The organism is Bowmanella denitrificans (assembly GCF_039522935.1).
Classification (GTDB): Bacteria; Pseudomonadota; Gammaproteobacteria; order Enterobacterales; family Alteromonadaceae; genus Bowmanella; species Bowmanella denitrificans.
Map to the genome: position 1 here is coordinate 57,672 of NZ_BAAAEI010000023.1, position 409,202 is coordinate 466,873.

Below are 409,202 nucleotides of genomic sequence, written 5' to 3' on the forward strand. Positions count from 1 at the left end.
GGAACCCGGCCTTAGTGAGTTTTATCGCGGAGCACCGGATAGAATACGCCAGGTACTGACCAATCTGGTTGGCAATGCGATTAAGTTCACCGAACAGGGGATTGTCAGGGTGGAAGTGCGTCAGACGCAAGAAGACCTAATCCAATTCTGCATCGAAGATACCGGCATGGGCATAGATGCAGAGCGCCTGGAGCGTATTTTTGACCCCTTTACTCAGGCTGATGCGTCAATGAGCCGCCGATTTGGTGGCACGGGACTGGGCACGACTATCAGCAAACAACTGGTGGAGTTGATGGGCGGACGTATCTGGGCCAGCAGTGAACCAGGCCGTGGCAGCGAATTTTGCTTTCATTTGCCGCTAATGCCTGGTCAGCCAGTACTCAGCACTGACAAAAACAGCTACCTGCAGTTACCAAAGTTAAGGATATTGGTGGCCGATGATATTCAGCAGAACCAGGATCTGCTGGCGCTGTTATTGGGCAATGCAGGCCATCAGGTTGACTTGGCTGGCAACGGATTAGAGGCCGTTGATAGGGTTAAGCAGCAAGCTTTCGATCTGGTATTGATGGATATTCAAATGCCCGAGCTTGATGGCCTGGCCGCGACAAAGGCGATTCGGGAATGGGAGCGTTTGCAGGGCAGGGACAAGTTACCTGTTATTGCCCTGACGGCCAGCGTGCTGGAAGAAGACAAGCTGGCAGCCAGGGAAGCAGGCATGCAGGGATTTGCCAGTAAACCTGTAGATATGCCGGTGTTGATACAGGAAATTGCCAGGGTGCTGGAACTGGATGTTGCGTTGCCGCAAACCGAAGTTTTAGCCCAGGTTTTACCAACACAAGGGGTAAATCTGGATAAGGCGCTGCAACTGTGGGGCACCGAACCCGTTTACTGTAAAGAGCTGCAACGGTTCCTTGAACGTTATGAGCAAGTACCCGAATTAATGCAGCAACTTGTGCAAAAAGGCGATTACACCGCGCTGGCGGAGCGAGCTCATGCGCTTAAAGGCCTGTGTGGCAACCTCGCCTTGATACAACTGGCAGACCTGTTCAGTCAGGTGGAACGAGGTGCCCGACAGACACAGGATCTGCAGTGGCAGCCTTTGTATACTGACCTTCGTGACGGTATTGCCGGTGTGGCATCCTGGCTGGGGGAACGGCAATCCAACCCAGAGGATCAGTCAGCGCCTGTTGCCAGAGCGGATAGCCATGCCTGTATGGCACTGTTAGTGCGCCTGCAAACAGCTGCCCAAGCCAATGAGCTGGATGATGAGGCGCTGGAGCTGTTATCCGGGTATTGTGCCAATATGGCGGATCAGGATCTTGATGCCATTGTTGATGCCTTCAATGATTTTGATTTTGCTGTCGCCAACAACTTGCTGGAGCAGCTAATGGCAACCTTAAGCAAGGAGTCCAAATGAATGCGACAGATAAAGCCAGTGTTTTGCTGGTGGATGATGAACCAGCCAACCTCAAAGTGCTTAAGTTGGTATTGCAGGAACAATATCGGTTGATTTTTGCCAAATCCGGTGAAGAAGCCCTGACCATCGCCAGGCGAGAGTTTCCGGACCTTATTTTACTGGATGTGATGATGCCAGGTATGACCGGCTTTGAGGTATGCCAGCAGCTTAAATCTGACCACAGCCTGAAACGCATTCCGGTGATTTTTGTCACCGCTCTGAAAGAGGAAGTGGATGAAACCAGAGGGTTTGAACTGGGCGCGGTGGATTACATTACCAAACCTGTGACCCCCGCGGTGGTCAGGGCCAGGGTCAAAACCCATTTATCTTTGGTACAAGCTGATGAAGTAAAGCGAAGTCGTTTGCAGGTGATTCAGCGCTTGGGGCGTGCCGCTGAATATAAAGACAATGAAACAGGTACCCATGTATTGCGCATGAGTCACTATGCTAAAACCATTGCCTTGGCGTACGGCTTTAGCCAACCTCATGCTGACGAGCTGTTACATGCGGCGCCGATGCATGATATTGGCAAAATTGGCATTCCCGACAGAATCCTGCTTAAACCGGGCAAGCTGACCAAAGAAGAATACGCAGAGATGCAGAACCATCCGCAAATCGGTGCGGAAATCCTTGGTGATTGTGATTCAAGCCTGTTAAAGCTGGCACGTATTGTCGCGCTGTACCATCATGAAAAGTGGGATGGTAGTGGTTACCCTCACGGATTACAAGGTGATGCTATTCCCATTGAAGCCAGAATTGTGGCACTGGCTGATGTGTTTGACGCACTGACCAGCAAAAGGCCCTATAAGGAAGCCTGGCCGGTTGAAGAGGCGCTTGAGTATATTCGTGAGCAGCAAGGCAAGCATTTCGATCCCGCGCTGGTGCCCTTGCTTGAGCAGGAACTGGACGAAATCCTGCAGATCAAGTCCCGTTGGGTTGATAACTAACGCGTAAAGCAGCGCACCCTTGTCACCTGTCTGCACCCCTTCGCTATACCATCAGCTACCGTCAGCTATTGGCTGATGGTAGTTAATCTATTCTCTTGCTTGTTACGCTTGTCCACTTGCCCATCACATTAAGCTAAGACCGGGTCATTCAATTAAATAGAATGATTTTGCCAAAAAAATCCCATTTTCATCTCTTCCATAGACAGTTATCCTCACTTGCATCACCAATTGTGATGATAAAAATATTTATTCATTTAATTGTTGAATATTTAAAGGTCGTCACCATTATCCAGTAAACATTCATTTTGGTGATGCTATTTGCTATGAAGTATTTGGTATTTTTATTTTTTTGCTTGATGTTAACCTTGTCATCCGCCACTCAGGCAAAGCAAGGCGCAGCACTGGACCTGCTTTTGGGAGAGGGCGATTTAACTGGCCTGCGCTTGGCATATCGGCCCTACCAGGGGCACTTAAGCAAAGTGCAGTGGTTAGGTGATGTGGAAGTGTATTTCGAATTGAGCCTGAACTTTTGGGAATACGGTGCGCAAAACCGTCATGAGACTAATTTGGCGCTGGCTTTGTCGCCCGTTATCAGCCAGCAGTTTGCGACCCTTTATGGTTATCCGCTGAAGTGGGAATTTGGTATTGGTGTATCCCTTGTGGATGACACTCGTTTTGCCGGCAAAGATATCGGCTCCCATTATCAGTTTGAGGACAGATTGGGGCTGGTACTGCAAACCGACTCTCAACAATCTGTTGCGTTGCGCTATATGCACTACTCCAATGGTGGGTTGAACGACCATAATCCCGGCATGGACTTTCTTAACCTGTCCTATGCACGCTGGTTCTGAGTCTGCTCTGCTGGCGCAAACTGCCAGTCGACTAGAGTGTCAGCCTGCAGCGGACGGGCAAAATAATAGCCCTGAAACCGGCGACAACCCATTTCTTTGAGCGTGTTAACCTGCCATTTGTGCTCGACACCTTCACAAACTACGTCCAGATTAAGGTTGTGACTGATGTCAACTATGGCATGCACCAGCTTCAGTGTGCTGGGTGTTTGTAAGTCATCGACGAAGGATTTGTCTATCTTGAGAATATCCAGCGGCAGATCCTTCAAATAAGACAAGGACGAATAACCGGTACCAAAGTCATCCAAAGCCAATTTAAAGCCCATTGCCCGCAGTTTATGTAGCTTGTCCAATGTCTCATGTTTGTTATCCAGTAACCCTGTCTCAACCAGTTCCAATACGATCTCCGAGGGTTCTATATCGTAATACAGCACCTGTTTTTGCAGGTTCTCCACAAAGGAAGGATCAACAAACTGCAAAGGGGAAACGTTGATGGCTAAGTGATGGGGATAATTTACCTTCTGTCGCCGCCAAATCTGAATTTGCCTGAATACCGCTTCAAACAACCACTGACCTAGTTGACGAATTAAGCCGGTCTCCTCTGCTACGCTGATAAACAGGTCAGGTCGGATCATGCCTTTGACTGGATGAGCCCAGCGGATCAGCGTTTCTGCACCAAGCAGTTGACCATCAGCACTGGTCTGTGGCTGAAAGAGCAGAAAGAACTGGCCTTCTTTTATGGAGTCAGCCAATTCCTTTTCTAACGACTGACGGCTATCCAGCAATGTCTGCAGAGCCGGATCAAAACGCCGTATGCTGCCAGGCCCCTGTTGCTTGGCCTGCTGTTTGGCCGATTCTGCATAACGCAGCAGCTCTTCAATATTTCTGGCCTGGCATGCCAGCACAGAGCCGATACTGGCACTCAGTTTAAGTTGCCGGTTGGCCAGACGTATGGGCGTGCGGACCAGACTGGCAAGCATTTCACCATGCAACTTCAGCATTGGATCATCGGGGCTTTCGATACCCCCTTTAATCACCACAAAGCTGTTGCTGGTATAACGGGCAAGCAAATCCCCTTGTTTCACGTAGGTCTTAAGCTGTTTGCTGATAGCTTGTAGCACTTTGTCACCAACGGCCTGGCCATGTAGTTTGTTGATCTCTCGAAAACCGTCAATATCGACAATCAATACTTGTAAGGTTGGGTAACCTCGCCAGACTTCCTTTGGCTGGCAGGATAACCACTCCCACAGCGTTTTGCGATTGGCCAGCCCGGTCAAACTATCGGTAAAGGCCGCTTGTTTCAGGCTCAGTTCTGCTCGTTCGCGGCGTAACTCTGCCGCCGTACGCTGGGCAAAAATCATCAGGGTTTGTTCATATTCCGGGATTGCTTCCAGCTCTCGTCTGAACAGTAAAGCGATTAAACCTAAAGGCTGGCCATCTGTATCCAATATTGGCGCGCCGATATAGGATTGGAAATTTTGCTCTACTAACATGGCGTCATGGGGAAACTGTTTTTGTACATCCCGGTAGTGCGCGCAAATACGTTTGTCCTTAATGGATTGGCAGGGGGTGTTTTTAAGCGGGTAAATATACCCTTCCAATTTTTCCCCGTCTTTGTACATTGACAACGCCTGTACTACCCCATCATCGGTACTGTCGGTTTTATACAGACCGACAAAGCATAAATCAGCCTGGTAGAGCTTTTGCAATTGCATGACCTGGCTGTCATAGAAGCTGCAGCCTTGTTGTGCTTCCATGCTCTTTACCAAACCACGCAAGGCGCCGGCGACACGTTTGCTGGTTGTCAGCGCTTGTTGTAGTTGATTGCGTTGTCGGTGCAGCTGTGATGCCACATTGATGCACACCAGCAACATAAAATAATTAAAGGTAAAACCAACCAATTGTACTGAGTTGATGCGCCCGGTCTGAATGGCCGCTGCCACCATCCATGTGGCAAACAGCAGAAGCACAAATATCAGAATAGACACAGCCATTACGCTCTTGCCCTGCTTCTTTAACTCCCAGCAGCGCCATAGTAACCAGATAATCATCACCAGACCCGTCAGGTGTAAGAGGATCCCGGACCAGTGCAAGGGGCCGACAAAGTTTTGCAACGGCTGCCCTGCTGCACTTTGCCAGGTGATTACTGCGTTAATCTGACTGAATTTGAGTCCATATGGCTGCATAAAGTTAAGTATGGCCAAGATCAGTGACCAGATAAGCAGCAGTTTGAGCCAAACATTAATACCATGTTGTTTTGTCCAGACCGCAAAACAATAGAATGCGGTGGGCATTACCGCTATATAACAGGCGGTTTGCAGTTTTAACCAATAGACTGCGGATTCAACAGGTTGTGCCTCGTGGTAATGAATGGTTGACCATTGATAGAGAGAGACAACCAGACACAGAAAGAAGAAAGACAGATAAGCCTGGTTTTGTCTTTGATACAGGCCGGATGCCAGCACCATAATAGCAACCATCAGATTCATGGCGATAGATGCAGTAAAAAAGGCAGGGGCTGACAACAGGTTTAAATGCATATTCATTTCTCTTTAGCTTTTTCCCTTGCAATACATCAATGTGTCAGCCTTGAGTATCAACCATATTGCATATCTATCAAGCTTGCCTTGGATAGTGAATTGAATTGCCGCCTTGGTATAGAATAGTCCTTTGCTTTGCGGCCCAAAGAGTTCGCACTTTGGCGCTTGTAGTTGGATGGATGTTGCCATCCCCGAATAAGGAACCTTATGCCTGGACTAGTTCGCCTGATTCTGATTGATACCCACCTGCCAGGGGTGGTGGAACTTAAACTCGACGGCCACACCAATATTTGTGGCACCAATGCATCGGGAAAAACCACCCTGCAGCGCCTTATCCCGGTTTTTTACGGCGAATATCCCAGCCGCGTGGTCCCTGCCACCCGTGACAGTTTCGAGCGTTGGTATCTGCCCCGTGAATCCAGTTTTATTATCTATGAGTATCGCAACGGTGAAGAAGAGCTTTGCCAATTGGTATTGACCTCCACCGGCAACGGTGTGAACTACCGCTTTATCGCCAAAGGCTTTGATCTGGACGACTACCTGTACCAGAACAAAAACGGCAAACACACCAGTCTGCCGGCGGTAGAGCAGGCCAGAACCCTGGCCCGCAATGGCTATACCGTCAGTAAGCAGCTCAACACTAAGGATTTTCGCGCTGTTCTGCAAAATGACCGGGGAGTGATGAACGCCTCCAGTAATGGTAGGGAACTGTTGGGCTATGCACGCATTTTTGCCCTGTGTGAAACTCAGCATAGCCTGCGTCATATAGAGAAACTGGCCAAGGCTGTGCATTCCCGTGAAGGCAAGATGGAGACCATCAAGGCCATGATTGCCGCGATTCTGGAAGAAGACGGGGTGCAACCACCCAGTTCGGGGTTGAGTCGCAATAAGGTAGAAGACTGGATCCGTGAATGTCATCTGATCAAAGAATTTGATGCCATCCGTCCTCAGTTCAGCCGCCTGGAGCAGGCTAACCACGAGTTGAGCCAGAGCGAAATTCGCCTGGCACAACTGCGTCAGCAATTTTCCATTGATTTAAGCCAACTGGCCGCCAGCTTAGTGCAGCATGAAGGTAAGCTGGAAGAGACGGTGCTGAGCTTGCGTAAACAGGAAAGCGACTGGGCCATTCAGCGTGACCACCTTAACCAGCAACTGTCTGAGGCTAAAGCTGAAGTACGCACGTATGAAAGTGATCTGGAGCGGGTCGAGAAGGAATACCAGGACTGGCAGGACAAAGACATTGAGACCCTGCAGAAAAACCTGAATCAGTTGGGTCAGTGGCAAAGTCAACTGGATGGTGCGCAAAATCGTTACAGCCTGCTGACCGATCAACACCAGGATGTTGAGTCCAGTTACAACAAGCAACTGGCTGCCATCAGCGAGATACTCAGCCAGGAGCAGGAACTGTACGGCGAGAAGCAGCAGGAGCTAAAGGAAAAACTGGCCGACGCCCGCACCGATGAGCAGCGCAAACTGGCCGAATTGCGCCAGGATTATCAACAACAATTAAGCGAAGCTCAGCAAGACTACCAGCAGCGTTTGCAGGAACTAAAGGTTCAGCATGCTGAGCTGTCAGCCGCCTTGCGCAATGCAGGCTTCAATGAGTTTGAGCAAAGTCAGGTTGCGCTGCTGGAAGAAAGTATTCAGGAGGCAGCCGATCTGGAAGATGCCGGGCGCGACAAGCAGCGCCGCTTGGCTCAGGAACTCAGTAACAGTCAGAAGTCCCGTCACCAGGCAAGCGTCGAGCTGGAGCAGGCCCGTAAGCAGTTTGCCAAAGCCCAGCAGCAGGTGGATAAAATCGAAGCGCTGCTGTACCCCGGCCAGGGCAGCTTGCTGGAGTTTGTGCGCCGTGAAATGCCGGACTGGCCCAAATCCTTAGGTAAAGTGATTAATGCTGAACTGCTGACCCGTAAGGACCTGAAGCCCGAGCTGGGTGAAGTGCATGACAGCCTGTTTGGTCTGAAACTGGATGTTTCACTGCTGGATACGCCTGATTATGCTCACAGTGAACAGCAGTTACAGTCACAGCTGGACAGTGCACAGCGTCTGCTGGCCGAAGCTGTGGAACAACAGAATCTGGCGGAGCAGAAACTGGCACAAGCCTCAGAGGCCGTGCGTAACCAGGAACTGAAGCAGGCTCAGGCCGACAGTGAACAGCGCACCCTGGAAGCGAACCGCAAGCGTCTGCAACAAGATAAAGACCAGTTGTTGCAGGAATATCGCGCGGCCCTGGCCGAACGCAAACAACAGAATAAAGACCGACTGAAGGACAATGAAAAGCGTCAGCAGCAGGTGCAAGGCCAGCAGCAGCAAGCGCTGGACGAAATCCGCGACCAACTGCGTGATGCAGAGACCGAACTGCAATTCCATTGGCAGCAGGTAACCGACGACTTGCGCAGCCAGATTGCGCAGGTGGAACAGCATATCCAGCATAGCCGCCAGCAGGCCACTAACGACAAGAAACAAGCGCAGTTATGGCTGCAAAACGAGTTAGCCAAACGTGGTGTCGATGTCGACGAAATTGCCGAGCTGCGCAAGCAAATCGAGACATTAAAAACAGATATTCTTAAAACAGAAAAGAGCCGCGGGCTGGTTAAAGATTACGAGCACTGGCACGCCACGGTGTATTTGCAACACAAGGTCACCTGGCAGCAGGGCCTGGCCCGTGCCCGCAAGGTGCAGGCCGAATCGGAAAGGGAGCTTGCCAAGCAGGAAGGGGCCTATAAAGAACAGCGCAGCCAACTGAAGGAACTGCAAACCCAGGTCGAACAATTGCTGAAAACCGCCAGGGAACAGGAACTTGACGTAAAGAATATTTATTCCCAGCTGAATAAGCTGAGCTTACCTAAAGCTGAGTCGGCGGTGGATAAAGGCAGTATTGTGCAGCGCTTGGGGGAAGGTCAGCAGTTACTGCAAAGTCGCGACAAACTGCTTAGCGATATTAAAGCCTATGTTGAGCACTTTGATTCTCTAATTGCCAGCCAGGCAGGTACCGGATTGGCGGAAACCTGGGAGCGCTCCAGGGAAGAATGTGCGGTAATCAATGTCCAGGGGGTACGCACAGTGGATCACCGCCGCCTGGTCAGCCATTTGGATCAGTTACTCAATGTTTTGATTCCGCAGAAATTACAGGGGCTTCGCGACCTGGGGCGTACCTTTGGTGCAGACCTTAGCCAATACTACAAAGTCCTGGAAGATATTGATAAACGCATTGTCACGCAAAGTCGACGGATTAGTCAGGAGGTTGAAGAAGAGTTATTCCTGGATGGCGTATCTGACTCTGCCGTGCGTATTCGTTCACGTATCAGTGAACTGGAATTCTGGCCAGAGCTCACTCAGTTTAATCGCTTATATCAGGAATGGTTGGAAGACGGTGCGGCCGATTTGCCACCCGATGACTATGCCATGAGCATGCGTAGGGTAATGGATATTCTTGGTCGCGCGGCCTTATCTGGCGGCATTGGAAAGTTACTGGATATTGAATTGCAGTTACGTGAAGGTAAGAGCGATCTGGTGATCCGCACTGACCGGCAATTAAATGAATCCTCCAGCCACGGTATGGCCTACCTGATTTTGTGTAAGTTCCTGCTGGCCTTTACCCGTTTGTTACGCGGTAAAGCCAATGCCGTTATTCACTGGCCTATTGATGAGCTCGGTACCTTGCACCAAAGCAATGTGAAAAAAATCTTTGATGCCTGTCAGAACAATAATATTTCCGTGGTGGGTGCCTTCCCCAACCCTGAGTCAGAGGTATTGACGCTGTTTGACAATCGCTACCTTATTGATAAAGCCAGCCGCAAACTGCAAGTGGTGCAGCCCAAAGTCAGTGCGATTAGTGAGCGTTTACGTCAACGTGCCCAGCAACAGGAGAAAAGCGCATGATCAGTGAACAAGGTCGTATTCTTGAGCGTCTGCTGTCTGGCGATTTTATTTGTGAAATCAGTGACGAAGACGGCTGGCGCTATTTAAAACAAAGTGCCAACTTTGAGGCGGTGGACCAATACCTGGCCACCCTAAACCGCAGTTTGTCGAGCGCAGCCGACGGTCAGGTATTTTTTGCCGCCTATCGCACCCTGGGAGACAGTGAGCGTAAGGTATTGTCATCGCAGTTTCAGGAAATTGCTGCGGGCTTGTTGCCCCTGGTGGAATGGTTACTGCTGGTGCAACAAAGCAGTGGCTCGGATGTGCCGGTAACCCAGGGCAGCACCATTCGTTCAAATGAATTGCAAAGCACCATCGAGGACACCCCGGCTTATAAAGAGCAGTTAGCCAAGATTGCCCGTTATCGTTTGTTTAACTCCAACAGTGTTGAGGTGGTCGGGCAGTTAAATCTGGTATTTAAACGCTTAACCGAGCTGGGCTACCTGATGAAACCCAACCCGGATAAACTGATTTATATTGCCACCGGCAAAATAGATTACCTGTATGAAGTGCTGCGCTTTATTGATGAGACCGAAGCGCTGTCGCTGGCGGAGCAGGCCGAGTCTGCCATTCAGCAAGGGAGCCTGCTGTGAATCAGAATTTGCATCAGGCCGGGGTTAAACTGCTTAATGCCCTGTCGCGCAATGCCGATTTGATTATGCAGGTGTACTTAAGCGGTACCCTGCATGAAAGTGAGGCAAGCCCCGGTGTTATCGATAACCTTAAGAAACTCGGTGTGTTATGGCGGCCTGAACCAGGTGCGCCGCTGCGTCTGAAAAAGGCTATCCGTAATTTACTGGAAGGCAGTTTACATGATGAGCGCAACCGGCAGATCGACACCAATATCGGCTCGGCACTGGCCAGCCTCAAAACCCTGGCCCAGCATTATAAAGAAGCGCTACACAATCATCGTTATGCCGAAGCCCAGGCGCATTTGAATGATCTGGCTGAACATGTTTATGCCCTGACTGAGTCATTGGCAAACAGCGTGCGTACTTTGTTTAGCCGTATTAATAATGAATTCGGTTATGTGGCCTCTATTGATGCCAAAATTCGTGAAAACGAGCTGGCGCAAAGTCAGGTTTCAGAGCTGCTTAGCCAACTGGAAATGTTCCGCTTTGATGAGCTGTCCGAAGTGGCTGGCGGCCTGCGTGAGCTTCGCCATCTGCTGGTGGTCGCCCTGCAGCAAAGCTTCTCGCGTTGCACTCAGGAACTGAGTATGGCGCAGTCGCGTCTGTTGGAACTGCTTGGGCGCTTCCGCGAGTTTCGCGGCCGCACCCGCCTGCTTAAGGGCTTTTTGCTACATATGGAGCAGCAGCCTGACTTTGTACCGGCTAATTATGCCAATCACAGCCAGGTACCGGCGCTGTTTAATCTGGCCAAGCCATTACTGCAACCTGCGGCGGTGGATGTAAACCGGGTTGACCATGAGCAGGATCTGCTGCTGCTGGTCGGGCGCATTAAGGCCCTGCATCGCACCGAAAAACCCCATGATGAGGAGCGTAGTGCTCAGGCTATAGATGTGGAAAGTCAGGGCCAGGTGGAGCTGGACGATAAGGCCATTCATCAGGCGGTGGAAGCCTATTTCTGCGAAGTGATAGATACGGGCAAGCGTTTAACAGCCTTACAATATCTGACCAGCCAGGCACTGGAATTTGATCCAGAAGTATGGATTTATCAGGTAATTGGCGGCTACCAGGGGCTGGCCGAAGAAGATCGCCAATATTTCGCCCTGGAACCGGAAATCGAGGACCATCCAATATTTACCGGCAATAAAATTGTGCGTGATGTGGAACTGGGGCTGCGCTAGCTTAAGTTGGCATAGTTATGGAACTTAATCGCCGCGACATTAATACCCTCAGCCGTTTTTTGCAGGATCAGGAATGCCTGCAAAAACGCTTTGGCTCAGCGCTGACACAATGGCTGGTGGACAATTACGGCGATCTGTTCAGACAGCAAGGCCAGATATGCAGCTTCAGCTCTGAGCAAAAACGCCGACTACGGGAGGAGCTGCAAAAGGATTACCCGCGTTTTGACTGGTTGCAGGGACTGGAAACAGGTCTTGAACGGCTGGCCGTCACCGCCAGGCTGAACCAGGAAAAACTGGCCGATATTCGTCCCGATGATGATTTTGTGCTGGTTCGTCAGCGTGATGGTCTTATGCATACCTGCGGCCTCAATCTTCAGCTTCCCCCCCAATGTTCGCTGCGTCTACCTGTTGAGCTGCTATTGCAAACTCCACCCAAGCAGATACTGGTGGTGGAAAATCTGGATGTATTTGATCACTGTCAGCAGGCTTGCGTAGCGGACGATATTGCCGGGTCTTTGTTGGTTTACCGTGGCCATAACCGTCTGAACAGCGGCTTGAAGAAGTTGCTAACCCACTTACCACCACACACGCAGGTGATTATGTTTAGTGACCTTGATCCCAAGGGGCTGGAAATTGCCATCAGCCTGCCTATGGTGACGCATATGTTGTTGCCTGCCAATCGCTGTGAACAACTGATCATGCGCAGCAGCCCAGGGGTTTTTAAAAAGCAGGCTAAGGCTTGTGCCTTTTTACGCAGACAGTTAACCAACGGCTGGCAGCCCTGGACCGACTGGGTGCTGAGCGGGCGCCTGGCGATAATGCAGCAGCATTTTCTGCAGATGGGCACCGAGCTTATCAGCGTCCCCCGTTAGGGTAGTTACTTATTCACCGCCGAGCCGCAGAGGACGCCGAGTTTTCCAGAATATGCATCAAAAATATTTTGTCTTTCTCCGTGCCCTCTGTGTCTCTGTGTTGAAATTTGTTTGACTGAATATTGATAACCACAGAGGCACAGAGAACACAGAGTTGTTAAAGGGATGGTGACTCTGCGTGTTCTTCTCAGCGCACTCCGCGCCTCAGCGAGAGGTTGTTATTATTAGCTGAAGGCAGTTGGTGTCCTTTCGTGTGGTTCGTGGTCATTCTGAATTTGCAACCACGAAAGTCACGAAACTGCTTCTCGCCGAGACGCTGAGTTCGCAAAGAGAAGGTGACCAATAAACTTTGTGCTATCTCTACACGTTCTTTTCCGCGTCTCTGCGGTGAATGTATTTTCGTGGTGTTCAGGCGTCACTAGGTTGAAATGTACCAGCGTCATGTTTTGCAATACCATGTTCCAGTAAAGAAGGATTTCGCACCATAAGGTTGTTTGATATCAATAAGCCGTCAGGATGATGTTGTTATCCTGGGCTTTATCGGGTGAACCAGAAAAATCAAGGAGTGAATGAAATGGCAACGAAAGCGCGTATATTTGGGCTGATGGCGGTAGTCGCCGCGGTAGCAGGCGGGATATGGTGGTGGAGTCAGCCGCAGTTGCCACAGGGTATTATCTCGACCAATGGCAGGTTGGAAGCCACGCAAATTGAGGTGGCCACCAAAGTGGCGGGCCGGGTGGAAGAAGTGCTGGTGCAGGAAGGCCAGATGGTGCATCGCGGTGACGTGCTGGCCCGCCTGGACAACCAGCAGCTATTGGCCAAACAGGCGGAATTACAATCCAAGGTCGAGCAGGCAATGCTGGCGGTAGAGGAAGCCAAAGCCGGGGCCGAACAACGCCAAAGTCAACTGACCCTGGCGCAATCAGAGCTCAAACGCATTCAGGCGTTGGTAGCTAAAAAACTGCTGTCGCAGGATAAGCTTGATCAAGCCAAAGCCCAGTTTGATTCTGCCTCTGCTGCATTGAAACTGGCCAATGCCAGTACTGAACGTCTGCTGGCCAGTGTCAATGAAGCCAAAGCCGCGCAGCAGGAATTGCAAAGCCTGCTGGATGACACACAAATCCGTGCGCCGGGCAATGGTCGGGTGCAATACAAACTGGCGCAGGCCGGTGAAGTGCTGGCGGCTGGTGGCAGGGTGGTGACCCTGCTGGATTTATCCGATGTGTATATGACGGTGTTTTTGCCAGCCGATGTGGTAGGTAAGCTGGGGATGAACGAAGAGGCGCGTCTGATTTTGGATCCTATTCCTAACTACGTGGTGCCGGCCAAAGTCAGCTTTATTGCCGCCGATGCACAATTCACCCCCAAATCAGTCGAGACCCGGGATGCCCGTGACAGCCTGATGTTCCGGGTTAAGCTGGCCATTGATCCAGCCCTGCTGGACAAATATCAGGAAAAAGTGAAGACCGGGGTAAGGGGCATGGCTTATGTGCGTGACAGCGCAGATACGCCGTGGCCGGCCAGCCTGACCATCAGCTTGCCATGAATGCACTGCAACAGTTGACCGACGTAGTACGCCTGCACAACGTCGGCCACCTCTATGGTGAGCTAACTGCGCTGGCACCTGTCAGTTTGTCGATTCCGGCCGGCTGTATGGTGGGCATAATCGGCCCGGATGGGGTGGGTAAATCCACCTTGCTGGCGCTGATTTGCGGTGTTAAGCGCTTGCAGCAGGGAAAGTTGCTGGTACTGGGCGAAAATATGGCCGATGCGCGGGCCCGCAGGCAGTTATTACCCCGAATTGCCTATATGCCGCAGGGACTGGGCAAAAATCTCTACCCGACCTTAAGCGTTGCGGAAAACCTGGCTTTTTTTGCCCAACTATTTGGCTTAAGTCGCCCCGCCTGTCAGCAACGTATCGCCCGCCTGACGCAAGCGACAGGCCTGGCGCCCTTTTTAGACCGCCCTGCCGGTAAATTGTCCGGTGGCATGAAACAGAAGCTGGGTTTGTGCTGTGCCCTTATTCATGACCCGGATTTGTTGGTACTGGATGAACCTACCACGGGGGTTGACCCGCTTTCACGTCGTCAGTTCTGGCAACTGATCGATGAAATCCGCGCTAGCCGACCTGCAATGAGTGTGCTGGTGGCCACCGCTTATATGGAAGAAGCACAGGGTTTTGACTGGCTGATGGCCATGGATGACGGCAAGGTGATTGCCACCGGTAGCCCGGCAAGCTTGCTGGAGCAAACCCATAGTCAGGAGTTGGAGCAGGCTTTTATCGCTCTGTTGCCGGACAGTAAGCGGCTCAATCACCAGGCGGTTCAGGTTACACCGCCTGGCCAGTATGAAGGGCCACCTGCGATAGAAGCTAAGGATCTGACTCGGCGCTTTGGTGATTTTGTGGCGGTGGATAAAGTGTCGTTTCGTATCGAGCGGGGCGAGATATTTGGTTTTCTCGGCTCCAATGGTTGCGGTAAGACCACGACCATGAAAATGTTGACCGGCCTGTTACCATTCTCAAGTGGCGAAGCGAGACTGTTTGGCCGCCTGCCAGATGCCGCAGATATGCAAACCCGCAAACAGGTCGGCTATATGTCGCAAAGTTTTTCGCTGTATGCCGAGCTATCGGTGTTGCATAACCTGGAATTACATGCCCGCTTATACGGCCTGAAGGACCACTTCGCCAGGCAACGTATTGAACAATTGCTGGTGGATTTTGAGCTGTTGCAGGTAAAACACAGCTTACCACAAAGCTTGCCGCTGGGGATGCGTCAGCGACTGCAACTGGCGGTTGCCGTATTACACGAGCCGCAGGTCTTGATCCTGGATGAACCCACATCCGGGGTAGATCCCATTGCCCGTGATCAGTTCTGGCGCCAACTGCTGAGGTTGTCCCGAGAGCAGGGCGTTACCATCTTTGTTTCCACCCACTTTATGAATGAAGCATTGCGCTGCGATCGTATTTCCCTGATGCATGCAGGCAAGGTGCTGGCGGTGGGCAGTCCGGCTGAACTCACGGCAAACCGGCGGGCAAACAACCTGGAGCAGGCCTTTATTGCCTACCTGCAGGACGCGGCCAATACGCAAGCAAAACACAGCTTGCATGAAACAAGCCCAGACAACGTGGTGGTGGAGCCTGAACGGCCATCGCCACGATATCGTGCGTTGCAACGCTGGTGGGCATATGCCTGGCGTGAGAGCCTGGAAATCCGTCGCGACCCGATTCGCCTGTTGTTTGCTCTACTGGGCCCGTTATTGCTGATGCTGACATTCGGTTACGGCATTTCTTTTGATGTGGATAACTTACGTTTCGCGGTAGTGGATTATGATCAGTCCAGGGAGAGCCGGGTGATGCTGGAAGGGCTGGACGGTTCCAGCTACTTTGCCCGCCAGCCAGCACCAAAAGATAACGAGGATGGCTTAAATAAACTGCGGACCGGTGAGCTGAGTTTATTACTGGAGATCCCGCCTGCGTTTGGACGGCAGTTAATGCAAGGCCAGCGGCCCCAAATTGCTGCCCTGGTTGACGGTGCTATGCCGTTTAAAGCCGAAACCAGTACAGGTTATCTTAACGCGGTGCTGCTTGGTGAGTTGCAACGTTTGCAGGCCGGGCAGCCGCAACCGGGCGGACTGAGTATGCCGGTGCAAGTACAAAGCCGGTTTCATTTCAATCAGGCTTTTGAAAGCCGCTTTGCTATTGTGCCTGGCGTGGTGATGCTGATGCTGGCGCTAATTCCTGCCATGATGACGGCGCTGGGCATTGTCAGAGAGAAAGAAACCGGCTCCATTGCTAATTTTCAGTCCACCCCCACCCGGCGTCTGGAGTTTTTACTGGGTAAACAGGCACCCTATGTGCTGATTGCCTTTGTCAGTTATATATTGCTGATGTTGATGGCGCTGCTGGTTTTCCAGGTGCCGGTGAAAGGCTCATTATGGGTATTAAGTTTAGGCGCACTGTTGTATGTGGCTGCTACCACGGGGTTTGGGTTGGTGGTGTCATCTTTTACCCGCACTCAGGTGGCTGCACTGTTTGCGGCGGCGGTACTAAGCATCTTACCGGCCGTCAATTTTTCCGGCCTGCTGACCCCGGTATCTTCGTTGCAGGGGGCCGGTCGCTATCTGGGGCTGGCGTTTCCTTCTGCCTGGTTTCAGCAAATCAGCATTGGCAGCTTTACCAAGGCCCTGTCATTTATGCAACTGTGGCCCAATCTGTTAGCGCTGATTGGGTTTATCGGACTGTTTACCTGGCTGGCCTGGCTGGGTTTGCACAAGCAGGAGCGCTGAAGATGCAGTGGCGTCATGTTTGGCAATTAGGGGTAAAGGAGCTGTTCAGTCTGAAGGCCGATCCGGTGCTTCTGGGTCTGATCTTTTATATTTTCTCAATCGCGGTGTACACCGTTGCCACCGGCGTGAACTTTGAAGTTCGCAACGCCGCAGTGGCGGTGGTGGACGAAGATGACTCAGCACTTTCCCGGCAAATTGCCGCAGCCCTGCTGGCCCCGCAGTTCCAAGCGGCGGTGAAGATCTCCGCCCGGCAACTGGATATGGTGCTGGAGCAAGGCGAGTTTGTGTTTGTATTGGTATTCCCGCCTGACTTTGAACGGGATGTGCTTGAAGGTAAGCAGCCTCAGGTGCAACTGAATGTGGACGCATCGGCGATGACTCAGGCCGGTAATGGGGCTACCTATATTCAGCAGATTGTTCAGGCTGAAAGCCTGGCATATCTGGCCCCCGGTGTGAATTATACCGACAGCCTGCCGGTGCGTTTGGAAGTGCGCAAGTTGTTTAATCCTAATGCTGATTCGGCCTGGTTTAACTCGGTTATGCAGGTGATCAACAGCGTCACTATGCTGGGGATTATCCTCACCGGCGCGGCGCTGATCCGCGAACGGGAACATGGCACTATTGAACATCTGCTGGTGATGCCGGTCACCCCGGCCGAGATTATGCTGGCTAAAGTCTGGGCTAACGGCCTGGTGATCCTGGTGGCGACATTGTTATCCCTGGCGTTGGTGGTGCATCAGCTTTTGGCCGTGCCCATCCAGGGCTCGGTATTGTTGTTTAGTCTGGCGACGGCTTTGTATCTGTTTTCCGTCACCTCGCTGGGAATTATGCTCGGTACCCTGACCCGCACCATGGCGCAGTTTGGTTTACTGGTGATCCCGGTGGTGGTGGTGATGTATCTGCTTTCAGGGGGCACTACGCCACAGGAAAGCATGCCCGACTGGCTGCGCTGGATTATGCAGGTATCGCCATCCACTCACTTTGTGTCGCTGGCACAGGATATATTGTACCGGGGGGCGGGCTGGCCGCTGGCCTGGCCACTGTTGATGGTGTTGCTGGCGATTGGCCTTGTGTTTTTTGTTATAGCCCTGGCGCGTTTTCGTAAAGCCATTGTCAGTATGGGCTAGTGCCTGAAAAGGCGCCGCACCGCGGCGCTACCAGAGTTATTTTTTGACAAACTTGAGGGTCATACGGTCACTTTCCCCAATAGCCTGATATTTGGCTTTGTCTTCGTCACCTAAACGCAGACTGGGGGGTAAGGTCCATACGCCTTTGGGGTGGTCGGCGGTGTCTTTGGGGTTGGCATTCACATCTGACTCAGCGGCCAGGGTAAAGCCCGCTTGCTCGGCAATACGTACCACCAGAGCCTGATGCATATAGCCGCTGCGCTGCTGATCTGATTCCGGACGGTCGGCCGGTAAGCGATGTTCAACCACGCCTAACACGCCACCGGGTTTCAGGGCTTTGGCAAATGCCTTAAAGCTGGCCAGCAGGTTTTCCTCGCCACCGTTCATATACCAGTTATGTACGTTGCGAAAGGTCAGCACCATATCGGCGCTGCCGGCCGGGGCTATATCCAGCTTATGTGGGGGCTGGAAAATGCTGACTTTGACATTGCCATACATCTCGGGATTGGCCGCCAGCTTTTCGCTGAAACGCTTGTGGGCATTTTGGTAGTACTTTACCTCGGACTCGGGGTCAAAACCGGCTGCATAGTAAGTACCGCTGTCTTTAAGATAAGGGGCCAGAATCTCTGTATACCAGCCACCGCCTGGGGACACTTCCACCACGGTCATATCCGGCTTAATTCCGAAGAATTCCAGGGTTTGTTTGGGATGACGGTACTGGTCTCGGGCCTGATAATCTGCCGTACGCTGAGCATTGTTGATGGCATTATCCAGGCTGTCGGCTATAGCGAAACCACTGACACCCAGGGCCAGGCTCACCGCGCATAAAAGCTTTTTCATTGTCACTTTCCTTTGTTGCTGTTGTTGATTTTACTACGGCTTAAAAAAACCTGTTCAGCTTACAGAGCTATGCAGGCTTTGAAAACTTTCATCAATACGCATTTGAGTTGTAACAGGATATTTAGCAAATAGAACTCGGGGTTGTTGTAAGGGGAATCCGCACCAAGTCTTAATGTTTTCACCGCACCCTCTGTGATGACGGTATTCTGCTAAAAAGCATAAAAACCACAGAGGCACAGAGAACAAAGAGTTGTCTAAGGGGATGATTACCCTTGGCGTATTTCTCTGTTCACTCTGCGTCTTTGTGAGAGGTTATTCGTGAGAAGGCTTTTGATGCACCGCCGAGGTGCAGAGAACGCTGAGTTTTCAACAGCATACATTGAAAAATCTCCTGTATTTCTCAGTGCCCTCTGTGCCTCTGTGGTGAAATTGATCTGAACAAAGTCATAAAAACCACAGAGGCGCAGAGAACACAAAGTGGTTGCAGGTGTTGTCATTTTACAAGCTCTTTTCGGCGTCTGTGCGGCAAAAGGATTCTGTCCGTGGTTATTTCTATTCCTTAGTCCAGATGCGGGTATTCAGATCCAGGTCTTCCACTATGCCGGTAATAAATTCCAGATCCTGATAGATCTCTTCGATAACGTCCATATTGACCGAAGGTTTGAACAACTTAGGTTCAAAATAGGCCTTGCGGGTAGGAATCGCGATATATAACTGACCGCCGACGAAAGACAGTGCCACCCTGGCATCGGCTTCATACCTGAAAGCCAGAAGCCGTCGCATCAAGGCCGGGGAAATTAAGTAGCGGGCTTCTACCTGGTCGTTACTGTAAACCTCAAAATAACGCTCAAACTCGGGATCTTCCAAAGCGACCCTGTCGTCGCGGGTGCCGAACAGATTACCTAAAGATTTGCCCAGGGCAGAAAACAAGCCGGTGCTGTCGGGCAGAATATAGGTTTTACCCTTAAAGTGTTTATTGGCGTCGGCGACAAAAAACAGGCCCTTAAAAATAGTGTGCCAGGTGGTTCGGGTACGACCTTTGGAATCCGTTGTGGTGGTTTTGTACTGAGTATGCAGCTCTGAAAATTCAAGCTGTGTTTTGCCCAGCTTACCTGTGACATGGTCTTCACCCTGGTATCTGTCATAGGCGCGTCGGTACAGGCCGCTTTCCTTGTACTTAACCGATGAGATCTCGCCGCTGGGGGAGTACTTAAAGCTGCGATTAAAGGTACTGAGTAACTTGCCCACGACCTGCGTTTTATAGCCTTGTCGGTAGGCTGACCACTTACTGGCTACAAGCCAGTACATCAACATCGCACTGATGCCGACAACCCAGAAGATAAGCTCAGGGCCCATATAATTCACCTGAGCATAGGCAAAGCTCAGCAAACCGAGCAGGGGCACAACAATACAGCCGATAAACAGGCGCTTGACCGCCTGTTGTCTGACGGAATCCAGCGCCTGTAACTGGCTTTTAAGCTGGCCTGAAAACAGGGTGTTTAGTTCTGCCTGCCTGGCAGAGTGGCTTGGGGTGACATCCATGTTGTTCACTTATCTGCCGAATAGCTGACCGACATTGACGTTTTCCCTTTGCGTTGCAGGGATTTCAAACAGAGCGCGCTGCTTCAGATTCATCCGGCTGGCAAACAGATTGGATGGAAACATTTCTATAGCGTTGTTCAGGTCGGTAACCGCAGCATTAAAGGCGCGGCGGGCCGCAGAGATTTGTTCTTCTACTTCATTGATGGTGCGTTGCAACATCACGAAGTTGTCGCTGGCTTTTAAGTCCGGGTAGTTTTCCACCGCAATATTAAAACGGGACATGGCGGCATTCATTTGTTTATCCAGTGCCACTTTCTGTTCACCCTGCAGGCCACCGGACTGCGCCTGGGCTCGCAGAGCGGTTAGTTCATTCAGCAGTGACGCTTCATGTTGCATATAAGCTTTCACGCTTTCCACCATATTGGGGATCAGGTCAAAGCGTTTCTTTAGCATCACATCAATGGACGCTTCTGCATTTTCCACCTGATTCTTCTTGCCAATCAGGCCGTTATAAACAGAGATTGCTGCAATCACAACAACCGCAAGAATGACCCAAATAAGCCAGTTTTCCATTTGCTATACCTCTGGTAGGGATAAAAAAAAGACAACCACCAAAGTACTTTGGTTGCCTGTGCTGCTGATTCTAAGCCTTTATCCTTAGCTTTTCAGCGACTATAGGTTTGGCCTTTGAGTGCAGGCTTGCGCTGTTTGTAACATCAGCCCCTTCAGGTCAGCTCACCCAGACCTGACTTTATAGCGCTTTTTGTATTCACCGGGCGTCATACCTGTGGATTGATTAAAGGCCTTATAGAAGGATGAGCGGGCGTTAAAGCCAACCGCCAGGGCAATATCCAGCACGCTCTTGTTGCTGTCAATGAGTTGCGGTTTCGCGTCTTCAATACGGGCCTGATTGATAAAATCAAAAAAACTGATATTCAGATGCTGGTTCAGAGTCTGGGATATATATTGCGAAGGCACAGCGATGTGTTTGGCCAGCTTAAGCAGATTCAGGTCGGCATCCAGATGCACAGCATCCTGGCAAATGGCCTGTGTCAGTTTAGCTGCAATGCGTTCGAAATCATCAGCATTGAGCGCAGAGCGCTGGTACTTGGCCTTACTTTCTTCTGTGCTGGCCTTTGCGGCATTGTCCGACTCAATTTGAAAAACCTCGGCAAAGCCGGGTTTCTGACGAAGCCCGTTGGTTGCAAGCAGCCAGACTAAAATAAGGAGCAGCAGGAAGACCCCGGTATCGGAAACACCATATTGTTGGTAACGATTCTCTAAGGCCAGCACGGCTAACGCATATACCCAGGTAAAAACCAACAGCAAAGATATTCCTTTTACCCAGCGTAAGGTCTTGCCTTGTTCATTTGAATACATTTGCTTAATACGGGAATGATAATCCAGTGTTCTTTTAAATATACCGATGACATAAATCGGGCTAAGCACGCACCATACAAGCAGCAAAGAAAAAAAACTCAGTGCGGAAAACGTTGCCATTGAGGTATTAACCGGAATATCCGAAAAGAACATATTGTTAAAGTCCTGCTCGGGTAACAAAAAAATAACCAGCGAGATGATGATTACCTGAGGCAGGGTTAGAAAATGTTTATTGGCTTTGCTGGTCCATTGCCAGGGCGCCTGTGCTATTAACGCTTCGTGGTATAACCATAAACTGGGTAATAAGGCGTAGAAGGCTATGGGTAACACCGCAATATAAAGTTGTCTAAGCTCAGCAAGTGCAGAGAAAACCACAGGGCCGCTGGCCAGAAAAATCAAACACAAAAGGATCAATGACAATGGCCGGCTTGCGTGATTTTTATGCTGTGGCAACAATAAACAGAGGCAAAATGCGGCAATCGCTAAAGCCATAGAAGATAAAAATAAATCGAGCATAAAATTACTTCTGCACAAAGCCTGAGGCTACCTTAACATATTCAACTGCACCAATAGATGCAATCGGCCGGACATTAACATGACAGTCCACCTTGATATGTCCATACCACTTGTCCAGGACAGCAATAAGAGGCCGTTCCCGCATCTGCCCTTCAATACTGCGCCTGGCCTCTCTGTGCGCATACCGCAGCAATAGGCCTGACCTTTATCTGCATAAGCCCGTGCGCAAATATATGCACTTTATGGTATTGGGCAATTAAGGGTGACAGGCCCTTTTATGTCCTCGCCACGTTGCGCAGACGAACTCTGCTGCCATGCCCGGTACTCTGTGTCGAAATAAACCGTTATTAAATCCACCTGGAGAACATGTTTTATGACTATCAACACAGAAAATTCTGTTAACCGCGCGCTACAGTGCACAGGAGCCGTTGCGTCCATGGGGATGGCGCTGTGTTATATTTTTATGTTTATTGTGTTTGGGGCGCTGCTGTCTTTTCCTGCATCGGATAGCATAGCGGATAAAATTCAGTATATTGCAGAGCAACAATTACTAATAAGTCTTGCCTACTTGGTAGGGTATCTGGTTTTTGGAGGGCTATTACTTATCTCTGTGCAGGCATTGCATAATAAAATGCAATTAGCTAATTCGGGCTTGTTAAATACTGCCAGCTTATTCGGTATTGTCTGGGTCGTGTTAATGATGGCATCCGGGATGATTGCGCTGGTGGCAATGAATACCATGGTCAGCCTGTTCAAAAAATCCCCACTTCAGGCTGAGACCCTTTTTTATACCTATAACACTATTGTAAATGGCCTGGGTGGCGGCATTGAACTCGTTGGAGGGTTATGGGTTTTGCTGGCCAGCATTTGCGGATTAGTGCATAAGATAATGTCAAAAGGTTTGCATATGCTGGGAGTGGTGGTGGGTACCTTTGGCGTTCTGACATTAATTCCAAGTATTCCAGAAACAAAAGAACTATTCGGGTTAAGCCAAATTGTCTGGTTTATCTGGTTAGCTTTGGCATTGCGTCCTGGTCGATAAGGTCTACCCAGAGGGCTGAAATATATGACCGAACTCCATCCTATATTCTTTATGGGTAATAACCATGTATTGCCGGATATTTTACGCAATGCCTATATGCTGATAACGCCTGTGGTGACCGTCATTGTTGTAACCCTGGTGTATTCGTTAGGCTTTAAGCGATTTTTTAAAAGGCCTGCCGCCCTGAGAAAACCGGGTTAACCGTTTGCTCGAGGCTGCTCAGCGAGAGGGTTTCTTCCTCACTCCAGTTTAAGCACTAAGGGCCAGTAGCTCCCGGTATTCATCCAGGGCGTACTGGTCGGTCATACCGCTGACCATATCCTGGATCAGGCGGCAACGATAATAACCTTCCCATATGGTTAAATCGGCATTGTCTGGCAGGTCTTTGAGCGCCAGTTGGTAGGCGCTGATATGCTTATTGGCCAAACGTTTGGCCAGACGGGATTCAATCAGCAGGTCACGGTGACCGCCGCTAATCACCTGCTGGAAGTCTTCGCTGCACAAGGCCAGTAAGGGGCGATACTGATTAAGTAATTCGCTGATAATGCGATAGCCCTGCAGTTCCAGGGTTTCCACCTCAGGGACGCTGAAGATATGCTTAATAGCGACTTTCTTAAAGGTTTCGATCAAGCGATGATTCAGTGAATCATCTTCCAGCAAGGCGCGGTTAAAATCACCGGCATAAATAGACTCGATATTGTCTAAAAAGGCATCGGCACCGTGCTGCACCAGCGGGTGAATCAAACTGACCCGCAGCCACATAAAATACTGATGGGCTTTGTTCAGGGGCTCATCATCGGCGCGTTTCAGCACATAGTTCATAACCTGGCGAAAACTTCTGGGTTCACGGCCGGGTAGAAAGGCCACGTCGGCCAGACCATGATCGCCATTAAATTCGTCGATCAGTAGCTCGGTCAGACGGGAATAGCTAAGCAGACCTTTTTCCACTCCGTCTTCGATATCTGCCAGGCAATAAGAAATATCATCGGCCGCTTCCATCAAATAGGCCAGCGGGTAGCGGCAATAGGGTGCCAATGCCAACTGGTTTTGCAGCGCCTGCACAAAACCTTGCTCCGACAGGTAGTAGCCCGGCTTTTTACGCAGATAGCTCATGGCTTGGTCTTTACCCGGTTTCGCTTCAAAGGCCGGGCGGGTATATTTCAATACACAGGCGGCCTGCATATAGGTCAGGTTCAGGCCCAGTAATGAGTGAATCAAACGAATGGCCTGGGCATTGCCTTCAAAGCTGGACAGATCGGCCAGGATGCGTTGCTTTAGTTCTGAATCCGGCTCGTTTTTGAACAGTGGCAGGTTGTCCAGGTGATCGCGAAACCATTTGGTAATGGCCGCTTCGCCAAAATGACCAAAGGGTGGATTGCCAATATCGTGCATCAGGCAGGCCATTTCTACCAGGGATTCCAGTGCCCGCTCTAAACCATCCAGGCCATAATGGGTTGCCCTGTCGCCTAGCTTATCGTACAAGGTTCGCACTAAAAAACGGCCGGTTTGCTGCACTTCCAGGCTATGGGTCAGACGTGAGCGTACTGCGGCGTTACGTTCCAGTGGAAATACCTGGGTTTTTTGCTGCAAACGGCGAATAGCGGCGGACTGTATAATACGCCCGCGATCACTTTCCAGCGCCCGTTCCAGTTTCCTGATATCCCATTGGCTGCTATCGCCGTTTTTATTATAAGGGCGGGCGGTGCTGAGTTTTTGGCGAAAGTCTATGGGCATGGGCACGAGTAAGATTCAGGACTTATGCTAATGCTACCTGTTTTACACCAGCGATGGCTAACTTATTCATGTCAGCCATCGCCAGGCATGATTATCCGTTATAGATAGGTGCTAAGGAAGGTTTCCAATTCTCGTAAGGTAGTGAGTCGATTCGCTTCAATTTCAAGGTAGTGGTTACCTTTAGGGAGTTCTACATAGCGAACATTTTTGTCCAGATCCTGCAGCTCTTCCGCCATCTCCCTGCTGTGTTTCACTGGCACAACCCTGTCCTCCTCACCGTGGATCAGTAATACCGGGGCGGAAATTTTATCTGCCAGATGAAGAGGAGACACTTCTTTTAACTGGCTTCTGTCATCACCAAACTGCTTTTTGACCACTTCTCGATTCGTATACCGTCGTGAATCACTGAGGATCATGGTTAAATCTGTAACCCCATTAATACTTGCCGCGCACTTAAAAGTATCTCCTTGCGTTGCCAGTCCCATCAGGGCGGCATAACCACCATAGCTGGCACCAACCAGACAAACTCTTTCCGGGGCGGCGAGTTTTTCGCTTATCAGCCAGGCAGCAGCATCTTGCAGGTCATGCTGCATTTCTTTTCCCCAACCTTTTACCGAGGCCTGCTCAAAGTCAAAACCATAGCCTGAGGAACCTCGGAAGTTGGGTTGTAATACCAGGTAACCGCGATTCACGAGGAATTCAGTGAGCCAGTCAAAACCACCATAATCTCTGGCCATAGGTCCACCATGAGGCAGGATAACGGCGGGTATTAACTGGTCTGGTGCTCGATAGTGTGGCTCGGTCAAATAAGCTTCAATTTTTAGCCCATCCCTGGCAATGTATTGTACTTTTCGCTTTCCTGCTAAATTATCTGCTTTAAGTAAAGGGTATTGTGACGACAAGACATCAAGACTACCTTGATCTCGATCGCCAAGATAAAAGATGCCAGGTTTATTGTCTTGGAAACTAAGCAGCACATACTTGCGCTCATCTTCGCTCATGCTGATTATAATATTGGCTGCATTAGGTAAGACTTTGTCCAGAGCGCGCTGAAAATTCTTATAACTTTGATCCCAATAAACCCGCCCATTGTCGGCCTCGCCGTGAGTTACGCCCACAACTTCGCCGCTTTTGCGTGAGTATATAAGGCGCCCTTCGATGTCGTAGCGGTGGTCTGCATAAACCAGTTCCTTCTCTAACGATTCACTTCGCAAATTCACTTTAAATATGGCGTATCTGTCTTGGTGAATGGCTCGGATGTAGAGTATGTCTGGATTCTTATCAAAGCCTAAAATATCTATGTCTGGCGCGTCGAATAGCTGATATTCCCACAAAGTTTGCCAGTCACCTGTTTGAAGATTTCTGTGAATGTAAAAGACCCTGGCTTCATCCAAACCTAAGCCAATTCTTACTCTGCCTTGCCTGTCAGCATACCAACCGCGAATGTTTTCACGGGCGTGTTGCAGCTTTTCCCGCTTGTTGTTGTTAAGACTCAGTTTGTAAACGTTGGGTTGATTGGGTAGGTCCGCATCTACAGCGAGTAAGAAGTGCTCATTATCTTGTGGTAACAAACTAATGACGTTATCTTGAAATTGGCTTTGATGATCATCCGACGCATATGCCCCTCGGGTTTTAAACGCTGGCTCGAGACTGCTTCCTTGCTTGATGTTAACTTTCAGAAGTCGAGTTTCGGTAGTGCTTACACCATGTCGCTTGGCTGGAAATCTGGCTCCAATTAATAAAACATCGTTGTTTGCCCATTCGTACCAGCTAATTTTGAACTTCTGGTTATCTGTGGTAGCTAGTACATTTGAATCCATCGTTTTTACATTCAAACTGAGTAGCACGGTATTTCCCTGCATATTTCTTAGCATGGTTACGTGCTTCCCATCAGGGGCTAGTTTTACATTGCTAATCACTGGCAGACTGCCAAAAGCTTCCAGAGGTAGTTTACCCGGGGCAGTCGTTTCTGAACTGAAGGTTGGGATGGCAAAACACAAAAGGTATAACGCGGAGACAACAATGCGCATAGATAGCATGTTCCTTTGCAAAATATTACTCTTAACTCGTTTAATCTGCGATTTTAAACCCATTTGTTTTTTGGTCTAGCGTTTTAACGAGTCCTGTCCAGATGGCTCGCTCGTTGAGTCGTTTGCGCAGACGGGTTCAATGAGGTACTTAATGTCTGGACTTGGCGTTGGATTGATCTTCCTGATTGCGGCAGTGATTGCCGTACCTTTATTTAAGCGACTGAAGCTGGGTGCCATTCTTGGTTATCTGGTGGCTGGCGTGGTAATTGGGCCCTCGGTGCTGGGGCTTATTCACGACCCGGATCATGTGCTGCATGTAGCCGAACTGGGAGTGATTCTGCTGTTGTTTGTGATTGGCCTGGAACTGGAGCCGAAAAAGCTTTGGTCTATGCGCAAGGCCGTTGTGCTGACTGGCGGTGGTCAGTTGCTGTTAACCGCCGCCATTCTGGTCGGGGCCCTGATACTGCTGGCACAGCAGCAGTGGCAACCCTCGTTGGTCATTGGCCTGGCATTGGCCTTGTCGTCTACCGCATTTGCCATTCAATTAATGGCCGAGCAAGGCATTCTGAAAACGCCGCCGGGTCAGCAGGGGTTCGCCATTTTGCTGATGCAGGATCTGGCCGTGATCCCCATCTTGTTGTTGGTGGAAGGACTGGCCGGTAACGGTGAGGGCGCGGCGCCGCCCTGGTGGCTGAGCTTGTCGGCAATTGTTGCTGTGTTGCTGGTGGGCCGCTATCTGCTCAACCCGTTTTTACGCCTGTTGTCGCGCTATGGCAGCGAAGAGGTGATGACGGCCGCGGCGCTGCTGATTGTGATTGCCACGGCGCTGGTGATGGAGCAGGCCGGGTTATCCATGGGCATGGGGGCCTTCCTGGCCGGTATGTTGCTGGCCAATTCCAGCTTTCGTCATCAGCTTGAAACCGAGATTGAGCCCTTTAAAGGCTTGCTGCTCGGGCTGTTTTTTATCGCCATTGGCATGAACCTGGATTTGCAACTGTTGCTGGACAATCCCGGCTTTATCCTGGCTGCCAGTCTGGGGCTGGTGGCGGTGAAAACCCTGATTATCGGCCTGCTGCTGATGCTGGCCGGACAGAAAAAAGGCGATGCCGTGCGGGTGGCATTAATGCTGTCCCAGGGCGGTGAGTTTGCCTTTGTGGTTATGACCAGTGCGGCGGGAAATGGTTTGCTGGCGCCGGCGCTGGCCAGTCAGGTCAGCCTGATTGTTGGCATTTCTATGGCGCTCACCTCGCCAGTAGTGATTCTGTACAGCCGCTGGGTAAACAGCCGCCAATGTCCGCCGGTGTATGACAGCGCAACCAGCGTGGAAGAGCCGCAGGTGGTGATTGCCGGTTTTGGCCGCTTCGGACAAATGAGCGCCAGGATCCTGACCGCTAATCAGATTGCCTTTACTGCGCTGGACAAAGACGCCGAACATATCGCCTTTGTGCAGCGCTTTGGCAACAAAGTGTTTTATGGGGATGCCACCCGTCTGGATTTACTTAAGGCGGCGGGCATTGAGCAGGCCAAGGTGCTGTTGATTGCAGTAAACCGCGAAACAGAGGTAGTTAAAATTGCCGAGCTGGCCCGCGAGCATTTCCCTCACCTGCATATTATCGCCCGTGCCCATAACCGCATGACGGTGCGTAATCTGCACCGGTTGGGGGTGACTGAGGTGGTACGTGAGGTGTATTCAGGCAGCCTGGAAGCGGCCAATATGCTGCTCAAAGCCTATGGTATGTCCAGTGCCCGTGCTGATTATCTGGTGCAGGTGTTTCGCAAGCACGACGAAACCTTGCTGGCCGGTACCCTGGAAGAGCTGGATGACATGGACGCCCTGATTGAACGCAGCAAGCAGGGCAGGGCACAACTGGAATCGCTGTTCAGGCAGGACAGTGAGGATATTGGCCGCTAAATCAACCGGCGCGGAAATGTGCGTTTCAGCGCAGAAAACGCACCAGAGCCTGACCAGCTTCGCTGATATGCTCGCTTAGCAGTTGACTGGCCAGGGCTGCATCGCCTTTGCGCAAGGCGTTTAGCAGTGCATGGTGCTCGGCCTGACTGCGGGATTGATAGTTGAGGCTAAGAGACTGGTAGCCGATATAGCGCTGACACTGGCGATGCAGATGCTCAACCATACTGAACAAGGTGGGGCGGGCTGCTGCGCGAAAAATGCAGGCATGAAATTGCCAGTTCAACTCACCGATGTCCGCCGCTGTCAGCCCGTCGGACGCCATTTTTATCAGTATATCCTCGGCCCGGCCGAGTATTTCGGCATTCAGGTTGGCCATGGCCAACTCCTGTAACAAGGGCTCCAGGCGCATTCTCATCAGGTAGATATCCTCTACCTCGTTGGCGTCAAACTCCGGTACCGCCACCCCGCATTTACCATGGTCGGCCAGCCAGCCTTCATTCTTGAGGCGTAAAATGGCATCGCGCACCGGGATACGGCTGACCTGATACTGCTCGGCCAGGGCTTTTTGCTTGAGCACCGTGCCGGGGGCAAAACGTCCGGCCTGCAAATCTGCTTTAAGTTTGTGATACATACTCAAAAGGTCAACGCGCTCTTGTTAGTAGCAGGGTCAGCATGCCGCCAACCAGCCCCCAGAATGCCGCGCCAATACCAAAGAAACTAACGCCCGATGCGGTTAGCAAAAAGCAAATCAGGGCGGCGTCACGTTCCTGCACCTCGGCCACCGCAGCCGATAAACTGGCACCAATAGTGCCAACAAGTGCTAAACCGGCCAGACTGGCGACCAGCGCTGTCGGCAGGGCGGTAAAAAGTGCCACCACTGAAGCGCCGCCAAGACCGGCCAGAACGTAAAAGAAGCCAGCCGACAGCCCGGCAATATAGCGTTTTTTGCTATCCGGATGCGATTCAGGACCGGTACAAATGGCTGCGGTAATGGCCGCCAGATTAAAGGCGAAGCCGCCAAAAGGTGCCAGCAGCAAGGCTGTGATCCCGGTCCCCGTCAGTACCGGTGATACCGGGACCTGCTCGTAGCCACTGGCCCGTAGCGTTGCCACGCCAGGGATATTTTGCGATGTCATGGTGACAATAAACAGCGGCAGTCCAACTCCCAGTAATACGCCAAAATCAAATTCCGGCCATACCAGCACCGGCTGGCTAAGACTCAGGTTGAGCGCGTTCAGATCCATTTTATTCAGTACCAGACTGGCCGTCAGGCCCACGGCCAATACCAGTATAATGGTATAACGGGGCAACCAGCGTTTACCCAGCAGGTAGGTGGCCAGCATTAAACCCACTAACCAGGGCTCACTCTGCAAGGACAAAAATACTGACAGACCGAATTGCAGCAGAATACCGGCCAGCATCGCACTGGCAATACTGGTGGGAATACGTCGCATCAACCGGTCAAAGCCGCCAGATAGTCCAAGTAGTAAGGTTAACAGGGCACTAAACAGAAAGGCGCCAATGGCCTGGGTAATAGGTACGCCAAGCAGACTGGTAGCCAACAGGGCGGCGCCGGGGGTGGACCAGGCGGTAATCACCGGGGCTTTGTAATACCAGGAAAAGCCAATACAGGTCAGCCCCATGCCCAACCCCAGGGCAAAAATCCAGGATACCATCATGGCCTGATCGGCCCCGGCCGCTTGCGCAGCCTGAAAGACAATGGCAACAGAACTGGCGAACCCTACTAATACTGCCACCAGTCCGGCGCTGACCGCCGACAAGCTTAGATCCTGACGCCAGGAGCTCATAATGTATACCTTATAAAAAATGTATACATTTTATTTTGGCGTAAACTATCACTAATGCAAGCGCTGTTTATGCTGTGATCAAGTCCAACAACCCTGGCAGCAGGGATGCGACTAACAACAGTGCCATACTGATATTAAATATGCGTAGATTGCCCGGCGTATTAATAAAGCGTTTTAAACTGGTGCCAAACAGCAGCCAGGCGATTGTGCAAGGCGTGCCGAGCAGTAAAAAGCTCAGGGCAATAAACATCACCTGCCAGGTGTAGTCGTTGCCTGCTGAGGTATAAGTGGCAACCGCCCCCACAATCATGATCCAGGCCTTAGGGTTAACCCACTGAAATAGCGCCGCCTGCATAAAACTAAAGGGTTTGCGCTCTTTAAGCTTTATACCGCCGACCGGTGCCGAAGCAATTTTCCAGGCCAGCCATAACAGATACAGGGTGCCGATAACTTTCAGCACATCATGCAGACGCGGAAAGGCGCTGAAAATGCCTGCCATACCCAGGCCAACCGCCACTACCATCAGGGTAAAGCCAAGATCTATGCCCAGCAGATGCGGAATACTGCGTTTGATACCATGATTCAGGCCCGATGCCATTATCATCAGATTATTGGGGCCGGGGGTGACGGACGCTGACACCACAAACAGCAATAACGCGGCGTATTCCATCTGTTACTCCCATACCAACTGTTTAAAGTGCAAGCGGCACATGGAAACATATTTGTCATTGCCGCCTACATCCACCTGTGCCCCTTGTTTGACTGCCTGACCCTGCTCATCCATACGTACCACAAAGTTGGCCTTGCGACCACAGTGACAAACGGTTTTCAGTTCTACCAGTTTGTCGGCCCAGGCCAGCAGGTAATGGCTGCCTTCGAAGGTTTCACCGGCAAAGTCGGTGCGCAAGCCATAAGCCAGCACCGGAATGTTGAGCTCGTCCACCACAAAGGTCAGCTGTTTAACCTGCTCTTTGGTTAAAAACTGGGCTTCGTCTATAAACACGCAGTCAATGCGCTGTTGGCGGTTGAGCTTATTGATTTGTTCAAGCAGATGGCTGTCCTGGCCGAACAATTGCGCTTCGGCCTGCAAACCAATTCGCGAGGCCACCACGCCTGTGCCAAAACGGTCGTCCAGTGCGGCGGTAAACAACACCACATGCATGCCCCGCTCTTTGTAGTTGTAGGCGGACTGCAACAGAGAGGTGGATTTACCGGCATTCATTGCCGAATAGTAAAAATACAGTTGCGCCATAACTCTCAGTACACCGGGCAGATAAAGGACCGCTATTGTGCCGTCAGTTGCCCTGAAAGTCACTTTGGCATGGTGCTTACTATGGGGGATAGGTTAATAGAAGACTGGCGAATTGCTGTTGGATTTGGCCAGTCAGTTGCCGCTGCGTACAAAACGGCGGCTATCAGCGCTGACTGGCCTGGCCGTGTCTTTGCTATTGCCGGAATACAACAGGCCCAATTGCTTCAGAACAATACTATATGCACTGGGGGCTTTTTCTGCAGTCTTTTGTGGTTTTTCGTTATTGGCACCAGATTTCATGGCAAGCTCACGTCTAATGGTCATCTCAGGGAAGTAAATACTAACCCAAATAGGTATATAGCAGAGTATGCAATTTATACTAAGGGTATGCGTTATGGGTATGGTAATACTTTGCCGTTGTGGTGAGCTCGACAGTGGACAAAACATTCCCTTAGAATGCAAACTCTACACTGAGCTCCCTTCCTTAGGGGATTGATAGTTTGGAAAAGCTATTTAGCATTGCTAATGATGCGTGCTATCGGTTGCCAATCTCCAATAATAAGACCTTGCCATGCATCTTAAGAATCTGTTTATCGCCATTTTTGCCCAGACATTACTTGCTTCAACCTCTTGTGCTGCTGACCGTGCTACACCCATTGATATCAATGGAACCTGGCAGACGTCGGGGTATGGTTATGTATTTGATGTGGACTTTCCCAATGTCGCCATTTATGAACTGACAGCTGTCAGTTGTGTCGAAAGTGGCCTGCAGGCCAGTGCCATTAAACTGGATTCATCGCTTTCACAGCGTGCCAGCTTTGCGGTGAAAATTGACGGTTTTATTAATGCCGAGATGGAAATCGCTCACACTGACAGTCCTGATGAGGTTGTATTTCACCGCACTGATACCGCCGCCACTATGCGGGCTCAGCGTCTTAAAACGTTGCCCGCACTGTGCAACCACCCCAAGGACAACTCCGCTGATTTTAGCTTGAAGGTCTTTCTGCAGACCTTTAAAGAACATTACCCTTTCTTTGTTGAAAAGGACACAGATTGGGCGACGTTTAGTCAGGTGGCGTTACCCCAAGGGAATACAACTGATACAGAGTTATTCGGGCAGTTGGTTTCCCTGGTAGAACCGCTTTACGATTCGCATGTGGCAATCGTGGCGGCCAATCTGGAACAGTACTTCTTTGGCGAAGGCCGTCTGTCAGATGAAAGTGCTTATGATCACATTGATAAAGCTTTTGCCAATGTCGAAGCCAATTACCTGATGCAGCCACTTGTGTCATTTTGCCAGGACCGGCTGGGATTCGCCTTGTTGCCGGGTAATGTTGGCTATTTAAGAGTGAAGGCATTTTCAGGGTGCAGTGAAACGGGCCAATTTGCGGACGATGAGTCCGGCTTTGGTCAGGCACTTGATACTATCTTCACTGACATCAAATTTAGCGCGCTGGTGATTGATCTTCGCGATAACAGCGGCGGTTCCGGTCGCCTGGCGATTCAACTAGCACAGCGCTTCGCCCAGCACACCTATATTGCCTACAGAAAACAGGCAGCGGTAGATTTTGCTGCTAGTAACGCCTGGACTGAACCGGAAGCCATTTTGGTGGCGACAAATGGTCTGCCTGGTTTTAATGGCAATATTGCCTTGTTAACCAGTTACCAGAGTATCAGTTCTGCCGAAGCATTCGCCATGGCGCTGATGCAACGAAGTCCCAAGGTGGTGCGTATCGGTCAGCGAACCCGCGGCGTGTTTTCAGATATTTTGCCGCGCACATTGCCTAACGGCTGGTTGTTCGGCCTGCCAAATGAAAGGTATCTGGATGCCAAGGGGAACAGTTATGACGAGCAGGGTATTCAACCGGATATGGAAATCAGCAATAGCAAAGGCGATCTTGAAAATGGTCAGGATAAAGTATTGGAGGCAGCGCTGAGGCATCTGCAAAACACACAATAGTCCCCTGAGCTATTCAGTGGCCTGGTGAGGCAGTTCGTGTAAAGACTTTGGTTGCTTATGCCAATGTATACAGCATGTTGTAAACCGTTTATCGCCAAGCTCTAATGGCTTGCCACACGCCACACGCCACACGCCACACGCCACACGCCACACGCCACACGCCACACGCCACACGTTCAGCAAAAAATCCCTCTTGCATTGCACGCAAAACGATCTATTATGACGATTCGTCAAGTTGACGATTCGTCAAAAAAATGAATTTCAGATTAAGTTGCAATAAAGACAACGAGCGTTGTCTGTTTAAAAAATTCAAAAACAAACGCCAGCAGGCCATTGCAGAGCGTGAGCAGGAACTGTTGTGCCTGGCGGAAAAACTGATGGAGGAGCACGGCTTCAGCGGTCTGACCATGGATAAGCTGGTGGCAGCCTGTGATTATTCCAAAGGCACGGTATACAACCATTTCTCCAGTAAAGAGGATCTGATTTGCGCATTGTGCAGCAAATGTATGACCCTTGAACTGGAACTGTTTGCCCGTGCCATTACCTTTGACGGCAACGGCAGGGAACGGGTATTGGCGGTCTGTTTTGCCTACTGGTTGCATGCAGTGTTAAACCCCACGCTGTTTTATTGTGTGCTGATAGCCAAAACCCCGGCGGTGGCAGAGCGGGCATCCCCTGCGCGGCTGGAAGGCCAACTGGCGCTGGAAATGCAGCTGTCAGACACCTGCAACAGCCTGTTTGCTGCTGCAGTTGACAGTGGTGATCTACCCAAGCCAACCAGCCTGCCTTTTGAAGCCTTTAGTTTTGCTGCCTGGGCCACGGCTTTTGGCACCAATGCCTTGTTGCAGGCTGCCAGTACCTCACAATTGATTAAGGGGCTGGATGCACAGCAGGCGTTGTTGTTTAACACCAACCTGCTGCTGGACGGTATGCAATGGACACCGCTTAGCAGCCAATGGAATTACCAGGGAAGCTGGCAACGGATTGGCAAGGAGTTGTTTGCCGATGAGCTCAGAACCCTGCAGCTAAATAAGCCTGAACAGGCATAGTGAGGATAAGCAAATGAGAACAATCTGGTTGAGTACCATATTGCTGCGGCCCTGGCTGACTCTGTTAGTGGGGATGTTGTTAATACTGGCGGCGGGTTTTGGTGCCAAGGATTTGTATTTTCGCGGCGACTACAAGGTGTTTTTTGCTCCGGAAAATCCACAGATGCTGGACTATGAGGAGTTGCAACGCATCTTCACTAAGAGTGACAGTGCCAGTATTGTTGTCGCCCCCGACAGTGACGATGTGTTCCAACCTGATACCTTATTGCTGGTTCGGGAACTGACCGATGCGGCCTGGCAAATCCCTTATTCGACCCGGGTTGACTCCATTGCCAATTTTCAGCACACCTCGGCCGAAGAAGACGAGTTGCTGGTCGAGGATTTGTTTCTGGATCCCGCCTCTATGAGCCCAGCGCAGATCCGCGCGGCCAAAGCCGTAGCCTTATCTGAACCGAATTTGCTGGACAAAGCCATTTCCCCAAAAGGCCATGTGACCATGCTGAACATTACTGTGCAATTGCCTGATGCCGACCAAACTCAGGCTGTACAGGAAATTAGCCAGCAAGTTTTGGCACTGACCGAGCGCATGGGGCAAAAATATCCTGGGCATAGTTTCTATCACACTGGCGTGGTGTTTATGAACAATGCCTTTGCGTCAGAAGCGCAACATGATGCCGAGACCCTGGTGCCTATGATGTTTGTGGTTATTGTGCTGGTGCTATGGTTATTACTGCGCTCTTTCACCGGAACCTTGTCCACTGTTGTTGTGATTATTACCGCCATTGTCGCCACTATGGGCATGGCTGGCTGGATGGGCATGTTTTTAAGCACGGCCACAGTGAATGTGCCGACGTTAGTGATGACACTGGCGGTGGCAGATTGCGTGCATGTTATTTCTTCCATGCTGTATGCTCTGCGTCAGGGTAAGGACAAGGCTGACGCCATCCGCTACGCCATGGAACTGAACCTGATGCCTATTTTTATCACCAGCGTGACTACATCCATTGGCTTCTTAACCATGAATTTTTCAGATGTGCCGATTCTGGCAGATCTGGGAAATCTGACAGCCATTGGCGTGATGCTGGCATTTCTGTTTTCTGTCACCTTGCTGCCCGCCCTGTTGTTGTTATTGCCTATGCGGGTAAGCAACAAGCAAAAAGGCAAGGACGGTGCTATGGAGGCATTTGGTGAATGGGTAATCAATCATTATAAAAGTTTGTTGCCGCTGTCGGTATTGCTGACCCTGGGCGCCGTGGCGGCCACCCTGAATAACAACATTAACGATGAAGCCACAAAGTATTTTGACAGATCGACGGCCTTTCGTCAGTCCACCGATTTTCAGCAGGATAATATCAGTGGCATGTCGACCATGGATTTTGGCCTGTTTTTTTCCGAGCCTTCGGCCCTGAACAAACCTGACAATCTGCAATTGGTCGAGGATTTTACCCGTTGGCTAAGGGCCCAGCCGGAAGTTGATCATGTCAGCAGCATCAGTGACACCTTTAAGCGCTTAAATAAAAATATGCATGGGGATGACGACAGCTATTACCAATTACCGGCCGAGAGAGAGTTGGCCGCCCAATACCTGTTGCTATATGAAATGTCGCTGCCCTTTGGTTTGGACCTGAATAATCAGGTCAATTTGGATAAGTCGGCCACTCGTGTGATGACGACACTGAAAAATCTCGGCAGTAAAGAATTTACCGAGTTTGAACGCCACGCCAGGGACTGGATGGCAGAACATGCGCCGCAGGTCACTGTCACTGCTGGTAGTCCGTCACTGATGTTTGCTCATATTGGCGAGCGCAATATGGCCAGTATGATTGAAGGCACGGTGTTGGCGCTGATTCTGATCTCAGGTCTACTGGTGTTTGCCCTGCGCTCCTGGCGTATGGGCGCCATCAGCTTGTTACCCAACCTGTTACCTGCAGGAATTGGTTTTGGTATTTGGGGATTATATTCCGGGCAAATCAACATGGGTTTGTCGGTAGTCATGAGTATGGCACTGGGCATTATCGTTGATGATACTGTGCACTTCCTGAGTAAATATCGACATGCCCGCGGAGAAGGGGCCAATGCCGAGCAGGCCGTGCGCTATGCTTTTACCAGTGTGGGTCGGGCATTGTGGATCACCACCCTGGTACTGGTGATGGGTTTTTCAGTGTTGGCGATGTCCAGCTTTGCCTTAAACGCCGATATGGGTATGCTCACCGGCATTATTATTCTGGTGGCGCTGGCGGTGGATTTCCTGTTTCTGCCAGCCTTCCTGATGGTTTTCGATAAGCAAAAAACAAACACAGAGGATAACGCGGATGATACGGACAAAAAGCTGCAAACTGCTCATTAGTGCACTACTCAGCCTGTTGGTGGTGGCTCAGGTACAGGCTCAAAGCGCCGAAGAAAAAGGCCTGGCCATTGCCAAAGAGCGAAAAAGCCGGGATTTGGGCTGGCAGAACAGTCAGGCTGAGGCCAGTATGATCCTGCGTACCGCCAACCGGCAGGAAATCGAAAGGCGCATGCGTTTACTGACGCTGGAAATGCAGGACGACGGTGACAAGGGCCTGACTATTTTTGATCAGCCAGCGGATGTGAAAGGCACGGCCTTTTTAAATTACTCCCATGCGGTGGAGCCTGACGAGCAATGGATGTACCTGCCTGCGTTGAAACGGGTAAAGCGTATTGCTTCGAAGAATAAGTCAGGACCTTTTATGGGCAGTGAATTTGCCTTTGAAGATCTGAGTTCTTTTGAGGTGGAGAAGTTCAGCTACAAATACCTGCGTGATGAAAAGTGTCATGATCAGGATTGTTTTGTGGTGGAGCAGATTCCGGCCTATGAACATTCAGGTTATACCCGACTGGTTACCTGGTTAGACAAAGAGCACTACAGAGCTCACAAGGTGGAATTTTATGACCGTAAGAACAGCCTGTTGAAAACCCTGACCATGCATGACTTTAAGTTGTATCTGGATAAGTACTGGCGGCCCATGAAGCTGTCCATGCAGAATCATCAAACCAGAAAAAGCACCGACCTGGTGACCCATGAACTGAATTTTCGCACCGGTCTGACAGAAGATGATTTCAGCCAGGCGGCGCTGAAGCGCGCCAGATAGGAGGAAGGGTGAAAAAATCGCTAACGGCTGTGGCGCTGCTGATGGCCTGCGGGGCATCGGCAGACACCCAGACATATGTAAAAGCGGCCCTGGAGCAACGCTTTTATTTTCAGGACGGGTTGTACGAGCAACAACATGACAGTGATATCTCGGTATTTGTTGAGCCGGAGTTTTATCATAGCTGGAATGACGGTAGCGACAGCCTGAATGTTAAACCCTTTTTTCGTTACGACAGCCGCGACAGTGAACGCACCCATATGGATATTCGCGAACTGATTTGGCTGCACGTGGGCGATGAATGGGAAATGCGCGCCGGTATTGGCAAAGTGTTCTGGGGGCAGACTGAATCCCAGCATCTGGTGGATGTGATCAATCAGACCGATTTTATTGAAGCCATTGATGCTGAAGAGAAGCTGGGACAGCCCATGGTACAGTTTTCGCTGGTCAAGGACTGGGGAAATCTGAGCCTGTTTGCCTTGCCTTATTTTCGTGAGCGCACCTTCAGCGGTGTGGAAGGGCGTTTTCGGTTGCCACTGCGGGTGGATACCGACAATCCCCTGTTTGAATCTGCAGACGAGGAAAAGCATCTGGATTGGGCCGTTCGTTATATGGGCTATCTAGGTGACCTGGAGTTGGGTTTGTCCTGGTTTGATGGCACCAATCGCGAGCCGCTATTGAAGCCCGCCATGAACGGACAGGAAGCCGTGTTAAGACCCTATTATGGGCAAATGCAACAGGCCGGGCTGGATATGTTGATGGTCTCCGGTGCGACCTTGTACAAGCTGGAAGCTATTCATCGCAAAACCGAACTGGACAGCTACTACGCGCTGACGGCCGGATTTGAGTACACCTCGGTGGGGGTGCTGAACTCGGTATACGATATCGGCTGGTTGATGGAATACCAATACGACGAACGGGATGAACAGGCTACCAGTCTGGGCCAGAACGATCTGATGCTGGGGACCAGGCTGATTTTCAACGATATCAATGGTACCGAACTGCTTATTGCCTTTATTCAGGATCTTGATGAAAGCGGCAGTCGCAGTGGCTATATTGAAGCGTCCAGTCGCATTAACGACCATTGGAAATGGCGTATCGACGGTTGGTTTTTCAGCTCAGATACCGAGGAGGATCGGGCATATATGCTGCGCCGCGATGATTATCTGCAATTCAGCCTGGAGTATTATTTTTAGCACTGCACAGGGCCATTGGCCGATAAATTGTCATGCAATTGTGGCACAATGGCGCTTTTATCGAGCGTAGGGCCTGATGCAAACACTGACTATTCTGGTTGGCTCCACCAATCCCGTCAAAATTAATGCGGTTGAAGGGGCGTTTTCTGCCCTTTTCCCCCAGACCCTGATTCAGTGCCAGGGGCTGTCGGTGCCATCCGGCGTCCCCGACCAGCCAATGAATGAGGCCGATACCCGCCAGGGCGCGGTAAACCGGGTTATTGCCTGTCAGCGTCAGGCTGAGGCGGATTACTATGTGGCCGCTGAAGGTGGTGTGGATGAGTTTATTGATGGTCCTGCCACCTTTGCCTATGTGGTGATCGCCGATAAGCATAAACAATCGGTTGGTCGCAGCGCCAATCTGCCGTTGCCACCGGTTGTCTGGCGGGCCTTGCAGGCCGGTGAAGAGCTTGGCCCGGTGATGGACCGGCAATTCCAACAAACCAATATCAAGCACAAAGGTGGCGCTATTGGGCTGCTGACCAATGGCCGTGAAACCCGTCAAAGTGCTTATCATCAGGCGCTGGTACTTGCCATGGCGCCGTTTTTACACCCGCAACTCTATTAAGGAGACCTGATGCAGTACCCCTGGATCCTGTTTGATGCTGACGACACCTTGTTTGATTTCGACGCCTTTGCTGGGCTGAAACTGGCTTTTTCACGTTTTGAACAGCAGTTTGACGATACAGATTATCGAGATTTTCTGCATATCAGTATGCCGCTGTGGCGCCAGTACCAGGACGGAGAAATTACTTCAACAGAGTTGCAGCATCGTCGTTTTGCCCCCTGGGCGCAGAAACACGGCATACAGGCCGGGCAGATCAATGAGTTTTTTGTGGATGCCATGGGCCAGACCAGCAAGTTATTGCCGGGCGCTCGCGAACTGCTGGAAGCCATTAGCGGTAAAGCCACGTTGGGGATTATTACTAATGGTTTCACCCGTATGCAGCAAATTCGTCTGGATAACAACGGCGTCAGTGAGCATTTTCAGCATCTGGTGATTTCCGAACAAGTGGGGGTGGCGAAACCTCATAAAGGGATCTTTGAACACACTATGGCACTGCTGGGTAATCCGCCCAAAGAGCAGGTGCTGATGGTCGGCGATAATCCCCATGCCGATGTGTTGGGTGGCCTGAATGCCGGTATTCATACCTGCTGGTTGAATATGCAAGGGCAGGTGCGACCCCAGGGCATTGACCCGCACTATGAGATCACTGATCTGTTCCAGTTGCGGGATTTGTTGGTCAACGCAGCTTAACTAAGGCTGGCGGGAATGCTGATTTCGAGTGCGCCAGCACAAAGATCGGTCAACTGGCGCAAGCATTGTTCTTTCTGCTCATTGGCCACGGCGAAATGCATCTCCACCTGCTGGTGGTAATGGATCTGCGGTTCGCTGATATCAAACTGCCCCAGGCAATGGCGAACATTGGCTTCCAGCGCATAATCAATGCGTATATGCACCTCGGTGCGTGGCACCTGCAATCTGGTGGGAAGTTCGTTCAGGGCACCGGTCACTGCATCGGAATAGGCCCGTTGTAAGCCGCCGGTGCCCAGCTTAATTCCACCATAGTAGCGCACCACCGCCACCACAATTTCTCCCAGGCCGGAATGCTGCAACACCTTGAGCATGGGGCGGCCTGCGGTGCCGGACGGTTCACCGTCATCACTCATGGACATCAGGGTAGTGTTGGGCGGACCGGCGATATAGGCCCAGCATACATGGGCTGCTTGCGGGTGTAATTGGCGTTGCAGGCGAATAAAGTCTTCCGCCGACTGCCGGTTATCGGCATGTTGCACCAGACACAAAAAACGGCTGCGCTTGATGTCAAATTCGTATTGATGGGCGGCGGCGGGGACTGAATACACGGAGAGCATGGCCGGTTCCTGGCTGCGAAAGGCCGCTATTGTGCCACAAAACCGCTCGCTATGCAGGATATGCGTTTGCTCGTTCAGCCGGACATGGCGGCCAACCCTGCCTGAAGCCGGGTACTATCCAGGCTGGTTTTAAGCCAATCCAGCGCAGTCTGGCGGTCAAAAAAATTACGCATTAGCAGCTTCTGTTTGTCGGCGTATTCCTGAATAAGCTGCTGGCGGGTATCCAGATCTTCCACCACCCGGGCGATTTGCAGATTACATAACAAGGGTTCAAGGCGATCCAGGGTATACAGGACGCTGGCGCTGTCATAGCTGAGGCTGACTTTTCGCAAGTCTACCAGCGCCTTACGGCAATGGTAACGGCCAGACAGACAATGCAGTTTATTGTACAAAGCCAGAATGTCACCGGGTTCAGCCAGTCCGCTGGCTTCAGTGACAATCACCCCTAGCGACTCATCATAGCAGTGCGTTGCAATAAATCTCACGCGTTACTCACAGACATCCAGCCTATTCAAATATTTAGCACATAACGGCAAAGAGGCAAGGTTTACCCCTTGTGCAGGTCTGGCCGATAGTTAGTGCGGCTATTTTGTTGTTAGTAGTTATGTCGGCATCTGTTTTGTAAATAGGATGTTTGTTATGTTGCCAAGTCGAACACACCTGCACGGAAGAACAAAATGCTGAAAATAACAAATATATGCAAAACCTATCAGAACGGCGTCAAGGCCCTGGACAATGTCAGTCTGAATATCGACAAGGGCATGTTTGGTCTGCTTGGTCCTAATGGCGCGGGTAAATCATCACTGATGCGTACCATCGCCACCTTACAGCAACCAGACAGCGGCAATATTCAGTTCGATACGCTGGACGTGTTGCGTCAGCCCAATGCCTTGCGCCAGCGACTGGGCTATTTGCCACAGGACTTTGGGGTTTATCCGCGTATCAGCGCCTATGACCTGCTCGATCATCTGGCGGTACTAAAGGGCCTGACCAACAAAGCCCAGCGCAAGGAAACGGTGGATGGGCTACTGGCGCATACCAATTTATTTCAGCATCGTCATAAGGCGGTCAGTGGTTATTCCGGCGGAATGCGTCAGCGATTTGGTATCGCCCAGGCCTTGTTGGGCGACCCGGATCTACTGATTGTCGATGAGCCTACTGCCGGGCTGGATCCGGAAGAGCGTAACCGTTTTCATAATCTGCTGGTCAGTCTGGGTGAGCAAAAGGTGATTATTCTGTCCACTCACATTGTCGATGATGTGTCGGAGCTTTGCGCCAATATGGCGGTGCTCGGTGGTGGCCAGATTTTACTGCAAGGTAACCCCATTCTGGTCACGCAGGAGCTGGAGGGACGCATCTGGCGTAAGTCGGTGTCATTACAGGAAGCGGCGGAGCTGGAAAAATCGCTGCAGGTGATTTCCAAGCGCTTATTAGCGGGGCAGACCATTATTCATGTGTTGGCCGATCAGGCCCCGCAAGGCTTTGAATCTGCACCAGCCAATCTGGAAGATGTGTATTTCAGCACCCTGGATGCAGCCAGAAAGGCTGAGCGTCAGGCGCAGGCAGCCTGAGGAGAATAAGGATGTTTTTACATAATCTGGGTTTTGAATGGCGGTACTTTACCCGTCAGCCGTCTTTTATTGTCACTTGTCTGGTGTTTTTCCTGTTGCCGTTTCTGGCTATGACTATCGACAATGTGCAAATTGGTGGTAGCGCCAATACCAACTTTAACAGCCCGCAAACCATCGCGGTGATGACCCTGATCCTCGGGGTGTTCGCCATGTTTCTGGTGGTAAATTTTATCGCTAATACCGCTTTGCGTAATGAGCAGAGCCAGATGCTGGAAATTGTCAGCAGTAAGCCGCTCAAATTGCTCGGCTACCAGAGTGGGCGCTTCCTTGGCAGCTACCTGGTCTGTGTTACGGTATTTGCCATGGTACCGCTGGGCATTTTTATCGGCAGTCTGATGCCCTGGCTGGACAGCGAACGTATCGGTGCTAACCAGGTGAGTTACTACCTGACGCCGTTTCTGACCTTTTCCCTGACCAGTTTGCTGATGATGGCGGCTCTGTTTTATGCGGCGGCGTTAAGGTTCCGCTCTGTGGTGGCGGTTTACCTTACAGCAGTGGCGCTGTTTATTCTGTATATTATCTCCGGACGCTTACTGGATGAGCCTGAATACCGCGTGCTGGCGGCGTTGTCTGATCCTTACGGGCTGCGTGCTTTTAGTGACGTCAGTCGTTACTGGACTCCTTTTGAACGTAATACCCAGGTGGTGGGACTGGAAGGCGTGGTACTGCAAAACCGCTTGATCTGGCTGACAGTGGCTCTGCTGATATTGGGCTTGTTTGGCGGATTGCACAAACCATTGAGCCTGCCATCGCGTGGTGGCAAAAAAGCCACTAAGGCGGATAAATTTACGCCACCGCTAGCCAATCGCATTGATTACAAACCCTCGTCCAGCGTTGGGTTGGCACATTTTAGCGCCCGCACTGGCTTTGAAATTCGCCAGGTGCTGAAAAGCCCGGCCTTCTTCGTGTTACTGGCCTTTTCTTCCTTTAGTCTGATCAGCGATTTCTTTGACCCGGCAGCCTTATACGATGCGCCTAACTGGCCCCTGACCCAGGATATGCTCAATCTGATCCAGGACAGTTTCTCATTGCTGCTGGTGATTGTGGTGACCTGGTACAGTGCCGAAGCCGTGTGGCGCGAGCGCAGTGTTGGTATGGGGGATATTGTCGATGCCATGCCGGTATTTAATCTGCATTTCTGGTTGTCGAAGCTGTTGGCCGTGTGTCTGGTGATTTTACTGCTGTTATTTGGTGGGGCGTTGGTGACCATGGCCTATCAATTGATAAAGGGGATGGACGACCTGGAGCTGGGGCAATATCTGGTCACCATTTTGGGCTTCCAGGCCCCGACCTGGCTGTTGCTTACCGCTCTGGCGTTCTTTCTGCAGGCCATCAGCCCGAACAAATATGTGGGGATGTTGCTGTTTGTGGCTTATTTCTTTATCTCTCTTGGCCTGGGGGAGATTGGACTGGAGCATAGCCTGTTTAATTATGCCGCCGCACCGTCCCTGCAATACTCTGATATGAACGGTTATGGCTGGTTTGTCACCAGTCAGCTTTGGTTTATGGGCTATTGGTTGAGTCTGGCGGTGATCCTCGGGGTGGTCAGTTACGGTTTATGGCAGCGTGGTCCGCAGATGGGGCTGAAGTTCAAGTTGCAGGCGTTGCCGCTGGTGTTGGGGAAAACCGCCCGTGCTGTGCTGGCCGCGGCACTATTGGTGTTTGTCGGACTGGGCAGCGGCATTTACTACAACACTGTGGTGTTGAATACCTATCTGACCAGCGAGCAGGGCGAAGATCTGCAGGAGCGCTATGAGCGCGACTTCGGCCACCTGGAAGATGCGGATATTCCTGCCGTGACCGCGGTGGAAGCCAAGGTGGATATCTTCGCAAACCAGCGTCGCATTGAGGCTAGCGCTGAATTGGTGCTGACCAATAAAACCGATCAGGTGATAGACGCCATGCTGGTGAACTTGCCCCAATACAGCCCCAGCTATCGTCTGCAGATTGAAGGGGGAGAACTGGGAGAGGTAGATAAAGCCCTGAACCTGGCCAGCTTTACCTTCACCAAACCGATGCAGCCAGGCGAGCAGCGTACAGGTAAGGTTGAGGTGGTACGCCAGATAGTGGGGTTTGAAGACGGCAGTGGCGACCCTACGTTGGTGAAAAACGGTACCTTTATCAACAATTATGAGCTGTTTGGCCAGTTTGGCTTTGCACCCGAGCGTAAGTTAAGTGACAAGCATGAGCGCCGTAAACGCGATTTACCTGAGTTGCAGCGCGCTTATCCACTGGAAGACAGCCGTCATTATGCTGACAGTTTCTTTGGTAAAGGCGTGGGACTGATTGACTTTGCCGTCACTCTGTCCACCGACGCAGAGCAAACCGCCATTGCCCCGGGCTATCTGACCCGCCAGTGGCAGGATAATGGCCGACAGTATTTTCGCTACGAAATGGACAGTCCGATGGTCAATTTCTATAGCCTGATGTCGGCACGGCTGGCGGTAAAAAAACAGCAGTACAAGGGTATTGATATCGAGGTTTACTATCATCCGGCCCACCACTGGAACGTGGACAGGATGATGGAATCGGTACGCGATTCACTGGACTATTTCACTGAGGCTTTTGGCCCATACCAGCACCGGCAGATGCGTATTATTGAGTTTCCTGGTTATCGTTCTTTTGCCCAGAGTTTTGCCAATACCGTGCCTTACTCGGAGCGAATCGGGTTTATCAGTGATCTGCGCGATCCGGAGCATATTGACCCTGTGTACTATGTGACGGCCCACGAAGTAGCGCACCAGTGGTGGGGACATCAGGTGGGGGCGGCGAATGTGCAGGGCAGTGCCATTATTTCCGAAACCTTGTCACAGTACAGTGCGCTGATGGTGATGCAGCACAAATACGGCGAGGCTAAAACCCGTACTTTCCTGACCTATGAGCTGGATCGGTATCTGCGCGGCCGCACCCAGGAACTGATTGAGGAAATGCCGCTGGCCCGCGCCGAAGGCCAGAATTATATACATTATCGCAAGGGCTCGGTGGTGATGATGGCGCTTAAGCAAGCCATGGGCGAAGCGCAACTTAACGCTGCACTTAAGCAGATGGTGCAGAAGTGGGGCGGCCGGGACGATCGATATCCTACCACCCTGGATCTGATGGCGGAGTTAAAGGCCAAGGCCGATGAGCCCACTCAACAGTTGATTGATACCCTGTTTAAGCAAATCAGCTTGTATGAATTACAGGCCACCGACGCCAAGCTCAGCGAGGCTGAACAGGGCTTTAGCGTGACGCTGAATGTCAAAGCCGCCCACTATGTGGCTGACGGTCAGGGCGAAGAGCAAGAACAGCCTATGCAACAGTTGGTGGACATTATGCTGTTTAAAGGCGATCCGGATGATTTTGGTCAGCAAAGTCAGATAGTCTACCGTGGCAAGCATTTGCTCAAGTCTGGTGAAAACCAGGTGGTGCTGCAGGTGGATACTGAGCCTGACTATGCCGGGGTAGACCCGCTGGTCACCCTGATTGACAGAGATACCGACAACAATATTATTCGCATCAGCCGTTAAGCCTATGCAGGCCGCGCGCTGTGTGCGGCCTGTCTTTATTCGTTACTTTCAGACTGAAAAAACGCAACCCTTCTGCCTACTTTCATAATATCTATGGCATTGATTGAGAACGTCTTTTTCCGTTTTAATCTGGCACTGTACTTTCAAAGGGGCAGCGCCGCACGCAGTTGGTAGCAGTTGCCCCATCAGCTGCGGAAAAAACCATGACAAAGATGAATGCCTTGTGTCGCTGGCTTTGTTGCATAGCTTTGGTATCACCACAAGCCATGGCGCAGGCCCCGTCTGTAGGGCTGCACACCCTGGCGGACTTTCCTGTTGGGGTGGCGGTGCCGATTGACCCCTGGCCAAACAGTGTACTGCAAAGCCCGCAGCGCCAAGCATTGGTAGAGCAGCACTTTTCCAGCCTGACTGCTGAAAACGGCATGAAAATGGCTTACCTGCAACCCGAGCCTGGTCAGTTTGAGTTTGGCGCCGCCGATGCCCTGTTGGCGTATGCCAAAGCGCATGGATTGATACTGCATGGCCATGCTCTGGTATGGCATACCCAGGCTGCGCCCTGGATGGATGCCCATCAGGGGCCGGCCGGCAGTTTTACCGAGATACTGGATGCGCATATTCAGACAGTGGCTGAACATTTTGCCGGGCAGGTACACAGTTGGGATGTAGTCAACGAAGCCTTTACCGATGACAGCCCCAGTGCATATCGCTCCACCATCTGGTTGGACAATATAGGCCCCGGCTACATTGAACGGGCATTTCGTCTGGCCCGGGCCGCCGATCCCAGTGCCGAGCTTTATTACAATGATTACAACATCAGCGGTGCGCTGCCCGCCAAACTGGAGCGGGTGCTGGCGATGCTGGACGACTTTCTGGCCCGTGGTGTGCCGATTGATGGTCTGGGCTTTCAGGTACATATCGACACCGACTCTCCGTCACTTTCCGCCATGTATGATGCCTTTGCCAGTGCGGCAAAACGGGGTGTTAAAGTGCGTATTTCCGAGCTGGATATTGCTGTTAATCAATCAGAGCAATATCGCGCCTTAACCCCCGAACTGGCGCGCCTCCAGGCCGAGCGTTATCGACAGGTGGTGCAGGTTTATCTGCAGGCCGTGCCGCCGGCGCAACGCGGTGGTATCACCTTGTGGGGGCTGACCGATGGCGACAGTTGGATCCCCGGTTTTAAGCAGCGCCCGGACTGGCCGCTTTTGTTTGACGATAGCTTTGCTGCCAAGCCTGCTTTGGCGGGGATGGCCAACGGACTGAGGGGACAGCCATGAGATGCCGTATAACACTTGCCAGTTTGATGTTGACGCTGGGATTGCTGGGGTGCTCTGAACCGCCCGCCTTGTCGGCACCATCACCGGAGCCGCAAGCCAGTTTCCTGTGGTTTGAATACCAGGGCATGGACGAGGTGTTTGACGCTCCGCTGGCCCTAGATCGTTATCAAAACCCGGTGGCGGCTGGCTTCTTCCCCGACCCCAGTATTACCCGCAAAGGGCAGGACTACTATATGGCAGTATCTTCGTTTGCCTATACGCCTGGGGTTCCGATTCTGCATAGCCGTGACCTGGTGAACTGGCAATTGCTTGGCCATGCCCTGACCCGACCATCGCAACTGGACGTGGCGGGAGCCAGGGTATCCAGGGGGATTTTTGCGCCAACCCTGAGATACCACGACGGTCTGTTTTATATGATTACCACCCTGGTAGATAAGGGCGGTAATTTCTTTGTTACCGCCAGCGATCCTGCTGGCCCCTGGTCAGATCCGGTTTGGCTGCCGGAACTGGATGGTATTGACCCCGATATCTTTTTTGACGATGACGGCCGGGTGTTTATTGCCCACAATGGCCCGCCGCCGGGCGAACCTTTATATGAGGGGCACCGGGCCATCTGGTTGTGGGAGTTTGACCCCAAGTCGCAAAAGATTAAGGCCGATAGCGGCAGAATCATTGTCAACGGCGGCGTGGATCTGAGCAAACAACCTATCTGGATAGAGGCACCGCACCTGTACAAAATCAATGGTTGGTACTACTTGCTGTGTGCCGAAGGCGGCACCGCCGATGAGCATTCCGAGGTGGTATTTCGCAGCCACAGCCTGGACCTGCCTTTTAGGCCCTACAAAGGTAATCCCATACTGACCCAGCGCGATCTGGATCCGGCCAGACCTGCCCCTATCACCACTGCCGGGCATGCGGACATAGTACAAACGCCCCAGGGGCAGTGGTGGGCGGTGTTCCTGGCCACCCGCGCCTATGCACAGCGTTTCTACAACAGTGGTCGTGAAACCTTTTTGCTACCGGTGAGCTGGCAGGATGACTGGCCACATATTTTACCCGCTGGGCAAGCTATTGATTATCGGCCACAAAAACCGGATGGATTGGCAAACAGCCCGGTGGATGAAGCGCTGACCGGCAACTTCACCTGGCGGGATGAGTTTGACCAGCCCTCGCTTAGTCTGCACTGGAGCCAGCTACGCGATTTTAGTAGCCATTGGTGGCATATCCATAAGGGCAAGTTGTTGGTGAAGCCACAGACTGGCAGGCTAAATAGTGCTGAATCACTTAGCTTTATCGGCCGTCGGCAGCAGCATATGCATTACCGGGTCAGCACGGCACTAAACTTGTCCTCGACAGGCTTCTCGGCCGGACTGACGGCTTTTCAGAACGAACAATACCACTACTATCTTGGCGCTCGTCGTGTCGCACAAGGCATGCAGGTGTTTTTAGAGCAAGCTGCAGGGGATGACGGACAAGTGATAGTAACAACGCTGCTGGAAGTGCCCGCAAACGGCGACATTAACCTGGCCATTGAGGGCGATAAAGACAGCATCCGCTTTTCTTACCAACTGGGCGAACAGGCCTGGCAACCACTGGGCGGTACATTTGATGGCAAACTGCTGAGCACCCAGGTAGCAGGGGGCTTTGTTGGCACCATGCTGGGGGTGCATAGCCGTCTTGAACCTGTGGAGCCAGGGGTATGAAATTTCTGTCTGTCATGCTGGCGCTGACCGGGCTGTTGACTGCGCCACTTAGCGCGGCTGACTGGCTAACTGAACAACCTGATGCAAGCGCATTTACCCTGGTAGGGGCCAACAGCCAGGCGCGTCTGTATATCGATAAGGAAGCCTTGCCGGGCGTGCAACGGGCTGCCCACAATCTGGTCAGTGATATTGCCAAGGTCACAGGTAAAACACTGCTATTGGGGCAGCAAACTCAAAGTGAACAGCTAGTGATTATTGGCAGCCTTGGGCACAGCGCAGTGCTGGATCGTCTGATCGCCGAGGGCAAGCTGGATGTCAGTGCTATCGAAGGGCGCTGGGAAGCCTATCAGATTAAAACCCTGCAGCAGCCGTTGCCTGGGGTGAAACAGGCTTTGGTGATTGCCGGCAGCGACAAGCGCGGTGCTATTTATGGGGTGTATAGCCTGTCTGAAGCCATTGGCGTTTCGCCCTGGTATTGGTGGGCCGATGTGCCGGTGAAACGCAAGTCCAGTCTCTATGTTCAGGCCTCTGCGGCGATGGTGGATGCGCCGAAGGTGAAATACCGCGGTATTTTTCTTAACGATGAAGCGCCCGCCTTAACTAACTGGGTGAAAGAAAAATTTGGCGACTACAACGCCCAGTTTTATGTACATGTGTTTGAACTGCTGCTGCGCTTGAAAGCCAATTATATGTGGCCGGCTATGTGGAATAACGCCTTTGCCGATGATGACCCCAGCAACGCGCTGCTGGCGGATGAAATGGGTATCGTAATGGGCACCTCTCATCATGAGCCCATGATGCGCGCGGACAAGGAATGGAACCGCTATGGCGAAGGGCCCTGGGAGTATTCCACCAATCGTGACAATATCTATCGCTTCTGGCAACAGGGAGCGCAGCGGCATAAGCAATTGGAAAGTCTGTTTACCCTGGGCATGCGCGGCCAGGAAGACGAACCCATGAGCGAAGGCGAAAATATCGGCCTGCTGGAACAGATTGTGGCGGATCAGCGTCAGATCCTGTCTGACACCTTCACTGATGATATTCGTCAGGTGCCGCAGGTATGGGCTTTGTATAAAGAGGTGCAGGGCTTTTATGAACGAGGTATGCGGGTGCCCGATGATGTGACCCTGCTGTGGGCCGACGATAATTTTGGCAATATCCGCCGCCTGCCAACCGCAGAAGAGCGCAAGCGCAGCGGTGGGGCCGGGGTGTATTATCATTTCGATTATGTTGGCGGGCCGCGCTCTTACCGCTGGATTAACACCGTTCCTATTGCCAAAATCTGGGAGCAGATGCATCTGGCCTGGCAATATCAGGCGGATCGCATCTGGATAGTCAATGTCGGCGATCTCAAGCCCATGGAGTTGCCCACCGACTTCTTTCTGCGTATGGCCTGGAACCCCACTGCTTTTAGCGCCGCCACTCAGGCCGCTTTCAGCAAGCAGTGGGCCAGCCAGCAATTTGGCCCTGAATACGCAGCGGATATTGCCCGCATCCTCGATGGCTATATCCGCCACAATGGCAGGCGTAAACCCGAGGCGGTTGAGGCTGATACCTACAGTATTTTGCATTACAACGAAGCCGGGCGGGTGTCGACTGAGCTTAAGGCCTTAGCAGAGTTAAACCAGCAGGTGGAAAAGGCACTGCCGCCAGTTTACCAGGACAGCTATTTTCAACTGGTGGCCTATCCGCTGTTGGCCACTCAGGCGGTGTTTGAACTTAACCATAACCTGGCCCTTAACCGCCTGCACGGCAAGCAGGGGCGTGTGACCACCAATGACTATGCCAACCAGGTACGTTATTGGTTTAACCGCGATCAGCAACTGTCCGGGCAATATCACCAACTGGCTGATGGGCGCTGGAAGCATATGATGTCGCAGCCGCATATCGGTTATACCTACTGGCGTAATCCACCGGCTAACCTGATGCCGGTGGTGTCCACTTATGCACCGGCCGCAGAGCCGGTGGCCGATATGGGCGTGGCGGTGCAGGGCAGTGAATTGTCCTGGCCACTCAATGAACCCTTGGGGCAGGATTTGGCATTGCCGGATTTCACCCTGTACGGTCAGCAGCAGCGCTATATTGAGATATTCAATAAACAACTTAAACCTTTTACCTTTAACGCGGCGACGTCAGCGCCCTGGATAAGATTAAGTCAGACAACGGGCGATGTTAATCAACAGCAGCGCATTTGGGTCAGTATTGACTGGCAAGGTTTGAGCGAGGGAACGCATCAGGGCTGGGTGCACGTGCAAGGAACAGGGTGGGGGGGCGCACGTATTCTGGTAAAGGCCAGCAAAACCCCGCAGGCAGTAAAAGGTAACTTTGTGGAGGCCGATGGCTATATTTCCTTACAAGCATCCGATGCCACAATTTACGGCAATCATGCTCGCGCCTGGTGGGCACCCATCCCTGGTCATGGTTATGCAGGGCAGTCGGTGTCTGCATCTGCTCACGCCGATTATGTCTGGCAGAAGGACGAACCTGCCCCCTACCTGGAATTTCCCTTGTACTTATTCAGTCAGGGACAGTTTGATTTGCATCTGTGGCTGGCACCCAGCCTGGGGTTTGTGCCTGGCCGCGGCCTGCGGCTGGCGGTGGGGCTGGACGACCAGGTGCCGCAAACCCTGGATATCCTGTCTGATAGCAGTCAGCAAGCCTGGCAGCAATCTGTGCTGGACGGGCTGCGCAAAGTCACCACCCGTATCCATATGACCCAAGCGGGTCAGCACAAACTGCGTCTATATCTGCGCGATCCAGGGGTGGTATTGCAAAAGCTGATAGTGGATACCGGTGGTCTGCAACCCAGCTATTTGGGGCCACCTGCCAGTCTTTACATCAGGTAGTGTGGTGCTACCTGAAAGTGCTTGAAAACGTTTGCATATTTTTCTTTCTGTTCAATATCTGTTATTCGTGCTACACGGCTTATTTTCATTTTAGTAACAAACTGCTGGTGGGCAGTTTTCTGGTGAAATAACGGCATAACCTATTGAAAAATATTTGCTAAATGCTGTTGTTCTTTCAGCTTTGTCGCAAGCTCATTGTGTTTTTTAACATCCTGGTTTTTAAAATCTTGTAACTGAAAACGTTTTCATCTAAGGTTTGTGTTGCTGAATTGTTAAAAAAAGATAGCGAGTAACGTTTTTTTGCAAAATCAAAACACCCGGCTCGCCACTACAATCGCAGACAGAAATAACAATTCGGCCGGGTACTAGCTGGTGCTCCGGCCAGCGGGAACAGACCGACGCATACACAAGCTGAAGGGGTGTGGCAGGTATTAACCTGTGCGCATAGAAGGCGTTGGTTCACTCAATAAAGGCAAAGTGGGAACAACAACATGAACAAAGTAACAGTGTTTAACCGAACCACCCTGGCCAGCAGTATTTCGTTACTGCTGGGCACATCCCTGTCCATGCCGTTACTGGCGCAGGAGACGGCGGCGCAGGATGATGGCTCTGTGGAAGTTATTCAGGTCAGTGGTATGCGCTCCAGTCTGCAGCAAGCAACCAGCATTAAACGCCATTCCATGGGAGTGGTGGATGCCATTTCGGCCGAAGATATCGGCAAATTCCCAGATACCAATCTGGCAGAGTCCCTGCAGCGTATCAGTGGCGTATCGATTAGCCGTACTAATGGCGAAGGGTCTGAAGTCACTGTGCGGGGTTTTGGTGGTGACAATAACATGGTGACGCTTAACGGCCGTACCATGCCTGCTGCCACCACCTATGGGGCAGGCTCCGGTGCCGATGGCACCACCCGTGGGGGCAGTACCCGCGCCTTCGATTTTGCTAATCTGGCCTCTGAGTCGATTAAATCAGTAGAAGTGTTTAAGACCAGTAAGGCCGATATCACCACTGGTGGTCTGGGTGCGACCTTGAATATCATCACCGCCAAACCATTGGACAGTGAGGGCTTTGTGGCCAGTGCCGGTGTTAAAGCTGTACATGACACCACCAACCGCACCGGGGATGATTTGACCCCGGAACTGTCCGGTATTATGAGCTATGCCAATGACGAATCCACTTTTGGGGTGGGCTTGTCTTTCAGCCATCAAGAGCGAGATTCTGGCTATACCGGCGCGACGGTCAATGCCTGGAATATCGGCTACTGGGATGACAGTAATCCAGGTGGTGATTTGTATGGCAACCCTGGCGTGGACTACCGTAATGCGCCGCAGGATGGCCAATTATTTGCCCGCCCAAATGATATTCGTTATGCCTTCTCCAATACCCAACGGGTGCGGGATAACGCGCAACTTACCTTACAGTTTCGTCCCAATGATGCCCTGACCGCAGCAGTGGACTATACCTTTGCCGAAAATGAACTCAAAGAGCAGCGCGGTGAGATCACCAACTGGGTGCAGGGCGGTGGAAATACCCGTATTGTGGAATTTGACGACAGCGCCGTGAAAACTCCTGTGTATATTATGCAAGAGTATGATGGTGGGGTGGACGAAGGTTATGAACAGCAGTGGCGCGAACAGACCAATACGCTTAAATCACTGGGTCTCAACCTGCAATACAATGTGAGTGACTATTTCTCGCTAACTCTGGATGCGCACGACTCTGAAATGTACAGCCGTGGCACCGGCCCTCGCAATACGGGGGAGCTGGCCGTGGGCCTGGGCGCGCCCACCGTGGTATCCCGCGAATGGTTCTGGGGTATGGATCTGCCAACCTATAAGAACGTTTATGACGACAGTATTCGCGGCGCCAATAACAATGGGCAGGTGGATGCCGGTGATGTGGGCTCGTCTGTGGCGCGTTTACGTAACGCCAGCCAGAAGACCGAAATTTCACAGGTGAAACTGGATGGTCAATATGTGCTGGAAGACGGGCGCTTTGATTTTGGTGTGGAGCTGCGCACTATGGAATCCCGCTCCATGCAAACTGCTGGCCGCAATATAGATAACTTGGGCGGATGGGGTATTGCCTTCCCCGGTGAATTCGATGCTTATGGCCTGATCCAGCCTTTTGACCTGCCCGGAGAGTTTGACGATTACGATACTATGCCGGGAGGCTACGGTTTTATTGCCGATGCCAGAGCATTGTATGATGCGGCGCTGGAGCTATACCCTAATGCCAATCCTGCTCTGCCCACCGCCTCAGAGACGGCCTTATCCTTTGACAATACGGTGAAAGAAGAAACCCAGGCGGTGTATTTCCAGGTAGCATTAGGCGGCGAGCTGGGCGGTATGCCATTTGACGTACTCACTGGCTTGCGCTACGAAAAAACCGATGTAACGTCCACCTCGTTAGTAAACCCGGTGTATTTCTCCTGGGACAGTAATGATGATGTGAACCCGCATCCAGGCACAGGCGCGGAGCCTACCTCACTGGACAGTGACTACGATTACCTGCTCCCCAGCCTGGATTTCAGCCTGGATATTACTGAGGATCTTAAAGGCCGGTTCTCTTTCGGCAAAACCATTGGCCGGGCGGGCTTGGGTGACCTGGGCGTGTCGTACGGTAATTTTGGCGGCGGGGGCGGTTCCACCTTGCTTGGCGCGCAACCTACGGCCGATGGTTCCAACCCTGGTCTGCTACCACTGGAGTCGTCCAACTATGATCTGTCGCTTGAGTGGTACTACAGCCCGGACAGTTATGCCTCTATTGGTCTATTTCAGAAAAACGTCATCAACTTTATCGGTCGTCGGCAAGTAGATCAGAAGATTTTAGGGATTCGTGATGTGACCGGGGGGCCAAGAGCCCAGGCGGCCATGGATGCACTCAATGATCTGGGGGTACTGGTCGACAACACCTCGCTGTTTACCATGATGGTCATTCTGAATAATCCAACAGACTTCCCTGGTGGTGCAGGTGATTACAATAATCTGTCGCCACAGGACATCATAGATATTGAACGTGACTATGATCTGCTGGCCAACGAGTCGGATCCTGAAACGACCTTCCGTACCAGTATCCCGGATAACAGCCGCGAAGCCAAACTGTATGGTGCCGAGCTGGCGATTCAGCATTTCTTCGGGGATAGCGGTTTTGGTGTGCAAGCCAACTACACCATAGTACGCGGTGATGTAGGGTTTGACAGTGAAGCCGATCCGGATCAGGACCAGTTTGCACTGCTGGGCCTAAGTGACACGGCCAACCTGATTGCCATGTATGAGAAAGAGGGCTGGCAGGCCAGGGTTGCCTGGAACTGGCGGGATAAATACCTGGCTGAGGTGAATAAGGGCGCGGATCGCAACCCAAGATTCGTCGAAGCTTATTGGCAGATAGATGTGAATGTCAGTTATGACATCAGTGAGGACCTGACCGTGTTTGTGGAAGGCTTGAATATCACTGGTGAGAATGACCGGCAGCACGCCCGTAATGAAGCGCAGCTTTGGTATCTGACCGATTTAGGAGCGCGCTATCAGATTGGTGCCCGTTACGCATTCTAAAAGCAGGTGTCCTGTTATGACCTGAAATGTAAGAGCCGCTGGTAACAGCGGCTCTTGTCTGTTTGCGGTGCTGTACATTTGTTCGCCAGTACAGGCATAGTGGGGATACACAGGTTAAGTTGTTCAGGGGATAGTATTATTTATGCCGCAACATGTTTTGCTTAACAATATCAGTCATCAACAGACCCGGGTGTTGCACCGGTTTGCCGCGGAGTATGGTGACAATCTGGCCAGTGTGCCGGTGATGCCCAATGAATTTACCGAACTGCAAAAGGAATATCCGCTGCTGTTTCGTCGCCAGCAACCCAATGGTCCTTATCAGGCTCTGGCATTGTTAGGATTTGAAGCCGGCGAGAACCTGTTTCTGGAGCCGCAGTTGCCTTCAGGCTGGGCGGCCAGACAGATACCGGCGATGTTAGAGCGGGGACCATTTTTGATTGGTATGCAGCATCGCCAGGAAGACGGCCAGCATCAGGAGGTGGCGGTTATCCATATCGATATGGACCACCCTAAGGTTAACCAGCCGCAAGGCAGGGCGCTGTTTCTGGAATACGGTGGCAACAGCCCTTATCTGGAGTTTGTGTCAGCATGTTTAACCCAGCTCCATCAGGGCATGGCCATAGCGCCGCGACTTTATGCCTTAATCGAGGAACTGGATTTATTTGAGTCCATCAATATTGATATTGAACTGCACAGCGGCGAAAAACTGCGCCTGACCGGCTATGCCACCATCAGCGAACAGCGCCTGGCACAGTTGGATGCGCAAAAGTTACATGGCTTACACCAGGCTGGCGCTTTGCCACTCTGCTATGCGGCCATGGCTTCTCTTAGTAATATTCGGCAATTGATAGACAAGAAAAATCAGCGCCTGGGCCAGGCCGGCAAGGGGGCCTGATGCACGTCGACTATGCGCCTGTGCCCGTTATTAACAACCTGCCTCCTGGTCAGTTACCTGCAGATTTAAGTGGCTTTAGCCAGCCCGTGGTGTTTAAGGGATTAGTCAGTCACTGGAAATTGGTAGTGCTAGGCAGGCAGTCCAGCGAAGAAGCCGTGGCTTATCTTAAATCGTTTTATAACGGTAATCCGGCCTTTGTTTATCAGGGCGAGCCGGGGCTTGACGGTCGTTACGGCTATAACGACGATTTTACCCGGCTTAATTATGAAACCAGCCGCTTGGCGCTGGATGAGGTGCTGGACAGGCTGCTGGCCTGTCGGCAAACCGCCAACCCACCAAGTTACTATATTGCTTCCAATGTTATTGATTACAACTTCCCGGGCCTGAGCGCCGATAACCATTTAGACATACCCGTCAGGCCATCGCCGCAAGCCTGTGAACCGCCGGTGCCCAGTCTCTGGATAGGCAATCGCTCTGTGGCCCGCTGTCACTATGATGCCTCAGACAATATTGCCTGTGTGGTGTTGGGGCGGCGGCGTTTTACCTTGTTTCCGCCGGATCAGATCGCCAACCTCTACCCGGGGCCGCTCACGCCAACTCCCGGTGGGCAGGCCATCACCTCGGTGGATATTCATCAGCCGGACCTTGGCCGCTTTCCACGCTTTGCCGAAGCCATCAAAGTCGGACTCAGTGTCGAGCTGGAGCCGGGGGATGCTATCTATATTCCCAGTATGTGGTGGCATCAGGTGGAAGGGCTGGACAGTGTCAACATTCTGATCAACTACTGGTGGAGCGATGCGGCAAAATTTATGGGCTCGGCCATGAATGTGCTGCAGCATGCCATGCTGAGTCTGCGTGATAAACCAGCCCATGAAAAAGCAGCCTGGAAGCAGGTATTTGACTATTACGTGTTTGGCGATAGTCAGTTGCCACGAGCCCATCTGCCGGAGCAAGCCTGGGGGGACTTAGGGCCCATGACGGAGCTAAGCTCCAGGCAATTGCGCGCCAGGCTTATTAATAAACTCAACAGATAGGAACAGCCGTGCAGCAGGTTAAAAAAGTGGTAATTGCAGGAGGAGGAACAGCCGGATGGGTGACGGCCGCTGCCTTGTCCAAACAGTTGGCCAATCTGGTAGACGTGACGCTAGTGGAGTCGGAAGAGATCGGCACCGTGGGGGTAGGGGAAGCAACCATTCCGCCCATGCTGGTGTTTCATAAATTGCTGGGTATTGATGAACAGGCTTTTATGCGTGCAACCCACGCCACCTTCAAGTTAGGCATCAGTTTTGAAGGTTGGGGAGATATTGGGGAACGTTATATTCATCCCTTTGGCACGACTGGCAAGGGCAGCTTTCTGGCTGATTTTCAACATTACTGGCTGCATGGAAAGACGCTCGGAATCGATTACGCTATTGATGACTATTGCTATGAATTGCAGGCCGCCGAGGCTGGGCGTTTTGCCCGCTCCGACAGTTCCAGCATCAGTTATGCTTATCATCTTGATGCTGGTCGCTACGCCAAATTTTTACGTGAATTCAGTGAGCAGCATGGGGCCAGGCGAATCGAAGGACGCATCGCCAGGGTAGAGCAGGATCCCGACAGCCAACATATCCGTGCCTTGGTGCTGGCCAGCGGCCAGCGGGTGGAAGGGGATCTGTTTATCGATTGTAGCGGTTTTCGAGGCTTGTTGATTGAACAGACCCTGCAAACCGGTTATGAAAACTGGCAGCATTGGCTGCCTTGCGACAGTGCGGTGGTAGTGCAGACTGAATCCGCCGACACGCTGCCACCCTATACGCGTGCCATGGCCCATGACAGTGGCTGGCAGTGGCGCATTCCCTTGCAGCACAGGGTGGGTAATGGTCTGGTCTATAGCAGCGCTCACCTGGATGACGATAGTGCCCGTGAACGGCTGATGACCAATCTGGAGACCGCGCCACTCACCGAGCCACGCTTGATTCGTTATCAAACCGGTCGGCGTAAGCAGTTCTGGAATAAAAACTGTATTGCCATGGGCTTATCCAGTGGTTTTGTGGAACCCCTTGAATCCACCAGTATCTATCTGTTTATGAATGCGGTGGTGCGGCTGCTGAAACTGTTTCCCTTTAATGGCATGCAGAGCGCACAGGTGGATGAGTACAACAGGCAGTCCATTGTTGAACTGGAAAAAATCCGCGACTTTATTATTTTGCATTACCATCTGACCCGCCGTGATGACAGTGCGTTCTGGCGTTACTGCCGGACCATGGCCATTCCCGATAGTCTGGCACAGCGCATGGCGCTGTTCCATGAATGTGGCCAATGTTTTCAAAGCAGTGATGAATTGTTCAGGTTGGAGTCCTGGGTACATGTGATGCTGGGCCAGGGGCTGATGCCGCAGGGCTATAATCAACTGGTGGCGGCCGTGCCGGAAGCGCAGCTACGTCAGCATCTGCAGGGCATTCGTCAGACCATTGGGCAAGTGGTGGGTAAACTGCCCCCACATCAGGAATTTATCCGCCGTTACTGCCAGGCTGAAAAAAACTAGCTTATTGGCTCAGGCAGAGAGATTGGCAGGCGATTGGTGATAGTTTTGGGTTTGGCAAGACTGCGCTACTATTGTGGAATAAGGGAAAATATAGAGGGAACTTATATGCATCTGGTGCTGGCAATTCTTGGCGTAGTCGTCACTATATTAGTCTTGCTTAATCGCCTGCAACAAGGTGGCATTGACCTTGGTTGGTTGAATCCTTTCAGTTGGCATAGGCGCAGAAAATTCCGGCAGGAATATACGTTGTCCGCAGCCTATACCCTGGACAACCCGATGGATGTTGCGGCTTTGTTTATCGTTGGTGTGGCCAAACTAAATGGGGATATGAGTAAGGAGCAGAAGCAACGGATTCTGTCGTTGTTTCAGTCAGAGTTCCATCTTAGTGAGCAAGCCTCAGTGGAATTGTTAAGTGCCTCTGTGCATTTGTACGGCAGGGGGGATGAGGTACTGAACTATCCAGACAAAGTGCTGCACCGCAGTAAAAGTGCGTTTTCAACTGAACAGATTCAATCCGTGGTGTTTATGATGAATGAAGTGGCGAAGGTGGAAGGTCAGCCAAATGAGGCACAGCATAAGCTTATTGAAGGATTCGAACAATGTTTTCCCAAACTGGTAAAAGCCAGTTGGTAATGTCTGTTGGTTTGACGAGAAGATGGAGTGGTTTGCGATTGATTTAGGGGATGCCATGCTGGCACAAGGCCGGCTGACTGAGCTGGAACGCCAACTCGGCCTGGCCTGGCTTGGGGCCGGTCAGCCGGATACTATGCTGGCTGGCGTGGTAAGCCGCTCGCAGGGATTGCATTGTCTGACCACGCTGTTTTTAAGTGGCCCGCTGCAGCGCTTAGTGGCACTGCCTGATGCTGTACCTTGCCAGCATTTACCCGCCGATGTTCAGCCGCTAATCGGCAATTGGCCCAATATGGCCTGCTAGCCACTACCAGAGCCTACCCCGAATCACTGGAAAAACACCAGATACACTCTCGCAAAGCCGCTGAGAGCGCTAAGGTCAGAAGCATTTTAATCCAAAACTTTGCGTGTTCTCTGTGCCTTTGTGGTGAAAATTGATCTGCGCAAAGCATAAGAAAACCACAGAGGCACAGAGATCACAGAGTGGTTTAAGGTATTGTCACTGCGCGCCTGTCTTTGCGCCTTAGCGTCACTGCGAGAAGTATTTCATTCTCAGCCAAAGGCCTTTCTGACAGAGCCGCTGAGTTTGCCAGCAGAAGATCCAGAAATCTCGGTGGAATCTCCGTGCTCTTCGTGTCTCTGTGGTGACAATTATCTGCGCAAAGCATAAGAAAACCGCAGAGACACAGAGATCACAGAGTGGTTTAAGATATCGTTGCTGCAGAGCTATTCTTTGTGCCTTAGCGTCACTGTGAGAGGCATCAAGTAACAGCCGATATTTTCCAGTGAATCACAGTAACTCAGCGTGGGGTTTAAAGTTCAGGCCGCAGCGGCGGATAAAATCACCGAGGGTGGCCATTTCCTGCTGATAGGCCCTCAGGTCTGCAGGCTGCTGTAAAGGCCGGTTGGGGAAGATACCGTAACCGGCCAGCATACAAGCCCAGGACTTAGGCTGATAACTGCCGATTAAATTATGCTTGAGCATATCGCCAGCAAAATCCGGGCTATGATGCCAAAGGGTCAGGATCTGCTTTAAGTTGTCGGAGATCTGTTGATTGGCGGCATTGTCCCGCCAGTAGTCAGTGTCGGCGCGGCGGTTCATCTTGTAGTGACAGACAATATAATCACGAATACCGTCAAAGCGGCCGTTAATATTTTGGTTAAAAGCCTGCTGATATTGGTGGCTAAACTGACTTTGTTCAAAACACTGAATAAACTGCGCGATAGTATTAAATGACAAGGCAATGGCCGTGGCTTCAAGGGGTTCGATAAAGCCCTGGGATAAGCCAACCGCCAGACAGTTTTTATGCCAGTGCTTATCAACCCGGCCAACCCGCATGGCTAAATGCCTGGCCTCTACATCGGCGTCCAGCAAGCCTAAGTGCTGCCTTAACTCCGTCTCGGCCTGGTCGGCATTGATATAGCCGGTGCTGTATACATAGCCGTTGCCGAAGCGGTTTGTCAGTGGAATTTTCCAGGCCCAGCCGTTGGACAGGGCAATGGAGCGGGTTTCTACCGGCAATACCTGGGGGGCGGCGCTTGGCATCACTACTGCGGCGTCATTAAATAAACTGTCTTTATAACTGCGAAAACCGACGTTCAGGGATTTTTGCAGCAGTAGCGCCTGAAATCCCGAGCAATCAATAAAAAAGTCAGCGGCTAACTGCCGGCCATCGTTAAGCTGCACATAACTGAGGTTGCCAACCTGATCCAGGGTAGCCTCAGCAACATGACCAATCAGCCGGGTCACCCCTTTGGCCTGTGCCTGTTCGGCCAAAAACTGGCCGAGCCGGGCCGAATCAAAATGGTAACCGTAGGCCATGCCAAACGGAAAAGACTCGGCGGGCAAAGGGCCCAAATGCTGCCGGGTCAGATAGGTTTCGAGAAAATACCGATCCGGGTGCGCATCTACGTTCAGGCCCTGCATTCTGGCGCGGATATGTTTAAAGAACAAAGGCAGGGTGAAGACATCGTCTGTTTGTGCGGCAAAGGGATGAAAGTAAGATTCAAAGCCGGCAAGGCTCGACCAGTTGTCAAAGCTGATGCCATTTTTATAGGTGGCATTGCAGCGCGGCATCCATTGCTCGTCGCTGACGCCAATAGTATCAAAGAACAGTTTTAAGTGCGGGGTGCTGCCTTCGCCCACGCCTATAATGCCGATGTCCTCGGACTCTACCAGGGTGATTTCAACATCCTGCCATTTGCTGACCAGCAGATTGGCCGCCATCCAGCCAGCGGTGCCCCCGCCGACAATCAGGATTTTATTGGGTTTGCTGTTTGTCATCCTGGCGCTGCGCCCCTTTATTTTTGTAGTTTTCGGATAAAGTAATCTTTGATGGCCCGAATATAGTCGGGCGACAATTTACCCAGTATATGTTGCTGCTGCGCTGGAATGTAGGCGCAAGGATCGACCCCCTGTTTAAATAAGTAGTGGTCAAACATACAGCGCCAGGCATTGCGCTGTTTGGGGGTGAGATCGCGCATGGCCAGTAAAGCCAGGTTTAAACTGTCGATAGCACTGGGGGACACCGCATCCGGTGCTGATGAACCGTTCCACCAGTAATTCATCAGGGCATTGACCTTGTCCAGTGATTCCACATGGTGCCACCACAGCATAGGTATAAAGATGGCATCGCCCGGCCCAAGCTCGGCACTGTAGGCTGCGTCACGGGCATGTTGAAACAATGGATAACGCCCGAGGTCGGGATTGTCCACATCCACCAGACTGGTGGGGGCGCCAGCCGGGGTAAAGTTAAGGGGACCAGGATATAAATGACAGGTCTGCTCGGGGGGAAACAGGATAAAGCGCCGCCGACCGGTAACCACGCAGGCCAGATTGTCTGAGCCATCGTAATGGGTGCTGACAATACCTTGATTACCTACCCATAGCCGGGGTTCGAGATCAGGAAAATAATCGCTGCGGTTTTCCTCGGCCAGCCCCGGCAGGATCTCGCTGAGCCTGGCATTTTGCATGGAGATGGCCGGATACACTGATCTGTCCATCAGCTCTAGTAGTCGGCCTAAAAACAGATCAACGCGCTCTTCACCACTTAAGTAATTAACGTCGGTCATCTGCGCATTGTAATAAAAACGCTTATTGGCCGATGGCGGCGCTACCACCATTCTGGCCTTGTTGCCCTGATAAAATTTAAGTAAGTGATTAACAAAGCTTTGCGGTCCTTGTTGTGCTGAGATTACCAGCGGCCATTTTTGGGCAAAGCCGCGGATAATCAGCGGCTGTTGTTCAGGGGCAAGCTGATTAAAAAATTGCTCTGCGCTTAACGAAGAATATTCCGCAATGGCTTTGTACTTATGCATATCTCTACTTCTTGCCTGATTCATCCTTTGCCTGAAGTTTGTCTGCGAGCCGGACAATGGGTCTGAAGGTAGTCATGGTGGCTTGGCATTTTTTGCACCTCTGCGCGGATCTGCTGCCGGTTTTCATCAAGTAATCTGACCAGATCCTGACGGTTAAAGGCATCCAGCAAGGGGTGGTATTTGTTGGGGCGAATCTTCACGCCTTCTAAAATGGCGTACCAACTGTCGCAGCTAAAGAACTGGCCGCTGCTATGCGGTATTTGCCCGCGCTGCTTAAACAGGGCTATCTTGCTGGCCAGGGTCTCTGGCACCGGCATATCCTGGCACCAGCGCCACAAGGTACTGTCCTGTCGTTTGGAGGTGCAGTAATGCAGAATGATAAAATCGCGGATTTCCTGATAATCCTGATCAATTTTCAGATTGAAACCGTCTTGCACATCCTGGTCGAAATCCCTATCGGGAAAGTGCTGAATAAAGTGCACCAGGGTTTTATACACCAGGTGAATAGCCGTGGACTCCAGCGGCTCCAGGAATCCCCCAGCCAGCCCCAGGGCCAAACAGTTGCGCTGCCAGATCTTGTTGCGTTTACCCGTTACAAAGGGAATCACGCTGGGCTGATTAAGGACTTTTCCGGTTACCGTGCTTAGCAAGGTATCTATGGCTTCCTCGTCGCTGCAGAATTGGCTGGCATATACATAGCCGTTGCCGGTTCTGTGCTGCAGGGGAATGGCCCAGCTCCAGCCAGCCTGACGGGCCGTTGCCACAGTATAAGGTACCGGTGGCGCCTGATTTTCCGTTTGTATGGTCACGGCGCGATTGCAAGGCAGGTAGTGGGACCAGTCCTGATAGCCCACCTGCAGGGCCTGCTCGATAAGCAGTCCCTTAAACCCCGTGCAGTCGATAAAAAAATCGCTGCTAAGATTGCTGCCGTCATCCAGGGTCAGGCTTTGAATAAAGGACCTTTGGTCAACTATCACCTCTTTGACGGTGGCTTCGATTCGATTAACGCCGCGTGTCAGGCAAAGCTGGCGCAAAAAACGGGCAAGCTGAATGGCATCCAGATGCAGGGCGTGAGCATAGCTGGCTTGTACCCAGTTATTGGGATGCTGGGGACGCAGCATAAAACGCTGCTGCTCGGCCATAGTGGCTGCCGGGGAATAATCCAGCCAGTTTGAATCCTGGCCATCTGCTAATGATTTCAACCAGGCCTGATAAAAATCAAAGCCATTAATATCTTTACCGGTGCGACCAAATGGGTGGAAAAATTCCTCGCCAGGAACGGACCAGTCTGCAAAGCGAATACCCAGTTTAAAACTGGCGGATGTGGCCTGAATCAGGTCCTTCAGATTAATCTGACTGGCTTGGATAAAATCCATGATGGACGGCACGGTGGACTCGCCCACCCCGATACTGGCGATATCGGCGGACTCCACCAAGGTTAATTTTATGCCGCTGCCCCGTAACACAGTACAAAGCAAGGTCGCAGCCATCCAGCCAGCGGTGCCGCCACCGACAATACAGATGGATCTTAAGGCGTTTTGCATAATTCAACCATAGTGATACTCGCCTTTGCAATTACAGGCCTTAGAATGAAACAAACTGCGCAGTATTGCTACTGCGCAGTTTATATGGGCCAGGACCTGTTATCAGAAGGTGGCGCGCACAGTCAATGCATAGCGGCGGTCTGTGGTAAAGGTGAAGGCATCGGTTAGCTTACCGGCCTGATTCTGCTGGTACTGTGTTTCCGTATCGGTACCCAGCACATTACTGACCTGCAAACCCACTTTGACGTTTTCATTAATGGTATAGAACAGGCTCGCATCCATCATACCTTGTGCCTTGGAGTAAGCCGGTACAAACTCTTCAGACTCGCGCAAGGTCAGCAAGTATTCAGAACGCCATGTGTAGGCAAGACGGAAGGCAATATCGTCCTTCTCGTACATACCGACAATATTCAGGTTCTGGTCCGAATACCCCTGCAACGGCAAGCCGGTGAACTGCCTGAAGGTATTGCGATTGTCACTGATGGGCACACCTGCACCATTGAATTGAATGGCTTGAGTCGGGTTGGTGTTGGGGTCTTCCAGGCCGTCCTGATCAATATAGGTGTAGTTAAATTGCAGGCCTAAACCACTCCAGATCCCCGGCAACATGTCGTAAAACTGCGAGTAGGAAAGCTCTGCACCGCGGATTGTACCCGAGCCTGTGTTATCCGGGCCGTAAGCCGATACAGGATAGCTGGTACCGTCTACATCAATCTCCGTGGAAAATTGTCTGTTGCGGATAATGTTGGACAGTTTTTTGTGGAACAGTCCGAAGGTCAATGAACCCGCCGGGGCAAAATACCATTCAGCGGTTAAATCCAGATTGACCGACTCTTCCGGTTCAAGGAAGGCGTTGCGGGCATTGGCACTGATTTCGATATTGGTCAGATCAACCGTAGGGTTGGTTGTTTCGTCCTTGGCTTCGTTGGGGTTCTGATACACCTCTTCGTAGTCCAGGCTGACCACCATTTTATTGGCCGCGTCCACCAGACTTGGGTAATACAAGCCCTTGGATGCACCGAAACGCAACACCACATCATCAGACAGACCAAAACTTAAGTTCAGGCTGGGCAGCACGGTGGTGTAATCGGTGCCCTTAATGGTACTGGCAAAAGACTCACCCGATGCCAGCGCGAAGATGCTGGGATACTGGTTCAGCATCACCTGATAAAGGGAGCCTGTTTCATCGGTACCACGTCTGGAGGTGGCTGGTAAGTTGATGCCACCAGTGGATTCCAACTGGTAATTGACATAGCGCAGGCCGATGTTCCCTTTAACCGGAATATCAGACACTTCAATGTCAAAATTGGCGCGAGCATAAACTTCTGTGCGATCGGTCTTACTTGAACTGATATGACGGGGAGCAAAATGGCTGTGTACACGGTCGGCTAAGTCTTCATAGGGCAGGGCGCAACCACCGCTGCCGTCCATTGCGTTGCCTTGTGCACTCCAGGTGCCGCAACCGTCTCGCAGGGTTTGCTCATAATTCTGCGCCAAATCCATACGTGGGAACAGGAAGCTGTTGTTTGCGCCAATCAGCGTATTGCCGTTGTAGTGATCGGCAAAGCTGATACGGTCATACAGTTCGGGTACCACCTGGGGTGACGCGTTATAAGAAGCCTGCGCATTCCAGGGTGTACCCAATGCCTGCCAGCCTTCATAATCGGTATTGCGGACCGTCAGCTCTTTCTCTGAATAGTAAACACCGCCCATCACTGAGGTGAACGCGCCGTCCAATTCGTATTTGAAATCCAGTTGATAGGTATCAGCATTTGCTTCGTTATGCTCTTCCTGTTGCATACCACTGGCAATACGCAAGATTGGGTTGGTATCCGCTTCAACATCGGGTGGCGTTGATGTATTGGGGTTCAAAAATTCGATGGTGGGGCTGGAACCGCGCAAATCCAGGAAGAACGGAGCATGCTCCTGAGTCTGGTTACCATTAATCCGCGAGGTTACCGAGTTGTTGTGAACAATCTGCTCGGAGTCCACATGTTGATAATCTGCTGTGACAGTCAAGCGGTCCGTGGCTTTAAACTTTATATTGAATGAGGTGTCTTTGACCGTGCTTTCATTAAAGTTATAGCGGGAGCGGAACTGCAGCGGCAGCTCAGGTTCATTGGAACGGCCAACACCTGAGGTCAGATAACCGTTTTCATCCACTGTTAATGGATGGCCTTCGTCACTGCCATCAAACCATTGAATGGCATTGGGCGCATAAGGCAGGAAGCCACGGTCGCCAGATGCGATTACATACTCACGCCATTCCAACGAGGCTTTGGAATTGATGTGCTCTAAAGTGGCGGTAATTCTTTCGTCGGTACTTTGCCATTGCAACGAGGCGGTAAAGCCCTGACGCTTACGATCGTTTTCGGCGGACGCCATAGTGTAACTGGCCGGTGCATACCAGGTCACGCCATCGGGTTGGCCTTCCAGAGCCTGTCCCTCAAATTCGGGAACATATTCAGCCTGGTCTGCGTCGGTGTATAGTACCGTATCTTCAAACCCGTCACCGCAGGCGCGCCAGTCGGACGCACCGGGAATACAAGGGTTGGAATACATACCTGCTACCACGCCAGGGCTGGGCGTGCCCCATTCGTCATAGGAGAAGGTGTCAACCGGGCCCCGGCTATGATAGTTGCCAAGGCCAAAACCGTCGCCGCGGGTTCTGTATTCTGAATCTGACGCCGCTACCAACAAGCCGAACTTGCCTGAATCGGTGTCCCAGTTATCCGAGAACAGCGCGCTAAATGATGGGGTGGTTTCTTCGCGATAGTCACCGTAATTGGCCTGGGCACTGATTGCCAGCAGGCGATTGTCAGAATCAAAGGGTTTGCGGGTAACCAGGTTAACAGTACCCGATATGCCACCAGAAATAAGATCAGCTGTTTGGTTTTTTACCACTTCGACAGCGCCTAACAGTTCCGCTGGAAAATCCTCATAACTGAGTCCACCGTAAGGGTTGGCACTGAAGCTGTCACGGCCATTGATTTCACTGCGCACCCGGTCCAGGCCGCGCACCAGTACGCTGGTACCTTCATCGGCATAATGCTTAGGATCATCAGATGCGGCGAAGCGCTCAATGGTCACACCTGGGACGCGTTGCAGCGCTTCTGTGACTGAGCGGTCCGGTAGGGCGCCGATATCTGTGGCGGTAATCGCATCTTTAACGGTATCGGCATACCGTTTAAGGCTTTGTGCCGTTTCAATGCTCTGGCGAATGCCTCGAACTTCAATCACTTCCGTAGACTCATTAGCGCTCTGATCTTCCGTGACCGGCTCCTGTGCCACCACTGGTGTAGTGAGTGCACAAGACATGGCAATAACCAGATACTTCTTCTTAAATCTACTAGACATGTTCAACCCTCGGTATTTTTACGTAAACCAAGCTACCTGGCGATAGCTTCGGTTTGGTTTTCTATTTGTACATAGCGACAAATAACTTTTAATTATTGGTAAAAATCAACATGCACAGAGCATCAAAACATCAGAACCTTTTGGCAAAACTGCCGATTCTATTTTCCGCAACAGCACCACTTGCTCAACAACAACGCCACGTTGAGCTGTGCGGCAATCGCACCTGTTGAAGCCACATTAAGAAATGTGAATTAATGGTAAAAAATAACAAATAAATATTAACTTTACTGGTTATATATCACATTGACAGCGTTGTCAATTTCGCCTGGACGATATAAAAAAGCATGAACCCAAGCTTGGTCCTATGCAGTGTAAGATGGCCTTATTGAGCGGGATGAGTATGAAATGCCAAGTATTTTTCACATTTCAGAGCAGGGCATCACTTAACCAATCGGGGGATTGGCTTGTCTGTTTCGCGTTTCATTAACAAAAAGGTCAGATACATCTTGGTTGGCAGAGATAACGCCATGCCAATCGCTACCAGCGTGGCACTGACAATAATGCCAGCAATCCCAAGGTTGGCCATGGTCTCGCTAAAGTGCAGCACTGTACCCAGCGCTATCATGGTCAGCCCAGTGAGCATCAGCAGCCTGAGTAACTTGATCAAATTTTGGTCTGACATATTTAGCTTCGACAGATTTTGCCTTTATCGATAGTTTATGCCGATGCTTTTGCGACCCTTTGATCCAGGTCAGAAAATACCCTACCCGCAAATAGGTTTGGATGAATTTAACTTCTATGCTAGGCTGGCGGCCGTCTTGGGGGAGTAGCCCGCCTGCCAGCTATGGCAGGTAAGTTTGTCAACATAGTCAGGCAGCAGCCTGTGGCAAATTTGTATCCGTGCATGGTGCGGATATCGGCGAGACCTGAGGCAAATGGCCATCCCATTGGCGGGAGATGGTTGTTTGCCTTTGGTTTCGAATCCCGCCTGAGACCAGTTCAATGGATGCATTCCTTACTTCTACTGCCGTGGTGGCTATCGCAGAAATGGGCGATAAGACCCAGCTACTGTCCCTGCTGCTGGCAGCCAAGTTTCGCAACAAATCAGCAATTGTCCTCGGTATTCTTGTTGCCACTTTACTTAATCATGCCGCATCAGCCTGGCTTGGTGCCTGGTTGGTAGGCTTTGTCAGTTCATCGGTTGGCCACTGGTTGTTGGCTGGCAGTTTTATTCTGGTAGGGCTTTGGCTGCTGGTACCAGACAAAGAAGAAGCCATTGGCAGCCGCTTTGATCAGTATGGCGCTTTTGTTGTTTCATTGGTGCTGTTTTTCCTGGCGGAAATCGGCGATAAAACTCAGGTGGCCACGGTCTTGCTGGCCGCGGAATTTCAATCCGTCGTTTGGGTCACTGCTGGTACCACCTTGGGGATGCTGGCTGCCAATGTGCCTGTAGTTTATCTGGGGGCCAGGCTGATGGAGAAAATCCCTTTTCAACTCACTCGCTGGCTGGCCGCCGCTTTGTTTATCCTGATGGGAGTGCTGGCCCTGCTATAAGAGCTTTTACAGGGCGCTTAGCGCTGTTTAAAAGAGTTAGTAGCTTACCTCTGCCCGGCTCAGGTAGGCCTTATTGGCACTGACGTCGGTGGTGTCGCCCTGGATACGAAATAAATCCTGCAGTCGAATATCCGCCGACGAGCTGCCAATCATCAGTCTGATGTCGCCTGGCTCTACCACCCAGCGCATGTGGTTATCAAAAAATGCCAGCAGATTCACCGGTAGCTCAAAACTGACTTTGGCTTGCTGACCAGGTTGCAGGGCAACCCGCTGAAAGCCCTTCAATTCCTTTACCGGCCGGGTGGCGCTGGCTACCGGGTCCTGGATATATAGCTGCACCACCTCGGTTGCCGCATATTGACCGCTGTTTTTCAGGGTAAAACGGACCTTGATGTGGCCATTCGCTTTGGCATCGCTGGCGTCAAGTTGCAGATCTGTATACTCAAACCGGCTGTAACTAAGACCATGACCGAAAGGATAGAGAGGGGTGATGTCGTCAAATAAATAACCGCGTTTAGCTGAGGCTTTATGGTTGTAATAGCTGGGGATATGGCCAGCGCTACGCGGGAAAGTCAGCGGTAATTTACCACTGGGGCTGACATTCCCCATCAGCACGTTGGCGATGGCAGAACCGGTTTCCTGGCCCAGATACCAGGCTTCAATTATCGCTGGCATGTCCTCAGCCAGTGCGCCTAAGGCCAGCGGTCTGCCATTGGTCAGTACCAGTACCACAGGTTTGCCGGTGGCCAATATCGCCCTGGCTAATGCCATCTGATTACCCACCAGTTGCAGACTGGTGCGATCGCCCAGATGTCCGTCTGCCCAGGCTTCTCTGGACAGCGCTTCGTTTTCACCCAGCACCAGCACCACTGCATCAGCACGCTTTGCCAGTGCCACTGCTTCGGCCAGTAAGCGTTGATTGTGCTGCGGCTCACCTAACACCACGTTATCCTCATTCCAGCGCTGCATCGAAAAGCTGTTGGCCTGCTGACTGCGCTGGTCAGGGCTGAACTGGTCCTGGGTTAATTTGGTACCCGGGGCATAGTCAACCCGTACCTGGCCTTTGAGTTTGTCGCGCAGACCCGCCACGATACTCACCGTTTGTTTAGGAATACTGCTGTAACCGCCAAGCAGGGTTTCGTTTGCATGCGGACCTATCACTGCCAGGGACCTGAGCTTGCCAGCGTCCAGCGGCAGCAAACCGTCGTTTTTCAGTAAAACCATAGACTTTTCCGCCACCTGGCGGGCAAATTCACGCTGGGCAGGGGCGCCGACTAAGGCATCGGCCTGACTGGCATCCACAAAGGGCTGCTCAAACAACCCCAATCTGAATTTCATCGCCAGTACCCGGCGTACGGCTCTGTCTATCAGTGCTTCCTGCAACTGGCCGCTTTGTACCAGCTTGACTAAGTGCACGAAGGTTTGACGATCCGGAGTTTCCATATCCACACCGGCGCTCAGGGCGGCGATGGCGGCCTGAGCGTCATCCTGATACAGGCTGTGGCGACTGACCAGTTCGGCAATGGCGTAGTAGTCGCTGACCACCACGCCATCAAAACCCCATTCGTCTCGCACTATGTCCTGCAGTAGTGGCTGGTTGACGTGGGAGGGGATACCGTCGATTTCATTATAGGACGCCATGATGCTGCCAGCTCTGGCCAATTTGACCGCAGCTTCAAAAGGCGGCAGGAAGATTTCATGTAGCTCCCGTTTGCCGATATGTGCCGGGGCAATATTCACGCCAGCCTGAGGCTGACCATGACCGGTCAGATGTTTCAAGGTGGCAACCACCTTATCAGCGGCAAACAGCGTGCTGTTGGGCTCGCCCTGAAAACCTTTAACCCCCGCAACCCCCATGGCGGTCATCAGGTAAGGATCTTCGCCCATGGTTTCTTCAATGCGGCCCCAGCGTGGATCACGGGCAATATCTAATATCGGTGTCAGCGCCCAGTGTCCGCCGGTCGCACGCATTTCGCTGGCGGCCAGGGCATAGATATCGTGCATATCCTGTGGCGACCAACTGCTGGCCAGGGCAATTGCCTGGGGAAAACTGGTGGCATTAAAGGCCACATAGCCATGCAGGGCCTCTTCATGCATCAGGGCGGGGATGGCTAATCTGGTGTTTTCCTTCAGCCAGCGCTGGGCGGCGTTATTAAATTCGGCCGTCTGACGCGGGGTTTTAAACTCACTGGGGCGGCCGATATGACCGATGCCCAGGGGCATAATGTCGGCGGCTCTGTCTGGCAAAAAACGTTGCTCTGTATCTTCCATGTCGCGGCGCTGATGCCAGATGGTTTGCAGTTGCGCGGCTTTTTCTTCCAGCGTCATACGGCCCAGCAAGTCTTCTACGCGCTCTTCTATCGCAAGGTCGGGATTCTGATAGGGCCAGGGTTGCGCCCAGGATGACAAGGCAAACAGTGAAAGCCCAACTCCAGTAATCATTTTACATGCTCGCATTGTCACTCCTTATAAGGTTGCAGAGTCTGGATTCGGCCCTGTTCGTCGTAAGTTAATTCGGCCATTTTTACCGTGCGCAAGTGGGTGATGCCTTCGGATAAACTGGAATCGTGGTAAAACAAATACCACTTGCCGTCTATTTCGCAGATGGAATGATGCGTGGTCCACCCCACTACCGGCTCCAGTATCCTGCCCTGATAGACAAATGGGCCGTATGGGCTGTCGCCGGTGGCGTAGCAGATAAAATGGCTGTCGCCGGTGGAGTAAGAAAAATAGTACTTGCCCTGGTATTTATGCAGCCAGGACGCTTCAAAAAAACGCCGCTGGTTGTCTGCGGCCAGCAGCAACTGCCCCTGCTCGTCAAGTAACAGGATCTGCTGTGGTGTTTCTGCAAACTCCAGCATGTTTTCACTTAGGCGCGCCACCATCGGCCCCAATGCCGGCTCATGCGCCAAAGGTTCAGCAAAGGCAGGATCGTACTGACAATCGCGGTAATGTTGCAGTTGCCCACCCCAGATGCCGCCGAAATACAGGTAGTATTGCCCGTCGTCATCGGCGAAAACGGCCGGATCAATGGAGAAACTTCCGGCTATAGGTTGTGGCTGCGCCGTAAAGGGCCCGGCAGGGGAATCCCCCGTTGCTACGCCAATCTGAAAGCGCCCCTGTGCATTACGGGCCGGAAAGTAGAAGTAATAGGTGCCGTTCTTATACGCCGCATCAGGTGCCCACATTTGCCGCTCAGCCCAGGGCACGTCCTTTATATGCAGGGCCACACCGTGATCTGTGACCTGGCCGCCCGGTTTGTCTAGAGACAATACATGGTAATCCTGCATGGCAAAGTGGTCGCCGTTGTCGTTAAACGCGATACCGGCATCAATGTCATGGGACGGGTAGATATAGATGCGGCCATTAAACACATGGGCAGACGGATCTGCGGTATAAATATGTTCTACCAGTGGCTGGGACAACGCTTTGGCGCGCAGTTGTTTATAGTCGATGGATTGTTCTGACATACCTGTTCCTGTCTTATTACTGGCTTTGCAATGCCTGGCGACGCTGGCTAAGTTCCAGCTCTATCTGGTGTTCACGTCGCTTGTTAATTTCATAGCGGCTGACAATAACCACACCGACTAAAAAGGGCATAGCGGCAAACAGGCTGACCGACAATTTGATCCCTTCAATGGTCTCAGGAGCCTGTATGGCCAGGGCAGCACTGTAGTCATAATGGGCTAAAATGGCCGCCACCAGTGCGCCGCCAATGCTCAGACCCAGCTTCAGTCCAAAGATCATGGCGGAAAAGATAATCGCGGTGGCACGGCGGTGATTCTTCCATTCTGAATAGTCGGCCACATCGGCAATCATGGCCCAAAGCAGGGGAATAGTGATGCCGTAGAAAAAGCCGTGCAGAATCTGAGCGAGAAACACCAGGCCTATGGCGTCGGCTGGCAGCAGATAAAACACCAGAATAAACAGCGTGGAGATAAACAGTGCTACGGCAAAGACATCCCGTTTGCCGAAGCGATCTGCCAAGGGTTTGGAAAAGCCAATACCCACAATCATCAGCAGAATGCCACCGGCATTAAACAAACTGAAGCCAGAAGTGGCGGCATCCTCAGGCCAGTGAAACGCGTTCAGCCCGATACTGGTCAACAGACTATTCAGGCCAGCAATAAACTGATTAAAGCCGATATCCTGCAGAAACGCGGCTATCTGCGCTGCATGCAGATAATTCTCGAAGTAATAAACGTACATGCCGCCTTTCAGGGACAAGGTGACAAACACCAGAATAGTCAGAATCAGCATGATGGCCCAGGGACGATTATGCAACAGGTCGCGCAGGTCCTGCGCGATGCTGGAATGGCGAGTGACCGCCGTTACCACCCGCTCCTTTGTGGTGATAAAGGTGATCAGAAAAAATACTATGCCCACCACAGAAAATATCGTCATGGTGTTTTTAAAGCCCAGGGCTTTATCACCATCACCCAAAATCAATACCAACGGCAGCAGCAGCGCCTGAATAATAAATTGTGCCACCATCACCGCCACAAAACGGTAGGCGGATAAACTGTTACGCTCAGCCATGCTGCCGGTAAGCACACCACTTAGGGCAGAGTAGGGCAGATTGTTGGCCGAATAGATAATCACCAACAGTACATAAGTGACAAAGGCGTAGACAAGCTTGCCGTCAGGGCCGAAATCCGGGGTCGAAAATGCCGCCAGGGCAATTAGACCAAAAGGCACTGATGTCCAGAGTATCCACGGACGAAACTTGCCATAGCGTGTTTGGGTGCGGTCAGCAATCAGGCCCATCAATGGATTAAAAAACGCACCGATCAGGCCGCCGATAAAAATAATACTGGCAGCCTGGGCGGGTGGAATTTGATACACGTCGGTGTAAAAAAACGCCAGAAAGGTCATCAGAGTCTGGAATATCAGGTTGGCAGCTAAATCTCCCAGGCTGTATCCCACCTTCTCGGTAACGGTCAAAGTTTGCGACATGTTGTTCCTGCTTTTGTGTTTTTTCGCTATCTGGTCACCACTTAGGGGGACGCTGTAGCCCCACCATACCAGCGAATGTTTGGCTGAGGGTTAACGGAATGTGAGTGGCGCTTTATTATTTTTAACAAACCGGGTGCGTCAACCTTGTAAGGACCGTATGCTGGGCAAAAACCTCAGCAAACCGCCTATTTAAGAGGAAACAACGTTGGACCAAGTGATGGACAAAGCCCTGAGCCCGGCTCAGGAAGAAAACCGCTTCTTTATTGCCTTTATCAGTATTGTTGCCACTATTGGTGGCTTTCTGTTTGGCTTTGACAGCGGTGTAATTAACGGCACCGTTGATGGCCTGCAACTGGCCTTTAATTCCGAAAGCATTGGCACCGGCTTTAATGTGTCCAGTATGTTGCTGGGGTGTGCGGTGGGAGCTTTTTTTGCGGGCAGATTGGCGGACCATTATGGACGCCGCGCGTTGCTGCTGGTGTCTGCGGCGCTGTTTATTATCAGTGCCTGGGGTTCAGGTATTGCTGCAACCTCGGCGGAGTTTGTGGTTTACCGGGTGCTGGGGGGACTGGCTGTGGGGGCGGCGTCGGTAATGGCGCCAGCCTATATTTCTGAAGTGGCACCGGCCCGCTACCGGGGCATGCTGACCACAGTCCAGCAGATTGCCATAATCAGTGGTTTGTTTGCGGCTTTTTTAAGTAACTATATTCTGGCCGCCAGTGCCGGCGCTTCCACCAGTGAATTGTGGATGGATTATGCGGCCTGGCGCTGGATGTTCTGGATTGAACTGTTTCCAGCACTGTTATTTTTGCTGATGTTGTTGTTTATTCCTGAGAGCCCGCGCTTTTTGGTGGTTAAGGGGCGTCGTGAGCAGGCTCTGGCGGTGCTTGCACGCCTATACGGCGACACCGTAGCGCGTCGCAAGGTAGAGGAAATCGACCAGTCTCTGGCCAGGGATCACCACAGACCCCGTTTGCGTGACCTTATCGACAAGCACAGTGGTAAGGTGCGCCATATTGTTTGGGTCGGCATAGGCCTTGCGACTTTTCAGCAACTGGTGGGTATTAACGTGGTGTTCTACTACGGTGCAGTGCTGTGGCAGGCGGTGGGGTTTTCTGAGTCCGACGCTCTGCTGATCAATGTGATAAGTGGAGCTTTGTCCATTGGTGCCTGCGTGATTACCTTGCTGGTGATTGACAAAATTGGCCGTAAGCCACTGCTTAAATGGGGCTCGGTGGGGATGGCTGTAACGCTGGCGCTGATGGTGCTGGCCTTTGCCAATGCTGGTCAGGATCAGTCCGGCCGCTTGATTATGGGGAGTTGGGGGCCGCTGGCGTTATTTGCCGCCAACGCCTATGTGTTCTTTTTTAATATGTCCTGGGGGCCGGTGATGTGGGTAATGTTGGGGGAAATGTTCCCAAACCAGATCCGTGGTTCGGGTCTGGCCGTCAGTGGCCTTGCCCAGTGGGGCAGCAATTTCCTGATTACTATGACCTTCCCCATGTTACTGGCCGGCATCGGCCTGGCTGGAGCCTATGGTTTGTATGCGCTGTGTGCTGCCTTATCGGTGTGGTTTGTGATGAAGATGGTGCATGAAACCAAGGGCACTGAATTGGAGGATATGCAGGGCTGAGCTTCGCTGCTGGTTTGACACAGTGTTGCCAGCCTGAACTGAGATTCCTAATATAGCCAGGTATGTATCACCAATAGGCAACAATGAATAAATTAGGTATCAGCTTGCTGGCCTGCCTTTGGCTGGCACTTCAGTCTGGGGCGGCGGTAGCGGATTCATCCGCCACCGGGCCACATATCCGCGTGCAACTGCTGAGTGAACAAAGCGGCCTGCAAGCTGGCCGGGAAAACTGGCTGGGGGTATTGTTCAGCCCAGACCCGCACTGGCATACCTATTGGCAAAACCCTGGCGATTCCGGGGAGCCCCCCAGCTTGCAATGGACCTTACCAGATGGCGTCAGCGCGGGGCATATTCAGTGGCCTTTGCCGGGCAAAATACCGGTGGCGCATCTGGTCAATTATGGCTACGAAGGGGCAAATCTGTTGATGGTGCCCATCTCTGTGGCTGAAGACCTGGTTGGGCTGCAGCTTGATCTGCAGGTTTCCGTATCCTGGCTGGTTTGCCGGGAAGATTGTATCCCCGGTTGGGCGGATTTAAGTCTGAGTCTGCCGGTAACTGATCATCCCGAACCTGGACCTCAGGCCGAACTGTTTCAACAGACCCGCGCCCGCTTGCCCGTAGAGCTGCAGCTCAGTGGGTTACACGAAGTGACAGAACAGCATATCAGTCTGGCGTTTACGCCGCCTGTCAGCGGCAACTGGCAGGTACTGCCACTGCAGGCCGGTGTGATCCAGCATAATCAGCCGCAGCAGAGGGTTGAAACCGCTACAGGCTTGACCCTGCTGCTGGCCAAATCCGACTATTTCGAGACGCATGCAGAGACCGCGCTGGACTTTCTTGTTACCAACGGTGAACAGGGCTGGTATTTGCGCAGTGAGCTGAATAGCGGCCTCAATGCAGCACAAACTCCGCTATGGTTGTACGGTCTGATGGCCCTGCTGGGCGGAATTATTCTCAATGTTATGCCTTGTGTGCTGCCGGTTTTATCATTAAAAGCCATGTCTTTACGTACCCAGGGAACGACAGGAGCGGCCAAATGGGCTTACCCCCTTGGCGTGATACTGAGTTTTCTGGCCTTTGCCCTGCTGATTGAAATACTCAAGCAGTCTGGTCAGATGGTGGGATGGGGTTTTCATATGCAGGAACCGGTGGTTATCGCTTTTCTGGCCTACCTGTTTGTGTTTATTGCCCTGATGCTGATGGATGTTGCGCCCAGTGGTGCCAGACTGGCCGGTATGGGGCAGTCGTTAACGCAAGGGCATAGCTTTGTCAGTCAGTTTTTTACGGGAGTGCTGGCCGTACTGGTCGCCTCGCCTTGCACCGCCCCTTTTATGGCGGCAGCCTTGGGTGTAGCGCTGGTGAGTGGTTTATCGGCCAGTTTGTGGATCTTCTTTTGTCTGGGAGTGGGATTTGCCCTGCCACTAACGCTGCTGTTTATATTTCCGACCCTGACGAGGGTGTTGCCAACACCTGGGGCATGGATGCAGACATTCCGGCAGTTTTTGGTATTCCCTATGCTGGCAACGGTGGTCTGGTTGGTCTGGGTGTTTGCCGGCCTAAGCGGTAACGCTGCGCAGGCTATGCTGCTGGCCGGATTACTGCTGTTTGCCCTGTTTATCTGGCTGGGGCGCAGCCAATCTACACTGCTGAGTACAGGCGCGTTGGTTATGGCCTTGGTGCTGATGGTTTGGCAGCTTTGGCTGGTGGCCGTAAGTGATACCGCAAGTGCTGATGTAAGGTCGGCTTTTAGCCGCCAGACTCTGGATCAGCTTCGCAGTGAAAACAAGGTCGTGCTGGTGAATATGACGGCGGACTGGTGTATTACCTGCAAGGTTAACGAACAGGTGGCCCTGACTGATGAGGCGCTGCTGACGCTGTTTGAACAGCCGAATGTGCATTATCTGGTCGGTGACTGGACCAATAAAAACGCTGAAATACTGACATTTTTGCAGCAATATCAACGCTCGGGTGTACCCTTATATGTGGTGTATGCCGGACAACGCAGTGAGCAGGTGTTACCGCAGATTCTGACCACTCAACTGGTGATCGACGCGATACAAAATGCACGGGAGGAACTACAGCCATGAAACAGCTAAAAGCCTGGTTAGCAGCACTGGTATTGTTTGCTTTGCCGCATAGCACCCTGGCGGCGGTAAAAGCCGACAGCCAGGCGCCTGATTTTACCTTGAAGAATATTCAGGGTGAGGCGGTAAGATTGAGCAATTACCAGGGCAAATATGTGATTCTGGAATGGACTAATCACCTGTGCCCTTATGTACAGAAACATTATGATTCCGGCAATATGCAGGCGCTGCAGCAAAAATATACCGCTGAGGATGTGGTGTGGTTATCGATTATTTCTTCCGCGCCGGGAAAACAGGGACATGTCAGCAGTGAACAGGCGCAGTCGCTGAGTGAAGAACGAAAGGCCAGTCCCAGCCAGGTGTTATTCGATGAAAATGGTGCGGTGGGTAAGTTGTATGGGGCAAAAACCACTCCGCACATGTATGTGATAGATCCCCAAGGGATACTGCGTTATGCCGGTGCCATTGACAGTATAAAGTCGGCAAACCCGGCCGATATTACCAGGGCAACCAACTACGTGGATGCGGCCATGTCGGCCTTAAAAAGCGGCCAAGAGGTTACTGAAAAAATGACAGTTCCTTACGGCTGTTCGGTAAAATACGCGTCATAGCTGGAGTTGTCTCCAGCGATTTAAGCGACGACCACGAACCTCACGAAAAACCATCCCTTCTCGCTAAGACGCTGGGCGTAAAGAAAACCTGCAGTGACACCACTCTGAATTCTTTGGCTTTTTCTTATTTTGTTCAGATCATTTTCACCATAGAGCCGCAGAGGTCCCGGAGAAGAGCAGGGGAATTTTCACTCCATGCCTTTGAAATCTCAGCACTCTCTGCGCCTCTGCGGTGAATATCTGTATTTCGTGGTCGAGTACTGAATGTTTGTGGCGAAATTCCATAACGGCCAAGTCAACAATCGCACTTTAAAACCAGGTGTCTGGCTTTTAGGCTGATATTTATTTGCCGGACTTTCTATGTCAGTTAAGGTTTTCCGCCTGACCAACCGGGTCGGCGACGCGGTTGCGATTTTGGATTGGGGCGCACGTTTACATAGCTGGTCAACCCGACTTGGCAGCGGCAGACGTGGCATCGTATTGGGGTACACTGATGTTCAGCATTATCAAAACGACCCTTATCATTTAGGTGCGCTGGTGGGGCCCTATGCCAACCGTATTGGCGGCGGCCGCCTTAAGATTGCGTCACAGACTTACCTGCTACAGCAGAACGAAGGAGCGAATCACCTGCATGGCGGGGCTAAAGGGCTGCATCATGTGCAATGGCAGTGTCTTGACGTGAGTGACACTCATGTTGTACTGCAATATCAACAACAGGACGGGGAAGGCGGCTATCCTGGTCCGGTTACCTATCAACTGGAGTTTGAACTGGACAATCACAGCCGACTTTGGCTGAGCATCCAGGCAGAAGTCGCGCAAATCAGCCTGATTGGCCCGACCTTGCACCCTTATTTTAATTTGTCCGCTGATTTGGGCAGGGTGGACGGCCATCATCTGCAAATCCATGCAGAGCATTTTGCGGTGGTTGATGCACAGGGCATTCCCACGGGTGAACTGCGCAGTGTTAAAGGCAGCAACTTCGACTTTCGATATCCCAGGCAGATTGCTGGCACCGTGGTGGATCACAACTTTGTGGTCGGCGGCAGCCTTAAGCAACCGGCAGCCAGCTTAACCAGCCCGGATCAGCGACTGCAACTGTCGGTAAGTGCGGATTATCCGGGGCTGCAGTTTTATACCGGCGAGCATCTTGGCACCCCCTTTATACCCCGCCAGGGGCTATGCCTGGAGCCGCAATTTTTTCCTGACTCGCCCAATCAGATAGGCTTTCCATTTCACTTCAGTCAGCCGCACAAGCCATTTGCCGCGACGTTGTGCTACCAGTTAGATAAATAGCGGCAGTGGGTTTATGCCTTTGCCAGATGCATGGAAGCGTTATTGCTGATGCCTGCCACAAACCTGCAAGTCCGGTGCGTATTGATTGCGTACTATCCAGCTGATGGGAGTTCGAAGGTAAAGCCCTTTTGATTCAGCCAGCTAACGGCCTTGTCAATACTGGGGGTGTAAAGCTGTGATGCCTGATTATAGCTGGAGACGTCGGCTACCAGGCGGCGCTGCATTTCCAGTTTGCAGACCGTGGCTTCATGGGTTTGATTATGGGCCAGACACCATTGGTAGATTTGGTCAAAGCCGCTGAGTGCTTCCATGGTTGGCATAATCCAGTCACGCATATCCACCAATGCGGCCCAGGGTTGATGCTCTATGGGGGAGATTAATTCAGGTAGCTGCTGCATCACCTTGCTCACCACGGCACTGGACCAAACGCCAAATAGCCGCACATACAGAACTTGATTGATCACCTGCATTTGATAAGGAAGAGGATGCTGCATACCATGATTTATTTGTGTTTTTCTACACTATAACTGCAGGTTGAATGAATCCCAAGTATCGATTGTTTCGATATATTAAGCAGGCTTGTATTGCAGATAAACTGCCAGGAAGTTGCTTATAGTCTTTACCGTTCATCCTGAACATCGCCGTTCCTGTTCATCCATGAACCCACGGCATACCGTTCATCCTGAACATACCAGTGCCCGGTTGAGACCGGGCATATAAAAAAGCCGACAATACGCGTTACCTTAGCGGAACAGCACCAGATTAATCTGATTCTCCAGCCATTCCTGGCGTCCGCTAACGGGTTGCGGGTTAAACTCCTGGCCCAACGCCAAGGATGCCAGGGATTCAAGACTATGCTCACCGCTTTGTATGGCTTTGCCCAAAGCGCTGTTCCAGCCACTGTAGCGGTTGGCTACAGCGTCGGCAAGAAAGTCTTTCTCCAGTAATAACGCCGCCTTTTTCAGGGCGATGGCCAGGTGATCCATACCGCCGATATGGCCATGAAATAGGTCGTATCTGTCCAGACTCTGGCGGCGTAGTTTGGCGTCAAAGTTAAAGCCACCTGTGGTGAATCCGCCGGATTTGAGGATTTCGTACATCACCAGGGTCAGCTCTTCCACACTGTTGGGAAACTGGTCAGTATCCCAGCCATTTTGTGCATCACCGCGGTTGGCATCAATACTGCCGAAAATACCCAGGGATATGGCCGTGGCCACTTCATGGTGGAACGAATGGCCGGCCAGGGTGGCATGATTGGCTTCGATATTGACACGAAATTCGTTTTCAATGCCATATTGCTTTAAAAAGCCATACACAGTGGCACTGTCATAGTCATACTGATGTTTGGTGGGCTCTTGCGGTTTGGGTTCAATCAGCAAGGTACCTTTAAAGCCTATTTTATGTTTGTGCTCCACCACCATTTGCATAAAGCGGCCGAGCTGTTCACGCTCCTGGCGTAAATCGGTATTCAGTAAGGTTTCGTAGCCTTCGCGGCCTCCCCACAACACGTAGTTTTCACCGCCCAGGCGATGAGTGGCGTTCATGGCATGGAATACCTGTGTGGCACCATAGCTGAACACCTCAGGATTGGGATTTGACGCACCGCCTGCTGCATAGCGCGGGTTACTGAACAGGTTGGCTGTGCCCCACAGCAGTTTTGTGCCGGTCTCAGCCTGTTTTTGTTCCAGTACATCGACCATTTGCGCGAAGTTATTCACATACTCTTTGATGTTGCTGCCTTCCGGCGCGACATCGACATCATGAAAGCAGTAGTAGGGAATAGTCAGCTTGCTAAAAAATTCGAAAGCGATATCGGCCTTTTGTTTTGCTCTGGCCATAGCATCGCCTGCTTCCAGCCAGGGACGGTTGAAAGTACCGGCGCCGAACACATCCTGTCCATTCCAGCAGAAGTTATGCCAGTAGCAGGCCGCCAGGCGCAGGTGCTGGGCCATGCTTTTACCCAGCACCATTTGATTGGCGTTGTAGTGTTTAAACGCCAGCGGATTAGTACTGTCTGGCCCTTCGTAGGCGATCTGTTTAATTTGCTCGAAATATTGAGCCATGCTGCTCTCCCGTCAATTTTGATATGGGCATAGTGGCCAATCAGCCGCTATCCAACAATTATGTTTTTTCAGAGTTTTCTTGTGCTTTTGCGCATTGCTCAGAAATGTTTGTCCAGAGCCTGATATAAGGCTTTGAACCTGGTTAAACGCTTAGCCAGCCTGCTGTGTGCAGTTGGGTTGGGTTGATGCACGGTGACGACTGGCGGTGGTGGACAGAGGTCTGTGACAGCCTGCTCTGGATGCATGGCCAGTTGGGCCAGTCTGGCTGCGCCCAGTGCCGGTCCGACATCACCTCCTTGGCGAAAAGTCAGTGGCCGGTTTAAAGTGTCCGCCAGTAATTGCCGCCAATAGGGGCTGCGCGCACCACCGCCAATCAAACTGATCTCGTCCGGTAGCAAACCTGTGGCATGTAACACCTCTGCCCCTTCGGCCAGGGCAAAGGCCACACCTTCAAGCACGGCATAGGTCAGATCCACCCGTTCGGTTTGGTGGGTCAGACCGAAAAATACCCCCTGAGCCTGAGGTTGGTTGTGCGGAGTGCGCTCACCGCTGAGATAGGGTAAAAACAGCGGCGCCTTTTCATCGGCCTGATAATCATGCAGTTCGTCCAGCAGCGTTTGCACTGCAGTTTTGGCAATATTGTCGGCGTACCAGCTCAGGCAACTGGCCGCACTTAGAATCACCGACATCAGATGCCAGGTGCCGGGCAGGGCGTGGCAGAAGCTGTGTACAGCCGATTGCGGGTTTTGCAAGAAGCCATCGCTGACAGCAAAATATACGCCTGAGGTGCCCAGTGACAGCATGGCCTGACCGGGGCGTACCAGTCCGACCCCAATCGCACCTGCGGCATTGTCGCCGGCTCCGGCCACCACTGGCACGGCAGGCATATGCCAGCGTGTGGCCAGCGACTGATGCAGATAACCAGCAATCTGGTTACCTTCCAGCAACCTGGGCATTTGCGCTGGTTGCAAACCACAGGCAGCCAGCATTTTTTCACTCCAGCAGCGCTTGGCGACATCCAGCCACAGTGTGCCTGCCGCATCTGACATGTCTGACACAAACTGACCGGTCAGGCGGAATTGCAAATAGTCTTTAGGTAACAATACCTTGGCGATTCTACTGAATTGCTGTGGCTCATGCTGGTGCAGCCAGAGTAGCTTAGGTGCGGTAAATCCGGGCATGGCCAGGTTACCGGTGATCTGCCTTGAGTCGGGTACCTCGGCTTCAAGTTGTTGGCATTGGACATGGGCGCGGCCATCATTCCATAAAATAGCCGGGCGGATAACCTGATGGTCTGCGTCCAGCAGGGTGGCCCCGTGCATTTGCCCCGACAGGCCGATGGCCTTGACCCCGGATAAAGCCTGACGGGCTGCCAGTTGTGTCATGCAATGGTCCAGCGCCTGCCACCAGTGTTCGGGATCCTGTTCTGACCACAGTGCCCTGGGTCTTGTTACCGACAGGGGATGGCTCTCGCTGTCGGCGATATGGCCGTCTTCGGCCAGCACTATTACCTTGATACCCGAAGTGCCAAGGTCGATGCCTAGGTACATGTACACGTCCAATAACGATGAAAGTGCTTAGATCCTTGGTCAGTCAGGTCGCTACAGCAATTACGAAATTTCGTAAACGGATGGTTAATTATGCTTTGCGTCTTTGAAAAATCGCTCTAAAGTCTATGATTCTACAGGGTTGTTAATGTATGGTTAAAAAATAAAAAAGGTAATTGGGTGGAATATGTTCAAAGCCAGACACAGTATTACCCTGCTGTTTAATGCCAACAAAGTCTACGATCGTCAGGTGATCGAAGGCATTGGCCATTACCTGCAATCGTCCAAAGCCGACTGGGATGTCTACCTTGAAGAAGACTTTTTGTGTCGCCTGGAACATATTCATGAGTGGAGTGGCGATGGCATTATTGCCGACTTTGATGATATGAACATTCAGCTTGCCCTGAAAGGCAGCGACAAACCTGTGGTCGGCGTTGGCGGCTCTTACAGCAACCCCAACCACTATCCTGCGGTGCCTTATGTGGCGACCGACAACTATGCGTTGGTAAAACTGGCGTATGAACACCTGAAGCAAAAGGGCCTGGAGCGTTTCGCTTTTTACAGTGTGCCCATTGATGAGAATCACCGCTGGGCCAGAGAGCGGGAAGCGGCCATCAGTGAATTAACTGCCAAAGACGGCTACGAATGCCAGATCTATCAGGGCCATTGTACCCGCCCCGAAACCTGGCAATATGCCATGAACCGTTTGACCGACTGGATCCAGAGCCTGCCCAAACCCATAGGTATTCTGGCCGTCACCGACTCCAGGGCCAGGCACTTGTTGCAGGCCTGTGACCATATAGGTCTTATCGTACCGGATAATGTTGCCATAATTGGTATAGACGATGATGATATTGCCCGTTTTCTCAGTCGTATCAGCTTAAGCTCCGTGACCCAGGGCTGCTTTGAAATGGGCTATCAGGCGGCCAAGTTGCTGCATAAGCAGCTCAGCAATATTCAGGTTGGCCGTAAACAGATTCTGGTGCCTCCGGCCGGCGTTGCGTCCAGACAGTCAACCGACTTTAAAGCCCTGAAAGATCCCTATGTGATTCAGGCCATGCATTACATTCGTCAGCATGCTACCCGTGGCATCAAAGTTGAGCAGGTCACCGACTTTGTGGGTATTTCCCGTTCCAATCTGGAACAACGTTTTCGCAGCGAGCGGGGGCATTCTATTCATACCGAGTTACATAACCAGAAACTGGGGCGGGCATGCAAGATGTTGAGTGATACGCAGGTGAGCCCAACCGAAATCGCCAATATTTGTGGCTACCCTTCACTGCAATACATGTATGCGGTATTTAAACGCCACTTCGACCAGACTCCCACAGAATATCGCAGCAGCCATAGCGAAGGTATAAAACCCAGCGCACAGGTGGTGAACTTCTGAGGTGATGGCAAGCCGGAGCAGCGAAAAGTTTTCGATTATTTTGCTGCCTTAAGTTTTCGTTAAGCTTGACGGCATAACTTCCTATCAGAAGTCGGTGATAGGAGTTGTCCATGTACCAGCAAGTTTTACAATATTGTGGCGATATAGCACGTCATGCCAGTGTGAACCCCGGCCAGGGATTGAGCCTGAGTTGTGCCCGTCCATCCAGCCCATCCCGCGGTCAGCTGGAAGCTTTTATTCATCAGGGGTTTGCTAAAGCCTATGGTGCAGATATTCATCACTTTATGCCGATGTTGCTGGCGATTAAAGGGCAGCAATACCAGGCGGCGCTTGGTCTGAGAAGTGGCCGCAGCCCATTGTTTATTCAACAGTACTTATCTTCGGATTTGCTCGACTGCCTGGCCCAAAAAGGTATTTACACCCAACCAGAGCGGGTCGCTGAGGTGGGCAACCTGTATGGCCTGTCGCGTCGTTATACGCTGCCGCTATTTATGGCCATGGCGGTGGGGTTATATCTGAATCACTATACCCATTTGCTGTTTTGTGGCACTCATCACCTGATTGCTTTACTGGCCAAAGAAGGCGTTAAGCTCACTTATCTGACCGACGCCTATTCCGCCCGCCTGGCCCCGTCCAATGACGATTGGGGCAGCTACTATCAAACGCAGCCACAGGTCATGGCGCTGGATTTAAATGATGCCATGTTACCCATGCTGGAACGTGATCTGTTGCCGGGGTTGTTTGCCTCTTTTTGCGCGGACATTCAACTTCTGAGTAACGAGCTGAGGGCGCTGTGATGTGGTTTTTCACAGACAACACCAGACTTGAAGCTCAGGCATTGTGTGACGGCATCACCAGCCTGACCTATGGCCAGCTTGCCGAGCAGGTGGCTCTTCGCAGCGCCTGGCTAAAGGCGCAGGAAGCGCGTCATGTTGCGTTGGCGCTGGACAATGGCATTGAGTGGGTGCTAATGGACCTGGCTTGTCAGCAAGCCGGTATTTGCTGCGTACCGGTACCGGTGTTTTTCAGTCAATCGCAACTCTCGCATTTACTTAACAGTGCTGCCATTGATCTGCTTATCACGCCGGCCCAGCCACAAAGTGAGAATCTTCCCTTTGGTACTTTCTGTTGGCAGCGTCTGATGCCGGAGCTGGTGGCAAACATGCCAAAGGAGACCGGCAAGATTACTTTTACCTCTGGCTCAACCGGCACGCCTAAAGGCGTGTGTCTGAGCCATGCAGCATTGCAAAAGACAGCTCAATCGATAGTAGGCAGCCTGGCCATGCAGAATGTTGTGCACTTATGTTTACTGCCACTGGCGACCTTGCTGGAAAACATCGCCGGTGTTTATGCGCCGTTACTGGCAGGTGGCAAGGTGATTGTGCCAAACGATGCGCAAAGGGGGGGCTCTGGCAGTCAACTGCAGAACATTCAGACCATGCTGGCGCTAATCAGCCAGTGGCAACCGACCAGTGTCATTCTGGTCCCTGAATTACTGAATGTGTTGGTACAAGCCTGTGCTCAGGGCTGGCAGCCACCGTCGTCATTACAGTTTATTGCGGTCGGCGGCGCCAAAGTCGCCCCGGCGCTGCTGGCGCAGGCCAGTGCTTTAGGATTGCCGGTCTATCAGGGCTACGGGTTGAGTGAATGTGTGTCGGTGGTAGCGCTGAATACCCCTGACTGCCATCGCATAGACAGCGTTGGCAAGCCTTTAGCACATAATCGCCTGAGCATTGAGAATGACGAAATCGTGGTACGGGGTAACTTGTTTCTTGGCTATCTGAATGAACCAGACAGTTGGTACCCCACCCAGGTCCATACCGGCGACAAAGGCAAGATTGAAGATGGCTTTGTCTGTATTGACGGGCGCATGAAGAATCTGCTGATTAACTCTTTTGGTCGAAATATCTCGCCCGAATGGGTGGAAGCCGAATTGCTGGCCAGCGGTTTATTCCGACACGTGATGTTGTTTGGTGACAATCAACCCTTTTGTGCAGCGTTGCTGATCCCGGTTCGTCAGGATCTGCCTGACACCCTTGTCAGTAGCGCGATTGAACAAGTGAACGCACGTTTACCTGACTATGCCAAGGTACGTACCTGGCAACGACTTAACGCTTCAGATGTCGCTGGAAAGGGCGTCTTCACTGCCAACGGTAAGCTGAAGCGCAGTGCTATATGCACACATTTTCAGGCGCACATCGATGCCCTTTTTAAGATGGAAACCTCAACAGGAGCTTGCCATGAAGCTGTATGAAAGATTGCAAACTGAAACCCGGGCAGAACGTGAATATCTGCTTTCTGCTCCGATTATCCAACGCTGTTTCCGCGCTGAGTTTGACCTGAACGACTATGTGGCGTTCCTGCAACAGGCTTATCACCATGTAAAACACACCGTGCCGTTGCTGATGGCAGTGGGCAGCCGCTTGCCTGAAACGAAGGAGTGGCTGCGTGAGGCCATCGGCGAATATATCGAAGAGGAAATGGGCCATCAGGAATGGATCCTCAACGATATCGCTGCCTGTGGATTTGATAAGCAGCAGGCCAGACAGAGCAAGCCATCGGCTGCCACTGAGTTAATGGTGGCCTATGCCTATGATTCGGTGCAGCGGGTTAATCCTCTGGCATTCTTTGGCATGGTGTTTGTGCTGGAGGGGACCAGCATCGCGCTGGCAGATAATGCCGCCAGTCAGATTCAGGGCAAGTTGGACTTACCAGCAAAGGCTTTTAGCTATTTACGCTCCCATGGTGCATTGGACCAGGAACACATTGTGTTGTTTGAAAATCTGATGAACCAAATCGACGATGCAGCTGAGCAAGAGGTGATATTGCATGCGGCCCGTATGTTCTTCCGCCTGTACGGCAATATCTTCCATGAATTGGATGCTTGTCACGGTTTGGCGGCCGCGGCTTAGGAGGGGTTATGAACTGGTCTAATCAACTTTGTCTGCTCACGGGCGCCAGCGGCGGTATTGGGCAGGCTATTGCCAGGGTATTGGCGGAATCTGGGGTGCGAATGATCCTGCAAGGGCGTGACGAGCAGAGTTTACAGCGCCTGGCCGACAGCTTGCCCGGTATACATCATGTGCTGGTAGGCGATATCGGCAGATCGGCGGGGCGTGCAGCGCTAATTGGCGAACTGAAACGCTTTCCTGCCATCAGTATGCTGATCAACAACGCGGGTATCTCACCTTTTGGTGAGTTGCAACATGTTTCTGCGGAGGAACTGGAACAAACAATTCAAACCAACCTGCTGGCTCCCATGCTGCTAACCCGAGCATTACTGCCACAGCTGCAAAAGCGTAGCGAAGCTTATATTGTCAACGTCGGTTCGGCCTTTGGCAGTATTGGTTTTGCCTGTCAGAGTGCTTATTGTGCCAGCAAGTTTGGTCTGCGTGGCTTTAGTGAAGCACTGTATCGCGAACTGGCCGGCAGTGCCGTGAAGGTGTTTTATCTGGCGCCGCGGGCAACACAGACCGCTATCAACAGCGATGAGGTGGTGGCCATGAATCAGGCTCTTGGTAATCAGGTGGACAGCCCACAAAAGGTTGCCCAGGCGCTGAAGGCTCAGTTACTTGCCTCGCAACCCCGGGTCTTTATTGGTTTTCCGGAAAAGCTCTTTGTTCGTCTGAACGGCGCATTTCCCTCTTTGGTGGACAATGCCCTGATCAAGAAACTACCCATTATCAAAAAATTTGCTGCACAGCATGCTAAGGAGATCCTGGTATGAAAATGTTGAAAAGAACGGTTGCCATGTTTTTGGCTGGTGTCTCACTGTCGCTGAGCCTATATGCACAAGCAGACGAATGGCCGGAGTTGCTTGGTGTTCAGCAGCAATGGGCGGTGGTGAACTACAGTTTACAGGATGAAGAAAAGCTTAAAGGCTTCGACGCACTGATTGCCCAAGCGCAGGGTCTGACGCAAACCTGGCCAGACCGCGCTGAGGCCTGGATATGGTTGGGCATCAGTCAATCCAGTGCAGCAGGTGCGCAAGGTGGATTGGATGCCCTGGGGTTGGCTAAACAGGCCCGGGAGTCTTTTGAAAAAGCCATGAGTCTGGATGAAACGGCGTTAAGTGGCTCAGCAATGACCAGCCTCGGTGTGCTTTACCACAAATTACCTGGTTGGCCCATCAGTTTTGGCAGTGATAAAAAGGCGGAAAAGCTGCTGAAACAGGCCTTGACGCTTAATCCTGAAGGCATTGATCCAAACTATTTTTATGCAGAATTTTTATTTGATGATGGCAAATACGCCAAGGCCAGGGAATATCTGCTGCTGGCTAAACAAGCGCAGCCGCGCCCGAACCGCGAGTTTGCCGACAGCTCCAGGCAGAAGGAAATTGATCTGCTTCTGGCCAAGGTTGAAAAGAAACTGACCCGTTAAGGTTATCCTGGCAAATGGCTAACAAAGGCCGGTGTACAGACACCGGCTTTTTTCATTCTGTCAGACTCAGATGCTGTGCATGAAAACGCAGGTGGTCGTCAATCAGGCTGGCAATAAAGTAGTAGCTGTGATCATAGCCCTGATGGTAACGGAATTGCGCCTCGATTCCCTGTTGCTGACAAACCAGCTGTAAGGGGCGGCTGAGTTTTTGCGTATCGAGAAAGTTATCGGCCAGGCCCTGATCCACTAACATGGGTAATGAAAAGTGGCTTTGGCTGGCCAGCAAATGACAGGCATCGTATTGCTGCCATTGGTTGCGATCCTCTCCCAGATAGGCGCTCAGGGCTTTTTGCCCCCAGGGGCAATCCATCGGATTCACAATCGGGGCAAAGGCCGACACCGAGGTGTAGCGCTGTGGATGGCGTAGCGCCAGGATCAGCGCACCGTGCCCGCCCATGGAGTGCCCGGCAATAGCCGCCTTGCCCAGCTTAAAGTTGGCATTCAGCAATGCCGGCAGCTCAGTGCTGACATAGTCGTACATCTGGTAGTGGCGCTGCCAGGGCGCTTGGGTGGCATTCACATAAAAACCTGCACCCAGACCCAGATCATAAGCGCCGTCGGGCGCGTCCGCCACGCCTTCGCCGCGAGGACTGGTGTCTGGCATCACCAACATGATGCCAAGCTCGGCAGCCAGGCGCTGCGCACCGGCCTTAGTGGAAAAGTTTTCATCTGTGCAGGTCAGACCCGATAGCCAGTAAAGCACCGGCAGGGGATGTCCCTGCTCGGCTTGTGGCGGTACAAAGACCGAAAACTGCATATCACAATCAAGCACTGCAGATGGGTGGCTGAAACGCTTCTGCCAGCCGCCAAATGTCTTTACACTGCTTAATTCCTTTAAATTATCCATATATCACCCTCATTACTTTAACCACAGAGGCACAGAGCGCACAGAGTTGTTTAAGGGAATAACCTTTCTGCGAGTATCTCTTCGCGCAGTCTGCGTTCTAGCGAGATACATTCCATATCAGCCGAAGGCTTCAAACATAAAAATACATCTCACAGAGCTGCTGAGGTCGCTCAGAGCCCCCGAAACTCTGTGTAATCTCTGTGCTCTTCGTGCCTTTGTGGTGACATTAGTTCTGCTCAAAAGTATTAAAAAACGCAGAGTAAATTTAGTAGTGGATAACACTACGAATGGACTTACCCTCGTGCATTAATTCAAAGGCTTTATTAATGTCTTCCAGGCCCATGGTGTGAGTGATAAAGGTATCCAGCTCAAATTCGCCATTCATATAGCGCTGTACATACTCGGGCAACTGACTGCGGCCTTTGACGCCACCAAAGGCAGTGCCACGCCATACCCGGCCGGTAACCAGTTGGAAGGGACGGGTCGAGATTTCCTGGCCGGCCCCGGCCACACCGATAATCACCGACTCCCCCCAGCCTTTATGGCAGCATTCCAGGGCTGAACGCATTACATGGACATTGCCGATACATTCAAAGGAGTAATCCACGCCGCCGTCGGTCATTTCCACTATCACTTCCTGAATCGGCTTGTCATAGTGTTTTGGATTGACCGTGTCGGTAGCGCCAAGTTGTCTGGCAATGTCAAATTTGTCTTCGTTGATATCGATGGCAATGATACGCCCGGCTCCAGCCATGCGGGCACCAATCAGCACCGATAAGCCGATGCCACCCAGGCCAAATACCGCAACGGTATCGCCTTTTTGTACTTTAGCGGCATTGGTTACCGCACCCATACCGGTTGTCACGCCGCAGCCCAGCAGGCAGACTTTTTCCAGCGGTGCATCTTTGGGGATTTTGGCCAGGGCGATTTCCGGTACCACGGTATGCTCGGCAAAGGTTGAGGTGCCCATATAATGGTAGATAGGCTGGCCATTCTTACTGAATCTGGTGGTTCCATCGGGCATCAGCCCTTTACCCTGAGTAGCGCGGATGGCCTGACAGAGGTTGGTTTTACCTGACTTGCAGAATTTACACTCGCCACATTCCGGGGTGTATAAGGGAATAACGTGGTCACCTACCGCCAGCGTGGTGACACCTTCGCCCACGGCTTCCACAATACCGGCTCCTTCATGACCCAAAATAGCCGGGAAAATACCTTCAGGATCTTCACCTGACAGGGTAAAGGCATCGGTGTGGCAAACACCAGTGGCCACTACACGTACCAGTACTTCGCCTTTTTGTGGCGGCATTAAATCCACTTCTTCAATGGATAAGGGCTTGCCTGCTTCCCAGGCGACAGCGGCTCGGGTTTTGATAGTTTGCATAACTGGGTTCCCTATAGGTTGTTGGCCAGATTCAAAAGCTTAAGTCTAACAAGCATTTGCCAGGATATAACCTCAGTTGTCGCAGTTTTTACGCTGTTCAATGACATTCGGCGGGCAGTTGCGGTAAAAGCGGTCAATCCGTATGATCGCGCCCTTCGACCGACGCCGCTTTAACCTGACAAGGTGAATTGGCTGACAAGTTGTACCTTTGGCCTATGCTTGGGGACAGACCCTTAGGCCGACATTAAACTCCGCAGGAATATTATGCTTTTACACTCAACCCGACAGGATTGGCTTGGTAATGTGCGCGCCGATCTGCTTGCAGGTCTGGTGGTGGCGCTGGCCTTAATCCCTGAAGCCATTGCTTTTTCCATTATTGCAGGTGTTGACCCCAAAGTGGGGTTGTACGCATCTTTTTGTATCGCCACCATTATTGCTTTTATTGGCGGCCGACCTGGCATGATTTCCGCTGCAACCGGGGCGATGGCATTGGTCATGGTGACACTGGTAAAAGAGCATGGTTTGCAGTATTTGCTGGCCGCGACGTTGCTGACCGGGGTATTGCAGATTCTGGCCGGCTATCTGAAGCTGGGCAGCCTGATGTCTTTTGTGTCCCGCTCTGTGGTCACTGGCTTTGTCAATGCACTGGCTATCCTGATTTTCATGGCGCAGCTACCCGAACTGACCAATGTCACTTGGCATGTGTACGCCATGACGGCGGCCGGGCTGGGGATTATCTACCTGTTTCCCCATGTGCCGAGAATTGGCAAAGTTATCCCGTCACCCTTAGTGTGTATTTTGTCCATGACGGCGGTATATCTGCTGCTGGGGCTGGATATTCGCACCGTCGGGGATATGGGCGAGCTGCCGGATACCCTGCCGGTTTTTCTGTGGCCAGAGGTGCCGCTGAATTTTGATACCCTGGCAATTATCTTTCCTTATTCTGCCGCACTGGCCGTGGTGGGACTGCTGGAATCCCTGATGACGGCAACCATAGTGGATGACTTGACCGATACGCAGAGCGACAAAAATCGTGAATGTAAAGGCCAGGGCTTTGCCAATATTGGTGCCGGCTTGCTGGGCGGAATGGCCGGTTGCGCGATGATTGGTCAGTCGGTTATCAATGTCAAATCCGGTGGACGTGGACGTCTGTCTACACTGGTGGCCGGGGTGTTTCTGCTGATTATGGTGGTGTTCCTGAGTGACTGGATCCGACAGATCCCAATGGCGGCATTGGTCGCGGTGATGATTATGGTGTCTATTGGTACTTTTAGCTGGGACTCTGTGGTTAAACTGAAAACCTATCCTCTGTCGTACAACATTGTGATGCTGGCTACCGTATTGGTTACGGTGTTCACCCATAACCTGGCCTATGGTGTGTTTGTTGGGGTGTTGCTGGCGTCCTTGTTTTTTGCCAACAAGGTCAGTCACATTCTGTATCTGGATGCCAGTCTGGACAGCAATAACAGCACTCGCACCTATAAAGTGGTGGGGCAGGTATTTTTTAACTCCGCAGACAAATTCGCTGCCGGTTTTGACTTCAAGGAAGTCATTGATAAAGTAGTGATAGACTTAAGCCGTGCCCATTTCTGGGACATTTCTGCGGTGGACGCCCTAGATAAAGTCGTGCTCAAGTTTCGCCGTGAAGGGGCCGAAGTGGAGCTGATTGGTCTGAATAAGGCCAGTGAAACTATCGTGGATCGTTTTGGTAAGCATGATAAGCCAGAAGATATTGAAAAGGTTTTACATTAATGGCAAATGACAACAGGAAAGTGCTGGCGGGGATTGACGGCTCTGCTATCAGCGCCGCGGTGACCGATTATGCGGCCTGGATGGCTGGGCGGGTAGGCGCACCGCTAAAGTTGCTGCACAATCTGGAGCACCGTGAGCCGGTCATGGTGTCGGATTTATCCGGCAATATCGGGCTGGGCAGTCGTGAGCACTTGTTGGTGGAATTGTCAGAAATGGAAGCCAAGCGCAGTAAGATTTTGCTCGAACAGGGTAAACTGCTGTTGGACAATGCCAGGAGCAGGGCCCAATCCATGGGGATCGAAGAGCCGCTTTTGTGCCAGCGCCATGGCAGCCTGACCGAGACCCTGGTCGAGCTGGAAGATGAGATCCGCGTATTGGCGCTGGGCATTCGTGGCGAGGATCATGCCAATCAGCCCGGACGCTTAGGCAATCAACTGGAAACGGTATTGCGCTCACTGCATCGCCCTATTCTGGTGGTAAACCGCGATTTTGAGCAGCCACAACGTATTATGCTCGCTTATGACGGCAGCAAAGCGGCCTGCCGCGCATTGGAGCTATTAACCAGCAGTCCTTTGTTTAAGGGCATGACTTGCCATCTGGTGTATGTGGGGGATGACGCGGATAAAAGCAAAGAGATACTTCAGCGCGGGGCGCAAAGTCTGGAAGTATCAGAATTGCAGGTTATCCAGGCTAATCTGCATGGTATTCCTGACCAGGAACTGCTGGCCTACCAGCAGCAACACGGCATTCAGCTGCAGGTGATGGGGTCGTTTGGGCATAGCCGTTTACGGGAAATGTTACTGGGCAGCTTTACCCTGAAAATGCTGGGGCAAGCCAGGGTCCCACTGTTACTGTTAAGATAATTTCCAAAAATATCAGCGGTTTGTCATTTAGATGTCACGCCGCTGTCATCTTGCCGTTATAGTCTTATGCGCTTTTAATCCTGCACTGGCCCGTTGCATAAACGAGGCTGTGCAGCATGGACAAGTAGCAGAGACATCAATGTCGCAAAAGCCCCTAACTTCCCCCGATTTTCAATCTATCCTTGCCGTACGTTTGTCACGCCGAAGCACCCTTAAAGGCTTAGGCTTGAGTGGCGCGGCTGCCGTGCTGTCAGGTTGTGCAGGCACTATGGCGGCAAGTGGCAGAGGCCAAGGCATGAGTGCCAGCAGCACACTAACGTTTAAAGAGCTGCCCCATGCCCTGGATGCCCACTTTACCGTCGCACAAGGTTACAATGCCCAGGTGCTGGTGAGTTGGGGTGACCCGCTTTTTGCTGATGCGCCGCGTTTTGATCCGGCCAATCAGACTGAACAGCATCAGCTCAGGCAATTTGGCTACAACAACGATTTTATCGGCTTTGTCCCTTTGCCCATGGGGTCAGACAGCTCTGAACATGGGCTGCTGGTGGTGAATCACGAATACTGCCGCTCGGGCATGATGTTCCCTGGTTCACCAGATGAGTTGCAGCTCAGCGAAGAGCAAATTAAGGTGAATATTGCCGCCCATGGTCTGAGCGTGGTGGAGATTAAAAAGCACAGCAGCGGCCAATGGCAGTTGGTACTGGATTCTGCCTATAACCGGCGTATTACCCCCAATACACCGATGCAAATGACCGGCCCAGCGGCAGGCAGTCAGCGACTTCACAGTCAATATAGTACCGATGGCGTTAAAACCCGCGGCACCTATGGCAATTGCGCTGGCGGCGTCACCCCCTGGGGCACCATACTCACCGGTGAAGAGAATGTGGACAACTTCTTTGGCGGTGACTTCAGCCAAAGCGGCGAAGTGGAAAACTACCAGCGCTTTGGTATGCAGGAAGTGTTTCACACTAGCTGGGGGTTACTGGACAAACGCTGGGATATGCGTGAAAACCCCAGCGAACCTCTACATGTAGGCTGGGTGGTGGAGATTGACCCTTATGATCCCCATTCTGTGCCGAAAAAGCGCACCACCCTGGGCCGATATAAGCACGAAGGCGCAAATGTATTTATTAATCGCGACGGCCGGGTGGTGGCTTACAGCGGCGATGATCAGCAATTTGAATATCTGTACCGTTTTATTAGTAAAGAGCGTTACCAGCCTGATAACCGCAAAGCCAATCTAAGCCTGCTGGATGAAGGTACGCTTTATTGTGCCCGCTTTGCAGACAATGGCAGCATGCAGTGGTTGCCACTGGTATTTGGTCAGGGACCGTTGACTACAGAAAACGGTTTCCAAAGCCAGGCCGATGTCCTGCTGGATTGCCGCAAGGCCGCCGACCTGCTGGGTGCGACGCCAATGGACAGGCCCGAGGACGTGGAAGTGAATCCGGTGACCGGTCAGGTGTATGTGATGCTGACCAACAATAGCAGACGTACCGAAGCGCAAACCGATGGGCCCAATCCCAGAGCCAAAAATCTGGCCGGGCAGGTGCTGGAACTGACTCCGCCACAGGGCGATCACAGTGCCGATAGTTTTAGTTGGGATCTGCTTCTGGTTGCGGGTCGCAAGGGTGACGCCGGGACTCATTACCATGCCAATATCAGTGATAATGGGTGGCTGGCCTGCCCGGATAACTGTGCCTTTGATAACCTGGGTAATTTATGGATTGCCACCGACGGTGCGGAAGCTTTTGGGGTGGCTGATGGCGTTTGGGCAACCGAAGTCACGGGTGAAAACCGCGCCCTGACCAAACGCTTTTTACGTACGCCAATGGGGGCAGAATTGTGCGGTCCGTTTTTTACCCCGGATGCGCAGAATTTTTTCTGTTCGGTACAGCACCCGGGCGACGGCAGCAGCTATGATAATCCCAAAACCCGTTGGCCGGATTTCAGGGACGATATGCCACCACGACCTTCTGTGATGGTGATTACCAAACAAGGTGGTGGACGAATCGGCAGTTGAGGGCTGACATCGCCGACGATTGCTCCCTGCCACATCAGAATACGACCACCATGGACGGCGGAAGTGCAGAAAACGCAGGAGCGGTTATTCTGCCCGTCCATCCCTGGACATCGCCGCTCTTTGACATCCATGTCACCGCGGCATACCGTCCATCCCTGGACATCGCCGATGAGTGTTCCCTGCAACATCGTCATACCGTCCATCCCTGGACATCGCCGATGAGTGTTCCCTGCAACATCGTCATACCGTCCATCCCTGGACATCGCCGCTCTTTGACATCCATGTCACCGCGGCATACCGTCCATCCTTGGACATAAAAAAGCGGAGCTGTTGCTCCGCTTGTTAACCCTCAGACTACTGACTTATCAGAACTGACCGATCAGGCTGATGCTGTAAAAATCTGCATCATGGTCTTTAGTGATATCGGTGTTTTTGTATTCTGCAGATACTGCCCAATTGTTGGTGAAGTAATGCTTGGCATTGATACCCCAGACATTATTGTCATTCAGGTCATCATAGCTCAGGCCTACAGATGTCATCGTAGTGAAGTAGTAATCACCACTGATACCCCAGTCAGTATCTTCATCGTTGTCTGTTACTGACAGTTCGGCTGCAATAAAGCGGTCCTGGCCCAGCCCAGCGAAGTATTTGGTCGAAGCTTCCCAAACATCGAATTCATCATCGGTGCTCACGCTAAAACCAACATAGTCAACACCACCCAGTTGATGGGTGTACTGTGCGCCAAATGTGGCATAACCGCCGTGCTCCTGGTCAGTGTAGTCGGCTTTAATCAGGAAATTGGGGTTGATCAGGTAACCCAACGTCACAGTGGAGCTGTCATAATCTTCACTGCCTACTTCGGAACGAGTGTACTCGGCACCAATCAGGAAATTATTGTAAAACAGTTCGCCGCCTACATTCAGCGCGTTTACATCGCCTTCGGCGTCAAGGTAAGCACCATAAACGTTGCTTTTATCGTTGATGTAGGACAGTTCAGCCAATGGGCCCAATACCGCACGCTTATCGAAGTAGTAAGTGGCGCCGATACCCAGGATATCGTTATCCAGCTTACCCACTTCGGTACGGTTATAGTTCAGTTCGCTGAACAGTTGATATTCTTGTGCCGTTACTGTGGAAGAAGCAAGTAGAAGAGAAGTAAGCACTACATTAATTTTTTTCATGATGTTCCTTAGTCATTTTTTATTGCAAACAAGTTTGCGGGGCGCATCCTACCCAGCCATGTTTGAGATTTAAAGTAATAAATGGCGTGACCTGAGGGGGAATTGTATCAACTGATTTCTTTTTCATCTTGACTGTAATAATTTTGTCATATTTGTATATTGCTTGTGTTTTTTCATTACTTTTTCTTAATTCAATCTGGGCCCTGAATACCTTTGATGGGGTCCGCCACTACGCCTGCTGTTTATATGATTGATGAAATCCGGGATTCGATTGGAGAACTATCAGACTGTGGCATACACTGAACTAGTCCCAAGTGCTAAAGGACTGATCTCGGACAAAAAATCATTTGCCGGGAGGACATAAGCTAAGGATGTAGTTTGCCCCTGTGACAAGAGAACACATCATGCTCAATCAACTTTCGGTTAAAGTGCGGTTAGTCATACTGGTCGCACTGCCGCTGTTTTTCTTCGCCTTATCCGCCGTTAATTCCTTACAGGATCTCAGGCAGCTGAATCATCAAATTGACAGTTTGTACAATGACAGAGTAGTGCCACTGCAACAGATTAAAGTGGTGTCAGACAATTATGCGGTAGAGATCGTTGATATCCTGCACAAATACCGGGCAGGGGTGATTAGTCAGGATGAATTGCGCCGGCGTTTGCAGGCGGCACAAGATCTGGCGGATAAAGAGTGGCAGGCATACAAATCCACTCAGCTGACGCAGCGCGAAGCTGATCTTGTGCGTCAGGTTGAAGCCAGTTTAACCGGTGTGTTGAGCAAGATTGGCGATTACAGGCGTATGCTGGAGCAAGGCGCCCTGGCCGGTGTGGAGCCTAATCAGTTTGTCAGGGAACTGTATCAGGCTTTCGACCCGCTAAGTGCTGGTTATGCAGAGCTTATTCAGTTGCAATTGGATGAAGCCAATGCGTTTCGTCAACAGGTTGCCCGCGACTATGAAAGCACTGTCACCATGTTTATCATCAAAATTGCGGTGCTTTTCATCCTGATGCTGGTTGTGGCCTGGGTCATTTACCGTTCTGTTAATAACCCGCTTGTTGGTTTGAAAAACACCATTACTGATATTGCCCAGTCAGCTAACCTGTCCCTGCGGGCTAAGGTGATAGGTAAAGATGAAATTGCCCAAACAGCCGAAGGCTTTAACCAAATGTTGGAGCGTCTGCATAGCTTAGTAAAAGAAGTAATTCAGGCTTCCAGCACCTTAGCAGCATCCGCTGAAGAAATGCATGCCATCAGTACCCAGGTGGCCAGTACTGCCACCGAGCAGGAGCATCAAAGTACCCAGATTGCCACGGCTGTGACAGAAATGACCGCGGCGATCCAGGAAGTGGCGCAAAATGCCCTGCTGACATCACAAAAAGCCAATGACGCCGATGAACAGGCGCAGCTCGGGCAGGGCAAAGTACAGCAGAATATCCAGTCGATTAATCAACTGTCTGCGGTGGTGAACCGCAGTACCGAAGTGATTCAGCAGTTGCATAGTCAGGCCAATGACATCAATCAGGTCGTGCAATTGATTCAGAATGTGGCTGAACAGACTAATTTGTTGGCGTTAAATGCCGCCATTGAAGCGGCTAGAGCCGGGGATTCCGGGCGAGGATTTGCCGTCGTGGCCGACGAAGTTCGGCAGTTGGCGCATAATACCCAAAAGGCCACCGAGTCCATCAGTGAAATGATTGGCAAACTGCAGGTGGCAGCCGGGGAGGCCGTAGACAGTATGAGCCAGGCTCAGCAAATGGCATCAGACAGTGTCAGCCATGCAGAAGAGTCCTCACTGGTGTTAAAAGAAATTATTACTTCGCTAACCACTATTGCGGATATGAATATACAAGTCTCCACCGCCACGGAAGAGCAAACTACCGTGGCGAATGAAATTAGTGCCAATGTCAATGAATTCAGCTCCAGTATTGCCTTGGTCACCGATAGCTCCAACCAGAATGCCCAGGCCAGTGACGATCTGTCTCGGCTGGCCGTGACGTTGCAGGGCCAGGTATCTGTGTTTCGAATATAGTTGCGGGCGGCATTGACCGCCCTCAACCTTCCAGAACGCCACAATGACAGGCCTGAATGCCTTGTGTTTCGGATAGATGACAGGCTATCTTTTTGATTTAAAAGGTAAAAATAAAATCCTGGTAATTGATGTTGTAATCAGGCGACAGATATCATCGGTCTGGTAGTAGATGGAATGCCTATCCGCATGATTTTTAAAGAAAAATAAAAGTTGGCATCGAAGTTGTAATGTCCTTTGCAAGCGGTAACAAAACAAACCGTTATCGTGAACCAGGCAATATTGCCTGCCCGGCTGACCCTCAACCAATCTGCTGGCCGGGACTACAAAGTCAAAGGAGAAAGTTATGAAAAAGTTCGCATTTATTTTGTTCTTCCTGCCTGCCATGGGCGCATTTGCCACTAGCGACCTTTTTGCTGCCCTGGACAAGGACGGTAACGGTGCAATTAGTAAGGCAGAGGCAGCGGCTGAAAGTCGTCTGGCTGCAGCATTTGACGAGTACGACACAGACGGTGACGGCCAGATCTCACGCGCTGAGTTTGACAAATATCAAAGCAACTAAGTTGTACCCTTCCCAACCAGCGTGCGCCTGAGGACGGGCGCACGTTCATTTCTCCAAGGATTCAGAAAAATACAATATCGGAGACCGTCGTATGTCCCCTCTCCACATGCAAAGACGAGCCCTGAAAGAGCTTCTGGTCAGTTTCCCCAGTGGCGGCGCAAGAATAGCCACCACAGAGGTAGGCAAGCTATTCCAGCAAGCGGATCTGATTAAGCAGAATCCACAGTCTCTGGCCCTTATCTATGGTTATTGTGATGATGGTACCGGAAAATGTTTACCTGCCAGTCTGGCCTTAGCCAGAGCCGAAGCGGTAAAAAGGGAGCTGATTGCTCTGGGGATTCGGCCTGGATTGCTGCATATAGTCGAGGAGCCTCATGTCTCGGCACCACACCCATCACTCTGTGGATCTGCCATGACGGTATTGATCAAATCAATGCCATAAGAGTTTGTTTGAGACAGAAGACGCCAGCATGACGCCCTGTTGTTCGTTTGACAGCTCTGGATTACGCAGCAGCTTGGTCAGCGTGGCAGCACATGGAGAATCCATCAGCAGTCCTACCCAGGCATTTCTGCTGCTGTGTTTGGCACTATATAAACACCGGTCTGCCAGCTCGATGGCCTGACTCCAGAGTTGTACATTCTGTGTTAGCAAATTGGTAAAGCCAATGGAACATGTGACCTTTAGTGGTTCAGCCTGACCAATATTGAAATTGAAGCTTGCCACCAAATTGCGCAGACGCTGGGCATAGTCTGCTGCACTGCTAAGTGACTGACTCTGCACCATGATAAGAAATTCTTCGCCACCCCAGCGAATCAGGTAGTCCGTTTTCCTGAACACCGTGCCCAGAAGTTCCGCCATTTGCACTAAAACTAAATCACCTGCTGCATGGCCGAATGTGTCATTAATTTGTTTAAAATGATCAATGTCCATCAGGAAGAACAGCCAATGGCCTGAAGGGGCCGAACTATTTTGCGGCAAATGTTTGAGCAGATAACGCCGGTTACGCAGGCCGGTTAACTCATCGGTCAGGCTTCTCTGCTCAACAATCTCATAGGCACTTTTCAATTCCAGGTTTTTACGTTTTAAATCCTCTGTACGCTTTGCCACTTCAGCTACCAGATGACGGGTCAGGCGCGTTTGGTTCCAACGTCGGTAAAGCATAAAGAACAACAAAAATGCAGCCAGCATAGCAAGCATCATGACATTGCGCTGAGCCTGGCGACTTTGTAATTCAAGCTTGGCTTTTTCCAGTTCAACGGCTTGCAGCTTTTGCTGCTGGGTAAGCTTAGTAATTTCAAGGTCCTTTTGTGTGGCTTCAAAGCGACTGCGCATCGCGGCTAATTGCCGATTGTTCTGCTGCTCTGACAACCTTTGTTGTATGCTCATTTGTTCCTGTAGCGCAGTCAGGGCCAATTGAGGTTGCTGCATCGCAGTATAAGCCTGGGTGCGCATGGCCAGCGCATCGGCCTGATTTTCTTCATCGCTGTGTTGTATGGCCAGATGGTAGAGGCGATCTGCCATGGCCAGTGCTGCCTGATATGAGCGGGTCTGCATATGTACCCAAAACAGCTGATTTAACGGACCCGCTAAAGCACTGGTATCACCGGTTTGTTCGGCGATTTCCAACGCCTCTTCGGCAAGTGCAGAAACTTGTCTGGGCTGGTTTTGTTGCCTGGCCACCTGCGCCAGATTATTGAGTGCCCTGGCAATAGTCACCCGGGCATTTAATTCTCTGGCCAATCTCAATCCTTGTGTTGAGTAGTCCTGGGCGATTTGCCATTGTTCGAGGCTCAGATGGCTGCTGCCAAGGTTGACCAGAGCCAGGGCTTCGCTTTGTTTGTCACCCATTTTTTGGGCTAGTGCCAGTGCCTGCTGATAGGTACGGATAGCACCCTGGCTGTCATCAAGCTTTTGCAAAGTGACTGCGATATTGTTCAGCAATGCCGTTTGCGTATTGCCGTCGCTGAGCTTCTCTGCAATGTCCAGTGCGCTAAGCATTGCCTGCAGCGATTCTTCATAGCGCCCCTGGGTGCCCAAAAGAATGCCGATAATGTTTTCGGCTTTACCCTGCATTCGTAAGTTTTCGGACTGCATAAATGACCGCTTAGCTAGTTGGACAGAGTTCAGAGCTTGTTCTATTTGTCCCTGAAAGAAATCCAGAATGGCATTCTCATATAAGAGTTCTGCTTGCAGGCCAGTGTCAGGTTGCGCAGCTAACAGCTGTTTGGCTTCCAGCAAATATTGGCGTGCGCTTACATATTCTGCCCGGCTTCGGGCTAACATAGATTTTAATTTCAGGGCGCTTGCCTGATAAGTAATCGAATGCGCACGCTGGGCCATCTCCCACAGATGCTGAACCATAACATTGGCCTGGTCCAGGTTGTCCAGCAGGTAGTGAATTTCAGCCAACTGGAGGGTCAGGGGCAATTGCAGCGGGTCATCATTGGTGAGTTGTTCAAGCCATTGTTGTGTTTGCAACAGAGCCTCAGATGGTTGGGAATGTTTGATGCGTTGCAAAGACGCCAAATCACGCACCATAGAGTCGTCATTGCTGTTGCTGTTGCTGGCTGCTGGATGTTCGGACAATGCCATGACCTGGCATGCTAGTGTTATATAACATACCAAAATGAACGGCTTTAAAACCCGGGGGAAGTTAATTTGCTGGGACAACGGCGTAACATCCAAAACCATGAGCCAAGATCTGAGCATAAGTATATCAGTAAAGCCCCCCGCTATATCTGTTAAGCCGTCAGTGCCCGCCATTTTGGTTCTACCTTCAACAGTACAATTTCCAACACTTGGCTACACAACCTGACAGTTTTACTACGGATCTATATCGGTCCCGCCTCTATCATGCCACTAGTTTCAATTCAGGAATCAGACAATGGAAGTTCAACAAAGGTTGGCAGAGATACTAGGTGAAATATTGGCCAGGCCCGCACAAGATTTTCAGGCCGACACCCTGTTGCTGGGGGCTATAGCAGAATTTGATTCGATGGCCTTGATGATGCTTATCACTGAGTTAGAGCTGCGATTTGATGTGGATTTGCAAGATGCAGATTTTGATGCTGAGACCTTCAGTGACATGGCAAATCTGAGCGAATTCATCCAAAAGAGTATCGAGTATGCCTAGGCCGAAACATAAGCTTCGACATCGCCTGGCGCTTTGCTTGATGAAGTATCTGGCGCGTATTCCGGCTGCGCGCCGGCCTTTGCTGGCTGGCATGCTGGCCAGAATCATTCTGCGGCTGTCCAGCCGCACGCGCAAACGCGCGATAAACAATCTCGCTCTGGCTTTACCTTCGTTGTCTGATCAGCAGCGGCGGACTATGGTCCGGCAATCTTACACTGGCATTATTCAGGGCTTGCTGGATTGTTTAAACCTGGCAGAACTGGAGATGGATATACATTGTGACGAGCAGGCTGCCCAGTATCTCGCTTCAGGCAAGGGGCTTTGCGTAGTAACGCTGCATACCTGCTGTTACGAGTTGGTTCCGCTGGCATTGCAGCGACTCACTGGTCGTTCAACCACATTGTCGCATCTGCCCAATTTTATCGACCCAAAGCACAATCCCTATCAAAAAGCCGGGATTGGCTATGTGGAAAAAAAGCAGCCCGGGGCTTTTGTTAAGCTGTTAAATCAGGTTAAACAAGGCGCGGTCGTGACCTTACATGCCGACCTGTATGCGGAAGATATCAATGTACATTTTTTTGGCCGGGAAACCAGAGCGCCGGCTGGTGCGGCCATGCTAAGCGCTTTTGCTGGCACGCCATTACTGCTGGCCTGGGGAGTGAAAACACAAGAGGGCCGCTATCAGGTGTTTATTGAACCTTTTATGCATCAGCCCGTTGAGCGTAATAAAACGGCTTTTGAGTTGGTCACCCGTAAACTGTATGAACGCTTTGAACAAATTATTCTCAGCTACCCTGAACAGTGGTACTGGTCGTTTAATCGCTGGCGCACCTAGTCCAGCTCTGCAGGTCACCACTGCAACTGCTGGCGGCGACGAAACAAACCACCTGTGGGGCCATCATCCGGTAACTGAGCCAGCCATACCGGCGTGTCTGCACCCTGCTGGGCAGACAGCGGGGCATGTTGGCCCCCCATATCGGTGCGTACCCAGCCCGGACAAGCGGCATTGACTTTAACTTTGTCGCCCAACGTTCTGGCCATGCACACTGTCATGGCATTCAGGGCGGCTTTACTGATAGCGTATGCCGCAGGCCCATTTAAACCCTCATAGAAGGTGCCCCAGCCTGAGGTCAGATTAACGATCCGCCCCCAGCCTCTTTGCTGCATACTCTTACCCAGTATCCGGGCTAGCAGGAAGGGCCCAATAGTGTTTACCTGCAGTGACATTTCCAATTCGTGCCGCTCGGTATTCAAGGCATCCTGATTAAATAAAATGCCAGCGTTATTAACCAATATATCTATGGGGCCTAATACCTGGGAAATGGCCTGGACACGCTGCTCCGGTTTGTTCAGCAGGTCCAGCTCTACGCCAACAGTCCCCTGACCAATGGTGCGCGCGGCTTTTTCTGCCGAGTCTTCTGTTCTTGCAGCAATCAAGACTTTGATATTGCCGGCATTTGCTAATGCTTTAGCTATTTCAAAACCTATGCCCCGATTGGCACCGGTCACAAGTGCGGTTCTGGTTGGCTGAGTCATAATTTGCAGAGATAGTGCGGTCTAGATCAGTTCGTTCTAGTTTAGCTGCTAGAAGGCAGTGAGGCTCAGTAATATAAAAGGCCCATCCGGACGAATGGGCCTTTAAGCGTGGTGATGTTAAGATTTTTCAACCACTTCCAGTTTATCCACTACCTTCTTCACATCACTAGTGTTTTTGGCAATAGTGATCGCCAGATCGCGTTCGGCATCGCTGGCCACTGTGCCTTCTAGCGTCACTACGCCTTGCTTGGCATCCACATTAATATCTGTACCTGTTACCTCGGATTCAATCAGTAGCCTGGTCTTCACCACTGCTACTACTTTGGAATCCGTCAGGGTTTGCGCCATTTCGCTGGGCTTGTCTTTGGACATCACTTCCAGTCTGTTATCGACTTTGTTCACGCCGTCCAGACTTTCAATCAGCTCACTGGCCAGGGATTTATCGACCTCGCTGTCCACTTTACCTGTCAGCACAACCACACCATCTTTCACATCCGTATTGATGTCGAAGGAATTCAGGTTGGTGTTGAGCAGTAAAGTGGTTTCAGCCTTACCGTCAATCCAGGCATCCTTGGCACCTTTTTCCCAGTTATTTTCGCCCGCTATGGCTACAGGGGCTGCAAGCATTGTCAGGGTCATCAGGGTTGTTGTGAGTTTCATCATCGTCTCCTTTGACTTGGTCATTGAACTCATGATGACTGTAGCGAGAATGATGCCACTTTTTAAGATGTTGATATTTAAGGGATATTTGTTTTCCCCCGATATGAGATGTTGCCATAAGGTGACAGTTTTTATTGCAATCTGAGATTTAGCAGTGGGACAGCCACCGGCTTTACACGGCATAAAGTCATCCTTTCGGATACCTTACATGCGGGGCTGTTGGCTTGTAACTCAGTGTATTAGTTGAGGGGTATGCAGGGACGTTTGTTCTGTCCCCATAACCCGACAGTTCTTGTTCTGTGTCAGTTTAGCGGGGCTAACACCCGCAGCGAGCCAGGTTGAATGCGAATATCCAGCGGTAGATCGTCAAACACTTCACCATCTATGACGTAGCTGTCTAACTGCGGCGAGTTGATGCGAACTCTTGTGGCCTGCTGGTGGCGGATGTTCTCACTTGGCGGCGCTAATCCGGCCACGGCCAGTTCAGTCAGACTTAATAAATGGCGCGACGAGGTATCACTCGGTGTTAGCCAGGTAACATCCAAGATGCCATCAGCCAAATCCGGCTCACCATTACCTAGTGCCAATAGGGTTGTCAAAGGTGCCGCGTTAGCCACTACCATGCTGTGGGTGTGGATAATACAAGGGGGGTCTTCGTCGAATTGCACCTCTAATTCCAGTTGTTGGTTATTCTCTATGGCACGCCACAAGCCAAGCAGGTAGGCCATTTGTCCAAGCTGGTTTTTTTCTTCACGACTGGCCGCTTCAATCATTTGTTGCTCAAAACCTACCGCGCTGAGTAGCAGCATCAACTTGTTATTACACCAGGCCGTGTCAATTTGCCTGCTTTCCCCGGCTAATATCACCTCACAGGCTGTGTCGATGGGAAGCAACTTACTGCGTATACCGCATAAGGCTTGTGCCAGCGCATTGGCGGTACCAAGGGGAATAATGCCCAACTGCACAGGTTTATTGAGCAAGGCTGAGGCCACTTCGGTGATGGTGCCATCGCCGCCGCAGGCAATAATGATGTCAGCGCCTTGCTCAATGGCCTGTTCTGCCAGTTGTTGTCCATCTTCATCCAAACTGGTAAGGGCAATTTTTATGTCCAGTCGCTGGCCCAAAATGTGTTTTATTTGTTCCTGGCACTCCTGCCATTTTCCCCCTCCTGCTACCGGGTTGGCGATAATCCAGGTTTGCATGTTGAGTCTCAGCTTGCCTTCACGATGCAGGAACTCAAGCTGTTTAAACTGCCATCGGTTTAAACGGGCGGTCTGGCGTATGGCGCGAATATTTTCAAGCACGTCTTGTGCACTGCTGTCAGGTTGTTGGGCTAGCAAATAAGCTGCTACAACCAGCACCGACCGGCCCCGGCCCAGGGCACAATGCACTAATACTTTACGGCCTTGTTTATGCTGATGTTGCAGCCAGTGTAATGCGTGATTTAACTGCGCCACATTAGGTGAACTGTGATCCAGCACCGGAATATTCAGATAGGCGATATTCTCTCCTTGCAGCGACCAATCAAGCGCATCGAACTCCGCCGTCACGTCCAGCACTGCAGCAATGTTTTCGTTCTTAATGGTTTCTACATCCGCAGTAAATAAGCGACAGCCCAGATAAAGATTGTCTGTAATTTTTTGAATGGCCGGGACTTTGTCGTGCTTTCTCGCCCAACTGTTATACAGGGTGACGCCTACCAGAAAGGGAATAAACAGCCAACGGATCACGAGGGGGATGCGGCCATCTTCGCGTTTTCGGAACAGCTCGGCGAAATTAAATAAGTAGGCCAGACTGACTGCCAGCAGAGACAGGCACAGCCATGCAAGCAGCAAGGTAACTACGAGATGCGGGCTAAACAGCAGGGCAATAAAACTGGCTAAACCACCAGCCAGATAATAAAAGGCAACAGGCATAGGTTCTCCCTGAACGTTCACCAATGGTTTTTGCTAGGCCAGTTTATCACTTAAAAGAATAGATTCTATGCCGATCCAGTTTCTGCTACGCAAGGATTGCCCAGCACAAAAAAAGGGGGCATTAGGCCCCCCACCGGATAGGAATTAGCAGTCCTTGTCTTTAAACTCTGCTTTTTCCTTGGCTTTTTCACAGAGCTCTTTCATTTTATCGCTGGCGGTATCCGCCGCATCTTCAAGCTTATCGCCGGTTTTTTCGGCGGCATCCTCCAGTTTGTCGCCTGCGTCACGCATGGCACCCTTGGTTTTGTCCATGGCATCTTCTAACTTGTCGCCAGCTTGCTCCATGGTTTCGTCCACTTTTTCACCAGCTTGTTCTGCTTTGCCACCGTTGTCGCAGGCGGTCAGACCCAAGGTCGCCACGAATAAAGCAATGGTCAGGGTTTTGTTGTTTGTCATAATCTACTCCTTTTGTGAAACCGAAATTAAAGTTTAGGGCGTTTGCCTCTTAGTGCACCTGCCACCAGGGAAATCAGCAGCAGCACCACAAAGATAAAAAAGATAACCTTCGCTACCCCGGCGGCTGCGCCGGCTATACCACCGAAGCCAAGTAATGCAGCAACAATGGCGATAATAAAAAAAGTCAGTGCCCAGCCTAACATTGGTCCTCCTGTTGTGACGGCTGGCGTTGCTTTGTGTATACCAGCCAATGAATCGCAAATTCAACTAAGCCAAAAGCATGCCAAGCTGTTTTATTTCGTCCATTCAGCCTGACTCAACAGCCAGGAAATATAGCAATGAAGTGGCGCAGACCTTGGCTGGCAAAACCCGGTCTGGGACTCAGTCAGGATCGATCAACCTTGCCCCGGAGCCTTGTTCTGACAGGCTGTCACCGGGATTTCTGAGGCGACAGTTCTGCAGCGATAAACAACCGCAACCAATGCAACTACTGAGGTTGTCGCGTAACTTGGTCAGTGTCTCAATTCGGTGATTCAGATCCTGTAGCCAGGCCTGAGACATTCTGGCCCAGTCCCCTGAATTGGGTGCTCGATTGTCGGGTAAAGACGACAGTGCGTTAGCTATCTCAGCCAGTGGCACTCCGACTTGTTGGGCAGACTTGATCACTGCGATACGGCGTAGCACATCCCTGTGGTATCGGCGCTGATTACCCTGGTTGCGCCAGCTTTTAATCAACCCTTTTTGTTCGTAAAAGTGCAGCGCCGACACTGCCACACCACTGCGTTTGGCCACCTGGCCGACCGTCAGAGGCTGCGTCACATCCTTACAGGCTTTACCCCCTTGCCGATTTTTTTTCATCTTAGCTATTGACCTTAACTTTACTTGAGGTTTTAGCCTATGCCACAAGCACTGATAAGTAAACAACCCACTTCTGACTAATGGAGAGCACCATGCCGGATAAACTGAATATTGCTGTGATTATGGGTAGTACCCGTGAAGGACGCCTATGTGAAGTGGTTACCAATTGGGTGACCACTGAACTGGCCAAGCTGGATGAGTTGAATCTGACTGTAATCGACCCGTTGGACCTAACTAGCACCGCACCTCTGGATAATCTGGTGCTGGATGGCATTCGCGCTGAGCTGGGCGCGGCGGATGCCTTTATTGTTGTGACGCCGGAGTATAATCATAGTTTTCCAGCCCCCTTAAAGGCGTTAATCGATGCGGTAAATAATGAATGGCACACCAAACCGGTGGGCTTTGTCAGTTATGGCGGGGTCTCGGGAGGACTGCGGGCAGTAGAGCAATTACGTCAGGTATTTGTTGAGCTGCAAAGCGCCAGCGTGCGTGAATCGGTGAGCTTTATAAATGCCTGGGAGCAGTTTGATGACAACGGCAGCTTAAAAGAGCAGGACAGACCCAGACGCACCTTAATGCGTATGCTGGAACAACTTAATTGGTGGGGCAGGGCGCTAAAGCAGGCCAGGCTGGAAGATGTGCGGAAGCGCCAGTTATCGCATAAAGGGGCAGCGCTGCGGCTGGCTTGTCAGGTAGGCTGAGCAGCGGATAGTTATTGTTCAAAAAAACGTCACCAGTATGACTTATTGTTACTGCAATATTGGGAGCGCGCTACAAGATTGGCGCGAACTCAACATTAAACAGTATCAAGGAGATTATATGAAGACGTTGATTGCGGGTGTCATGATGACCGGGATGATTGCTTCAGGTGCATTTGCTGCAGAGCAGGTGACATACAAATACCCTACCAAAGCTGCCTCAGGTAGTAGTTATGCTAAGTATATCTTTGTGTCCGCCACCAATGGCACACAGTTTTGCAAGGAAATGCGTGGCAATAGCAATGACCGCATCGTGGCTGGAGAGATGCTGTGTGGTGAAGATGAATCTTCTTATGCAGAGTTCGATCCTGTCAGCCAAACCTGGCAGGTAAAGTCCACCGGCAGTAAAAACCAATGTTATCCGGTTTTTAAAGAGATCACCTGTAGTCACAGATAGGCCAGGTAGCAAGGAAATTATTTGTAATCAGCAGCCGACTTGTGTCGGCTGTATTTTGAAAAACATGTATTTAATTGAAAAATAAAGATTAAATTGAATTTTTATACCAAGAAAAAGTTCCATGAAACTTTTGTTACAGCGCAGCTTTGTAACAAAAGTGTCACTCTCCTTCGTTAACCTTGCCTGCGATTTGTTAACCCACAATTCCAAATTTTCGGAGAGCTCAATGGAACTCAAAAGCATGTTCAAGGTATCTGCTGTAGCCGTGGCCCTGGTACTGGCCGGCTGTGGTGGTGATATCAACGTTACCCCCACTGTTAACGATAACAGCACAGTAAATAACCCGCCTCCAACTGATGGCGGTGATAACGGCGGTGACAACGGTGATGAGAATCCTTGTGCTTCTTATGGCTCCGGCAGCGATGCGGTACAAGGTTCGTACGACAGCAGCAATAAAATCTGTACTTACAGCACCAATTTCGTTAGTGCGGCCAAACCGCTGACCACTGATGTGACGTTGGATGCCGATCTGGTGCATTACTTTAAAAGTACACTGATGGTGGGGCAGGATTGCAACACCACCCAGGGTTGTAGTGTGGAAGTAGATGGTCCGACACTAACTGTCGAGGCGGGCGCCACTGTGGTATTTGACAACGCCGCATCCCGTGTGCAGATCAACCGTGGTGCTAATATTGAAGCGGTTGGTACATTAGATAAGCCGATTACCTTTACTTCTGCTAATGCCATTGCGGCACTTGACTCAGTCGGCGCTGGCCCTTCTCCACAGGATTGGGGCGGTGTGATCATCAATGGTTTTGGTATTACTGACCAATGTTCAGATGCTGAACGCACTGCAGGCAGCTGTAACGCTGAAAGTGAAGGCGCAGTGTCCTACTATGGTGGTAACAATAACCAGGATGACAGCGGCACCCTGAAATTTGCCAAAATCCACTATGCAGGTGGTCTGCCAGCTGGTGCTGAAGTGGGTAACGACCTGAACTCACTGTTCCTGAATTCAGTAGGTTCTGGTACCGAAATCGACTATATCGATATTTATGCCGGCTACGATGATGGTATTGAACTCTTTGGCGGTGCGGTCAACCTGAAGCACATTGTCATCACTGATACGCAGGATGACAGTCTGGATATCGATGCTGGCTGGCAGGGTAAGGTGCAATTCCTGTTGGTTAAGCATGGTTCGGTAAAAAATGCCGCCGGTGAAACTCTGAATATGGGTAACGGTGGTTTTGAAGCGGATGGTCGTAAAGGTTCTTCTACTGCGCAGGCGCCTGCCTCTGCCCCCCATATTGCCAACGTGACAGTGATTACTACAGATGAAATGTCCGCACGTGATGACGACCCATCCATTGCCATGAAATTGGATGACTTTATCAACGCAACCTTCTACAACATGGTATTGAAGAAAGAAGCTGCTACACAAACTTGGTGTATTAATTATTCTGGTGATGCTGACGATGAAATTGTCAGTGGTCGTACCTCTATAAAGTCCTCTATTGCCGCCTGTGCCAAGCTGGCAGACGATGGTAAAGAGACAGTAACGGCAGAAAGTGGCACTACTACTGTTACCGAGTGGTTTACCAAAGACGGTGTCAGCCAGGTTGTTAACGGTTCTGATACCGTGCTGGCTAACAATGGTTTCTCAACTTCTTCCGAAGTGACGGTCACTCCAACAGATATGACCACTGTAGACAGCTTCTTTGAAGCCACTGATTTTATCGGTGCGGTCTCTGCCGCCGACACTTCCTCAGATTGGTATAAGTGGGCGAAAGCCGCGTTTGATAACGCAAACGACGAATAACCAATTTGACTAAAGACAAATAGGCGCCCTGGTTGCGCCTATTTTTCCATTAAAGTGTGGGAAATAATGATGATGACTCGATTCAGAGTAAATAAAATTTCAATGGTGGTGGGAGCTTGCCTGCTGACCGGGCCGGTTCTGGCCCAGTCACAGGAAGACAATACCATTGAAGAAGTTGTTGCCACTGGTACGCGTTTGCAGGGTACTGCTACGGCAGTCATCGAAGAACGTAAAAACCAGGCCTTCGTTGCAGATATTTTAGGCGCTGAGCAAATCTCCCGTACCGGGGATTCAGATGCGGCTGCGGCATTGCGTCGGGTAACTGGTCTGACTTTGGTTGACGGTAAGTTTATCTATGTTCGTGGACTGGGTGAGCGTTATTCCAGCGCCAGACTTAACGGTGCCAGCATTCCCAGCCCGGACCTTAGCCGTAACGTTATTCCACTGGATATTTTCCCCTCCAACGTGATTGAAAGCCTGTCAGTGCAAAAGGCTTATTCACCTAATATGCCGGCGGCTTTTGGCGGCGGAAACGTAGACATTCGTACCAAGTCACTGCCCAGCGAATTTATTGCCGGTATCCAGGTAGGGGTGGAAGCCGACTCTAATAATTCCGATGGTTTTACTTATAACGGTAATCATAGTGGCACGCCTTCGGCACTGCGAGACGCCATAGTGCATTACCGCGGTGACTTCTCATTACGTAATATTATTGAGCGTGATGGTTTGTTTACCAATGACTCAGGTACTGTTGCACAACAAGCCATCGCCATAAACGATGGTTTGCTGAAATCACTACCGCGCAATATGTCCATCAAGGACGAGTCGCTGGATCCGAACTATTCTGCGCAAGCTTATATTGGTAACAGCTTTGATGAAGAATGGCTGGGCGGTACAGTAGGCTTTCTGGCGTCAGTGGCCTACGACAATAAATGGAATTATACGGACCGCCGTAATGCCGTTGTCAGTGCCAGCTTGCCAGAGAACTGTGCTCAAAATATGGATACCGCAGAAAATGTCGGTAATACCTGCTTTGATAGCATGGTAGATTCAAAGGTAACCACCGAAAATGAACGTCTGAATGGTTTGTTTACTTTGGGTTATCGCTGGAACAGCCATAGTCTGAGTTATACCAAGATTTATATCGAAGATAATGAGGATGAGTCTGAGATTGCTGTCTCGCAAAACCCCTCGCAAAATATCACTATTACAGATGATGGCATTGCTGACTACTCGCAGAGTTTCACTTATGAGGAGCGTCAGTTAGATGTTGACCAGTTTCGTGGTCAGCATACCTTCCTTGACTACTGGGGATTAGGTATCGACTGGCATTACACCCAGTCTGAAGCAACCACAGATATACCGTTGCAGAGCACCTTTAACTTCAGTAACAGATATGACGACAATGGCGGCTATCTGAGCACAGGTGTGAACGGCGGCAACGGTCAGGTTGAAAATGATTATGTTGATATGGACGATCATATGAAGAACTGGGGAGGGAATGTAACCCTGCCTATTTCAACTGGTCGTTTTGAGATTGAACTGAAAGGTGGCTGGGACTTTATCGACAGGGCCCGTTACTACACTACTTCAAGCTTTTTTATTAACAATGGTGGCGGCTCCATCAATGTAACGACTAACGAAGCGGATTTGCTGAATCTGCCGTCATATCTGACAGACGCATTTATCGGCGAGCAGAACCTGCTGGTCGTGTTTAACGAACCCGACGCGCCTGAAGCCGATGATTATCTGGCCGCCCAGAAAACCGATGCGGCTTACGGTGCATTTGACGTTATTTATGATAATACCTGGCGAATCAGTGGCGGATTGCGTTACGAGGAGTTCAAACAGGTCGCACTGGAGACTTCCAGTCTGATATTTACCGCTGAAGATCAGAATATTTACTACAACCCTGACAACATTAAAGCCAGAAGCATAGATACGGATGACTTCTTCCCGGCGCTGAGCCTGACTTATATAGGCGGTGATGACTATCAGGTACGCCTAGGTTATGGTGAAACAGTAGTCAGACCTGACCTGCGGGAAGTTGTACCTGTCGGTTATTTTGATCCACTTACAGACATCCGCACTACGGGTAATACGCAGTTAGTGTCCAGCACGCTTAAGAACTACGATATTCGCTATGAATTATATGGCGAAATGGGCAACAACCTTGCCTTGTCATTGTTCTACAAAGACATCGTCAATCCCATTGAAACCGTACTACGTGTTGGCGACTCCACCTACACTGCTGGTTTTACCAACGGTACACAGGCGGAATTGTATGGAGTTGAAGCCGAGTGGCTGTACGACCTTAGCTGGGCGATGGATGGCTTCTTTACCTCAGGAAATATCACCTTAAGTGATTCTGAGGTGGATATTGAAGCGTCCAGCGCGGGTAGCTTGACCAATACCACCAAGCGTATGAATGGTCATTCCAAGTATGTCGCCAACTTCCAGTTAGGCTATGACTCGGCAAATGGCGAGCACAGTGCGTCTTTGGTATACAACGTCTTCGGTGAACGCATTCTTGCTTCGGGCATCGATGGGCGTCAGGACGCCTATGAGCAGCCATTCCATTCGTTGGACATGGTGTACTCCTACTATATGGACTTTAACAGCACGATCAAACTGCGGGTTCGTAACCTGCTAGGCGAAGATCAGGAAGTCACCCAGGATGGTGTTACTGTGCGAAGTCGTACTGTGGGCACTAGCTTACAACTCAGTTATAAATACGATTTTTAGTATATCTAGTGGGCCGCGTTGCGGCCCTATTTCATTTCAGGGTAGGTGTTTTGTTGCAAGTCAGGGCTCATGCTTGTGAATCACAACTTAGTCTTCAATTTGTAATAAAACTGTCACGCTCAACCCCTATCCTGTGCGCGAATTCCAAAGATCAGTATCCCGCTGGTCTTTTTTAATTAGGGTTTGACAGTATGAGGCTTTTGAAACTACTTCCGCTGGCCGTGCTTGCCACCTCCCTGGCAGTCACCGCCCCGTCAATGGCACAAGAAGACAAGTATCTTGAACCTGTGGTGAAAGAGGCTGGCAAGATCAATACATCTGCAGCCGGTTCGCAGGAAAAAATCAACAAGATGACGGACCAGATTGACAATAAACTGCAGCAGTTTAAAACCATTAATAAAGAAATTGACGGTTTGCTGGTATACAACGCGCAACTGCGTAAGCAAATCGATAATCAGCTTAAAGAAGTAGACGACCTGAACAAAGCCATCGATGAAGTCAGTGTCATCGAACGTCAGATCACCCCTTTGATGTTGCGCATGATTGAAGGCCTGAAACAGTTTGTTGAGCTGGATGTGCCTTTCCTGCCTGAAGAGCGCAGCAAGCGTCTGGCCGACCTGGCTGGTTTGATGGAGCGTGCCGATGTGGCACCGTCCGAGAAATTCCGCCGCGTGATGGAAGCCTATCAGATTGAGATGGATTACGGCCGCACCCTGGAAGCCTACAGTGGCTTGCATACTGTCGGTGGCCAGGAACGTGATGTGGACTTCCTGCGCGTTGGACGTACCGCGCTGATTTATCAGACCCGCGATGCCAGCCAGCAAGGCATCTGGAACAAGCAAACCCGTCAATGGGAAGAATTGCCTTCCAGCTATCGCACTCAGGTGACCAAAGGTCTGCGTATGGCCAAGAAGCAACTTGCCCCTGATTTGCTGTCCCTGCCAGTAGCCCTGACCGACTAAGAGAGTAGAAATCATGAAATCCATAGTGAAAGTTCTGACCACTGGCCTGTTTGCCTCCTTAGTCGCCACTGGCGCCATGGCACAGAGCGCGAATGATAAAGCCCTGGATCTGGACCAATTGCTGAAGCAATTGGAGCAAGGCCAGATTGCCCAAAATAAAGACAACCAGCGCCGCGAGCAAGAATTCGCCGCCAAGGTCGCCGAGCAGGATCAAATGCTTAAACAGGCCACCAATAAGCGTAACGCTGAGTTGAATACCAGTGAAAGCCTGGAGCGTCAGTTCCAGGAAAACGAATTTAAGCTGGCTGACCTGAATGATGCTCTGACCAACCGTCTGGGCTCTCTTAAAGAGCTGTTTGGTGTGTTACAGCAAGTCTCTGGTGATACCAAAGGTAAATTCCAGAACTCGGTTATTTCCGCACAGATTCCTGGCCGTGCTGAGTTTCTAGATGGTTTGGCACAGTCCATGGGTTCTAGCTCCAAACTGGCCTCCATTGATGAAATCGAGCGCGTATGGTTTGAAATTCAACGTGAAATGACTGAATCCGGCAAGGTAACCAAGTTCACTACTGATGTGGTGGAAGCCGGTGGTAACAAAGTCAGCAAAGAAGTGGTACGTGTTGGTGCCTTTGCTCTGGTGTCTGATGGTAAATATCTGGATATGAACCCATCCACCGGCACTGTTGCTGAACTGACCCGTCAACCTGCTGGTCGTTATGGCGAGAGCGCCGCTAATCTGCAAGCCTCTAATGGTGAGCTGGTAGAATTCGGTCTGGATCCTACCGGTGGTTCAATTCTGGGGCTGCTGGTGCAAGCACCTAACTTCCAGGAGCGTATTGAACAAGGTGGTTTGGTTGGCTACATCATTCTGGCCGTGGGTGCGGTGGGTTTGTTACTGGCCCTGGAGCGCCTGATCAGCCTGACTCTGATTAAAGCCAAGGTCGACCGCCAGTTGAAGAATCAACAGCCAAGCAAAGATAACCCGCTGGGCCGTATTCTGCATGTTCGTGAGGAATTCCCCAACGTTGATACCGAGACCCTTGAGCTGAAACTGACGGAAGCCATTCTGGGTGAAGTACCTAAGCTGGGCCGCAACCTGACCATGATTAAGATTATCTCCGTGGTCGCACCGCTGATGGGGCTGCTGGGTACCGTAACCGGTATGATCAACACCTTCCAGGCCATTACCCTGTTTGGTACTGGTGACCCGAAACTGATGGCCGGTGGTATTTCTACGGCGTTGATGACAACAGTGCTGGGTCTGGTCGTGGCGATTCCGATGACACTGCTGTACGCCATGTTGAATACGCGCAGCAAGAACATCGTGTTCATCCTTCAGGAACAAGCCTCAGGTGTGATTGCAGAACGCGCTGAACGGAGCTAATCGCCATGTTCGAGATATTCGAGGCAATACGTGATTTTACCGAGACAGGGGGCCAGGTTCTGTTGGTCATCGGTCTGCTGATATTCATCATGTGGTTGCTGATTCTGGAACGTGCCCTGTATGTGTTTATCTGGCACAAACAGTTTAAGGGCCAGACCATTGCGGCCTGGGAAGCCAGAAGCGACCGTTCATCCTGGTATGCAGAGCAGATTCGCCAGGCCATGATTTCCAGGGTTAGCCTGAAACTGAAAGGCTCAATCCCGGTAATCCAGGCCCTGGTGGCGCTGTGTCCGCTGTTGGGCTTGATGGGCACAGTGACCGGCATGATTGAGGTATTTGATGTGATGGCCATTTCCGGCTCGGGTAACGCCCGTTCCATGGCTTCCGGGGTGTCTAAGGCGACTATCCCGACCATGGCCGGTATGGTTGGCGCACTGTCCGGGGTATTTGCCTCCACCTGGCTGATGCGCATCACCAAAACCGAAAAAATGCATATTGAAGATGCCATGAACCTGGATCACTAGTTTGTAGATGGTCGGTTGCAAGTCGGACTTCAGTCCGACAGCTAACCGACCTTCAGTCGGGATAAAGCCCGACCCCAGGGGTTAACTATTAGTCGGGATATATCCCGACCTACTATAAGAGAATTTTATGAAACAGCATTTTCAGAATCTGGTAGACGAAGAAGAAGCCACCATCGACCTAACCCCGATGCTGGACGTGGTGTTTATCATGCTGATCTTCTTCATCGTAACGGCTTCCTTTGTGAAGGAAGCGGGCATCGATGTCAACCGTCCTGAAGCTGCCACTGCAGTGAAGAAAGACCGAGCCAATATCCTGATTGCAATCAGTGATAAGAATGAGATCTGGATCAACAAGCGTCGCATCGACGAGCGTGCGGTTCAGGCCAACATTGAACGTCTGTATGCCGAAAACCCACAGGGTAGTGTGGTTATCCAGGCGGATAAGAAGGCCACCACTGAAACCTTGATTAAGGTAATGGATGCCTCCAGGGCCGCCGGCGTATTCGATGTATCCATTGCGGCCCAGGAGTAAGTGGGCGTGCAATTTTTCAGGCGAGCCGTTATCTCTCAGTCAGGAGTGAAGCATGGCTAATGCAACAGTTACAGCGCCGGGCAGCAGTTCTATGTTCGGCAGAATGATGATTGCCCTGGTCCTCTCGGCAGTTGTCACCCTGGGTTTGTTTTTCCTGATGCAGTCACTGATTAAAAGCGGTGGCAGTGCATTGACCGATCCTCCAGTCGGCTCGGTACTCGACTTTGTGCGGGTGAAACAGGAAGAGCAGGTAGAGAAAAAAGATCGTAAGCCCAAAAAGCCACCTAAGCCGGAAGAGCCGCCACCACAGATGCAACAACCGCAGATGGACTCACCCACGCCAAATGCTGAAGGTGGGGCAGGCATGGACTTCTCGGCCGATATTGGTGGTGATATGGCCCTGGCGGGTGGACTGGCGTTGGAAGGCGGAGACGGAGAGTATCTGCCCATCGTTAAGGTGTCACCTGTATATCCAAGACGTGCATTGCAACGGGGCATTGAAGGCTACGTGATAGTGGAATTCACAGTGACCAAAGCCGGTACGGTGCGAGACCCTATCGTGGTGGAAGCCAATCCTGAAGGCATATTTGAGCAGGCTGCCATGGACGCTGCCATGAAGTTTAAATACAAGCCCAGAGTTGTTAACGGTGAAGCTGCTGAAGTGGCGGGCGTACAAAACCGTATAACCTTCCAGATTGATGGTTAAGGTGGAACCGATGTTTGCGAAAAAAACAATCAGTAAACTGGTCGCCCTGGCGCTGCTGACGACGACCGGCTATGTGCTGCCAACTGTCACTCCCGTGGGGATGGCAAAGGCTCAGGAGCAGCAGGAAGAGCGCCAAACCCGTCGTACACCGGCCCTGCGTGCCAAAGTTTATGAGCAGTTGGCCCGTGCTCAGGCGCTGGCTGATGAAGATAAAATCGGCGAGGCGCTGGAAGCACTGGATAATGTCAAAGATAAGTCCAGTTCCATGAACAGCTATGAGCTGGCCATGTTGTATAACTTTTATGGCTTTATTCACTACAATGCCGAGCAGTACGACAAGGCTATCGCCGCTTTTGAGCAAGTGGTGGAACAACAGCCTATTCCTGAGTCCTTTGAGCTGACCACGCTGTTCAGTCTGGCCCAGTTGCATATGATGCAAGGCAACTACGACAAAACCCTGGTCTTTCTTGAACGCTGGGAAGCCTTGAATGTGGGGGAGATTCCGGCGAAGAACTATCTGATCAAGGCTCAGGCCATGTACCAGATGAAGGACTACGAGCGCGCCTCCCGTTTTATCAATCAGGCGGTAGCCATGGTTGAAAAGGAAGGTAAGGTTCCTGAGGAAAACTGGTTTGTATTGCAGCGCGCTATCTTTTATGAGCTGAAGCAACCTGAGAAGGTCAGGGATGTGCTGGTGAAGATGGTCAGGCACTACAACGACGGTAAGTATTGGGTACAACTGGGTGGGATGTACGGTGAGTTGGGTGAAGAGAAGAAGCAGCTTGCTGTGCTGGAAGCGGCATATCAGCAAGGCTATATCACCACAGGTTCAGATGTATTCAACCTGGCTCAACTGTATTACTACCATCAGGTACCGGTTAAAGGTGCGCGTTTGATGGAACAGGCCATGCACGAAGGGGTACTGGAACGCAACCTGCGCAACCTCAAATTTACCGCTAATTGCTGGGCACTGGCGAAGAATGACGATAAGGCCATTCCGGTGCTGACCGCTGCGGCGAATTTGTCGGAAGATGGTGAACTGGATGCGCAACTTGGCCAGATGTACCTGAACATGGAAGCCTACGATAAAGCCATTGAAGCGACACTGGCAGCCTTGCAAAAAGGCGGCTTGCGCAACCAGGGCATGGCTCATCTGGTCCTGGGCATGGCGTATTTCAACAAACAGCGCTTTAACGATGCGCTAAATGAATTGGCCAAGGCAGAGAAGTTTGACAGTGCCAAACGTATGGCCCAGCAATGGGGTAAATACGTGGAAGCCGAGAAGGTTAGCTACGAAAGACTCAAAGCTGAGCTTTCTTCCTGATCCACAGCCGATAAACTATCTTCTAAAGCCGCCAGCAATGGCGGCTTTTTCTTTTTGACTTGCGCTACGGGCATGCCCGGCCTTATTGAACTAGAATAACGGTAAGCGAAATTAACCCATCGCCACGGAACTGGATGCAGGCTAGATCAAACTAAGGTAGCTTGCATGAGGCTGTTTTTGTTGCTGTTTTCACTGCTTTTTTGCTCTTATCCATTAGCTTCTGACGGCACAGTGGTTAAAGTCTCGCTGGCTGATGTGGATTATGCCCCGTATTATTTCTACCAGGATGGACAGCTACATGGCGTATCGGTGGATGTTCTTCATCGGGTTCTGAGCGATATTGGCATGAGTCCTGAGTTTGTGCGCAGACCCTGGACAAGGCTGCTGAGCGAAACGTCGCTTGGCAGACAGGACTTGATTATGGTGTTGTATAAAACTTCGGAACGCTTACAACAGTTTGACTATGTGATGCCTGCCTACCTGTCGGACAAAATTGCCCTGCTATGCTTCAAGCCTTGTACTTCTGCTTTTGATGGCAGCCTGGACAGCCTGTCTGGCATGTATATTGGCACAATACGCAATAACTCCTACGGTGAGGTGTTTGATAGTCAGCCGGGCATCGCCAGGCAGGAAGTGGAAAATGAGGAGCTGTTGTTTAAACTGCTGGGGCTGGGCAAATTGCGTTATGCCATTGCATCAGAAATACGTTTTGACTGGTCAGTAAAGGCTGGCAATGAAGCGCGTATTATGGTGTTAACCCCGGCCATTGACCGAGCTGGGATTTACTTTGCTTTTGGCAGGCAAAGCCATGTAGACAAAGACACCCGGCAGCAGTTTAGTCTGAGCTTACGGCAACTTCTGCACAGCCCGGACTACCTGGCAATACTGGATAAATACAATATGCAGGAGTACAGGGTTCAACCTGATTAGCTATTGCTGCTTTAGTAGTTTTATGGCCAGTTTAACGAAGTCAGACGAGGTGAGAATACCTTGCAACTGCCCTTCTGCCGTCACAACAGGCAGGCAGCCATGCTTGTAATTAACAAAGTATTCAGCTATTTCAAGCAAAGACTGATCCGCTGTGGCACTGTCCCCATCCTTGATTGCCACATCCATAATGGGTACCAATTTCTCCTGCTCGCTGAGATTGTCCTGGCCATAAAGATTGGCCAGCTTCATCACCCTGGCGACCAATGCTTTTTGCGTCACAATGGCCATATATTTGCCAGTTAGCATATCGACAATTGGAATATGCCGGATACCGTATTCGCGGCTCATATTATGTGCATCGTGCAGGGTCGCCGACTGAGTCAGGGTATGCAGATTGCTGGTCATAATATCTTTTACTTGCATTGGACGTCCTCATTAATGGCTCTGTTGCAGAGAATAAAGTTAAGCATGGACTACCGTTATGATACATATCAAGTTTTTACGTTAGCCCAAAATCTATACTTGAAAGATAAACAGCCCATAAGTATATCTAACAACAAGTAACATAAGGTTAATGGTTGTTTTGTTTTAATTTTTAATACCTTTCCTGCGCTATCCAACACTCAGCTATGTGCTTTCTTGACAAGTCGCGATCCCTATACCAGTATCAATTCAAGGAGTTGGAAAACATCCATCAGGGAAGAGATAGTGTATGGATATTAATACATGTTCAGTACTGGTTGTTCATATTGGTGAGGCTGCTCACCAAAGTCAGGACGCTGATATTTTTCTGCGTTTATTGAAAACCCGTCCGGCACGTATTCAGGAAGTGGATTGTCCATCCAAAATTCATAACCCCTGCCAGTTCGATTTATTGTTTTTTAATATTCAGGGCGCTTATTGGGGCGAAATGCTACCGGGTTACTTGCTTGATCTGGCTGTCGAACATCGCATTGCGCTGTTTAACGCCAGCCAGGATAGTATTTGCGAAACATTAGTATTACTGGCTGGTATCGATGGGGTTTTTTATCAGCAGGATCCCCCTGATTTGATTCTCAAAGGCATTGGCCATTTGCTGGATAAGCAGCGCTGGTTCAGACGTGACGCCATGGACAGAGCATTGCAGACTTTGCTTAAGTGTGCACCAGTGGCTGGCCAGAACCGGCAAAAGCAAGATGAAGAATTCGACGCACTCACCAAGCGCGAAATGACGATCGTCCGATTGCTGTCCAGTGGTGCGCAAAACAAAGAGATTGCCAATCAATTGCATATCAGTACTAATACAGTTAAAACGCACCTGTACAGCGTGTTCAGAAAAACCCACTGTCGTAACCGGCTGGAATTATTAAGTTGGGTGCAACAACATCTGCCTATGCAAATGGTGATGTAAATTGTTTTGCCAGTCTTGAGTCGAACGCCATTTAATCTAGACAACCCTCTGATTTATAAGTAACTTATCCAGATAGATGTTGCTGTGGCGGCTAGTCCGCGGTTTGAAGGATAAGATATGAAAGGATGTCTGCTGGTCTTGTTGACCTTAACTATGGTTGGTTGTGCCAAAACACAAGTGCATCTGTATGGGCGTTATCTGCAACCCGAGCAAATTCAACAGGTGACCCAGGCCCTGGAAACTGAAGGCTATCAGGTGCAGGTCAATCGTCTGGCCTTTCCAGCTGATATTCATCAGTCCTCCCTGGTCTATTCGTTAATGCTCAAAGATGTCAGCAAGCTGGACAGCGTTATGGCTGCTTCGGCAAGTCAGGGCTGGTATGTGCACAATGTTACCGCCATGGTCAAAGGCAATCACTGGTATACCAAAGACAGTATGGGGTTGTTTTTGTTGCCTGAAGGGGTAGACCCATCTGATCCAAACGCCGCAGAGAACATGAGTTTTAACTATCAAAGCAGTGGCTGTGAACAATCTCCCGGATTGCAATTGTCTGACGATCATACTTTTCGTATTCAGCCGGTAGCGGAAGTGCCCTTTGACGCCGACTGGCATCAGGGCACCTGGAAGCTAAAGGAATCAGTCTATCTGGAGCTGACGCCTAAAGCCGATCCCACCTGGTCTTACTATCTTGAACTGCAGCGCAGTACCGAAACCGATCAACTGGGCCAGGCCGAGGTGATCCGCTTAACACCAATGCGCACCTATTTGATGTTTGGTAAATGCAGCTTTGAATATGGTGTGCGTAGTTAAGTGCTGCAATCTCTGTGGTTTCATTCTATCCGCGAAAAAGCGTTAATAACCACGGAGGCACAGAGCACACGGAGGGGGGAAGGAATTGTCACTGAGAGCTTTTCTTTGCGCACTCAGCGGCTTTGCGAGAGGTCTTCAATACCAGCTAAAGGCCAACAAATACTCAATACGTTCTCGCAGAGGCGCAAAGCGGACCAAGATCTTAACCAGGTTCACACGTCTCTGTGCTCTTCGTGCCTCAGTGGTGACATTCTATCCGCGAAAAAGCGTTAATAACCACGGAGGCACAGAGAACACGGAGGGGGTGAAGGTATTGTCACTGCGAGCTTTTCTTTGCGCACTCAGCGGCTTTGCGAGAAGCCGATATTATTCACCGTCTAGGTGAAAAAGTGATTATTTTTCAATGGTATGTATAAAGGCTCTTCTGTTTTTCTCCGTGCCCTCTGTGCCTCTGTGCCTCTGTGCCTCTGTGGTGAAACTTATTCAACCAAAATATTGATAGCCACAGAGACACAGAGAACATGGAGTTTTCAGGAGTAAAATGTGGGTGCTCCTGTCTTTCTCCTTGATCTCGGCGGCTCTGCGCTGAGATGCTGTGCTGACAAAAGTTAGTGGCTAACTCTGGGCGGCCCACACACGTTTTTCAATGCCTTTGTGCACCAAATCAGTCAGGGCCTTTTCAATAGCCTGCTTTACGCAGATATGCATAGGCTCATTAGTCGTGAAACCGCCTTCGGCTTCGGCCAGGCGTTTAAAACTTACATAGCGGAAGAAGCCGCCGCGCATTTCCTGACTCAGTACAGTTTTGCTGGTAGATACCGACAGCAATACCTGACCGGTACGTACATCTATGGCGCGCAGGTAAACGGATATTTGATCCTCCCGGTACAGCTCAGAGGCGCCGATACCAAAATACTCAGCGCCAAAACCACCGGTACGAATATTGGAGTCGTAGCTGATGATGCCGCCTTCCAACAGCAGCTTGGCAGTGGTGAGCGGCGGTAACTCATCTTTTTCTTCTTTGCCGTCGGCCTGCAGGCCGGCGCGGATGATTTTGCGTTCGGTCAGAATGTTCTGCAAGCCCTCACGTTCCACCGGTAGAAACCAATTAGAATCTGCCAGGGCCTGCATCAGAATTGAGGTGGCACCCTGAGTGACTGCAGTGGAAAAGGAACTGACATTGGCCTGTGGCTTATACTGCCCGGTCTGATCGCGAAAGGCGTATACCGACACCGGAATCATGCCTTTGGGCGGGGGTAGCGCCAGTAGATCCTGATAGTTATCGGTGGGGCTTAAGGTCACGGCGGGCTGCTGCCCTGGGGGGAAGAGAGGCCCCATGCTGCTACAACCGCTCAGTAACAGAAACAGCAATAAACTAACTGAACGCAACATGGGCTTATCCAAACTTAGGTACCTCAATCACAGTGACTTCGCCGTTGAGCAAGTGGGTGATCTGAACTGTGATGCTGTCAGTGTTACTGGTCAGGATCTGAATTTCATAATCGCCGCTGACAAACACCGAATCCTGATTAAATACGCTGTCATCCACATCCTCACCAAAGGCCAGGTCGGTAATCTCGCGTACCATTTTGTTGATATAGGCACGCTCAAGGGATTCCTGGAACTTTTCTGCATAGGTGCGTTCTTCTAGATGTTCCTTGTGTTTGTTTTGTGCCTGGGCTTTGCCCATCAGCAGGCTACCGTTAAGTGGGTTGCCGCCAAAACTGGGGTTGATTGGGGTATAAACCAGCTCAGTTGCTACGGCCTTGCCGATTATCAGGGTGAGTGCAACCAGCGTTAATTTAATCTTGTTCATTTTCTACCATCCGTTTTCGGCCATATCTGCGCTGCTGCTGTCAAACCTGGCATTCGCCATGGCTTGCAATAAAGCCAGCATCGCTTCTTCCACTTTGTCTTCCATGGGCGACTGTCGCCTTCCCATATAAGTCATGTAGATAACCTGATTATTCAGTTGTATGGTCAATTTGGTGCCAGCCCTGGGGACCACTTGTTCCTTAATTACCACATTGAAACTCTGGGTTTGCGGTACGTCTTGCCATAGTCGGCTAAGGCGTTGATAAAACTCCCGTCCGAAGCGGCTGAAAGTGTTGTCCAGCAGCAAGCCTCCTAGCTCCACTTCAGCCACACTGGGCGTTGCCAGACTAAGCAGTAGGGCGTATAGCAGGTTTCTGGTAACAGACATAAAATGGCGGACCGCAGATAAAACTTTGGTCCGCCCCTCCACGCGCTATTGTTGAACTATGGTGGCAGTGTTCCAGTCGCCCACCTGAGCGATGCTGATACTGCCGCCGTTACTGATAACAGCACCTTCCACGATGTTACCGTTACCCACCTGGCTAATAGACAGTTGCACGGAATCGCCGCCAATCAACATGGCTGCACCCCCTTCACCCACAACCATGTTTTCATTGCCTTCTTGCAGGATGTCAATGAGATGGTTGCTGCCTTCAATGAGCAGGTCCAGGGCGTTAAGATCACCATTTTGGGCGATATCCACCTGATTGCTGTTACTGTCCAGCAGGGTGCTGATATTCACCACGGCGTCATTCATGTTGCCGTCCTGCATCAGGCTGATGTCATTGTCATCTGTAGTCAGACTGAAATCAGGGTAGGAGGCTTGAACCACCGCGACGTTCTCATCGCCACTTTGATTGATAGTGACGTTATTGTCGGTACCGTTGAAGTTGACCAAATGGCTTTGGTTCAGGTTGCCATTTTGCATGGTAGTAAAGTCGTTACCTGAACCAATGGCACCCATATAGGCATCGTTGCCGTCGCCCATCTGCATCAGATTAAAGTCATTGTCTTCACCAACAAGCTCGAAACTGGCAATGTTGTCGTTACCCGTCTGGCTGACCATCACATCATTGTTGTCGCCGGTGAACAGCGCCGAGGCTGCACTGTTGTAATCGCCATTTTGATCGATGCTGATGTCGTTGCCACTGCCGAGAATTTCATCCAGATTGGCGGCGTTATACTCGCCATCCTGATCAATCTCGATATTGTTGTCTTCGCCCTGAAGCAGGCTCAGTGTGAACTGGTTGCGCCGTCCGTCCTGCATGGTTTCCAGGTCGTTGCCATCGCCTTGCAGGTCGCGTACGCGGCTAACGTTCCAATAGCCATCCTGCTCTATATCAAAGCTATTGCTGTTGCCTGAAACGACATCCAGATGGGTTTCGTTCCATTCGCCACTTTGCAAGATTCCAATGTCATTACCGGAACCTTGCAGATTTTTCACATAGCCCCATTGGCCGCCTTCGCTTTGGTCAATGCTGATATGGTTGTCATCTCCCACCACAATGGCTTGGGCTTCATTGGTCAGACCCAGATAGCCAATATCTTCAGTTTGGGTGATATTCAGCTCGTTGCCATTTCCTGTAACCGACACTTCGGCCTGACTGTCATTACCCTGCTGATTCAGATTGAGGTCGTTGGCTTCACCTGTCAGGGTACTGACGCTGATGTTACCTGTGCCTGACTGTGTGACTGAGGCATCGTTGGCATCGCCTTCCACGGTCAGGCTGATACCGTTGGTGTCCCCTTCCTGAAATAGACTGACGTTATTGCCTTGAGTGGCACCGCCGGTTGAAATTTGCGTAAGCTGAATCACATTACCGACGGCATCCGCCATAATGTCGGTTTTCAGCACCACATCGGTACTCTTGGTTTCATCGGCCATCACTGCCTGACTGGCCCCCAGGGCACAGAGGATGGCGCAAGTTAGTAGGGATTTTTGGATTTTCACCTTGTTCTCCAAATTGTTTTTGATGGGATCAACGTTGATACACATTGACCACCATGTTGCTTCCTATCTGGTGAACCCTGAACTGCTGGTCACCGCTTTGCCAGATATTCGCCGTGTTGGCGTCGCCCTGTTGAATGACATCCACCAGGTTGTCCTGCCCCCATTGCTGCACATTGGCAGTATTCCCTATGCCTTGCTGCAAGATATTGGCGACATTACCGTCACCCTGTTGCAACAGGGCAATATGATTACCGTTGCTTGTGCTCTGGCTGATTGTTGCTTTGTTGAAAATTCCATATTGGCCAATGACCAGCGTATTTGTCTGGTTTTGAACCGATGCCGATAGGCTGATTGACAGAGGAGAGTCCTGCAAATCTGTACCAGAGAGTAGGTCTTGTGCCTGCACAGATGTGCCGAAAGCCAGCAATAATGCCCCGAAGGTCAGGCCTGTTTGCCTGCTTAATTCCCTGAATGCATTGTTGTTTTTATTGGTTTTCATATTTTGGCGCTACTGACTAGATACGTTCGCCATTTCACTCTAGGGGGTTTGCGCTGGGATGAATATCGCCAAAAACGCTTAACTTGCGCTGGCCGCCAATTGACGTCGTTTGTCTGCCATTGCCTGGACTTTTTTATCGGTTTAAACCGGGCGCCTCATACAAAAGTACCAGATGTTTGCTCATGCAAAAGTCGCAGGAAGGTTGGCTTGTGGGGATAAAACTCATGCTAAGGGCGTATTTTCATGGATTAAACTGGCGCCTGCTGATGGACTCTGCTAATTCTGGTTGCGTTGCGAAAATTCCCGATAGTGACATGGAGAATCCTTCAGGCGCCGGTGCAAGCCGGTTTTAAGGAACAGCTAAGATGGATTCCAACCATGAAATATAAACTTTCTGCTTTAACTGTGGCCATGCTGCCAATGTTGGCTAGCGCCTCAGTAGAGATTCAACAGGTATCCGGTTTTGTACCGGACTCTTTGATTGTGGTTTACAAAGAACAAGCCAGCCTGGCAGACCGCCGGGCGGTGAGAGGGCTGGTTACTGCCACCATCAGTGATAGTAACCTGGATGAAGTGGACGACAGATTTAAACACTTGCTGGCTGGCCGTATGGCTAAGTATGAGCTTAAAGGTCTGTCGGTAAAAACGGCACTGGAAAAATTACAGAAACACCCTGCTGTCAGTTATGCCCAGCCCAATTACAAAGTCAGGGCGCTTGGTGTACCCGATGATGCGCGTTTTGATGACTTGTGGGGAATGCATAACAGTGGTCAAACCGGTGGTACGCCTGATGCCGATATTGATGCAGTAGAGGCCTGGGATATTTCCACTGGTAGTCGCGATGTGATTGTCGGGGTCATCGACACCGGCGTCGACTATACCCACCCTGATCTGGTCGCCAATATGTGGAGTAATCCAGGTGAAATTGCCGGTGATGGTATAGATAACGATGGCAATGGCTACATTGACGATATGCATGGTATCAACAGTATTGTGGACAGTGGTGATCCGATGGATGATCACGGCCATGGTACGCATGTGTCTGGTAGTATTGGCGCCGAAGGTAACAATAGTATCGGAGTGGTGGGAGTAAACCATCAGGTTTCGCTGGTGGGTTGTAAGTTTCTGGCCGCAGATGGATTTGGCAGTACGGCCGATGCCATTCAGTGCATTGACTACTTTGTGGCCCTGAAGAATGCCGGGCACAATGTCAGGGTGCTGAACAACAGTTGGGGCGGCGGGCCGGAAGAACAGGCGCTACGTGATGCGATTACGGCATCCGAACAGGCCGATATTCTGTTTGTCGCGGCGGCAGGTAATGACACGGCCGACAACGATGTCAGTCCGCACTATCCCTCCAACTACGAGCATGACTCCATTCTGTCCATTGCCAGTACCGATCATAATGACGAAATTTCCTGGTTCTCCAACTGGGGACTAACCAGTGTGGATATGGCAGCTCCAGGGTCAGACATACTGTCTACCATTCCAGGTGGAGGCTATGGCAACAGCTCCGGTACGTCTATGGCATCCCCCCATGCTGCTGGTGCAGCAGCCTTAGTGATGGCCGTAAATCCAGGTCTCAGTGCATTGGAAGTCAAGCAACTGCTGATGGATAGTGGCGATGACAATGCTGATATGCAAGGTAAAACGGTGTCCGGCAAGCGCCTGAACCTACTGGGTGCGCTGGAAGGGGCGGACCCTGCCCCCAGCTTCCGTTTCAGCGTGTCGCCGCTGCGCACGACGATTGAGGCCGGTGAGTCAGCCAGCTACGAGTTTGCCGTCAGTTCTGTCGCCGACTGGGATGGCAGCGTCGCACTGACACTGGACGCGCCATTACCTGGTGCCAGCTTATCTGCCAGTAGCGTTTCGCCCGGTGAAACCTTTACTCTGACTGTGCCAACTACGGAAGACACTCAGTGGGGGGAATACGAGTTCACCGTAACCGGCACCAGCGCTGAGCTGGTTAAGACCCAAAGTGTGGGTTTGACGGTGAATCCTCAAGGACTGACCGACTTTACATACAGTAATGAGGATAGTCAGCCAATTCCTGATAATAATGCCGGAGGCATTACCTCTGTTATCACGATTCCTGATGATATTACCGTGTTTGGCACCGATGCCTATGTGAATATCACCCACACCTGGTCTGGTGATTTACTGGTGAAATTAACCTCACCTGCTGGCACAGAAGCGGTGTTGCATAACCTGACTGGTGGCAGTGAGGATAATATTGACCGCAGCTTCCTGGTCGATGCCTTCAACGGTGAAGTGGCCACAGGGGACTGGACCTTAAGTGTGTCTGACAATGCCGCTCAGGATACCGGTACGCTGAATCGCTGGTCACTGACTATCACTGGCATTGGCGAAGTTCTGCCAGCTCCGCCTGATGCAGCCTTTAATGTGGACAGCGAAGGTCTGCAGGCCAGTTTCACGGATGCCAGTACTGATGTGAATGGTGATATTGTTTCCTGGAGTTGGGACTTCGGAGATGGCAACACCAGCACTGAGCAAAACCCTGTGCATATGTACGGTGTCTCAGGCACTTATGCCGTTACGCTGATGGTTACCGACAGTGAGGGCAATACCGACAGCCACACTATGGATGTGACGGTATCTGATACGCAGATCAGCCTGGAAGTGGAGCGTGCTTATCTGACCGGATTAGGTTACCTGCGAGTGGATCTGGCCTATGGCGGTTCCCCAGCTGCACAAGTGGATATCTACCGAAACGGTGAAAAGATCGCAACGGTGGATAACACCGGCGTGTATCGGGATCGCGAACGCCGCGCCCAGGGCAATGTGTTCGTGTATAAAGTCTGTGATGCCAGTACGGCATGTTCGGACGAAGTGACGGTCAGTTTTTAAACTGACGAACTGACACCAGGCCGCCATAGGGCGGCCTTTTTTATGTCCAAGGATGGGCGGTATGCCGTGGTCGCATGGATGTGAAGGAACGGCGATGTCCAAGGATGGACGGGACGAAAGCCTGCTCCTGCGTTTTCGTCACTTCCACCATCCTTGGTGGTCGTATGCTGTGGTCGCATGGATGCGAAGGAGCGGCGATGTTTTGTTGGGCTTAAAGCCCAACCCACAGTGGGTCGGACTTCAGTCCGACGATATTTGAATGACAAACAACCCCTGGTATTAAGGCTTAGCAAGGCCACCATAAACAGCAATACCGCGAAAAAGCCGGTGCTTTTCTTGCCTGACAGTTGGTATAACTGTGTATCTCTCACGCACCCGGGATCTAAAAATGCAATTAAGTAAAGCGACGCCTGACTGTCTGGCTGAAATAAGCCAGTGGTTCGACAGTGAAGACAGTCTGAAAATCTGGGGAGGACCTGCCATGCAGTATCCTTTCGACCTGCAGAGCCTGCGCCGCGATACCCGTATTGATGAGTTACCGAGTTGGCTGCTGATGGAAAACAATCAGTTGCTGGGTTTTGGCCAGTACTATCTGCGCGAAGGGCGTTGCCATTTGGGGCGTCTGGTGATTGCCCCAGAGCAGCGGGGCAGGGGACTGGCGAAAGTGCTGATACAACAGCTAAGCCGTCTGGGCAGTCAGGAACTTCAAACCTGCGAAGTATCGTTATTTGTGCTGGCCCATAACCAGGTAGCACATCGCTGTTATTTGGCGATGGGATTTGTCGAAATTCAGTATCCAGGACCATCCATGGGTATTGATAACTGCCTTTACATGGTCGCAGCAGCAGACCATATTTCAGACACCATCTCCCAGCCGAGTAAAGGGAATGAAACATCTGGATTTCTGGTTTGAATTTGCCAGCACCTACAGCTACCCAGCTGCTATGCGCATTGAAAAATTGGCAGCCGAACGTGGCGTAAAAGTGCGCTGGCATGCCTTCCTGCTGGGGCCAATTTTTAAGGCGCAAGGGTGGCGTGATTCACCGTTTAATTTGTTTCCGGCCAAGGGCAACTATATGTGGCACGATATGCAACGGGTTTGCCAACGCTATAATCTGCCTTTTGTGAAACCCTCGCGTTTTCCTCTCAATGGGCTACAAGCCGCCCGCATTGCCTGCTGGTATCAGGATGCAAAATGGTTAAGTGCTTTTGTTAAGGCGGTTTTTCAGGCAAATTTTGTTAAAGACTTAAATATTGCCGATCCCGCGGTGTTGGAACAAATATTAAATGACCTGCAATTAGACGCCGAGGCGATTTTAACCCAGGCCCAGAGCGTAGAATCTAAAGCCAGATTGCAGGCGGCGAACCAGCAGGCGGTGCGCCTGGGCATTTTTGGTGCGCCATTTTTTATCGCCGGGCAAGAGCCCTTCTGGGGCCAGGACCAGTTGGAACTGGCGCTGGATTGGTGCCTGCACAGTGAAGCCAACCTCAGCTCGTTTGGTTAACAGTATGGCGACCGTGAGGTTATTTTTCAGGAACTAACTGTCGGCAAAGCATGAGCCTGGGGGGTAAGCATTAGGTAGATTAATGCCGTTGCATTTTAACGGAGAGTCTATAATGCCGATGTTACGCGTTAATCGCGCCCGCCAAACCGGGCTACTTGCAGGTCTGTTGTTGCTGGTGGCGCAATCCACCTGGGCGCTAAGCCACGAACTATCGTCACCTGACGGCAGAGTGAAACTGCAAATCAATCAACAACAAGATCTGACCTATCAATTGACGGTGGACAATCAGTTGGTGGTAAAGCCTTCTGCTATTGCCATGGCATTCACCGATGGCGTACGTTTTGACGGTCGGGCGATGCTGGTGGACAGCCGCAGGACCAGTTACAAAGCTGTTGTTACACCGGAGGTAGCAGTACGCAGCAGCAAGATCCCTGAGCAGTACAATCAACTGACACTAAGTTTTAAACCTGGCTTCAGCCTGACCTTCCGGGCGTACAACCAAGGTATAGCCTACCGCTTTGAAGGACATCTGAGTGACAATGCCACTTTGCTTAATGAGGACAGCAATTTTAACTTTGCCGCAGGCACCTTTGCCTTTTTTCCGTTTGAGAAAAATTTCCGCACCGCCACTCAGCCCACCTTCACGCCCTTGCCAAGTAAGAGCATTGATGGTGATGAATTGGGGAGCTTGCCGGCATTATTTGTGGCGCAGGGGATCAACCTGCTAATCACTGAGTCGGATCTTCAGGATTATCCTGGTATGTGGTTAAAAGGCCGTGGTGATGGAAGCCTTTATGGTGTGCATCCCAGGAATCTCAATGAGGCAGGCCAATTGACTGAGGAAATTGCCACAATAACGCGTAAAAGAAGCTATCCCTGGCGTATTATCGGCGTTGCCCGCAACGATGCTGAACTGTTGGATATCCAATTGCCTTATCTACTGGCTGAACCCTCCAGGCTCAAAGACAGCAGTTGGATTAAGCCAGGTAAGATTGCCTGGGATTGGTACAACGAAAACAACCTCAAAGGCGTGGATTTTCGCGCTGGTATCAATACGGCAACCTATAAATACTATGCCGACTTTGCCGCGCAGTTTGGTATCGAGAGCATATTGATCGACGATGGATGGTCTACGCATGAAGACGTAATGACCTTGCTGCCGGGTATTGATGTGCCAGACATTGTGGATTATGCCAAAAGCAAAGGGGTGAGTGTGCAGTTATGGGTGCCCTGGTCAGGATTGGATAAGCAGATGGATCAGGCTATGGCCTTGTATAAACGTTGGGGGATCACCGGACTTAAGGTGGACTTTATGAACAGCGACAGCCAAAGCATGGTGAACTTTTACTGGCGTACCGCCGAAATGGCTGCAAAGCACGAGCTGATGATCAATTTCCATGGTTCCTACAAACCGGCCGGCTTGCACCGGACCTATCCCAATGTATTGACCCGCGAGGGCGTCAAAGGTTTGGAAAACCATAAATGGTCAGATGCTATTACGCCTACTCATAATCTGCATTTACCCTTTATCCGTATGATTGCCGGTCCTATGGACTACACGCCCGGTGCGATGGCCAATGCCCATCGTAAGAACTTTAATGCAGTGTTTTCCCGTCCTATGAGCCTGGGGACCCGTGCCCATCAGGTGGCCATGTTCGTGTTGTATGAAAGCCCGCTGCAGATGCTGGCCGATACGCCCAGCAGCTATCAGGCTGAACCTGCTATTCCGGAATTTATCGCCGCCATTCCAACGGTATGGGATGACTACCGGGTGTTACATGCCAGCATCGGTGAATATTTGGTAATGGCCAGACGCAAGGGCGATAAATGGTATATCGGTGCCATGACCAATGAACAACCCAGAAGCTTTATCTTGGAATTAGATTTCGTGGATAGCGGGCGGTATCAAATGAATAGCCTGGCAGACGGTATAAATGCCGATAAACATGCAGAAGACTTTCGTCTGGATAGTCAGTTAGTAGAGAAAGGTCAGAGGATCAAGATTGAACTGGCTGGAGGTGGTGGCTGGACAGGGATATTAACCCCGGATTGAGCCGTTATTGCTTTGGTCATTTTAACATCCGGCGATCTTTTCGTCGGATTTTTTATATTCAAAGCTCTGCCAGGGAAATGAACAGACACCAGCCGGGCATGCCCGGCTGTATTGTCGTGTCGCTATAGGGTAATTTCCAGTGGTACTTGTCCAAGCCATGCGTAGTCATGACTTTGGCCGTTATACCTTAGCTGCACACGCGTCTGCTCTCCGTCCCGGTGTGCGCACAGGTCAAACTGGCGATTGAAAGCCTGGATGTTATTCAGACACATGTTGTCCCAACCGCTGGGCAAATGGGGAGCAAGGGTAAAACGATCAAAACCTGTGGGCTCGATGCCGAACAAGCCTTCGGTAATCACTCTGGCATACAGACCACTTTCAGCTGACAGATGTCGTTGTCCACCCTCTGGCCAGGCTTCGACCGCATAGGGCACATGATCATTCAACAGACGTTTGCGGCTGTAGTATTTAAAATAGCTCATCGCGATGTCTGTCTCGCCAGCTGCGAAGATACCGCGAAAGGCGTATAAGGTGGCGCGATCCCAAAAGGTAGTGTCGCCAGATTCGGTGTAGATACCATTTTCACTCCACAGCAATGGTGAGAGCAAGGCATCCAAGGTGCCTTGCTTGCGCTCGGTCATTCCCATGGTCAGCGGCAGGGCGATCCAGGCGCGCAGCTTGGTATTGCCGTCATAGTATCGGTAGGTGTCAAAACCTTCTACCTGGGCGGAAAAGTAACGGTTTATAGCTTGCCGAAGCTGCTGTGCGGCTTGAGTGTACTCTGAGGACTTATGCTGATTTCCCAGTGCTCTGTGCATATGGCTGGCGGATATCAGAGCGCCATACGCCAGAGTGTTAGTGCTGAGATTGACCTCGCCGGCTTCAAATCGGCCTTCTAGTTCGTCACTGTCAGAAGCTATAACACCATCGGCAGTTTTCTTTGTGTTGTTGTAGTCAATGCACCAATCTATCAATGGACTGAGTTGTCTGGCGGTTTCTGTTGAACCCAGAGCCAGGGCATACCGCGCTGCTCCGTAGGCAATCATGGCGCAGTCGCCACGGTCCCCTGCGCCGTTCCAGATATCCTTGCCTTCGGCAATAATGGAAGAGGGGATAGGATGATAGGCATCATTCATATATCGAGCAAAATGACGAAAGCTGTTGAGTGCAGATTCATTGCCGTTTCTATCACCAAGGAATGGAAAAAACGGGTTGACGTACTCAGCCTGGTCATTTGCCCAGATAGCGGCATAGTAACGACCTCCGCCGGGGCCATGCATCAAGCCGCCAGCCGTGCGGAAAATACTTTCCGCCGCGCGCAATTTGGCAAATTCGAACATTTGGTTAATAACCGGATCCGGGGTTACCAATTGCAGTTTGTTAGCCAGTGAAGCGATATAGGCCTGGCGTGCAGCCAGGGTCTTTTCAGGCTGCAGTTGCGGGCTTTCATCCGCTTGGCTGGCGCTGAATGTCAGGATGTTGCTCAGTGACTCACCTGGTTGCAACCAATGGCTACCGCTTAAACTGCTGGATGCCAGGATTTTGTAGCTGCCACTTGCCCCTTGTTCGGTCGGGGTCAGTACCTGATAGTTCAGCGGTGTTATATCTACCTGTATGGCTAGCTGGCTATTGTTGGTCAGGGTTTGTTGTTCTACTAACATTGGTTCGGTAGGGCTGGGAGACAAGGTACGAACAAGTGACAAGTCCGGTGTCAGTTGACTGCGAATTGTCAGGATGCCGTCAAAGCGAATCTGTTGCGGCTGCTCCGTGGTTAATGGTTCGCCCCCAACCTTGATTTGAGGTGACAAGCTCAGTGGAAAGTCGTGTATCAGACTGGCGTGGGTGTCATTGGGAAGCGTTCTTAACATAGGCCAGACCAGCCTTCGGTTCAGGCTAAGTTTCCCTTGCTCGTCGCTGCCATAATGAATAATGGCTGACATCTGCTCACCGCTGAATTCGATATGATCCTGATGGGAGTCAGTGACTTGCCACTGAATGGCACCAGGTAACAATTGCCAGCGGTTATGCAGAGTATCGGCCAGGTGATTTAAATCAACCTGCGCAGGGACACCGGCACAGGATGACAGTGCGACAGACAGTGAAAGTGCGAGGATAGTTTTACGCATAATAATGTTGCTACTCCTTGGGTAAATGCGTTGCTAGTGATGATATGAATCGGTGCGTATCTTCAGGGTCTTGTTACGAAACTCTTGTGGCGTCATATTCAGCTCACGCTGAAAGATGTCGTAAAAACGGCTGATGGAGCCAAATCCGGCCTCAATGGCGATATTCAGCACCCCCTGTTCGGTATCCACCAACAGGGCCTGGGCATGTTGCAGCCTGAGCTGATTGATATATTGCTTGATGGAGACCTTCATCACCCGCTGGAACAACTTCATGGCGTAGTTGGGATGCAGCCCCGTGGCCGCAGCCACCTTGGCAATGGTAATTTTCTGATCATAGTGCTGGGCAATGTAGCGCAGCATGGTTTCGATGTGTGACAACCCGGACACCGGACTTTTTTGCACCACATGCAGGTCCAGATTAAACAGACCAAAATGATGATAGCCTTCCACCGACATGCGCCTGACCCGGCTACGGATTTCGCTGACCACCTGCGCGGTCAGGGCATCCTGTTTTTTTTGCAGATCGTGCTGCCATTGCTGGGTCAAGGCCAGATCGGCCTTATTTGGATGGCTGGCCACCAATACTTCACCTTGTAACAACAGGCTGCTGAAATCGCTGGGTAGCTTCCAGGTTTGAAATGATTGCAATGGAATATAAATGTTGACCATATGACCATCCCCCTGGGAGGCCGTCATCTGATGAGGAATGGATGCCCAAAACAGGATCATCTTGCCCTCCGGTACCCGGATTTTTCTGCCGTTAATCAAATACTCGGCACTGCAATCAAACAGGAAGTTAATCTCAATATGGCCATGCCAATGACTATGCGGCATGACTTCTGGCGGATGCACATGAAACCCGAATTTACATTCGTTGCCCTGCGCGGTGAGCGGGCTGGTATGGTCAAACACGATTTTTTCGATCCAATCTTGCATGGCTTGTTAGGTTTTTGTGTATTTTGTTAATTAAGCATATATATCATACAAAATGTGGCAAGGTTTTGTGGCAATCTGAGAGTAACTGGTTAGTTTTCAGGAATACGGCGCCCTTTTGGGCGCCGGGCTTTATCAGAAGGTGGCGCGCACGCCGAGTGAATAACGCCGTCCGTAAGTAGCGGCGTATTGGATATGCGCAGGATCGCCCACATAGCGACTGTCGACCTTGTCCTGAACATTGCTGACACTGGCCTGCAAGCTTATATGTTGGCTTATTTCATAGCTGGTACTGATATCCATCCAACTGGTGCTGGCGGCCATCACCGGCTCAACCACATAGCCATCCGGCGTCCAGGAAGATTGATCCCAAGCCTGATATTTGGAGCGGGCGTTATAGGCAATCCGGGCCTGGAACTTATCCTGTTCATAAAACAACACCAGGTTATATTGATGCTTGGACAAGCCCAAAAACGGCTTATCTTTTCCTTGTTCGTCTTTTTCGCCCGACAAACTGTTGTTGTAGGTGTAGTTGGCCTGGACCCCGAAACCGGCCAGATAGTCTGGCAGCAGCCCATCAAAGGTTTGCAGCCAGGCCAGCTCATAGCCGCGGATTCTGGCCTTCACATCGTCGTTATTGTAAGGCTTGTTCACTTCAAAGGGCTGACCGTCAATCTCTTCGGTGGTTTTGTCCCATTTGATAAAGCTGGCCACTTCTTTGTAAAAGCTGGCGAGGGTCAGGGTGCCGTCCTTGGAATAATACCACTCCAATGCGCTATCTAACTGGTCAGCACTATATGGTTTCAGGCCGGGCACCGACATGGAATAACTGCGAACCCCCTGATCATTGGGCTGTATATTAATGGAGGTATAAGGTGACAACTCCCACAATGACGGCCGCGAAATCGACTGCGACAGGGCCGTACGGAACACCAGTTCATCATTGATGCTTAGCTTGAAGTTCAAGCTGGGCAAGAGGTTATGGTAGCTTGACTGCTCGGCAACCGGTTGTACCTCTTGCCAGCTGTCATCTACTGGCTGCCCTTGTGCATCAAATCTCAGCTTGTGGATGTTCTGAGTATGGCCGGATGAGGTGACCTCAGTGCGGCTGTAACGCAAGCCGATATTCAGCAGGTAGGGCATGTCGAACAAGCGGTTTTCGATATTGGCCTGTACATAGGCACTGAGAATTTGCTCCTTGATACTGAAGGACTCGGCCAGATAGATGTCGGTGTTTAACAGATCGGCAGAGCTTGGATCCAACTGCTGCAAAAAGGCATACAAACCTTGCATGTCAATAGCGGCCCAGTTCGCCGGGATATTGGCGCTGCTATCGCCCATAAAATTATTCACGTCACCCGCAATCAGCACCGAGCTCGGCAACTGCCACCATTGGTGGCCATAAAAATCCACCAATGCCGAATCCGGGGCATTGACCTTGTCGAGATTTTCGCCGGCAAAGATTGAGGGATTGCGCGAACGGTGGGTGGTACGCTGCTTTTCCTGGCTGTCGTAGCCCGCTCCAAATTGCACCGATGTCAGCCAATCATGGCCACCTTGCCAGGTGCCGTCCAATGCCAGGCGGGAGGTTTGATCTTCAACACCGGTGCCGTCGGTATTGGTGTACCAGGCACCAAAGGTACTTTGTGGTGTTACTTCTTCAGACAGAATAATGTCTGGTACCGAACTGCCGTTGGCCCAGTTGATGCCGGCCGATTCTACTCCGGAGCGGGCAACCACGTACTTGTTATCGCCGTTATTGGCGTTTTTGGCCTCGGAGTGGGCAGCATCCAGTGACAGATCCCAGGCATCCGAGAACCAATGCAGATTCAGTCCTAATTGATAAGTGGTGTTACGCCTGGGGTTCAGGGTATCCACAATATCCATCAGCGCCGGTCCCTGCCAGGCAAGCTGTTTGGCCCAGCCCTGTTCATCAGCTTCGGCACTGGTATAGACACCATTTAAGGCTGGCAACCAGCTCTCGGAATAGGTCACCACAGATAACTGTCGACCATGGGAGTCGATATCATACTGGCTGTACAGGGCATCCACATTGACATCCCAGTTGTCGGCAGGCCGCCATTGCAACGCCACCGTGCCGCCGGTGCGAACCCGCTCGTCCTCATAAGTGGTCAACTGTGCGTAGCCTGGGAATCTTAGCGCCGGATATTCCACCTCACCGTCGCGGCTAACATCAACCTCTCTGGCATGGAAGGACCAGGCTTGGTAACTATCGTGACGGTTGGTGTAGTTGGAATGGCTGATGGACGCCAGCATGCCCCATTTACCCTCGTCGAACTGCTTACTGACAATAAAGGACGCCCGAGGGTCGAAGCTTTCGGCGCGTTCGTTATAGGCGCTGTTTACTGAGCCGGCCAGTACAAACTCATCCAGGTCCAGCGGACGGGCGGTTTTGACATCAATCACTGCGCCGATGCCGCCTTCTGGCAACTGAGCCTGAGGGGTTTTATGCACCTCGATACCGCTGATCAGCTCTGAGGCAATGACATCATAATTGAAATCGCGGCTGGCGTTATCTGAGGCCAGTTTGCGCCCGTTTAAGGTGGTGATGTTGTAATTGCCGGTCAGTCCGCGCACGGTTACGGTTTGCCCTTCACCATTTACCCGGGTGACGCTGACACCGGGAATACGTTGCAGCGATTCTGCAACGTTCTCATCAGGAAATTTGCCAATATCCTCGGCAACGATGGCCTCAATCAGGTTGTTGGCCTGTTTTTTTAATTGCTGGGCTTCTTTGAGACTGCTGCGAAACCCTCGGACCTGGATCACTTCGGTATCCTGATCATCTGCCACTTGTGTGGTGCTATTTTGCTCGCTTGAGATCTCCGAGGTGGCCTTCACCGTTTGTGCCCAACTGTTGCTGCCCAGAAGTGCGCCGATTAACAGGGCCAGAGAGGTTTTTTTCATTATGTTCTGCCTTATCAGTAAGTGTCTGGCCTGTCTTCCCTGCGCGGCCGTGAATGTCCGGTCAGCACCTGTTGTGAGCTGCTGAACCGGCGGGTATCACTCTATTGATCGCCAGGTGACAATATTTCTCTTCCTTTAAGGCAAGGGCTGATTCTCGAAAACTAACAATGCACCCAGGCTGTGTTGTTGGCTAATTACATTTGGCGTTAGCACCGGGGCGTGTTGTTAGTCTGTTGAGCGCATTGGCATTGATAAATGGGCATTTGCTGCGTTGTCGACACCAGAGATGTCGCGTTTTTTCAGGGATTATTCCCGGTTTGTGTGCTTTGGTGGCTGCAGCATTGACCCACCCGGGGGCCATCGCTAAGTTAATGCCATCTCACAGACAGGTGTCGGCGTCGGTCATGTCGACAAGCTTTGGCGCAGGATGTAACAGCTCAATGACAACTTTCAATATGGCGGAACATGCTCATCGCCGCCTCAATCCCTTAACCGGCGACTGGGTATTGGTATCGCCGCATCGCAACCGTCGTCCCTGGCAAGGCCAGACCGAAGCGCTGGTTGAGGACAATACTGCCAGCTATGACGCCGGATGCTATCTATGTCCCGGTAATGCCAGAGCCACGGGGCTGCGCAATCCAACCTACACCGAGCCATTTGTATTCACCAACGATTTTGCCGCCATGACCGCCGATACCCCATTGTTTCAAGGCGGGCAGGATGAATTATTTGTAGTGCAATCTCAGCGCGGCACCTGTCGGGTAATTTGCTACTCCCCCGATCACAGCCGCACCCTGGCACAACTTGAGGTCAGCCAGATCCGGGCGATCATCAACACCTGGATTTTGCAGTATCAGCAACTGTCCGCAACCCACCAGTGGGTACAGGTATTTGAAAACAAAGGCAGTATTAATGGTTGCTCGAATCCGCATCCGCATGGACAGATATGGGCCAGCAGCGCTGTGCCCAGCTTACCGGCCAGAGTTGACGCGGCGCAGCGTCGCTATCATCAACAACATGGCCGCAATCTGCTGCTGCACTATTGTGACAGTGAACGGCAGCGCCAAGAGCGTGTGGTGATAGAAAATGCAGACTGGCTGGTGGTGGTTCCTTACTGGGCCGCGTGGCCATTTGAAACGCTGGTTTTGCCTAAATGCCATGTCGCGCGAATGGAAAGCCTGAATGATCGGCAGCAGCAGCACCTGGCCGAGGTATTAAAACGGCTTACTACCTGCTATGACAACCTGTTCCAGTGTGACTTTCCCTATTCCATGGGCTGGCACGGGGCTCCTTATTTGGAAGGCACGACCCGCTACTGGCAATTGCATGGTCACTTTTATCCACCACTTCTGCGTTCGGCACAGGTGCGTAAGCATATGGTTGGTTATGAACTGCTGGCCGAAATTCAACGGGATATGACGCCGGAACTGGCGGCAGAACAATTACGTCGCCATCTCGGGCGACATCACAAGCAAGCCAAATTGGATGTGCAATATGCGTGAGATGCAACCCTTGCTTGATGCCTTTCGTCAGCATTTTTCTAACCCAGCAGCAATGCTGTTTCGCGCCCCCGGTCGGGTTAATCTGATGGGTGAGCATACCGACTACAACCAGGGATTTGTATTGCCCTGCGCGCTGAATTTATACACTTATGTGATCTGTCGTCCCCGACCTGGACCGATAATTACCTGCCGGGCCTTGGTCATGCCGACACAGCCGGATGAATTTAATCTGGACCAGCCAATTCTGCCACGCGAGCAAGGCCATTGGGGCAACTATGTGCGTGGGGTGGCAGCAGTAATGCGTCAGCGCGGCGTTGTGTTGGCAGGCTGTGAACTGTTAATTGCAGGTACGCTGCCCCAGGGTGTTGGGCTGAGTTCATCGGCTTCACTGGAAGTGGCGTTGGCCATGGCATTTGCTGCCATGGCCGGACAAGCCCTGACACCTCAAGACAATGCGGGTATTGGTCAGCAGGCCGAAAATCAGTTTGCCGGGTGCCAATGTGGCATCATGGACCAACTGATTTGCGCCGCAGGGGTCGCTGAGCATGCGCTGTTGTTGGATTGCCGCGACCTGGCTTATCAGCCGGTGCCGATCCCTGACGGGCTGGCGCTGATGATCATTGAATCCGGCGTCAAGCGTAAACTGACCGGCAGCGAGTATAATCTGCGACGCCGTCAATGTGAGGCGGCTGCCGCACATTTGGGCAAGGCCTGGTTGCGTGATGTCGATGCCGTGCAACTTGTCGAGCATAGGCACAGATTACCTGCGCTGCTGGCTAAGCGAGCCGCCCATGTTGTCAGTGAAAATGACCGGACTCTGTCAGCGGCAAAGGCGCTGGCCGAACAGGATATATCCGCTCTAAGCCAGTTAATGGCTGCATCACATCGCTCCATGGCCGAGGATTTTGAGATTAGCGTGCCACCCATAGATTTTCTGGTGGCTTTGCTACAGGAGATAATTGGTGAGCATGGCGGGGCCAGAATGACCGGCGGCGGTTTCGGCGGTTCGGTGGTAGCCCTGATGCCCCAGGCCCTGCTTGCTGACGCAGAGGCCCGGGTGATGGGTCACTACGCGCAGCAAACTGGACTGCATCCCAGGGTTTTACTTTGTACCGCCGCGCAAGGGGCACAGCGGCTTATCTAATCAGTTTGGATTTAGCTGGCGATACATCAGGTACAGGTGGGCGGCGCTCCAACTGAAGTTGGTTGCGCCTTGTACAGCGCCGTTCAAGGGGTGGTAGTTTTCCCTGATGGCACCGTCTTGCAACAAGCCCTGTGAATTATTCAGTAAGCGCAGTGCCAGCTCAGCGGCCTGCTGGTGATAGCCGTATTTATCCAGTGCCATTACACCGAAGTACCATTGATCCAGCCATACCCGGCCGCGCCAATAAATGTCCGGATGATAAGCCGGGTTGCTTTGCGCTGCGGTACCCAGCGGAACATAGGTGTTAAATTCGTCACTGGACAGCATCACACTGGCCACGGCATCTGCCTCCTTTTGCCCTGCAATGCCTGCCCATAAAGGCGCCCAACCCTCTGGACCACGGCCTCTGGCGGTAAGCAGCTTGCCACTACAACCAGATGTGTCGGCTTTTTCGCGGCCAATCTGGCGGTCGTAATAGAAGCCACTGTCCTGGTCAAAAAAGCATTGGTTGACCCGTGCAGCCAATGTTTCACTTTGGCTCTGCCAGCGCCGGGATTGTTCCGCTAACCCCAAAACCTTAGCCATTTCAGCCAGCAGGTGTTTTTCCATCGCCAGGTAGGCATTTAGCTCTACCGACTCCTGATCGATAGAGAAACCTAATAATGTGCCGTCCTTGCTGTGATTTTCAAAGAAGCGCACCTGCCAGTCCAATCTGGCCTGCTGCAGATTACCGGCGTAGTGCTGCTCTGCATAAGTCTGTAACTGTTCGGTATTGATAAAGCCAAAACGCGCAGCGTTATCCATACCCGACTCCCATCCGGCACCATGCTGCGCACCAATATCCAGTTCATGGTACTGGCCTGAGCTAAGCACCTGTTCATAGAGTGTTGCACCTGCACACTGGTACCAGTCCTGTGACTTGTGCTGGCAGTGGGTTTTAACCTGCTGGCTGATGTCACCTTGCTCCAGGGGTTTGATATCAAACAGAATATGGCCTTGTTGATCATTGTGCAGCGGATGGGCGGTGGCACCGTATTCGGCCAGGCCGTTCTGGTTGTGATCGCGATTTTTGTACCACCACTGGTGATAGGCCACCAGTTTAGGGTAGAGCTGTTCAAGCAAGGCTTTATCCTGACTGGCCTGATACAGCTCCCATACTGCCCAACTGGCCAGTGGCGGTTTGGTGTTGCGCTCATTCCAGTTGCCGCCATCTCCGCCACGCTGGGCATCCTTATTATAGAAAATTGCATCGATCACCATGCCGGCATCCTGCGGACGCAGCGGGTCATCAGCTTGAATCTGATAATCAAACATGGCCAGAATATTGTCTTTGGCCACGTCGGGGGCAAAATGCGCCATGGCAGCGGCATGTTTCCAGCTATCCCAGGCCCAGGCGCCATTAAACCAGCGCGCGGTGACCGACGGGGTGACGACATCATGTTTAAGTGCACCGGCGCTGCCCCGCCAATTGCCCAGCAGCGTTTGCATGGCTTTTTCTGCCAGCGCATCAGGCAGCAGGGCTTGTTGCATCAGGCCTTTTTCCCGGTATTGCTGCCAGCGCTGCTGGCTTGCTTCAATGGCTTTAGCCGGGCTGTTGAACACCTCATCAAGTCGGCGGCTTTCCTGTTGCCATTCCTGCTGACTATGCACATAACTATGGCTGGTATAGATGACCTGGCGCTGTTTGCCGTCCAGATTCAACTGATGGCTGGCCTGATAGGCCAATGTTCCGGCCTGTTCATCTTGGCTTGGGACGGAGCGGCGAATCTGATAGCGACTGTCGCCGGAAAGCAGCATATTCCAGGTGCTGCGCACATTACCAAGCTGGATCTCAACGCTCTGCGGTTGGGTTTTGATGCTGCGCTGCCAATCGGGGTATTGCTTTGTCAGGGGCAGTTCATCCTGCCAATCTTGCAGCAACTGGCCTTGCCAACGCAGCGTCAGGGGCAGCGGTTTGTCGGTTTTATTTATCAAACTGGTGCTAACAATTGCACTGCGCGGCGTGACAAAGTGCAGACTCAGTTGTAGCTCCAATTGTGGCCAGTGGTAACGCTGTTGCAACTGACCGGCCTGGTTTTCAAAACTGACCTGTGCTTCTGCATAATCAAGATCTTTGTCGTTGACACTGATGTTTAGTTTTTCCAACTGATTGGCCAGATACAGGCCATATTCTTCGGCAACAATCATTGGGCCGTTGAAGGCACCGTATTCTTCGACCCGGTCAGGTTGTAAAAAGCCATGCCAGGCGCCAAGGTCAAACAGCGGGTTAAATGCCTGGTTACCAAATTTGTCGAGCATGCGCATGGCGGTGGGGCTGCCCTGTCTGTCCAATGTGGGAGTCTGGTCCATCTTTGTTTGCTGCGATGCGCAGGCAGACAACCAAAGTGCGCTGCACAGCAAACCAAGCCGACCAACTGTAGATAACCGCAACATCAACTTACCTCTTTTGCTTTGGGCACGGCACATTTTCGCACAACTTAGCCTGTTTATGCCGTTAACCATATGTAAAACTCTGATTAAAAGTATTTATACTATAAATATTGCAACTGTAAAAAGCCAGTAGTAGTATCCATCACAAGATTGCTGCTAAAGGCAATCAATCAAAACGATAAAACATATTTGAAACAACAAGTTGGAACGCTCAAGGGAGTCGTCGCATGACAGGTAAACAGAGCAAATTGGGCTACCTGCCCATGATGGTAATGATTAACATGGGCGTGATAACGTCTATGACAGCTCAGGCGCAGAACAGTGTGCAGGTGGCTGAAGACGAGCCTGTTGAGGTGATTAGCGTAAGAGGGATTAAAGGCAGTTTGATCCGCTCTATGGATATCAAGCGCGAAAGTGGCAATGTGGTGGACGCCATTACCGCTGAGGATATCGGCAAATTCCCCGACCAGAACGTCGCCGAGTCACTGCAACGCATTACCGGTGTGGCCATTGATCGCGAAGGCGGTGAAGGGCAGTTGGTTAGTGTTCGCGGTCTGGGGCCGGAGTTTAACTCTGTATTGGTTAACGGTCGCACTATGGCGTCTATCAGTGGTGGCCGTGCTTTTAGTTTCGATACCCTGGCCTCGGAGCTTATCAGTGGTGCCGAAGTGCATAAAACCTCTTACGCATCCCATCAGGAAGGCTCCATTGGCGCATTAGTCAATGTGACCACCTTGCGCCCCTTTGATATTGACGGCTTTAAAGCCAGCGGCAGTATCAAAGGGGTATACGATGATATGACCGGCAGCACTAAGCCTCAGTTGTCCGGCCTAATCAGTAATACCTTTGCCGATGATACCCTGGGTGTGCTGCTGTCGTTTTCCCATAATGAGCGTAAAAGTCGTTATGATTCAGCACAAACCTTTGGTTATCTGACCCGGGATATCACGCTGGATGATGGCAGTGCCGAAGCCGGGGTGCTGATGCCACGTAACTACGATCAGATTTCCCAGACCGAGACCCGTGACCGCACCGGCGGTACCTTGGTACTGCAGTATCGCGCCAGCGACAACCTGGTACTGACCGCCGATGCCCTATATTCCAAGTATGATGTGGATTATCGCCAGGACATTCTGGCCCACTGGTTTGATAACAGTCAGATCACCGATGCAGAGCTGGACAGTAACCGCACCTTGGTCAAATTATCTATGGGCCGTGGCAGTAATACCGATTATCTGAACCGTCTTTCCCAGCGTCCGACTGAAACCAAAGCCTTTGGCTTTAATGCCAAATGGCAGGTGAACGACAGTTTGGAGTTGACTGGCGATATCTTCAGATCTGAAGCCGAGTCTAATGGCGGTGGCCGCACCACGGACACAGTGGCGTCTTATCAGAATAATTATACCTTTGATAACAGTGCCGGGGCTGAGCTGCCAAGCATTCAGTTTGATAAGAACCTGTCCACAGATGGCGTAAAAGCTGGCTGGGGAAGCCGCTTTGGTTCAGATATCGCTGATGAAATCACTGAAGCTAAATTGCAGGGCGAATGGGCTGCGGACATGGGCGTGCTGGCGAAGGTGAAATTTGGTACCACCTATTATGACCGCACATTAAGTTCGCGCTATGCCGAATCGGCCTGGCAAGTGTCTGTATTATATGGTGATAACCCGACGCCGGTTTTGCTGCCGTCCAGTATGTTCAGCAAGTTTGATGGGGGCTTTTTAAGTGGTGCCACCGGTAATCCGCCGCAGGAATGGCTAACCTTCAATTCTGAAGATTTCTTTAACTACCTGTTGTCTGATGCCGCGATTGCGCAGTTGGATGATCCGGCGGCCGGACGCCAATTAATTGAAGAATTTGGCGGTTATACCGCGCACCCTTCTAACTCTGCCTATGAAATCAATGAAAGCGGCCTGTCTTTCTATACCGATTTCTTCTTTGAAGGCGAGTTGGGGGAGATGTTCTGGTCACTGAATGCCGGTCTGCGCTATGTGCAAACCGACAATGCCAGCCGTGGTCAGCAGCTTTTCCTGCTGGACCTGTTGCCGCTGAATAACGGCCAGAATGAAGTGCAGCCCAAGCGTTCGGAAGATTATCTGCCCATAGAGGTGGAGCATGAATATAACAATCTGCTGCCCAGCCTGAACGCCAGCCTGGAAATTCGTGATGATCTGATTGCGCGCTTCTCTTATTCACAGAGCATCACCCGTCCGGAACTGGGAGAGATGTCGCCGGTTACCAACTACAGCGGCGGTAAAGTAGATGCGCTGAATGCCAGTGGCGGTAACCCTAAACTGAAGCCTTTTGAGTCCGATAATCTGGATTTGACCTTGGAGTGGTACTACAGCGAAGGAAGTTACGCTGCTGTGGCGATGTTCCGCAAGGACATCGACAATTATGTGGACTGGGGCATAACCGACGAAACGGTCACAGTGCCAAGTGGCACCTATCAGTATAAGGTTGGTCGACCGGTAAACCTTAACAGCGCAAGGATTGACGGTTACGAGCTGGCGGTACAACACTTATTCAGCAATCTGCCTGCGCCTTTCGATGGCCTGGGGGTGATTGCCAATATGACCTTCGTTGACAGTGAATCCAGCTCGGATGATCCGGCCAATCCTTTGCCCTTAGTGGGGCTGGGGGATTCACAAAACCTGATCCTGTTCTACGAGCAAGGTCCGTTCCAGTTCCGTGTGGCTTATAACAACCGTAACGAGTTTATGCAGTCCAAGGAAAATGGTTACGGCGGCGCGCCGATTTATGTGGATGATTATGCCCAGGTGGATATCAGCGGCAGTTATGATATTAACGATGATCTGACGGTATTTTTTGAAGGCATCAATATCACTAATGAGCTGACCCGCAAGCGCGGCCTGTATGAAAATCACATCCTTAATGTGATTGAAACCGGCCCCCGTTATGCGCTGGGTGTTAGAGCCACATTTTAATCTCCCATGTGATGGGGACAGCTCCATCTTTTTCCCTGTGTTGGGCGCATCAGCGCCCTTTTTTTCAGACCAATGCAATCTGACTGTGCAGCACGGTAAACACCGCCAGTCCATCGGCATTATTCACGGCTTCCTCTCGAGTCAGGCCTGGCTGCCGAAACTTTCCTAGATAATCTTTTTTAGTGCCTCAACGCTGCGCTGGTAGGCTGCTTCAGCCATCTTCTCCTTGTTTTCAATCTTACCTACATATGACGTGACGGTCTTTATCGGCATGTTTGTCTCCTTGTTATGACATCCATCTTGGGGGTGCTGCGACAGCTCAGTGTAGTTGACACATTTAGAACAATAAAAAAACACTGTTAAATGTTTGTAAAATAAAATTGAGGTATTTATACTATAAATAGTTTTAATGTGATGGTTGTGTTAATGCCGATGCATTGTTGTCCTGCATCCATATGAAACTGAACCACAACACTTGAGCACTCAAACCAAAGCAAGAGGTATAACCATGCAAGCTGGAACACCTAAACTCGCGTACCTGTCACTCTTGGTGGCCTGTAACTTGGGCCTGGCCATGCCGGTCGCGGGGCAGGAGCAATCCGCTGGACAGGATGTGGAAGTCATCAGCGTTAAAGGCATTAAAAGCAGCCTGATCCGCGCAATGGATATCAAGCGTGAAAGCACCAATGTGGTAGACGCCATCTCGGCCGAAGATATTGGTAAATTCCCCGACCAGAACGTCGCAGAATCCTTACAGCGTATTACCGGCGTATCTATCGACCGCGAGGGGGGGGAAGGCCAACTGGTCACCGTACGGGGCATGGGGCCAGAGTTTAACTCGGTGTTGCTGAATGGGCGTATGCTGGCCACTGTGGGTGATCCGTCTTCCATGAACTGGGATGGCACACCGGGCGGACGTGCCTTTAGCTTTGATATTTTGCCGACAGAGCTGATTAATGGTGCTGAAGTGCACAAGACGCAATCAGCCGCAGTGCAGGAAGGCGCCATTGGTGCCACCATTAATATCACCACTATGCGTCCTTTTGATAACAAAGGCTTTCAGGCCGTGGCCAGTGTGAAGGCCATGTATGACGATATGACAGGTAAAACCAAACCGCAGTTGTCTGGGGTGGTGAGCAACACCTTTAATGATGACAAGTTGGGTGTGTTGTTGTCCTTTGCCAGTTATCAGCGTGAAAGCCGTTATGAAGAAGCCAATACAGCTTACTACTTTAAGATTACCGATCCGCTGGATGGTCAGGATTATGGCCAGGTCTATTTTCCCCGTAATTATGACCAAATTGTTCAGAACGAAGACAGAGAACGTACCAGCGGCACTATGGTGGTGCAATTTGCCCCCCATGATGATTTGACCATCACCGCTGACTATATGCATTCCAACTATGATGTGAGTGGACGCCAGGATATTTACCCATCCTGGTTTACCCCGGACAACGTCAGAAATCCCGAGCTGGATGCCAACAACACCCTGGTGTATGCCGACTTTGTTGATGTGTATGTGGAATCCATGGCCCGTCAGTCCGATGCCTCCAGTACCCTGGATGCCTATGGTGTGAATATTGATTGGCAGGTCAACGAGTATTGGCATAGCGAGCTGGATGTCAGTGGTTCCAAAGCCGAGTCAGACCCTGGTAAAGGTTGGTCTGATGTGGTGGTAGGGCGTCCTGGCGAGTTTTCTTATGATCGGCGCCAGGGCCAGCAGGTTCCCACCATGACCTTTGACCCCCTGAAAGCGGGTGATTCACTGACCGCAGGCTGGACGTCACTACAAGGTACTGAACTGGATGATGAGGTCTTCGCGGTTAAGTTCGACAACAGCCTGGTGGTGGAACTGGGCCCTTTGGTGGAAGTTAACTTTGGCGCCCAGTACACGGATCGCACCTTAGGTAAGGTGTATGGCGAAACCGAAGGGCCGCTGTCCTGGATATTTGCTGACAACAGTACGCGAATTCCCCTGCCGGAAACATTGTTCAGACTGTTTGATGCTGACGGCTTCCTGTCCGGCGCATCCGGTACCCCGGTTAACCAGTGGCCTACTTTTAATACCGATGAAATTATGGCGTACCTGAGCCGGGATGAAGTCATTGCCATGTTGGATGATCCAGAGGCGGCCAGAGCGGTAATAAGCCGTAACGGCTTTGGTCGGGTGCTGGACCAGTCCGCCTATGAAGTGAACGAAGAAGTCACGGCTTTTTATACCGATTTTAACTTTGAAGGCGAGCTAAACGGGATGTTCTGGAACATGGTAGCAGGGCTGCGCTATGTGGATACCACCAGTACCTCCAGTGGCAAGCAGATCGCCTTGTTGGATCTGCAGCCGTCACAGAATGAACCCAATAAAGTCTTTGCGGTATATTCCGATGACTATGTGCCGGTGGAGATCAGCAACAGCTATAAGGACTGGTTGCCCAGCCTGAACGCCAACATGAATTTCACTGATGACTTGATTGGGCGCCTGGCCTGGTCAAAGTCCATTACCCGGCCAGAGCTGAATGAGATGAGCCCGCTCACCAGCTATGGCGATGGTCAGATTGACGGCCTGAGTGGTTCTGGCAGCAACCCATTATTGGCACCATATACCTCGAAAAACCTCGACTTGTCGCTGGAGTGGTATTACGACGAAGGCAGTTATGTGGCGCTGGCTTACTTTAACAAAGACATTGACGGCTACCTGGGCACCAGTGTGGTACCGGAAACCCTGGTATTACCCAGTGGCAGCTACAACTACGAGATTTCCCGGCCGGTGAATGAAAATAACACCGAGGTGGATGGCTACGAGTTTGCCGTGCAGCACATGTTCAGCAGCTTGCCAGAGCCCTTTGACGGCCTGGGTGTGATCTTTAACCTGACCAAAGTGGACAGCCAGTCCAGCGAAGACAATCTGCCGCTGATCGGCCTGGGCGATTCGCAAAACCTGATCCTGTTCTACGAGAAAGACGGTTTTCAGTTACGTTTAGCCTATAACAACCGGGCGCGCTTCCTGCAGACCAAACCGGTCACCAGCGGCAGCCGTCAGCGTGATGGCCATTATGTGGACGATTATAAGCAGTTGGATGTCAGCGGCAGCTATGACATTGACGAAACCTGGACGGTGTTCTTTGAAGGCATCAACCTGACCAATGAACTGACGGTGAAAAGTGCTGAGTATGCCAATCAGACCTTGCAGGTCATTGAAACCGGCCCCCGTTATGCCCTTGGATTAAGAGCCAAGTTCTGAGAATCAAGCGCCGGGCCTTCGCCCGGCCTCAGTTGCAATCCTGAGCTGTTGGGCGCGTATGCGCCCTTTTTTGTTGGGGATGGACGGGCTGAAAAATCATAAGCTACGTCCCTGTAGCTTACCTGCAAAGCAGGCCAGCTAAAGCTGTTCTATAGCGCTCCGTACGCTATAGTGCTCCTGCGTTTTCTACACTTCCACCATCCATGGCGGTCGGCAGAAGAACCGCTCCTGCGTTTTCTGCACTTCCACCATCCATGGCGGTCGTATGCAGATGTGGCAGGAGCACTCATCGGCTATTGTTGTCCGGCTGGGGTCGTCGGCTGAATAGTTAACGGGCTCAGGCTGATAGTCAGATTGCCCGCTGCGCCGATGCGGTCAATATATTGCTGCCCCTGCTGCACGGTATACAGTTGGTCCACCTGATCGTCATCATTGATAAACCAGCGATCCGGCATCGCGTTTAATAACTTGTTGCTCAGTGCCGGAATGGCCCGATAGGGCTGCAATTCTGCCGAGGGGATGGCCGCCATCACGTCGCCAGCCAGTTCCAGCAGGTGCTGGGCCAGTTGCTTGTAGTTGGTATTATCATCCTGCTCCATAAACAATATATCGGCCGCTCCCCAGCGATAGCGCTGCCAATAAATCAGGATTTGATTTGGCTGATAGACCTGTTGTTGCTGGTTAAGATACGGCAGTTCAACAATATCCAGCTCGGGTTCATCGCGGCTGGCATTAACTCCACTGACGATGGCGTAAATTTCTGCGTCACCGGAGATCCAAGGCTCCTTATCATCCTGCACACTGATTTTATCTATCAGGGTTACCTGCAGTGCAGAGGACGACTGCGCTGTAGAGTGCACGGTTTGTAAAGGGTGCGGTTTAGCTTGTTTCATTTTCTGCCAGGTGCTGCGCATGCTGCTGATGGCTGCCTGCATTTCCGCACGACCGTCGGTGTCCACCACCAATACCGGCCGTTCAGGCACTTGATACACATCCAGCAAATACAATTTACCTTGTGTATCAAAGGCTTCAATATAATCCCAACTGGCTTCGTTACCGGCTGGTGCAAAGGCAAACAAGGGCGCCTGGCCCGTTTGCCAGGCGCTTAACATACTGGCGTTAGCTAAGCGTACTTGCAGTAAATTCTTTCTGCCCTTTACCAATCCCTTACGTCGATGCAAGGCGGTTTCGGCCTGTTGCAGTTGTAAAGACAGTGAATGGCCCGGGTGCTGCTTAATCAGTTGTGCACTGGATACGCTGAGGCTGGCACCTGTGATCTGCTGTTTAAGCGTGCTGTCCCAGTCTGCATATTGCAGCGCTAAATGGTAGGCAAGTTCGCGCTTTTGCAGGCTGACTTGGTGAGCCTGGCTATTGGCCTGTGCCAAATGGCTGCAGCTTGTCAGGCAGGCCATTAACAGCGCGAATATTCGGTTTTGCATAAGCGATAACTCCTTAATGACGGCTTATTTCCAAGTGGTTCCCCACTGGTCTGACCTTATGCTGTGGGTATCTGGTCTGTCCAGTTGATTTGTATTGGTTTGGATATGCCGCACCAGGCTTGGGTATGGTTTTTTATAGCCACGGCAGAGCTGAGGCAGTTGCTGCACTGTCGCTGCTTTTTAAGGGGGCACTATCCAAAGTGCCGTTGTCTGCTGCCTGACTTGTTACTGGTAAAGCGGAGTGATTAAAATATTGATGCTATTTATATTATAAATATTGTTATTGTTAATGGCTTGTAATATAAAGAAGGGCCGACTCAGGAGGAGATGTCCCGTATGTCACAACCCCGTCAACCCAGTTTGTTGCAAGCTCTGATACCTATTGCGTTGCTATTGCTGCTGCTGTTTCTGGCGGTGTTTTACTTTGGTGACAACTCTTCGTCCGGCCCCAATCAAATTGCCTTGCTGCTATGTGCAGGCGTTGCTACTTTGATTGGGCGTTACAATGGCCATGCTGGTAAGCAGATTGAGCAAGCCATCGTTAAGGGCATCAGTCTGACCCTGGGAGCGATCCTGATCTTACTGGCGGTCGGCTCACTGATTGGTAGCTGGCTGCTGTCTGGCACCGTACCCACTATGATCTACTACGGCTTGATGTTGTTGAACCCGGATTATTTCTATCTGAGCTGCTGCATTATCTGCGCCATCGTCGCATTGAGCATCGGGAGCAGTTGGACCGTGGCGGCCACAATCGGTGTGGCACTGATGGGGGTGGCCAGTGGTCTGGGTCTATCTGAGGTGATCTGTGCCGGCGCTATTGTCAGCGGTGCCTACTTTGGCGATAAGTTGTCGCCTTTGTCAGACACGACTAACTTAGCCCCGGCCGTGGCGGGTACGGAACTGTTCACACATATCCGTTTTATGCTGTACAGCACCTTGCCCAGCTTTGCCCTGACGTTAATGTTGTTTTTGATCCTGGGATTGCAGCAAAGCAGCGCTGCCAAGCCGGTGGAACTGAACAATCTGCTGGCAAGCCTGGCCGGGCAGTTTCATATTGCCTGGTACTTGCTGTTACCTTTAGGTATGACCTTGTTTCTGGCCTTTCGTAAGGTGCCCGCTTTTCCAGCCATAGGTATTGGCGCGCTATTTGGTGCCTTGATGGCCATATTATTTCAGCAGGATTTTATTCTGGCCCAGGCCGATCCGGCATTGGGTGAGATTGGCGGTACGATTACTGTGGTATGGCGGGCCATGTATGCAGGTGTCAGTCTGGATACGCCGGACCCACTGCTAAAAGATTTACTCAGTGGCGGAGGCATGGGCTCCATGCTCAATACCATCTGGCTGATTATCTCGGCAATGACCTTCGGCTCGGTAATGGAGGCCACTGGGTTGTTACAAAGAGTTGTGCAGGCCTTGTTAAAAATGGCTAAATCCGTGGCCGGATTAATCATTACCACAATAGGTACGGCGTTTGGCACGAATCTGGTGGCAGCCGACCAATATATAGCCATTGTAATGCCAGGGCGGATGTTTAAACCTGAGTATGACAAGCGCAATCTGGCGCCGGAAAACTTATCGCGAGCGGTGGAAGACGGCGGCACTTGTACCTCTGCGTTGATCCCCTGGAACACCTGCGGCGCTTATATGCAGTCGGTGCTGCTGGTAAATCCCTTTGATTATGCCCTGTACGCCTTCTTTAACTGGCTGACGCCGCTGATGGGAATTTTACTGGCGCTAATGGGGGTTAAGCGTTTTCAACTGCCTGCGGTGCAAACAAAGAACAACGACGAAAAGGGAGAGGAGCATGTTGTCCAACCTCGTTAGGTGCATATTGTTTGTATGTCTGGTGACGGCCAGCCAGCAAGCAAAGTCCAATATTGATGTCATTAATGTGCAGGATTTTGGTGCTGTACCTGGCCAAATGGATGTAACTCAGGCGGTACAAGCTGCTATTGAAAGGTTGCATCAGCAGGGGGGCGGGAAACTGATATTCCCCGCAGGGGAATACCACTTCAGGCTGCCAGGTGCAATGGCGGACTTCGAACGCCTCATGCGGGGGGAGCTGGATTACGACACTAAATGGGGAAAAGCCGGTATTCCCTATCACAAAGCGATGTCCTTTGTTGGTCTCAATGACGCAGAGATCATCGGCGAAGACGCCCGACTGGTGTTCCATGGTTTAGTGCAACCAATGGAGTTTATCGATTCCCAACAAATTCGCATACAAGGGCTGAGCATCGACTGGCAAAGACCTCTCTTCTCAGTAGGCACTGTGGTGGCCAATCGAGCTGATGGATTTGATGTACAGGTGGATAGTGATTTTCCGCTGCAAGGTGGTGAGCCTGTCTGGGCCCTGATGGACTTTGACATACAGCGTAACCGCTTGGGACTGGTGGATGATTGGCGTTTGACAGCGCCGCTACAGCTTTTGGCGCCGCAGCTGGTCAGAGTAAGCGGCAGCAAGGCTGTACCGGTGGGAAATAGGGTGATTCTGCGTCATGTAGGCAACTATCGTCCCGCTATTCATTTGCTGCGCACCAGCCAGGTAAGGTTTGAAGATATGCAAATCCTGGCGGCGCCGGGTATGGGAATTATCGGCCATCATTGTGCCGATATCGTAATGCAGAATTTGCAGGTCAAGCCTAAAGCCGGCCGCCTGATGTCTACCAATACCGATGCCACGCATTTTATCAGTTGTACCGGCGAGATCCGCATTCAGGACAGCTACTTCGAAGGCATGGGCGATGATGCTACTAATGTGCATGGCTTTTATCTGTCTTTGCAGAAAACCCTTTCGAAAAACGGTGTCAGGGCCTATTTGTCGGTGAATACCCAAGATTTGCTGCCCGACTGGCCGCAGCCCGGTGATGAGATGGAGTGGGTTAGGGGCGATACTCTAAAGGTGTATGCCAGTAGCACCCTTACCAGCATTGAGCTAAATGACGACGGCAGTGCCGACTTGTATTTTTCCCAGCCAATCGACAGCGCTTTGTTACCCTCGGATCTATTGGCCAATGCCAGCAAAGTGGCGCGGTTGGTATTTAAGAATAATCAGGTGAAACGTATCCGTGCCCGGGGAATACTGTTCCAGTCCCGCGGCGCGCTGATTGAAAACAATGAATTTATCGATAATACCGGCACCGGCATTTTAATTGATACGGCCACCGGCTGGATGGAGTCTATTGGCACTCAGGATGTGGTAATCCGCAATAACACCCTGATTGGAAATGGCTACGGTGATGGCACCTACAATAGTGCATCTGGAATTGCAGTGCTTACTGAGTCCAGTGCAATGGCTTCTGGGGTGCATAACGATCTGCTGATTGAAAACAACCATATCCAAGGCGTAGGGAAAACCGGCGTTTATATTTGTTGCAGCCGTAACGTAAAGCTTAAGAATAATGAGATTTTGGGTAATGCTACCTCACTGAAATTGGAGTACAGCGACGGCGTAGTGTTCGAGGGCAGTCTGCCAGATTTTAAACAAGGAAAAGGGAATAGCAACATCCAGTTGATCTCCGAATTGTTACAGTAAACTCCTTGATTAGTTAAGGCCGATAAGGCGCTGGTGCGTGAATACCGCAATTTGCTAGGCTAACGCAAATTGCCTTATTCTAAGGCGATACGCATAAACAAGGCAGATCTTTTTGGCCCTTAAACCCACCATTTTTAAGTTTATTATTTCGCTGTCTGATCTGGACCGGGATTATTACGACACTTTGCATCTGACCGTCGCTCAGCATCCATCGGAGTCGCTTGAGCGCATGATGGCGCGGGTACTGGCATACTGCTTAAACGCCCGGGAAGGGCTGGTATTTACCACTGGCCTGAGTACACCCAATGAGCCGGATATCTGGCAGCGTGGTCTGGATGATCAATTGCTGAGTTGGATCGATGTCGGCGAGCCGGCCTTTGAACGTATCAAAAAGGCCTCACGTCAGGCCCGTGAAGTGAAGATTTACAGCTTTAACCAAAAATCAGAGGTGTGGTGGCAGCAGGAACAGGCCCAGTTCAAACGTTTGCCAGTAAAAGTAGCGAGGTTTCCCTGGCCTGCTATCCAACAACTGGCCAGCCTGGTGGAGCGTTCTATGGTCTGCTCTTTGAGTATTAGTGACGCTACCCTGTATATGGCCGCCAAACTGGGCGAGGCAGAGATCCCCTGCATTGAACTACAGGGATGATATTTCCGGCGCTGAGCTTAGCCACATTCGCGCCAAGGTGCGGTTCAAAGCGCATACCCTAAGCAGGCTATTCCAGATCCAATAAGTCACCAGGCTTGCAATCCAGCGCCTCGCATATAGCCAGCAATGTTGTGAAACGTATGGCCTTGGCACGGCCGCATTTAAGCTTGGAGAGATTGGCCAGGGTAATATCCACCCGCTGTGCCAATTCCGACAAGCTCATCTTGCGTTGTACCAACAACAAATCCAGATTAATCCTTAATTGCCTGGCCATCAGGCCTTGTCCTGTCTTTGAATCATGATGTTGCTTAGCTTGCCTCAAAGTTACAGGTTTATCAATATAAGATAATTATTTATCGTTAATCGATAAATAATTGTTGATTATAACCAGTCAGCAGGCTAACTTGTATAGAGCTTGGCTGTTTATTGAACGGCTTTGTTTTCGGTTTGCAACCTTCAAAAGGAGAACGCTGTGTTTGCATTGTTATTGGCTCTGCTGTTTGCTGGCTTTGTTATTGTTGTGACAATGTGCAGTTATAAGCTGGGCAAAACCAAAACGGAAAATCCAAGACTGGCGGCGTTGATTGGTTTGCTGGTGGCATTTTTGCCGCCGCTGGCACTGATCTATCTGGCTATCCTGCTGTTTAAGGATGATGTCGCCATAGTCTAGCGCAAGCGCTGTATATTGCGGGGGTGACTGAATCTGCCACCCACCGCATTGACCTGTTTACTTCATATATTTATCAAAGTAAGACAACACTTTTTCCGGATGACGGCCAAAGTGGTTGTAACCGTCACGAAAGCGCTTAGTGGTGCCGGTGATCCAGAACAGTTCCTTGTCGGCACTGCCTAATAAATCAAAAGTTTGCTGGGCATCCTGCGGGTTACGGGTCCATTCGTCGTCCAATACCTGGACCATTAATACCGGCATTTTTACCCCGGCAGCAAACAAGTGCGGGGTCATTTCAGCGGCGGTAAAGGCACCCATTTTCAGCAATTCCAGGTCAATCAGCTCCTGATATTGTTGAACGCCATACAGTTCCGAAAAGGCATCAAAGATGGCGGCCATCGACACCACCATAGGGCTGACCATACAAGCTACATTGGCGAACAATTCGGGGCGACGGTAAATTGCTTCGTATTGTGAATTACCGCCCATGCACTGGCTGTACAGGCCGACCTTCATGCTGCTCAGTCTGGGGTGATTATCCACATACTTTTTCACCCCCACACAATCCCGCCATTCCCAGCGACCAATACCTGACAGCCCACCATTGGCCGCACTGCTGTTACCATGATTGCGAATATCATAGGCCAGTACGTTGTAACCGGCGTCGGTCAGGTGTTTCATCTGAATCACAAAATCAATTTCCACCTCATCAAAGGCGCTCCACGGCGCCCCCAAATGGCCCGGATAACCGGCGCGGCACATGGGCAGGGCATGATTAAAGATAATCAACTTATCGCTTTCCCCACCTTTGGCCGGAATATACCAACCCTCCAGCGGCGTGCCGTCATCCGATTGAAAATAGATATCTTCCCAGCCTGTCATATCGTAGTCGTCTGGTGTTTTGTGCAATACACTACGTAGCGGCTTAACAATATTGGCCAGGGCTTTAACCTTCTCGTGGTCGTCGGCCGAAATACTGGCCAGTTGCGCCTGCGCTTTTTGCATTCTGTCTGCTGAAATTCGTGCCATCAGTTTTTCCTCGTTGCATGACCTGTATGGAGGTCGTTGGGTTGACGAGCACAGTATGGTCAAGCTTATGAATATTGGGTTGCCTAAAATGACGCGGGTATTGCCTGATTTGACGAATTGCACAAAGGCTGGATATTGCTGAGCTGAAACGTCAACTACACTGCATATCTATAAGTTCTGACCGTTTATGTCAGGATTTTTAAGAGTTTTTGGTGTTTTAAGGCTGTTGGAGACAGAATGTATGTCAGTGAAATATGCAAGTGATGGGCTGGCTAAGTTGGCCAAATTGGTTGGTGGTATTGCCCAAACCAGCGGCGATCACCCAACCTCCATACCTGGATTAACCCTGCATCGGCGCAATAGCCCTACCGAACCGCTGGCCTGTATTTACAGTTTAAGTTTGAGCCTGGTGGTACAGGGTGAAAAGACCCTTTTTCTCAATGAGCAGGTGTCGCACTATCATCCCGGTCATACCATGCTGACCTCGCTGGATTTACCCGTGGTGGCCCATATCAGCCGCGCCAGCCGTCAACAGCCCTTTCTGGCAGTGCTGCTGCAACTGGACAGTAGCGAAATTATGGCGGTGAATACGCAGTTGGACTTACCACGTCCTGGCAGGGATTGGCAGTATCAACCGCTCTCTATTGAAGCTGCTGACAACGGTTTACAGGATGCGCTGTATCGCTTAGTGCAATTGCTGGCAACACCCGCGCTACGTGCCCCTTTGCTGCCACTGATTAAACAGGAAATTCTGATCCGTTTATTAACCGGGCCACACGGCCCACATCTTCGCTATTTAGTGGCCGCAGGCTCGCACAATGAACAGATTGCCAAAGTGATTGCCTGGCTGAAACAAAACTTTACCCGTCCGCTGGGGATGGATGAACTGGCGCAGCGGGCGCATATGAGCGCGTCCACCTTTCGCGCCCATTTTCGCGCCATTACCGGCACCAGTCCGCTGCAATATTTGAAACTACTGCGCTTGCAGGAGGCCAGGGATCTGATGTTAAGCAAAGAATTTGACGCCAGTTACACCAGTGCCCTGGTGGGCTATGAAAGCCCCTCGCAGTTTAGTCGCGAATACCGGCGTCAGTTCGGTTTACCGCCGCAGCAGGATATTCATCGCCTGCGCTTGCAGGGGCAAATCTAAAGGTAACTAAGTTAGCACGAACCCTATTGACATCTGAAATTTCATATATATGATTTTTCGCATGTGAAAGGAGGGCTTATGCTATCACCCCTAACGTTTTTTAAATGTCTGGCCGAGGATACCCGGCTTAAATCCCTGCTGCTGATAAGCCTGCATGAGGAGCTGTGCGTTTGCGATCTGCAATCGGCATTGCAGCTTAGTCAGCCCAAGGTATCGCGGCATCTGGCCGATCTGCGCAAATGTAATCTGCTTAGCGATGAGCGCCGCGGCAAATGGGTGTATTACCGCCTGCATCCCGAATTGCCAGCCTGGGCACAAGATATTATTGCCAGCGCCGCCCGCCATAACCACGAATTTTTAGCCGACTGCCAGCAACAATTGGCGGCCTGTTCATCCTGTGAGTCCTAATATGAAAATTTTGTATATCTGCACCCATAACCGCTGTCGCAGCATTTTATCTGAAGCCATTACTAATCATCTGGCCGCTGGTGTGCTTGAAGCCAGAAGTGCCGGCAGCCAACCAGCCGGTCAGGTGCACCCCCTGTCACTTAAATACCTGGCCGAGGCCGGTATTGCCACAGATGGCCTGCAAAGCCAGTCCTGGGATGAATTTGAGGATTTTGCCCCGGATCTGGTGATTACGGTGTGTGATTCGGCGGCCGGTGAAAGCTGCCCGCTGTGGTTTGGCAAAAGCTTGAAACTGCACTGGGCTCTGGAAGACCCGTCCAAACTCAGCGGCAGTGATGAGCAAGTTAGCGAGGCCTTCAGGCACTGCATCGCCCTGATTAAAGCGCGGGTATTGGCGCTAAAAGACCTGGCTGGCCAGGATAAATCCACCTGGGCCAAGGCCCTGCAACCACTGGGAGCCAGTCAATGAGCCTACAGGATATGTCACTGCCTAATTTGGATGAAACCCAGTTTCAGGTGCCGGATGCACAGCAATTACAAGCCCCCTTATCCAGCCATAAGCCGCGCTTTTTATTGCTGTACGGCTCACTTAGAACCCGTGCTTTTAGCCGTTTGGTGATTGAAGAGTGCGCGCGCCTGTTGACCCGTATGGGCGGCGAGGTGCGGATTTTTGACCCCAGCGGTTTGCCGCTGCCGGATGATGCCGACGATAGCCATCCTAAAGTGCAGGAACTGCGTGAACTGGTGATCTGGTCAGAAGGGCAGGTCTGGTGCTCCCCGGAGCGTCATGGTGCCATGACCGGTATTATGAAAGCGCAGATTGACTGGATCCCGCTGTCAATGGGGGCGGTACGGCCCACGCAGGGCAAAACCCTGGCGGTAATGCAGGTGGAAGGCGGTTCGCAGTCCTTTAACGTGGTCAATCAACTGCGGGTATTAGGCCGCTGGATGCGGATGCTGACTATTCCCAATCAGTCGTCGGTGGCCAAGGCCTTTTTAGAGTTTGACGACAACAACAGAATGAAGCCGTCCAGCTACTACAACCGTATTGTGGATGTGATGGAAGAGCTGATGAAATTCACCCTGCTGACCCGGGATAACAGTGCCTATCTGGTGGACCGTTATTCCGAGCGGGTGGAAAGTGCTGAACAACTGATGCAGCGCGTAAACCAGCGGCAGATTTAGGCTTTTTCGCAGAGATGCAGATTGTCTTTCAGACCTGTCTGGAGAAGGGCGTTATCTCTTTTTCCTCTGTGTTCTCTGTGCCTCTGTGGTGATATTGGAACTCAAATAGGTAAACCGAAATGGGATTATTTGAACGTTATCTGTCTTTGTGGGTGGCACTCTGTATTGCCGCCGGCGTGTTGCTGGGTAATGCGGCGCCAGGGCTGTTTGCCCAGGTGGCGGCACTGGAATATGCCCATGTCAATCTGGTAGTGGCGGTGCTGATCTGGCTGATGATCTACCCGATGATGATCCAGATTGATTTTGCTGCCATCAAAGATGTGGGTAAAAAGCCCAAGGGGCTGGCGCTGACCTTAGTGGTAAACTGGCTGATTAAGCCGTTTACCATGGCGCTGCTGGGCTGGCTGTTCTTTAAAGGCCTGTTCGCCGACTGGATGGACCCGCAAACCGCCGCTGAATATATCGCCGGGATGATATTGCTGGGCGTGGCACCCTGTACTGCCATGGTGTTTGTGTGGAGCCAGCTAACCAAGGGCGATCCCAATTACACCCTGGTACAGGTGTCAATCAACGACATTATTATGATTTTCGCCTTTGCCCCTATCACCGCATTTTTGTTGGGCATCAGTGATATTCAGGTACCCTGGCAAACTCTGTTGCTGTCTGTGCTGTTGTATGTGGTGCTACCGCTGATTGCCGGGGTGCTGACCCGCAAAAAACTGGACAAGGCCAATGATCACAGCCGCTTAAATGCTTTTGTCGCCAAACTTAAACCCTGGTCGATTATCGGGCTGCTGGCGACCGTGGTGCTGCTGTTTGGTTTTCAGGCCGAAACCATTTTGGACAAGCCATTGGTGATTGGCATAATTGCCATACCGCTGCTGATCCAGACCTACGGCATCTTTGCCATTGCCTACTTCGCGGCCAAACAGATGAAGCTGCCGCACAATGTTGCCGCCCCGGCCTGTATGATTGGCACCTCCAACTTTTTTGAATTGGCGGTGGCGGTGGCTATTTCCTTATTTGGTCTGCATTCCGGCGCGGCACTGGCCACTGTGGTGGGGGTGCTGGTCGAAGTGCCGGTGATGTTATCGCTGGTCTGGTTTGCCAACCGCACCCGCCATTGGTTTGGATAAGCTTATGTCACAGGAAGTACAGATTCGTTATGCCGGACGGGATGATATTCCGTCCATCTGCGCTATCTACAATCAGGGCATTGCCTCTGGCCTCGGCACCTTTGAAACCCAGCCCAGAACCAATCGCGATATCGCCAACTGGTTGAAAACCGACACTCTATACCCTGTGTTGGTAGCCGAGCAGTATGGCCAGGTACTGGGGTTTGCCCGCTTGTCTGAATACCGGCCGCGGGACTGCTATAAGGGCATTGCCGAGTTTTCTATCTATCTGGCCGATGAAGCCAAAGGGCAGGGCATAGGCACTAAGCTGTTAGCCGAGCTATTGGTAGCCGCTAACGCCTGGGGCTTTTACAAAGTGCTATCGCGCATTTTTACCTTTAATCAGGCCAGCCGCGCCTTATGCCGCAAACTCGGTTTTCGGGAAGTGGGAGTTTATGAGCGCCATGGGCAGCTAAATGGGGAGTGGCTGGATGTGGTGATAGTGGAGTACCTGGTACCTGATACCTCAGAGTAACAAGGAGAGTGCTTCTGCACTCTCCCGGCAAGTATTTACAGGCCCAGCACCGCTTTACCTTGTTTAAAGGTAATATCTACGGGGATGTTGGCACGGGTCAACTTAGCTAAATCATCAGCCAGTTGTGCCTTGATAACACCTTTATCGGCGACCAGGCTGTCCACGCCTTGATAGTCACCATCTCCCTGCAACGTCAGTATCAGGTTAGATAGTGCATCAATGGCTTGCCCCATTTTTGCCATATCCACCTTATATAAACCCTGCTCGTCACGGCTGAATGCGCCGTGTTCGGCAAAGAAATTAAAGCGGATCATATTGGCTTTACCATGGGCGCTGGATGCACCAAAACGTACGCTGCGGAAGATACCCGCCATAAAGGTTACGTAGTAGTCTTCCAGTGTGCCCTCGGTGATTTCGCCTTTTTCCAGCAACTGCTGCACCATGTACAGGCCAAGAATATCGGCCTTACCTTCTTCCAGCGCTGATGCATGTTCTTTTAACGCCTGGCGCACCGTTGCGCTGCCATCCAGGGTATTTTTAATTCCCAGTCCATGTGCCACTTCATGGAACATGGTGTTGGCAAAGAAAGCGTCAAAGGTAATATGCTGGCGCTGCTCAGGCACGATTAACTGCTCGGCAATCGGCACAAGAATATGGTCAAACTTGGCCCGCATGGCGTTTTTCAACTGCAGGCGACGGGTGCCTTTTTCCAGTTGCACCTGTTCGTCATTGGGCAGATTGATGGCAATGGTTTTACTGCCGGCATTGGAATGACCCGCATAGTAAATCACGTCATACGCGTTCAGGTCGGCGTCTGAGCCTGGCATTTCCTGCTTGTAAGCCGCGTCTACCGGTAAACCTTTTTGCAACTCGGGCAGGAAGGCGGCGTATTTGGCCAGCTTGTCACTCCAGGCCAGATCTTTAATTAAAACATAGGCTTCAAAGGCGGCCCGATAGCCGTAGAGTTGATCTTCATAAGTCTCGATTGGGCCCAGTACTAATTCGATGGGATTGGTTTTCATGTCCATCCAGGCCATATCAGATGGCTGATAATCATCGCTCAGCAGGGCATCAGCACGCATACTCAGGTATTGACCAAAGGCGGCATTGTCAGCCAGCTCGGCGGCCTGGCGCAGCAGATCTGCTGCCTGTGTCAGTTCCGCCTTGAAATACTGGGAGTAGGGAATGGCTTTAAGCGTGCCTTTATCATCCCGCACCACCATGGAATAAAGGCCTTGTTTGTCAGCAAAATCGCTGGCTTCAAATTCTGCTTTGCTCATATCCTCGGGATAAAATTCAGCCCCTAGTGGTTTTTCTGCGAAGCCACTTAGAAAGGGCTTGTCACCATTAAGGCGATCCCAGGGGCCGTAGTTTATATCGGCGAACTGACGAACTTTATCATCCTGGATGGATTGCAAAAACTGCGCTTTATCCTGTCCAAAGGCTTGCTTCCAGAATAGATCGTCCATGACTTTTGCCGCATCTATAAGCAGTGACAGCATCTGCTTCTGTCGCTGAGAAAGATGTGACAAGTCGCTGGACAGGTCTACCGGATAATAGATATCCAGTCTGGATCCCAGTCCTTGTAATAACTCTGGTGCCGATGCAGTTGCTTGTGGTTGGGTCGTGGTTTGTTCTGTTTGCTTAGCAGGTTGGGAACAACCTATCAGTAGCCCGGAGGCCATCGCCATACAAAGGGTGATCTTTGCAAATTTCATAGTAGTCCTGTCGCTTTTTTTATTGGGTGATGAAACGGTGGAATTGATTACCACTGCTCTATCTTACTGCACTTTTAATGCGGAGCCCAACGCATGCACCATAACGGTTTAGCCGTTACATTCCTTTTACTTTTCCATAAATTAGATGATACTTAGGGCGTTTGCGGGGCTAATGGGTTTTTGCCGGGCCCCTTCAAGGGAAATAATCATAACGCCGCTAATAAAGGTTGGAATATGTCCACAGAAAACGCCTTACTGACAATACTGGTAGAGAAAATTAATAACGACACACTAGTGCTTCCCACCTTACCAGCCATTGCCCTGAAGGTCCGTCGCACAGCCGATGATCCCGAAGTGAATTTAAATAAAATGGCTGATGTGATTGGCCAGGATCCGGCTCTTAGTGCCAGGATTATCAAAATTTCCAATAGTGCGTATATGGGACGTACCGTTAAGGTGGAAACCATTCATCAGGCGGTGACTCGTATTGGCTTGAGACAGGTTAAAAACATTGCCACCGCCCTGGCCATGGAACAGTTGTTTGTTTCCAAGAATCAAATTGTGCATGAGCATATAAATCAGGTTTGGGAGCAGACCATTGATGTGGTGGCCAATGCTATGGCTGCCTTGCAAGTGCATACCGAGCAAACCAAACAAAAGCGCTTAAATCTGGACATCATGACCCTGGCTGCTTTGGTACACAATATTGGCGTGCTACCAATTTTTACCGAGGCTGAGCGTCACGACGATGTGTTTGCCAATCCAACTTTTCTGGCTGTCGCAGTACAGAAATTATCCGGTCGTATCGGTGGGGTTATCCTCAAAGAATGGGGTTTCCATGAAGAGCTGGTGACGGTGGCAGAAAATTGGCGAAATATGACCTATTTGCCAGAACAGGTTACTTACCTGGACTTTGTCCGTTTAGGGGCGGCACTTTGTGGCCATATGGGTAGTCAGAAAGATGCGGTGATGAATATCAGTCAGCAGAAAGGCCTGTTTAAGGATTTGAGTGTACTGGAAGCAGACGAATTCAAAACTATGCGGGACAACGCCAAAGCCATTTTTCAATAAAGGCTCAGCCCGGCACCTGTTGGATGCCGGGCCTTATCTATCAGTCTTGTTCAGACAAGGCAAAGGCCTGGTCAAGGGCTTTGATCAGCCGGATGACTTCGGCGGCCATCAGGCAAAAATCTGCATCCATTCTGGCCAGTTGTTGATCCTTTGGGATATCCTGATTCTGTTCTCTCAGCACATCGCTGAATTTCAGACGTTTCACCGTCAGGTCTTCCTGCAATAGTGCGGTGAGGGTCTCGTCCCAGTCCAGCGCGATTTTTTGTACCAGCTTACCATTTTGCAAGTGGAGTTGAATTTCTTCGGCATCCAGTGGCTGGTTTTTACAACGGATTATCGCGCCGTCCTCATCTGGTGATTTAAGCTCGGCTTCCTCCAGCAGGTCGAACCCCTGGGGAATACTGTCTCCTTTTAACCAGGCGGTTAGATCAGCGGCTAAACTGCGTCGACACAGTGGCACCACGGGTAAGGAGCCTATGGTTTTACGCAAATGAGCCAGGAAGGTTTCCGCTTTGCCATCGGCTGATGCGTCAACAACAACCAGATTGTCTTTTGTGGAGATAAAGCCAAAGGTATAACTGTCGCGGGTGAAAGCCTTGGGCAGCAATTGATGGGTTATTTCCTGCTTGAGCTCCTGTTTGGCTTTCTTGCCGACTGGTGCACCGGTTTCGCGCTCAATCTTTTCAACTCGTTGCTCAAGCTCTGCGGCTACTACGGCACCAGGTAATAAGCGCTCCTGCTTCTTCAGGCCTAACAATATGCGGCCGTCGGCAGCATGTACCAGGCTGTCTCCCTGCTTCAGAGGTGACGTCCAACCCATACTGGCGATGTCCTGGTTGCCACAGGGGCGAAAAGCCGCCTGGCTCAGCTTGTCCTGCAGGTCTTCAGGTGCTAAATCCAGAGGCTGGGAAAGGTGATAAATTTTAAGATTCTTAAACCACATGGGACATTCCGCTGCTTAAAAGAGGGCGCAGAGTAGCAGGGATTGGTCAGGATGTCAGGCTAAGGATAAAGGAGATTAATCACGCTTTACCGGGAAGTGAATGTCGTAACATAAACCTTTGCCTTCCTCAGATTGGGCGTCAATCTGACCATGTAAGGCCTGGGTGACCAGGTTGTACATAATATGGGTGCCCAAACCGCTACCGCCTCGCCCACGTCGGGTGGTGAAGAATGCTTCGAACAGTTTATTAAGAAGCTGTTGCGACAAGCCCTTGCCGTCATCTTTGTATTGGATATGAATATTGTCATCCTGACGGCTGACTTTAATTTGAATGGTGCCGGCTTTCTTGTTTTCAAAGCCATGGATCAGGGAGTTCATAATCATATTGGTAAATATCTGCGCGATAATACCAGGGGCACAGCGTACCTGCAGATGGGCCGGGCAATCCACTTCGATTTTATGCTGGGTCTTTTTAAAATTGGGCGCCAGTGACTGAATGATTTCCTGCAAGTATTCACCCAGGTCAAAGTCACGCTCGGCCTCACTGGTTTGGTCAACTGCTACTTGTTTAAAGCTGGCAATGAGTTCCGAGGCCCGGTTCAAATTGGTCAGCAGCAAGGTGGCCGTTTGCTGTCCCTCATTCAGGAAGGTTGCCATGGTTTTGGCGGTCAGGCTCTTTTCATCAAAGGCATGCTGCAGACCTTTCAGGCGTTCCTGCAGGAAACTGGCAGCAGTGACGCCCACTCCCAATGGCGTGTTTACATCGTGGGCTATGCCAGCAACCAGACCACCTAGCGATGCCATGCGTTCCGACTCAACCAACTGATCTTTTGCCATTTGCAGGGTTTTCATTGATTCGGCCAGTTCAGCATTCTTTTTCAGTAATTCTTCTTCGACTTTGCGGCGATTTTCATTTTCCTGCTTCAATTCTTTCTGATGCACCATTAACTCGTCTTTCTGCTGCTCCAGATCCAGCATTATTTTACTTAACGAGGCGGTTTTGCGCGCCACTTCCTGCTCCAGAGACAGGTTGTGTTCATCCAGTTTCAGATTGGCAGTACGCAGTTCGTCCTGCGCCTGATTCAGCTTATTCTGGAAGCGAATCAAATCATCAACCAATTGATTGTAGGAGTCCTGTAATACCTTTAGTTCATTTTCTTCGGTTAATCGAACATGCAGCTTGGACTGCTCCAGACGATTGATATCAAATTTGCTGATTTGCTCTGTGAGTTCGGCCAAAGGGTCGGTGAGCATACGCCGAAAGGCATTCAGAAACAGGAAGATAAGAAATGCGGTTTTAATAAAGGCGTTGCCGATTAAAAAGAAAATACCAACTTCGATGCGCCCGAAAATAATTTCAAAACTGGAGTACAGGGTGACATCACCCACCTGTGAAGTGCGCCCGGAAAATTCGAAAATCAGCGGAAAACTGTAGCCGAAGGTGCCACCGGCATGGTCGCGCATAACCCCTGTTGTGACGGGTTCCATCGGCTGTTTGTTGGTGCGGCCCAAATCCGCAATGTAATTGGCATTTTCATCGCGTATCTGCACACCGTCTACTATGGGAAGTTCCATCAGTCCTTCTGCGATGGACACGGCCTGAGGAGTATTAAGTTCCCAAATAGCACGGGTCAGACTGGTGCTGAAGGTATTCTTAAGGGTTTGCAGTTCGCCTTCAATATGGTTTTTGGCGTTAAGGTATTCAGTGAAGATCTGACCAAGGGTGACGATCAGAGTGAGGATAAAATAAACCGAAAGTACACGGGTCAACAGCTTCTTTGACAGCCCTGTTTTTACTTTCGACATTGAATTTGACCCGCTCATCAGCCCACTCCTGTTAGACCAAGAATATGCGTAAAGGCAATATTAGACAAGCGTTTAGAATCGCTTAGCTGCAAGCATGTAAGATACCCTGCACTGGCAAAATGGCATGTGGCGCTGAATGTGGCTTTTTTACATTACTCAACACCAGGCTTCAGAAAATTTAGTTTTAATCTGAAGCCTGGCCTGTCTGCAGCCATCCGTATGGCTTTTGCTGCTGGACTGGCAATTGCCAAGCGCAAAAATTATCATACCCCCACTCCCTGACAAGTTCAGGCGAATTTTGCATTGGCTTGTCAACAAGCTTTAATAAAACTGTCACAGATTCAACCAATAATTGCGGGCGTTTTCATGAAGAAGGTTAAAACCATGTCAAAAAGAGTGTTGCTGGTGGAAGACGAATCGCCCATTCGTGAAATGGTAAAATTCGTACTGGAGCAATCCGGTTTCGAAACCATGGAAGCGGAAGATTATGATGTGGCGTTGGAAATGGTTAAGGAACCCTATCCCGACCTTATCCTGCTGGATTGGATGCTGCCGGGTGGCAGTGGTGTGCAGTTGGCTAAGAAGCTGAAGCAACACGAACATACCCGTGACATCCCCATTATTATGTTGACCGCCAGGGGGGAAGAAGATGATAAGGTGCGCGGCCTGGACGCCGGTGCGGACGATTATGTGACTAAGCCTTTTTCACCCAAAGAGCTGGTGGCCAGGATGAAAGCGGTGATTCGCCGGGTAACCCCCACTTCTGGTGATGAACCTATCGAGTTCAATGGTCTGGTGTTGGACCCCATTTCTCACCGAGTAACGGCCAAGGAAGATCCACTGGATATGGGCCCGACCGAGTTTAAACTGTTGCACTTTTTTATGACTCATAGCGAGCGGGTCTATAGTCGTGAGCAGTTACTCGACAACGTGTGGGGTACCAATGTCTATGTGGAAGACCGTACCGTGGACGTACATATCCGCCGCTTGCGTAAAGCCATTTCCAGGCACAACCATGATGCGATGATTCAGACCGTCAGGGGGGCAGGGTATCGCTTCTCGGCTAAGGTCTGAACGGGTTAGACAAGGACATGTATTACCCCTTCTCCTGGTGGAAAATTATCGGTCGATTAGTCGGCTACTTTTTGCTGGCGCTATTGATTGGTCTTTACTTTGACAGTCTGGCCGTGGCATTTGCCCTGGCCGCATTGTTACTGCTTGCTCAGCACTACTGGAATCTTTATCGGCTAAATCGCTGGCTATGGCACAGCAAAAAGATGACGCCGCCCAAAACCACCGGGGTTTGGGAACATGTTTATGAGGGGATTTATTACCTTCAGCGACGAAATCGTAATAAACGCAAGGAATTGGGGGCTCTGGTTAAACGTTTCCGCGAAGGGGCGGAAGCCTTGCCTGATGCCGCCGTGGTGGTGGATGCCAATGCCTGTATTTCCTGGTGTAACCGGCTGGCCAGAATCGAACTGGGACTGCGTTGGCCGGAGGATGCTGGCAGGCGGGTGGACAATCTGATTCGCCACCCACAGTTTATCGAGTTTTTTCACGAGGGTAATTTTGATTACCCCATCGAAGTCACTTCTCCTACCAATATCGACAAGATCCTTGAATACCGCATTATGCCTTATGGGGAAAAGCACCTGTTACTGGTGGCAAGGGACGTGACCCGAGTGACTCAGCTTGAGGAAATGCGCAAGGATTTCGTTGCCAATGTGTCCCATGAGTTGCGCACACCATTAACAGTGCTGAATGGCTATCTGGAAATGTTTAATGCCGATCCTCAGGCCTATCCGCCAGCGTTTATGCAAAAGGCGTTTGCTGAGATGACCTCACAAACCCGTCGCATGCAGAGCCTGATAGAACAATTACTGATCCTGTCGCGGATAGAAGCCAGCGCTGAACGGGTGTATGAAAAAATTGTCGATGTCCCGCAAGTGCTGGCGGCGATTCAGAGTGAGGCTGGTGCACTGAATCAGGACAAAGGCCATGACATTCAGTTTGAGGTTGATCCACAACTGCGTGTATTCGGCATTGAAACTGAGCTGCGCAGTGCGTTTTCCAACCTAATCTTCAATGCCATTCATTACACACCAGGCAAGGGCTGCATTCGGGTTGGCTGGCGTCTGCACAACAAAACCGCGGAGTTTTATGTGCAGGATAATGGTGACGGTATCGCCGAAAAGCACCTGACGAGACTGACAGAACGTTTTTACCGGGTGGATAAGGCCCGCTCACGCAAAACAGGTGGGTCGGGATTGGGTCTGGCGATTGTTAAACATGTGCTGACTCACCATAACTCTAAACTGGAAATTGACAGCGAAGTCGGCAAAGGCAGTCGTTTTTCTTTTCGTTTTTCAACCGAGCTTACCGTGGTGCACAGTCATGCCAGTAATCAGAATTAGTGCCGCGCTGCTGTCGCTGGCTTTATGCGTGTTACCCGTTTCGGCTGACGAGTATCAAAAACAGCCGGGTGTGTCGGGCACCATCACCTCGGTGGGCTCTGACACTCTGGGTAATCTGATGACCTTCTGGGCAGAGGAATTTAAACGCTACTACCCGCATGTGGCGTTTCAGATCCAGGCCTCGGGCTCCTCTACCGCCCCGGCGGCGCTGACCGAAGGCACTGCCAACGTTGGCCCCATGAGCCGTGACTTGAAAGAAAGTGAAATTGCCTATTTCAGCAAAGTGCATGGTTATCAGCCAACCGTACTGAAAGTCGCCATAGATGCTATCGCCTTGTTTGTCGACCTGCACAACCCGGTGGCGGGGCTGAATCTGCAGGAAGTGGATGCTATCTTCTCAGTGACTCGCTACTGTGGTGGCCCGGAATCTATAGCATACTGGCATCAGCTGGGTTTGCAGGGTAGCTGGAAGAACAAACGAATTCGTTTGTTTGGACGAAATTCGGTGTCTGGTACCTACGGCTTGTTTAAGGCTGAAGCCTTGTGTCAGGGCGATTTTCTGGCCACAGTGAATGAGCAGCCCGGCTCCGCGTCTGTGGTGCAATCTGTGGCGTACTCAGATGGTGCATTGGGGTATGCGGGTTTTGGTTACAAGACTGCCGGGGTGAGAGCTTTGTCGATTGCCAGGCAAGGAAACCAGTATATCTCGCCCAGTATGGAAAACATCGCCTCGGGACAGTACCCCTTGTCGCGCTTTTTGTATCTGGTAGTAAACAAAGCGCCAGAGCAGCCTTTGCCTTTGCTGGAAAGAGAATTTATCCGCTTTATTTTGTCTCCTGTCGGCCAGGATTTGGTGCGAAGGGACGGCTTTATTCCTGTGCCTGACAATGTCATTCGTCAGCAGTTACGCCTTATCGGAGTAGTCATCGAGTAACCTTTTTCCTGTCAATCTGTTTGGCATCTTCTAAGCTTGCTTTTTAGGTATTGTGACCTTGAAAAAGTTCTTTTAAGCACCAGAGCTTAGAAAGTGTCGTGCTAAACATGGAAAAGGAGGCTGTATGCCATCACGCTACGCCCAGGCCGTCAGGTTGGAATTTGAGGGCCAAGAGTATCGTTACTATCCCTTCACTATGCTGGCTGAGCAGCATTCAATATCCCGATTGCCTTTCAGTCTGAAAATCCTGCTGGAAAACCTGTTACGCCATGCTGGCCAGGATTTTGTCAGCGATGAGGATATTCTGGCGCTGGTAAACTGGCAGCCAAAGCAGGAGCCAGACAAAGAAATCGCGTTTGTACCGGCCAGAGTGTTGTTACAGGATTTCACAGGCGTACCGGCTATTGTCGATCTTGCCGCCATGCGTGATGCCATGCAGGAATTGGGGCAGGATGCGGCCCGCATCAATCCACTTTCGCCGGTAGAATTGGTGATCGACCACTCCGTGATGGTGGACGAGTATGGCAATCAGGATGCCTTTGTACGTAATACTGAAATCGAGATGCAACGCAACAAGGAGCGTTATCAGTTTCTGCGCTGGGGTCAGCAGGCGTTTAATAATTTCCGCGTGGTGCCGCCTGGCACCGGTATTGTTCATCAGGTTAATCTGGAATATCTGGCCAGAGTGGTGTTTGAGCAGGATGATACCCTGTATCCCGACACATTGGTGGGTACAGACTCCCATACAACCATGATCAATGGTCTTGGTGTGCTTGGCTGGGGAGTCGGGGGTATTGAAGCCGAAGCCGCTATGTTAGGCCAGCCGGTCAGTATGCTGATCCCTCAGGTGGTCGGAGTAAAACTTAGCGGTGAAATGCCCCAGGGTATTACCGCAACAGATTTGGTACTGACCGTGACAGAACAGTTGCGCAAGCTGGGCGTAGTGGGCAAGTTTGTTGAATTTTTTGGGCCGGGATTAAGCCAGTTGAGTCTGGCAGACAGAGCAACTATCGCCAATATGGCCCCAGAATACGGGGCAACCTGCGGATTGTTTCCGGTGGACGAGGAGACCTTGTCATATTTACGCCTGACCGGGCGCAGCGAGCATCAGATTGGGCTGATTAAAGCCTATATGCAGGCGATGGGGTTATGGCATGACGCTAACGCCGCTGAAGCCGAGTACTCCGACTTATTGGAGTTGGATTTATCCAGTCTTGAGCCCTCTATAGCCGGTCCCAAACGTCCTCAGGACAGATTAGCCCTGGGTGATGCTAAGTCGGCTTTTACTGCGATGATGGCCGAGCATAGTGAGGAGCTGGCCCAGCGTATTGCTACCTTTGACGCCGAGGGCGGTGGTGCCGCTTCAGGGCAGTCGTCGCTGGCTGAACAAGGTCAGGCCAGGGTTAGCTACAAGGATCAGCAGTTTGATCTTAAGCATGGCGATGTGGTGATAGCGGCTATCACCAGCTGTACTAATACCTCCAACCCGGCGGTTTTGATTGCTGCAGGGTTACTGGCCCGCAATGCCAGGGAATTAGGCCTTAACAGTAAACCCTGGGTGAAAACCAGCCTGGCACCGGGTTCGCAGGTGGTCACTGATTATCTTGAACGGGCCGGGTTGCTGGATGATTTACAGGCTCTGGGTTTTTATCTGGTGGGGTATGGCTGTACCACCTGTATCGGCAATGCCGGGCCATTGCCACAGCCGATTGGGGATGCAGTTAAACAGGCAAAACTGCTGGTTTGTTCAGTGTTGTCGGGTAACCGCAATTTTGAAGGCCGTATTCACCCGGATGTGCAGGCCAATTATCTGGCCTCACCACCGCTGGTCGTGGCGTATGCTATTGCCGGCAGTATGAATATTGATTTGCTCAAAGAGCCCATAGGTCAGGATCGCCAGGGGCGGGATGTGTACCTGGCCGATATCTGGCCCAGCAGCGAGGAGATCCAGCAGGCCATTCATGCCAATGTCAAAGCAGAGAACTTCAAAAGCAAGTATGCGGATGTGTTTAAGGGCGACGCTAATTGGCGCAGTTTGCCGGTGCCCCAAAGCGATCGCTATGCCTGGCCGGATTCAAGCTATGTACGTAAGCCCAGTTTTTTTGCCGGGCTGACCCATAAGCCCTCTGCCATCGAACCCATTAAAGACGCCAGGTGCCTGGTCAAGGTAGGCGACAGTATTACTACCGATCATATTTCGCCGGCCGGTTCCATCAAACCCGACAGCCCGGCTGGGAAATACCTGCAAGAGCAGGGGATCAAGCCGGTGGACTTTAATTCTTATGGTTCCCGTCGTGGTAATCACGAAGTGATGATGCGCGGTACTTTTGCCAACGTGCGGTTAAAAAACCAGTTGGCACCGGGCAGCGAGGGTAGTGTTACTTGCTACTTTCCTGACAACAAGCAAATGTCCATTTACGATGCTGCCATGGCTTATCAGGCTGCGGGCATGCCATTGATGGTGCTGGCAGGCCAGGAATATGGTACAGGTTCTTCTCGTGACTGGGCCGCCAAAGGGCCGATGTTACTAGGGGTTAAGCTGGTAATTGCGCAAAGTTATGAGCGTATCCACCGTTCCAACCTGGTGGGGATGGGGATTTTACCCTTGCAGTTTATGCCGGGGCAAAGTGCTGACTCTTTGGGACTGACTGGTGAGGAGTACTTCGCCGTGGATGAGATTGGCCCTGATACGCGTGAGGTGAATGTGAGTGTGCGCAGCAAAGATGGACAACCGCAAAGTTTTGTCGCCAAAGTACGTATTGATACCCCCAACGAGTTTCAGTACTACCTGCATGGCGGGATCCTGCCTTATGTGCTGAGAAACCTGGCGGCTAAATAGACCTCATTTGTCAGGAAGCCAGTGCCGTCAGATGGCGGTACTGGCGTTATAGTTTAGGCTTATCCACCTGGCCAATTTCCAATAGCGGCGAGGCATCCAGTTGTTCTGCATTCATCATCGCTGCAAGACGTTGCATGGATGACACCAACAGGCTTTGTTCCCAGTCTTTCAGATCGTCAAAGCGGCGGATAAAATGCTCCTGCAACATTTGTGGTGCCGCCTGCAGTGCCTTGATGCCAGCATCGGTCAGATATACTCCGACCTTACGTTTATCTTCAGTGCAGCGTTGCCGGAGCACTAATTCGCGGCTCTGTAATCTGTCCAGAATACTGGTAATGGTAGCGGGGCTGAGGTTGGTATGATCGGCGATTTCTTTGACCATGGCACCGTTAAACCTGGTGATGGCACGCATCACCAGCAACTGTGGTCCGGTCAGCCCCACCTGACGCTCAAGTTGCTTGGAATGCAAATCAATGGCGCGGATTACTTTGCGCAGGGCTACCAGCAACTCGTCATGTTTTTCCATCTTACCGCCACTGTCAGAAATCATAGACCGTCTTTAATCAGACATTATCTCAGCATATGTAAAAAATGCATATGTTTCTGATATTGGTCGATAATATCGCCAATCACCGCCTGTTTGGACCAACCCATAATGCAATAATCCTGTCCCCCTTCTGACAAATGTACTTCGGCCCGGTAGTATTTCATATCTTCGTCCATTTGCTGTTGGTCCACTTCCTGGCGGACAAACTTTGGTTGTATATGCCCCCTTGGCAGGACAGAATAAGTAAAATCCATCTCATCGCCGTGGCTGACTCTCAGCCTGATACTCTGCTGCTCACTGTCTTCCACCTCAGCCTGGATATGCTGGCGGTTTAACTCCCTGGCCACATCTTCACAGGCCGGCCGCACCACCTTTTGAATAAAGCGGCTAACAACCTCGCGGCTGGGATAATCAACGATATTGTGCAAACGCTCCTGCCAACTGCTGGTAGGTGCGGCGGCAAAGGTTGGCGCAACCGACAGTGTTAAACTTTCTCTCTTGTACACATCAACCCTTAACGCTTTCAGTAGTCCTAACATGGCGAGCAGTAACACCAGCGCAAAGGGTAGGGCGCTGACAATGGTCATTGTTTGTAATGCCCCAAGGCCGCCAACCAATAACAGCACAATGGCCACCAAGCCTTCACCGCCAGCCCAATAAACACGTTGCCAAAGCGGTGTGTCGTTACGGCCATGGGAACACAGCATATCCACGACCAATGAGCCGGAGTCGGCCGAGGTGACAAAAAACACAATCACCATTATTGTGGCAATCACCGATAAAACAGAAGAAAAGGGGAAATGTGACAAAAAGGCAAACAGGGCAATGGATACGTCGTCATTAACCATCTGGCCAAGTTCTGTGACGCCCTGAACAAAGATCATTTCAATCGCAGAATTGCCGAAAAAAGTCATCCACATCAGGGTAAAGCCCGATGGGATCAGCAACACACCCAGTACAAACTCTCGAATAGTGCGACCGCGGGAGATACGGGCAATAAACAAGCCGACAAAAGGTGCCCAGGCTATCCACCAGCCCCAATAGAAGATTGTCCAGCCGCCCAGCCAGTCGGTTTTTTCATAAGCAAAAAGGTTAAAAGTATTGCGCACAATATCCGACAGATAAGCGCCGGTGTTTTGCACAAAAGCCTGTAGCAAAAACACCGTGGGCCCGAGAATCAGTACAAACAGTAATAAACCGGCTGCCAGCAACATATTGAGTTCTGACAGACGCCGTATTCCTTTATCCAGCCCGGTGACTACCGATATCACCGCCAGCAGTGTCACCGCGATAATCAGTATCACCTGGGTGGTGGTGCCAACAGGTACACCGAACAAATAGTTCAAACCGGTATTGACCTGCAATACGCCAAACCCTAACGAAGTGGCCACGCCAAACACGGTACCAATAACGGCAAAAATATCCACAGCATGGCCCAGTGGGCCGTATATACGCTCGCCGATAAGCGGATATAACGCAGAGCGCAGAGTGAGTGGCAGGCCATGGCGATAGCTGAAAAAGGCCATAATCAGCGCCACTATGGCGTAGATGGCCCAGGCATGCAGTCCCCAGTGAAAGAACGTCAGTTTCATCGCCTCCCTCACTGCGACGACGGTGCCAGGCTCGGCTACCGGAGGGGACAAATAATGCATCACCGGTTCGGCGACACCAAAGAACATTAGCCCTATTCCCATACCGGCAGAAAACAGCATTGAGAACCAGGTGAGTCTGGTGTAATCCGGCTTGGCGTGATCAGGCCCCAATCTTATCTCACCATATCTGGATGCGCCCAGATACACCACGGTAACCAGAATAATGGCGACCACTAACACATAAAACCAACTGGCATTGTTGACAATCAGCGTCTGTAACCCCTGAAAAACACTATCTGCCTGATCCGGTGCCAGGGCGGCATAACCCATAAGCACGAAGATCAGCAAGGTCGCGGAATAAAACACCGGCGGATTGAGTTTAGCGGGGGACAATTCTTGGCTCACGGCAACCACTTTAATAATTAATTTGATGACGAATTATATTTTTAATTTGGTGAATTAGATAGTCTGCATTCTTTGCTCTTCTTGTAAGCGTTAAAGTCTGTTTTTCAGCAATTCATTGGCATCGCATGACAAAGTATTGTGCTGGTGCATTTGATCCTGATGGTTTTCCCTTTAAAATATTAATTCGCACACAAATTAATAATGTGACAAAAAGGAACATCAAACACCCATGCTTATTCAGCGAAAACTCAGCATAGCTATACTCTCTGCCTTATCTGTCAGCAGCCCATTGCTTGCTCAGCAGCAACAAAATGACGGTGAAAAATCTGGCAAAAAAGAGGTAGAAACCATCACCGTCACGGCCACCAAGCGAACGCAGAATATTCAGGAAACCCCTGTCGCGGTCCAGGCGTTGGGGGAGCGTACGCTTAAAGCGCTGGGGGTCGGCAACTTTGATGACTATGTGCGCTATATGCCAAATGTGACGTCAGGCGGCCGTGGACCTGGGCAGTCCAGTGTGTATATCCGCGGTATGTCAATTCAGCCTATCACTGTGATGCTATCGGGTGCCCAGGGCACCATGCCGAATGTGGCCTTGTATCTGGATGAGCAGCCAGTGACCGCTCCCGGTAGAAATCTGGATGTCTATGTAACGGATATTGAACGGGTTGAGGTGTTGCCAGGGCCTCAGGGTACTTTGTTTGGTGCCAGCAGCCAGGCCGGTACCGTGCGACTGATAACTAAAAAGCCGAGACTGGACGGCTTTGAAGCGGGCTTCAAAGCGTCTCTGGAAAGCACAAAAGACGGTGAGATGAGCAATGCGGTAGAAACCTACGTCAACTTACCGCTAACTAACGATCTCGCAGTACGCGGGGCTTTTTATACAGTGCAGCGTGGCGGCTACATTGACAATGTGGCAGGGGAATTCACTCTCGACCCCGCCATTAACCCGGATTCCGCCGTTGCCGGTGTGGTGCCACCTGATACCACTTATACCTCGGTCAGCAACGTGCATCTGGCTGAAGAGGATTTTAACGACAGTTATTACCAGGGATTTCGTTTAGGGGCCCGCTACTGGATTACCGAGAATTGGGAGTTGTTGGTACAGCATACCCAGCAACAGTTGGGTGCTGATGGGGTATTTGACTATGATCCCGAGGTAGGGGATTTGCAGGTGGAACGTTACTTCCCGGATGAACTGGAAGATACCTTTGGGCAAACGTCCTGGACTCTTAAGGGGCGTCTTGGCGCGCTGGATATGGTGTATACCGGTGCCTATCTGGATCGCGAAGTGGAGCAGTCCATTGATTACACCGGCTATAACAACTCCGGCGGCTTTATTGCTTACTATACTTGTACTTATACCAATCCGGATTACATCGTTAATTACGGTATTGATCCCAGTCTGATCACCGAAAACCGTCAATGCCTGGACCCCACCAAAGGCTTTAAGGGCTTTCAGGAACATAGCCGCCAGACCCATGAGTTCAGGGTCTCCACACCGGATTATGCTAAATGGCGCGCAGTGGCCGGGGTATTTCTGGATAAGGTCGATATTGAAACCCAGGATGATTTTGTCTATACCGCCACCCAGCATCTGGGTTTTGCACCTAATGCGCCCATTGCAGCGGCGAATAATATCAATCCCGATACCCGTCCTGCCGGCGTAGCGTTTTTCAATGATATTACCCGCACCGAAGAACAAATCGCGCTGTTTGGGGAGTTTACCTATAAGTTCACCGACAGCCTGAGCGCCACACTGGGCCTGAGATACTATGATATGGAATCGGACTATACTGGCTCGTCCAACTTTGCCGATGGTATTTTTCAGGGCTCAAAGAATACTGATCGTGGGCGTGACTATGATGCCTCCGGTGGGCATAGCACCGAGCCTCTTAAAGCCGATGACTGGATCCCGAAGTTCAACTTAAGCTATCAGGCCAGTGACGACATATTGTTTTACGCCACCTACTCAGAAGGCTTCAGACCAGGGGGCTTTAACCGTGGTGGCGGCATTCCCTCTGCTAATCCTGACTTCCCCACCGTGGCCGTAACCTATCAGACCGATGATGTGACTAACTACGAGTTTGGCTGGAAGTCCCTGCTGTTTGACCGTACTTTGCGGTTTAACGGTAATCTTTACTATGTGGAATGGTCGGATATGCAGGTGTCGCGTTTTGACCCGCAAAATGTGTCCATCCTGACCTTTATCGAAAACGCCGCAGACTCGGAAATCCGCGGATTGGAAGCCGATTTAGTCTGGAATGCCAGCGATAATCTGACTCTCTATGGCGCGTTTTCTTACAATGATACCGAGTTAACGGCGGTTAATGCCCAGGTGATTGAAATGGCGCCGGTTGGTAGTGAGTTACCACTGACACCCAAATTTCAGGGTACCCTAAGGGCCAGATATGCCTGGTATGCCGGTGCTTATGACGCCTATTGGCAGGTAGCCGCACAATATGCCGATGCATCCTGGAGTTCTATTGTGGCGGCCGACAGAAAACGTCAGGACAGTTACACCACGGTGGATGCCAGCTTGGGCGTGCGCAAAGATGCCTGGGGCGTGGAATTGTATATCCAGAATCTCACTGATGAGCGGGCCGATCTGTTTATCAATGACCAGGATGATATTACCCGCATTACCACCAACAGACCCAGAACCATAGGCTTGCGTCTGACTTATGATTATTTCTGATTAGTGCGTTTAATTTTCAGGGCGGTGGCGACCGCCCTGACTTTTTAGGTGTGAAGTACAATTGAAACAACATAATGAAGCCAGACACAGGCAATTGGCCCTGATTCGCCAGGACGTCAATCAGGGGCGTTTTTCCCAGGCTAAAGCGCAGCTTACAGACTTGCTTAAGGCCGATGGCAATGATCAGGGAGCCTGGTACCTGCTCGCCGTTTCGCAGCGCTATCTGGGGGAACTGGACGACGCGCTGAGCAGTTTACAGACCTTACGTTTGCTGGACCCAGGTTACGGCCGACTTTACCAGGAAATGGGCCATTGTCTGCTTGCTGGTAAGGAAACCGCCCGGGCAATTATGGCGTATCGCCAGGCTGTGCAATTTAACCCGGCACTGCTGGCCAGTTGGCAGCGGCTCGCAGAGCTATTACCTGAGTCTGATCCTGGCCACCAGCTGATGGTGGCCAATGTCCGTGAACTTAAGGCGCTACCAATTGAGATACAAAGCGCCACCAGTATGTTGCATGAAGGCAAGTTACTTAAAGCCGAACAACTATGTCGCCATTACCTGCAGCACCATCCCCGACATGTCAATGCCATGCGCTTGTTGGCGCAGATTGGCTTGAAACACTATATATTGGATGACGCTGAGTTTCTGCTTGAGAGCTGTCTGGCGTTTGAACCGGCGCATTTGGGAGCGAGGCAGGACTATGTGCTGGTTTTGCACAAAAGACAGAAATATCAGCAGGCCCTGCAACAAGCAAGGACTTTGCTGGATACCGATCCTGACAATGGCCATTATCAAATTCTGCTTGCCAATCAATTGGTCGCGGTGGGGCAATTTGAGCAGGCTTTGAGCCTGTATCAGCAAGCCTGGCAGTTGATGCCAGGCAACGCCCATATTCCCTTGTTGCAAGGTCATGCGCTAAAGACTTTGGGGCAACATCAGCAAGCAGTGCAGGCCTATCAACAGGCTATCGAAGCCAGGCAAGATTTTGGCGATGCTTACTGGAGCCTGGCCAATCTGAAGACCTACCGTTTCACTCCTGCTCAGATGGCTGATATGCAAAGCCTGGCCGAGCAGCAGACAGTGTTGCCTGAGGATAAAATTCACCTGCACTTTGCCTTGGGTAAGGCCTTTGAAGACAGTGAAGAATATGAAAATGCCTTTATTCACTACAAGCAGGGCAATAGCTTAAAAAAAGCCGCGCTGCATTACAGCGCAGAGAAGTTCAGCCAGGAAGTGAATGGGCAGATCCAACACTGTGATACAAGTCTGTTCAGCAGCAGGCAAGGCATGGGCTGTGCGGATGATGCGCCCATTTTTATTGTTGGTTTGCCAAGGGCCGGGTCCACCTTACTGGAACAAATTTTGGCCTCTCATTCCATGGTGGATGGCACTATGGAACTGCCTAATATTCTCGCTACTGTGCATCGGCTTAAGGGGCGAAGAGCCAGTGCTCCAGCTTATCCGGCCAACCTGCATGAACTAAGTGCTGAACAACTGCTGGAACTGGGTGAGGCTTATATTCGTGATACCCGCATTCATCGCGGGCAGGGGCGTTATTTTATCGATAAAATGCCTAATAACTTCCGTCACATTGGCTTGATTCAGCTGATTCTGCCTAACGCCAGAATTATTGATGCCAGACGCCATCCTATGGCCTGCTGCTTTAGTGGCTTTAAACAGTTGTTTGCCGAAGGACAGGAATTTTCGTATGCCCTGTCTGATATCGCCGCTTACTACAGGGACTATTTACGCTTGATGGCGCATTGGGACAAGGTTTTACCCGGAAAAGTGTATCGGCTTCAATATGAGCTTCTGGTGGCAGATTTTGAATCACAGGTCCGGCAACTGCTGGATTTTCTTGGCTTGCCATTTGAACGAGCTTGTTTGGATTTCCATCAAACCCGCCGGGCAATCAAGACCGCCAGCTCAGAGCAGGTTCGCCAGCCGCTTTACCAATCAGGGCTTGAACAGTGGCGACATTTTTCGCCCTGGTTAGGCGAACTACAACAAGGGCTGGGTAGCGATGTGTTGGCAGACGTTGGCCACTAGGCATTAGCCTTCGGTATGACTATGTTGCTCGATATAGGACTGTATAAAGCTGCGCAGTTCTTTTGCCGCGCTACTGTCGTGCTGCTCGCACAATTCAATAAAAGTGTTACGCATCTCTTTATCGATACGGATAAGTAATTGACTGTCCTTCTTTTTTTTCTTTTTGTCTTTGCTGGGCATCGCGGCACGAGTTGGCGGGGAATGGTGCGGGAATTTTACCCTGCTGGGCTTTTATGTCAATTTTGTTACATGCTGCACTGTGTGCTGCGCTACGATAAAATTTTTGTGAACTCAGAGGCTTGAGCGGCTAGACTATAGCGGTTTAAATCTGCGCTTTTGTTTGTTGGCGGCCAGGCATGGCCGATGGCAAATTAACTTGGAAATGGAAAAATGAAGAAAACCTTAATTCCTGCACTTTTAATGGGTCTGTTTACCAGTACAACGGCTGTGGCAAACAATATGTATGGATTGCTTTCGGCCGGTTATGCGGATGCCAAGCAGGGGCAGGCGGGTGGCAAGGACGTGGGCTATAGCTTTGGTATGGGCTATGAATTACATCGTCAGTGGGTGCTGGAAGGCGGCTTTCAGCAGCTTTTGGATGAACAGGGGGATGCGCCGAGCCTGACCAATCTGGGTTCAGAAGATAGCAGCAGTATCAAGGCCGATGCCCTTTATCTGGCTTTGCTCGGTAAGGCGTCTTCGCAAGCCGGTACGCTGTTTTACCGGGTTGGTGTCATGAGCGTCAAACTGGAGTCGCAGGCTGTGATTGCGGCTAATCAAAGTTGTGAACGCGGTGATGCTATTGCGCTGAGCATTGAAGGCACTGCAGCTCTGTCCTGTGAGCTGGACAAAACCATTGTTGCCGGTGTGGTCGGCTTAGGCTTTGATTTCCGCTTGTCGGATTCTCTTGATCTGCGTATTGAAGCCCAACATGTCAGAGGTGCCGAGGATTTTGAAGCCAATATCGGCCAGATCGGCATCCGTTATAATTTCTAAAGACTGTCCATACGCCTGATTAAGCCATCCGCCCAGTGGCGGATGGCAGAACGCTGTTCATGACTTTTTTTATGCCATTGGCTGACCATCAGCGCCATTCTTGGGTTGGCAGCAAATTCCTGCTGGTGAATATCAATAAAACGCCAGTACAGCGAATTGTATGGGCACGCCTTGTTGCCAGTCAGCAACTTCGGCGAGTAGGGGCAATGCTGACAGTGATTACCCATTTTATTTAGATAATTGCCGCTGGCGGCATAAGGTTTGCTGGCTAACAAGCCACCATCAGCATACAGCGCCATCCCGAGGGTATTTGGTAGCTCCACCCACTCAAACGCGTCGACATAGACAGCTAAATACCACTGGCAAACCTGCTTTACATCCAGGCCAGCCAACAGGGCAAAATTTCCGATCACCATCAGTCTTTGTATATGATGTGCATAGGCCAGATGCAGTGAGTTGCTCACTGCTTGCTGCACACAGCGCATTCGCACTGAGCCCTGCCAGAACCATTTGGGTAATGGATGTGTGGCATTAAAGTGATTATTGTTGGCGTAGTCCTCGCCGCAATACCAGTAAAGGCCACGCACATATTCGCGCCACCCCAGTACTTGTCGGATAAAGCCCTCCACCGCATTAATGGGAGCTTGCCCCTGATAATAGGCCGCTTCAGCCCGACGACAGACAGTTATGGGGGCTAATAATCCCAGATTGATATAAGCCGACAACAGGCTATGAAATACCCCTGGCTCATCATCTGCCAGGGCATCCTGATAGTCGCCGAAATTGGCCAAACGGGTCTGGATAAAGTCGTCAAGCGCTTGCTCTGCCTGACAAGGTGTGACGGCAAAGTGAAAGTGTTCCAGTCTGCCGGGGTTTTGTGCAAATTCCTTTTCCACCAGAGCCAGCACCTTGGTGGTTATATCATCTGCATCAAATCGCTGTGCTTTTTGGGGGGTAAGGTTGGCCGGCCAGGCCCGACTATTGTGTTTATCAAAATTAAATTTTCCGCCCTCTGGATTCGAGCCTGACATCAGCAGGCCGGTCTGCCGTCTTGCCCACTGATAAAAGTGTTCCATTCTGGGCTGCTGTTTACCGGCAAACCAGTCAAGCATCTGCTGGCGAGAGAAGATAAAGTGGTGACTGTCGAACTGTCTGACCGGCACAGGCAGGCTATCCGCCCATTGGTTAAACTGGCTTTGTAGCCTGTGCTCACCCGGTTCAACCAGGTAAAGGGCTTGATAGGCGAAACAACTAAGCTGATACTGAAGTAAGGCATCAAAGCTTTGCCAACGGTCTTTTGTGTCAGTGTATTGGTAGTAATGCACGCTGAAGCCCTGTTGCATTAAGGCTGCGGCAAAATGACGCATGGCAGAAAAGACCAGTGCAATCTTTAACTTGTTGTGCGGCACATAACTGGCTTCGTCCGGCAGTTCTGCCATCAGAATATGGTCGGTGGCAGGGTTAAGATGTTGCAGTACGGGGTGCTTTAAACACAGTTGGTCCCCCAGCAATAGCAGTAATTTCATTAACAGACGACGGTTGTGTAGGTTTTGAGTTAATTCGTAGCAAAAGGAGAAAGGGATCACTTATGAAAAATGAATTCGACAGTCATTTCGTGCTTGCGGTGTTCGAGAAGATTCGCAGTCATGGCAAACATCAGGATGATGCGTATACATTGGAGGGGGTTAAGGCCTATACGGATTTTGACGGGTACACCCTGTTTATTGAAGATGCGTCGGTAAAGCTGAGTTTCGGCTTTCATAACCAATACCACTTTGATTATGAAAAAGCCGAGCAGATGGAACAGTTTGAGAAAAAATTGCGGCATATCGATGCCAGCTATGCATAGTGGTGTATCACCCTAAGCTGGCATAACGAAATAATAAATAGACAGATAATGACAAGTGCAGCCAGCGACCACAAACAGATGCCAAACGGCGTGAGTAAACTGGTAACGTTTGGCCACGTAAAATAACACACCGATACTGAAACAGAGTCCGCCAGCAACCAGCAACCACATGCCGGCACCGGGCAGGGCCTGGTACAAAGGATAGATAAAAGCCAGGGACAGCCAACCCATAAACAAATACAAGGTCAGGGACAAACGGGGAAAGCGGTGTCTGGCCAACCATTTGAAGGCAACACCGGCCAGGGCAATACTCCAAATAAGTACAGTGCCCAAGGTGCCAACCCATCCCCCCACGCTAACCAGCATAAATGGTGTGTAAGTCCCTGCTATCAATAAATAAATAGCACTGTGGTCGAACAGTTTCAGCCAGCCTTTGAGTTTTTGATGAGTGACGGCGTGATATATGGTAGAGCTGAGAAACATCAGCAATAATGAACTGCCATATATACTGGAAGCAGTTATCGCCAGGCCGGATTCGCTACGCAACAACAGTAATACCAATCCAATGATGGCGACAATAAAGCCGATACCATGGCTCAGGGCATTGAGCCACTCTTCTGCAATGGAATAAGGGCGTTGCGTGGACAAAACGGTTTCCTGAAAGCCGACAATGGCGGTAAGTATAGAATTTCAGCGAACAACTGTACACTGAAAATGTTGTGTGAGGAGTGAGGAGTGAGGAGTGAGGAATTAGACCCAAGGTTATCGGAGCCGGTTGCTGGTGATAAACCACCGTGCAACGGTGAAGTGCAGCAATCAGAAGTAGTTTGCTGGTATCTGTATATTGTGGAGAATCGTCTGGGGCATTGGTATACAGGAATCAGTACCGAGCCTGCAAGGCGCTTTGAAGAGCATCAGTCAGATATGGGCAAAGGCGCTAAAGCCCTCAGAGGCAAGGGGCCATTAAAGCTGAAATTCTGTCAACAAGTAGGGGATCGCAGCCAGGCCAGTCGAGCAGAATATCGGGTCAAACAACTGCCAAAAGTACAAAAACGCAGGCTGATCGAAGGGCTGTTAAGCCTGGCTGAACTGCTGGAAACTTAAGGCTTGTCCTTTGGGGGCGGATCACTTTTCTGTGCAGTGTTTTGCTGATGCATGTCCATCAGCATACGTTGTATGTCACTTATCTGGCTTTGCAGATTTTCCACCTGATCGTGGATTTCATGAATACGGCGGTTTTGCACGGCGAGCTGATCTTTTTCTGCCGGGGTAATAAAAAACGATGCAATATAACCAGAGATAACCCCAAACAAACTGACACCACTGATAATCAATAGCACGCTGACGATTCTGCCAGCGGTGGAAACCGGATAGTAGTCACCATACCCAACGGTGGAGATGGTAACCAGGCTCCACCAGATGGCATCTTCTGCGGTGGTGATGTTGGCTCCGGGTAAGTCGTGCTCTATCAGATAAATAGAGAGTCCGGCTGCGCCAATAAGCAGTACCAGGGTAACCATCATAGTGGCTAGGGTGGTCTGAATGCGGTCTTTTAGCGAAGGTAACGCCAGATGGCGGGTTTGCTTAAGTAGGCGAATCACCCGCAGTACCTGCAGGAAGCGGGCAAAGCGGAAGGGCTCTATCATGGGAATGCTGGCGACAAAATCTATCCAGTGTTCCTTGAAATACGTGGTTCTGTTTTTGGCCACCAACAGGTTGTAGGTGAAGTTCAACAAAAACAGCATGCAAATCAGGGTGTCCATAAACACCAGATAACTGTGTACATCTTTGGGCAGATCCATCAGTACCAACACGCAAATATTGATGACCGCCACCAGCGACAGCACCATCATGCCGATATCAAAGGCACCGAGTTTATGTCCGCGAGCCATCAGGACACCAACCCAAGTAACAATAAGGCCATACCCATAGTCAGGGCCATTTCAACGCTGGCCAGTCCGACATTATGTTGATGATCCACTTCCCGTACCAGATTAATACCGGGTAAAACCAATCGTTTAGCAGCCCAGGCCAGTGCGAACGTCAGCAAGGTAAACAGCATGGCCAGAAACAGCCAGTTCAACAGGTTACTCACATAAGCAGTGGGATGATATTCGAGCAACTGACTGGCGGCACTCACTGCAAAGGCGGTACCCAATAATAAGCCGCCATGCTGAATGGCCAGGGCTACCTGACCGCGTACCAACACATCCTGCATAGAATCGTTCTGATTGTCCTCGGCAAAGCGTCTTTCCATTAAACGGGTTGTGACCAACATGACAGCCAGGGTGACAACAAAACCACTGAGAACTGCGATACCGCTGTGTATATCAAAGCCTTCTGTCCACAGCAGGACACTTCTGATCATAATGGCGATGGCAATAGAGCTGGCGCAGTCAACCAGGGCGATACTGACATTGCGGCTAAGGATCTGCTCACGCTTATCCAGTCTGTCCAACACCAGTCTGTCGTGGACAAAGCGCCCGACTTTAATCAGCAGTATGCCGACAATGCCATAAACCAACATTTGAATGGACTGGGCAAGATAGTCTTCGGAAGAGGCTTTTTCCGCTGCGCTCCATAAGATGATGGACAGTGCCAGCAAACTGGAGGCAATACTGATACCAAAGGCAAAATTGTCTTTGCCGGAAAGCTGGTCATTGCCGTCCACCCTTGTCCAGACACCAAATACCCAGCGCATCAATACCAGTAACAACAGTGCAATCACTATATCCAATCCCTGGTACAGTAATGCCTGCGGAGAAAAAGTTAACGCTATCAGGTCTGAATTCATTTGACCTTTATTCTTTATTCACCAAGACCTCAATTATTCAGTAGGTTAGCTATCAATCGCAAGTCTATTGGTAGGATTGAGTGGAACTGGCATTATTAGCCATAACTTCATTGTACTTTTATCAGTAAGGAATTTTGATGCAATCAACCATGCCGGCGGCTCTATTGGGCATTAGTGAGAAGCACTGGGCGCTACTGCTGGAAAAATATCCGCAGCATCCGTGGTTGGTTGAATATAAGACACAGGTCTTGCCACTGTTCGGCTTTAGTGACTTTATTGCCAGAAGCTGCTGGCAGGACATTGATATTTTGCAGGATCTGCTGCAAGGCAAGGGATTAGTAGAGGGCGTTCCTGACTACGACAACTTACTAAGGGCGCAGTTGCCTGCTGATGTTAATGATGAGGCGGGCCTGCATAAAGTGCTGCGTCGTTTCCGGCGTCATCAGATGGTGCGAATCGCCTGGTTGGATCTGACATCGAGGCAAAGTATTGATACGTCGTTGAAGCAGGTTTCCAAACTCGCCAATGCCCTTATTCAGAATGCCTGTGACTGGTGCTATCAGCATTTACAGGCGCGTTATGGCACCCCCATGTATCAGCAGACAGCACAACCCATGCTGGTAATTGGTATGGGAAAACTGGGGGGAGAAGAGCTGAATTTCTCCTCTGATATTGACCTGATATTTTGCTACCCCGAGCAAGGCGAAACCCTAGGGGGACGTAAAACCCTGGAAAATCAGCAGTTCTTTACCAAGCTGGGGCAGAAACTGATCAGTGCTTTGAATCAGGTAACGGCCGATGGTCAGGTTTTTCGTGTGGATATGCGCCTACGCCCATTTGGTGAAAGTGGTCCGCTGGTGATGCATTTTTCAGCACTGGAGGATTATTATCAGGAGCAAGGGCGTGAATGGGAACGTTATGCCATGGTCAAAGCCAGGGTGATTAACCCTGTCGTCCCCCATACCGATGATCTAAAAGCCATTTTGCGGCCATTTGTGTTTCGTCGCTATATGGATTACTCCGCCATCGAAGCTCTGCGTAATATGAAGCGCCTGATTAGCCAGGAAGTGCGTCGTCGACAACTCACCGACAATATAAAGCTGGGGGCTGGTGGCATTCGGGAAGTGGAATTTATTGTTCAGGCCTTTCAGCTGATTCGTGGCGGCCGGGAGGCGGCATTGCAGCAACCGGGTTTGTTTCAGGTGCTTGAAGAACTCAAATTACGGCAATGGCTGGCAGAGGAAGATGCAGACAGCCTGGGTGCAAGTTACCGCTTTCTGCGCAAGGCGGAACATCACCTGCAACAGTTTAACGATGCGCAAACTCAGACACTGCCAGATAACGACATTGACCGCCAGCGTTTGTGCCTGGCCATGGGATACCCTGACTATCAGAGTTTTTGCCGGGCCCTTGAACAACATATGCAGACTATCCATGGCCAGTTTCAGGAACTGATTGGTGACGAAAACGAGCAAGGGGCCGATGAACAGATCAGTGAGTTGCAGGATTTATGGAACCTGCCGCTGTCAGATGGCGAAGCGCTGACTTTACTGCAAAATCTGTTGCAAACGACTGTTGCCGAAGCCTTCTGGGCAGAGCTGAGGGATTTTGCCCAGGACATGCGTGCCCGCGCCATAGGGCCAAGAGGCAGGGAATCGTTGGATAAACTGATGCCCTGGGTGCTTAATGCCTGTATCAAAGACTCAAGTCAACCACAGTTGGTATTACAGCGTCTGAGCGGAGTGGTAAAAGCGGTTTGCCGAAGAACGGCCTATCTGGATTTGTTGCTGGAAAATCCTGGTGCCCTGGCGCAACTGGTCAGGTTGTGCAACGCCAGTCCCTGGATTGCCGAACAGATTGGTCGTTTCCCTATCTTGCTGGATGAGTTACTTAACCCTCAGCATTTGTATCAACTTGCGCCGCTGGATGGTTACTTTAACGAATTACGCCAGTTTATGCTGCGTATCCCTGAACAGGATTTAGAAGCCCGCATGGAAGCCATGCGGCAATTTAAATTGGGGCAACAACTGAAGATCGCCGCCGCTGATGTCACTCATGTGCTGCCGCTGATGAAGGTCAGTGATCATCTGACCTTTCTGGCCGAAGCGATGATTAAACAGGTGGTGCTGGATGCCTGGCAACAGATGACGGAACGTTATGGACGTCCGGCCGGGCTAGAAGGCAGTGATTTGGGCTTTGGTGTGATTGCCTATGGCAAGTTAGGGGGGATTGAACTGGGATATGGTTCGGACCTGGATCTGGTGTTTGTGCACAATTGTGACAGCTGTGAAGATACCGATGGGCCTAAAGCCATTGAATCCCGCCAGTTTTATCTGAAGTTAGCCCAGCGGATTATGCACCTGTTTAACACCAAGACAGCCTCGGGGGATCTGTACGAAACCGATTTACGATTGCGTCCATCGGGGAACTCCGGCCTGTTGGTTTGCCATATTAACGGTTTTGCCGAATATCAGCGCGCCGAGGCCTGGACCTGGGAGCACCAGGCGTTGTGTCGCAGTCGCTTTGTGTTTGGCGATGAGACCCTGGCCAAAGCATTCAGACAAACTCGCCAGGACATACTCTGCCAGCCCCGAGATAAGCAAAAGCTGGCGCAGGACGTACGGCAGATGCGAGAAAAAATGCGCGAACACTTGCAGGTCGGACAAGGCTTTGATCTTAAACAGGGCAGTGGCGGCATCGCCGATATAGAGTTTCTGACCCAGTACTGGGTGTTGAGCGAAAGCCATCAGCAACCGGCCTTGTGCTTCTGGTCTGACAATGTGCGTATCCTTGAAAGTCTGCAACAGCATCAGATCATCAAGCCGGAATGGGCCGAGGCGCTGACCGAAGCATACCTGGCTTATCGCAACGCTGGTCACCGCTATGTTCTGGACGGTAGGAGTGCCGTGGATGACAGTGGTCAGTTTGAAACATTGCGTGAACAGGTGAGGCAGATCTGGCAACAAACCCTGGGGGGATAATTTATCTGCGGCGAGACATGACGATCGCTACTTCAGTGAATTGGCTTTTTCAACTTCACTGCTGATGGCGGGATCAGTCGGGCTGCAAAATTGTCGCAGATAATCTGTGGGGTGATCGGTAATCACCAGTGAGCGTTGTTTAGGGCAGAAAAAGCCTTCCACTGTGCCACTGAAATTGCTGTCCACCGCGCGGGCAATTTTATTCAGGGTGCCGACGACGGTGTCGTCCACCTGAAAGTTGTTTTTAACCACAAAGTCCTGGTCCAGTTCCCATATCACCTGCATGCCTTCACTTTGCGCGTAGTCAGTGATGATTTCCCGTAAGGTGCCACCGGCCTTAAAGGTACGGTATTTATGTTCACCTACCCATCGACCCGATACGGGCTTTTGGATGCTCTCCATGGCTTGCAGTCTGTCATTTAGTGGCGTGTCTTTATTGGACAACTCCATGACAAAGTCACTCTTTTCCTCTGGATTCGGAACCCCAGCAGAAGTACGGTATTCAGCGTAGAAATCAGACAAACCACGGGCTGGATCTTTTTTAACTGTCTGCCCCTGAGGTACAGGCGCATCTTTCTGATTTTTCTGCAGTTGAATCACCACTACAGCAATCACAATAAGCACGGCCGCCAGGCCTAACTGCCTGGCCCAGAACATACGGGAGGAAAAAGATTTCTTACTCATGTTTTGGATATTGCCACGCTTTGTTTACTCAGTATAGAGAAGTTGGATTTTCCGGTGGACGGGTTTTGTAACGCTTGTGCATCCACAAATATTGCTCAGGCGCCATCATAACTAACTCTTCCACTTTACGATTTACCCTTGCCACATCTTCTTTATCGTCACCTGAGGGGAAATTCTCAAGGCCGGGTAACACGCGTATTTCATAACCCTCAGCGGTACGTAAGGGCACCAGAAACACCGTTTCACAGTTTGATTGGCTGGCAAACAACAATGTACCTGTGGTGGTGGCGGCATCAGGCACGGCAAAAAAAGGCACATATTCACAACGTTTTGGGCCGTAATCCTGATCCGGCAGATACAGGCACAGCTCGCCGCTGTTGAGTGCTTTTAACATTTCACCGACACCACGCTTATGTATCATGTATTTATTGGAGCGGGCGCGGCCATGATACTGCATATATTCCATTAAAGGGTTATTGTGGCGGCGGTAAAACACCACCGAAGGGTGAACATTGCCCATTACCCGGCAGTTGAATTCGAGATTCATATTGTGAATGGCCAGTCCAAGTACGCCTTTACCTTTGGCTAAAATGGCCTGAATGTGTTCGTAACCTACCACTTTACCCAGTTTTTGCACCCGCCAGTCGGGCCACCACCAGCCCATACTGGCTTCGAACATAGCCATACCGGCGGCTTGAAAATTCTGCAAAATCAGTGCATCTCTGGCGGGTTTGTCCATCTGCGGGAAGGCCAGTTCAAGGTTGCGCTCCGCTACCCGCCTGCGCGATTTCACCGCTTTGTGCAACAAACGACCAATGGCTTTGCCTAGTGTCAGCTGCAGCCGATAAGGCAACCAGGAAATTAAGTAAAGCATGCCAATACTCAACCAGGTCAGCCAATATCTGGGATGAAAGAAACTTAATTGGAAACGGGGAGCTTTAACCTGCACTGCAAGACCATGTGAAAAAGTTTGCCGCATTCTAGCCTAATTTTTTCCAGTCCGACATCGGACCGCCTGGCTTTACCCTGTGGTACAATCCGCGCAGAAATATAAGTGGACTGTAAGTAATGAATATTCCTGATTTTTCCAAAGCACGGGTGTTGGTGGTAGGCGATATTATGCTGGACAGATATTGGTCTGGTTCTACGGCGCGTATCTCGCCTGAAGCACCTGTGCCTGTGGTCAGGATTGGTCAAAGCGAAGATAGGCCAGGTGGTGCAGCTAACGTGGCTCTTAATCTGGCGGCACTTGGCGCTACGGTGACATTGGTGGGTATGACCGGCGACGATGATGCCGCCGCCGTGTTGACGCAAAAACTTACCTCTATGGGGATTGATTGTGCGTTTGAGTCAGTGCCCGGGTTGGACACTATTACTAAGCTGAGGGTACTGAGCCGCAATCAACAGTTGATTCGGCTGGATTTTGAGCAAAGTTTTGCCGAGGTAGGCAAAGCGGCACTGTCAGCCAGGGTTGAGCGTCTGCTGCCACAACACGATCTGTTGCTGTTGTCCGATTATGACAAAGGTAGCCTCAGTGAAGTGGCTGAACTCATCGCATTGGCCAAAACTGCTGGTATTCCTATCGTGGTGGACCCCAAAGGAAGTGATTTTGCCAAGTATCAGGGCGCCAGCTTGCTGACCCCCAATATGAGTGAATTCCAGCATATAGTTGGGCACAGTCAGACCGAAACACAGCTTGTTGATAAAGCTCAGCAATTGCTGGAGAAATTACAACTGGAAGCGCTGCTGGTGACACGTTCTGAACAGGGGATGACACTCATCTGCCCCGGCAAGAGCGAGCTACACTTACCAGCTAAAGCCAAAGAAGTGTATGACGTCACCGGTGCCGGCGATACAGTGATTGCCACTCTGGCGGCTTCTGTCGCCGCAGGGTGCAGTTGGGCCCAGGCTTGTATGCTGGCCAATGCGGCGGCAGGTATCGTGGTGGGCAAATTAGGTACATCCACCGTCAGTCGTTCAGAACTTGCCATGGCGGTGGCCGAGGAACAGGACGTTGGGCGCGGTGTGATGACACAGCAGCAAATGCTGCTGGCTGTGCAGGCGGCCAAAGCTCGGGGCGAGAAAGTAGTCATGACCAACGGCTGCTTCGACATTTTGCACGCCGGTCACGTCTCTTATCTGGAAAATGCTGCTAAATTGGGCGACAGATTAATTGTGGCGGTCAATGACGACGATTCGGTACGCCGTTTAAAAGGTGAGGGCAGGCCGGTAAACCGGGTTGACAGACGCATGTCAGTACTGGCCGGCCTGGCTGCGGTGGATTGGGTATTCTCATTCAGTGAAGATACCCCGCAACGGGTGATTACTGAGCTTTTGCCCGATGTGCTGGTTAAAGGTGGCGACTATCGCGTCGAGCAGATTGCCGGCGCGGCGCAAGTGCTGGCCAATGGCGGCGAAGTCAAGGTGTTAAACTTTGAGGATGGCGTATCGACGACCGGTATCATTCGCCAAATCACCGATAGCCAGAAAGGCGGTTAATATTAGGGAGTGTTTATCTTTGTTCATTGCTTATGCAGTCGACCCAAGTCTTGGCAGACAACGGCAAATGCGTGAGGTTTAATGGGCCTAAATAAACGAATTTGTGGGCAGGATGGCGCGATTTGGACTACTGCCCGAAGGGGGGAGCTAAAATTGCCTATTACTGTGTTATCGGCGACTTATTTGGATGGCCAAACGGCGTGACCGCCGCCTTGTCCCAGACAATTTTCGCTTCCAACATAAGTAATGAACAAAGGTAAACACTCCCTGGCAGGCATCGCCTGCTTTTTTATGAGCTGATAATACGTTCTGTAATGCTCTAATCTGCTCCGCTTTTTTATTCAATGCGGTGACAAGTATAGTATTTGCTTGTTTTTGGAGCAGGCTTTAGCATTAGAGCATCAAGTCACGGGGACGTGATGGGTAATTATTTGAGCGGATTTATTAATGTACGAAAGCTTCTACGGACTTAGCGCCAAACCCTTTCAACTGACTCCCGATCCTAGTTTTTTCTTTGCCAGTAAGTGGCACAAACGAGCCCTTTCCTATCTGGAATATGGTCTGGCCCAGGCGGAAGGCTTTATCGTCATTACGGGTGGCATAGGGACAGGTAAAACCACCATAGCCAATAGCCTGCTGGAAGAAATTCAGGGAGATATCTTTGCTGCACAAATCGTAACGCCCAAATTGTCTCCGGATGAACTGGTAAAAATGGTGGCCAGTAAGTTTGAATTGAATGTCGAGGGTAAATCTAAAGCAGATATTCTTAAGGATCTGGAGAAATTTTTATTTCAATTGCATCAACAAGGTAAACGCGCCTTATTGTTAGTGGATGAGGCGCAAAACCTGCCACTGGAAACGATCGAAGAGCTGCGTATGCTGTCTAATTTCCAGGCCAAAGGTAAACCTTTGCTGCAAAGCTTTTTGCTTGGTCAGGAAGAGCTGCAACCTATTTTGCGCGCACCGAATATGGAGCAATTCAGACAGCGCATTGTGGCGTCTTGCCACCTTTCTCCGCTAACTGATAGCGATGTTCGCCGTTATATTGAATTTCGCTTACAGCATGCTGGCTGGCGTGGTGCCTCGCTTTTTACTGAAGGTGCTTATCAAAAGATCTTTGAGTTCACCCAAGGGGTACCGCGCAAAATTAATACCTTAACTGACCGTATTCTGTTGTATGGATTTCTGGAAGAACTACAAGAACTGGATGAGAATGCGGTAGAAGCCGTGGTTAATGAAGTGGCGGATGAGATGTTTATTCAGCCCCCGGCTCCCGTGGCTGACAACAGCCCTATTCGGGAAGCAGACGGCACAGTTGCTGTCGGTGATGCGAGCAAAGATATTAAATACTATAAAGATATGCTCAAAGAACTGACCGACGCATTGGATGATGCCATCAACCAAAAAGTTAAATTAACCCGGTATATCGATAAGTTGCTAAAAAAGAAATACAAGACCTATGTTCGCCTGAAGTCAGATGAAGAATGACTAATTTTGCCTTGTTCCTATGAGGGCAACAGGCCCTAAATGGAACTGTTTTAAATTTGCACAATCCAAGTTTATACATTAATGCTTATTGCTGGGTATTAATGGCACGAAAACAATAAAAAGTGAATTAGCTGGTTATTCAAGGGGAAGTGCATGAAAGGGTCAGATATGCTTGAACCTGGTTTCAAGCTGAGAAAGCCATCAAGAAGACAGGCCTATTACCATGGTAAATATCACCGTGAGCTATTGATGATAGGCCTGTTGCTGGTTGCGTTGACAGTTTTGATTTAGAACCTGTAGATGTAATTCAACGTAAGTCGCGTATCTTCAAGGTTGCGTGAGACGTCTTCTGCTTCTCTTTCCAGATAGCGTAGTGTTAGAGACAGATTTGCCGCTTTACTGACATTTCTATTCAATGTCACACTATAACGGCGAACTTCCTGCCCGTAGCTTCCCTCGATACTATCTGTTCTTACATAGCTGTTGGCCAGTTTCAGGTCAGTTCGGCCTCCTAACTTATAGGTGGCGGATAATTCTAACGATCTATTGCGTTGTGATCTGCTACTCTCCAGATAATCCATATAACCATAGTTGTAATTCAGGTTGATAAGAAGTTTGCTGCGATTATAACCGAGATTAAAATAAGCATTTTCACGTAAAATAATTTCATCCGTCAGTTCCTGGCGCAAAGTGGGGATATTGACCTGCACTTCATCCGGTTTGGGTTCATAGCCGGGTGAATCCGGGAAGAAACACCCACTGCCATCCACACTGCCCTGAGGGCAGACCAACACCAGCGGATCGCCGGGTACTAATTGTAGCTGGGAGTAACTGGTCAGCCCCTTGTTATAGCCTAAACGCGTTCGCCAAGTACGATTATTGTGGTTGAGGCTAAGATTATAATTATCGCCAAAAAAGCGCTTATCGTAGCTGGCTTGTACAGCTGTGCGGCTACTAAATGGCCAGCTGAGGTCAACTCCAACGTAATTGCTCTCGTTGTTGAGCTGTTTAAACTTGTTGTATGTAATGCCAATATAGCGTCCGCTATCCTTTCGCCATTCCAATCCCGCCCCATAACTTTTCGAATCGACGTTATTAGGGCCGGCACCGTTACTTACACCTTCATTATCATAATCTGAGCCTACCGCAATAATGTGCCAGTCTTGATAGAGTGCAAAGCCTAACCTGGCTTGCAGGCTGCGTCTGGTGAAATCATCTTGGCCTGACCTTTTAGTTTCCAGATGGTCGCCGGACAGGGTCCAATATAACTGCTTAATCGCATGCCCCTGATAGATACTTGCGTTGAAGTTCAGGTTGTCGCTGTTCAGATCACCATCTGGATTAAAGCTGGTGGGATTGTTCTGTGTTCTTGATTCACCCACCTGGGCTCGCAGGCTTACCCCTACATAATCAGGTCGCTTGGGCGTAAACGAAAGTGATGCATTATTGCTCTGTACAGTACTTAGTTCTTCAGCATTCAGGATTGGGTCGGTCAGACCAGCGTCACCTGCGAAGGATGCCCTGTGTGTTCGGCTGCTTTGCGCATTGAACTGTATGCGTTGGTCCCACAGACCTAGATTGGAATTGAAATTTACATCGGTAAAGCTCTTATCCAATTCGCTGCTGTTTTTACTCTGCAAAACGCTGGTATTTTTTAGCGTAAGTGCAGCCTTTAGTGCTCTACTCGTATAGCTTGTCCGTAAAGATGGTTCAAGCATAAGCGCATTGTTATTTGTATGCTCACCATCAAGAGGATACTCCGTTTTATAGGTAACAACTGAAGCACCCATTGTGGGCTTAACCTCCAGATCGGCTCCCTGACTGGCCAAAGGATGCAAAACCAGAGCGCAAGCCAAGCTTATGCGCTTCATTCATTCGCCTCCAGTTTGCGATGATAATAGTAGCCATAGCCGTAGTCATCCCGTTTTGAACGCTGAGCCTTATTAACAATGAAGCCCTTGGCCATATCAGGGTTCAGGGCTTCAATGGCTGTTTGGATGTCAGTTAGCTTGGTGCGCCCTTCCTCAACAACAATAACCGCCTGTCCAGCTAAATTAGCTAGTATAGCGGTCTCGTTAACGCCTAGCATGGGCGGTGTATCGAATATCACCACACGATCTGGGTAGCGGGTGGCGAATTCCTGCACTGTCTCCTGCATTTTTTCACTGGCCAGCAACTCGGTGGAAAGGTGGTGTGATTTACCTGCAGGGATAATCCGCAACGTGTCTATATTGGTGTGATAGATGACGTCTGCTACATCCTCCACCTCACCGAGTAGATACTCCATTAAGCCGTTAGGTGTTCTTTGCTTTAATGTGCGCATAACATTTGGACGAAGGACATCCGCATCAACCAGCAGTACTGTTTTGTCTTGTTCCAGAGCAATACTCAATGCCAAATTGATAGCATTGTAGGTTTTACCTTCATGCGGATTGCAACTGGTTACCATCAAGATGTTGGGGTTGGTTAATGTACTGGCTAAAGGACCAAATGCATTATTCAGAACCTTACGCTTGATAGTGCGAAATTCTTCATTAATTTTGGTACGGGCCGAAGAGGAAGACACAAAATTATTTTCATCCAGCGCCAGGTCGAAGATCACCTTATCCTTATCTCCACTGTCCGTTTTTTGTGAATGAGGGGGAAGGGGGGATTCAGTGCTGGCAGACGGGCTTACTGCACTATCAGCCTGGGGCGATGATAGTGCTTTCTCCTTGGCCAATTCTGCCAATCTGGCTTCCTCGGCTTTTTTACGCTGCAATGCCTTTTCAATGGTACTCATAGCAATCCCCCGAACAGTTGTTTGGGGAAACCGCCGTATACAGCTTCAATCCAAACCAATGCCACATAACTGAACATAAGCACGGATGAGGACATGGCAAAAATTAACATACGCTGTCTGTTTTGTTTATTTAACTTGTCAGCATTCCGATGTGACACCAAGCCCAGTACCGGCGTTTTAAAGTGTTCCACTAGTTGCCGGTAGTTGACTACCACCGGGTTAATCTGGCTAATCAAAAATGCGATACCCAAGCCTGTACTAAAACCGGCTATTAGCACGACAGAGTATAGCGCAATACGCATTGGTCCTGATGGCTTGGTAGGTAGAAGAGGTGGGTCGATAACACGAAATTGTACATCATCAGAAGTGGCTTCCGCTTTTCTTGAAAGCTGTGCTGATTCTCGGCGCTGCAACAGCTCTTCATATTTGGCTTTAGTAATACCATAGTCGCGGTTAAGGCCGGTCAATTCAGCTTCCAGCTCCGGAATGAGGTTGATTTTTTCTTCCAATCTATTCACGTTATTCTGGTAGTTTTCTACTCTGACTTGAATAGAGGCTATTTCGCTCTCCAGATTGGCCACAGTAATCTTCATCTGTTGGTAGACTGGATTCTGATTCAGATTGCCGAACTGATTATAAGTACCTGTTGTCTGAGCGGTTTCGCTCATGCTTTCAAGTTGTTCCCTGCGCTCACTTTTTAGTCTGTCTATCAGCGCCTTTGTTTTGACGACATCCGGATGTTCATCGGTATAGCGAATCAGTAAATCGTCCAGGCTACTTTCCAAATTTGCGATTCTGCTATCATATTGTGTGCTGATACCTGAGCCGGGATTGTCAGACATCTCGGGGGAAGCCAGGCCAAATACCGGTTCTTCTCCTTTAAGCTGTGCCTGGGCAGAGACGAGTTGAGATTCCAGTTCTTTCAATCTCAATTTTGCCTGTTCCAACAAGGCTCTCTCACTTTGCAGTTGAGCATAATAGTCATCATTGCCACCCGGCAGTACTTGCTGCCTGGAGCGTTTGAAATCTGCCAGCCGTTGTTCAGATTCAAGCAGTCGTTGCTCATACTCCTTTATTTGCCGATCGATAAATTCTTCGGCCGAATCACTGCTTTGTCTGGTGCTGCCCAAGTTGGACTCAATAAATTCGTTGAGTGTAATTTGTACAATTCGTTGCGCCAATGCAGGGGTGTTAGACGTATAGCTGATTGTATAGATGTTTGCGTCACGGGTACTACTTAAACTAATTTCTTTACGCAGCTTATCGATCATTGCTTCAAAATCTGCACTGGTTTTTGCAGAGATATCCAGATCCGCCTCCCTAGCAATTTTTTCCAAATTGGGTCTGCTGAGTAAGGTGCGAGCTACCAGACTAACTTGCTGCTCTGGATTGTTGTAAACCGCCAATCCGCGTAAAAGAGGACGAAGTAAGCTGTTTGTGTCGACATACACCCTTGCTGATGATTCATAGGTGTCTGGCAGTGATACGACAAACAACCATCCTAAAGGGCATATTAGCCACGAAGAAATAATGACATAGCGTTTTTTAATCCAAATGCCCTTTAAATAGGTTTGGATTTGGTCAATAACCTGTTGAAAACCAATCATACTTTTTACTGCTTAGTAGTACTTAGAACCACGCTTCGGGGATAATCAGAATATCACCGGGTAGCAGGTCAACGTTTTCAGAAATTTCACCTGATTTGATCAGAGAGTCCAGGTAAACCGAATATTCCATCTGTTTTCCATCTACCACCCTGATAAGCTTAGCGCTATCACCTGAGGCAAACTCAGTCAGGCCACCTACTGCTATCATTAGGTCCAGTAAGGTCATGTTTTCCTTATAGCTCACTGCCTGGGGATTGGTCGCTTCACCTATGACTCTGACCTGTTCACTAAAGGGACCTGAAAATCCTGTCATACTGACAGTCACGATAGGATCACGAATATATTTGGACAGAACTTGCTCTAATTCCCGAGCCAGTGCGGAAGGGGTTTTGCCTGAAACTTCGATATCCTCGACTAATGACGTGGTGATCTTACCGTCCGGACGCACGACAAACGAACCTGAGATTTCTGGGTTACGCCAGACAAAAATCTGTAAGTTGTCACCTGGCCCTATCAGATAATTATAATTATCAATTGAAGTTGTCAGCGAGGCGTGAGTGGAAGCTGGCGGCAGCTTTTGTACGCTACAGGCTGAAACAAAAGTGGCGATTAAAAAGGTCAACGCTAGCTGTGTGGCTTTAATGGCGTTCATGTCAGTCATATTCCTTACTTATGGACTTCGTAGACTTAAGTCTGGCAAAACTATCTGTTTTCGCATTAACATGTAGGCATATAATGCAATGACAAAAAAAGTTAGTCTATCCCTAAACCTTTTTTTAGTCTGACTTCTTTGTGGTAATAATATAAAAAAATAAAGGAACGATTTCGTGAAGGCAGCCAATCGGCGTCAATCTAAACGCTCAAATATATTGGTTTTATTGGAAGGAGCGCTGATTGCTTACCTCGCCTATGTAGCCAATACTTTGATTTTACAGGTTTCTCAGCAGCCTGCTTCGTCTGCCAATAAGTTGGCTTTTAATATCTTACTCTTTACCTTTTTGGTTTTGGTCTCCGCTTTGTCGGTGGGGCTGTATGAACCGAAACTGCGCGAAACCTTTCGCGGCATTATTCGGCGTATTTTTGTGTGTGTTGCCCTTAGTTATTTCGTCATGGAGTTGATTACCAGTACCTTTCTTATCGAATTGTCATTACATCCCTATTACCTGCCAACTGCTTCCGGCCTGGTGATTCTGGCCCTGGTGCTATTTCGTTATTTTTCAAACCGCCTGGGTTTGCTGGGGTTGGGCAAAGTCCGGTTAATTGTACTGGGTGCTGGTGAGCGGGCATCCATAATTGAAAAACGTATGCGCAGGGAAGTGGACAGAATAGGCTTCGAATTAGTGGGCTTTATCCCTATTCCCGGTGATGATCGCAGTAGTGGTATCCAGGCTGAGAAACTTGTTCATGTCAAAGTGGATGAGAACTTCCGCGATTTTCTGCTGGAAAATGACATAGAGGAAGTGGTGATTGCCTGTGACCAGCGCAGAGGAACACTCCCCATCGAAGTCTTGTTTGACTGCAGAATTCGGGGTATTGAGGTTGTGGATATTCTGGATTTTATGGAAAGAGAAACAGGCCAGATAGTGGTTAACCTGATTTATCCGAGCTGGGTCATTTATTCCAACGGTTTCTCCAGCCAGAATTATCTTCGCGATATGCTGGATTACGGGATGAATGCGTTTTTTGCCTTGCTGGTGTTGGCTTTCACCTGGCCTTTTATGCTGCTTACTGCCCTGTTAATTTATATTGAAGACGGCTTTCGCACCGGTGCCTCGGTGTTTTATAAGCAGGATCGGGTTGGTTTAAACGGCAAAATGTTCAAGATTATCAAGTTCCGTAGCATGCGGCCCGATGCCGAAAAAGATGGGGCAAAGTGGGCCACGCAGGGAGACAGCAGGGTCACACGGATAGGCAATATCATTCGTAAATACCGAATCGACGAATTGCCGCAGCTATGGAATGTGCTGAAAGGTGAAATGAGTTTTATTGGGCCTCGCCCTGAACGTCCGGAATTCGTTGAACAACTGATAAAGCAGATTCCTTATTACAATCAGCGTCACAATGTAAAGCCTGGGCTGGCCGGATGGGCGCAGTTAAATTATCCCTATGGCGCCAGTGTCGAAGACTCCATGGAGAAACTGAAGTTTGACCTTTATTACGTTAAACATCAGAGCCTGCTGTTGGACATTTTGATCCTGATACGCACGGTCGAGGTGGTGTTGTTTGGGAAGGGACGATAGATGAAGGATCTGCATACCTGCCTCAACGCTATGACCGTCGATGTGGAAGATTTCTTCCACGTGTCGGCCTTCGACAAAATTATCAAGCCCACGGATTGGGAGAATTTTAATCCGAGAGTGGACAACAACACGCGCCGATTGCTGGATATTTTTGCCCGGCATGGCGTGAAGTCTACCTTTTTCGTGCTGGGCTGGGTGGCGGAGCGCTATCCACAACTCATTAAAGAGATTCATGCCCAGGGGCACGAAATCGCCAGTCACGGATACGCGCACCGCCGGGCCAGTGAACAGAGCCGTGAAGAATTCAAGCAAGATGTTGTGCGTTCCAAACAGCATTTGGAAGATTTACTTGGCGAGGCCGTGATCGGCTACCGGGCGCCAAGCTTTTCTATTGGTTATAGCAATGAATGGGCATTTGAAGTGCTTGTCGAGCTGGGGTTTGTTTATAGTTCAAGCACTTACCCTGTGAAACATGATCTTTATGGCACTCCTGACTGGCCGAGGTTTGCCTACAACCGACCGGAAAACATTATTGAAATTCCCATCCCGACGCTGAAGATGTTCGGGCGTCAGGTGCCGATTGGGGGAGGGGGGTATTTCCGTCTTTATCCATACGGCATGACGCGCCATTTGGTGAGGAAATATCTGGAGAAAGAGAAGCAGCCCTACTCATTTTATTTTCACCCCTGGGAAATTGATGCCGATCAGCCGAGGCTGACACAGGCATCGGCAAAATCAAGATTTCGTCATTATGTCAATCTGCAGCATACCGAAGCTAAGCTGGAAAGGCTGCTGCAGGATTTTAACTGGTCAACCATGAAGGACGTATACGGGGTCAATGCGTGATTGAAGTTAAGCGTTTTGCAGGTGATCCTCGGGTTGCTGCTGACTGGGATAGTTACGTTGAGGGTTGTGAGTCTGCCAGCTTTTTCCATTTAAGTGGTTGGCTTAAGGTTAATGAGCAGGTTTACGGCCATAAAGGGCATTATTTATATGCCAGTGATGGTCAGCGCATTGTTGGGGTACTGCCGTTAGTTGAACAAAAAAGTCGCCTGTTTGGCCACGCACTGGTTTCCACACCTTTTTGTGTTTATGGCGGTGTGGCGGCCGATACGAATGAAGTTCAGGTTGCTTTGGAAGACGCTGCAATCGCATTAGCTGAGCAACTTGGTGTGGGTTATTTGGAGCTCCGCAACAAAGTGGCCAGCAGCCATCCTAAGCTGGTGGAAAAGTGCGCGCATTCCTTCTTTGCCTGGCCGTTAGCCGATACGCCAGAAGCGATTCTGGCCGGAGTAAAGAAAAAGCAACGAGCTGTGATTCGCCACTCTCTGAATGCCAATTTGAGTTTCCGTGTAGACGGAGATACACGCACTGCTTACGACATATACTCCGAAAGTGTGCGAAATCTCGGAACACCTGTATTTCCCAGCAAGTATTTCCAGGCACTGAAAGCAATTTTTACAGAACGCTGTGATGTATTGACCGTGGAGCATCAGGGCAAAGCGGTTTCCTCGGTTTTGAATTTTTATTTTCGCGATCAGGTCTTGCCATATTACGGTGGTGGCCTTCCTCAGGCCCGGGACTTGAAAAGTAATGACTTTATGTATTACCAACTGATGTGCTTGGCACAACAGCGGGGCTATGGGTATTACGATTTTGGTCGCAGTAAGGATGATTCAGGGGCTTATCAATATAAGAAGCATTGGGGTATGGAGCCTGTGCCTTTACACTATCAATTCTATTTGGTGAAAGCGGCCGAATTGCCCAATCTGAGCCCTAACAATCCCAAGTATCAATTCTTTATTAAGGCCTGGCAAAAACTGCCACTTTGGCTGAGTCGTGCCTTAGGGCCCATGCTGTCTAAATATCTGGGGTAAGGCCGATGAGCAAGGAGCCATTGCTATTTTTGTGTCACCGTATTCCCTATCCGCCAAACAAAGGGGACAAGATTCGTTCCTTTAATATTCTCAAAGAATTGAGTCAACACTACGACATTCACCTGGGGAGTTTGGTGGACGACCCGCACGACTGGCAATATCAGGATGTTCTGAACAAGTACTGCAAAGATGTTTTTCTGCGGCCACTCTCGCCTCTGTGGGGAAAGCTTAAAGGCCTGTTTGGTATGTTGCTGGGGAAGCCGATTTCATTGACCTACTTCCACGACAGGCAGTTACAAGCCTGGGTAAGCCGCAAGCTTGCTGGCAGAGATATTCGTAAAGTATTTCTATATAGCTCGGCCATGTGCGGCTATGTGGAAAGTCAGGCAGACTTGCACAGGGTGGCGGATTTTGTCGATGTGGATTCCGATAAATGGCGCCAGTATGCAGAAAAAGCCACGAACCCCCTGATGAAAGCAGTATATAGATTTGAAGCCAAAGCTCTGGCCGCCTATGAGCAGCGCATCACCCAGGCGTTTGATGCGGTGAGTTTTGTCTCAGGCGAGGAAGCGGGTTTTTTTGCCCGGACCTTGCCCGCTGAGTCTGCCAACAAGGTGTTTGCATTCCCCAATGGGGTGGATACCGAGTTTTTTAATCCAAGTCTTGTCTCCACGTCCCCCTTCAATTCGCCTTATTTAGTGTTTACCGGCGCCATGGATTACTGGGCTAATGTAGACGCGGTTGTCTGGTTTGCCAGCAAAGTATGGCCTGCTATTCACAAGCAGCATCCGCAACTGCAGTTTGCCATAGTCGGGGGTAATCCTACCGACAAAGTTAAACAACTGGCAAATACAGCCGGTGTTGTGGTAACCGGCAGAGTCGAAGATATCCGCCCTTATATCACGCATGCGCTTTTTGCAGTGGCACCGCTGCGTATTGCCAGGGGGATTCAGAATAAGGTGCTGGAAGCCATGGCCTTGAATAAAACTGTGGTGATGACACAAATGGCCGCCGAAGGCATACAGCTTCCATCAGGCCAGCTTCCGCTGATACATGACGAAGCCAATGCGTTTACAGACTGTTGTCTTCAACTGTTGAATAGCCCTGAGAAGGCGCAGGAGACGGCACTGGAGAATCTACATTGGATTCGTACCCATTACCAATGGCAAGCTGTGATGGACAAGCTGATAGAGAAGTTAAATGATGCGTAGTCTGAAACCTGGCCATCAGTTGTTGGCGTTGATGTTGTTGGTGTTTGGCCTGTGGCTGGCACTCTTTTTCCCTACCATTAAAGACGCAGTATTGATTTGGGAGAGATCCGAAACATACGCCCACTGTTTCTTGATTTTCCCAATTTGTGTATATCTTATACGGCGCAACTGGTCTCAATTGGCTGAACAGGTCATTGAACCAAGTGCAGTTGCCCTCATTCCCATAGTAGGTGTGCTGATTTTATGGTTGATGGGCAATCTTGTGCATGTGGCGGCGGTGGAGCAGCTTACAGCATTTGCATTGTTACCACTGTTCTATTGGCTGATACTGGGTAAAGCAGTTTGCCGGGCAATGCTATTTGTTTTGTTCTTCTGGATGTTTAGCGTCCCAGAAGGGGAATTTTTAATTCCCCGATTGCAAGACGTGACGGCTGATATAACTGTGATTGCATTGCGTCTCAGCGATATTCCAGTTTTTCGTGAGGGGCTTTATATCGCAGTGCCAGGCGGGTTATTTGAAGTGGCAGTTGCCTGTTCAGGTATTCGCTATTTAATTGCTTCCTTTTCCTTGGGCACATTGTACGCTTATCTAACATATAGCAAATGGTACAAGCGATTCATCTTTATTGTTTTTGCTTTGCTATTGCCTATTCTGGCCAATGGGATTCGAGCTTATGGCATAGTGATGATTGCCTATTTGTCTGATATGAAGCATGCCACTGGTGTTGATCATCTGGTTTATGGTTGGTTGTTCTTCGGCGTGGTGATTTTCATCATGTTCAGTATCGGCAATATCTGGCGGGATCCTGACAGACCGCTTGACGTAACAAAACAACCTGCCCCTTTGAAAGCTGAAACAGTCAAGCCTTTTTGGGCCATGCTGGCTGTCTGTTTCTTGTCTACTGCTACCTTTTTTTATGCGAGGTGCGCCAGTCAGACCGAGCCACAATCTTCGCCTGATTTTACCCGGCTTATCCCTGTAGAATATGATGAGGCAGCGGATGCCAGTTGGCATCCTCAGTTTCATAATGCCACGCTGGAGTACTCGGGGCTGCATCCCAAAGGCGCGTTATTTATTGTCTTTTACGATACATCGGAACCAGACAAGGAACTGATAAACAGCAAAAACTCGCTTTACAATCACAGGTATTGGTCAATTGTCAGCAGTCAAAGCTACAGGGACTATGCTTTGCTGGAGATAACCAACACAGCCGGACAGCGCAGACTATTGGCTCAAAGCTATGTAACTCCTTGGGTACAGACTCCTGAGATACTGAACGTTAAATTGTCTCAGGCCTTACAGGCAATGGTGGGGCAGACCCAATCGGGTATGGCCGTGGTTTTATCGACAACAGTTAGTAGCGAGACAGAGAAAGTCAGGTTCAGACAACAAGCAGAGAGTTTCTTTAAACAAGATTTCAGAGAGTTCCTCAATGACTGAGAAGAAACGTCATATCGCCCATGTGATCTATCGATTTGACACGGGGGGACTAGAAAATGGTTTGGTGAATCTTATCAATAGTCTACCGGAGCATGAATACCAGCATAGCATTGTTACCCACAAGGGGGCGAATCCTGATTTTGCCAAGCGGGTTACCGTCAAGAACGTCAGATACTATGATCTGAATAAAGGTGAAGGAAATGATATTGGCGTGCTATGGCGTTTAAACCGACTTTTGAAACGGCTTAATCCCGATGTTTTACATACACGCAATTTGGCGACACTAGAAGGCCAGTTGGTCGGATGGTGGAGAAAAATACCGCTGCGCATCCATGGTGAACATGGATGGGGAGTAAACGACTTGGGTGGTGTTAATATAAAATATCAGCGCCTTCGTAGGTTATTTCGACCCTTTGTTCACCAATATGTCGCGTTGTCTGCAGAAGCAAAAGAATACCTTCTGGATAAAATAGGCGTCACGGCCTCAAAAGTAGCGCACATATGTAACGGTGTGGACACCGAACGTTTCGCTTCGACTCAAAGGTTGCATACACCTTTACCGGAAATTTTTTTACCGCAGGATTGTGTTGTTTTCGGCACGGTGGGGCGACTCGCTGAGGTGAAAAATCAAGCCTATCTGATTGATGCCTTTGCTGAACTGCTGAAAATGCTTCCTTCCCACCGTGACAGGATTGCATTGATGCTGGTCGGGGATGGTGTAACACGAATTCGGTTGCAGAAAAGGGTAGTTGAAACAGGTATTGAGGATCGGGTCTGGTTTGCAGGAGATCGGGCTGATGTGCCAGCACTAATGCAATCGATGGATGTGTTTGTTCTGCCTTCTTTGGCTGAAGGTATCTCTAATACGGTTTTGGAAGCTATGGCCACTGGCTTGCCGGTGTTGGCGACCAATGTAGGGGGAAACCCTGACTTAATTATGCCTGAGTATGTGCGGGACCATCTCGTCCCGGTCGGAGAACCGCAACGATTGGCTGAAATGATGGCGAGATATGCGCTGCAGCCACAGTTGGCTGAATCCGATGGTTACCAGATTCAAGCATATTGTCAGAGCCGATTTAGCCTGGCATCTATGGTCGCTAAATATCATGCAATATATCGTCAAGTGGATAAGGATTAGGCTGTATGTGTGGCATCGCTGGGATAATGAATTTAAATGACAACACGGGCCCGGACCCGCTGATCCTGAAGAGGATGAATGACATTCAGCAACATAGGGGGCCGGACGCTGGAGACTATTTTTATGATGGCTGTGTAGGTCTGGCGCACCGCCGTTTATCCATTATAGATTTAGAGGGTAGTCCACAACCTATGCTTAGCGCATGTCGACGGGCATGTGTCGTGTTCAATGGCGAGATCTATAATTTCAAATCTCTGCACCAGGAACTGACTGCTAAGGGCTATAAATTCAATACCTTGGGAGATACCGAGACCATACTTAATGCTTACCTGGAATGGGGAGAAGACTGCGTGCAGCATTTACGCGGTATGTTCGCTTTTGCCATCTGGGACAGGGAAAAGCAAAGGCTGTTTATGGCTCGCGATCGTATAGGGATTAAACCGTTTTTCTATTCACTGTTGCCTAGCGGCGAGTTTTTGTTTGGTTCGGAACTGAAGGTGCTTACTCAGCATCCACTGTTTAACCGTAGGTTACGAGATAGCACTATTGAGGATTATTTCACCTTTGGTTACATACCTGAGCCTTATACTATATATCAAAACAGCTTTAAGCTTTCTCCTGGTCATACACTGACGCTTGAAAAGGGAATGAAAGTACCTGTGCAGAAACAGTATTGGGATATTCCTACTGATTGGCAACAGCCATTGCAAGCTGCTGAGGTACAAGAACAGTTGATAGAGCGCCTGAAAGAAGCAGTGGATATTCGTCTTGTGGCCGATGTACCTTTGGGTGCTTTTCTGTCCGGTGGCGTAGACTCCAGCGGGGTGGTGGCGCTGATGTCACAGTTGCAATCCGATCCGGTCAACACCTGTGCCATAGGTTTTGATGTGAAAGCCTTTAACGAGACAGAGTTTGCGCAAATGGTAGCAGATCGATACCAAACCAATCACAGGGTGGAAACCGTCAGCGCCAGTGATTTTGATCTGATTGATAAGCTGGCCTTTTTATATGACGAGCCCTATGCTGATAGCTCGGCCATTCCTACTTACCGGGTATGCCAGTTAGCACGCAAACATGTAACAGTGGCGCTATCTGGTGATGGCGGGGATGAACTGTTTGCTGGTTATCGTCGTTACAAAATGCATCTGCAGGAAGAAAAGTTTCGCAACCTGTTGCCTCTAAGCATGAGAAAACCACTATTTGGACCTTTAGGAAGCTTTTATCCAAAGCTGGACTGGGCTCCTAAATTTTTGCGTGGTAAAACCAGCTTTCAATCTATGGCAATGGATACCGTGCAGGGATATCACAATTCCATGTCTATTTTACGCGCAGATGAGCGGGCTATATTGTTTTCAGCGGAATACCGAGCAGGGTTAAATGGTTATAGTTCGTTGGAGGTATTTCGACGTTATTCCGACAAGGTCAAACACCTAGATGCAATGAAGATTGCCCAGTATCTGGATATGAAAACCTATCTGGTGGGGGACATTCTGACTAAGGTGGACAGGGCATCCATGGCCCATTCTCTTGAAGTACGGGTGCCTATTTTAGATCACAAGTTTGTGGAATGGGCATTCAGAGCTCCGTCAGACCATAATCTTTACAACGGTATTGGAAAGTATTCTTTCAAAAAGGCATTGGAGCCACACTTGCCCCAAGATGTGCTGTATCGCAAAAAGATGGGATTCGCTGTACCTTTGGCGGACTGGTTTCGCGGACCATTGAAGGAACGGCTGTACGACGGACTATTGTCCAAACAAATGTCCGAGTCGGGTTACTTCAGTCAGACCAGGCTAAAAGGGCTGATTGATGAGCATATTGCCGGAGTGCGTGATAACAGTGCCGCTTTGTGGACTCTGATGATGTTTGAGTCGTTCTTGCGTCAACAGATGGGAGTTGGTGCATGAAAATTCTTCATGTACTCGATCATTCCATCCCTTTGCATAGTGGCTACACCTTTCGTACCCGTTCTATTTTAAAGCAGCAACATGCATTGGGTTGGCAGACCTGCCACGTCACGAGTCCTAAACATGGTGTGTTTGAGCTGGATGTGGAAGAGATTGATGGGCTTAGGTTTTACCGAACGCCGGTACCAAAAGGCTTGCTGAATAAAATCCCGGTATTGAATCAGATGGCGCTGATAGGTCCTATGCGCAAACGAATTCTACAAGTCATTGAAGCGGAGAAGCCGGATATCATTCATGCTCACTCGCCAGCACTTAATGGGATAGCCGCATTGCAGGCAGCACGCAAATCTGGACTGCCTGTAGTGTATGAAATAAGGGCGTTCTGGGAAGATGCCGCGGTAGATCACGGCACCTGTAAAGAAGGGGACTTGCGCTACCGTCTGACCCGCAAGCTGGAAACCCATGTGGCCCGCCAGGCCGATGCGGTGACTACTATTTGTGAGGGATTACGTAAAGATCTGCTGGCACGTCAAATCCCCAGTGATAAGATCACTGTGATACCCAATGCGGTCAATATTGAACAATTTAATCTGATTGCCAATAAAGACGCGGCACTTCTGACCGAGCTCGGTCTGGACGGACAGCAGGTTTTAGGTTTTATTGGCTCGTTCTATGCCTACGAAGGATTGGACCTGCTGGTCAGAGCCATGCCACAGATTCTGGCCAGCAATCCTCACACCAGGTTACTGTTGGTGGGGGGCGGTCCGCAGGAGCAACAACTGCGTCAGCTTGTCAATGAACTGGAACTGCAGGCCTATGTGCTGATGCCGGGCAGGGTGCCACATCAGGATGTATCCCGCTATTACAGTTTAGTGGATTTGCTTGTATACCCCCGCAAATCGATGCGGCTGACTGAACTGGTGACACCCCTTAAACCTTTGGAAGCCATGGCGCAGGGCAAACCAGTGTTAGCCTCAGATGTGGGTGGGCATCATGAATTAATTAAACATGGTTACAATGGATGGCTGTGTAAAAGTGACGATAGCATGGCGCTGGCAAAAGGAATTGCTGAGGTGTTTGCCAGTTTGGAAGAGCGTAGTCTAGTTATATCTCAGGGGCGGGAGTATGTTGAAAACGTTAGAAATTGGGTTAACTCTGTGGCTAATTATCAGGAAGTCTACGGAACTTTAATTAATGGCAGATAGTTCGGTGCCACTCAAAATTGTCGTTGTTGGCCCCCTACCGCCCCCTGCTGGCGGTATGGCTATGCAAACGGTGCAACTAAAGGCACTTTTGGAAGCGAGAGGGCATCTGGTTACGCTTATACCAGTGAACTCCCCTTACCAGCCATCCTTTATTGGAAAAATTCCAGTGCTTAGAGCTATGTTTCGCCTGAGCGGTTATATCATGACCTTGTTGATGTCCTTGCGAGGTCAGGATGCAGTTCATATGATGGCCAACTCAGGTTGGTCATTTCATTTGTTTGCCAAACCAGCGGTCAATATAGCGCGATTGTACCGTGTTCGAGTCATTATGAACTACCGAGGGGGAAATGCTCGTAAGTTTTTTGACCATTCCTGGAAGTTTATCAAAGGGACATTGTCTAAGGTCGATACTATTGTCGTACCTAGTGGCTTTCTGCAGTGTGTTTTCTCCGATTATAATTTTTCCACAGAGGTGGTTCCTAATATTATTGACTTACAGCGCTTCAAATACCAGCCGCCGCGGTTAAATAAAGAGCGATTGCATCTTATCGTTACCCGCAATCTGGAACCTATATATGACAACGCCACGGCAATTAGGGCATTTGGTAAGGTGCTGATCAGTTACCCTAATGCCATTCTGACAGTCGCTGGTGAAGGACCGCAGTTGTCAATGTTGAAGTCACTCACCAAGGAACTGAGTATTGCCGACAAGGTGACCTTTGTTGGACGCTTGGGACGTGAACAAATGGCTGAGTTGTACACAGATGCTGACATAATGATTAACCCAAGCACGGTTGACAACATGCCCAATTCTATTCTTGAAGCTCTGGCATCCGGTGTGCTGGTGGTTAGCACGAATGTTGGCGGTATTCCTTTTATGGTACAAGACGAAGTGGACGCTATGCTGGTTGAGAAAGGCAATGATCAGGCTATGTGCGATGCAATCAAGCATTTAATTTCAAACCCTGAACTTGCAACATCCATCGCAGAGCGAGGTCTTGAGAATGCAAAGAGATATACCGCTCAACAAGTTTTACCTAAGTTAGAAAAGCTCTATGTCGGGAGCAATTGATTGTGCGTGACATAGCATTAGTGCTTGTTTTAGCGTGGGTCATACCGCAAATTATTAAACGCCCTTTTATTGGTGTGCTTGTTTGGTGCTGGATAAGTTACATGGTGCCGCAGCGTTTGGTTTTCGGATTTATGCAGTCGATGCCAGTTGCACAAGTCGTTGCCATTATATGCCTGCTCACATATTTATTCAGTAAGGAACCGAAAAAGATCCCACTTCGGGAACCAATAATCTGGTTAATATTGCTTTATATTTGGATGTTCTTAACTTACTTGGTGCATGATAAAACGCCCTACATCAACTCATTAGCAATTAAAGTTGTTAAGATTCAATTTTTTACCCTTATTATATTCGCGATGCTGACGACCAGAAAACGCATCGACATGTGTTTGTTGGTTATTTCACTGAGTATCGGTTTCTACGGATTCAAAGGCGGAATATACACAGTGCTTTCTGGTGGCAGTGGGCGAGTGTGGGGGCCGCCAGGAGGCTTCTTCGAAGGTAACAATGAGCTTGGCCTAACTTTAGTAATGATAATACCTATTATCTTTTACTTGATTTCACATCAGACAAACAAATGGGTTAAATGGGGGTTGTGGGCAGTTATCGGTTTTTCCGCGCTCTCAGTGCTAGGGACTCATTCAAGAGGGGCATTTTTGTCCATATTGGCTGCAGGGTTATTTCTTTGGCTAAAGAGTGATAGAAAAATGCTGTTAGCCTTGGCACTAATAGTTTCGATGCCATTTGCTTACAATTTTATGCCAGATGCGTGGCACGAGAGAATGTCGACCATTGTTGAAGACAATGAAGAAGATTATGATGGTTCTGTGCAGGGGCGCTTCAATGCATGGAGGATGGCTTTTAATATATCTAATGATAAAGTTTTTGCTGGAGGCTTTGATGCCGCGACACCAGAGAACTTTATTAGGTATGCTCCAGATCCATTAGATTTTCACGATTTTCATAGTATCTATTTCCAAATGTTGGGCAAACATGGTTGGGGGGGATTATTCATCTTTTTGATGATGTATTATGCTGCCTGGCGAACAGCTAATTCGATTAGGAAAAAGGTGAGTGGGGACTCAGAATTAAAATGGGCACGAGATTTAAGTGCCATGATTCAGGTCAGCCTTATCGCATATGCAACCGGAGGTGCATTCTTGGGCATGGCATATTTTGATTTACCGTTTCACTTTCTAATCACGTTGGTTGCTGTCCATGTGTTGGTGGACAAAGAGTTACAGAGTCGGAAAGAAAAAATTCAACAGCCTGTACAAAGTAAAACTTTATGGTCACATAATCCATGAAGATATATACAAAATTTGTTAGCGGTTGTCTTTTTCCGCTACATGAAAAATTAAAAAAACACCATACGGTCTCCCGACTTAGCACTCTGGAAAAAAGCCAATGGCTTTCTCGTGACGAAATTCAGTTGTTACAGAAAAGTAATCTTAGTCAATTCCTTGAAAGAATACATCTGCATAATCCGTACTACAAAGATCTATTTTATCAGCTTGGTCTTTCTCACTCTGATCTAAGCTTGTCCAATATTTTGCAGCGTCTCCCCGTGCTTGAGAAAGATGTGATTAGGGCTAATGAAGGGAAACTTATAACCGAAGGTGTTAAAAATATTAAGTTCATTCGCACCTCAGGATCTACAGGTGCACCTCTAAGATTTGCTATGGGAATAGAACGAATCAGTCACGATGTTTCGGCTAAGTGGCGAGCAACCCGATGGTGGGATGTGGATATTGGTGACCGGGAAGCTGTCGTATGGGGTTCAAGTATTGAGCTATCCGGTCAGGGGCTATTAAAGCACCTTCGGGACCGTATATTGCGCTCAAAACTATTTCCCGCGCAGCACATGACCGAACAAGGTATGGCAGATATTCTTGAATCATTGCAGAACTATCGACCATCAATGATATACGGATACCCGTCAATTATGTCACTACTAGCACAATATGCGGTGGACAAAGGCATTTCGGTCAGAATGCCAAATTTAAAAGTGATATTTTGCACAGCTGAGAAACTATTTGTTCATCAACGCCAGATTATTGAGCAGGTGTTTGGTGCTAAAGTTGCGGATGGATATGGAGGTCGCGATTCCGGTTTCATTGCACATCAATGTCCGCAAGGTAATTTGCATGTGTGTGATGAAGATATCATTGTTGAAATCCTGGATGACAATGATCAACCCTGTAAAGTTGGGGAAGTTGGTCATCTAGTTGTTACAAATATGTCGATGACAGCCTTTCCGATGGTTCGATACCGAACTGGTGACTTGGCCAGGTTATCTAATGTGGTTTGCCCATGTGGGCGTGGCTTATCGGTGCTTGATGAAGTTATTGGTCGTTCTAATGATGCGATATTTGCTACCGACGGGGCTTTAGTTCATGGGGCATTTATCGGTAATATCGTAAGGGAAGATGATGCTGTCAATCATTTTCAATTAATACAAGAATCGGAAAAGGAATACCATCTTAATTTGGTACCTTATAGTGATGGCAAAATTGACATACGTAATCTCCAGAAGAGATTGCTGAAAGTGTTTGGTTGTGATGCATGCTTGGTAATTCACTTAGTTGAGAATATAGCCCCTGAGAAAACGGGTAAATATAAATACATTATCAATCGTGTAAAAAAGACAGTGTTGGTTGATTAGTTAGTCTGAAAAATTTTAAAAGCATTGCATAATTAAAATCAGGGATAAAAATTGGAAGTAAAAGAAGTCGGTGCAAAAATTTTTTCAGGGGCGCTATGGTCAGTGTTGATGAGGATGTCAATGCGCTTGCTTGGTCTTGTCAGTGTCGTAATTCTGGCAAGGCTACTTGTACCTGAAGATTATGGTCTGATAGCTAAGGCTATTTTTCTGGCCAATTTTCTTGAGATGATAACCCAGTTTGGCTTTGAAGCTGCAATTATTCGGGATCAGAAGGCGTCCAAAACAGATTTTGATACTGTTTGGACTTTAACTATTTTTCGCGCACTCATACTGGGAATTGTGCTTGCGGCTACGGCCCCACTGATGGCCATTTTCTTCGATGAACCATTGATTGAAAACGTAATTTACCTATATGCGGTAGCTACCATTGTACTTGGCTTTGTTAATGTTGGTGTCGTGCAATTCAGAAAGGATATGAATTTTGAGAAGGATTTCAACTTTAACCTTTCGCGAAAGGTTGTATCTTTTCTTGTGACTATTGCCGTAGCCTTGGTTTACAAGAGTTATTGGGCATTCCCGATAGGCGTTACTGTCGGCAATCTGTTTGCCGTTGTTTACAGCTTTTACCTTAGCCCGTTTAGACCTAGAATAACGTTTGAGTCATTCTCCAAGATATTCCACTTTTCTAAGTGGATGTTTGTATTCGAATTTATCGCGGGCTTGTCTAGCCAATTGGATACGTTGATGATCAGTAAGTTGGGCGACAACCGCCAGTTGGGACTGTTTACGGTATCGCATCAGTTAGCGGCTATGCCGTCACAGGAAGTTGCTATGCCGGTAGCCCGGTCACTATTACCAGGATTGTCAAAATTGTCGGATCGCATGGATGACTTCAGAACCATGTATTCCAACATTATTTCTCATATCTTGTTGTTTGCTGCCCCTGCTGCCATTGGCGTTAGTGCATTATCTGACGAAGTGGCCGCCGTTGTATTGGGGGAAAAGTGGCTGGATGCAGGCCCCTATGTGGAAATTCTGGCTCTTTTTGGACTTGCTAGGGTAATTTTTTCCTGTGCATCATCTGCATTAGCGGCCTCCGACAACCCTAAGGCGTTAGGTCTGTTTTCCCTATTTAACTTGCTGGTGAAGTTAGCCTTGTTACCTATTGGATTTTACTTTTATGGTGTACTAGGGATAGTCTATGCGGTGCTTGTCACAGGTGTTATCTCTATGCTGTTCTTATTGGGAATGCAGCAAATAAAAGGTGTTATCAGTCTACCGCTTTTGCTGGTCAGAATTTGGAAGACCTTAGTTGCCAGTTTGTTAATGTATCTGGCTATACGCATATGGTTGTTACCTTATCTGGCTCCATTCGAATGGTCCGTTCTGTTTGTTGCCATTGTTGGTGTGGTATTTGGTGTGGTGGTTTTCTTAACTTTGATGGCGATTTTGCATATTGCGTTTCCCAGCTTTATAGGTCCTGAGCAAGATGTGATCGAATTCGTAAAGCGTAAGGTGCGGCGTGCAAAATGTTAGTTGTACCAAACAAATCCAACCACACTGGTAACCTTGGGGAATGAAGATGGAATTTCTTTCACCTATTGCAGACTCACTACAGTATCCAAAACCTAAAATTTTGGGAGTACCCCAAAAGATACCTGAGGGTGCAGATCAAGTTCGCACAAGTCAGGCGCATGTAGGGGGATTTTTACTAGATTGTGGACGTTCAGCATTATACATCATTGCAAAAGTACTAAAGGATAAGCGTGTGTGGGTGCCTGCCTATCATTGTCCTGCACTAGTACAGCCCTTTTTGGCTGTTGGAGCCGAGGTAAAGTGTTATCCACTGCTGAGTAATTTGCATGCAGATATTGATGCGTTCAAAGCGGAACTTAAAAAAGAAGACGTGTTTGTTGCTGTTCGCTATTTTGGAATTGATGGGGACATTCATGAGTTGGTTGATTTATGTAACGAAAAACAACTTGTCTTGGTAGAAGATTTAGCTCATGCCGCGTTTGTAAAGAACATACAGGGACAGTTCGCGATTAAGAGCCTAACGAAGTTTTACCCAAATTTACTTTGTGGTGAATTATTATTTGGTGAAAATTGTCAGTTTAAGCGGGAAACGCTTTCTGTTTACGAGGCGCTACCAGGTTGGTGGGGGGTGAAGTTAAAGCAACTTATTGGATCTTTCCGGGCAAGGATCGGGATTCCTAAGATTCGGCCTCACCGCTATTTAGATTTATCTACACTGACAAACTATTTGCCACCTAAAACACTTGAAATAGTTAGGAACTGTGATGTTGCCGAGATGTCTATTCGGCGTAGGTTGAATTATCTACACCTGTTGCACCATCTGAATGGCAGTCCATATGGCACCCCACTTTATTCAACTTTAAGTGATTCCGAAGTACCTTATGTTTTTCCGTTTCTAGCTAAAGACGATTCAGTTTTCGGAAAATTAAGGTATGCAGGTATTCAGGTGTTCAGGTGGGAAGAAATTGCCGTTTCTGGGTGTGCCATTAGCTTGCAATACAGAAAAACGCTTTTGCAACTACCCTGTCATCAAGATATTACACAAGCTGATTTAGACTTCATGATTGAACAGTTAACCTGATTTCACTACTGATAAGTTTCAAACTGGTACGCACGGGAAAACTATGCAAATTGAATTACATCAAAGTGTAGATGCTGATGGTTCTGCACTGAACAACAAATACGATATAGAGCGACCTATTTTTTTGCAGCCAGCATGGTTTACCGAATTTGAAAAACATATTCTTGATTCAGGAAAGATTCCGGTCATATTGGCCGGAAAAGAGAATGATAGCCCCTGTCACTTTTTGCCATTTTTTAGTGAAACTAAAACCTCATTGTTAAAGCCCAAAACACTGCAGTCCATGACAAATTATTACTCGCCTTATTTTGACCTAGTTGGAAGGCGAGTTTCGCAAGGAGACTTACAGATGTTTTGTACTGCCAGTGCTGGGCTACTTAAGCAGTATGACCAGATAGTTATTACCCCATTGTTGTCAGAGCAGGCGGATGAAATTATGACTGCGTTGGAAAGGTGTGGTTTCAGAAGCTTCAGATTTGTGCAAACCCAGAATTGGTATCATGACAATATAGAGAGCTTTGAACAGTTTTACTCCAATTGCTCAAAAAATCTACGCAGCAACACGCGTAGGGCTAAAAGCAAATTGGACAGCTCCGGTGAATTCAGAATCGAGATTTCGTGTCAGGAAGACTTGGAACAGCGACTTAATGACTACTTCTCAGTTTATGAGGAGAGCTGGAAGCACGAGGAGTCACATCCTGAGTTTCTCTGTGCAGTGTCCCGATTAGCTGCCTCAAATAATCAGTTGCGGCTGGGGGTGGTTTATCATAAAAATTATCCTGTCGCCGCACAAATGTGGTTTGTTGATAGTCGCACGGCTTATATATTTAAGTTGGCCTATCGCGAGAAATACTCTGCACAAAGTGTAGGTAATGTTCTCACTATGGAGATGTGCAGACACACAATTGAGCAGGATGGTGTGACTACCATTGACTTTCTAACCGGTAACGATAGCTATAAAGCGCGATGGATGACCAAAAATAGAGATTTGGTTGGGGTGATTGTAACAAACCCAAAAAGGTTTAAGGGCCTTGCTTGTTGTGCTCGTGAGAGATTGGCCATAGTTAAGAAAATGTTTTTTCAGGTTTAAACGTGCTCAGAATTCGGTAATTTCTAATAAAAAGTGGTGATGATGTGAATGTGCGTGTCTTTAAATCATTGGATGATGTGCCAGAAGACTATGGCAATTCTTTCGGCAGTCAGTTGCATGATAACCTTTATCTAAAGCGTCATTGGTATAAAAATTTTGTCGACAACGGGCTTGAGCAGGATGCCGAACTTTGGATATTGGCATTAGAGGAAAAAATGACAGGCAGGCCTCTGGCGATTATGATGGCTCGCTCTCCGGCAGGTCAAAATGGCTCTAAGTTTGCCTCATGGAAACCGAATTCTCGGACTTTAGCAAGTCTCACTAATTTTCAATCCAGTTATTATGGTTTAATCCTTGGTCAAAATGAGAGTCCAGAAAAAGAACTTGGCGCGTTAATTAGCGGTGTGATTGAAAATGTCGGGCAGTGGCACATGGTCGATTTAAATCTGATGGACCCGTCTGAGCCTAATTTCAATTTAATTAAAGAAATCTTTGAGCGGAATGGGTTTCGTTCTGCTTCATATTTTTATAAGGGGAATTGGTACGAAAATTTTGAATTCGATTCATTTGATGGATATTTGAGTAGTCGCTCAAAGGCTGCAAAGAAGTCGATGAAAAACTACATTAGGAAATATAATAATCTTGAGAAGGAAGGTCGAATCAAGATTGACATTTATACAGAATTTGCTGATCTTGAATTGGTCTTAGATAGATACAATATTATCTATTCAAAAAGTTGGAAAGATGAGGACTTTTTCCCTGAGTTCACTCGTGGATTAATCAAGCAAGTTGCCACAGAGGGGGGATTAAGAATGTTGATAGTGTCAGTCGACGGCATGCCTGCAGCATTTGAATTTGCCATTGTTACGGGTACACAGTGTATAATGACAAGAACAGCATATGACCCCGAATTCCAGAGAGATTCTGTTGGTTCAATAGCGATATTGAAAATGATTGAATATGTTATTAATGTGGATCGGGTTAAACAAATTGACTTTGGTACCGATGATGATCCTTATAAAGCAACATGGGTTAGTAATCGTCGAGAAAGATATGGATTAGTATTTTTTAATAAAAGAACCTTTATCGGTCAATGCTATTGGATTAGATTTGTTATGGGGAATTGTGTAGAAAGTATAAAACAGAAACTAAAGAAGGTTTTTCTAAGTTTCAAATCTTCCCAGATTAAAAAAGTCTGAGCCCATGAAGATTAGTCTATCCGACTGCAACTTTAAGCTAAGACATATTCTGTTTTTTGGCATCCCTAAAACCAGACCCGTAATTAAAGAGATTTTGCCTCATACTAAGTCTGCTTTCACACAGGGCTTAGACTTTTCAGATGGAGCGCTTTATGAAAGCACCGGTCTAAAAGAACATTCAAGTTTGCGTCGCATCAACCCGGCCACTGGAGAAGTTGAAGTGATTAAGTCGCTTCAGGGACATTGGGGGGAAGGTATTGCTAACTTGAGAGGCGAAATTGTCCAGCTAACCTGGCAATCTGGGAAAGCTATCGTATACAAAGCGGACACACTCGAAGTTATATCTGAATATCAATTCACCGGTGAAGGATGGGGACTTGCGCCACTTCCTGATGGTTTCCTGATGACCGATGGAACGGAGAATCTGTATTTTCGTGACGCAAATTTTAATCTTCTAACGACCAAAAGAACTAAACTCAGGGGGATCCCCTGGCGATGGTTAAACGATATTACTTATGTAGACGGAAAGGTTTATGCGAACCGTTTGGCTGATAGTAATATTTATCAGATTTGTGCAAAAACTGCAAAAGTGACCGGAATTATCGACTGTTCAGAGTTAGTTAAGATGTGTCCTTCTAATGATTCTGAACATGTGCTAAATGGTATTGCTTTTAATGAGGATAATGGTGATTTTTATCTTACAGGTAAATGCTGGGAACATTTGTTCCGGGTGGATATTTCATTTTAAAATAGTTTGATTGAGGTGTTTTTTGAAGGTTCTAATTGACAGAATTTTCCATTTTTTTAATTTTATCTGCTAGGCCTGGTAGAGGGTATTTTAATTGATAGGCAGTTTCTGCATGTTCTTTCGCTTTACTAATGTTGCCCATCTCTACATATAACAAACCTAGATTGTAGTTTAGCTCGGGGTTATCGGGTTGCTGCTCAAGTACTATTAGGTACTGCTTTTCAGCTTCATTTAACTTCCCAGCACGGTGTAAGTGAATAGCAAACAGCATTCTTGCCATAGCGTCGTCTTGACGAAAATATAATGCACGCTTAAAGTAGCATTCTGCGCTGTAAAACTCGTCCATAGGTTTTGAAACGTGCCTTCCCGATAACATATATTTTGACATAGAGTTCAAAGCTCTATGATAATTTGGTATTTTCTCCAACGTATAGTGAATATCTGACATTGGATTAAAACTACTTTGGCCTCTAATTAAACGTTCAACTTGCGGCGTAAAGTGAGCCGTAAGAACTATAGGCAATTTTTCTTTGTGTGCGGGATTTAAAAAGTCAAATGGACCGTAGCTACTTTTAAGTGGCTCCCCACGAATAATCCCACAGGTAGAGTTATTTTTGCTTAAAACAGCTTCACCTGCATGGCTTGCATCCATGCAGGTGAAGCTAACTAAGAAAAACATTGCCACCTTGTTGTAGTTATTCAGCATTGTGGTCTGACCGATGTTTCAGTTTAGCTTATATTAACATTCTTAATACTACTGTTCTATACACTTAATTGTTGCATAGGTGCGCACAGTTTAATTCCAGTGTCGGACGAAGCATCTGGTTTGAGTGTTCGCGGCTGGCAAACCTAAAAGTGTTTTCATCTTTGACCTTAATTAACAATCCATTGTTAGAGTTAGGTTCTAATAGCCACTGATTTACAAGTTCGGTTATATCAAGTCTGATAGCACCCACATGATCATCATCTACTATGAACATTGAGGTGAACGGGGTATCGCCCTGCGGCGCACCATTCTTATCTATCCAGTCACCTAATTCGTTTAACCAGTAACTATCATCAGTGGCATTGGTACGTGTAACGGATTCTTCGTCCCATTCAGTTGCTACTTTCATCACTTCCAGCTCAATGTCACCGTATTCCTTCAAACTATATAACACCAAGGTTGCTGTTTCCACGGAAGAGATGTTGCCTATCGCTTGAATTGGGAAGCCCAGCAAACTGTTGGCTATTGCAGATACCTCTAGGCTGTCAACTGCACCAAAGTTCTTTCCCGATGAATCTGTTAGCAGAGCATCATCTGTACTGGTCAGTATCACATCAGCACCAACTGCATCTGGGCCACTCATCACCAAAGTCGCTGATTTCGCCGACAGGTTGCCAGCAATGCCGACGGCCTGTATCTGAACTTCAACGTCGACACCACGTATAATGTGTCCTGAACTAAATTCAGTAGTTGTAGTGATACCGATTTGCTCTCCACCTAAAAATACCCGATAGTGATCCACAGACTGTGGTGCATTGTCATTGTGCCAGCTAAGTGTATAACCATCCTCATTGATCCGAACCACACTCAATGATTCTGGCGCATTCAATTTAGCGAGAGATACAGTCAGCTTTGGCCAGTATTGCGTATTCTCGTATTCTTTACTGGCAAACTTTGTCGCATTACCTTGAATCAATTTCAGTAGTATTCCGTAATCCTGCTCCGGGTTCGCATGAAGGTATTGGACCAATTCAGTGACATCAATTTCTTGTTTGTTTGAAATATCATCATCTGCCCAGGTTATCTGTCGGAATGCTTGTCCACCTTGCACATTAAAATTTGCATCAATCCAGTCCCCTTTCTCATATCTCCAGTAGACGCCTGTATCGGCGTTGTCCTTAGTGACGGTACTTTCCTTCCAATGTTTGTTTGTGGCAAATATGCCAATCAGGTTATGCCCAACCTCTGATGTTGAGTATAGACTCAGGGTTGCAGCAACAATGGTTTCTTCCTGTGGAATTAGCTCGAGGGGGAAGCGTAACACTGAATTTGCTATGTTAGATACCTCTAGGTTTTCGTATTGTCCCTGATTTTTGTGTGTAGAAGCATGCAACATGGCATCAGCTACAGGCAACAAGGTTACTATAGAATCTGGCTCGCCAAACCGTTTGGGAATATCAATGATGGCTGGGTATGACATAGGAGATTCAAAGCCGTCTACATTGACTGCTGTTACCGCATATTCGGCTGTTACACCACTGATGTAATTCACATGTTCATACACTTTGCTAGTCGACTGACCAATTAAGGTACCCAGCATGTAAACATTGTAGCTGACTATATTTTCCTGATCTTCTTCAAAATTATCCCAACCAAGGACTAGAGCGGTTTCATCCAACTGGGTCATGACCAGATTCGTCGGCTCAGTCAGTTGCACGGTCGGAGTTCCGGGATCGATATCAGTTTCATCAGAAGTTGGCGGAATTGGAATTCCGTCAACTTCAATAGCAATCTGTCTTGCAGCTGTTCCCCCTTGGCCGACGCAATCCATCCGCAGATAACCACTGCTATCCAATAACAATGTATGGCTGCCCGCTGTGTCCTTTCTCCCCTCCCAGACTCCGGTTGCTTCACATTGTTCGGCATTGACTGCTTGCCATTCAACGGTAAATGGATTGTCTGAAGCAGGTTCATGTGTCGATACATTCAGATTTAAGGTAGGCGGCATCAGTGTATCACTGTCGATTCCCCCTATGGGCTGGTCTAGAGCGATAACCATTTGGTCAAGATAGATGTTAGAAGTGCTGCAGTTTCCATGAACTCCACCTTTATAGATGTTCAGCCATACCAAACGATTGTGCAGGAAATCATGCCCAAGCTCCCGGAAGTTAACGTTTAGCTTTTCATAGCTCAATACCCCGTCAACCCAACCTCGGATAATGCCGTCATTAAGTCCAGGTGTATTCATGGTGACTTGCATTTCTATGCGATACCAAAAACCCCGCTCAAAAACACCTCCATCACCTTTACCGCAATAAATGTTGCTCGAATTGGAGTCGCAGGTCCCCCCAGTTCCCCGGGTCTGGCCATAGTCGTCTCCATCCCAAAAACCAGCATCGCCAGTCGTGCCCAGTTGGGCGGCATGATAAAGATACGAACCGAATCGCACTGCACCGTTTGGTTTTGTATGACAGGCTTCACCATCTCGACTGTAGCAGTCACTGTAAATGGCACGCATTGACCAACAGTTTTTTCCGTCCGCCCGGGCGCCACCATTACCACATTGTCCGACTGGATCGGCCCCTGTGCGCAAATCCGCCAGACCAGGAAATTTTCCTCCAGCCGCTAAGACTTCACCATCCAAAGTACACATATTGGCATCGAAGTTGTCACCTAGTTTCATGTAGTAGCGAAGGTGTATGTTTTGCGGCGCAAGGTTTGCATTTTTCAATGGCCAGTAAGCGCTCAGGCTATTGGTTATGTCCTTGGTCATTTCGACTTTCAGGCAACTGCCGGAGATACAATTGTCTGCCACAACAGTAGTGCGTGATACACCTGCTGCCTCTAGTGGCTTGGGGCGAGCAATTATAGGATCAGCAAGGTAACCCTTTCCTTCCCACCAATTCTCATGATCCCAGGACTCACAGAATACGATGTCACCACGACCATTCAACTGTGGTTCTTTATCACAGTCACCTAAGCGCATTGTGGCTGGTGCATTGCTAAGCTGCAGTTGAAGTGTTTCCGATGGTTCGCTTTCATTACCGAAAGAGTCTATGGCCCGAATTTGTACCTGGAGTGCTTCGCCAGGCGCAAATGCCATCGTCTTAAATATGGTTTCAAATTGCTCGGCAATCATTTCGCCGTTGATATAAACCCTATAACCTGCTACTCCCACGTTGTCGACGCTTTTTGACCACTGCACTTCCAGCGCGCCTTTGTAAGGCTCTGTATAACTTAAATGTGTTGGTTTTTCAGGAGGAATTAGGTCCTCGGTATTCAGAATAGAAAGAGTATATCCATTTTCGTAGACCGAATTATATAGAACAAACTTGTCATCTTGTGGTGAATAGTGAAAACGGCCAAGTGTACCGTTGGTTACTTGTGGGCCCGGATCATTCATGTAGGCAACGCTTTGCCACGCGCCTTCTGTGATATCCATAGCATAAACTTTGCCGTCACCCGACCAAGCGTAAAACTTGTTGTCTTTTGAATTAAACGCCAATCCTGGGGCTATCGCATCAATAATCTTACTATCACCACTGCGGGGGATCTCAATTGGTTGAAATGTAGAGTCCCTGCTGATATCAAACACTACCTGCATACCTTTACCAATGATAAGCATTTTGCTGTTTAGATGGTCGATAGCCGCTGTCATGTTGCTGTTTATGTAACTAGCGTTAAGTTTTGTGTAATGACCCCCTTCATCTGTCATTTCGTAGCTATATAATCCATAACGATTGTGTAAAAAAACTTTTCCCGAGGATTTATCATATGCACTGACAATGTTGTAATTGCCGCGTGGGACCTGACCTGTTGCCTCAATTCGTTGCCAACTGTTGGTACTGGTATCAAAATGCCAGGTGGCATCGTCGGTATCTCCTGTGCCTGCTAGGGCTCCAGAAAAAGTCCAGATTTTGCGCTTATGCTCAACAAAGGCCACGCCGTCGTAGTTGTGGCGGGAATTAGGCTGAGTGCCATCATGTGGGGCGAGTTCGGATTGAGACACTTTAAGCTCTGTATCCTGCGGCTCTGCAGGGGCGGTAATTCGCAACAACGCCTGACTATCTAGATCCAGAGTGTAAAGTTCATTGCCGTAGTAATCTGCGTGACCGCCCCCCCAAACATAAAGTTTGTTTTCCAGCTCGTCGAAAGTACCACCACTCCAGGCCACAATGTTACGACAGCGATCCTTAAAATCGTAGTTGTAACCGGCAAAACCGTTTTCCGGACACTGATCTATCAGTTTTGTATTCGGGAGTTCCTGCCAGCCCACAGCCTGAGAAGCCTGGACATTGAGGGAGGGAATTAACGTACCTAAAACTAACACACATCTTGCAGTCAATTTCATACTTAGATAATGATAAAATAACGAATGATGCATAAATGACTCCAAATGTTCTTACTACTTGATTTCAAATGGAATTGTTTAACCTCAGTGTGCTTCAAAAAAGCTAACAATCAAAACCATACAAATGGTAGCATTGGTTTGTTGAGAATTTTCAAAGCCATAGTCTAGGGTGAAACTGTATAAAATAGCGCGAAGTCATATTCGAGTAATCAGTGGAAGTTACTATCACCTTCTGAAATTGGCGTCCTGCAAACGCAGGTTAACTTTACTTTCGCTGCGCAATAAAGCAAGTATATGACACCGCTGTTAAGTTTTTTAAATCATAACTAATCGTGAAAACTGAAAACAACAAAAGCAAAAAATTTATCCTATACATTGCCTTCCATTTTCCTCCTATTTTAGGGAGCTCTGGCGTGCACAGGACTCTTGCCTTCGTAAGGTGGTTGCAATCTGCGGACTGGCAGGTAACGGTGTTATCTGCTTCGTTGAAAGCCTATATCAAATGGGATGCATCTCAATTGGATTTCATTCCAGAGGGAGTGAAGGTTGAGCGCACTTATGCTCGTGATGTTGCACAGCATTACTCTTTCCGGGGGCGGTATACGAAGTGGATGGCAATACCGGATCGATGGCAGAGTTGGATCCCGTCAGGAATAATCTGTGGATTAGCGAATATCTTAAGAAAGCGCCCAGCCGTGATTGTATCTACTTACCCAATTGCATCTGCACATATCATTGGCTATGTGTTGCATCGACTTACTGGTGTGCCTTGGATTGCTGATTTTCGGGATCCTATGGTCCAGGACGAATATCCTCGGGACCCACATGTCAAGAAAGTGTTCTCTTGGGTGGAAAAAAAGGCGGTCAAGCATGCCAGCAAAATTATGTTTACATGCAAAGGGGCAATAGACTTCTATCAACAACGCTTCCCTGATGCACCAGAGCAATTGTGGCAATTGGTGCCCAATGGATACGATGAGAAAATGTTTGAGGGAGCAACTACAACTCAGTGTAAGAATTCTGGGGAAATCAGGCTGTTACATGCAGGTACTATTTATCCTATAGAGCGCGACCCGACGCTATTGTTCCAGGCATTGGCGAACTTAAAGAATCAGGGACAGATTCGCAAAGAGCAATTCAAGGTCATATTGAGGGCAACAAGTCACGATCATCAATATGCACCGATGTTGGAACAATTGAAAATCACTGACTTAGTCACTTTGGAGCCCGCGATACCTTACAAAGAGGCACTGAATGAAATGCTGGAAGTAGAAGCCTTGTTGTTATTGCAGGCTGCAAATTGCAACTTTCAGGTACCAGCAAAAGCGTACGAATATATTCGCGCTCAGAAGCCAATTTTGGCATTAACTGATGAGGCAGGTGATACGGCAGATGTTATTAAACAATCCCAAATGGCAATCATAGCGCCACTTGATGACGTGGCAAAAATAGAGCTGGCAATAGTATCCCTTATCGAAAAAATAAGGACGGATAAATTGACTGTTTTACCGATGGCTGAGATTGAACGTTTTTCCCGAGATAAGCAGGCCCAGCGGCTGGCCGTAATAATTGATGATGTGATCGGGATGCAGGAGAAATAGGAAGTAAAATATGTGGCGATTTGAGACTGATTCAGTAGTGCAAAGTGGTATCGAGGTACAGAACTGGAAGACTATTGAAGATGACCATTCGGTCAGGTTTATATTGGACAAAGCAACTCAGAAAGCTGAATCTGAAAGACATAGTGTTCTCGTGGTCGGTAGGTTGCGAGCCTATGGTGCTGATTACGAGCCTGATGGTAGTGCAACTATGTTACTTGAGTTGGTTGAGCAACTTGGCACAGGGCCAGCGCTTTATAAGGCGTTGGCCGGCTTTTTCGTTGCGTTCATTTGCAACAGGCAAACCGGTACTATCAACGTTATAAATGATCACATGGGCACTGTACCTCTTTTTTGGTATCGCAACAATCAGGCAAAGCGATTCGACTTGGCCACTTCACTGATTGCCCTTAAAGAGGTAAACCATGGTGAGTTCGTCCTCTCAAAGCAATCCATTTTCAATTACATGTACTTCCATTGTATACCATCGCCCTTTACCGTTTATGAGGATGTATTTAAGTTGCCTCCGGGGGTGAAATTAAGTGTGGATAAACAATTGAATTCGGAGGTTGAGGATTGCTACACCCCAACTTATGAATCTGGTCAAATGAGCAACGTTGAATTGCAATCGCGTTGTCGTGAAATGGTGGAGCAGGCTGTTAAACGAAATATTGGTGCGCACAATGGCGCATTCTTAAGCGGAGGTTTAGACAGTTCGACCGTTGCAGGCTATCTGTCCAAGTACACTGATAAGGCTAAATCCTTTTCCATTGGTTTCGAAGCAAAAGGCTTTGACGAAACTTACTTTGCTCAAGTTACAGCTAAACATTTTGAGTTGGAACACAAAGTGCATTATCTGCAACCAGAGGAAATAGCCAGTAACTTTGAGCGTGTTGCTGGTCATTTTAGTGAACCTTTCGGCAATTCATCATCTCTGGCTGCATTGGTGTGTGCCGAGTTTGCCCGGTTGCATGGTGTGCAGATAATGTTGGCTGGTGATGGAGGTGACGAAATTTTTGCCGGCAATGAGCGTTATGCCAAACAAAAAGTCTTTGATATATATCACAACCTGCCGGGGTTCGCGCGCAATGTTCTTAAGGGGATTTTTAAACATACGTTTGTTGGTAACTTAGGCCCTCTTAACAAGGGGCGTAGCTATATAGAGCAGGCCGAAACGCCGTTGCCTGAAAGACTGGACACGTATAATTTCCTAAAACGTTTTCCCCTTGATGAGATATTCTGTCATGACTTTTTGCTGGCGATTGATCCAGAATTACCCGCTGAGCAAAAGCGTCAACGATATAGTGCGTGTGAAAATGCACAGACGACAGAAAAACTCTTATATCTGGATTGGAAGTTTACTCTGGCCGACAATGATTTGGTTAAAGTAACCGGAATGTGTGATCTAGCTGACGTAGAAGTTCGATTTCCTCTGTTGGAAAAGGAATTGGTGGATTTTGCCTGCAAAGTACCAGCTGATATCAAGTTGCCGGGCAACAAGTTGAGAGATTTCTATAAAAAGTCATTTAGTGGTTTCTTGTCTGATGAAACACTAAACAAATCGAAACACGGCTTTGGATTACCCTTTGGTCTGTGGATGAAGGACCGTTCCGAGTTGCGGGACATGGCCGAAAGGCACCTTAACGATCTAAAAGGCCGGAAAATTTTCAATAAGGACTTCATCGACACCGCACTAAAAACATATTATTCAGGACATGCTAGCTATTATGGTGAGCTTATTTGGATCATGGTAGTGCTTGAAATATGGCTGAAAAAACATGTTGACTAAGTTTATGTCGGGATTTGGCAAAGCGGTAACCAGAGGAAAGCTGTCTATATTGATCTACCATCAAGTGGTCGCTACAGCTGATCCAATGCGCCCAAGCGAGCCGACAGCTAAACAATTCAACTGGCATATGCAGGTTTTGCGCGAGCGTTTTTCGCCACTGTCACTGACCGAAGGGATTCGTCGATTGAAAGACGGCTCGTTGCCCGGAAATGCTGTGGCAGTAACCTTTGATGACGGTTATCTTAACAACCTGACCGTGGCTGAGCCAATTCTGCGTAAGTATAGTGTGCCGGCGACGGTGTTTGTGGCAACAGGGTTCAGTGGTGGCGAAAACATGTGGAATGACAGAATTATTCACATGTTTTCGGATCAAGATAGAGACGTGTTGGAACTGGAAGGTGAACAGGTAGTGTTGGGCGCGTGGCCACAAAGGCGCCAACTGGCCTCACATTGGTTAAAAAAGGTTAAGTATCTTCCCTTTCAGCAAAGACTTAACTGGATTTCTGAGCATTATCAGCGCAATCGTATTGTGTCACAGGCACCGCTGATGATGACGCCGGAGCAGGTAAGGAGCTTGCGTAGTAATTTGGTAACCATAGGAGCTCACACTGTTAATCACCCCATTCTTAAAACATTGTCACCAGAGCAACAGCAAAATGAAATTTATCACAGCAAGCAGACTCTGGAAGACTGGTTGCAACACCCTGTGGAACATTTCGCCTATCCCAACGGCGTGATTGGCCGTGACCTCGATGATGACACGATTTTACAGGTTAAACTTGCTGGTTTTAAAAGTGCTGTGGTAACTAATTGGGGATGTAACAATCAACATTCCAATCCATTGTTGTTACAACGATTCACTCCCTGGGATCGCACACCTTTACGTTTTCAGTTGCGACTGTTGCGCAATGCCATTACCGGATAAATAGGCGATCCATGGACGTATATATTACAAATGATGTCGAAGTTTGGTGTAATGGTTGGCATGATATTGATGGTGAATTTCCCAGCGCATTCCGTAAGTATATTTACGGTGAAACAGATAAGGGACACTATGGATTACCCTTTCAGTTAGAGGTCCTCAACAAGTATAAGTTGAAAAGTGTGTTCTTTGTTGAACCGCTATTTGCGGCGCACTTTGGTGAAGCATACTTGAAGGAGGTAATTGCACTGATCCAGAATGCTGGTCAGGAAGTGCAGTTACACTTGCACCCTGAATGGACTGATGAAGCGCTGGAGCCGCTGTTGCCGAACGTAACAGAGAAACGCCAGAATCTCTACATGTATAGTCTGAATGAGCAACGAACACTGATTGCGAAGGGCAAGCAGATGTTGTTGGATAATGGTTGTAAGCAGGTAAGTGCATTCAGAGCGGGAAGCTTCGCTGCCAATAATGATACGCTGCTGGCGCTGAGAGACAATCATATTCTGATTGATAGCAGCTATAACGAAACCTATCGCGATTGTCATATTTGCCAAGAGCGACCTCCAGTGCACTTTTCCAATATTGAGGGTCTTGCCGAACTGCCAATGACAACCTATCAGGATTATCCGGGCCATACCCGCCACTTACAACTGACCGCATGTTCTTTTGGGGAAATCAAGCGAGTGTTGTTGGATGCCGAACGCAAGGGCTGGCAGGCCGTGGTATTGCTGATGCACAGTTTTGAGTGTCTGACTTCTGATAAGCTGCTACCGGATACTTTGGTTATTGATAGGTTTGAAAAGCTGTGTCAGTTTCTGGCAAACAACCGGGAAAGATTTACTACAAAAGGGTTTAATGCCACCAGAATGGATTACCATATACAGCCCAAAGAACCGTTGGTTTCCAATCTTTTCGAATTTTCTATGCGGATTGCACAACAAGCTTACAGACGCCTTAAGTATTGAAAAGGGATGTGCATTAAACAGATTGATGAACGGGACAAAACATGGCTTGGCAACTGATAACAATAGATAGCATTGAAAATCGTGATCTGGCAGCAGGTATGATAGCTAGGCTAGGGTTTGAAGATATTCAACTTGACCCATTGCAAAATTTCCAATGGTTATTGGATAACAATAAACTAGATTCAGATCTGATTTACTGCGGTTACGAAGATCAAACGGGTAACAAGGGACACTGTTTCCTGCGTCGGCAATTTCGTCCAGTGAAGCTATCTTTTGGAGAGGTAGGGCTGTATAGATATCCGCTGCAGCGTTTTGAACTCTGGTCCGAGCCGGTTCTAATCTGTAATGAGTCTGACGCCAGACAGCGGATCATGAACGCCTTTGTACAAAGTGTTTTGGCATTACTTGGTCAAGGAGATGGGCTATCCATCGAAGGTTTACCGCTGGAATCGGCATTTTATTCTGCTGTAACTGCAGGGATTCAAGAAAGTATTCCGTTGCAGCTCGGTGCGCCTTATATGCATCAATCAATAAACTTCCCTGACAGTATAGAGGGCTACTTCCAACAAATGAGTAGTCGCTCTCGAAAAAGTGTCCAATACAGTTACAGAAAGCTAGGGAAAGAGTTCGATGTTGAGTTGTTTACCTGTGACGAGGCGCAGCACATTGAAACCTTCCTTGATTATGCCATCAGTATTTCGATGAAGACATACCAATGGAATTTGCTGGGGCTTGGACTGCGGGATCGTAACGGCCTGCGTCACACGCTGCAAAAATGGAATCGGCTGGGAGGCTTGCGAAGCTATATACTGCTCTGTGATGGTATACCAGTGGCATTTATGTTGGGCCATATTTATCATTCCTGCTATTACTACATCGATGTAGGCTACGATCCTGATTGGGGGCAATATTCAGTTGGTTCGGTACTACAACTTCATGTAATCGAACAACTGTATGGGCTGTCATCCGTTCCCAAAACCTTTGATTTCTCTGTGGGCTATGGCGAGCATAAAGCTAGATTTGGTAACCATCAACAAGAGGAGGTCAACATGTTACTGATGCCAGCAACGATGAGAAATCGTATCTTCGTGTGGTTGTATTCCAGTCTGGAGTGGTGGTCGGATTCTATTATTAGCTTGCTGGATCGGCTTGGTGTTAAAAAACGCCTAAAGAAGTTGATTAGACAATTTTCTTCGAACAAAAGTTGAGGCGAACAGAGAGTCAATGTCTGCGTTTATTGTGCGTTGCCGTGGGTTGATCCAAAGACGAGGGTGGGGGGGGTTCCTGCGGTTCGTGTTACGTAGCGTGATCCGCAACTCCAGTGATCTAGTATTTGAAATCCATCTGGCGGACTGGTTTGGCAAGCAACCCCCTTTGGATGACGCCTTTGAAGTGCATGTTATTGATTCTGTTAATGTAGACGAGGTGCGGCTTGCCTGGATTGTGGATAAAGCGTTGGCAGCCGAGAATGAAATTTACCGGCAACCACTTAGAAAGAAAGATTGCATGGTGGCAATTACACAAGGTAAATCACTTGTGCATACTAGCTTTGTCCAATTCGAAAGCCGTTATAAGAAATTACTTAGTGAAGACGGTGATAGCCCTCTTATCGGTAATTGTTGGACCGCACCTGACTGCAGAGGAAAAGGACTCTACCCATTTGCGATTGAAAAATGCTGTGAGGAAATGGTTAAACGCGGTGTTGATCGGGTACTGATATCCTGTTCTCCCGATAATCACGCATCAATTGCAGGTATCAAAAAATCCGGTTTTACATTAGTCAGGAAAGTTTCTACCGTATTGCTACTCACTAAGTTGCTGGTTCAGGTTAACCTGCAAAATGACTCACGCTCGCTTCGTCTTGGTGTACTTTGACTGCCAGAGTGGCGTCGATGAACAACGAATACATTTTTTGCGCAAATAATGTTTGAGTTGAGAGGGGTACTGATTAATCAGTACCCTGGCACAGTCGCGCTAACCAGAGTTTTAGAATATGAGGTGTGGTAAATACTGTTATACCCAATTTCGATTTCACTTCAGCCACCATTAAGGTTGGATGAGTAATAGGTATACATTTTCAAGGATGCCAATATACTAGGAATATTCTAAAAGTCGGCTGCATTCATGCTGTTAACTCAACCCTACAGATAAAGATTGTGAACATGTATAAAAGGAATTGGGCGTTTTTGAGCGCGGTTATTCAATTGGCCGTCATTACTGTATCGGTGTTTGGTGCATACAGTTTTACCCGTAACCATGACATTATTCCCTCATCACTGATGCGCTTGCCCGCCGTGTACGTCAGTAATAGTGCCATGTGGAATATGTTTTGGGTCTTCATGCTCGTATTCTCAGTACAGATACTGTTAGTGGGGGTGCGTAAAGGCACTCCCATCTGGCAAGACGCCAAACGTTTTGCAGATGAATATATTTGGTACCTGATAGCTTACACTAGTGCATCTTTATATGTGTTTCTTGCGACCACGATAAATTATGATCCTCAGTTCATTGCGGCTATAGGACTGTTTTCTACAATTTTGTATGTTGCTCTATATATTGTTGCTCACCTACTAACTGATGGAGCAAAAGGGCTGACGCACATACCATTGTTGTTCACTGCTTTGATTAAGCGCATTTTGACGTTTTCCGGGGTGGGGGCATTACTTTACTTTATGTTACCGTTGGCGCTTGGTAAGGCTTTTGTAGCGGACCGGGATATAGCGAATCAGATCACCCAAATCAGAATTTGGTTCAATTCAAGCCAGTCATCGGATTGGGGATTTTCCAGAGTTTATCCCGACCATGTTTTCCACCAACCGGTTTTGGTTAGGCAGGCTCCCGGACAGTCGGACGCTTTATATGTTTTGGAGCGGCATGGGAAACTGGTGAAAATGCCCTATCCTCAAGCTGGCGAGCCTCAAGTTATGTTGGATATTGGCGAACAACTTGGCGAAGTTGAGGTCGAAAACGGCTTGCTAGGCTTCGATTTCCATCCCCGTTTTGGTAGCGATAATCAGTTTGTATACCTGTATTACACAGATACCCGGCCACAAGATAAGCAAGTCAATCGCCTGTCACGCTTTGATTTAAGTCTTGTTGATGTTGAGGCTCGCAGTGATTCTCAGTATGTACTGCTGGCTATGGATCGTACTGATGATGGTTTCCATAATGGCGGAGAGGTGGCCTTTGGACCTGATGGCTACCTTTATATTGGTCTGGGGGAAGGTGTTCACCCTAAAATCGCAAAAACATCGCAAGAGACTCTGCGTGGTGGGATCCTCAGAATCGACGTTGACATGAGTTCGAAGCGGAGCGCTCCCCCTTCTGTCCCATTTATTCATGGTATAAGTCAGGGGTATTGGATACCTAAAGACAATCCATTTTCCTCTGATGATCGAGTCATGGATGAGTATTTTGCACTAGGTTTGCGTAATCCCTTCCGGTTCAGTTTCGATCCAAATGGCGACGCTATTTGGGTGGGGGATGTTGGCTCGACTATCTGGGAAGAGATCAATCGAGTGAAGAAAGGTAAACATTATCAATTTCCGCAGGTTGAAGGAAATCACCCTAGTGGTCAGCAACCCTGGGAAACACTTGGTCTGGAGGAGCAAGGGCCGGTTTATACCTATGAACACACCGCCTATGATCGTGCAGTAATCGGCGGAGTAGTTAACCAAGGGGATCTGTACCCAGGTCTCGAAAATCACTATATTTTTGCTGACAACTACTCCGCGAAAATATTTTCCATGCCATCTGATCAGGAAAGAGTTGAACAAGTGACGTTGTTGGCCCGAGCCAATCAGTTTGCACAGAGAGGAGTGAGTTCAATTGCGCAATTGGCTTCTGGTGAAATTCTTGTCACGACACTGGGTGCCGCCTCCGACGCAAGTGGTGATGTTCTCAGGCTGGTCAGTGCTGATAAAGCTGATGTGGAGGAGCCGGTTACTGAGAAAAGTTCAACTGATACGGAGGGATATGACGAAAAAATTGCCGCCAGTCTGTATTCAGTAAACTGTGCACGTTGTCACGGTATTAAAGGGGATGGCAATGGACCGGATGCCAAGATGCTTAATGTAGATAAAATGCCAGACTTTACCTCTCCTCTTTACCATTTTAACCGTTCAGAGCAAGAAATAAGAGACGTTATTAAAAAAGGTGGTGCAGCTATGGGGATGAGTCCTATGATGCCTCCTTGGGGAGGGTTTCTGAAAGATGACGAAGTTGACCAACTCACCCGTTATTTGCAGTCTCTGCCCGAAAAGCATCATGTCCACTAAATTAATCGAATTCTGACGGGGGAGTTTTTAACTTTCCCATTGGACCTATGTATTGGCTTGCGATTACCACATTGTCGTAATACATATCAAAACGAGTTGAAGGTCGAGAAGTACCGCCAAAGTAAAAATTCATCCAGACTTTTTCTATTTTAAGGGCTTCGGTACTACGAAAATTTAACGAGGTGTTTTGGTAAACCCGAATACCATTGACCCAGGCAATAAGCTGTCCATCACTGACGCCAGGGGTATTTAGTTTGATGAATTGTTCAATGCAGTGCCATTTGCCAGGTTGCAATGTGGATGCTTGATGGCCCCAGGGTATTGTGTATCCATATTTACGGTTGTCACTTACATCGTATAGGTAACTGCCAATAGGCACATGGTTGGCCAAGTGATTGGTATCAACCACTGAAGCAAAAAAGGTACCCCGAGCAGACCAGCCATTAAAGCCGTCGTTACGACGTCCTCCCCAGCCGGCTCGGTTATATGTACCACTGAAGCCTGGCAACTTTCCACCACCGCTAACAAACGCATTATCTTCAATATATAAATAATATCTGAGATATGCCTCTTCAGGTTCACTACCAAGGTGGCTGGCAAACTTGTATTCTGCATTGTGCGCAAGGTTTTTATTCGGGGTAAATCTGGCCAGAATCGCTCGTTGTTGAGACAAGGCTTTGTTTTCCACCGCATCGAGTTGAACATAATCAACTTCATCTTGATAGCTCCAGGGCGTGGTCAACATTCCCAGCTTGTGTTGTATTAATGGCAATATCTCCAGTTTGTCAAACTGATCTGCATAAAATACTGCGGGATGAGAGCCTATTCCTTGATCTTGGTAAAAGCGTCTGGCAAAGCCATTTTCGATTGGCTCGTTCTGGTCTTGCGTATCAAACTGCACTGCAACAACAGAAGTGTCTCCATGTTGTCTTTGGGTAAGCTGTAAATTGAGTTGGGCTGCATCAGCCTTCTGCTCTAAAGGCACCTCCGGCGGTAAAACAAACCTGATTATGCCAATCTTCTCATTGCCGACTATGATGTGGTCCATTGTGCCAGTTGGTCTTCTTATTGAGGGGGCCACAAAGGTATCTAAATCAGCAGGGACAAAGAACTGCTTGTCTCCAAATCTAAGTTGCAACAATGGGCCTTGTGCAAATGACTTGTTCTTACTGACAATTTTGAACTCTCCTGTACCGGATGGGCTGAACAGAGCCAGAAGAATTAGCCTTTGGGGTTTTAAGTTTTTAAGCTCAATGAACAAAGGGCGTGCACGATCTTGATCCCGGACCGTCATCGTCTCAGTTGAATTCGAGGCCTGTTGCTGCAACCAGGTGTGAAGATCCTGGCCTGGCCAACTGTTCAGCGCTGATTCGCTTGTAAATCGATATGTAGCTGACTCGTCAAAACTTAGAACGCTGGCTTGAGGTTGGTTTATGCAGAGCAATAGTAAAAAAGTCAGTATTCGTGCTAACGTGCTGAACCGGATCCTAATCTCACTGTTAGTTAAGTTCTGACCCATTAACTGAACCTGTACTCAAATGTTTCGAAATAAAAAAAGTCAATTTGTAGCTTGGTGTCTAGCTACCCTGTTTACTGTCTGTTCAGTGTTATTGGTTATTCATTCGATTCCCCAACAATGGAGTAATGCTGAAACCAGAGTATCAGCGCAAGAGATGAAAATAAACCTGTTGGACACAGCCCCCCGAATCATCTGGCAGGACAACGCGTCAATTACACGTAGGGAATACCGGGACTATTTCGGCCATGAAGCGGACTACTGTGTGAAAATTGACATGGCATCTCAGTTAGCATGCATCTCATTGCAACCCACTGCGTCCAATATCCAGTCAGCTTGTCTGCTGGCCAAACAGATAGAAACGACTCCGCCCAAGGTGTCAGGTGGAGTACACGACGCCTGGCTGCTGGCAATGCTTTACGACCAGTTGAAAGCGACTCCAAACTATTGTGACTCATTACTGGGGGTGAAGCACACTCTTCTTGCGTCACTTTCACAGTACATTCGATTACTGGAGCAGGATGGGGCTTCGTTATGGCATAGCCGACTTACACTGGCAAGCCACGCCTTTCTGATAGCGGTGGCAACAGGTGAGCCCAATATGCCGTTGCACAATGCAGCCCTTAAGCACTTTAACGAGGCTTTAGCTGCGATGGAAATGACTGAAGGGTGGCCAAACGGGTTTAGTTACTGGATCAACAATCGTGCCCTGATTTTTTTTATGGCCGCCGCCGCCTATATAAATGGTACGGATGCGCCCAGGAAATCTGAGGTCCTGGCTTTGCTGGAGCGCATCGGATTGTGGCAAATTTATATGACCCGGCCAGATCACCGGATTGCAGCAATCGGTGATGAAGGTCCACGCACTGATCTCAAAGACGAATCATCAAAGGTCATTGATTTACTGGCAAAACTCACGAAAAACATGGTATTTGTTGATTACAGTAAATACCTGCGCAATCTTCACGGTGCCCAGTCTTACTATAGAGGTCACAGATGGTTGTTCCCCCTAGTCTACGACGCAAGTTTGTACGAGTCTTCTGAAACACCATCAGATTTATCGTTTCTGAATGGAGTACTGCCGCACACGGAAGTGTTTGGGAGAGGATACTATAATCAGGTTGTGATGCGCTCCGGATGGTCCGCGGATTCCCTTTTTTTGCAGATACGTGGCGGCGGATTGTTTAGCCATCATCAACATTATGATGCAGGACATTTCACGCTTTTTAATCGGAATCCTGTTGCACTTGATGGGGCGGTATATACCAATAACTACTATAAAGATAGCAGACTGAACTATTCCATTCGCAGTGTGGCGAAAAACACTATTTTATTACCTCTGGCTGGTGAAACTGTTCGTCCAAATCGCTTCTTCACTGAGAACGTCAATTTGGGTGGTCAGAATATCCTTTTTCCGACAGGTAGTGCTATTCGCTCGGTCTCACATTGGCACAACCTTTCAGAGAAGAAGCCCGCCCTGTTGGGCGCAAAATTAAAGCGGATGCGCGCACAGGATAGCCATTTTTCAGTAGCCGAGTTTGACCTTGCCCAATCCTACAACCGACCTGATATGCGTAAAGTCGTCGTCCTGACCAGAATGGCTATCTTATTGCCAACAGAGAAGGTTGTTGTAATTCATGATCAGGCTAGTGGTTTGTTAGAGGGAATTGTTCCGAAGTTTATACTGCATACCAGCGCGAAACCGTTGCTTTCAGAGCCGAAAGTACTGAGTGGAAATCAGCAGCATGGCATTTCTACCTTTGTCCATGGTGCAACCATTGAATTTGACAATCAGAAATGGAAGCTGCGCCATCTAACCTCTGAGTTCATCAGTGGAACAGTGTTTTCTGGTCAGCATTATCGCTACTCGGTGGCAAATTATGTTTCACCAGATAACTTGAGATTTGATAACCAGAGTGATGGAGCTCAAATTAAATCATGGTTTGATAATCCTAGCTATCGCCTCGAGATGAATATCAAGTTTGACCAAGCAGGGCAGTTTAACCATATGGTGATGTTCGATCTGCGTGACGGTAACGAGGAGTTTGAGCAATACAATACGTCTGATGGGCAGAAACTGGTAAATTTGAAAAATCATGTGTTGATATTTAGTGGCAAGAGAGACGTTGTTCAGTTGCCAGCAGCATACCAAGGAAAGTCCATTTTGGTGGTCGCTGATGAGGAGGTGGATGCTATTACAGTGAATATTGAAGATAAAAAGAAAAACTTCCCCCTGATTAACGGAATAGGTTATTTTCAACTGCCAATTGAGCAAGACTAAAGAAGACCAACTTTGGGAGATTGTATTGGCTTATCAGGGCATTTCCTTTACTCTATCTTTTACAATAGCTTGTTCCGAACAACAATAACTATATCGAGATTAAACGTGTTACAAGGGCATTTTATACAAGCCAGATCTGGACAACTGTTCGTTACCCAATTTGGTCAGGCTTCCGTGGACAACAGGATCTTGTTTCTTCCATCTTTGTTTGAAGAGATGAATCTTTCCCGTGCTATCGTAGCAAAACAAGCTCAATACTTGGCGCTGTATGGATACGCTGTATATTGCCTGGACTATTTCGGTACAGGTGACAGCGAAGGCGATTTGGCTGAGACTAATGCGGAAACTATGATCAAGGATGTTTGTGATACTGTGGGTTGGCTTGCTGACAATGGCGCCCGGCAAATTTCGCTTTGGGGATTGAGAATGGGAGGGATGATCGGTTTAGCGGGCTGCCAGGACGTTAAAGCGATTTTGCCTGTCAGCAAGATTGTCTTGTGGAAACCCGTTACTAACGCCAGACAATTTATGACGCAATTTTTACGTCTCAAGCAAGCCAGCATGATGATGCAAGGTGCCCCTAAGAGGGATTGGCGTCAGGAAATATTGAATGGTGAACTGGTTGAGGTGGCTGGATACCCGCTAACTGCTACGCTGTTATCATCAATTGATTCCATGGTATTTCCTTTAACCAATCAATCTTTGCCAAAAGTAGTCTGGATGGAAGTGGCAAGTACTTCTATTTTGCCTGCGATATCCCTTGCCACATCAGACTGGAATCAGGACAAATTGGTATTGCGACATTTTCCGGGTACAGCATTCTGGCAGGTCCCTGAATTGTTCCAACAGGCTCATCTTCACCAGCCCATGCTTGCATTGCTGGAGGAACCATAATGCAGGAATCTGCGGTCGTTTTTCCAGTAGGACAAACAGAGTTAATAGGCGTATTGAATAAACCTATGGCCCTCAAAAGTGTTGCTGTACTGATTATTGTGGGGGGGCCTCAATATAGGGGGGGCAGTCACAGGCAGTTTGTTCAACTAGCAAGGGCATTGGGAGACGCAGGGATATGTTCTCTGCGTTTTGATTACAGTGGCATGGGGGACAGTTTTGGGCATAAAAAGGCATTTGACAGTATCAACGAAGATATTGCCGCTGCCTGTGACTGTTTGCGTCAAAAATCGGGGGTGGATCAGGTCGTCATCTGGGGTCTTTGTGACGCCGCTTCGGCTGCGCTGATGTACGCGTCAACTGACCCCAGTGTGGTAGGAATGGTGCTGCTCAATCCTTGGTTGCGCACTGGTACAACAACCGGCAAGACAATGCTTAAGTATTATTATGTGCAACGGGTGTTATCCAAAGACTTCTGGCGCAAACTGGTGATGGGTAAGGTAAAGCTTACAAAGAGTATCAATGAAGCTAAACAGTTCGCCCAGGATAGTTTGAAAAATACTGAACAATCCGAAACAGATTACCAGCATCGTATGCTGGTTGGCGCGAAAAAGTATAATGGCAAAGTTTGCTTAATTATCAGTGGAAAAGACCTCACCGCTCAGGAATTTATGCAGCAGGCAAACTCTGACAAGGAATGGAAACGTTTTGTCACAGCTAAATGCCAGGTACACAAGTTGGCAGAGGCTGATCATACTTTCTCTTCTGCACAGTCAAAAAAGCAAGTAGAACAGCTCACAGTTGATTTTATCAACCTTGTTGCATTACAAAGACAATGCTCACCGATGTAAATCGTAAGGTCGTGCGAAACAAGGAATCGAACCGTGCTGTTTAATTCATTTGAATTCATTTTTGTTTTTTTACCCCTTACTCTATGCGCTTATATTTATTGTGCTCGTCGTTGGGGAAATGAAGCTGCTATTGGTATTCTGGTATTGGCTTCACTGTTTTTTTACAGTTACTGGAATCCAGCCTATCTGCCACTGTTGCTTTTTTCCATGTTGTTCAATTTTTTTGTTGGTCGATATTTGGGGGTTAATAAAAATAAGGTCGTTTTAACTTTAGGTGTTATAACTAACTTAGGGGTTCTGGGATACTACAAATATGCGGGCTTTTTCATGGCTAACATGAATGCCGTTTTCAACAATCAATGGGATCTTGGATTAATCATATTGCCACTGGCAATTTCATTCTTCACCTTTCAGCAGATTGCATACTTAGTTGACTCTTATCAAGGCATAACCAAAGAATACAGCTTTCTACATTATTCATTATTTGTCTCCTTTTTCCCTCAACTCATTGCTGGCCCTATTGTTCATCATAAAGAGATGTTACCTCAGTTTGAGAGTTCAAAACCTTATCAAATAGATGTCAATAATCTGATTGTTGGACTGTCTATTTTCTCAATAGGGCTTTTCAAAAAAACAGTCTTAGCAGATGGTATTGCAGTATACGCTAATCCAGTCTTTAGCGCTGCAGACACAGGTCAAATGCTGGACTTCTTTTATGCTTGGAGCGGAGTGCTTGCATACACGCTGCAGTTATATTTTGATTTCAGTGGTTATTCTGATATGGCCATTGGACTGGCTAGGATATTTGGTATTGTGTTGCCGCTGAACTTCTATTCTCCTTATAAAGCCTGCAATATTTCTGAGTTCTGGCGACGTTGGCATATGACCTTGTCCCGCTTTCTTAGGGATTATGTGTATATTCCTATGGGGGGAAATCGTAAGGGACCTGGCAGACGCTATGTAAATCTGGTAACAACTATGTTGCTTGGCGGGCTTTGGCATGGGGCTGGGTGGAACTTTGTTATATGGGGTGCATTACATGGCGCCTATCTGACCATTCATCAGTTATGGGTTAGTTTCCTTACCCTGATGGGTTTTAAATGCAGCCAGACTGTGCCTTATAAGGTGTTTTTCTGGTTGGTGACCTTTGTGGCAGTGGTGGTTGGCTGGGTATTTTTTCGGGCAACGACCCTAGAAGGGGCGCTTCGTCTGGTGGAGGCGATGGTCGGTTTACAAGGGATAAGCCTTCCAAATGCATTATACGCTCGTATGGGAGAGTTTGGCTCAACCTTGCAGTTGTTGGGTATTGAGTCAAATGCTCGTGGTGGGGTTGATTTTGTACTAGTTTGGTTGTGGATCGCCGCTCTGCTACCCGTGGTATTAATGCTGCCTAATACTCAAGATTTGTTTAGTAGGGTGAAAGGGTCATTGTCCAACTTAGACCATGAACGCAAGGATGCCCTCTGGCCTTTGTTCAAATTGACCGGCCAGTTGGTCTGGAAAGAATCCCGCTTATGGGCATGCCTGTGTGCTGTTGCTTTAGGATTGGGCTTGCTGACTCTCACACAAGTCAGCGAATTCTTGTATTTTCAGTTTTAAGGGGGAAAGGTGAAATATTTAACATTTTTCATCAGCACCTTGACGCTATTGCTTGCTTGCGTGGCTTTATTCAATTGGTTTGTCGATCCATATGGCATGTACTGGTCCCCAGTTGTAGATGGTGTAAATGCCCGTAAAACAGAAGCTTTTGAGCGGGTACATGTATCAAAACCCTATCGAGTTTCTCAGGTCAGACCACAGGTGTTATTAGTTGGTAACTCACGGATCGAAATGGGGCTAAAGGCTGAATCTTCACTTTTTAATGGAAAGCGAGTGTTCAATTTAGGTATGCCTGGTATTGGCCTAGAGCGACAATTTGGAGAAGCCCTTAAACAAATCGAAGAAAATACCCAGCTGGAATCGATTATTTTTAGTCTGGATTATCTGGATTTTTTATACACCCGAGAGGATTTTGAGAGGCCGGGGCAGGAATTTATTTGGCAAAACTTGCTGCAACCCAGGGGGATGCAGCAACGTGCAAGAGATGTAAGCAGTCTGTTGCTCTCTCTTGATACACTGTTTAGCAGCATTAAAACCATGGCTAAGCAACATGTGACTAGCAGTCATATCAGTGCTTATGGCAGCCATTATGCGGACTCATATATAAACATTATGCAATCCGAAGGGATTAAGCCTTTGTTCAGTCAGAAACTTAAGCAGATTGCACAAAGCTTGCAAAGCAAAAGATATGTGTCACATCTCGGCCAGGTGGAAAAGAATCCCGGTCTGAAAATGTTTGCTACCTTTCTCGAGAAAACCCGCCTGGCAGATATAGAAGTCACTTTCTTTATTAGTCCCTACCACTACACCTACTTGCACATGCTCAACAAGCACAATCATTGGCAGAGTTTTTTGCAATGGAAAATGGCACTGGTCTCAACAATCGAGCCCTATAAAGATGGTCATGCCAGCCTTTGGGATTTCAGTGGTTTCAGTTCATATACAATGGAACCGGTGGATTTTACCCAGCCTCGGAAACTGATGAAATGGTATTGGGAGCCAGCCCATTACCGCAGTGAATTGGGAGAGGTGATGCTGAAAGCACTAACTAAGTCAACGAGCTCAAGCGACTTTGCCCGGAAAATGGAGCAAAGTACGGTGCGAGATATTATTATCTTGGACCAAAAAGCACTATTGCAATCTGCCGCCGCCTGGCAAGCATTCAGCACGCAAATCGACGGTGACTAATTCAAACTTACAGCAGGATTTCACTCACATGTGGATGTCCCAGAAAATCCTGTGGGCTGGCAGTAGGACCATAGGCACCAGATTGAAAGACAACCAGCCAATCCCCTTCTTGGGGGTCTCTAAGGTGCACTTTATCTGCCAGTGTATCGAGGGGCGTACATAGAGGGCCGACGGCCATGACTTGTTTTACTTGTAGGCGGTCGTTCATCTTGTTGCCGATTGCAACCGGATAATTTTTGCGGATTACTTGACCAAAGTTACCTGAATTAGATAGATGATGATGTAATCCGCCATTGGTTATCAAATATGTTTGTCCGCGAGACTCCTTGATATCGGTAATTTGGCAGGCATAGACGCCAGCTTCTGCAACCAGATAACGGCCCAATTCGATGATTAATTCCAATTTTGCCAGCTCAGGATATTGACTTAGTAACCGGGTCAGATTTTCACCAATAGGTGCTAGATCCAAGCGTCTCTCACCTGGGAAGTAGGGAATACCAAAGCCACCACCAATATTTATGGTGCTGGTTGTGGCTGGAGTTGCGCTGACCAATTTTTGTGCCAGGGCAAAGGTATTATTGTGAGCATCAATGATGGCATCTTGCTTAAGATTTTGTGACCCCCAAAAAATATGAAATCCTCGAAACTGGAAATCGTCGTAGTTTAACTCAGGTAACATTTGCAACAGATGTTCCTCGTCTATGCCAAACTGTTTAGGCCCACCACCCATTTTCATTCCTGATGCCTTAAGTTCAAAGGCCGGGTTGACACGAAAAGCGATGATGGGTTTGCGCCCGATTTCTTTGCCGTATTGTAATGCACGAGCCATTTCGCGCTCTGACTCGACATGCAGGGTTACGCCAGCAACAATGGCGGCGCGCAGTTCGTTTTCTTGCTTGCTCGGACCGGCAAAGCTTATGTCTTGAGCTGGCATGCCTGATTGTAAGGCCAGCAGCATTTCTTTTTGTGACGCGACATCAAAACCTTCAACCCAGTTTCGCATGGTATGAATTAAGGCCGGATAAGGGTTGGCTTTGATGGCGTAGTGCAATTTAATCTGGGCAGGTATGGCGGCGTGGACTTTTTCGATTTGCGCTTTTACAACCTGTTGGTCGTAGGCATAAAAAACGCGTTTCCCGAGCATGTCAGCAATCTCATTCAGGGTGAATCCGCCGAGTAGTAGTTGTCCATCGCGCGTGGCAAACTGAACCATTGGGGCATGAACGGGTATACTCTTATTCATTGCCATACTTCTCCTTCATTTCTTTACTCAACAGGCTGCGGTCAACCTTTCCATTTGGGTTACGAGGCAGGTTTTCACGGATCTCAAAATATTTAGGATGCATAAAATTAGGCAGGCTCTTTTTACACTTGTTTAGAATCGTATGTTGGTCTGGTACCAGACCTTCTTTAACGACAGCCAGCACCGCGATTGCTTGACCTAATTCAACATCAGGTACGCCGGTGGCGACAACCTCAGCAAGCTCTTCGGCCCCCTGATAAAACGCTTCCTCTATTTCCATTGGGCTGACGCGATTGCCCGATGTTTTAATCATTTCATCTGTACGTCCAACAAAGTAAAGATAGCCATCGCAGTCTTTTTTCACTGTATCGCCGGACCACACAGCAATCTCGGTCAGCACCAACCCATCCCGTTTGCCTGGGACAGGCTTAAAACGCTCGGCGGTTTTGGTTGGATCATTCCAATAGCCCAAACTTACATGGGGTCCGCGATGCACTAGCTCTCCTGGCTCACCTGGCTCACACTCACTACCGTCCTGCCTGACCACCATGATTTCGGCATTCGGGATTGCTTTACCCATTGAACCAAGACGTTCATCCACCATGTCTGGTGGTAAGTAGGTGCTGCGAAATGCTTCAGTTAAGCCATACATCAAATACGGAGCGGCTTGTGGGAAAGTATCTCTAATCCGCCTCAACGTGACAGCTGGCATGGCGCCACCAGAGTTAGTGTAATACCGCAACTGCTGAGTTGCTTGCTCAGGCCATTTGGCCTTCATCAACTGTTGCCACAACGGTGGAACCGCTGCCAGGCCTGTGACCTGGTGCAACTGAACTGTCTTGACAACGTCGTTAGCCAGAAAATAATCCATTAACACGCATGTAGCACCCACAAGAAAGCTCGTGGTTAACTGACTTAGGCCGTAATCAAAACTAAGTGGTAACAATGCGAGAATGACATCTTTGTCGGTATTCTCCAAATAGCTGGCAACACTGTGAGCCCCTGCAATTAAATTGCGATGTGACAGCATTACTCCTTTGGGGCGACCTGTGCTGCCAGAGGTGTAGAGGATTGCCGCAAGATCGTTGTCTGTCTTGGAAATGCTAGGCACTGAACTTCGCGTCATGTCATTAAACAGACTGGCTGGAAGCGAGGTTACATCTGAGTCGGGTAATTTGTCTACTAGGATAATATGCTCAATAGAGGGGCACTGTTCAAGCACAGAAGACAACATTTTCAGTCTGTCTCTACTGGTCACCAGTATTTTAACTTTACAGTCATTTAATATGTGCATGACCTGGGGGGCTTTGAGCACGAAATTGACAGGAACAAATACGCCGTTGGCCCTGCTGATAGCGAATAGACTAACGATTGTTTCCATTTGCTTGGGTAAAAAAACAGCAACCCTGTCGCCACGTCGCACCCCCAGGGCAACCAATCCCTGAGCAACATCGGAAACCCAATTATCTAAAGCAAGATAATTCAATGACGTCTGTTTGTGGATGAGTGCTGTATTGTCTGGGAAAATCCTTGCGGTGTGAGACACCAGTTGGTCAAAAAACATTAGCATGCCTAGATCAAACTCTTTTTGTGCAGTTTCTACAACGTCGAATGTGGAATTGTGCCGCAATTCCTTGCGTGCAAAGACAATTGTCTCAAGCATCCAATAGTGAACATTCGCCCTCTTATTGTCCATCAAAATATGGCAAGTCCGCAAAGTGACAGACTATCAGGCATTTTTACAATCTGTTTTATTAACCTTTTTCACTATCCCTAAGTGAGTGATTGAATTGGTTGAATATCTTCACAGAAAGGTGATTTTCTTGAGTTGGGCAATGGGCTATCATTGGGCAAGCTGCAATTGCCGCGACGCGCAATCGTTTAATTAAACAGCCTTAATTGCTCGTTACAATGGGCCGCAACAACATGGATATCACTGGGATATATATGACTGATATAAGATTGGAACGGGATATATGCGTGCTCCGCGATAATGCATTTGTGGCAAAGTGGCAGACGCTGATGAGCCTGTGTGAGTGGGCCACACCATTTCAGTCACCTCAGTATATCCTGACCTGGTTTAACCATTATCAGGACTTTTCCCCGCTTGCGCTGATACAAGAAGATGAACAGGGACAATTGAGCGCTTTGCTGGTTATGGCCCGTCACCATATAAGTGGGCGCCTTGTCGTTGCTGGGGATCATCAGGCTGAGTACCAATGCTGGATATGTCGAAAGGAACATCAAGATGTATTCATTTCATTGGCACTGCAAAAGCTATTGGAAAATCAGCCGCTCATTGCGCCGCTGCGTATTCGCTACATACCATCTAGGGTTCCCCTTGATTGTGTTAAAACAGGAGCGTTGCAGGATGTGGTAGAGTTTGTTACCCACAAGCGTCCATTGTTGAAAATTGATAGCGAAGAAATTGAAAATTCTTTCCGCAAGAAAAGTAATAAAAGTCGTTTCAATCGATTGAAAAAGCATGGAGAATTGAGCTTCAAACTATTGCATACCAGAACAGAGTTAGAACAATATCTAGATGCAATAATTGCCCAGTACGACCTTAGGCAAGGAGCTAATAATAATTCGTTTCCATTTTTAGAGGATTCAGCAAAAAAGGCCTTTCACCTCGATCTGTTCGAATCCTATCCCAATATGTTTCATAACACTGTCACTCTAATTGATAACGTACCTATCGCTGCGCATATAGGCGTGGTTGGTCGGGACCAGATTCATCTGGCGATATTGGCTCATTCTCCGTTTTTTGCAGATCATTCGCCAGGCAAGCTACATATCATGCAACTTAGCCGGGACTTTGCTGAGAACAATATTGCTTGTCTCGATTTGACGCCAGGTGGTGACCTGTGGAAAGAGCGTTTTGCCAACGATCATGATCAGGTTACTGAGATAAGAATCTATCCCTCCAAGGCTACTCGTGATGCTGCAAATGCTAAGCAGATTAGATTAAACAGAATGAAATCTTTAGCAGGTAATGTTGGGATCTCGCCGAGCACAGTCAGAGTTGTGCTGAGCACAATGAAGAAACTCACACCCCGACAGCTTTTCACCCGGTTAGGTAATATGCTGCCCAGAACGGTGGAGATGCGTTTTTACCGGCATACCCCAGAGTCTGCAGCAAGAGTTGCTGAAAAATCTGACGTGGCGGTTAACAAATTGGCTGACATGCTCACATACCGTTCGGGGCAAGGATTACCAGACCTTTGCCAATTCAGTTCTCAATGTCTTAACCGATTTGAACAAGGTGAAGTCAGCTACTCGATCCGTATTGATGGTGTTTTGGCACACTGTGGCTGGATGATAAAATACCAGAAAGAAAGCTTGGTTTCTGAAATCGGCGCTTCATACTGCTTCCCAGACAATTCTGCTGTATTGTATGACTTTTGTTCTGATCCCGAAGTACGGGGGAAAGGTTTATATCAAAAAACCATTAAACACATGCTAGCAGACACAGAACGCTTGGCTGATGCCAAGTACGTTTACATTTCTGTTAGAGCAGATAATAAGGTTTCACGCCATGTTATTGAGAAGCTAGGTTTCGAATACCAGGAATCACTGTTCAGGTTTTCCTGCCTGGGATTTGAACGTCATTGGAGAAAATGATCATGTATGGAAATTTTTCTCCTGGTGGCCGTCTGTAACTAGCCGTCTCAGGTTTCCGATTCCCCGGCGCAGTAGCTCATTGAACCCCATTATCTCAGCTTCAAACTCCAGTTGTGATACTCGGGCGCTGTCCAAAATCCTGTTCCAGGCGTAACGCGGTGTATCAATGTCAACCAGACCACTCTTGCATGTAGTTGCTGTCCTGATATTCAGAGACTGCAAAGATGCCCAGTGTGCATGTTGCCATTCACCACTGGGATAACAGAAATGTGTCATATCATAGTCAAGTATGGTTGACAGGCACTGTTTGTTTTTTTCAATTTCATAGCGGGCACCACTTTCTTCTGTCGGAAAGCGGTGTCGGTGGGTGTGAAGTTGAATATCAATTCCAGCCTGGCGACAAGCTTCAAGTTCGCGTTCATCAATCAGGTTTAACAGACGACGATGATTAATGTCTTCAAAGTCAACCTGCAGTAATCGTCCAAGTTGGGACAAAAGTTCAAGACGCTTTTGATTGCATGCTAATTGTTGACCATGGGTGCAGATAAGTTCGATAAAGTGTCTTTGTCTATCGCCGGGTGTCTCTGGATTTATATCAGAGACCAATGGAATATCTAGCTCACTTAGAGCAACCTGGTCGCGTTTGCTTTTCCAGAACAAATATCTAACGGCCAGCGTAAAGACTGGTGACGACTTATTGTAATAGTAGGTGGTCAGATAAAGCGTGGATGGCATTTGCAACTTTGTTAAAATCGGTCGTGCCACGGCATAGACACTGTAGAATCCATCATCAATGGTAATTACTACACAATTTTTGGCAATTTCACCTTTCTCATAGCTTTTCCATAGTTGATCCAACGTTATTACGTTAAAGCCTTTGTCTTTTAAATAGGTTAGTCGCTGTTCGAACACTTCTTGACGAATGAACAACCCTGGTACGTATTGGCATTCGTCGTCGAGTTCGAATCCGTGATAACACAAAATTCGTGCTTTGTTGTGAGTTAGGGCGCGTGAAAGGTGGAATATACCCAGATTTTTGCATATCCAGTAAAGAGCCAGCTTTAGACGATACTTCACTAAATCCCCTTGTTATGATGTGATTCTACCCGACAAACTAGAAAAATCTTGCACCACATGGCCTCAGAACAGTTTCCTAATGTTTAAGTTAATGAAACAATTGATGCTCGTCTGTGGGGGGTAGTCTTCTCAGTATAAGATTAGGTTAAATAATACAGGTAGTTACAGGATGAATACAGCAGCACTGGTTAAAGATATTTTGGTTGATGTTTTGCAACTTTCCAGCGACATGGAGTTTGATGATGAAACGCCACTTTTAGGGGCCATTCCGGAATTTGACTCCATGGCAGTCGTCAGCGTTATTACATCTATAGAAGAAACCTTTGGAATTGAGGTGGAGGATGATGAAATCAGTGCAGAGGTATTCGAGAATTACAAGGCCCTGGTTAGTTTTGTTGAAGGGAAAGTTTAAAGTAAGCCACTTATTAGAATGAGGGAACACCTTGAAATATAAAAATATATTATTGGTTTTCGGCACTCGTCCTGAAGCCATAAAAATGGCCCCGCTGGTGTTGGCGCTGAAGAAGCAAGAAGAGTTACAGGTCAAAGTCTGTGTAACGGCCCAGCACAGGCAAATGCTCGATCAGGTACTGGCGTTATTTGGTCTTGAACCAGACTATGACCTGGATTTAATGCAGCCGGGCCAGGACCTCTACGATATTACCAGTCGCGCCTTGCTGGGCCTTAAATCGGTGTTGCAGCAAGCTAAACCAGACCTGGTGCTGGTGCATGGTGATACCACCACTACATTTTCTGCTTCACTAGCCGCCTTTTACCAACGCATTCCGGTAGGACATGTGGAAGCCGGCCTGCGTACCGGCGATATATACAGTCCCTGGCCCGAAGAAATTAATCGCAAGCTTACTGGCGCATTGACCACACTGCATTTTGCCCCCACTCCAGGCTCCAGAGCCAATCTGCTGGCTGAAAATGTTGCCGAGCAGAATATTCATGTTACCGGCAATACCGTGATTGATGCGCTGTTGCAAGTGGTGAAAAAGATTGAATCCGATACTGCGCTTAGTCAAAACTTTGCTGATCAATTTGGTTTTCTGGATGCCAGTAAAAAACTTATTCTGGTCACAGGTCATCGCCGTGAAAGCTTTGGCGGTGGCTTTGAGCGCATTTGCCAGGCATTAAAAGTGCTGGCTGACCGTGACGATGTGCAGATTTGCTATCCTGTGCATTTGAATCCTAACGTTAAAGAGCCGGTCGAACGTATTTTAGGCGGGGCTAAACATGTACACCTGATTGCTCCTCAGGATTACTTACCTTTTGTTTATTTAATGAGCCGGGCGCATCTGATTCTTACTGACTCTGGTGGCATTCAGGAAGAGGCGCCTTCTTTGGGCAAGCCGGTGCTGGTGATGCGTGATACCACAGAACGCCCTGAAGCGGTGGAAGCTGGTACGGTTAAACTGGTTGGCACAGATGACAAGCTTATCGTTGCGGAAGTGACAAAACTTCTGGACGATATGGCAGCGTATAATCAAATGAGTGTGGCTCACAATCCCTATGGGGACGGCAAAGCCTGTGAACGCATAGCTAATATCATATTAGGATAATCAAAAATGGCATTTAAGAAAGTATCAGTGGTGGGACTGGGCTATATAGGTTTACCAACCGCAGCAGTGATTGCTTCCCGGGGCATTGAAGTTATTGGTATTGATGTCTCGCAAAAAGCTGTGGAAACCATTAATCAGGGTAAGGTTCATATCGTGGAACCTGATTTGGATATGGTGGTGCAAGCTGCGGTGACGATGGGCAAATTGCGTGCATCCATGACCCCCGAACCCGCAGATGCCTTTATGATTGCCGTACCCACGCCCTTTAAGGAAGGTCATCAGCCGGATCTTTCCTATATCGAAGCTGCCGCTAAGGCCATTGCGCCAGTGCTGGAAAAGGGCAACCTGGTGATCCTGGAGTCTACCTCTCCGGTTGGTGCCACAGAGAAGTTGGCTGCATGGCTACAGGAACAGCGTCCAGACTTACATTTCCCTGGTGCCTCTACTGCTGAACCCAATATGTATGTTGCCCACTGCCCGGAGCGTGTGCTGCCGGGAAGAGTGCTGGAAGAACTGGTATCCAATGACAGAATCATTGGTGGCATGACTAATAAATGCTGTGAAAAAGCCACAGAACTGTATAAAACCTTCGTCCGCGGCGAGTGTATTTCCACCAATGCCCGCACGGCTGAAATGGCCAAGCTGACCGAGAACTCTTTCCGCGATGTGAATATTGCTTTTGCTAATGAACTTTCCATCATTTGTGACAAGTTAAAAATCAATGTGTGGGAATTGATTGCGCTGGCCAATCGTCACCCAAGGGTCAATATTCTCAGTCCTGGACCAGGGGTTGGCGGGCATTGTATCGCAGTGGATCCCTGGTTTATTGTGGATTCAGCCCCGCAAGAAGCGCGGATTATCCGTACCGCGCGGGAAATTAATGACCATAAACCTGAATATGTGATTGACAAGGTTAAAGCCGCAGCTGATCAATTTAAGCGCCCCGTAGTGGCGTGTTTAGGTTTGGCATTTAAGGCGGACATTGATGATTTACGTGAAAGCCCGGCGCTGGATATTACCTGTGAATTGGCTAAAGCCAATATTGGCCAGATCCTGGCCGTAGAGCCGAATATTCATGAATTGCCCGCCAAGCTGCAGGGGCAGGGCGTGGAACTGGTCAATTTACAGCAGGCGCTCGAAATAGCCAACGTTCTGGTGGTGTTGGTGGATCACAAACCATTCAAAGTCCTACATTCCAGTGATATCAATACCAAGGTTGTGGTGGATACCCGAGGAATATTCAGTAGATAAAGTTGGCCAAATTGCCATAACTGCCAAACTGTCATTCTACCCGGGGATAACCAAAGCATCACGCTGTTATCCCCTATCCGGGTTGCCGTTCATTCATCATTGCCTTTTTACCTTTTCAGATATTGCGCTGATGGACAGTGAATTCTATTTACGACAAGATGGACTAAAATTGCCCTGCATTGGCACAGCAAAGTCATTCAATCTCAGGAAAATGTCAGATGGATAACCAAATGAAAGTGATAAAGAAAACCTTAGTGGCAGTAATGATCATGTCATTCCTATCAGGTTGTTCCCAAAAAACACCTGAAGAGTCTCTGAATGATGCACAGGCTTTTATCGCCGCTGGGGATAAAAGCGCAGCTGTTATTGAATTGAAAAATGCCATCCGTCAGTCGCCAACGAATGCTCAACTGCGTATGTCTCTGGCACGAATTTATATTTCTCTAAGCGAATTTGACAGTGCAGAAAAGGAATTGAAAAGAGCTGCAGAACAAGAATATCAGGGAGAGGATCTGATCCCATTGCTTCTGCAAGTGAAAGCTCAGTTAAAGCAAAGCGAAGAGGCCTCAGAGTATGCCCAACAACTGATAGCACGCGAGCAATCCAATGAAGATACTCAGTATGGCTTGTTTTTAGTGGCTAAGAGTTTCATTGAAAAAGGATTGCCCAAACGGATAGCACCTTTTTCCGAGTATTTGGATAAAACCGCTGCCGGTTCTATTTACAATACGCTGCTAAAGGGGTGGCTGGCTTACAGTGAAGAGCGTTATGAAGAAGCAAAACAACTAGCAAGCAGTGTGTTAGAGGTTCGGAATGAACAAGTTGATGCACTGGAGCTCAGTGGGCTGTTGAGCGAAAATACTGGAGCAGCTAAGGACGCTATAAACATATACCAACGCCTTGTCGAGCTTCGGCCTACCAATCCTGATTTCGCGTTGCATCTTGCGCACAATTTGATTCTTGACGATCAGCCTGAACGAGCAGAGTCCTATTTATTATCTCTGCTTAAGGTCAATCGAATGGATCCTGTTTCCAATATGTTGATGTCAACCATCAAGTTTGAAAGGCAGGACTATGAAGGTGCCAAGACAATGGCAGAGTTGGCTTTGTCCGCTAATCCAAACTTAAAAAGAGCACGTTTAGTTGCTGGATTAAGCGCCTTCAGATTGGAAGCTTATGAGCAATCTTATAATCATCTTGTAAAAATTTATGAGGAACTCCCGAAAGCGCATCAGGCTCGACGCACTCTGCAGGTATTGCGCTTGCAGTTGGGATATATTGATGAACTTGCACAGCAGTTGGAAAAGGCTGACGAGTTTGAACCGGAACTCTATACTGCCACCGCTTTCGAATTGGTCCGATTGGGAGATATTGAGCAGGCACGGGCGATATCAGAAAAGCTTGCTGATAGCGATAATTTATCAGCCAATACGCTTTCCCAAAGAGGTATTCTAAAGCTTTCCCTGAATGACCAATCGGGATTCGACGATCTTGAGAAAGCCGTAAAAGACAATCCCGAACAAGAACAATTCCGTTATCTGCTGGTATCTGAGTATATTGGTGCCGAGCGGTATGAAGATGCATTTAAAGCCGTTGAACAGTGGCTTAGTGTGAATGACATCAGCGATATGGCTTATTTTTTAAAGGGGATTGCACTGATACGTAAGGGCAGTATTGAAGAATCGACACTAGCCTTTGAAAAAGCCGTTGAACTGAACCCGCAGAACATCGGCGCGCTCATTAATTTAGCGCTGCAAAATGTTGTTAAGAAAGAGTATCAGACTGCATCCGATTACTTTGGGCGAGTATTGTTGGTGCGACCCGACTATTACATCGGGATTATGCATTTACACCGCATAGCAGAAACGACAAACGATCTGTTACTGGCCCGTAAGCCTCTTGAAGCGGCGTTGGAAAAGCACCCAGATAGTCTACAACTCATCCTCGGGCTGGCAAGGATATTAGACACATTCGGAGAGTCTATACAAGTTGCCAAACTGTTGAACAAACTGTCACCCGAGCAAAAGAAGCATCCTGGATATTTAAGTTTGATGGGGGGAATTCAGTTAAAAGAGGGCCAGTATAAATCGGCGGAGGAGAGCTATCGGAAGTTGATTGAAGTGGCCAAGCAAATCCCTGCTTCGTACAAGCGCCTGATTACAGTGTATGAGATGCAGCGGGATTTTGATTCTGCCCTGGATATTGCGAACAAAGGTGCCGCTATTTTTCCGGAGGATTTATTCTTTGTGCAGCTCCAAGCTTATTTCATGACACTCAAAGGGCGTTATGAAGAAGCCGAGTTACTGGTCAGGAAGCTGGATAGCGAGAATATTTACAGTGATTCTGCAGACAAAGCGCGTGCCAGGATTGCCGCAAATAAAGGCCAATCTGATGTGGAAATCGAACATTACTACCGGATTTATGCGCGTACGCCCAATCCAGTAAACGCCGTTAATGTAGCTAGTCGATTGGCGGCAAATCAGCAGCATGCGGAAGCTGAAAAATTACTCAGAGACTACCATCAGCGTTACAGCGTAAATACATTTACCCTTGCATATTTGGGCGAAGTTCAACTGACATCTAATCCACGCCAAGCGGTGGCAACCTATATCCAACTTCTTAAGGAAAAGCCAGTTAATGTGGCTTACCTAAACAATCTGGCACAGGCATATCTTGCAGTCAGTGAACCCGAGAGGGCATTGGAATATGCGTTGCAAGCCCTTGCCAGTAATAATCAGATCCCACAGGTAAAAGATACTCTAGGCTGGGCATATTTTAAAAACGGGAACCTAACCGAGTCATTGAAATTTCTGGAACTGGCCCATCGCGACTCGGACAGTATTGAAGTTGCCTTACATTACGCCACGGTGCTTAAGGCCAATCATAATATGGAAAAGGCAGAGGCTGTGTTGAATAAACTGAACCCAAAAACTGATGGAGAGCGGCAGCAGATAGAGAAAATTCGAGCCCAGTGATACGTCAGCTTTTTTTACATTTTAATTTTTCACAAACAGCGTGAGTTTTTAATGTTTTGAAAAATAAGTGTTTTTAATGGTTGGCCCATTGTTTGCTATGTTAAGTTTGGAATATCAAGGACGGAAGCTGGCAAGCTTTCAAAGTGCAACCCGTTTGCTGTTGACGTTGAGGTAACAAAATGAACGCGGGAAAAATTTTCTCTAGAACAACAATTGCCGCAGGTTTGCTGGCATTCTCTGGTCTTGCTTCTGCAAGCACTATCACTTTTAACGATACTGGTCTTGGGGGCGACAATGTCTTCTCCTTCGATAGTATCAGTCTGTTGTCTTACAACGCCCAGGTAACTCTTCAGGATACTGACGGTGACGGCACTTTGCTGGGCCCAGGCAACTTTGTTGAAATTGGTTTAACTGGTGCAGTAAGTTTCAATACTGAGTCTGGCACCACTCAGTCGCCTATCGACCCTACTATCACAGGTCTGAATACTGAATATCAGTTATTCTTTGACCTCACTGTGACAGGAACGGCAGCCTTTGCTCTCGGTCTGAGCCCATTTGGTGCCCCACAATTGGCGGGTCTGATTAATTTCAATAATATTGGTAGCAGCATTGATCTTTATTACGACACTGATACTGCTGCGGGCATGCAGGGTTCGGCGACACTGATTAGTACAGGTGGCTTAAAGGGTAACAACGGTTGTAGTGTTGTCAGCAACAGTACTGTTGCAGCTGGTGACGTCCTCGGCTCTTGTTTGTTGGGAAGTGAATTTCAGCCGATCAGTGGCGTGTTTTTTGACGAAATGGGTCGAGATTTGAACAGCTTAATTGGTTTAGTGCCACTGGCATTAGACTTTGACATTAACGTTGACAGATTCTTCCCTGCGCTGGAATTTGTTTTCCCTGGCGGAGCAGGCTCAAGCCAAACCTTCACTATTCAGCATGATGGTTCTGTAAAGATTGTGGTACCTGAACCGGCATCGATTGCTATTCTTGGCCTTGGTCTTTTTGGCCTGGGAATGGCCCGTCGCCGCAAGTGAAGTTTGGGACTATTTGCTGGGTAGCCTGGCAAATTAGTTGATTGTTATAAAACCCCGCAACTGCGGGGTTTTTGTTCTCAGGACGCTTAAGTGGCCTTTGCTTTACCGACAAATCAGTTGAGAGTAAAGAGATGGTAAAATCTACTTCTATCTATAACTGTGCGGTCAAGGCACAGGACGGCAGCCCACTCTAGCCCAGTGTTCTTGGCCTTTCTTGTGGGTAGGTGCCAAAAACTCTGACTCTTTTAGTGTGATATCGGAGTTCTTCCATCGCCCGCGCAACACTGGCCATTCCTTCATGGCCTTCAATGTCCGCATAAAACATGGTGGCAGTAAAGCTCTCTCCTGCTTGATAGCTCTCAAGCTTTGTCATATTCACCCCTTCGGTTGCAAATCCCCCCAACGCTTTGAACAAACCAGCAGGCTTATTTGTGACTTCAAAGGTAAAGGTTGTCATAACCGGTCCATCAAGCATGTCAGGATTTATCGGCCGCTTTGCTAGCAATACAAATCTCGTAGTATTGCCTCCTTTGTCCTGAATATTTGCGCGCAGTACTTTTAGGCCATATTCTTCGGCGGCTAGCGAGCTGGCAATTGCAGCTACAGACTTATCATTTAGTTCGGCTATATGGCGTGCACTGCTGGCAGTATCGAAATAGTTTTCCGGTGTAATCTTCAAGTGCTTTATCATCTGTCGGCACTGTGACAAAGCCTGTACGTGGCTTCTGACCACTTTTATGTCACTTTCGGTTGCGCCCGGAATAGCGAGAAGGCAATGATTGATTGACTCAAAGTGCTCTCCAACAATATACAAACTGCTCTCTGGCAGTAAATGATGTATGTCAGCGACTCTACCGGCAGTAGAATTCTCTATTGGTATCATTGCTAGCTGCGCCCGACCATCTTCTACGGCTGTCATAGCGTCTTCGAAACTATTACAGGACAGGGGAGTCATGTTGGGGCATTTTGCCTTGCATGACATGTGCGAGTACGCGCCGGGCAAACCTTGGAAAGATATTATGTTTTTTGCATCATATATGTGGCTCATCAGACCGACCTGTTTTTGACCAATATCTATCTATGCGTAAAGGCATGCAAAAAGTCAAATATCCACGACGTGTCATGAGAGATTGTATATGGAGAGCGGGAGCAATCTTGTTATTTTAAGAATATTGAGTAGGTATCATGAGAGTGTCGGTTTATTTAACAAATTTGAGATTTAAAAAAACCTCCATTATCTAAGGTGTTGATATTTATAGGTAATTAATAATGGCATTTAAATTGCTGATACTTTTTGGGAATGTGCTGAAGTAAGTTTGAGTAGTAGTAAAACGAGCACGTACAATTTACCGTTTATATAAGGGTTTTGTGATGACTAAACGTTTAACTAAATCGCTCATCGCTGCTGGACTGTTGGCCTTTGGTGGCGCAGCGCAGGCAGCAACAATTACTTTTGATGACACTTCTCTGGGCGGAGACAACATCTTTGATTTTGACAGTATCAGTCTTCTGTCATTTGCAACCAGTGTTACTGTGGAAGACACGGATCTTAGTGGTGACTTAACAGGTCTGAATGAGTTTATGGAGTTCAGTCTGACCGGGACTGTGAGCTTCAACACTGAAAGTGGCACTACCCAAACTCCTATCGACCCAACTATTACTGGTTTAAACACAGAATATCAGTTGTTCTTTGACCTAACAGTTTCAGGAATGACTTCCTTTGCTATTGGCGTTGATGCGTTTGGCAATCCTCAATTGGCTGGCGTGGTGAGCTTCGAGAATGTTAGTAGCCTTATGGAATTCTACTACGATCCCGATATGGCCCCAGGTCTGCAAGGTGGCGCCACATTGCTAAGTTCCGATTCCCTGGTTGGTAGCAATGGTTGTAGTGTTGTCAGTTCGAGCACTGTGGCAGCTGGTGATGTATTGGGATCATGCCTACTCACCAGTGATTTTAGTCCTATTGCCGGTATTTTTGCACACAACGGAACTGACCTGAACTCTCTGATAGGCGTCACGCCACTAACGGTGGAATTTGATATCAACGTAGACGAGTTTGCTCCTGCACTTAGCTTTATATTCCCTGGTGGAGCCGGTACTAGCCAGACTTTCTCTGTTCAGCACGACGGCTCCGCAAGGATCCTGGTGCCAGAGCCTGCGGGTATCGCGATACTTGGTCTTGGCTTATTTGCTATGGGGATGGTTCGTCGCCGTTCTTAACAACAGCATCCAAAAAAACCGCACTTAAGTGCGGTTTTTTTTGGGTAATCTCGGCTTACCTTCGCCTTTGGCATGCATTCAATCGGGCTATTACTTCAGTATTTCACTGACATCCAGCCTATTGGTTCTGGCCTCTCGTGGGAAATCCGCCACAGGTTTACCAATTCTGACAATCCAGCCAACCAGTCGCCCTTCGAGCCTTAATTCTTGACGTAGTGATGAAATGTCATTTAAGAATGGTTCAACATTCAAGCCTGCGCTGTCAGTAAGGTTAGGGGATTTTAACGGTATATTGAGTACTTCCGTGCTCATTGTTGAGGGTTGATAATGGTATCCTTGTTGGTTGAGCTCGGTCAGAAATTTCATCATATCCTGGTAGGCATCAACAATGCTGTGATTGGACAGGTCCTTATCAAAGCTAAAAAGCAGAAAGCTACTGCTTGAACCCCACAGCTTGCGTTGAGACTGATTCATTCCAACTTTCACCAAAGGGGCAAATAGCGAATACAGCGACGGATATTTTTGTACCAGGCGAATAGGGATAGTTTCACCATAACTCACCCCCAGATTGCGCCACGGAAGTCCTCTTTTGGGGCTTTCATTCGCAAAGGAAACCGACTTGATTATATCAAGTGCTAAATTTTTCGACTCCCACACTAAACTGTCGCACATGGCAAAAAAATGCAGTAGTTGCTCTGGCGCATTTATCCATGCATCGCAGCGAAGATGCTTCGATTGTGAATTAACGGTATCTGTATTAATATCTATGGTGTGGAAAGGCTGATAGGGGCGCCTGTCAGTCACCCTGCCTCTAAGGTCATGCCTCTCTGTAGGGATGTCACCGGATTGTGCTAATGTCACAACGACGATGCTATTTGATGATTCTAGTGCACTAAACCCATCAAGTTGCAGGCTTAAGTTTATCGCCTTGTTTTGCTGAGCAAAGCCTGTTTTCACGTAGTGCAATAGTCCACCCAGGGTAAGAAGGATAAGCATATCGTCATAGATTAAGGTATGACGTGCTGCAGGCTCATAATAATCGATATGCAGTTCTGAGCCGACCAAACGAAACCTGAAAGGTTGGCTGTTATCACCACTTGGGTAAAAACGGGCAATTTCCAACACGCGATTAACTAATTGAAGGTCCATAACAAATCCCAGTGCTAGTGAAGGAAATACTACTCAATGCCAAATACGGGTTTCAATTCAGCTAATTTCTTTTGAAAATCTGGATTTAAGTGTCCGCCCTCTAAACAACTTACCGTTCGTTGTTCAACATAGGGATCCCAGTGAACCCCTTCGGGTGCATGAATTAAGGGACCTCTGTTAAGCAAGATTTTTGCCGCATATGCTGAAGCGACCCCTGCACACATGGTGCAGCCCGTTATTGTTGAAGGCCCTTTTTTAGCTGCCAGATCTAGTCTGGTTGGATCGACAAGATAATTCGCATGCAATGCATTTGGGGCCAGACCTATATAAAAGCGCAGAAACTGCTCCAATTCAGATCTCCCCTCCATGCCAAAGTATTCTTCGAAGGTCATTTTTCCTGGCAGGAAACAAAGAAATGCCGTACCCATTCCTAGTGGTGCAGCAGTAACTGCAGGGATCCCTTTGTCTGCGCAGGCTTGGAACACCAGACGACGAGGAGGCATGGCAAAAAAGTCCAAACTATCAATATATAAGTCTGCGCCATCAAGGAAGACGTCTATGTTTTCGTCATTGATCCCTTTGGGATAGACTTCACAATAGGCATCGGGATTGATACCTTTGACCGACTTTTGCGTCACGTCCAGTTTCGGTAAACCAACGGTGTCCATAGTTGCTCCAACCTGGCGATTGAAGTTTTCAATACCAAAATCGTCAAAATCAGCCAGTTTAAAACGGCCAATACCAAGACGTGCCATGGTGAGTGTATGAATTCCACCCACTCCACCACATCCTGCAATGGCAACACATTTATCTTTCAATTCGGCTTGTTCAGATTCAGTAAACCAACCAATATTTCTGGAAAAGGCATTTTCATAGTCGAATGTAGGTGTTTGCATATGCATTATCTTCACATGTTTAGATAGGGATAGAGAGTCACTTGTTTGCGCAGACTGTCTTCAAGCAGTTGGTATAACTCCAACATCTCGGTATTTAAGTTGGAAGTAAAGTGCTCTCTGGGTAAATAAAAAAGCGCCCTGATACCATGGTAAAAATGTTCTTCACCACATTGAATAAATTCAAGACCGAGCCGTTGTAGGCGCTTTTTCAAACGAGGTTCAACCACTACGAACATTTGAGAGTGATTGCACATGTTTTCCAAGGCTATAATGCCTAAATACAGTCCAATAGCTATGTTGGGAAAATTCCTTCTTTCTTCTTCTGCAAATTTTTCTTTTTTCGCACCACGCATTTCGTTAATCACAAATGCTTGCTTTTGCTCCCCTTCGCGACGACGAAAATCTCGGGAAACGGCCAGTCTGGATATTTCACCGAAAGTCCCCCTGGATAATTTTGTAGAGTCGATCACGTCTTTTTGCACATGTTCCAGACCATGCAATTCAAAAGGCAGCTTTTTTTCCGGATTAGTAACCGGAGGTATCACCAATCGGACTGTACCTGCATACACCCCAGTGCGTTTGTGCTCAAGTAGTAAGGAAAATGAGTAAGCATCACATTCATCCGTTTCCAGACCATCCTCACTTGATGCCAACCAGCCCATTTCATCGCAATAAACAGAATGTCTTATGCGGTACGACTCCTTCCGCAACGCATCCGTATTGACAAACTTAATTGCAAAGTACTTATCGAAATTCTCAGCGACTGTAGAAGTGCTCATTACCGTCTGTTCCAAATGAATTTAAATGCTATTTTGTTGAAACACGATGTTGCCCTCAAGAATACAACGTAAATAGCTTATCTTACAATTAGTTGTGAACGAATGTGTTTCATATCGAGCAAGAGAAATATATTCTCTAGCTGGTCGCTCCAATTCTCTGGAAGAGCAAGTTAACAGGCTTCTTCTATGTTAGAAACGGTCCTTCCTTGGTATAGCATTTGATTCACAGCTTTGCCCATCTTTCTTACAGAAGTCAATGAGTCAAAAACGTTGTTATTGTTATACAATTGAATAACCAACCGATAATATTTTTTAAACCTCATGATCCCATTTTGCATTTTTTTTCCGTGCTTACAAGTGGACAGAAAAATACTGTTGAGCCAGCCCCAGCCACTCATAGAATGCCCTGTGACTGCGCGCCAAACTTTTCAGATCTGGACCTGCCCATAGATCTCCATTCTCACTCAGGAAGTCAACCGGGATAGGAATGACCCTGACAGACTGTAATTCCAGATGGCGTTTAGCCCGAAGCTGATGACTGGCGGATGTTACTAAAGCAACCGTTTTCCCATATAGCAACTCCCGCAATGCCGCAGTTTCCTGTTGAGTGTTGAGGCCTGACGGTGACATGACAATTTTTTCGGCAGGAATACCAAGTTTGAGTAGAAAGTACCGATTTGCTTCGGCTTCTGTTAGTTGGCGATTCGCCAGCAATCCACCAGAGACGATGATAGGAATGTTGTGTTCCCGATACATAATTGCTGCCTGAAGATTCCGCGCTAACGAGCAGGCGTGCCATTGGTCAGCAAATACGCCATCAGGTTGTTCATAGTGGCGGCACCCCAGCACCAAAATAGCATCTGCGCGCTTCCAAATCGGGTTATCTTCCTTAACTACTGGGTATCTGTTTTCTAACGGAGCAAGCATCCAGTTGCTGGTGACCGGCAGGCTACACCAAAGAATAAATAGCACTGCTATGATATTTAACCGCGAAGTCCACTTGGACTTATGGTTGAATAGCTTCAGTATTAAAGCTGTGACCAGCAGTATCCAAAAGGTATTGAATGGTACAATCAGAAAGTGCACCAGCTCCTTGAGCCAAAAAAAAAGGCTATCTGTCATGTAATCAGCCTCTTAGCCTTATGATCTGAAAGCTGTTAGTCTTTTCGCAACGTGTTGAATGTTAGCTTGCAGGAGCGGAAATGAAAGGTAAAGCATTGTTTTTCATAGCGGTATGGTTGTTTTCGACCTTTACCTTGGCGGATGATTTCGAAGTGGTCGTGGCTAAAGCCAAAAACGCAGTTGTCGGGGTGGGAATCTTTGATCCGATAGGAACACCTCGCAGTCAGTTGCAAGGTACGGGGTTTGTCATTGGCGACGGTACCTTGGTGGCAACTAACTTCCATGTGGTTGAGCGCGCATTGGAGGAAGGGAGCCAGCAGCGGCGGGTGGTCTTTATCGGTACCGGCAATAACCCGCAAATTAATCAGGCCGAGATTGTTAAAACAGACCCCGCCCATGATCTAGCGATCCTCCGCATAGAGCAGAAGGTTGCTAGTGTGCTTTCATTATCAGGTGAAGATCGTTTGCCAGACGGCAGGGATGTGGCTTTTACCGGTTATCCTATTGGTGCCGTATTAGGTTTATATCCAGCTACCCATAAAGGCATGGTGGCAGCAACCACTCCAGTGGTCACCCCCAGCGCCAATGCCCAACAGTTAAGCCTTGAGGTGCTGAAAAGATTGCGCGAACCCTTTATGGTGTATCAATTGGATGCAACCGCATATCCTGGAAATAGTGGCAGCCCTGTCTATAACGTCAGTACCGGGGAAGTGGTGGCGATCATTAACAAGGTTTTTGTTAAAGAAAGCAAAGAATCAGCCTTGTCTGCTCCCAGTGGAATCACTTATGCTATCCCAGTAAAATATCTGCGTGACTTGTTGGCTGAAGTGAGTCAATAGAACGTCGGTTTTTTTTACACTGATGTGCTGTAAGTTTGATTTTAGTCTTATTTATCAGGGCTTTATTTGGTGGCACGAAAAGTGCATTTCATATGTCTAACGGTATTGCAATAACATAACGAGCAACTGAGTATGAGCGATAAGCAGTCTTCACAGAATGAAGTAACGCAACAAACTCCGTCAGATAGTGGGGCCGGCAAAGGTAACGCCAGACGTCGGTTTATACTTGGCGCTGCTGCTCCTGTTGTATTAAGTGTTATCAGCAAGCCGGTGATGGCTACAGGGAAAGTGTGTAACCCTTCCGGTTTTATGTCTGCCAATCCATCTGGTGTCAGCCGTCACTATACGCATTCTACATGCGGTGGTTTCAGCAAGGACTATTGGAAGAAACCTTACGAAAATAATTGTTATGCAGACTGGAAACTGGTGGGCTTAATTCCGCGTTGGCCGGAATATGGTATGGACGGTATCGGCCAAAGTTACAGTGTACGAAGAACCTGCCGCAACAATTACAAAGCCTGGTTTAATTGTCAGGGCAGTGGTCATGAGACACAATTCAGAGATGTGTTTTCGGCCGGTCCGTACAATTGTTGCGTAGAAACGGCACTTCGAGGCAACGTGGGTGAATTAGAACAATATGCCATGGCCGCTTATATGAATGCCTTGAAGCATGGTTGGGGGCGTTTCGGCGACTCGTCCAAGATTGACCCGGATGATGTGACAGGCTTGTACAATGCCTGTAAGTTTGGCCAGAGTTCTTACTATGCGGTGTCTGGTGCGCAATTGCAGGTACCTTCATCGTCTGATCTGCTTCGTTTCTTCATTGGATTGTCTGGATAAGCGGTGACTCCTCCGTTCTTAATTGTCGTTAGCTGTCCTGCAGATTTGTCATTTTTTTTTACAGCAGATGATGAATGCATGGTGTATGACGATGATGGTGCACGGACTTTCTGTTTGAATTTATCAAGCGGTAAGCTTCTGCAAACTATTGCTCAATCCCCTGGTATTCATACAGACGTTCTGGAGCGTACCTGCTCACAAATGCTCGCACCTGCTCATTTTCGTGATACTCTCGAACAATTGCTTGAATTGAAGTTGATTAAATTGGGCGAGTGATGGTGCAAAGGGAGGAAGCTTCTGCAATTCTTTTGCAAGCGGGGCGATTTACTGCGTCGATAACAACCGATATTTCAGAGGTCAGGGATGGCCTGACGTTGCTTTATCCTTCAGTACCGCGTACTGCTCAGTGCTTCAGTGATTTTCATATCAGTATTTTACGTCAGAGATGGTGGAAACCTCAGGTTGTTTTCAGCCACAATAGCATTTCCCCCTTTGCGCCATTGCCTTACGCGCATGCTTTCCCGCTTTTGGAATGGGGATTGAACTGGTGCGTAACCCAGCACTGTCATCAGTACTTGGTGGTCCATGCGGCAGTAGTGGAGAAGCAAGGTAAGGTGTTGATTTTGCCGGGCGCTCCAGGCTCTGGAAAAAGCACGTTGTGTGCCGCGTTGGTAACTCAGGGAGGCTGGCGGTTGTTCTCCGATGAACTGGCATTAGTCAATTTGAATCAGGCTAAAGTGCATCCAAATCCCCGGCCGGTCAGTTTGAAGAACCGCTCCATCGATATCATTAAGGAGTTTTCTGCGGGTGAGGCTTTCACACCTTCGGTAAAAGACACAATTAAAGGCACTGTGGCGCATATGCGGCCCCCCACATTGTCTGTGCAAGCCTGGCAGCAGGATGCCACGCCGGCTCTAATTGTTTTCCCAAGATATCAGCAAGGTGCGGCCACTAAATTGGCAGCGGTAAGCATCGGCACAGCTTTTATGCGATTAGTGGAAAACAGTTTTAACTACCATATTCTGGGGCGGGCTGGCTTTGATGCCCTGGTAAGGACCATGCAGCACGTAGCCTGTTTTGATTTTGTGTATGACGGCAATCTGTCTAACGCGCTACAACTCTGCGACGAGTTGATTGCCGATGCCTAAGCCTAGTCTGCTGTCTCAATGTATTTGTCAACCTCCAATGGTGCAACAGTTTTGCCTGACCGACTGGGATATCCTGATTCAGCAGGCATACAGTGCTGGCGTGTTGGCCAGACTGCAATGGTTATTTGAGCGGGATGCGTTAGAGGAGCATATTCCTGAGGGTTGTCGTTGGCACTTCCAATCAGCCAGTCGCTTTGCGCAGATGCATAAAAAAAACGTGCTGCGAGAAGTTAGCCTGATACGAGAGGCCCTGCATATGACGGGTATTCAACCGGTATTTCTAAAGGGGGCGGCGTATCTGGTTTGTGACGATGATTGCCACCAGGGGCGGGTCTTCAGCGACGTTGACATTTTTGTGCCTAAAGCATCATTGCCAAAGGTGGAGCAAGTACTGGGTTGGCATGGCTGGGAATTTGCTGAAAAGGATGACTATGATGAAAAATATTATCGCCAGTGGATGCATGAGATTCCACCGCTGATCCATATCGAGCGCGGCACTGCGCTGGACGTACACCATAACCTATTACCTCTGATTGGACGCATCAAGCTAAACGCCGGGTTGTTACACAAAAACGTGCAAACGGCGAACAATGGATTTAATACTCTGGCGGCACAAGATCGGATCTTGCACAGTGCCGCCCACTTGCTGTTAAACGGAGAATTTGAACATGGTTTTCGGGACATCAGTGACATCTACTTGCTGATTGTTCAGCATAGTCAGCTATCATCGACCTTCTTGCCCTCATTGGTTGAGCGTGCACAACAATTGGGCTTGGAGCGAATATTGTTATATTGCCTGGACGTGCTGGAGGCGATATTTAGCCTCGAGGTTTCCAACCCTTTATATACGCAGCTTACCAGTGGCAAATCAGCACCAAGTCCTTTTGTTAGAGGCTTGCTACGATTTATGCATTACCGAGCCTTGCAACCGCATCACCCGTCTTGCCGGTTAGTTGGACAAAGGGTGGCGTTATTCGGGTTATTCCTGCGCAGTCATTGGATGAAGATGCCAGTTACTATACTGGTCATGCATTTAATCCGTAAAATGTGGGTAAAACCCTTGCTTGACTGGTATAAAAACCGACATCAAGCTGGTGCATAATAACAAGAGAGAACACAACATGAGCATGGGGTTGGTTGGACTGTCTGGATATGCATTGACTGCATTGGGAAATGGCCTGCTGTTTATGCTGCTGCTGACAGTCAGAAAACCTGGAACGGCAAAGCGCCTTCTTATGTTTGGTGTTTTGGGATCTCTGCTGTTAGCAACCCTGCAATTGGGCCTGGCGTTGGATAAAGTCAGTTTTCATCAGGTGATGTTGGCTGACGGGGTAAAGGGGCTGCTGTGGTTATTATTTATCTGTGCAGTACTTGGTAAGAATCAGCAAAGTTTTCGCGCCTTAATCCGTACGCCATTTACCTTGTTGGTGTTGTCGCCAGCATTGCTTTATATTGGCCTGTGTCTATCCGGTGTGGCTGGGGCCAAGTGGCTTTACCTGCTGCAGACCGTATTGGCGTTGCAAGTCATGGTTCTTCTTGAAACCCTCTATCGCCAGGCTGGCGACGATCGTTGGCACTATAAACCATTGGTCATCTATCTGGGTGCTACCAGTTTATTTGATTTTGTGATGTATGCTGACGCCACTATGGTCAACCAACTTGACCCGGTGTTTTGGGCCGCCAGAGGCTTTGTATATGCTTTGTTGCTGCCAGCGCTGATTATTGCCGTCAGGCGTATTAAACACTGGGGCATCGAAATCTTTATCTCCCGTGATGTCGTTCTACACAGTTCTTTGCTGCTGGTGGCAGGGGGCTATTTGTTTATCATGGCGATGGTGGGCTATGCCGTCCGTTATATTGGCGGTGATTGGAGTGGCGCGGTACAAGTAGCATTAGCATTCTTATCGTTAACTCTGCTGGTTACCTTACTGCTGTCCAACAGTTTTAGAACCCGGGTCAGGGTATTTATAACCAAGCACTTCTTTGCCAACCAGTACGACTATCGCGAAGAATGGCTGAAACTGTCTCAGGCATTAAACGCTTCTAACAAGAATCTGCAGCAGGTTTATGATGACGGTCTGCATAGTCTGATGAACGCCATAGATTATTCAGGTGGCATGTTACTCAAGTTGCAGGGCAAACGATTTGAGCAGGTCAGTGTGGTGGGCAGCTCGTCACTGAATGACGTAGAAAAGAGTGTCATCGAACAGTTAAGCGAGTTTATGCAAAATAAACGCTGGCTGGTGGATATTGAGGAACTGCGGGTAAAACCCTTTAATTATGAGGGGTTGAAGATAAATCACGCCACACTTAATCAATGCCACTTTCAACTGGTTCTGCCGATTTATCAGGATAGCCATTTATGGGGGCTGGCGCTTTTGTACGCCGATAAGGAGCAGCGAATTCGTCTTGACTGGGAACTGCGCGACTACCTGAATGCGGTGATTGCTCAGGTGGCCAACTATTTGTTTCATTACGAAGCCGCCAAGGAATTAGCCGAGAACGCCCAATTTGCTGCATTCAACCGTATGTCGGCTTTTGTACTGCATGACCTAAAAAATGTACTGGCACAAATCGATCTGATCCTGTGCAATGCCCAGCAGCATAAACATAACCCTGAATTTATCGAAGATACTTTTGAAACGCTGGAGCACACTAAAACACGTATGGAACGAATGCTCAGACAACTGACTGAGAAGAAAGAAGCCTTGCCCAGTAGCAATCGCACCCTTAACCTAGGCAAACTGGTTCAAAAAGTCGTGGAAGAGCGGTGCCAGAGTTTGTTGCCGATTCCATTGGTTGAGGTGCAGGACGACATAGAGCTGAGTATCGATGAAGAAAAGTTCAGCAATGTTTTGTATCACCTGATTAGTAATGCGCAACAGGCCACCGACGATGCTGGAGAGGTGCAGGTTAAAGTCAGTGCGGCGGACACAGAGCCAGGCGCATTTGTGGAAATTATTGATAACGGCTGTGGTATGACAGAAGACTTTATTGCCACCCGTTTATTCAAGCCCTTTGATACCACCAAAGGCAATGCTGGTATGGGCATCGGTGCCTATGACGCCAAAAACTACATAGAAAAAATCGGCGGGCGTATAGCGGTAGCCAGCCAAGTTGGGCAGGGGAGCAGATTTAGTTTATATCTGCCCGAGACTGCCGCCATTGAAGAATAGAGGAAGACAGTAAACATGGATACACTGCTGGTTGTTGATGATGATCTGGGGATCCAGAAGCAGCTAAAATGGAGCTTTAGTGATTACGATGTCATTTTTGCTGACGACAGACAGTCTGCCATTGCGCAGCTGCGTCGCTTTGAACCCAAGGTTGTCACCCTGGATCTTGGTTTACCACCTGATCCGGCGAATGCATCCGAGGGGTTAGAGGCCCTGGCCGAGATTCTTAATCTCGCGCCTCAGACCAAAGTAATAGTGGTTACCGGCAACAACGACAAAGAAAACGCCCTTAAGGCCATTCAACTTGGCGCCTATGATTTTTATCAGAAGCCCATCGACTCCGACACCATTCGCATTTTGGTCAGTCGCGCTATGACCTTGTTTGATCTGGAGCAGGAAAATCGCCAGCTTAGTCAGTCTCAGCCTGCCATGGGCAAGATTATTGGTAGCAGCGAATCTATCCAGCAGGCCAGCCGCCGGGCAGAGAAAATAGCTCAGACCGATATCAGTACTCTGTTGCTAGGGGAGAGTGGTACAGGCAAAGAAGTGTTTGCCCGTTCGATTCATGATCTGAGCGCCAGGCGCAATAAGCCCTTTGTGGCAATCAACTGCGCATCCATTCCGGAAAACCTGTTGGAAAGTGAATTGTTCGGCTATGAAAAAGGCGCATTCACCGGGGCTAACAAGACCACTCCAGGCAAAATAGAAACGGCTCAGGGCGGCACCCTGTTTCTGGATGAAATAGGCGACATGCCCATCGGTCTGCAGGCCAAAATGCTGCGCTTTTTGCAGGAGCGGGTAATTGAACGGGTTGGCGGCCGTCAGGAAATCCCGGTGGATATTCGGGTGGTGTGTGCCACCCACAGAGATCTTCAGGCCATGGTAGCAGAGCAAAGTTTCCGTGAAGATTTATTCTACCGGGTCAGTGAAATTACCATTCGCATTCCGCCGCTGCGTGATCGCGACAGTGACGTGGTACTGCTGGCACGTACTTTCCTGGCTGCCTATAAGGATGAGTATGGCTCCAAGGTCAAAGGCTTCAGCGAGTCGGCCATTGAGGCCATGATGAAGCATCGCTGGCCGGGCAATATCCGTGAGCTGCAGAATAAATTGAAGTCCGCGGTGATTTTGGCCGAAGGTAATTTGATTCAGGCGGATGATTTGGGGTTGTCACCGGATGCCGTAGGGGGCATGCAGAATCTGAATTTGCGTGAAGTCAGGGAAGAAGCCGAGAGTCGAGCTATACGGCAGGCCTGGCATCTGGCTGAGCAGAATATGTCCAGAACCGCTGAATTGCTGGGGATTACCCGCCCTACACTATACTCGCTGATCGACAAGTACCGCATGGACGATATTAAGCCCAGTAGCTGATTGTCACGCCAAAGATCCGGGTGTGTACCCGGTTCTTTGCAAAAATCTGCGACTGGTTTTATGCATTGGTCAGGAATAAAGTATTGTAATTCGTTTCTTTGTGTGGAATATAAAATCAGTTACCCTCTGTTAACAAAGCGCCCGAGATGGGGCCAATAAAAATATAGGTGTTCATTTGTCTGACTGGTTAACGATAATTCCCCCTCTGCTTGCCATTTTAGTGGTGTTCTGGCGCAAAGAAGTGATTCTGGCGCTGATTGTCTCGTTGTTCTGCTCCGAATTGCTGCTAATGGCCATGGCCGGGGACAATCTGGGCCAGGCAGGCCTGATGGGCCCCTTTCAAACCCTGGAGCGGGTCGTTTCGGTATTTGACTCTCCCGGCAACACCCGCATTCTGGTGTTTTCCCTGATGGTGGGTGCCTTGCTGGCTTATATGCGCTATTCCGGTGGTGTGACCGCGTTGGTGGAAAAGCTGATCAACAAAGGGGTGGCAAAAAGTCAGCGTCAGGTCGGTTTGCTGTCGTTCTTTACCGGCGTGGTGGTGTTTATTGAGTCCAATTTAAGCGTGCTGACCGCCGGGATCCTGTCCAGGGGCCTGTTCGACCGATTTAAGATGAGCCGGGCCAGGCTAGCCTATATTATCGACAGCACCAGTGCGCCAATCTGTATTTTGATCCTGCTAAATGGCTGGGGCGCATATGTGTTGGGTCTGTTGGGCAACTATCCCACCGAGCAAACCGCTGTTTCTATTCTGATCGGTACTATTCCCCTTAACTTCTATGCATTGTTCACCTTGGTGGTGGTGCTGTTCACGATTTTTACCGGCAAGGTCTTTGGCCCTATGCGGGAGTCAGAAAAGCGCCTTAACCAGAATCAGGCCCACAGTGAAATTGATTTTAAGGCTACCAAGGCGCGCTTTATGCTGGTCCCACTGCTGACTATGGTACTGGGCATGCTGGGTTTTATGTACTGGACCGGTGATGGCCAGATTACCCAGGGCGACGGTTCTAAATCTGTGCTTTATTCCACCACCCTGGCCTGTATGGTGGCCTATGCTTTGATGCTGGGGTCCGGGCGCTTTAAGCACAAGGAACTGGTGGACATAGGCTTTAAGGGCATGGGCGAGTTATTACCGCTGGTCAGTATCGTACTCTTATCGCTGGCCCTGGGTAGCAGCCTGAAGCAATTAGGAACCGGTGACTTTATTGCCGGCATTGTGGCTGAATCCCTGCCGCTGTTTGTGATCCCGGCACTATTGTTTTTGGCCGGTGCCTTAATTTCTTTTACCACCGGTACGTCCTGGGGCACTTTTGCTATTCTTATCCCCATTGGTATGCCCATGGTCCTGAATCTGGGCTTACCCCCCGAACTGGTGCTGGCGGCAATCCTGGGCGGTGGGGTGTTTGGCGATCACTGTTCGCCCATTTCTGATACCACCGCGGTGAGCAGCCTGGCTTCTGGCTGTGACCTGCTTGAACACGTGCGTACGCAAATCCCTTATGCCTTGTTTTGTGGTGTGTTGACGCTGGTTGCCTACCTGATGGCGGGCTTGTTCTGGATTGGACTATGAAGATATCCCTGATTCTGGCGGCAGCCTTATTGGCTTCCCCACTGGTTAATGCCCAGTCAATGCCGGACGATTTTGCTGATATGACGGTGCTGTTGCCGGGCGCTATCTATGATATTCGCTATCACGGCAGCAATAATTTTGTCGGTACGCCGGTAGAAGGCTACTTGGCCGCCAAATGTATTTTGCAGGGAAAAGCAGCAAAAGCATTGCTGAAGGTGGCAGAGGCGGCAGCAGCCGAGGGGCTGAAATTAAAAATCTTTGATTGCTACCGGCCTACCACGGCCGTGGCGCATTTTATGCGCTGGGCGCAGGATTTGTCTGATACCAGCACCAAAGCCGAATATTATCCGAACCTGGGCAAAGACAAACTGGTGGGTGAGTACATCGCCGAACGTTCCGGCCACAGCCGCGGTGCCACCATTGACCTGACGTTGGTTAAACAGGACGGGCAGGGTCAGTGGCAGGAACTGGATATGGGCTCGGCGTTTGATATGTTCGATACCCTGTCTAATACCGACCATCCAGACATCAGTGCAACGCAGCGGGCCAATCGCTACAAACTGAAGGAACTGATGGAGGCGCAGGGTTTTGCCAACTATGCCATGGAATGGTGGCATTATTCTTTAGTCCCACAGCCTTACCCTGACACTTACTTTGATTTTCCCATTGAATAACCGGCAAATTGTCGGTTATTCAATGGCCTACACCAGCATTTCTAACAGGCTGTTCAGGTAACGCCGACCCTGGTCGGTAACTTGCCAGCTTTGTGATGATTCAGCCAGTAATCCCATATCCACAGCCCGAGCCAGCTTGTCTGCCAGGCCGAATTGTGACAATGCCAGGCCGGTAAACCGGCCATAGTCTTGTTTGGGGCAGGGCTCAACCAGACGCAGGCGATTCATAAAGAACTCGAACGGCCGGTCTTCTTCGTCCACCAGATTCTGCTTATCCAGATAGGGGCGCGTGATATCCATATAGCCTTTAGGGTGTTTGATTTTTACCCTGCGCTGAATGCTACCTGTCCTGGTGTCGGTTATTTTGCCATGGGCACCACAACCAATCCCCAGGTAGTCACCAAAACGCCAGTAGTTCAGATTATGCTGGCATTGGTGGCCGGCCAGGCTGTAGCCGGAAATTTCATACTGTTGGTAGCCCGCTGCTTCAAGTAGCGCGTGACCTTGCTGCTGAATCTCCCAGAGAATGTCATCTTCCGGCAGCTGTGGGGGTTTTGAGGCAAACTGAGTGTTAGGCTCAATAGTCAGTTGATACCAGGACAGATGTGGGGGTTTTTGGGCAATGGCGGTTTGCAGGTCTGACAAGGCATCATCTAGGCCCTGGTCCGGCAAGCCGTGCATTAAATCCAGATTAAAACTGCGCAGCCCGGCCTGATGAGCAAAACCTGCGGCATTGCGGGCCTGTGCGCTGTCATGAATACGCCCCAGCGCTTGCAGTTTGTCGGCCTGAAAGCTCTGCACGCCGATGGAGATACGGTTCACACCGGCCTGGCGAAAGCCGATGAACTTTTCACTTTCCACCGTGCCGGGGTTGGCTTCCAGGGTGATTTCAGCAGCCGGCGCAAGGTTCACTCTGGCACGCACGCCATCCAGAATACGATGGATGCCATCAGGGCTGAACAGGCTGGGGGTGCCGCCGCCAAAAAAGATGCTGACGACCTGCCTGTCATCCACCAATAAGGCATCTGTGGCCAAGTCATCCAGCAGGTGGCTGATATATTCGGCTTCCGGCAGTTTCTGTTTTTGTCCGTGACTGTTGAAATCACAGTATGGACATTTCTGCACGCACCAGGGAATGTGGATATATAGCGAAAGGGGCGGCGCTTCGAGGCTAAAATCAGACAAGGGCGGCTTCCAGTTGAGGCAGCAACTGCTTCAGTGCCTGAGCTCGGTGACTGAGCTGGTTTTTTACCTCAGGGGCTAATTCAGCACTGGTACAAGCTTGCTGTGGCACCCAGAATACCGGGTCGTAACCAAAACCACCGCTACCAACTGGCGCCTGGGTAATACTGCCGTGCCACTGCCCCTGGCAGATAATGGGGGTTGGATCGTCGGCGTGGCGCAGCCAAACCAATACGCAGATAAAGCGGGCTGAGCGTTTTGCCATTGGCACGTCTTGCATGGCGCTAAGCAGCTTAGTCACATTGGCCTGGTCGTTGGCCCCAGCGCCAGCGTAGCGGGCAGAATAAATCCCTGGTGCACCGTCCAGCGCGTCCACGGCCAGACCTGAATCATCGGCAATGGCAGGCAACCCTGTGATACGCGCGGCGTGGCGGGCTTTAAGAATGGCATTCTCTACAAAACTCAGGCCGGTTTCTTCGGCATCGGCGACGCCAAACTCACTTTGTACGCGAATATCCACATTCAGTGGGGCCAGCATGTTGGCCAGTTCTTTTACCTTGCCCGGATTGCCCGTGGCCATAACCCATTGTTGTTGCATAGACTCAGATCAAAAGGCTGGAAATGGGTTAGTTTACCAGACTACAATCGTCGGCTGGAAACATATCCTCGTATGCAAGGGAATTCTTATGCATAAGCTTCTGCTGACTTTAGTCTTTTTTACTCTCTCTGCTGTTGCCCAGGACACCGCCAGGTTACTTAGCGAGGTGGTGGAAGCTATGCCCCTTGAACGTGAAACCCCGGTCTATCCAGAAAAGGAAGCCCGTATGCGCCGCGAAGGCTGGGCGGTGGTCAGTTTTGTGATTGAGCCCGACGGTACGGTCAGCAATGCCATAGTGGAGGACTCCTCTGGCTATGCCAGTTTTGAGCGTAGCGCCCTCAATGCGGTACAAAAGTGGACGTATCGGCCAGCCACCGAAAACGGTCAGCCGGTGCAGCAATGTGAAGCGAAAGTGCGCATGAATTTTCGTCTGCAGGGAAACGAACAGGGCGTTACTCGCAAATTTAAGCGCCGGGTTAATGAGGGATTTAAGCTAATCAATGCCGGTAAGCTGGAGGAAGCCAGGCAAGTGCTGGATGAAATTGAGGACACCCCCCAATGGAACCTGTATGAAGATGCCTGGTTCAATGTACTAAAAGCCGAATACTATGCTGCTAAGGGTAAGCCGAAACAACAACTTACCGCACTGACCCGAGCCTTGAGTGGCGACCTGCTGCCCGACACCTTACAGTTGACATCAGTTCAGCAAAAGTTGAGCCTGGAACTGCAATTGGGCAAAGCCTCTGATGCCCTGCAGAGTTTTACCCTTCTGCAGTCACTTGCAGGCAGCGAAGCGGCAGTGGAAAAATTTACGCCCTATATGCAAAAGCTTAAGGCCATGATCGCTGGTGACGAGCTGTTGGCCATAGAGGGTAACATTCACAGCGACAAGCCCTGGCATCATTTGCTGTCCCGCACCAAGTTCTCACTAGCTAATATACAGGGCCAGTTGGATAAACTGGATGTGCGTTGTCAATTGCGCCGCACTACATTCAGCATTGAATCTGACACGGTATGGCATGTGCCATCGCGCTGGGGGCAATGCCATCTTTATGTTTATGGCGAACAAGATGCCAGCTTTACCCTGGTTGAATTACCGGATGAAATCCCGGCTGAAATGCAGGAATATCTGTCTGACGACTAATACTGCATCGGAGCTGTCGTGATCCCGCTGGTTTTTCACCCAATTTATAGTCAACTGGCGTTACCCTACAGGCATCGTTTCCCCATTCAAAAATACCAGGCGATTCGCGATGCCCTGCAACAGCAAGGTGTGCCGGATAGTTGGTTTTTTCAGCCTGAAGCTCTCGACCCTCGACAGCTTACCCACGTTTTTGATGCAGACTATTTGCAGCAGCTTTGCAGCGGCAGCCTGGATGTAAAGGCTATGCGTCGTATCGGTTTCCCCTGGTCACAGCAGCTTATTCGCCGCACCCTGACGGCAGCGGGCGGCACCGTGCTGACGGCGCAATTGGCCCTGCAATATGGCAAGGCGATTAATCTTACCGGGGGTTACCACCATGCCTTTGCCGATTTTGGCTCGGGTTTTTGTATGCTCAATGATTTGTATCTGGCAGCACTGGCGATGCTTCGCGCCCCTGGCATTGACAGGGTGCTGGTGTTTGATTGTGATGTGCACCAGGGGGATGGCACCGCTAAGCTGGCCCAGGGCGATAACCGTATTGTTACGGTGTCATTGCATGGCGAGAAAAACTTCCCGCACCGTAAGCAGATATCAGATATGGACTTTCCTTTACCAAAAGGTACTGAAGATCAGGCCTATCTGGACACCCTGGATACCGCGCTGACCTTGGCAATTAATCTGTACCGGCCCGATGCGGTGATTTACGATGCCGGGGTGGATGTGCATATCGATGATGATCTGGGACATCTGCACCTTAGTACGCAAGGGGTCTACCAGCGAGACAAACTGGTGTTTGATACCTGCGCTGAAAAAAGCCTGCCCATCGCTGCGGTGATTGGTGGTGGGTATCAGCGTGATATTGCTGCCCTCACACAGGTGCATTTGCAGCTATTCAATGCGGCGGGAGTAGGCAGCCCGTCAGACAGGCTGCCATAACCGCATTTTAGTCGCAGAACCTATTGCCTTCGGTGTCCATTTCACAGGGGATCCATACCGCTTCCTCGCGACATGAACCTTCCACCTGACGCCGCTGTGTGGTGATGTCATAGTCATGACTTTGACTGGTCAAGGGTAATTGCCCTTCAAAGGTGACAAATTCCCAGCGGCCTTCGTTGTCATTCCAGATTTTACTGCGCCTGGTAACATAATGGCTGGCCGGACAGCTTGTATGGCCGTCTAAGCGACTTTGCGCCGTGGCCTGCATAGCCTGTCTGGGGCGATTGTTGGAGTAAATTTGCCCTGCGTAAGCACAATGCGTAACAGGGTGCTGAATCTCAACGGTTTCATAGTCGCACACCGTGCGAAAATCCCAGTATCCGGAAGCACTGGCTCCGAGGCTGAATAATCCGGCACTCAGGGCGCAAAGATAACGATATTTCATTTTGATCATCCTTTTCTAATGTATTGAATATCTGGCATCTCCATATAGACAGCCCCTCACTTTCTGAAGATGCCCAATGGCAGGCGAGGGAATACTATTACTGTCCGCTTTTTACTCTGCGGTAACTGAGGCTGAGGCTCTATCATCAACTGCGCGTATTCTGCCTGCAGAAGTGCAACGATTAGATGGCTGTTGTATGGAAGTGCAAGGGAATTGGCGCTAGTTGCTGGCTGAGTAATCTCGCTTTGGCACAGACTGCGCATTTTATATCTTGGGGCCCGCACCTTGCTTGCCAGCCCTTTGCCTAGGCGCCAGCGCCTGCCATAGTGGCCATTCCCGCAACAGAAGGAATGTTCCGCAATGAACAAGTTTGTCTCTTATGGCCTGCGTGCCACGTTGTTAAGTTCGGCCTTGTTTTCACCCTTACTGACGCTACCTGTGGCTGCAGCGCCGCTAAGCCAGGCCAAAGCCGTATTTGTCGGTCATAGTCTGATCAACTATGACATGCCACATATGCTCAGGCAGATGGCGCGCAGTCAGGGCCTTAGCCTGGAAAACGCCGTGCAGGTGAATAACGGCACGCCGCTGAAAATCAATTGGGAAACCTGCCATCAGGCCGATTTTGAAGGGCCCTGGCCACCGCAATACTTTGCCTGCGATGAAATTGAAAACGCCGCAAGCCAGCCTTTCGATGTGTTGATTGCCACCGACGCGAATAACTCCATCAACAGTAACCACGTATGGAATCAAACCCAGGTGTATCTGGAGCAGTTTACCGAGCTGCTGTTAAGTCATAATGTGCAGGCCAGAAGCTTTTTGTTTACCAGTTGGGAAGAGCTGCACTACCACAACGGCGATTGGCTGGATGCCATTGATGCGGAACTGGCCGAGTACGAGCAGATTGCCACCGAAGCAGAGGCCCTGTCGGCCCAGCGCGGGCGACATGCCGAGATTCAGGTGATCCCGGTGAATCTGGCCCTTAAACGACTGATTATGGATATAGAGCAGGGACGAGTGCCGGGACTAACAAGCCGCACCGACCTGTTTGTTGATCAGGTCCATATGAATGGCATAGGGAATTACTATGTGGCCTCGGTTGTGTACTCGGCAGTGTTTGGCCAGTCGCCCGAGGGAGCCAGTGCCCGCATGGATGGGCATTGGGGCGATGTTTTGGTGGATTTACCGGCTGCACAGGCTCAGGCCCTGCAATCACTGGCCTGGCAGGTGGTGTCTGATTATCTGCAACTGGGCAGCGATCAACCAGCTATCACCAACATGCACGCCAGCGCCAATGCGCAAACCTGGGGAATCGACCTGACCTGGACACCGCCTGCCGTACCCTTGCAATATTATAAGCTGGTGCTTAACGGTGAAGTGATCACCGCCTTACCTGGTGATGCCCAGAGCTATGAACTGGCATGGCTTGAGCAGCGAACCGAACATCAGATTCGTCTGCAAGCCTACGACTTTTCCCACCAGTTGGTGGCTGAGGCCCAAATCAGCAGTTATGCCGGTGATTATCAGGCACCTACACAACCGCAGGGGCTTAGCGTCAGCCGTTCGGGGGAATATGGCCTGAGTTTGAGTTGGCAGCCTGCCAGTGATGATAACGCCGTGGCGCTGTATAAGATTTATCGCAATGGCCAGGCCTACACGCATGTTGCTGCACCTGGGTTTGTTGATCACTGGCCACCGGCCGGGGTGAACCAGTACCAGATCCAGGCGGTGGATCAGCATGACAACCAGTCTGCGCTGAGTGATGTGGTCAGTGCCCCCGAGATGGTATACCCCTAAAGAAAAACAGCGGCTTTAAGGGCCGCTGTTTTCTCATTTTTTGGTGGTTTTCTTTTTGCCTGCTTTTTTATTAGCGGCTTTTTTCTTCTTGGCCGGTAGGCTGGGGGCCTTATGTTTGGGTTTTAAGCCTTCAATCACCCGGCGTTTCAGTACTTCACCGGTGTAACGCTCTACCTTGGGTACCATGGCAATATCATGGGCTTCCACCAGAGAAATGGCGGTGCCTTTTTTGCCGGCGCGACCAGTACGACCAATGCGGTGCAAATACACATCGGCGGTACGTGGCATATCGTAGTTAATTACATGGCTGACATCCGGCACATCAATGCCGCGGGCGGCCACATCGGTGGCGATCAGCAGTTTAACTTCGCCAGCCTTAAAGCGGGCAATGGCCAGATTACGTTTGTCCTGTGGCATTTCGCCTTGCAGGTAACAGTTGGCAATGCCTTCTGAATCCAGCTTGCCGCGCAGTTCCATTAAACGGTCGCGGGTTTTAACAAACACAATGGCGGTTTGTACCTGATTCTTCAGAATATGGCTGAGCAAGGCGTATTTATGGGCGGCGTCGTCGCACAGGTGGATCCATTGCAGGATCTTGCCCTGTTCGCTGCGGGTGGCGCTGGCCTGTACTTCCACCGGGTCATTCAGAATATCGCGGGCAAAGCGGGCCACACCGCCGCCTTCCAACGTCGCGGAAAACAGGTAAGTTTGCTTGCGCCAGCGTGCCTCGGCGGCAATCTGGTTGACAATGCCGCCAAAGCCCATATCCAGCATACGGTCGGCCTCATCAAGAATAAAAATCTCGATTTCCCGGCAGTCAAAGCTTTCTTTTTCAATATGTTCAAACAAACGGCCAGGGGTGGCGACCAGAATATCCAGATTCTGTTCCAGTAAATCTTTGTCGGTGCCATAGTTGATGCCACCGGTGATCACACCGCAATTAAAGCGGGTAAACTGGCTGAGGGCTTTGGCCTGCTCATAGACCTGCAGGGCCAGCTCGCGGGTGGGGGTTAGGATCAGTACCCGGCAGGCACCGGGATCGCGGCGCGGATTGTCCAGTAAAAACTGCAGAGCGGGCAGTAAGAAGGCCGCTGTTTTACCTGTGCCGGTGGGGGCCGAGGCCAGAATGTCCTTCATGTCCATGGCGGCCGGAATGACTTGTTGCTGGATGCCGGTGGGCTTCTTAAAACCCATTTCTTTACAGGCACTTACCAGCGCATCATCTAAATCCAACTCATCAAACATTATCCGCCCCTTATGGCCACCATCAAACAGGCCGGGATTATAAGTGAGTTTTGCTAAGGCTGCCCAAAATAATTGATCTGGGTCGTGCCCAGTAAACCCGTATTTGGCATCCAGGGTTGTTGGGCTAAAGCCCAACCCACAGTGGATCCGAATGCATCGCGACAGCAAAACTCAAGCTAAGCGCTGTGGGTCGGACTTCAGTCCGACGGGGCTAAGTAGTCAGTCGTCAGATAGCAGAAATCAATTGACAGAGCTCAGGGGCGAGTCACACAGCCATCAGCCAACAGCCAACAGCCAACAGCGATCTCACTATCCAAACAGCATAGCCAGTGCACACAGGATCAGCATCAGGCATACCCACTGCTTAAACTGGCGCTCGTCCACCTTATGGTGCAGCTTATTGCCAATATAAATGGCCAGATACAATACCGGCACATATGCCAGTATGGTCAGCGCCACCGGTTGGATCTTGCCCTGCATCAGCATCACCACACTGTACAGGCTGTTCAGACAGAACCACACATACAGCAGCAAGGTGCGAAACTGGCCCTTGTCGAGCTGGCGACTGCTGATGGCATATACCAGCAGCGGCCCGCCGGAACCATACAGCCCCTGGCAAACCCCGGCTAATAAGGTCCAGCTTTGCTGCCACCAGGCGGGGCGCGGGGTAACCGGTAACTGGTGATATAGCTTGTACCATTCGCGGGCAGCAAACCACAGCACCAGCAGGGCAAAGCCGCGTTTCAGCCATACCCCGGGTAATTGTGCCAGCAGCACAATACCCAGCCCCAGCCCCAGGATCATCATTGGCAGAATGCTTTTTAGCAACAAGGCAGCATTCAATTCACGGCGCAGCTTCCAGGCCATGGCGCCGGTGGCAAAAATATTTAGCGGTACCAGTACCGGCAACAGCTCGGGAATAGCAAACATTAAGCTGCCAATCGACACCGCAATCACCATGCTGCCAAAACCAATCATGGCCTGTACGGTAAAGCCCAGCCAGATAGCCAGCCCCAACCACAGATAATCCGGGTTCATGACAAAGCCTGTTTCAGGTTGTCTTTATAGCGGCGCGACAGGTTTAGTTTATGCCCGGACTTCAGTTGAATTTCGCCATCGCCGCTGCTTTGGTAACTGATATTGTCAATGGCCTGGTGATTGACCGCATAGCTGCGGTGAATTCGGCTGAAGCCTTTGCTTTGCAAACGTTCGCTCAGCTCATTTAAGGTACTGCGCAACGGATAGATGCGCCCCTGGCTATACAAATTCACGTAATTGCCCGCCGACTCCAGATAGTCAATATCTGCCACCCTGACCAGAAATTCCCTGTCCAGTTTGCGCACCAGAAAATGCTCGGGGACCTGAGTGGGGCTGTCTTCCCGCTCGTCCACCGGCCGCGCTTCGCCTTTCAGGCGGCTGTAAACAAAGTGATAGAGTTGATAGATCAGAAACCAGAACAGATAGCCCCAGGCGTCCTTACGGTATTCATAGCAAAATTCCCGCAGCCAGGGGCCAAAATCATAGTTGCCACCGGCCAAATGGTAGATTAGCTCGCGAAGCCCCATCATCAGCCCCACATGCAAAATGGCAAATATCAGGGTGGCAACCAGATGCAGCAGCAACTGGCGACCGGGCGCGCTGAGTCGCACCGGCATACGGGCAAACCAGGCAAATAACAGGGGTGCCAGCAGCAAAAAGGCCAGGGCGCTGGTGTATTCCCAGGCGAATGGCTCCCACAGGGCAAAATCCGGGCTGCCGTCGCGGTTGGTTTCCATCCAGTCTGAGGTGGCATTAATGCTGTTATTGACAAACAAATAGGCCGTTAACGCTATGGCCACATAACGCCGGGGATGGCGGTCAAACCGTGCAAACCAGCTCACTGAAAGTACTCCCTAATTTCATCCCAGTATTCCACCGCTTGTCCCCAGGCCCATTCAATTCAACCTTTGTCGGTATTGGGCAAGGACGGGGCAGGGCCATGATAAGTGCCTGACTTTACCTTAAGGACGGCATATGACTCAAACAACAAAACCACGTCGCTATGATATTGACTGGTTGCGCACCCTGGCCTTTGGCCTGCTGATTGTTTATCACCTTGGTATGTATTACGTGGCAGATTGGGGCTGGCATATTAAAAGCCCGTTTCAAGCCGAATTTGTCTGGTTACAGGACCTGATGATCCTGACCAATCCCTGGCGCATGTCGTTACTGTTTTTTATCAGCGGTATTGCCCTGGCGCTGGTGGCAGATCGTTACCCGCCGGGGCAACTGCTCAGGCTGCGCAGTGCCAGATTGCTGATCCCGCTGTTATTTGGCATGTTTGTGGTTGTGGCTCCGCAGCCCTATTTCGAGGCGCTGGATCAGAACCTGATCCAGCCTGGCTTCTGGGCCTTCTGGCTGGATTATATTAACCCCTGGACGAGCTTGCTGGTGGAACACCACAGTGCCATTGGCTTGCTGACCTGGAACCACCTGTGGTTTTTGCCTTACCTATGGTTGTACAGCCTGCTGGTGATTGGCCTGCTGCCGCTGCTAAACCACATGGGGCAAAGTGACTGGTTACGTCGCCTGAATGGCCGCTGGGCCTTGCTGGCAGTAATAAGCATACAGTTGTGCGCCTGGTATTTTCTGAAAAAGGCGTATCCCAGCAGCCATGATGTCGTGACCGACTGGTACAACCATGCCAAGTATCTGCTGGTGTTTATCGGCGGCTACCTGTTTGCCCGCCAGGGCAACTGGTGGCAGCAGGTGATTGCCTGGCGCCATGTATTTCTGGGTATGGCGGTAGCTGGTTATGGGTTTCTGGTGCTGGACAGACATGGCGCATTTTCGGCCCTGGCCGCGTTGTTTGACACCAACCTGGCAGTGAAACTGCTGTACGGTGTTATCGGCGCAACCGAATACTGGGCCTGGATCCTGGCGGTGGTGGGGCTGGCCGGACATTATCTGAACCGCCCCAGCAGACTGCTGCGCTACACCGACAAAGCGATTTTACCCTGGTATATGCTGCATCAAACCCTGATTATTGTGGCGGCCGCCAATCTGAAGTCCTGGCAACTTTGCCCTGGTATCGAGGCGCTGCTGATATTACTGCTAACCTGTTCAGGCTGTTATATTGGCTATGAAATCATCCGCCGCGTGGCCCTGCTGCGCTGGCTATGTGGGTTAACATCCCGCCCTGCCAGCGCGAAAACGGCACTTGCCCCACAGGCGCCTTTAGCTTAAAAGAGGGGCTGGCAAGTCACATATTCTGGCAGTATGACAGATTCAGATAGCATTCAATTTAAACAGTTGGCCCTGCAACGTCAGGGCCTGACCGGCAGCCACGGCTGGCAGGGCGAACAGGGTACCCTGCAGGCCATTGAGCAACTGGGCTATGTACAGATCGACTCCATTAATGTGGTGGAGCGCGCGCACCATCACTGCCTGTGGAGCCGAGTGCAAGATTACCAGCCAGCTATGCTGGACACATTGCTGAGTAAGCGCCAGATCTTTGAATACTGGTCCCACGCGGCGGCGTTTTTACCGATGCAGGACTTTCGCTTTGGCCTGTGGCGCATGCGCCGCATCGCTGAAGGCGAAATGCATTGGTTCACAAAAGATCCAAAACTGGCTAATGAGGTAATGGCGCGAATTCGCGCTGAAGGGCCGCTCAGTGCCGCCGATTTCGAACATAGCGGCAACTCAAGCGGCTGGTGGAACTGGAAGCCGGCTAAAAAAGCCCTGGAGCAGTTGTTTATGGAAGGCGAGCTGATGGTCAGCGAGCGGCGCAACTTCCAGAAGGTTTATGATTTGACCGAACGGGTGCTACCGGCCAACGTCGATACCCGCTTGCCCAGCGATGAAGAGTTTGCCCGCTATCTGATTAACTGTTATCTGCACGCCCATGGTATTGGTACTGCCAAACAAATGGGTTATTTGCGCAAAGGCGCGGTGCAGAAAACCCTGCAACAATGCCTGAAGCAGATGCTCGAAGCTAGTGAGCTGCACAGTGTTAAGCTACATGGCCACACCTATTATATGCACCGTGCCGAGCGGGATAAGGCGCTGGCCGCGCCCGCTGCACAGTTGCATTTGCTGTCGCCGTTTGACAATAGCGTGATCCAGCGCGAAAGGTTGAAAACGCTGTTTGGTTTTGACTACCAGATTGAATGCTATGTTCCCAAACACAAACGCCAGCACGGCTACTTTTGTTTGCCGATATTATGGAATCAGCAATTTGTCGGGCGTATGGATGTAAAAGCCGAGCGCAAAGCGGCTGTATTGCAGGTGCTGCAGTTGAATCTGGAAGCGGACTTTGTGGTGGAAGAGGCCTTTATTCAGGCCCTGCGTACCAAGCTCAAAGACTATGCCCAGTTTAACGGCTGTAAAAAATATCAGGTGAAGGCGATAAACCGCCGCGGCCTATTGCGACCACTCAATAAAGCTTAAGATACGAGATGAATTTCACCACAGAGACACAGAGAACACGGAGAAGAGCAGGAGATCTAGAAGTGTATATTATTGATAACTAAGCATTCTCTGCGCCTCAGCGGTGCATAGATATTTTCGGATGATTTAGCCAGATATCCATTTTTACCGCAGAGCCGCGGAGGAAAGCAAGAGATTTTTGGGGTTATGCTTTTGAAAACTCAGTGTTCTCTGTGCCTCTGTGGTTATTTATGCTTTTCTTTACCCCACCATCCGGTGTGGCGATATAGCCATCGGCACTGGTGGCAATAAATACTGAACATTGCATGAGTACATCCTGTTTGGGTTTTTGTCCGGGGAGTATCCACGGGGGGAGGGGCCTTGGCAAGGCTGGAAGTGCTTAACCTCCTGGTTGAAAAAAGGAAATTTGATTCTTAAGGCGAGAATTGTCCGCTCTTGGCAGCGTTTAAAAGCGCATCCCAATCCTCCGGGGGATTGCCGGACTTAAGCATCTTGGCAAACACCTTGTAAGCATCTGTTTTGCTGTCGTAAGCCCGCTTATTGCCATCATCATTGACCCAAGCGTAAACAATAATTTTGGACTCGAGGTGGTATCGAAAAAACAGCCGGTATTGCTGAAAGAACTTAGCGCGAAACCAGTGTTTATTGTTGTCGCCTAAAGTCTTCCCTTGGCGATAATCCGCTAGTGTCGGGTCTTGAGGAATAACCTCATAAGCCAGTTTATAAATGGCCGCTAAGCGTTTGCTGTCATTTTTCTTGGTGTAGCCGTGTGGATCTTTTGCCTTTAACGCTGCGACTTTGGCTTTCAGCATTTGATACTGCTCAGCAAAAAGAGGATGGATAAATAGCATCCAGCCGTTCACTACCATCGGCACGTTATCAGGCAAGTTTACTCATCCTTATCAGACAGTGGCGCATCCAAATCAATATCGACGTCGGCAACCAGCGATGCCACGCTGTGACGCATACTGGTCGTCAGTGGCTGTAGCTTTTCGGGATGCTTCTGCATATCAACCGCCAAGAAAGATAAAAACTGGTCAAGGACAGGATCTGCTTCATCTGCTTCAAAACGCTTCATCAGCACGCTGCCATCAGATTGGATGACGTATTTAATCTTATCTTTCTTACCCAACTGCAAGGCCTGACGAACAGCGCTTGGCACTGTGGTCTGAAAACGGTCAGTCAATGTTGATTCTGCTTCTAATGCCCTATGCGCATGCACAATGGTCTCCACAACTTTACTTAGAGAATGGTGATATTTTATGTATGGAATACAGGTAATGCAAATGCATTACCTGTTGTGGAGAGCTAAAAAGATACTCTGATTGCACCATGCTGAAGGATGTATTGCGAAAGGTCGTCATAGTTCCAGATGTGTCTTTTACTCAATTTGCTCCCAGCAAATTGCCCCCCCTTTTAGCAGCGCCCTGAACTGACCGGGAATTTTAAGGGGGGTGAAAGCGGCTCGGGCCGCTGGGAATAGTTATACTTGGTTTGGTTTTCGTTAGTATTTGAACATTAAAGATAATTTCAATTAAGGTGGGAGGACTGGTAACGCCGTGACACTTTAACCCAAAGCGAGTTTGGTCATAAAACAATAACAACCGGGCTTATTTGATGTCTTGCACCTTAACACCTTCTTTGTATCAGGAACCGCATTTGTGGCTTATTGAACTGCTGGCCTGGTGGCAGGGCAGAGTCAATGCCACTGACTTGTCGCGGCATTTCACCATTAGCCGCACCCAAGCCAACAAATATATGCAGCGCTATCGCGCGCTGTTTCCGCACAATCTTGATTATTGTAAAACCAGTAAAGGCTTTGTGCCCCAGTCAAACTTCAGCCTGCGCTGTATCAGCGGTGATGCCAGCGAATACCTGGACTGGCTCGATCAACAGGGTCTGACTGTCTTCAATACCTCGGGACGCAATAGCCAGCAGTCAGACCAGCAACCCATCACGCATACCAGCCTGACACTACCCAAACGCCAGGTATCGCCACTGATTATGCGCGCATTGGTTAGTGCCATTCGCACCCGGCAGCGGCTGGAGATTGGCTATGTATCACTAAGCACGCCAGACGATCAGGGCCGGGTCATTCAGCCGCATACCTTTGTTAAAACCGGCCTGCGCTGGCATTTGCGTGCGTATGACGAAGGGCATAAGGCATTCCGTGATTTTGTACTCAGCCGTTTTCGTGGTGAACCAGTGCTGTCAGGTCCAGCCACGCATGCACAGTGCCAGGACAGCAGCTGGAATACCCAGGTGGAGCTGATCTTTGAACCCGATCCCAGACTGAGTCATGCTCAACGGCAAGTGATCGAGCACGACTATCAGATGCAAAACCGCCAGTTGCGGCTAATCACCCGAGCCGCTTTGGCCCAGTACCTGTTACAGGAAATGCAGGTCAGCACCAAGGTGCTGGCTGGTAGCGGCGCTGCGCAGCAACTGATTCTGGTGAATATCGACGACATTAAGCCCTGGCTGTTTGATAGCTGATTCTGGCGGGATTTATGTTCTTGGATGGACGTTAAACCGACGTTGTTGGGGCATGCGTCAAAGCCAGCCCAACATTGGTAACAACTTAACCACAAAGGCACAGAGAACACAGAGAGAGCGCGTCAGGAATTAGAGATCTAAGCCAAACCTGTAAACAAAGTTGCCTGGTTTTATTTCAGGGATTGTTGGTTTTGCAGCAACTGCTAGATTGGAATTTCATACAGAAAGAATCAATGCAGAAAGTGATGATAAAGACTCGACATGACAATAAGTCCCGACGCCTCAGAAAAAAGCTGTACCTGGGGGAGTTCACCGTATTGGGCATGGATTTGGATTGTAGTCTGGCAGGGGAGGACGAGGATGTTTGGGTTGATGCCTTCTTAGATTGGTTGGAAAGTCAGCACCTCTGCTTTGGCGGCGGTGTCGGCGCCGGACAAGTTAGTGGATATATCTGCGCTAAAGGACGTTACGACAGTGTCACTCAAGCTCAGTGGCAATTGCTACATGACTGGCTAAGCGCACAAAGGCACATAAAGAACGTTGTACTCTCGTCTTTAAACAACGCTTGGTATGCCGACCAAAAATGACGGAGTTAGCTGGTGAGTATTGAGCATAACAATCAGTTTTTACATCAAGTTAAGCCAAACCAATGCCCAAGCTGCGGTGCCAAGACGATCGCCGATTATGTGTATGGCCTGGCGGACGATCAGAAAACACAGAAAGCACACCAAGAAGGAAGAATCGTGCTGGGCGGCTGCGATATGGGCCATATCTGCGCCGGTGAACCCTACCGGGCCTGGCGGTGTATGGGGTGTGGGGGGGATTTTTACAGTCACGTTCTTATGAACTGGCTTTAAGGACAAAAATTATGATAAGGCTTTCTATACAAAAGCAAACAACCATGAAGGTTGTTGGGTATGAGGATTGCCCTGCAAAAACTTTTGTTGATGATAACGGTAATGTGACCCTTGGAAGGACAGTGTTAAATCATTGCCAGATAGTAGGTGCCGTTGCACGAGAGCTGATCATACGGATGGGGAACAAGCATCACCAATCACTCTTTCCTGAGGGGGCTGCATTCGTTGCCGCCAGCCACGATATAGGTAAGGTCAGTCCGACTTTTTATAACAAAATCATGCGGGCCTGTGGGCAAGACCTGATTAAGGGGGCTAATCCAGATTTAGAAAAGGAATGGGGTGGGCATGCTGGGGTAAGCCAGTTGGTTGCCAAGTATCTTGGAACTCCTGAGCAAGTGCCTGAAATTCTAGGGCAGCACCACGGATTTTCACCTGGAGTATCAGGATTGCGCGCAACCGATGAAAATTTTGGCGGCATGGAGTGGCAGACTGAGAGAGAAAAGCTGGTCAATGCGTTGCAGAAAACCTTAGGAGAATGCTGGCCGCTAGTGGAATCTGTTGCCCAATCGCGTGTATTAGCAGGGTTGACGTCAGTAGCAGACTGGATTGGTTCTGGGCAGTTCTTTGAAGATCCAAGACTGCCCTGGCAAGACAAAATTCAGCAGGCGGTAGATGACGCGGGGTTTATCCCCCCAACCTACAGGAAGGGGATGAATTTCAAAGCGGTTTTTGGCTTTGAACCACGAATCGCCCAAACGCTGTTTATTGAACAGGTTTCTGCTCCCGGTGTGTATGTGCTGGAAGCGCCGATGGGGTTGGGAAAAACCGAAGCAGCTCTTTATGCCGCATACCAAATGCTGCAAAGCGGACAAGCCAGTGGCATCTATTTCGCGCTTCCCACACAACTGACATCCAACAAAATGTACGAACGTTTTCAGCACTTTCTGGGTAAGGTGTTGGGGGATGATTGTACCCATCGTTCATTGCTATTACATACCGATGCCTGGCTTCTGAAAACAGAAATGGGTGAAGAGGGACGCCCCGGCGGAGCCTGGTTTAATCACAGCAAGCGTGGTCTTTTGGCTCCTTTTGCGGTGGGAACTATTGATCAGGCACTGATGGCGGTTATGAATGTTAAGCATGGCTTTGTGCGGGCTTTTGGTTTAGCCGGTAAGGTTATTATCCTTGATGAAGTACACACCTATGATGCCTACACGGGAACATTGCTGGATGCGCTGGTTAAATTGCTGCGTGAACTCCAATGCACCGTCATTATTCTCAGTGCCACGCTTAATCAGGAACGTCGCCAACAACTGCTGGGGCGGCCTACAGAGGCGATGGACTACCCATTGATCATCGCCAGCCCAAATACCCGTAAGACGGTGCAGGAAATCAGTTTACCAATGCATGAGAAAAGACAGGTGCAGGTTTCGTTGCATACCGATGAGCGTACGGTGCTTGAACAAGCCTTATTGCGAGCGGAGCAGGGACAGCAGGTGTTATGGATTGAAAACACCGTCAAGGAGGCACAGCTGCGCTATCTGGATCTGGCTGCGCGGGCGGCAGAGCTTGGCATTGGCTGCGGCTTGCTGCATTCGCGTTTTACCGTAGATGATCGTCAGTGTATCGAAGACTATTGGGTGAATCTGTATGGCAAGGGGGGCTGGGAGCAACGTCGGTTACAGGGTCGGATTTTGGTAGGCACCCAGGTACTGGAACAGTCGTTGGATATTGATGCAGATTTTATGGTGTCCCGTTTTGCCCCCACTGACATGCTGTTGCAGCGCCTCGGGCGCTTGTGGCGTCATGCTGAGACACCCCGCTGCAAACACGCCAGGCCCGAAGTCTGGTTGTTGGTTCCCGAACTGGAAGAGGCCATCGAAGTTCCGCAAAAGACTTTTGGACCCAGTGCGTTTGTCTACAGCCCCTATGTGCTGTGCCGCAGTTTGGAAGTTTGGCAAAGCCACAAAACTATCAATCTGCCAGATGATATTCGCCATGTAATTGAATGTACCTATGCCAGCCGGGTTGAACAGGGACAGATGGAGCGCTGGCGGTATGAGCTGGAGCATGGCAGTCGTCTGGGCAATCAACAGCGTAAAGGGCGTATCGCGTTACAACAATTAGCCAAAGTAGGGTTGTCCCAAGGGGGAAAAACCCTACCGGAAAGTAAGGCACAAACCCGTTTCAGCGAAACAGACAGCTATGAAGTCCTCATGCTGCGCGACATTTCTCAGAACAATAGTAACGCTACGCTGACTCTGCTCAGTGGTGAACAGGTGGAGTTGCCTTTGCGACGAAACAAACTGAGCAAGGCAGCTTGGCGGCAGCGTACTGCTTTGTTAATGCGCCAAATTGTTAATGTACCAGCCGGAGATATGCCCGCAGCGGTATCCAACGATACTCTCAAACGCTTTGGATTGCAGAACTGCTTCTTTTTGGGGCGTGACGATTGGCCTGAGGATGAAAGTGTGTTGCGGGTAGCGCTGGTCGATGAAACTGGCAACCTGCGTGGTATCGGCAATGCAGCAATACACCACAAATACAAACTGGAATATCGCGATGACCTGGGTTATCGGGTGATTAAATATCAGGAACTATAGCCATGGAAAACCGTTTTAATTTGATTGATGAGCCGTGGATACCCGTTGCCGATTATGGGCGGGTCAGCCTGCGACAGATCTTTACCCACAATGAATACCGAAGTTTTGGGGGGAATCCAGTACAAAAAATCGCCGTTCTCAAACTCCTATTGGGTATTGCTCAGGCGGCGGTTACGCCCGCGGATGAAGCCGAGTGGCAAGCGCTGGGGGCTGAGGGGCTGGCAGAGCGTTGTTTGGCCTATTTGGAACAATGGCATGATCGGTTTTATTTGTATGGTGAAAAACCATTCTTACAGATGCCTTTAGTAGAAAAGTTGATAGAAGAAAGGATGGGGAAAAAGCTAGCGTCAGCCAAGTCTGGCGCTAAAAAGAAAGAAGCTGAATTAGCTGGGGAGCCAAAGAGTTTTGGGGCCGGATTCTACCCCGACATGCCAAGTTCAAACAATACCATGCTTTCACAAACGCTTTTTGATCAAAAGCTTTGTGACGCGGATAAGGCCCTGTTTGTTGTTTCGCTAATGAATTTCGCATTTGGCGGAAAGCGCGTTGAAGCTGATATGAAATCGCTTGGCGGCAAAGAAATAGGAAACCGCTATAGCGCGCCTGCAGGTCCGAGTTTAGGGGGGCGGACGGGATATTTACATTCGTTTGTTTTTACGGGAACGCTTTTATCAGACCTCTGGATTAATTTAATCACCCAAGAAGATTTAGAAAAAACCATGATGTGGGCTGATGGGGTGGGGATTCCCTTGTGGGAAAACATGCCGGTCTCAGAAAGTTGCGACTTGGTAAATGAATATAAAAATACCTACATGGCGACATTAGTATCTATGAGCCGTTTTTCACTTCTTCGTGATCACGGTATTTTTTATCTGGACGGAATTAATTATCCCAGCGTAAAAGATGGCTGGTTTGAGCCTAGTTTGATGCTTGATCGTTCAGGGCAAGATATAAAGCCAAAATATGTGAATCCTGAAAAAAGGCCTTGGCGTGAGCTAGAGAGTCTGTTGTCTTTAGCATTTGAAAGTAAGAGCAATGGCTACGAATGTATGTTTTTACGAATTGGTCTTGAACGAGCGAGGGATAGATTCGAGTGGTTATCCATTTGGTCTGGTGGCTTGAAAGTTAGTCCTAACTCAGGGGATCAATCAGTTAAACAGGAGGATGATTTTATAGAGTCACAAACGTGGATGCATGAATCAATCCTTGGGGCGGTAGAGTTTAGTCAGTTGAAACTTGAAATGAATTGTTTGGATGAGAGGGCAAGTTGCTTGTGGGGAAGTGCAGTGAATTATTTTAAGTCGTTCAAAGCAGATAATGGGAAGAAAATCAATAATACCCATGCAGGAAAAATGGCAAAGCAAGCTCAAAACCTTTTCTGGCAACTCTGCGAGCGGGATTTTCAGGTGCTAGTCAATAACTGCAATCAGAGCGAATCGGATGCTATTGAACGCCAGAAGCTGCGTAAACGTTTTGCTGGCTATGTAAATCAGGCCTACGACAAATTCTGCCCCCGTGACACGGCCCGCCAACTGGATGCCTGGGCAAAGTGCCGTCCAAATAACAGCAATTATTTGCAACAGGAGACATAAGGTCATGCAAGAAGCACTAAAAACTAAAGGCATTGAAAAGGAAAACCGTGATCAGCGTTTTGTTGAGACGGTGCTTGAGTGCTGTCACAAAGACAAGGGAATGGCAGCTAGATTGCGCCGTGCCGATAACCCGGGAACTGAGTTCCAGAGTTGGGAACTGTTAGGCAGATTTGGGGTGGATCTTGAAAAAGATTACGAACGTTTGCCCTTTGTAACCATAGCGGCCGCTATTGCCAAAGCAAAATCTGAGCGCAATGGCAACCTCACTTTGGGAAAAGCCATAGCTGCATGCTACGACGAGGGCAGGGATAGCGATCAGGCCAAGGCGCGCCTGCGTCGTTTACTGGCTTGTGATGAACTGGCCGAAGTGTGTCGAATTCTGCGGCCAGTGCTGACACTGATTGACAGCAAGGTCGGCCAGCCGCTGGATTATGTGCGTCTGTTGCGTCAGTTGCGCTTCTTTACTTATGAATCCGGCCATAGGAGCAAAACTCAGTGGGCGCAGGAGTTTTATGGTCAGCCGGTTACGGCAGGGGAAGGCGAATTATGAGCATGATAGCCAGTGTGCTGCATCTGGATCATCGTGCAGTTAAAGCGTTACGTATTACAGATGCTTATTCCCTGCATCGGGTTGTGTACAGCTTGTATAAGGACGTTCGCGATGCACACCAGAAGAAGGCCAGCAAGACAAGTGGGATTCTCTATGCCGATCAGGGAGGGGACATTCGTGGCCGCAAAATCTTGATGCTGGCCGACCGCCCCCCTATGAGGGCGGTGGATGATAAATATGGAGAGGTGCTGAGTAAACCTATTCCAGAGGACTTTCTTGCGCAAACGCACTACCGCTTCAAGGTGATTGTAAACCCGACCAGGCGAGGCAATGCCAGCCGCAAGTTGGTGGCGGTGCGAGGCAGGGACGATGTCGCGCATTGGTTTAGCGAGCGTGCCACCACCAGTTGGGGTTTTGAAGCGTCGGCCGAACACTTGCAGGTAGACAAGATCAGTGTTTTGCAATTTAAAGACAAACAGCAGCGCCAGGTCACTGTTGGTCAGGCTCATATACAGGGGCGGTTGCGCATCACTGACATAGAACAATTTACTCAAAGTTTTACGCTGGGGATTGGTCGTGCCCGTGCCTACGGTTGCGGCCTGCTGCAGATAGTGCCTGTGGTAGATGAACTTTTCGCCTGATTTTTTAGTTATTTAACTCTGATTTAGATAAGGAAAACCAAGATGTTTAACGCTTATAGAAATACCCGTATTGAATACCATATTCTGCAATCTTTCCCCGTCACTTGCCTGAACCGGGATGATGTAGGGGCACCTAAATCGGCGATGGTTGGCGGTGTGTCCCGTGCACGTGTCAGTTCACAGTGCTGGAAGCGGCAAGTTCGCCTGGCAATGCAGGAGTTTGGTGTGAAACTGGGTATACGCACTAAAAAAGCTGAAGCCATATTTGTCAGGGCTTGCCTGGACGCTGGTGCCAGCGAAGAGCAAGCCGCTGCTTGCGGAGCCAAAATAGCCATTTTGTTGAGCGATGACACCCTGTTGTTTATTAGCGATACCGAAGCCGCAGCCTTTGCGGATTATGCACGGGAACACGATTTTGACGACAGCAAAATTAAGGATAAAGAACTGGCCAAGGTGGCTAAGAAAACTCTTAATCCGGCGCTGGATGCCCTGGACATTGCATTGTTCGGTCGCATGGTTGCCAAGGCGGCGGATATGAATGTTGAGGCTGCAGCATCATTTTCTCATGCCATTTCCACCCACAAGGTCAGTAACGAAGTAGAGTTTTTTACCGCATTGGATGACAGGCAGGAAGAACCCGGTTCTGCGCATATGGGGAGTCTGGAATTTAACTCGGCAACCTATTACCGATACATAAGCCTCGATCTTGGCCAACTGGCGCAAACTATGGGGGAAGATGACCTGCACAAAGCCGTTGATGCCTTTACCAAAGCTTTGTTTGTTGCAGTCCCCAATGCGCGTCAGACAACTCAATCCGGCGCAAGCCAGTGGGATTTTGCTCGAGTAATGGTACGCAAAGGGCAGCGCTTGCAGGTGCCTTTCGAAACCCCGGTTAAAAAAGCAATAGAAGGCGGTTATCTGCGAGCCAGCATTGATGAACTGAAGTCTCAGCTTGATAAAAAAGAAAAACTCGCAGGTTCCCTGTTTGGCAAACTGGGTGGTTATAACTGGGGTGAGAACGAAGAATACAGTATTGATGACCTGATCCGTGATTTGCAAAGCCATATTGAGTTAAACCCGGCGCAGTGAGGCAGATAATGAACGCAATGACTGATCCTTATTTGCTGCTGTGGCTGGAAGCGCCCCTTCAGTCCTGGGGGCACGACTCCAAATTTGGCCGTCGGGATAGCTTAGATTTTCCCACCAAATCAGGTGTGTTCGGCTTGCTTTGCTGCGCCCTGGGCGCAGAGGGTAAGCAGACCGAAAGGTTGGCGCGCTGGGCGGATTGTGACATGCAGGTCCAAGCCTATGTGCTGAAAGATAAAAGAGGGCAGCCGTTACCACGTCAGCCATTGTTGAGGGACTTTCATATGGTGGGTAGTGGATACAATGACCAAGATCCCTGGCAAAATCTTTTAGTTCCAAAAACCAGCGATGGAAAAAAGGCCGTGGGTGGTGGAACTAAGATGACCTATCGCTACTATCTGCAAGATATGGCGTTTGCCGTTGTGCTACAAGGTTCGAAGGATGAACTGGCGATGCTAGAAGCTGCATTGCACAGCCCTGCATGGGATCTCTATTTGGGGCGCAAAAATTGTGTGCCAACGGAGTTTATTGCTCAGGGCATCTACGAACACGAAGAGCTTGCATTCAACCACGCAGGGCACATGGCTGAAGCAAAGAATCGTTGCCCGGTGTTTAGTGTGCTTCAAGGTGAGCACCATGGCGAGGTGTTGACGCTTAATGACGTTCCAGTGCAGTTTGGCGATCACAAGTTGTACCGTGACCGCCGGGTTACTGTCATGCCGGTAGCTTGATTATGGCGGGGGGGCAGCGTTTATTTGTTAAAGTTACCCGTGACTCACTGCCTCAGGTAAAGGACAAATACCCTTTCTTGTATTTGGAACGAGGCAGGCTGGAGATAGACGACAGCAGCATAAAATGGATCGATTCGACCAATAACGTGGTGCCGCTGCCTGTTGCCACTCTCAATGCTTTGCTGTTGGGGCCGGGCACCAGCATTACCCACGATGCAGTAAAAACGGCAACGGCTGCTAACTGTTCGGTTTGTTGGGTAGGGGAAGACAGCCTGCTGTTTTATGCTGCAGGTTTTTTACCCACGGCCGATACGCGAAATTTAAAGCAGCAGATTGAGCTTGCCGCTGATCCGGTAAAAGCCGAAGAGGTGGCTCGGCGTATGTTTGCCCGACGTTTTCCCGATGCAGAATTAGGAGGAAAAAGTCTCAAAGAAATGATGGGCATGGAAGGACATCGGGTTCGCGCGCTTTATCAGGCCAAAGCTGAAGAATACAAAGTTGGTTGGAAGGGAAGAAACTTCGTCCCCGGAAAGTTTGATATCAGTGATGTGACCAACCAGATACTGACCGCCAGTAATGCTGCGTTATACGGCATACTTTGCTCCGCCGTGCATAGCATGGGGTATTCACCTCATATTGGGTTTATTCACTCCGGCAGTCCCTTACCTTTCATCTATGATTTGGCTGATTTGTACAAAGAGCAGCTGTGTATTGACCTGGCTTTTGCTCTGACTCGTGATATGGCTGGTCGCTACAATAAACATAAAGTTTCAGAGGCGTTTAGAGAGCGGGTTATTAAGATGAATCTGATGGCTAAACTTGCCGATGATATACAAGAGATGTTGGGGGTGGGGCGTGCTCGTAGTCATCGCAAATGATTTGCCGCCTGCGGTGAGGGGACGCATGAAGCTCTGGTTTGTTGAACCCAGAGCAAATGTGTTCGTATCCGGCATCAAGGATTCTGTTGCCAGAACAGTCATAGATTACTTGTACAAACATTGTCCCCCAGAGTCAGGTATCGTGATGTTCCGCTCTTTACCTCAGCCTCCTGGTTATGAGGTTTTTAATATTGGTCCTACACGAAAATCCATGACTCAGATCTGTGGACTACAACTGGTAATAGAAACCCTGAAATCCCTGTAAATCGAATATCTTGTATTTTTCATGTGGTTCTTTAACAATATGTTGGTGTCTTCCCCACGACCGTGGGGGGGTTTCCTGAGGTGGTTTATGGCAAATGATTTATGGCAAGTCTTCCCCACGACCGTGGGGGGGTTTCCCTTGTCTTCGCCGTCTGGCTCATACACCGCAGGTCTTCCCCACGACCGTGGGGGGGGTTCTTTTGCCATTTGTGCCGCTGCGCTCTTGTATGAGTCTTCCCCACGACCGTGGGGGGGTTTCCCAAGCACTCTTGGGCTTCAAGGTTTGCTGGTGGTCTTCCCCACGACCGTGGGGGTGTTTCCCTATGAGCCTTTAGTTGCAGTAGGCTCTTAACGTCTTCCCCACGACCGTGGGGGTGTTTCCAGGGTATTATTTTTTCACAAAGTAGTTGCAGCGTCTTCCCCACGACCGTGGGGGTGTTTCCTAAGGACATTCCAGTCCCCAAATCAACCGAATGTCTTCCCCACGACCGTGGGGGTGTTTCTAAACAGGTCTAAGTACCTGTCGTTCGGGAAGGGTCTTCCCCACGACCGTGGGGGTGTTTCCGGATATGCTGGTCCATGTGTCGGGTGTAACTGGTCTTCCCCACGACCGTGGGGGTGTTTCCTACCAACCTGCGCATCTCGTCTGGCCGCTCTGGTCTTCCCCACGACCGTGGGGGTGTTTCTACAGCACTCTGTCGCGTATGCTGTCGTACACGGTCTTCCCCACGACCGTGGGGGTGTTTCCAGCCCCACAGCATCCGGCAGTACTGATGTTGTGTCTTCCCCACGACCGTGGGGGTGTTTCCTGCCCGGCCCCGGTTTGCCCTATGATCGCGTTGTCTTCCCCACGACCGTGGGGGTGTTTCCCATTTATGTGGCTGGTTCCACAGGCCCCAGCGGTCTTCCCCACGACCGTGGGGGTGTTTCCCTGTTTCGATTGGCAGCACGGCCTCCCATGCTGTCTTCCCCACGACCGTGGGGGTGTTTCCGGCGGTTAGCCGGTTTCAGGTAGACAGGTTTAGTCTTCCCCACGACCGTGGGGGTGTTTCTATTGATAGTCCCGCTGTTACCGGCATAGTCCCGTCTTCCCCACGACCGTGGGGGTGTTTCTCCAGCCAATCAACGAGCAATCATCAGCAGACGGTCTTCCCCACGACCGTGGGGGTGTTTCCGACCGTGCTGGTTATTATGAAGTTCCCATTTTGTCTTCCCCACGACCGTGGGGGTGTTTCCTGGCCTGTTTTTGTGTCTCTGACCAGACAGGGGTCTTCCCCACGACCGTGGGGGTGTTTCCCTCACTGTCGGTGACTACCTTGACCTGAGGGGGTCTTCCCCACGACCGTGGGGGTGTTTCCCTCACTGTCGGTGGCTCCCTTGACCTGGAAGGGTCTTCCCCACGACCGTGGGGGTGTTTCCCCGACATTCTTGGCCAGATGACGGGCATGGAAGTCTTCCCCACGACCGTGGGGGTGTTTCTTCGTCGCTCATTCGATTGTCCTGCGATTAACGGTCTTCCCCACGACCGTGGGGGTGTTTCCTCAGCGACACAATCAAGCATGGTGTTGATGGTGTCTTCCCCACGACCGTGGGGGTGTTTCTGCCCTGAGCGCTTACCCTTTGGATTATGCACAGTCTTCCCCACGACCGTGGGGGTGTTTCCTGAGTGTTTTGGAGGAAACGGTTAAGCCGAAAGTCTTCCCCACGACCGTGGGGGTGTTTCCTTTGTATCCCTGTGGGGCAATGCTGCATTTACGTCTTCCCCACGACCGTGGGGGTGTTTCTTTGTCGAACAAGTCCCCGACGCAAACATGCAGGTCTTCCCCACGACCGTGGGGGTGTTTCCAGCGTTGAGCTGATGCGTGGGTTTAATCGGCCGTCTTCCCCACGACCGTGGGGGTGTTTCTCAGCGCCGCCCGTGTACTTTCGAATCTTTTAGGTCTTCCCCACGACCGTGGGGGTGTTTCCCCAGGGCCTGGGCCGACAACACCGACGACGGGGTCTTCCCCACGACCGTGGGGGTGTTTCTTCGCAGAAGGGGAAGTGGTGCACCTGATGGAAGTCTTCCCCACGACCGTGGGGGTGTTTCTTCTGCCGCGGCATCGTCTGGTAGGCTCACCAGGTCTTCCCCACGACCGTGGGGGTGTTTCCTATCTCTGAAGCTAGCAGGTGTGGCCCCGTAAGTCTTCCCCACGACCGTGGGGGTGTTTCTGCTGACAGCACTGCATCGATTCGCTTCGATAAGTCTTCCCCACGACCGTGGGGGTGTTTCCAAGCCGTATTCGATGCCACGGATAACTTATGGGTCTTCCCCACGACCGTGGGGGTGTTTCCAGCAGTCTGTAGCCGCTAACTGTCGCGGCTGCGTCTTCCCCACGACCGTGGGGGTGTTTCTATCCACAATCACCCCAACTACAGAAGCCAGCCGTATTCCCCACGTCCGTGAGGAGGGCCTACGGGGTGTCACCAACAATTGAAAGCTGATCCACTAACCTTCCCAACCAACAAGAAAAATGAGTCTGGAACCATACTTTCAAACCAACCCAAGGAGTCACAATGCTGACTGTATTAGCCATTTTGTATTTACTGGGCTTATTTGCTTACTTGGTGCTACCTGCGCTGTGGGATGAATTGCGCAAAGCCTGGCGGAGCAGTTAGGCCTTCAGCCTGATACTCGCTTTCACCACAGAGACACGAAGGGCACAGAGAAAAGCAGGAGATCTTTATGTGTTTGATAACTCTGCGTTCTCTGCGCCTCGGCGGTGAATAAATTAAGACTTCTCGCAGTGACGCAGGGACGCTGAGAAAAGCACGCAAAGAGATAACGCCTTGATCCACCCTGTGTTCTCTGTGCCTCTGTGGTGAAAGTTGATTTTCAGCGTTCGTGCTTTTTGTGGTAAAAATCTGTAAAACCTTAGCAAGTCTTGAGTCGGTACCACTATCACTTATGCATAAAAACTTCAGTTATCCCAAATTGGTTTCCCTGATTCACACTATGCCGTTTAAGCAGGATTTGCGGTCTGCCGATTATATCCTTGGCATGTTAACTGCTGTTGCGTCTGCGCCAACCCTGATCCTGCCGTCTGACTGGACCCCCTTGCTCTGGCGAGATGACGAAGAACTGCAAGATCTTAAAAAACCTGCGCGTAAGCAACTGGAACAACTGGTTAGTGAGCTGCTTACTTGGTGGGATTATTGTATGAGTTGTTTTGGTGAGCAGCAGCAATTGATATTGCCTGAGCACTTGGCTATTGGTGAAGACGCCATTGTTTCTCAGTTGGTAAAGGAATTTGCTGAGGGCTATCTGGTTGCCAGCAAATGGCTGGATGAAGTGTGGCAGGAGGTGATACCTGAAGAGGATAGTCCGGCGGCTGATTTGCGTTCTGCGGTGCTGGTCACCATGCTGCAGTGTTATAAAGAAGAGATGCGAAATCTGGATGATATGCCGGATTTTGTGGCTAAAATCGCCAACCGGGAAGTCGATGAGTTTGCTCTGGATAAGCTGCTAAGTGCTTTAGGAGAGTTAGGTGCAGCGCTTTATGAGGATTATGCAGAGGCAGATACCTATTTAGAGGATTATGTACCGATTGAGGAGCCGTATGTGAACCCGATGCGGGATGTCGGCAGAAACGATCCTTGTCCCTGTGGCAGCGGCAAGAAATATAAGCGTTGCTGCGCCCTCAAGGTACAATAACTGATGGCCTTGTGCATGCTATTGAAACCTCCGCGCTCTCTGTGCCTCGGCGGTGAATAAATTAAGACTTCTCGCAGTGACGCAGGGGCGCTGAGAAAAGCACGCCAAGAGATAACGCCTTGATCCACTCTGTGTTCTCTGTGCCTCTGTGGTTTTTATAACTTTGTTCAGATCAATTTCACCACAGAGACACGAAGGGCACGGAAAAAACCAGAAGATCTTGGGTTTAAGCTATTGAAATATCAGTGTTCTCTGTGCCTCGGCGGTGAATAAATTAACGCTTCTCGCAGGGGCGCTGAGAAAAGCACGCAAAGAGATAACGCCTTGATCCACTCTGTGTTCTCTGTGCCTCTGTGGTTTTTATAACTTTGTTCAGATCAATTTCACCACAGAGACACGAAGGGCACAGAGAAAAGTAGGAGGTATCCGGCTATAAAATTTTGAAAAATAGGCGATTTCTGTATCTCGGCGGTGAGCAAAAGTATTAGTATCACCCCCTTCGTGCACTTCGTGTCCTTTGTGGTTAATCAATTTGAAAGCAGCCAAACTTACCACGAAGAGTTTGTTTTTGAGCGGGGCAATTCTTGCCGAGCCTGAAAGTGATAATTCTCCGTGTTCTCTGCGTCTTAGCGAGACGGGAATTGGTCTTTTTTTGTCAAAATCGATACAGATTTCAGCGCCAATAGCCAGTACAATCCCTACCACACCGCAAATGGAGTAACAGATGGACCTCATTAATTTACTGACCTTTGTCGTCGTTGTGGCGCTACTGGTGATCTCCCCTGGTCCGAATGGACTGTTGATTGCCAAGACCGTGCCGGTTTCCGGTCGCGCTGCCGGGTTTGCCAATATCGGCGGATTTGTTGCGGCGTTTTATGTCCATGGCACCTTATCGGTATTTGGTATCTCTGTGTTGCTGGTCCAGTCTGCCCAGGCGTTTTTTATCTTTAAGGTGCTGGGGGCCATGTATTTATGCTGGATTGGCTTTAAGTCGCTGTTATCAGCCTGGAAAGCCCAGTCTGTTATTGCTGATGCGGGGGTAAAACCTGGCGCTAAAGCGATCAGCCACGCCGGGGCATTCGCGGAAGGCTTTCTGACTAATGTGCTGAATCCCAAGGTGTCGATGTTTTATCTTGCGGCCTTTCCGCAGTTTCTGTCGATGGATGCGCCAGCCAGTCAGGCCTATTTGCTGGTATCAGCACATGCGCTAATCAACCTTATCTGGTTCTCTTGTATGGTGATGTTGTTGTCCCGGCTTAAAGGATTGGCCGGTCGCCCCCAATTCACCCGCTGGCTTAAGTCTGTTACCGGCGTGGTGTTTATTGGTTTTGGTGCCAAGCTTGCCTATCTCAAACCCTGATTCGGGCTGACTGGTTTTTGGTTGTGTGGCTGCTGCCATAGGCAGCGTCACACAACCTGTTGCTACTTTATTCGGAAAAGTAATGCCTGTAAGGATTGCCCTTTTTGCACTGTTGTTGCTGTTAAGCGCCTGCAGTAAGCCGCTGCCTGAAGACAAACAAATGTATGCCGGAGAATGGCAAAGTCAGGAAATGTACCTGCTGATTCTGCCCGACGGGACAGTGGCTTATAAAAGATTAAAAAATGGCGGTTCGACCTCGGTAAACGGCCCGTTAAAGGAATTCAACGGTAACGACTTTGTGGTGGGTATTGGCCCACTAAGCACCACCTTTGAAGTCAGTGAACCTCCGCACGAGGTGGACGGGCATTGGCAGATGGTGGTGGATGGGGTGCGACTGACCCGCAGCCCTGATTAAACCCAAGTTACCCAAAATAAAGTTATATAAGGAAAAATAATGCACCCAAACAGACACGCGATCGCTTTTGGAAGTTTGGTCTTTTTGATTGTCATTGGTATTGCTTTGATTCTCGCAGCCTTATGGGCTTGGCCGAAATACAAAGTATATAAGTTGGAAATGAATGGTATTGCCGCCCTTAGGGAAGCGGAATGGAGTAAAAAAATACTGATTGAAGAAGCTAAAGCCAAAGAGCAGGCTGCATTAATGCAAGCGAAAGCCAAGGTCACCCTGGCGCAAGCTGAAGGGGAAGCACAGATTGTTAAGGCTAAAGCAGAAGGGCTGGCAGATATTGAGAGAGCCAAAGCGGCTGCAGAGGCCAATAAGATTATTGGCGAATCACTAAAAGGCAATGAAGCGTACTTACGCTATGTATGGATAAAAGGTCTTCAAGATGGCAATGGCGAGCGTATCTATATTCCTACTGAAGCAGGTTTGCCAATATTAGAAGCTGGAAAGGCCAGCAAATAAGGCTTTTTGCATAATGATGAGACGACCTACTTACGGTGAAGATCATTATGTACTCCATGATGCAGAGGAACTTCACCACCTCTATCCGGATACATTTTCGATACCAGACAAACACAGGCGCGAGTCATTAGAAATTGGCGCACTTGTAAAGCTTATTTTCAGTATGCAAGTGACCGCAGGCTCAGAAGAAACGTCTGTTGAGAGAATGTGGGTTGAAGTGACAAGTATTGAAAAGGGACACTTTGTCGGTCGACTGGATAATCAGCCGTATGGCAGCAATTGCGTAGTCTGCGATCAAGTTGTGTACTTTCAAGCCTGTCATGTGATCGACATTTATCTGGGTGAGTAGTGGTAAAGTCAAAAATATGCAGATATGGCAGGTCATTGGACTTGCCTGAGTTTCATACGTTAGGGACAGTAAATGAGAGCCGAGCTTAGAGCTAAAATTATCCAGATATGTCATAAAAAGATCGCAAGCAAAGGGGATAATGTCGGCTTGTCTTTTTATGCCTTCTTTGCCAATAAAAATGACGACCCGGTGCTGTTAATGGAAGCCGCCACCTGGTGGATCCAAACCCATCAGTTAGATCATTTTGTTAAGGCGACCACCATTAAACGTATGGTTGAACAAGGTCTGTAGTACCTGGAGGGAGCCGCTGCGATGATTAAAACCACTTTTCACAATAAGTCCCGCCGACTCAGAAAAAAACTCCACCTGGGTGAGTTCGCCCAATGCGGCGTGGATATTCTATTGCACCTTAGCGATGCACAAGAGCAAACCGACAGTGCGTTCTTTGCACAGTGGGATAGTTGGGTGCAAAACCAGGCGCTCTGCTATACCAGCAGCAATGTGCAGGGCACATTGCATATCACGTTATTTAGCGACGCCGACAGACCTGGGCTTACCGAAGTGTATACCCAGTGCGGTTTATGGCTGCATACCCAGCCTTTAGTCAGCCAGGTTAAGGTAGGGGCGCCCTATGATATCTATTATGACGCCCGCCCCTTCAGCCCTGCAGGTGCTGATTAAAGAATGCCACAGTACGCTGCCAGGCTAATTCGGCGGCTTCTTTGGCGTATCTTGGCGTTGAGTCATTGTGAAAGCCATGCTGGGTGCCGGGGTAAAAGTGCACCTGGTAGGTTTTTTTCTGCGCCTCCAGGGCCTGCTGATAGGCGGGCCATTGGCTGTTAACCCGCTCATCGTTTTCGGCGTATTGAATCAGCAGTGGGGCCTGAATATTGCTTACCTGCTCAAGTGGTGCAGCAGAGCCGTAAAAAGGCACGGCCGCGTTAACCAGCTCGGGCAGTTGTGCGGCCATCAGATTAGTCATGGCGCCGCCAAAACAAAATCCTACCACCCCCAGTTTACCGTTGCCCTGTTCAAGGCGTTTGGCATAGCGGGCGGCGGCAAATAAATCTTCCCGCAGTTTATCGCCATCCAAACTGCGCTGCATGGCGCGTCCGTCATCGTCGTTGCCGGGGTAACCGCCAACCGGTGCCAGGCCGTCAGGGGCCAGGGCAATAAAGCTGGCCTTGGCAAAACGCCGGGCCACATCTTTGATATAGGGGTTTAAACCGCGGTTTTCATGAATGACTAATACTACCGGGGCAGGCTTGGCCAGCGGCTGTGGCAGCACCAGATAACCTTTACCTTCACCATGACCGGCCGGGGAAGGGTAACTAACATAGGTGGCTTTGATCTGCGGATCGTTAAAAGACACCTGCTCGGCCGCTGCATAATCCGGGCTTAAGTATTGATACAGCGTCAGGGCCGTGATGCCGCCCACGGCCAGTTTGCTCAGGCCCTGTAAAAATGCCCGCCGGTCCATGCGGCCATGGGCGTATTGGTCATAAAGCTGGAACATTTCGTCGGTTAGCGCGGGGTGGCGTGGCTTGCTCATGTGTTTTCCTTTAGCCTCAAAGCTTTTATTGTAGAAGCTGTTTTTTGATTGTGATTTTGCAGTCTGTTGCCGCTTATCGCTATTTACAAAGTCACTGGTCGCAAAACAGGCAAGGCGATGGCTTGAATCTGGTTCTGTTCGTGCGCATGTACTGAACGTGCAATTTACCCAACTAAGGACGCATCATGACCGACAATAACGACTATATCCCACCCAAAGTCTGGACCTGGGACGCCGAAAGTGGCGGTAAGTGGGCCAGCATTAACCGCCCGGTATCCGGCCCCACCCATGAACAAGCCCTGCCGCTAGGCAAGCATCCCATGCAGTTGTATTCGCTGGCCACGCCCAATGGCCAAAAAGCCGCAATTATGCTGGAAGAGTTGCTGGCACTGGGTATACAGGAAGCGGAATACGATGCCTGGCTGATTGATATTGGTGAAGGCAATCAATTCTCGTCGGGGTTTGTTGAAGTGAACCCCAATTCCAAGATCCCGGCCCTGCTGGACACCAGTACCCAGCCGCCAACCCGGGTATTTGAATCCGGCGCTATTTTGCAGTATCTGGCGGATAAGTTTTCGGTACTGGTGCCAAAAGATATTAAGGGCAAGGCGGAGTGTCGTAACTGGCTGTTCTGGCAGATGGGCTCGGCCCCTTATCTGGGCGGCGGCTTTGGCCATTTCTATAGCTATGCGCCGTTTAAAATGGAATACCCCATCAACCGCTTTGCCATGGAAGTGAAACGCCAACTGGATGTGCTGAATCGCCATCTGGCTGACAATCCATATATGGCGGGCGAGGAATATTCTATTGCCGATATTGCTATCTGGCCCTGGTATGGGGATTTGGTGCTGGGCAATATTTATGATGCTGCAGAATTTTTGCAGGTGCAGGATTACCAGCATGTACTGCGCTGGGCCAGGGAGATTGCCAAACGCCCGGCGGTACAACGTGGCCGGCGGGTAAATCGCACCTGGGGCGAAGAGCAGGAGCAACTGGCCGAACGCCATAGCGCCGCCGATTTGGATTAAGCCTTTGATTTGAAAATCTTAATGTCACCACAGAGACACAGAGAACACTGAGATTTCAATAGCTTAAATCCCAAGATCTCCTGCTCTTCTCCGCGTCCTTCGTGTCTCTTTGATGAAATTGATCTGAACAAAGTTATAAAAACCACAGAGACACGGAGAACACAGATATTTCAATAGCTTAAACCCCAAGATCTCCTGCTCTTCTCCGTGCCCTTCGTGTCTCTGAGGTGATAATTTTCGGTCTTTTCGTGTGGTTCGAGGTAAGTACTTTACTGAGGTTCAGAGCGCACCACAGGTAGGTAAATATCGGTTCTAAGAGCCGATTCCTCAACCATCTCAGGGTCGTCCAAATAATGATAAATACAAGGCGAATCGGCCGGCCACAAATCATCCATGCCTAACAGCGTCAAATAGAGATTATCCACCGTCGCCTCCAGCCCTGCAAAACTGCCAAGATGACGGGTACGCAAATAATCCCCCTGGGCGCTGTCCTGCCAGAAAAGGTTATCTGGCAGCTCGCGTGGTGCTTCACTTAGCAATAAAGCACTGTCAAACTGCCCGGCTTGATTGTCTGAATCATCCCTGGGCATACCGATAATGGCTTGTACCACTTCAGGCCCCCCAGCCTGTTCAAACAACATGCCGTAGGTATCGAATAAATCCGGATACAAATGTTCGGTGCGCACTGTCATTAGCCGCATGGGTGCCAGTGACACCAGCTCCACCGACAGCCAGCCAGGCGGATTGGCCGCCATACCGCTGGCGGGGTGAGACAAGCGCCCGGCAATCACGTCCAGTAACTCGGGATCGTCGCGAAGCTGGGACGGGCTTAAATGCGCCTGGCGTTTCATCGCCTTGGCAAATGCCTGACTGGAAGAGAAACCAGCTTGCAGTGCCGCATCAGTGACGGTGGCAGCCGCAGATAAATGCCGTGCACCCGCGGCCAAACGCAAACGACTGATGGTTTGGGCACAGGTTTCGCCAGTTACCAGACGATACAGGCGGTGAAAATGAAAAGGCGATAATGCGGCAGCATCGGCCAGCTTTGCCAGATCCAGAGGCGGCGAATCGAACAAATGGCTTTGCAATAAGGCCACGGCACGCTCTATACGCGCCAGCACCTGCGTTTGACGGTCTATCATTGCTTATCTCCAGAAGGTGAATACAACCTTACTTTAGCCTTATCAAACTGCCTGCGCGTGTCCCACCTTGCTGTTTTTTTAAACTGAAACTTAAAATCAATGTTTACCACAGAGGCACAGAGAACACAGAGATTTCAATAGCTTAAACCCCAAGATCTCCTGCTCTTCTCCGTGTTCTCTGTGCCTCTGTGGTTATATTTCGTCTTTTAAGTGTTTTAGACGTTGTAGTCAGGATACGTGCTATTGCCACTGTTTTTTTACTGTGGCGATGGCGTTGGTGCGTTCCCGGTTCAGTGCCTCTTTAATGGCTTTGCCCTGTATGCCCCTGGCAATAATCTGCTGCACATCCACTGCCGCTGCCGCGTGGTAAGCAGCACGAAAAAAGTCCGCCTGCGGGTAAGGCGTATGTTCAAAGTGCAAACGGCCCCTGGCATCGGCTTCACAGGCCAGCAACAGCTGCTCAAAACGAGCCGGTTTACGCCAGGCATCGCAATGATTTAATACTTTAAGCACAGTGGTGGCCTTCAGTTCCAGGGCTTTATGCAGATGGGTATGAAATTCGCTGACCAGCAATGCCAGTTCGCGACAGTCATTAGGCACCTTCAGGCGCTGACTGATCTGCTCCACTGCCGCCAGCCCCAGCTTTTCATGACCATGGTGAGTTGGCCATTTGTCTGCTGGCGTCAGACCCTTGCCTACATCATGCACAAGGGCGGCGTAGCGCACCGCCAGATTGTCAGAAAGGGCGGCAGCCTGTTGCAACACCATCATGCTATGCACGCCGGTATCTATTTCCGGGTGCCATTTTGCCGGTGCTGGCACGCCCCACAGGGCATTGAGTTCTGCAAACCAGCTATCCAGGGCGTCAGCGGCGCGCAGGGTTTCAAAATAGACCTCGGGGCTGTCTTCCAGCAAGGCGCGGCTGGTTTCTTTCCATACCCGCTCGGCACTCAGCGCCTGCAATTCACCGGATTGGGCGATATGGCGCATCAGTTCCAGGGTTTCCACCGCTATGCCAAAGCCAAGTTGATGGTAACGGGCAGCAAAACGGGCCACCCGTAACACTCGCAGAGGATCTTCGATAAAGGCATCAGATACATGCCGCAGCACTTTATTATGTAAGTCCTGCTGGCCATGATAAGGGTCGATAATCTGACCTTGCTCATCCATGGCCATGGCATTCACGGTCAGATCGCGACGCAGTAAGTCTTCTTCCAAGGTCACGCTGGGGTCGGCAATACAGTCAAAGCCGGTATAGCCTGCCGCCGTTTTGCGTTCGGTGCGGGCCAGGGCATATTCTTCGCCGCTGTGCGGATGCAGAAACACCGGAAAGTCACTGCCTACCTGTTTGTAGCCCAGTGCCAGCATGTGTGCTGGCGTTGCCCCCACCACCACATAATCCCGCTCGGTAACGTTGCGGCCAAGCAGGGTATCGCGAACCGCGCCGCCCACCAGATAAATCTTCATAAATAATGCCATTCCAACCGGCGACGATAATGCGCAGCCAGGCAAACAGGCACAGCCAGTGATGTGCCCTAAAGGTGCCAATCGGTGCATTATGCCAAAGCCATACTGCACCAGCCAGTTATAGTCGCGCAGGCGAAATTCCCAGCTATACTGCAAAAAGGATATTTACCCAAGTAAGGAAACAGACTATGGCGACTTCATTAGCTATTCCTCAGGATTACGGTGTTCATGTGGTGCAGCGCTTAATCCCAATTGCTGCTTTGGCGCAAGAACTCTACAGCAACCCTTCCCAGCAAACGCTTGAACATTTTATTTTTGTTAATGCCCATATTAGGGATGGTATTGCCAAGCCTGGCCAGGTGGTGTTGATTTCACCTGCAGAGGCTATGGCCTGTACCCCGGCTGAGCAGGAATTTCTGGACTACGCCCGTCAGATTGATGACAAGCTTAAGGAATTGACCTTCGAAGAACAGGAATTGCTGGCGAAGCGATATGATCTGCTTAGTAACATTGCAAAATACAACGGACTTATGCTCGGACTAGCAAATAATTCCTGGGGGGCGCATGTTAAAAATGTTGAAGCCATGCTTAAAGAGTTGGAGCAGGCCTATGTGCAAACCTATAACACCCATGGCAATCTCAGAAACCAGGGCTTTTTCAACCGTCGGCAGCAGATCTTTTCTAAACTGGATGGCGCACTAAGGCGTTTTGGTCAGCCAGATCTTGGCGGAAATTTAATGCCTGGCGATATTCGCAGAAATTTAGGCTTAAGCAGCAAAAGCATGGTGTATAAATGGGACAAGCTAGGCGGCCCGGCCAAGCATATTCCCGGCTTTGCCCAAAACTATAAAACCACCGCCAATATGGCCAAAAACCTAAAGCGGCTTGGTTATGTGGGCTTCGCCCTGACGGGTGTTGAAGCCACCGCCAATATCCGCAAGGCCTGCCTGGAAGGAAATGACCAGCAGTGTACTAAGGCTACTTATGTGGAAACGGGTAAAGGAATAGGAGCTGTTGCTGGAGGGATTGGAGGAGGCTTTATTGCTAGTTACGGAGTCTGTACTTTAGTATTTAGCTTGCCCAGTGGAGGAACCAGCGTATTTTGGTGTTCAATTGTGGCTGGAGGGCTAGGAGGGTATGCAGGCGGAAAGTTCGGAGAGAATAAAATGGAAGGTTTTGCTAATACGCTATATAAAGTTTTAGAAGAATGATTACTGTAACGGAGTACATAACGCTCATACTTGCTTTAGTCGGGGCTGCAATGTTATTTGCGTGCTTTATTCCTTTTCTGCTTTTTTTGAAAGGCAAGCCCATGCAGGAAGTGGAAGATGTGCTCGAGGATGGGCGTCGTTTCTTCTCATTAAACTTAATCACGGCGGGCCATGGCGCCCTGCATTACGCCAGCTTGTTTATGTTTGACTGGTTAGCGAAGCGTTACAATGTGCTGGAAAAAAGGAATCAAGTGCCTAAACATATTCAGTTCTGGTTCAAGCTTTATTATTGGATGTTTATGACTGGCGGTTGCTTGTTTTTCGGAGCTGGAGTTCTAAGCCATTTCGCTGAATAGACTTATAGAAATACAATTTAAAATTGCAACACACTTGAGTTCCCATTTGGGTACCCCGGTACCTGGCTGTACTTTAACGAATAGCCACCATTCAGTTTCTATACTTTCACCCCTTAGCGAACCCGGCGTCTTTGCGAGACGATTTCAAAGGTTTTTCCCAGCCTGGCTTTGACTTGCCCTGGCCGAATGGTTACCTTAGTTGCGCCCTTTTCACCCCCTGCATGGCAGACGGTTTTGCATGTACCTGAATTATTTCGGATTAGCGGATAATCCATTTTCTATCGCCCCCAATCCTGACTACCTGTATATGAGTCCACGGCATAAGGAAGCCCTGGCGCACCTGACCTTTGGTCTGCGCGAAAGCGGTGGCTTTGTGATGCTGACCGGCGAGGTGGGCACCGGTAAAACCACGGTATCCCGTAAGCTGATGCAGCAGTTACCCGAACATACCCAGGTGGCGATGATCCTCAATCCCACGCTGTCGGCACTGGAGTTGCTGGCGACCATTTGTGATGAGCTGGGCATTAGCTATCACGAAGGGCAGGGCAGTTTAAAAAGCTATACCGATAAGATTCTGGCGCACCTAGCGGCTAACCACCAGAAAGGCATTAATACGGTACTGATTATCGATGAGGCGCAACATTTATTGCCCGAGGTACTGGAGCAACTGCGCCTGCTGACCAATCTGGAAACCAACCGGGAAAAACTGTTAAAAGTGGTACTGATTGGCCAACCGGAATTGCAGCAATTGTTAAAGCGCAATGAGTTGCGCCAGTTGGCCCAGCGTATTACCGCACGTTATCACCTGTTGCCGCTGACCGGCCATGAAGTTAAAGAGTATATTGCTCACCGGGTGCAGGTGGCCGGTGGCGATGCCAGTATTTTTGCCCGCAGCGCCTTATCCGCGGTGTATCAGATCAGTGGTGGTATTCCGCGGGTGATTAACTTGCTGTGTGACCGGGCGCTGACCTTGTCTTTTACCAAACAGCATGCGGTGGTTCGTCGTTATATTTTCCTGGCCGCGGCGGCGCAGATCCTGGGTGACGATGTGGTGCGACAACGCCAGGGTAAACAGTGGACATTGATTCTGGCAGCACTACTGTGCAGCGGTGTGGCACTGGGCTACTGGATAGGGAGTTTGCATGTTTAAGCGCATCCAAATTGACCTGTTGCAACCGGGCATGGTGATTGTGCAGATCACCGCACAAAACGGCCCGGTACGTATTCGTAAAGCGGGGCTGGTGACCAGCCCCGAGATGGTTCAGGGCCTGAAAGAGATGGGTGTTCAGGAACTGGAAATTGACACCGCGCAAACCGTTGAGCTGGAAACTGAGGTGAGCACCGTACCCAGCTCACCAACTAAAACTCTGCTGATGCAGGGCGCGCAGAATTCTTTGGTGGATCATAAACTGTCAGAGCAGTTTAACCGCAGCCTGTTTTTACCTTCCGTGCAGTCATTACCGGGCAGCTGGCGTTATTATGGCCGTAAGGTGTTCACTGCTGTGCTGGTTTTGTTTGGCGGCATAGGGCTGGGCTATTCGGCCGCGGTCACGCCCTGGCAGCAGCTTTTTGCGCCTGCTCAGCCTGTAGTGGCCTCCTCGGCTCCTGAAACCACTGCTGAGCCTGTGGCCGAAACTGTAACGCCAGAGAATCAGCCAGAGGCAAGCCAACAGCCCGATGCGCCATCAGAGTCAGTGCCCAGCGCCAATGCCATAAACAGCAATCAGCCAATCACAGAGATGCCACAGGAAGAACAGGGCATACCTGTCAGGGCAGAGCCCCAGCCCGTCGCGACCAATGATATTTCCCCTGAGCTGTTACAGCGTTTTCGAGAAGCCGTGTCTGAATTGGATGAGCTGCCTGAGCCTGCCAATGTGAAGGCCGGGCGACCGGTAGACGTGCCCCGTGTTGATCAGTTACCGGCCTGGGTGCTGGCTGAATTGCCATCCATGTCGTTTTCCACCCATTTATATGCGTCGCAGCCCAGCGAGCGTCGGGTACGGGTTAACGGGATGGAACTGGGCGAAGGGGATTTTATCCGTGATAATCTGCGTATTGTTCGTATTGACCCGCAGCATGTGATTCTGGCTTACAAGGGCCAGGAATTTAGCCTGCCTGCGCTGGGAGAGTGGTAGTGTGGATAGGCGGCTTGTATAAAGAATATGGCTATACTTTATACAAAGCCCGACGTACTATGTGGCAGGTCTGGCTTAGTTTTCAGGCTATGGCCTGTTCTGATACGTCAGAGTTGATATCATGCGCGGAGTGAGAAATGCTGAGTATTTTTAAACCCAAACTAACAGAAGAGCAGCAGAAACTTGTGGACTCTGTGCAGGCCAGCGGTTTAAAGGTGCAGATAGTGGGGCGCGGTACAGTCATGGTGGATCCTGAAGATATTGTCAGTTCTGCCAAGTATCAGCGTTTGGTCGATCAAGCCCATTTAGTCGTAGTTGAGGAAACGAAAGGGTAGCATCAAGGATGTGAAAGTATGTTTCTCTTCTTAGTTTTACCCATCCTGGGTGCCGGTTTTTACATTCTATTTAATAATCCCTACGCCTTTTTGAAGTTGCACCGATATCGGGGCCAGTTGCTGTATTTACGCAGCATTGCGCATGGCCTTAAAATCCTGGCTTTGACGGTGATTCTTTGCGTTACGGCCAACTACTATGGTCCTGAGCAACTCTTGGGCTATTCAATTAACCTCGAAGCCTATTTAACTGAGGTTTTCAGCGCATTGAATGTTGGCCCTGCTGAGTTGGTTCAGCAGATGGTTTGGTTTTGTCTGTTGTCCGTGACCATGATGTTGACCGCATTTTTGTGGTGCAAGTTCATTGCATGGCGGCTGACGCGCATATCCCGTGCCTATAAATTACCCGCTACCTTATTTCTAAAGCAGGAAATTGTTAAAGACAGTCCTCTGGATAAGTTGCTTTTTGATGCATTAACCAGTGGCGACCCTGTATTACTCAGCCTTTCCAGCCGCAAAGTCTATGTGGGGCTGGTGGCGGGCATGGGGGAGCCTACAGAAGATGAAGGGATGGATCAGGAAGTGCATATCGTACCGCTGATGAGCGGTTACCGGGATACCAATACCCTGAATGTGCATTTTGAGATTGATTACCGCTTATTGAATCAAACTTCCAGAAACAAGCTGTCTATTATTGTGCGTCAGGAATTGATAGAGAGTGCTTCGCCTTTTGACTTTGATGTCTACAGGGAGATTCGCAGCCATTTGAAAGTCAAACCGACAGCAAAGGTACGAGTATCATACCAGCCAGATCCTGAGCGCTATACCTGGACGATTGGCACGGAAAGATAATCTGGCAAGGGGCGAATCAAGGTGGTGTTTGGCACTTACACCTGTTTCAGCAGCACGTCCTTAAAGAACTTGGTCAGATTGATTTTAAATTCTTCCGGGCGCACGCTGGTTTCGATTTCATCCTGTACTTTACTCAGGTCCAGCCGTTTAACTTCGTTGTACATATTGGTACGTACCGAGTAAAAGCTCATGACCACCGGGCAAAGCGGGTCGACCTTGTTGGCTCTGACCACTATGGCCAGTTTGCCGCTTTTAAGCTTGACCAGTGAGCCCACCGGATGCACGCCCACACAGCGAATAAACTGTTGCACCAATGACTGATCCAGCAAACCCTGGCTGGATGCGAGCAGGCGTTTCAGCGCCTGAGTTGGGGACATGCCCCGTCGCCACGGGCGCTCAGAGGTCATGGCATCATAACTGTCGACAATGGCCGCCATTCTGGCGTAAACGGATAAGTAATCGCCACTTTTACCCCGCGGATAGCCTGAGCCGTCCATACGTTCATGGTGATTGGCCAGCACATCTCTTACCACATCCAGATCCAGCTCTGATTGTTCCAGCAGTTCCAGGCCAAAATCCACATGCCCTTCCACTATCTGCATTTCCGGTCCATCAAGGGCACCGGGTTTACTGAGAATATCCTCGGGGATGGTGGCCATACCTACGTCCATCATCAGTCCGGCCAGGCCGAGCTCGTCGATAAGCTCTTTGTCAAAGCCCAGATGACGGGCAAATACTGCCATCAAAATCGAGCAGTTCAGGGAATGTTCCAGCAGATACTGATCTTTTTCCTTAATCAGGGTCAGACAGCATAGTGCGTCGGGGTTATCAAACACCGAATCAATAATATCGGCGCTGGTGCCCATTAGCTCGGTAACAGACACCTTGCCGCCTTTGCGTACTTTTTTGAAGAACTTGGATTGTACCGATTTGGCCTGTTCATACAGGCGATGGGATTCGTTGAGGGTTTCGCCTTCACTGGCCTGAGGTTTTTCCGGCTCTTCCGGGCCTTCTTCCTCCATGGGACTGTCCATGGTTAATTCATCGCTGATAATGCTGCGTGACAAATCCACTTCCACTTCCAGAATGCCACGCGCTTTAAGCTTGTGGATCAGGCCATGATCTTTTACCAGTCCCTGAGTTTTTATTTTCAGTTGGCCGGTCTGGCGGGTTACCTGGTTAACGAACATGCCAGGTTTCAGATCATCAACAGGGTAGATTTTATACATTTCAGACAATTAGCTGCACATTGGAAGACAGCAATGAATATTGACCAGAACGCTTTAAGGATCAAGCGAATCTGTCAGTAAATCAAGGTGCTTGGTCGCACCTCTGAGCCCATGATATAGCAGACATATTGTGGAAACCGTGAGTGGAAACGTTTTCAGTATTGTTCTGTGTTGTATGTTTGTCACACCTCCATAACGCTAATTCAATCCCCCAGCCGATGCCCGGCTGCAGGTTTGGTTTTTATGTGAATTACTTGTTAAATTTATTGAAAACGTTTTCATTGGCGGTTATGTTATTGAAAACACCGGATGGGCTCGGCGTCATGGCATGGCCGCGCCAGATGCTTGCCAACTGAAGGCAATGGAACACTTGCAGGGTATTGAATATGCAAATAGCAGCAGTCGATATGGCGATCATCCTGATTTACCTGGTGGCCATTATCGGTATCGGTTTTTATCTGAAGCGCCGGGCGGCGCAGAATCTTCAGGCCTATTATCAGGGTGGCAAAACCTTACCCTGGTATATGCTGGGTTTGTCCAACGCCTCGGGCATGTTTGATATCTCAGGTACCATGTGGCTGGTGACGCTGTGCTTTGTGTACGGTATGAAAAGCATCTGGATCCCCTGGCTTTGGCCGGTGTTTAACCAGGTTATCCTGATGGTGTACTTATCGGTGTGGCTGCGCCGCTCCAATGTATTGACCGGGGCCGAGTGGATACGCACGCGCTTTGGCGACGGCACCGGTGGCCGCCTGTCACATATGATTGTGGTGGTGTTTGCCCTGATCAGCGTGCTGGGCTTTCTGGCCTATGGTTTTGTCGGAGTCGGTAAGTTTATCGAAATATTTCTGCCCTGGGAGGCGGTATCCGCTTATCTGCCCTTTACGCTGGCTCCAGAGTACGTACCGCATTTTTACGGCATTGTGTTTACCTCTATTGCCACCTTGTACGTGATGCTGGGTGGCATGATGAGCATTGTCTGGGCCGATGTGCTGCAGTTTTCTATTATGACCTTTGCAGCCCTGGCCATCGGTATTATTGCCATCACCCAGGTGAGCCCACAAACCTTGCAGGCGGCGGTGCCACCCGGCTGGGACAACCCGTTTTTTGGTTGGACCTTAGATCTGGACTGGACCGGCCTGATTGCGGAAGTAAACGACAAAATCCTGTCCGACGGTTACTCGCTGTTCAGTATTTTCGTGATGATGATGCTGTTCAAAGGTATTCTGGTGAGTGCCGCCGGACCTGCACCTAACTACGATATGCAGAAAATTCTGTCTACCCGCAGCCCAAGGGAAGGGGCGCTGATGAGTGGTTTTGTGTCGGTGGCATTAATGCCTATCCGTTATTTTATGATTGCCGGTTTTACCGTACTGGCGGTGGTGTATTACGACCGGCTCGATCTGGTGAGTGGCGGCAGGCTGGACTTTGAAAATATTCTGCCCAGCGCCATTCTGGAATTCGCGCCAGTGGGCATTATGGGGCTGCTGCTGGCAGGGCTTATCGCCGCGTTTATGTCTACCTTCGCCTCTACGGTCAATGCCGCACCAGCATATCTGGTCAATGATATTTACCGCCGTTATATCAACCCGGATGCCAGTAACCGCAGTTTGATCCACGCCAGCTATTTATGCTCGGTGGCGGTGGTGGTGATTAGCACCCTGATTGGCTTGTATGTGGAGAGTATTAACAGCGTGCTGCAATGGCTGGTATCCGGTTTGTGGGGCGGCTATGTGGTGTCCAATGTGCTGAAGTGGTATTGGTGGCGATTAAATGGCCATGGCTATTTCTGGGGCATGTTGGCCGGTATTGTCTGTGCACTGTTGTTGCCCCCGGTGGTGGCAAGGCTGATGCCACAGCTGGCCAGCGACATACTGCCGCTTTACGTTTTTCCAGCCATGCTGGTGATTTCCGCCATCGCCTGTATTTTCACCAGTCTGGCCACTCCGGCTGAAGATCCGCAACTTCTGCAACGCTTTTATCGTCAGGTTAATCCCTGGGGATTTTGGGGGCCGGTGCGCCGGGCTGTACAGCAACAGCAGCCAGACTTTGTAGCAAACCCAAACTTTAAGCGTGACATGTTCAATATTCTGGTCGGTGTGATTACCCAAACCAGTCTGGTCGCTCTACCTATTTTTGTGGTGATCCAGCAGTGGCAATCAAGCCTGACTTGCTTGCTGGTGCTGGTGATCAGTGCCCTGGTACTGAAGAAAAACTGGTACGACAAATTAACCGATTAGGCTTGCCGGACTATCGCCGCCTGTTACCGCCAACCTTGCAAAAGAGACATTATGACCGAACAAGCTTATGGCTACTTTGATGACCAGCGAAAAGAGTATGTCATCACCAGTCCTTTTACACCCTCACCCTGGATCAACTATCTGGGCAATGACGGTTTTTATGGGCTGATATCCAATACCGCAGGGGGCTACTGTTTTTACCGGGATCCCAAGTTTCGGCGGCTATTGCGTTACCGTTACAACAATGTGCCGGTGGATTGCGGTGGTCGTTATTTTTACCTTAAGTGCGACGATGAGATCTGGTCGGTTTCCGGGCGCCCGGTGCCCACTGAACTTGATCATTACGAATGCCGCCATGGGCTGGGCTACAGCCGTTTTATTGCCAGCAAGGCGCAGATCCGCACGGAACTAACCTGTTTTATCCCACTGGGGCAGACGGCCGAAGTTTATCGTTTGCATCTGAGCAATCAGGGCGAGCAGGATAAAACCCTGAATTTGTTCTCGTTGCTGGAATGGTGTCTGTGGAATGCCGAAGATGATGGCGCTAATTTTCAGCGCAATTTGTCTACCGGGGAAGTGGAAGTAGACGGCTCAGTGCTGTACCACAAAACCGAGTACCGTGAACGGCGCAATCACTATGCTTTCTACGGGGTTAATCAGCCGATTCAGGGTTTTGATACCGACAGAGACAGTTTTCTGGGGCCTTATCGCGGCTTTGAGCGCCCGCTGGCTGTGGAAAAAGGGCAGGCCGGCAACAGTATTGCGCATGGCTGGTCGCCTATTGCCTCTCATCATCTTGAACTGACGCTGGCAGCGGGCGAGAGCCAGACCTTAGTGTTTGTGCTGGGCTATGTGGAATTGCCGGTAGAGTACAAATGGCAGGCCCCTGGCATTATTAATAAACAGCCTGCCAAGAGGATGCTGGCTGCATTTGATAGCGATGAGAAAGTGACAGCTGAACTGGCTAAGCTCACAGCCTATTGGCAGCAGTTGCTTGGCCATTTTCACATTCAATCGCCGGATGAACGTTTTAACCGTTCGCTGAATATCTGGAACCAATACCAGAATATGGTCACTTTTAATTTGTCGCGTAGCGCGTCTTTTTATGAGTCAGGTATTGGCCGTGGCATGGGTTTTCGCGATTCCAATCAGGACACCATCGGCTTTGCCCATATGGTGCCGGAGCGCGTGCGGGAGCGTATTCTGGATCTATCCGCGACTCAGAAAAAGGACGGCTCGGCTTATCACCAGTACCAGCCGCTAACCAAAAAAGGCAATGCCAATATCGGCGGTAACTTTAATGACGATCCCATGTGGATGGTGCTGTCTACGGCCAACTATATTAAGGAAACCGGCGATTTCAGCATCCTTGATGCCCGGGTGAATTTCGACGATGAAGAGGGCGACTTTGATCACTTTGAGCACCTTAAGCGGGCCTTCAGCCACGTGGTAAATCATCTTGGCCCCCATGGGCTGCCATTGATAGGCCGGGCTGACTGGAATGATTGTCTGAATCTGAATTGCTTTTCTGAAGATCCGAATGAGTCCTACCAGACCACTGAGCGTGGTGACGCCAAAGTGGCCGAATCTTTAATGATTGCCGGGCAGTTTGTTTTGTATGGTCAGGAATTTGTGCAGCTGTGCAAGCTCACCGAGCGGCATAAACTGGCAGACTGGGCACAGCAGCACATTGATTTGATGGTCGGGGCTATTGACCAACATGGTTGGGACGGGCAGTGGTTTTTACGTGCCTATGATGCCCGCGGCCAGAAAATTGGGAGCCAGGAAAATCAGCAGGGCAAAATCTTCATCGAGTCCCAGGGTTTTTGTGTAATGGCGGGGATCGGGCTGCAGGATGGGCGCGCCAGGCTGGCGTTGGATGCGGTAAATCAGCATCTGGCCTGTGAATTCGGCATTATGTTGCAACAGCCTGCCTACAGCGATTATGACAAATACAAGGGCGAAATCAGTTCCTATCCGCCCGGGTATAAGGAAAATGCCGGGATTTTTTGTCACAACAATCCCTGGATTATTATTGCCGAAACCCTGTTGGGCCGGGGGGATCAGGCTTATGATTATTTCAGTCGTATCAGCCCTGCCTATTTGCAGGACGTGCAGCAACTGCACAAAACTGAGCCCTATGTGTACAGTCAGATGATTGCCGGACGCGACGCCGCGACGCCGGGGCAGGCAAAGAATTCCTGGCTCAGTGGCACGGCGGCCTGGTGTTTTTATGCTGCCAGCCAATATATTGCCGGTATACGTCCTGATTACCAGGGGCTGCGCATTATGCCCTGTTTGCCCAGCCACTGGCCGTCACTGTCTGTTACCCGGCAGTTTCGAGGGGCCGTTTATCAGATAGACATCGCTAATCCCCATGGCTTGAGTCAAGGAGTTGTGGATATGCAGATTGATGGTGAGCCCGTGCCTGGCGACCTGATCCCTTATGCGCGCTATCGGGGGCAGCATAAGGTGCAGGTTCGGCTGCTACCACCAGAGCAAGGTTAGTCGGATTCAGGTGCCGGGCCGGTGCTTTGCCTGACCACCAGTTGCAACGGCAATTGGATGTGCTGCGGTGCTGAATTTTTGCCGCTTAACTGGGCCAGCAGCAGTCTCATGCTGGCCTGGCCAATTTCCTCAAGCGGTTGATGGATAGTGGTAAGGGGCGGATTCATCAGGCTGGCATAGCGGATATCGTCAAAGCCCATAATGGAGATATCCCCCGGAATGGCATAGCCATATTCTCTGAGCACACTCATGGCACCAATGGCCATATCGTCATTAAAACAGAATACGGCGGTAGGGCGTTTACGCAGCTTTAGCAGCGCTTCCATCGCTTTCATTCCCGACTCAGTGGTGTAATCACCCTGCACCAGATACTGTTCATCCGGCTCGATACCGGCTTGTTGCAAAGCTTGCTGAAACCCTTGCAAGCGCTCGCGATTGCTGGGGGCATTGTTGTCACCAAGCACGGCCGCAATGCGCCTGTGCCCCAGCGCGACCAAGTGGTTTACCCCGTCTTTGGCCCCCTGAACATTATCGACCATCACTTTATTCAGGCCTTCGACTTCTATGCTTTCGTTGCCATTGACTAAGGGCGGTAAATTGGCTGTCAGATTATCCAGGTCAAACGGCAGGCGATGGGTATAGAGCAATATGCCATCGGCCTGACCACTGCTGACCATTTGAGCGTAATGGCGCTCGCGCGCTTCCTGACCTTGCGTGTCGCCAAGCAACACCGAGTAACCGGTTTTTTGTGCTTCAACTTCGATAGCACGGATAATGCCGGCATTCACCTGATTAGTGATATCCGGCATCATCACTACAATATTGCCGCTTTGCTGCGTGCGCAGGCTGGAGCCAAAACGGTTGGGTGTGTAGCCGGACTCCCGCACCGCTTTCATGACTTTTTTACGGGTGTCTTTATTGACCAGTTCGGGGTTACGCAAGGTGCGTGACACCGTGGCCGGTGACACGCCCGAACGGGCCGCGATATCTTTGATACCCAGTTTGCTCACTATGAAAATCCTGTTTTCTGAGGCTTTCGATGTAAAACGTTTTCAGCCCGAAATTAAAGGCTTTGAATGAATATAATGCCTTGAGTGAAAAAATCACTGATTTTTTTCAAAGAGAATCGTGGTTAACAGCAAAAAGGCAGATGACGTGGGTAGCAAAAGCGCATTACCGGGCGATGCTGGACTCAAGCCCGATCTGTATTACCAGCCTTAATGTGTCGGAATAAATTCCGACCCACAGTTGGGTCGAAATTGATTTCGACAGCAACGTTCAGATAAACACAACGAGTCAGAATTGATTTTGACGGCAAAACCCAGTCTAAGCGCCGTGGGTCGGACTTAAGTCCGACGGGGGGAGGTTGTCAGATCTAAGTGGTCAGTAGTTAGTCGTCAGTTGGCAGAGCCGGGCGAACCTGAACTGCCAACTGCCCACTTAATTCAGCCAACTGATTTAACGCCAGGCAGGAAGCTGCTGCTCGTAGGCGTCGATTTTCGCCACCAGTTCCAGAGTTTCGCCAATGGCATCCAGCCCTTTGAGCAGCTTGTACTTGTGATGTTCCTTAATCTCAAAGGCAAAGCTGTGTTCGCCAACCCGTACTTGCTGAGCAGGCAGGTCGATTTCAATCTTCACTTGCGGGTCGGCGTCTACTGCGGCAAACAACTTATCCATCTGGCTGTTATCCAGGGCAATAGGCAGTAGTTGGTTGTTCATGCAATTGCCATAAAAAATATCGGCAAAGCTGGTGGCAATCACCGCTTTAAACCCATAGTCGGTCAATGACCAGGGCGCGTGTTCGCGGCTGGAGCCACAACCAAAGTTTTCTCTGGCCAGTAAAATTTCACTGCCCTGATGCTCTGGCCGGTTCAGTTCAAACTCCGGATTAGGGACTTTTTCTTCCAGGTCCAGATAGCGCCAGTCGTGGAACAAATGTTTACCGTAACCAGCGCGGGTTACAGCGGTTAAAAACTGCTTGGGGATAATCTGATCGGTATCCACATTGGCACGGTTCAGTGGCGCTGCTTTGGCGCGAAGTTGTGTGATGCCTGTCATTTATCCAACTCCCTTACATCTACAAAATGACCCGCCAGTGCGGCGGCTGCAGCCATGGCCGGACTCACCAGGTGGGTGCGGGCGCCGCGGCCCTGGCGACCTTCAAAGTTGCGGTTACTGGTGGAGGCGCAGCGGTCACCGGCTTGCAGCAGGTCATCGTTCATGCCAAGGCACATTGAGCAGCCCGGCAAACGCCATTCAAAGCCAGCATCCAGAAACACCTTATCCAGTTGTTCGGCCTCAGCCTGTTGTTTAACCGCGTAAGAACCAGGTACCACAATGGCGTTAACACCCGCGGCCACTTTGCCTTTGGCTGCAATTTTGGCCGCAGCGCGCAGGTCTTCAATACGGCTGTTGGTGCAAGAGCCAATAAACACATGGCTGATGGCCACATCGGAAAGCTTTTGTCCGGCTTCCAGGCCCATATATTTCAGGGCTTTTTCCGCCGAAGTGCGCTCTACCGCATCGCTGAAACTGGTGGGGGCCGGAATAGGTTCATCCACCGCCACCACCTGGCCGGGGTTGGTGCCCCAGGTAACCTGTGGCTTGATGTCTTCGGCGGTTAAACTAACCACAGTATCAAACTGGGCGTCGGCGTCGGACTTTAGGTTTTGCCAGCAGGCCAGGGCGGCTTCCCAGTCTGCTCCTTTGGGGGCGCGCTCTTTGTCTTTGAGGTAATCAAAGGTGATCTGATCCGGGGCAATCAATCCGGCTTTGGCGCCGGCTTCGATACTCATATTACAGATGGTCATGCGCTCTTCCATGGACAGTGCTGCAATGGCGCTGCCGGCATATTCCAGCACATAGCCGGTGGCCCCTGCATGGCCAATCTTACCGATAATCGCCAGGATGATGTCTTTGGCGGTCACGCCGATAGGCAGCGTACCGTTAACCTCCACCTTCATGGCTTTGGCTTTGCCCTGCTTCAGGGTTTGGGTGGCAAACACATGCTCCACTTCGGAGGTGCCGATACCAAAGGCCAGCGCCCCAAAAGCGCCATGGGTAGCGGTATGGGAGTCGCCGCATACCACGGTCATACCGGGTAAAATCAGCCCCAGCTCAGGGCCAATGACATGCACGATACCTTGTTTTTTATGTCCGACCGGAAACAGCTCGACGCCAAACTTTTCACAGTTTTCCATCAGGGTACGAAGCTGCAACTGGTTGGCCGGGCCACAGGCATCCAGCGCCAGCGACTTGGTGGAAATACTGTGATCCATGGTGGCAAAGGTGCGATCCGGGCGGCGCAGTTTACGGCCTTTTTCCTCAAGACCGGCAAAGGCCTGCGGTGAGGTCACTTCGTGGATCAGATGACGGTCAATATAAATCAGGTTATCGGTACCGGCCTGGGCCACCAGATGCATGTCCCAGATTTTGTCGTATAAGGTCTTACCCATCAGGCATGCTCCTGTAGTTTGGCGGCAATATAACTGCCCACCTCGGCTGTGGATTTTGCCTCGTGTCGGCGCTCTGCACTCAGTAGCTCGGCGGTCACATAACCGTCATTCAGGGCATGTTGCACGGCCTGTTCAATCGCATCTGCGGCGGCGTTTTGGCCCAGGCTGTAACGCAGCAACATGGCCGCTGACAGAATCTGGGCAATGGGGTTGGCGATGCCTTTACCGGCAATATCCGGGGCGCTGCCACCGGCCGGTTCATACATGCCAAAGCCTTCAGCGTTAATGCTGGCAGAAGGCAACAAGCCCATGGAGCCTGTGATCATGGCGCATTCATCGCTAATAATGTCGCCGAATAAATTGGAGCACAGCATCACATCAAACTGATTGGGGTAGCGCAGCAGTTGCATGGTGGCATTGTCGATATAGATATGCTCCAGCGTCACATCCGGGTAGTCTTTGGCGACCTCTTCGGTGATTTCCCGCCACAGGCGGCTGCATACCAGCACATTGGCCTTATCTACCGAGGTGACTTTTTTGCCGCGCAGACGTGCCGCTTCAAAGGCAATTTTGGCAATGCGGCGGATTTCCCGGCGCGAATAACGCATGGTATCAAAGGCGTATTCTTCCTCACCTTCGCCGGCCATGCCTTTGGGCTGACCAAAATAGATACCGCTGGTCAGTTCACGGACCACCATCACATCAAAGCCGCTGGCGGCGATATCCGCACGCAGGGGAGACAAGGCTTCCAGGCCAGGATAAATCCTGGCCGGGCGTAAATTGCTGAACAGGTCAAAATGGCTGCGAAGTTTTAATAGCGCCGCACGCTCCGGGCGCTGGTCCAGTGGCAGACTGTCCCATTTGGGACCACCGATAGAACCGAATAAAATGGCATCGGCCTGTTCGCAGCCTTTTAAGGTATCTTCAGGCAGGGCGTGACCATGTTTATCAATGGCCGCACCGCCTACATCAAATTGGTTCAGGACCAGATTGAGGTCGAACTTACGCTGGACTACTGCCAGCACTTTTTCCGCCTCGCGCATTACTTCCGGGCCGATGCCGTCACCGGGCAGTAAAGCTATGGAATAGGATTTCATCTACACCCCTGCTATTTTCTGTTGTTTTTTCTCGTCTATCTGATCGGCCAGACAGGTGTTGTTCAGTACATAAATCAGGGCTTTCACCCCAGCTTCAACGATGTCGGTGGCAAGACCAATACCGTTGAAACGACGACCACGATATTCGGCTACCACGCTCACTTGGGCCAAGGCATCAGCCCCTTCGCCTTTGGAGTCCAGTTTAAAGTCAACGATCTCCACTTCGTCATGGCCGGTTACCTGAATAATGGCGTTAAAGGCTGCATCCACTGGACCATTGCCAATGGCCGAGGCGGTGCCTTCCTGTTCGCCCATACGCATTTTGACCGTAGCACTGGGAATCATTCCCTTACCAGCGTTGGCATGCAGATACAGCAGTTCGTAATGGGCCTGCTGCTGCTTCTGCTGGTCGAAGAACACCAGCGCTTCCAGGTCGTAATCAAACACCTGGCCTTTTTTGTCGGCCAGTTTCAAAAATGCCTGGTACAAGGTATCCAAATCATAATCTTCATCTTTGTAACCCAGCTCATGCATACGATGCTTAATGACATGGCGGCCTGAGCGGCTGGTCAGATTCAGATGGTTTTTGTTAATGCCGACACTTTCCGGTGTCATGATTTCATAGGTATTTTGCGCTTTTAATATGCCATCCTGATGAATGCCGGAAGAATGGCTGAAGGCATTGGCGCCGACAATGGCTTTATTGCTTTGTACCGGCATATTACATATCTGACTGACCAGCTTGGAGGTACGGAAAATCTCCTGGCTGTTAATGCCGGTTTGCAAGCCCAGCATGGCTTCGCGGGTTTTCAGGATCATGGCCACTTCTTCCAGCGAGCAGTTGCCGGCCCGCTCGCCAATACCATTGATGGTACATTCAATCTGACGTGCGCCGTGCTGCACGGCGGCAACAGAGTTAGCCACTGCCAGGCCCAAATCGTTATGGCAATGCACGGAAATCGTGGCCTGGTCGATATTCGGCACCCGGTTAAACAAGGTCTGGATAATGGCGCCAAATTCGCTGGGGATGGTATAACCGACCGTATCGGGAATATTCACCGTGGTGGCACCGGCCCTGATGGCGTTTTCCACCATCCGGCACAGATAATCGATGTTGGTGCGTCCGGCATCCTCGCAGGAAAATTCCACATCGTCGGTGTAGCGTCTGGCATGTTTGATAGCGGCCACCGCCATGTCCAGCACCTCATCCTGAGACTTACGCAATTTGGCACCCACATGAATATCTGAGGTGGCGATAAAGGTGTGGATACGAAATTGTTCAGCAACCTTTAAGGCTTCGCCGCAGGCGTCGATGTCATTCATCACCGCCCGGGACAAACCGCAGACGGTGGCATTTTTCACTTCCCTGGCAATGGTTTGTACAGATTTAAAGTCACCCGGGGAAGAGACCGGGAAGCCAGCTTCGATAATATCCACCCCCAGTCGCTCAAGGGCCAGGGCAATCTGCAGTTTTTCCTTCACACTCAGACTGGCAGGTAAGGCCTGTTCGCCGTCCCGCAAGGTGGTATCGAATATCTTGACTCTGTTTGTCATGGTCTTTCCCCTTCTTGGTTGACCCCGGCACCTTCACACTTGGTTTTTACTTGGTATAAAAGTGAAAAACCCGTGCTGTGCACGGGTTTTTCTGAATTTCTGCCTGTTTCTCGGCTACAACCTACCCGTGCAATCTTGCTGCCATAAGGAGGAGTAGAGAGAGAAATTTTTGCATTCGCTGTTGCCTGTATTTGGAACAGGCATATTAGTATCTTTTTCGGCTATTGACGTCAACCAGTAAGGGTAAATTAATTCGCTATTGGCTTGCTTTAAATGGCATAAGCGCGATTTTATCCCTTTCCTGGTGGAGTATCTCGAAAGGCTTATCCTAACAATGTCGAAATTTCTGGTTGTCCAGTTATTGGTTGTCAGGTTTGTAAGTGGTCAGTAATCAGTCTTCAGTTGGCAGAGCCGGAGCGAACCTGAACTGCCAACTGTAAAGTAACCCGGGATTTGAAGTTATTGTTGTTGGGCTTAAGCCCAACCCACAGTGGGTCGAAATTGATTTCGACAGCAAAGCTCAGATAAACACAACGAGTCAGAATTGATTCCGATAGCAAAACTTAGTCTAAGCACCGTGGGTCGGACTTGAGTCCGACAGAATTAAAGTCGTCAGTTCCAAGTGGTCAGTAATCAGTAGTCAGTTAGCAGAAATCCGTTGACAGAGCGCGAGGGCGAGTCAGACTGAACAGCCAACAGCCAACAGCCAACAGCCAACAGCCAACAGCCAACAGCCAACAGCCAACAGCCAACAGCCAACAGCCAACAGCCAACAGCCAACAGCCAACAGCCAACAGCCAACAGCCAACAGCCAACAGCCCACTTAATTCAGCCAATTGGCGCACTAATTGCAGTACCAGTGCAGCCGTCAAATTCCCGTTGTTAGATTATGGAACTAAGCTCCTACCTGAACCGATTCGACAAAAACTCTGTAAAGCAGTTCACCTCCGGGTTGGGGGCACCAATAATCCTGCTGGCCATTATGGGCATGGTGATATTACCCATGCCGGCATTTCTGCTGGATGTACTGTTTAGTTTCAACATTGCTTTGTCGCTGGTGGTCATCCTGGTTGCGGTATTTACCAAACGCCCCATTGATTTTGGCGCCTTTCCGCTGGTGTTGCTGATTGCCACAGTATTACGTCTGGCATTGAACGTCGCTTCCACCCGTGTGGTATTGCTGGAGGGGCATGAAGGCGGCGATGCCGCGGGTAAGGTGATTCAGGCCTTCGGTGAAGTGGTGATTGGCGGTAACTTTGCCGTGGGTATTGTTGTCTTCGCCATCTTGTTAATTATCAACTTTAAAGTGGTTACCGCGGGTGCCGGACGTATTTCTGAGGTAAGTGCACGCTTTACCCTGGACGCTATGCCGGGTAAGCAAATGGCCATTGATGCGGATTTAAATGCGGGCTATATCGATTCCGATGAAGCCCGTCGTCGCCGTCAGGAAATTACCACAGAAGCGGACTTTTACGGCTCAATGGATGGTGCGTCAAAGTTCGTAAAAGGTGACGCGGTCGCCGGTCTGTTTATTATGTTGATCAATATCGTCGGCGGTTTGTTTATCGGCATGATTCAGCATGATCTCAGTTTTGGTGATGCCATTGAGATTTATACTATTCTGACCATAGGTGACGGCCTGGTGGCGCAGATCCCGTCACTGCTGTTATCTGTTGCCACGGCCATTATAGTTACCCGTGAAAACGATACCCAGGATATGGGTAGCGAGTTGAAGAACCAATTGGGTAATCGCCGCGCGCTTTATATCACCACCGGTATTTTGTTTGTGATGGGGATTGTGCCAGGGATGCCACATCTGGCGTTTTTAGGCTTTGCACTGTTGGTTGGCGGCTATGCCTATTTTGACTGGTGGCGGGAACAACAAGCCGAACAGCAGCAGGCGGCTGGCGAGCTGGTACCTGAACAGACCCGCGCACCCGCAGAAGTCAAAGAGCTGGGCTGGGATGATGTGCAGCATGTTGACACTATTGGTCTGGAAGTAGGGTACCGGCTAATTCCCCTGGTGGACAAAAGTCAGGGGGGTGAATTGCTGACCCGCATAAAAGGGGTGCGTAAAAAGCTTTCCCAGGAGTTGGGTTTTTTGATCCCGCCCGTGCATATACGTGACAACCTGGACTTAAATCCCAATACCTACACCATCGCTATGCTGGGCGTCACTATTGGTGAGGCTGATATCAGCCATGATCAGGAACTGGCCATTAATCCCGGTCAGGTGTTTGGCAAACTCGACGGCAAGCCCACCAAAGATCCGGCCTTTGGCCTGGATGCAGTATGGATTAAGGCTGCCCAGCGAGAACACGCGCAAACACTGGGCTATACGGTGGTGGATGCTGCGACAGTAGTGGCAACGCACTTAAGCCAGTTGCTGACCAATAATGCCTATCAATTGCTGGGCTACGAAGAGGTTCAGCAGTTGCTTGACATGCTGGCCAAACAAAATCCCAAGCTGGTGGAGGGATTGGTGCCGGATATTCTGCCCATGGGCACGGTAGTGAAGGTGCTGCAGACCTTGTTATATGAAGGGGTGCCAATCCGAGATTTGAGAAGCATTGTACAAACCCTCTGCGAATATGGTCCCAAGAGTCAAGATCCCGACGTATTAGTATCGGCCGTGCGTATTGCCCTGAAACGTCTGATCGCCCAGGAAATTAACGGCAGCAGCAAAGAAATCCCTGTGATCACTTTGGCCCCAGAACTGGAACAGATATTGCACCAGTCGCTACAAGCCGGTGGTGGTGACGGCGCGGGTATCGAGCCCGGTCTTGCCGAACGACTGCAGCAATCTCTGGCCGAAGCGGCCCAGCAGCAGGAACTGGCGGGCGAGCCAGCAGTATTGTTGACGTCAGGCATGTTGAGACCTGTGTTATCACGTTTCCTTAAACATGCCATCGCCGGATTGCACGTACTGTCCTATCAGGAAGTACCTGATGACAAGCAGATTAAGATTGTCAGCGCCGTGGGCCAATAAGCTGACATAGGGGGTAAAAGTGAAAATCAGACGTTTCTATGGAAAAGACATGCGCGAAGCGCTGGCTCAGGTTAAAGAAGAGTTGGGCGGCGACGCAGTGATCATGTCGAATAAAAAAGTGGCGGATGGTATAGAAATTGTTGCTGCCTATGACAGAGAGCCTGTACGTAAGCAAACACCCCAAGCCAATCAGCCGGATGTTATGGCAAAGCCAAGAATGACACCGGCTGGCGCAGCAGGAAAGACGCCCAGTCTCAGCGAAATTATTGGAGATTCCGGCCCGGACAGTCTTAAAGCACTGTTGGAAAAGCAAACCAAACAGTCTCCATCGGCCTCGCAACCTGCCCGTGCAGAAAGCACAAGTGCGAACAAGCAGCATACCCCTGTGCAGACAGAGCCCAACAGACAGGACGACACCGAGTTGCAGGATATTCGCCAGGAGTTGAAGTCACTGCGAAATGTACTGGAGTTTCAGGTGGCAGGCCTGATCAAGCAAGATCGTCAGCAAGCCAGGCCCCTGCATAGCTATCTCATTGATAAATTGGTGCGCATGGGCATTACCCCAGCGCTGGCCGAGCAGGTGGTATCCTATGCACCGGCCAACTGCGAGGAGCGTGACGCCTGGGTCTTTCTGCTTAAACTACTGGCCAATCGTCTGCACACGACACAAAACGATATTCTCGCCAAAGGCGGTGTCGTGGCACTGATGGGGCCGACCGGCACCGGTAAAACCACCACGATTGCCAAGTTGGCGGCGCAGTATGCGCAGCGTTATGGTGCCAATCAGGTAGCGCTTATTACCATTGACAGCTATCGCATTGCCGCATACGAACAACTGGCGACTTACGGCAAGATTATTGGCTGCCCGGTAAAGAAAGCGGCCAGTGCCGAAGAATTGTCCGATCTGCTCCATCAGTTTCGCAATAAAGGCCTGGTTTTGATTGATACTGCCGGTTTTGGTCAAAGAGACACCAGATTAATCAAACAGTTAGATACCTTGGCTGAATCATCTTATGCTAATATCAAACATTATCTGGTGTTGGCCGCGAATGCGCAGCATAGAGTGATGGAGCATCAGCTTATGACGTATAAGCAGATTTCTTTGCAGGGCTGTATTTTCACTAAACTTGATGAGTGTTACAGTCTCGGCGAAGCCATCAGCCTGGCCCTGGAGCACAGATTGCCCGTCGGATATTTGACGGATGGGCAGAAGGTGCCCGAGGACATTAAGGCGGCCGATGCCAAGTACATAATTTCTTGTGCAGCGAGACTATTTAAGCAGTATGCTTTAATGCCTACAAGAACGCAGCAGGTTGTAAACTCAGCAGTATCAATATGATTGAGGATCAAGCGAGTAGCTTAAGACGAATGAACCAGCCCAATCTAATCAAAGTGATTGCCGTTACCGGTGGCAAAGGGGGAGTGGGTAAAACCAACATCACTCTGAATACAGCCATCGCTATGGCCAAGCAAGGCAAAAGGGTCATGGTGCTTGACGCCGACCTGGGGTTGGCCAACGTTGACGTAATGTTGGGCCTGCGGGTCGAAAAGAATTTATCTCACGTACTGTCGGGTGAATGTCTGTTGGAAGAAGTGCTGGTGGAAGGCCCCTATGGGGTCAAAATTGCACCGGCCACCTCTGGCACGCAGTCCATGACAGAGCTGACCCCCACAGAACATGCCGGATTGATTCGCGCTTTCAGTGAATTGCGCAGCCAAATCGACGTGCTGATTGTGGATACCGCCGCCGGTATTTCCGATATGGTGTTGAGCTTCTCGCGCGCAGCCCAGGATATTATGGTGGTGGTGTGTGATGAGCCGACTTCTTTGACGGATGCTTATGCGCTGATCAAGATTTTGAATCGTGACCATGGTGTATTTCGCTTTAAGATTGTGGCCAATATGGTGCGCAACTTACGCGAAGGACAAGAACTCTTTGCTAAACTGTCAAAAGTAACCAATCGTTTTCTGGATGTTGCCCTGGAATTGGTTGCCACAATTCCGTTTGACGAGAACATTCGTAAAGCGGTACGCAGGCAAAAATCCATTATCGAAGCCTATCCCAGTTCGCCAGCGGCAGTGGCCATCAATAATCTGGCTAAACAGGCGCTAAGATGGCCAATACCATCGCAGCCCGGGGGGCATCTGGAGTTTTTCCTGGAACAGTTAGTCAATCAGAATTCTGCGGTCCAAAGAGATAAAGTGTGAACAATAAAGCAGCCGCCTATCAGCAATTCGACGATAAAACGAAGCTGGTGGAGCAACATGCCTCACTGGTCAAGCGTATAGCCCACCACCTGATGGCGCGTCTGCCTGCCAGCGTGTTGGTTGACGATCTTATTCAGGCTGGCATGATTGGTTTGTTGGAAGCCGCCAAAAATTTTGACGGTTCCAAGGGAGCCAGTTTCGAAACCTTTGCCGGTATTCGCATCCGCGGTGCTATGCTGGACGAAATTCGTAAAGGCGACTGGACACCCCGTTCGGTGCATAAGAACAGCCGCGCCATCGCCGAGGCTATACAAGCAGTTGAACGTGAAACTGGCGGCGATGCGCGTGATGCCGATGTTGCCGGGAAATTGCAAGTCAGTCTGGATGAATATCACCAGATGTTGAACGAAGTGAATGCCGGCAGACTGGTGGGTATTGAAGATCTGGGCATTACCGAAGATGTAATTAGCACCGAACAGAACCGGGGCACTGACGCACCCTTTGATGATTTGTTGCAGGGATCGTTTCAAAAAGCGCTGGCCCATGCTATTACTACTTTGCCTGAACGGGAAGCCATTGTGCTGTCACTGTATTATGACGAGGAACTGAACCTGCGCGAAATAGGCGAAGTGCTTGAAGTCAGTGAGTCTCGGGTTAGTCAGATCCATAGTCAGGCCATGTTGAGACTCAGAACTCGCATGCAAAGCTGGCAAATGGAATAGAATTTAATAAGAATAACAGTTGGTTGATTCCTCACTGGAGGCAGTTTTGGATAAAAACATGAAAATTCTTGTTGTCGACGATTTCTCGACAATGAGACGTATCATCAAGAACCTTCTCAAAGACCTGGGCTTTACCAATGTTCAGGAAGCTGATGACGGGAATACCGCGTTGCCAATGTTGCAACAAGGCGATTTCGACTTTGTTATCACTGACTGGAACATGCCAGGGATGCAGGGGATTGATCTGCTCAGAGCCATTCGCGCTGATGATAGCTTGAAACACACCCCTGTTCTGATGGTGACAGCGGAAGCGAAGAAAGAGCAAATTGTTGCAGCAGCCCAGGCCGGTGTAAATGGATATGTGGTGAAACCTTTCACTGCAGCTACGCTGAAAGAGAAACTCGAAAAGATATTTGAGCGCCTTGGGTAGTCCCTGGCGGATCCTAAAGCATAAGGAACGCCTTAATGACTGATACTCATCAAGCTCCCATGTCGCTTGAGGATGCTCGCCAACTGGTGACATTGCTTGAGCAGGGAGACAACCAGGGTGCCATGCAACTGCTGGAATCTGTGACCATGGAAGACTCCATGGAATTGTTTGCCGAAGTGGGCAAACTTACACGTCAGTTACATGATTCACTTAACAATTTCCAATTGGATGCCCGCATCGCGGATTTGGCTCAGGAAGATATTCCTGATGCACAAAGTCGACTCAACTATGTAATTGAAACCACGGAAGATGCAGCTAACCGCACGATGGATGCGGTTGAGACCAGTATGCCTATCGCTGAACGTCTGAATGCCAGAATTAATGAAATTCTGCCAGACTGGAAAAGGCTGATGACACGTCAGTTGCAATTGGGTGAATTTAAAACGCTTTGCCATGATATGGATAAGCTTCTTGACGAGGCCAGTGTTGATTCGGCGAAACTGAACGAACTATTGACCGAAGTGCTGATGGCTCAGGGTTATCAGGATCTGACCGGTCAGGTTATCCGTAAAGTCATCGAGTTAGTCAAAGAAGTCGAAGACAACCTGGTACATATGCTTAAGGTGTTTGGTGAGCCCGAAGTAGATGAGATTGCCAAACAAGCCAAGAAAGAGGCCAGCAAGGAAATGGCAGAGGGCCCAATTATTGATGCGGCTACCCGTGATGACGTGGTAACTGGTCAGGATGACGTAGATGATCTACTTTCAAGCTTAGGGTTTTAAGGGGAATTGATGCATGGCCTTTGACGTTGATGAGGATATCCTGCAGGACTTCCTGGTTGAAGCGGGAGAAATTCTGGAGCAATTGCAGGAGCAACTGGTTGATCTGGAAAACAATCCCGAAGATGCGGATTTGCTCAATGCCATATTTCGCGGCTTCCACACCGTTAAAGGTGGGGCGGGTTTCCTTTCCCTGACCGAACTGGTGGATGCCTGCCACGGCGCTGAAAACGTGTTTGACGTGTTGCGTACCGGCAAGCGCCAGGTAACTGCCGAGCTGATGGACGTTATCTTGCAAGCACTGGATAGCATCAATGAGATGTTCGCCAGTGTTAAAGCCCGTGAACCGTTGGAGCCTGCCTCTCCAGAAGTATTGGAGGCTTTGCATCGTTTAAGTAAACCTGAGTCCGAAGACGAATATGTGGCGCCAGCGCCCGAGCCTGAACCCGAGCCCGAGCCTGAACCTGTTTCGGTGAGTGACAGTACTGATAGTGGCAGTATCGACGATATCAGCGAAGATGAATTTGAGGCTTTGCTGGATGAACTGCATGGGCCAGGCGGCGCACCTTCTAACGCCAAAGCGGCATCACCTGCCAGCAATACTGCACCACAGGTTGATTTGAGTGACGGTGATGAAGACATTACCGACGATGAATTTGAGGCCTTGCTCGATCAGCTTCACGGTGAAGGCAAATTTAAAGCTGCCAGCGATGCCCCTGCACCTGCCAAAGCCGCTCCTGCTTCCGATGCAAAGAGCGGTGACGATATTACCGATGATGAATTCGAAGCCTTACTCGACCAATTGCATGGCTCGGGTAAGGGGCCTGGTGCAGTGCCGGCAGCACCACCGGCTAAGTCTGAAGCACCAAAGCCTGCTGCTAAACCTGCAGCGGCAACGCCAGCTAAAACAGAAGCCGCGAAGCCTGCTGCCAAACCTGCGCCTAAAGCCAGTGATGATGACGAAGACAAGTCGTCTGCTGTAGCTCTGAAGAAGGACGACAAGAAAGCGCCGGCTGCACCACCTGCTGAGACAACAGTGAGGGTGGATACCAAACGCCTTGACCAGATTATGAACATGGTTGGTGAGCTGGTGTTGGTACGTAACCGTCTGCTTAGTCTTGGCGTCAATATCAATAATGAAGATATGTCCAAGGCTATTGCCAATTTGGATGTGGTGACCGGGGATCTGCAAGGTGCGGTGATGAAAACCCGTATGCAGCCCATTAAGAAAGTGTTTGGTCGCTTCCCCAGGGTTGTTCGCGATTTAGCCCGCAGCCTAAAGAAAGAAATTAACCTGAATCTGGTGGGTGAAGAAACCGATCTGGATAAAAACCTGGTGGAGGCCCTGGCCGATCCCTTGGTGCACTTGGTCAGAAACTCAGTAGACCACGGTATTGAAATGCCGGACGAGCGTGAAGCCTCGGGTAAAAAGCGCACCGGTACTGTTACCTTGTCGGCGTCCCAGGAAGGCGACCATATTCTGCTGACCATCGAAGATGATGGTAAGGGCATGGATCCGGAGAAGCTGAAAGAGATTGCCATTAAGCGTGGTGTGCTGGATGTGGATGCCGCTGCCCGTATGTCAGATGTTGAAGCCTTCAACCTGATTTTCGCACCGGGATTTTCCACCAAAACCGAGATTTCCGATATTTCCGGCCGCGGCGTTGGCATGGATGTGGTGAAAACCAAAATCAACCAGCTCAATGGTACCGTGCATATTCACTCAGAAAAAGGCGTGGGTACCCGGCTTGAGATCAAGGTCCCTCTGACCCTGGCTATTCTGCCCACCCTGATGGTGATTGTTGGTGAGCAGACCTTTGCCTTACCACTGGCCGCAGTCAGTGAAATCATAAATGTGGACATGAATAAGACCAACACGGTTGATGGTCAGCTCACCATGATTGTGCGCTCCAAAGCGATTCCTCTGTTTTATCTGAAGGAATGGCTGCATCGCAGTAAGGAAAAGGTCAAGGTTGAACGCAGTAAAGGCCACGTTGTGGTGGTGCAAATTGGCACTCAGCAAGTAGGTTTTGTGGTCGATGCATTGATTGGTCAGGAAGAGGTGGTGATTAAACCACTGGATGCCCTGCTGCAAGGCACGCCAGGTATGGCCGGCGCAACTATTACCAGTGACGGCGGCATTGCCCTGATTCTGGATATTCCCAGCCTGCTCAAGCGTTATGCGAAAAAAGGCCTAAAAGATAAAAAAAGCAAATAACTGATGCGTTATAAGGTACTGGTGGTCGACGATTCGACATTCTTTCGTAAGCGGGTTTCGGATTTTCTCAACCAGGACCCCGGCCTGACAGTGGTCGGTGAGGCCAAAAATGGTCAGGAAGCCATAGATATGGCTGCCAAGCTGCAGCCCGATGTCATTACCATGGATGTGGAAATGCCGGTGATGGATGGCATTAGTGCGGTGAAACGCATTATGGCCAGTACGCCCACGCCTATTCTGATGTTCTCGTCCTTAACCCATGACGGTGCTCAGGCCACACTGGATGCCTTAGATGCCGGGGCGCTTGATTTCCTGCCGAAAAAGTTTGAAGACATTGCCCGAGAAAGGCAGGAGGCTATCAGCCTGCTGCAGCAAAGAGTTAAGGCGCTGGCCAGACGCCGCGCATTTACCCGGCCAAGTTTATTAAGACCTGCACCGGTTATGCGCAGCAGCCTGCGGGATACCAGAGTGCAGGAAACAAAAAGCGCACCGGTATTTGAGTCAGTCAGGCCGCCAAAAGCGACAGGTAAGCGATACGCTGCCCTGGCCATTGGTGCCTCGACAGGCGGGCCGGTGGCGCTACAAACCATTCTTACCAAATTGCCAGCCAGTTTCCCTTACCCGGTATTTCTTGTGCAGCATATGCCTGGTACGTTCACGACCGCTTTTGCAGCGAGAATGAACAATCTTTGTCAGATTAAAGTGAAGGAAGCCGAGAACGGCGATTTAGTTGAACCCGGCTGCGCCTATCTGGCACCCGGAGGCAAGCAAATGCTGGTGGATGGCAGCAGTCGTTCCTGCCGTATTCGCATTGTTGATGACACCGGCCTGGATAATATTACCTATAAGCCTAGTGTGGATCTGAGTTTTGCATCACTGGGGCGGGTATATGGCGGTGATATTCTGGCGGTGGTGCTTACCGGTATGGGAGCCGATGGTCGTGAAGGCTGTCGGTCATTAAAGCCCCGTGGGGCTACGATCTGGGCGCAGGATGAAAAGAGCTGTGTGGTGTATGGCATGCCACAGGCCGTGGCTGCGGCCGGGTTGTCTTCAGCCAGCTTAGCGCTGGGCGATATTGCTTCTCATATTTTAGCTGAAATGCCTGCCTGAATTGGGCAGGGATAGGTTTCCATAAAGGGTTAAGTTGTGATTGTCTGGACTGTGGCAAATCAAAAGGGCGGCGTTGGCAAAACGACATCCACTGTGACCCTGGGTTCCTTGTTAGCGCTTAAGGGCAAAAAGGTCTTGCTGGTGGATACCGATCCCCATGCGTCTTTGAGTTATTACTTTGGAGTGGACTCAGAAGAGCTGTCCTCCAGTCTGTATGATGTGTTCCTGGCACATAAAAATCTGACCGCCGATAAAGTATTGGATTGTCTGTGTTCAACTAAATTTGATTCGCTGTTTATCTTACCGGCCACTATGGCGCTGGCAACGCTGGACAGGAGCATGGGCCATCAGGGCGGTATGGGGCTGATTATCAAAAAGGCCCTTGAGCTGATTGAACATGAATTTGATGTTGCCATTATGGATTGCCCGCCGGTATTAGGGGTGTTGATGGTCAATGCACTGGCGGCCTGCCAACGGATTCTGGTACCTGTGCAGACCGAGTTTCTGGCCTTAAAGGGTTTGGATCGCATGATGCATACCCTGGAGATCATGAAAAAGTCGCAGCCGCGGGACTATACCTACACTATTATTCCCACCATGTACGATAAGCGTACTAATGCAGCGCTGGAGGCGTATAAAAGTCTGCGCAATACCTATGGCGAATTGGTATGGAACGGCGTCATCCCGGTTGATACGCGTTTCCGTGATGCCAGCCAGGCACAGAGTCCACTGCCGGTTTATCATCCTCGCTCCCGGGGCGTCTATGCTTATAACAGTTTGCTGAACTTTCTGTTGAGCCAGGAGCCTCAGGTATGAGCAAAAATCAGTTTGCCAATGAAAAAGTCATGGAGGAATACCTCAGTGCCTTGCTGACAGAAGACGCTGTGATTGAGCAGGTCCAGCGCCAGGCCGTTGCCAGGCTGCTGGAAGAGGCAAAACCTCATATTCCTGTCCCGCCACCTGCACCCGCTCTTCAGGATGAAGGCGCAACAGCCGATACAACCTCAGTATCTGTGCCCGACGAGGAGCCTGAATACCGTAAAGGCAAGTTTCAGGCTTTGTATTTTGAAGTCGCGGGGTTAATTCTGGCCGTACCTTTGACTGAGCTTGGCGGTATCCATAAGATGGACAAGACGTCTCCTTTAATCGGCAAGCCTGATTGGTTCAAAGGTGTAATGCTGCATCGGGACGAAAAGCTGAAAGTGGTAGACACGGCTCAGTGGGTTATGCCAGAAAAATACACAGAAACACTGGCAGAATCCTTAAATTATCAATATCTTATTATGTTAGAGAACAGTGGTTGGGGGCTTTGCTGCGAATCACTGGTAAATACGGTGACCTTACACCAAGACGATGTAAAGTGGCGTGAAAGCCACGGCAAGCGCCCCTGGCTTGCTGGTCTGGTGAAGGAAAAAATGTGTGCCCTTATCGATGTTGGCGCCTTGGTGGCCCTTCTGGAACAAGGGCTGGGCAGTAAAGATGCAGATTAATCCGCCGGTCGGGAGCTAAAGCTATGAGTGACGACAGAAACAGTAATGCAGGGACTGATAAAGATGAAGTTCTGCAGTGGGTGACCTTCAGACTGGGGGATGAGACCTACGGCATCAACGTGATGCAAGTGCAGGAAGTGCTGCGTTATACCGAGATTGCCCCGGTGCCGGGTGCACCTGATTATGTACTGGGCATTATTAATTTACGTGGCAATGTGGTTACCGTGATTGATACCCGGGCCAGATTTGGTCTTGACGCTAACGAAGTGTCCGACAATACCCGCATTGTGATTATCGAATCCGACCAACAGGTGGTGGGGATACTGGTAGACAGTGTCGCTGAAGTGGTTTATCTGAAATCCTCTGAAATCGATAGCGCCCCCAATGTCGGCACTGAAGAAAGCGCCAAGTTTATCCAGGGCGTCAGTAACCGTGATGGTGAATTACTGATACTGGTGGATCTGAACAAATTGCTGACCGATGAAGAATGGGATGAAATCAGCAGCCTGTAACGGGTGATATCAGATGACAGACACCCGGGATTGCCGGGTGTTTTTGTGTTTGTAACTAGGAAAATCCATGGGTTGGATTGAAATTGCATTAACTGGTACGGCCCTGCTGACACTGTTATTGGTTTTGGCCGTCTTTCGCCTCAGGATGGTGTCGCAGAGTCGGGCGGCTGAGCTGGCGCAGATTCAGGCGCAACTGACAGTGTTGGAACAAAAATCCCGCTCTTTGGCCGCAGAGCTGCATGAATTGCGCACCGGCAGCATTGGCATGGGGGAGCGTATTAAGCTGTTGGAAGGGCGGCATAAGCAACTGGATGGTGCCCTGCGCGAAACCCGCGAGCAACAGCAAGAACTGGCGGAAATGGATCCTGATACCAAGCTCTACAACAGAGCGGTAAAACTGCTGCAACAAGGCGCGTCGGTCGAAGAGCTGATGGATGAATGTGAACTGCCCCGGGCCGAAGCGGAATTGCTGTTTAGTATTCATGGTCAGCAGCGTTAGGCATTAGTCAAATTCTCTATACATCAACCAGACCAAGAACAAGATTTATCTGACCGTCCAACAGACGGTTATCTGTCACGGACGACATGACAGATAAAACGCTAAGCTGTCAGGTATTAGGAGCGAGCGAGTGTCAGTCAAAATTGTCCATCTCTCTAAAAATGACGTTGCCTTGTTGCAGTCCATAAATGCAATGTTTAGCGAAGTATTCGATGACGAAGCGAGCTACTCCGCCAACAAGCCATCATCAAGCTACCTTCAAACATTGCTTGGTACATCCAGCTTCATTGCACTGGCTGCGGTTGACGAGGATAAAGTCGTGGGTGCTATCGCTGCGTATGAGTTACAAAAATTCGAACGGCAAAGAAGCGAAATTTACATCTACGATCTCGCAGTAGTATCCACCCATCGCAGAATGGGCATTGCCACTGCTCTCATTCAAAAGCTAAAGGCTATTGGCGCTGCACGCGGCGCGTATGTGATTTACGTTCAAGCCGACAAAGGCGTAGAGGAGCAGCCAGCCATAGAGTTGTATTCAAAGCTGGGCACCATCGAGGATGTGTTCCACTTCGATATTGCAGTTGAGGACGACAGCAAAAATGTCTAACAATGCACTGCTGCCGGACAAACTCTCCGCTGCGCTTCGAATTTTCCGCTGAGTGCGGCGTTACATTTTTAACCTAAGCAGGGCATGTCAATGGCTCAAAGCAACAATAAAAAATTACTTAATAAAAAGGTTCGTAAAGGTAGTAAAGGGTTTCCTATCGCGACCGTTGCTTTTTACGGTCCTGACAATAAAACCGCGACGAAACTTGTATGTGCAATCATTTCTTATGAAGGCGCCGAACCTGACCCAATAAAAAAGTGGTTTTCATCAAGTGATATACGTAAATCTGATCAAGTGCTCAAAGAGGTATTAAGCTTTATTGATGACAATAGTGCAAAAACCGTGAGTATGATTGAGGAAATTATCGGCTGCCCTCATGAGGAGGGGATTGATTATCCCGAAGGTGCGTATTGTCCTGAGTGTGTGTTCTGGAAGGGAAAAGATCGATTTACTGGTGAGATATTGAATTAAAAACGATCAAAACGATCAAAACGATCAAAACGAACAACGGGTTCGGGGCTGGGGTTTCTCTACAGCCTCGCTATGTCATTAGCGAGTGTTATTCGAAAAGAGTCAATCGGACACATGAAAAAAGCATTGAGGGATGACGAGCTGGCTGAAATAGCTAAGATCGTTAAAGAGACAATATTTATACCCAGAAACCAAAAGAAAGTAGCTGTATTTCTTTGTGGTGCAGATATAAGAGATAAAAAAACCTTTCGCTCGAAAATGGCCTCTATTTTTAGCGAGTATCCTAGGTATGAAATTCTATATCCTGAGGGTCTATTTGATGACCTTCTAGCTGGTCAAGGGCAGCATAGCTTACTAAAACTTGAGAATATTCTTGCTGATAGTGTAGATGCAATTGTCTTATTTCCAGAGAGCCCAGGTTCGTTCGCAGAGCTAGGTGCATTTTCTAATAATCCAAATCTTGCAAAAAAGATGATTGTTCTTGCCAATAAGAAGTTTAAAAATCATAAAAGCTTTATTAATTATGGACCTAATCGATTGGTCCGTGCATCCAAAACAGGGAAAGTAATAAATATAAATTATGATGATTTAGACGATGTGGATGAAAAGCATAAAATTTATAGGAGGGTGAATGATTACATAACTAAAATCAAAAAAAAACATCCTGTTAAGCAAGACGTTACAAATATTCTTGAAGCCGAAAATTTTATTCTTCCTTGTATATATCTTATAGATGAAGTAAATAACGTAACCTTATACCAGTTGATTGAACATGCAACATCACATGACAAAACTCTTTGTGAAATTGCCACGAAGTCCTCTCTTGGTCGACTGACTGCCAATAGGCTAATAACGCGGACTCCATTGGGGTATAAAGTCACCAGTGCTGGCGCCGAATATGTTAGGGAAACTTTTTACGATAAGTTTCTTGATAGGGCTCGAATCGAGCTGCTTAATGCACAAAATCGTAGAAACTCTCGAGTTAAATATGATAGAGTCAGCCAAGGCGCTCACCTTTAGCGAGTGGGTCTCGTACTCACTGGGTAGTGTTTCGCTATCCTGCACTAAAACCAGATGCATGCCGAATATAAAGATGCGGCACAATCATCGCCCGATGATTGCACCGCATCTTTATATCCGTTTCTTAAGACGTAAAGGTGTAGCGCTTCATGTCTAACAAAATATACTTGTTCCGGCTAAGAAACCTTGGTTTACCAGCAATTGAATCAATCGAAGAGTTGGCAAATGAAACCCGCTTATCTTTGGGCAAAGTGAAATATTTATCTTTTCGCTCAGAGCGCCTATATAAAGTCTACGACGTTCCAAAAAAAACAGGGAAGAAAAGAGAGATTTCTCAACCAAATCGAGAGCTAAAAGCTCTTCAAGCGTGGGTGTTAAGAAATATTCTAGATAAACTATCTTCTTCAGAACATTCTAAAGGATTCGATAAAGGGACTTCAATTTTAGATAATGCTTCCCCACATGTTGGAGCTAACTATATTTTGACTATGGATCTGGAAAATTTCTTCCCAAATGTGAAGGCTTCACATGTCTACAATATCTTTCATTCAGTCGGTTACAATCAAAAAGTTAGCGCAATATTCACAAATATTTGCACTTTTAAGGGAGGTCTTCCTCAAGGAGCTCCTACATCTCCTAAATTAGCTAATCTTGTCTGTGCTAAGCTCGACTCAAGATTGCATGGATATGCCGGACCAAAAGGAATAGTATATACAAGATATGCTGATGATCTTACTCTTTCTGCACAGACACCACAAAAGATATACAAGGCGAAGCAATTTATAGGGACGATAATATCTGATGAAGGATTTTCTCTTAATAAAGAAAAAACAAAGATATCAGGAACGCAAAGACAAAAAAAAGTTACTGGATTGATTGTCTCAGAAAATAATTTGGGTATCGGTCGAAAGAAGTACCGTGAAATTAGAAGCAAGATTCACTATTTGTTTGAAGGTAAAAGTACTGAATATGATCATGTTAATGGTTTAATGGCCTTCACATACTCTGTTGACAGAAAAGCCTATAAAAGAATTCATACTTATATAAATAAACTGAAAAGCATTTACCCTCAATCAGAGGCATTTAAAAAGTTAGCGCCTGAGATAGAAAGTAAGTGATAACAATCGGCCGTAGTCGGACTCTGCAAAAGTTACCACTATATATGCTTGGATAGAATTAAAAACGATCAACGGCGTAAGGTTCATTGATATGGTAATGGGGTAACTGAGCCAAAACTGTGACCCTAAGCGGCCCAAGCCGCTTTGACCCCGCTAAAAAATTCCCGGTCGGTTCAGGGCGCTGCTAAAAGGTGGGCAATTTGCTGGGAGCAAATTGAGTGGAAGACGCGTCTGGAACGTCGTTTTCACGACCGCCTTTTAGTAGTGGCCTGGACTGACGTTGTTGGGAATCCAGCGGGCGCGCTTTCTTTGCGTCTCGTTTCTTTACCGCGCAGTAAAGAAATGGGACTGGCATGCCATGGAGGGCATGTCATAAAGGACATGGAAGTCATGCATTCAAGACCTATGCGGGGGCAGCGTGTTAGAGGTAAATTTGCGATCGTCTGCAGCAACGTATAACAAATGACTGTGGTCTAGGGTCAACAAGTTAAGCTATTTTTCACACCTCACACCCGATCATCCACCTTACCATGCATATTATTCCAACTCTCCGGGAACTTACCTTGCAGCACGTAAGAGAATGCAATCAGTTCGGCAATCACAATATAGAGTTCACGGGGAATTTCCTGACCTAGATCCAGGGTATTGAGAAAGCCGGCCAGTTGCTCATCTTCATGCACTAATACGCCATTTTCCCGGGCCAGGGCAATAATTTCCTCTGCCAGTTCACCAAAGCCCTTGGCAATGATTTGTGGGGCTTGTTGCTTATTGTCGGCCTGGTATTTTATGCCGACGGCACTTTTGGGTTTATCCACCATTTTCATTAAGCCTGGGTTTCAAATATATGGTAGGGACGCTGCTGCAGATGCGCCGGGATCTTACCCAGTTGGCATTGGCTGTGGTTCACCTGCAGCCCCAAACCGGTAAGACGTTTTCTTAAATGCGGGATAAACTGAATAACCAGATCCCTCAGATTTGCATTGGCGGCATAGAAATCCAGTTCAAGCTCGGTTTGGTACAGCCGGGCTTTGGCCAGTAAGCCACCTAACTCGCCAATTTCCAGCTTCATGGTCAAATTCCACTGCCGGTCAGCCGACACAGCCTTCTTGTTTTTCTTATTGGGTGGCGGCTCGCGGCGAATCAGGAGTTCCAGTTCGCGGCGCGGTTCACCTTGCCCCAGAGGCAGATTGTAATAAAAACTGTCCTGGCCCTGAATCTGGCTTTCAGCATTGAGGCTCTTCGCGCCGCTGTGGTTTCCCAGCATGCGGCCCAGTTCTCTTAGCAATTGGTGTCTTTGTTCCAGCATGGACAAGTCGCTGAGGTTGCGCTGACTAACCGGCGCGCTGGCAGTCGGACGACCCCCTTCTAATAAGGAGGCCAGTCCTTCAGACAGCTTCTGAGCTTGCTCTGAAGACAGTTTGCTGTGCTGGCTGGCAAGGCGGGAAGCCAGTGTCACCTGCAGCAAGGTCACCAACGCGCCGACAAAGCCCTGGCTGGAATTGGGGGTGAGCAGCTGAGCGGGCGTCAGACTGAGCGCCGGCGTGCTAAGCAAGGCGCGCAGCGCGGCGGTATCTTGTTCATTGCCCTGTGGCAGGCTTTGTTTTAACTGAGTGCTGAGTTGCTGCAATAGCTTGACCGTATCAGGTGCCACCGAGCGACTGTCAGCCAGGGCCGATTCTATATGAGTCAATAAGCGAGCCGGTGATTCCTGTTGGCTGTAAAGTTTACGGCTGAGCTCCTGTAATTGCTGGTATAACAGGCCTTGCTTATCTACCTGTGCGGCGGCTTGCTGGGTCGCGGTGGGAGTTAATACCGCTTTGTCCGGGACAAGGGGCTTATCCGTTGTGACTGTAACCTCACTTTGTGACTTGGTTGGATGACTTGGCGCTTGCCCTGCTATCGGCTTACCCGCAATTGGCATACTGTCTTTGCTAATAGCCGGGCTGGCTTGTCCTTCGGTTGGCACAGAAATCTGCTGTTTGAGTACAGACTGCAACTGCTGTAGCGCCGGTTTATCCAGTATCAGACTGGCGCTGGGCGGAGTACTAAGTGATTGAAGTTGCGGCCGCTCACCGCTGGGTTGCTGCAATTGCACAAACTGCGCTGTGGTGGTTAGTTTGGCAAGCCACTGTACAAGTGGCCTGGCAACCGGCACAGGTAGTTGTTCGGCCCACTGCTTTAACTGATGGATGTCGATGCGAAGACCTTGCCCGAACAGATCAACACGGCTTAACAGTTCGGGTTTTTGTGCGGGTAATACCCATTCACTGCCAGCAACCGGCCCCCTGGATGCCATGCTTTGCACTGATGGTTGTAGCGGGGCGGCAGCTGCAGGTGACGGGTTGATTGGCTTGCCGCTGTTTGGGGCTTCATATAGGGTTAACTGCCACTGGCCAGTTTGCCGCTGATAGTGCAGCTCAACCAACTGCCCTGGTGCCAGCTTGGGGGCATCCATCGGCATTTGCAGTTTGACTGGCTTGCCTTGTATATCCAGCGTTAGTTGCTGTGGCTGCTGGCTGATTACCTGTGCCGACACTTTAAAGACTTCCGGCAGTTGGCCCTCACCTTTACCCACCAGTGGCAGCAAGGCCTGTAATAGTTGGTTGTTCAGTATCAGGGTTTGGATTTGTGTGGGTTGCGCCTGACTTTGGTTTACCTGCGGGTAGAAAAGTAAGGTTGTGTTGTCTTTGCCACTTGTCAGCAACTGGTAAAGCCCACCATCCAATAGTTTACCCTTGAGATCACTGGCATTTATCTGCACCTGCCGGTTACCCAGGTTCAGTAACAGTTGATTGCCGGGCAGTATTTTTACCTCGGCCTGACTAAGCTGTTGTAGCATGGCTTCAGGCAAGGCGGCGCTTTGCTGCAACTGGCGCAAGGCACTCAGCAGGGATTGCTGGGATGTAGGTAACAGATCTGACATAAGGCCTTATCGACTGCCTGTTGCACAAGCTGAATGCACTGGGTGCAGAATAAAGGCATTTTTGATGATCTCGATCAGTATATCAAGTGGGTACAAATCATCCCCAACTGCTGTTGGCTGTGCTATCATCCGCCGGTTTTTGGCTGTGCATTCTGTTTTGAATTGCCGATAAACAAAAGGCTGAGTTTGTCCTTACTATCCGTTAACAATTTGTCCTGCATTAAGCGTGATCGCATCTTGTTTGATGAGCTGGGATTTGTGTTGCAGCCAGGGGAGCTTTTGCATGTTCAGGGCCCCAATGGTGCCGGTAAAACCAGCCTGTTGCGATTATTGGTCGGTTTGTCTCAACCGCAAAGCGGAGAGATTTGCTGGCAAGGTGAGGATATCCGCCAAATACAGTCGCAGTATCAACGTCAGCTTTGCTATTTTGGCCATAAACTTGGGGTGAATCTGGCCCTTAGTGCATTGGATAATTTGCATTTCTGGTGTCAGATGCAGGAGATTAAGGCGGACGCTGATCTCTATCCATTACTGGAAACACTCGGATTAGTGGGACTGGAAGAACTGCCTGCCGGGCAACTTTCCGCCGGGCAACAACGTCGAATTGCCCTGGCGCGTTTCTGGCTGAAATCCTGCCCCTTATGGGTATTGGATGAACCTTTTACCGCACTGGATCGCCAGGCCGTGCAAATGCTCAAATCTCGTATGCAGGCCCATTTGCAAGGGCAGGGCATTATCGTGATGACCTCTCATCAAAGTTTGGATTTCCCCACGCCTGTTCGTGAGCTGCATCTGGAGTATCGCCTGTGATATACCCTTTGGCAGGACTGCTGCGCCGTGAATTAGCGCTGGCCTACCGCCAGAAAGCGGAGTTAATGCAGCCGCTGATTTTCTTTGTACTGGTTATCAGTTTGTTTCCGCTTGGGGTGGGTCCTGGTCCGCAGATGCTACAGAAAATAGGCCCAGGGGTGATTTGGGTGGCCGTACTGTTATCATCGTTGCTCGGTATGGAGCGATTGTTCCGTGACGATTTTAGTGACGGCTGGCTGGAACAGATGATGCTCAGTGGGCTGCCGTTGCCTTTGGTGGTGCTGGTTAAAGTGATCGCACACTGGCTGACCTGCGTACTGCCACTACTGTTGGTGTCCCCTCTGCTGGCGTTGTTTTTAAATTTGAGTCCGGCCATGTATCAGGCACTGGTGCTCGGGCTGCTACTGGGCACGCCGCTACTCAGCCTGGTCGGGGCCACAGGCGTGGCGCTGACATTGGGTTTGCAACGGGGTGGGGTGCTGTTGTCTTTACTGTTATTACCGCTATTCGTCCCATTATTGATTTTTGCCACCTCGGCGGTGGATGCGGCAGCTATGCAACTTCCCTATAATGGCCAGTTAGCCATCATAGGCGCCTTATTACTTTTGGCATTGGCGCTGAGCCCGCTGGCAACGGCCCATGCTTTGAAGATCAGTCAGAATTAAAATTATCAGGTGCAACTGACTATGTGGAAATGGTTACATCCTTATGCAAAGACCGAACGAGCCTATGCCTTGTGTGGCAGCTTGTTACCCTGGTGCTGGGGTGGGGCACTGCTGTGTCTTGCCGTCGGGCTGGCATGGGGGCTGGCATTCGCTCCGGCTGATTACCAGCAGGGAGATTCGTTCAGAATCATCTATTTACACGTACCCAGCGCGATATTGTCTATGGGCGCCTACAGCGGTATGGCCATTGCTGCATTTATTGGCTTGGTTTGGCAAATCCGCAGTGCCGACATGGCCGTGTCAGCTATTGCCCCGGTAGGTGCGGTAGTCACTTTTGTGGCACTGTTTACCGGTGCGGCCTGGGGCAAACCTATGTGGGGTACCTGGTGGGTATGGGACGCCAGACTCACGTCTGAACTCATTCTGCTGTTTCTGTACCTCGGTGTTATCGCACTTTATCAGTCGTTTGAAGACAAGCAGCAAGGTGCCAAAGCGGCCGGTATTCTGGCTTTGGTTGGGGTGGTTAATCTGCCTATTATCCACTACTCGGTAGAATGGTGGAATACTCTGCATCAGGGCGCCACCATTACCAAGTTTGGCAAACCTTCCATCGCCCCTGACATGCTCTGGCCGCTGCTGATTAGTATTGCCGGACTGGGGCTGCTGGTTGCGGCACTGAGTTTATACCGCCTGCAAAGCGAAATGATTCGCCGTGAAATGCATCGCCCCTGGGTACAGGCCATGTTTAAAGCGCAAGAGGGTAATCATCATGCATTTTGAAAGCTGGTCAGCCTTTTGGGCCATGGGTGGATACGCATTTTATGTGTGGCTGGCGTTTGGTGTCAGCGGCCTGGCGCTGGCACTGCTGGTGGCACAGAGTTTCTATGCGCGGCGAAGCCTTCGCCGCTATTGGCAGGCCGAACAGGCAAGGCAACAACGCATCGCCGCAAGCCGTTCCCGCCAGCAACAGAATTCTAAACTTGCTGATGAGGTGGATTGATGAATCCAAGACGTAAACAACGCCTGATGGCATTCAGTGCCATTATTCTGGTGATAGGTGGGGCGATAGGGCTGATGCTCTATGCTCTGGGACAGAATATCGACTTATTCTATACCCCCAGCGAACTGGTGGAAGGTAAGAACGGCGTTAAACCCCAGGTGGGGCAACGTTTGCGTATTGGCGGCATGGTCGTGCCGGGGTCAGTGCAGCGTGACGATGACAGTCTGGCCGTGAGTTTTGATCTGGTGGATACCGGTCCGGTCGTCCGGGTCAGCTATCAGGGTATTCTGCCGGATCTGTTCCGTGAAGGACAGGGCATTGTTGCCACAGGTGTGCTTACCGCACTGAATCACATCGAGGCGGAAGAAGTCCTGGCTAAACACGACGAAGAATATATGCCACCGGAACTGGCAGAAGCCATGAAGGGCATCAAGCATGTGAAGCCTTCTGAAGCCAATTACGGCAATAAGGGGTAACCGATGCTTGCTGAACTGGGACATTTTTCCCTGGTATTGGCCCTGTTGATGGCCATTCTGCTGGCCATTTATCCTATGTGGGGCGCGCAGCGTGGCCAGCCAGTGCTGATGCAGACCGCCAAACCCCTGACCGTGGGATTGTTTCTTTTTACCCTGTTCGCCTATGTGTGCCTGACTCAAAGTTTTATCGACAACGACTTTTCCATTGCCTATGTGGCACATAATTCCAATACCCTGTTGCCCTGGTATTACCGGATGACTGCAGTGTGGGGAGGACATGAAGGGTCGTTCCTGTTGTGGGTGTTGATTTTTGCGCTCTGGGCCGTGGCCGTGGCCGTTTTCAGCCGTGGTATTCCACTGGATATTCTGGCCAGGGTGTTGGCCATTCTGGGCATGGTTGGGGTGGGGTTCTATCTCTACATTCTGCTGGCATCCAATCCTTTTGAACGCTTGCTGCCTTTTTATCCTGTGGATGGGCGGGATCTAAATCCGCTGCTGCAGGATTTTGGCATGATCATCCATCCGCCCCTTTTGTATATGGGGTATGTGGGTTTTTCCGTGGTTTTTGCCTTTGCTATAGCGGCGCTGGTGGCCGGTAAATTGGACGCGACCTGGGCTCGCTGGTCGCGCCCCTGGACCCTGGCAGCCTGGGTGTTTCTAACCTTGGGTATTGCACTTGGCAGCTGGTGGGCCTACAAAGAGCTGGGCTGGGGCGGCTGGTGGTTCTGGGACCCGGTGGAAAATGCCTCGTTTATGCCCTGGTTGGTTGGCACTGCCTTACTACATTCTCTGGCGGTAACCGAGAAGCGCAAGGTGTTTAAATCCTGGACGGTTCTGCTGGCTATCGCGGCGTTTTCACTCAGTTTGTTAGGCACATTCCTGGTGCGCTCGGGTATTTTGGTGTCCGTGCATTCGTTTGCCTCAGACCCTACCCGTGGCCTATTTATTCTCGGCCTGCTGGTGTTGGTTATTGGCGGTTCGTTACTGCTGTATGCGCTGCGTGCACCGCAACTGCGTAGCGCCGGGCGCTATGAACTGCTATCCCGTGAAACCATGCTGATTGGTAATAATATCCTGCTGTGTAGTGCAACCCTGGTGGTGCTGATGGGCACCTTACTGCCCTTGGTACATAAGGAACTGGGGCTTGGGTCTATCAGTATTGGCGCGCCATTTTTTGATCAGATGTTTGTCTACCTGATTGTGCCCTTTGTGCTGCTATTGGTGATGGGGCCGCTGAGTCGCTGGAAAAACCAATCACTGGCTGCCCTGCGTAATCAACTGCTGGCCGGTCTGGGCTTAAGCCTTCTGGCAGTGTTGCTGCTCAATCTGGGCCGGGATGGTCTGTCTTACATGGCCGTACTGGGCATGGGGCTTTCAGTCTGGATAGCTATTGCCACGGTGCAGGAGGTTCGCCAGCGCCTGAGTGCGGTCAATCATGGCTTGGCCGGGCTGAAGGCCCTGACCCCGAGCCACTGGGGAATGGTGCTGGGACATCTGGGATTTGCTGCCACTATTATGGGCATTGCCATGGTCACCAGTTACAGCGTGGAACGCGATGTGCGTATAAGCCCGGGTGAACAGATTGAATTGCAGGGTTATGAATTTCGTTTCCTCGGTGTGGAAGCCCTGACAGGGCCGAACTATACCGGCCACGTGGCCAAGCTTGATGTGTTTGTGGATGGAAAAAAAGTCAGTCATTTACAAGCACAAAAACGTTTTTACACCGTACAACGCAATGTGATGACCGAAGCGGCGGTAGATCCCGGTTTTACCCGCGATTTGTATGTGGCGCTTGGCGAGCAGCTCAGCAATGGCGATTGGGCCTTGCGGGTCTATGTAAAACCCTATATCCGCTGGATCTGGGGAGGCGCAGCCATTATGGCCCTTGGCGGGCTGCTGTCGATGAGCGATAAACGCTATCGCATGGCCAGGTTGGTCAAAGCATCCGAGCCTGTATCAAAGCTGGCAGGAGAGTCGGTATGAAACGCATCGGTTTGTTTTTACTGCCGCTAGGCTTGTTCCTGTTGATTACGCTGTTTTTGTTGCAGGGGTTGTTTTCCAATCCCCGTGATATCGAGTCCAGTCTGCTGGATAAACCTGTGCCAAGCTTTAGCCTGCCAGATGTGATGGACGCTTCGGTACAGTATGGGCCCGAAGTGTTTCAAGACCAGGTAACCTTATTAAATGTATGGGGAACCTGGTGTGTAACCTGTGCGGTGGAATTGCCGTTTCTGACTCAGCTACGGGAGCAGGGAGTGCGTATTGTCGGCCTGTATTATGAGCAGGAACTGGACCCGGATTTTGGCGGTAAAACCATTCAGCAGATCCGTGCCGATATAGATAAAACCGTATCGCAACTGGGGAATCCTTACGTTTTCAATATTTTTGATCACAGCCGTGATACCTCAATGGACTTTGGTGTCACCGGTGCCCCTGAAACCTTCCTGATTGATCAACAAGGCCGGGTCAGGTTGCATCATGTAGGCGACCTGAACGAGCGGGTCTGGCAAAACAAATTTCTGCCGCTTTATCAGGAGTTGTCGCAATGAAAAGGCTGTTAGTGGCCCTTTGTGCCTTGCTGAGTGTGTCGGTGTTTTCGGCAGAGGAAGTTTATGAGTTTGCCAGTGACAAACAACGTCAGCAGTTCAAACAATTAACCGAAGAGCTGCGCTGCCCCAAGTGCCAGAATCAGAACATAGCTGACTCTGATGCCTTGGTGGCTCAGGATCTTAAGCGAAAGGTCTACCAGCTTTTGCAACAAGGCAAGAGCCATGACGAAATTGTGGCCTATATGAAAGACAGATACGGCGATTTCGTTTATTACCAACCACCGCTGAATCCGGCGACCGCCTTGTTGTGGCTGGGGCCGCTGTTGTTTGTGGGTGGGGCAGTGTTGCTGGTGGTGATACGTCGCCGTGGTCGTGCCACACAGCTGGATCAGGAGCTGCTGGCTGAAGCCGAAAAAATGCTGGAAAGTCGCCAGGCACAGGAGAATAAGCAGTGACAATGTTCTGGTTTGGTTTGTTGTTAATGTCAGTGCTGGCTGTTCTGCTGATTGGCTGGCCCTGGCTGGGCAGACGGTTCATACGCCCCGTGGATGGTAAGCAACTGAATGTGGCGCTGACACGTCAACGTTTGGATGAATTACACAGAGAAGTCAATGAAGGCTTGATAGAGAGCCAGGATCTGCACAAGGCTGAGCAGGAATTGAAGTTGGCCCTTGCCATGGAACAAGGCCAGGACGCACGCATTGTCAGCGGTTCTTCGCGCTGGGTGTTGCTGGCTGGTTTAAGCCTGGCCCTGATGGTGAGTGCATACAGCTACTGGCACGCCAATGAGCTGGATGCATTACATGACTGGCAGGCCGCCAATGCCCAATTAGCTGATTTGGGCCGGCGTGTGGTGGTAGAGGCAGATCCCAGTGTCACGGTGGAAGAGCTGCAACGGTTTGCTTTGGCGCTGCGCACCAAGCTACACGCCGACCCACAGGCGCCGGAAGGCTGGTTATTGCTGGGGCGTTTGTATGCCAGCCTGAATCGACTGGACAGTGCCATTGAAGCGTACGAAAAGTCCTTAAGTCAGGCCCCTGACCGCAGTGGCACCCTGCTTAGCCTTAGTCAGGCGTTGGTGATGATTGGCAGTGAGGAGAGTCTGACGCGGGCGAAACAACTTTTGACAAAACTGCAATTGCAGGAACCTGATAATCAAAGCAGTCTTGGGTTGCTGGCGATTACCGCGACCCAGTTGGGAGACCAACCGTTAGCGCTAAAAAGCTGGACGGCGCTAAAATCGCTATTACCGGTCGAGGATCCCATGCAGGCGTCAATTCAGCAGCGCATTGATGAATTGTCAGGCGTGCAGGGGACCAGCTTAAAAATTAAGGTTGGCATCAGTGAGGCGCTGCGCGCGCATCTGCCAAATGACGGTTATCTGATTGTGTTTGCCCGCAGTCAGGATAGCAACATGAAAATGCCCGCAGCGGTGATTCGCCAGCCTTTGACCAGCTTGCCTCTGGAGATTGAGCTGTCGGATGCTAATGCCATGTTGCCGAACTACAATTTGTCCAGTTTGCAGCAGGCCCAGGTAGTAGCAAGAATTTCCCAGGACGCTGATGTGCAGAGCGCACCCGGCGAATTACAGGGGGAAATCAATCTGGCCCTCAGTAAAGGGCAGATGCTGCAAATCGAAATTACCATTGATAAGGAACTAAATTGATGATGTCCAAATCCTGCCAACTGGGCCTTTGCTTGCTGCTTCCGGCATTATTGCTGGGGGGCTGTGCATCCAAAGGGCCAGTGGAACAGGCGCAACAAAGTAACCAGGTGACAGGCGATCCACGCGATCCACTCGAATCGTTTAACCGTGCCATGTGGACCTTTAACTGGGATTATCTGGATACTTATGTGGCCAGGCCCGTGGCTGTGGTGTATCGCGACTATATGCCGGGTTTCGCCCGCACAGGGCTGCATAACGCCGCTTCAAACCTGGAAGAACCGGCTAACTCGGTTAACAACCTGCTGCAGGGTAAAGTGGGCGATTCCATGGTAAGTCTGGGACGTTTTTTAGTGAACTCCACCGTAGGCTTGCTGGGTACCATTGATGTAGCCGAGGGAATTGGTATGCAGCGCAAGTCGGAAGAATTCGGTGAAGTACTGGGCGTTTGGGGTGTCGGTAGTGGTCCTTACGTGATGTTGCCGGTGTTGGGGGCTAACGATGTACGTGGTGGCGTGGGCGATTTTGTTGATTCTGCTTATTGGCCTATGGATGCGTTGAGCTTTCCGGTTAGCCTGTTCCGCTGGGGAATTGATGCCATGGAAACCCGTATCCGCTTGATGGATCAGGAGCAGTTGATCGATGGCGCCGTGGACCCCTACGCCATGGTCAAAGATATCTATTTCCAGAATGTTGAATTTAAAGTTAAAGATGGCAAGGTCGAGCAAAGCAAGGAAGAACAAAAGCTGGATGATGATATTGATGCTTACTTAGATCAGCTTTAACCCTGTGGGTCGGGATGTATCCCGACCTGATACTTAGGGCTGTTTAACTTTTAAGTATAAATTTTTGACCAGACGACAAAAATTTGGCGATGACCGTTGACTTAAAATCAATATCCAGCACCATATCCCCCATTATCAGGAATTAACAGGATAACGCTATGGAGCATCAATTACCGGATATTCAGTCCATTAAGCTGGCTGTCATTGGACTGGGATATGTCGGCTTACCACTGGCAGCGGAGTTTGGCAAAAAGAGAGCCGTTATTGGCTTTGATATTAACACCAAACGTATTCAGGAATTGCAAAGTGGCGTGGACTTTACCCTGGAAGTCAGCAAAGAAGAACTGGCGGAATCCAGGCATCTTTCTTTTACCTGTGAACTTGAGGACCTGCGCCAGGCAAATGTCTTTATAGTTACAGTGCCAACCCCTATTGATGGGTTTAAACGTCCGGATTTAACTCCCCTGATTCGCGCCAGTGAAACCATTGGCAAGGTGTTAAAGCAAGGCGATATCGTTATTTACGAGTCCACTGTTTATCCCGGGGCCACCGAAGAAGATTGTGTGCCGGTGTTGGAGCGGGTTTCCGGTCTTAAATTTAATCAGGATTTCTTTGCCGGTTACAGTCCGGAGCGCATCAACCCCGGTGATAAAGAGCACCGGGTGTCCACTATTAAAAAGGTCACCTCTGGCTCTACGCCTGAAGTGGGGGAGTTGGTGGACAGCATCTATCGCGAGATTATTACTGCCGGTACTCACTTGGCCAGTTCCATTAAAGTGGCTGAAGCGGCCAAGGTCATTGAAAATACCCAGCGGGATGTGAATATCGCTCTTATCAATGAGCTGGCGATTATCTTTAATCGTCTGAATATTGATACCCTTGAAGTCCTTGAGGCGGCAGGTACTAAGTGGAACTTCCTGCCATTCAGGCCCGGCCTGGTGGGTGGCCACTGTATCGGTGTTGATCCATATTATCTGACCCACAAGGCACAAGCCATTGGTTATCATCCTGAGATGATTCTGGCAGGGCGTCGTCTTAACGACGGCATGGGCCAGTATGTGGTATCTGAGCTGGTTAAGACCATGATCCAAAAAGGTATTCAGGTGCAGGGTGCCAGAGTTTTGCTGTTAGGACTGACCTTTAAAGAGAACTGCCCTGACCTGCGCAATACCCGGGTGGTGGATATTGTTGCTGAGTTGCAGGAGTACGGGGTTAAGGTGGATATCCATGATCCCTGGGCTTCGCCTGAAGAAGCCATGCATGAATATGGCCTGGAACTTAAAGCCGAGCCGGACAATGGTGCCTATGATGCGGTTATTCTGGCTGTGGCACATAAACAGTTCAGAGACTGGGACGGGGCAAAACTCGATTCGCTGTGCAAAGCGCGGCGCGTGGTATATGACCTGAAATATGCATTGGATAAAAACTTAACGGATATGAGGCTGTAAAATGGATAAGTTTTCCCTGTTGCTGGCTGACCTTAAAGCGAATCCGCAAACCTGGCTGGTAACGGGCGTAGCAGGCTTTATTGGCTCCAATTTGCTGGAAGCACTGCTAAAGGCTAATCAGAAGGTGGTGGGGTTGGATAACTTTGCCACTGGTCATCAACGTAATCTTGATGAGGTACAGGAGGTTGTCGGCCCATCCCGCTGGCAGAATTTCCGCTTTATTCAGGGTGATATTCGTGACAAAAGCTTGTGTGAAGAAGCGGTAAAAGGCGTGGACAGGGTACTGCATCAGGCAGCGCTTGGTTCCGTGCCGCGTTCACTTAACGATCCAATCACCAGTAATGAAGTTAATATCAGCGGTTTTCTGAATATGCTGGTGGCGGCCAAAGATGCCGGGGTTAAAGCCTTTGTCTACGCAGCTTCCAGCTCCACTTATGGTGACCATCCAGCCTTACCTAAAGTAGAAGAGAATATTGGCAAGCCCTTATCACCTTACGCGGTGACCAAGTATGTGAATGAGCTGTATGCCGATGTGTTTGATCGTGCATATGGCTTTAAAGCCGTGGGCCTGCGTTATTTCAATGTATTTGGCAGACGTCAGGACCCAGATGGCGCCTACGCGGCGGTGATCCCTAAATGGACTGCTGCCATGAAGCGCGGCGAAGAGGTGTTTGTCAATGGCGACGGCGAAACCAGCCGGGACTTTTGCTATATCGACAATGTGATCCAGGCCAATCTGCTGGCGGCGACAACGGCGCTAGACAAGAACGAAGTGTTTAATGTGGCGGTGGGTGACCGAACGACCCTGAACCAGCTATTCCAGGCGATTAAGGAAGCGCTGCAGGAACAGGGAGTCGGCTACAGTAAAAAGCCGGTGTACCGTGATTTTCGCGCTGGTGATGTGCGTCATTCCCAGGCGGACGTCAGCAAAGCGGAAACGCTATTGGGCTATGCGCCACAATACCGGATCTTTGATGGCATCAGCCTGACCATGCCCTGGTATGTGGCGAATGTAGGTTAGAGGGCAGATTATCTGCCCCCTTGCTTTATACTTGCGCACACTGTTCCAGCCGGTTTGCAGCAGAGTTTAACCTGTTCACCTGTCATATTGTTGCCCAGCTGCCGTAGGTCGGAATTCATTCCGACAATCAAACAAGGGCGAAGCCCAAAGACTAGGACTTTCAGCCCATAGTTTGTATCTGTGGGAAGACAAAACGCATCTAAGGCAAGGCCCATTCACTGCGCAGGCGTTGATATTCAGCCTCAGGTAGCAATAATAAAGCGGGGTGCTTATCTGCCTCCAGCCAGCTCAGTAATTTATCCATCACCTCGGCGGGCATAGCGGTGCAACCAGCTGTGGGTTTGTCGCTCGCACGCCATAAATGCATAAAGATACAACTACCGGCGCCAGAGATATTTTGTCCATTGTGCTCTACCACTATGCCCTTGCTGTATAGGTTGTCTCCATAGTGCAGATCCCGGCGCATGCCCTCTGACGAGCCCTCAATCGCCTGCTTACCCACTTCCTGGCTGTCGACAATCTGGTTGTAATACGGGGAACCTTTAACGTCCATACAGTAGTGGCTGGCCTGCATCTGCTGGTAGGGAATATGCAGATTTTGCAGTGCCTCATAACCAAAAGCTGTGGTCAGCCGAAATAATCCCGCCGGGGCCTTACCATCGCCTTCTTGCTTTTGCTGGCCTTGTTGTTCTGGGTGCAGGCCTATTCCCCAGGCCATACCTGTGCGGCCGATGGTAACGGGGCTGTGCAGATCCGTGCGCTGCCATTTGCCCTGTGTCTTTTGGTACACCTGCATTTTGCCCTGATTGGCACGCCAGTCTGCCGTAGTGACAACCACCAGTTGCTGTATATTGTCCGGCACTTGCCAACCGGCCTGAGCCAACTGACAGACAAACAAGGCCAGCAGTGAAATAAGCTTATGTTTCATGGTAATCTGCCCGATTGCATGATCAGAGATGTCTTGATAATAGAGCATCTTGGTCTGTGAATAAAATATTTAAATTTAATTCATTTTTGGTAAATTAATATTCCTTTTGTTCCTGAGCCTTAATCATCATGCATTATCGACCTACCCGAGCCCGTATCAATCTGCCGGCAATATTGCATAACTATCGGCAGGCCAGCCATTTGGCGCCTAAGGCCCGGCAGGTGGCAGTGATTAAGGCTGATGCATATGGTCATGGGGCGGTAGAAGTGGCGAAATACCTGGCACCCCATGTGCCGGCTTTTGCTGTGGCCTTTATCGATGAAGCGCTGCTATTACGCAGCGCTGGTATTCAAAAACCAGTATTGATTCTTGAAGGCGTCAACAGCGCAGAAGAATTAAAGCTCGCTCAGCAATCTGACCTTTGGCCCATGTTACACAGCGCCAATCAGGTCGATGGGCTGCTTAAATCTGATGGGCTGGATGATTTGCAATGCTGGCTGAAAGTAGATACTGGCATGCACAGGCTAGGTCTGAATCCGGTGGAGGCACAAAGCTGGGCGGATAAGCTTGGCCGCAAACTGAACAAAAAGCCGGTGCTGGCCAGCCATTTTTCCTGTGCCGAGGAATTTCATTCCGAAACGAACAAACATCAGATGCAGCAGTTGTTCGCTCTGGCGGCTCATCTGGACTGTGAAGTCAGTCTGGCTAACAGCGCAGCACTGTATACTTTGCCGGGGGCGGCGGTAGGCTGGAATCGCCCTGGTATTATGTTATATGGCTGTTCGCCCATTCCCGGTAAGACAGCGGCAGAAATGGGGCTGCAGGTGGCCATGCAGGTCACCAGCCAGATTATTGCGCTTCGCGATATCGAGGCTGGTGAAACGGTGGGCTATAACGGCCGTTGGCAGGCCAGCCAGAAAAGTCGTATCGCCACCCTGGCTATTGGCTACGCTGATGGCTACCCGCGTCTGACCAACAGCAGTAGCGAGGTTTATTTACATGGTCAGCGCGCACAGGTAGTGGGCACCGTTTCCATGGATATGTTAGCCGTGGATGTCAGCCATCTGCCCCAGGCAGCCATAGGTGATGAAGTGGAAATTTGGGGGCAGCATATTCCCGTCACGGAAGTCGCCGGGCATGCTAATACCATCGGCTATGAATTGCTGACCCGCATCAATCAGCGCATGCCCAGAATTTACCAGCATGATTAGGGGCTATTTATCTTTGCTGCTTAGGCTCCCGGTGTGAATGTCGTAAGGTGTTAGCGGGTTTGTCTTGTCTTGGCGTCGTTTCACGCCTGGCTTGATGTTGCCGCTGTACTGAATGGCTTTTCACCTGGGTATGTTGCTGGCGCTGAACGGTGCGACTTTGTTCAGGAACCCGGCGCGGTTGTACCTGAGGGCGAAGCGCCTGCCGGTTAGCCAAATCGTTTTGCTGGTTTCTGTATCTGCGCTCGTCCACTTGCCTATTGTTGTGTTGTTGGCGGGGTCTTTGCTGGTACTGAATCACCTGATTGCTGTGTGACTGGCGCTGCGATTCCACTGAGCGGCTATGATGTTGCTGTAACTGTGCAGCATTTGGCTGCTCACGGCTCACCACCCTGACCCTGTCTTGTTTGAATCTGGGCTCTGAACGTACCCGGTTGACATGCACGGTACCGCCCACCTGACCATTTTCCCGGTTATAGGTGACCTGACGGTAAGCCCGCGGCTTGTGATAGCGTACACCACGCCGATGATGCAGGTTGTGCTGCCAGCGTCTGGCATCATATCTGTACCAATAATGGCTGGGATAATGATAGGGGCGGTGGTGGAAGTTGTCATAGTTCACTACGATATGCCGGTTATGCCAGTGAAAGGCACTGAAGTAAAAGCTGGGACGCACCACCACACTATGGCCCCAGTGAATGCCTACCGACAACCCGGATTGCGGCCAATACACCGGAGGGCGATGCCACCACCAGTCGCCGTATACAATGCGACTGTCATAGTAAGGCACATACACCACTTCACGTTTAATGGTCTCAACCCGGATAACCTGTGGCTCTTCTTCTACCACCACATGTTCATTACTGGTCAGATTGCCCTGACTGTAGGCTTGACGGCGCAGATATTGGATCCTGGCCAGTACCTGTTCTTCATCGGCCAGATTGGCTTCGCCAAGATCCCGGGTCCAGTCCAGATCCTCACTCATTCGCGTTAGTAATTCAGTAAAAGGCAGTAGTGCTTTGACACTGGGATCCCAGTCCTTATCTTCGCTGGCTTCCAGCACTTCATCGGCATCCAGATCCAGATGTTGTGCCCGCCAGCGTGCTGCTTCGACAATTTCCAATGGGTAACTGGCGGCGATCAGAATATGTGACAGCAGGGTATCTGGATATAAGGCGACAGGCGCCAGCAAGGTATCCAGCTCCTCGTCATCCAGGGGTTCCTGAATCTCGACTTCATCAATAGTGGGAGTTTGGGCATTTACCACTGATACCAGTGCAAAACTGAGTAACAATAGCAACACCAGACGTAAGTGGGCTTTCCAGTAAGGAAGGACAAGCATAACTTGCCTCCGGTAAGTAACCTTATATTGGGTTATAGGCGCCCGGCACTTAACCTCAACTGAATCGCAGGTGAACTTCAGGAAAAAATGAGGCAGCCCGGCTTTTGGCCTGGCTGGAGGACAGTTGTCGCTGCCGGGTGCCTCAAAGGGGATCAGCCCGCTGACCGATTAGCCAGCAGGGGATGGGCGGCATCAGGAGTCAGCCTGCCACCAAAGGCGCGATAGACTTCACTTAAGGCCACAAAGGTACGGTTTTGCGCCTGCACCAGATTGTCCCTGGCCGCCAATAAAGTACGTTCGCTGTCTAGCAGGTCCAGTAACTCAATGGCGCCGGCGTCGTATTGCAGTTGCGCCAGTTCCAGTGCCTGCTGACTGGCTAGCACCTGTGCTTCAAGCAAATGGGTTTGCTGCTGGCTCTTGCTGTAGTCGCTCAGAGCCGATTGTGCATCCGCCACAGCACCCAGCCATTGGCCTTGCAAATTGGCCAGCGCCTCACGCTCCCTGGCATTGGCAATGTCTATTTGCGCCTGTACGGAGGACAAATCCAATCCGGGCCAGCTTAGACTGGGGGCCAGACTCCAGGCCCGGGTCTGACTGTCAGGACTGGTGCCGCCCAGCGACAGATAACCCAGAAAGCCGTTAACCGACAGCTCCGGATATTGGGCCGCCTGTGCCACGCCAATCCTGGCTGTCGCGGATGCCAGCCGGCGTTCAGCCAATTGCACATCCGGGCGTTGTCGCAACAGTTCCTGAGGCTGTTCAATGGCAACCGGCTTATTCAACTGGGGTAGATCGCTGTCCAGCCATTGCCAGTCGGTCAGTTTTTGCCGGCCGCCAGCCAGGGCCAGCAAGCTGTTTCGACTGCGCTCGGCCTGCGCTTGCAGGGCCGGAATACTGGCCTCTACGCCTTTAACCTGGGCATCGATACGCAGCAAATCCAGCTGTGACGCATAGCCTGACTCTAACCTGGCCTGAATAATAGTTCGGGTCCTGGCCAGGCTTTGCAGATTGCGTTTGGCAACGGCAACCCTGGCACTTAGCGCCTGACTGGTGGCATATTGATTGGCCACCTGACTGAGCAGGTTAATCCGGATGTCACGCCAGGCCTGTTCACTGGCTTTGGCATCGGCCTCGGCGGCTTCAGTGGCGCGGCGCAATTTACCAAACAGATCCACTGTCCAGTTCAGTTGTGCTCCCAAACGGAATGAGCGGCTATGTACCCGCTGGTCTCCCATTCCGGGTGCTAACTGATTCTGGGCCTGGTGGACGGCCTGGATATCACCGCTTGGCAGAATGTCGTTACTGATATCCATAAATTGCGCATAAGCAGCGTCCACATTGGCCCTGGCCGCGGCCAGGGACGGGTTGTTCTTTAAAGTGGCTTCAATCAGTTGGTTAAGTTGGGGATCATCGAACTGACGCCACCATAAGGGGTCCTGGCTGACCCCTGACTGCACATTGGCAGTCAGGTCGGTCAGTTCTGTGGCGATTAATTCCGGCGCCCGGTAATCCGGCCCCACGGCACAGGCGCTGAGCACCGCCACGGCTAACGCAGCCAGCGGCATTTTGATAAGTGAATTAGTCATGGGCCAATGCTCCCTGAGCAGTTACGGTTTGTGCTTGTTGTTTAGCCTTGCGGTTTCTCAACAGGTGGTAGAACACCGGGGTCAGGATCAGGCCGAAGATGGTGACACCAATCATGCCGGAGAATACCGCCACACCCATGGCCTGGCGCATTTCCGCACCGGCGCCGGATGACAACACCATAGGCACCACACCCATAATAAAGGCAATTGAAGTCATCAGAATGGGACGCAGACGCAGGCGACTGGCTTCCTTGATGGCTTCCATGGTACTCAGGCCTTTATCTTCCAGTTCTTTGGCAAACTCGACGATCAGTATGGCGTTTTTGGTGGCAAGCCCCACCAGCACGATAAAGCCTATCTGGGTGAAGATATTGTTGTCACCACCATAGATAATCACCCCGGTCATGGCTGACAGCAATGTCATCGGCACAATCAGAATAATGGCCAGTGGCAGGGTCAGGCTCTCGTATTGCGCAGCCAGTACCAGGAACACCAACAGCACCACCAACGGGAAGACCAGCATGGCGGTATTGCCAGCCAGAATTTGCTGGTAGGTCAGTTCTGTCCACTCGTATGTCATGCCCAGAGGCAAGGTTTCATCCAGAATGCGTTCAATGGCAGCCTTGGCCTGACCTGAGCTGAAGCCGGGGGCGGGAGCACCGTTTACTTCGGCCGTGGGGTAGGCATTGTAGTGCATCACCCGGTCTGGCCCTGCGCCATGGTGAGCGCTTAAGAATGAACCCAGTGGGATCATATGACCATCCTGATTACGTACCTTAAGCTGGGCAATCTGCTCTGGCTCCTGACGGAAACGCTCATCGGCCTGCACATTAACCTGATAGGTACGACCAAACTGGTTAAAGTCATTCACATATACCGAACCCAGATAAGCTTGCATGGTCTGGAACAGGGTATTCATATCCACACCCTGGCTCATGGCTTTAGTGCGGTCCAGTTCCACATCCAGTTGCGGCACATTGACCTGGAAGCTGGAGAAGTTACCGGTTAACTCAGGTGCCGCCCAGGCTTTACCGACGACTTCCTGAGTCACCCGGTACAGTTCTTCAAAACCAAGGCCTGCGCGGTCCTGAATTTGCAGCCTGAAGCCGCCTATGGTGCCCAGACCTTGTACCGGCGGGGGTGGGAAGATGGCGATAAAAGCCCCCTTAATCGCGCCAAATTGTTGGTTTAACTGCGCAGCAATGGCGCCGGCAGACAGCTCAGGGCTGGTCCGCTGATCGAAAGGCTTAAGGGCTGCGAACACAATGCCGCTGCTGGGACTGTTGGTAAAGCCGTTGATATTCAGGCCTGGGAAGGCCACCGCATTTTCCACGCCTGGATGCTGAAGCATAATGTCAGACATTTCACGGATCACCGCTTCGGTTCTGTCCAGAGAGGCAGCATCGGGCAACTGGGCGAAAGACACCAGATACATCTTATCCTGACCCGGTACATAGCCTGTTGGCGTGCTGGAAAACTGCTGATAGGTCAGCGCCATCAGGCCGGCATACAGCACCAGAATAATGCCACTCATGCGCACCAGTTTGCCAACTCCCTGGGTGTAACCCTTGGCGCCGCGGTCAAACAGGCGGTTGAAGGGGCCAAACAGCCAGCCGCCAAACACTTTATCCATACCCCGGGTCAGCCAGTCCTTAGGCGCGTTGTTGCTTTTCAGTAACAGTGCAGACAGGGCCGGGCTCAACGTCAGGGAGTTAATGGCCGAGATCACGGTAGAAATCGTAATGGTCAGGGCGAATTGTTTGTAGAACTGGCCGGTCAGACCCGACATAAAAGCGGTAGGAATAAATACTGCCGCCAGCACCAATGTGGTTGCCACAATGGGGCCTGTGACTTCACGCATGGCCTGCTTAGTCGCTTCCACCGGGCTTAAACCATCGTGAATATTACGTTCAACGTTTTCCACCACGACGATGGCGTCATCCACCACAATACCGATGGCCAGTACCAGTCCAAACAGCGACAGCGCGTTCAGGGAAAAGCCCATCAGGTGCATAATGGCAAAGGTACCCACCAGCGAAATCGGCACGGCCACCAACGGAATGACCGAAGCGCGCCAGGTTTGCAGGAACAGCACCACAACCAATACCACCAACAGGATAGCTTCCAGCAGGGTGTTGATAACGGCTTTGATGGAGCCACGCACAAATACCGTAGGATCATAAACAATCTGATAATCCACCCCTTGTGGGAAGGTCTTTTTCAGTTCGGCCATGGTGGCGCGCACATCGTCAGAAATCTGAATGGCGTTGGAGCCAGGTGCCTGGAATACCGGCAGTGCTACGGCAGGCTGGTTGTTGAGCAGCGAGCGCAGCGCATAGAAGTTGGAGCCCAGTTCAACCCGGCCCACATCGCGGATCCTAGAGATTTGTCCGTTTTCACCTACCTTGATAATAATGTTGGCGAACTCTTCCTCGTCAGCCAGGCGACCTTTAACGTTAATCAATAACTGGAAGTCACTGTTACCAGTGGGCTGAGCGCCCAGACTGCCCGCTGCTGCTTGCTGGTTCTGAGCCCGAATTGCAGCCACCACGTCGCCCGGATTAAGGTTCAGAGCGGCGACTTTTTCGGGATCCAGCCACACGCGCATGCTGTATTCACCGGCACCAAACAGCCTTACATTGCCCACACCTTCAATGCGTGCCAGTTCGTCTTTAACATTCTGGTGAGCGAAGTTGGACAGATACAACATATCGTATCTTTCATCCGGCGAAATCAAGTGCACCACCATGGTCAAATCCGGTGATGACTTCTCCGTCACCACGCCTAAACGCTGTACTTCCTGTGGCAAACGAGGAATGGCGCGGTTAACCCGATTTTGAACCAAAGTTGTGGCGTCATCCGGATCGGTGCCGATGGCAAACGTGATGGTCAGGGTCATACGGCCATCAGAGGTGGCCTGAGAAGACATATACAGCATGTTTTCCACGCCGTTGATTTCCTGCTCAAGCGGTGAGGCCACGGTTTCGGCAATCACTTTGGGATTGGCACCAGGGTAGTTAGCCGTGACCACCACTGTGGGGGGCACAACTTCAGGATACTCGGTAATGGGCAGCTTCCATACTGCCAGGGCGCCGGCGATGAAAATCATCAGCGACAATACCCCGGCAAAAATGGGCCGTTGAATAAAAAATTGCGAGAAATTCATCTTAGCCTCCTACCACGCTGCTGGTAGCAGACTGCTTAGCTAATTGTTCGGTGCCAAATTGCGCATCCAGACGAGCCTGCATCGCTTGCAATTGCTCAAGCTTGGCCTGGCTGGTCATATTGACAAACTCCGGGCTGACCGGGGTGCCGGGGCGTACACGCTGCAAACCATTAACCACAATTCGGTCTTCTGCCTGCAGGCCGGATTTGATAATGCGCAGGCCCTCAAGTTTCTCACCCAGTTGGACGGCACGGTATTGCACCTGATTGGCCTCATCCAGTACCAGTACAAACTTATTGCTCAGATCGGTGCCAATGGCGCGGTCTTCAATCAGAATGCCGTCGTAGCTGGCGCTGCCGGTTAGTTTGATGCGCGCGAACAAACCTGGCAGGAACTGGCCTTCGGCATTGTTAAATACTGCGCGGGCACGAATGGTACCGGTGGATGGGTCAATCTGGTTGTCCATAAAATCCACCACGCCTTCATAAGGGTAACCACTATCACTGGCCAGCCCCATAAACACCGGGTGTTCGGCATCACGGGCACTGGCGCGGGTGCCTTCTTTGGCCAGTTTCAGGTAGTTAAGGTAGGTTTGCTCGTCGGCATCAAAGTAGGCATAAACCTTATCGGTGGAAACGATAGTGGTCAGCAGGCTTTGTCCGGCATTTACATAGTTGCCTTTGGTGATAAGCGCGCGTGATACACGACCGGATATAGGCGCTTCCACTCTGGTGTAGCCGCGGTTTAAACGGGCAATATCCAGCGCTGCGGTGACCGAGTGAATGCGGGCTTTGGCTTGTTGCAACTGGGCGCGACGATTGTCCACCACTTCATCGGAAATGGCAGACTGGCGGGCCAGTTTCAGGGCCCGATCATATTCACTTTGCGCCAAATCCACCTGGCTTTGTGCTTGCTCCAGCTCACCTTCGAGGCGGCTGACTTCCGCTTTGAAGGGGCGGTTATCTATAAAGAACAGTGGATCACCGGCTTTGACCAGAGCGCCTTCTTCAAAGGCAACCATATCAATATAGCCGGAGACTCTGGGGCGCAGTTCAACCGTTTGCGGTGCTTCAAGGCGGCCAGTAAACTCATCCCATTCGGTGATACGTTGATTGATAACCGGTGCGACCGACACCTGCGGTGCCTGCATCTGGTGGTCGTTCTGAACGTCTGTACCACAGGCGCTTAGCAGGGCCAGTGAGCTGAGTAATAAGCCCGCAGGTAATAAATGCTTGGGGTTCATGTGTCTCTCCATAAAGTTAGCCAATTGCGACGCTGGCAAGTATGGGAGCACCGAGTAAATAAAAAAAATTATAAATTTATATGATACATATCAGTTTGGGTGATGTATTATTTTGTTTAACAATTCAACAGGAGCACACTGATGCGACATCAGGACCTGAATCTACTGATGATTTTTGACGCCATCATGACAGAAGGCGCTATTACCCGGGCCGCAGATCGTCTGGCCATGACCCAGCCTGCTGTGTCTAATGCCTTGTCCAGAATGCGCAGTGCCTGGAAAGATGAGTTGTTTGTTAAAGATGGGCGGGGCATTCAACCTACGGTGTTTGCGCAGAATCTGTGGAGCCAGATCCGCGACCCGTTGCGCCAGTTGGAAGATGCGGTGGATCCTACCTGCTTTGATCCGGCAACAGCAAGACGTACCTTCAGATTAGTGATATCCGATATTACCGTGAGCATGGTGTGGTCACCGCTGCGCCGTTACATCGAGCAGCATGCCCCCAATATCAATATTCATGCTATTCCCAATACCATTGTTAACAATGAAAAGGCCTTAAATGATGCCGAAGTGGATATGGTGGCGGCTGGGCAGACCATGATGTCGAGCGTGATCCGCAGCGAATTTCTGTTCAGCCCCCGTTATGTTTGTGCCATGCGCCCTGGTCATCCGCTGGCAGGGGAAGAACTGAGCCTGGAAGATTTTATCCGTGCCGAGCATCTGCTGGTGTCCATGTCGGGGGATACCACAGGTGTAACCGATGTGGCGCTGTTGCAACTGGGCATGACCAGGCGAGTGGCTATGTCGGTGAATCATTTTTCTGCCGTGGCGCCACTGCTTAAAGACAGCAATCTGATCTGTGTCGTGCCCTCTATGGCGATTGAGAAGGAAATCTTTAATGGTGAGCTGGCGGTCTATGAAACGCCGATTGAACTGCCGCCTACTCAGCTTGGCTTGTTATGGCATAAGCGTCAGGATGGTGATCAGGGGCTGATTTGGCTCAAAGGGGTATTAAGTGCAATGCTGCGTAAACGGGCTAATCAGCACTTTGCTGACCTGTCACGTTGCTGTCGCAAGGGCTATTGCCCGGATGCCATGGCCAAAATGATGGCATCCTCTGATAAGGCTAAGCTGGAACTGGTGGTGAATCAGGACAAGTAACTATGCCCATGCCGGGCATTATCAGATTCTTGTATCTGGTTGTCGGTTAAGAAAAAAATGACCAATCAAGGCACTTGACTGTCACATTTGAACGAGTTTCTACTAAGGTTAACCTAACAAAAATAAAAGGTTTCCTTATGCGCACCCTCTCGATCAAATTTCGTATCCTGCTGCTTGCCGCTGTGCCGACATTTTTGCTCGCGGTCTTGCTGACCTGGCTGGCTATCAGCAATGCCAATGACATTGTTGAAGACAGCCTTAAGCAGCAACGTCAGTCCCTGACGGAAGAAAAACGCAAAGAACTGGATGAACTGCTGGAAATGGCCATCAGTGCCACTCAGTCTGCCACTGACACTGAGCAGGTAAAGGCGATTTTACGCAAGCTCAGATACGATCACGGCAATAATTATTTCTTCGTATATGACACTCGTGGTGTGCAGGTGGTGAGCGCCGATAATCCTGAACGGGAGGGCAAAAATTTCTACGACAGCCGTTCACCAGATGGGCGCAATCTGGTGCGTGAATATATTGAAGCGGCGCGCAAAGGTGGCGATTACATTGAGTATAACTGGCCGAAAGCTGGACAAAGCCAGCCGAGTCCTAAGCTGGCCAAGGCCATTAAGTTTCCTGGCCAGGATTGGGTTATCGCCACTGGTTTTTATATTGACGATCTGGACCGCACCCTGGCCGAGCTGGAAGCTAAACTGCGGGCGCAGAGTCGCAATAGTATGATTTCAATCCTGATACTGGCGGCACTGTTGCTGGCTGCCGCCCTGGTCCTGGGGGCTTTGCTAGCCCGCAGCATTATTCAACCTCTGAATGGTGCTGTGGCCGCAATGCAGAATATTGCCAGTGGCGAGGGGGATCTGACCCGGCGCCTGGACGAAAGCCTGGGACATGAATTAGGGGCGCTGGCCAAAGCCTTCAATACTTTTGCCGGCAAAGTGGCGGCGCTGGTCAATAATGTGCGTGGGTCGGTTAAAACCCTGGCATTGTCCAGCGAAGAGCTGAGTCAGATTATGCAGCAGGCCGACGAAGGCGTGCGTCGTCAGCATAGTGAAAGTGACATGGTCGCGGTTGCGATGAACGAAATGTCTGCCGCGGCCCAGGAAGTGGCCAGCAGCGCCAGCAATGCTGCCGGAGCCACCGGTGAAGTGGAAAAACAGGTGAAAGGGGCGTCGGTCAGATTAGACGATGCCATTAAGGTCATCGGTGGACTGGAAGTGAAGGTTAACACCGGGGTGGACGTTATTTCCAAAGTGGGGGAGGAGTCAAAAAGTATTGGCTCGGTGCTGGAAGTGATCAGCGGTATTGCCGAACAGACCAATTTACTGGCCCTGAACGCCGCGATAGAAGCGGCTCGTGCCGGGGAACAGGGGCGGGGTTTTGCTGTGGTAGCAGATGAGGTGCGCACCCTGGCAGCGCGCACGGCGGCAAGCACCGGGGAAATCAATCAGATGATTGGCCGTTTGCAAAGCGGTGCCAATGAGGCGGTCGGTGCGATCAGCTCAATTCGTGAAGGCAGTGAAGAGACGGTTAAACAAACCAAAGAGGTGGACAGAGCCTTAAAAGAAATCTACCAGGCAGTGACGACCATCAATGATATGAACAACCAGATTGCCGCCGCAGCTGAACAGCAAACTACCGTGTCTGAATCCATCAATGAAAACCTGCATACTATTGTCAGCATTGCTGAACAGTCGGCACGAGGCACGCAGGAAGCTAATAACATCTCCACCAGTTTAAATAAACTGGCGGCTGATTTGCAGGAACTGGTTGGCAGTTATAAAACCTGATAAGACCAACGCAGCACAAACCCAGATGATTGACCTTGAGACATCAGTGTCGGCTGCCAGTATTAACTGACACTGTGTCGGGGAGTTCAGATGCGTATTTTGCTGTTTTTACTGCTTTTGTCGTTACCTTTGCAGGCTCGTGAGGCATACCAGATTCGCGGGCTGGCACAGTTTGACGCAGAGCAGCAAAGTAAGCTGAAGGCCTGGTTAGACAAAGCGGTTAAGGCCAGTCAAACTGCTCTTGGTGAGTATCCTTTTACCATGGCATTGCATCTGCACCCGCGCAAGGCCAATCAGCCGGTGCCCTGGGCCAATACCTGGCGGCAGGATCAGCAAAGTGTGCATTTTTATGTGGATACCCGCTTTCCCTTGCAACGCTTCGTCAATGACTGGACCGCCTATCATGAACTCAGCCACCTGGCGATTCCTTATCTTGGCAGTTGGAACAGCTGGTTTGCCGAAGGCTTTGCCAGCTTTATGCAGTATCAGTTAATGGCTGATGCCGGGGTGCTTGAAGGCAGTCTGGAAGATGCCTATCGAAGCAAAATCAAACCTCAGGCACGCTGGTATAACAGCCAATATAGTGCCGCCAGTGTGGCCAGACGCTTAATGCAAAATCGCCAATATGCGGCGGCATACTGGGGAGGAGCCTGGTTTTTTGTGTTGGCTGACCGTCAGTTACGGCAGGATTATGGCAAGGGATTCAGTCAGTTGATCAGGGAATACCAGTCTTGCTGTCGTAACGAGTCAGAAGATATCCAGCAATTAGTAGCTGCGCTGGATAGCATGTTGGAAAAGCCGGTGTTTGTGCCGCTTTTACAGCGATTTGAGCAGGCACCGGCCAGGGATATATTCAGAGAATGGCTGGAAAGTGGCAATAACGAATAGCGTTTTTACCCTTTTGTTTAATGCTGTACATAAGTTCATCTACCATTTTCAGCAAATGATCAATATGCTCTGGCGCTTGTGTACAAGACAAAACCCCAATGCTGAAGGTCACCGGGCAGTGCTGTTTGGCCATTTCCTCCAGCAACTGACGGTGCAGACGGTCTAACATAAATTTGGCAACGTTTTGTGGTGTTTCCGGTAGCAGCAGAACAAATTCATCACCCCCGATACGAGCCACAGTATCACTGCTGCGCAGACAGCTTTGCAGCCGCCGGGCAATGTTCTGAAGAAGATTGTCACCGGCCAGATGGCCATGCAGATCATTCACCTGCTTAAAGTTATCCAGATCCAGATAGGCCAGACTAAAAGGGCGTTGATAGCGGCTGCATCGTTCTAATTCATACTCAGCCAGCTCCATAAAAGCCCGGCGATTGGCACAGCCGGTCAGCGCATCAATGCGGGCCAGTTGCCGTTCCCGTTTCAGCCCTTCGGTCAGAGCATCCTGCATTTGCTTAATATCTGTCATATCGCGGACGGTACAAATTACCAGTTTATTGTCGTCCAGCACCAGTGGGCTGAGCATAATGTCGACAGGAAAGGTGTCACCCTGACTTTTTTGTCCATATAACGTCATGACCGCCCCCATCATGCGGCGTTGCGGTGTCTGCATATACTGTTGAATATGTTGATGATGAGCCGAACGCTGTTCCTGCGGAATCAGACGGCTGACCATTTCGCCCTCCAGGTAGCGGGGCGGGTAGCCGAATAATTCCTCCAACAAGTGGTTGCAGATTAAAATCTGCCCTTCCGAATCCACCACCAGAGTGGCGTCCGGCATAGCATTAAGCAGGTCTTGCAGTGGCAACGAAGGATTAAACATTACAACTCCCCGAAAGTCATTCGGGGTATTGTATTCAATCCTTGTGCTGTTTTTTTGACCTGGATCTATCGCGCGAGTGGAAAAATTCCAAACAGTGCGCTCCTTTTACTCCTATTCGCGCTGCAAAGGGATCGCAATGGGCCTGATGGGGGCGGCATCTGCACCACGCAGCTTTAGTGACGCGGCGATAAACACAAACTCATAAACCTTATCTCTGGCCAGGGATTCAAGGTTGACCAATTCCATAATGGGCACGCCTTGCTGGGCTAACAGGTAGGTATGCACGGGTACATAGTTACCTGTCACTTCTGAGGGGAAGGCTTCAAAGCTCAGGTTGTCGGCACCCACCAGCATAGCCTGGCCCTGTTCTGCCAGATAGCGCGCAGCCTGCATACCCAGTCCAGGGGCATTTTGCATATAGGCTGCGGCATTTTCATAATCCTGCATACGGCCGGTACGGATTAGCACCACGTCGCCTTTTTGCAGCGTCATCTGCTGTGTTTGCAAAGCAGCCTGGATATCTTCGGCACTGATCCTGTAGTTGTCGGCCAGTTGCGTTAATCCCTTGCTGGCGGCAATATCCAGCAATACGCCTCTGGCAATAATAGGTGGGATGGTCTCGGCACCGCTACGTTGCCAGCCCTTATCACCTAAGTGCTTGTCGGCATGAAAGCCGTTATAGATTTCACCATTCAGACCAAAATGGCTGAGTGCATCGATATGGGTACCCATATGGGTATACATGGAAATCGCGCTGCCGGAATAGCTCACATGCTTATTCACTGCGTCTCCCTGATTCAGAACATTGTCGACCACAGCGCCTCTTGGGGTATGGGTCATCCAGATTTGGTAAGCCGGATCGCCCGCCGCCTGCCAGCTTGGCATGCCGACAAAGTATTCTACTGACAGGTCATACACTTCATTCCAGTCTGCTCGGGACAGCAATAGATTACGCTGCACCTCGGTGTTCAGATTCAGTCTGCCCAGCTCATCGTCTTTGCCCCAGGGGCTGATACCGACCTTGGCATCAGATGAGACCTGTTGCGCCGTGGTCTGATGCGCCATCGATGGTGTCACTTGCAATAACAGGCTAACCAGTACGGCAACGGATTTCGCTACAGGGTTGTTCATACGGTGGCCTCCAATTGCGCTATTTCCTGATTCAGCAGGCTGCGCATCTGGCCTTGCGTAAGGGTGCTGGAAATCAGGGTGGAATCGTTGATATACAGGCTGGGAATCGAGCGAACCTGTAAATGCCTGGCTCTGGCGTTATCCAGTTCCACTGCTTTGATGACATCCTGGCTTAGCATCAGCCTGGCAATTTTACCGGCGTCAAAGCCTTGCTCTGCCGCAATATCAAGTAAAGTCTTCTGGTCGCCGATATTTCGGTTGTCGCGTAAATGCGCGGTTTGAATGGCGTCAAACAACACCCAGTGGCCCTGCTGACCTTGCAATTTTTCGGCACTTTTGGCCGCCAGCGCCGCCTGATAGCCACTGGGGTAGTTAAACGGTTGGGCGCGCATGCCTTCGATATTAAAACGTTCTGGCTGCTCGGCCTGGCGCTGACAAGCTTGCCAGTGACGCAGGATTTCTTCTTTAGCCCCTTGCATCGAGCCGAAGCGGGCCACCATTTCCTGCTCATTACGTTGCAACACAAAGGCCCGATGGATCACTTCTAGGCCCAGCTCCTGTGCAACCACTTTTAGCCTGGGTGACTGTAAATAACACCAGCCGCATACGGCATCATGGAAAAACTCTACGCGAATCATTGTATTACTCTGTTGGTTAATCAGTGTGAACAGAGTAATCAATGGCCCATAAGATGAATAATGAGGCTTTTCAGGGAATTTGATAGAAGATTTCTATCAATTCAGCAAGGCATCCCGCAGGGTCTGCAACACAGGATCATCCTGGTATGTGGGGTAGTAACCCAGTTGCAGGGCAACCTGGCGACATCCGCCATCCTGTAACGAAAGTTTGCTAAGCTCGCCGTTTTTAAGTGGAAGGCTGATAAGCCAGTCTGGCAGCCAGGCATAACCCAGCCCTGAAGTAACCGCCGCCAGTGCGGCCTGAGCATCATAAACCGACAAGCGTTGGGTGCTGCCCAGCCAGCCGGAGTTAGTGTTTTGCCGCAGTCCCATGTCGGAAATGACTATCTGGCGATGGCAGGTCAGATCATCTAGCTTAAGGTCTTTGCTTGTGGCCAGTTTATGCTCGTTGCTGACTACCGCCCATAGCTGCACTGAGGTAAGTGGATAGCTGATTATCTGCGCTGGCAAACGACTGCCGATCGCCAGATCCACATGGCCGTCCTCCAGCAATTCTGCGGCTCTGGATAAACTGCTTTGCTGCACTTTGACATTGGTTTGTGGGTAGGCACGCAGCACCTGTTGCAACGCCGCATGCCAGTAAGTCGGTGGCAGCAATACATCCACCGCCAGACGTAATTGCCTGGCTGGCTGATTGAAACTGATGGCCTGATCTTCCAGATGCTGCGCCTGACTTACCAATAATTTGGCTTGTGGCAGCAAGCTCTGGCCAAAGGGCGTCAGCATCGCCTTACGGCCCTGAATGTTGAAAAGATCTTTACCCAGCAACTGCTCTATCTTGTGAATGCCATGACTGATAGTGGGCTGGGTTTTAAACAACATCTCGCCTGCCTGGGCAAAACCACCGGCCTCCACCACTGCTACAAACATCTTCCATTGTTCCAGACTGACTTTGCTCATAAATGCTTCCTGATACTGGTTTGGGCACGGGTTATACCGGGATTTGCATGACAGGCCAAGTGTTATCCCTGTTGCAGCGGGTACGGCTGACGGCTGATAAACTTATGATAGCACCAGCCGCAGGCTGTAATCAGCAAGGCACCACACAGCACCGGCGTGAGTAAGAACAGCCAATCCTGACCGCTCAGCATCACTACCAAAGGGTTGGCTCCGGCCGGTGGATGAGTGGTGCGGGTTAGCAGCATCAGGGCGATGGCTAGCCCCATTGCCAGACTGATAGACAGCGGCGTTACTCCCATAGCCTGCATAACGCCAAGGCCGATAAAGGTCGTCAGTAAGTGACCGAAAATAATGTTTTTCGGTTGTGCCAGTGGACTGCTGGGCAGGCCAAACAGAATCACCATAGTGGCGCCAAATGGTGCCATTAACCAGATATGTTGTTGCCAGCTATCCAGATGCGTTAACAGCAGTGTACAGAGTGTTGCGCCAAGGCCGGCGACCAGGGCCGGATGGGTCACAATATGTTTTGCAGAGTTCATAGAGTTCCTTTGGTAGACAAATCGGTCTACTTTGGATGGTAGACAATGTTGTCTACCTCTGTCAATATCATCCCGGTTCTCAATGCAAAGGTCGAAGTAATGGACAAGCGTCAACAGTTGATCAGCACCGCGTTTACTTTGTTTTATCAGCGGGGTATTCATGCCGTGGGGATTAACCTGATTCTGGATACAAGCGGTATCGCTAAAAAAACCTTGTATCATCACTTCGCTACTAAAGAAGACCTGCTATTGGCCGTGCTGGAATACCGGGACAGCGTTTTCCGTGACTGGTTGGCGAGGCGATTGCGTCAGGCGGGAAGCGGGCGTATTGCAAGCCTGGCATTGTTTGATGCCCTGGATGACTGGTTTAACGACAGGGTGGCGGAGTTACAACCCTTTGCGGGCTGCTTTTTTATCAACTGCTGTGCAGAGTTTGGCGATGTAACACATCCGGTGCATCGTCATTGTGCCAGGCATAAGGCGGATATTCAGGCGTTGCTATCTGAGTTGTTGCAGCAGGATGGTATGTCCTATCAGCAGGCCAGCGCAGTGGCGGCCAGATTATGCCTGCTGAAAGAAGGCGCCATTGTGCAGGCCTATGTTTGTGGTGAACTGGAGGCGGCAAAACTGGCCAAATCCCTGGCCATGGAGATTGTGAAAGGTGCGGATATCAATTGATATCCGCAAATAGTTACTGACAGCTGCCTAAGTCACGCCATACCTGCCATTGACCGGCGTTTTGTGCTGGATTGTCGCCCTGAGTCCACCACTTGGCCTGGTATTTTCTACCCTGATGGGAAACTGTATCGCCGGTCAGATAAACAGCGCTGGCCTGCCAGGCTGGAATACCGCTGCAACCAGAGTTGTTTCCATCTGATACAGTAATGGCTTTGCTGGTAGTGTGGCTAAGCCCCTGCGCATCACTGACCGACAACCTGACTTGGTAAGTGCCTGGTGCAGCATAAGTATGGGCAGGGTTTTGCTGGTTGGATGTGGCACCATCACCAAAATCCCATGCATAGCTGACCACGGCATTATCGTCGCTGGATTGGTCGGTAAAGCTGACCGTCAGGCCATTTGCGCTGGCACTGAACTGAGCAACCGGTGCCTGATTGCCACCACCGCTGCATGGTCCGTCGTTACGCCAAACATTGGTATAAACATCCGGGGCAGCACCAGTTGACCACCAGATGGCCTGATATTTGGCACCTTTATGCGCTACCTTATCGCCCAGTGCATAGCTTTGGCTGACACTCCAGGTGGGCAGGCCATCACATCCGGGGGGATTAACGTCACCAATCACTACTGCGCGGCTGGCGGTATCGGTTTTTCCGCCCGTATCTGTCACCTGCAAAGTGACAGTGTAGGTCCCGCTGTTGCTGTAGGTATGGCTGGGGTTGGTTTGACTGGATGTACTGCCGTCGCCAAAGTTCCAACTGGAAGAAGCAATGCCACTATCATCTGTCGAAGTATTAGTAAAATCTGCGGTATTGCCTGTCACGGTAGCACTGAAGCTGGCTACTGGCGCTGGATTTGGATCCGGATCACCAGGTCTCACCCCTGTTTTACCCTCAATCCAGTCCAGATAACTGGTGGTCCGGGTAAATGCCGTAGCACCCTGGCAATTGATTCCCCAGCTTACTGTACCAATGCTGTAAAAACGGCCATTGGCGCTGACTGCATAAGGGCCGCCGCTGTCACCATTACAGGCGGAACGTCCGCCTTCACCACCACCACAAATCACCGAGCCGGGAATATTAAAATTCAGTTGGCTGCTGCACTGATTGTTGGAAATAACCGGCAAAGGCGCTTCCCTCAACACCTCGCTGGGTGTGCCGCGGTTGTAAGTCAGGCCCCAGCCGGATACTACCGGATAATCCCCCACATCGGCGTATTGTTGTTCGAAGGCTTTTGTGGGCAGCAAAGCGGGCTGCTGTGAGGCTGCGCTGGCCAGGCGCAATACGGCAATATCGTAGCCGGAACGTATGCCATTGGCACCTTGCCAGTATTCGTGCTTAATGATTTGACTGACCCGGATAACCTGGCCGTCGCCACCGCTGCGTCTGTGCGCGCCGACCCTGACGGTAAGATTGCCGGTGGACGCGCTGTCCAGGCAGTGCGCGGCGGTCAGCACCCAATTGGGGCTGATCAGGGTGCCGCCACAGCCTTGCTGGCCATTCATCAGCAACGCCACCTGATAGGGGCGGGAATAAGGTTGGGTTTCACTGCCACCCACCACCTGTGGTGTAACATCATCGGTAGTTTGTGCATGCAGTGCCAGGCTGGATAAGCCGGTTGCCAGGGTGAGTCCCCCCATCAGCAGGCGATGACGTAACGATTGTCTCTGATACATTTCCTGTTCCTTTTGTGTTGTAGTTAAAACACTTTGACGTCTCCCGTTAACATCTTGGTAACAAAGTGTATCTGAGATACTATCTGTGAATGTTTTTTGTGCAAGTCCTGAGCAGGAAAACTTTTTTAATACTTGAGTGAGTTTGTTAACTAATTGTTTTGTAATGGATATTTTTTGATGATCAATGTGCGCGGGTGGTGATTGTAATGATTTTCTGCCACTGTACAGTCTCCCTACCGATAGATAGAGAGACTGTACTTAAGCATGACCGGCATTTAACGGTGGGCGAAATAAATACGGTAGGTTGAAGACCAGATCGGGTATTGGATATCCAGCAAATAGCAGGAAAACTGCTCCGGCACCAGATTGGCGTGATGGAACAGAAAATCCAGCATCATCTGCTGTCGATGTTGCAGTTGCTGCATCACCGATTCATAGGAAGTCAGGCGCAGCTCCGGGCTGTCCGGCAGTTTTTCGCTCCATAGTTCATCACTGCTCAGTTTGCCTTCCTGCACTTTACTGTTGGCCGCATAGCAACCGGTGCTGACATTGCTTTTCCGGTCTATATCTTTATGCAGAAAGACCAGCATCTGCAGGCGCGCAGTGGGATGCTTAATGGAAATACTGGTGGAACTGAACGGGCTGTCCGAATGCAATGGATTGGCCAGCTCATCCGGATTACTGAACAGGAAGGTGGCATCAAAGGGATGATGTTCGCCCAGCTCGTTAAACACCAGCGCCGAATGCGCGGCCGAATACCCCGAATAAGCTTGCATCAGACCATCGCTGGAGAAAGGCTCTATGACTCCCACGCTAAATTGGTCGGGCTGCATTTCACTGTCCAGTTGGATTGGCTGTGGCCCTTCAAAATCTGGTGGATTACTGTGGCTATAGTACTGAATAAATGGCTGCGCATGGCGGTTACGCAGAATACCTTGTTTGGCCACCAGTGCCAGTTCCTGCAAAAAGGCCTGGCGGTGGGGATTTTCAAACAGTATATGCACCGAGAACAGCTGCTCAGTCGCCACCCCCAGTAACTGTTTGCAGGCAATAAAATGCTGGTGGCGCAGCTCCAGTGCTGAGCCACCCAGTGACTGACCAATGTTTCCCTGGGATTGAGGAATGCTGAGACGGCGTTTAAGGTCGGCATGACTGCGTGCATAACGATGAATCGCTAATCGGAACTGTTCTATGGCCTTGCCGGCTTCGGCCAGTTTTATTTTGTCCAGGCCAAGTTGTTTACTCTTAGCGACAAACTCGTCCAGTGCTTCTATTCCTGGCAGGGCACAAATCACATCATGGCCGGTTTTAACCCTATGCGCCGCCGTCAGCAGACGCTGACTGTTGGAGCGGTTGATATCCATAAATTCGCTTAGGCCAGTAATAGTGCGAGCGTGCTCAGGCACATCTTGCAGCAGTTGTCGGATGGCGTGTCTGATTTGCTCGCCGGTGCGACTGAGAGCCATCAGGTCCTGTTCATTCAACGGAGTCATTTGTTTTGATTATTAATTTGTCCGCCTACAGGGTAACGGCTTGCGCAGGTGGCTGACAATATGCAATGGCTTAAAGACGTGTTAATTAGTCCGACGCCAGTCTGCTGACGCCGGGCTAATGTCTGCTTCCTGATTGCACGTCAGCGCTTAGATGGCTTTATAGAAACGCTCGCTACGCGGCAGAAAGTAATTCTCATAATTCAGGGAAAACAGCACATGGTGCGCGCGGCCACGGATCTCGTCACGGGGAATAAAACCGATGACCCTGGAATCCGCACTATTGTCCCTGTTATCACCTAAGGCCAGATAAGCATTGTCTGGTACTTTAACCTGTGGAAAGTTTGCCAGAGGCTGATTGCCCGCTTTGATTCGAACGGCATGTTCTACACCGTGCAGGTTCTCCAGTAGATCTGCACCTTCAACACTGCGGTTGAGAGAGGCATAGTTCAGCGGCTGGCCGTTGATAAACAAGCGGTTATTGCGCATTTCCACCACATCACCGGGAATGCCGACCACGCGTTTAACCAAGCGATCACCGGCCTTTTGTGACTCAAAAACGATGATATCACCACGACTGGGATCGCCGAGCTTCTTCAGTGATACATTGGTAAAGGGCAGGCGCAGATCATAGGCCAGTTTATCCACCAGAATACGATCACCTTCCACTATTGTGGGTTTCATTGAACCAGTCGGGACATCGTTCCAATCTGCGACGGCGCTGCGAAACACCAGCATAAGGGCAACAAATACCAGCAGGCCCCGGTTATCTTTAATCAGCTTATTTAACTTACTTCGCATCAGATGAAGTCCTGTTCGTTATTGGTCTGTATTACGATATGTTGTTTTAACAAAAATTCCTTACCGACCAACAAAATGAATGTAACAAGGTGTGGAGTAGGGGCTGGATTTGCACAAAATCTATACTCGAAAGATAAACAGCCCCTAGGCTTCTGCCACTTCAACCACTTGTCCGGTAACCGGGTTCCATCTGGGGCAATCTGCTTTGCTGATATCAAAGGGACCCACCCACCAGCTTTCTGCAATACCAGGCTTTGTTACTGACTGTAAACTGGCCATGCGCAGCGGCCAGTCTTGTTCATCTGCTGCAATGTCGATAACCCCCTGAGCGGCCAGATGTTTGAGTAAGGCCCAGTACATCAGGTCGCCAAGATGCGGCAATGGCTCCCGCACCAGGGTGATTTCCCTGAACAGTTTGCCACAGGTCCGGGGACCGCCGTCCTGCAGGATCTGCACCGTTAACTGCGCGCTTAAACCCAGCCCGCAGTCTGTCCATGGCAGTTCCTGCAACTGGCGTTTCAGTGCCCCGGCCATGGCTGGGATAGAGGGTGTGCCGGATTGGATAATATGGTTTAGCCTGGCCACATCGCCTTGTACAAAACTATGCCAGACATTTTCTGCATCCGCGTAATGAGCACTGCTAACGGCTTGGCGTTGTTGTAGATAAAGCTGTTTTAATTGTTCGGGGCTCAGTTGGCCCAGGCCACAGAATCGCTCAATGCCCGGGTATTCACTGATGCAAATCAGCTCCAGGCGATAGCCAAGAGCCAATGGTTTCAGGTGTGTCAGAATAAAGGCCAGAATCAACTGGTCATAGCTATCGTGTTCAAACCACAGCACCAGGTGCGGGTATTGATGCACTTCAGCTAGTTGCTGATAGGCACGGCGCTGCTTTTCCTCAACCTCTGGCAGCGCCAGTTCATAGTGCCTGGCAATAAATTCACTGCGTAGGGTATGCCACTGCTCGCTGTCCACTACCGGACCCTGACAAAAGGGATCGGAGAATTCCAGAAAGTCACCCTTTATTCCTGCCTGACGTAAGCCATCCCGAATATCACTGCCGCAGCGTATATGTAACGTATCGTCCATTGAGGTTGCCTGTTGTTGTTTCCATGGTGCTCAGAGTAGGAGACTGCGAGGGCGTGGACAAGTCCAATACTTATCAGATTTCAGGCATCTTTTAGTTTAATAGGTTGTAGACCGACTGGACTAAAAAATTGATCTGGGAGGATGGTGGAGGTATTATTCTGTCCAGTTGGTCTAAATAAGGAAGTAAAGTGAATTACCCAAGAATTACCAGCCTCACATTGCTGATTGCTATTTTTACCCTGGCCTGGATGGTGCCAGGCGGGCCGGTAGAAACCCGCGATTTCTCACATTTGCCTCCCCTGATCGCCTGGTCGTTTAATGTGTTTTTGACCGCATTGGTGATGGTGTCACTGGCACTGGTTTATTTTATGCACAAAAGGTTGCGCTGGGCATTTCAGGCCACGACTATCGCAGGGCTGGCCTTTGCCCTGGTGTTTTTGCTTGATCTGGCGGAAATCTTCCCGGTATCACCGGATCCTATGTCCGACCTGTTATTCACTCTTGAGATTGCCGGGTTGCTATTTGGCCTGATTCTGATGTGGCTGAGTGTACGCAGCTTGCAAACCTGCGATAACTGGCAAAGTCATGTGGCTTTGCCCGGTTGGGTGCAGGTTGTATTGGTGCTGATGTTACTGTTTGGCGCTTATGTGGTGTATTTTGCAACCTCAGCAACCTTACAGTTTTGAATCTTTGTCTGGCAGGCCTGCTAAGCTGATGCTCAGGCCAGCAATCGCATTAAACTGTTGTGCAGTGCGGCTTTGGGCAGTGGCGTCTGGCCCAAAACAGCAATCAGCATGGCGCCCATCAACTGCTGTTGCACCGCTATAGCCTGTTCGCTGTTAATGCACAGACTGTGCATGAAGGTCTGCAATAAGCTGTGTTGATAATTCGCCAGCAGCGGGTCCTGGGCGGCGCTACCGGCGCTGCGCAGGTAGTCCATCACCAGATATAATTCCTGACGAAACAAAGGGATAGCCTGGTCATAATAGTCCAGCAGAATATGCAGCTTTTCCGTAAGTGTTTGCTGTGGGGTTAGCTGCAGGGCATAGCCGCTGGCCGCATCCAGAAAGCCTTGAATACAATACTGGAACAGAACTTCTTTGCTGGCAAAGTAGTGATACATCTGGGTTTTCGAAATACCTAAACTGGCAGCAATTTCCCGCATACCGCACCCGGCATAGCCTTTATCGATAAAAAGTTGGGTTGCGACCGCCGCGATTTGCTGCTTTTTTTGTTGATGATCAACTATCTTGGGCATCTGTCTCAGGGGGAGGTTATCAGACCAGTCGGTCACATTACCTTGTGCGTGTTTTCGGAGCAATAACGCTCAGGCATAAAATCTTTACCGCATATCAGCGGCTTATCCATAAAGTGACTATGCTGAGTTAACCACAGGCTTATTTCACAGAATAAACGAGGTTGGATTGCACTTAATCTTTCGTGCGCTGGTGCTGACAATGGGTAGTTTCTGTTTATCCATACCGGCAATGGCACAAGCCATCGAACATACCATCTACACCTATCATTCTGATCCGCCCTTTTATCTGCCAGATCAGCCCTCAGATCTCAGCAGAGCCTGGGTGGATAGATTTAATCTCAGTCAGGAACAGATCAAACTGAGATTGCTGCATATTGAGCGGGCTGCACTGAATCAGTTGATAGAACAAGGCAAACCCTACCTTATGATGGTTATTCCCGTCATGTGCTGGGCAGTGCACAGCAGGCTCTGGTGTTACAACAAATAAACCGCTTTATTCGAGACAGCCATGACAATCCTAATTGGCGGGTGCAGTTGATGAAATGGGGTGTGGAAGGCTTAATGAACCCATTTGAGCTGGAGCTGGAAGAATTGATGGAGGTGGATTTGGATAAACAGTAATCCCGCTGGATACTGCATTGGTCGCAGTAGCCATGGCATGGTTGTTGCCAACTTGTTAATCTGTCCAGGAACACATAACAACAATCATAGGAAGATCTCTGATATGAAAAGGTTCTTACTGCCGCTGGCATGCTTGTCTGCTGGCGTTGCTCAGGCCGGTGCCGATCTGGACATGGCCAATAAAATCCGCAGCGAAGGTTTTTATAACTCCCATGTCATGCATACGCTGGAACACCTCACCGACAAAATCGGCTCCAGGCTGACCAATTCACCGCAAATGGATCAGGCAAACCGCTGGACACTGGAACAGCTGAAGGCCTGGGGGCTGGAAAATGCCTATCTTGATCCATTTGAGTTCGGCCGTGGCTGGTCGCATGACTCGGCGCTGATTAATCTGGTGTCTCCTCGTGATGAGTCATTACACGGAATTCCGGTGGCCTGGACGCCTGGTACCCAAGGCAAGGTCGAAGGGGAGGTGATGCTGTTTGATGCGGTCACCGAGGCGGATCTGCAAAAATATCAGGGTAAGCTTAAAGGTAAAGTTTTACTGATGGGTGAACAGCCACCCATAGGTAAGCCCAAGACCATTATTTTCGAACGTCATGACAGTAAGAAACTGGAAGAGCTCAAGGAATTCGACCCCAGCCGTCCGGCCAGTCATGAAGGCTGGATGACGCCGATTCGTAAGGATGATCGTCTGCAGCGCTACCAGTTTGGCAAAGTGTTGGACGCCTTTCTGGCCAAAGAAAAAGTTGCCGCCGTCATCTATCGTTCCAGCCGCCAGGGGGGACTGGTCAGGGTCTTTGGCAAAAGCCACAAGGTAGGGGAAAGTTTCCCTGTACCGGCCATGATTATCGAGCAGGAAGATTACAGCTTGCTGCAGCGCATGCTGGATCGCAATGAAACACCTAAACTGGCGCTGGATATCAAAGCGCGTTTTCACGATGAACATACCGATGCCTACAATACCATTGCCGAGATCCCTGGCTCCGACAGCAACCCAGAGGTGGTTATGGTGGGGGGACATCTGGACTCCTGGCATGCCAGTGATGGGGCGGTGGACAACGGCGTGGGCGTAGCGGTGGCCATGGAGGCGGTACGTATTCTTAAGGCCCTTGATGTCAAACCCAAACGCACTATTCGTATCGCCTTATGGTCAGGTGAAGAGCAGGGCCTGCATGGTTCACGTGCTTATGTGGAAGAGCATTTTGCCACCCGCCCCCAGCCTCAGGACAAGGCAGAGCGCGCCTTACCCCGTTATTTGTGGAAGAGCCCGGGTTGGCCGATTGAAACCAAGCCGGATTACGACAAACTGTCGGTTTACTTCAATATGGATAATGGCAGCGGCCGATTCCGTGGGATCTACACCGAAGGTAATGTGGCGGTCAAACCGCTGTTCAGCAAGTGGTTCAGCCCTTATACAGATCTCAGTACCGGCGCTGTTTCCAACTTGTCCACCGGTGGAACCGACCACGAATCCTTTGACGATGTCGGGCTGCCCGGCTTCCAGTTTATTCAGGACCCGCTGGATTACAGTACCAGACTGCATCACACTCATATCGATTCCATTGATCATGTGATTGAGGATGATCTTAAACAAGCGTCGGTCATTATGGCGGGTTTTCTTTATGAAGCCGCCATGGCGGATGAGCGGGTGCCGCGTAAGCCAATTCCTGCCGCGCCTTCGCAACTTAAACAACAGCGCCTTAAGCTGGAAACCGAAAAAGAGCGTCGTCAGCGTGAACGTGATGCGCGCCAGGTTTTGGATACCAAAGCTTACGGTATTTAAGCATCTACCCGCCGCCAGCGGCGGGTACCTTCCAATCTACACATTTTTAACAATTAATTGACATATGATTGCTGTGATATTAATTTGAAAGCGCTTACATTTGGATTGATTACCCTCTGCGGGTATTTTTTTGTTAATCGATTGTAAGCGCTTTCATTGCTGTAGGTAAGCCTCTGCGAGTGGTATGGCGGATGCAATCGACAGCCAACCACAAACTGTAGAGGGAGAATCTGACTATGAACCTGCTGCGACTGATTATGTTGCTGGGCATTCTGGCATCGCCGCAAAGTCTGGCGGCGCTGATTAACAATGGCGATTTCGCCAGCTGTGACTTAAGTGGCTGGCAAACCGATACCGACGGCGCCTCTGGCGGTGCCAACGATTTCAGCATTGAGGGCAGCGCCCCTAACTGTTCCGCCGGTATTCATGTGGATGCGGCCAACACCGATGTGTTTTTTGCCAATACCTTGTATCAGGCGCTGGATTTTACCGGCATGGGGCTGCTGAAACTGAGCCTGGACTTCTCTGTTGACAGTGAACTAACCAGCCAGGACAACGGCTTTGTTGCCGACTATTTCGCCATTGGTCTGGGCGACGGCTCAGGGGCACTGTTCGATCAATTTGGTTTGCCTGGCAGTCTGAGCTTGCCAACTGATATCAATGGTGCGGCAGATTTTAGTTTGTCCTGGCTGATTGATGCGAGCCTTTTGAGCCAACCCAACTGGACACTGGAATTCCAGGTGCTGGTCGGTGCTGACAGCAATGGTTTTACCGATCTTGGCCGTTCTTCTTTGTTGGTGCATCAGGTGTCTCTTGAAGCCCTTAGCAACCAGGTGCCGGAGCCTGTCAGTCTGATATTGATGCTGGCAGGCTTGCTGCTACTGGGCAGGACGCTTAACAACCATCAGGGAGCACGCCAATGAAACGCCATGCATTAAGCCAGGTATTGGCGGCCTCACTGCTGCTTGGTGCCAGTCAGCTCGCTTATGCCGACTGGGCCGCGTTAGACAGTCAGGTACAGATTCACAGCGCCAATCCGGTATTTGACAGGGTCAACCGGGTTTACCGGGTGACGGTGACCATCAGCAATAACAGCGAACAGGCGCTGACCGGGCCATTTCGGCTGCTTGTCAGCGAGCCCAGCGTGGCGCTGGTGGAACAAAGCGGTGAAAGCGCCGAGGGGATTGCCTATATCGATGTGGCGCAGAGTGAACTGGCAGCGGGGCAGAGCCTGAGTTTGGATCTGAAATTTGCCCTGGACAGACGCCGCCTGACCTTCAACGCCAGTTTGATGAACAATCCTTCCAATTGGCAACTGGTCTGGCAGGACGAATTTGACGGGGCGCAGATTGACACCAACAAGTGGGGATTTGAACAGAACTGCTGGGGCGGCGGCAATGGTGAGCAGCAGTGTTACACCAACAGAGACAAAAACGCTTTTGTGCAGGATGGCCTGCTGAATATTGTTGCCCATCAGGAAAGCTTCACCGGCCCGGCCGGTCCCAATGGCGAGACCGACAGCTACGCAACTTTGCCTTACACCTCGGCGCGTCTGCGTACCTTGAACAAAGGGGACTGGACCTATGGCCGGTTTGAAATCCGCGCCAAGCTGCCTGCGGGTCAAGGCACCTGGCCAGCGATCTGGATGCTGCCCAGTGATTATGTGTATGGTGGCTGGGCGGCCTCCGGTGAAATCGATATTATGGAAGCGGTTAACCTCAAAGCCCAATCGGATAAACCCGGTGCCGCGCCAGGTGAGTTGGAAAATCGCACCCATGGCACGCTGCATTATGGCCGGGTCTGGCCGGGGAATGTGTCTTCCGGCGCAGCTTATGAGCTGCCGGGCGGCCTGAATCCGGCCGATGGTTTCCACACTTATGCACTGGAATGGCAGGAGGGAGAAATCCGCTGGTATGTGGATGATGTGCATTTTGCTACCCAGCGCGACACCGGCTGGTATGCTCAGTATCTGGATGCCAATGGTCAGATGCAGACCGCGCCTGGCAGTGCGCCCTTTAATGAACGCTTTCATTTGTTATTAAATCTGGCCGTAGGCGGTGCCTGGGCAGGTAACGTGAATGAAAAAGGCATTGACCCTAATGTGTTCCCGCAGACCATGCAGGTGGATTACGTCAGGGTATATGAATGCGCCGTCAATCCAACCACGGGCGCCGGTTGTGAGACCATCTCAGCAGATGCTGAACTGGTGGAAGGCCATACTGCGCCTGACATTCCTGATCCGGTGGATAACCTTGGTGCCGGACCGGTGTTTAACTTGTATGCCAATGGCCTGTTTGAAGGGCTGGGTTTTAACAGTTACAACCCCGAGGGCGCCGTGCAATTTAGCCAGGTGCAAGAGCCGGGCAAAGACCTGGTACTGCAACTGGACAAAAGCGGTCCGGTCGGCAATCTGTATATCGAATATCCACCGGGACTGGATCTGACTCATTGGCAGGAATACGGTGAGCTGGTATTCGATGTCAAACTGCAATCGGCCGATGCCGGCAGCGAATTGCTGGTGAAACTCGACAGCGGCTGGCCCTTTGTCAGCGATACCGCCGTGCCTTTAGCTGAGATTGGACAGTGGCAGGAAGTGCGCCTGAATATTGCTGAGCTTTTGGCCAAAGGTAACCGTTTTGCACCAGGCAACTACGCCAATCTGGCTAGTATCCTCAACCCTGTGGTGTTTGAGCCAACCGGCGCCATGTCGGTGCAACTGGATAATATTCGCTACCAGTATTCGCTGGCGAATCGCAGTGAAGCGGTGATCTTCGATGAAGCCGACCATCCGCCTTTTGTTCTGGCCAGCTATGTGGCAAACGGCGATGTGACGCTGGAGCAGGTCACCAGTAGCGACAGCCAATATGGCCAGGTTAAGCAAATCAGCTTCAATACCAATGAATCGGTGGTGTACTTTCAAACTCAGGTGGATACCAGCGGCACACCGCTGCGCCTGGATGTCAGTGGCTTTGATTTTATTGAGTTCGACCTGAACGTACTGGCAGACCCGCGTGAGGTGCGCAACTTTATGCTTAAGATGGATTGCGGCCATCCTTGCAGCTCAGGCGATGTTGCCATTGATGCGCCGGCTATCGGACAGTGGACCCACTATCAGATTGCTATCAGTGACTTACTGGCCAACCCCAGCTCCAGCCTGGATGTCAGCCGGGTGGATACGCCGCTGGTACTGTTTCCGGCCTGGGGCAATCAGCAAGGGGTAGTGATGCAAGTGGATAATGTGCGTCTGACCGGTGACGGCGATGACAGCAATAACCCCGAGCCGCCGCCCAGCCATATTGTGGTGGAAGATGAGCTGGTGCTGTTTGCCGATACAGCGGCCAATGGCTGGACATTATGGGACTGCTGCGCCAATGCCTCGCTGACGGTGGTGCAGGACAATGATCCGGGTTTCGGTAATGTGGTGGAAGTAAACTTCTATGGGCCATCCGGCACAGTGTCTGGGTTGCAAGCTAATATCGCCCATGACCTGCGCCCGGTGGCCGAAGGTACCTTGGAGTTTGATCTGAAACTGGTGTCGGCGCCAGAGGATGCCGAGGCGCTGATCCTGATTAAAATTGAAGGGCAAAACAGTAGCTACGCCCAGTTTGCCCTGAGTGACAGCCTGGAAGGTCAGGTACCGCAGGTGGGGCAGTGGCAGCATTTCAGCTATGACATCAGCGCCTTAGCGGCGGCCGGGCTGGATCTCAGTCAGATTAAACTGGTGATGATTTTCCCCGAGTGGGGGCGTGCGCTGGGTGCCGTCTATCGATTGGATAACCTGGTGATTCGACCCTAAGCAGTATTGCCCTGGTCAGTCGTTACAGACTGACCAGGGAATTAAGCAAAATCTAAAGTCCCTTTAGGGAACATGGTTCGTACATGAATAGTATCGTTATCCAGGTTACCTCGCACCACTACCCCTTTAAACCACTTAATGTTCAACTCCTGATCAATGCTTTGATAGCCGGTTTTTTTATTGAAATTATAGTAGTAGTCCCAACTTGTTATATCGACAGCATGTTGGGTGTTTGCGCCAACTCCCAGCGTACACACCTCGTCTGCTATTTCCATTAACGCTTTTGTAAAGTCACTGTCTATAACCCACAGCCAATTGGGGTTGAATACCCCTTTATTTCGCTCCCAGGATTCTCTTTGATCGAGTCTTACATGTTCAGTAAGTATATGGGCCATGTCTTGCTGACTAATTTTGGCGGTTGGCATGTTGCCTCCTGCAATTTTTCCCGATTGGATGAAAAACGAAACCAGTATGGTCATTGGAGTATAGATCCGGTTGGCATATGTGCTTGAGATACTTTATTCTTTATTATCTTAATTTGTTGTAATAAATAATTCGTTGTTGTAGCTTTGTTAACAACACATAAGCGGCGTTACAGGAAAGACATAATGACAAATCGTAAACCCAATAAGCTTTTGTTGGCGGTACAGGCCGCCTTGCTTGCCAGCCAGGCCTTACCCGCCCTGGCCCAGGAGGCGGACCAGAATGAAGTGGAAGTGGTGGAAGTCAAAGGCTTCCGTGGCTCGGTACAAAAAAGCCTGAATATCAAAAGGCTGTCCAGTACGATAGTGGATGCCATTTCTGCCGAGGATATCGGCAAGTTCCCTGATCAGACGGTGGCCGACGCTATGTCGCGTATTACCGGTGTGCAGGTGGAAAAAACCGATGGCGAGAGTGATAAAGTCAGTATTCGTGGTACCGCGCCGCACCTTAACCTGACTTTGCTAAATGGCCAGAATGTGGCCTCAGCCACGGCCTCTACCTCCATTCTGACACCTTCCAGAGGCTTCAATTATTCCTTGCTGCCTGCCGAAGTGGTGGAAACCCTGGAAGTGCATAAATCAGCCCAGGCCAAGGTAGACGAAGGTTCTATTGGCGGCACCGTGATTGTGAAAACCCGCAAGCCATTGTCTACCGATAACAATTATCTGGTGCTGTCGGCTCGTGATGGTTATCAACAAAGCAGTGGTGAGCACAGCCCATTGTTGTCGGGTTTTTATTCCTGGAAGAATGAAGACAGCAACTTTGGTTTGAACGTCGGTGCGGTATACAAAGACAACAGTATTCGCAGAGACCGTTTGAATACCGCCGGTTTTGTGCCAGCCCAGATTGACGGTAAGGATCTCTATGCACCGTCGGAAGTGCGCGCTTCACGTTATGAATCGGACAAAGACCTCAATACCCTGACCGCCACCTTCGAATATGCGGCGAGCGATGCCCTGAAACTTACCTTTAATAACCTGTATTCCAGTGTCGATGTCAGCAATAAGCAGGTGGCTAACGGTGCCTATGTGGTCGGCAGTGTCAACGACATCATCAATTCGCAGCTGGTAGGTGACACCATAGTGTCAGGTCAGGTCCCTGGCAATGAAGCGGATGCAAACTGGGCCAAAGAAGTGCTGTACAGCGCCGGTAGCCACGACGGCAGTTACGATACCCGCGTGCATGATCTGCAACTGGAATACCGTGGCGATAACTTTACCTGGACCGCGCAGCTTGGCCAAACCAAGGCTGAAGGCGAGATTCAGGACGATCAGGTTGAGTTTCAGTCCAGCGCACTGGTGGGATTTGATCTCAGTGGCGGCCAGATCCACTATGATTTGCCCGATGATTTAACCCCGCAAGGCTACACCGGCCTCTACACCCATAGAAACCTGATCAGCAATACCCAGAAAGAAACCTACCTGCAAACCGATTTGAATTGGATGCTGGACTCAGACTGGCTGAAGTCGGTGGATGTGGGTTTGAAATACCGTGACCACAATAAAACCTCCGGTTTGTACAAGGTGGTATGGCACCCTAATGATGTGGGGGCCATGACCCTGGCAGATTTTACCGACGGCAAGCTGATGGACGACTTTATGGGCGAAGGACGCCAGCAGTCAGACTTATACCAATTCCGCTATGCCAGTTGGGACGAGTGGACAGCCTCTACCAAGCCACTGCGTGAATACGACCATATGCAGTATGGTTTCGATCTGACCGAAAAAGTTACCAATGCTTATGTGCAGGGAAATTTTGCCTTCGACAAACTAAGCGGCAATATTGGCGTGCGTTATGCCCGTACCGAGCAGCGCAGTGAAGGGGTGGACTTTTACATGAAATATACCTGGGATCCGGCGTCCTGGACCTGGGTACCGGTGATCGTCGACCGTGACTACACTGATGTGCTGCCGAGCCTGAACCTGAATTATCAGTTGCAAGATGATGTGATCCTGCGTTTCGCTGCATCCAAGGTCATGTCGCGTCCGGATTATGATCTGTTGACCAGTCGCCGGGGGTACCGGTTAAGCGCCTGGTCTAACCCCAAAAATCCTGGGTTCCAGGGCAATCCAAACCTGGAGCCTTATCGTGCGACCCAGTACGATTTGTCGGCCGAATACTACTTTACCAAGTCGTCTATTTTGTCACTGGCGTTTTTCTATAAAGACATCAGCACTTACATTGACGAACAATACTTCCCGGAGATGCTGCCGGATGACGAGGGTAATGTACAGGAATACAACCTGAAAACCCCGGTTAACAGTGACGGTGGGGTTAACCAGGGTATTGAGGTGAATATTCAGCATGACTTCAACAATGGCTTTGGGGTGTTGGCCAACTATACCTACGCTGATGCGGATATGGACGAGGAAGGCAAAGAGTTACCCAACAACTCAAAAGACACCTATAACGCCACGGTTTACTATGAAAAGCATGATGTGTCGGTGCGGCTTTCCTACAACTACCGCGGTAGTTACTACGCTGGTGTGGTAGGGGACCTGCGCTGGTACCAGGACGGTTATGGCCAGTTTGACGCCAATATCAGCTATAACCTGAACGACAATGTGACTTTGCTGCTACAGGGGGTAAACCTCAGCGACAGCAAACAGGAAGCCAATGTAGGTGACGACAGCCGCCCCTACTTTGTTAACCACTATGGCCGACGTTTGTTTGCCGGTGTGCAGATGAAGTTCTGATAGCGATTATCCCGAATAGTCAAAGGCCACCTGCGGGTGGCCTTTTGTATTGGTAGCCAATCTATTTTAGCCAGTAGTGCTGCAGACGGTTTTGCCCCTTAACATTGCAATCCCCTTAGCGTGACGATCCCCTTAGTGGGTCGGAATTGATTCCGACAGCCAGCCCGATACAACCCAGGTAGGTCGAAATTTATTCCGACAAACATAGCCCATCTCCTGCGATTAACAGACAAAAACCTGACGATAATCTCAATTAGGAATTATTATCATTTAATTGCTGTTACCCTCAGGATATTTATATCAGCAGCTACTGGCGCCGCGGCAAGCCTGAAGACCTGCATGTGATTGATAAACGCGAAGATGCTCAGCAGTTTGAGGCTGGTTAAGGTAGGGAAAAATGTGAACAGGCATTAACTGATGAATATTTGACCTGGTGGCTGGTTCTGGCAGAATTTTCCTGATGGTTTCTCGGGCTTAATCAATACGGGGCTCCCGCATAAGGGAAGTGATGGATGCCAAATCAAGTTCAACAGGCTGTTAAAGGCTTTTTGCTATTTTTGTTCAGATTTGATGGCGAGCTGAACCGGCGATATTTCTGGCTGCATTTTGTCTTGGCTCAGTGCCTTATTTTGGTTGCCGTTATTCCCAGTAGTGGGCGGGAAGGGGGCGAACTAACTGTTTGGAGCTCCATGCTACTGATTCTTGGCACATTGGCCATGATCTCTGCATGGATCAGACGGCTACGGGATATTGGCTGGACCCTGTTCACCTTAGTGTTAATGCTTGTTCCCTATCTTAATTTATTGCTGTGGTTAGTTATTGGTCTGACCCGCGGCGGTGCCCAGACCAATCCATTTGGTTTTTTATCAAGAATCAGCGCTCATACTTATGTGGGGTTGGGAATGTTAGTGCTGATGTTGGCAAAATTGGGCAGTGATATGGCGCCTACAGTGGGCAAAAACCTACCCAGTGGCAACATAGGGACTGATTTAGCCAGCCCTCAAACAACAAAGCTGCTTAAACCTTCAGTGTCTGAAGGGCAACTTGAGTTCCTGGAGTTTGCCCGCCATGAGTTGGAAAGCAACTATTATCAGCATGGGCCAATTTATTATAAAACTACGGGTTCTTTGGCCGAGGCCCAGGTTTTTTTCGCCAGACGTGTCAAACATCCTAAATTGGTGATGGCGATACCCAGAACTGAACAGGAGATCCGCAAAATATACGGCAGTGATCTCAGTCCGAGGGAGGTTGCGCTAATCCAAGAGCAGATGCAGCAACTTGAAAGGCAAATGCAAACAGCCCCGCTTCAGGCAGATACGACCTCGGGACCACTGTCTATATCAACGTTGAACAGGCAGTTGGAAAATGAAGCCGTGGATACGCTGATACTGGTTGGGCACAGCAATGATGAAGGGGTGTTGCTGCCAAGTGGAGAGATGGTCAACCTTCCTTATCTGATAAATAAAGCTATGCGCCACGGTAAGCAGGTGCTGGTGTTATCCTGTAACTCGCAAAAACTGATTGGTGAAGGCAACAGTGGTCTGGTGTCCGTGGACAGGCTGGAATTTGAAGCTATTTTGGCAGGATTGCATCAGGCTGAGATCATGCGTTGTCGTAATCAACCCTGTAGCACTTCCATGGGAGAGTATCTGGCTGAGTTGGACAAAGGAATAGCTACTACCGTGCAGGCTGCCAGGGGTAAAAAAACCGTCGTTATTGCAACCCTTAGCGGCAGCGTTATGGTAACAGGTGTGTATCTTATCAATGAGGAACGGGAATGAAGATATTTGGCCATCAGTTGGATTATGCGGCTAAGGTGTTCGATGCCCATCGCCGACCTGTTGACTGCGGTGCCGATGATACGGAACTGAAACAAAGGTTAAGCTTGGCCCAGGGGTATTCCCGGGTTGTGATGCAGATTCTGGTGTCACTGATTATTTTAGCCGGATGCTTCGCCATTCTGTGGTTATCTGATGACCAAAGCCTGCAAAAAGGCAGCTTTGGATTGATGGGTACGGTTATCGGTTACTGGCTGCGTTAGCATAGCGAGACAGACTGGCGGGAATCAGCATCAAGGTAACTGGCAGCCAAACAGCCCCTGGTCAAACTCGCTGAAGGCGCAGGGATTTCGGGGCACTATTGATCTTGTCTAGCCCCCTGAACGGCTGATTACTTCATGGCCGTTGTAGATTAAACGGGTTGACCAGGGAATGGGGTTTCTCAGGGCATAATGGGCCATACAACCATTTTCTGCTTCATTCAGTAGATCTTTGATCCGCTCTTCTGGCTCAGGGCTGTCAATCAGCACATGGGTTTCTACCACATCGCAGCCACCTTCGGTCATATAGCCATGCTCGCGCATATGGCCAAGGTTAGTCCGAAATACAATGCGCTGTTCGAGCTTCAGGCTGTCTACCCGAATGTTACGGGCATTGAGGATATCGGTTAAATGGGTCATTAAGCAAAAACCAATGCCTGCCGCAAAAAATGCCAGGGGCGGTGGCGCGGTATCTTCACCAACCGGCGGCTGCTCATCGCAATATAATGTAATCGGGCTGAAGCCGGGAATATTGACCGACACCACCCCGGTTTTGCTTTGCATCTTACCCGATTCTGCCACCAGGTTGACTTCGAAACGGTAGGGTTCGGGATGCCGCGCTTTGCTAAAGGGCGAAATCTGATACTGAGTGGTTTGCGGTTGCTGGTCGCTTAGCTCGCCAACGTGAAAAAATTTGTCTGCCATGCTTGCCTCATTGATGTTCTTAACCGGTAAACATTTTAGGGCTAAAGACGCGACGGAAGTCGTCAAAATGGCCTTTGATTTGCACTTTTTTGACGGTATCGTGCAGTTATTGATGTGATTATGAAGGAATCCGTTATGTTGACCGAGCAAGATAAAAAGATCCTGGCGCAACTGCAGGCCAATGGGCGTATGTCGATGGTGGAGCTGGCTAAAGCAACCCATATGTCTGAGTCCACCTGCCTGCGCCGCACCAAAAGCTTGGAGGAGTCTGGGGTGATAAAGGGCTATGGCGCCATAGTGGATGCCGAGGAAGCGGGCTTTGGCGTCACTGCGTTTGTGCAGGTCAGTATCAACCAGCAAAATGAAGCGGCCTTTGATCGGTTTAAAATGGCGGTGCGAGCCCACCCCCTGATCCTGGAATGTTATTCCTTATCCGGCGCTTATGACCATCTGATGAAAGTGGTGGCACGAACTAATAAAGAACTGTCGCATTTTATTCTGAAAACCCTGCGCGCCTTTCCCGAGGTACGGGAAGCGCAGACCTTGTTTGTCTTGCAGCAGGTTAAACATAGCCGCGCATTGCCGGTAAACCTGCCATAAAAAGAGCGGTGCATAGAAGGCCAGTGATTTTGACAATACGGCCGCTGGCATATTGTTACGACAACGGCTCGTTTGTTCTACTGACTAGTTTCTCCCTTGAAATCAGGCAGCTTGATTAATAACGCCAGGTCAGTGTGGCCTGAACCTGCCGGGGCGCGCCGTAAAAGGCCTGGTCCCAGTAAAGGCTCGCCAGGTGTTTCTTATCCGTCATATTGCTGGCATTGAAGGCCAGGCTCAGATTGTCACTGGCCTCATAGCGAACAAACAAATCAATCAAGGCATAACCTGGTTGCTCGCGGCGCAGAGCTGGCTGTGGCTCAATATAGATATCATCCTGCCATTTCAGGCTGGCACCCAATGACAGGGCTGGCAGGCTGCTGGGATAGTAAACCCCCGATAACTTGGCCATATTGCGCGGCACATAAGTACGAACTTGTTGGCCATCGTTACCCTCGACGCTGTTTAGCCAGGTATAACCAAAGCTGATGTTAAAGGCATCACCGATACTGCCCACCAGTTCAAGCTCTGCACCATCCGATTGATAATCCAGACCATGATAGGTGTTCACGCCATTCTTGACGGCGGCAAATTCGCCAACGTTTTTCAGATCGGCACGAAACAGCGCCAGGGTGGCGGTGGCGTTGTTATTCAGATTGAACTTAGCACCGATTTCGGCATTGTTGCCTTTGGCAACGCCCAATGCCTGAAAGTCCGGGTCGACAAAAGATTGCGGGGTAAACACTTCGCTGTAGCTGGCGTATAAGGCCAGGCTGTCATTCAGCTCATATAAACCGCCAAGGTATGGCACGGTTTCGGTGGCATCCGAGCTGGCATCGGTACCATAGCTATAGCCATGCTGGGCCACCGACATATTGCGGGCGCCTAACAACAGCGAAAACGCGTCACTTAAGTGCAGTCTTGTGGCCAGATAAACCGAGCGATGAGTCTGCTTGTCCTGATGGCCGCTGCTGTAGGGATCTGAGGCATCGAAATCACCGACCTGGGTTTTCCCTGCAGCCCAGTCTGCGCCCAGGGCAGAATCGCTAAATTCGTTGTCGTAGAAGGACTGACCGAACAGTTCAATGTGGGCGTAGTTCACACCCAGCATCAGCTCGTGCTGGCGGCCAAACAGGCTGTAGCTGCCGCTTAAATACAAATCAGCAATGCGCTGGGTTTCATCCAGATCATATTGATTGGGCAGGCCAATCATGCCCAGACCCGTCTGTTTATCTGGTGCGCCATATACATACATGACCGCAGAGTCCTGCTCTACCTTGTTTTCGCTAAGCAGGGCATTCAGACTCCAGTTGTCGGAAAGCTGATGACGCAATTCGGCAAAGGTCTGGCTGTTTTTTACATCGCGGTATGCCCATTCTGGTGCTGTGCTGGTGGCAACGTCAAAATCAGTTGGGCTACCGTCGCTGTAAAACAGCGGCAGGGCACCGGATAAACTGCCATCCACGTTGTTAAGGTTGTAGCTGTGACCGAGAGTAATGGCGGTATGTTCGCTAAACGCATATTCAGCCACCAGGTAAAGCAGGCTGTTAACGTCTTCCTTGCGATCCAGATAAGAGTCGGCCCGCTCTTTTACCACCACCGCTCGGCCATTCAGATTGGCGCCAAGGCTGCCGGAAACATCGCCCTCAAAGCGCAACCGACTGTCTGAACCTGCCGACAAACTGGCATAGCCGCTTAGCTGCTCACTGGGGCGTTTTCGCAGATAGTTTACCGTGGCAGATGGATTGGCCAGCCCGGTCACCAGGCCAGCCGCGCCTTTTATCACTTCTACCCGCTCAAATACGGCAGTATCCGGGTTGCCATGGGATAAACCGGCCGAGAAGGGCACACCGATGCCGTCATATTGGAAATTCACCACATCAAAGCCGCGGGCCGTGTAATAGATGCGGTCGGTTTCCACTTTCTCCACTGTCACCCCTGGCGTATACGCCAGCAAGTCGTTTACTGAACGCAGGGCGAAATCGTCCATTTGCGGACGGGATACCACGGTCACGGTTTGTGGGGTTTCATACACCGTAAGGTCCAGCTTAGTCGCAGAGCGGCTGGCTCCCTGGTTACCGTAGACCTGTATCACTTCAACGGCTTGATTGTCCGCCGGATTGGCAGCGGCGGAGTGACTTATTGCCATGGATATAAAGGGCAGTTTTACCGCCAGCGCCAAGGCGCTAAGAGGTTTGGTGTGTGGCATGTGTGTGCTCCTGGCCTGTATTTTGAGGGCGACATAGTATGTTGGAAATATATTTTTGTAAATGATAACGCTTATCGTTAAGTTGATTTGTGCTGATAGTGAAGATACATGTATGGATTACTGACAGCTCGCAGCAGCGCGCTTGTAACCATGCAAAATATGCTTATACACTGGGGGTCATTGAAACTTCTTAAGTAACAGATTTGCTATGCGTATCCTAAATATTAGTATTCTGCTTGGCCTGTTGCTGGGGTGCTCCCAGCCGCCATCTGCCGAAGTCGCCAACAACCAGCCTGACAGTGCCAGTCAGGAAGAGCAGCGTTTTAACGTGATATTAAACGGTAATGTGGTGGGGCATTTGTATGCCACCCATCAGGGTAATGACATCAGTATTGATTATGATTTTAAAAGCAACGGCCGTGGCCCTGCCTATAAAGAGCAGGTCAGCTTAAACGCAAATGGCATTCCACAAAGCTGGACAATCAGCGGTAACACTACGTTTGGCAACCCGGTGGAAGAACAAATGCAAATTCATGCCGGGCAGGCTACCTGGCGGGATGCCACCGGCCCGGGGGAAGCCAGAATAGACAGCAATGCGCTGTATGTACCGCAAAACAGCAGCCCTTATCAGGCCTATATAATGGCCAGGGCACTGATGCAAACCGAAGGCAAAAGCATGGCCGCGCTGCCTGCCGGCACCTTAAACCTGACGGCGTTGGAAACCTTGCAAGTGCAGAGCGAAGAAGGTTCGGTGACGTTAAACACCTTTGCCCTGGCGGGGGCGGATCTGGATCCTGATTACCTGATCCTGGACGGTAACAAACAGTTTTTTGCCTATATTACCCCGCGTTTGATTGTGATCCGCGAAGGCTTTGAAGCTGAGGAAGCTAAGTTGCGTCAGCTGTCGGCCAAGTATTCCACCGAGCGTTTTGAAGCCCTGCAATCTGAATTTGCCCACCACTACCAGGGCGCTGTACGGATTCGTAATGTGCGGGTGTTCCAGCCACAAAGCTTAAGTTTGAGTGAGCCTGTGTCTGTGTTGGTAAAGGGCGAGAACATCACTGCCATTGAACCGCTGGAAATTGCTACGCAGGCCGGTGAAACCGAAATCGACGGTGCGGGTGGCACCCTGGTTGCCGGGCTGTATGAAATGCATGCCCACACCGGTGACGACGACGCGCTAATGAACGTGCTGGCCGGGGTCACTTCAGTGCGGGATATGGGCAACGCGCTGGAGGTGCTGGACGAGCTGAAAAATAAAATCGACAGTGGTGTATTGGCCGGACCGCGTATTACCCGCTACGGCATGATAGAAGGTAAAAGTCCGTCAAATAACAACAACGGTATCCTGGTGGAAACCCAGGAACAGGCCATTGCCGCCGTACATACCTATGCCGAGCATGGCTTTGACGGGGTGAAGCTTTACAACAGTATGAAAGGCGAATGGGCACCGGCCATAGCCGAGGAAGCCAAGCGGCTGAATATGCGTGTCACCGGCCATGTACCGGCTTTTTCTAACGCCAACGCCATGATCCGCGCCGGCTTTGATGAAATGACCCATATTAACCAGGTGATGCTGGGCTGGGTGTTAAAGCCCACTGAAGATACTCGTACCTTACTAAGGCTGACCGCCCTGGATCGTTTGCCTGCCCTGGATCTAAGCAGCCCTGCGGTACAGGAAACCCTGGATTTAATGGTAGAAAATCAGGTGGCTATCGATCCCACTCTGGCTATTCACGAATACCTGCTGTTGTCGCGTAACGGTGAAACCCGAGCCGGCGTCAGGGATTATATTGACCATATGCCGCCTGGCGTGCAGCGCAGTGCTAAAGTGTCGCTGGCAAAAGTGGCCAGCCCGGAGCAGGACCAAGCCTATCGTGGTGCCTATGAGCAGATCCTGACCACTTTGAAAATGATGAAAGAGCGCGGTATTCAGCTGCTGCCTGGCACCGATCTGGGCGGTGCCTTCAATCAGCACCGCGAACTGGAACTGTATCAGCAACTGGGTTTTAGCCCGGCCGAGCTGCTGAAGCTTGGCAGTTATGCTATGGCCAACTATCTGGGGCATACCGACCGCGGTAGTATCGAACCCGGCAAACTGGCGGATTTCTTCCTGGTGCCCGGTAACCCAACCGAAGATATCAAGGCGATTAAAATCATCAGCCTGGTGTCCCGTGGCGGCGTGTTTTATTACCCCAGCGAGGTGTATCCAAGATTTGGCATTAAGCCTTTTACCAACATTCCCAAGGTGAAGGCGCCTGCCAGTTTGTAATTCATATGTTTAGGCTGGTGGGCGACCCGGAATCGGCGTTGCCCACCTGTCTCAAATAATCTTTCGTACATTGCTGCCAATATTACTCGGCGGTTTCTTTTGTCAGCATGTCGATCATGGCCCTGGCCACCCCGGCCGAAGACAAATAATTCTGCCCGGTGATAATCCGTCCATCGATTTCAATATGCGGTGTATTGCGCGGGCTATACAGAAATGTGCCGCCGCGCTGCTCAATGGTCTTGGTAATTAAAAACGGGAATTCCTTAAAGTAAGGTCTGTCGGGATGTTCGTATTCGTCGGGATAGCCGCTGATACGCCGCCCTTTAACCAGGTACTCACCGTTTTGCAGACGAAGATGGGCAATACCGGCGGTACCGTGGCACACCGCAGAAATAATGCCGCCATGCTGCTCATAGATGGCCATACTGATTTTTTGCAATAGCGGGTTATCTGCCACCCCATACATGGCATTGGTGCCACCCACATAATGTACGGCGCGGTAGTCTTCTGCCATCACCTGCTCGGGTGTCAGGGTATGGCTAATGGCATACATAAAATCGCTGTCGTACAGATACTTTTTGTGCATGGGTTGTGAGGTGTTGATATAGGCCAGCGGCAATGCACCGCCTTGAGGGCTGACAAAATCAACGCTGAATCCGGCCTTGGCAAATTCGTCGTACGCATTGACGATTTCCGAGAAGCTCACCCCGGTAGGCAGGCTCGAATCACCATGAAAATGCGCGCTGGAAAGGATAAACAGAATGCGCTGACCATTGTGCGAACTGGCCTCACCGAAGGCGCTTTTGCTTAAGATTTTCCACACCCCATCTAGCTTTTTCAGCAACAACATATCGATATAGCGCTGCTGTTTTGCCGGCATCAGTATCTCGGCCTTGACGGTGGCCAGGTTGCCTTCCCTGTCTATATACAAAATACGGCCGAGGCGCCCGTTAAACTGGCCCTGATTGGCCTCCTGGTACCAGTTGATATAGTCAGTGGCGGTGACCTCCCAATAAGGCTGGTCGTTCTTTTCCAGATACAAGCGTGCCTGCTTGTGAAAGGCTTGCTTTAATCTGGTCTTATCGCTGTAGGCGCTGCCGTGGAAATAATGCTGGATGGCAGTTTCGATGGCGGCATGCTCTTTGGCATCTGTCGCCCCTGTGCCTGCATCAGCCGCTGCAAGCTGCGTAAACGTCAGCGAAATCAGCAGGGTGACAAGTGTGAATAATCGATGTTTCAAAATGGTAGCCTCCGTTAAAGTGGCTGGCCACGTTAGCGAAAAGGCTGGCAAAAACACTGCGAAATGATAATTCCGTAGTGCCGGATTATGCTTTCGCAGCCTTTTATGGCGGGAGTTGACGGAACTTGGCCGGGGTGGTGCCGGTAAATTTCTTAAACGCCGAGTAAAAGGTGGATAGGGAGTTGTACCCCGACGCATCAGCAACATCTTCGGCACTTAATGCGGTATCACAGAGCAGCAGAGATTTGGCATGTTCAATGCGTTTCTCATTCAGGTAATGAGGAAAAGACATCGCCAGATTGTCGTTCACAAACTGCGATAATTTGGAGGTGTTGGTGCCCAGACGTTTGGCCAGTTGCGCCAGGGTCAGGTTGGGATTAAGGAACAACTGCTCGTCGTTCATCAATTGATTGAGTCTGGTCAGCATGGCGGCGGCATCGTCGTCCGGTATTTTTTTATCCTGATAGCGATTTTGTTGGCGCTCCTTGCGGGCCAGCATCGCCATCACAATACTAAGGTAAAGGATCAGCGAAAAACTCAGCGCGCCGCTGATATAAGAGGTATAAGCACCGGTGAAATAGGCCAGCCAGATAACCGCCGTACCCAACCAGATACTCAGGCAAAGTGTTGCAGGTGTCGACAAGTCAAAGGGTTTCTGTCTGACTTGCAGCAGCCAGGGCTTAATATGCCAAAGGCTAAGCAGCAGATAAAACAGCCACACATAGTTCACCACTTTATACAGCAGAACACCCCAAAGTGCGGTGTGGGTTTGATAGGGATAAAGCACGCCTATTACCAGGATGGTCGACAATGGCGTCAGCACATGGCCCCAGCTGTACCTGGGAACGGGTGAGCCGCGTTGTACCGATAGGCAATACAGATATAAAAACGGTCCAATCAGCAGACAGGCAGACAGCCCAACTTGCAGGAAAATTTTGGCCAGATCCGGTGAAAAATAGAAAAACACCGATTTACCCACGCGGATGCTGAGCATCAGCAACAGGCAACCGAGCAGCACATCGCTTTGGCTGCGATGGGTTTTGCTTAGCAGGTAACCAACCAGTAACAGGGCATTAAAAACGCCCAGGGCGCTGAAGAAAAAAAGCAGTTGTGCGGTCATCTAATGGTTGTCATTTCAAGCTTGTAACTGTCGGTGACCACTATATCTTCTGCATTGCGCTGGGCAACCCCTATCTACTTATCCCTAACGGAATAGCTGCTTGCTAATCCTAACCGGCTTGGCCAATCTCAGCCTGCTGTGCTTGCTTCTGTTTATTGATACCAAAGCGAAAACACAGCAGATGGGCCAGGCCCAGCATTGTGAATGACAGGATAAGTGGCATCAGCACGAATTTATCCACCAGATAACCGGCAATCAATGCCCCCAACGAGGCAGCACTTATTTTTGCAGCCGCTACCCACATATACACCTGGGCAGCAACCTGTTCGGGGGCATACTCACTGCGGGCCGCCAGGGTGCTGGCAAAAAACAGCGCATTAACCAGGCCGCAAAGCCAATAGGTAAATAGTCCTACCGGCAAAGAGGGGCTTAAACCAATGGCTATCAGAGTGAGCAGCAATATCGCCGCATGCTGTTTGAGTAGCGTCAGGGCGTCTTTGCGCAGCGGTTTAACCATCAGCAGCAAGCCACCGCACAAGGTGCCAATACCATAACAAGTCACCAGATAGGCGCCCTGTTCCTGAGCGCTTTGCCAACTCTTTGCAAGATAAACGGCGAGCACAGGTAACGCGGCCACGCTGCAGGCTGCCACTGAGGTCATAATAATAGTGGTACGTAATGGGGCAGAGCGGCTAATCAGGCGCATCACCTGTCCAACACTTTGGATCTGCGCTTTATCTGCGCCTGTTTTGGTTACAGGCGCAGGGAAACTGAGTATGCACAGGCCTGCCAGTATTGGCAGCAGCATCAATAGCGTTAGTGCCATCTGTGTTGAGTAGCTGCCAGAGAGGACTGCCACCACCAACGGCCCCGTCGTAATACCCAAGGCATAGGTTATGGCGTCCCAATTTTGCGCGCGGCGTCGGGTCTCCCGGTTTGGCCCAACCAGGCCAGCCAACTGGGTGCTCAGGCCACCCATCAAAAAGGAGCTGCAGGTGCCACATGTCAGCAGCGATGTCACTGTCAGCCACAGCAGATGCTGCGCAAAACCCAGGATGGCAACTTGAAAAAAGCCCGCGTAGATAAAAGCTGCGGCAATCAGCAGACGGCGGGGATCCCTGGCATTATCCAGCCAGCGGCCAAACAAGGGGCCGAGCAGATGCGGAAAGGTCAGGCAGGCCGCCAGCGCACCGGCTGTCTGCCCGGTGGCACCTTGCTGATTGGCCAGTAAAATAACGGCCACGGTTGAGCCACCGGTTGCTGTTCTTGCCAAGGTGGCAGCCAGCACATACCTGAGTAACACCGGAAAGTTAAATAAACCCGCCACTCTTGCAACCTTGTACATCTGCGCTGTTCCTTATTAGCTGAGGTTTAACTGTGTCAACAGGGTTTCAAGACTGGCCCGCTCGGCACTGGTTAAAGGTTGCAGCGGCTGGGGTAAACAGTTGCTTTCGGTGATTCCCAGAATATCGGCCGCGGTCGCCATGACCCGCATTCCTCCCCAGTTGCGCACAAACAGCTGCCACAGTGGCTCTAATTGCTCTGCCCATTGTATTGCCAGCACTGCCTGATGGTCTTTGATGGCCTGAACTATGCGCATGGCGGTTTGCGGAAACAGGCCGCCCACCACCGACAACCACAGATCGCAGCCGGCTTGCAGCCCGGCCACTGCAAATTTGTCGCCACTGACACCAATGGCCATGTTGGCTGGCACAATGGAACGTAACCTGGCCAGACGCTCTGCACCTTGTGCATTGGCAAATGGCATACCGGGGATCTTAATCGCTGCCACATTGTTGAGCCTGGCAACCTCTGCGTACAATTCATCGCTAAAGGTAAACTGGGTGACGCCGGGATTTTCATAAACACACAAAGGCACCGACAACTCGGCACTGACCTTGGCATAAAGATTGTAGACTTCCGCCTCAGTCAAGGGATGGTAGGACACTGGTGCCAGCAATACCGCCTTCACGCCAGCCTGCTGGGCGAGATAGGCTTTTTGCAAAACGTCTTTGGTACGTAGCGCACCAATACCCACCATCACCGGAATGCCGTCGGCCAGCGCCACGGTTTTCTCCGCCACAGACTGAAATTCAGCGTGGTCCAGATAAGGGTACAACCCGGTAGAGCCCATGGCACAGATGGAATCGACTTTGGCGTCAGTCAAACGGCTTAGTAGCTTTTCAAACGCCTGAAAATCAATACACTCATCCCGAAAAGGGGTCAGCGGAAATGCACATAAGCCTGTAAACATTGGAACTCCTGTAGAATAGGGTTAAGACAAAAAGATGGGCTTGAGCGCACATAGCGTTATAATGGCCCGTGACAAAAAATATATTGTCATAGGACAAAAATGAAAGTCAATATATCAGGTAACAGCGCGCAGAGTATTTTTGAATCGGTGCGGGAGCTAACCCAGAGCGGCGACTTGCCCGCAGGCGCATTACTGCCGCCGGTACGCGAACTGGCCGACACGCTGGGTGTGAACCGCAATACCGTGTCATCCGCCTATCAGCGCCTGGCCAAAGCCGGTATTGCCATTACCCAGGGGCGCTTGGGGACACGCATTTGTCAGTTAACCGATGCCGGTGAGCAGGAGGGCATGACCGACACGGCCTTGTATGACCTGGCCGATGGCAGTCCTAAACGTGATTGGTTACCTGACTTAAATCAGGTGGCAAGCCGCACTCAGTTTCAACAATACCTTTACGGTGAAAACACCCTGCTACCGGGGCTGGCCGAATTTGGCCAGCAATGGCTTGCCCACTGCTGCCCCGGTGATTTTGATATCGTGCTGAGTAATGGCGCCATCGACGCCATGGAGCGTTTAATGGCGGCGCATTTGCTGCCAGGCGACACTGTGCTGGTGGAGCAGCCCTGTTATATCAGCTCGGCTAACGCCATCCGTCTGGCCGGTATGAAGCTTAGCGGCGTGCAAATCGACAGATTCGGCATGCAAACCGAAGCGCTGCATGCGGCGCTCGCCAAAGGCGCGCATGCGGTGATTATTACCCCCAGAGCGCATAACCCAACCGGCGCTTGTTTGTCGGCAGAGCGCGCCCAGGCACTTCGGGCGGTATTGGCGGAGTATCCCAATGTATTGGTGATGGTTGATGATCACTTTGCGCTGATGGCCGAGTCTGAATACCATTCGGTTATCCCCGCTACCACGCAAAGCTGGGCCATATTCCGCTCGGTATCCAAAGGATTCGGGCCGGATCTGCGACTGGCCATTATCGCTGCAGACAAAGACACGGTAGCCCGTTTCAATACCCGTTTAGCCCCGGGCATGTCCTGGGTGAGCAGGGTACTGCAGGCCATGGTACTGACCTGCCTGACAGATAAGTCGGTGCAGGCTAAGTTAGCCGACACCAAACTGCAGTGCGCGCGGCAGCGCAATTTCTTACTCGAAGCGCTGGCGGCGCACGGGGTGTCATGCCCTATGACAATCGACGGCCTGAATGTCTGGGTGCCGGTCAAGGGCAACAGCCAGGCAGCGGCCTATGAATTATCCCGTAAAGGCTGGCTGGTCAGGCCTGGCACCTCGTTTGATATTAATCAGGAATCCCAGGGGCTCAGAGTCAGTATTCAAAATATTAATCAGGAGATTGCGATTCGGTTTGCTAAGGATCTGGCCAGTATCCGCGGGTAATCGGCCAGGATTGTCTCAATAGCAAGTTTTGATGGTTATTTTATTGCCCGTAGGACGTGTTGGTGGCCAATAAACAACAGTATTTTCGTATTGAACCGAATTGGTTCTTCAGGTTATTTGGTGCTCCGGTATTTGAGTGCGCTATTGGTGAAGATGAGCTTGTTGTTCAGGGCTACCGAACCGCCCTTTGTGAACTTAACGCGCCGCCCAGCCTTGTGCCTGGATTTTTCTCGGCCGGTATGTCACTGGCGGGCCAAAGGCTGGCCAGTGGCTTGCCCAGGGCACAAGTCGAGCAATGCATTGCTGCCGTCACCTCTGTCTGGTATACCACCCGCGCTAAACAGATGCTGCATTTGCGTCAGCATATTCAATCCCAGCTTATTGAATCGTACTTACGTGAGCGAATCTGGAAGCAATGTAAAGCCTTGGCCGCGCAGGAAATTAGCCGCTGGCCGCGGGCCATTGAGCCAGGGCGGCTTAGCGATGAACAGCGTCAGGCGTTCTTATATGTGCGCCAGGTCGCCGCTTGGGATCTTGCTGCGGTTGAAAAGATCCGTATGGAGTTTATCGGTAAGCAGCAGCGCCAGTATGCGCATTTCTTTAATCAGGTTGAAAGTAACCCGCTTACCGACAAGCAGCAGGAAGCGTGCATCCGCATGGAGCACAACAATCTGGTGCTGGCAGGGGCGGGAACCGGAAAAACCAGCACTATGGTGGGCCGGGCCGGGTATTTGCTGGCCAGCCAGCAGGCCGTGGAGGCAGAGATCCTGCTGCTGGCGTTTGGTAAAGATGCTGCTGGTGAGATGAATGAACGCATCCAACATCGCCTCGGCACAGATAAAATCAGAGCCAGCACCTTTCATGCGCTTGGGCGGCACATTATCACCCATGTTGAGGGGGCTAAAGCCAGCATCAGCAAGTTTGCCGATGACGAGGCGGCAAAAAAACACTTTGTACAGCAAAGCTTTAACCTTTTACTGGCCCAACCCGGCTACAAGAATAAAGTCTTGACCTACTTTGAGCGCTTTCAGTATGTGGAGAAAAACCCGTTTGAATTTAGCTCGGAGGGTGATTACATCGCTTATCTTCGCGACAACGATATCCGCACCTTAAAAGGCGAAGTGGTGAAAAGTTATGGCGAGCTGCTGATCGCCAACTGGCTGTTTAAAAACGGCGTGGAATATCGCTATGAAGCACCTTATGAAATTGCCACTAAAACCCTGGAATTCCGCCAGTACAAACCGGACTTTTATCTCCCCGAACAGGGGCTTTACCTTGAATATTGGGGAGTCGACAAGCGGGGCAATACCGCGCCTTTTGTGAATAAGGCGAAATATCATGAAGGAATGCAATGGAAGCGCAGCATTCACAAGCAGCATGGTACTTTGCTGGTTGAGCTCCGCTACGCCGATCATCAGGCCGGTAAGCTTACCTCCACCTTAAGGGCCAAATTGCATCAGCATCAGGTGGTCTTTGAACCGCTGCCAGCCGAAGCCGTGCTGGAAACCCTCAAAGAATTCGGGGCCGTCAGTGCCTTGGCCGATATTCTCACGCAAGTAATGAGTTTGTACAAAAGTGCCAGAACCGATCAGAATGCCATGCACAACGTATTACAGGGGCCGCATAAGGCCTTGATTGAAGCGGCCTTAGCGCTGGTTGAGCCGATTCTGGACGCTTATCAGGCCGAGCTCGACGATGAGATAGACTTTGAGGACATGATTGAACGGGCTACTCAATATGTGGAGCAGGGGCGCTTTACCTCGCCATGGCGGCATATTCTGGTGGATGAATTTCAGGATATCTCCGCGCCCAGAGCCAGGCTGGTCAAAGCGCTAAGAAATGCCCACCAGGATGCCGTGCTATTTTGCGTGGGCGACGACTGGCAGGCCATTTATCGGTTCGCCGGTGCTGATGTAACCCTGACCACGCGTTATCAGCAGGTATTTGGCGATACCGCCTTAACTAAGCTGGATAAAACCTACCGGTTTAACGACAAAATCAGTGATGTTGCCGCCCGGTTTATCAGCCAAAACCCCGAACAGCTGCCAAAGCAGATGATCACCCATAAAAAGGCACCTTCGGCGGCGGTTTCACTGTTCAGAACCAACGACAGCAATGCCCTGGAGCGGGTATTGGCCCGGATCGAGCAAAACCTTAGTGAACCAAAAAGTGTTTTTGTGTTGGCCAGGTACAACTTTTTGCTGCCGGATAGCGCCACACTACAAGGTTGGCAGCGCAACTACCGCAAGCTTGTGATAAGTGCCCACAGTTTTCATCGCAGTAAAGGTATGGAGGCAGATTATGTGATTGTGTTGGGATTGGCATCCGGAGAAGGTGGCTTTCCTTCGCAAAAAATCACCCATCCGCTGGTGGATGCCCTGCTACCAGCCCTTGAACCCTTTCCCTTCGCTGAGGAGCGAAGGCTGTTTTATGTGGCCATCACCCGGGCCAGAGAACGGGTCTATCTGCTGGCGGATATGGCAAAACCCAGTGAATTTATCAAAGAGTTGCTGCGCGATGGTTATGACATCGACAAGGATGAATTTGACACCAGTGCCCAGCAGCGTTTGCTACAAATACTGACGTGCCCGACCTGCGATAGTGGAACCCTGCAACGGCGTGATAAAGGTGCCTTTGGCCCCTTTTTAGGTTGTTCCAATTACCCCCGTTGCGAACATAGTGAGAATCCCTGTGAACAATGCCAAAAGCCCATGCGTTTAGTGGAAGGCTGGAAGCAATGTATTAATAAGGCCTGCCAGCATCGTGTGCCTGTCTGTCAATTGTGTGGTTTTGAGATGCGATTGCGGCAAAGCGCCAGAGGGCCATTCTGGGGCTGTCAAAACTATCGAAAATCACAACAGCCCAGCTGTGGCTATACCAAGGCGGTTGATGCCAATTAATATTGGCCGCATTGGGCGGCGATGTTACGTATCATCGCGCTTATTGCTTAAACTCATATATAAGGCAACGAGGTCGGTTAGTTTTCCTTCACACTCAGCTTTGCCTTTTCTGCATGTTCGGCCCCCCAATCGCGCATCAGCATTAACAATGGAGTTAGTGTTTTACCGTAGTCGGTCAGGGAATACTCCACATGCGGGGGAACCACATCAAACACTTCCCGTTTGATAATGTGAGTCAACCGCCTGGCTTGAAAACTACTGTTTTAACGTCTGTTGGCTAAAATAAGCAGCCAGATCGGCGGCGTCCTGGTCGCTGAGTTTGGCCACCATAGGCTTCATCACCGCACTCATGCCGCCGCTGCGCTGGCCGTCGCGATAGGCCTTAATGGCTGATTCCAGGTACTGGGCATGCTGGCCTGCCAGATTCGGGTACATGGCCGCGATGCTGTTGCCATCAACGCCATGTCAGGCGGCGCAGGTGGCGGATTTGGCCTTGCCAGCCTCGGCATTGCCAGCGGCCAGTGCACTGCTGGTCAGTCCAACAGACAAGATAGCCACTAATGTCAGGTATGTTGCTTTCATAAATGTCTCCAAACTTATGTAAAAATGCGGTCGCTGCCAGATGGTGTCAGCCTCAGGGCTGGTAAAAATCCACCGAGGAATTCACTACCGGTGTGACGATATTGGCGCGCACCACGTAATCACCAAAGCCTTCCCCGTGCTGTTTGTTTTGGCTCCATTGGCTTATCAGCCCTTCCAGGGTTTTTAAGATATCCTCGATTTGCTTATTGCTTTGATAAAGCCTGGGAATACGTGTGCCCTGGCGGTTTCCGCCCAGGTACAAGTCGTAGCGGCCCAGCGCCCGGCCCACCAGACCCACTTCGGCCAGCATGGCGCGGCCGCAGCCGTTGGGACAGCCGGTGACGCGAAAAATAATCGACTCGTTGGCCAATTGCTGCGCCGCCAGTATATCGTCCAGATGCTCAATCAGCTCGGGCAGCACGCGCTCCGCCTCAGCCATGGCCAACGGACAGGTAGGGAAGGAAACACAGGCCATGGCGTCTTGCTGCTGGGGTGTCAGGTGTTGGTTTATCAAACCATGTTCCACCGCAATGGCATTGATGTCTTGCACATCCTCAGGGGCAACACCGGCGACAATGATGTTCTGATTCGGTGTCAGGCGAAAATCGCCTTTATGCATGGCAGCAATTTTGGCTATCCCGGTTTTTCGTAAAAGACCCGGTTGGTCAATCAGGCGGCCACTGGGGATAAACAAGGTCAGATGCTGCTTGCCGTCGATGCCATGTATCCAGCCGATACGGTCACCGCGGCTGGTGAAGGCATAGGGTTTGATGGGGGCAAACTGGCAACCGGCCCGCTGTTCTACCTCGGCTTTGAAGGTATCGACTCCAACCCGGTCCAGGGTGTATTTGGTTTTGGCATTGCGCCTGTTGCTTCTGTTGCCCCAGTCCCGTTGGGTGGAAACCACTGCTTCGGCAATGGCCAGCACATGGTCTAAGGTGATAAAGCCAAACTCACTGGCCAAACGCGGATAGGTACTGGTATCGCCATGGGTCATGGCCAGCCCACCGCCGACCAGCACGTTAAAACCAATAAGCTGGCCGGCTTGTTCGATGGCCACAAAGTTCAGGTCGTTGGCATGAATGTCCACATCGTTTTGCGGCGGGATCACAATGGCGGTCTTAAATTTGCGCGGCAGGTAATGCTGGCCCAGGATCGGCTCACTTTCCGGCTGCTCTACTTTTTCGCCGTCCAGCCAGATTTCCGCATAGGCGTTGGTTTTGGGCAGCAGATGTTCGGAGATTTTCTTAGCCCATGCATAGGCCTGCTGGTGTAATTCGCTTTCCACCGGGTTAGACGTACATAGCACATTACGGTTGACGTCACCGGCGGTGGCTCTGGCATCCAAACCCAGTTGGTTCAGCAGTTGGTGAACCGGCTTGATATTGTGTTTCAGCACACCGTGCAGTTGCACGGCCTGGCGGTTGGTCACCCGGATGGAGCCGTATTCCGTGCTGTTGCCAGCGAAGGCATCAATGCCCAGCCATTGTTTAGGGCTGATAATGCCGCCCGGCAACCTGACCCTGAGCATTACGCTGTGCAGTGGCTCAAGTTTCTGCTTAAGGCGCTCAGCGCGTATATCCCGGTTGTCCTGCTGATACATACCGTGAAAGCGAATCAACTGAAAATTGTCACCGTTAAATCCGCCGGTGAGTTGATCGTTCAGATCTTCGCGAATGGTGCCACGCAGAAAGTTACTTTGTGCTTTAAGGCGCTCGTTGTCGGATAAGGGTGTTTTTTTCATTATTGCACTCTTGTCGGGGCAGGGCGTTACCAAGCGCCACTGCCAGCGTAGAAGATGGTTTCTCTGGTCAGCGACTCGCCACTGGCCAGTTCCTCGATATAAAAATGAATATCAGTTTTTTTCTGCTCCGGGGTGTCGGGCACCGACACCGCCAGCGCCGTGGTGGCGTGCTCACCGGCACCCACCTCAATCTGAGTCGGGCCCTGTATCTGCAGGCCGTTAAGTCCGTCGACCCGAATGCGGTAGTGTTTGCTGTGCTGGGATTTATTCAGAGTTTTCAGCACAAAGGTGTTTTCAATATCGCCCTGGTTATTAATACGGTACAGGGATTGGCGGTCGCGGATCACGCTGACCTCGAAGTCGTGGCGATGCATCGCCCAGGCAAACATCATCGTCACCGTTAGCAGCACCGCCGCGCCATAGCCCAGATGCGCGGCCCAGGCGGTTTTACTGCCGCTTTCGGCGGCGTAGCGAATCAGTCCTTTGGGATAGTTGAATTTATCCATGGTGGCGTCACAGGCATCTACGCACAATCCGCAGTTGATACAGGCGTATTGCAGGCCGTCACGAATGTCGATACCTACCGGGCATACCTGCACGCACAGAGTGCAGTCAATACAATCGCCCATGCCCTGAGGCTTGGCAGCGCTGCGCTTTCTCGGCCCACGTGACTCGCCGCGGGCAGCGTCATAGGCCACCAGTTTGGTGGATTTCTGGAACATGGCAGACTGGAAGCGCGAGTAGGGGCAGATATGCTGGCACATTTTTTCCCGTAACCAGCCGCCGTTAATATAAGTACAAGCCGCAAAGAGCCACACCCAACCCTGAATAAGCAGGCTGGCTTCTAAGGTAAAGAAGGATGAATACAACTGTCTGGCGGGCACAAAATAGGAAATAAACACCAATGCCGTAGCCAGTGACAGCGCGCCCCACAAGCTATGTTTAAGGGCTTTTTTGGCCAGCTTGGCTGAACTCCAGGGCTGTTTGTCCAGGGTGCGGCTGTGGCTTTGACTGCCTTCCACCCGTCGCTCAACCCAGTTGAACATTAAGGTCCACACGGTTTGCGGGCAGGCATAACCACACCAGACCCGGCCATACAGTTGGGTCACATAAAACAGCAGAAAAGCGCCGAGGATAAACAGCAGGGCGAAGATCGCCAGGTCATGCGGGTATAAAGTGACGGAAAACACATCCAGGGTCTGCTGGCCAATATCAAACTGTACCGCCTGGCGACCATTAAAATGCAGCAGCGGCAGCAGTACAAACAACCCCACCAATAAAAAATTCAGATAGCGGCGCATACGCTGGAAGCGCCCACTTTGCTCACGGATGTAAATCTTGGCCGGCGAGGCAGGCACCTTAAGAATAATGTGCTGCTCAGAGATGGATGAATGATCCATGTTACCCCCACAGGAACAGGTGAAAGACCCGCGGAAGTGTAAGGATTAATTCTGTCTGTAATAGATACAATAAAGTAAATTACAATAGGTACAGATTGCGTGGTTAAAGCAGGCCTATGACGAGTTTTATATACGAACAACTGGCACAGCATTTCAGTGAGCAAATCCACACCGGATTGTGGCGGCCACAGCAGCGGTTGCCGTCTATCCGTCAGCTTAGTGAGCAGTTTGGGGTGGCTAAGATCACCGTGCAGCACGCCCTGCATAAACTCGAAGCCAGCGGCCTGGTGGAAGCCAGACCCCGCTCCGGCTATTTTGTCAGTCAGCGCTCTGTGCCCGGCGTGCCTTCCACCCGGCGGTTGCTGCATACCCAGCCAAGCCTGGTGAATATGCCGCTGATTTTTCAGGACATTATGGCCAGAAGCGCGGCCTTTGATCTGTGCCCCGGCGCGCCTGTGCATGAACCCGTTAACCATCTGCTGCAGCTTAATCGCCATATCGGCAGGGCCATGCGTCAGCATCCATACAACAAAGCGGTGTACTACACCGGTCCGCAAGGTAATCCGGCCCTGCGCGAGCAGATTGCGCTGCTTTACCGGGGCCGTAATTGTGCGCTGGATGCCGCGGCGCTGTGTATTACTGCGGGCTGTCAGAACAGCCTGTTTCTGGCGCTGATGAGCTGCTGCGAACCCGGCGACACGGTAGCGGTGGAAAGCCCGGCCTTTTATGGTGTATTGCAACTGTTGCAGCAACTGCGACTGAAAGTGGTGGAAATTCCGGTGTCGCCGACGCTGGGCCTGAAAGCCGCCGATCTGGAAGCGGTAATACGTAAATGGCCGGTGAAGGCCTGCGTGATCACCGCCAGTTTTGCTACTCCCACAGGAGCTTCGATTCCCGGTGAGGAAAAGCGCCAGTTGGTGGCACTGGCAGATAAGTACGAGCTGACGTTAATTGAAGACGATATTTACGGCGACCTGGGCTTTCACTTTCGCCCCGAACCACTCAAAGCCTTTGATAAAAATGGCAATGTGATTCTATGCAGCTCCATCTCCAAATCGCTGTCCAGGGATTTGCGCTTGGGCTGGGTAGCTGGTGGCCGTCACCATGACAAGATTGTGCATTTAAAGCTGATCAACCAACTGGCCAGCGGTCAGGCCATGCAGGAAGGGCTGGCCAGTTTTATGGCCGAAGGGCATTACAAACGTCATCTGCTGCAATATCGCCAGCAGTTAAAACGCCAGCGCGACGATTTACTTAAGGCCTTAAACGAGCTTTGGCAGTTTCCCTTTCGCTACACCGTACCCGAGGGAGGCATAGCACTATGGCTGGAGCTGCAAAAACAGCAGGACACCAGCTGTTATTATCAGCCGCTGTTAAAGGAAAATATTGTGATCACCCCAGGTGCCTTGTTTTCTACCCAGGGTCATTTTAATCACTACCTGCGCCTCAGCTTCGCCCACCCGGCCACGGGCCCTAGACGCCAGGCCCTAGCCCGACTGGCTGAGGTATTTGCTGGTCGGGGTTAGGTTGTTGGCAAAAAAAGATCAAGCTGACTTGCTGTGTGGTTTAGCTCTTGTGTTTGAAGTGGGTGATGGTGTTGGGGTTCAATTGTTCTGACCCTTCGATCTCTGACCTTTCGATCCTGAACCGAGGTTCCGAGCACTTGGGGTTATCGTGTTTGGTTGGTTTTAGCTAGTTCAATAACGGCATTTTGAGAGGCAATAGCGCGGTCGATCACTCGGCTATATACCTTCTTCTTTTCCGCTGAGTCAGCATTTCTTACGAAATCCGACAGCCTGGAGCTATGCTCTACAGGCTTTTTTTTCAATAAGTTAGCAAACATTTGAATCTCCACATGGTTGCTCAAACTTCGAGCAGGCGGTCATTCTATCAATCTGCAAAGCGTCTCGCGAGAGTATTTTTCTTTCACGTGGTTTTCGACCGCTTGTATATTCGCATGGTACATACGGGTTCGACCATCATTATCCTTTAAAAGTAGATCAACTTTGATTTGACTACCGAAATCTTCCTTGAGTTTCCTTATAACCTTTTGCGACTCTAAAAATTGTTCGATAAAGGTATCTTGCCTTATTCGTCGGCCTTCCAACTGCTCTCTGGACTGCACAAATTGCCATGCCAGTTTGGGAGACTGATATACGAAAAGTATCAACACTGTAGTGGTCTAATAAAACCAGACACCAAGTTAGGTGGTAGAATCCAACCATCAAATGAGGTGAAT

At 50.2% G+C, this 409,202-nt stretch carries 339 protein-coding genes, 1 pseudogene, 1 CRISPR repeat array and 1 riboswitch (1 of these 342 only partly in view); of the genes and pseudogenes, 217 read left to right on the forward strand and 123 right to left on the reverse strand.

What is annotated here, in order from left to right:
* From ABD028_RS17980 to ABD028_RS17990, 3 genes are all read left to right on the forward strand, one after another.
* A protein-coding gene (locus ABD028_RS17980; protein WP_343846765.1) for an MHYT domain-containing protein crosses the window boundary here: on the forward strand, nucleotides 1-1,417 show its 3' portion. It extends 1,910 nt beyond the left edge of the window; 1,417 of the gene's 3,327 nt are visible here — the last part of the coding sequence; its start codon lies off the left edge, out of view; it ends in the stop codon at nucleotides 1,415-1,417.
* Entirely contained in the window at nucleotides 1,414-2,403 is a 990-nt protein-coding gene (locus tag ABD028_RS17985; protein WP_102798201.1) for a response regulator, read from the forward strand. Before ABD028_RS17980 ends, ABD028_RS17985 begins: the two co-directional genes overlap by 4 nt.
* A gap of 323 nt (nucleotides 2,404-2,726) precedes the next feature.
* Nucleotides 2,727-3,254, forward strand: coding sequence for an acyloxyacyl hydrolase (locus ABD028_RS17990; protein ID WP_343846768.1), 528 nt, complete (start codon nucleotides 2,727-2,729; stop codon nucleotides 3,252-3,254).
* Here the strand turns inward: ABD028_RS17990 and ABD028_RS17995 are convergent.
* Nucleotides 3,236-5,791, reverse strand: a complete 2,556-nt coding sequence (locus ABD028_RS17995) for a putative bifunctional diguanylate cyclase/phosphodiesterase (RefSeq protein ID WP_343846770.1) — start codon at nucleotides 5,789-5,791, stop codon at nucleotides 3,236-3,238. The two genes, ABD028_RS17990 and ABD028_RS17995, sit on opposite strands and share 19 nt — an antisense overlap.
* Before the next feature lie 207 nt (nucleotides 5,792-5,998).
* On the opposite strand from ABD028_RS17995, the gene ABD028_RS18000 reads away from it, so the two are divergent.
* The 7 genes from ABD028_RS18000 (at nucleotide 5,999) to ABD028_RS18030 (ending at nucleotide 17,808) form a co-directional block, all read left to right on the forward strand.
* Nucleotides 5,999-9,673, forward strand: coding sequence for an ATP-binding protein (locus tag ABD028_RS18000; protein ID WP_343846772.1), 3,675 nt, complete (start codon nucleotides 5,999-6,001; stop codon nucleotides 9,671-9,673).
* Nucleotides 9,670-10,305, forward strand: a complete 636-nt coding sequence (locus ABD028_RS18005; protein ID WP_102798205.1) for a condensin complex protein MksE — start codon at nucleotides 9,670-9,672, stop codon at nucleotides 10,303-10,305. The genes ABD028_RS18000 and ABD028_RS18005 overlap by 4 nt, the downstream gene beginning before the upstream one ends.
* A complete protein-coding gene (locus tag ABD028_RS18010) occupies nucleotides 10,302-11,522 on the forward strand; it encodes a phosphoenolpyruvate carboxylase (protein WP_343846774.1) in 1,221 nt (406 codons plus the stop codon). Before ABD028_RS18005 ends, ABD028_RS18010 begins: the two co-directional genes overlap by 4 nt.
* Nucleotides 11,523-11,539: 17 nt before the next feature.
* Nucleotides 11,540-12,394 carry a DUF7281 domain-containing protein gene (locus ABD028_RS18015; protein ID WP_343846776.1) on the forward strand — a complete coding sequence of 285 codons (855 nt, stop codon included), beginning with the start codon at nucleotides 11,540-11,542 and terminating at the stop codon, nucleotides 12,392-12,394.
* A 574-nt stretch (nucleotides 12,395-12,968) separates the two neighbouring features.
* A complete protein-coding gene (locus ABD028_RS18020; RefSeq protein ID WP_343846778.1) occupies nucleotides 12,969-13,940 on the forward strand; it encodes an HlyD family secretion protein in 972 nt (323 codons plus the stop codon).
* Entirely contained in the window at nucleotides 13,937-16,681 is a 2,745-nt protein-coding gene (gene rbbA, locus ABD028_RS18025) for a ribosome-associated ATPase/putative transporter RbbA (RefSeq protein ID WP_343846780.1), read from the forward strand. The genes ABD028_RS18020 and rbbA overlap by 4 nt, the downstream gene beginning before the upstream one ends.
* A gap of 2 nt (nucleotides 16,682-16,683) precedes the next feature.
* Nucleotides 16,684-17,808, forward strand: a complete 1,125-nt coding sequence (locus ABD028_RS18030) for an ABC transporter permease (RefSeq protein WP_343846782.1) — start codon at nucleotides 16,684-16,686, stop codon at nucleotides 17,806-17,808.
* A gap of 36 nt (nucleotides 17,809-17,844) precedes the next feature.
* On the opposite strand, the gene ABD028_RS18035 is transcribed toward ABD028_RS18030, so the two are convergent.
* The 4 genes from ABD028_RS18035 to ABD028_RS18050 form a co-directional block, all read right to left on the reverse strand.
* Nucleotides 17,845-18,648, reverse strand: coding sequence for a class I SAM-dependent methyltransferase (locus ABD028_RS18035; protein WP_102798210.1), 804 nt, complete (start codon nucleotides 18,646-18,648; stop codon nucleotides 17,845-17,847).
* 552 nt (nucleotides 18,649-19,200) lie between these two features.
* On the reverse strand, nucleotides 19,201-20,190 hold the full coding sequence (locus ABD028_RS18040) for a DUF3137 domain-containing protein (protein ID WP_343846784.1): 990 nt from the start codon (nucleotides 20,188-20,190) through the stop codon (nucleotides 19,201-19,203).
* A 9-nt stretch (nucleotides 20,191-20,199) separates the two neighbouring features.
* Nucleotides 20,200-20,763 carry a LemA family protein gene (locus ABD028_RS18045; protein WP_343846785.1) on the reverse strand — a complete coding sequence of 188 codons (564 nt, stop codon included), beginning with the start codon at nucleotides 20,761-20,763 and terminating at the stop codon, nucleotides 20,200-20,202.
* A 162-nt stretch (nucleotides 20,764-20,925) separates the two neighbouring features.
* The gene (locus ABD028_RS18050) at nucleotides 20,926-21,990 is read right to left on the reverse strand and encodes a helix-turn-helix domain-containing protein (RefSeq protein WP_343846787.1); all 1,065 of its coding nucleotides are present in this window, start codon (nucleotides 21,988-21,990) and stop codon (nucleotides 20,926-20,928) included.
* Nucleotides 21,991-22,459: 469 nt separating this feature from the next.
* Between ABD028_RS18050 and ABD028_RS18055 the strand changes: the two genes are divergently transcribed.
* Together ABD028_RS18055 and ABD028_RS18060 are read left to right on the forward strand one after the other, a co-directional pair.
* Nucleotides 22,460-23,128, forward strand: a complete 669-nt coding sequence (locus ABD028_RS18055; RefSeq protein WP_343846789.1) for a hypothetical protein — start codon at nucleotides 22,460-22,462, stop codon at nucleotides 23,126-23,128.
* 24 nt (nucleotides 23,129-23,152) lie between these two features.
* Complete coding sequence (locus ABD028_RS18060) at nucleotides 23,153-23,329, forward strand: hypothetical protein (RefSeq protein WP_343846791.1); 177 nt, start codon at nucleotides 23,153-23,155, stop codon at nucleotides 23,327-23,329.
* A 48-nt stretch (nucleotides 23,330-23,377) separates the two neighbouring features.
* Here the strand turns inward: ABD028_RS18060 and dgt are convergent, their stop codons facing one another.
* Both dgt and ABD028_RS18070 read right to left on the reverse strand, forming a co-directional pair.
* Nucleotides 23,378-24,862, reverse strand: coding sequence for a dGTPase (dgt, locus tag ABD028_RS18065; RefSeq protein WP_343847153.1), 1,485 nt, complete (start codon nucleotides 24,860-24,862; stop codon nucleotides 23,378-23,380).
* Nucleotides 24,863-24,960: 98 nt separating this feature from the next.
* On the reverse strand, nucleotides 24,961-26,892 hold the full coding sequence (locus tag ABD028_RS18070) for an alpha/beta hydrolase family protein (protein WP_343846793.1): 1,932 nt from the start codon (nucleotides 26,890-26,892) through the stop codon (nucleotides 24,961-24,963).
* A 151-nt stretch (nucleotides 26,893-27,043) separates the two neighbouring features.
* On the opposite strand from ABD028_RS18070, the gene ABD028_RS18075 reads away from it, so the two are divergent.
* Entirely contained in the window at nucleotides 27,044-28,804 is a 1,761-nt protein-coding gene (locus ABD028_RS18075) for a monovalent cation:proton antiporter-2 (CPA2) family protein (RefSeq protein ID WP_343846795.1), read from the forward strand.
* Between the two features lie 25 nt (nucleotides 28,805-28,829).
* Here the strand turns inward: ABD028_RS18075 and ABD028_RS18080 are convergent, their stop codons facing one another.
* The 5 genes from ABD028_RS18080 to ABD028_RS18100 all read right to left on the reverse strand — a co-directional run bounded on the left by ABD028_RS18080 (nucleotide 28,830) and on the right by ABD028_RS18100 (nucleotide 32,164).
* Nucleotides 28,830-29,435 carry a GntR family transcriptional regulator gene (locus tag ABD028_RS18080; RefSeq protein ID WP_343846797.1) on the reverse strand — a complete coding sequence of 202 codons (606 nt, stop codon included), beginning with the start codon at nucleotides 29,433-29,435 and terminating at the stop codon, nucleotides 28,830-28,832.
* A gap of 10 nt (nucleotides 29,436-29,445) precedes the next feature.
* Nucleotides 29,446-30,612: a benzoate/H(+) symporter BenE family transporter gene (locus ABD028_RS18085; protein ID WP_343846799.1), complete on the reverse strand. Its 1,167-nt coding sequence runs from the start codon at nucleotides 30,610-30,612 to the stop codon at nucleotides 29,446-29,448.
* 67 nt (nucleotides 30,613-30,679) lie between these two features.
* Nucleotides 30,680-31,282, reverse strand: coding sequence for a LysE family translocator (locus ABD028_RS18090; protein WP_343846801.1), 603 nt, complete (start codon nucleotides 31,280-31,282; stop codon nucleotides 30,680-30,682).
* A gap of 3 nt (nucleotides 31,283-31,285) precedes the next feature.
* Nucleotides 31,286-31,864: a thymidine kinase gene (locus ABD028_RS18095; protein ID WP_102798222.1), complete on the reverse strand. Its 579-nt coding sequence runs from the start codon at nucleotides 31,862-31,864 to the stop codon at nucleotides 31,286-31,288.
* A 132-nt stretch (nucleotides 31,865-31,996) separates the two neighbouring features.
* The gene (locus ABD028_RS18100) at nucleotides 31,997-32,164 is read right to left on the reverse strand and encodes a hypothetical protein (protein WP_343846803.1); all 168 of its coding nucleotides are present in this window, start codon (nucleotides 32,162-32,164) and stop codon (nucleotides 31,997-31,999) included.
* A gap of 271 nt (nucleotides 32,165-32,435) precedes the next feature.
* Between ABD028_RS18100 and ABD028_RS18105 the strand changes: the two genes are divergently transcribed.
* The 7 genes from ABD028_RS18105 (at nucleotide 32,436) to yjjG (ending at nucleotide 40,473) form a co-directional block, all read left to right on the forward strand.
* Nucleotides 32,436-33,824 (forward strand): S41 family peptidase, encoded by a 1,389-nt coding sequence (locus ABD028_RS18105; protein WP_343846804.1) that lies wholly within the window; start codon nucleotides 32,436-32,438, stop codon nucleotides 33,822-33,824.
* Nucleotides 33,825-34,078: 254 nt separating this feature from the next.
* Nucleotides 34,079-34,873 carry a TetR/AcrR family transcriptional regulator gene (locus ABD028_RS18110; RefSeq protein ID WP_343846806.1) on the forward strand — a complete coding sequence of 265 codons (795 nt, stop codon included), beginning with the start codon at nucleotides 34,079-34,081 and terminating at the stop codon, nucleotides 34,871-34,873.
* A 13-nt stretch (nucleotides 34,874-34,886) separates the two neighbouring features.
* Complete coding sequence (locus tag ABD028_RS18115; protein WP_343846808.1) at nucleotides 34,887-37,220, forward strand: efflux RND transporter permease subunit; 2,334 nt, start codon at nucleotides 34,887-34,889, stop codon at nucleotides 37,218-37,220.
* Nucleotides 37,186-37,983 (forward strand): outer membrane lipoprotein-sorting protein, encoded by a 798-nt coding sequence (locus tag ABD028_RS18120; RefSeq protein WP_343846810.1) that lies wholly within the window; start codon nucleotides 37,186-37,188, stop codon nucleotides 37,981-37,983. Before ABD028_RS18115 ends, ABD028_RS18120 begins: the two co-directional genes overlap by 35 nt.
* A gap of 8 nt (nucleotides 37,984-37,991) precedes the next feature.
* On the forward strand, nucleotides 37,992-39,176 hold the full coding sequence (locus ABD028_RS18125) for a hypothetical protein (protein WP_343846811.1): 1,185 nt from the start codon (nucleotides 37,992-37,994) through the stop codon (nucleotides 39,174-39,176).
* A gap of 76 nt (nucleotides 39,177-39,252) precedes the next feature.
* Nucleotides 39,253-39,783, forward strand: a complete 531-nt coding sequence (yjjX, locus tag ABD028_RS18130) for an inosine/xanthosine triphosphatase (RefSeq protein WP_343846813.1) — start codon at nucleotides 39,253-39,255, stop codon at nucleotides 39,781-39,783.
* Nucleotides 39,784-39,792: 9 nt separating this feature from the next.
* Complete coding sequence (yjjG, locus tag ABD028_RS18135; protein ID WP_343846814.1) at nucleotides 39,793-40,473, forward strand: pyrimidine 5'-nucleotidase; 681 nt, start codon at nucleotides 39,793-39,795, stop codon at nucleotides 40,471-40,473.
* Here the strand turns inward: yjjG and ABD028_RS18140 are convergent.
* Both ABD028_RS18140 and ABD028_RS18145 read right to left on the reverse strand, forming a co-directional pair.
* Nucleotides 40,470-41,090 (reverse strand): YigZ family protein, encoded by a 621-nt coding sequence (locus ABD028_RS18140; protein WP_343846816.1) that lies wholly within the window; start codon nucleotides 41,088-41,090, stop codon nucleotides 40,470-40,472. The genes yjjG and ABD028_RS18140 overlap by 4 nt on opposite strands.
* 74 nt (nucleotides 41,091-41,164) lie before the next feature.
* Nucleotides 41,165-41,575, reverse strand: coding sequence for a hypothetical protein (locus ABD028_RS18145; RefSeq protein ID WP_343846818.1), 411 nt, complete (start codon nucleotides 41,573-41,575; stop codon nucleotides 41,165-41,167).
* Nucleotides 41,576-41,767: 192 nt separating this feature from the next.
* Between ABD028_RS18145 and ABD028_RS18150 the strand changes: the two genes are divergently transcribed.
* The 11 genes from ABD028_RS18150 to ABD028_RS18200 all read left to right on the forward strand — a co-directional run bounded on the left by ABD028_RS18150 (nucleotide 41,768) and on the right by ABD028_RS18200 (nucleotide 59,966).
* Nucleotides 41,768-42,661, forward strand: coding sequence for an ABC transporter ATP-binding protein (locus ABD028_RS18150; RefSeq protein ID WP_343846821.1), 894 nt, complete (start codon nucleotides 41,768-41,770; stop codon nucleotides 42,659-42,661).
* An 11-nt stretch (nucleotides 42,662-42,672) separates the two neighbouring features.
* Complete coding sequence (locus tag ABD028_RS18155; protein ID WP_343846823.1) at nucleotides 42,673-46,230, forward strand: ABC transporter permease/M1 family aminopeptidase; 3,558 nt, start codon at nucleotides 42,673-42,675, stop codon at nucleotides 46,228-46,230.
* Nucleotides 46,231-46,433: 203 nt separating this feature from the next.
* Nucleotides 46,434-47,507, forward strand: a complete 1,074-nt coding sequence (locus tag ABD028_RS18160) for an endo-1,4-beta-xylanase (protein WP_343846825.1) — start codon at nucleotides 46,434-46,436, stop codon at nucleotides 47,505-47,507.
* Entirely contained in the window at nucleotides 47,504-49,210 is a 1,707-nt protein-coding gene (locus tag ABD028_RS18165) for a glycoside hydrolase family 43 protein (RefSeq protein ID WP_343846827.1), read from the forward strand. Before ABD028_RS18160 ends, ABD028_RS18165 begins: the two co-directional genes overlap by 4 nt.
* Nucleotides 49,207-52,056: a glycosyl hydrolase 115 family protein gene (locus tag ABD028_RS18170; RefSeq protein WP_343846829.1), complete on the forward strand. Its 2,850-nt coding sequence runs from the start codon at nucleotides 49,207-49,209 to the stop codon at nucleotides 52,054-52,056. Before ABD028_RS18165 ends, ABD028_RS18170 begins: the two co-directional genes overlap by 4 nt.
* 491 nt (nucleotides 52,057-52,547) lie before the next feature.
* Nucleotides 52,548-55,610 carry a TonB-dependent receptor gene (locus ABD028_RS18175; protein WP_343846831.1) on the forward strand — a complete coding sequence of 1,021 codons (3,063 nt, stop codon included), beginning with the start codon at nucleotides 52,548-52,550 and terminating at the stop codon, nucleotides 55,608-55,610.
* A 142-nt stretch (nucleotides 55,611-55,752) separates the two neighbouring features.
* Complete coding sequence (locus ABD028_RS18180; RefSeq protein ID WP_343846833.1) at nucleotides 55,753-56,505, forward strand: SapC family protein; 753 nt, start codon at nucleotides 55,753-55,755, stop codon at nucleotides 56,503-56,505.
* A complete protein-coding gene (locus tag ABD028_RS18185; RefSeq protein WP_343846835.1) occupies nucleotides 56,505-57,539 on the forward strand; it encodes a cupin-like domain-containing protein in 1,035 nt (344 codons plus the stop codon). The genes ABD028_RS18180 and ABD028_RS18185 overlap by 1 nt, the downstream gene beginning before the upstream one ends.
* Nucleotides 57,540-57,547: 8 nt before the next feature.
* The gene (locus ABD028_RS18190; RefSeq protein ID WP_343846837.1) at nucleotides 57,548-59,032 is read left to right on the forward strand and encodes a tryptophan halogenase family protein; all 1,485 of its coding nucleotides are present in this window, start codon (nucleotides 57,548-57,550) and stop codon (nucleotides 59,030-59,032) included.
* Nucleotides 59,033-59,137: 105 nt separating this feature from the next.
* Complete coding sequence (locus ABD028_RS18195) at nucleotides 59,138-59,665, forward strand: TerB family tellurite resistance protein (RefSeq protein WP_343846839.1); 528 nt, start codon at nucleotides 59,138-59,140, stop codon at nucleotides 59,663-59,665.
* Nucleotides 59,666-59,687: 22 nt separating this feature from the next.
* Entirely contained in the window at nucleotides 59,688-59,966 is a 279-nt protein-coding gene (locus tag ABD028_RS18200; protein ID WP_343846841.1) for a hypothetical protein, read from the forward strand.
* Nucleotides 59,967-60,452: 486 nt separating this feature from the next.
* On the opposite strand, the gene ABD028_RS18205 is transcribed toward ABD028_RS18200, so the two are convergent.
* The 5 genes from ABD028_RS18205 to ABD028_RS18225 form a co-directional block, all read right to left on the reverse strand.
* Nucleotides 60,453-61,946: a tryptophan halogenase family protein gene (locus ABD028_RS18205; RefSeq protein WP_343846843.1), complete on the reverse strand. Its 1,494-nt coding sequence runs from the start codon at nucleotides 61,944-61,946 to the stop codon at nucleotides 60,453-60,455.
* Between the two features lie 17 nt (nucleotides 61,947-61,963).
* Nucleotides 61,964-62,980 (reverse strand): cupin-like domain-containing protein, encoded by a 1,017-nt coding sequence (locus ABD028_RS18210; protein WP_343846845.1) that lies wholly within the window; start codon nucleotides 62,978-62,980, stop codon nucleotides 61,964-61,966.
* Between the two features lie 20 nt (nucleotides 62,981-63,000).
* Entirely contained in the window at nucleotides 63,001-64,524 is a 1,524-nt protein-coding gene (locus ABD028_RS18215; RefSeq protein WP_343846847.1) for a tryptophan halogenase family protein, read from the reverse strand.
* Between the two features lie 102 nt (nucleotides 64,525-64,626).
* Nucleotides 64,627-67,881, reverse strand: a complete 3,255-nt coding sequence (locus ABD028_RS18220) for a TonB-dependent receptor (RefSeq protein ID WP_343846849.1) — start codon at nucleotides 67,879-67,881, stop codon at nucleotides 64,627-64,629.
* A 439-nt stretch (nucleotides 67,882-68,320) separates the two neighbouring features.
* Nucleotides 68,321-68,563, reverse strand: a complete 243-nt coding sequence (locus ABD028_RS18225) for a hypothetical protein (RefSeq protein ID WP_102797760.1) — start codon at nucleotides 68,561-68,563, stop codon at nucleotides 68,321-68,323.
* 127 nt (nucleotides 68,564-68,690) lie between these two features.
* A riboswitch (yybP-ykoY riboswitch) is annotated at nucleotides 68,691-68,799 on the forward strand.
* A gap of 84 nt (nucleotides 68,800-68,883) precedes the next feature.
* On the opposite strand from ABD028_RS18225, the gene ABD028_RS18230 reads away from it, so the two are divergent.
* A complete protein-coding gene (locus ABD028_RS18230) occupies nucleotides 68,884-69,435 on the forward strand; it encodes a TMEM165/GDT1 family protein (RefSeq protein WP_343846851.1) in 552 nt (183 codons plus the stop codon).
* A gap of 36 nt (nucleotides 69,436-69,471) precedes the next feature.
* On the opposite strand, the gene ABD028_RS18235 is transcribed toward ABD028_RS18230, so the two are convergent.
* Genes ABD028_RS18235 through ABD028_RS18245 form a run of 3 tightly spaced genes read right to left on the reverse strand, consistent with a single transcriptional unit; the run spans nucleotide 69,472 to nucleotide 74,391 of the window.
* Nucleotides 69,472-71,892: a glycoside hydrolase family 3 N-terminal domain-containing protein gene (locus tag ABD028_RS18235; protein WP_343846852.1), complete on the reverse strand. Its 2,421-nt coding sequence runs from the start codon at nucleotides 71,890-71,892 to the stop codon at nucleotides 69,472-69,474.
* Nucleotides 71,893-71,894: 2 nt separating this feature from the next.
* Nucleotides 71,895-72,905 carry a glycoside hydrolase family 43 protein gene (locus ABD028_RS18240; protein WP_343846853.1) on the reverse strand — a complete coding sequence of 337 codons (1,011 nt, stop codon included), beginning with the start codon at nucleotides 72,903-72,905 and terminating at the stop codon, nucleotides 71,895-71,897.
* Between the two features lie 16 nt (nucleotides 72,906-72,921).
* Nucleotides 72,922-74,391 carry an MFS transporter gene (locus tag ABD028_RS18245; RefSeq protein ID WP_343846854.1) on the reverse strand — a complete coding sequence of 490 codons (1,470 nt, stop codon included), beginning with the start codon at nucleotides 74,389-74,391 and terminating at the stop codon, nucleotides 72,922-72,924.
* Between the two features lie 217 nt (nucleotides 74,392-74,608).
* Here ABD028_RS18245 and ABD028_RS18250 point away from each other — a divergent pair, with 217 nt between their 5' ends.
* The 4 genes from ABD028_RS18250 (at nucleotide 74,609) to ABD028_RS18265 (ending at nucleotide 80,012) form a co-directional block, all read left to right on the forward strand.
* On the forward strand, nucleotides 74,609-76,024 hold the full coding sequence (locus tag ABD028_RS18250; protein ID WP_343847154.1) for a sugar porter family MFS transporter: 1,416 nt from the start codon (nucleotides 74,609-74,611) through the stop codon (nucleotides 76,022-76,024).
* An 83-nt stretch (nucleotides 76,025-76,107) separates the two neighbouring features.
* Complete coding sequence (locus ABD028_RS18255; RefSeq protein ID WP_343846855.1) at nucleotides 76,108-78,111, forward strand: protein-disulfide reductase DsbD family protein; 2,004 nt, start codon at nucleotides 76,108-76,110, stop codon at nucleotides 78,109-78,111.
* The gene (locus ABD028_RS18260) at nucleotides 78,108-78,719 is read left to right on the forward strand and encodes a thioredoxin family protein (RefSeq protein WP_343846856.1); all 612 of its coding nucleotides are present in this window, start codon (nucleotides 78,108-78,110) and stop codon (nucleotides 78,717-78,719) included. Before ABD028_RS18255 ends, ABD028_RS18260 begins: the two co-directional genes overlap by 4 nt.
* A gap of 360 nt (nucleotides 78,720-79,079) precedes the next feature.
* Entirely contained in the window at nucleotides 79,080-80,012 is a 933-nt protein-coding gene (locus ABD028_RS18265; protein WP_343846857.1) for an aldose epimerase family protein, read from the forward strand.
* A gap of 92 nt (nucleotides 80,013-80,104) precedes the next feature.
* Here the strand turns inward: ABD028_RS18265 and ABD028_RS18270 are convergent, their stop codons facing one another.
* The 3 genes from ABD028_RS18270 to xylB form a co-directional block, all read right to left on the reverse strand.
* The gene (locus tag ABD028_RS18270) at nucleotides 80,105-80,506 is read right to left on the reverse strand and encodes a hypothetical protein (RefSeq protein WP_343846858.1); all 402 of its coding nucleotides are present in this window, start codon (nucleotides 80,504-80,506) and stop codon (nucleotides 80,105-80,107) included.
* A 249-nt stretch (nucleotides 80,507-80,755) separates the two neighbouring features.
* On the reverse strand, nucleotides 80,756-82,075 hold the full coding sequence (xylA, locus tag ABD028_RS18275) for a xylose isomerase (RefSeq protein ID WP_343846859.1): 1,320 nt from the start codon (nucleotides 82,073-82,075) through the stop codon (nucleotides 80,756-80,758).
* A 98-nt stretch (nucleotides 82,076-82,173) separates the two neighbouring features.
* Complete coding sequence (gene xylB / locus ABD028_RS18280; protein WP_343846861.1) at nucleotides 82,174-83,625, reverse strand: xylulokinase; 1,452 nt, start codon at nucleotides 83,623-83,625, stop codon at nucleotides 82,174-82,176.
* A gap of 184 nt (nucleotides 83,626-83,809) precedes the next feature.
* Between xylB and ABD028_RS18285 the strand changes: the two genes are divergently transcribed.
* The 6 genes from ABD028_RS18285 to ABD028_RS18310 all read left to right on the forward strand — a co-directional run bounded on the left by ABD028_RS18285 (nucleotide 83,810) and on the right by ABD028_RS18310 (nucleotide 89,392).
* The gene (locus tag ABD028_RS18285; protein ID WP_102797768.1) at nucleotides 83,810-85,012 is read left to right on the forward strand and encodes a XylR family transcriptional regulator; all 1,203 of its coding nucleotides are present in this window, start codon (nucleotides 83,810-83,812) and stop codon (nucleotides 85,010-85,012) included.
* 110 nt (nucleotides 85,013-85,122) lie between these two features.
* Nucleotides 85,123-85,809, forward strand: a complete 687-nt coding sequence (locus ABD028_RS18290) for a thermostable hemolysin (protein ID WP_343846864.1) — start codon at nucleotides 85,123-85,125, stop codon at nucleotides 85,807-85,809.
* Nucleotides 85,809-87,266: an AMP-binding protein gene (locus ABD028_RS18295; protein WP_343846865.1), complete on the forward strand. Its 1,458-nt coding sequence runs from the start codon at nucleotides 85,809-85,811 to the stop codon at nucleotides 87,264-87,266. Before ABD028_RS18290 ends, ABD028_RS18295 begins: the two co-directional genes overlap by 1 nt.
* The gene (locus ABD028_RS18300) at nucleotides 87,253-87,924 is read left to right on the forward strand and encodes an iron-containing redox enzyme family protein (RefSeq protein ID WP_343846867.1); all 672 of its coding nucleotides are present in this window, start codon (nucleotides 87,253-87,255) and stop codon (nucleotides 87,922-87,924) included. Before ABD028_RS18295 ends, ABD028_RS18300 begins: the two co-directional genes overlap by 14 nt.
* A gap of 8 nt (nucleotides 87,925-87,932) precedes the next feature.
* Nucleotides 87,933-88,739, forward strand: coding sequence for an SDR family oxidoreductase (locus ABD028_RS18305; RefSeq protein ID WP_343846869.1), 807 nt, complete (start codon nucleotides 87,933-87,935; stop codon nucleotides 88,737-88,739).
* Nucleotides 88,736-89,392, forward strand: a complete 657-nt coding sequence (locus ABD028_RS18310) for a tetratricopeptide repeat protein (protein ID WP_343846871.1) — start codon at nucleotides 88,736-88,738, stop codon at nucleotides 89,390-89,392. The genes ABD028_RS18305 and ABD028_RS18310 overlap by 4 nt, the downstream gene beginning before the upstream one ends.
* A gap of 52 nt (nucleotides 89,393-89,444) precedes the next feature.
* On the opposite strand, the gene fghA is transcribed toward ABD028_RS18310, so the two are convergent.
* Both fghA and ABD028_RS18320 read right to left on the reverse strand, forming a co-directional pair.
* Nucleotides 89,445-90,299: an S-formylglutathione hydrolase gene (gene fghA / locus ABD028_RS18315; protein WP_343846873.1), complete on the reverse strand. Its 855-nt coding sequence runs from the start codon at nucleotides 90,297-90,299 to the stop codon at nucleotides 89,445-89,447.
* A gap of 265 nt (nucleotides 90,300-90,564) precedes the next feature.
* A complete protein-coding gene (locus ABD028_RS18320) occupies nucleotides 90,565-91,683 on the reverse strand; it encodes an S-(hydroxymethyl)glutathione dehydrogenase/class III alcohol dehydrogenase (RefSeq protein WP_343846875.1) in 1,119 nt (372 codons plus the stop codon).
* 264 nt (nucleotides 91,684-91,947) lie between these two features.
* Between ABD028_RS18320 and ABD028_RS18325 the strand changes: the two genes are divergently transcribed.
* From ABD028_RS18325 to ABD028_RS18335, 3 genes are all read left to right on the forward strand, one after another.
* Nucleotides 91,948-93,435, forward strand: a complete 1,488-nt coding sequence (locus ABD028_RS18325) for a SulP family inorganic anion transporter (protein ID WP_343846877.1) — start codon at nucleotides 91,948-91,950, stop codon at nucleotides 93,433-93,435.
* The gene (locus ABD028_RS18330; RefSeq protein WP_343846879.1) at nucleotides 93,435-94,298 is read left to right on the forward strand and encodes a universal stress protein; all 864 of its coding nucleotides are present in this window, start codon (nucleotides 93,435-93,437) and stop codon (nucleotides 94,296-94,298) included. The genes ABD028_RS18325 and ABD028_RS18330 overlap by 1 nt, the downstream gene beginning before the upstream one ends.
* Nucleotides 94,299-94,437: 139 nt before the next feature.
* On the forward strand, nucleotides 94,438-96,321 hold the full coding sequence (locus ABD028_RS18335) for a PhoX family protein (RefSeq protein ID WP_343846881.1): 1,884 nt from the start codon (nucleotides 94,438-94,440) through the stop codon (nucleotides 96,319-96,321).
* A 365-nt stretch (nucleotides 96,322-96,686) separates the two neighbouring features.
* On the opposite strand, the gene ABD028_RS18340 is transcribed toward ABD028_RS18335, so the two are convergent.
* Nucleotides 96,687-97,502, reverse strand: a complete 816-nt coding sequence (locus ABD028_RS18340) for a putative porin (RefSeq protein WP_343846883.1) — start codon at nucleotides 97,500-97,502, stop codon at nucleotides 96,687-96,689.
* 404 nt (nucleotides 97,503-97,906) lie between these two features.
* Between ABD028_RS18340 and ABD028_RS18345 the strand changes: the two genes are divergently transcribed.
* The 3 genes from ABD028_RS18345 to ABD028_RS18355 all read left to right on the forward strand — a co-directional run bounded on the left by ABD028_RS18345 (nucleotide 97,907) and on the right by ABD028_RS18355 (nucleotide 100,533).
* Nucleotides 97,907-99,532 (forward strand): methyl-accepting chemotaxis protein, encoded by a 1,626-nt coding sequence (locus tag ABD028_RS18345; protein WP_343846884.1) that lies wholly within the window; start codon nucleotides 97,907-97,909, stop codon nucleotides 99,530-99,532.
* Nucleotides 99,533-99,875: 343 nt separating this feature from the next.
* Nucleotides 99,876-100,091, forward strand: a complete 216-nt coding sequence (locus tag ABD028_RS18350; RefSeq protein WP_343846886.1) for an EF-hand domain-containing protein — start codon at nucleotides 99,876-99,878, stop codon at nucleotides 100,089-100,091.
* Between the two features lie 91 nt (nucleotides 100,092-100,182).
* The gene (locus ABD028_RS18355) at nucleotides 100,183-100,533 is read left to right on the forward strand and encodes an OmpA family protein (RefSeq protein ID WP_343846888.1); all 351 of its coding nucleotides are present in this window, start codon (nucleotides 100,183-100,185) and stop codon (nucleotides 100,531-100,533) included.
* Here the strand turns inward: ABD028_RS18355 and ABD028_RS18360 are convergent.
* Entirely contained in the window at nucleotides 100,522-102,684 is a 2,163-nt protein-coding gene (locus ABD028_RS18360) for a diguanylate cyclase (RefSeq protein ID WP_343846890.1), read from the reverse strand. The two genes, ABD028_RS18355 and ABD028_RS18360, sit on opposite strands and share 12 nt — an antisense overlap.
* Nucleotides 102,685-102,976: 292 nt before the next feature.
* Between ABD028_RS18360 and ABD028_RS18365 the strand changes: the two genes are divergently transcribed.
* Both ABD028_RS18365 and ABD028_RS18370 read left to right on the forward strand, forming a co-directional pair.
* On the forward strand, nucleotides 102,977-103,225 hold the full coding sequence (locus ABD028_RS18365; RefSeq protein WP_343846892.1) for an acyl carrier protein: 249 nt from the start codon (nucleotides 102,977-102,979) through the stop codon (nucleotides 103,223-103,225).
* Complete coding sequence (locus tag ABD028_RS18370; RefSeq protein WP_343846894.1) at nucleotides 103,218-104,060, forward strand: lysophospholipid acyltransferase family protein; 843 nt, start codon at nucleotides 103,218-103,220, stop codon at nucleotides 104,058-104,060. The genes ABD028_RS18365 and ABD028_RS18370 overlap by 8 nt, the downstream gene beginning before the upstream one ends.
* 14 nt (nucleotides 104,061-104,074) lie before the next feature.
* Here the strand turns inward: ABD028_RS18370 and ABD028_RS18375 are convergent, their stop codons facing one another.
* From ABD028_RS18375 to soxR, 6 genes are all read right to left on the reverse strand, one after another.
* A complete protein-coding gene (locus tag ABD028_RS18375; protein ID WP_343846896.1) occupies nucleotides 104,075-104,761 on the reverse strand; it encodes an SDR family NAD(P)-dependent oxidoreductase in 687 nt (228 codons plus the stop codon).
* Between the two features lie 117 nt (nucleotides 104,762-104,878).
* Nucleotides 104,879-105,421: a BON domain-containing protein gene (locus ABD028_RS18380; protein WP_343846898.1), complete on the reverse strand. Its 543-nt coding sequence runs from the start codon at nucleotides 105,419-105,421 to the stop codon at nucleotides 104,879-104,881.
* Nucleotides 105,422-105,723: 302 nt separating this feature from the next.
* Nucleotides 105,724-107,337 carry a diacylglycerol kinase family protein gene (locus tag ABD028_RS18385; protein WP_343846900.1) on the reverse strand — a complete coding sequence of 538 codons (1,614 nt, stop codon included), beginning with the start codon at nucleotides 107,335-107,337 and terminating at the stop codon, nucleotides 105,724-105,726.
* A 144-nt stretch (nucleotides 107,338-107,481) separates the two neighbouring features.
* The gene (locus tag ABD028_RS18390) at nucleotides 107,482-107,793 is read right to left on the reverse strand and encodes a hypothetical protein (protein WP_343846902.1); all 312 of its coding nucleotides are present in this window, start codon (nucleotides 107,791-107,793) and stop codon (nucleotides 107,482-107,484) included.
* Between the two features lie 26 nt (nucleotides 107,794-107,819).
* Nucleotides 107,820-107,996, reverse strand: coding sequence for a DUF1328 domain-containing protein (locus ABD028_RS18395; RefSeq protein ID WP_343846904.1), 177 nt, complete (start codon nucleotides 107,994-107,996; stop codon nucleotides 107,820-107,822).
* Nucleotides 107,997-108,174: 178 nt separating this feature from the next.
* Nucleotides 108,175-108,651 carry a redox-sensitive transcriptional activator SoxR gene (soxR, locus tag ABD028_RS18400; protein WP_343846906.1) on the reverse strand — a complete coding sequence of 159 codons (477 nt, stop codon included), beginning with the start codon at nucleotides 108,649-108,651 and terminating at the stop codon, nucleotides 108,175-108,177.
* A gap of 92 nt (nucleotides 108,652-108,743) precedes the next feature.
* Between soxR and ABD028_RS18405 the strand changes: the two genes are divergently transcribed.
* The 11 genes from ABD028_RS18405 (at nucleotide 108,744) to ABD028_RS18455 (ending at nucleotide 120,732) form a co-directional block, all read left to right on the forward strand.
* Nucleotides 108,744-109,352, forward strand: a complete 609-nt coding sequence (locus ABD028_RS18405; protein WP_343846908.1) for an NADPH-dependent FMN reductase — start codon at nucleotides 108,744-108,746, stop codon at nucleotides 109,350-109,352.
* A 118-nt stretch (nucleotides 109,353-109,470) separates the two neighbouring features.
* The gene (locus ABD028_RS18410) at nucleotides 109,471-109,806 is read left to right on the forward strand and encodes a hypothetical protein (RefSeq protein WP_343846910.1); all 336 of its coding nucleotides are present in this window, start codon (nucleotides 109,471-109,473) and stop codon (nucleotides 109,804-109,806) included.
* Nucleotides 109,807-110,032: 226 nt separating this feature from the next.
* Entirely contained in the window at nucleotides 110,033-111,625 is a 1,593-nt protein-coding gene (locus ABD028_RS18415; protein WP_343846912.1) for a hypothetical protein, read from the forward strand.
* A gap of 69 nt (nucleotides 111,626-111,694) precedes the next feature.
* Complete coding sequence (locus tag ABD028_RS18420) at nucleotides 111,695-114,370, forward strand: TonB-dependent receptor domain-containing protein (protein ID WP_343847155.1); 2,676 nt, start codon at nucleotides 111,695-111,697, stop codon at nucleotides 114,368-114,370.
* A 191-nt stretch (nucleotides 114,371-114,561) separates the two neighbouring features.
* Nucleotides 114,562-115,332, forward strand: coding sequence for a DUF3450 domain-containing protein (locus tag ABD028_RS18425; protein WP_343846914.1), 771 nt, complete (start codon nucleotides 114,562-114,564; stop codon nucleotides 115,330-115,332).
* 13 nt (nucleotides 115,333-115,345) lie between these two features.
* The gene (locus ABD028_RS18430) at nucleotides 115,346-116,716 is read left to right on the forward strand and encodes a MotA/TolQ/ExbB proton channel family protein (protein WP_343846916.1); all 1,371 of its coding nucleotides are present in this window, start codon (nucleotides 115,346-115,348) and stop codon (nucleotides 116,714-116,716) included.
* A 5-nt stretch (nucleotides 116,717-116,721) separates the two neighbouring features.
* The gene (locus ABD028_RS18435) at nucleotides 116,722-117,240 is read left to right on the forward strand and encodes a MotA/TolQ/ExbB proton channel family protein (RefSeq protein WP_102797795.1); all 519 of its coding nucleotides are present in this window, start codon (nucleotides 116,722-116,724) and stop codon (nucleotides 117,238-117,240) included.
* 127 nt (nucleotides 117,241-117,367) lie between these two features.
* The gene (locus ABD028_RS18440) at nucleotides 117,368-117,772 is read left to right on the forward strand and encodes an ExbD/TolR family protein (protein ID WP_102797796.1); all 405 of its coding nucleotides are present in this window, start codon (nucleotides 117,368-117,370) and stop codon (nucleotides 117,770-117,772) included.
* 91 nt (nucleotides 117,773-117,863) lie between these two features.
* Nucleotides 117,864-118,478, forward strand: coding sequence for an energy transducer TonB (locus ABD028_RS18445; protein ID WP_172449428.1), 615 nt, complete (start codon nucleotides 117,864-117,866; stop codon nucleotides 118,476-118,478).
* Between the two features lie 10 nt (nucleotides 118,479-118,488).
* Complete coding sequence (locus ABD028_RS18450; RefSeq protein ID WP_343846919.1) at nucleotides 118,489-119,802, forward strand: CDC27 family protein; 1,314 nt, start codon at nucleotides 118,489-118,491, stop codon at nucleotides 119,800-119,802.
* Between the two features lie 165 nt (nucleotides 119,803-119,967).
* A complete protein-coding gene (locus ABD028_RS18455; RefSeq protein ID WP_343846921.1) occupies nucleotides 119,968-120,732 on the forward strand; it encodes a substrate-binding periplasmic protein in 765 nt (254 codons plus the stop codon).
* On the opposite strand, the gene ABD028_RS18460 is transcribed toward ABD028_RS18455, so the two are convergent.
* Nucleotides 120,733-121,155, reverse strand: coding sequence for a CBS domain-containing protein (locus ABD028_RS18460; RefSeq protein WP_343846923.1), 423 nt, complete (start codon nucleotides 121,153-121,155; stop codon nucleotides 120,733-120,735).
* Nucleotides 121,156-121,444: 289 nt separating this feature from the next.
* Here ABD028_RS18460 and ABD028_RS18465 point away from each other — a divergent pair, with 289 nt between their 5' ends.
* Both ABD028_RS18465 and ABD028_RS18470 read left to right on the forward strand, forming a co-directional pair.
* A complete protein-coding gene (locus ABD028_RS18465) occupies nucleotides 121,445-122,122 on the forward strand; it encodes a helix-turn-helix transcriptional regulator (protein WP_343846925.1) in 678 nt (225 codons plus the stop codon).
* A gap of 117 nt (nucleotides 122,123-122,239) precedes the next feature.
* Entirely contained in the window at nucleotides 122,240-122,932 is a 693-nt protein-coding gene (locus ABD028_RS18470; RefSeq protein ID WP_343846927.1) for a hypothetical protein, read from the forward strand.
* A 615-nt stretch (nucleotides 122,933-123,547) separates the two neighbouring features.
* Here the strand turns inward: ABD028_RS18470 and ABD028_RS18475 are convergent.
* The 5 genes from ABD028_RS18475 to ABD028_RS18495 are packed head-to-tail and all read right to left on the reverse strand — an operon-like array spanning nucleotide 123,548 to nucleotide 127,197.
* Complete coding sequence (locus tag ABD028_RS18475; protein ID WP_102797803.1) at nucleotides 123,548-124,324, reverse strand: CsgG/HfaB family protein; 777 nt, start codon at nucleotides 124,322-124,324, stop codon at nucleotides 123,548-123,550.
* Nucleotides 124,325-124,328: 4 nt separating this feature from the next.
* Nucleotides 124,329-124,748 carry a curli assembly protein CsgF gene (locus ABD028_RS18480; protein ID WP_343846929.1) on the reverse strand — a complete coding sequence of 140 codons (420 nt, stop codon included), beginning with the start codon at nucleotides 124,746-124,748 and terminating at the stop codon, nucleotides 124,329-124,331.
* Between the two features lie 3 nt (nucleotides 124,749-124,751).
* Entirely contained in the window at nucleotides 124,752-125,135 is a 384-nt protein-coding gene (locus ABD028_RS18485) for a CsgE family curli-type amyloid fiber assembly protein (RefSeq protein WP_343846930.1), read from the reverse strand.
* 45 nt (nucleotides 125,136-125,180) lie between these two features.
* Nucleotides 125,181-126,698: a curlin gene (locus tag ABD028_RS18490; RefSeq protein WP_343846932.1), complete on the reverse strand. Its 1,518-nt coding sequence runs from the start codon at nucleotides 126,696-126,698 to the stop codon at nucleotides 125,181-125,183.
* A gap of 28 nt (nucleotides 126,699-126,726) precedes the next feature.
* Complete coding sequence (locus tag ABD028_RS18495; protein ID WP_102797805.1) at nucleotides 126,727-127,197, reverse strand: curlin subunit CsgB; 471 nt, start codon at nucleotides 127,195-127,197, stop codon at nucleotides 126,727-126,729.
* A 378-nt stretch (nucleotides 127,198-127,575) separates the two neighbouring features.
* On the opposite strand from ABD028_RS18495, the gene ABD028_RS18500 reads away from it, so the two are divergent.
* The 4 genes from ABD028_RS18500 (at nucleotide 127,576) to ABD028_RS18515 (ending at nucleotide 133,623) form a co-directional block, all read left to right on the forward strand.
* Entirely contained in the window at nucleotides 127,576-130,065 is a 2,490-nt protein-coding gene (locus ABD028_RS18500; RefSeq protein WP_343846935.1) for a S8 family serine peptidase, read from the forward strand.
* Between the two features lie 388 nt (nucleotides 130,066-130,453).
* The gene (locus ABD028_RS18505; RefSeq protein WP_102797808.1) at nucleotides 130,454-130,978 is read left to right on the forward strand and encodes a GNAT family N-acetyltransferase; all 525 of its coding nucleotides are present in this window, start codon (nucleotides 130,454-130,456) and stop codon (nucleotides 130,976-130,978) included.
* A complete protein-coding gene (locus ABD028_RS18510) occupies nucleotides 130,953-131,570 on the forward strand; it encodes a 2-hydroxychromene-2-carboxylate isomerase (protein ID WP_343846937.1) in 618 nt (205 codons plus the stop codon). Before ABD028_RS18505 ends, ABD028_RS18510 begins: the two co-directional genes overlap by 26 nt.
* Before the next feature lie 112 nt (nucleotides 131,571-131,682).
* Entirely contained in the window at nucleotides 131,683-133,623 is a 1,941-nt protein-coding gene (locus tag ABD028_RS18515; RefSeq protein ID WP_343846939.1) for a glycoside hydrolase family 97 protein, read from the forward strand.
* A gap of 122 nt (nucleotides 133,624-133,745) precedes the next feature.
* On the opposite strand, the gene ABD028_RS18520 is transcribed toward ABD028_RS18515, so the two are convergent.
* The 3 genes from ABD028_RS18520 to ABD028_RS18530 all read right to left on the reverse strand — a co-directional run bounded on the left by ABD028_RS18520 (nucleotide 133,746) and on the right by ABD028_RS18530 (nucleotide 139,610).
* Nucleotides 133,746-135,749, reverse strand: coding sequence for a glucosidase family protein (locus tag ABD028_RS18520; protein WP_343846941.1), 2,004 nt, complete (start codon nucleotides 135,747-135,749; stop codon nucleotides 133,746-133,748).
* A 33-nt stretch (nucleotides 135,750-135,782) separates the two neighbouring features.
* Entirely contained in the window at nucleotides 135,783-136,685 is a 903-nt protein-coding gene (locus tag ABD028_RS18525) for a helix-turn-helix domain-containing protein (protein ID WP_343846943.1), read from the reverse strand.
* Nucleotides 136,686-136,817: 132 nt separating this feature from the next.
* The gene (locus ABD028_RS18530; RefSeq protein ID WP_343846945.1) at nucleotides 136,818-139,610 is read right to left on the reverse strand and encodes a TonB-dependent receptor; all 2,793 of its coding nucleotides are present in this window, start codon (nucleotides 139,608-139,610) and stop codon (nucleotides 136,818-136,820) included.
* Nucleotides 139,611-140,050: 440 nt separating this feature from the next.
* On the opposite strand from ABD028_RS18530, the gene ABD028_RS18535 reads away from it, so the two are divergent.
* Complete coding sequence (locus ABD028_RS18535; protein WP_343846947.1) at nucleotides 140,051-141,112, forward strand: UDP-glucose--hexose-1-phosphate uridylyltransferase; 1,062 nt, start codon at nucleotides 140,051-140,053, stop codon at nucleotides 141,110-141,112.
* Complete coding sequence (galK, locus tag ABD028_RS18540) at nucleotides 141,105-142,256, forward strand: galactokinase (protein ID WP_343846949.1); 1,152 nt, start codon at nucleotides 141,105-141,107, stop codon at nucleotides 142,254-142,256. The genes ABD028_RS18535 and galK overlap by 8 nt, the downstream gene beginning before the upstream one ends.
* On the opposite strand, the gene ygjK is transcribed toward galK, so the two are convergent.
* The gene (gene ygjK, locus ABD028_RS18545; RefSeq protein WP_425542135.1) at nucleotides 142,257-144,605 is read right to left on the reverse strand and encodes an alpha-glucosidase; all 2,349 of its coding nucleotides are present in this window, start codon (nucleotides 144,603-144,605) and stop codon (nucleotides 142,257-142,259) included. It abuts the gene before it with no gap.
* Between the two features lie 308 nt (nucleotides 144,606-144,913).
* Here ygjK and ABD028_RS18550 point away from each other — a divergent pair, with 308 nt between their 5' ends.
* Together ABD028_RS18550 and ABD028_RS18555 are read left to right on the forward strand one after the other, a co-directional pair.
* On the forward strand, nucleotides 144,914-147,634 hold the full coding sequence (locus ABD028_RS18550; RefSeq protein WP_343846953.1) for a TonB-dependent receptor: 2,721 nt from the start codon (nucleotides 144,914-144,916) through the stop codon (nucleotides 147,632-147,634).
* Nucleotides 147,635-148,142: 508 nt separating this feature from the next.
* Entirely contained in the window at nucleotides 148,143-150,872 is a 2,730-nt protein-coding gene (locus tag ABD028_RS18555) for a TonB-dependent receptor (RefSeq protein WP_343846954.1), read from the forward strand.
* Between the two features lie 293 nt (nucleotides 150,873-151,165).
* Here ABD028_RS18555 and ABD028_RS18560 read toward each other — a convergent pair whose 3' ends face one another.
* A complete protein-coding gene (locus tag ABD028_RS18560; protein WP_343846956.1) occupies nucleotides 151,166-152,311 on the reverse strand; it encodes a DUF3103 family protein in 1,146 nt (381 codons plus the stop codon).
* 336 nt (nucleotides 152,312-152,647) lie between these two features.
* Here ABD028_RS18560 and nhaC point away from each other — a divergent pair, with 336 nt between their 5' ends.
* The 3 genes from nhaC (at nucleotide 152,648) to ABD028_RS18575 (ending at nucleotide 156,495) form a co-directional block, all read left to right on the forward strand.
* The gene (gene nhaC, locus ABD028_RS18565; protein WP_425542136.1) at nucleotides 152,648-154,138 is read left to right on the forward strand and encodes a Na+/H+ antiporter NhaC; all 1,491 of its coding nucleotides are present in this window, start codon (nucleotides 152,648-152,650) and stop codon (nucleotides 154,136-154,138) included.
* On the forward strand, nucleotides 154,119-155,849 hold the full coding sequence (locus tag ABD028_RS18570) for a right-handed parallel beta-helix repeat-containing protein (RefSeq protein ID WP_343846960.1): 1,731 nt from the start codon (nucleotides 154,119-154,121) through the stop codon (nucleotides 155,847-155,849). The genes nhaC and ABD028_RS18570 overlap by 20 nt, the downstream gene beginning before the upstream one ends.
* 112 nt (nucleotides 155,850-155,961) lie before the next feature.
* A complete protein-coding gene (locus ABD028_RS18575) occupies nucleotides 155,962-156,495 on the forward strand; it encodes a YaeQ family protein (RefSeq protein WP_343846962.1) in 534 nt (177 codons plus the stop codon).
* 67 nt (nucleotides 156,496-156,562) lie between these two features.
* Here the strand turns inward: ABD028_RS18575 and ABD028_RS18580 are convergent, their stop codons facing one another.
* Nucleotides 156,563-156,769, reverse strand: coding sequence for a helix-turn-helix domain-containing protein (locus tag ABD028_RS18580; RefSeq protein ID WP_102797822.1), 207 nt, complete (start codon nucleotides 156,767-156,769; stop codon nucleotides 156,563-156,565).
* Nucleotides 156,770-156,967: 198 nt separating this feature from the next.
* On the opposite strand from ABD028_RS18580, the gene ABD028_RS18585 reads away from it, so the two are divergent.
* Nucleotides 156,968-157,165 carry a hypothetical protein gene (locus ABD028_RS18585; RefSeq protein ID WP_343846965.1) on the forward strand — a complete coding sequence of 66 codons (198 nt, stop codon included), beginning with the start codon at nucleotides 156,968-156,970 and terminating at the stop codon, nucleotides 157,163-157,165.
* Nucleotides 157,166-157,222: 57 nt separating this feature from the next.
* On the opposite strand, the gene ABD028_RS18590 is transcribed toward ABD028_RS18585, so the two are convergent.
* Complete coding sequence (locus ABD028_RS18590) at nucleotides 157,223-158,194, reverse strand: alpha/beta hydrolase family protein (protein ID WP_188692630.1); 972 nt, start codon at nucleotides 158,192-158,194, stop codon at nucleotides 157,223-157,225.
* A 241-nt stretch (nucleotides 158,195-158,435) separates the two neighbouring features.
* Between ABD028_RS18590 and ABD028_RS18595 the strand changes: the two genes are divergently transcribed.
* The 6 genes from ABD028_RS18595 (at nucleotide 158,436) to ABD028_RS18620 (ending at nucleotide 162,587) form a co-directional block, all read left to right on the forward strand.
* Nucleotides 158,436-159,344, forward strand: coding sequence for an AraC family transcriptional regulator (locus ABD028_RS18595; protein WP_343846967.1), 909 nt, complete (start codon nucleotides 158,436-158,438; stop codon nucleotides 159,342-159,344).
* Between the two features lie 78 nt (nucleotides 159,345-159,422).
* Entirely contained in the window at nucleotides 159,423-159,752 is a 330-nt protein-coding gene (locus ABD028_RS18600; protein ID WP_343846968.1) for a metalloregulator ArsR/SmtB family transcription factor, read from the forward strand.
* 1 nt (nucleotide 159,753) lies between these two features.
* Nucleotides 159,754-160,221 (forward strand): arsenate reductase ArsC, encoded by a 468-nt coding sequence (locus tag ABD028_RS18605; protein ID WP_343846969.1) that lies wholly within the window; start codon nucleotides 159,754-159,756, stop codon nucleotides 160,219-160,221.
* Nucleotides 160,218-160,937: an arsenical resistance protein ArsH gene (arsH, locus tag ABD028_RS18610; protein ID WP_343846970.1), complete on the forward strand. Its 720-nt coding sequence runs from the start codon at nucleotides 160,218-160,220 to the stop codon at nucleotides 160,935-160,937. The genes ABD028_RS18605 and arsH overlap by 4 nt, the downstream gene beginning before the upstream one ends.
* A 119-nt stretch (nucleotides 160,938-161,056) precedes the next feature.
* Nucleotides 161,057-162,073 (forward strand): ACR3 family arsenite efflux transporter, encoded by a 1,017-nt coding sequence (gene arsB / locus ABD028_RS18615; protein ID WP_343846971.1) that lies wholly within the window; start codon nucleotides 161,057-161,059, stop codon nucleotides 162,071-162,073.
* Between the two features lie 4 nt (nucleotides 162,074-162,077).
* Nucleotides 162,078-162,587, forward strand: a complete 510-nt coding sequence (locus ABD028_RS18620; RefSeq protein WP_343846972.1) for an arsinothricin resistance N-acetyltransferase ArsN1 family A — start codon at nucleotides 162,078-162,080, stop codon at nucleotides 162,585-162,587.
* A gap of 35 nt (nucleotides 162,588-162,622) precedes the next feature.
* Here the strand turns inward: ABD028_RS18620 and ABD028_RS18625 are convergent, their stop codons facing one another.
* Nucleotides 162,623-164,305 carry a dipeptidyl-peptidase 3 family protein gene (locus tag ABD028_RS18625; RefSeq protein ID WP_343846973.1) on the reverse strand — a complete coding sequence of 561 codons (1,683 nt, stop codon included), beginning with the start codon at nucleotides 164,303-164,305 and terminating at the stop codon, nucleotides 162,623-162,625.
* A gap of 234 nt (nucleotides 164,306-164,539) precedes the next feature.
* Here ABD028_RS18625 and ABD028_RS18630 point away from each other — a divergent pair, with 234 nt between their 5' ends.
* Nucleotides 164,540-165,376 carry an HDOD domain-containing protein gene (locus ABD028_RS18630; RefSeq protein ID WP_102797830.1) on the forward strand — a complete coding sequence of 279 codons (837 nt, stop codon included), beginning with the start codon at nucleotides 164,540-164,542 and terminating at the stop codon, nucleotides 165,374-165,376.
* A gap of 40 nt (nucleotides 165,377-165,416) precedes the next feature.
* On the opposite strand, the gene rdgC is transcribed toward ABD028_RS18630, so the two are convergent.
* Nucleotides 165,417-166,319, reverse strand: coding sequence for a recombination-associated protein RdgC (rdgC, locus tag ABD028_RS18635; RefSeq protein WP_343846974.1), 903 nt, complete (start codon nucleotides 166,317-166,319; stop codon nucleotides 165,417-165,419).
* A 75-nt stretch (nucleotides 166,320-166,394) separates the two neighbouring features.
* On the reverse strand, nucleotides 166,395-168,125 hold the full coding sequence (locus ABD028_RS18640; protein ID WP_343847156.1) for a sensor histidine kinase: 1,731 nt from the start codon (nucleotides 168,123-168,125) through the stop codon (nucleotides 166,395-166,397).
* A gap of 384 nt (nucleotides 168,126-168,509) precedes the next feature.
* Between ABD028_RS18640 and phoB the strand changes: the two genes are divergently transcribed.
* The 4 genes from phoB to acnA all read left to right on the forward strand — a co-directional run bounded on the left by phoB (nucleotide 168,510) and on the right by acnA (nucleotide 174,315).
* Complete coding sequence (gene phoB / locus ABD028_RS18645; protein ID WP_102797916.1) at nucleotides 168,510-169,199, forward strand: phosphate regulon transcriptional regulator PhoB; 690 nt, start codon at nucleotides 168,510-168,512, stop codon at nucleotides 169,197-169,199.
* A 17-nt stretch (nucleotides 169,200-169,216) separates the two neighbouring features.
* A complete protein-coding gene (gene phoR, locus ABD028_RS18650; RefSeq protein WP_343846975.1) occupies nucleotides 169,217-170,542 on the forward strand; it encodes a phosphate regulon sensor histidine kinase PhoR in 1,326 nt (441 codons plus the stop codon).
* On the forward strand, nucleotides 170,523-171,476 hold the full coding sequence (locus ABD028_RS18655) for a PstS family phosphate ABC transporter substrate-binding protein (RefSeq protein ID WP_343846976.1): 954 nt from the start codon (nucleotides 170,523-170,525) through the stop codon (nucleotides 171,474-171,476). Before phoR ends, ABD028_RS18655 begins: the two co-directional genes overlap by 20 nt.
* A gap of 124 nt (nucleotides 171,477-171,600) precedes the next feature.
* The gene (gene acnA, locus ABD028_RS18660) at nucleotides 171,601-174,315 is read left to right on the forward strand and encodes an aconitate hydratase AcnA (protein ID WP_343846977.1); all 2,715 of its coding nucleotides are present in this window, start codon (nucleotides 171,601-171,603) and stop codon (nucleotides 174,313-174,315) included.
* A gap of 46 nt (nucleotides 174,316-174,361) precedes the next feature.
* On the opposite strand, the gene ABD028_RS18665 is transcribed toward acnA, so the two are convergent.
* Together ABD028_RS18665 and ABD028_RS18670 are read right to left on the reverse strand one after the other, a co-directional pair.
* Nucleotides 174,362-174,841 (reverse strand): MarR family winged helix-turn-helix transcriptional regulator, encoded by a 480-nt coding sequence (locus ABD028_RS18665; RefSeq protein WP_102797917.1) that lies wholly within the window; start codon nucleotides 174,839-174,841, stop codon nucleotides 174,362-174,364.
* A gap of 44 nt (nucleotides 174,842-174,885) precedes the next feature.
* A complete protein-coding gene (locus ABD028_RS18670; RefSeq protein WP_343846978.1) occupies nucleotides 174,886-176,859 on the reverse strand; it encodes a BCCT family transporter in 1,974 nt (657 codons plus the stop codon).
* 229 nt (nucleotides 176,860-177,088) lie between these two features.
* On the opposite strand from ABD028_RS18670, the gene ABD028_RS18675 reads away from it, so the two are divergent.
* Complete coding sequence (locus ABD028_RS18675; protein WP_343846979.1) at nucleotides 177,089-179,557, forward strand: TonB-dependent receptor; 2,469 nt, start codon at nucleotides 177,089-177,091, stop codon at nucleotides 179,555-179,557.
* Nucleotides 179,558-179,618: 61 nt separating this feature from the next.
* Nucleotides 179,619-181,607: a tetratricopeptide repeat-containing sulfotransferase family protein gene (locus tag ABD028_RS18680; RefSeq protein ID WP_343846980.1), complete on the forward strand. Its 1,989-nt coding sequence runs from the start codon at nucleotides 179,619-179,621 to the stop codon at nucleotides 181,605-181,607.
* A 3-nt stretch (nucleotides 181,608-181,610) separates the two neighbouring features.
* Here ABD028_RS18680 and ABD028_RS18685 read toward each other — a convergent pair whose 3' ends face one another.
* A complete protein-coding gene (locus ABD028_RS18685; protein WP_343846981.1) occupies nucleotides 181,611-181,787 on the reverse strand; it encodes a hypothetical protein in 177 nt (58 codons plus the stop codon).
* 210 nt (nucleotides 181,788-181,997) lie between these two features.
* Between ABD028_RS18685 and ABD028_RS18690 the strand changes: the two genes are divergently transcribed.
* A complete protein-coding gene (locus tag ABD028_RS18690) occupies nucleotides 181,998-182,603 on the forward strand; it encodes an outer membrane beta-barrel protein (protein ID WP_343846982.1) in 606 nt (201 codons plus the stop codon).
* Here ABD028_RS18690 and ABD028_RS18695 read toward each other — a convergent pair.
* On the reverse strand, nucleotides 182,600-184,129 hold the full coding sequence (locus tag ABD028_RS18695) for a cryptochrome/photolyase family protein (RefSeq protein WP_343846983.1): 1,530 nt from the start codon (nucleotides 184,127-184,129) through the stop codon (nucleotides 182,600-182,602). The genes ABD028_RS18690 and ABD028_RS18695 overlap by 4 nt on opposite strands.
* A gap of 62 nt (nucleotides 184,130-184,191) precedes the next feature.
* Here ABD028_RS18695 and ABD028_RS18700 point away from each other — a divergent pair, with 62 nt between their 5' ends.
* Nucleotides 184,192-184,452 carry a DUF3081 domain-containing protein gene (locus tag ABD028_RS18700; RefSeq protein ID WP_343846984.1) on the forward strand — a complete coding sequence of 87 codons (261 nt, stop codon included), beginning with the start codon at nucleotides 184,192-184,194 and terminating at the stop codon, nucleotides 184,450-184,452.
* Between the two features lie 12 nt (nucleotides 184,453-184,464).
* Here ABD028_RS18700 and trhA read toward each other — a convergent pair whose 3' ends face one another.
* Nucleotides 184,465-185,100 (reverse strand): PAQR family membrane homeostasis protein TrhA, encoded by a 636-nt coding sequence (gene trhA / locus ABD028_RS18705; protein WP_245921738.1) that lies wholly within the window; start codon nucleotides 185,098-185,100, stop codon nucleotides 184,465-184,467.
* Nucleotides 185,101-185,187: 87 nt separating this feature from the next.
* Between trhA and ABD028_RS18710 the strand changes: the two genes are divergently transcribed.
* Nucleotides 185,188-185,556, forward strand: a complete 369-nt coding sequence (locus tag ABD028_RS18710) for a GIY-YIG nuclease family protein (RefSeq protein WP_425542137.1) — start codon at nucleotides 185,188-185,190, stop codon at nucleotides 185,554-185,556.
* On the opposite strand, the gene ABD028_RS18715 is transcribed toward ABD028_RS18710, so the two are convergent.
* Together ABD028_RS18715 and ABD028_RS18720 are read right to left on the reverse strand one after the other, a co-directional pair.
* Nucleotides 185,553-186,344: a potassium channel family protein gene (locus ABD028_RS18715; protein WP_343846985.1), complete on the reverse strand. Its 792-nt coding sequence runs from the start codon at nucleotides 186,342-186,344 to the stop codon at nucleotides 185,553-185,555. The two genes, ABD028_RS18710 and ABD028_RS18715, sit on opposite strands and share 4 nt — an antisense overlap.
* Nucleotides 186,344-187,246, reverse strand: coding sequence for a DUF350 domain-containing protein (locus ABD028_RS18720; RefSeq protein ID WP_343846986.1), 903 nt, complete (start codon nucleotides 187,244-187,246; stop codon nucleotides 186,344-186,346). Before ABD028_RS18720 ends, ABD028_RS18715 begins: the two co-directional genes overlap by 1 nt.
* Nucleotides 187,247-187,383: 137 nt before the next feature.
* Here ABD028_RS18720 and glnE point away from each other — a divergent pair, with 137 nt between their 5' ends.
* Entirely contained in the window at nucleotides 187,384-190,227 is a 2,844-nt protein-coding gene (gene glnE, locus ABD028_RS18725; protein WP_343846987.1) for a bifunctional [glutamate--ammonia ligase]-adenylyl-L-tyrosine phosphorylase/[glutamate--ammonia-ligase] adenylyltransferase, read from the forward strand.
* Nucleotides 190,228-190,254: 27 nt separating this feature from the next.
* Here glnE and ABD028_RS18730 read toward each other — a convergent pair whose 3' ends face one another.
* Nucleotides 190,255-190,911, reverse strand: coding sequence for a TcpQ domain-containing protein (locus ABD028_RS18730; protein WP_343846988.1), 657 nt, complete (start codon nucleotides 190,909-190,911; stop codon nucleotides 190,255-190,257).
* Nucleotides 190,912-190,939: 28 nt separating this feature from the next.
* Nucleotides 190,940-191,890 carry an LpxL/LpxP family Kdo(2)-lipid IV(A) lauroyl/palmitoleoyl acyltransferase gene (lpxL, locus tag ABD028_RS18735; RefSeq protein ID WP_343846989.1) on the reverse strand — a complete coding sequence of 317 codons (951 nt, stop codon included), beginning with the start codon at nucleotides 191,888-191,890 and terminating at the stop codon, nucleotides 190,940-190,942.
* Nucleotides 191,891-191,979: 89 nt separating this feature from the next.
* On the opposite strand from lpxL, the gene hldE reads away from it, so the two are divergent.
* Together hldE and ABD028_RS18745 are read left to right on the forward strand one after the other, a co-directional pair.
* Complete coding sequence (hldE, locus tag ABD028_RS18740; protein WP_343846990.1) at nucleotides 191,980-193,410, forward strand: bifunctional D-glycero-beta-D-manno-heptose-7-phosphate kinase/D-glycero-beta-D-manno-heptose 1-phosphate adenylyltransferase HldE; 1,431 nt, start codon at nucleotides 191,980-191,982, stop codon at nucleotides 193,408-193,410.
* 447 nt (nucleotides 193,411-193,857) lie between these two features.
* Complete coding sequence (locus ABD028_RS18745) at nucleotides 193,858-194,898, forward strand: XrtA/PEP-CTERM system-associated ATPase (RefSeq protein WP_343846991.1); 1,041 nt, start codon at nucleotides 193,858-193,860, stop codon at nucleotides 194,896-194,898.
* Between the two features lie 287 nt (nucleotides 194,899-195,185).
* Here ABD028_RS18745 and ABD028_RS18750 read toward each other — a convergent pair whose 3' ends face one another.
* The 4 genes from ABD028_RS18750 to ABD028_RS18765 are packed head-to-tail and all read right to left on the reverse strand — an operon-like array spanning nucleotide 195,186 to nucleotide 199,939.
* Complete coding sequence (locus tag ABD028_RS18750) at nucleotides 195,186-196,769, reverse strand: hypothetical protein (RefSeq protein ID WP_343846992.1); 1,584 nt, start codon at nucleotides 196,767-196,769, stop codon at nucleotides 195,186-195,188.
* Entirely contained in the window at nucleotides 196,766-197,680 is a 915-nt protein-coding gene (locus ABD028_RS18755) for an XrtA-associated tyrosine autokinase (RefSeq protein ID WP_343846993.1), read from the reverse strand. The genes ABD028_RS18750 and ABD028_RS18755 overlap by 4 nt, the downstream gene beginning before the upstream one ends.
* On the reverse strand, nucleotides 197,677-199,287 hold the full coding sequence (locus tag ABD028_RS18760; RefSeq protein WP_343846994.1) for an XrtA system polysaccharide chain length determinant: 1,611 nt from the start codon (nucleotides 199,285-199,287) through the stop codon (nucleotides 197,677-197,679). Before ABD028_RS18760 ends, ABD028_RS18755 begins: the two co-directional genes overlap by 4 nt.
* A 22-nt stretch (nucleotides 199,288-199,309) precedes the next feature.
* The gene (locus ABD028_RS18765; RefSeq protein WP_343847158.1) at nucleotides 199,310-199,939 is read right to left on the reverse strand and encodes an XrtA/PEP-CTERM system exopolysaccharide export protein; all 630 of its coding nucleotides are present in this window, start codon (nucleotides 199,937-199,939) and stop codon (nucleotides 199,310-199,312) included.
* A 175-nt stretch (nucleotides 199,940-200,114) separates the two neighbouring features.
* Between ABD028_RS18765 and ABD028_RS18770 the strand changes: the two genes are divergently transcribed.
* Genes ABD028_RS18770 through ABD028_RS18845 form a run of 16 tightly spaced genes read left to right on the forward strand, consistent with a single transcriptional unit; the run spans nucleotide 200,115 to nucleotide 219,697 of the window.
* Complete coding sequence (locus tag ABD028_RS18770; RefSeq protein ID WP_343846995.1) at nucleotides 200,115-201,527, forward strand: TIGR03013 family XrtA/PEP-CTERM system glycosyltransferase; 1,413 nt, start codon at nucleotides 200,115-200,117, stop codon at nucleotides 201,525-201,527.
* Nucleotides 201,528-202,373, forward strand: a complete 846-nt coding sequence (locus tag ABD028_RS18775) for an XrtA system polysaccharide deacetylase (protein WP_343846996.1) — start codon at nucleotides 201,528-201,530, stop codon at nucleotides 202,371-202,373. It begins immediately after the preceding gene.
* Nucleotides 202,370-203,404, forward strand: coding sequence for a FemAB family XrtA/PEP-CTERM system-associated protein (locus ABD028_RS18780; RefSeq protein WP_343846997.1), 1,035 nt, complete (start codon nucleotides 202,370-202,372; stop codon nucleotides 203,402-203,404). The genes ABD028_RS18775 and ABD028_RS18780 overlap by 4 nt, the downstream gene beginning before the upstream one ends.
* 5 nt (nucleotides 203,405-203,409) lie before the next feature.
* Nucleotides 203,410-204,615 carry a TIGR03087 family PEP-CTERM/XrtA system glycosyltransferase gene (locus tag ABD028_RS18785; protein ID WP_343846998.1) on the forward strand — a complete coding sequence of 402 codons (1,206 nt, stop codon included), beginning with the start codon at nucleotides 203,410-203,412 and terminating at the stop codon, nucleotides 204,613-204,615.
* Nucleotides 204,616-204,646: 31 nt separating this feature from the next.
* The gene (xrtA, locus tag ABD028_RS18790) at nucleotides 204,647-206,056 is read left to right on the forward strand and encodes an exosortase A (protein ID WP_343847159.1); all 1,410 of its coding nucleotides are present in this window, start codon (nucleotides 204,647-204,649) and stop codon (nucleotides 206,054-206,056) included.
* Complete coding sequence (locus tag ABD028_RS18795; RefSeq protein ID WP_343846999.1) at nucleotides 206,049-207,194, forward strand: TIGR03088 family PEP-CTERM/XrtA system glycosyltransferase; 1,146 nt, start codon at nucleotides 206,049-206,051, stop codon at nucleotides 207,192-207,194. Before xrtA ends, ABD028_RS18795 begins: the two co-directional genes overlap by 8 nt.
* A gap of 5 nt (nucleotides 207,195-207,199) precedes the next feature.
* Nucleotides 207,200-209,101 (forward strand): XrtA/PEP-CTERM system amidotransferase, encoded by a 1,902-nt coding sequence (locus ABD028_RS18800; RefSeq protein ID WP_343847000.1) that lies wholly within the window; start codon nucleotides 207,200-207,202, stop codon nucleotides 209,099-209,101.
* On the forward strand, nucleotides 209,098-210,306 hold the full coding sequence (locus ABD028_RS18805) for a TIGR04063 family PEP-CTERM/XrtA system glycosyltransferase (RefSeq protein WP_343847001.1): 1,209 nt from the start codon (nucleotides 209,098-209,100) through the stop codon (nucleotides 210,304-210,306). Before ABD028_RS18800 ends, ABD028_RS18805 begins: the two co-directional genes overlap by 4 nt.
* Complete coding sequence (locus ABD028_RS18810; RefSeq protein WP_343847002.1) at nucleotides 210,296-211,378, forward strand: glycosyltransferase family 4 protein; 1,083 nt, start codon at nucleotides 210,296-210,298, stop codon at nucleotides 211,376-211,378. Before ABD028_RS18805 ends, ABD028_RS18810 begins: the two co-directional genes overlap by 11 nt.
* 2 nt (nucleotides 211,379-211,380) lie before the next feature.
* Entirely contained in the window at nucleotides 211,381-212,685 is a 1,305-nt protein-coding gene (locus ABD028_RS18815; RefSeq protein ID WP_343847003.1) for a putative O-glycosylation ligase, exosortase A system-associated, read from the forward strand.
* Nucleotides 212,682-214,043 (forward strand): phenylacetate--CoA ligase family protein, encoded by a 1,362-nt coding sequence (locus ABD028_RS18820; RefSeq protein ID WP_343847004.1) that lies wholly within the window; start codon nucleotides 212,682-212,684, stop codon nucleotides 214,041-214,043. Before ABD028_RS18815 ends, ABD028_RS18820 begins: the two co-directional genes overlap by 4 nt.
* 51 nt (nucleotides 214,044-214,094) lie before the next feature.
* A complete protein-coding gene (locus ABD028_RS18825; RefSeq protein ID WP_343847005.1) occupies nucleotides 214,095-215,579 on the forward strand; it encodes a lipopolysaccharide biosynthesis protein in 1,485 nt (494 codons plus the stop codon).
* Nucleotides 215,580-215,625: 46 nt separating this feature from the next.
* Nucleotides 215,626-216,660: an aminotransferase class I/II-fold pyridoxal phosphate-dependent enzyme gene (locus ABD028_RS18830; RefSeq protein ID WP_343847006.1), complete on the forward strand. Its 1,035-nt coding sequence runs from the start codon at nucleotides 215,626-215,628 to the stop codon at nucleotides 216,658-216,660.
* Between the two features lie 43 nt (nucleotides 216,661-216,703).
* Nucleotides 216,704-217,750 carry a GNAT family N-acetyltransferase gene (locus ABD028_RS18835; RefSeq protein ID WP_343847007.1) on the forward strand — a complete coding sequence of 349 codons (1,047 nt, stop codon included), beginning with the start codon at nucleotides 216,704-216,706 and terminating at the stop codon, nucleotides 217,748-217,750.
* A gap of 44 nt (nucleotides 217,751-217,794) precedes the next feature.
* Nucleotides 217,795-218,949, forward strand: coding sequence for a GNAT family N-acetyltransferase (locus tag ABD028_RS18840; protein WP_343847008.1), 1,155 nt, complete (start codon nucleotides 217,795-217,797; stop codon nucleotides 218,947-218,949).
* 4 nt (nucleotides 218,950-218,953) lie between these two features.
* On the forward strand, nucleotides 218,954-219,697 hold the full coding sequence (locus tag ABD028_RS18845; RefSeq protein ID WP_343847009.1) for a glutaminyl-peptide cyclotransferase: 744 nt from the start codon (nucleotides 218,954-218,956) through the stop codon (nucleotides 219,695-219,697).
* 31 nt (nucleotides 219,698-219,728) lie between these two features.
* Here ABD028_RS18845 and ABD028_RS18850 read toward each other — a convergent pair whose 3' ends face one another.
* On the reverse strand, nucleotides 219,729-220,403 hold the full coding sequence (locus ABD028_RS18850; protein WP_343847010.1) for a tetratricopeptide repeat protein: 675 nt from the start codon (nucleotides 220,401-220,403) through the stop codon (nucleotides 219,729-219,731).
* 64 nt (nucleotides 220,404-220,467) lie between these two features.
* Entirely contained in the window at nucleotides 220,468-224,787 is a 4,320-nt protein-coding gene (locus ABD028_RS18855; protein ID WP_343847011.1) for a DNRLRE domain-containing protein, read from the reverse strand.
* Nucleotides 224,788-225,086: 299 nt separating this feature from the next.
* Here ABD028_RS18855 and ABD028_RS18860 point away from each other — a divergent pair, with 299 nt between their 5' ends.
* The 7 genes from ABD028_RS18860 to ABD028_RS18890 all read left to right on the forward strand — a co-directional run bounded on the left by ABD028_RS18860 (nucleotide 225,087) and on the right by ABD028_RS18890 (nucleotide 234,308).
* Nucleotides 225,087-226,355, forward strand: coding sequence for a glycosyltransferase (locus tag ABD028_RS18860; RefSeq protein WP_343847012.1), 1,269 nt, complete (start codon nucleotides 225,087-225,089; stop codon nucleotides 226,353-226,355).
* 10 nt (nucleotides 226,356-226,365) lie between these two features.
* Nucleotides 226,366-228,141: an asparagine synthetase B family protein gene (locus ABD028_RS18865; protein WP_343847013.1), complete on the forward strand. Its 1,776-nt coding sequence runs from the start codon at nucleotides 226,366-226,368 to the stop codon at nucleotides 228,139-228,141.
* Nucleotides 228,131-229,066 (forward strand): polysaccharide deacetylase family protein, encoded by a 936-nt coding sequence (locus ABD028_RS18870; RefSeq protein ID WP_343847014.1) that lies wholly within the window; start codon nucleotides 228,131-228,133, stop codon nucleotides 229,064-229,066. The genes ABD028_RS18865 and ABD028_RS18870 overlap by 11 nt, the downstream gene beginning before the upstream one ends.
* A gap of 11 nt (nucleotides 229,067-229,077) precedes the next feature.
* On the forward strand, nucleotides 229,078-230,031 hold the full coding sequence (locus ABD028_RS18875) for a polysaccharide deacetylase family protein (RefSeq protein WP_343847015.1): 954 nt from the start codon (nucleotides 229,078-229,080) through the stop codon (nucleotides 230,029-230,031).
* Nucleotides 230,032-230,072: 41 nt separating this feature from the next.
* A complete protein-coding gene (locus tag ABD028_RS18880) occupies nucleotides 230,073-231,239 on the forward strand; it encodes a GNAT family N-acetyltransferase (protein ID WP_343847016.1) in 1,167 nt (388 codons plus the stop codon).
* Nucleotides 231,240-231,255: 16 nt separating this feature from the next.
* On the forward strand, nucleotides 231,256-231,906 hold the full coding sequence (locus ABD028_RS18885; RefSeq protein ID WP_343847017.1) for a GNAT family N-acetyltransferase: 651 nt from the start codon (nucleotides 231,256-231,258) through the stop codon (nucleotides 231,904-231,906).
* A 287-nt stretch (nucleotides 231,907-232,193) separates the two neighbouring features.
* On the forward strand, nucleotides 232,194-234,308 hold the full coding sequence (locus tag ABD028_RS18890; RefSeq protein ID WP_343847018.1) for a PQQ-dependent sugar dehydrogenase: 2,115 nt from the start codon (nucleotides 232,194-232,196) through the stop codon (nucleotides 234,306-234,308).
* Nucleotide 234,309: 1 nt separating this feature from the next.
* Here ABD028_RS18890 and ABD028_RS18895 read toward each other — a convergent pair whose 3' ends face one another.
* On the reverse strand, nucleotides 234,310-235,635 hold the full coding sequence (locus ABD028_RS18895; RefSeq protein ID WP_343847019.1) for a polysaccharide lyase: 1,326 nt from the start codon (nucleotides 235,633-235,635) through the stop codon (nucleotides 234,310-234,312).
* A gap of 211 nt (nucleotides 235,636-235,846) precedes the next feature.
* On the opposite strand from ABD028_RS18895, the gene ABD028_RS18900 reads away from it, so the two are divergent.
* The 5 genes from ABD028_RS18900 to ABD028_RS18920 all read left to right on the forward strand — a co-directional run bounded on the left by ABD028_RS18900 (nucleotide 235,847) and on the right by ABD028_RS18920 (nucleotide 242,634).
* Nucleotides 235,847-238,105, forward strand: coding sequence for a heparinase II/III family protein (locus ABD028_RS18900; RefSeq protein WP_343847020.1), 2,259 nt, complete (start codon nucleotides 235,847-235,849; stop codon nucleotides 238,103-238,105).
* A 105-nt stretch (nucleotides 238,106-238,210) separates the two neighbouring features.
* Entirely contained in the window at nucleotides 238,211-238,999 is a 789-nt protein-coding gene (locus ABD028_RS18905; RefSeq protein ID WP_343847021.1) for a serine aminopeptidase domain-containing protein, read from the forward strand.
* Nucleotides 238,999-239,847: a hydrolase 1, exosortase A system-associated gene (locus ABD028_RS18910; RefSeq protein WP_343847022.1), complete on the forward strand. Its 849-nt coding sequence runs from the start codon at nucleotides 238,999-239,001 to the stop codon at nucleotides 239,845-239,847. The genes ABD028_RS18905 and ABD028_RS18910 overlap by 1 nt, the downstream gene beginning before the upstream one ends.
* Nucleotides 239,848-239,880: 33 nt before the next feature.
* A complete protein-coding gene (locus tag ABD028_RS18915) occupies nucleotides 239,881-241,446 on the forward strand; it encodes an MBOAT family O-acyltransferase (protein WP_343847023.1) in 1,566 nt (521 codons plus the stop codon).
* Between the two features lie 9 nt (nucleotides 241,447-241,455).
* A complete protein-coding gene (locus ABD028_RS18920; RefSeq protein WP_343847024.1) occupies nucleotides 241,456-242,634 on the forward strand; it encodes a hypothetical protein in 1,179 nt (392 codons plus the stop codon).
* A gap of 7 nt (nucleotides 242,635-242,641) precedes the next feature.
* Here ABD028_RS18920 and ABD028_RS18925 read toward each other — a convergent pair whose 3' ends face one another.
* Together ABD028_RS18925 and ABD028_RS18930 are read right to left on the reverse strand one after the other, a co-directional pair.
* On the reverse strand, nucleotides 242,642-243,883 hold the full coding sequence (locus ABD028_RS18925) for a pyridoxal-dependent decarboxylase, exosortase A system-associated (protein ID WP_343847025.1): 1,242 nt from the start codon (nucleotides 243,881-243,883) through the stop codon (nucleotides 242,642-242,644).
* Nucleotides 243,870-245,573: an acyl-CoA ligase (AMP-forming), exosortase A system-associated gene (locus tag ABD028_RS18930; protein WP_343847160.1), complete on the reverse strand. Its 1,704-nt coding sequence runs from the start codon at nucleotides 245,571-245,573 to the stop codon at nucleotides 243,870-243,872. Before ABD028_RS18930 ends, ABD028_RS18925 begins: the two co-directional genes overlap by 14 nt.
* 251 nt (nucleotides 245,574-245,824) lie before the next feature.
* Here ABD028_RS18930 and ABD028_RS18935 point away from each other — a divergent pair, with 251 nt between their 5' ends.
* A complete protein-coding gene (locus ABD028_RS18935) occupies nucleotides 245,825-247,501 on the forward strand; it encodes a GNAT family N-acetyltransferase (RefSeq protein ID WP_343847026.1) in 1,677 nt (558 codons plus the stop codon).
* Here the strand turns inward: ABD028_RS18935 and ABD028_RS18940 are convergent, their stop codons facing one another.
* Complete coding sequence (locus ABD028_RS18940) at nucleotides 247,502-248,578, reverse strand: polysaccharide deacetylase family protein (RefSeq protein ID WP_343847027.1); 1,077 nt, start codon at nucleotides 248,576-248,578, stop codon at nucleotides 247,502-247,504.
* A gap of 169 nt (nucleotides 248,579-248,747) precedes the next feature.
* Between ABD028_RS18940 and ABD028_RS18945 the strand changes: the two genes are divergently transcribed.
* The 5 genes from ABD028_RS18945 to pepA all read left to right on the forward strand — a co-directional run bounded on the left by ABD028_RS18945 (nucleotide 248,748) and on the right by pepA (nucleotide 255,406).
* Nucleotides 248,748-248,990, forward strand: coding sequence for an acyl carrier protein (locus tag ABD028_RS18945; protein ID WP_343847028.1), 243 nt, complete (start codon nucleotides 248,748-248,750; stop codon nucleotides 248,988-248,990).
* Nucleotides 248,991-249,021: 31 nt separating this feature from the next.
* Nucleotides 249,022-250,143, forward strand: a complete 1,122-nt coding sequence (wecB, locus tag ABD028_RS18950; protein WP_343847029.1) for a non-hydrolyzing UDP-N-acetylglucosamine 2-epimerase — start codon at nucleotides 249,022-249,024, stop codon at nucleotides 250,141-250,143.
* Between the two features lie 6 nt (nucleotides 250,144-250,149).
* Nucleotides 250,150-251,394 carry a UDP-N-acetyl-D-mannosamine dehydrogenase gene (wecC, locus tag ABD028_RS18955; protein ID WP_343847030.1) on the forward strand — a complete coding sequence of 415 codons (1,245 nt, stop codon included), beginning with the start codon at nucleotides 250,150-250,152 and terminating at the stop codon, nucleotides 251,392-251,394.
* 218 nt (nucleotides 251,395-251,612) lie between these two features.
* Entirely contained in the window at nucleotides 251,613-254,369 is a 2,757-nt protein-coding gene (gene prsT / locus ABD028_RS18960) for an XrtA/PEP-CTERM system TPR-repeat protein PrsT (RefSeq protein WP_343847031.1), read from the forward strand.
* 179 nt (nucleotides 254,370-254,548) lie between these two features.
* Nucleotides 254,549-255,406 (forward strand): flocculation-associated PEP-CTERM protein PepA, encoded by an 858-nt coding sequence (gene pepA, locus ABD028_RS18965; RefSeq protein ID WP_343847032.1) that lies wholly within the window; start codon nucleotides 254,549-254,551, stop codon nucleotides 255,404-255,406.
* A 190-nt stretch (nucleotides 255,407-255,596) separates the two neighbouring features.
* On the opposite strand, the gene ABD028_RS18970 is transcribed toward pepA, so the two are convergent.
* The gene (locus ABD028_RS18970) at nucleotides 255,597-256,454 is read right to left on the reverse strand and encodes a prephenate dehydratase (RefSeq protein WP_343847033.1); all 858 of its coding nucleotides are present in this window, start codon (nucleotides 256,452-256,454) and stop codon (nucleotides 255,597-255,599) included.
* A 323-nt stretch (nucleotides 256,455-256,777) separates the two neighbouring features.
* Here ABD028_RS18970 and ABD028_RS18975 point away from each other — a divergent pair, with 323 nt between their 5' ends.
* Nucleotides 256,778-257,626 (forward strand): PEP-CTERM sorting domain-containing protein, encoded by an 849-nt coding sequence (locus tag ABD028_RS18975; protein WP_343847034.1) that lies wholly within the window; start codon nucleotides 256,778-256,780, stop codon nucleotides 257,624-257,626.
* Between the two features lie 90 nt (nucleotides 257,627-257,716).
* On the opposite strand, the gene ABD028_RS18980 is transcribed toward ABD028_RS18975, so the two are convergent.
* The 4 genes from ABD028_RS18980 to ABD028_RS18995 form a co-directional block, all read right to left on the reverse strand.
* On the reverse strand, nucleotides 257,717-258,775 hold the full coding sequence (locus ABD028_RS18980; RefSeq protein WP_343847035.1) for a nitroreductase family protein: 1,059 nt from the start codon (nucleotides 258,773-258,775) through the stop codon (nucleotides 257,717-257,719).
* 29 nt (nucleotides 258,776-258,804) lie between these two features.
* Nucleotides 258,805-259,671: a ThiF family adenylyltransferase gene (locus ABD028_RS18985; RefSeq protein ID WP_343847036.1), complete on the reverse strand. Its 867-nt coding sequence runs from the start codon at nucleotides 259,669-259,671 to the stop codon at nucleotides 258,805-258,807.
* Between the two features lie 11 nt (nucleotides 259,672-259,682).
* Nucleotides 259,683-260,450: a PEP-CTERM/exosortase system-associated acyltransferase gene (locus ABD028_RS18990; RefSeq protein WP_343847037.1), complete on the reverse strand. Its 768-nt coding sequence runs from the start codon at nucleotides 260,448-260,450 to the stop codon at nucleotides 259,683-259,685.
* 351 nt (nucleotides 260,451-260,801) lie between these two features.
* On the reverse strand, nucleotides 260,802-261,572 hold the full coding sequence (locus ABD028_RS18995; RefSeq protein ID WP_343847038.1) for a YdcF family protein: 771 nt from the start codon (nucleotides 261,570-261,572) through the stop codon (nucleotides 260,802-260,804).
* An 80-nt stretch (nucleotides 261,573-261,652) separates the two neighbouring features.
* Here ABD028_RS18995 and ABD028_RS19000 point away from each other — a divergent pair, with 80 nt between their 5' ends.
* From ABD028_RS19000 to ABD028_RS19040, 9 genes are all read left to right on the forward strand, one after another.
* Nucleotides 261,653-262,411 (forward strand): S1 family peptidase, encoded by a 759-nt coding sequence (locus tag ABD028_RS19000; protein ID WP_343847039.1) that lies wholly within the window; start codon nucleotides 261,653-261,655, stop codon nucleotides 262,409-262,411.
* Between the two features lie 132 nt (nucleotides 262,412-262,543).
* On the forward strand, nucleotides 262,544-263,251 hold the full coding sequence (locus ABD028_RS19005; RefSeq protein ID WP_343847040.1) for a hypothetical protein: 708 nt from the start codon (nucleotides 262,544-262,546) through the stop codon (nucleotides 263,249-263,251).
* A gap of 3 nt (nucleotides 263,252-263,254) precedes the next feature.
* Nucleotides 263,255-263,527, forward strand: coding sequence for a hypothetical protein (locus ABD028_RS19010; protein ID WP_343847041.1), 273 nt, complete (start codon nucleotides 263,255-263,257; stop codon nucleotides 263,525-263,527).
* Nucleotides 263,527-264,399, forward strand: a complete 873-nt coding sequence (locus tag ABD028_RS19015; RefSeq protein WP_343847042.1) for an HprK-related kinase A — start codon at nucleotides 263,527-263,529, stop codon at nucleotides 264,397-264,399. Before ABD028_RS19010 ends, ABD028_RS19015 begins: the two co-directional genes overlap by 1 nt.
* Nucleotides 264,392-265,501: a nucleotidyltransferase domain-containing protein gene (locus tag ABD028_RS19020; RefSeq protein ID WP_343847043.1), complete on the forward strand. Its 1,110-nt coding sequence runs from the start codon at nucleotides 264,392-264,394 to the stop codon at nucleotides 265,499-265,501. The genes ABD028_RS19015 and ABD028_RS19020 overlap by 8 nt, the downstream gene beginning before the upstream one ends.
* Before the next feature lie 31 nt (nucleotides 265,502-265,532).
* Nucleotides 265,533-267,575, forward strand: coding sequence for an XrtA/PEP-CTERM system histidine kinase PrsK (prsK, locus tag ABD028_RS19025; protein WP_343847161.1), 2,043 nt, complete (start codon nucleotides 265,533-265,535; stop codon nucleotides 267,573-267,575).
* Nucleotides 267,576-267,590: 15 nt separating this feature from the next.
* Complete coding sequence (gene prsR, locus ABD028_RS19030; protein ID WP_102797894.1) at nucleotides 267,591-268,946, forward strand: PEP-CTERM-box response regulator transcription factor; 1,356 nt, start codon at nucleotides 267,591-267,593, stop codon at nucleotides 268,944-268,946.
* A gap of 175 nt (nucleotides 268,947-269,121) precedes the next feature.
* Nucleotides 269,122-270,516 (forward strand): Na+/H+ antiporter NhaC family protein, encoded by a 1,395-nt coding sequence (locus ABD028_RS19035; RefSeq protein WP_343847044.1) that lies wholly within the window; start codon nucleotides 269,122-269,124, stop codon nucleotides 270,514-270,516.
* A complete protein-coding gene (locus ABD028_RS19040) occupies nucleotides 270,513-271,190 on the forward strand; it encodes a M15 family metallopeptidase (protein ID WP_343847045.1) in 678 nt (225 codons plus the stop codon). The genes ABD028_RS19035 and ABD028_RS19040 overlap by 4 nt, the downstream gene beginning before the upstream one ends.
* 27 nt (nucleotides 271,191-271,217) lie before the next feature.
* Here ABD028_RS19040 and hemW read toward each other — a convergent pair whose 3' ends face one another.
* Both hemW and rdgB read right to left on the reverse strand, forming a co-directional pair.
* Nucleotides 271,218-272,375, reverse strand: coding sequence for a radical SAM family heme chaperone HemW (gene hemW, locus ABD028_RS19045; RefSeq protein WP_343847046.1), 1,158 nt, complete (start codon nucleotides 272,373-272,375; stop codon nucleotides 271,218-271,220).
* Nucleotides 272,368-272,970 (reverse strand): RdgB/HAM1 family non-canonical purine NTP pyrophosphatase, encoded by a 603-nt coding sequence (gene rdgB / locus ABD028_RS19050; protein WP_343847047.1) that lies wholly within the window; start codon nucleotides 272,968-272,970, stop codon nucleotides 272,368-272,370. The genes hemW and rdgB overlap by 8 nt, the downstream gene beginning before the upstream one ends.
* Nucleotides 272,971-273,058: 88 nt before the next feature.
* Here rdgB and ABD028_RS19055 point away from each other — a divergent pair, with 88 nt between their 5' ends.
* A complete protein-coding gene (locus ABD028_RS19055) occupies nucleotides 273,059-274,114 on the forward strand; it encodes an energy transducer TonB (RefSeq protein ID WP_343847048.1) in 1,056 nt (351 codons plus the stop codon).
* Nucleotides 274,115-274,132: 18 nt separating this feature from the next.
* On the forward strand, nucleotides 274,133-275,050 hold the full coding sequence (locus ABD028_RS19060) for a histone deacetylase family protein (protein ID WP_343847049.1): 918 nt from the start codon (nucleotides 274,133-274,135) through the stop codon (nucleotides 275,048-275,050).
* 7 nt (nucleotides 275,051-275,057) lie between these two features.
* Here ABD028_RS19060 and ABD028_RS19065 read toward each other — a convergent pair whose 3' ends face one another.
* Nucleotides 275,058-275,495, reverse strand: coding sequence for a hypothetical protein (locus tag ABD028_RS19065; protein ID WP_343847050.1), 438 nt, complete (start codon nucleotides 275,493-275,495; stop codon nucleotides 275,058-275,060).
* Nucleotides 275,496-275,855: 360 nt separating this feature from the next.
* Between ABD028_RS19065 and ABD028_RS19070 the strand changes: the two genes are divergently transcribed.
* Entirely contained in the window at nucleotides 275,856-277,289 is a 1,434-nt protein-coding gene (locus ABD028_RS19070; protein ID WP_343847051.1) for a fibronectin type III domain-containing protein, read from the forward strand.
* Nucleotides 277,290-277,322: 33 nt separating this feature from the next.
* On the opposite strand, the gene srmB is transcribed toward ABD028_RS19070, so the two are convergent.
* The 3 genes from srmB to ABD028_RS19085 all read right to left on the reverse strand — a co-directional run bounded on the left by srmB (nucleotide 277,323) and on the right by ABD028_RS19085 (nucleotide 280,414).
* Nucleotides 277,323-278,534, reverse strand: a complete 1,212-nt coding sequence (gene srmB, locus ABD028_RS19075) for an ATP-dependent RNA helicase SrmB (RefSeq protein WP_343847052.1) — start codon at nucleotides 278,532-278,534, stop codon at nucleotides 277,323-277,325.
* 309 nt (nucleotides 278,535-278,843) lie between these two features.
* Entirely contained in the window at nucleotides 278,844-279,572 is a 729-nt protein-coding gene (locus ABD028_RS19080; protein ID WP_343847053.1) for a sulfite exporter TauE/SafE family protein, read from the reverse strand.
* A complete protein-coding gene (locus tag ABD028_RS19085) occupies nucleotides 279,569-280,414 on the reverse strand; it encodes a LytR/AlgR family response regulator transcription factor (RefSeq protein ID WP_343847054.1) in 846 nt (281 codons plus the stop codon). The genes ABD028_RS19080 and ABD028_RS19085 overlap by 4 nt, the downstream gene beginning before the upstream one ends.
* A gap of 133 nt (nucleotides 280,415-280,547) precedes the next feature.
* Here ABD028_RS19085 and ABD028_RS19090 point away from each other — a divergent pair, with 133 nt between their 5' ends.
* Together ABD028_RS19090 and ABD028_RS19095 are read left to right on the forward strand one after the other, a co-directional pair.
* The gene (locus ABD028_RS19090; RefSeq protein WP_343847055.1) at nucleotides 280,548-281,759 is read left to right on the forward strand and encodes an acyltransferase family protein; all 1,212 of its coding nucleotides are present in this window, start codon (nucleotides 280,548-280,550) and stop codon (nucleotides 281,757-281,759) included.
* 33 nt (nucleotides 281,760-281,792) lie between these two features.
* Nucleotides 281,793-282,965, forward strand: a complete 1,173-nt coding sequence (locus ABD028_RS19095; RefSeq protein ID WP_343847056.1) for a winged helix-turn-helix domain-containing protein — start codon at nucleotides 281,793-281,795, stop codon at nucleotides 282,963-282,965.
* Nucleotides 282,966-283,149: 184 nt separating this feature from the next.
* Here ABD028_RS19095 and ABD028_RS19100 read toward each other — a convergent pair whose 3' ends face one another.
* The 3 genes from ABD028_RS19100 to ABD028_RS19110 all read right to left on the reverse strand — a co-directional run bounded on the left by ABD028_RS19100 (nucleotide 283,150) and on the right by ABD028_RS19110 (nucleotide 284,199).
* Complete coding sequence (locus ABD028_RS19100) at nucleotides 283,150-283,272, reverse strand: hypothetical protein (protein ID WP_343847057.1); 123 nt, start codon at nucleotides 283,270-283,272, stop codon at nucleotides 283,150-283,152.
* 106 nt (nucleotides 283,273-283,378) lie between these two features.
* Complete coding sequence (locus ABD028_RS19105; RefSeq protein ID WP_425542142.1) at nucleotides 283,379-283,834, reverse strand: type II toxin-antitoxin system YhaV family toxin; 456 nt, start codon at nucleotides 283,832-283,834, stop codon at nucleotides 283,379-283,381.
* Between the two features lie 20 nt (nucleotides 283,835-283,854).
* On the reverse strand, nucleotides 283,855-284,199 hold the full coding sequence (locus tag ABD028_RS19110) for a type II toxin-antitoxin system PrlF family antitoxin (RefSeq protein ID WP_343847059.1): 345 nt from the start codon (nucleotides 284,197-284,199) through the stop codon (nucleotides 283,855-283,857).
* 425 nt (nucleotides 284,200-284,624) lie between these two features.
* Here ABD028_RS19110 and ABD028_RS19115 point away from each other — a divergent pair, with 425 nt between their 5' ends.
* From ABD028_RS19115 to ABD028_RS19195, 18 genes are all read left to right on the forward strand, one after another.
* A complete protein-coding gene (locus tag ABD028_RS19115) occupies nucleotides 284,625-285,461 on the forward strand; it encodes a BrxR family helix-turn-helix transcriptional regulator (RefSeq protein WP_343847060.1) in 837 nt (278 codons plus the stop codon).
* 245 nt (nucleotides 285,462-285,706) lie between these two features.
* Nucleotides 285,707-286,048: a 50S ribosome-binding protein YggL gene (locus ABD028_RS19120; RefSeq protein ID WP_343847061.1), complete on the forward strand. Its 342-nt coding sequence runs from the start codon at nucleotides 285,707-285,709 to the stop codon at nucleotides 286,046-286,048.
* 12 nt (nucleotides 286,049-286,060) lie between these two features.
* Entirely contained in the window at nucleotides 286,061-286,318 is a 258-nt protein-coding gene (locus ABD028_RS19125; protein ID WP_343847062.1) for a hypothetical protein, read from the forward strand.
* A 44-nt stretch (nucleotides 286,319-286,362) separates the two neighbouring features.
* Entirely contained in the window at nucleotides 286,363-288,921 is a 2,559-nt protein-coding gene (gene cas3, locus ABD028_RS19130) for a CRISPR-associated helicase Cas3' (protein ID WP_343847063.1), read from the forward strand.
* 2 nt (nucleotides 288,922-288,923) lie between these two features.
* Entirely contained in the window at nucleotides 288,924-290,513 is a 1,590-nt protein-coding gene (casA, locus tag ABD028_RS19135) for a type I-E CRISPR-associated protein Cse1/CasA (protein WP_343847064.1), read from the forward strand.
* A 4-nt stretch (nucleotides 290,514-290,517) separates the two neighbouring features.
* On the forward strand, nucleotides 290,518-291,063 hold the full coding sequence (gene casB / locus ABD028_RS19140; protein ID WP_343847065.1) for a type I-E CRISPR-associated protein Cse2/CasB: 546 nt from the start codon (nucleotides 290,518-290,520) through the stop codon (nucleotides 291,061-291,063).
* Entirely contained in the window at nucleotides 291,060-291,704 is a 645-nt protein-coding gene (cas6e, locus tag ABD028_RS19145; RefSeq protein WP_343847066.1) for a type I-E CRISPR-associated protein Cas6/Cse3/CasE, read from the forward strand. Before casB ends, cas6e begins: the two co-directional genes overlap by 4 nt.
* 42 nt (nucleotides 291,705-291,746) lie before the next feature.
* Entirely contained in the window at nucleotides 291,747-292,793 is a 1,047-nt protein-coding gene (cas7e, locus tag ABD028_RS19150) for a type I-E CRISPR-associated protein Cas7/Cse4/CasC (protein WP_343847067.1), read from the forward strand.
* A gap of 17 nt (nucleotides 292,794-292,810) precedes the next feature.
* Complete coding sequence (gene cas5e / locus ABD028_RS19155; protein ID WP_343847068.1) at nucleotides 292,811-293,521, forward strand: type I-E CRISPR-associated protein Cas5/CasD; 711 nt, start codon at nucleotides 292,811-292,813, stop codon at nucleotides 293,519-293,521.
* A 2-nt stretch (nucleotides 293,522-293,523) separates the two neighbouring features.
* Nucleotides 293,524-294,399, forward strand: coding sequence for a type I-E CRISPR-associated endonuclease Cas1e (gene cas1e / locus ABD028_RS19160; protein WP_343847069.1), 876 nt, complete (start codon nucleotides 293,524-293,526; stop codon nucleotides 294,397-294,399).
* A gap of 25 nt (nucleotides 294,400-294,424) precedes the next feature.
* Nucleotides 294,425-294,664 (forward strand): type I-E CRISPR-associated endoribonuclease Cas2e, encoded by a 240-nt coding sequence (cas2e, locus tag ABD028_RS23325; RefSeq protein ID WP_425542138.1) that lies wholly within the window; start codon nucleotides 294,425-294,427, stop codon nucleotides 294,662-294,664.
* Nucleotides 294,665-294,711: 47 nt separating this feature from the next.
* Nucleotides 294,712-297,057: a CRISPR direct-repeat array (repeat unit 28 nt; unit sequence GTCTTCCCCACGACCGTGGGGGTGTTTC).
* Nucleotides 297,058-297,610: 553 nt separating this feature from the next.
* Nucleotides 297,611-298,357, forward strand: coding sequence for a UPF0149 family protein (locus ABD028_RS19165; RefSeq protein WP_343847070.1), 747 nt, complete (start codon nucleotides 297,611-297,613; stop codon nucleotides 298,355-298,357).
* A 724-nt stretch (nucleotides 298,358-299,081) separates the two neighbouring features.
* Nucleotides 299,082-299,717 carry a LysE family translocator gene (locus ABD028_RS19170; RefSeq protein ID WP_343847071.1) on the forward strand — a complete coding sequence of 212 codons (636 nt, stop codon included), beginning with the start codon at nucleotides 299,082-299,084 and terminating at the stop codon, nucleotides 299,715-299,717.
* A gap of 82 nt (nucleotides 299,718-299,799) precedes the next feature.
* Nucleotides 299,800-300,132, forward strand: a complete 333-nt coding sequence (locus ABD028_RS19175) for a hypothetical protein (protein WP_343847072.1) — start codon at nucleotides 299,800-299,802, stop codon at nucleotides 300,130-300,132.
* Between the two features lie 39 nt (nucleotides 300,133-300,171).
* Nucleotides 300,172-300,642: an SPFH domain-containing protein gene (locus ABD028_RS19180; protein ID WP_102795953.1), complete on the forward strand. Its 471-nt coding sequence runs from the start codon at nucleotides 300,172-300,174 to the stop codon at nucleotides 300,640-300,642.
* Between the two features lie 13 nt (nucleotides 300,643-300,655).
* Nucleotides 300,656-300,991, forward strand: a complete 336-nt coding sequence (locus tag ABD028_RS19185; protein WP_343847073.1) for a DUF2314 domain-containing protein — start codon at nucleotides 300,656-300,658, stop codon at nucleotides 300,989-300,991.
* Nucleotides 300,992-301,063: 72 nt separating this feature from the next.
* Nucleotides 301,064-301,282 carry a DUF6500 family protein gene (locus ABD028_RS19190; RefSeq protein ID WP_102795952.1) on the forward strand — a complete coding sequence of 73 codons (219 nt, stop codon included), beginning with the start codon at nucleotides 301,064-301,066 and terminating at the stop codon, nucleotides 301,280-301,282.
* A 21-nt stretch (nucleotides 301,283-301,303) separates the two neighbouring features.
* Nucleotides 301,304-301,672, forward strand: coding sequence for a 50S ribosome-binding protein YggL (locus ABD028_RS19195; RefSeq protein ID WP_343847074.1), 369 nt, complete (start codon nucleotides 301,304-301,306; stop codon nucleotides 301,670-301,672).
* On the opposite strand, the gene ABD028_RS19200 is transcribed toward ABD028_RS19195, so the two are convergent.
* A complete protein-coding gene (locus tag ABD028_RS19200) occupies nucleotides 301,650-302,543 on the reverse strand; it encodes a dienelactone hydrolase family protein (RefSeq protein ID WP_343847075.1) in 894 nt (297 codons plus the stop codon). The genes ABD028_RS19195 and ABD028_RS19200 overlap by 23 nt on opposite strands.
* Nucleotides 302,544-302,728: 185 nt before the next feature.
* Between ABD028_RS19200 and yghU the strand changes: the two genes are divergently transcribed.
* Nucleotides 302,729-303,571 carry a glutathione-dependent disulfide-bond oxidoreductase gene (gene yghU / locus ABD028_RS19205; RefSeq protein WP_343847076.1) on the forward strand — a complete coding sequence of 281 codons (843 nt, stop codon included), beginning with the start codon at nucleotides 302,729-302,731 and terminating at the stop codon, nucleotides 303,569-303,571.
* A gap of 269 nt (nucleotides 303,572-303,840) precedes the next feature.
* On the opposite strand, the gene ABD028_RS19210 is transcribed toward yghU, so the two are convergent.
* Together ABD028_RS19210 and ABD028_RS19215 are read right to left on the reverse strand one after the other, a co-directional pair.
* Entirely contained in the window at nucleotides 303,841-304,713 is an 873-nt protein-coding gene (locus ABD028_RS19210; RefSeq protein ID WP_343847077.1) for an AraC family transcriptional regulator, read from the reverse strand.
* A 240-nt stretch (nucleotides 304,714-304,953) separates the two neighbouring features.
* Nucleotides 304,954-306,180 carry a multifunctional CCA addition/repair protein gene (locus ABD028_RS19215; protein ID WP_343847162.1) on the reverse strand — a complete coding sequence of 409 codons (1,227 nt, stop codon included), beginning with the start codon at nucleotides 306,178-306,180 and terminating at the stop codon, nucleotides 304,954-304,956.
* Between the two features lie 188 nt (nucleotides 306,181-306,368).
* Here ABD028_RS19215 and ABD028_RS19220 point away from each other — a divergent pair, with 188 nt between their 5' ends.
* The 6 genes from ABD028_RS19220 (at nucleotide 306,369) to ABD028_RS19245 (ending at nucleotide 311,066) form a co-directional block, all read left to right on the forward strand.
* Nucleotides 306,369-307,391, forward strand: coding sequence for a hypothetical protein (locus ABD028_RS19220; RefSeq protein WP_343847078.1), 1,023 nt, complete (start codon nucleotides 306,369-306,371; stop codon nucleotides 307,389-307,391).
* A gap of 101 nt (nucleotides 307,392-307,492) precedes the next feature.
* Nucleotides 307,493-307,747 (forward strand): hypothetical protein, encoded by a 255-nt coding sequence (locus ABD028_RS19225; protein ID WP_343847079.1) that lies wholly within the window; start codon nucleotides 307,493-307,495, stop codon nucleotides 307,745-307,747.
* 238 nt (nucleotides 307,748-307,985) lie between these two features.
* A complete protein-coding gene (locus ABD028_RS19230) occupies nucleotides 307,986-308,897 on the forward strand; it encodes an ExeA family protein (RefSeq protein WP_343847080.1) in 912 nt (303 codons plus the stop codon).
* Nucleotides 308,890-309,882, forward strand: a complete 993-nt coding sequence (locus ABD028_RS19235; protein WP_343847081.1) for a general secretion pathway protein GspB — start codon at nucleotides 308,890-308,892, stop codon at nucleotides 309,880-309,882. The genes ABD028_RS19230 and ABD028_RS19235 overlap by 8 nt, the downstream gene beginning before the upstream one ends.
* 137 nt (nucleotides 309,883-310,019) lie before the next feature.
* Nucleotides 310,020-310,217, forward strand: a complete 198-nt coding sequence (locus ABD028_RS19240; RefSeq protein WP_102795943.1) for a hypothetical protein — start codon at nucleotides 310,020-310,022, stop codon at nucleotides 310,215-310,217.
* A gap of 18 nt (nucleotides 310,218-310,235) precedes the next feature.
* Nucleotides 310,236-311,066 carry a hypothetical protein gene (locus tag ABD028_RS19245; protein WP_343847082.1) on the forward strand — a complete coding sequence of 277 codons (831 nt, stop codon included), beginning with the start codon at nucleotides 310,236-310,238 and terminating at the stop codon, nucleotides 311,064-311,066.
* A 35-nt stretch (nucleotides 311,067-311,101) separates the two neighbouring features.
* Here the strand turns inward: ABD028_RS19245 and ABD028_RS19250 are convergent, their stop codons facing one another.
* Entirely contained in the window at nucleotides 311,102-312,295 is a 1,194-nt protein-coding gene (locus ABD028_RS19250; protein ID WP_343847083.1) for an HD-GYP domain-containing protein, read from the reverse strand.
* A 386-nt stretch (nucleotides 312,296-312,681) separates the two neighbouring features.
* On the opposite strand from ABD028_RS19250, the gene ABD028_RS19255 reads away from it, so the two are divergent.
* Together ABD028_RS19255 and ABD028_RS19260 are read left to right on the forward strand one after the other, a co-directional pair.
* The gene (locus tag ABD028_RS19255; protein WP_343847084.1) at nucleotides 312,682-314,535 is read left to right on the forward strand and encodes a sodium:solute symporter family protein; all 1,854 of its coding nucleotides are present in this window, start codon (nucleotides 312,682-312,684) and stop codon (nucleotides 314,533-314,535) included.
* 51 nt (nucleotides 314,536-314,586) lie between these two features.
* Entirely contained in the window at nucleotides 314,587-317,043 is a 2,457-nt protein-coding gene (locus tag ABD028_RS19260) for a glycoside hydrolase family 94 protein (protein ID WP_343847085.1), read from the forward strand.
* Here ABD028_RS19260 and ABD028_RS19265 read toward each other — a convergent pair.
* The 5 genes from ABD028_RS19265 to leuA form a co-directional block, all read right to left on the reverse strand.
* The gene (locus tag ABD028_RS19265) at nucleotides 317,040-318,053 is read right to left on the reverse strand and encodes a LacI family DNA-binding transcriptional regulator (RefSeq protein ID WP_343847086.1); all 1,014 of its coding nucleotides are present in this window, start codon (nucleotides 318,051-318,053) and stop codon (nucleotides 317,040-317,042) included. The genes ABD028_RS19260 and ABD028_RS19265 overlap by 4 nt on opposite strands.
* Before the next feature lie 448 nt (nucleotides 318,054-318,501).
* Nucleotides 318,502-319,101, reverse strand: coding sequence for a 3-isopropylmalate dehydratase small subunit (gene leuD, locus ABD028_RS19270; protein WP_343847087.1), 600 nt, complete (start codon nucleotides 319,099-319,101; stop codon nucleotides 318,502-318,504).
* The gene (gene leuC / locus ABD028_RS19275; RefSeq protein WP_343847088.1) at nucleotides 319,098-320,498 is read right to left on the reverse strand and encodes a 3-isopropylmalate dehydratase large subunit; all 1,401 of its coding nucleotides are present in this window, start codon (nucleotides 320,496-320,498) and stop codon (nucleotides 319,098-319,100) included. The genes leuD and leuC overlap by 4 nt, the downstream gene beginning before the upstream one ends.
* Nucleotides 320,498-321,595 (reverse strand): 3-isopropylmalate dehydrogenase, encoded by a 1,098-nt coding sequence (gene leuB, locus ABD028_RS19280; protein WP_102795935.1) that lies wholly within the window; start codon nucleotides 321,593-321,595, stop codon nucleotides 320,498-320,500. The genes leuC and leuB overlap by 1 nt, the downstream gene beginning before the upstream one ends.
* On the reverse strand, nucleotides 321,596-323,149 hold the full coding sequence (leuA, locus tag ABD028_RS19285) for a 2-isopropylmalate synthase (RefSeq protein ID WP_102795934.1): 1,554 nt from the start codon (nucleotides 323,147-323,149) through the stop codon (nucleotides 321,596-321,598).
* Nucleotides 323,150-324,038: 889 nt separating this feature from the next.
* Between leuA and flhA the strand changes: the two genes are divergently transcribed.
* The 16 genes from flhA to ABD028_RS19365 all read left to right on the forward strand — a co-directional run bounded on the left by flhA (nucleotide 324,039) and on the right by ABD028_RS19365 (nucleotide 339,322).
* Entirely contained in the window at nucleotides 324,039-326,138 is a 2,100-nt protein-coding gene (flhA, locus tag ABD028_RS19290; protein WP_343847089.1) for a flagellar biosynthesis protein FlhA, read from the forward strand.
* A gap of 19 nt (nucleotides 326,139-326,157) precedes the next feature.
* Nucleotides 326,158-327,477, forward strand: coding sequence for a flagellar biosynthesis GTPase FlhF (flhF, locus tag ABD028_RS19295; RefSeq protein WP_343847090.1), 1,320 nt, complete (start codon nucleotides 326,158-326,160; stop codon nucleotides 327,475-327,477).
* A complete protein-coding gene (locus ABD028_RS19300) occupies nucleotides 327,474-328,346 on the forward strand; it encodes a MinD/ParA family protein (protein ID WP_102795931.1) in 873 nt (290 codons plus the stop codon). Before flhF ends, ABD028_RS19300 begins: the two co-directional genes overlap by 4 nt.
* Nucleotides 328,343-329,068: an RNA polymerase sigma factor FliA gene (locus tag ABD028_RS19305; protein ID WP_102795930.1), complete on the forward strand. Its 726-nt coding sequence runs from the start codon at nucleotides 328,343-328,345 to the stop codon at nucleotides 329,066-329,068. The genes ABD028_RS19300 and ABD028_RS19305 overlap by 4 nt, the downstream gene beginning before the upstream one ends.
* Before the next feature lie 46 nt (nucleotides 329,069-329,114).
* Complete coding sequence (cheY, locus tag ABD028_RS19310) at nucleotides 329,115-329,498, forward strand: chemotaxis response regulator CheY (RefSeq protein ID WP_102795929.1); 384 nt, start codon at nucleotides 329,115-329,117, stop codon at nucleotides 329,496-329,498.
* A 35-nt stretch (nucleotides 329,499-329,533) separates the two neighbouring features.
* The gene (locus tag ABD028_RS19315) at nucleotides 329,534-330,280 is read left to right on the forward strand and encodes a protein phosphatase CheZ (RefSeq protein ID WP_102795928.1); all 747 of its coding nucleotides are present in this window, start codon (nucleotides 329,534-329,536) and stop codon (nucleotides 330,278-330,280) included.
* 13 nt (nucleotides 330,281-330,293) lie between these two features.
* Nucleotides 330,294-332,495: a chemotaxis protein CheA gene (locus ABD028_RS19320; protein ID WP_343847091.1), complete on the forward strand. Its 2,202-nt coding sequence runs from the start codon at nucleotides 330,294-330,296 to the stop codon at nucleotides 332,493-332,495.
* Nucleotides 332,496-332,498: 3 nt separating this feature from the next.
* The gene (locus tag ABD028_RS19325) at nucleotides 332,499-333,605 is read left to right on the forward strand and encodes a protein-glutamate methylesterase/protein-glutamine glutaminase (protein ID WP_343847092.1); all 1,107 of its coding nucleotides are present in this window, start codon (nucleotides 332,499-332,501) and stop codon (nucleotides 333,603-333,605) included.
* Between the two features lie 36 nt (nucleotides 333,606-333,641).
* Nucleotides 333,642-334,421 carry a ParA family protein gene (locus tag ABD028_RS19330; RefSeq protein ID WP_102795925.1) on the forward strand — a complete coding sequence of 260 codons (780 nt, stop codon included), beginning with the start codon at nucleotides 333,642-333,644 and terminating at the stop codon, nucleotides 334,419-334,421.
* Nucleotides 334,418-335,095, forward strand: a complete 678-nt coding sequence (locus ABD028_RS19335) for a chemotaxis protein CheW (RefSeq protein ID WP_343847093.1) — start codon at nucleotides 334,418-334,420, stop codon at nucleotides 335,093-335,095. The genes ABD028_RS19330 and ABD028_RS19335 overlap by 4 nt, the downstream gene beginning before the upstream one ends.
* 23 nt (nucleotides 335,096-335,118) lie before the next feature.
* The gene (locus ABD028_RS19340) at nucleotides 335,119-335,607 is read left to right on the forward strand and encodes a chemotaxis protein CheW (RefSeq protein WP_102795923.1); all 489 of its coding nucleotides are present in this window, start codon (nucleotides 335,119-335,121) and stop codon (nucleotides 335,605-335,607) included.
* Nucleotides 335,608-335,674: 67 nt separating this feature from the next.
* Nucleotides 335,675-336,106 carry a DUF2802 domain-containing protein gene (locus tag ABD028_RS19345; protein ID WP_343847094.1) on the forward strand — a complete coding sequence of 144 codons (432 nt, stop codon included), beginning with the start codon at nucleotides 335,675-335,677 and terminating at the stop codon, nucleotides 336,104-336,106.
* A 130-nt stretch (nucleotides 336,107-336,236) separates the two neighbouring features.
* Nucleotides 336,237-336,713: an AAC(3)-I family aminoglycoside N-acetyltransferase gene (locus ABD028_RS19350; RefSeq protein WP_343847095.1), complete on the forward strand. Its 477-nt coding sequence runs from the start codon at nucleotides 336,237-336,239 to the stop codon at nucleotides 336,711-336,713.
* A 90-nt stretch (nucleotides 336,714-336,803) separates the two neighbouring features.
* Complete coding sequence (locus tag ABD028_RS19355; protein WP_343847096.1) at nucleotides 336,804-337,184, forward strand: hypothetical protein; 381 nt, start codon at nucleotides 336,804-336,806, stop codon at nucleotides 337,182-337,184.
* A 114-nt stretch (nucleotides 337,185-337,298) separates the two neighbouring features.
* A complete protein-coding gene (locus ABD028_RS19360) occupies nucleotides 337,299-338,204 on the forward strand; it encodes a retron St85 family effector protein (protein ID WP_343847097.1) in 906 nt (301 codons plus the stop codon).
* Between the two features lie 149 nt (nucleotides 338,205-338,353).
* Nucleotides 338,354-339,322 carry a retron St85 family RNA-directed DNA polymerase gene (locus ABD028_RS19365; RefSeq protein WP_343847098.1) on the forward strand — a complete coding sequence of 323 codons (969 nt, stop codon included), beginning with the start codon at nucleotides 338,354-338,356 and terminating at the stop codon, nucleotides 339,320-339,322.
* Nucleotides 339,323-339,828: 506 nt separating this feature from the next.
* On the opposite strand, the gene ABD028_RS19370 is transcribed toward ABD028_RS19365, so the two are convergent.
* Both ABD028_RS19370 and fliK read right to left on the reverse strand, forming a co-directional pair.
* A complete protein-coding gene (locus ABD028_RS19370; RefSeq protein WP_425542139.1) occupies nucleotides 339,829-340,146 on the reverse strand; it encodes an EscU/YscU/HrcU family type III secretion system export apparatus switch protein in 318 nt (105 codons plus the stop codon).
* Nucleotides 340,146-342,245: a flagellar hook-length control protein FliK gene (gene fliK / locus ABD028_RS19375; RefSeq protein ID WP_343847099.1), complete on the reverse strand. Its 2,100-nt coding sequence runs from the start codon at nucleotides 342,243-342,245 to the stop codon at nucleotides 340,146-340,148. Before fliK ends, ABD028_RS19370 begins: the two co-directional genes overlap by 1 nt.
* 186 nt (nucleotides 342,246-342,431) lie before the next feature.
* Between fliK and ccmA the strand changes: the two genes are divergently transcribed.
* From ccmA to ABD028_RS19435, 12 genes are all read left to right on the forward strand, one after another.
* Nucleotides 342,432-343,055 (forward strand): cytochrome c biogenesis heme-transporting ATPase CcmA, encoded by a 624-nt coding sequence (ccmA, locus tag ABD028_RS19380; RefSeq protein ID WP_343847100.1) that lies wholly within the window; start codon nucleotides 342,432-342,434, stop codon nucleotides 343,053-343,055.
* Nucleotides 343,055-343,720 carry a heme exporter protein CcmB gene (gene ccmB / locus ABD028_RS19385; RefSeq protein WP_343847164.1) on the forward strand — a complete coding sequence of 222 codons (666 nt, stop codon included), beginning with the start codon at nucleotides 343,055-343,057 and terminating at the stop codon, nucleotides 343,718-343,720. Before ccmA ends, ccmB begins: the two co-directional genes overlap by 1 nt.
* 21 nt (nucleotides 343,721-343,741) lie before the next feature.
* A complete protein-coding gene (locus ABD028_RS19390) occupies nucleotides 343,742-344,500 on the forward strand; it encodes a heme ABC transporter permease (protein ID WP_102795917.1) in 759 nt (252 codons plus the stop codon).
* A complete protein-coding gene (gene ccmD / locus ABD028_RS19395; RefSeq protein WP_216362535.1) occupies nucleotides 344,490-344,720 on the forward strand; it encodes a heme exporter protein CcmD in 231 nt (76 codons plus the stop codon). Before ABD028_RS19390 ends, ccmD begins: the two co-directional genes overlap by 11 nt.
* Entirely contained in the window at nucleotides 344,720-345,196 is a 477-nt protein-coding gene (gene ccmE / locus ABD028_RS19400) for a cytochrome c maturation protein CcmE (protein ID WP_102795916.1), read from the forward strand. Before ccmD ends, ccmE begins: the two co-directional genes overlap by 1 nt.
* Before the next feature lie 3 nt (nucleotides 345,197-345,199).
* Nucleotides 345,200-347,179 (forward strand): heme lyase CcmF/NrfE family subunit, encoded by a 1,980-nt coding sequence (locus tag ABD028_RS19405; RefSeq protein ID WP_343847101.1) that lies wholly within the window; start codon nucleotides 345,200-345,202, stop codon nucleotides 347,177-347,179.
* A complete protein-coding gene (locus ABD028_RS19410; RefSeq protein ID WP_343847102.1) occupies nucleotides 347,176-347,745 on the forward strand; it encodes a DsbE family thiol:disulfide interchange protein in 570 nt (189 codons plus the stop codon). Before ABD028_RS19405 ends, ABD028_RS19410 begins: the two co-directional genes overlap by 4 nt.
* A complete protein-coding gene (locus ABD028_RS19415) occupies nucleotides 347,742-348,200 on the forward strand; it encodes a cytochrome c-type biogenesis protein (RefSeq protein ID WP_102795913.1) in 459 nt (152 codons plus the stop codon). Before ABD028_RS19410 ends, ABD028_RS19415 begins: the two co-directional genes overlap by 4 nt.
* Nucleotides 348,201-348,202: 2 nt before the next feature.
* Nucleotides 348,203-349,411, forward strand: coding sequence for a c-type cytochrome biogenesis protein CcmI (gene ccmI, locus ABD028_RS19420; RefSeq protein ID WP_343847165.1), 1,209 nt, complete (start codon nucleotides 348,203-348,205; stop codon nucleotides 349,409-349,411).
* Nucleotides 349,411-350,193, forward strand: coding sequence for an MlaA family lipoprotein (locus ABD028_RS19425; RefSeq protein WP_425542140.1), 783 nt, complete (start codon nucleotides 349,411-349,413; stop codon nucleotides 350,191-350,193). Before ccmI ends, ABD028_RS19425 begins: the two co-directional genes overlap by 1 nt.
* 158 nt (nucleotides 350,194-350,351) lie before the next feature.
* Complete coding sequence (gene tviB, locus ABD028_RS19430; protein WP_343847103.1) at nucleotides 350,352-351,641, forward strand: Vi polysaccharide biosynthesis UDP-N-acetylglucosamine C-6 dehydrogenase TviB; 1,290 nt, start codon at nucleotides 350,352-350,354, stop codon at nucleotides 351,639-351,641.
* A 1-nt stretch (nucleotide 351,642) separates the two neighbouring features.
* Nucleotides 351,643-352,662, forward strand: a complete 1,020-nt coding sequence (locus ABD028_RS19435; protein ID WP_343847104.1) for an SDR family oxidoreductase — start codon at nucleotides 351,643-351,645, stop codon at nucleotides 352,660-352,662.
* Nucleotides 352,663-352,861: 199 nt separating this feature from the next.
* Here ABD028_RS19435 and ABD028_RS19440 read toward each other — a convergent pair whose 3' ends face one another.
* A complete protein-coding gene (locus ABD028_RS19440) occupies nucleotides 352,862-353,590 on the reverse strand; it encodes a L,D-transpeptidase family protein (RefSeq protein WP_343847105.1) in 729 nt (242 codons plus the stop codon).
* A gap of 128 nt (nucleotides 353,591-353,718) precedes the next feature.
* Here ABD028_RS19440 and alr point away from each other — a divergent pair, with 128 nt between their 5' ends.
* Nucleotides 353,719-354,801 carry an alanine racemase gene (gene alr, locus ABD028_RS19445; protein ID WP_343847106.1) on the forward strand — a complete coding sequence of 361 codons (1,083 nt, stop codon included), beginning with the start codon at nucleotides 353,719-353,721 and terminating at the stop codon, nucleotides 354,799-354,801.
* A 7-nt stretch (nucleotides 354,802-354,808) separates the two neighbouring features.
* On the opposite strand, the gene ABD028_RS19450 is transcribed toward alr, so the two are convergent.
* The 4 genes from ABD028_RS19450 to ABD028_RS19465 form a co-directional block, all read right to left on the reverse strand.
* The gene (locus ABD028_RS19450; protein ID WP_343847107.1) at nucleotides 354,809-356,140 is read right to left on the reverse strand and encodes a DUF3300 domain-containing protein; all 1,332 of its coding nucleotides are present in this window, start codon (nucleotides 356,138-356,140) and stop codon (nucleotides 354,809-354,811) included.
* 152 nt (nucleotides 356,141-356,292) lie between these two features.
* A complete protein-coding gene (locus ABD028_RS19455) occupies nucleotides 356,293-357,726 on the reverse strand; it encodes an efflux transporter outer membrane subunit (RefSeq protein WP_343847108.1) in 1,434 nt (477 codons plus the stop codon).
* Nucleotides 357,719-360,892: an efflux RND transporter permease subunit gene (locus ABD028_RS19460; RefSeq protein WP_343847109.1), complete on the reverse strand. Its 3,174-nt coding sequence runs from the start codon at nucleotides 360,890-360,892 to the stop codon at nucleotides 357,719-357,721. The genes ABD028_RS19455 and ABD028_RS19460 overlap by 8 nt, the downstream gene beginning before the upstream one ends.
* 1 nt (nucleotide 360,893) lies before the next feature.
* Nucleotides 360,894-362,135 (reverse strand): efflux RND transporter periplasmic adaptor subunit, encoded by a 1,242-nt coding sequence (locus tag ABD028_RS19465; RefSeq protein ID WP_343847110.1) that lies wholly within the window; start codon nucleotides 362,133-362,135, stop codon nucleotides 360,894-360,896.
* A 141-nt stretch (nucleotides 362,136-362,276) separates the two neighbouring features.
* Between ABD028_RS19465 and ABD028_RS19470 the strand changes: the two genes are divergently transcribed.
* The 3 genes from ABD028_RS19470 (at nucleotide 362,277) to ABD028_RS19480 (ending at nucleotide 365,980) form a co-directional block, all read left to right on the forward strand.
* Nucleotides 362,277-363,296, forward strand: a complete 1,020-nt coding sequence (locus ABD028_RS19470) for a LysR family transcriptional regulator (RefSeq protein WP_343847111.1) — start codon at nucleotides 362,277-362,279, stop codon at nucleotides 363,294-363,296.
* Nucleotides 363,297-363,433: 137 nt separating this feature from the next.
* Nucleotides 363,434-365,092 carry a methyl-accepting chemotaxis protein gene (locus ABD028_RS19475; RefSeq protein ID WP_343847112.1) on the forward strand — a complete coding sequence of 553 codons (1,659 nt, stop codon included), beginning with the start codon at nucleotides 363,434-363,436 and terminating at the stop codon, nucleotides 365,090-365,092.
* Nucleotides 365,093-365,182: 90 nt separating this feature from the next.
* Nucleotides 365,183-365,980, forward strand: coding sequence for a hypothetical protein (locus ABD028_RS19480; RefSeq protein ID WP_343847113.1), 798 nt, complete (start codon nucleotides 365,183-365,185; stop codon nucleotides 365,978-365,980).
* Here the strand turns inward: ABD028_RS19480 and ABD028_RS19485 are convergent.
* The 5 genes from ABD028_RS19485 to ABD028_RS19505 all read right to left on the reverse strand — a co-directional run bounded on the left by ABD028_RS19485 (nucleotide 365,946) and on the right by ABD028_RS19505 (nucleotide 370,128).
* On the reverse strand, nucleotides 365,946-366,860 hold the full coding sequence (locus ABD028_RS19485; protein WP_343847114.1) for a sensor domain-containing diguanylate cyclase: 915 nt from the start codon (nucleotides 366,858-366,860) through the stop codon (nucleotides 365,946-365,948). The genes ABD028_RS19480 and ABD028_RS19485 overlap by 35 nt on opposite strands.
* 111 nt (nucleotides 366,861-366,971) lie before the next feature.
* Nucleotides 366,972-367,991 (reverse strand): cyclase family protein, encoded by a 1,020-nt coding sequence (locus ABD028_RS19490; protein ID WP_343847115.1) that lies wholly within the window; start codon nucleotides 367,989-367,991, stop codon nucleotides 366,972-366,974.
* On the reverse strand, nucleotides 367,988-368,629 hold the full coding sequence (locus ABD028_RS19495) for a DsbA family oxidoreductase (RefSeq protein ID WP_343847116.1): 642 nt from the start codon (nucleotides 368,627-368,629) through the stop codon (nucleotides 367,988-367,990). Before ABD028_RS19495 ends, ABD028_RS19490 begins: the two co-directional genes overlap by 4 nt.
* 96 nt (nucleotides 368,630-368,725) lie before the next feature.
* Nucleotides 368,726-369,589 (reverse strand): LysR family transcriptional regulator, encoded by an 864-nt coding sequence (locus ABD028_RS19500; RefSeq protein WP_343847117.1) that lies wholly within the window; start codon nucleotides 369,587-369,589, stop codon nucleotides 368,726-368,728.
* Nucleotides 369,590-369,651: 62 nt separating this feature from the next.
* Nucleotides 369,652-370,128 carry an HPP family protein gene (locus ABD028_RS19505; protein WP_343847118.1) on the reverse strand — a complete coding sequence of 159 codons (477 nt, stop codon included), beginning with the start codon at nucleotides 370,126-370,128 and terminating at the stop codon, nucleotides 369,652-369,654.
* A 99-nt stretch (nucleotides 370,129-370,227) separates the two neighbouring features.
* Here ABD028_RS19505 and ABD028_RS19510 point away from each other — a divergent pair, with 99 nt between their 5' ends.
* Nucleotides 370,228-370,806 (forward strand): TetR/AcrR family transcriptional regulator, encoded by a 579-nt coding sequence (locus ABD028_RS19510; protein WP_343847119.1) that lies wholly within the window; start codon nucleotides 370,228-370,230, stop codon nucleotides 370,804-370,806.
* 13 nt (nucleotides 370,807-370,819) lie between these two features.
* Here ABD028_RS19510 and ABD028_RS19515 read toward each other — a convergent pair whose 3' ends face one another.
* The 4 genes from ABD028_RS19515 to ABD028_RS19530 form a co-directional block, all read right to left on the reverse strand.
* Nucleotides 370,820-372,481 (reverse strand): trypsin-like serine protease, encoded by a 1,662-nt coding sequence (locus tag ABD028_RS19515; RefSeq protein ID WP_343847120.1) that lies wholly within the window; start codon nucleotides 372,479-372,481, stop codon nucleotides 370,820-370,822.
* A 275-nt stretch (nucleotides 372,482-372,756) separates the two neighbouring features.
* Nucleotides 372,757-373,974: a hypothetical protein gene (locus ABD028_RS19520; RefSeq protein ID WP_343847121.1), complete on the reverse strand. Its 1,218-nt coding sequence runs from the start codon at nucleotides 373,972-373,974 to the stop codon at nucleotides 372,757-372,759.
* A 147-nt stretch (nucleotides 373,975-374,121) separates the two neighbouring features.
* Nucleotides 374,122-374,772, reverse strand: a complete 651-nt coding sequence (lepB, locus tag ABD028_RS19525; protein WP_343847122.1) for a signal peptidase I — start codon at nucleotides 374,770-374,772, stop codon at nucleotides 374,122-374,124.
* A 144-nt stretch (nucleotides 374,773-374,916) separates the two neighbouring features.
* Nucleotides 374,917-375,861: a DUF1835 domain-containing protein gene (locus ABD028_RS19530; protein WP_343847123.1), complete on the reverse strand. Its 945-nt coding sequence runs from the start codon at nucleotides 375,859-375,861 to the stop codon at nucleotides 374,917-374,919.
* Nucleotides 375,862-376,049: 188 nt separating this feature from the next.
* Here ABD028_RS19530 and ABD028_RS19535 point away from each other — a divergent pair, with 188 nt between their 5' ends.
* Complete coding sequence (locus ABD028_RS19535; protein WP_102795894.1) at nucleotides 376,050-376,547, forward strand: DUF8051 family protein; 498 nt, start codon at nucleotides 376,050-376,052, stop codon at nucleotides 376,545-376,547.
* A 32-nt stretch (nucleotides 376,548-376,579) separates the two neighbouring features.
* Here the strand turns inward: ABD028_RS19535 and ABD028_RS19540 are convergent, their stop codons facing one another.
* The gene (locus tag ABD028_RS19540; RefSeq protein ID WP_343847124.1) at nucleotides 376,580-377,119 is read right to left on the reverse strand and encodes a TetR/AcrR family transcriptional regulator; all 540 of its coding nucleotides are present in this window, start codon (nucleotides 377,117-377,119) and stop codon (nucleotides 376,580-376,582) included.
* Between the two features lie 166 nt (nucleotides 377,120-377,285).
* Here ABD028_RS19540 and ABD028_RS19545 point away from each other — a divergent pair, with 166 nt between their 5' ends.
* From ABD028_RS19545 to ABD028_RS19565, 5 genes are all read left to right on the forward strand, one after another.
* On the forward strand, nucleotides 377,286-377,606 hold the full coding sequence (locus ABD028_RS19545) for a hypothetical protein (RefSeq protein WP_343847125.1): 321 nt from the start codon (nucleotides 377,286-377,288) through the stop codon (nucleotides 377,604-377,606).
* On the forward strand, nucleotides 377,591-377,740 hold the full coding sequence (locus tag ABD028_RS19550; RefSeq protein WP_343847126.1) for a hypothetical protein: 150 nt from the start codon (nucleotides 377,591-377,593) through the stop codon (nucleotides 377,738-377,740). Before ABD028_RS19545 ends, ABD028_RS19550 begins: the two co-directional genes overlap by 16 nt.
* A 103-nt stretch (nucleotides 377,741-377,843) precedes the next feature.
* Nucleotides 377,844-379,529, forward strand: coding sequence for a M20/M25/M40 family metallo-hydrolase (locus tag ABD028_RS19555; protein WP_343847127.1), 1,686 nt, complete (start codon nucleotides 377,844-377,846; stop codon nucleotides 379,527-379,529).
* Between the two features lie 236 nt (nucleotides 379,530-379,765).
* Nucleotides 379,766-380,452 carry a hypothetical protein gene (locus tag ABD028_RS19560; RefSeq protein ID WP_343847129.1) on the forward strand — a complete coding sequence of 229 codons (687 nt, stop codon included), beginning with the start codon at nucleotides 379,766-379,768 and terminating at the stop codon, nucleotides 380,450-380,452.
* Entirely contained in the window at nucleotides 380,449-383,325 is a 2,877-nt protein-coding gene (locus ABD028_RS19565) for a family 16 glycosylhydrolase (protein WP_343847130.1), read from the forward strand. The genes ABD028_RS19560 and ABD028_RS19565 overlap by 4 nt, the downstream gene beginning before the upstream one ends.
* A gap of 41 nt (nucleotides 383,326-383,366) precedes the next feature.
* Here ABD028_RS19565 and ABD028_RS19570 read toward each other — a convergent pair whose 3' ends face one another.
* Nucleotides 383,367-383,750, reverse strand: a complete 384-nt coding sequence (locus ABD028_RS19570; protein WP_343847131.1) for a hypothetical protein — start codon at nucleotides 383,748-383,750, stop codon at nucleotides 383,367-383,369.
* Nucleotides 383,751-383,933: 183 nt separating this feature from the next.
* On the opposite strand from ABD028_RS19570, the gene ABD028_RS19575 reads away from it, so the two are divergent.
* The 3 genes from ABD028_RS19575 (at nucleotide 383,934) to ABD028_RS19585 (ending at nucleotide 388,545) form a co-directional block, all read left to right on the forward strand.
* Nucleotides 383,934-386,504 (forward strand): TonB-dependent receptor, encoded by a 2,571-nt coding sequence (locus ABD028_RS19575; RefSeq protein ID WP_343847132.1) that lies wholly within the window; start codon nucleotides 383,934-383,936, stop codon nucleotides 386,502-386,504.
* 512 nt (nucleotides 386,505-387,016) lie between these two features.
* A complete protein-coding gene (locus ABD028_RS19580) occupies nucleotides 387,017-388,285 on the forward strand; it encodes a DUF805 domain-containing protein (RefSeq protein WP_343847133.1) in 1,269 nt (422 codons plus the stop codon).
* Complete coding sequence (locus tag ABD028_RS19585; protein WP_343847134.1) at nucleotides 388,282-388,545, forward strand: hypothetical protein; 264 nt, start codon at nucleotides 388,282-388,284, stop codon at nucleotides 388,543-388,545. Before ABD028_RS19580 ends, ABD028_RS19585 begins: the two co-directional genes overlap by 4 nt.
* A 108-nt stretch (nucleotides 388,546-388,653) precedes the next feature.
* On the opposite strand, the gene ABD028_RS19590 is transcribed toward ABD028_RS19585, so the two are convergent.
* The gene (locus tag ABD028_RS19590; protein ID WP_343847135.1) at nucleotides 388,654-389,247 is read right to left on the reverse strand and encodes an OsmC-related (seleno)protein; all 594 of its coding nucleotides are present in this window, start codon (nucleotides 389,245-389,247) and stop codon (nucleotides 388,654-388,656) included.
* Nucleotides 389,248-389,382: 135 nt separating this feature from the next.
* Here ABD028_RS19590 and ABD028_RS19595 point away from each other — a divergent pair, with 135 nt between their 5' ends.
* On the forward strand, nucleotides 389,383-389,847 hold the full coding sequence (locus ABD028_RS19595; RefSeq protein ID WP_102795882.1) for an Lrp/AsnC family transcriptional regulator: 465 nt from the start codon (nucleotides 389,383-389,385) through the stop codon (nucleotides 389,845-389,847).
* Between the two features lie 115 nt (nucleotides 389,848-389,962).
* Here the strand turns inward: ABD028_RS19595 and ABD028_RS19600 are convergent, their stop codons facing one another.
* Nucleotides 389,963-392,053 carry a TonB-dependent siderophore receptor gene (locus ABD028_RS19600; RefSeq protein ID WP_343847136.1) on the reverse strand — a complete coding sequence of 697 codons (2,091 nt, stop codon included), beginning with the start codon at nucleotides 392,051-392,053 and terminating at the stop codon, nucleotides 389,963-389,965.
* 208 nt (nucleotides 392,054-392,261) lie between these two features.
* On the opposite strand from ABD028_RS19600, the gene ABD028_RS19605 reads away from it, so the two are divergent.
* Nucleotides 392,262-394,325 carry an amidohydrolase family protein gene (locus ABD028_RS19605; protein ID WP_343847137.1) on the forward strand — a complete coding sequence of 688 codons (2,064 nt, stop codon included), beginning with the start codon at nucleotides 392,262-392,264 and terminating at the stop codon, nucleotides 394,323-394,325.
* Nucleotides 394,326-394,407: 82 nt separating this feature from the next.
* Here the strand turns inward: ABD028_RS19605 and ABD028_RS19610 are convergent, their stop codons facing one another.
* The 4 genes from ABD028_RS19610 to ABD028_RS19625 all read right to left on the reverse strand — a co-directional run bounded on the left by ABD028_RS19610 (nucleotide 394,408) and on the right by ABD028_RS19625 (nucleotide 398,939).
* Complete coding sequence (locus tag ABD028_RS19610; RefSeq protein ID WP_343847138.1) at nucleotides 394,408-395,565, reverse strand: nuclear transport factor 2 family protein; 1,158 nt, start codon at nucleotides 395,563-395,565, stop codon at nucleotides 394,408-394,410.
* A 103-nt stretch (nucleotides 395,566-395,668) separates the two neighbouring features.
* On the reverse strand, nucleotides 395,669-396,685 hold the full coding sequence (locus tag ABD028_RS19615) for an AraC family transcriptional regulator (RefSeq protein ID WP_343847139.1): 1,017 nt from the start codon (nucleotides 396,683-396,685) through the stop codon (nucleotides 395,669-395,671).
* Between the two features lie 109 nt (nucleotides 396,686-396,794).
* On the reverse strand, nucleotides 396,795-398,030 hold the full coding sequence (locus tag ABD028_RS19620) for an MFS transporter (protein WP_343847140.1): 1,236 nt from the start codon (nucleotides 398,028-398,030) through the stop codon (nucleotides 396,795-396,797).
* A 15-nt stretch (nucleotides 398,031-398,045) separates the two neighbouring features.
* Entirely contained in the window at nucleotides 398,046-398,939 is an 894-nt protein-coding gene (locus ABD028_RS19625) for a dihydrodipicolinate synthase family protein (RefSeq protein WP_343847141.1), read from the reverse strand.
* A gap of 99 nt (nucleotides 398,940-399,038) precedes the next feature.
* On the opposite strand from ABD028_RS19625, the gene ABD028_RS19630 reads away from it, so the two are divergent.
* Together ABD028_RS19630 and ABD028_RS19635 are read left to right on the forward strand one after the other, a co-directional pair.
* Nucleotides 399,039-400,337 carry an aminotransferase class I/II-fold pyridoxal phosphate-dependent enzyme gene (locus ABD028_RS19630; RefSeq protein ID WP_343847142.1) on the forward strand — a complete coding sequence of 433 codons (1,299 nt, stop codon included), beginning with the start codon at nucleotides 399,039-399,041 and terminating at the stop codon, nucleotides 400,335-400,337.
* 62 nt (nucleotides 400,338-400,399) lie between these two features.
* On the forward strand, nucleotides 400,400-403,237 hold the full coding sequence (locus ABD028_RS19635; protein ID WP_343847143.1) for a UvrD-helicase domain-containing protein: 2,838 nt from the start codon (nucleotides 400,400-400,402) through the stop codon (nucleotides 403,235-403,237).
* A 77-nt stretch (nucleotides 403,238-403,314) separates the two neighbouring features.
* On the opposite strand, the gene ABD028_RS19640 is transcribed toward ABD028_RS19635, so the two are convergent.
* The 4 genes and pseudogenes from ABD028_RS19640 to ccoG form a co-directional block, all read right to left on the reverse strand.
* Complete coding sequence (locus tag ABD028_RS19640; protein WP_343847144.1) at nucleotides 403,315-403,476, reverse strand: winged helix-turn-helix transcriptional regulator; 162 nt, start codon at nucleotides 403,474-403,476, stop codon at nucleotides 403,315-403,317.
* Between the two features lie 16 nt (nucleotides 403,477-403,492).
* Nucleotides 403,493-403,690: pseudogene (locus ABD028_RS19645) on the reverse strand (c-type cytochrome); the annotation flags it as partial.
* Nucleotides 403,691-403,871: 181 nt separating this feature from the next.
* Entirely contained in the window at nucleotides 403,872-405,563 is a 1,692-nt protein-coding gene (gene cysI, locus ABD028_RS19650; RefSeq protein WP_343847145.1) for an assimilatory sulfite reductase (NADPH) hemoprotein subunit, read from the reverse strand.
* Between the two features lie 26 nt (nucleotides 405,564-405,589).
* Nucleotides 405,590-406,963: a cytochrome c oxidase accessory protein CcoG gene (ccoG, locus tag ABD028_RS19655; RefSeq protein WP_343847146.1), complete on the reverse strand. Its 1,374-nt coding sequence runs from the start codon at nucleotides 406,961-406,963 to the stop codon at nucleotides 405,590-405,592.
* Between the two features lie 116 nt (nucleotides 406,964-407,079).
* Here ccoG and ABD028_RS19660 point away from each other — a divergent pair, with 116 nt between their 5' ends.
* On the forward strand, nucleotides 407,080-408,489 hold the full coding sequence (locus ABD028_RS19660) for an aminotransferase-like domain-containing protein (protein WP_343847147.1): 1,410 nt from the start codon (nucleotides 407,080-407,082) through the stop codon (nucleotides 408,487-408,489).
* Between the two features lie 143 nt (nucleotides 408,490-408,632).
* Here the strand turns inward: ABD028_RS19660 and ABD028_RS19665 are convergent, their stop codons facing one another.
* Both ABD028_RS19665 and ABD028_RS19670 read right to left on the reverse strand, forming a co-directional pair.
* Nucleotides 408,633-408,806: a hypothetical protein gene (locus tag ABD028_RS19665; protein WP_343847148.1), complete on the reverse strand. Its 174-nt coding sequence runs from the start codon at nucleotides 408,804-408,806 to the stop codon at nucleotides 408,633-408,635.
* A 39-nt stretch (nucleotides 408,807-408,845) separates the two neighbouring features.
* On the reverse strand, nucleotides 408,846-409,136 hold the full coding sequence (locus tag ABD028_RS19670; RefSeq protein WP_343847150.1) for a zeta toxin family protein: 291 nt from the start codon (nucleotides 409,134-409,136) through the stop codon (nucleotides 408,846-408,848).
* Nucleotides 409,137-409,202 lie beyond the last annotated feature (66 nt).

Excerpts from the sequence above, each read along its gene's own strand:
- ABD028_RS17985 (WP_102798201.1), top strand. The coding sequence starts at position 1,414 with ATGAATGCGACAGATAAAGCCAGTGTTTTGCTGGTGGATGATGAACCA.
- ABD028_RS17990 (WP_343846768.1), top strand. The coding sequence starts at position 2,727 with ATGAAGTATTTGGTATTTTTATTTTTTTGCTTGATGTTAACCTTGTCA.
- ABD028_RS17995 (WP_343846770.1), bottom strand. The coding sequence starts at position 5,791 with ATGCATTTAAACCTGTTGTCAGCCCCTGCCTTTTTTACTGCATCTATC.
- ABD028_RS18000 (WP_343846772.1), top strand. The coding sequence starts at position 5,999 with ATGCCTGGACTAGTTCGCCTGATTCTGATTGATACCCACCTGCCAGGG.
- ABD028_RS18005 (WP_102798205.1), top strand. The coding sequence starts at position 9,670 with ATGATCAGTGAACAAGGTCGTATTCTTGAGCGTCTGCTGTCTGGCGAT.
- ABD028_RS18015 (WP_343846776.1), top strand. The coding sequence starts at position 11,540 with ATGGAACTTAATCGCCGCGACATTAATACCCTCAGCCGTTTTTTGCAG.
- ABD028_RS18020 (WP_343846778.1), top strand. The coding sequence starts at position 12,969 with ATGGCAACGAAAGCGCGTATATTTGGGCTGATGGCGGTAGTCGCCGCG.
- rbbA (WP_343846780.1), top strand. The coding sequence starts at position 13,937 with ATGAATGCACTGCAACAGTTGACCGACGTAGTACGCCTGCACAACGTC.
- ABD028_RS18030 (WP_343846782.1), top strand. The coding sequence starts at position 16,684 with ATGCAGTGGCGTCATGTTTGGCAATTAGGGGTAAAGGAGCTGTTCAGT.
- ABD028_RS18035 (WP_102798210.1), bottom strand. The coding sequence starts at position 18,648 with ATGAAAAAGCTTTTATGCGCGGTGAGCCTGGCCCTGGGTGTCAGTGGT.
- ABD028_RS18040 (WP_343846784.1), bottom strand. The coding sequence starts at position 20,190 with ATGGATGTCACCCCAAGCCACTCTGCCAGGCAGGCAGAACTAAACACC.
- ABD028_RS18045 (WP_343846785.1), bottom strand. The coding sequence starts at position 20,763 with ATGGAAAACTGGCTTATTTGGGTCATTCTTGCGGTTGTTGTGATTGCA.
- ABD028_RS18055 (WP_343846789.1), top strand. The coding sequence starts at position 22,460 with ATGACTATCAACACAGAAAATTCTGTTAACCGCGCGCTACAGTGCACA.
- ABD028_RS18060 (WP_343846791.1), top strand. The coding sequence starts at position 23,153 with ATGACCGAACTCCATCCTATATTCTTTATGGGTAATAACCATGTATTG.
- dgt (WP_343847153.1), bottom strand. The coding sequence starts at position 24,862 with ATGCCCATAGACTTTCGCCAAAAACTCAGCACCGCCCGCCCTTATAAT.
- ABD028_RS18070 (WP_343846793.1), bottom strand. The coding sequence starts at position 26,892 with ATGCGCATTGTTGTCTCCGCGTTATACCTTTTGTGTTTTGCCATCCCA.
- ABD028_RS18075 (WP_343846795.1), top strand. The coding sequence starts at position 27,044 with ATGTCTGGACTTGGCGTTGGATTGATCTTCCTGATTGCGGCAGTGATT.
- ABD028_RS18080 (WP_343846797.1), bottom strand. The coding sequence starts at position 29,435 with ATGTATCACAAACTTAAAGCAGATTTGCAGGCCGGACGTTTTGCCCCC.
- ABD028_RS18085 (WP_343846799.1), bottom strand. The coding sequence starts at position 30,612 with ATGAGCTCCTGGCGTCAGGATCTAAGCTTGTCGGCGGTCAGCGCCGGA.
- ABD028_RS18090 (WP_343846801.1), bottom strand. The coding sequence starts at position 31,282 with ATGGAATACGCCGCGTTATTGCTGTTTGTGGTGTCAGCGTCCGTCACC.
- ABD028_RS18095 (WP_102798222.1), bottom strand. The coding sequence starts at position 31,864 with ATGGCGCAACTGTATTTTTACTATTCGGCAATGAATGCCGGTAAATCC.
- ABD028_RS18100 (WP_343846803.1), bottom strand. The coding sequence starts at position 32,164 with ATGAAATCTGGTGCCAATAACGAAAAACCACAAAAGACTGCAGAAAAA.
- ABD028_RS18105 (WP_343846804.1), top strand. The coding sequence starts at position 32,436 with ATGCATCTTAAGAATCTGTTTATCGCCATTTTTGCCCAGACATTACTT.
- ABD028_RS18110 (WP_343846806.1), top strand. The coding sequence starts at position 34,079 with ATGAATTTCAGATTAAGTTGCAATAAAGACAACGAGCGTTGTCTGTTT.
- ABD028_RS18115 (WP_343846808.1), top strand. The coding sequence starts at position 34,887 with ATGAGAACAATCTGGTTGAGTACCATATTGCTGCGGCCCTGGCTGACT.
- ABD028_RS18120 (WP_343846810.1), top strand. The coding sequence starts at position 37,186 with ATGATACGGACAAAAAGCTGCAAACTGCTCATTAGTGCACTACTCAGC.
- yjjX (WP_343846813.1), top strand. The coding sequence starts at position 39,253 with ATGCAAACACTGACTATTCTGGTTGGCTCCACCAATCCCGTCAAAATT.
- yjjG (WP_343846814.1), top strand. The coding sequence starts at position 39,793 with ATGCAGTACCCCTGGATCCTGTTTGATGCTGACGACACCTTGTTTGAT.
- ABD028_RS18140 (WP_343846816.1), bottom strand. The coding sequence starts at position 41,090 with ATGCTCTCCGTGTATTCAGTCCCCGCCGCCGCCCATCAATACGAATTT.
- ABD028_RS18150 (WP_343846821.1), top strand. The coding sequence starts at position 41,768 with ATGCTGAAAATAACAAATATATGCAAAACCTATCAGAACGGCGTCAAG.
- ABD028_RS18155 (WP_343846823.1), top strand. The coding sequence starts at position 42,673 with ATGTTTTTACATAATCTGGGTTTTGAATGGCGGTACTTTACCCGTCAG.
- ABD028_RS18160 (WP_343846825.1), top strand. The coding sequence starts at position 46,434 with ATGACAAAGATGAATGCCTTGTGTCGCTGGCTTTGTTGCATAGCTTTG.
- ABD028_RS18165 (WP_343846827.1), top strand. The coding sequence starts at position 47,504 with ATGAGATGCCGTATAACACTTGCCAGTTTGATGTTGACGCTGGGATTG.
- ABD028_RS18170 (WP_343846829.1), top strand. The coding sequence starts at position 49,207 with ATGAAATTTCTGTCTGTCATGCTGGCGCTGACCGGGCTGTTGACTGCG.
- ABD028_RS18175 (WP_343846831.1), top strand. The coding sequence starts at position 52,548 with ATGAACAAAGTAACAGTGTTTAACCGAACCACCCTGGCCAGCAGTATT.
- ABD028_RS18180 (WP_343846833.1), top strand. The coding sequence starts at position 55,753 with ATGCCGCAACATGTTTTGCTTAACAATATCAGTCATCAACAGACCCGG.
- ABD028_RS18185 (WP_343846835.1), top strand. The coding sequence starts at position 56,505 with ATGCACGTCGACTATGCGCCTGTGCCCGTTATTAACAACCTGCCTCCT.
- ABD028_RS18195 (WP_343846839.1), top strand. The coding sequence starts at position 59,138 with ATGCATCTGGTGCTGGCAATTCTTGGCGTAGTCGTCACTATATTAGTC.
- ABD028_RS18200 (WP_343846841.1), top strand. The coding sequence starts at position 59,688 with ATGGAGTGGTTTGCGATTGATTTAGGGGATGCCATGCTGGCACAAGGC.
- ABD028_RS18205 (WP_343846843.1), bottom strand. The coding sequence starts at position 61,946 with ATGACAAACAGCAAACCCAATAAAATCCTGATTGTCGGCGGGGGCACC.
- ABD028_RS18210 (WP_343846845.1), bottom strand. The coding sequence starts at position 62,980 with ATGCATAAGTACAAAGCCATTGCGGAATATTCTTCGTTAAGCGCAGAG.
- ABD028_RS18215 (WP_343846847.1), bottom strand. The coding sequence starts at position 64,524 with ATGCAAAACGCCTTAAGATCCATCTGTATTGTCGGTGGCGGCACCGCT.
- ABD028_RS18220 (WP_343846849.1), bottom strand. The coding sequence starts at position 67,881 with ATGTCTAGTAGATTTAAGAAGAAGTATCTGGTTATTGCCATGTCTTGT.
- ABD028_RS18225 (WP_102797760.1), bottom strand. The coding sequence starts at position 68,563 with ATGTCAGACCAAAATTTGATCAAGTTACTCAGGCTGCTGATGCTCACT.
- ABD028_RS18230 (WP_343846851.1), top strand. The coding sequence starts at position 68,884 with ATGGATGCATTCCTTACTTCTACTGCCGTGGTGGCTATCGCAGAAATG.
- ABD028_RS18235 (WP_343846852.1), bottom strand. The coding sequence starts at position 71,892 with ATGCGAGCATGTAAAATGATTACTGGAGTTGGGCTTTCACTGTTTGCC.
- ABD028_RS18240 (WP_343846853.1), bottom strand. The coding sequence starts at position 72,905 with ATGTCAGAACAATCCATCGACTATAAACAACTGCGCGCCAAAGCGTTG.
- ABD028_RS18245 (WP_343846854.1), bottom strand. The coding sequence starts at position 74,391 with ATGTCGCAAACTTTGACCGTTACCGAGAAGGTGGGATACAGCCTGGGA.
- ABD028_RS18250 (WP_343847154.1), top strand. The coding sequence starts at position 74,609 with ATGGACAAAGCCCTGAGCCCGGCTCAGGAAGAAAACCGCTTCTTTATT.
- ABD028_RS18255 (WP_343846855.1), top strand. The coding sequence starts at position 76,108 with ATGAATAAATTAGGTATCAGCTTGCTGGCCTGCCTTTGGCTGGCACTT.
- ABD028_RS18260 (WP_343846856.1), top strand. The coding sequence starts at position 78,108 with ATGAAACAGCTAAAAGCCTGGTTAGCAGCACTGGTATTGTTTGCTTTG.
- ABD028_RS18265 (WP_343846857.1), top strand. The coding sequence starts at position 79,080 with ATGTCAGTTAAGGTTTTCCGCCTGACCAACCGGGTCGGCGACGCGGTT.
- ABD028_RS18270 (WP_343846858.1), bottom strand. The coding sequence starts at position 80,506 with ATGCAGCATCCTCTTCCTTATCAAATGCAGGTGATCAATCAAGTTCTG.
- xylA (WP_343846859.1), bottom strand. The coding sequence starts at position 82,075 with ATGGCTCAATATTTCGAGCAAATTAAACAGATCGCCTACGAAGGGCCA.
- xylB (WP_343846861.1), bottom strand. The coding sequence starts at position 83,625 with ATGTACCTAGGCATCGACCTTGGCACTTCGGGTATCAAGGTAATAGTG.
- ABD028_RS18285 (WP_102797768.1), top strand. The coding sequence starts at position 83,810 with ATGTTCAAAGCCAGACACAGTATTACCCTGCTGTTTAATGCCAACAAA.
- ABD028_RS18290 (WP_343846864.1), top strand. The coding sequence starts at position 85,123 with ATGTACCAGCAAGTTTTACAATATTGTGGCGATATAGCACGTCATGCC.
- ABD028_RS18295 (WP_343846865.1), top strand. The coding sequence starts at position 85,809 with ATGTGGTTTTTCACAGACAACACCAGACTTGAAGCTCAGGCATTGTGT.
- ABD028_RS18300 (WP_343846867.1), top strand. The coding sequence starts at position 87,253 with ATGAAGCTGTATGAAAGATTGCAAACTGAAACCCGGGCAGAACGTGAA.
- ABD028_RS18305 (WP_343846869.1), top strand. The coding sequence starts at position 87,933 with ATGAACTGGTCTAATCAACTTTGTCTGCTCACGGGCGCCAGCGGCGGT.
- ABD028_RS18310 (WP_343846871.1), top strand. The coding sequence starts at position 88,736 with ATGAAAATGTTGAAAAGAACGGTTGCCATGTTTTTGGCTGGTGTCTCA.
- fghA (WP_343846873.1), bottom strand. The coding sequence starts at position 90,299 with ATGGATAATTTAAAGGAATTAAGCAGTGTAAAGACATTTGGCGGCTGG.
- ABD028_RS18320 (WP_343846875.1), bottom strand. The coding sequence starts at position 91,683 with ATGCAAACTATCAAAACCCGAGCCGCTGTCGCCTGGGAAGCAGGCAAG.
- ABD028_RS18325 (WP_343846877.1), top strand. The coding sequence starts at position 91,948 with ATGCTTTTACACTCAACCCGACAGGATTGGCTTGGTAATGTGCGCGCC.
- ABD028_RS18330 (WP_343846879.1), top strand. The coding sequence starts at position 93,435 with ATGGCAAATGACAACAGGAAAGTGCTGGCGGGGATTGACGGCTCTGCT.
- ABD028_RS18335 (WP_343846881.1), top strand. The coding sequence starts at position 94,438 with ATGTCGCAAAAGCCCCTAACTTCCCCCGATTTTCAATCTATCCTTGCC.
- ABD028_RS18340 (WP_343846883.1), bottom strand. The coding sequence starts at position 97,502 with ATGAAAAAAATTAATGTAGTGCTTACTTCTCTTCTACTTGCTTCTTCC.
- ABD028_RS18345 (WP_343846884.1), top strand. The coding sequence starts at position 97,907 with ATGCTCAATCAACTTTCGGTTAAAGTGCGGTTAGTCATACTGGTCGCA.
- ABD028_RS18350 (WP_343846886.1), top strand. The coding sequence starts at position 99,876 with ATGAAAAAGTTCGCATTTATTTTGTTCTTCCTGCCTGCCATGGGCGCA.
- ABD028_RS18355 (WP_343846888.1), top strand. The coding sequence starts at position 100,183 with ATGTCCCCTCTCCACATGCAAAGACGAGCCCTGAAAGAGCTTCTGGTC.
- ABD028_RS18360 (WP_343846890.1), bottom strand. The coding sequence starts at position 102,684 with ATGGCATTGTCCGAACATCCAGCAGCCAGCAACAGCAACAGCAATGAC.
- ABD028_RS18365 (WP_343846892.1), top strand. The coding sequence starts at position 102,977 with ATGGAAGTTCAACAAAGGTTGGCAGAGATACTAGGTGAAATATTGGCC.
- ABD028_RS18370 (WP_343846894.1), top strand. The coding sequence starts at position 103,218 with ATGCCTAGGCCGAAACATAAGCTTCGACATCGCCTGGCGCTTTGCTTG.
- ABD028_RS18375 (WP_343846896.1), bottom strand. The coding sequence starts at position 104,761 with ATGACTCAGCCAACCAGAACCGCACTTGTGACCGGTGCCAATCGGGGC.
- ABD028_RS18380 (WP_343846898.1), bottom strand. The coding sequence starts at position 105,421 with ATGAAACTCACAACAACCCTGATGACCCTGACAATGCTTGCAGCCCCT.
- ABD028_RS18385 (WP_343846900.1), bottom strand. The coding sequence starts at position 107,337 with ATGCCTGTTGCCTTTTATTATCTGGCTGGTGGTTTAGCCAGTTTTATT.
- ABD028_RS18390 (WP_343846902.1), bottom strand. The coding sequence starts at position 107,793 with ATGACAAACAACAAAACCCTGACCATTGCTTTATTCGTGGCGACCTTG.
- ABD028_RS18395 (WP_343846904.1), bottom strand. The coding sequence starts at position 107,996 with ATGTTAGGCTGGGCACTGACTTTTTTTATTATCGCCATTGTTGCTGCA.
- soxR (WP_343846906.1), bottom strand. The coding sequence starts at position 108,651 with ATGAAAAAAAATCGGCAAGGGGGTAAAGCCTGTAAGGATGTGACGCAG.
- ABD028_RS18405 (WP_343846908.1), top strand. The coding sequence starts at position 108,744 with ATGCCGGATAAACTGAATATTGCTGTGATTATGGGTAGTACCCGTGAA.
- ABD028_RS18410 (WP_343846910.1), top strand. The coding sequence starts at position 109,471 with ATGAAGACGTTGATTGCGGGTGTCATGATGACCGGGATGATTGCTTCA.
- ABD028_RS18415 (WP_343846912.1), top strand. The coding sequence starts at position 110,033 with ATGGAACTCAAAAGCATGTTCAAGGTATCTGCTGTAGCCGTGGCCCTG.
- ABD028_RS18420 (WP_343847155.1), top strand. The coding sequence starts at position 111,695 with ATGATGACTCGATTCAGAGTAAATAAAATTTCAATGGTGGTGGGAGCT.
- ABD028_RS18425 (WP_343846914.1), top strand. The coding sequence starts at position 114,562 with ATGAGGCTTTTGAAACTACTTCCGCTGGCCGTGCTTGCCACCTCCCTG.
- ABD028_RS18430 (WP_343846916.1), top strand. The coding sequence starts at position 115,346 with ATGAAATCCATAGTGAAAGTTCTGACCACTGGCCTGTTTGCCTCCTTA.
- ABD028_RS18435 (WP_102797795.1), top strand. The coding sequence starts at position 116,722 with ATGTTCGAGATATTCGAGGCAATACGTGATTTTACCGAGACAGGGGGC.
- ABD028_RS18440 (WP_102797796.1), top strand. The coding sequence starts at position 117,368 with ATGAAACAGCATTTTCAGAATCTGGTAGACGAAGAAGAAGCCACCATC.
- ABD028_RS18445 (WP_172449428.1), top strand. The coding sequence starts at position 117,864 with ATGTTCGGCAGAATGATGATTGCCCTGGTCCTCTCGGCAGTTGTCACC.
- ABD028_RS18450 (WP_343846919.1), top strand. The coding sequence starts at position 118,489 with ATGTTTGCGAAAAAAACAATCAGTAAACTGGTCGCCCTGGCGCTGCTG.
- ABD028_RS18455 (WP_343846921.1), top strand. The coding sequence starts at position 119,968 with ATGAGGCTGTTTTTGTTGCTGTTTTCACTGCTTTTTTGCTCTTATCCA.
- ABD028_RS18460 (WP_343846923.1), bottom strand. The coding sequence starts at position 121,155 with ATGCAAGTAAAAGATATTATGACCAGCAATCTGCATACCCTGACTCAG.
- ABD028_RS18465 (WP_343846925.1), top strand. The coding sequence starts at position 121,445 with ATGGATATTAATACATGTTCAGTACTGGTTGTTCATATTGGTGAGGCT.
- ABD028_RS18470 (WP_343846927.1), top strand. The coding sequence starts at position 122,240 with ATGAAAGGATGTCTGCTGGTCTTGTTGACCTTAACTATGGTTGGTTGT.
- ABD028_RS18475 (WP_102797803.1), bottom strand. The coding sequence starts at position 124,324 with ATGTTGCGTTCAGTTAGTTTATTGCTGTTTCTGTTACTGAGCGGTTGT.
- ABD028_RS18480 (WP_343846929.1), bottom strand. The coding sequence starts at position 124,748 with ATGAACAAGATTAAATTAACGCTGGTTGCACTCACCCTGATAATCGGC.
- ABD028_RS18485 (WP_343846930.1), bottom strand. The coding sequence starts at position 125,135 with ATGTCTGTTACCAGAAACCTGCTATACGCCCTACTGCTTAGTCTGGCA.
- ABD028_RS18495 (WP_102797805.1), bottom strand. The coding sequence starts at position 127,197 with ATGAAAACCAATAAAAACAACAATGCATTCAGGGAATTAAGCAGGCAA.
- ABD028_RS18500 (WP_343846935.1), top strand. The coding sequence starts at position 127,576 with ATGAAATATAAACTTTCTGCTTTAACTGTGGCCATGCTGCCAATGTTG.
- ABD028_RS18505 (WP_102797808.1), top strand. The coding sequence starts at position 130,454 with ATGCAATTAAGTAAAGCGACGCCTGACTGTCTGGCTGAAATAAGCCAG.
- ABD028_RS18510 (WP_343846937.1), top strand. The coding sequence starts at position 130,953 with ATGAAACATCTGGATTTCTGGTTTGAATTTGCCAGCACCTACAGCTAC.
- ABD028_RS18515 (WP_343846939.1), top strand. The coding sequence starts at position 131,683 with ATGCCGATGTTACGCGTTAATCGCGCCCGCCAAACCGGGCTACTTGCA.
- ABD028_RS18520 (WP_343846941.1), bottom strand. The coding sequence starts at position 135,749 with ATGCGTAAAACTATCCTCGCACTTTCACTGTCTGTCGCACTGTCATCC.
- ABD028_RS18525 (WP_343846943.1), bottom strand. The coding sequence starts at position 136,685 with ATGCAAGATTGGATCGAAAAAATCGTGTTTGACCATACCAGCCCGCTC.
- ABD028_RS18530 (WP_343846945.1), bottom strand. The coding sequence starts at position 139,610 with ATGAAAAAAACCTCTCTGGCCCTGTTAATCGGCGCACTTCTGGGCAGC.
- ABD028_RS18535 (WP_343846947.1), top strand. The coding sequence starts at position 140,051 with ATGACAACTTTCAATATGGCGGAACATGCTCATCGCCGCCTCAATCCC.
- galK (WP_343846949.1), top strand. The coding sequence starts at position 141,105 with ATGCGTGAGATGCAACCCTTGCTTGATGCCTTTCGTCAGCATTTTTCT.
- ygjK (WP_425542135.1), bottom strand. The coding sequence starts at position 144,605 with ATGGACCAGACTCCCACATTGGACAGACAGGGCAGCCCCACCGCCATG.
- ABD028_RS18550 (WP_343846953.1), top strand. The coding sequence starts at position 144,914 with ATGACAGGTAAACAGAGCAAATTGGGCTACCTGCCCATGATGGTAATG.
- ABD028_RS18555 (WP_343846954.1), top strand. The coding sequence starts at position 148,143 with ATGCAAGCTGGAACACCTAAACTCGCGTACCTGTCACTCTTGGTGGCC.
- ABD028_RS18560 (WP_343846956.1), bottom strand. The coding sequence starts at position 152,311 with ATGCAAAACCGAATATTCGCGCTGTTAATGGCCTGCCTGACAAGCTGC.
- nhaC (WP_425542136.1), top strand. The coding sequence starts at position 152,648 with ATGTCACAACCCCGTCAACCCAGTTTGTTGCAAGCTCTGATACCTATT.
- ABD028_RS18570 (WP_343846960.1), top strand. The coding sequence starts at position 154,119 with ATGTTGTCCAACCTCGTTAGGTGCATATTGTTTGTATGTCTGGTGACG.
- ABD028_RS18580 (WP_102797822.1), bottom strand. The coding sequence starts at position 156,769 with ATGGCCAGGCAATTAAGGATTAATCTGGATTTGTTGTTGGTACAACGC.
- ABD028_RS18590 (WP_188692630.1), bottom strand. The coding sequence starts at position 158,194 with ATGGCACGAATTTCAGCAGACAGAATGCAAAAAGCGCAGGCGCAACTG.
- ABD028_RS18595 (WP_343846967.1), top strand. The coding sequence starts at position 158,436 with ATGTCAGTGAAATATGCAAGTGATGGGCTGGCTAAGTTGGCCAAATTG.
- ABD028_RS18600 (WP_343846968.1), top strand. The coding sequence starts at position 159,423 with ATGCTATCACCCCTAACGTTTTTTAAATGTCTGGCCGAGGATACCCGG.
- ABD028_RS18605 (WP_343846969.1), top strand. The coding sequence starts at position 159,754 with ATGAAAATTTTGTATATCTGCACCCATAACCGCTGTCGCAGCATTTTA.
- arsH (WP_343846970.1), top strand. The coding sequence starts at position 160,218 with ATGAGCCTACAGGATATGTCACTGCCTAATTTGGATGAAACCCAGTTT.
- arsB (WP_343846971.1), top strand. The coding sequence starts at position 161,057 with ATGGGATTATTTGAACGTTATCTGTCTTTGTGGGTGGCACTCTGTATT.
- ABD028_RS18620 (WP_343846972.1), top strand. The coding sequence starts at position 162,078 with ATGTCACAGGAAGTACAGATTCGTTATGCCGGACGGGATGATATTCCG.
- ABD028_RS18625 (WP_343846973.1), bottom strand. The coding sequence starts at position 164,305 with ATGAAATTTGCAAAGATCACCCTTTGTATGGCGATGGCCTCCGGGCTA.
- ABD028_RS18630 (WP_102797830.1), top strand. The coding sequence starts at position 164,540 with ATGTCCACAGAAAACGCCTTACTGACAATACTGGTAGAGAAAATTAAT.
- rdgC (WP_343846974.1), bottom strand. The coding sequence starts at position 166,319 with ATGTGGTTTAAGAATCTTAAAATTTATCACCTTTCCCAGCCTCTGGAT.
- ABD028_RS18640 (WP_343847156.1), bottom strand. The coding sequence starts at position 168,125 with ATGTCGAAAGTAAAAACAGGGCTGTCAAAGAAGCTGTTGACCCGTGTA.
- phoB (WP_102797916.1), top strand. The coding sequence starts at position 168,510 with ATGTCAAAAAGAGTGTTGCTGGTGGAAGACGAATCGCCCATTCGTGAA.
- phoR (WP_343846975.1), top strand. The coding sequence starts at position 169,217 with ATGTATTACCCCTTCTCCTGGTGGAAAATTATCGGTCGATTAGTCGGC.
- ABD028_RS18655 (WP_343846976.1), top strand. The coding sequence starts at position 170,523 with ATGCCAGTAATCAGAATTAGTGCCGCGCTGCTGTCGCTGGCTTTATGC.
- acnA (WP_343846977.1), top strand. The coding sequence starts at position 171,601 with ATGCCATCACGCTACGCCCAGGCCGTCAGGTTGGAATTTGAGGGCCAA.
- ABD028_RS18665 (WP_102797917.1), bottom strand. The coding sequence starts at position 174,841 with ATGGAAAAACATGACGAGTTGCTGGTAGCCCTGCGCAAAGTAATCCGC.
- ABD028_RS18675 (WP_343846979.1), top strand. The coding sequence starts at position 177,089 with ATGCTTATTCAGCGAAAACTCAGCATAGCTATACTCTCTGCCTTATCT.
- ABD028_RS18685 (WP_343846981.1), bottom strand. The coding sequence starts at position 181,787 with ATGCCCAGCAAAGACAAAAAGAAAAAAAAGAAGGACAGTCAATTACTT.
- ABD028_RS18690 (WP_343846982.1), top strand. The coding sequence starts at position 181,998 with ATGAAGAAAACCTTAATTCCTGCACTTTTAATGGGTCTGTTTACCAGT.
- ABD028_RS18695 (WP_343846983.1), bottom strand. The coding sequence starts at position 184,129 with ATGAAATTACTGCTATTGCTGGGGGACCAACTGTGTTTAAAGCACCCC.
- ABD028_RS18700 (WP_343846984.1), top strand. The coding sequence starts at position 184,192 with ATGAAAAATGAATTCGACAGTCATTTCGTGCTTGCGGTGTTCGAGAAG.
- ABD028_RS18715 (WP_343846985.1), bottom strand. The coding sequence starts at position 186,344 with ATGGCTCGCGGACATAAACTCGGTGCCTTTGATATCGGCATGATGGTG.
- ABD028_RS18720 (WP_343846986.1), bottom strand. The coding sequence starts at position 187,246 with ATGAATTCAGACCTGATAGCGTTAACTTTTTCTCCGCAGGCATTACTG.
- glnE (WP_343846987.1), top strand. The coding sequence starts at position 187,384 with ATGCAATCAACCATGCCGGCGGCTCTATTGGGCATTAGTGAGAAGCAC.
- ABD028_RS18730 (WP_343846988.1), bottom strand. The coding sequence starts at position 190,911 with ATGAGTAAGAAATCTTTTTCCTCCCGTATGTTCTGGGCCAGGCAGTTA.
- lpxL (WP_343846989.1), bottom strand. The coding sequence starts at position 191,890 with ATGCGGCAAACTTTTTCACATGGTCTTGCAGTGCAGGTTAAAGCTCCC.
- hldE (WP_343846990.1), top strand. The coding sequence starts at position 191,980 with ATGAATATTCCTGATTTTTCCAAAGCACGGGTGTTGGTGGTAGGCGAT.
- ABD028_RS18745 (WP_343846991.1), top strand. The coding sequence starts at position 193,858 with ATGTACGAAAGCTTCTACGGACTTAGCGCCAAACCCTTTCAACTGACT.
- ABD028_RS18750 (WP_343846992.1), bottom strand. The coding sequence starts at position 196,769 with ATGAAGCGCATAAGCTTGGCTTGCGCTCTGGTTTTGCATCCTTTGGCC.
- ABD028_RS18755 (WP_343846993.1), bottom strand. The coding sequence starts at position 197,680 with ATGAGTACCATTGAAAAGGCATTGCAGCGTAAAAAAGCCGAGGAAGCC.
- ABD028_RS18760 (WP_343846994.1), bottom strand. The coding sequence starts at position 199,287 with ATGATTGGTTTTCAACAGGTTATTGACCAAATCCAAACCTATTTAAAG.
- ABD028_RS18765 (WP_343847158.1), bottom strand. The coding sequence starts at position 199,939 with ATGAACGCCATTAAAGCCACACAGCTAGCGTTGACCTTTTTAATCGCC.
- ABD028_RS18775 (WP_343846996.1), top strand. The coding sequence starts at position 201,528 with ATGAAGGATCTGCATACCTGCCTCAACGCTATGACCGTCGATGTGGAA.
- ABD028_RS18785 (WP_343846998.1), top strand. The coding sequence starts at position 203,410 with ATGAGCAAGGAGCCATTGCTATTTTTGTGTCACCGTATTCCCTATCCG.
- xrtA (WP_343847159.1), top strand. The coding sequence starts at position 204,647 with ATGTTGTTGGTGTTTGGCCTGTGGCTGGCACTCTTTTTCCCTACCATT.
- ABD028_RS18795 (WP_343846999.1), top strand. The coding sequence starts at position 206,049 with ATGACTGAGAAGAAACGTCATATCGCCCATGTGATCTATCGATTTGAC.
- ABD028_RS18800 (WP_343847000.1), top strand. The coding sequence starts at position 207,200 with ATGTGTGGCATCGCTGGGATAATGAATTTAAATGACAACACGGGCCCG.
- ABD028_RS18805 (WP_343847001.1), top strand. The coding sequence starts at position 209,098 with ATGAAAATTCTTCATGTACTCGATCATTCCATCCCTTTGCATAGTGGC.
- ABD028_RS18810 (WP_343847002.1), top strand. The coding sequence starts at position 210,296 with ATGGCAGATAGTTCGGTGCCACTCAAAATTGTCGTTGTTGGCCCCCTA.
- ABD028_RS18820 (WP_343847004.1), top strand. The coding sequence starts at position 212,682 with ATGAAGATATATACAAAATTTGTTAGCGGTTGTCTTTTTCCGCTACAT.
- ABD028_RS18830 (WP_343847006.1), top strand. The coding sequence starts at position 215,626 with ATGGAATTTCTTTCACCTATTGCAGACTCACTACAGTATCCAAAACCT.
- ABD028_RS18835 (WP_343847007.1), top strand. The coding sequence starts at position 216,704 with ATGCAAATTGAATTACATCAAAGTGTAGATGCTGATGGTTCTGCACTG.
- ABD028_RS18845 (WP_343847009.1), top strand. The coding sequence starts at position 218,954 with ATGAAGATTAGTCTATCCGACTGCAACTTTAAGCTAAGACATATTCTG.
- ABD028_RS18850 (WP_343847010.1), bottom strand. The coding sequence starts at position 220,403 with ATGCTGAATAACTACAACAAGGTGGCAATGTTTTTCTTAGTTAGCTTC.
- ABD028_RS18855 (WP_343847011.1), bottom strand. The coding sequence starts at position 224,787 with ATGCATCATTCGTTATTTTATCATTATCTAAGTATGAAATTGACTGCA.
- ABD028_RS18865 (WP_343847013.1), top strand. The coding sequence starts at position 226,366 with ATGTGGCGATTTGAGACTGATTCAGTAGTGCAAAGTGGTATCGAGGTA.
- ABD028_RS18870 (WP_343847014.1), top strand. The coding sequence starts at position 228,131 with ATGTTGACTAAGTTTATGTCGGGATTTGGCAAAGCGGTAACCAGAGGA.
- ABD028_RS18875 (WP_343847015.1), top strand. The coding sequence starts at position 229,078 with ATGGACGTATATATTACAAATGATGTCGAAGTTTGGTGTAATGGTTGG.
- ABD028_RS18880 (WP_343847016.1), top strand. The coding sequence starts at position 230,073 with ATGGCTTGGCAACTGATAACAATAGATAGCATTGAAAATCGTGATCTG.
- ABD028_RS18885 (WP_343847017.1), top strand. The coding sequence starts at position 231,256 with ATGTCTGCGTTTATTGTGCGTTGCCGTGGGTTGATCCAAAGACGAGGG.
- ABD028_RS18890 (WP_343847018.1), top strand. The coding sequence starts at position 232,194 with ATGTATAAAAGGAATTGGGCGTTTTTGAGCGCGGTTATTCAATTGGCC.
- ABD028_RS18900 (WP_343847020.1), top strand. The coding sequence starts at position 235,847 with ATGTTTCGAAATAAAAAAAGTCAATTTGTAGCTTGGTGTCTAGCTACC.
- ABD028_RS18910 (WP_343847022.1), top strand. The coding sequence starts at position 238,999 with ATGCAGGAATCTGCGGTCGTTTTTCCAGTAGGACAAACAGAGTTAATA.
- ABD028_RS18925 (WP_343847025.1), bottom strand. The coding sequence starts at position 243,883 with ATGGCAATGAATAAGAGTATACCCGTTCATGCCCCAATGGTTCAGTTT.
- ABD028_RS18930 (WP_343847160.1), bottom strand. The coding sequence starts at position 245,573 with ATGGACAATAAGAGGGCGAATGTTCACTATTGGATGCTTGAGACAATT.
- ABD028_RS18935 (WP_343847026.1), top strand. The coding sequence starts at position 245,825 with ATGACTGATATAAGATTGGAACGGGATATATGCGTGCTCCGCGATAAT.
- ABD028_RS18945 (WP_343847028.1), top strand. The coding sequence starts at position 248,748 with ATGAATACAGCAGCACTGGTTAAAGATATTTTGGTTGATGTTTTGCAA.
- wecC (WP_343847030.1), top strand. The coding sequence starts at position 250,150 with ATGGCATTTAAGAAAGTATCAGTGGTGGGACTGGGCTATATAGGTTTA.
- prsT (WP_343847031.1), top strand. The coding sequence starts at position 251,613 with ATGGATAACCAAATGAAAGTGATAAAGAAAACCTTAGTGGCAGTAATG.
- pepA (WP_343847032.1), top strand. The coding sequence starts at position 254,549 with ATGAACGCGGGAAAAATTTTCTCTAGAACAACAATTGCCGCAGGTTTG.
- ABD028_RS18970 (WP_343847033.1), bottom strand. The coding sequence starts at position 256,454 with ATGAGCCACATATATGATGCAAAAAACATAATATCTTTCCAAGGTTTG.
- ABD028_RS18975 (WP_343847034.1), top strand. The coding sequence starts at position 256,778 with ATGACTAAACGTTTAACTAAATCGCTCATCGCTGCTGGACTGTTGGCC.
- ABD028_RS18980 (WP_343847035.1), bottom strand. The coding sequence starts at position 258,775 with ATGGACCTTCAATTAGTTAATCGCGTGTTGGAAATTGCCCGTTTTTAC.
- ABD028_RS18985 (WP_343847036.1), bottom strand. The coding sequence starts at position 259,671 with ATGCAAACACCTACATTCGACTATGAAAATGCCTTTTCCAGAAATATT.
- ABD028_RS18990 (WP_343847037.1), bottom strand. The coding sequence starts at position 260,450 with ATGAGCACTTCTACAGTCGCTGAGAATTTCGATAAGTACTTTGCAATT.
- ABD028_RS18995 (WP_343847038.1), bottom strand. The coding sequence starts at position 261,572 with ATGACAGATAGCCTTTTTTTTTGGCTCAAGGAGCTGGTGCACTTTCTG.
- ABD028_RS19000 (WP_343847039.1), top strand. The coding sequence starts at position 261,653 with ATGAAAGGTAAAGCATTGTTTTTCATAGCGGTATGGTTGTTTTCGACC.
- ABD028_RS19005 (WP_343847040.1), top strand. The coding sequence starts at position 262,544 with ATGAGCGATAAGCAGTCTTCACAGAATGAAGTAACGCAACAAACTCCG.
- ABD028_RS19015 (WP_343847042.1), top strand. The coding sequence starts at position 263,527 with ATGGTGCAAAGGGAGGAAGCTTCTGCAATTCTTTTGCAAGCGGGGCGA.
- ABD028_RS19020 (WP_343847043.1), top strand. The coding sequence starts at position 264,392 with ATGCCTAAGCCTAGTCTGCTGTCTCAATGTATTTGTCAACCTCCAATG.
- prsR (WP_102797894.1), top strand. The coding sequence starts at position 267,591 with ATGGATACACTGCTGGTTGTTGATGATGATCTGGGGATCCAGAAGCAG.
- ABD028_RS19040 (WP_343847045.1), top strand. The coding sequence starts at position 270,513 with ATGAAGATATCCCTGATTCTGGCGGCAGCCTTATTGGCTTCCCCACTG.
- rdgB (WP_343847047.1), bottom strand. The coding sequence starts at position 272,970 with ATGCAACAACAATGGGTTATGGCCACGGGCAATCCGGGCAAGGTAAAA.
- ABD028_RS19055 (WP_343847048.1), top strand. The coding sequence starts at position 273,059 with ATGCATAAGCTTCTGCTGACTTTAGTCTTTTTTACTCTCTCTGCTGTT.
- ABD028_RS19065 (WP_343847050.1), bottom strand. The coding sequence starts at position 275,495 with ATGAAATATCGTTATCTTTGCGCCCTGAGTGCCGGATTATTCAGCCTC.
- ABD028_RS19070 (WP_343847051.1), top strand. The coding sequence starts at position 275,856 with ATGAACAAGTTTGTCTCTTATGGCCTGCGTGCCACGTTGTTAAGTTCG.
- srmB (WP_343847052.1), bottom strand. The coding sequence starts at position 278,534 with ATGTTTGATGAGTTGGATTTAGATGATGCGCTGGTAAGTGCCTGTAAA.
- ABD028_RS19080 (WP_343847053.1), bottom strand. The coding sequence starts at position 279,572 with ATGAACCCGGATTATCTGTGGTTGGGGCTGGCTATCTGGCTGGGCTTT.
- ABD028_RS19090 (WP_343847055.1), top strand. The coding sequence starts at position 280,548 with ATGACTCAAACAACAAAACCACGTCGCTATGATATTGACTGGTTGCGC.
- ABD028_RS19095 (WP_343847056.1), top strand. The coding sequence starts at position 281,793 with ATGACAGATTCAGATAGCATTCAATTTAAACAGTTGGCCCTGCAACGT.
- ABD028_RS19100 (WP_343847057.1), bottom strand. The coding sequence starts at position 283,272 with ATGCAATGTTCAGTATTTATTGCCACCAGTGCCGATGGCTATATCGCC.
- ABD028_RS19105 (WP_425542142.1), bottom strand. The coding sequence starts at position 283,834 with ATGGTAGTGAACGGCTGGATGCTATTTATCCATCCTCTTTTTGCTGAG.
- ABD028_RS19120 (WP_343847061.1), top strand. The coding sequence starts at position 285,707 with ATGATAAAGACTCGACATGACAATAAGTCCCGACGCCTCAGAAAAAAG.
- cas3 (WP_343847063.1), top strand. The coding sequence starts at position 286,363 with ATGAAGGTTGTTGGGTATGAGGATTGCCCTGCAAAAACTTTTGTTGAT.
- casA (WP_343847064.1), top strand. The coding sequence starts at position 288,924 with ATGGAAAACCGTTTTAATTTGATTGATGAGCCGTGGATACCCGTTGCC.
- casB (WP_343847065.1), top strand. The coding sequence starts at position 290,518 with ATGCAAGAAGCACTAAAAACTAAAGGCATTGAAAAGGAAAACCGTGAT.
- cas6e (WP_343847066.1), top strand. The coding sequence starts at position 291,060 with ATGAGCATGATAGCCAGTGTGCTGCATCTGGATCATCGTGCAGTTAAA.
- cas7e (WP_343847067.1), top strand. The coding sequence starts at position 291,747 with ATGTTTAACGCTTATAGAAATACCCGTATTGAATACCATATTCTGCAA.
- cas5e (WP_343847068.1), top strand. The coding sequence starts at position 292,811 with ATGACTGATCCTTATTTGCTGCTGTGGCTGGAAGCGCCCCTTCAGTCC.
- cas1e (WP_343847069.1), top strand. The coding sequence starts at position 293,524 with ATGGCGGGGGGGCAGCGTTTATTTGTTAAAGTTACCCGTGACTCACTG.
- cas2e (WP_425542138.1), top strand. The coding sequence starts at position 294,425 with ATGAAGCTCTGGTTTGTTGAACCCAGAGCAAATGTGTTCGTATCCGGC.
- ABD028_RS19165 (WP_343847070.1), top strand. The coding sequence starts at position 297,611 with ATGCATAAAAACTTCAGTTATCCCAAATTGGTTTCCCTGATTCACACT.
- ABD028_RS19170 (WP_343847071.1), top strand. The coding sequence starts at position 299,082 with ATGGACCTCATTAATTTACTGACCTTTGTCGTCGTTGTGGCGCTACTG.
- ABD028_RS19175 (WP_343847072.1), top strand. The coding sequence starts at position 299,800 with ATGCCTGTAAGGATTGCCCTTTTTGCACTGTTGTTGCTGTTAAGCGCC.
- ABD028_RS19180 (WP_102795953.1), top strand. The coding sequence starts at position 300,172 with ATGCACCCAAACAGACACGCGATCGCTTTTGGAAGTTTGGTCTTTTTG.
- ABD028_RS19185 (WP_343847073.1), top strand. The coding sequence starts at position 300,656 with ATGATGAGACGACCTACTTACGGTGAAGATCATTATGTACTCCATGAT.
- ABD028_RS19190 (WP_102795952.1), top strand. The coding sequence starts at position 301,064 with ATGAGAGCCGAGCTTAGAGCTAAAATTATCCAGATATGTCATAAAAAG.
- ABD028_RS19195 (WP_343847074.1), top strand. The coding sequence starts at position 301,304 with ATGATTAAAACCACTTTTCACAATAAGTCCCGCCGACTCAGAAAAAAA.
- ABD028_RS19200 (WP_343847075.1), bottom strand. The coding sequence starts at position 302,543 with ATGAGCAAGCCACGCCACCCCGCGCTAACCGACGAAATGTTCCAGCTT.
- yghU (WP_343847076.1), top strand. The coding sequence starts at position 302,729 with ATGACCGACAATAACGACTATATCCCACCCAAAGTCTGGACCTGGGAC.
- ABD028_RS19210 (WP_343847077.1), bottom strand. The coding sequence starts at position 304,713 with ATGATAGACCGTCAAACGCAGGTGCTGGCGCGTATAGAGCGTGCCGTG.
- ABD028_RS19215 (WP_343847162.1), bottom strand. The coding sequence starts at position 306,180 with ATGAAGATTTATCTGGTGGGCGGCGCGGTTCGCGATACCCTGCTTGGC.
- ABD028_RS19220 (WP_343847078.1), top strand. The coding sequence starts at position 306,369 with ATGGCGACTTCATTAGCTATTCCTCAGGATTACGGTGTTCATGTGGTG.
- ABD028_RS19225 (WP_343847079.1), top strand. The coding sequence starts at position 307,493 with ATGCAGGAAGTGGAAGATGTGCTCGAGGATGGGCGTCGTTTCTTCTCA.
- ABD028_RS19230 (WP_343847080.1), top strand. The coding sequence starts at position 307,986 with ATGTACCTGAATTATTTCGGATTAGCGGATAATCCATTTTCTATCGCC.
- ABD028_RS19235 (WP_343847081.1), top strand. The coding sequence starts at position 308,890 with ATGTTTAAGCGCATCCAAATTGACCTGTTGCAACCGGGCATGGTGATT.
- ABD028_RS19240 (WP_102795943.1), top strand. The coding sequence starts at position 310,020 with ATGCTGAGTATTTTTAAACCCAAACTAACAGAAGAGCAGCAGAAACTT.
- ABD028_RS19245 (WP_343847082.1), top strand. The coding sequence starts at position 310,236 with ATGTTTCTCTTCTTAGTTTTACCCATCCTGGGTGCCGGTTTTTACATT.
- ABD028_RS19250 (WP_343847083.1), bottom strand. The coding sequence starts at position 312,295 with ATGTATAAAATCTACCCTGTTGATGATCTGAAACCTGGCATGTTCGTT.
- ABD028_RS19255 (WP_343847084.1), top strand. The coding sequence starts at position 312,682 with ATGCAAATAGCAGCAGTCGATATGGCGATCATCCTGATTTACCTGGTG.
- ABD028_RS19260 (WP_343847085.1), top strand. The coding sequence starts at position 314,587 with ATGACCGAACAAGCTTATGGCTACTTTGATGACCAGCGAAAAGAGTAT.
- leuD (WP_343847087.1), bottom strand. The coding sequence starts at position 319,101 with ATGACAGGCATCACACAACTTCGCGCCAAAGCAGCGCCACTGAACCGT.
- leuC (WP_343847088.1), bottom strand. The coding sequence starts at position 320,498 with ATGGGTAAGACCTTATACGACAAAATCTGGGACATGCATCTGGTGGCC.
- leuB (WP_102795935.1), bottom strand. The coding sequence starts at position 321,595 with ATGAAATCCTATTCCATAGCTTTACTGCCCGGTGACGGCATCGGCCCG.
- leuA (WP_102795934.1), bottom strand. The coding sequence starts at position 323,149 with ATGACAAACAGAGTCAAGATATTCGATACCACCTTGCGGGACGGCGAA.
- flhA (WP_343847089.1), top strand. The coding sequence starts at position 324,039 with ATGGAACTAAGCTCCTACCTGAACCGATTCGACAAAAACTCTGTAAAG.
- ABD028_RS19300 (WP_102795931.1), top strand. The coding sequence starts at position 327,474 with ATGATTGAGGATCAAGCGAGTAGCTTAAGACGAATGAACCAGCCCAAT.
- ABD028_RS19315 (WP_102795928.1), top strand. The coding sequence starts at position 329,534 with ATGACTGATACTCATCAAGCTCCCATGTCGCTTGAGGATGCTCGCCAA.
- ABD028_RS19320 (WP_343847091.1), top strand. The coding sequence starts at position 330,294 with ATGGCCTTTGACGTTGATGAGGATATCCTGCAGGACTTCCTGGTTGAA.
- ABD028_RS19325 (WP_343847092.1), top strand. The coding sequence starts at position 332,499 with ATGCGTTATAAGGTACTGGTGGTCGACGATTCGACATTCTTTCGTAAG.
- ABD028_RS19335 (WP_343847093.1), top strand. The coding sequence starts at position 334,418 with ATGAGCAAAAATCAGTTTGCCAATGAAAAAGTCATGGAGGAATACCTC.
- ABD028_RS19340 (WP_102795923.1), top strand. The coding sequence starts at position 335,119 with ATGAGTGACGACAGAAACAGTAATGCAGGGACTGATAAAGATGAAGTT.
- ABD028_RS19345 (WP_343847094.1), top strand. The coding sequence starts at position 335,675 with ATGGGTTGGATTGAAATTGCATTAACTGGTACGGCCCTGCTGACACTG.
- ABD028_RS19355 (WP_343847096.1), top strand. The coding sequence starts at position 336,804 with ATGGCTCAAAGCAACAATAAAAAATTACTTAATAAAAAGGTTCGTAAA.
- ABD028_RS19360 (WP_343847097.1), top strand. The coding sequence starts at position 337,299 with ATGAAAAAAGCATTGAGGGATGACGAGCTGGCTGAAATAGCTAAGATC.
- ABD028_RS19365 (WP_343847098.1), top strand. The coding sequence starts at position 338,354 with ATGTCTAACAAAATATACTTGTTCCGGCTAAGAAACCTTGGTTTACCA.
- ABD028_RS19370 (WP_425542139.1), bottom strand. The coding sequence starts at position 340,146 with ATGAAAATGGTGGATAAACCCAAAAGTGCCGTCGGCATAAAATACCAG.
- fliK (WP_343847099.1), bottom strand. The coding sequence starts at position 342,245 with ATGTCAGATCTGTTACCTACATCCCAGCAATCCCTGCTGAGTGCCTTG.
- ABD028_RS19390 (WP_102795917.1), top strand. The coding sequence starts at position 343,742 with ATGTGGAAATGGTTACATCCTTATGCAAAGACCGAACGAGCCTATGCC.
- ccmD (WP_216362535.1), top strand. The coding sequence starts at position 344,490 with ATGCATTTTGAAAGCTGGTCAGCCTTTTGGGCCATGGGTGGATACGCA.
- ccmE (WP_102795916.1), top strand. The coding sequence starts at position 344,720 with ATGAATCCAAGACGTAAACAACGCCTGATGGCATTCAGTGCCATTATT.
- ABD028_RS19405 (WP_343847101.1), top strand. The coding sequence starts at position 345,200 with ATGCTTGCTGAACTGGGACATTTTTCCCTGGTATTGGCCCTGTTGATG.
- ABD028_RS19410 (WP_343847102.1), top strand. The coding sequence starts at position 347,176 with ATGAAACGCATCGGTTTGTTTTTACTGCCGCTAGGCTTGTTCCTGTTG.
- ABD028_RS19415 (WP_102795913.1), top strand. The coding sequence starts at position 347,742 with ATGAAAAGGCTGTTAGTGGCCCTTTGTGCCTTGCTGAGTGTGTCGGTG.
- ccmI (WP_343847165.1), top strand. The coding sequence starts at position 348,203 with ATGTTCTGGTTTGGTTTGTTGTTAATGTCAGTGCTGGCTGTTCTGCTG.
- ABD028_RS19425 (WP_425542140.1), top strand. The coding sequence starts at position 349,411 with ATGATGTCCAAATCCTGCCAACTGGGCCTTTGCTTGCTGCTTCCGGCA.
- tviB (WP_343847103.1), top strand. The coding sequence starts at position 350,352 with ATGGAGCATCAATTACCGGATATTCAGTCCATTAAGCTGGCTGTCATT.
- ABD028_RS19435 (WP_343847104.1), top strand. The coding sequence starts at position 351,643 with ATGGATAAGTTTTCCCTGTTGCTGGCTGACCTTAAAGCGAATCCGCAA.
- ABD028_RS19440 (WP_343847105.1), bottom strand. The coding sequence starts at position 353,590 with ATGAAACATAAGCTTATTTCACTGCTGGCCTTGTTTGTCTGTCAGTTG.
- alr (WP_343847106.1), top strand. The coding sequence starts at position 353,719 with ATGCATTATCGACCTACCCGAGCCCGTATCAATCTGCCGGCAATATTG.
- ABD028_RS19450 (WP_343847107.1), bottom strand. The coding sequence starts at position 356,140 with ATGCTTGTCCTTCCTTACTGGAAAGCCCACTTACGTCTGGTGTTGCTA.
- ABD028_RS19455 (WP_343847108.1), bottom strand. The coding sequence starts at position 357,726 with ATGACTAATTCACTTATCAAAATGCCGCTGGCTGCGTTAGCCGTGGCG.
- ABD028_RS19460 (WP_343847109.1), bottom strand. The coding sequence starts at position 360,892 with ATGAATTTCTCGCAATTTTTTATTCAACGGCCCATTTTTGCCGGGGTA.
- ABD028_RS19465 (WP_343847110.1), bottom strand. The coding sequence starts at position 362,135 with ATGAACCCCAAGCATTTATTACCTGCGGGCTTATTACTCAGCTCACTG.
- ABD028_RS19470 (WP_343847111.1), top strand. The coding sequence starts at position 362,277 with ATGCGACATCAGGACCTGAATCTACTGATGATTTTTGACGCCATCATG.
- ABD028_RS19475 (WP_343847112.1), top strand. The coding sequence starts at position 363,434 with ATGCGCACCCTCTCGATCAAATTTCGTATCCTGCTGCTTGCCGCTGTG.
- ABD028_RS19480 (WP_343847113.1), top strand. The coding sequence starts at position 365,183 with ATGCGTATTTTGCTGTTTTTACTGCTTTTGTCGTTACCTTTGCAGGCT.
- ABD028_RS19485 (WP_343847114.1), bottom strand. The coding sequence starts at position 366,860 with ATGTTTAATCCTTCGTTGCCACTGCAAGACCTGCTTAATGCTATGCCG.
- ABD028_RS19490 (WP_343847115.1), bottom strand. The coding sequence starts at position 367,991 with ATGAACAACCCTGTAGCGAAATCCGTTGCCGTACTGGTTAGCCTGTTA.
- ABD028_RS19495 (WP_343847116.1), bottom strand. The coding sequence starts at position 368,629 with ATGATTCGCGTAGAGTTTTTCCATGATGCCGTATGCGGCTGGTGTTAT.
- ABD028_RS19500 (WP_343847117.1), bottom strand. The coding sequence starts at position 369,589 with ATGAGCAAAGTCAGTCTGGAACAATGGAAGATGTTTGTAGCAGTGGTG.
- ABD028_RS19505 (WP_343847118.1), bottom strand. The coding sequence starts at position 370,128 with ATGAACTCTGCAAAACATATTGTGACCCATCCGGCCCTGGTCGCCGGC.
- ABD028_RS19510 (WP_343847119.1), top strand. The coding sequence starts at position 370,228 with ATGGACAAGCGTCAACAGTTGATCAGCACCGCGTTTACTTTGTTTTAT.
- ABD028_RS19515 (WP_343847120.1), bottom strand. The coding sequence starts at position 372,481 with ATGTATCAGAGACAATCGTTACGTCATCGCCTGCTGATGGGGGGACTC.
- ABD028_RS19520 (WP_343847121.1), bottom strand. The coding sequence starts at position 373,974 with ATGACTCCGTTGAATGAACAGGACCTGATGGCTCTCAGTCGCACCGGC.
- lepB (WP_343847122.1), bottom strand. The coding sequence starts at position 374,772 with ATGCGAAGTAAGTTAAATAAGCTGATTAAAGATAACCGGGGCCTGCTG.
- ABD028_RS19530 (WP_343847123.1), bottom strand. The coding sequence starts at position 375,861 with ATGGACGATACGTTACATATACGCTGCGGCAGTGATATTCGGGATGGC.
- ABD028_RS19540 (WP_343847124.1), bottom strand. The coding sequence starts at position 377,119 with ATGCCCAAGATAGTTGATCATCAACAAAAAAAGCAGCAAATCGCGGCG.
- ABD028_RS19555 (WP_343847127.1), top strand. The coding sequence starts at position 377,844 with ATGAAAAGGTTCTTACTGCCGCTGGCATGCTTGTCTGCTGGCGTTGCT.
- ABD028_RS19560 (WP_343847129.1), top strand. The coding sequence starts at position 379,766 with ATGAACCTGCTGCGACTGATTATGTTGCTGGGCATTCTGGCATCGCCG.
- ABD028_RS19565 (WP_343847130.1), top strand. The coding sequence starts at position 380,449 with ATGAAACGCCATGCATTAAGCCAGGTATTGGCGGCCTCACTGCTGCTT.
- ABD028_RS19570 (WP_343847131.1), bottom strand. The coding sequence starts at position 383,750 with ATGCCAACCGCCAAAATTAGTCAGCAAGACATGGCCCATATACTTACT.
- ABD028_RS19575 (WP_343847132.1), top strand. The coding sequence starts at position 383,934 with ATGACAAATCGTAAACCCAATAAGCTTTTGTTGGCGGTACAGGCCGCC.
- ABD028_RS19580 (WP_343847133.1), top strand. The coding sequence starts at position 387,017 with ATGCCAAATCAAGTTCAACAGGCTGTTAAAGGCTTTTTGCTATTTTTG.
- ABD028_RS19585 (WP_343847134.1), top strand. The coding sequence starts at position 388,282 with ATGAAGATATTTGGCCATCAGTTGGATTATGCGGCTAAGGTGTTCGAT.
- ABD028_RS19590 (WP_343847135.1), bottom strand. The coding sequence starts at position 389,247 with ATGGCAGACAAATTTTTTCACGTTGGCGAGCTAAGCGACCAGCAACCG.
- ABD028_RS19595 (WP_102795882.1), top strand. The coding sequence starts at position 389,383 with ATGTTGACCGAGCAAGATAAAAAGATCCTGGCGCAACTGCAGGCCAAT.
- ABD028_RS19600 (WP_343847136.1), bottom strand. The coding sequence starts at position 392,053 with ATGCCACACACCAAACCTCTTAGCGCCTTGGCGCTGGCGGTAAAACTG.
- ABD028_RS19605 (WP_343847137.1), top strand. The coding sequence starts at position 392,262 with ATGCGTATCCTAAATATTAGTATTCTGCTTGGCCTGTTGCTGGGGTGC.
- ABD028_RS19615 (WP_343847139.1), bottom strand. The coding sequence starts at position 396,685 with ATGACCGCACAACTGCTTTTTTTCTTCAGCGCCCTGGGCGTTTTTAAT.
- ABD028_RS19620 (WP_343847140.1), bottom strand. The coding sequence starts at position 398,030 with ATGTACAAGGTTGCAAGAGTGGCGGGTTTATTTAACTTTCCGGTGTTA.
- ABD028_RS19625 (WP_343847141.1), bottom strand. The coding sequence starts at position 398,939 with ATGTTTACAGGCTTATGTGCATTTCCGCTGACCCCTTTTCGGGATGAG.
- ABD028_RS19630 (WP_343847142.1), top strand. The coding sequence starts at position 399,039 with ATGAAAGTCAATATATCAGGTAACAGCGCGCAGAGTATTTTTGAATCG.
- cysI (WP_343847145.1), bottom strand. The coding sequence starts at position 405,563 with ATGAAAAAAACACCCTTATCCGACAACGAGCGCCTTAAAGCACAAAGT.
- ccoG (WP_343847146.1), bottom strand. The coding sequence starts at position 406,963 with ATGGATCATTCATCCATCTCTGAGCAGCACATTATTCTTAAGGTGCCT.
- ABD028_RS19660 (WP_343847147.1), top strand. The coding sequence starts at position 407,080 with ATGACGAGTTTTATATACGAACAACTGGCACAGCATTTCAGTGAGCAA.
- ABD028_RS19665 (WP_343847148.1), bottom strand. The coding sequence starts at position 408,806 with ATGTTTGCTAACTTATTGAAAAAAAAGCCTGTAGAGCATAGCTCCAGG.